The organism is Sorangium sp. So ce836 (assembly GCF_028553905.1).
Taxonomy (GTDB): Bacteria; Myxococcota_A; Polyangia; order Polyangiales; family Polyangiaceae; genus Sorangium; species Sorangium cellulosum_D.
The window spans coordinates 4,618,356-5,079,728 of record NZ_CP102233.1 but is presented as its reverse complement, the minus strand read 5'-3'; the positions used below and the strand labels follow the sequence as shown (position 1 = coordinate 5,079,728).

Below are 461,373 nucleotides of genomic sequence, written 5' to 3'. Positions count from 1 at the left end.
CGCGCGGCGGCTGCGCTCTCCGGGTGCGCCTTCTCGTACGCCGCGAGCTTGTCGTACCAGGAGGCGTCGCCATCGCGCACGGCGCGGTGGTAGGCGTAGGCTGGGAACGCCACGGCGTGCGCCGGCTGCTCGTCGAGGACGGCCTCGAGGTGGCGCAGGCCCTCGGCGGTGCGGCCGGCTTCGCAGAGCATCGCGCCGAGGTCGCAGCGGGCCGAGACGTCCTCGGGATCGAGGCGGGCGGCGGCCTCGAACGCGCCCTGGGCCGCGTCGATGTCGCCTCGCTCCCGGAGGGCGTACGCGAGGCTCACGGCGGTGGCGAACGTGGGCTCGAGCTCGAACGCGCGGCGGGCGAGCTGCGCGGCCTCGTCCAGCCGGCCGAGCTTGCGGAGGATCATGCCGGCGACCCACGCGACCTGCGGGTGGTCCGGGTGGCTCGCGCGGAGCGCGTCGAGGGCGGGCAGGGTCTTTTCGAGGGCGCCGCGGGCCTTCGCGTCGAGGCGCTCGTCGGGGTAGCGGGCGAGGAGCTTCACCAGGCGGTAGACGGCGTCGCCGACGTCCATGCGCGCCACGCTCTTCGGGGTGAGCTCCGGGGCGCCCTGTCGCGGCGTGGGTTTCTGCTTGCGCCGCCCGGTCCTGGTCACGGCGAGACGGTAGCGCGCGTCGGCGGCGGTACCAAGCGACGAGCGCGGGGCGGGGCGAGGAGCTTCGAGCAGCGTGGAGGAGCTGCCGGCCGCTTGCCGCAGGTGCGCCCCGCCGGCGAGCATCCGCGCATGGCACGAACGGCGCCTTTTCCGAACGCTGCGGTGATCCCTGGAATGAACCCCGGCGTCTTCATTCTGGGCGGCGGCGGGGCCGGCGGGGGCGGGAGTGGCGGCGGGGGCAACGGCCGCGGCGATGGCCAGGGCGGAGGCGGGAGGAACGGCGGCAGCGGCGCGCGCGGCGGCGGCAAGGACGCGGGCAGCTGCGGGCCGGGCAGCGGTGGCGGCTGTCCCAACCCCACGCACGGCAGCGGCGGCGGCACCCACGCCGGCGATCCGGTCGATCCGATCACCGGGCGCGTCTACACGGTCGCGGTCGTCGATCTCGCGCTGCCCGGCACGATCCCGCTCGTGATCAAGCGCAGCTACAGCTCCGCGCGCGTCGAGGAGGACGGCGGCCTCGGCTTCGGCTGGACGCACTCGCTCTCGTGGCAGGTCGAAGAGGGCCGCCGCGGGCTCCGGGTGCTGGAGCCGCACGCGGCGGCGACGGAGCTGTCGAGGAGGCTCGATCCGGGCGCGTCGGCGCGGCTGCCGTGCGGGGTGCTGACGCGCTACGCGTGGGGCTACGCGCTCGCGGCGGACGGGCTCGCGTACATGTTCGCGGAGCCGCAAGGCAGCCGATGGCTGCTGAGCCGGATCGTCGACCTGCACGACAACCTGATCGAGCTCTCGTACGAGGACGGCCGCCTTGTACAGGTGATCGACAGCGTGGGCCGGATCGTGCGCGTGCGTCGGCACGAGGACGGGCACATCGCCGCCTTCGAGGTCAAGAACGCCTCGGCACACGGGCGTTGGGAGGCGCGGCGGCGGTACGCGTTCGACGCGCGCGGCGACCTCATCGCGGCCGAGGACGCCGCGGGGCACGCGCAGCGCTTCGCCTACGACGAGGACCACCGCCTGGTGCGGCGCGAGGAGCCGGGAAGGCTCGTGGCGGAGTTTCGCTACAAGGATGGGCGCTGCGTCGAGAGCTGGTGCCACCGTGACGGCAACGACGCGCTCGACGACGGCGCGCCGGCGACCCTGTTCGATGGATCGCGGGCCAGGGGGTTTTTGCACGTCAAGATCGACCACCACGACGGCGCGCTCACCGAGGTGATCACGTCGCGCTCGATCCGGCGCATCGACGGCAACGCCTTCGGCAAGCTCGACAGGATGGTCTGGGGCGGCGGCAGCGGCGTGCACACCTTCCGCTACGACGACGCGGGCGCGCTGCTCGAGTACCAGGACGCGACGCAGCGGGTCTTCCGCTGGGAGCGCGACGCGGAGGGGCGGCTCGTGGCCGAGGTCGACCCGATGGGAAACAGGACCCACGTCGAGCACGACGCGCGCGGGTTCGTCTCGGCCATGACCGATGCGCTCGGCGGCGCCGCGCGCTACGAGCGCGACGCGCGCGGCGACGTCGTCGCCGTCTACGATGACGTGGGCTTCGTGGTGGGCTTCGCATACGACAGCCGCGGCTTGCTCGTCGGCGCCACCCCGCCGAACGGCGGCCAGACGCGCATGGAGTACGACGCGCTCGCGAACCGCGTACGCGTCGTCGAGCCCGACGGCTCCGAGCGGCGCATCCGGTACGACTTCCTCGGCCGGGTCCTGGGCTTCACCGACGAGCGCGGGCACGAGACCCGCTTCGCCTACGACGCGTGCGGTCGCCTGTGCGCCGTCTTCGGGCCGGGAAGCGCGGTGACGCGCTACGACTTCGATGTCGACGGCAACCTGGCGCAGATCACGGATGCCGACGGGCGCACGACCACGCTGCGCTGGGGCGGCTTCCACGTCGTCACCGAGCTCGTGCGGCCCGACGGGAGCAAGGTGCGGTATCGGTACGACCGCGAGCAGGACCTGGCGCGCATCGTCAACGAGGCCGGCGACGAGCACCGGATCCAGCGCGACGGCGAGGGGCGCATCACCGGCGAGCGGACCTTCGACGGACGCGAGATCCGCTACAGGCTCGACGCGCAGGGGCGAATCGAGCGGGTGGAGCGCGGGAGCGACAAGGTCGACCTCGAGGTCGACCCGCTCGGCAGGCTCGTCAAGCGCACCACCTCCGACGGGCGCGAGGACGTGTTCGACTACGATCCGCTCGGCAGGATCGCGCGCGCCGCGAGCGGCGACGTCGAGTGCCTGTACACGTACGACCGGCGCGGGCGGGTGCTCACGGAGGTGACGCGGCGGGGCGCCGAGGTGCTCGCGGCGTTCGCGTGGACCTACGACGCCATGGGCAGGGTCACCGGCGTGCGCGGGCCGGGCGGCGACATGAGCGTGCAGCGCGACATCATGGGACGGCCCGTCGCGGTGCAGATCGGTGGAGAGAGCGCGCCGCTGCGCTTCGCGTACAATGCCGGCGGCCACGAGGTCGCGCGGGTGTTGCCCGGCGGCGGCACGATCGCGACCGAGATCGACGCCGAGGGCTTGGTGCAGCGGCAGCGCGTGCTCGGTCAGCCCGGTGCGCCGCGCGTCGGTCCCGGCGAGCCGCCGTGGGTCGGGCCGCTCGCGGCGCCCGAGACGTGGCGCAGGACGTACGCCTGGTCGCCCGCGGGGATGCTCCGCGCCGAGGAGGATCTCGGCGGCGCGACGCGAGCGATGCTCCGCGACGCGAACGGCCGCGTCGTCGAGCGGCGCCGGGGCGGCAAGCCGGCCGAGCGGTTCCGTTTCTCCGCGGCGGGCGAGATGGAGCGGGACGGCGAGCGGCGGACCTACGCGCCGGGTGGGCGGTTGACGGAGCGCGCGACGGCACGACGGACCGTGCGCTACGAGCACGGCGAGCGCGGCGACGTGGTGCGGAAGCGCGTGAGCGAGCTGAGGGGTGATGGCGGAGGCGAGCAGGCACCCGAGCGCGTGTGGACCTACGCGTGGAGCGCCGACGGACGGCTCATGGAGGCGCGGACGGCGGAGGGGAACGTGATCTCGTTCGCCTATGACGCCTTCGGCCGCAGGATCGAGAAGCGCGTGGCGCGGCCCGGGCAGGTCGAGCGATTGACCCGGTACGCCTGGCGCGGCGACGTGCTGGTCCACGAGCGCACCGAGCGCGCGCCGGAGGATGGCGAGACGACCGCCGTGGAAGAGCGGAGCTACGTCACGCTGCCGGAGAGCGCGCTGCCGCTCGCCCAGCGGGACGACGCCGCGGGGGCGCTCAGGTACTTCGTCCACGGGGTCAACGGGTTCCCCGAGGCGCTCGTGGAGGGCGACGGGCGCGTCGCGGCCGAGATCGAGGCGGGCCTGTACGGCGACGTGCCCGACGGGAAGGCCGGGATCACGCCGCTCAGGTTCCCGGGGCAGTACGCCGACCAGGAGACCGGACTCCACTCCAACGGGCACAGGTACTACGACCCGGAGGCGGGGGTGTACCTCAGCCCGGAGCCGATCGGGATCGAGGGAGGCCTGAGGCCGTACGCGTACGTCGACGATTACCCAGTGGAGTGGGTGGACGCCGATGGGCTCGCGCGTATGGAATGCACCATCACGCGCACGGACGGCTCAACGCTAACAGGCGTGAGCCGTGGGCGTCCCCGGAGCGATCTCCACCCAGCCGTTCAGGCGGCGCTCCCACCATCGAACGCTCGCGGCCAAGACGCCAACGTGCAGCCGCAAAACTGCGCTGAACCCCAGGCGCTGAGCGATCATCTGGAGGATTGGCAGAACCGGACTGGCCTGTCGTGCCGCCCCGGAGACCCGGGTTGGAGGGGGAACCTGCGAGCGGCCATGGGTGAGATTGATCCGAACGGTGGCATCGCTTCATCCATGGGAGGGACGCCAAGGGCGTCCTGCCCCAACTGTTCGCAGACGATTCCGCGACTTTACGCGCTCGCCGGGATGGCCCCGCCGAACAGAGTGATCGCGCCGGGGTATCAGGATCAGGAGCGCAGTGGACCTCAGACGAGGACCACAAGACCAGCAGGCGGCTTCCTGTCTGACCCGGGCAACCGCGCAGCTTCCAGCTTCAACGACTCCCAAAACCGCGGCGGGATCCCGGGTCATGTGCCCGGACGCGGTGGCCTCGGAGCGTGGACTTATGACGAAGGACGCGGATTCTGGCATCGCCATTGAGGTGCATTCCCGGCGCCCGCACCAACACGTCGAAGGACAGACGCCATGTCAGATTCCAGATTGCTCGGAGAGCCTCGCGAACGACTGAACGGTGGAGCGTTCGAGCTCGGGCTATGTCAGCCGGACGCTGCACGGCACGCCGTTCTTCGCATTCTCGGCAACGAGTTCGAGCAGACCACAGGGGACACAGGCTCGCAGGAGACGACGCGCCGGACGTACGCGAGCGCGATCGTCGCCGTAAGCGCCTTCGAGCATCGCTTGGCAGAGCTCATGGCTGCGGGGTTCCGCTACGCTTGGCCGCCGCCTTCACCCCATGAGGACATCGAGGCGCTCATCGATGACGAGCCTGACGAGCCCGCAGGCTACCTGCTCCTGGCGGAGTCGCTCCGGGCCTCCGCGGACGCCCGCGGGGAGCTCATCGAGATAGCCGCGGCGCGCCTCGAAGCGGACTCACCGGAGCTGAGCGAGCGCGAGGGGAAGCTGCTCCTCGCACACGGCGACCGTCTCTTCGGCGCGCTCGATGATGTGCAGCGTGCTCTACCGGGCACGTTCACGTACGAGCGTTTCCTCGGCTTCGTCCGCGAAGCCTGCGTGGCGGACGCCGACGCGGTCGCGCTGGCCGATGTCTTCGAACCGGCGCTGCTTCAGGTCGATCCGCGCGAGCTCGGCTTCGACCCCCGCGTGGAGCGGCCAGCCCCGCACACCTATGCGGTCCACGCGCTCCGCCGCTTGCTGCACCACCCGGCCGGGCGCTTCCTCCGGCGCCTACGGATGGAGATCCGCGAGGAGGTCGAGCCCATCCTGCCCCTCCTCGTGGAACACGGTCGCGTCGACCGCGTCTCGCACCTGACGGTGACCTCACGCGGAGGCCGCGCGCTGGGCGCGCTCTTTCCGGATCTGCTCGCCCTGGCCTGCTATGCCAGGGCGCTCGACCGCTGGCTCGCAGCGCCGCTGCCCAGGCTTCTACGCCTCACGTTGCGCTGGGAGCCGGCGGCGCTCGCTTCTGTACTCGCCGCGCTCGACTCAACCCGCCTTCCGTCGCTCCAGCACCTCGCCTTGTGGAACACGCCGCTCGACGCGAAGTCGACGGGGTTGGTGCTCGACCATCCTGTCATCGCACAGCTCACCAGCCTCGATCTATGGTCGCAGATCGCGCCTCAGCGCGGCATGTACGAGACGTTGCTCGCCAGGCGTGGAGAACTCCACCATCTGAAGCGCCTCGTCCTCGCGCTCCATGGCGCTCCCGCCGAGCTCGTCGCGCGGTTCGCTGACTGGCCAGCCGTCGTCTGGGCGGACCGGAGCCGCGCTGGCCTCGAGGAGGCGGATCGCGAGGCCATCGCTGGCTTCCCTCTTGGAGGATTCATTTTTTGACCGAGCGACAGCTCGCGACAGCGACGAGGCGCGCACCATGGCACGCGAGCTCGTCGATCGCGCCGATCAGTAGAACCGGTACCCGAGGCCCACCGGCGCGGCGATCACGAACCCGTCGAGCCCCTTCATGAACGTCGGCCAGGCGCTCAGGAGGAGCGCGCCCGACGTCCAGCTCGAGCTCGGCAGATCCGCGAGCACGAGCGACACCTCGACGCTGCCGCCGAACGCGAGCGTCTCGACGAGCGCGGTCTCGGGGAGGCTGCCCTCGCGCGCGTTCACGTCGACCTCGGTCCGGCCGTAGTTGCGGTCGACCAGCTCGGAGGGGATCTCCCCCTTCACGCCGGTGACCTTCGCGTCCTGCCCCACCGCGCCGACGAGCCCCGTCAGGCCGAGCCAGACGCGCCCCAAGCGCAGCGACGCGGACGGGCCGCCGACCACCAGGTAGCCGCCGCCGAACCGGTAGCCGCCGAGCACCCGGGCGCCGAGGTGCAGCCGCTCGGAGAGCGCGATCCCGACGAAGGCCTGGCCGCCGGCGAACGGCCCGATCGCCGGCTCGAAGCTGGCGTGGCAGACCTCGTCGTTGCAGGGCGCGATGAGCTCGCCCTCCGGCAGGATGTTGTAGCTGTACGAATACGCGCTCAGGTCGCCGAAGCTGCCGGAGTCGATCAGCCCGATCAGCGCGCCGCCCGCCGCGCCGACCTCGAGCACGAAGCTGCCGGCATGTTTCGGCGCGGCGCCCGGGCTCGCCTCCGGCTCCGCGGCCGCGGAAGCCTCCTCGGGCTGCGCGTCCTCCTCCGGCCCCGCAGCGGCCTGTTCCGGCGCCGCCGCGCCCTTCCCGGCCCCGGCCGCGCCCTTCCCGGCCCCAGCCGCGCCCTTCCCGGCCCCAGCCGCGCCCTTCCCGGCCCCAGCCGCGCCCTTCCCGGCCCCAGCCGCGCCCTTCCCGGCCCCGGCCGCGCCCTTCCCGGCCCCGGCCGCGCCCTTGTCCGGCGCCGCGGTGGCCGCCGCCGCCGCCTCCTTCGCGGGCGCCTCCTCCGCCGGCGCGGGCTCCGGCGCCGCCGAGCCGTCCTTGGCCAGCGCCGGGACCGCCACGGCCTTCCGCTCGCCGCGCTTGATCGAGACCGACGCCTCCCACTTCTTCCGGCCGGGCGCGCTCGCGCTCACCTTGTGCTCGCCGGGGTCGATCGGCCGGGCCTGGCCCCAGCTCGCGCTGTCGACCTGCGCCCCGTCGAGCGTCACCTCGAGCCCCTCGACGGCGCCGGCCCGCGGCACGCTCACCGTGAGCCGCGGGAGCCGCAGCTCGAGCCTCGCCCCCCTCGCCTTCGCGTCGGCCTCGAGCCGCTTGTTGCCCTCCTTGCGGGCCGCGGCGCTGAGATCGATGTACTCGGACCACGCGGTCGCGAGCTTCCCCTGCTTCTCGTGGCAGGTGGCCAGCGCGAGGAGCGTGGCCGACCTCGGGCTCAGCCGGTAGCTCTCCTCGATCTTGGGGCAGGCCTCCGCGAGCTTGCCCTTCTTCATGAGCGCCTTGCCCTCGTCGAGCAGCGCAGATGCCTGGGCGAACGCGACGCCCGGGCTCACCGCGAGCGAGAGCGCGAGCGCCGCGCCGGCGACGCGCGCCCACGGGCTCCGCGCGCGCCGGGCCGCCCCCCGAAGCAGGCCGACGCGGAGAGGGCGCCGGGGAAAAGAGAGCATGTCGTCGGAGTTCTTCGCGTCTTGCCGGTCCAAACGGTTCGTCGCTCCAGCGCGAGGCTCGTGAAGAGGGGGCCGGAGCGTATCACGCCCCGTTCGAACCGATCAAAACCGCGCGGCGCGCTGCGCGCGGCTCACGCGGCCCCGGAGCGCTCGTCGAGCAGCTTGATCCCGGCGGCGACCTCGCTGGCGAACGACTCGGCGATCGCGCGCGCCCGACCGAACCGCGGCGGGACCTCCCTGGCGGCGCGGGCGAGCGTCGCGACGGCGAGGTCGTGCGGCTGGCGCAGGAGCACGCGGTACGCGAGGCTCCGGCCAGGCGGGGTCGCGACGACCGCGAGCGTCGAGGCGGACCACGCGAACGGCGGGCTCTTCCGGGTCGCGGTCGCGAGATCCGTGAGCGGCGTGCGCGTCATCCAGAGGGCGAGCGCGTCGGCGAAGTCGGGCGGGGCGAGCCCGGGGATGCCGTGACCCATGTCGGCCAGGCCGACGCGCCGGCTCTCGACCTGGACGCTGCGCAGCTGCCGCCACCGGAGCAGCCGCGGGGGCGGGGGCTGGCCGCGGAAGCTCGCGCGGCCCGTCCACCAGGCGACCATCGCGTCCGTGCGAAAGCAGTCGAGCACGCGCGCGAACGTGGCGTGCCGCGACAGCGCGGTCGCCACGTCCGCCGGCGCGGGCACGAGCTCGCAGAGGTCGCGCACGCTCGCGAGCAGGCGCGGATAGCGGCTGCGCGTCAGGACGCCGGCGAGCTCGTGGTTCGTGAGCTGGAGCAGGTCGTTCAGCGCGGCGAGGAGCGCCCAGTCGGCGGCGGTGAGCTCCGGGAGCGTGTCCACCGGGGCGACGAGCCGGGCGACGCGGACGCGGACCACATCGATGCGCGAACCGAGGTCGCGATCCAGCGCCCCCGCGCCGTCGCCGAGGAGGAGCGCGAGCCGGACGCCGAACGGGCGCACCGGGTGGAGGGGGCCGCCGAGGACGAGCGGGGCGAGCACGTTCGCCTGGAGCTCGGAGAGGCGCTCGGCGATCGCGTCGGGCTCGTCGGTCATTGAGGGGCCCGGCCGGCGCCCGGCGGGAGCGCCCTCGGCTCCCCGCTCGCGTCGGGCGGGGCGAGGTCGCGCAGGGGCCGGATGCCGACGCCGCCGAGCACGACCTCGGGCAGCTCGGTCGCCAGCGCGGCCGTGAGGCCCGCCGACTGCGCGGGGACCGGCGACCACTGCTGCGCCTCGAGGAGCGCCGTCTCCAGGGGGACGAACGCGTCCTCGGCCACGCCGATCGCCCGCCCGTCGCGCCCGATGAACAGCGCTTGCCCGGCCGGGGCGCCGAGCGCGCGGAACAGCACGGCGGGCGCGACCGCGGGGACCGCGTCGTAGCCGGCGGGGATGTAGAGGCCCGGGTGGACCTCCCGGAAGAACTCGCCGACCGGGATCCCCTCGATGCCGGTCGGGTGGCGGAGGAACGCGCCCGCGGCCGTGAAGGCGATGCGGGCCCGGCGCAGCGTCTCGGGGCCGAGCGCGTAGGCGACGTGCCGGAGGAGCTGCATCTCCTCGGGCCGGATCCACGACGCCGTGACCGTCCGCCACGGCTCGGAGCTCGGGACCAGGCGGAGCGACAGCACGACCGAGGCCGGGCGCCGGGCGTCGCCCTCCGGCGTCACCCGCGCCACCGCTGGCTCGCGGCTGAGCTCGACCCGGGCGAACGCCGAGACATCCCCCATCGCCGGCAGCTTCGCGATCTCCAGCGCCTCGCGGCCCCTGCCCCGGAAGAGCACGAGGCCCGCCTCGCTGAACACCGGGCAGGCGCGGAGGTTGACCGGGTGCCGGAACCCGATCTCCACCGCGGCGCCGGGGGCGACCGGGACGAAGTACCCGAGGCCCGGCGTGCTCGTGAGCAGCGGGACCATCCGGCCGGGGACGGCCGGCACGCGGAAGAGGTAGCGGAGGACCGGGGCGTCGTCGAAGCTCGACTCCGGCGGCCACTCGCACAGGCCGACCTCGGCCTCGACGCTGCTCCGGGACAGGTAGCGGATGAGCGCCGGGCCGAGCCCCGACTCCGCGACGAGCCAGCGGGGCCCGGGCTCGCGCCCGGCGGCCGGATCGAGGTGCGGCTCGAGCCGGAGCAGCAGCCCGCGCACGTCGAGGCGCCGCTCGACCTCGTACGTCTGCGAGAAGGCGTTGTGGTAGAGCGAGAGCGCCGCGTCGCTGGGCAGGATCTGCGGGACGTCGTACCCGAACGGCGCGGCGGCGTCGCGGTACTGGACGAAGTGCCGGCTCGTCCCGGTGAAGCAGTAGCCGCCGGCCAGCCGTGCGATCTCGGCGACGCGGTCGAGCCGGTCGCTGCTCTCCGCGGCGAACAGGAGGGTGACCTCCCGGGCGCCCAGCTTCGATCGCACGACCTCGACGACGAGCGAGCGGAGGATGTCGCCGAGCGAGCCCTGCCTCGTGTAGAGCGCCAAGAAGGCGACCAGCCGGTCGATCGACGGCAGGAGGACGAGCCCCTTGGCCCCGAGCGCGACGCCCTTGGCATCGAGCCCGAGGCCGGGCGTGCGCAGCCGGGTCTGGTGAACGGCGACGCGATCGAGCATCGAGGGACTCCCGACGTTAGCGCAGAGCCGCTGACCGTAAGAGGAGGTTTCGGATCCGTCAAGAGAGGCCCGGCGCGCTCGGTCTGAGCGGCGCGCTGGGCGCGGCGCGCCGCTCAGACCGAGCGCGCAGCGCCGCAGGAGCGGCCCACGGCGAGCGGCGCGACCGCGCCCGGCGCGACCGCGACACTGGAACTACCCTGGACGACAGCGTAGTCTGCTTGGCGAATGCGCTCCGTCGGAACACCGCAGACCCACCCGGCCCGGCGCCATGAGATCGCCTCTCCGCCGCGTCGGAGCGCGCTCGGCGTCCAGCCCACCGATCACGTCGGCTAGCGCATGAGCTCCGCGCGCATCGAGGCCGCAAGGCCGCTCATCGCCGGCCGATTCCACATCGAGCGCGAGGTCGGCCGCGGCGGGATCGGCACCGTGCACCGCGCGTACGACGTGCAGACCGAGCGGTACGTCGCGCTGAAGATCATCACGGCGCTCGGCGTCGACGCCGAGGGCCAGGCCCGGCTCTCCCGCGAAGGGCAGATCCTCTCGGAGCTCGATCACCCCGGGATCGTGCGGGTCGTGGCGTTCGGGACGCTCGATTCGACCACGACGGACGCGGAGGGGCGGCGCATCGAGGAGGGGGCGACGTTCATCGCGATGGAGTGGCTCGACGGGGAGGACCTGGCGTCGCGCCAGCGGCGCTCCCCGCTGTCGCTGCGCGACGGGCTGGAGGTCGGGCGCCAGGTGGCGAGCGCGCTCGCGGCCGCGCACGACGCGGGCGTCGTCCACCGCGACATCAAGCCGTCGAACATCCTCCTCCTGCGCGGGCCGCCGGACGCCGGCATCCGGGTCAAGCTCGTCGACTTCGGGGTGGCGGCGTCGAAGGAGGTCGTGCTCACGACCGACGCGGGCAGCCCCGTCGGCACGCCGGCGTACATCTCGCCGGAGCAGGCGCGCGGCGACGCCACGGTGGACTCGCGCAGCGACCTCTACTCGCTCGGCGCGACGCTGTTCGAGCTGGTCGCCGGCCGGCCGCCGCACATGGGGCCGACCTCGATCGCGACCCTCGTGCGCCTCGCGACCACGCCCGCGCCGCGGCTGTCGGAGTTCCTGCTCGACGTGGTCCCGGCGCTCGACGACCTGATCCACGCGCTCCTGCTCGCCGACCGGGAGCTCCGGCCGAGCTCGGCGCGCGAGGTGGCGGAGAAGCTCGCGGCGCTCGTCGCCGAGCCGCACCTGCCCACCCCCTCCCCGCTGCGCGTGAGCGACAACCCGCCGGGCGTGATGGGCACGCGGCTCGTGACCACGATCGTCGCGCTGCACGTGGCCACCGGCGAGGAGCGGCAGCGCGAGCTCGAGGCGCTGCGGCGCCGCGGGGCCGACGCGCTGCCGCTCGGCGCCGACTCGATCGTCGCCCACCTCGGCGTGCGGCAGGCCCACGGCGACGAGGCGTCGCGGGCGCTCGAGCTCGGGCTCGGGCTCGGCGACCGCGGGGGCCGCGTCGGCGTCGCCTCCGGCCGCATGCGCGTCGACCGGACGCGATCGGCCGGCGAGGTCGTCGACCGCGCGGTCGCGCTCGCGCGCGAGGCGGGCCTCGGCCGCGTCCTCGCGGACGCGACCACGGTGGAGCTGTCCCGCGGGCGCTTCCTGGGCGAGCCGCTGGAGAGCGGCGCCGTGCGGGTGCTCTCGCGCGCGCCGAAGCGGCCCGACGCGCAGACGCCCTTCGTCGGGCGGGACGCGGAGCTCATCACCACGGTCGCGGCGTTCGACCGCTGCGTCGAGGACCGGACGCCGGTCGTGGTGAGCATCTCGGGCCCGCCGGGCATCGGCAAGAGCCGGCTCGCGCGCGAGTTCGTCGCCCGCATCGCCGACCGGCCGGATCCGCCGCGGCTCGTCCAGCTGCGCTGCGAGTCGTTCGGCCGGGCGCAGGCGCTCGGCGTGGCCACCGACGCGCTGCGCGTCCTCACGGGCCTGCCGAAGGGCGCGTCGCTGGAGCAGGCCGACGAGGCGGTGCGCGCGCGGCGGCTGCTCCACGGCGACGGCGGGCTCCTCGCGCGCCTCCTCGCGAACCAGCCCTTCCCCGACGGCGTCGACCTGCGCGGCGCGCGCGACGCGCTGTACCTCTCGATGACCGACATCGCGGTCGGCGCCGCCTCGCTCGAGCCGTGCGCGCTGCTCGTCGAGGACGCGCAGTGGGCCGACCCGGAGAGCGTCGCGTGGCTCGATCACCTCCTCGGGCGGGCCACGGGCAGGGCGCTCTTCATCATGCTCATGGTGCGCCCGGCGTTCTGGCGCGACCAGGGCCAGCGCTTCACCGGCCGCGACCACGTGCGCGTCGAGCTGCGCCCCATCGCGCGCCGGGCCACGCGCGAGATCGCGCGGGCCGTCTTCAGCGCGGCCGCCGCCGCGCGGCCGTTCGACGACGCGACGCTCGACCGCGTGGCGCAGCAGGCGGCCGGCTCGCCGCTCTTCGCCGAGGAGCTCGCGCGGGTCATCGCCTCCGGCAAGGACGCCGCCACGGCGCCGACCATCGAGGCGGCCATCCAGGTGAGCCTCGACGCGCTCGACGAGCCCACGCGCGAGGCGGTGGTGCGCATGAGCGTCTTCGGCCTGTCCGTCTGGGACGTCGGCCTCGCCGAGGTCGGCGTGGCCGAGCCGGAGATCGCGCTGAAGAAGCTCATCGCCGCGGAGCTGCTCGTCGAGCAGCCCGCGTCGCGCTTCCCGGCCGCGCGCGAGTTCCTGTTCAAGCACGCGCTCGTCCGCGACGTCGCGTACGCCTCGGTCGGCGAGGAGCTCCGGAAGAAGCTGCACGCGGCGGCGGCGCACTGGCTCGACCGGCTGGGCGAGGACAGCGCCACGGTGGCGCAGCACTTCGACCTCGGCGGCGAGCACGAGGAGGCCGCGATCCGCTGGGAGGCCGCCGCGCGGCGCGCCCTGGCGACGAACTCGCTCCGCGACGCGGTCACCATGGCCGATCGCGCGCTCGTGTTCGCGCCCGACAAGCCGACGGCCTTCGCGCGCGCGGTCCTCCTGGAGGAGGCGTACTCGCGGCTCGACGCGCGCTCGCCCGAGCGCGACTCGGCGATCCGGGCGATGTGGGAGAACGTCTACGACGAGGCGAGCGAGCTGCGCACGCTCACCGCGCGCGCCCGCTACGATCACGCGTGCGGCTCCGGGATGGATCTGGAGGAGCGCCTGACGGCGCTGCGCGACCGCGCCCGGGCGATCGATCTCGTCGAGGAGGAGGCGCAGTGCTCGGCCACGCTGGCGCAGGTCCACGCGTTCGCCGGGCAGCTCGCGAAGGCGGAGCAGGAGGCCGCGCACCTGCTCGATCTCGCGGCGCGGCGGGGCCTCGTCTGGGCGGCGGTCGACGCGTGGCAGACGCGCGCGGTCGCGCACCAGACGCGCGGCGAGCCCGCCGCGGCGCTGGAGGCGCGCCGGAACGCGGCGCGGGCGGCGCGCCGCGCGGGGCTGCAGGAGCGCGAGGCGATGCTGACGATGAACGTCGGCTTCGCGCTCACGACCATCGGCGCGCGGGACGAGGCGCTCCAGGAGATCGAGGCGGGCATCGCCCGGGCGCAGGCGATCGGCAGCTCCGGCGCGGCGCGGCACGGGCAGATGATCCTGCTCTGCTGGGCGGCGACGTTCGGCCCCGAGCCGCGGCTCGACGCCGCGCTCGCCGAGCCGCGCGCGAGCGCGGACGAGGCCGCGGGGAGCATGTGGGTCGTGCGCGACCGGGTGACGCTCGGCATCCTGTTCTACCGGGGCTGCGAGCTCCTGCGCGTCGAGTCGTCGGGCCTCGCCCGGGCGCGCTCGCTGCTGAAGAAGGCCACGGAGGCCTACCGCGTCACGGAGAACCGCGACGTCCTCCCCGTGGCGCTCGGGTTCTGCGCCGAGGCGGAGCGCCGCTTCGGCGACGCCGAGCAGGCCCGCGACATCGCGCGGGAGGCGGCGGCGCTCGTCGAGGCGGGCGCGCCGAGCCTGCTCAACGAGGCGCCCATCTACCTCGCGCTCCACGACGCGTGCGTGGACATGGGCGACCTCGTGGGCGCGCGGGACGCGATGGAGCGCGCGATGCCGCCGCTCCTGCGCCGGCTGAAGGGCCTGGAGGGGACGCCCTACGCGCGCTCGTTCCTGCTCAACCTGCCGCAGAACTCGGCGCTGCTCGCGGCCGCCGAGGCCTACGGCTGCGTGCCGCCGTCGCTCGAGGCGATGATGAGCAGCCGGCCCTAGGCCCGCGCGCGGCGCGCTTCCGGCGCGGCCGCGGGCCGAGACGGAGCCGGCGCGCGGCCGCGCCGCCCTCCGGGCCGCCCGCGCGCCCGCTCTCGCGGCTACGGCGAGCCCGCGGCCCTGCCCGTCACTTCCGCGGCGCGGTGCCGCCGCCCTGCTTGGGGGACGCCGTCTGCACCGGGCGCAGGTTGATGGTCAGCACCTCGTCGCGCGTGAACACCACGAAGCGCGCCTCCGGGGTGTACCCGTCGGCCGTGACCCGGATGCGGTGTCCGGTGCCATCCCGGCTGAACCGCGCGAAGAACGGGTTGCTGGGGAGCTCCACGTCGTCGAGGTAGATCTTCGCGTCGAGCGGCGTGGCGATGATCCGGAGCTCGATGAGGTTGGCGATGGGCGCCGGCTGCGGGGACGGGATCACCATGGTGGGGGCGGGCGCATCGACCACGGAAGGCTCCAGCTCCTCCTTCGTCGGGAACATCGTGACGACCGCCCACGTGCCGCCGATCAAGAGCGCGGACAGCAGCGTGACCCCCGCGCCCCAGAAGAGCGCCTTGCCCCCGCTCGGCTTTGTGTTGGCGACCATGATCGTGGGGATCGTCTGGCGGTTCGAGATGCTGTCCTCGCGCGAGCTGTCGTCGCCCAGCATCGGGTCCGCGACCGGCGCGGCGGAGAACTGCTGCGCCATCTGCGACACCGGCATGCGCTGGGACCACGGCACCGCGCCGCGCTCCTCGAGCACCGGGAGGATCTCGAACTCCTCCGCGCCCTCGCCCGAGGCCGCGTGGAGCCGCCCGAGCTGGTCGCTGATGGCGGACCGCACCTCGGCCCGGCGGTTCGCGAACGTCTCGCCGATGAGGCGGCCGATCTCGGCCGACGACGGGCGCCGGCCCATCGTCGCGAGGTAGGCCTCGACGTCCTCGCGCATCTGCGCCGCCGTCGCGTAGCGGTCGTCGGGCGCCATCGCGAGGGCGCGCGAGCAGATCCGATCGAGCGCCTCGGGCGCCGCGGGCCACCGCTCGCGCAGCTGCGGGATCTCGCCGAACGTGAGCCGCTGGAGGATCTGAACGTCGGAGAGATCCCCCCAGAAGCGCTCGCCCACGACGAGCTCCCAGAAGATCAGGCCCATCGAGAAGACGTCCGCGCGGCGGTCGACCGTCGTCGCGAGGGCCTGCTCCGGCGCCATGTACCGGATCTTCCCCTTGACGACGCCCGTGCTCGTGTCCGCGTCGCGCGTCGCCCACTTCGCGATGCCGAAGTCGACGACCTTCGCCTGCCCGTCGTAGGTGACGAAGATGTTGTGCGGGCTGATGTCGCGGTGGACCACCTGGAGCGGCTGCCCGTTGAAGTCCATGAGGTCGTGCGCGTAGTGCAGCCCGGCGAGCGCGTCCGAGAGGATCGCCAGGTAGACCGCGCGGTGACGCGAGGGGTCGATCTTCCTGCAGATCCGATCGAGCGAGTGCCCCTCCAGGTACTCCATCACGATGTAGTACTGGTCGTCGATCTGGCCGCACTCGTACGTCTGCACGACGTTCGGGTGGTTCAGCCGCGCGGCGAGCCTCGCTTCGTCGAGGAACATCGCGTTGACTTCGGGCTCGGTGGCGATCCCCGGCTTGAGCCGCTTGATCACGACCAGCTTCTCGAAGCCGAGCGGGCCGCGATGGGCAGCGAGGAAGACCTCGGCCATCCCACCCTGCCCCAGCTTTGCGATCAGCCTGTATCTCCCGAAGCCTCTCGCGGACTGCACGGGGAGCCGGACGATCATCGATGACGAGGTCACAGCACCCGATCGTTCGTAAGGATTGCTGACTCGTCAAGCAGACTCATGGAGATGTGCCTCCCGAGGGCGCAGATCGATCCGAGGCCGGGAGCGAGCTGCCCCCGGCCTCGGATGTCCTCATTTCGATGTAGATTCAGCTACTTAGGGCCCACCGACGCGCGCGTTCACCCCTCGCCGATGGCGATGCCGAGCGCCTGACGCAGCGCAAAATACTGATCGCTTGTCGAGAAGACGATCAGCTCCTTGAGCTTGTCCTGGGGCGGCAGATCCCCGGGCTGCTGCGGCTCGGCGGCGATGATCTTCTTCGCGATCTCGAGATCGCCCGACAGGAGCAGGCCGGTGCGCGCCGCGGTGATGTCGACGCACTGGACCCACCGCTTGATGTTCGCCTTCGCGCCCTCCGCGAGGAACTTCTTGACCACCATGCGGAGCCCCTCGAGCTGCATCGGCTGCATGAAGCCGCGGAGCGTCTGCGCGGTGGCCATGATCTGCTTCTCGATGTCCTGCGGCACCGGCGTGTCGGGCGCGACCAGCTTGATCCCGGCGAACAGGAGCACCGTCAGCTCGGTGACCGTCGGGAACAGCGTCTTGATGTAGTGCTCGCCGCGGTACATCGCGAGGTGCTTGCCGACGATGAACGTGAGCTCCTGCGGCGAGAACCCGGTGAGGACGGTCTGCCCCGCGACGGACGCCGGCTGCTCGTTCGCCACCGCGACGAGCGCGCCGGGCACGTCGCTCCGCACGTAGAGCCGCGGCGCCGGGAGCCCGAGGACGTTGGCCGCCCACCCGAAGGTCCGGGCGAACGTCACCGTCGAGGTCGCCGGATCCTGCAGGAACCGCGGATCGAGGACCGGGAGCTCCTTCCTCTGCTTCAGCGTCTCGATCTTCGCCCTGAGCGCGGCCCCCGCGATCATCTCGAAGATCTTGCCGACGTAGAGGTTCTCCTCCTCGTGGAACAGGTTCCTGATCCACTGCTCGTTGTCGAGCCGGCTCTTCGCCGGGATCAGCCCCTGCGGGCGGTAGTCCTCGAAGTACTGCTGCTCGTCCGGATCGGCCTTGCGGAGGAACGCGAGCGCCGCCGCGACGCACCAGGCCTGGTCGTAGCGCTTGCCGTCGACGTACAGGCGGTAGAGCCGCTTGTACGGGTCGATCTTCATCGGATCGATCTTGACCATCGCCTGGAACTCGCTGGTCGCCAGATCGAACTGCTCCGACTGCTCGTAGAGCTCCGCCAGGATCAGGTGCTCCGTCGCGTCCTCGGGCTTGAGCCGCGAGGCCATGCGGAACGTCTCGACCGCGGCCGTCCGGTCGCCGAGCCGGTCGCGGTAGATGAGCCCGAGCGCGTGCCAGAGGTTGTACTCGAGGTCCGTGTTCCCCTTGCCGGCGACCCGGTGCAGCATCTTGCGGTACGCCCGCTCGAGCTGCTTCCACTCCTTCTGCGCCGTGAGGATCTTGTTGATGCGCTCGAAGGCCTCGAGGGAGTGCGGGTTCAGGTCCAGCGTCTCGTTGAACAGCTCCACCGCGCGCGCCGGATCCTCCAGCTTGTCGCGGTAGATCTGCGCCATCGTGTAGAGGTAGCGGCTCTTGCGATCCGGCTGCGGCTCGAGGTCCGCGATCCGCTGGAGGCAGTCCACCATCCGCTCCCACTGCCCCGTGCGCTGGTAGAGCTGGAGCAGCTTGTGGAGCAGGACGTGGTTCTGCGGCTCGAGATCGAGCGCCTCCTCCAGGGCCTCCACGCCCTTCGGGATGTTGTTCTCCTTCTCGACCCAGATGTCGCCGATCTCGTTCAACATCCTGAACCGCTCGGCGCCGTCCATGATGTTGTCGAGGATCAGCCGCTTGTAGTGGCAGACCTGCTTGTAGTCCTTGAGCGCGTCGTAGACCGAGACCATCGCCTCGAGCGTGGGCCGGTGCGACGGGTCGGCACCGAGCGCCTTCTCGAAGTTGTTGACCGCCTGCTTCGACTGCCCCTGCGCCTGCTTGATGCAGCCGAGCTTGTAGTAGACGGTGGCGCGCTCCTCGGTCTCGGCCTCGTCGAGGCTGGTGAGCACCTTCTGGTAGTTCGTCAGCGCGCTCGCCCAGTCGTTCAGCTTGAAGCTCACGTCGGCGAGGCCCCGGATCGTCTCCTGGTCGGTGAGATCGAGGTTGTGCGCCGCCGTGTACGCCTTGAGCGACGCCTCGTCCTTGCCGAGCCGCTCGAGGACCTTGCCGAACGTCCGCTGCAGCCGGTGCTGCTCTGAACGGTCGCGCTTGCCGCTCTTCCTGACGAGCATCTCCGCGAGCGGCTCGGCCTGGGCCCACCGCTCCGTGGAGACGTACTCGTTGAGGAGCGGCATCGCGGCGTCCTCGTTGTCGGGGTCGCTCTGGAGCGCCATCTCGTACGCCTGCACGGCGAGCGCGTGCTCGCCGAGCATGTCGTCGCGGAGCTTGCCGAGCTCGACGAGCAGCCGCGCCTTGGCGCGGGGCGCGTCGGTGTTCATCTGCTCCTGCTCGAGGTAGCGCGCCGCCCGATCCCAGTCGGCCGCGTCGATCGCGATCACCCGCAGCGCCGCCAAGCTCGGCACGTGGGAGGGGTCGAGATCGAGCGCCATCTCGAAGCGCTCCTGGGCCAGCCCGCGCTCGCCGAGCTTCTCGTCGAGCTGCCGGCCGATCCGGTAGTACATGTCGACGCGCTGCTTGCCGTCCACGGTCAGGTCCGCGACGCGCGTCATGTACTCGATGGCCTTCGCCGAGTTGTCCTGCTTCTCGTAGAGCTTCGCCAGCGCCTCCAGGGACGGGATGTGCGTGTCCTGGATGTCGACGATGTTCAGGTAGGCGTCGATCGCGCGGTCGAGGTCCTCGATCTCCTCGGCGTAGACCTTCGCCGTCTGGGACCAGAGCTCGATCTTCTTCTGGCGATCCTCGGCGGCGTTGATGTGGCGGTCGTACGTGTTGATGAGGTCGTGCCACTGCCGGAGCCGGCGGTAGCAGCGCTCCAGGGCCTCGAGCGCGGGCTCGTGCGACGGGTCGATCTCGACCACCTGCTCGAGCCGCGCGGCCGAGAGATCGGGCTTCAGGAACTGCTCCTCCTGGAGGTTCGCGATCTTCATCAGCACGTCGATGCGCTCGCGCTCCGTGGTGACCACGTCGAGCTGCATCTCGAGGACGCGCACGAGATCCGGCCACTGGTGGGTGGTCGTGTACACGCGCTCGAGCCCCCGCATCGCGAGCAGGTTCGACGCGTCGATGTCCAGCACCTCGCGGTAGACCGCGCCGGCCTTCTCGATGAGGCCGAGCTTGGTCTCGTAGAGGCCGGCGGTGCGCAGCTTCACGCTCGCGACGACGTCGGGCTCGCTGACGGCCTTCGCCTTGCGGAGCAGGACGTCGACGAGGTCGTTCGACTGGTCGCGATCCGTGTAGATGCGCTCCAGCGCCTCGAGGGCGTGGAGGTGCAGCGGATCGACGTCGAGGGCGCGCCGGTAGAAGCTGAGCCCCTGCTCGACCTCGCCCATGTGCTTCTCGAGCACCTCGCCGAGCTCGGTCAGGATCTCCTTCCGGTCGACGTCGATCACCGCGACGTTGAGGGCGTTCGTCAGCATCTCGCCCTGCCGCTGCCACTGGCCGGTCTTCTTGAAGAAGTTCGCCATCTGGCGCAGCACCGCCACGTTGTTCGGGTCGTACGCGTAGATCTGCTGGTAGTACGGCTGCGCGTACTCGGGGTGACCGAGGTCCTCCGAGTACCACTTGGCCAGGCGCAGGCAGAGCGTGATCTTCTGGACCGGGGCCGTCTCCTGCTGGAGCCACCCGTTCACCGTCTGCACGAGCTCGGGCCAGCGGTTCGTCGCCTGCGCCATGCGCTCGAGGTACCGGACCGTCTCCATGTCGGAGTAGTCCATCTCGAAGGCCGTGAGCAGCGCGTCGAAGGCCTGGGGCTTGTCCTCGAGCTGCTCCTCGAAGACGCGCGCCACCTTGCGGAGGATGTCGGTCTTCTCGTGCACCTCCTCGCGCGACTCGAGCCGCGCGAGGTAGAGCTCGATGAGCGGCTCGCTGCGCCGGGCCGCGTCGTGGAGCTCCTCGAGCGCCGCGAAGGCCTGGTCGTGCGTCGGGTCGAGCTCCAGGACCTTCTCGTACGCGAGCGTGCCCCGGTCCTTCTCCTCGACCTGGTGCTCCCAGATCTGCGCCACCTCGAGGTACTCGCGCACCTTGTCGGCCGGCGACTCGTAGGCCGCCGCCCGGCCCATCTTCACGTCGATGACCTCGACCCAGCGCCCCTCGGCGCGGAGCAGGTTCTCCAGGGCGGCCATCGCCTCGAAGTCCTTCGGGTCGACCTCGAGCAGCTTCCGCCAGGCGTCGATCGCGTCGTACGCCTGCCCGAGGACGTGCTGGTAGGTCGTCCCGAGCTCGCGGTAGAGCGCGATCACGTTCTCGGCCGGCAGCACGTCGCGCGCCCGATCCACCGTCTGGTGGAGCGCGCTCACGATCTGCTCGGGCTCGTTGCGGAGCCGCCAGATCGCCGCGATGGCGTAGAGCGCCTCGAGGTTCGCGTAGTCGATGTCGAGCACGCGCTGGTAGTCGTCGAGCGCCGAGTCGTCGCGGCCGAGCTGCTCGTGGAACAGCTTGGCGCGGCGGAGCAGCACCGCGACGCGCGACTCGTCGTCGATCGCGATGTCGTAGTGCCGCTCGAGGACGTCGCAGAGCTCGGCCCACTGCCCGACCCGCTCGTACAGGTTGGACAGCGCCCCGAGCGCCTCCGGATCCTCGCCGCGGAGGTCGAGGACGCGCTTCCACGTCTCGACCGCGCCCTGGACGTCGTTCAGCCGATCGGCGAGCAGGTGCGCCATCTTGGCGCGGATGTCCGCCTCCTGGCTGTCGCCCATCGCGTTCTCGAGCTCCCGCTCCAGCACGACCTTGAGCTGGGTCCAGGCGCCCTTGGTCGTGTAGATGCGCTCGAGGGCGCTGATCGCCTGCTCGTTCGTCGTCTCGAGCTCGTCGAAGATGCGCCGGAAGGCGCGGATGGCGTCGTCGAGCTGCCCGAGCCGCTCCTCGTACGTCTGGCCGAGCCGGAGGTACAGGTCGACGAGCTCCGGGCGATCCTCGGTGGCGCGCACCCGCTGCTCGAGCACGCTCGCGAGCTCCGGGAACTGCTCGAGCTGCGTGTAGATCCGGTCGAGGTTCGAGAGCGCCTCGGCCTCGAGCGGCTCGATGCCGAGCACGTACCGATACGTCTCCTCCGCCTTGGCGACGTCGCTGAGGTCGGTCTCGAAGACGCGCGCGAGCCGCTTGCCGATGCTGGTCTGCACGTCCTTGTCGGCGTGGATGCCCAGCACGTCGGCGTACGCGTTCGCGAGCAGCTCCCAGCCGCCGTCGACCGAGCCGGCGAGCCGCTCGACCTCCTCGAGCGTCTTCTCGTCGCGCGGGTACTCCTTCAGCGCCCGGATGAAGACGGCGAGGGCCCCGTCCGGCGAGATGAGGCGCTCCTCCTGGAGCTCGCCCAGCCGGTAGTACATCGACAGCCGATCCGGCTCCTGGGTGAGGTGGGTGAGCTCCGCCTCGAGCACCCCGCCGAGCTTCTCCCACTCCGCCGCCGCCTGGTAGAGCGGCTCCAGGATCGCGCCGATCTCGATCTGCTTGATCCCGGCCGCGAAGAGCCCCTCGAGGGCCTCGAGCGTGGGCGAGTGCTCGGGGGCTGCGGTGAGCACCTCGCGGTACGCCGCGATCGCCGCCGGCAGGTCGTTGAGCCGCGTCTGGTACACCACGCCGAGCCGGTACTTGAACTCGAGGATCTCGTCCGGCGACTGCGCGATCTCCGACTCGCGCGAGAGGATCGTGACGAGGTCGCTCCACCGCTCGGTCGCCGTGAACAGGCGGTCGAGCGAGGCAATCGCGGTCTGGTTCTCCGGCTCGACCTCGAGCACGCGCCGGTAGCGCGCGACGGCGCTGTCGATGTCGTCGAGCTGCGTCTCGAAGATCTGCGCGAGCCGCAGCCCGAGCTCGACGAAGCGCCCCGGCTCCTCGCCGAGCCGGCCGAGCTCCGTGTCGTAGAGCGCGGCGACCTGCGGCCAGCGGTTCACCATCATCGCGAGCCGCTCGAGGTTCGAGAGCGACTCCTCGTTGCCGATGTCGAACGTCACCGCCCGCGCGTACGTCTCGAAGGCGGTCACGTGGTCGCTCAGCATCTCCTCCGAGAGGCGCGCGATGCGGTGGAGCAGATCGACCTTCTCGTACGGGTCCTCGGCCACCCGGACCCGGACCTCGAGCACGCTGATCAGCTTCTGCCACTCGCCGGACGCGTCGTAGATCGGCTCGAGGACCAGCGCGGCGCCGAGCGGATCGCGGGTGCCGTCCTTGATCTGCTCGAGCGCGCGGAGCGTCGGCTCGTGGTCGGGCATCTGCTGGAGCAGATCGCGGTAGAGCTCGATGGCCCTCGACACGTCGTCGAGGTGCTTCTCGTAGAGCTCCGCGATCCGGTACTGGTAGCTGATGCCCTCCGCCGGATCGGCGGTGATCTCCGCCTCGTGCTGGAGCACGCTGAGCAGCTCGAGCCAGTTCTCCGAGGTCTGGTAGAGGACGTCGAGCCGTCCGAGCGCCTGCAGGTCGTCCGGATCGATCTCGAGCACCCGCTGGTACGTGTCGATCGCGCTCGCGACGTTGCCGAGCTCGCGCTCGTACACCGCGCCGATCTGGTAGTAGATGCGCTTCTTCTCGTTCGAATCGAGGACGAGATCGGCCTTCTTCGCGTAGACCGAGAGCAGCTCCTGCCAGCGCGAGAGGCTGAGGTAGAGCTTGGTCAGCGCGTCGATCGCCCGGAGATCCTCGGCGTCGAGCTCGAGCACCTTGCCGTAGACTGCGATGGCCTGGTCGTGCCGCTCGAGCACCTCCTCCTCGATGCTCGCGGCCTGGAACAGGGCGAGCTTCTTCTCGCTCAGGTCGTCGAGGATGTCCGCCTTCTGCTGGAGGATCTGCGACAGCTCGTTGTACCGCTCCGACGTCCGGAACAGCCGCTCGAGCGACTCGGCCGCGTGCAGGTTGCGCGGATCGATCTCGAGCACGCGCCGGTAGTGCCCGACGGCGCTGTCCATGTCGCCGAGGTCGCCCTCGTAGATGCGCGCGCTCATCGTGTAGAGCGTGCTCGCGAGCTCCGCGTCGGTCTGCTGCGCCGCCAGCGTCTCGAACACGCGCGCCAGGTCGGCGAAGCGACCGGTCGCGCGCGCGAGCCGATCGAGCCCCTCCTGCGTCGACTCCGAGGCCGGATCCTGGCTCAGCGCCCGCGCGTAGGTGTCGAACGCTGAGTTGAGGTCGCCGCCGGCGTCCTCGTAGAGCACGGCGATCTGGTGGAGCAGCTCGACGCGGCGGGTCACGTCGTCGCTGCGGCGCACCTGCACCTCGTGCACCCCGATGAGCTTCTGGTAGTCGCCCGACTGGCGGTACAGCGGCTCGAGGATCTCCGCGATCGCGACCTCGTGCTCGGGGAGCTTCCCGAGGCGCTCGAGGGCCGCGAGCGCCTCGACGTTGGTCGGCTCGCGCTCCAGCACCTGCCGGTAGATGTCGATCGCCGAGTCGACGAGCCGCATCCGCGACTCCCGCAGCGCGGCGAGCCGGAGCATCAGCCGGATCTGCGCCTCCTCCTCGGCCGCGATGCTGAGCTGCGCCTCGAGGTTGTCGGCCAGCTCCTCCCACATGCCCTGGCGGCTGAAGAGCCCGTCGAGCGCCGTCAGCGCCACGAGGCTCGTGTCGTCGGTGGAGAGGACCTCGCGGTAGGCGGCGATCGCCTCCTCCGGTTGGCCGAGCCGCTGCTCGTAGACCTCGGCCATCTGCGCGTAAAGGCTCTCGCGCTCGGCGGGCTCGTGCACGAGCTCGATGCGGCGCCGGTAGACGCCGATGAGATCGCCCCAGCGCTCGGTGCGCCGGTAGAGCGCGTCCATCGCCTCCAGCGCCTCGGAGTCGGAGGGATCGATCGAGAGCACGCGGAGGTAGCCGTTCGCCGCGTCCTCGACCTTGCCGAGCCGCTCGTGGATGCTCGCGAGCCGCATCCAGTACTCGCGGCTCAGCCGGGCGTCGCTCAGCGAGTCGGCGATCTCGCTGAAGATGACGTCGAGCCGGTCCCAGGCGCCCGCCTGCGCGGCGAGCGACTCGAGCTCCGCCCGCGTCTCGGCGTGCGACGGGTCGTCCTTGAGCGCCCGAGACTGCGCGTCGAACGCGCGGTTCAAGTCGCTCAGGCTATCGGCGGCCGTCCGCGCCACCTTCCGGAGCAGCGAGACGCGCGTCGCCGTGTCGCCCTCGGCCGCGGCGAGGATCTCGAGCGCCTGGATCAGCTTCTCCCAGTCGCCGCGCCCCTCGTAGATCTCCTGCAGGATGGCCGCCGCCTCGGCGCGCAGCGACTCGTTCGAGAGCAGCGCCTCGAGCGCGAGGCGCGCCGCGTCGTTGCCCGGATCGAGGATCAGGATTTCCTTGTAGTTCTCGAGCGCTCCGGCCGCATCGTTCAAGTGCTTCTCGAGGGTGCTCCCGAGCCGGAACTTGAGGTCGATGAGCGCCTGCTCGTCGAGCGGGGAGTCGATCCGCTTGCGGAGCACGTCGACGTAGGACTCCCAGTCCTGCTGCTCGCGGTAGAGCTTGTCGAGCGCCGCGAGCGCCTGCGGGTCCGTCGGCTCGTCGTCGAGCACCTGGCGGTACGTCGCGATCGCCCGCACCGGGTCGCGCAGCTCGCCCTCGTAGAGCTCGGCGATCGCGTAGAGGATCTGCTTGCGCTCCTCGGGCTCGGTGATGATGCCGAGCTTCTTCTCGTAGATGCCGAGCAGCTCGCCGAAGCGGCCCGTCTCGCGGTAGAGCCGCTCCAGCGCGCTGATCGCGGCCTGGTTCTCGCCGTCCGCCTCGTACACGGCGCGGAACTGCGAGAGCGCCTCGTCGATGCGCTTCACCTCGTCGAGCAGCACGCGCCCGAGCCGGAGCCGGAGATCGACCCCGAGCGCGATGTCCCCCTCGCTCTCGGCGCGGGAGATCGCCGTCGAGTAGGCGTCGATGAGCGCGTCCCACCCCTCGGTGGAGCGCGCGGCCCGCTCGACGTCGTCGATGCACTGCTCGTCCTGCGGGGCGATCTGGAAGGCCGAGAGGTAGCGCTCGAACGCCTTCTGCGGCTCCTTGAGCCGCGTCTCGTAGAGCGCCGCGACCTGCCGGTAGAGGTCGAGCCGGGACGCGTCGTCCTGGTCGTGCGAGAGCTTCACCTCGATCGCGCCGGCGAGCCCCTTCGGGTTGTTCGCCTGCGTGTAGATCGGGATCAGCGCCTCGGCCGCGGCGAGGTGCGCGCCGTCGATCGAGAGCACCTTCTCGTAGGCGCGCGCCGCGCGATCCGCCTTCTGCTTCTGGTTCATCCAGAGCTCGGCGATCTTGAGCAGCAGGCTGATCTTGGCCGCGTCGTCGGTCTCCTTCGCCTCCTGCGACTCGAGGACGCGGATGAACTCGTCCCACTTGCCGCTCTCGGCGTAGAACACCTCGAGATCGTCCCAGCGCTGGAGCTGGAGGTACGCCTTCTTGAGCGCCTCCTGCGCCTTGCGGTCCTGGGGGTTCAGCGCGATCACCTCTTGCCAGGCCTTGACCGCGGCCTCGTCGTCCTTGAGGCGCTCGCCGTAGAGCTGCGCGAGCTTGCTGAGGAGCGCGAGCTTCTGGGTGCTGTCGAAGGTCGTGTCGACCTGCTTCTGCAGCACCCGCGCGAACGCCTGGTAGTCCTTGTTCTTCTCGTAGAGCCCCGCCAGCGCGTTCAGCGCCTCCGGGTTCTCCGGATCGTTCGCGAGGACCTCGTCCCAGAGCTCGATGCAGAAGTCGACCTTCTTCACCCGCTCGGACGCGAGCTTCGCGATCTCCAGGTACTTGGCGGCGCGCTCGCCGCCCTCCGGGAGCGCGGCGGCCTCGCGGCGGAGCAGCCCGATGAGCTTCTCCCAGTCGCGCCGCTTCTCGTAGCTCTGGCGGAGGAAGTCGATCGCCTGCGGGTGCTCGCCGTCGATCGCGAGGATCGCCTCGTAGCACTTCACCGCCTCGGCCGCGTTCGAGAACTTGCCCGAGTAGAGCTCCGCCGCCTTCGCGTAGTTCTCGATCTTCTCGGCGGGATCGGAGACCGCCTCGGCGATCTCGATCAGCGTCTTGACGTACTCGTTGTACCGCTTGGCCTGCTCCTGCTTCTGGGCCTTCGCCTTGAGCTCCTCGACGCGGCCCGCGATCTCGGCGGCCGGGGGCGGCGGCGCGGTCGGCCGCCGGCCGATCTCCGAATCGGCGGGCCGGCTCTCGGCGGGGGCGCGCGGCGGCGGCGCCGGCTCGATGTCGGCGACCGAGGACCTCGCGTTGACCTCGTCAGCCGGGACGTCCGCGGGCGTGCTCGCCCTGCCGCTCACCGGCGCCGGCGCGCTGACCGGGGCCGGCGTGCTGACCGGCGCGCGCGCGCTGACGGGCGCCTGTGCGCTGACGGGCGCCTGTGCGCTGACAGGCGCCTGTGCGCTGACAGGCGCCTGTGCGCTGACGGGCGCAGGCGCGCTCGTGGGGAGCGGCGTGGCGTCCGCGGCTGCGACGGGCGCGGCCGGCGCGACGGCGACCGGCGCAGGCGCCGCGGCCGGCGCGGGCGCCGCGGCCGTGAGGCGCTCGCCGATCTGCGCTTCGAACGCGCTGACGCTCGGGTGCGTCGGCGCGACCGCCGAGAGCCGCTCGAACCAGCTCCTCGCTCGGATGAGGTTGCCGAGCTGCCGCCAGGCGATGCCGCCCGCCTGCGCGATCATGAACGGCGAGCTGCCGTTCTGGTTCGCGGCGCTCTCCGCCAGCGCGGCGACGCGCTCCCAGTTGCCTTCCTTCGTCCCCCAGAGCTCGCGCAGGTAGGCGAACGCCGCCTCGTTCGAGGGGTCGTACCGGAGCGATTCCTCCAGGAGCTTCGAGCCGATCTCGACGTTCTGGTGCCGCGTGGCCCAGCGGACGCCGAACTTGAACGCCGCCTCGCCGCGCGCCACGCCGGTGCGCGCGTCGAGGATGCGGCGCTGCGTCTCCACGATCGCCTGCGGCCGCTCCTCCTCGGCGAGCAGCCCCTCGAACATCGCCGCGGCCTGCTTGTCGGAAGGCGCCGTCTCGTACGCCCGCCGGAGCAGGCCCTCGAGCTGGTCGCGATCGAAGCGCTTGGCGAGGCGCGCCGCGCGGAGCAGCAGCCGCTTGCGCTCGCTCGTGGTCGCGGCCGCGTCGGCCGCCTCGACCAGCTCCGCCATGTGCGCCGCCCACGACGACTGATCGACCTGCATGTCGCCGAGGCAGGCCCGCGCTTCCTCGCTGGTCCCGCCCGAGGCGCCGAGCGCGCGCGCGTACGTCGCCGTCGCGCGCTCGAAATCGCCCGCGTCGCAGAGCACGTCGCCGAGCTCCACGAGGAGCTCGGCGGCCGCGGTCCCCTCCGGCGAGTTCCTCAGCTCGAGCTCGAGGAGCTTCAGGACCATGTTGGTCTTGCCGAGGTCCCAGTAAATCGAACGAGCCGACTCCAGCGCTTCGAGCAGCGCTGGATTCAGCTTGTAGGCGTCCTGGAAGTGCTTCAGCGCCTTGACGGCCTGAAGGAACTTCTCCTCGAGCAGCCGCCCGAGCTTCAGGTGATATGCCGCCTTCCGGGTCGCGTCCCCTTCGGCCGCAATCCCCTTCTCGAGCTCCTCGACGAGCCCTTGCCAGTCATGAACCGACTCGAGATGATTGAGACGCTGCGCAAGATCCATTGATTATCGACCCTCGGCCCCGACCTTCGAACGGATTGAAACGCCTTACGTGCCCCGCGCCGCGAGCGGCGTCACGTGCCACCGAGCCGCGCGACGAGCGTGTTCGCCGTCTCGCACTCGGTCTTGAAGCTCGCCGCCTTCGATCCCTTGCAGGCGCGCGTTGTGAACCCCTTGAGCATCTGGATCGCCTCCTGCTTGCGCGGCGGATCCAGGGTCGCGTACGTGCTCCCGAGACTCCAGAGGATCTGTACGGCCTCGGGGCCGTCCTGCGGCGCGGCCGCCTTCGCGGCCTCGAGCTCGGTCACCATCTCCGCGGTGGAGCCGCGCTCCTGGTAGACCGACGCGAGCAGGCTGTGGACGCCGAAGAGGTACTTGTCCCCGGGCTTCGCGAACGACTTCGCCTCCTTGAGCACCTGCTCGGCCTCCTTCGCGTAGCCGAGGCGGATGTAGAGATCGGCGAGCGCCGCGTAGTACCGGATCTCGCTCGGGTTGTGCTCGATCGCCTTGGTGAGGTTCTCGAGCGCCTTCTGCTCGTCGTCCGTCCAGAGGTAAACGTTCCCGAGCTGCGAGTAGCAGTCCGCGAAGTTGGGATCGTTCTCGATACACTTCTGGTAGGGCTCTTTGGCCTCTTCGTAGGAGATCGTCTTCTTCTTCGCCTGCTGCTCGAGCGCCCAGCCCCGCTCGAACCAGTAGTTGGCGAACTTCGGCGCGATCTGCGTGGCGCGGGCCAGCGTCGATGCGACCTTGTCCCACTCGTCCCGCTTCTTGTACGCCATCGCCAGCTTGAAGAAGATGCGGTGGTTCGTGGGGTCGAGCTTGGTCGCCTGCTCGTACTTGTTGGCCGCGCCCTCGGGGTTGACGGCGACCTCCTTGTCGGCCTGATTCGCCAGGATGACGGCCTCCTGCCGATGCCGGGAGCAGCCCATCCCCGCCGCGCTCGCCGCGACCAGCCCAACCATCAAGAATGCTCCAAGCTTCATCTGCTCACCTTTCGAATGGGATCGGCTCTGCCAGCGTCGAAGTGTCCGCGGGCGTCGCGTCGCCCCTCTCCAACAGTCCTCGGAGCCGGCTGCGCCGCTCCGCCCAACAGTCCCGGGAGCCGGCTGCGCCGCTCCGTCCAACAGTCCCCGGAGCCGGCTGCGCCGCTCCTTCAGCAATCCGGAGACGGGCTGCGCCGCTCCGTGTGGCACCGTCACAAGCTTCCTGAGGTGGCGCGCGTTCAACCTCGCGCGGCGTCGCGAGAATAGGCGGAGCGAACCGCGGAAGTCCAGGGCTTCAGACCCGCCCTTGCGCCGGTCGGCAGCGCCTTCCGGCGGGCCCCCGCCCCCCTCCCCTGCGACGACGCACGGCGACCTGGTGGGCGTCCACGCGACGCCGCACGGCGACCTGGCGCGGTCCCCCCGCGATCGCGGCGCGGCGACCTGATGCGCCCCCCTGCGACCACGGCGCGGCGGCCGCCGGAGACGCCGCGCGGCGCCCGGCGCCTGCTGCGTCCGGTCCGGGAAATGGCGAACGCCCCGCACGGTGCGTGCGGGGCGTTCGAGCGAGCCGACCAGCGAGGCGGGCTCAGCCGCCGGGGCTGAGCATGATCGGGTAGACGACGGTGACGATACCGCCCTCGGGCTGCGGGAACGACAGGCCGTAGAACGCCCGCACCACGCAGGAGACCACGCCGTTGTCCGGCAGATCCGAGCCGCCGTTACCGACGTTCGAGACCGCGCCGTCGCGCCCGATGACGAAGCGCACCGCAACGCGGCCCTGCAGGTTCGGGTTGTTCCTGAGCCCGTTCTCGTAGCAAAGCCGGAATCGACCGAAGTTCTGGCGAACGATACGCTGGATGACCTCGGGCGGCAGGCGGCCGCTCACGCTCGTCGCACCCATGCGCACCTGCGGCGGCTTGGTGCGATGCGACCCGCCGAGGCGGCCGTGGCCGGAGCCAAAGCCCTGACCGGTGCCGGTGCCGGCGCCGTGGCCGATGGTCCCGATCGAGCCGAGGCCGATACCCTCGCCGCGCCCGCCGCCGCCCTCGCCGATACCGGAGAGGCCGAGGCCGCCCGCACCGAAGGAGTCGCCGATCTGATCACCCCACATGTTGCCGCGGGCGCTCAGCGCATCGTTGCCGAGCGAATCGTCGCGGCCCCACGGCGCGGTCGGGGCGTTCGGGTCGCCGCCGGCGCCGGCGTTCAGCAGACCGATCATGCCGAACTCGGCGGCGTCGCGCAGCGCGGCCTGGCGGGCGATGTGCGGATCCGGGTTGTCCGCAGGGCCCTGGACGCCGTAGCGGTTGCCGGTGGCCTTGGTGTTCGGGTTACCCATCGAACCCTCTTCACCCTTGGCGCGCGTACCGGTGCCGCCCTCCTTGTTGTCCGCGGCGTTCTCGGCGACCTGCTCGGTCTCCTTCTCCTCCATCTCCTTCTCGGCGGCCGCCGCGAGGTACTGCTGGATGAGGAACTGCTGGTCCGCGGAGATCCCGTCCTCGCCGGTGTCGCCGAGCGGCGGCATGAAGAAGGCCATCGCCGCGAGCAGCCCGAGGTGCACCGCCATGGAGAGGCCCGTGTACAGCAGGCTCTGCGTGTCCAGCTGGAAGTGGCCGGCCACGACCTTGCCCGCGTTCACGGCGGACACCTGGAAGACGATGCCGTCGAGCTCGACCTTCGCCTTGGCGCCGGACGGGAGCGCCATCTGGTAGGCGCCCGACAGCTCGGAGCACGGCTGCGCGCGGCCCTGGTCGATCGCCTGCTGCACCGTGATCTTCGGCGTGCCGGGGATCTCGATGGTGCCGGTGGCGCGGGGCAGGAGCACCACGGAGACCGAGCCCGAGCGGTCGGCGAGGACGATGGGCGCCCGCGTGGTGCCGAGCTTCTCCGAGGGGATGAAGTAGTCACACTTGAAGTTTTTGCCCTCCTCCTCACCCACGTAGAAGGAGCGCGGCGGCGTGAGGTGCGCGACGTGAAGCACCGCGGCATCCCACAGAATCATGATCTCGACGGACGCCGCCGGGACCTCGACCTCCTCGCTCGGCACGTCCGGCCCGTTCTTCACGAGCGTGTACGTGTAGGAGCCTTCGGGCGCGTCCGGGGGCACCTCGTCGACCGCGGACGCCGACTGCGCGAACGGGTTGTTGTAGGCAAACGGATCTGCCCCGCTCGCGGCGGTCGCGGCGAACGGGTTCGCGGGCGCGGCGGCGAACGGGTTCGCGGGCGGCGCGGCGGCGAACGGGTTCGCGGGCGGCGCGGCGGCGAACGGGTTCGCGGGGACCGCCTTGGCAGGGCCCGCTGCCGCGGCCACCGCCACCGGCTCGGCGCGCTCCAGCATGATCTTCGTGCCGCCGATCTGGAGCTGATCGCCGGGGCTGATCTTGCACTTGTTGACGCGCGCCCCGTTCACCATCGTCCCCGGCTCGTTGCCGAGATCGATGAGCGTGATGTCCTGCGGGGAGGCGACCTCGATGACCGCGTGCATGCGCGAGGCAAGCTCGTCATCGACACGCAGATGGCTCTTCGCGTCCTTGCCTACCTTGACGATATCCTGCGTGATCGTCTCCCGACGGACGAGCGCTTCGTTTTGGTAGAGCGCAAATGTGAGAGCGACCCTTTGCTTGCCTTCCATCTCCGCCAGCCTTCCCTATACGCCCCGCGGCGCACGCCCCCGGCTCCGGGGGATCCATCGATAGGGCAGGTGCCAACCTGCCCAGCACATCAGAGGTTCTCGACCGACTTGAGCATCTCCGGAACGAACGAGGTACGGGGCCGGATCAGCGTCGTCCGGACGGGGCCGGGCCGCACGCGGATGGTGGCGTCGTTGGGGCCGAATCCGCCCGCATTCAGCGGATCGTCGGAGAACTCGTACCCGTAGCCCTCTTCCTTCTTCGCGCCGCCACCGCCGCCCTGAGCGGCCTGCGCGAACGCCGATGAGGCGACCACGCTCGTAAGAACGGCAGCGACGACTCCCGCACCCAATCGGGTCAACCCTCTCATTCCAGCCTCCTGACAATCTTTCGACGCGGTTACAGTGCCATTGTACCGCCTTACACGGCGGCCGGTCAACCAGCTTCGCATGTCATCGGTGCGACGGAGAGCACGACCCACGCTCGCATCGACAACCGAATCCACCCAAGGTTCCCAGAGCGTTGCGACGAAAACGCCGAGCCCCCTTCTCTTTACGTCAGCGAGAGAAGGGGGCTCGACGCGCTGTCTGACGCGCCGCTACGCGGCCCGGCATGCCAGTTGAGCTCGCTCGGAAATCTTCAGGTTTCCTCGCTCGCTCTCCCTGGCGGCTCGGGCCGCTCGCGGCGCTCGTCCGACAGCATCGGAGACAGGGCTCCTGCTGCCTACGGAGCCGGAGTCGCCCCTTCTCCCCCTTCGCCCTCGCTCCCGGCAGCTGCCTCCTGCTCGGCTTCCTTCGTCTTCATGTCGGCCTCGGCCGCCTTGCGCTCGGCCTCGGTCTGCTTGTTGAAGGCGATGATCTGGTCGATCTCCTCCATGCGCTCCTTCGACCGCTTCACCGCGTCGGCGAACTCGGTATTGGAGCCCGCCTTCTGGATGAATTGGCCGAACAGCCCCTTCGCCGACATGAGGGCGCCCTCGGCGGCCTTGCCGCCCGACTTCGCCTTGTACTCCTGGGTCAGGATCGCCTCGTTGTAGTAGGTCTCGGGGCGCTCGGGGGCGAGCTTCTTGGCGGCCTCGAGCTCGGCGCCGGCGGCCGCCACCATGTTGTCGAAGTTCGAGTCGTCGATCTGACCGCGCAGGGCGAGCGCGAGCCCCAGGTGAGCGTCGTAGTCGTTCGGACGCATCTTCAGGGCCGCGCGGTACGCCTCGTCCGCCTGCTGGAACCCACGGAACTGCAGGTTCACCGCGGCGTAGTTCATCTGCGCCTCGTAGAAGGTCGGGTCGAGCTTCCTCGCGATGTTGAACTCCTGCACGGCGCCGTTCAGGTTCGCGAGCTCGACCTGGATCATGCCCGCGGTGTTGTGGATCGGCGCGTAGTTCGGGTTCTTGCGGATGGCTTGAGAGCAGACCAGCGCGGCGAGCTCCAGCGCCTGCGTGTCGACCTTCTTCTGCTTGCTGACGTTGGTCGCGACCGCCTTGCCCGACCTCCTGCCCGCCTTCTGCTTCGCCGTCTCCAGGTAGTAGATGGCGAGCTGGTTGAAGGCCGGCATGAAGGCGTCGTCGACGGCCAGCGCGCTCTGGATGTACCGCTTCGCGCGCTGGAAGTCGTTGGGGCCATCGTTGTCGGCGACGTTGTTGCCGCGCTTCATGTACAGGAGCGCGAGGTGCACGAGCGCCTCGACGTTCTTGTACTGGGCGTCGACGACGGCGGCCTGGCGCATCTCGCTGATCGCCGCGTCGATGTTCCTCTCGCCCGACTCCGCCAGGTTGTAGAGCGCCACCTGGACGCGCGCCGGGTGGAACTTCGGGTTCTTCTGGAGCGCCTGCTGGAAGTACTTCTTCGCCTCCGAGTCCTTCTTGCAACGCTGGTACGCGAGCCCCGCGTTGTAGATGGCCTCGGCGAACGTCGCGTCCCCTTGCTCGTTCGCCGCGTCGAGGAACAGCTGGGCCGTCGAGCTGCAGGTCGCCTCGTTCCAGTCGGCCGCCTTGTCGTGCTGGACCATGGCGTCCATGGCGGTCTTGAACTTGTTGGCCGCCGCGACCGACACGGCGTTGCCCTTGCTGTCGGTGATCTCCTTGCCGGTCGTCGGATCCTTCGCCGCGCGAGACGTACCGCTGACGCTCCCGCCGCCACAACCCGTCGCGGCCAGGAGGAGCACCGCAACCGCTGCCAATGAGGTGAAGCTCTTCATGTTTCGCTCCATCACTTCCTGGGTCGGGTCGTGGCCCGATCGAGCGCCGAGCCTTCCTTCGAGCCGCCGGGCGCCGCCTTCTTGTCCTCACCCTCTTCCTTGCTCGCCGCCGCCGCCGGCTTGTCCGTGACGGTCGGCGCTTCGCGGTAGGGCGTCCCGTCGAGGTTCAGCGGCGCCGGACGATCGCTCAGGCCGGAGTTGACCCGCGACGGAGAGCCGCGGAATTCGTCGATGAGGTGGTACTCGGCGCCGTAGTTCTTCGACAGCCACACCTCGCAGGTGCGGGAGTAGTCGTCGAAGTACTGGTACTTCACCGACAGGTCGAGGCAGGTCTTGAACGCGCCCTTCGCCATCTGCTTCTGCGGCTCGCTCGCCTCGTCCAGGCGCGAGTAGTACTCGCCTCGGATCTCGTCGTACGAGACGTCGGTGCCCGGCACCATGCCGTGCCCCTTCCACTCCTTGGGGATGGGCGCGGCGCGGAACTCGGCGACGAACTTGCCCCACATCTGACCGACGCGCGCGCCGGCGGCGATGACCCACCTCGGCGGAGGCGTGGGCTCCAGCTTGAGGATCTTCTGGTACTCCGCGTCGGCCGCCTCGATCGCCGGGCGCTTCTTCTTCACCCAGTCCGCGACCTTGGTGTTGATGTGCTTGAGGACGTCCTCGCGGTTCCCGGCGCCCTTGTACTCGGGGAACTTGATCTTATCGACTTCCTTCCGCTTCTGCTCCGCGAAGTGGAAGTAAGCCTCGCCGACCGCGGTCAGCACCTTGCCGAGCCGGCGCAGCTTCTCCGGCTCCTCGCCGCCGATCGCGTCGAGCTTCTTCATCGCGGCCGCGGGGTCCTTCCAGTAACCGCGGACCTTGTTGTACTCGCCGTTCGCCGGGGTCACGCTCTTCGTCTGCAGGAGGACCCGCGCGTACATCGCGTGCGCCTGCACCTGGACGTCGAACGTCGCGTTGCGGTCGATCTGCGGCATCGCCGTCGACAGCCGCCTGCGCGCCTGATCCCAGTCCTCGCGGTCGATGTAGTGCGCGCCGATCGCGAACGCGATCTGCGCGGTCTGCGCGGGCTTCGCCTTGCCGTAGTTCTTGTTGAAGAGGTCGGCGTCCTTGATGGCCTGGTCCTCCTGGCCGAGGCCGAGCCGCAGCACGACCGCGTCCTGGAGCGCCTCCGCGGCCTTCTCCCCCTTCGGGTTCTCGCGGGCGTAGCGCTCGTACCAGCTCGCCGCCTCGTCGTAGACCGCGATCGCCTGGTAGTTGCCGCCGATCTCGTAGATCGACGTCTTCGCCAGCTCGGTGTTGTGGAGGTTGTACCTCGGGTCGAGCAGGATCTTACGGGCTGCAATCGACTTGGCGATGAGGCGAGCGGCCTGGAACGCCTTCGCGGCGTTGTAGAGGATCTCCTCGCTCTTCTCGCACGCGGGCTGCTTCGCCTCGCAGGCGGCCTCGCCGTACTTCTTCCACATGTCCATGTAGGCGATGGCGGCCTTCTCGTAGTTCTTGAGGGCCTCGACGCCACCGGACGCGTCCGCCGCCTCGACCAGCTTCTGGGCGCGCAGGCGCTCGATGTCGCGCTGGATGCGGATCAGGATGCCGCACTGCTCGGCGTTCTCCTTCTCCTTGCCGCCCTTGCAGTAGAGGTCGATGAACTTGGGCACGTCCGCGGCCATGTCGTCGTAACAAGACGGACGCGGCGGGTCCATGTTCGCGCCGAGGACGTTGAGCGACTCGAGGTAGAGCTGGGACGCGTAGATGCCGACTTCCTTGTCGGCGTGGTTCAGCGCCACGTCGCGGAACGCGAGCGCCGCCTCCTCCCAGTGCTGCGCCTCGAAGTACGTGCGGCCGCGCGCGTACTTCACCTCGACGTACTGCTCCTGCGCCTCCTTGTCGTTCGCGGCGGGCTTGATGTAGCAGACGTAGCGATTGAAGGCGGTGATCATGCCCTTCTGGCTGTCGCTGAACTCCTTGGGCTGGAACTTCGCCTTGTCCGCCTTCTTGTCCTTCTCGCCCTTCTTGCCCGTCCCCCCGTCCGGGAGGTTGCCGGACCCCTTCAGGTGGGAGCCGTCCTTGTGGGTCTCGGTGTAGATGTTCTGGTAACAGAGCACCGAGGCGTACGCGGCCTCCGCTGCCTGCGGGCCGTTCGGATCCTCCGCCACGACCGAGTCGAAGGCCGGACCGCACTTGGCCCAGTCCTTCTGGAAGTACAGGAGGTCGGCCATCGCGTACTTGATCTTGAAGATGTTCGGCCAGTCCTCCTTCAGGATGCGGGGGAACTCGAACTTGGCGAACTGCTCCTGCTTGAAGTTGTTGACGACCTTGTCGTAGAGCTGCGCGGCCAGCTGCATCGTCTTCTTGTCGCCGGTGCCGCGCACGCCGCCCGAGCCCACCGCCTCGAGGTGCCAGGCCATCGCCGTCTCGGTCAGCAGGCCGGCGGTGATGTTGGAGCACTTCAGCTTGGCGTCCGCCGGGTGCCCCTCGCCCTGGAACTTGTTGTGCACGTCGAGCTGGCGCCCGAGCACGTCCATGATCTGGTCCTTGTTGCCAGACTTCATGGCGAGCGTCGCCTCGGCGATGTGCCCCTGGTAGACGCAGTACTTCGGGCCCCGATCGCGGGTCATCAGGTCGGTGTAGAGCTCGATGCCCTCCTTGTAATGACCGGTGTCGAGGTAGTTCTGCCCGAGGTCGTCCATCATCTTGAACGTCTTCTCGGAGCTGCCGCTCGAGTCGCCGCTGAGCGGCCGGAGGAAGTCATGGGACTTCCGCGGGTCGCCCGCGAGCGCGTAGACCGGGATGATGTCGCGCCGCGCCGAGACCGCGAGCTGGGCCGCGTTCGGCATCTGCTGGAACTGCTGGCCGTACTCGATCGTCTTCTTGAACTCGCTGATGGCGCGGGCGAAGTCGCCCTTGTTCCAGTAGACGTACCCGAGCTTGTAGTGGGCGTAGCCCCAGACCTTGTTCTCGGGCGGCGGGTACTGGGTGACCTTGACGTACGACTGCTCGGCCAGGTCCCACTTGGACGGGTCGCCCTGCGCCTCGTTGAAGAAGAGCTCGCCGAACGCGAGGTACGCGTTCGGGATGTACTTCGAGTTGGGCCAGTTCTTGATGAGCTCGAAGTAGACCTTGCGCGCGTCCTCGAGCTGCTGCGCCTGCTCGTACTCGTACGCGAGGTAGTAGAGGACCTCGTCCGTGCAGCCCGTGCTCTTCGCGGGGTCGGACGCGTTGGTGCTCTGGCAGTACTTCGGGTACTGCGTCTTGAGCTGCGTGTAGTACTTGATCGCGCTCTTCCGCGCGGCGACGAGGATCTTGTCGGCCTTGCCGACCTCGGCCTGGATCCCGGCGACGGCCTTCGGGTTCTTCCGCTTGGCCTCGTCCGCCTTGATCTGCCCCTCGGTCTTGTCGCGGAACGCCGCCGACTCCAGCTCGACGTACCCCTCGGCCAGGCGCCGCATCAGCTTCGGCCGATCCGGCGCGTTCTTCGGCGTCGAGGCGTACAGGCTCTCGAGGCCCTGGATCTCGGTGATGAGCAGGCTCCTCACCTTCGGGGCGAGGCGGTTGCGCCGCTCGTCGCGCTGCGCCGAGGCCTGCGACGCGGTCGGGTTGGCCGGCTTCGTCAGGTCGTCGCGCTTCTTCAGCTGGATGCCCGTGGGGGCCGACTTGAAGCTGACCTGCGGCTTCTTGCCCGCCGACACCTGCAGCTTGCCGCCCGGACACGCGGCGATCGCGTCCTTCGCGGGCTGCGTGATGCATGCGTCGGCCGCCGACGCGGGGCTCGTCGTGACGGCGCACGCCGCCACGGCCAGCGTGCCTGCCGCCGCGCGGAGCGCATGCAGTACACCGAACTTCGACTGCTTCATCTCCATCTCCGTCCCTCCGCCACGGACCCCCGTGAGGAAGCGCTCCCTGCCCCGCGGTCCCAGGCCGCGGGGCAAACGTTTAAGAAATCTTTCACTTGCTGCACTTCGACGTCACGACCTGCCGGTAGAAGCCGAGCTCGTCGCGCCAGTACTCGCCGTCGAACGGCCACAGCACGTGCTCATCGTCGGGCTTGACGACGCCGTACGTGAGCGCGTCCTCCTTCGAGAGCTGGCCGCTGACGACCTGCTGGTCGAGCTTGTTCCGCTCGGCCGCGGTGATGTCGATGAGGATCTTCGACGAGTCGCGGAGGTGCTCGTTGAGCTCGTCGAGGTTGCGCTGGTAGCGCTCCCGGCCGAGCGTGCCGGCGTTCCGGATCGCGAGGCTCCGCGCGAACTCGAGGGCGTCGGTCACCTCGCTGCCGACCGGAGAGTTGCGGAAGTTGACGGGCGCCTTCTTGAACCGCTCCGCCTCCTCGTCGAGCACGCGCACGTACTCCATGTTGCGGCGGAGCTGGCGATCCGAGAGCGCGTTCTCGACGATCGGGCGGACCGTCGGCGACAGGTTCGCCTTGCCGGCGCTCACGTCCTTCAGGAACTGGAAGAAGCGCTCCTCGTTCCCCTCCCCCTGGAACCGGTTCAGGATCGACTCGAGCTCCTTCTTGATCGGCTCGTACTTCTTCTTCATCTTCGCGACGATCGTCGTCGCGTCGCCGTACTGGCAGATCGTGAAGGAGACGACCGCCTTCAGGATGTCGGCCTCGGGATAGAACGAGTTCGGGAAGTAGGGCGACTCGATCGTGTGGATGTTGCCGAGGGCCTGCGGGTACAGCCCGGCCATGAAGTACGCCCAGGACTGCTCGAAGAGGCTGTCCAGCCAGTACTCGCTCGCGACGTCGACGCGGTTCCAGTACTTGACGGCGGCCGAGAGCTTCGCGGCGTCGATCGTCGGGACGTTGTTGTCGTCGAGGCGGACGGAGGCCGAGTAGTAGGTGCGCGCCATCGAGAGGAACGCGAGGTCGCGCATGCGCGCCTCGTCCTCGACGCCCTCGACGCCCTCGTCGATCGCCTGGACGATCCGCTGGAACGACTTGACCGCCGGCACCGACTTGCGCAGCTGCACGTACGAGATGCCGCTGAAGAACTGGGCCTGGACGTAGTACTTGCTCTTGGGGTCGACCTTCGCGAAGAGGGCGATCGCCTCCTCGTAGTTCCGGTTCCGGTACTTGTAGCGGCCGAGCAGGTAGTTCAGCTGCCAGTAGAGGTCGCGCTGCTGGGGGTTGTTGAACCGCGCGATCTGCTCGGTCTTGTACTTGCCGACGCGCTCGATGATGTCCGCCGGCTCGGGGAGCTGCGTCGCGAGCTTGGACAGCCAGAGCAGCGTCTCGTTGAACTTGAGGTGGCTCGGCTTGTCGGCGACCTGCGAGAAGATCGCATAGCTCGCCTGGTAGAACTGCAGCCGGTACAGCGCGATCGCGAGGTGGTACTGCGCGATCTGGCGGTTGCCCTCGTCGTCCCCCGTGTCGCCGTCGACGACGCGCTTCAGCTGCCGCGCGGCGTCGCTCCACCGCTCGCTGTCGAACAGCCGCTTCGCCTGCGCCGCCTCCTCCGTCATCTGGCCCGCCGTCACGGGGCCCGCATCCTCGTCGAGGTTGATCTCCTTGTTGGGCTTCGTGCCGCCCTTGGCGTCCGCCTTTCCAGCCGCGACGGGCTTACCCTTGCCGGCCTGCGCGTGCCCCACGGCGGGGGAGAGCAAGAGGGCAGAAGCTACAAGGCAGATACTCGCCAGCCGGTTCCGCATCGTCGTTCCTCGCTTTCGGCGACGTAAAGATCGTGGCCCCTTCGCCCCGTTCGCGGCTCCACACACCGGAAGCGCGCGCCGTAGACCCCCGAGGCAGCTCGGTCGAGAACCAAAAAGTTCAATGAGAATCAACGGATACTTGCGTGTGGCGGGGGATGGTAGGATTGTGGCGCGCGGCTTGTCAAGCGATGCCGGCCGTGGGCCTGCGCTACATTCCTGGCCTCGGACACCGGGCGCCGCGTCGGCCTTGGGGTTGCGCACTGCGTAGCAGTCGAGGGTGGAATTATCGAAGAGCTGCGGCGCCGCTTCCTTCACGGGAACGCCACGCCGGCGCCGCGCCCCGGAAGCGTGGCCGCCCCCTGCCAAGGGACCGCCGGGCGCGGGGGTCGAACGTTGCGCGCCGGCGACGGCGCCCCACCTCGGCGGGGCGCGCCCCATCCGGCTGTTGACGCTCAAGGCGCGCTTCGTCTAGGGTCCAACCGCTGACGTTGTGCCTTTGAGCACCTCGACTTGAGCGTTTTCTTGCCTCCCGTCCGCGCGCCTTCTGCCGAGGCGAAGGCGCGCACCGCCGCCGAAGGAGCACGTTCTGATGACCCGTTCCATTCTGTCCGGCCTGCTCGGCCTGCTCAGCGTCGTCGCTATGGCGAGCCTGCCCTCCGCGTGTGAAAGCGGCGGCGTGGGCGACCCGTGCCTGCCCGAAGACGAGTACGATCCGCAGTTCGCTGGCTTCAAGGTGACGGAAGAGAACATCGAATCGCGGTCCTTCCAGTGCCAGACGCGGATCTGCCTGGTGAACCACTTCCAGGGGCGCGTGAGCTGCCCCCTCGGCCAGGAGGCGCCGGCGCCCTGCGATCCGAACAACGCGGCGTCCTGCGGCGACAAGGGCGAATGCGTTCTGTCCGGGGCGGTCGAGCCGCCGAACTGCGCTGGGAACCAGGACTGCCGGTGCCAGACCGACGACGACTGCTACGGCGAGGGCTGGCGCTGCGACAGCGACGGCATGTGCAAAGCGCACGTGTGCCGCGCCCTGAACGACAAGGGCGAATTCGTCGGCTGCCAGGACCCGACTGCTGAGGACAACGCGGGCAAGCCCTGCTGCGTGCCGGGGACCGAGGCTCCCGTCGCGTCGCCCGTCTGCGGCCAGTGCGCCCCCGACTCGCAACGGAACGCACAGCAGGCGGTGTACTGCTCCTGCCGGTGCGGCGTGGCCGACGGGGAGCCGGACGATCCGAACTTCAACTTCTGTGAGTGCCCGCAGGGCTTCACCTGCTCCGAGATCCGCCCGAACGTCGGGCTCGGGGACCCGCTCCTCACCGGCAAGTACTGCATCAAGCAGGGCTCGCAGTTCGAGAGCGAGGGGGAGTGCGCCGACGTGCCCGGCCGCGTCAACTCGGACCAGTGCGCGGGCTTCTAGGCATCGGGTGACGGGCCGCCGCGCCTCGCGCAGCCCTCGGCGTGCGCCGGTCGATCGGACCGGCGGCGCCCTTCCCTCCAGCGACGGTTCAGGCTCACACGACGGCTCGCCGCCGGCGCGCACGTCGCGCACCGGAGAGCCGCCGGTCCGTGCGACGCGCGACGGCGGGCTCGCGGGAGGCGCGCGCGCCGCGGGCGCCGACGAGCGCGGCGACCTCGGTGGCGCGTCGTCTCGCCGCGCGGAGATCGCGCCCGCTGCCGCTCCGCCGGCGGACGCGCGGAGAGCGCTCGGGGCGCGCGCCGAAGACGCCGTCGTCGCCTACCTAGCGGCGCAAGGGATCGAGGTGGTCGCGCGCAACGCGCGGGTCGGCCGCCTGGAGATCGACGTGATCGCGCGGGACGGCCCGGTCATCGCGATCATCGAGGTGCGGACGCGCGGCGCCGGCTCGTACGTCCGCGCCCTCGACAGCATCGACGCGGGAAAGCGAGCGCGCGTGCGGCGCGCCGGAGAGCAGCTCTGGCGCGCCCGCTTCTCGCGCGTGCGCGGCGTGGAGCGGATGCGCTTCGACGCCGCGTCGGTGACGTTCCTCCCGAACGGCGAGGCGGCAGTCGAGCTCATCAAAGCTGCCTTCTAGCGCGGGGCTCGCCCGCTGCGGATACGGGCCCATCTCGACGTTTTCGGTGCTCGGCGTGCGTGAGCACGCCTGCGCGCCGAAAACGCCGATCTGGACCCGTCTGCTGTGCGGGCGAGCCCCGCGCGGCGACGTTGGAGTTGGAAGAGTGCGCGGCCAGCGGCCGCTCCACGAGCTTCAATTTTTGGGGTTGATTTTGGGTCGATTTCGAGCTGCTGCAGGGCTGCTCGAGGAGGCGCGCGCCGCTCGGGCGGCGCGCGAGCGGGTCACGCGTCGAGCTGCTCTTGCATCTCGGTGCGGAGGCGCTTGAGCTGCGCGACGCCGTCGGGGTCGATCTCGGCGGCGCCCTTCTGCGCGCGCGCGTCGGCCTCCAGCTTCGCGAGGATCGCGTCCATCTTCTCGATCTTGGCCTGCTGGCGCGCCCGCAGATCCTCGACCATCTTCTCGAACGCTTCGAAGAAGTGCTGGAGCTCGTCGCCCTTCCGCAGGCGCTCGCGCACGACCAGCTTGCCCTCGCCGACCTGGCGGAGCAGCCGCTTCATCTTGAAGATCGGGCCGGCGATCTTGTGCGTGAAGACGATGCCCGCCACGCCGACGCCGAGGACGAGCAGCGACAGCAGCGCGACGATGAGGCGGAGCAGCATCTGCTGGTTGTCCGCGACCTCGACGGCCTGCCGCTCGAGCGCCGCGGCGCGCTGCTGCAGCGACGCCGCGTCGCGCTCGAGCCGCGCCTGCTCGTCCTTGAGCTTGTTCTCGTCGCGCTGCGCCGCCTCGCCGAACGTCTTCGCGAGCTCGGGGTCGTCCTTGTACTCCTTCGCGATGTTCATCGCGACGACCTCGCTGACCCGGCGGCTCTGGACGAGCACCTCCTGGCCGCGCTTGACGGTCTCCTGACCCTGACGGACGATCTCTTGCCCCTGCTGCACGGCGGTGCGGCTCTGCTCGATGATCTTCGAGCTGGCGTTCCAGAGGAGGATCCCGAGCGCCGCGGAGAGCGCGAGGCTGATCCCCACGAGGAACCCCGTGTATTTCAGCTGGAATTTCTGATCGAGCAGGTAGTTCCGCGCGCTCCGCTGGTAGCGCGCTCTGACCTCCGGGGCGGAGGTCTGCGGGGCCGTGCTGGAAGCGTCGCTCATGGGATCCTCGAAGCTGGCTGGAGATGACAAGGGTCGTGAGGCACGGGGAAAGCCAATATCGAGCCGCGATGATGCGTCACAGCGAGGCGACGACCTTGTGGAAGGTCTCGACCGCGTTCTCGACGCACATCTTCATCAGGATGTTCTCGCTCTGGACGTCCTTCTTCGGGGTGCCGCTCTGCGTGAGCTTGGGCGCGAACTCGCCCTGGAGCGACTTGGACGGATAGGTCCACATGCTGACGCGGACCACCTGGGTGAGGTTGCCCCCCTGGTACACGGCGGGCTCGACCGTCGCGAGCAGGTAGAAGCCCTTCATTTTCTTGCCGTTCAGAATCTTCTTGCCCTGGGCGAGCGTCTCGCCCTTGGGGGCCACCGCGTAGCCGGCCTTCGAGAGGATCTTCTCCTGCATCGCGGCGCGCACGAGCGGCTCGATCTCGGACTCGGGGCGGCCGCTCTTGTTCGTGATCTCGATGGCCACGTAGTACTTCGTGTCGGCGCCCGGCGGCGGCGGAGGCGACGGGCCGCCCCCGCCGCCGGCGGACAGCGTCGCGATCGACTTCTGCATCTGCGACTTGACGGCCGGCGTCTGCTCCCGGCCCTCGGCCCGCTGCAGGCACGCGAGCCCCGCGGGCTTGCCCAGCCTGCCGAGCGCCGCGGCCGCCGCGACCCTGACGGACGCGTTGGCGTCGGTCAGGGCGTCGCAGAGCGGCTTCGCGGCGGCGTCGTCCCCCGACGCGCCGAGCGCGAGCGCCGCCTGCGTCCGGACGCGGTAGTCGTCGTTGGTCTTGAGCTGCTCGGCGAAGTGGCTCGTACGCTGATCCGCGTAGCTCCTCGTCGGCATCAGCGAGAGTACGAGCGTCACAACCAGCAACACGAGCGCAGGAAAGGGCCGACGCATTCCACGTCCGACGATACACGAGCGCATCGCCGCCGTGGCGATCGGATCAGCGGGCCTGCACTCGAAATTTGGTGCGCACACGCTCGCACTTTTGCCTTGCATTCGCTCGCTCCTCGTTGCCACCGAACTGGACGGTTTGACGCCGCCTGCCCGCGGGGCTTCAAGGCGCGAAACACGTTGGGTTTCAGGGTGAACACGACATCATCATCCACTTATCTACCCGTCTCACCGGCGCTCTGCCGACGTCCTGTCGGCGCGTCGCGTGCACGTCCGCTCACGTCCGCGTACGTCCTCGCTCGCCCTCGCCGCCCCTTCCCGCCGACGCGCGCCGGGCGAGCTCGAGCTCGGCGCTGCGGCGGATCCGCTTCCCCTTGCCCGGGCTCGGCCCGCGTGACGAATAATGCGCGACCATGACGAGGAGCTCGCCGGAGGCGTTCGGGAGATGCGTGGCTTGAGACGATGCCTGAAGGCGGCGCTCGTCGCGGCGGCGGCCCTCGCCGCGGCGCCCCCGGCCCACGCGCAGACGCGAGGTGCGCCGCTCCGCATCCATGTGCGGGGGAGCGCGCAGATCGACGCCGTCGCGTGGACGGAGCCCGACGGGTTCGTCGTGCGCGGCAGCGTCATCGACGACGCGCGGAGCCCGGTCGCGGAGGCGCCGCTCTCCATCGACGCCGTCACGAGCGGCGGCGCCCCCGTGGATCTTCCGTCGGCGGAGGCGTGCGCGGAGGGCGGCGCGGCGCGCGTTCGAGAGCACCGCGCCTCGCAGGGAGGGTACGCGCTCACGACCGACGCGCGGGGCACGTTCTGCCTCCGCGGGCGCGCGCCGCTCGCGAACGCGACGCTGCGCGTCCGCTTCCCGGGAGGGAAGCTCTACGAGCCGACCGAGGCGAAGGTCCCGATCGAGACGCACGCGGCCCCGCTCGCGCCGGTGGTCCTCCGGTTCGATCCGCCGGTCGACGCGATCGATCTGGATCGCCCGACGGTCAACGTCACCGTGTCGCTCCGGATCGATCGCAGCGGCGCCGCCGGCGGCGCGCCGTTCGAGCGCGAGCGGCTCCCCGTCGCGCTCGAGGACGAGCGCGGCACGCGGCTCGCGGAGGCGCCCACCGGCGGCGACGGCCGCGCGCGCTTCGAGCTCGCGACCGAGGGCCTCGGCGGCGCCGGGCAGGGCGCGCTGCGCGCGCGCTTCGAGGGGACCGCCGCGCTCGCGAAGGCGAGCGTCGGCCAGGGCGTCGTCCGGTACGCGCAGGTCACGCTCGCCCTCTCCCACCCGGTCGAGCCGGCGCGCGCGGAGGACGGCGTGCCGATCGACGTCGACGTGCGCTCGTCCGGCGGCACGGTCGAGGGCGGCGTCATCGAGGCGCTGCGCGCCGGCGAGCCCGTGGGCGCGGCGGCGGTGGTCGCCGGCAAGGCGCGGGTGATCGCCGCGTTCACCGCCGAGCGCGAGGGGACGGTGCCGCTGTCGCTCCGCTACGTGCCCGCCGCCCCGTGGTGGATCCCCGGCGCCGAGCTCGCGATCGACGTTCCCGTCGCGGGACCCGGGGTGTGGCGGCAGCTCGCGCTCGGCGCCGCCGTCCTCGCGATCGCGGGCTGGGTGCTCGGCGGCTGGCGGCGCGCGCCGAAGCGCGCGGCCGCCGGCGCGGTCGACGAGAAGCCCGCCGCGCCGCCCGGCCGCGCCGGTGTGCGGATCGTGGGGCCGATCGACGACGCGACCGGCTGGCGCGGCGCCGTCGCCGACGCGCACGACGGCGCGCCCATCGCGCAGGCCGAGCTCACGATCGTCGTGCCCGCGTTCGACGGCAGCGGCGTCGTCGCGCGCGCCGTGACCGACGACGCCGGCGAGTTCTCGATCGAGGCGCCGTACCGGAACGACGCGACGCTCGTCGTGCGCGCGCCGACGCACAGCAGCTACGAGCAGGCGCTCCCGCCGCCGAGCAGGCTGGGCATCGCGCTGGTCACGCGGCGCCGCGCCGTGCTCGATCGCCTCGTCCGGTGGGCGCGGCGGCAGGGGGCGCCGTTCGAGGGGCCGCCCGAGCCGACGCCCGGGCACGTGCGCCGCGTGGCGAGCAGGGTCCAGCAGCGCGAGGTCGAGCTGTGGGCGACCCGGATCGAGCACGCCGCCTTCGGGCCCGATCCCGTCGACGAGCGGATCGAGCAGGACCTCGGCGCGTCGGAGCCGAAGCCCGGCGTCTCGCAGCTCGCCCCGTGAGCCGAGCGCTCGGGGCGCGCGGCGGCGGCCCCGCCGCCGCGCCGACCTGCCGTTTCGCTCGCTGGATCGGGCGACCGCGCGAGCGCACGTTGACGTATGGGGTGCGTCCCATATAGTCGGCTCCCTCGCCGGAGAACGCCAACGTGGAAATCGCCCTAATTATCGTCGGCCTCGTCGTGGTGGCGGCGATCGTCTACTTCGTCACGAAGAAGGCGCCGCCACCCCAGATCGAAGCGCCCCCCGAACCGAAGAAGCTCGCGGAGAAGGCGAAGCAGCCCACCGAGAAGCCGGCGGAAAAGCCGGCCCAGAGGCCGCGCGACCAGAAGAAGCCTCCGGCGGAGGAAGAGCCTCCTCCGGCGAAGGCGAAGGAGCCCGCGCCGCAGGAGGAGCCGCCCGCGGCGACGCCCTTCCCCGTCGAGGTGCCCGCCGTCCCGCCGCCCGCCGCTGCGGCGCCGGAGCCCGCGGTCGCGGAGGCGCCGCCCGTCGCCGCGCCGGCGGTCGAGGCGCCCCCGGAGAAGCCGGCCCCCGCGAGGCCGGCGCGGGAGACGACGCCCCCGGGCGCGCGCAAGCGCGACGTCGAGGGGCTCCGCAAGGGCCTCACGAAGGTGCGGGAGCGAGAGGGCTTCTTCGGCCGCCTCAAGGCGCTGTTCGCCGGCAAGAAGGAGATCGATCCCAACGTCGTCGAGCAGATCGAAGAGGTGCTGCTCACCTCGGACGTCGGCGTGAAGACGACGGAGCTCCTCCTCGACGAGATCCGCTCGGCGCTCAGCCGCAACGAGCTCGCCGACACCGACAAGGTCTGGGACGCGCTGCGCGAGCACGCGAAGCGGATCCTGCGCGTCGGCGCCGGCGGCGGGCTGCCGCTGAAGACGCAGCCCACCGTGGTGATGGTGGTCGGCGTGAACGGCGTGGGCAAGACGACCACGATCGGCAAGCTCGCGACGCAGCTCAAGGCCGAGGGCCGGACGGTGGTGCTCGCCGCGGGCGACACGTTCCGCGCGGCGGCGGTGCAGCAGCTCAACGTCTGGGGCAAGCGCGTGGGCTGCGAGGTCGTGCGCGGCAAGGACGGGGCGAACCCGGGCGCCGTGATCTTCGACGCGATCCAGAAGGCGAAGGAGACGGGCGCCGACGTGGTGCTCGCCGACACCGCCGGCCGGCTGCACACGAAGACGAACCTCATGGAGGAGCTGGCCCGGGTCGCGCGCACGATGAACAAGGCGATGGAGGGCGCGCCTCACGAGACGCTGCTCGTCCTCGACGCCACGAACGGACAGAACGCCATGCAGCAGGCCGCGCTCTTCAAGGAGGCGCTGCCCATCACCGGCATCGTGCTGACGAAGCTGGACGGCACCGCGAAGGGCGGCGTCATCCTCGGCATCTGCGCCGAGCACGGGCTGCCCGTACGCTACGTCGGCATCGGAGAGCGCGCCGAGGACCTCCGCGAGTTCGAGCCCGACGAGTTTGTCGAGGCGATGCTCGGCCGCCCGAGCGGCACCGAGGACGCGGCCGCCTGACGAGCGCGGCGCCTCATGGCGAGCGATCTCGACCCCACCTCCCAATCACTCCCCTCGACATCGGTCAAAGAAATGGGCGATGGTCCGAGCCCTCGGACCGCCTCGCCCGCGCCGGCTGGACCGTCAGGAGCCGGCACCTCCGCCCCGCGCGAGCAACGGCGGATCCGGGCCCGCGGCGATTGTGCAGCGAATTTGCCGGTCGGCGCGAGTCCCCCCGGGCGCGCGCCGTCCGGGGGCTCGCCAGGTTGCCCAAGGCAAACGGATTTGGTTGTTGATCCTTTTATTTTCGACGTGATATAGTCCGTCGGGCTTGGCGGTTGACCGAATTAATTAATGAATTCGCGTAGTTAGAAAGCTGTACTACCTGGGCGATCGATCGCTCGCATCGCACGGACTTCGGAAGGGATGGCGATGAACCAGGCTCGCGTGGGGCTTCTCGTTGCGGCTGCGCTGGTCGCGGTGCCGCTCACGGCGTCGGCTCAACCAAAACAGCAACCCAAGGAAATTAACCTCGACGAGCCAGAGACTCCTGCCGAGGGCACGGAGCCGGCGGAGGCCCCCGCGGCTCCGGCCGAGGGCGAGGGTGGCGATGAGGCGGGGCTTGGGGACATCTGTAAGATCGACCCGTCGGCGTGTCCCACGATCGACTTGAACAAGGAAGCGGCGAAGGATCTCAACCCGGAGACCTACGCGGTGCAGCAGATCTACGCGCTGCGCTACCACCGCTTCGAGGTGAACCCGTACTTCGGGCTGACGATGAACGACCAGTTCGTCGGGCACAACGGTCCGGGGCTTGCGATCAACTGGTACCTCACCAACGTCCTCGCGATCGGGGTCAACGGCAACTGGTACGCCGGCCTCAACACGCCGTCGGACTTCAATTTCCAGACGAGCAGGGCGGCGCGTATCGGTGAGCCGATCACCGAGTATCAGTGGAACGCGAACGCGAACTTCACGTACGTCCCCGCGTACGGCAAGTTCGCCGGGTTCAGCGACTTCATCTTCCACTACGACTTCTTCGTGCTGGGCGGCGTCGGCGCGATCTCGACGCGGCCCATGGCCGTCGTCGATCCGGACAACCGCACCTTCGACTGGAAGCCCAAGCTCGCCTTCCACGTCGGCGGGGGCCTCCGCATCTTCTTCAACCGCTGGTTCGCGGCCATGGCCGAGGTCAGCGACTACATCTTCTTCGACGAGCTCGAGAACCCCAGCGTCTCGAAGACCAACCCCCAGGACAAGAGCACGTGGCTCGCCGAGGGGAAGAGCTTCACCAACAACGTGCAGGCACAGGTCGGGTTCTCGGTCTTCCTGCCGTTCTCCTGGGAATACCGGCTGCCGAAGTAGGGCCTTTGGACGTGGGGACGCGCCGACGCCGAGCGCGAGACATGGGATGATTCAGCCAAAGACGGGGACAGGCATGATGCGTCGATTCGTCCAAAGCCTCTGCACCGTGGTGGCAGGGCTGACCGGCTGTGCACTTCTGATGACGGCTGCGCCCGCGGAGGCGCAGGAGATCCAGCTGACGGGCCCCCTGGCCGGAGCGCCCGCCGTGCGGAAGCTCCGGTTACACCGCGACGGACGGTTTGAGGTCGCTCCAGGGGCGTCGTTCACGCTGCTGGACGAGTACCGGCGGACGATCATGCCGGGGCTGCGCCTCACCTACCACCTCACCGACTGGTTCGGCATCGGCGCCTGGGGCGGCTACGGGTTCCAGTACAACACCGGGCTGACGGACGAGCTCCAGCGCGTCGCGATCGACAACCGCAACTGCGCCGACCGGCCGTTCACGAAGGCGTGCCAGCTGACCAGGGTCAACCTGACGCGCGGCGACCTCACGGAGGACCAGCTCGCCCAGATCCAGTGGGTCGCGGCGCCGCAGGTCACGGTCGTGCCGTTCCGCGGCAAGCTGGCGCTGTTCGCCGAGCTCTTCGTGGACACCGACGTGAACTTCTTCGCCGGGGTCGCGGCGATCGGGGTCAAGGAGCGCAAGCAGTGCACCAGCAACTGCGCCGAGACCTTCGGCCTCGAGAGCCGCATGGCCATCGCGCCGACGTTCGGCCTCGGCTTGAACTTCTACCCGTCGGACTTCCTCGGGTTCGGCGCGGAGTGGCGCGCCCTGCCCTTCGCGTGGAATACTTCGGGCTTCGACAACCACGGGCTAGGTACGGATGAGGCGTTCCCGGACACCCATGTGGACGACAAGGATCGCGAATTCCACTTCACCAGCATGGTCACCGTGAGCTTGAGCATCCAATTCCCCACCGCCATCAAGACGACGGAGTAGACTTCGCCGGCTCGGTGGCCCGAGCCGTCCCGCCCGGGGCAACCCGGGCGGGGGCGTCCAGTGCCGGGAGCAGCAGGCTCGGCCCTCGGCAGTGGAGCCCGGCGGCGATCGTCGGGCAGCTCGGACCGCGGCGGCGGGACAGCCACCAGAGGTCAGCGTTGGGTATTTTCGATTTTCTCCGCAAAAGCAACCCTCCGGCCGGAGGTGCCCCCTCCGACAACAAGAAGGTGGCCGGCCCGGCCAAGGTCGTCGCGGACAAGCGCGCTCAGACCTACGACCGCCTCGACGCCATCCAGACGCTCGCGGCGATGAAGAACGCCGACGCAGCGGCGGCGCTCCTCAGGCGCTTCACGTTCTCGATCGACCCCTCGATCACGGATCAGGAAGAGAAAGATCTGGCGTTCCGGGGCATCGTCGACGCGGGCAAGGACGCGGTGCCGGCCGTGGTCGAGTTCTGCCTCAAGGCCGAGACCCTCACCTGGCCGCTCAAGGTCCTGCGGGCGCTGCTCGAGGACGACGACTACCGCGCCGAGCTCGTCCGGCTGCTCGATCGGTGCGACACGGAGTATGCGCGCAACATCGAGCCGAAGCAGCAGATCATCATCGCGCTCGGCGAGATCAAGGGCGACGACGTGCGGGTCGCGGTGGAGCGGTTCCTCGACGACGTGAACGAGACGGTCCGGTTTCACGCCGTGCAGACCATCTTCGCTCAGGGCGACGAGGCGAGCGTGCCAGCGCTCGTGAAGATGCTCGCGACCGAGGAGTCGGTGCGGGTGAAGAACAAGGTGGCCGAGGGGCTCATGACCCGCGGCTGGACGGTGCCGGCGGAGCTGCGGAGCGGCGCGAACCAGGCGCTCCAGGACTCGAATGGCTTCAGCGTCGGCGCGGACGGCAAGCTCCGGAAGGGCGCTGGATACGGCTGAACGGCGCGCTTTTGCGACAAAGCTGTTCGCCCTGCGATTGGGTTGACAGCGTTGCCGCGCGTGGACGAAACTCCGCGCCATGCTTGTTCAGCCCTCGGCGGCAGCTGAGCGCAGAGGCCGCGTAGAGCGGCCCGCAGCAGCGGAAAGCGAGCGCAGAGTCCGTGATTGAGCACCGCTCGTCGATGGCGGAGCTCCCGTCACGACGTCGTGAGCCACGCCCCTGCTCCGGCGAGGCGCGTCGAGGAGCGCGCGAGCGGGGAGCGCTGCGCTCCTCGACGCTGCGCGCGATGGCCGCGGCCAGCCTGCTGCCCTTCGCGCTCGCCCCGCGCGGCGCCGCGGCAGCCGACTTCGAGGTCGAGTCGACCACCGGCGTCCAGGCCTACGAGGTCGCGAGCCCCTGGGGAGCCACGAACATCGAGCGACGGCGTCTCCTCCAGACGCTGGGGCTCGCCGTCTACAACATCCAGGGCGACTCGGTGCCAGGCGGGGCCGACTACTCGGCGACCGTGCGGCTCCGGCTCGACGCGGACTTCGGGGTGAACGGCCACCTGGAAGGCGTGCAGCAGGGCGGCGAGACGGACTACAGCGTCGCCGGCGGCTCGCGTTACATCCCGGGGCTGCGCGAGGCGCCGCTCGATCTGATGTACGCGTACGTCGAAGGGCGGAACGTCGCCAGCGGGTGGCTCGGCTTCCGGGTCGGCCGCCAGTACGTGAGCGACGTGCTCGGATGGTGGTCGTTCGACGGCGCGCTCCTCCGGGTAACGACGCCCTATTACGTCCAGATCGAGGCGTACGGCGGCCTCGAGCAGCGCGGCGGCCTGCCGCTCTCGACATCGCGCTTCGAGGCGCAGGGGATGTGGCGCGGCAGCCACCGGGGCTTCGGCGACGACCGGACGCTGCCCGGCAGCGCGGCCGACTACCCGGCGTTCCAGGAGGCGCAGATCGCCCCGGCGTTCGGCGTCGCGCTGGAGAGCGCCGGTCCGAGCTTCCTCCACGGCCGGCTGACCTACCGGCGCGTCTACAACGTGGGGACCGCGATCACACAGCAGTTCCCGGATGCGGACGGGCACGTCCAGACGACCGACGGGTCGCGCATCTCGCAAGACCGGCTCGGGTACGCGGCCAACGTCAACGTGCCCGACCTCGGCGGGCTCAAGGGCGGGGTGACATACGACCTCTACAACGAGCGCGTCGGCTCGTTCTACGGCGGCCTCGAGGTGTACGCGGGCAGCCGCGTCACGCTGGGCGCGGACATCGACTACTTCGTTCCGACGTTCGACGCCGACTCTATCTGGAACTGGTTCACCCACGCGCCCATCACCACGATCACCGGGCGGGCCGCGGTCGACATCACCCGCGAGGTCGATCTCGCCGCCTGGGGTGGCCCGCGGATGTGGATGGCCGAAGGGAACCCGGAGGAGTTCGGCGCCGGCCAGTGCGAGGTCGCGCGGCTCGGGCCGGATTGCGTCGGGACGACGGCGCTCGATCCGAGCTCCGTGGAGGATTACACGCGCGACGAGGAGAACCGCGCCACGACGATGACGACCGACGTGCTCGCGAACGTCGCGGGCCGCTACCGCACGCGGACGTCCTCGGTCGAGCTCCGCGGGATGCTGCAGACCGGGGAGCGCGGGCGCCGGACAGGCGCCGATCTGTCGGGCGAGAAGCGGCTGCACGGGCAGCGCTACGCGCTCGGGGCGCGGGTGTCGCTGTACAACTGGGCGGATCCGCTCCGGCCGGACCGGGACGCGACGTCGTTCGGGTACGTCCTTGGGGCCGGGTACCGGCCGGGCGAGTTCGCAGACTTCAAGCTCGAGTGGGAGCACGACATGAACCGGCTGGTGGGCCAGCGCTTCCGCGTCGTCGGCCTCGTGAATCTTCGGGTGGCGCCGTGAGCGAGGAACGCATGGACGCAACACAGGACGGCCCGCGCGGCGCGCGGCGGGACCACCCGAGGCTCGTTCCGGGGTGGGTCGCGATCGTGGCGTGCCTTGGCGCGCTGGCGCTCGCGATCGTGGGCCCCGAGGCGGCCGCCCAGCCGAAGCCGCCGGCGACGGCAGAAGACGACAGCGCCGACGCGGCCGAGGACGCCGAGGAAGGCGACGCCGAGGAGGGGAAGGTCGCGCACCCGCCGCCGGGCGGGTACAAGTCGGGCCTCCACCCGATGCCCGACGACGCGGAGGTGCCGCTCGCCTGGATGCCGCCCGGGACGAGCGCGACGCCGGTCCCGAGCGACGAGATCTACCCGCCGCAGACGCTGACGATCCGCTTCAACCACAAGAAGCACGTCAAGGGGCTCAAGCAGACGTGCAAGTCGTGCCACGCCGGGGCCTACACGAGCGGCACGGTCACGGACCGGCTGCTGCCGAGCCCGGCGCAGACCTGCGACAACTGCCACGACGTCGATCACTCCGACCTCACCCAGGTGAAGGCGGGGACGAACGAGAACGGACAGTGCGTCTACTGCCACATCGGCGAAGACGCGGGCAGCGGCGGAAAGGTGGCGCCGCTGGTGCTGCCGCACGCGAACCTCCGGTTCCCGCACCAGAAGCACGTGAGCCGGAACATCAAGTGCAGCCAGTGCCACGGCCGGGTCGATCGCCTCGAGCTCGCCACCCGCGAGCAGCTGCCGCGCATGGCGGGCTGCTTCTCGTGCCACAACATGAGCGGCGCGGCCCAGGGCGACGCGAAGAGCGACTGCGACGTGTGCCACCTGACGCGCCCCGACGGGCGGCTCGTGACCGCGTTCGCCACGGGCGATCTGCTGCCGCCGCGGTGGCTGCACAACGCGGGGCACACCCCCGACTGGCTCGAGCGGCACAAGCAGGTCGCCGCGAACGACAGCGCCTTCTGCGGGACGTGCCACAGCGCGAACTACTGCACCGACTGCCATGACGGGAAGATCCGTCCGCGCAACGTCCACCCGAACGACTTTCTCTCGATGCATGCGCAGGCGGCCCGACAGGACAATCCGCGCTGCGTGAGCTGCCATCAGGAGCAGACGTTCTGTGCGGACTGCCATCGCCGGACGGGCGTGGCGCGCGAGGCGCCGAGCGCCGCTCGGCCCGCAGGGCGCCGCTTCCATCCCCCGCCGGCCGAGTGGACCACCGCGCCGCGCAGCGCGAAGCACCACGCCTGGGAAGCAGAGCGAAACCTGAATGCGTGCGTTTCCTGCCACACCGAGCGGGACTGCGCGACCTGCCACGCGACCCGGGGGATCTCGGGCGGGCAAGGGGTGAACCCGCACCCGATCGGGTTCGACGAGAGCAATTGCAAGACCGCGTTCTCCCGGAACCCGCGCCCGTGCCTGGTGTGCCATCAGTCGAGCGACAGGTCCCTGCGGGGTTGCCAGTGAAAAGTCAAAATCGGTCAGTATATTCCTTGCCCTGGCCTTCCGGCGACGGGTATAGCGAAGTGCGCGCGGCTTCCCTAACGATCGCCGCGAACGCCAAGGAGAACGGGCGTGAAGGAGCTGATCAAGTACCTGATCGACAACCTCTATCTCGATTTCCAAGGGGAAATCACGCTGGAGACAGTGCGGGGCTTCCTCCGCGAGGACGACGGACGGGAGGCGCGGCAACTTTTGTCGAAGCTCATCGAGGAGAAAGGGGTCGACGACATGCTGATCACGCTGGCCGACTGTCTCAAAGAACACATCCAGAGCGGGGTGAACGAGAAGGTCGTCCGCGAGCAGCTCTCGCTCTACGCCGAAAGCTGAGCAGGCTGGCCCGTGCGGCGCGCCTCGCTCCCCTCCCCCTCTGCCTGCACGCGGCCCTCGCGACGGCCGGCTGCGACGTGGGGGAAGCCTCGTACCAGCCGATCGACGCCCCCCCTGTCCACCTGATCGAGGCGCGGGCCACGACCGACCTCGACCAGAATTACCAGCCTGTCCGCACCCCGCTCGCTCCGGACGGCAGCACCGTGGTGCTGTCGACCGCGAGCTTCGTGCTCAAGTTCGATCGCTTCCTGCTGCCCGGCTCGGTGAGCGGCGCGGTGGGGCCCGAGTCGCTGTGCGTCTCGGGCGATCTCGCCAAGCAGGTCCGGACGTACGCGGACTGCGTCAACCCGATCCCGCTGGCGCCGACGTACAACCCCGTCCAGCGGGAGGTCATCTTCCGCCAGGTCGAAGGCATGCCAGGGCTCGTCCCGGGGACGCGGTACGCGCTCACGGTCCTGGGGCCGGTGGACGACGCGGCGCCGTCGGGCATCCGCGCGTTCGACGGCGCGCCCCTGGCCGAGAGCCAGCGCATCGAGTTCACCGTCGCGGCGACAAACCCGCCCCAGGCGATGCCGGAGCGCCAGCCGAGCGGCGACTTCTACTGCCAGCAGGACCTGGAGTGCATCGGGCGCACGCCCGACTGCCAGGGCGATGCTCCGAAAGACCCGACGTGCTTCCCGTGCGTGAAGGGCGCGGCGAAGCTCCTCAACGCCTGCGCGGGGTGCCACAGCGACGCGAACGCCGCCGCGGGGCTGAACCTGGCCGTGGCTGCGCTCGATCCGACCGTGCAGCAGTTCCGATACAACAGGGTCGAGCCGCTCTACGAGACCGCGATCGGGCACGCCGCGCACCAGACCCAGATGGGCGAGCGCGCGCACGTGGGGGAGAAGACCCCGGAGCGCTTCGGCAGGGCCATGCCGCTCATCGACCCGGGAAACCCGGGGAACAGCTACCTCCTCTACAAGATCATCGTCGGGCAGATCGCGGTCGACCCCTCCCTGCCCGCCGACCAGGCCGAGCGGCTCCGCGAGGAGATCGAGCGGCTGCGCGCCGCGTTCGTCATGGGGCTGCCCATGCCGCCCCCGGCCTACCCCGCCTCGTTCTGGTTCCACCCCCAGGCGTCGGCCGATCAGGAGGTCACGATGTACGTGGACGGGATGGACATCCTGACCGCGTGGATCCTCGACGGCGCCGAGCCGCGCGACTGCTCCGTTCCGCTCCCGCCCTGACGGCGCCCGCGCGCCGTCACATCACGCGATTCCGCCCGCCCTTCTTCGCGTGGTAGAGCCGCTCGTCGGCGCGGCGGTAGAGCTCCATGGGCGAGACCGGCGCGTCCGGCGTGATGCCGGCGACGCCGAAGCTCGCGGTGACGGCGATCTCGCCGTCCTCGAAGCGGAACGGCGTGCGCTCCACGAGCGCGCGCAGCTTCTCGGCGACGTGGCGCGCGCTCTCCACGGGGATCTCCGGGACGAGCAGCGCGAACTCCTCGCCGCCGACGCGCGCGAGGACGTCGTCGCGGCGGACGTTCGCGGCGGCGAGCGCGGCCATCTGCCGGAGCACGGCGTCGCCCGTGAGGTGCCCCCGCGTGTCGTTGATGCTCTTGAAGTGATCGATGTCGAACATGATGAGCGCGAGGTGGCGATGGTAGCGGCAAGCCCGCGACACCTCGCGCTCGAGCGCGACCTCGAAGGAGCGCTTGTTGTGGACCTGCGTCAGCCCGTCGAAGGTCATCAGGCGGTAGATCTCTTCGTGGTACGAGAGCTCGACGTTTCCCCCCTGGATGAACTTGAAGATCGTCCGCCCGATCTTGACCTGGTCGCCGTCCTTGAGGGCGCGCTCGTCGATCGAGACGTCGTTCACGTAGGTGCCGTTGGTCGAGCCGAGATCGCGGACGACGTAGCCCATCCCGTTCCAGGAGATGCGCGCGTGCCGGCGGCTCACCGCCTCGTCGTCGAGGGGGATGTCGGTCTGGATCGCGCGCCCGCACTCGATCGACCCCGTGCCGAGCGCGATGCGGCGCCCGAGCTCCGTGCCGTAGATCACGACCAGGCACGCGGTGCCAGGCTCCACCGGAAGCGCCGGCGGGGCGATGGACGTGCAGGTGACGAGCGTCTGCCGATGATCGTTCTCTTGCTTCGCCACGCTGGAGGCCCCAAGTACACCAGAGCCGGCGTTCCGGGGCAACGCACGTCGCGCGTCGGACATGGTAGGCTGCAACCATGAAACGCTGCGGTTTCGCGCAGATGTGGGTCGCCGCCGCGGCGGCCGCCGCGCTGTCCTCTCCCTTGACCGGGTGTGGTCAGAGCGCGCCCCCGATCGATGAGAGCGACGCTTCGTCGCAGCAGCCCGAGACCGTCACGCTCTCCCCGGACGCCCCGCCGCTCCCGGGCGAGGCCGAGTGCAAGGTCGTCGTCCAGACGGGGATCCGCGTGGCCTCCGCGCAGCACGTGTCGGAGTGCACGCCCGTCCAGTACGAGACAAACCCGCCGAGCGGCGGAGATCACTGGGCCATCTGGGCCGAGTTCAAGCGCTACAAGGCGGAGGTCCCGCGGGAGATCTACGTGCACAACCTCGAGCACGGCGCGATCGTCCTCGCCTACCGGTGCCCGTCGTCCGGCTGCGCGGAGGTGGAGGCGATGCTCGAGGAGGTGCGGACCGAGGCCGCCTCGGATCCGAAGTGCCTCACGCTGCCCGGAGGGCCCGAGGCGCGCCTCGTGATGACACCCGACAGCGCGCTCGACACCCCCATCGCCGCCGCGGCCTGGGGCGCCACGTACACCGCGACGTGCCTCGACAAGCCGTCGCTCGCGCGCTTCGTGGCGGAGCACTACGGCAAGGGCCCGGAAGACACGTGCAGCGACGCGGCCGCCGTCGACGTCGATCAGCCAGAGGGCGGCGCGCCGAGCTGCGGAGACGCGCCGCCCGGCGCGGGCGCGGGCGCGGGCGACGCGGCCGGCGGCGGCCCGCCGGAGCCGTAACCAGGTTGACAGGTGCCTCGCCGCCCAGGAGCATTCCCGGGATGAGCGAGCCGTCGACCGTGACACCTCGGTTGACAGAGCGCTTCCGCCTGCTGGACGTCGCGGGGTCGGGCGGGTCGGCCGAGGTCTGGAGGGCGGTCGACCAGGAGCGCGGCGGCGCGGTGGCGCTCAAGGTCGAGCGACAGGGCCGCGGCGCGCCCGCGGAGGAGCGCGCCGCCGCGCGGCGGGCGCTCGCCCGCGAGGCGCTGCACGCGGCGCTCGCGCTCTCGCCGCGGCTGCCGGAGCTCGTCGACGTCGGCTGGCTCTCGGCGCGCGCCGGCGTCGCGCGCGTCGAGGGCGCCCCCGGCGCGGAGGGGCGCGCGTTCGTGGCGATGCGCTGGATCGAGGGGCGATCCGTCGCGGAGGCCGTGCGCGGCCTGCCCCAGGGCGAGCGCGCGGCGCTCTCGCTCGCCGTCGCGCGCGACGCGGGCGAGGCGCTCGGCGATCTGCACGGCATCGGCCTGGCCCACGGGGATCTCAAGCCGGAGAACCTGATCCTGACGCCGGAGGGGCGGATCGGGATGATCGACCTGGGCCTCGCCTGCTCGATCCACGAGACCTCCGTGGAAGGGGCGACGCTCAGGTACCTCGCGCGCCACGACGCGGAGCTCGGGGACGCGCGGGCCAGGGATCTGCTCGCGCTGGGGACGCTGCTCGCCGAGATCGCGCTCCCCGGCGTGGCCGCCGCGGACGATCCCATCGAGGCGGCGCGCGCCGCGGTGGCGGCGCCGAGCGCGGCCGGGCCCGCGCTCGACGCGATCTGCAGGGCCCTGCTGTCGCCGTCACCCGGGGCGCGGCCGTCCTCGGCGTGGGTCACCGAGTCGGCCCGCGCCGCGCTCGCCGGCGCGCAGCCGGCCCGCGCGCCGCTCGCCGGGACGCCGGCGCTGCGCGCGGGCCGCGATCCCGGGGCGCCGGGCGAGGAGCGCGATCGGCAGGACCGCGACGCGCGCCGCGTGCGCGCCGCCTACCTGCGCCTGCGGCGGCACGAGCTCGAGGCGGCGCTCGGGGTGCGCGACGACGTGGCCTCCTGGCTCGCGGACGCGTTCGCGGTGGTCCAGCGGGCGCGCGCGCTCTCGAGCGCGGACGTCCGCGCGGGCGGCGCCGCGGCCCGCGCGGGCGCGCCGCAGGGCGAGGGGCCGTGGCTGGGCCGGCTCGGCCCGGACCGCGTGGCGCGGTGGCTCACCGCGCTCGTGGGGACGAGCGCCGCGGCGTGGCCGATGGCGACCCTCGCGGCGGCGCCGGAGCGCGCGCTCGCGGACGCGCTCGTCGCCCTGGCGCGGCAGGTCCCCCCGCGGGCCTGGACGTTCGCGGACGTCGAGGCGGCCGTGCTGGGGCACGGCGCGCGGCGGGCCGCCGCGGCGGCGCGCGCTCGCGGCGGCGCCGGCGAGGGCGCCGCGGCGCAGGCCACCTCCGCGGCGGAGGCGGCGGAGCTGGCGCTCGCGATCGCGCGGGTGCCGCCGGATCCGCTCGCGCTCGAGGCGATCGAGCAGCGGGACGACGCGCCCGCCAGCCTGGTCGTCGCCGCGGCGAACGCGCTCCGGCTGCGCGGCGATCTCGGGCGCGCGCGGAGCCTGATGCTGCGCGCGTCCGCGCGGGGCGCGACGGAGTCCGCGGCGCTCGCGGCGGAGGTCCTGCGGCGCGCCGGGGATCGCGCGCTCGCCGAGGAGCGCGCCCGCGCCGCCATCGAGGCCGGCGCGGACCCGGACGGGCGCGCGGCCGCGGTGCTCGCGCGCATCGCGATCGACGCGGGGGCGCTCGGCGCGGCCGAGGCGCTCGCCGGGGAGGCGGCCACCGCGCCGCTCTGCGAGGTGCGCGCGCTGATCGCGGCGCTGCGCGGCGACGCCGCGCGAGCGCTGTCCGAGGTGGCGCGCGGCGAGGCGCTCGCGAGCTCGGTCGAGGAGCTCGCGCGGATCGCCGCCGTGCGCGGGTACGCGCTGCACGCGAGCGATCCGGAGCGGGCGCACGCCTCGTTCAGCGCCGCGGTCGACTACGCGGTGCGCGCCGGGGCCGTGGTCGAGGAGGCGACCTACCGGACCGGGGAGGCGGCGGCCGCGGTGGATCTCGGCGATCTCGAGGGCGCGATCGCGACCTCGACCCGCGCGGCGCTGCTCTGGGAGCACCTCGGCCGGCCCGCTCAGGCGGCGCGCGCGCTGCTCGCGTGCGCGGCCGCCTACGCCACCGCGGGCCTCGCGCACGAGACCCGCCGGACGGCCGAGGACGCCATCGCGCGGGCCCGCGACGCGGGCGACGCGAAGGCGGAGGCCTACGCGCTCTGGGCGATCGCGGACGTGGCCGCCGCGCGCGGCGGCGACGGCGTCGCGGGCGCGGATGCCTGCGCGCTCCCCGACGCGCGCGCGGCGGCGGAGCGCGCGGCGGCGCTCCTCGCCGGAGGCTCCGCGGACGACGCGCTCCGGGCGGCCGCGCGGCTCCTGCGCCACGGCGCGGGCGAGATCGACGCCGCCCGCGTCGAGGAGCTCGACGAGCGCGCGAGCGGCCCGGATCTCGCCGCGGCGTCGCGGCTCGACTGGTGGGGGGCGCGCGCCGCGCGCGCGCTCGCCGCGGACGACATCGGCGGCGCCCCCGCCGAGGCCCCGCTGCAGGGCGGCGCGGCGCGCCCGGCGACGGACGGCGGGCGCAGCGACCGCGTCCTCGCCGCGCTCGCCGCGCTCGCGGGCGCGCGGGCGCCGATCGCGTCGCGCGGCCCGGCGCTCGCGGCGGCGCACGCGCTCGCGGTCAAGGCGGGGCAGACGGACGTCGCGCACCGGGTGCGCGCGGCGCTCGCCGAGGCCGCGCGCGAGCTCTGCCGGCGCACCGCGGACGCGGGCGCGGCGGAGCCCACGGCCGGCTCGCCGGGCGCGCCGGGGCTCGCCGGCGCGGTGCGGTCGCTGCCGTGGGTGGCCCGGGCGCGGGCGCTGCCGGAGGCCGGCCTCGGGCCCGAGCAGGCGCGCGATCTGGAGGCGCTCGTCGGCGCGCTCGGCGAGCGCGAGCGCCTCGCGCCGCTGCTCGACCGGGTCGTCGACGCGCTCGTGCTCTGGACGGGGGTCGAGCGCGGGCTCTTGCTCCTGCGCGCCCCGAACGGGCGCCTCGTCCCGCGGGCGGCGCGCAACCTGGCGCGCTCGCGCCTCGGCGCCGAGCAGCTCGCGCTGTCCGAGACGCTCGCGCGCCGCGCCCTGGAGGCGCGCGAGCCGGTGGTCGCCGTCGACGCCGCGGGGGAGCTGCCGAGCGTGCACCGCAGCGTGCACGCGCTGAAGCTCCGGAGCGTGCTGGCCGTGCCGCTCATCGCGCGCGGCGAGGCGCTCGGCGTCGTTTACCTCGACGATCGCGTGCGCCGCGGCGCCTTCGGGGCGCAGGAGCTCCGGTGGGCGCGCACCATCGCGTCGGTCGCGGCGCTGGCGATCGCCGACGCGCGCGCGCAGGTGGAGCTGCGCCGCGCCGCGCGCCGCGCGGAGCGCGCCTCGTCGCGGCTCGCCGCGGAGCTCGCGCGGCGCGAGGCGGAGCTCGACGCGGCGGCGCTCGAGCTCGCCAGGGCGCGCGGCGGCCGGGACACGCGCTACCGGTACGACGCCATCATCGGCGAGAGCGAGCCCGTGCGCGCGATGCTGCGCCTCGTGGATCGCGTGACCGCGTCCGAGGTGCCGGTGCTCATCCACGGCGAGTCCGGCAGCGGCAAGGAGCTCGTGGCGCGGGCCATCCACCACAACGGCCCGCGCGCGGCGCACCCGTTCGTGAGCGAGAACTGCGGCGCGATCCCGGAGGGGCTGCTCGAGTCGGCGCTCTTCGGGCACGTGCGCGGCGCGTTCACCGGCGCGGATCGACCGCGGGCCGGGCTCTTCGAGGTGGCGGATCGAGGCACGCTGTTCCTCGACGAGATCGGCGAGATGAGCCTCGCCATGCAGACGAAGCTGCTGCGCGTCCTCGAGGACGGCCTCGTGCGGCCGCTCGGCGCGGACCGGGCGCGCAAGGTCGACGTGCGCGTCATCGCCGCGACCCACCGCGATCTGGAGGCGCTGGTCCGCGCCCGCGCCTTCCGCGAGGATCTGTTTTACCGGCTGAACATCATCACGATCCGGGTGCCGCCGCTGCGCGAGCGCGCGACGGACGTGCCGCTCATCGTCCAGCACCTCGTCGCGAAGCACGGCCGCGGCCCGGTCCGGGTCACGCGCGGGGCGATGGATCGGCTCTCGGCCTACGGGTGGCCCGGCAACGTGCGCCAGCTGGAGAACGAGATCCGGCGGGCGATCGTGCTCTGCGACGGGACCATCGATCGAGAGCACCTGTCGCCCGACATCGCGCACGGCGGCGGCGCGGCGCCGCGCGAGCTCGGCCTGAACGTCCGGGCGAGGATCGACGCGCTGGAGACGGAGCTCGTGCGCGACGCGCTGGAGCGCACGCGCGGGAACCAGACGCAGGCCGCCAAGCTGCTCGGGCTGTCGAGGTTCGGCCTGCAGAAGATGATCAAGCGGCTCGCCATCGAGGCGTGAGGCGAGCCCGGGCGCGTCACCGCTGCTTCACGAGGGCGCCGGCGTCGCGCAGGATCGCGGGGATCCCCTCGTCGTTCGCCTCGTAATAGCCGCGGATCACGCCCTCCTGGTCGACCAGCACCAGGCGCTCGCCGTGGAAGATGCTGAAGAGGCCCGGGCTCGTCTCCTGCTTGCCCATCGCGATCTTGAAGCCCTTGAGGATCGTCGACTCTATCTGATCGAGAGGGCCTGTCAGGAGCGTCCAGCGCTCGAGCGGGAGCTTTTGCGACGCCGCGTAGGCCGCGAGCACCTCCGGCGTGTCGTTCTCCGGGTCGACGGTGAACGTCACGAGGTGCAGCGCGTCCCCGAGATCGCGCCCCCGCTGCTCGATCTCCTTCATGCGCTGCGTGAGCTTGGGACAGACGGTCGGGCAGGTCGTGAAGATGAAGTCGGCGATCCACACCCGGCCCCGGAGCTGCTCCAGGCCGAACCGCTGGCCGCGCTGATCCGTCAGCTCGAAGGCCGGCAGCGGGATGCGGACCGCGGGCGCCTCCGCGGCGTGGCCGCGGACCGCGCGGCCGACGAAGAACGGCACGACGAGCCCGACCAGCGCGACGAGCGCGATCCAGAAGAGCGGCCTGCGGGTCAGCGCCCTGCGCCGGGGCGTCGGCGCGGGGGCGCCGCCGGACGGAAGCAGCTCGCTGGCCGGTTCTGCGGGAGGAGGAGCGCCGTTCGCCTGGCGCGTCGGCTCCATGGCAACCATCCGCGGACGCTTAAGGGCCGGTCCCGGGCGCGTCAAGACGGCGGGCGCCGCTCAGGCGCCGACCATCAGCGCGGCGAAGAGGAGCACCAGGTACACCATCGAGGCGAAGAAGACCCGGCGCGCCCAGCGAGCGCCGGTGCCCGGGCGGAGGCCGCAGGCGCCGAGCCCGAAGAAGGCAGCGCCGAGGAGCACCGCGGCGCCGAGGTAGACGGGGCCGGCCACGCCGAGCGGGAAGAGGAGCACCGACGCCAGCACGAGCAGCGCGAGGTAGCCGACGATGTGGATCCACGTCGTGCGATCCCCCTTCTCGAGGGGGAGCACCTTGAGCCCGGCGCGCCGGTACTCGTCCTGGCGGAAGAGCGCGATCGCCAGGAAATGCGGGATCTGCCAGAGGAACATGACGGTGAAGAGCAGGAACCCGGGCGCGTCGATCCGCCCGGTGACGCTCGTCCACCCGAGCAGCGGCGGGATGGCGCCGGGGATCGCGCCGATCGGCAGCGAGAGCGTCGTCTTGCGCTTGAGCGGGGTGTAGACGAGCACGTAGCTGAGCAGCGCGAGCGCGGCGAGCGCGCCCGTGACCGCGTTCACCCCGAAGACCAGCAGCGGAATCGAGGCGGCCGAGAGCGCGATCCCGAACCAGAGCGCCACCTCCGGCGCGAGCCGCCGCGCCGGCAAGGGGCGGTTCCGCGTCCGCTCCATCAGCAGATCGGTGTCGCGCTCGATGTACATGTTGAGCGCATTGGCGCCGGACACGACGAGGACCGTCCCGAGCAGCGCCAGCGCGAGCTGGGTCACAGGGACCGCCGCGCGGTCGACCGCGCCCTCTCCGCCCGTCCCGGCGCGGAGGTAACGGCTCGCGACCCACATGCCGCCGAGCATCGTGGCGACCACCATCCTCGTGATGCGCGGCTTGGTGAGGCTCACCAGATCGGCCGCACCCTTGAGCAGCGGGCGCGCGCTCGCGGGGAGCGCGGCGCCGTCGCTCTCGGAAGCCTCGGCATCGCGCATGTAAGGAACCGGAGCCCGCTGCGTGCCCTGCTCGGCGCTCATGGTCACGCGCGCACCTCGCCGCCGCGGCCGGCGCTCGCGCCGCGCGGCGACCGCGCGGCACCTCCAGAGACCCTTGTAGGCGGGATAGCCAGGCCGGAAAACGACGTCATCGCCTGAGCGCGGGGAGCGGGTGAGAACTGCATCGGGGCCGGGAGACTAGCGCGCGCAACGCGGCTCGGGGAGTCGAGTTCGTCCGTTGTCGCCGCTTCCCTTTAGGGCACGAGTCGCCGTGCGGCAACCGCCGCGATGCGCCCGTCTTCCTTCTTCGCGTCGAGCGAGCCAGGGAACCGCGTCCCGCGGCGCTGCCCCGCCGACCGGGCGGCCCCGGGCGCGCTGGCGCCCGCCGCGGGCGCTGCCAGGGAGCTCACCAAAGGCCATTGAGCTCGTCTTTGTTCTCCGCCGGCTCAGGCTCGGTGCCGGCGTACGTGAACGTGACCTGGGCGGGCTTGTCGTCCGCGACCGTGACGTCGGCCGTCTTGAGGCCATAGCGGGGGTGCCACGCCTCGAGCTTGTACTTGCCGGCAGGCACCTTCTCGATCGCGAAGGATCCGTCATCGCCGCTCACGGCGAAGAACGGGTGATCCGTCACCACGACAAAGCCGCGCATCCACGGGTGTATGTCGCAGGTGAGCTTGATGATGCCGTCGCTCCACGACTTCGTGAGCGGCTCCGCGCCTCGTGGCTGGGCCTGGTTGAACAGCGTCTCAGAGCCCTTGTACGTGTGCACGTTGTGCAGCGTCCGGTCGCTGTTCTTGATGTCGACCTGCTGCCCGGAGACCACGCCCTGGATGCGCGGCTCATACATGCAGTCCTTCTGGTCGACGACGGCGTGGGCGTCGGGCGCCTTCCAGCTGCCCTGCACGCCCCCGACCGCGATGCGGACGAGGGTGTCCTTGAGCTTGCCGTCGTTGATGACGACAGCGTTGTACACGACGTCCTTGTCCTGGCAGACCGGGGCGTCCTTGCGCGCGGCCGGGACCTTCATCTCGACCGGCTTGCCGGTGAGCTTGACGACCCCCTTGATCGTCCCCTTGGCTTCGGGCGTGGGCGGCGCGGCCGCCTGTTCTGTCGCCTTCGGCGCCTCGGGCGCCTTTGGCGGCGCGCTGGGCTTCTCGGCCGAGGCCGCGGCCGCGCTCGACGTCGCCGCCGCGCCGCCGGCGGGCCTCGTGGGCTCCTCGGGGCACCCGGCGCCGAGCGTCAGCGCGGCGAGCGCGAGGACGGACAGCGAGACGAGATCGCGACCATGCATGAGGACTCTCCCGTGCCCATGGCGCGCCACGCGAGCCTGGGCCGCGCCCCGCGCGGCCCGGTGAGCGGGAGAGGCCGGCGGGACCGGACGGCCCCCGCGCCGTCCCGGCGGCGAGCATCAGGTGGAACGCTGCGCGCGGATCGCCGCGGGCGACGGCGTGCTTAACGAGTGTCGTCGCTCGCGTCAACCGGACGCGCCCCCGGTCGCGTCCGGCTTCCCGGCGCCCGGGAGCGCGCTCGAGGGGCGCTCGCGCTCGGTCGCGAGCACGGCCGCCCAGAAGCCGCGCTCGTCGCGCGCGGCGAGCGCGACGCAGAGGGCGGCGATCACCAGCGAGAGCGCGCCGAGCGGCACCTCGGGGGCGCTGCGCGCGACGAGCAGCAGCGCGAGCGCGCCGCCGAGCGCGGGCAGCCGCGGCGGCGCGATGAGCGCGAGCGCGACGACCACCACCGCGAGCGCGGCGGCGAAGAGCTGCATCGAGAGCGGCACGACCGGCGCGGGGCGCGTGAGCAGCCGGTCGAGCGCGCGGCGGAAGAGCGCCTCGACCACGGACGCGTCGTCGGCGGCGCCCGCGAGCGCCGTCCGCGTGGCGAGCAGCGCCGAGGCGAGCGCCGCGAGCGAGAGCGGGCTGACGAGGCGCGGCCGCGGCGGCTCGGCCTCCCGCGGGCGCGCCTCGCGGCCAGCGCCGAGCGCGACCGTCGCCACGAGGACGGCCAGCGCGTCGAGCGCGAACGCGGCCGTCGCCACCGAGCTCGTCGCGCCGGCGAGCGCCTTCGAGCCGCGCTCGTTCGCCCAGACGGCGAGGAGGACGCCGGTGAGCCGCACGAGCGCGGAGGCGCCGACGAGGCCGAGCGCGGCCGCGACCGGCCGCATGAACGGGACGCGGAGCGCCTCCCAGGCGCTGCCGACGGCGAGGATCGCCGCGCTCACGCCGATCAGCGCGGCGGAGAGATCGGGCACGCGCTGCACGGTCGCGTGCAGGACGACGAGGATGACGAAGCTGCCCGCGGCGATCGCGGCGATCCGCAGCGCGTAGGGGACGCGGCTCCGCACGACCGCGCCGATCAGCGCCATCGCGGTGACGATCGCGCCGATCGCGAAGAGCTGCGAGGCGCCGGCGCCGGCGAGCTCGACCGTGTGCGCGGCGCGCTCGATGCCCACCGCCAGGCCGACCATCGCGGGCGCGAGCATGCGGCCGAGGATCATCGCGAGCAGGGCGAGGACGGCGAGCGGCCGGATCAGCCGGAGCACGGGCAGGCCGGCGAGCGGCGGCCGCTCGGGGGACGACGCGCGACCTTCGGCGCGCTCGGGGGACGACGCGCGACCTTCGGCGGGCGGGGCGTCGCCGCCCTCCTCGCGGCGGGGCGAGGGAGCGGGGTCCGGTGCGGCGGAGGGAGGAGGGGCTTCGGGGGGAAGGTCGATGTTGAGGAGCATGAATGAAGAGGGCCCGTCGCTCAGCCCTTGTCCCAGGCGCGGGGGGCGTCCAGATCGGTGAAGACCGCGGCGGTCGCCGAGGCGTCGATCAGGTCCTGCATCCGCTGGCCGCCGGCCTCCTCGACGATGCGGTCGTCGTACTCGTCCGCGAGCACCGACAGATCCCGGAGGGCGACCAGGATCTCGTCGGCGTCGAGCGTCTCGCCGCCGAGGAGCGTGTGCACGATGACCACGCACGAGCCCTGCGCGACGTAGCCGAACGCGCCGAAGCGGATGCGCGCGTTCAGGCGGAGCAGCTTCATCGCGAGATCCGGCGTCATCTCGACGCCGCGGGCGAGCTGCGCCACGAGCCGCACGAGCGCGCGATCCGGCGCCCAGGGCAGGACGTGCAGGTAGACGTACGCCGTCCCCTGGCGCACGACGTAGAACTGCGGCTCGATCCGGGTGAACGCCGGAGAATCCGCGAGCGCCGCCTCGATGCGCGCGATGGTCACTTGAACGGCCGCGTCGGAATCCTTCGACATGCCGCCGAGGATACATCGCCGCGGTCCCGGTGCAGAGCCGGGACCTAACGCCGGAGCGGAAGCAGCGGTCCAGGCGGCGCCAGCGTCTTCTCGTCGCCCGGGACGGGCCGCGGCGCCCTCCGCACCGGCGCCGGCTCGACCGGGGCGGCGTCGGACGCCGCCTTCAGCAGGAAGGGGCGGGCGTTGCGGGTGGAGCACGCGTCGTACGGATCCCGGTGGAACTCCCAGTGCAAGTACACGTTGCCGTCGGGCGAGACGATCGCGTCCGGCGCCTTTCCGAACGGTGACGCGCGGTGCACCGAGTTGAGCGCGACCATGTCGAACGCCGTCATGCCGCTCGGCTTCGTCACCCCGAGGCGCACGATGCTGCCGCTGTCCTTGTTCAGCACGATCTCCAGGTGCGTGACCCGGTTCTGGTTGAACGCGTGCCCCGAGGGCAGGCTCTCGAGCGACGCCAGGAACTCCTCCGCGAAGATCGGGTGGAGCCGGTTGTGGATCATGTTGATGTACGTCGCGAACGGCACCCGCGCGGCGTTCAGGGACGTCTGGTTGCCGGGCTTGACCGAGGGGTCGTAGTTCTCGATCGCGGCGCGCCACTTCTTCCACTTGTCCGTCGTCTCCCACGAGCCCCGGTGCGCGCTCTTGCGGGACGCGCCGTCCGAGGCCCGTTCCGCCCTGAGCTTCTCGTTGCCCACGGCCGCCTGCACGCCGGCCATGTTCAGGTTGAGGTTGGGCCCGCCGGGCAGCCCTGGCGCGCCGAGGCCGATCGAGCCGACGCGGACCGGGCTCTCGTAGGGCTGCGGCGTCGCCTTCTTCCCGGCGACGCGGCTCTTGCCGTCGCCGCCCGGGTTCGCCGGGTTGAGGGTGTAGCCCGTGCGCGGGCTGTCGACGACCTCGGGCGACGCCGGGCCCGAGCCGCCCGCGGCGCCCCTCTCCGGCGCCGGCACGGCGGGCGCCTGCGCCACGCGGCCGCCGCCGGTCGCGCCCGGGACGCTCGGCGGCGGCGCCGCCCGAGGGGCCTGCGCGGCCTGCGCCGGGGACGGCGGGCTGTGGTGCTCCGCGCTCTCGCTGTCGGGGCTCTTCTCGCCGGGCGCGTGCTGCTCGTTGCCGGCGCGCTCCTCGCTGTGGCCGCTGTGATCGTGGTCGCTATCGCCGACCTTGTCCGCCGGCCCCCGCGGACCGGTCGGGCTCCCGGGCGTGGGCGCGGGATCGTCCTGATCCTTCGAGCGGATCTGCGCCATGGTCTCCTCGGCGACCTTGTTGGCGTCGTCGGCGATCCGGTTCGCCTCGGGGTTGTCTTCCTGGTTCTTCTCGACGTGCTGGCGGACGGCGATCCGCCGCTCCGCCGGGAGCGGCAGCGGCGGCGGCGCCGGCTGGACCGGCACGACCTTGGCCGCCTCTTCCTTGGGCGGCTCCGGCTTGGGCGGCGCCTTCGCCTGGCGTGCCGGCTCCGCCTTCGGCGGCTTCCGCCGCGGCGGCTCCGCCTTGGTCGGCTCGGGCTTCTGCTGCGGATCGAGCGGCGCGTCCTTGTCGGGCTCGCCGTCCGGCGACCGCTCCGGCGGCGCCAGCGGGGCGGGAGGCGGCGTCGCCGCCATGCCGTCGGTCAGCACCTCGAACGTCGTATCGGCCGGGCGGAGGCCCTCCCGCACCGCGTGGACCATCCGGCGGAGCTGCGCCCGATCCTCGATGACCTGAGCCACCTCGACCGCGCCCCCACCGCCCGCCATGTGCGCCACGATCGCCGCGCAGACCCACAGGGCGAGCGGGATGTGGGCGGCGTCGCGCGACATGGTTGCTCAGCGCCCCCGCGCCGCAGAGGCCGCACCGCGCGATGTGGCGCAGCCGGAACAGCAGCGAACGACGGTCACCGGTGGCACCTCCAGACTCCGCGTGAACGATCTGCTCGAACAGTACGCCAGTACGCCAATGCGAAAAGCGCACCCAGGAAGCGCCTCGAACCTAGCATCCAGGGATCAGCACAGCAACGGTCGGCGCGCGCCGGGCCTTCGCTTCTGCCGGGTCCGCCGTCGCGCGAGCGGCGCGGCCCGCCCCCCACCCCGCGCACGCGCGGCCCGCGAGGGCAGCCCTGGGCGGCGCGCTCGCGCCGCCGCGCCGCCCTCGGCGCCGCGCGCTCCGCGGGCGGCGCGATCAGAGCTTGTTGATCGCGTCCCAGTGCTCCGCGATCTCCTGCGCCGTCCAGACGCCGCCCTCGTCCTTGAACTTTCCGGGGCTCTGAACGACCTTGTAAATGTACATCTGCGCGCCTGCGACGGCGAGGACGTTGCCGGTCCGGTCGGCGCACAGGTCGGACGCGAGGAACAGCGCCGCGGGCGCGACGTGCGCCGGCGTGAGCGTGTCGCCGGCCGACTGGAACATGGGCAGATCCTCCGTCATGCGGGTCTTGGCGATGGGCGCGACCGCGTTGACGGTGATCCGCTGCTTCTGCAGCTCGATCGCGGCGGTGCGGGTGAGCCCGTAGATGCCGGCCTTGGCAGCCGCGTAGTTGGCCTGTCCGAAGTTGCCGAGCATCCCCGAGACGCTCGTGGTGTTCACGATCCGCCCTCCCTCGCCCTGCGCGACCATCTGCTTCGCGGCGGCCTGCGTGCACAGGAACGTCCCCTTCAGGTGAACGGCGATGACGGCGTCCCACATCCCCTCATCCATCTTGAGGAGCGTCTTGTCGCGGAGGATTCCCGCGTTGTTCACCAGGATGTCGACCCTGCCGAACGCGTCGACGGCGGTCTTCACGATCCTCGCCGCGCCCTCGGGGGTCGCCACGTTGTCGAAGCTCGGCGCGGCCTGCCCGCCCGCGGCCCGGATCTCCTCCGCGACCTGCGCCGCCATCGCGTCGCTCGAGCCCGACCCGTCGCGCGCGCCGCCGAGATCGTTGACGACGACCTTCGCGCCCTCCCTGGCGAAGAGCAGCGCTTCCTCGCGGCCGATCCCGCCGCCGGCTCCCGTGATGATCGCGACCTTTCCGTCGAGCAAGCCCATCGCAGATTCCTCCTGATCCGCGCGCCGGCGCGCCGCGCCGGGCCGTTTTCGCGCGGAGCTTCGCACAGCGGGCCGCGACCTGGGCGCACATTCGTGCGCGCCGGCGGGCGGGCGAGCCGGCGACGTGCACCCGCGCGCGCGAGCGGGCCCTTCCGGCGCCGTCGACCCTGGCGCGGGCCCCTCCGGCCTCGCCGACGCGCGCGCCTGCGTCGGCCGCCTGCCCGCGCCGCTTCTTTGCCCGATCGCGGGCGGCGATGATAACGCCGCGATCGCGATGCAACTGCCCAGCCGCCTTTCCACGTCGACCCTGGGAGACCTGCTCGGCGCGCTCTACCGCGAGAGGACCACCGGGCTCCTGGAGCTCTGCGAGCTCCGGACGCCGAGCGGCTCCACGGTGCCCGGCCGGCAGCACAGGATCCAGCTCTTCTCCGGCCTGGTGACGGCCGTCGAGACGCCGCTCCGGGTGCCCCGCCTCGGCGAGATCCTCGCGCGGGAGGGCTCGGCGCCCGAGCCGTCGATCCAGCGGCTCGCCGCGCTCGTCGCCGCGCACCGGGGGCGCCGGACCGGCGAGGTGCTCGTGGCCGCGGGGCTCATCCCCGAGAGCGCGGTCGAGCGCGCGCTCCGGATCCAGCTCCGCGCCCGCCTCGAGGCGCTGTTCGCCATCGAGGAGGCGACCATCTGCTTCCACACGGCGAGGCCGCTCGCCGGGTCGCTGCGGCAGACCGGCCCGCTCTCGCCGAGCGACTTCCTCCACGGCCGCCCGCGCGCGCGGGATCGCTACCGGCGCGCCGCGAGCGCGGGCGCCGCGCGCGGCGGGGCGTCGACCGGCGCACCGTCGTCGAAATCGAACGCGCCTCCGCGCGGCGGGCCGTCGAGCGCGCCGCGCGCCGCCCGGGTGGACGAGCCGCGCCGCCGGGCCCTCGAGGTGCTCGGCCTGCGCGAGGGCGCGACCGAGGCCGAGATCCGCCGCAGCTTCCGCCGGCTCGCCGCGGTCCTGCACCCCGACCGCGGCGCGTCGCAGCCCGGCGAGGGCGCGCAGCGCACCGCGCGCTTCGCCGAGCTCTCGGCCGCCTACCACCTGCTCGTCGCCTGATCGCCGCCCGCCGCCAGGCCGGCTCGTCGCCTGCCCCCTAGACCCTGCCCACGAGGCGCTCGACCAGGAACGACGCCACGGTGATCGGCTTCGTGCCGGGGCCGAAGCCGGCGTCGAAGCCGAGCTCGACGGCCAGGTTGTGGTCGATGCGCGGGCCGCCGAGGAGCAGGATCACCTTGTCCCGGAAGCCCTGGCGCGTCGCCATCTCGACGAGGGCCGCCGCGTTCTCCTTGTGGCAGTTCCGCTGCGTGATCACCTGCGAGACCAGGATGGCGTCGGCGCCGAGCGCCTTGGCGCGCTCGCAGAGCTCGGCGTTCTCGACCTGCGCGCCGAGGTTGTGGGCGTCGAAGCACTTGAAGCTCTCGAGGCCCTTCTCTCCGGCAAAGCCCTTGTAGTTCAGGATCGCGTCGATACCCACGGTGTGCGCGTCGCTGCCGGTGCAGGCGCCCACGACCACGATCTTGCGGCCGAGCTTCTTCGCCTGTTCCTCGATCTGGTCGCGCGTGAGGGGCTGAGCCGCGAGCTCCTCCACCTCGATGTCCGAGGTGTCGACCCCGTGCTGGGAGTGGCCGTAGACGACGAAATAGGTGTGCTCCCGGCTGGCCTGCTCCATGGCCGTGACCAGGGGCTCGCGCAGCCCGTGCGCCTCGGCGAAGCGCTTCGCCGCCTCGCGCGCGCGGTCGCCCGGCAGGATGCGCAGGGTGAACGACATCTGGACCATCCCGTCGCCCTCGCGATCGCCATACGCACGCAGGATGTTTCGCTGTGTCATGGAGCCCATGGTGTACATCACTCGGCGGCGATCCGGTATCGCGCCTCGCCGCCGGCAGGCGGGGAGCGCGGATGGCCCCGGGAATTCCTCGGGATCTCGCCCGCGGCGCAGCGGAGGGCATGTCACCTGCGAGCCGAAAATCCGCTGTATTCCAGAGCTCTCCGGATGAAATCGGGCATTTCCGCCCATCCGATGCTCGTGATCACGCGGGCCTCCGTCGCGTCGTCTTCGAAGCTCCACCGGCCGAGGACCGAAGCGCTCAGGCTGAGCCCCACGGGGAGGAGGATGGAGCCGGAGCCGCCGACGTGAAGTCCCGCTCGCGGCGCCACGTCCGACGCTTCGTCGGCAGCGCCGGCGGCCATCCGCGCCGCGCCGACTCCGAGCTCGACGGCGACGCTCGCCGGCCGGAGCGCGAGCGTGCCACGCATCGTGCCTTGAGGGAAGACGCGCACGGAGGTCTCCTGCGGCTCCCGGAAGTGGACGAGTTCGAACGCGGAGGTCAGCGCGACGGCGTCGTGCTGCCAATCGAGCGCGAGCCAGAGGCGCGTCGCGTCGTACTGGATGCGCTCGACGTCATCCACGTAGAATCCGGGGCTCACGCCGGCGCCAATGGCCGTGCTCGCCGGCGGCAGATGGCTCCGATAGCAGCGCTCCTCCGCGCTCCGGAGCATGCCGGAGAGCGCACGGGACGTATCGCCGCCCGCGCCGCGGTCCTGCCGCGCCTGCTGCGCGGCCTCCTGCAGCTCGGCGACCGCGTCCCGGATACATCGGCCGAGCTCCGTATTTGCAGCTGGATCGCGATTGCCCTTGTAATCGCCTGCGTAGTCGAAGGTCATCGCGACCGCGAACTTGGCTCGCGCGCCGAGGATCTGGTCCACGCGCGAGGAGGGCTGGCTCACGGCGAGCGAAATGTTCAGCCCGTCCAGCCAGGCGGAGGATGCGACGGGACGCGCCAGCTCTTCATGGGAAGGCACGAGGGCGGCGACGCTCTCGGAGAGCTTGAGCAGCTCGTAGACGAGCGCCGTGCGGGCTGGACTTCTTGCGTTGTTCAGATCGAGCTTGCTGGCGACCTCACGAGCTATCGCCCCAGCATCCGCGCCAGGGGAGGTGGCTCGCTGGGCGAGCGCGCGTCGAAGCTCCGCCGCGAAGCGCTGCTCCAAGGCGCCCCAGATCGCGCCGTCCTTGAGCGCCAGCTTCCTCGCGAACTCGTAGATGAGCCCGTCATCGGGGCCGGACGCCGCTTTGACGGGAGCGCGCCCCCCTGCGGCTCCCGGGCCCGCGCCCCTCATGCCACGATCGAACAAGTACGTCTCGAGGGACTGCGCGTCGGGCCCCCGTATCTTGCTAGCAAGTTCGTCGCTCGTCGCGCGTCGCAGATCCCCGCCAGACCCCGACGGGGGGTTGTTTACCATGTCCTCGACGCTGATGTGCACCGCGAGCGCGATGGCCTCCCGGAGGTGGCGCTCAACCTCGGCGCGGGCTGCGGCTCGCCTGGCGAGCTGCGCCTCCCGCGCCATACGGAAAGGCGACACCGACACGCCGCCGCCGAGCGCGACCCCCGCCGGAGCTATGGACACGGGCACCTCGGCGCTCAGGAGCGGCTGAGCTCCCGGGCGCGCCGCCATGAGCGCGCTCGTGCCGATCGTCGTCGCCGCCGGGATCTGGGGGAGCAGCCCCAGACCAAGGACGACCTCACGCGCCTCCTGGCTGGGCAAGTCGATCAGAGGCGGAAGCGGGCAGCAGCAGTCGTCTTGGTCCACCGGCTCATCGACTTCATTGATATAGAAATGGTTGTGAATAGCAGGTTGCGGCGGAGGCACAGCGCTCCGCGCCTGGCAGTCGGTCGCAGTAACCTCCCTCCGTATATCCGCCATGTTCTGACTCGCCACCACCCCAGGCACACACCCAGGAACGCGCCTGTATCCAGCCCTACCCAGGTAATACACTCGATCATCCAGCGAGCCGCACTCCTCCCCGGACCTCCTAATTTCTCTGAACGGCTCCGTGCGTTGAACGAACCTATCGACAGCCGCATTGATCGCGGCCGTGTACCTGTCTTCAGGTACCTCGTTGGCGACACAGGCGGCGAGGAGCTGGTGCTTCAGCTCAGTCGCGAGGCGGTGAAAATTCTGGCAGCACGCCGGCAAGCCGCTGGGTTCCTGCGCCAGCGTCGATGAGCTCCAGGCAAGGCTGAAGAGCACCACGGCGGCGCAGCTCTGCCACGCAAGCGACGTAGCCGGGCCTGACATGCCCCTGCGGCGAGCACGGTCGCCGCCCAGCCGACGTGCTGAAACACGAGCGTCCATCATGAACGGCAATACCACATGGTCGTACTTAGATGACACAAGCGGCGCGGAGGCTACGGCGGTAGCTATGTCAAGGTTCTCGAAGACTCGCAGCGCAAGTGCACCTCCGTCCTGAACGCCCGCTGTTCGCTCCACGGACAGCGATGAACGCTTGCTCGTTGGCTCGACATCCGCGGACGGGTCGCCCCCCCTCCAGCCTGGCCTCCCGCCCGGTTCTCCGGGGGTCGCACCCCCTCCAACCAGGCCTCCTGCCCGGTCCTTTGGGGGTCGACCCCTCCCTCCAGCCTGGCCTCCTGCCCGGTCCTTTGGGGGTCGACCCCCCTCCAGCCTGGCCTCCTGCCTGATCCTCCGGGGGGTCGGCTCCCGTCCGGCCGGCCATCGTGCCCGATCGCGCGGGGGTCGTACCCCCCGGGCCGGCCACGGCGCTGCCCCTCCGGGCCACGGACTACGACGACTACCGCTCCAGCACCTCGAGGACCGGATTCAGGTACTCCGGGTGCCGGGCCACGACGCCCGCGTACCCCTTCCCCCCCGTGCGCGTGCGCTTGACGTCGCCGAACGCGCCGCGCCCGATCGCGTCCCAGAGGGTCTCCCGCTCGACCTCGCCGAGCAGCGCGTGCGCCTTGTCGAGGACCTCGCGGGCGCGCGACTCGACGATGCCGCCCGGCTTCCACTGGATCTCGTCGCCGAGGTGGCGCGCCGCCGTGAAGATGTAGCGCGCGCTCTTCAGCGAGAGATACCGGTCCATGAGGAGCGGTGTGTGGATCGCCTCGCTGAACATCCCGAGCAGCTCGATCGACTGGCCGGTCGTGATCCCGACCAGGTTGAACATCGCGTCGTGGACGTGGCTGTGGAAGATATCGCCCGTCTTGAACTTCGTGGGCGGCATCCACTTGATCGGGTGCCGATCGAAGATCTGCCGGACGAGCTGGGCCTGGGCGAGCTCGAAGAGGAGGCTGTCCTCGAGCCAGGGGTTGATCTCGAACGCGTGGCCGAGGCCCATCTGCTCCTCGCGCAGGCCCGCGCGCCGGGCGAACGCCTCGTTGATGAACTGCGACGCGAGCACCGTGTGGGCCTTCTCGACGGCGTCGGCGGTCGTGAGGTAGTTGTCCTCTCCCGTGTTGATGACGATCCCGCTCCTCGCGATGATCCTGCGGGAGAAGTACTGATCGATGAACGTCCGCTGCATGTTGATGTCGCGGAACAGGATCCCGTACATCGCGTCGTTGAGCAGCATGTCGAGCCGCTCGACCGCCGCCATCCAGGCGATCTCGCTCATGCACAGGCCGGACGAGTAGTTCGTCTGCGCCAGGTAGGTGCCTGTGTCGCGGGTCGCCTCGTCGGTGGCGCGGCGGATGATCCGGAAGTTCTCCTGGGTCGCGTACGTGCCGCCGTACCCCTCGGTGGTCGGCCCCTCCGGGACGTAGTCGAGGAGCGACTGGGCGGTCGCGCGGATCACGGCGACGATGTCGGCGCCCGCGAAGCCGGCGGCCTTGGCCTGAACGGCGTCGTCGTAGATGTTGCCGGTCGCGACGATGACGTACTTGAGCGGCGCGACGCCGACCCGGTGCGCCGCCTTGGTGGCCTCGCGCTCCTCGCGGGCCCGGTCGATCCGGGCGATCGCCTCCCGCGTCGCCGCCTCGATCGCGCCGCACGCCTCGGCCGCGGTCGGGCCCGCGCCGAAGTCGGCCGCCTCGCTGAACGCCAGCGCCTCGGCCGCCTCCTGCACCGAGGCGGCGCCCTCGCAGAGCGCCCGGCCGAGGTGGTACGCGACGCCGCGGCCCAGCTGCCCCGCCTTGTGGATGCGGTCCACGAGCGCGTTCACGAGCGGCGTCCCCTCCGCGTCGGCGCCGACCACGCCGTAGGCGCGGGCCACCGTGCGCTCGACGCCGACCGTGGTGTGGCGGTCGATGAAGCGCTGCACCTCGTCCGCGATGTCGGCGGCAAACGCGCGGCACGCCTCCACCTTTTCCTGCTCCACGGGGACGGTCGTCATGGATTTCTCCGGGGCAGGCGGTCTTAGCGCACTCTCACCGCGGCCGGTACTCCGGCGCCGGATCCGCGGCGGAGCAGCCGGCCGCGAGCGGCGCGCTCGGCGCGCTCGGCGATGCGGCGCGCGGCAGCAAATGCGACGCGGCGCGCGATGGCGGTGCTGGCGGCGGCGTGCCGGCCCGCGCGTGCGCGGCGCGGCGGGCGGCGCTAGACGGGGGGCATGGGCAAGCTCTTCCTGCTCTTCACGGCGGTCTCCATCCTGGAGTTCTGGCTGCTTCTGTCGATCGGCGACCGCATCGGCTTCTGGCCGACGGTGGCGATCGCGCTCGGAACGGCCGTCCTCGGGGCAGCGCTCGCGAGGCGCGAGGGGCTCAAGGTGCTCGCCTCCTGGCGGGGCGCGGTGGCCGAGGGCCGCGCCCCGGACGAGGGGCTCACCGGCGGGCTGCTCGCGCTCGTCGGCGCGGCGCTGCTCGTCACGCCGGGGGTGCTGACCGACGTGGTGGGGCTCATGCTCCTGCTCCCGCCCGTGCGCCGCCGGATCGCCGCGGCCGTGCGCGAGCGGTTCGAGCGGCGCGTGGCCGCGGCGAGCGCCGCCGGCCTCGGCGGCTTCGGCCCGGGCAACGGGGCGTTCTTCAGCATGAGGGTCATCGACCTCAGCGGCGGGCCGTTCGGCGGACGCGGCGCAGCGCGCCCTGGCGCGCCCAGCGAGCGGCCGGCGTGGCCGGCGTCAGGCCAGGTCATCGACGTCGAGGCGGAGGTGACCGAGGAGGACGAGCGCGGCGGGCCGGCGCGAGAGGCGCGACGACTGCCCCGCTGACACCGCGGTGACACCGGCGTTCCGACGAGCGCATGCGCGCGCCGTCCGCGCACGAGCGACTCTGGCGCTCGACGCCCGAACACCCGCGTCCGGAGCCGGCGAAACACGCGAGCAACAACATCAGATGATGATTCACGCTCGGGCTGCATGAATGAAACGACAAAGAAACAAAGCCTATTGTAGGCTGTTCAACGTCGTCGGAGTGGTCCGACATCTCAGGAGGAGCGACATGAAGATCTGAGCCCACACAACGCCCCGCGACAACGCACAAGGAATCCAACGCAGCAACCTCTATGCTAGATCCAACTCGAACCGCGATCCCATCGAACCCACCGCGCCGCCCGGGTAGCGGCGCGAAGAACGGCGCCGGCACGGCGTCCAGCCCCGAACAGGAGGGGCGCGCTCACCTGGGCGCGGCGCGCGCGGCGATGAGCCAGCGGCCCCACGTCCTGCCCTCGCGGAGGGACCCGCGATGAGGCTCATCAAATCCATGGCCAGCTGGCTGCTCGGGTACGTCGATCCGAGGGAGCCTCTCGGCAGCTCGCTGATCAACGCCGTCTCCCGGCTGCCCATCAACCTCGCCGCCGACGCCGTGTGCCTCCGGAAGAACGCGGACTCCGGCGCGCTCGAGGTCCTCCTGACCCAGCGAGGAGCGTCGGAGTCGAGCCCCGGAGAGTGGTGCTGCCCCGGGAGCGTCCTCTCGCCGGGCGAGCAGCCCGAGCACGTGCTCCACCGGGTCGGCATGACGATCTCCGACTTCACGTTCGTCGGCGACTACTTCTCGGCCGCCGCGCGCGGCTGGATGCTCTCCCGGGTCCATCAGGCGAAGCTCGCCGAGGTCCCGGCCACCGGCGCCTGGTGGCCCGTCGAGCAGCTGCCGAACAACATGGTGCCCAAGCACCGGGAGCAGCTCATTCCGATGGCGATCAAGGCCTTCCACGCCCAGCGCGCGAAGCTCGCGCCGAAGGTCGCCCCCGCGCCGCTCACGTGAGCAGCGCGCCGCGGGGCCCCTCGCCGGCCGCGTGAGCGGGCCCCGCCCCCCTCGGGGCCTCCTGCCACGACGATCGCCGCCGCCGCGCAGGCCAGCGATCTCCTTCGGGTATTCTGTCCCGGTCGCGGCCATCTCTGCCCGCAACGAGCTCCCATGAAGGCGGGAAGCCGGCCGCGGCGATGTGGAGCCCGCGCACACCGGGGAACCTGGAGCGGAAGCGGAAGGAACCGTAGGGGGTCTACGCCGACCGCCCGCTCGCGACGCCCGCAGCCGGCCGCTATGGTTTGCGCGCCGCTTGGGTTACGCTGCGCGGTACGGCTGTGGATCCCGGCGGCGGCGCCCTCCGCAGGTGATTCCGCAGGAACATGGAATCCATGATGGTCGACAAGACAGCTCTCATCGTGGGAGGAACGGGCCTGGTCGGCGGCCACTGCTTGCGCCTCCTCGTCCAGCAACCCGCGTACGCGCGGGTCGTCGCCCTGCTGCGCCGCCCGGCCCCGATCGAGGACCCGCGGCTCTCCCAGCGCATCGTCGACTTCGATCGGCTGGACGGCGCGGAGTTCGCCGGCGTCACCGACGTGTTCTGCGCGCTCGGGACGACCATCGCCAAGGCCGGCTCCGAAGAGGCCTTCTACCAGATCGACTATCGTTACCCGATCACCATCGCCAGGCTCGCCGAGAAGGCGGGAGTGAAGCAGTTCGTCCTGGTCTCCTCCGTGGGCGCCGATCCGCGCTCGACCAGCTTCTACCTGCGCGTGAAGGGCGAGCTGGAGCAGGAGCTCTCGGCCGCGAGCTTCGCGGCGGTCCACGTCCTGCGCCCGAGCCTGCTCCTCGGCGAGCGGGGCGAGGTCAGGAAGGGCGAGGCGATCGGCGTCGCGGCGGCGCAGACGCTCCGGTTCACGATGAAGGGCGGCCTCCGCAGGTACCGCCCCATCGACGCGAGGACCGTCGCCGGCGCGATGGTCGCGGCCGCGCTCCAGGGGAGCCCCGGCCGCCACGTCTACCACTTCGACGACATGGAATCGCTCGCCAAGGGCGTCGGCGTGGTCCAGGCCTGATCGCCGCGCCGCCCAGGCGCGCGCGCGCCGGCGGCGCGAGGCCGGCGGCGGACCCCGACGGCGATCCCCGCGCCGCCATGGCGCCGCCACCCCCGGCGCGACGCAAGCCCACGGAAGTGCTAGGGCTCGCGGCGGGCACGGCGCTCGCTCGACGCCGCCGCCATGATCTTCGCAGAGCCCCCCTCGCCGATCGTGACCGAGCGCCTCGCCTCCTCCCTGCTGCGCCCCCCGGAGAGCCCGCCCCCGTCGCCGCCCCCGTCGATCGACGCCGTGCTCGCGGATCGGTTCGGCATCGCGTCGTTCCGGCCGTGGCAGCGCGAGGCGATCGACGCCCTGCTCGGGGGCGCCGGCCGCGTCCTCGTCGTCGCGCCGACCGGCGGCGGCAAGTCGCTCTGCTACCAGCTCCCGGCCGTCGCCCTGCCCGGCACGACGCTCGTCCTGAGCCCGCTCATCTCGCTGATGGAAGACCAGGTGCGCGCGCTCGAGGCGCGCGGCATCCCCGCGACGTTCGTCGCCTCCAGCCTCCCGCGCGAGGAGAACGGCCGCCGCCTCGCCGCCCTGCGCCGCGGCGAGTACAAGCTCGTCTACGCAGCGCCCGAGCGCCTCGCCTTCGACGGCTTCCTCGAGGCGCTCGCCGAGAGCCGGCTCTCGCTCGTCGCCGTCGACGAGGCGCACTGCATCGTCCAGTGGGGGCACGACTTCCGGCCCGACTACCTGCGCATCGGCGCCGCGCTCGCGCGGCTCCGCCCGCCCCGGGTCCTCGCCTGCACCGCGACGGCGACCCCCGACGCGCGCGACGAGATCATCCGGCGCCTCGGCTGGCCGCGGAGCTCGCCCGGCGACGACGGCGCCGCGGGTGAGCCCGGGCCGGAAGGGCCGCCGCCCAAGGTCATCCTGCGCGGCTTCGCCCGGCCCAACCTCCACCTGCAGGTCTCCGCGGTGGACGGCCCGCGCGAGGCCGGGCGCCTCACGGCGCGCGCCCTCCTCGACGCCCTCGGCGACCCCGGGCGGCCCCGCGGCGCGGGCATCGTGTACGCCGCCACCCGCAAGGGCGCGGAGCGCCTGGCCGAGGCGCTGCGCGACGCCGGCTGGAACGCCGAGGCGTACCACGCCGGCCTCGCCCCCGAGTCGCGCGCGCGCCTGTCGGCCGGCTTCGCCGATCGCAGCCTCTCCGTGGTGGTCGCCACGAACGCCTTCGGCATGGGCATCGACCGGCCCGACGTGCGCCTCGTCGTGCACGCCCAGCCGCCGTCGTCGATCGAGGCCTACTACCAGGAGGTCGGCCGCGCCGGCCGCGACGGCGACCCGGCCCGCGGCCTGCTCTTGTTCGCGCCCGCGGACATCGCGCTGCGCCGCCGGCTCTGCCAGCTCGGCGAGGGGGGCGCCGAGGCGAGCGCCGACGACGCCGCGCGCGCGTGGGGGCTCTTCCGCGAGCTCCTCCGCTACATCGACGCCGCGACGTGCCGGCACGACTTCATCCTCCGCTACTTCGGCGACGAGGCCGAGTCGCTCGGCGGGTGCGGCCACTGCGACGTCTGCCTCGAGGTCGACGCCCTCGAGGAGAGCGACCCGGCCGCGCTCGCCCGCGACAACGACCTCGTTCGCCGCGCGCTCGCCGGCGTCGCGCGGGCGAAGGGCGGCGCCGGGATGCAGGCGATCGCGTCGATGCTCACCGGCGAGTCGAACGAGCGCGTCCGCCGCATGGGGCTCGACCGGCTCTCCACCTTCGGCGTCCTCGAGGGGAAGCGCCACGACGAGGCCATGTCGATCCTGCGGGTCCTGCTGGCCAACGCCTGGATCGATCTCACCACCGGCGAGTTCCCCGTCCCGCTCGTCACGCCCTCGGGCTGGCGCGTGATGCGCGGCGAGGTGCTCGCCCGGGTGCGGCTCCCGCTCCCCGCCGCGCGCCGGAAGCCGCTGCGCCGACCGGCGGCCCCCTCGCCCGCCGCGCGCCCCGCGGCGACCGCGCCCTCGTCGCCGACGCGCGCGCCGACGGCCGCGCGCGCGTCCTCCTCGGCGGCCCACGACCGCGCGGCGGCCGCGGCCGTCGCCGCCTCGCCCGCGCAGGCGGAGCCCGCGGTCGAGCTCGAGGAGCGGGACGTCCCGCTGTTCGAGGCGCTGCGCGCCCACAGGGCCGCGCTCGCCAAGGAGAAATCGCTGCCCGCCTACATCATCGCGCACGACCGGACGCTCCGGGAGATCGCGCGGATCCGGCCCGCGTCGCTCGACGACCTCGCGCTCGCGCGCGGCATGGGGCAGGCGAAGATCTCGAGCTACGGCGAGGGCATCCTCCGCGTGGTGCGGGAGTTCTCGGGCGCCTAGCCGGGAGAGCCGAGCCCGGGCGCGTCCTCTCGCCGGATCCGCCGGCACGCGGGGCGCCCGGGAGGCGCGGAGGCGGGGAGAGCGCTCGAGTCGTCTCTCGCCCCGTCTCCACGCCTCCCGGCGCGATCGTGCGCGCGCGTCACGCGTGTCCCGCGACGCGGAGCTCGGCGATCAGCTGGCCATCCAGGCTGACGAAGGTCGTGAGCCGGCCCTCGACGTTGATGAACACGTCGAGCATCACGCCGGCGCCGAGATCCACGACGTGAAGATCGTCCTTGAGGACCACCGCCGGGGCCTCGCCTCCCCTCGGCGGCCGCCTGGAACCCCTCTCCATGGCCTTCTTCGAGTTCATGCCCCCCTCCGCCCGCTGGCCCGTCCGAGCCGCGCGCCCCCGGAGCCACCTCCACGCGCCGCGCGGCCCCGCCGGGCGCGATCGCGCGCGCGCGGCGGCGTGCTCGCCAGCGGACACGACAAGCGCGTTCCATGCCGTGCTCGCACGGCCGAAGTGATCCTTCCCTTCACGCAGCCCCCTTTCTCTCCGCTCCTCGCCCGACCCGCAGCGCCTCCATTTCATCGGATCGCTGTGGCGGGAAGATAGGAAGTTCAGGGGACGATCGGACTTTTCTTCCCGCCTTCCCATGGTCTCCCGTGAGCCAGACAACCACGGTCCAGCCGGGCAACCGCGGCCTTCCGCGCGAACGCGCCCGGGGCGCAAGCGACGCCGGACCGGGGCGCGCGGCCCTTCAGCTCACCCGCGCCCAGGACGCAAGCGACGCCGCGGCGCCCACGGAGACCCTGCCCGAGGAGAGCACCTCGCCGAGCGCCGGCTGCTCCAGGAGCATCGCCTCGACCCGCAGCAGCGCCGGCAGGTAGACGACCTCCCGCGCCAGGCCGCCGCCCCGGTGGACCCGCGCCGCGATGCGCAGGGCGTCGGCGGTGGAGCGCGCGCCGCGCGCCTCGAGCAGCCGCACGGTCTCGACGAAGCCGGCGCCGCGCTCGACGCTCCGCGCGGCGAGGTGGCGCAGCCCGAGCTCGATCCGGCGGGCGCCGACCAGGTACCCCGCGGCGCGCTCGCGGGCGAGCGCCCAGCCCTCCTGGTCGTCGCCGCCGTTCGCCGTCCCGATCGCGAAGATCCCGAGCGGGAGCGCCGCGGCGCGCACGCCCGGCGCCGCGTGCCCCTCGATCTCGTGCAGCACGGTGCGCTCGACGTCGTCGCGCGTGAGCATGCGCCCCCGCGCGACCTGGATCACCCCGTCGCCCGTCGCGGCGAGCGGCGCGATGTCGGCGATCACGACCCGGAGCGGCAGGCGCCGCGCCCCGATCTCGCGCCGCATCCGCGACACGAGCGACCGCGGCGAGCGCGCGTCGTCGCTCCGCACCCGCTCCTCGTCGCCCGCGGTCGCGCCCGCGCCCTGCTCGACCCAGGCCGCGGCGAGCGCGTCCGCCTGCTCGTCGAACGCGTCGCGCGCGGCGTAGCGGCGGCGCGCGGCGGCCCAGCACCCCGCCCCGCCAGCGGCCTCGCAGATCGCGGCCTCCGCGGCGAGCTCGAGGGCGCGGCCGGCGTAGACCGCGCCGAGCTCCCCCAGATCCGCGAGCCGCTCGGCCGCCGTGTCCATCGCCATCCGGAGATCGCTGTGGTCCTGCGCGGGCGCATAGGCGAACCGCGGGACCTCCCCGCCCCCCCTGCCCCACGCCGCGGCGAGCCGCGCGAGCTCCTCGACGAGGTTCACCGGCGTGCTCGAGCCGACCACGCGGATCCGCCGCGCCGCGGCGCCGAGGAGCCGATCCGCGTCCGGCACCCAGGCCGGCGGCCCCGGAGGCCTAGCCCGAGGACGCCGCGCCACGCTCGGCCGCTCCTTTCGCGCTCGCCCTCGCCCCGCGCGCTCCCGCCCTGCTCGCCCCGGCCCCGCTCGCCCTCGCCTCGCTGGCTCCCGTCCTGCTCGCCACCACGCCCCTGGCTCCCGTCCTGCTCGCCCCGCGATCGCGCCGCGCGCCCCCTGCTGCGCGCGTCAGAGCAGGTTCGCCGCGAGCTCCGCGAGCTCGCTGCGCTCGCCCTTGGCGAGCACCACGTGCCCCGCGATGCGCTCGCGCCGGAACCGCTCCGCCACCACGAGCAGGCCGTTCGACGCGTGATCCACGTACGGGTTGTCGATCTGCTGCGGATCGCCCGTCAGCACGATCTTGGTCCCCTCGCCGCACCGGGTGATGATCGTCTTCACCTCGTGCGGGGTGAGGTTCTGGGCCTCGTCCACGATGAGGTACTGGTGCGGCAGGCTGCGCCCGCGGATGTAGGTCAGCGGCTCGACCTGGATGCGCCCGCTCTCCAAGAGCTCCACGAAGCCGCGCGCGTCGCGCCCCGGCTTCGTGCCGCCGTTCGAGAACAGGAACTCGAGGTTGTCGAAGATCGGCTGCATCCACGGGTTCAGCTTCTCGTCCACGTCGCCCGGAAGGAAGCCCAGATCGCGCCCGAGCGGCATGATCGGCCGGCTCACGAGCAGCCGGCTGTAGGCGTTGTCCTCCGTCGTCCGCTTGAGCGCCGCCGCGAGCGCCAGGAGCGTCTTGCCCGTCCCCGCCTTGCCGATGAGCGTGATCAGCCGGACGGAATCGTCGAGCAGGAGGTCGAGCGCGAAGGCCTGCTCCTTGTTGCGCGGCCGGACCCCCATCACCCCCTCCCGCCCGACGCGGAGCGCGACGATCTGCCCGCGCGACGCGTCGAAGCGCCCGAGCGCCGTGTGGCTCGGCGCCCCGGCGTCGCGGAGGAGCACCGCCGAATTCGGCAATAAATCCGCGAAGTTGGCGCCGACGAAAGAGCCGTTCTGGAAGAACGCGTCGACCTCGGCGCCGGGCACCTCGAGCTCCACCACCGACTGCTCGATGGCCGGATCGTGCACCCGCTGGTTCTCGTACGTCTCCGCCGGGATCCCGAGCGCGTCGGCGCGGATCCGGAGGTTCGTGTCCATGGTCACGAAGATGGTCGGCCGGTCCTTGTGCCGGTCGCGGATGTCGATCGCCGTCTGCAGGATGGCGTTGTCCTGCGAGCCCGACTCCAGCCCCACGAGCAGCTCCGGCCGCCGCTCCGGGATCGCGATCCGCAGCGTGCCGCCGCTCTCCAGGAGCACGCCGGTCGCGAGCGTGCCGGCGCCGCGGACCTCGTCGAGCAGCCGGGCGATGGTCCTCGCGTTGCGCCCGCGCTCCGAGCCCTCCCGCTTGAACTGGTCGATCTCCTCGATCGCGTAGATCGGGATGATGACGTCGTTGTCCTCGAACTTGAAGATCGCGTGAGGATCGTGGAGCAGGACGTTCGCGTCGAGAACGTAATTCTTCTTCATAGGGGCGAGCGCGACGGCGTAGCCGCCTGAGGCGACGGGCGCAAGGGCGTGTTGAGCCGCCCACCCGGGGATGTCGCCATCCGGAGATCGGCAGCCGCTCCTCGCCGACATCGGACGGACTACCGACCTTCGACTCGGCCGGATCGGGAAGATCGCCCGCGGCGCCCGCGCCGCCTGCGTCGTCTGCGTCAGATTCCAGGCGGGTCGCCGCCGTCACAGATCGATCCGGTAGTCCTTGATCTTGTAGAGCAGCGCCCGGTGGCTGATCTCCAGCACCTCGGCGGCCTTGGTCCGGTTGCCCTTCGTCTTCTGGAGCGCGCGCCGGATGAGGATCTCCTCGATGACGCGCGAGGTCTTCTTGATCGACAGCTCGCCGCTCGTCAGCTGCATCTGGATCGGGTCGCGCGCCTCGCGGATCCGCTCGGGCAGGTCGGCCTCGCCGATGCGCTCGCCCTCGCAGAGCACCATGGCGCGCTCGACGGTGTTCTCCAGCTCCCGGACGTTGCCCGGCCACCGGTACTCCAGGAGCAGCCGCCGCGCCTCGGGCTCGAAGCCGCGGATGTTGATGCCGAACCGCGCGTTGTTCCTCGCGAGGAAGTGATCCATGAGGATCGGGATGTCCTCCCGCCGCTCCCGGAGCGGCGGGATCGCGATCGGGAGCACGTTGATCCGGTAGAAGAGGTCCTCGCGGAACCGGCCGGCCTGCGTCTCGGCCAGGAGGTCGCGGTGCGTCGCCGCGAGGATGCGGACGTCGACCTTGATGTCCTTGTTGTCGCCCAGGCGGCGGATCGTCTCCTCCTGGAGCACCCGGAGCAGCTTCACCTGGAGCGGGAGCGGCAGCTCGCCGATCTCGTCGAGCAGCAGCGTGCCGTGGTTCGCCTGCTCGAACAGCCCCGCCCTGTCGTTCACCGCGTCGGTGAACGCGCCCCGCTTGTACCCGAAGAGCTCGCTCTCCAGCAGGTTCTCCGGGATGGCGCCGCAGTTGACCGCGACGAACGGCCCGCCCCGGCGGCCGGACCGCCGGTGGATCGCCCGGGCCACGAGCTCCTTGCCGACCCCGCTCTCGCCCGTGATGAGCGCCGTGGTCTTGTAGTCGGCGACCTTCGCGATCGTCTTGAAGATCGCCTGCATCGGCGGGCTCTTCGCGAGGATCTCCTCGAACAGGTTCTCCCGCCGGATCTCCTGGCGCAGCGCGCGGTTCTCGCGGCGGAGCGCCTCCCGCTCCTCGGCCTTGCGGAGCGTGAGCAGCACCTCCTCCGCCTTGAACGGCTTCTGGATGTAATCGTAGGCGCCCGCCTTCATCGCCTCGATGGCCAGGTCGACGTTGCCGTAGGCGCTCATCACGATGACCGTGGCCTCGTTCCCCTTCGCCTTGAGCGTCGCCAGGAGGTCGAGGCCGCCCATCCTGGGCATCCGGACGTCGGTGAGGATCACGTCGGGCCCGAACGTCTCGACCATCGCGAGCGCCTCCTCGCCGCTCGAGACCGCCTCGACCTCATAGCCATCCCGCTTGAGGAACGTGCGCACCACGAGGCGCAGGTTTTCTTCGTCGTCAACGACTAGGACACGGCGCATAGACCCTGAAAACTTTTCCTACACCGGCGCGCATCACTCCGCAACGAGTTGCATCTCGCCACATGCCGCGGTGCGGTCATCCGCGGGGAGCCGACCTCGGACACGGCGGGAGCCGACCTCGGACGCGGGGCGCGTCGCGCGGGCGGCGGGCGAGCTCTGCGAAGGGCGACGCGCACCGCGCGAAGGCCGCTGCGCGACGCGGAATGCGCCTGCGCGGCGGCCCTGCTCCGCGGCGGCCGCGCGGGGCAGTACCCGTTGACGCACGTCGCGCAGGCTGCTTTAGCGGCGACGCGCACCGGAAGCGAGCAGGGCCGCGCGCGGCCCGACGTGATACGCCGGAGCGGCCTTCGCGGGCAGGACCGCGTCCCTTAACCGATCGCGTGAGGAGCCAGGGCATGAGCATGAAGGATCGTCTGGTCGACCAAGCAAAGAAGCTCGCCTCGTCGAGCACGGTCGTCCGAGTCGTCAGCAACGATCGCGTGATGCGGCTCGCCACCGGGGTCATGGATGCGAAGAACCGCCTGCGCGCCGCCCGGGAGCGGGCCGCGGAGGCGTGGGACATCCTGCTGAACGGGCACGCGCTCCCGAACATCGATCCGGCGCTCGACGACGAGGCCGGCGTCCACGGGGCGGCGCCGGCCCGCGCGGCGTCGCCGCGGCCGTCCGCGCGCGCCGCGGGCGCCGCAGGGCTGTCGGCCGTCGAGGAGGCGGCGAGCGCCTCGCCCGAGCGGGCCGCCGCCCGCCCGCACGTGAACGGCGTCGGCGCGAACGGCGCGGCCGTGAACGGCGCCGGCGCGAACGGCGCGGGCGCCTACGTGGCGGCGGCGGCCGAGCAGCAGCTCGCGACCCAGATGGCGGCGCGGACGTCGCTGGCGCGGATCGGCGGGCGCGACGTGTTCGAGAAGGCGTACAAGTTCATGACCGCGGACAACGCCCGCGCCATGGGGGTCTACCCCTTCTTCCGCCCGCTCGACTTCAACAACGGCCCCGAGGCGCAGCTCGAGGGGCGGACCGTGATCATGCTCGGCTCGAACAACTACCTCGGGCTGACGACCCACCCGAAGGTGCGGGAGGCCGCGCGGAACGCCATCGACAAATACGGCACGAGCATGACCGGCTCGCGGCTCGTGAACGGCTCGATGCGCCTCCACAACGAGCTCGAGGAGAAGCTCGCCGCCTTCCACGGCAAGGAGGCGGGGCTCGTGTTCACGACGGGCTACCAGGTGAACATCGCGACGATCTCGGCGCTGCTCAGCAACAAGCGGAGCGTCGCGATCATCGACAAGGACGATCACGCGTCGATCTACGACGGCGTGCGGCTCGCCCAGGCGACCGGCGCCCGGATGGTCCGCTACAAGCACAGCGACCCCGCGGCGCTCGACAGCGCGCTCTCCGAGATCGCCGACACCGAGGGGGCGCTCGTCATCACCGACGGCGTCTTCAGCGCCCAGGGCGAGATCGCGAACCTACCCGGGATCGTCGAGGTGGTGAAGAAGCACAAGGCGCGGCTCCTGGTCGACGACGCGCACGCCCTCGGCGTCATCGGCCCGGGCGGCCGCGGCACCGCCGCGCACTTCGGCCTCGGCAAGGAGGTCGACCTCATCGGCGGCACCTTCTCGAAGTCGCTCGCCTCGATCGGCGGCTGGCTCGTCGGCGAGCGCAAGGTGCTCGATTATATTCAGCATTTCGCCTACAGCTTCCTGTTCGCGGCGAGCGCGGCGCCGCCCTGCGTCGCCGCGGCCATGGCGTCGCTCGAGGTCATGCAGGAGGAGCCGTGGCGCCAGGAGAAGCTCCGCGAGAACTTCACCTACATGCGCACGGAGCTGCAGCGGCTTGGCTTCGAGCTCGGCAAGACCGAGACGGCCGTGATCCCGATCTACATCCGCGACGACCTCAAGACCGTCATGATGTGGAAGTCGCTCCTCGACGACTACTCGCTCTACGTGAACCCGTTCATCACGCCGGGCGTCCCGCCGAAGCAGCAGGTCCTCCGCACGAGCTACATGGCGACCCACGAGCGCAAGCACCTCGATCACGCGCTCGAGGCGTTCGAGAAGGTCGGCAAGAAGTTCGGCGTGATCTGAGCCGGAGCGCCGCGCCGTCGGGCGTGCCGGCCGCGCGCGGGCGGGCCCGAGGGCGCCTCCGCCCCTGCCCGCCCGTGGTATCGAGGGGCGATGACGATCGTCCTCCATCGCTTTCCGCTCAGTCACTTCTCCGAGAAGGCCCGGGCTGCCCTCGACTTCAAGGGGCTCGAGTACCGGATCGAGGATCACAAGCCCGGTCCCGAGCAGATCGCCATCTACCGCCTCTCGGGCCAGCGCAAGCTCCCCGTGATCGAGCACGACGGCACGGTCGTCGCCGACTCCACCGAGATCGCGCTCTACCTGGAGCGCACCTTCCCCGAAGGGCGGCGCCTGCTCCCCGACGATCCAGAGCAGCGGGGCGAGGTCCTCGCCCTGGAGGCGCACCTCGACGAGGCGCTCGGAAAGTACGCGCCGTTCTGCTTGCTGCGCCGCGGCCTCCGCGAGGAGCACTACCTGGACGCGCTGGGCGCCGCGATGGGGCCGTTCGCGCACGCCGGGCTCGGCGCCCTGGCGGCCGTCCTCCCGCTGGCCGAGGCGCGGGTGGGCGCCGTGGAGCGGTGGCTCGACGCCGCGGAGCGCGCCGTGCGCGCGACCCTCGCCGAGCTCTGCGCTCGCCTCGAGGGCTCGGCGTACCTCGTGGGCGACGCGCCGTCGCTCGCCGACGTCGCCGCCGTGGCCCTCGTTTACCCGCTCAAGTTCCCGCCGTCGAAGCACCTCTTCAAGCCGGAGCTCGCGGGCACGTCGGTGCGCAGCATCGCCGAGGACCCTGCCCTGGCCCGCTTCTTCGACTTCCGGGATCGGTTCTACCGCGACCACCTCCGGTGAGCGGCGGCGCGCGCCGACGTCGCGCGCCGCGCGTCCCCGTGCCCCTCGCAATCGCGGCGATCGCGGCGATCGCGGCGGTCGCCGCGACTCCCGCCCCGTTCGGCATTTTCGCCGGACCGCGGCCGTGGTGAAGTGGACGATCATGGATCTCCGACCGTTCATGCAAGGTGTCGCCGCGGCGCTGGGTCCTGCGATCCGCGCGTTCTTCCTGACCGCCGCCACCATGTCGCTCCTGGCCGTCGTCCTCGCCGGCTCCTCCTATGCGATCGCGGCCGACGGCTCGGCGCTGCGCGGGGCGCTCGCGGCGATCGTGGCGCTCGCGCTCTCGGCCGTGCTCGGCTTCACCCTGTCGTGGAAGCGGGCGCTCGGCGCCGGCATCCTGCAGGTCGTGCGGTCGAAGCGCCTCGGCGGGATGCTCGTGACCGCGGTGTTCGAGCGGCTGCTCGGCGTCTCGGATCAGGCCGAGGTGGGCGCGCGCGGCGGGCGGGTGGCGCAGGCGGTCGAGGGCGTGCCGATCAACGAGGCGGTGAAGCGGCTGCGCCTCGCGGTGATCCACAGGGTGCAGGCGGCGCCGCGAGGGGGCGGCCTGCGGGGGCTCCTGCGGCGCAAGATCGAGGCGCAGCTGCTCAAGACCATCGAGGCGCTGACGCTGGCGCGCTTCCGGAACGAGGCCCACCAGAAGGGCGGCATCGATCTGGTCAAGGCGCGGGACGAGCTCGCCCAGGGCGTGGACGACCTGGTCACGGACGAGATCGAGGGGACGCTCCTGGTCACGACGCTGCTCCTCGTCGGGGCCGCCGCGGCCGCGTCGCTCGGGGCGGCCGCGGGCATCCAGTACATCCCCCTCTGAGGCGGCGCGTCGCCCGGGAGTAACACTGACTCCAGGATGATCTCGAGGTCCGTGCCGCGCGCGTCGCGGACGAGCGCGTCGAACTCGTCCAGCGTGCCAAAGCGAGGATCGATGCCGCAGTGGTCCGACAGCACACCGCCTCGGAGCGCGGGCGCGGCGTCGATCGCTCGCGCCCATGCACATCGGCTTTGCCTAAGCGCTCTCTACTACGTTACGGTCATCCCGCTGCCGTTACGCTCCGTGTTGCTCGCACGTTTCATGTTGCTTTCACCTCATGTTGCGCAGAGGAGGCAGTTCCAATGATCGAGAACGTTATGGGGAAATGTTGCTCGGCGCTCGCGTGCGTCGTGGGCTTGCTCGCGTCGCCGGCCGCCTGGGCTCAGGATCCCGCGCCACCCCCGGCTGATCCGGGCGCCGCGGCGGCCCCCGCGGACCCCCCTGCGACAGCGCCCCCGGTAGAGCCGACCGCGACCGCGGGCGACGCGGCGACGGGCGGCCAGGCGGCGCCCGCCACGCCGGCGCCGGGCACCACCGAGCCGGTCGGAGAGCCGCCGCCGGCGCCGAGCCAGATCCCGAGCTGGTTCCGGGTCGACGCGGACAACCTCGGTCTCCAGGTCTGGGCCGGCGCCTCGCACCAGCTCGGCCCGATCAGCCTCTCGAGCGACATCTATCTCACCACGCTGGGAACCGCGGAGTTCGACATCGGCCCCGCGTTCACGTTCGGTCCGGTCACCCTCAATCCGATGGTGGGCTTCGCGTTCAACTTCGTGACGCAGGAGCCGGCGGCGCTGGTCGCCCCGCAGCTGTTCACCTACATCGACGCGAAGCCGATTTATTTCGAGTCGTGGATCCTGGGGTCGTTCTCCAGCATGTTCAACGAGAGCGTCCAGAACTACCTCTACTCGCGGGACTTCCTCCTCTTCTATCCGACCGACGACTTCGGCATCGGCCCGCACCTCGAGCTCTCCGTCGACCTCAACGAGGTGCCGGGCGCTACCGCGGACGCGCCGGACGAAACCGGCCTCGCCAGCCTGCAGATCGGCGGCGTGATCGGGCTGAACTACGGCACGGGGAACAAGCTGCTCCTGTATCTCGGCTACGAGACGCAGAAGGAGAGCCAGCTCAACGACAAGATCGCTGGCCGGTTCACGTTCATCCACAACTTCTGAGCGGCGCCGCCGGAGCGGCGCAGGCGCCGTCGCCTCGGGGCCGGGCTTCCCAGCGCCCTTGCGCGCTGGTACCGAAGCGGCATGGCCCAACGGTTCCTGTTCGCCGCCGCGCTGTGCAGCCTCCTCGGACTCGGGTGCCAGGCCCAGAGCCACGCCCCGCCGCCCGCTTCGACCCCGGAAGCACCTCCGTGTCAGCCGGCCGACTGCGGCCCGCTCGCGAAGATCGCCCGCATCTGCGACGACGGCTCCACCGCCGCCCCGCAGTGCGCGCGGGCCGACGGCGGGGTGTGCCGCTGGGAGCACGTCTGCCCCGGCCCGAAGCCGGCGGCCGAGGCGCCGGCCCCGGGCCCGAGCCAGCCCGCCCCGGACGCGCCGCCGCCGGCCGAGCCGCCGCCCGGCGCGGGCTTCGCCGACGCGAACGCCGCGTTCGCGCAGCGGCTCTACGGCGCGCTCGCCGCCACGACAGGCAAGCTCTTCTTCTCGCCGGCGAGCGTCTCGACCGCGCTGGCCATGACCTACGCCGGCGCCCGGGGCGAGACGGCGGCCCAGATGGCGAAGGCGCTCGAGCTCACCTTCCCGCCCGAGGCGCTGCACCCCGCGTTCGGCGGGCTCGTCAAGCAGCTCACGCAGCCGGCGGGCCCCAAGGCGCCCGAGCTCCGGATCGCGAGCCGGCTGTGGGGCCAGGCCGGGCTGCCGATCGAGCCCGCGTTCCAGAGCACCACCCAGCAGCACTACGGGGCGGGGATCGAGCTCGTCGACTTCAAGGGCTCGAGCGAGCAGGCGCGCGGGCGCATCAACCGGTGGGTCGAGGAGCAGACGAGCGCGAAGATCAAAGACCTGATGCCGGCGGGCAGCATCACGCCCCTCACGCGGCTCGTCCTCACGAACGCCATCTACTTCAAGGGGAGATGGGCGACGCCCTTCGACAAGCAGGCGACGAAGAACGAGCCGTTCACGGTGAAGCCCGGCACGGCGCCGGCGGTGCCGATGATGCGCAAGACGCTCAAGGCGCGCTTCGGGCAGGTCGACGACGCGTCGGTGCTGGAGCTCGCCTACGAGGCGCAGGATCCGGAGCGCCCGCTGGCCATGGTCGTCATCCTGCCCGCGCAGGCGGGCGGGCTGCCCAAGGTGGAGCAGCGCCTCTCGACCGGGCAGCTCAAGGGGTACGTGGAGGCGCTCCAGCCTGCGCGGGTCGACGTGGCGCTGCCGCGCTTCAAGATGACCGCGGAGTTCGAGCTCTCGAAGGCGCTGGCGGGGCTCGGCATGCCGCTCGCGTTCGACGCGGCGAAGGCCGATTTCTCCGGGATCACGAGGGCGGAGCCGCTCTTCCTCTCGCAGGTCCGGCACAAGGCGTTCGTGGAGGTCAACGAGGAAGGGACCGAGGCCGCCGCGGCGACGGGCGTCGTCGTGTCCACGCGGGCGGCCCCGGCGCCGCCTCAGGTGTTCCGCGCGGACCACCCGTTCGCGTTCCTGATCCGCGACGTGGCGACCGGCGCCGTGCTGTTCATGGGCCGCGTGACCGATCCGCGGTGACCCGATCGACGGCCCTGCCGAGGGAGGGCCGAATGTCCGCGCCGCGCTGGCGAACCACGGTACGATGCGCCGTTTTGCCGGGGCCTTCGCCGGCTCCGCCACCCCTCGACGTCAAGGAGCGAGCGATGAAGAACGACGACGGTGCGAAGGTGCTGCATGCGGTCCGTGACCTGGCCCCCGCGATCGCCGAGCGGAGCGCGGAGATCGAGGAGGCCCGGCGCCTCCCGGCGGACCTGCTCGGGCAGCTCAAGGCGGCGGGCTGTTTCCGGATGTTCCTGCCGAGGAGCCATGGCGGCCACGACGTGGATCTGCGCACCGGGATGGACGTCCTGGAGACGCTCGCCCGGGCGGACGGGGCCACCGGCTGGACGGTGATGATCGGCTCGGAGAGCCCGCATCTCTTCGCGCTCCTGTCGCGCGAGCGCTTCGACGCCGTGTACGCGGGCGGGCCGGACGTGATCATCGGCGGCGGCTTCAACGCGCAGGGCGAGGCCCACGCGACCGAGGGCGGTTATCGCGTCACCGGGCGCTGGGGTTTCGCGAGCGGCTGCGAGCACGCCAGCTGGCTGTTCGGGAACTGCGTCATCCTCGACGGCGGCCGCCCCCGGATGCGCCCGGCGGGCGACGGGAGCGAAATGCCAGAGATGCGGGGCATGCTGTTCCCCGCGAGCGAGGTGCGCATCATCGACACCTGGTCCGTGCTGGGCCTGCGCGGCACGGGCAGCCACGACATCATGATGGAAGGGGCGTACTGTCCCGCGGAGCACAGCTTCGATATCTTCCAGGGCCAGCCGTCGGTGCCGGGCCCGGGGTTCGTCGCGCCGGTCCTGCACTTCGTGCTCCACATGGGGGCCGTGGCGGTGGGCATCGCCCAGGGCGCGCTCGACGACAGCGTGGCGCTCGCGAGCTCGGGCAAGAAGCGGCTGTATGCGCGCGCCCAGCTCGCCGACTCGCCGGTGTTCCAGGTGCACCTCGGCCGCGCCGAGACGAGCGTGCGCGCCGCCCGCGCCCTGCTGCGCGACACGGGGGACGAGTTCTGGGCCGCGTGCGTGAACGACCCCGGCGCCGCCCTCGCGATGGCGCCGCGGATCTCGAGCGCGCTGGCCTGGGTGACGGAGGTGGCGGCCCGCGCCGTGGACGCCTGCTATCAGGCCGGCGGGGGCGGCGTCGCCCGGAACGCCTCGCCCGTGCAGCGGCGATTCCGGGACATCCACACCTTCTCTCAGCACGCCGCCGCGGCGGAGGGGTGGTTCGGCCAGGCCGGCGCCGCGCTCCTCGGCCAGCCGACCGGCTTCTGGACCTGAGCCGGAAGCGCCCGTACGCCGCGCGCGCCGTCGCGCGACCCGATCGCGCCGCGGCGCCGCCGCGGTATAGGTGGTCGCGCCTTGCGCCCCGGTCCGCTCGCCCCGCTGCTCCTCGCCGTCCTGTCGTCCGTCGCCTGCGCGGGCGCCCCGGGCCCGGCCGCTGCGCCCGCGCCGCAGGCCAGGGCCGGCGCCTGCCCGCCCCGCCCGGCCTGCGATGCGCCGCCGCCGGCCGCCTTGCCGCGCGGGTTCAGGCACACGCGCTCGCGCCTCGTCGCGAGCGGGTGGCCGCGCCACCGCGGCCGCGACCTCTTCGCGCGCCCCGACGGCCCCCAGTGGGCCATCGCGAAGTTCGCGTACGGACCGCAGGACGACGATCTCGAGGACGAGGACGTCGAGGCCTATCTCCTCCGCGGCTGCAGCGGCGCCTGGGAGCGGCTCGGCACCCTCCGGACGAGCGACGACGATCGCCCGCACCCGACCGCTGAGGGCATCCCGGACACCGGCGGGCGCGTCTATCTCGATCTCGCGGCGGGGCGGCGCCTCGACGTCGGCCGGCACCGCGTCCACTTCGCCGTGGCCGGCGACGGCACGAGCGCGGATCTATTCGTCGAGGTCCTCCCGCCCGGCGCGCGCGTGGCCGTCACCGACGTCGACGGGACGCTCACCTCGAGCGAGGTGGCGGTGGTCGGCGAGCTCTTCGGCGGCGCCCCGCCGGCCGCCCACCCCGGCGCGGCCGAGGCGATGCGCGCCCTGGCCGACAGCGGGATTCACCTCTTCTACGTGACCGCGCGCCCCGAGTGGCTCGTGGGGAGCACGCGAGCGTGGCTGAGGAGGCAGGGATTCCCGCCGGGCATCCTCCACACCACCATCGGCGTCACCGGCGCCTTTGGCCGCCCGGCCGCCGAGTACAAGACGATCGAGCTCGGGTGGCTCAAGGCCCGGACGGGCATCGTGCCTTCCTTCGGCTTCGGCAACATGCCGAGCGACGTCACGACCTACACGGCCGCGGGAATCGCCCCTTCACGATGCTATTATTACAAGCTCGGCGGCGATCTCCGCGGCGGCGTGCACCACGACGATTACCGGGCTCTCGCCCCGGCGCTCTTCAGCCCACCTGCCGCCTGCGCGCCCTGAGGGGCGCGGGGTCGCGCCCCGTCCAGGGGGCGCCCCCGCCGCCGATCAGAGCGGGATGTCGATCACGTCCTCGCAGGTGAAGTCGACGCCCAGGGCCGCCTCGGGATCGGACTGCACCGCGTTGCACGCGCCCTCGCAGAGCTCGATCTGCGTCGGGTTCGCGGGGTTGTCGTAGCGCCAGGCGTCGCCGCTCGCGCACTCCTGATCGTACGCGAGGGCGTTCGGCTCGCTCTGTCCGCTCGTGTAGGTCACGCGCACCCGCTGCTTGTCGAACGTCCTCCCGTCGGGGGCCGGCGGGATCGCGATCGTGCACGACACCGCGGCGCCGCGGATCTGGTCGATGGCCGCCCTGAAGCTGGTCGCCGTCGCGTCGGGGTTGCCGGTCTCGATGATGAACGCCTTCCCCGTGCCGCCGGCCGCGGCGATCTCGGCCAGGTTGTCCACGTTCCCGGGCTCGTCGTCCGGCGGGTTCGCCACCCCGATCACGTAGGTCGGGATGTTGTCTCCGCGCGCCGCCTCGACGTGCTCGACGACGGCCTGGATCGAGTCGGACCCCCGGCACAGCTGCGGGTAGCCGTCGGTCACGAGCACGAGCGCGTACTTCCCGGGGTTCTCCCGGCGCTGCGCGTCGATGAACGAGATCGTCCCCTCGACCACGAACGCCGTCGGCGTGCCCATGCGCCAGTCCTCGTCGGCCTCCGGCGTCACATCGTCGATCGCCTCGGCGAACGCCCCGGAGGGCAGCGGCGTCATCTCGACGTCCGGCGTTCTGTAGGTCCTGGCCGAGCACATCTGCCGCTGCTGCGCGCCGGGGAAGAAGGTGAGCGAGGCGGTGAGCCCCGCGGACGCAGGATCCGCGAAGAACTGCTTGGTCGCCGCGACGACGGGATCCCACTTGAGCTCCTTGCTGTGCGAGGGCCGATCGTTCGCTCCCATGCTGCCCGAGACGTCGAACGCGACAGCCAGGTACACGGGCTGGAGCTCCGCGCTGGCCCTGTGCGTGGCGCACGCGTCGCCGGCGCCGGTCGAGCCGCCGCCGCTCGGGCCGCTCGGGTTCGAGCCGCTGCCCACGCTCAGATCGCTCCCTGAGCCGGCTGAGCCGAAGCCGTTGTCATCGCCGCCCGAGCCGCTCGCGGCGCCCGAGCCGCCCGGAGAGAGATCGTCGCCGCCCGAGCCGCCGCACGCCGCACCGACCGCAGCCACCACGAACAAGGCAATGCCCATCGCAGGCAATCTCATGGCCTGACTCCTTTATAAGCAAGTGCCGGCGCCGTGCGCCGGTAGAGAGAAGCAACCCACCACATGAGGCCTCACGAGCCGACGCATCGCCGGACCGCGCTCATGAGACCTCGCCACCCATGAATAGTATAAGCCAGAAATCTGCTCATTGCGAGACATGGTTTCTAAAATACGGTGTCAATCCGCGGCGCCCTCACCGCAACTCACCCGTGTGGCGGCAAAACCTGTAAGCCGATGTGATCTACGCGCTCACACGGGCGCTCGGCGGTGCTAGGCTCCGTAACGTATGTTCCGTAGGGTCCGTATCGTCCGCTCGGTTTGTTTCGATTTGATGGACACCGTCCTCTACGACCCGTACCGCGAGGCGCTCGCCGCGGCGATCCGGACGGCCGCGCCCGGCGACGTCGCCCGGCACCGCGACCCCACGTGCTGGCCCGCGTTCGAGAGCGGCGAGATCGATGAGGCCGAGTTCGCCCGCCGGTTCTTCCGCGAGGGCGCCGTGGGCGTCTCGTTCGATATCGACGCCTTCAACCGCGTGCGCCGCGCGGGATATCGCTTCTTGCCCGGCGTGCGGGAGATCGTCGAGGCGCTCCAGGGCCGCGCGCTCCGGGTCGTGGCGAGCAACTACCCCGTGTGGGTCGAGGAGCTGCGCGAGGCGTTCGCGCTCGACGGCCTGTTCGAGGGTGTCTATTCGAGCCATCACCTGCGCGTGCGCAAGCCGGCGCGCGAGTTCTTCGATCGCCTCGTGAGCCGCATCGGGGTCGACGCGGCCGAGTGCCTGTTCGTCGACGATCGCGCGGAGAACTGCGACGCTGCGGCCGCGGTCGGGATGCGCGCGCACGTGTTCGACGGCGCCGCGGGGCTGCGCGCCCGGCTCGTCGGCGAGGGCCTGCTCGACGCCTGAGGGCGCTAGGCCGGCTGCGCCGTCGCGCCGGCCAGGGCGCCGCAGAGCGGGCACGACGCGGCGGCGTGCGGCGCGTCGCCGCGGTGCAGGTCGAGGATCGCGCGCGAGATCTGCGCGAGCTCGCGCCGCACCTCGCGGCGCATCCCCTTCACGCGCGGGATGGCCATCGTGTCGTACGCCGTGGTCTGGTGCCGCATCCACGCGATCACCGCCGACTCGGCGCGCCGCTCGACCGGGATCCGCTCCGTGCGGGCGACCGTGCCGCTGCCCACGGGCGTCGCGTGCTGCGTCACCCGGGTCGCGAGCGCCCGCGCGAGCGCCGCGTAGCGCGGCGAGAACCGGAGGAACGCCGCGACCTCGGCCTCGAACTCGCGCACGTACGCCTCCTGATCGCGCTCCCGCCGGCGGGCGTCCGCCTCGCGCTTCTTCGCGTAGGCGGGCGTGCTGCGCTCGGCCTCGAGCGCGGCGCGGGCGGCCTCGATGGTGGCGGCCGGCGCCCAGAGGCCCCGGGAGAACGTCTTTCTCCCGCGCTTCTCGACCACCATCCAGGAGGGGCCCGCGAGCTTCACCCGGCGGGTGAGCCCGGCGTCGCCCGGCGGCAGGCACGCCCAGCCCTCGGGCGGCGAGAGCAGCGCGCCGTCGGGCGCGCGGAAGCGGCGGGGATCCGGGGTGGGGGCCAGGGTCAGGCACTCGGGCATGGCGGCGCGGCCGGCGTGGTAGGCCAGGTCATCCCGCGCGTCCAGCCGCCGTCGCCCCGCCCTGTCCTCACGCCGCCGAACAGGGCGGTGGTAGGCTCCGCGCCGTGCGAGGCGCCCGCGGGCTCGTGCCCGAGCGCGAGGGGCCGTCGCGCGCGCCGCCCTGCGAGGGGCCTGCCCCTGCGGCCGGCGCGCTCCACCGGACAGGAGGCCAGCGTGTCGGACGACGATCGCATCAGGTGGGACGCCCGCTACCGCGAGGGCGGCGGCGATCCGGGCGAGCCCTCGGCGGTGCTCACGGCGCTCGATCCGCTCCTGCCCCGCCGCGGGCGCGCGCTCGATCTGGCCGGCGGCGCGGGGCGGCACGCCCTGTGGCTCGCGCGGCGCGGGCTCGACGTGACGCTGGCCGACATCTCCGAGGTCGGGCTCGGCGTCGCGCGGAGCGCCGCGGCGCGCGAGGGGCTCGCGCTGCGCACGGTCGCGCTCGACGTGGAGCGCGACCCGCTGCCCGGCGGGCCCTGGGACCTGATCCTGATCTTCTACTTCCTCGAGCGCAGGCTCGCGGCCTGCGCGGCGGAGCTCGCCCCGGGCGGCCACCTCGTCGTGGTGCATCCGACGCGGTCGAACCTGCTGCGGCACGCGCACCCGAGCGCGCGCTGGCTGCTCGAGGACGGCGAGCTCCCCGGCCTCGTCGGCGAGGCGCTCGAGGTGGTCCGTTACGACGAAGGGTGGCTCGAGGAAGGGCGCCACGAGGCCCGCCTCGTGGCGCGGCGGCGGGGCGCCGCGCCGCCCCCTCCGTGACGGCGCGGACGGTGACGGCGCGGGCGTGTCAGCGCGCCGCGCCGGGCGCGAGCTTGCCGCGACGCAGAGATCGCGCTTTGCTCGCGCCATGCGCTTCGCCCGTCTCGCGCCTCCGGATCAAGATCGCCCGGCCTTCTTCGCCCGCCTCGAGGGCGCGGCCGCGCTCGTCCTCGACGCACCGCCCTGGCTCGGCGGCAAGGCCACCGGCGAGGCCGTGGGGTGGACCGACGTCGACCTCGCCTGCCCCGTCGCCCCCACGAAGATCGTGTGCGTGGGGCGCAATTACGCCGCGCACGCGCAGGAGCTGGGCAACGAGATCCCGGTCGAGCCGCTGCTCTTCCTCAAGCCGCCCTCGGCGCTGATCGGCCCGGGCCAGTCGATCGTGCTCCCGCCGGAGAGCCAGCGGGTCGAGCACGAGGCGGAGCTCGGCGTGATCATCGGCCGCCGCTGCAAGGCCGTGCGGCCGGAGGAGGCGGCGGATCACGTGTTCGGTTACACCTGCCTGGGCGACATCACCGCGAGGGATCTGCAGAGGAAGGACGTGCAGTTCACGCGCGGCAAGGGGTTCGACACGTTCTGCCCGGTCGGGCCGTGGATCGAGACGGAGCTCGACCCCTCGGCGCTCCGCGTGCGGGCAGTCGTGAACGGCCAGGTGCGGCAGGACGGGATGACCGCGCAGATGCTCTGGAGCGTGCCCGCGCTGGTCGCGTACATCAGCCGGGTGATGACGCTGGAGCCCGGCGACGTCATCGCGACCGGGACGCCCCAGGGCGTGGGGCCGCTCGTGTCCGGCGACGAGCTCGTCATCGACATCGCCGGCGCCGCGGCCGGGGCGGCCGGGATCGGGCCGCTGCGCGTGTCCGTCGCGGCGCAGCAGGACGGCGCCGGCGCCCGCTGAGCGACCCAGCCGACGGCGGCGTCGCTCGCCGGGCCCCAAGGTCGGTCGAGCGCGGCCCGGGGCGCGCTCCGGTGCGTGAGGCCTGATCGGCTCACCCTCCCATCGCCCCTGCGGCGTTCCGTCATCGAGCGAGCGCCCGCTCCCCTGGTTCGCGGCCCCGTTGATCGGCGGCCGGACCGGCCGGCGCGCCCGCTGCCCGGCATGGCAGGCCCTGTGCACAGCCCCGCGGGCGAACGGCATCCATCCACCCGCCGTTGCGTCGCCGGAGCGCCCCGGGCCACGGGGCCGCGCGCGCGCCGCAACAGAGCTCCGAGGTCACCGATGACATCGCTCGAGAACAACTGGCAATGGCACCCCATGGCGCTCCTGGCCTTCGGCGTCGGCGCGGCCGCGCGCGGCCCCGCCGGGCCGAGAGGCGCCTCAGAACGCGTGCCCGTCCCGGAGCACGATGGTCACGTGCGAGAGCCCGGTCCCGCCGAGGAGCATCGCCTTGACGAGGAACTCGACCATCGTGTCCAGGCACTCGGCGGGTGAGAAGCCCGCCCGCCCGGACCCGAGCAGGGGCAGCGCCATGCTCCGGAGCTTCATCGTGTCGGCGTGGTAGAAGCACCCTTCGAGGAGCCGCAGGATGAGATCGCGGGTCGGCCGGTAGGTCGCCACGTGATCCCAGTCGAGCGTGATCGCGTGGAAGACGAACCGCGCGCTCAGCCTGCCTGCGGAGCTGACCACCACCCCGCCGTGACGCACGGGCACGTACTTGCGCGTCTCCAGGTGGCACACGCCGCCGCTCGCGTGGTTCAGGGCCAACGCCACGCCGGCGGACATCGTGAGCTGCCCGTCGTCCGAGCTCACGAGCGCGTCGGCCGACACGGACGCGATGTTCGCGCGCACGATCGACAGCGTCCTGTCCCCGTGGAACTGGAACGAGGTGACCGGCCCGACCGGGCCGCCCGCCAGGATGACGGGGCGGACGCGCTGGTACTGCTCGAGGTATGCGCGGAGCGTCAGGTCGTGCGGATCCCCCCAGCGCGTACTCTGCGCGCCCAGGAGCGCGGCCTCGATCTCCTCGAACGACTGGAAGCGGTCTTTCGGGTCCTTGGCCAGGCAGCGCTCCAGGATGACCTGCACGTCCTCGTCGAGCTCGGGCCGGAGCGCCCGCGGCCGCGTCGGGATGTCCTGCCGGTGCGCGAGCAGGAGCGGCAGGAGGTCCTGCTCCTCGAACGGCCGCTGCCCCGTGGCCGCGTGGTAAAAGGACGCGCCGTAGCTGTAGATGTCCGCGCGCGTGTCGCTCTCCTGCGGGCTCCACGCCTGCTCGGGCGCCATGTAGTACGGCGTCCCGAGCACGGTCCCCATCGCCGTGAGCGGCTGCTCGCGCAGGGCCGTGGGCCCGGTCGTGGCGGTCAGGCGCGCGAGGCCGAAGTCGGCGACCTTCAGCTCTCCGGACGGCGCGATCAGCATGTTCGACGGCTTCAGGTCGCGGTGCATCACCCCGAGCTCCGTCGCGGCGGCCATCCCCCGCGCCGCGTGGAGCATGTAGCGCCGCAGGTCGTCGAGCGGCAGCGGCCCGCTCTGGAGCCGCGCGGCCAGCGACGGGCCGCCCACGTACTCCATCACCATGAACGGCGACCGGCTCGAGAGGAAGCCGAAGTCGTAGCAGCCCACCACGTGCGGCGACTTGATGAGCGCCGAGATGCGCGCCTCGCGCAGCATCCGCTCGCCTGCGTTCGGCTCCGCGTGCCCCGTGAGCACCTTGATCGCCACGTCCCGCGCGAGCGCGAGGTGGCGCGCGCGGAAGACGGCGCCCATGGAGCCCACGCCGAGCAGCCCCTCCACGCTGTACCGGCCCACGAGCTCCTTGCCCAGGGTCAACGCGTCGATCATGGACGAACCATCGCTTGCACCAGCAGCGATGTTCGGAACCCCGCGCGCCGCGGTCAAGGGGCACGGCGCGCCGCGCATTTCGCGAGCGCGGCGTGGGGGCCGGGGCGAGCTCGCCCTCGGGCCGGACGGCGCGATGACGGCGCGCGATCCGGCGCGATCAGAGGGCGTGGGCCGACAGCGCGCCGCCCTGCGCGCGCGGCCGCGGCGCCTCGCGGAGGCTCGCGATCTCGGCCTCGACCCGGGATCGGAGGCGCGGATCGTCGGCGAGCCGCCTGGCCCAGAGCCGCCGCATGCGCGCCCACACGGTGCGCCGGATCGCGCTCTCGCCGAGCGCAGCGGAGACCCCGCTGCGCTCGGTCGCGACGACCAGCCGGGCGTAGTCGGTCGCGCTCAGGGCGCCGCGCACGGCCTCCCACGCGGTGACATAGGCCTTGTCGAACCGGTCGCGGAGCGCGCGCTCGCGGCGCCTGACCTCGTCCGCCATCGCCTCGCGCCAGCGCCGGTCGGCCTCCTGCCAGCGCGCCTCGGAGAGGCCGTGCGCCTTGAGCACGTCGGCGCGGGGGATCGGCCGCTCCTCGAGCTCCGCCGCGACGATCGCGCACCGCTCGAGGCTCACCTCGTCGCCCTCGCCGAGCGGCGGGAGCGGCTCGGAGGGCCGCGGGTCGCCCGCGCACCGGAGGACGTGAAAGAAGCGGGAGGCGGCCGGCGGCTCGGGCTCGCGTCCGAGGGCGCCCAGGGCCGGGAGGGCCGGGAGGACGGCCTCGACGCGCAGGGGCGCGACCTCGTCGTCCAGCGCGAGGGTCGTGAGCCCCGCGGACGGATCGGGCGCCGGCGAAGGGCGCTCGCTGGACCACGGGGCGCCGGGGATCGGCGCGTCGATCGCGAGGCGCGGCGACGGCGTCGGCTGGAGGAAGAACGGGGTCGCCGGCCGCTCGCTGGCGCGCGCCTCGTCCGCGTCCGACAGGGCGATCGTCCTGCTCGAGGCGGCGACGTCGCCCTGCGGTGGCGCGAGCCCCGGCCAGCCTGGCCGCGCCGGCGCTGGCGCTGGCGCGGTGGGCGCAGGCTCGAACGGCAGCGCCGGCGCGCGCACCGCCGCCTCGCTCAGCTCCTCGGAGAGCGCGATCGTCTGCTGCGGCCCCTGGATCAGATCGATGATCTCGATCTCGTCGTCCGAGAGGTGGATCGTGCGCCCCGGATCCGCGCCCCACGGGCAGGCCGGGGCGGAGGCGTCGGGCGGCTCCTCGATCAGCACGGTCCCCTCCGGGCCGATCCGGGGCTTGCCCGGATGACTTGCCTCGGCGCGCCCGGCTCGCCCGGGACGCGGCTCGGGCCACGCGAGCTCCTCGCCGTCGATCGCGACGCCGGCGGCGATCCGCACGTCCGCGAGGGCGTCCTCGCCGGGGACGGGCACGATCTGGCGCCACACGACCGTGCAGCGCTGCTCGGCGCCGTCGATGCGGAGCGTATCGGCGCGGAGCTCCAGGATCTGGCCCCCGGACGCCGCGGACGCGGCGAGCCCCTCGATCCGCGCCACCCCGCGCGCGCTCGGCAGGCGCATCTCCAGCCGTGGCGCGGCCGGGTGCAGGTTCTCGAGCACGATCCACTCGTCGCCGCGCAGGAAATCGATCTGCTGGTCCGGGGGCGCCGCCTGGAAGTACGACCAGTCGAAGCCAGCGGGGATCTCCGCGTTCGGGCCCTCGAGCGCCTCGCGCCGGTTCTTGCCGAGCAGCCGCTTGCGCGCGGGCCAGGCGCGCGCGATCGGGCCGAACCCTGCGGGCCGCGCCGGATCCTGCGGATCGACGACGATCGCCTCGCGTTCGCGCGGGTCGACGCCGAACGGGTTGTCGCACCCGTTCGCGCCGCGGACCGCCTTCTCGTAGACGAGCGGCATCCGCTGGAACGGCTTACCGTCGCGGACCAGGAGGCGCTTGTCGAGCGCGCAGCCGCTCGCGCCGAAGACCGCGAGCCGCACCGGCAAGGACAGGACCTGCGCGCCGGGCGGGGCGTGCGCGTCGCCCGTGAAGAGCACGTCGGCGCGGCCCAGGTAGGGCGCGAGGTCGCCGGTGAACCGCACGCTCCGCGCGGGGTTCTTGCCGTGATGGACCTCGGCGCGGAGGATCTCCTGCGGCTCGGTCCGCCACATGGCCGCGCCGGGCGTGAACGCGAAGCTCGCCTTGACGATGATCGTGATGTACCGCTGGCCCTGCGTGCGCCAGGCGACCGCGGTGGCCTCGGCGCCGGGGAGCGCCGTGACGATGTCGGGGGGGAGCGCGCTCACGCCCGCGCGCTCCGGCTGCTGCGACCTGCCATGGCTCGCCTCGTCGTCACCATTGCTTCCCGACAGGAGTACCTCGCGGGTGGTGAAGGTCGTGTTGCAGTTCGGTGATCAGCGTGTGGACGCGGCGCCCTCGCGGCCGCGTCGCGGCGGCCGCGTCGCGGCGGGCGCGGGCGCGACGCGGCGCCGGCGCTCACCCGCCGCGCGGCGTCACCCGGCATGCCCGGACGAAGCCGATCTCGCTCTCCCCCGCCTCGATCCGGTCGATCCACCAGGAGAGCCCCGGGTAGGTGGTCCGGATGAGCTGCGCCGTCTCCGCGAGCCGCGCCGCGTCGCCCCGCGCGGCGTAGAGCTCGGCGCGGAGCGCGTGGGCCTCCGGCGCATAGACGCCGTCGAGCACGTCGAGCACGGCCGGATCCACGTCGCAGAGCGACTCCGGCCCGTACATCAGGGTTCGCAAGATGCGGTTGAAGCGGAGCGGATCGCCCGGCTCCACGCGGCCCGCGACCGGCGCGCCGCCGTCCGGGGGCAAGCTCGTCCAGCGGCCCCACGAGCCCGCGCGGGCGAGCTCGGGCGCGAGGCGCAGGAGCTCGCGCTGCTCCTCGGCGCTCGGCGCCGCGAGCTCGATCGGCACCGGCGCGCTCACCACCCGGTCGGGCGGTCCCACGTAGACGACCGCGAGTGTGTAATGCTCGGGCTCGATCCCCGCTGGCAGGAACGACGAGACATCGATGAGCATGCGCCTGCACGCCCCCGGGCACAGGCGAAACACCGGCGTGCCGTGCTCTGGGAGCGCGACCGGTGAGGGATCGGTCCTCACGACCTCCTCGCCGGTGCCCGCCCGCGCGAGGCGGACGCCGATCGCGCCGGCGTTGCCCGCCCAGCTCGGGCGCGGCAACCGCCGGAGGCAGGTCTCGGGTCGGTCAGCGCACAGCGTGATGGCCACGTGCAGGGGAAAGCCGAGCACGTAGCGCCGATCGTGATCGAGCGAGCGCAGCGATAGGCCCGGCGGACCGGCCGGATCCCGGTCGCTTCGCGCGTGTTCATCGGACATGACAGCCCCTCATCTCCATCGAAGTCCCTTGTTTCTCTCCAGGCGCACGCGCCGGGTCTCCTTCACGTGGCGCCCGCACAGGTCAGCGCCGACCAGCCCGGCGGTCCCTGGGATGAGCTGCTGGTCGGCGTCGATCATCCAGTGGGAGCGGTAGTTCATGCAGCACGTCCTCCAGCGCGGCGTCCGGTAGTCGAAGTAGCCGCACTTGTGCGGCATCCCGAAGGCGTGCGTGAGCTCGTGAACGATGGTGTGGAGCGTGCCTTGCTCGTAGCCGCGCCGGGGCTGCTCACGCTCCGGGTCCCACCACGCCCTGTGGTGGGTGAAGAGGATGGTCCTGCCGGCGAAGTACCTCGCGGTTCCGACGTCGATCGTGGGGCTCATGCCGGCGACGTAGGCGGCGCCCGCCCCCCGCACGACGGCCTCGACGCGCGCCGGGATGCCGTAGCCCGGGGGCTCCCACGCGGCGCCCCTGCGGCGGGCGCGAGGGAAGAAGAAGAGGCGGTCCCTGTACGCGTGCGCGAGGGACCCGTCGCCCGCGGTGAACCGGCTCTGGATGTCGTGCGGCTCGAGCCAGAGCTGCGTCCGCGGCGGGTCGGACAGGAGGGCCGCCATCGCGACCGAGAAGCCGATCTGCTCGCCGTCCCAGCGGAACGTGACAACGCTCGCCTCGGGGTGATGGCCGGGGATCTCCACGTACTCCCGTCGCCTCTCTCCCTGTCCGCCGTCCAGGATCGTGACCACCCCGGTGAACAGCGGCGCGCCCTGGACCTCGGGCACCGGGTGCGGCTCGAGCGCGGCGACCAGGCAAAACCAGCCCGGCTCCCCGGCGTGCGAGAAGGCCTCGCTCACGAAGCGGGACGCCAGCTCGCCGAGCGTGCTCGCGTCGGGCGCGAGGTGCTGCCGGTCCTGGATCACCCGCTCTTCGGAGAAATCGAGCTGGGTGAAGGCCGGCTCGAAATGGCTCGGCACCTGGTCCAGCGGCAGCGGGGGCGCGCTCTCCATGCGGACGTACTCGACGTCGATCCGGCGCCACATCGTCATGATCCCGGTCTCGTCGGCGGCGGCCTCCGCGAGGCCCTCGGCCTCGAGCTCGGCGCGGACGATCAGGTTGTCGCCGGCGATGTCGGTCACGTGGCGCCGGATCGTGCTCCGCATCCCCACGATGGCCGTGCTCGCGCTGGTCTCCGTGATGTCGGACAGCGGATAGCCCTCCACCTCTTCCCAGCTGGGGCTCCTGTCCGACGTCCCCTCGTTGTCGTCTTCGACCGGCCCCACGTAGGCTCCCGAGGCGTCGAAATCGTTCTCGTCGAGGGTGGGAGCCCAGTCCGGGTGCACCTCCGGCCGCTCGTTGAACGGGTCGTCCGGATCGCGCGCGCTCCAGCGGATGCGCGCGCCCTCCAGCGAGTGCGCGCCGTCGGGGCTCGTCACCTCGACGGTGATCTCGATGAGCTGCGTATTCCTCGCCCATCGCCCGTCGAGATCTCGATTGATGTAGACGCGTCCCTGGTTGTCCAGGCTCGTGTATCCGGGGCTGTATCCAGCCGCTCGCGTCGTCCCCGGCGGCGCGGAGACGTCCGGAGAGCCCGGGAGATACAGGCCTTTGATATCGACGATCCGGACGGTGGCCATCGGTCCGGAGCATTGCAAATGCCGCGCTCAGCCCGGCCGCCTCCGGACGTCTCATTCACGGCGAGCGAATAGAAGGAAGAGCGGAGCGGCCCTGAGAAACGCGCCGCATCCGAGCACCCTGGCGGCGCGCCCCTCCCGAGGAGGGGCTCCGCCGCCGGAGCGCAGCGCCGAGCTCCGCGAGCGATCCGCCCGACAGCGCTCGACGTGGCCTCTGGGCCCCCATTGCCGCTTTCTCCCGGCGCGCGTTCGTGCGTAGACTCCGCGCCCTCATGAGCTTCGAGCCAGTTGCAGGGTTTCGCTTCGGCGCCATCAGCGCGGGGATCCGGAAAGACGGACGTATCGACGTCGCGCTCGCGGTGGCCGATCAGCCGGCGGTGGTGGCCGGCATGTTCACCCGGAACCTCGTGCGCGCCGCGCCCGTGGACATCGCCATGCAGCGCGTCCGGTCGGGCCGCGCGCGCGCCGTCGTCGCCAACAGCGGATGCGCCAACGCGTGCACGGGCGAGGCGGGCTGGAAGGCCGCCCTCGACACGACGCGCGCCGTCGCCGAGGCCATCGGCGCCCCGGAGGACGAGGTCCTCCCCGCGTCGACCGGCGTCATCGGCGCCGTCCTGCCGGCGCACCGGATCGTCGAGCGCGTCCCCGAGCTGACGGCGCGCCTGTCGCCGAAGGGCTACCTCGACTTCGCCCAGGCGATCTGCACCACCGACCGCTGGCCGAAGCTCTCCCAACGCAAGCTGGGCGGGGGCGCCACGCTGCTCGGCATCGGCAAGGGCGCCGGGATGATCCACCCCGACGTCGGGCCCCCCCACGCGACGATGCTCGTCTTCCTGTTCACCGACGCCGTGCTCGACCCCGGCGAGGCGAACGAGGCGCTCGCGGCCTCGTGCGACGTGACGTTCAACGCGTGCACCGTCGACGGGGACACCAGCACCAACGACACGGTGCTCCTCCTGTCCTCCGGCGCGTCCCAGCGCCGCGCGTCGCGCGACGAGCTCACGGCGGCCCTCACCGAGGTCTGCGGCGAGCTCGCGCGCTCGATGGTGGCCGACGGCGAGGGCAGCACGCACGTCGCCGAGATCCGCGTCCGCGGGCTCTCGACGCGCGACGCGGCGCGCGCCGTGGCGCGCACGGTGGCCACGTCGATGCTCGTGAAGACCGCGCTGTTCGGCAAGGACGCGAACTGGGGGCGGCTGCTCGCCGCCGCCGGGCGCGCCGGCGTGCCGTTCGATCCGGCCGAGGCCCAGATCCTCGTCGGCGGCATCCCGATCGTGCAGAACGGCGCGCCGATCGGGGCGGAAGCCGAGCGCAAGGCGAACGAGGTGCTCGCGCGCGACACCTACGTCATCGAGCTCGTGCTCGGCAGCGGCCCGGGCGACTTCTCCTACCTGACTAGCGACCTCGGACACGGCTACGTCGACGTGAACGCCGGCTACCGCTCGTGAGCCGCGCGGGGCGACCGGCCGGGCCGCTCGCGGCGAGCGCGCCCGCGCCTGTGCCCTGACCGGAACCCCTGCTGCGTCCGGCGGCTCCGCGGCGGCCGGGAGCGACGGCCGCCCCGCCTCGCGCTGCGCCCGCGGGCCAGTGAACCTCGCGCGACGAGAGCTGGTGAACGCAGGTTCACAAAGCGAGAGGCCGATCGCGCTTCCCCGCGATCCTCTCCGGCCGCCCCGTGGCACGCCTCGCCGGCCGCCCCGTGGCACGCTGCGTGTTAGCGCGCGGCATGGTAGTCGTGCGGGAGGGCCGCGCCGGTGCCGGCCGCCGCTGGAGGACTTCGATGCTTCTTCATTCCCCCCTTGCGAAGATCCTGGGTCGAGGCGCGCTGTTCCTGATGCTCGCCGCGACCGCGACGGGCTGTGGCGGCTGCGGTGACGCCGCGATCCATTGCGACCGCGACGGCGAGAACTGCCTCATCTGCGACGGCTACGGCTGTCGCCCGGCGGAGCCCGACGTCGGCGGCCAGGGCGGCGCCGGCCAGGGCGGCGTGGCCCAGGGCGGCGCCGGCCAGGGCGGTGAGGGCGGCGGAGGGGCCGCCTGCGACGCGGAGCTCACCACATGTCCCTGCGACGGCGACGCCGCGTGCGCGGACGGCACGCGGTGCGTCGACGGGCTCTGCATCGCGGCGTGCGAGTTCAGCTACGAGTGCGGCGCGGGCCGGCTGTGCGTCAACGGCGAGTGTGCCGACGGCTGCTCCGACAGCGTCCCCTGCGAGGCGCCCGGCACGCGCTGCGACCGCGGGGTCTGCGTCCCCGACGCCGAGAACCCCGAGTGCAGCGACGCGGCGCCGTGCGAGGGCCTCGCGCTCTGCGTCGACGGCGCCTGCGCCGCGGGCTGCACCACCCACGACGACTGCGCCCCCGGCGAGGTCTGCAACGCGGTGACCGGGGCGTGCATGGCCGACCCGTCGCCGCAGCCCGGCTGCGCCGCCACGTCCTGCGCGGCCCAGGGCCAGGAGTGCATGGACGACGGCTACTGCCACTACCCCTGCGAGAGCGAGCAGGCCTGCAGGCTCATCGACAGCCGCTTCGTCCGCTGCGAGGACGGCTTCTGCAAGACGCGGGAGGAGGTCGCGCCGGAGTGCACGCTCGACGACCCCTGCCCCGACGGCAAGGACTGCATCTCCGGCGAGTGCCTCTGATTCACCGCCGCTGACCGAGGCCCCTCGGCCGCCGTTCCGCCGCGGCGGAGCGGCGGCCGAGGGGCCGCCATCGACGCACCCTCACCTTCCGCGGCCCCGCCCCGCACACCTTGACCGTCCGTCACGCGGCGGGTAATCGCCTCGAATGGTCGCCCGCTCCCCCGTGCATCGTCCCGCGCCGCTCCTCGTCCGGATCGCCCGCGCCGCTGTCGTGTCGCTCGCCCTCGCCGCGCCGAGCGTCGCCGCCGCCGAGACCCGGATCGCCGTGGTCGACGTGCAGCACGCCGTCATGCAGACCGAGGACGGCATCCGCGCGCAGGCCACCCTGAAGAAGCTCTTCGACCGCCGCCAGCAGGAGCTCGACGCGAAGCAGACCGAGCTCCAGCGAGCGCGCGAGGACATCGAGAAGCAGTCGCGCGTGCTCTCGCGCGAGTCGATGCAAAAGCGGATGGAGGACTGGCAGCGCCAGATGGTCGAGCTCCAGACCGTGTTCGTCGATTACAACAAGGAGCTGCAGAAGAAGCAGGGCGAGCTCACCGGGCCCATCATCAAGAAGATGATGATCATCGTCGCCCGGGTCGCGAAGAAGTCGGGCTACGAGATCATCCTGGACAAGCAGGCGGCCCCCTACGTGCGCGCCGATCTCGACCTGACGGAGCAGGTCGTCCAGCTCTACAACACCGGCGGCGGCGAGGACGACGCGGGCGGCGACAAGGCGGAGAAGAAGGACGACGCCAAGTAGCGCGCTGCCCGCGCGCTCCACGCCGCGGAAAGGAGCCGGCCTTGCCCGACCGAACCCAAGAGCCCGTCTCGCTCGAGATCCATCAGATCCTGTCGATCCTGCCGCACCGCTATCCGCTCGTGATGGTCGATCGGGTGACGGAGGTCACCGCCAACAAGAGCATCCGCGGCTACAAGTGCGTCGCGTACAACGAGCCCTGGTTCCAGGGGCACTTCCCCCAGCGGCCGATCATGCCCGGGGTGCTGATCCTGGAGTCGCTCACGCAGCTCGGCGGCATCCTCGCCTACGCGTCGGACCCGTTCGACGCGACGTCGAACCTCATGTTCTTCCTCGGCATCGACAAGGCGAAGTTCCGCCACACGGTGACGCCCGGCGATCGGCTCGATCTCTACGTCGAGGTGCTGCACCACCGCTCGAACGTGTGGAAGCTGCGCGGCGAGGCGAGCGTCGACGGGACGCTCTGCGCCGAGGGGGAGATGCTCGCCTCCGTCGTCGATCGCGAGCCATGATGATCGGAGAGGGAGATCGCCCCATGAGCCGGAGCCCATCGTTCGCCCGCGTCGCCGCTGTCCTCTTCGCCTCCTTCGCCCTCTCGCTGCCGGCCGGCTGCGGCGGCGCCGCGCCCGCCGCCCCCCCGGCGCCCGAGGCGGGCGGCGGCCTCGTCGGCGCGGCGGCGCCCGAGCTCGCGGCCGAGGTCGTGAGCGGCGAAGGGCCCTCCACGCTCAAGGAGGCGGGCGGCAAGGTGGTGCTCGTCGACTTCTGGGCGACCTACTGCCACCCTTGCCGGAAGTCCTTTCCCAAGTACCAGGAGCTCGTCGAGCGCTTCGGCGGTGGGCTCGCCGTGCTCGCCGTCGCCCTCGACGCCCCCGAGGACGTCTCGAAGGAGCAGCTCGTCGCGTTCGCGGACGAGGCAGGCGTCAAGTTCAAGATCCTCTGGGACAAGGACCAGAGCGCGGTGAAGAGCTATAACCCGCGGAGGATGCCGACCGCCTTCATCGTCGACCGACGCGGCGTCGTGCGCCACGTCCACGCGGGCTACGAGGACGGCGAAGAGGAGAAGATCGCCCGCGAGATCGAGGCGCTGCTCGGCGAAGCGGCCCCTCCGCCGGCGGCCGCTCCGAACGCGGCGCCTCCCCCGGCCGAGGCGCCCGCGCCGAGCGACGGCCCAGGCTCCTCCCCGTGAGCCTCGCGCGAAGGCGGCGACTATCCTCATGTCCCCTACCCTGATCCAGCGCGTCTCGGTCGAGGCGCTCGACATCCCGCTGCACGAGCCGTTCGGCATCGCCGGCGGCGCACAGGAGCGCGCGGCGAACCTCCTCGTCACCGTGGAGCTGGCCGACGGGACGCTCGGCTTCGGCGAGGCCGCGCCGCTGCCCGCCTTCAACGGTGAGACGCAGGAAGCGTCGCGCGCCGCCGCCCTCTCGCTGCGCGCCGCCGTGGTGGGCGCGGACGCGCGCGCGTGGCGCGCCATCGCGGTCGCGCTCCGCACCGCGGCGGGCGGCGGCGCCGGCGCGGCGCGCTGCGCGATCGAGACGGCGATCCTCGACGCGCTCACGAAGCGCGCGGACATGCCGCTCTGGGCCTTCTTCGGCGGCGCGGGGACGGCGCTCACCACCGACATCACCATCACCACGGGCTCGCCGGAGCGCGCGGAGGAGGCCGCGCGCCGCGCCTCGGCCATGGGCTTCCGCGCGCTCAAGGTCAAGGTCGGCGGCCGCCTCGCCGCGTCGGACCCGGCGCGCATCGAGGCGATCGTCGCGGCGGCGCCGGAGGCTTCGCTGATCCTCGACGGCAACGGCGGGCTCACGGCGGCCGAGGCGCTCGCGCTCGTCGCGCACGCGCGCCGGCTCGGCGCGACCGTCGCGCTCCTGGAGCAGCCGGTGCCGCGCGACGACTGGGACGGCATGAAGGAGGTCACGCGGCGCGCCGGGGTCGACGTGGCCGCCGACGAGAGCGCCGCCTCCGCGGCGGACGTCCTCCGCGTCGCGGCGGAGCGCGCGGCGACCGTGGTCAACGTCAAGCTGATGAAGGGCGGCATCGCCGAGGCGCTCGACATCGCGGCGGTCGCCCGCGCGGCGGGGCTCGGCCTGATGATCGGCGGGATGGTCGAGTCGGTGCTCGCGATGACGGCGTCGGCCTGCCTCGCCGCCGGCCTCGGCGGGTTCTCGTTCGTCGATCTCGACACGCCCATGTTCCTCGCCGAGAACCCCTTCGACGGCGGCTTCGCCCAGCGAGGCCCGGCGCTCTCGCTCGAGGGGATCCGGGCGGGGCACGGCGCCGCGCCGAAGCGCCGCGATCCGGAAGCCGGCTAGCGCGCCTCAGTCCCCGCGATCGAGGACCGCCGGCGCGCCGCGGGCGCGCTCACGCCGCGGGCGCCGCGCCGATCCACGTCGGCACGCCCAGCTGGTCGAACGGCCCTCGCAGGTCGTCGGGCAGCGGCGCGGCGATGCGCAGCGGGGCGCCCGTCTCGGGGTGGGCGACGGCGAGCTCGGCCGCGTGCAGCGCGAGGCGGTGCAGCGCGTAGCGCTCGCGGAAGAGGCGGTTGTGCTCGCCCTTGCCGTAGTTCACGTCGCCGATGATCGGGTGGCTGATGTGCTTGAGGTGCCTCCGCACCTGGTGCAGCCGCCCCGTGCGCGGGCGCGCCTCGACCACGGCGTAGCGCTCGAGCGCGTGGAGCCGCTCGAACTCGGTGACGGCCGGGACGCGCGGGCCCCCCTCGCGCCGCGGGATCGGGTGATCGATGCACCCGCGCTCGGGCGGGACGCCGCGGACGAGCGCCAGGTAGCGCTTCCGCGCGAGGCCCTGCTCGAACTGCGCGCCGAGCAGCGCCGCCGCGGCCGCGTCGAGCGCGACGAGCAGCACGCCGCTCGTCGCCCGGTCGAGGCGGTGGACCGGGAACACCTTCCGGCCGAGCGCCCGCTCGGCGAGATCGACGAACACGACCGGCGCGCTGCCCCAGCCGCGGTGCACGAGCAGCCCGGACGGCTTGGCGAAGGCCGCGACGCGATCGTCCAGGTGGAGCAGGGAGAGCTGCATCGCGGAGGCGCCGCTCAGCCGGTCCCCAGGGCGAGGTACCGCGCGAGCCGCTGGTACAGGGCCGCCGCGAGCTCGGCGTCGTGCTCGCACACCTCGGCGAAATCGTCCTTGCGGATCCGGATGAGCCGCGTCCGCGCCGCGGCGACCGGCAGGTCGCCCTTGCGCCGCGCGCCGACGAGCGACTCCGGGAAGAGCAGGCCGGACGAGATGATCCGCCGCCCGTCGGGCAGGTCCACGGCCCCGTCGAGCACCAGGTAGGCGACCAGATCGCTCGCGACGTCGCGCGGGATGCGATCGCCCGCGCCGAGCTCCACCTCGACGCCCGCCGCGAGCGCCCCGAGCACCGCGGCCGGGCTCATGCCGGCGAGGAGCGGGCACGCGGACAGCACCGAGAGGTCGCGCGAGGACGGACCGGCGTCGTCCGCGCGCTTCACGAAGCGATCCATGATGTCGATGACGATCACGCTCGCGTTGTCGAGCCCGCCGCGCTCGCGCGCGTGCTTGAGGAGGCCCTCGGCGACCTCCTTGGGGCCGCCCTTCGCGCAGAAGCGGGAGAGCGACGCCTCGCTCTCGATCGCGTTGTGCACCCCGTCGGTGCAGAGCAGGATGCGATCGCCGCGCGAGAGATCGACGAACAGGGTGTCGACCGAGACGGTCCCCGCGAGCCCGATCGCGTTCACGAGCGGGTTGCGCTGTGGCTTCCTGGCCGGGGTCGGGGTGCCGGCCGCGCGGAGCGTGTCGTAGAGGGCGTGGTCCTGCGTGAGCTGGACGGTGGTGGTCGGGCGGACGAGGTACGCGCGGCTGTCGCCCGCGTGGGCGAAGAACGCCCGGCTGTGCGCGAGCACGACGAAGTCGAGCGTCGTGCCCATCCCCTGGTAGCTCGGCTCGGTGCGGCGCGCCTCCAGGATGGCCGCGTGCGCCGCCTCGCCCACGCGGCGGAGCAGCGCGAACACCTCGCGCCGCGCCTCGATGTTCGGGTCGGCCACGTACGCGTCGAGGATGGCGGCCGCGGGCGGGCGGAGCACCTCGTCGCGCACCGTGTCGATCGCGATCTGGGCGGCGACCTCGCCGGCGGCGTGGCCGCCCATGCCGTCGGCGATGCCGAAGAGGGCGAGCTCGGGGCAACAGAGGATCCGGTCCTCGTTGCTCGGGCGGACGAGGCCGACATCGGTCGATGCGGCGAACTCGATGCGATAGTCGAAGCGCGGGAGGATCCGGGACACCGCGACCAGGATAGACACCGTGCGGGCGGCGTCAAAATCGCGCGGCGCTCGACGACCGCGCGGTCGCTCCGCGCCCGCTCGCCTGCGCTCGTCCGCGCTCGCCCCCCGCGCCGCGCGATCGTTGCCGGGGCCACGCCGACGCGGCCCGGCACGCCCTGCGCACCGGCCGCGGCGAGGCCGTGCCCCCGGCGGACACACCAGCGTGCAACGCGCACGGATCCACGGTTGGCCCGACTCTCGCGTCTTCCGGGGGCATGCAACTCATCGAGGTGGACGTCGGGCGCTTTCGGCTCGAATTCGGCGGTGGGCTCGGGCTGGAGGTCATCCTCCTGTTCAGCCGCTCGGTCGCCTTCTGGCGCTGGGGCGGCGAGCTCGTTGCGGAGGTCAGCGTCGGCGTGAGCTGAGCCGGACATCCGTCGTCTCGCCCCTCGCCCAGCGGCCGCAGCAGATTCAGGACGTGCAGCGAAAGAGCCTCAGACGAAAAATTCCGGTAGGATTCGGCTCGACCGCATGAGGCCTTGCTGCTGTCTGCCATCCACCACGCTCGCCCCTGCCGCGGCGCCGCCGCAGGCCCGCTCAGCGATTCCGCCGTTCACGCTCGAGCCTGGCAGGCCGGCGCCGCGGACGATGCCGCGCGCGGCTCGGCGCGTCGCCTGGAGCGCGCGATGACCGTGCAACCGCGGATCGACGTCGCGACGATGCGGCGCGCCCTGTCCACCGCCGAGGCGGTGATGGCGCTGAACCCGCCCGAGTCGCCGATGATCGAGGGCTACCGGCTGTTCCGGGTGTCGGGCGGCGACGTCGCGTGGCTGGACATGCCCGCGAACACCGGCGCGTACGCCGTGTTCGGCTCGCACCCGCGCTGCGACGTGAAGTTCGCGTCGGGCGACGACGTGTGCGTGCGGCACCTGGTCGCCACGTGCTGCAACCTGCCCGACGGCGGCTTCGGCCTGCGGCTCATGGATCTGCAGACCTCGATCCCGTTCTTCGTGGACGACGACGTGCCGCGGCGCTCGATCGTGGTCAGCGGCCCGCTGCTCGTGCGCATCGGCAAGCACGTGGTAGGCGGGCTCCCGGTCGGGCCGCGCGCCTCGTCGCGGGTGATGCAGGTGAGCTCGTGCGGGATGAGCGAGCCGCCGCGCGGGCTCGAGAGCGTCTCGGAGAAGCCCTCGGACGGCGCCGTGCCCCCGGCGCCGACCGAGGGCATCACGACCAGCCACCGCTTCGCCCGCGGGGAGATCTCGCACATCACGTCGGTGCGGCCCGTCTCGCACATCGAGGAGATGGTCGCGCCGCGGGCGAAGACCGGGTACGTGCGGCTCACGCTGCAGTCGAGCGAGCGCAGCGCCGCGGTCGAGCTGCCCGAGCAGGCGCTCGACGACGGCGTGCTGCTCGGGCGCGCGGACAACTGCCTGGATCGCGGGCTGCGCGCCGTCCTGAGCACCCACATCTCGCGGACCCACCTGCTGCTCCTGCGCGACGGCACCGAGGTCATGGCCCTCGATCTCTGCTCGACGAACGGGACGAGGTACGCGGGCCAGAAGGTGCGCCGCGTGATGATCCCCGCCGAGGGTCTGGCCCTCACGCTGGGCCCCGAGCTGACGCTGATCTGGCACCCGCAGACCTGACGCCGTCCGCCCCCGCGGCGGGCCGGAGCGGCGGCGGCGGGCGCCGTCGAGGGCATCGCGAGCCGGCGAAGGGCGGGACGCCGGAAGGGGCGACCGCTCCCCCGGCGCCCTGCCGGCCCCCGCGACGCGCCGCGCGCTACGACAGGAGTTGGCGCGCGATGAGGATGCGCTGGATCTGGCTCGTGCCTTCGTAGATCTGGAGGACCTTCGCGTCGCGCATCATCTTCTCGACGGGGTACTCCTTGACGTAGCCGTTGCCGCCGAACACCTGGACGGCGTCCACGGCGGTCTGCATGGCGCTGTCGGCGCCGTAGGCCTTCGCGAAGCTCGAGACGATGGGGTCGCGCACCCCGTGATCGAGGTTCCACGCGGCCTTCTGGTAGAGCAGGCGCGTCCCCTCGACGCGGATCGCCATCTCCGCGAGCATCCACTGGATCAGCTGATGGTTGCCGATCGGCTGGCCGAACGTCTTGCGCTCCTTGGCGTAGGCCACGCACTCGTCGAGGCAGCGCCGCATCAGGCCCGTCGCGGCCGCGCCGATGTCGGGGCGGGTCTGGTTGAAGGTCTCCATCGCGAGCTTGAAGCCGTGCCCCTCCGCCGCGAGGAGGTTCTGCTTCGGCACCTTCACGTCCTCGAGGAACACCTGCGCCGTGTCGCTCGCCCGCTGGCCGAGCTTGTCCTCCTTCTTGCCGACGCGGAGGCCGGGCGTGTCCCGATCGACGATGAACGCCGCGATCCCCTTGTGCCGGAGCTCCGGGTTCGAGGTCGCGAAGATCACGTAGTAGCGCGCGTAGCTCGCGTTCGTGATCCAGCACTTCTGCCCGTTCAGCACGTAGTCGTCCCCGTGCTTCGTGAAGCGGGTCTTGAGCCCCGCGACGTCGCTGCCCGCGTCCGGCTCGCTCGTGCAGTAGCTCGCCATGATCGGCTCGGCGGTGAGCATGCCGAGGTACTTCTTCTTCTGCTCCTCGCTGCCCGCGAGCTTGATCGGCGTGAGCGCGAGCCCGTTCGCGAGGAAGCTCGTCTGGATGCCGGTACACCCGTACGAGAGCTCCTCGGCGAGGAGGGCGTTCTCGATCTCGCCCATCCCCGGGCCGCCGTACTCGGCCGGACAGGTCGGGTTGACCAGGCCGATGTTCCAGCCCTCCACGAAGACGTCCATCGGGAAGTACGACTTCTGATCGCAGTCGGCCGCGATCGGGGTGATGCGCTCCTTCGTGAAGCGACGCGCCGTATCGATGAGAGCCTTGTGCTCTTCGCTCACAGAGAAATCGACCACGTGACCTCCGGCTAGTACGGCAGGGACGGCGCTCGCCGAGCCCGCCGGCAACGGGGACGAGGGCTCGCGCCCCCGGCTCACTCCTTCATTCTGCGCTTGCGTCGCTCGAGCTCGGCGCGCACGGCGCGGCTGCCCAGGATATAGCCGATGATCAGCCCCAGCATCAGCACCACGGGGATGTAGAGCGCGTGCTGCGGGGTCATCTCCCCGAGGTTCGGCATCAGCTCGTCCCCTGACCCGCGCCCGCGCCCGCCCGCGCCTTCCGCACGGCGGCCTCGAGCGCGTCGATGCGCCGGTCGATCTGCTTCTGCCGGCGCCAGGAGAGGAAGACCAGCCCGAAGATGATGAGCCAGATCGCGGCGTAGGCCTCGACGAGCAGCTTCTCGCCGCTCTGCATCTCGTTCCCGCCCTCCACGGGGCGGAACGCCTGCGCTCGGTCGTCCGTGACCGTGCCCGTCGGTTGCTGCAGGGCCGCGTGGGAGAACAAGGAATGAAGGGATTTCACGTTGTCAGTCCTCTCCGATACCGACTTCGAGGGCCTCTTGCTCGATCTCCGCGAGCCGCGCGGACGCGAGATCGACGCGGAGGCGCGCCCACAGGAGCGCGAGGGAGAGCAGGGTGAACGAGAGGAAGCCGAAGCCGAGCGCCAGCTTCATGTCGGGGTGCCCGAGGCCACCGCCCTTGCCCGTGATGACCGTGGGGTGGTTGCCGCCCCACATCTTCACCGAATAATGGATGATCGGCAGGTTGGCCGCGCCGAGGACGCCGAGGGCCGCGGCGAACTTGCGCTCGGCGTCGCTGTCGCCCGTGAAGGCGCGGAGCACGACATAGGCGATGTAGATAAGGACGCTGAGGAGCGAGGTCGTCAGGCGCGGGTCCCACGTCCAGTACACGCCCCACGCCTTGGCGGCCCACAGCGGGCCGGTGATGAGGACGATCAGCCCCATCGCCACGGCGACCTGCGCGCCGGCCTTCGCCAGCGAGTCCCACCACTGCGTGCCGCGCGCGAGGTAGCCGGCCGAGCCGATGAAGCAGGCGGTGGCGCCGAGGTACATCGCGTAGCCGGCCGGGGCGTGGAAGTAGAAGATCTTCTGCACGACCCCCATCGAGGCCTCCGTCGGCACGACGTAGGCGACGAAATGGAGCGTCCCGATGATGGCGAGGGCCGACGCGGCGAGCAGGACCGAGAACGCGATGCTGGAGGCGCCCGACGCGCCGCCCGCGCCGCGCCCCGCCGCATCCCCGCTCGCTGCCAAAGCCCCCCTGCGCGGCGCCCGCTCGTCGTTGGCTCCCATGTGCTGGCGCGCCACCGTAGTGCCAAGGACGGTCGCGTTCAAGCCGCGGTGAAGGTCGGACGGGGGCGGCGAGGCGCCGGCGAGGCAGCCCACGCGCTCAGCGCGGCCGCCCCCTCGGTCAGCTGCCGTCCGGAGCGATCGCGTCCCAGCCGGTCGCTTTCGCGAGGCGCGACATCGCCATGTCGAGCTCCATCGTCGCGTTCAGCTGGTTGAAGCGGTTCGTGGCGTACGCCTTGGCTGGATCAATCAGGTCCTTCTCCGCCATCGTCCCGACGTCGATTCCTTGCTGGACCATCACGAGCCAGCGCTTCCCGTACTTGGCCGCCTTCGTGTAGGCGTCGAGACGCTTCTGGGCCTCCACGACCTCGGCGTAGGCGGTCTCGACCTCGGTCGCGACCCCGCCCATGGCGAAGCGCTGCGTCGCGGCCATCTCCTCGAGCTGCGCCTCGGCGAAGCGGATGCGCGCCGATTGGGGGAGCAGGTCGAGCTTCCACTGCAGCACGAGCGCGGCGCCGTAGTGGAAGTAGTTGCCGGGGTCGCTGGTGAACGGGTTCAGCTGATCCGCGACCTCGGGCGCGGCGCTCACGCCGGCCTGCAGCCCGATGCCGATGTCGGGGAACAGCTGCGCGCGCGCGAGCCGCACCTGCGCGGACCTCGCGTCGAGGCCCGCGCGCGCCTGCGCGAGCTCCGGCCGGTACAGGCGCGCCGCGGTCAGGTAACGGCTGACGTGCCCGAGCCGGTGCTTCGGCGGGCGGATCGGGACGTCGGGGATGTCGAGCTCCGGGACGCCCGTGTAGAAGCGCAGCCCGGCCAGCGCGACCGAGATGTACTTCTCGACCTCGGCCCCGCGCGCCTCGAGCTCGGCCCCGAAGGTCTGCAGCTTGAGCAGCTCGATCGGATCGCCCTCCTCGCGCTCGACCTGCTCCTCCAGGCGCCGGAGCGCCTTGTCCATCTCGGTCCGCACGTCCGTGAGCAGGCTCCGCGAGTCGCGCGCGAGCTGGAGGCCGAAGTAGGCCTTGCGGACGTCGAGCCGCACCGCGTCCCGCTCCTTCTCCACGCTCGCCTGGTTCACGCGGACGTTCGCCTCGGCGGCGTCCCAGAGGCTCGTGATCTTCCCGAAGGTCCAGAGCGGCACCACCCCGTCGATGTTCGCGCGCCAGGCGACCCCGAGGCTCGAGGTGAGCGAGACGTCGGTGTTCGGGCTGAAGATGTTGTTGCCGCGGACGGTCGGCGCGAGCGCGACGCCGCCGGTCAGCTTGAACTGCGAGAACGGGGCGTAGTGGGCCTCGTCGAGCTGCGCGCGGACCTGGCTCAGCTTCGCGCGGGCGGCGAGGACGTGAGGGTGGTTGCGGTCGGCGAGCGCCAGCACGCGCGGGAGATCGAGGACAACCGCCGCCTGCCGCCGGGGAGCGCCGCCGGTATCGGCAGCGGCGACGGGGAGCGGGGCGAGCCGGACCGCGAGGGAGACGGCGGCGGCGACAAGAGCACCTCGTGCAGCGCGTCGGGCCATTTTCGGCGCAACGTAGCACGAGCCGGCCACGCGCTTGCGCGGCGCGCTCTGCCGCCGCGCGCGTCAGCCCGCGCCGCCCCTGCGCGGCGGCGCCGCCGTCTCCGCGCCGTCCCCGTCCTCCTCCCCCGGGCCTTCCCCCTCCCCGGCGCCGTCTCCCTCCCCTGGGCCTTCCCCCTCCCCGGCGCCGTCTCCCTCCCCTGGGCCTTCCCCCTCCGCTGCCGCGTCCCCCACCGCCGCCTCGTCCCCTCGCGACGCGACCTTTTTCTTGAGCCTCCGGAAATTCGAGCGATCCATGCCCGCCTGCCGCGCCGCCTCGCTGAGGTTGTTGCCGGTGCGCTGCAGCAGGCGCCCGATGTAGATCCGATCGAACGCCTCGATGGCGCGCTCCTTGGCCTCCGCGTACGGGAGCTCGCAGAGCTGCGCGGGCAGGACGAGCGCGTCCCTCGGAGGGCGCCGATCCGGCCCGGCGCGCCCCGACACCGCCGGCGGCAGATCCGCGGGCAGGATCGCGTCGCCGCGCGCGGAGAGGACGGCGTGCTCGATCGCGCTCTCGAGCTCGCCGGCGTTGCCCGGCCAGGCGTGCTCGCGCAGGAGGCGCGCCGCCTCGGGGCCGATCCGCGCGACGCCGCGCCCGTGCCGGCGCGCGCACCGCTGCAGGAAGTGGCTCGCGAGCAGCGCGATGTCCTCCCGGCGCCGGCGGAGCGGCGGCAGCTCGATGACGATGACGCCGAGGCGGTAGAGGAGGTCCTCCCGGAACTCGCCGGCGGCGGCGCGCGCCCTCAGGTCGGCGCACGTCGACGCGATGACGCGGACGTCGGCCCGGCGCGGCTCGCCCGCCGCCCCGGCGGCCCCCGCCCCGGCGACCTCGCCGTGCGTGAGGACCCGCAGCAGCCTGGCCTGGGCCGCGAGCGGCAGCGCCGAGACCTCGTCGAGGAAGAGCGTGCCCCCGTCCGCGGCGTCGATCAGGCCCCCGCCGACGCCCCCGTCCGGCGAGGCGCCGCGGCCCTCGCCGAAGAGCTCCTCCTCGGCGCGCGGCGCCGGGAGCGCGCTGCAGTCGACCGCGACGAACCGCCGCCCGGCGCGCGGCCCGCGCCGGTGGACGGCGCGCGCGACGAGCTCCTTGCCCGTGCCGCGCTCGCCCACGAGCAGGAGGGGCGCGGCCACGGACGCCACGCCGAGCGCCCTCCGGTAGGCGTCCTGCATCGCGACGGAGCTCGCGATCACCTCGCCGAGCAGCTCGTGCTCGCCGACGCGCTCCTCGAGGGCCCGCGCGCGGGCTTCGAGCCGCCGGCGCTCGATCGCGCGCTCGACGGCGATCGAGAGCGCGGCCTCGGGCTCGACCGGCTTCGTCACGAAGGCGTACGCGCCGGCGCGCACGGCCGCGACCGCGGCGTCGAGCTCGGCGTGGCCGGCCATCACCACGACCTCGACGTCGGGGTGCGCCGCCTTGATCTGCTCGAGCACCTCGGCGCCGCTCATGCGCGGCATGGCGAGGTCGAGCAGCACCGCCTCGACGCGGGTGGTCGCGAGCAGCCCGAGCGCCGCGGGGCCGTCCTCCGCGGTGAGGACGTCGAAGTCGCGCACGAGCGCGCGCGCGAGGTTGCGGCGCTGGGCCGGCTCGTCGTCGACGAGGAGGATGCGGGCGCGAGCTCGAGCGTTCACGAGGCGGAGCGGCGGGGCGGGACTAGAGCGGCTTGCGCGGGGGGAGATCGGTGCCCCGGCGCGTCTGCGGCTCCCTCGGCTCGTCCTGGGCCGCGGCGAAGGCGGGATCGCTGGACTTCCGGAGCTTGGGCGGCGGCGGGGGCGGCGGGGGCGGCGGCTCGGCGCTCCCCGTCGGCGTGTAGATCTGGCCGTGCTGCTGGAAGACGCAGATCCGGTTGCCGCCCTCGCGCTTCGCCTGGTGGAGCGCGCTCTCGGCGGCGCGGATCAGCGCGTCCTTGGAGCGGACGTCGCGCGAGGGGTAGAGCGAGACGCCGATCGACACGCTGCAGGGCCGCGAGGCGCCGCCGAACTCGACCGGGTTGCCGGACGCCTCGCGCCAGATCCGCTCGGCCACGGTCAGCGAGCCGGCGAAGTGCGTGCTCGGCAGGACGATGAGGAACTCCTCGCCGCCGTAGCGCGCGACCACGTCGACCTCCCGGACCGAGCGGCGGATCCCGTCGGCCACGCGCCGGATCACCGCGTCGCCGAGCGTGCGCCCGCCGATCTCGTTCATCGCCTTCAGCCGATCGATGTCGACGAGCACGCAGGCGAACGGCTCGTGGTAGCGCTCCGCGCGCTTGAACTCCTCGTTGAGCCGCGTGAAGAGGTAGCGGTAGTTGTAGAGCCCCGTCATCTCGTCGTGGATGGAGAGCTGCTCCAGGTAAGCGCGCTGCGCCGCGACGTGGTCGTGCAGCCGCTTGATCCGGAGCATCGCCCCGACGCGCGCGAGGAGCTCCTCCTCCTCGAACGGCTTGCACACGTAGTCGTCGGCGCCGATCTTGAGCCCCTCGACCCGGCTCGCCGTGTCGGCCTTCACCGTGACGAGGACGACGGGGAGGAACGACTCGGCGGTCATGCTCTTCAGCAGCCGGCACGCCTCGAGGCCGGTGAGCCGGGGCATCACGATGTCGAGGAGCGCGAGGTCGACCCCGCCGCGCCCGATGAGCTCGATCGCCTCCTGACCGTCGTCGACCGCCTCGACCTGGAAGCCGGCCTTGTGGAGGATGCTCACCAGCATCTGGCGCGCGAGGCGGTCGTCGTCGGCGACCACGATTCTCGCCGGTCGGCTGCTCAGGAGCTCGGCCGGCACAGAGAGCGGCGCGCCTCGGATGTCCTCGCTGTTCGGCACGGGCACATCCTCCCTTCGGGCGGGGCCGGGCGCAACGAGATCGCACGACAGCGGAAGCCCGCGCGCCGCCGGTCGCGCGGGCCGGTCGCCGGCGCGGCGCCGGCCGCCGCAGGGGGCGCGCGCGCGTTCCCGCTCGCGCGCGGGCTGCCGTCGCGCTGGTTTCGCGGTAAGGACCCCGCATGAATCAGGCGCGGTTCTGGAAGCTCGCGGCGCTCGCGCTGGCCTTCACGCTCGGCGTGATCCTGTGGGGCGCGTTCGTGCGCGCGACCGGCTCGGGGGCCGGCTGCGGCAGCCACTGGCCGACGTGCAACGGCGACGTCATCCCCCGCTCTCCGAGCGCGGCGACCTTCATCGAGTTCACGCACCGCGCCACCTCGGGCGTCGCCTTCCTGCTCGTGGCCCTGCAGCTCGTCTGGGCCCTGGTCGCCTATCCGGCGGGGCACCCGGTGCGCGGCGGCGCGGCGGCGTCGATGCTGTTCATGGTGACCGAGGCGGCGGTCGGCGCCGGCATCGTCCTGCTCGAGTACGTCGCCCACGACGCGTCGGCGGCCCGCGCGCTCTGGATGGCGGTGCACCTCATCAACACGTTCCTGCTCGTGGGCGCCATGACGTGCACGCTCTACTGGGCGCGCGGCGGCCGAAGGGTGCGCCTGCGCGGCCAGGGCGCGACGGGCGCGCTGCTCGCCGCCGCGCTCGCGGGCGTCCTCACGGTCGGCGTGACCGGGGCGATCGCGGCGCTCGGCGACACCCTCTTCGCTGCGGGCTCGCTCCGCGAGGGCTTCGCGCAGGACTTCTCGCCCGCGGCGCACTTCCTGGTGTCGCTGCGCGTCCTGCACCCGGTCGTGGCGGCGGTCGTGAGCGTCTACCTGCTCTACGCCCGCGGCGCGATCGCGGCCCGGCGCCCCTCGCCGCTGGTCGAGCGACTCTCCGCGGCGACCGGAGGGCTCGTGCTGCTGCAGATCGTCGCCGGGGTCGTCAACCTGCTCCTGCTCGCGCCGGTGTGGATGCAGCTCGTCCACCTCCTGCTCGCCGACGCGCTGTGGATGGTCCTCGTCACGCTCGCGGCCGCCGCGCTGAGCGAGGAGGTCCCGGCGCCGGACGCGGGCCCGCGCGGTGAGAAGGCGCGGCCGGAGGCGGTCGCCACGCCGGGGTAGGCCGGCAGAGCGCTAGAGCTCGTCCGAGCTCCCGTCGCCCTGCTCGGATTCTCGCGAGATCGTGCGGCGGACCGCGCGCTGCCGCGTCTCCCCGGACTGGGCCGCGGCGCTCTGCGCGGGGATGAACGCGGGGAAGTCGACCTGGAGCACCATCCCCTGGTCGGTCTCGATCACGCGGTAGGTCGCGTCGGCCTGCGCGCGCAGCTCGATCACCATGTCGAGATCGTTGCCCTGGTCGACGAGCTGCACCTGGGTCACCGGGGTCGCGAAGAACGAGGTGACGAGCGGGAAGCGGTTCGTCTGGATCGCCCCCGCCCCCTTCATCCGGTAGACGAGGCGCCCCGCGGCCTTCGACTCGGCGACGTCGACCTTGCCGCCGTGGATCTGCACGAACACGCGCGAGCCCCCGGTCGGGAGCATCCGGAAGCCGGGGAAGGTGGCGACCGGCCGCCCGGTGAGATCGGCCTGCGCGTCCTTCGGCTTCGGCTTGCGCGCGCGGGCGGCGCGCTGCCGGGCGGGCTGCGCCGCGCCGGCGCTCTGGCCGCGCGGGCTGCCGGCCGCCGCCTTCTGCGGGGCGGCGTTCGCGGGCGCCGGCGCGGCCTTCGGGGCGGCCGGGGCGGCGGGCGCGCCCTGCGCGAGGGCGAGCGGCGAGGCGAGGCCGAGGGCCAGCGAGAGGCTCAGCGAGAGATGCCGGGGAGGTCGCACGCTACCAAGTACAGCACGTGCGCCTGGCCCGGAAAAGACGGCAGCGCGTTAAGCTCGGCGCGTGCCGCCCCGCGTCGCCCGCCTCTCCCACGTCATCGGCGTCGACGACGCGCCGTTCGCCCGCGATCACCGCGGCGACGTGCCGGTGGTCGGGGCCGTCTTCGCGGGGCTGCGCCTCGAGGGGGTGCTCTCCACCCGCGCCCGCCGCGACGGGCGGAACGCCACCCCGGCGATCGCCGCGATGATCCGCGGCTCCCGCTTCTATGCGCAGGCGCAGGTGGTCCTGCTCCAGGGCATCGCGGTGGCGGGGTTCAACGTGGTCGACATCGCGGCGCTGCGCGACGCCCTCGCCCTCCCGGTCGTGGTGGTGGCGCGGCGCCTCCCGAACCTCGACGCGATCCGCGACGCGTTGCTCTCGCGCGTGCGGGGCGGGCGCCGCAAGTGGGCGCTCATCGAGCGCGCCGGGCCGATGGAGCCCGTCGGGGGCGTGTACGTGCAGCGCGCCGGGATCTCGCCGGAGGACACGAGCGCGCTGCTCGCGCGGCTCTCCGTGCACGGCCACCTCCCCGAGCCGCTGCGCGCCGCGCACCTCATCGCCGGCGGGCTGACCACCGGCGAGAGCCGCGGGCGCGCATGACGCGCGGGGCTACAGCTGGAGGCGGCTCGCGGCGCTGGCGGTGCCCGGCGCCTCGACCTTCTTCCCGCGACCGGTCACCTTCGAGTAGATGACGTCGAGGTTGGCGGTGATGTCGAGGTAGAACTGCGCTGTGGGGCTGTAGAAGAAGCTCCTGCGCCTGCCGTCGAGGCCGAGCTGGAGGTTCGTGTTGTTGTATCCGAGCGTGAGGTCGACGACCTCGAAGATCGGGTAGTTCAGGCTGACGTCGAAGGCCGTCTGGGGCACGTACGTGGGCCCTTGAGAGCCCTCGTAGGGGGCGCAGCCGGTCGACGTCTCGGCGCATCCCCCCTCGAACTCGTGCTTGAAGTCGCTGAGCAGGGCGAAGCTCGTCCCCAGGGAGAGGTCCTGGTAGAGCGGCAGGTCGACCTGGAGGCTCGTGGCCAGACGATCCGTCGCCAGCGACGTGCCGGTCAGCTGGTCGTCGGGCGCCACCTCGCCGCTCGGGGTCATCCTCTGTCGCCCGAGGCCCTCCCTCACCGGCGTGTACGAATCCGAGAACAGGTGGGAGTAGCTCACGCCGAGCGTCGCCGTCACGTGGTTGAGCCCGTCGGCCTTCGCGCCGAGGAGCTTGATCTTCTGGATGAGCTGCGGGCCGACCGATACGGTGAAGTACTTGCCGGAGTTCCAGCTCGTCGGGGAGGTCGGCAGGATCAGGCGCAGCCGCATGGCGGCGTCGGTCTTGTACTCGCCGCGGTCCGCGCCGCCGCTCTCCCAGAGCTCGCGGCTGTACCGGCCGTTGAGCGCGATGTCCTTGAACTGCGGCTCCCGGTAGGTCGTCGTGATGTCGCTGTTCGTGAGCTCGGTGACCCAGCCGATCTCGGCGGACACCGACACCTTGTCCTTCGGCCGGTCGAGCACGTAGAAGTTCGGCCGGAGGGTGAAGTCCCAGCCGTAGACCTGGTCGGCCGGGATGTACTCCCCGCCGACGCCGAACAGGGTCGTGCTGCCGCCCTGGTTCCAGGTGAACGTCGACCCGCGCCAGCGCAGGGTCGTCTCCTCCTCCTCTTCGAGCACGGCGTCGGCCGCGGTGCCCTGGCTCCACCGCACCGCGGGCGATGTGATCGGCCCTGGCTCCGGTCCCGGGGTCTGCGCGGGCGACGGCGGCTCCGCCGGAGGCGGCGGCTCTGCCGGAGGCGCCGGCTCCGCGGGCTGAGCAGCAACGGCAGGGGCAGCAGCGGGAGCACCGGGCGCGGCAGCGGCACCGGGCGCGGCAGCGGCACCGGGCGCGGCAGGGGTACCGGGAGCGGGCGCGGACGCTTCCGGGGCAGCCGGCACGGGAGCAGTCGGCTGAGCTTGCCCGGCGGGCGGAGCCGGATCGGGTGGCGGAGCTTTCGGCGGCTCGGGCGGCGTTTGCGCGGACGCCACCGAGATGCTGCCCAGGACACCGGCAGCCACAAGCAACGAACGGAACGTCATCTGCACTCCCTCTCCTGGTCGCTTCCGACCCTCACGCTCCACCGCGCGCTCGGCCAGACGTCCGCCCGCGCTCCGCACGCCCCCCGGCCCCAACGCGCCGGGAACCCTGCTCGAGCCGCGCTCTTTGCAGAAAACGTACCCCGCCGCAATTCGCCAATAAGTATGCGAAACTATTAAACATTTATGGCCACCGCCGCGCGCGCGTTACCGCGCTGACGCGCGCCGCCGTTGCGAATGTGACGATGGCTGAAGTAAGCCAACGAGCCATGGACCCGATGTCCTTCCCGGGCGACAGGGACTCGCCCCTCTCGTCGCGATCCCCCGGAGGCCCCCGCGGCGACGACGCAGGGGGCCACCGGCCCACCGAGATCAACGCCCTCCTGGGCCGCGGCACGCACTTCGAGGGCAAGCTCTTCTTCGAGGGCCGGGTGCGCATCGACGGCAGCTTCCGCGGCGAGATCCGCGGCGAAGACGTGCTCGTCATCGGCGAGGGGGCGCTCGTGATCGGAGAGATCCACGTGGTCACCTGCATCGTCACCGGCGGCGAGGTCCAGGCGAGCATCCGCGCCCGCGACGCCATCGAGCTCTACGCGCCCTCCAAGGTGACCGGCGCGCTGCACGCGCCCGCCATCTTCATCGATCGCGGCGTGCAATTCGACGGGTCGTGCAAGATGGCCCCGCTCGAAGACGACGCTGGCGAGCGGCCTCTGCGGCCGCCCGCGGCGTCCTCCGAGCCCGACGCCGATGTCGCCGGACAAGGCGCGAAGACCGCCGAGGACAGCGGCGGCGTCGCGCAGCGCGGCTCGACCGCGAAGCGCTCCGACGCCGATCGCTGAATTCCGACCTCCGCCGAAGACAGCACATTTTCTGTAGCGTGCAGGGGTGCGGCTGCCCGCTCAGCGAGTTACATCTATCGAGCGGCCGCGCTCTCGCCGCCCGAGGCGCACGCCCGCGACGTGGCCGGTAGCCACACGCCGACGGACGCTGATCGCACAGGAGAGTCCATGAAGAAGTGGTGGTCCCTGTCCCTGATCGCCTTCTCGCTCGCCGTCCTCGCCCTCTCGCTCTCGCCACGCGCGGCCCGCGCCGCCGACGCCGAGTCCGAGAAGCTCGCGTCGCTCGGCAAAGCGCTCCGGTACACGCTGAAGACCACCGGGCCGGCCTCCACGATCGACACAGGGGGCGCGGCGATCCTCATCAAGGCGCCCCTGCCGGCCGTCCGGAAGATCGTCACCTCCTACGGTAGCTACAAGTCGTTCATCACCTCCTTTGACCAGAGCCGCGTGCTCGCGAAGCGCAAGGGCACGAGCGAGGTCTATCTCCAGGTGCCGATCCTGAACGGCGCCGCGCACATCTGGACCGTCGCCGACATGTCGCCGCCCACGAAGGACGGCGCCGACGAGGTGATCTCCGGGCGCCACAAGCGCGGCAATGTCGCCGATTTCCGCGCCCGGTGGCGGCTCCGCGCGGTCGACGAGCACCACACGATCCTGAAGCTCGAGCTCTTCGTGGACCCGAAGCTCCCCTTCCCGCCCGCGGCCGTCACCACGCAGCTCGCCCGGGCGGCCGACAAGGCGGTGACCGCCGTCCGGAATCGCGCGCAGGCCGAGGCGCCCGCCAGCGCGCGGGCGAGCACCACCGCCGCCGCCGTCCCCGGCGCACCCGACAGCGCCACCCCGAGCGCGCCCGCGACCGCGACGGGCGGCGCCGATCCGGCCGCACAAGCCAGCGAACAGAGCCGCACGAAGGCGGCGCCGGCCCCGTCCGAGGTCGCGTCCGAGATGCCGCCGGCCGAGGACGACAGCGTGCGTCGCCACAAGGACATGGCGCGCCGGTAGCTATCCCCTCCATCATCGGTTGGGCGCCTCCCGACAGAGCGCCCCAGCCAGCCTTCCCCTCAGCCGCTGTCGAGATCGCTCGCGACGCACATCGTGAAGCGCTGTCGCGCCGGTGCGCCGCCGCGGACCGCTGAGCCTGTTGATAACCGGAGAGCGCCCCGGGCGTGCCCTCTTGCCGCCCGGCCGCTTGCAATTCCGCAGGATTGCAGGCGATCGCCGCCCGGACCGCCCGCGGCTCTCAACCGGCTTTTCAACACGCCTTCCGATCTTCCCACAAGAATTCCCACATTCCGCGGGAGTTTTTCAACAACCCACGCGCCCGGCGGAGGTTGCGAGGGGACGGATGCATGAAGTAAAGGCTCTGCGGTGAGGTATCCCTTGCCGGACGAGCATCCACGCGCACCGGCGCCCTCCCAGCGTCCTGCCGCGCCGGGCGCCTGCGCCTCCCAGGAGCGGCACCTGGCCGTCTCGCGGCGGTGATCAGGACGTCGCTCCTCATCGTCCCGACCGAGCGGCACGTCGAGCGCGAGCTGGCCGCGCTCGACCCGCGCGCCGCGGGCCAGGAGGTGCGCTCGCGGTGGAGCTTCGTGTCCGAGGCGCTCGCCCTGCTGGCGCCGGACGTCGCCGTCGCGAGCCCGCAGGCGACCCGCCTGGCCACCCGGCTCGCCCTCGACGCGCTTCCGCCGGACCGGCTCAGGCAGCCGGCCGAGCCCGCCGCGCGCGTCGCGCTCGCGCTCGCCCTGGACCGCGCCCTCGGGAGCTTCCGGCGCGCCGGGACGTCCCCGGCAGACCTGCGGGCGCTCGGCACCGGGTACGCGGTCGCCGTCGCCGAGGTCCTCGAGCGCTCGGACGCTGCCCTGCGGGCGGCGCGCCTCGTGGACCCGCGCGGCGCAGGGTTCCTGCTCGGCCGGGCGCTCCGGTCCGCGGGCGCGGCGGGCGCGCTGCCGCTGCCGCGCAGGGTCACGATCCGCGGCGCCGTCGCCTGGGAGCCCGACGATCTCGCCTGGGTCGAGGCGCTCCACGCCGCCGTCCGCGCCTCCGGCGGCGCGGGCGTGACGGTCGAGCTGCCCGCGCTGCAGGGCGACGGCGCGGCGGCGGTCGCCGACGTCCTGGAGCGGCGCTGGGCCTCGCTCGACGACGCGCCGGAGATCGCGTGGGTGCCCGACCGGGAGGCGGAGCCGCTCGCGGCGATCGCCGCGAAGACCGCGGAGGGCGAGGCGCGCGCCGCCGCCGCCGAGGTGGCCGCCGCGCTCGGGCGCGGGGTGCCTCCCGAGCGGATCGCCGTCGTGGTACCCGCGCTCGACGACGCCGCGCTCGAGCCGCTCCGGGCCGCGCTGGCCGACGCGGGCGTCCGCTTCTCCGAGCCGCGCGGCCGCGCCGCGGCGAGCTGCCCCGACGGGCGCGTCGCGCTCGCGATCCTCCGCCTCGCCGTGGGCCCGGTGCGCCGCGAGCAGGCGATCGAGATCCTCCGCGCGCCCGGGGTCCACGCCGGCGCCTGGGTGGACCGCGCGTCCGCCGCCGAGGCAGAGAAGCGCTCGGCCGACCTCGCCCACCGGCTGCGCGACGTGCCGGTCGAGGTGGATCGCACGGGCCGGCTGCTCATCGAGAGCCTGATCTCGGTCGTGGCCGCCCGCCGCGCAGACCGCCGCGCGGGGCCGCCGCGGGCCGCGGGGCGCGACGCGCGGATCGAGGAGGCGGAGCTCGATCTGGGCCTTTCGGCGCTGCGCCGCGCGGGCGACGCGCACGGCGACGACGACGAGGCGTGGATGCCGCACGCGCTCGAGCGGCTGCTCGCCAGCGCCCGCTGGATCGGCGAGGCGACGACGCGGCCCGAGATCGTGCGGCGCTTCGTGTCGCTCCTCGACAAGCTGAGCTTCGGGGAGCCCGGCGTCGACGAGCTCCGCGCGGCGCTGCGCGGGGAGCGGCGGAGCGGCGGCGCGATCGCGCTCGAGGCGCTGGGCGCGATGGGCCAGGGCGCGCGGGCCGCGCGCGCGATCCGCGAGCAGGCCGAGGCGCTCGCGCGGGCGGCGCGCGATCTCGGCTGCGAGGACCGCCCCGCCAGCGCGGCGGAGGTCTACGCGGAGCTCGAGCGGGCCGCCGCCGAGCAGGGCGCGGGGCCGCGCGGCGACGCGGGCCGCGCCGGCGCGGTGCGCGTCGACGTCGCCGCCGGGCTCGCGGCGCTCGATCACGACGTGGTGGTGGTGACCGGGCTCGACGCGCGCGCCTACGGCGGCAGCCCCGGGGCGGACGAGACCCTGCTCGGCGAGGCGCTCCGCGCGAGGCTGCCGGCGCCGAGCCGCCCCGCGTCGGGGCGCGAGCGCCAGGCGGCCCAGCGCGCGGAGCTCGGCTGGGCGCTCGCCGGCGCGCGCCGCGTCGCCGTCTGCTTCACGCGCGGGGACGACAGCGAGCCGAACGAGCCGCACCCGGTCTTCGCGGCGGCCGTCGCGGCCGGCGCTCCCCGGCGGACGGAGCCCGCCTCGCGCGTTGCGCCGGACGCGGCGGCGCTCGGGCCACGCGACGCGGAGCTCATCGCCCTCGCGGGCGGCGGGCGGCCGGCGCCGGACATCGCGGAGCGGGTCCGGATCGAGCGCGCCCGCGCGGACTTCTTCCTGGATCCGCGGGCGCCGATCGATCGCTACACGGGGCGGATCCTGCTCGACGAGGATCCCGCGCTGGCCGCGCAGCTCCGGGCGGCGATCGGCGGGGCGCACCCGAACCGGCCGATCGCGGTCACCCACATCGAGCGCGCCGTGGGCTGCGCGTTCGCGGCGTTCGCGCGCCGCGTGCTGCAGGTGCGCCGCGCGGAGGACCTCGCGGAGTCGGCCGACGCGCGGGAGCGCGGCACGCTGATCCACCGCGCGCTGCAGGCGTCGTTCGAGGCGCTGCGCGAGCTCGGCCCGGACCGCGATCCGGCCGAGCAGCTCTCGGCCGCGCGCGCGGCGGCCGAGGCGGCGCTCGGCGTGTCGACGCCCATGGCGCCGCTCCGCCGCGAGGCGGTCGAGAAGGCGATCGCGGACGTGATGGAGGTCGTGGTGCGCGCCGTCGACGGCGAGGAGTCGTCGCCGGAGCTCCGCTTCTTCCTGGCCGAGCGGCGCTTCGGCGCGGGGGAGCCGCCCCCCTGGCAGCCGCTCGAGCTGCCGCCGTCGGACGACGACGCGGAGGGCGCGGCGGGCGCGCCGAGCCTGTGGGTCGACGGCCAGATCGACCGGATCGATCGGTCGACCGATCAGCGCGTGGTGCGGGTGGTCGACTACAAGACCGGCAAGCTCCCGGACGCGAAGGAGCGGCGGCGGGCGCTCCAGCTGCCGCTGTACAGCGCCATCGCGGCGCGCGCGCTGGGCGCGGAGGAGGTGCGCGCCGTCTACATCGGCGTGCGCCAGCGCGGGCTCATCGAGCTGTGGCCGGGCAAGGTCGAGGAGCAGCGCGCGCTCGCCGAGGGCTGGGCCGAGGCCGCGCGCGCGGCGCGGGCGGCGGTCGTCGCGCTCTGGGAGGGCAAGGCCGCGCCGCGGCCGGCGGTGGCGACGATGTGCGCGCGCTGCGACGCGCGCGACGTGTGCCGGCGCCCCGCGGTCGTGCCGACGGACGAGGCGGCGGAGGAGGTCGCGTGAGCGCGGCGCCGCACGAGGCGGAGCTCGCGGAGGGCGACGCGCTCATCTACGCGTTCCGCCGCAACGTCGTGGTCGCCGCGAGCGCCGGCACCGGCAAGACCCACCGCCTCACGGCGCTCTACGTGCTGCTCACGCTCGGCCTCACCTCCGTCGGCCAGCCCGACGCCGCGACCGCCGCGCCGCCGGTGCCGCCGGACCGCATCGTCGCGACGACGTTCTCGCGCGCGGCGGCGCGCGAGATCGCCCACCGCATCGAGCGATCGCTCCGGGAGATCGCCCGCTGGGACGGCGAGTCGAGCATCCCCTTCGCCGACATCCTCCGCGCGCGGCAGGCGGCCGTCGCCGGTCCGCCCGGCGCGGGCGGCGGCGCGGCGCTGCCGCTCCCCGAGCTGCGCAAGCGCGCGGAGGACGCGCTCGCCCGCCTCCCGGCGGCGCGCGTCGACACGCTCCACGGCGTCGCCAAGCAGATCGTCGACCGGCACGCCATCGCGATGGGGCTCTCGCCCTCCGCCCGGATCCTCGACGAGGAGGAGGCGCAGGCGCTGAGCGACCTCGCGGTCGACGAGGCGCTGAGCCGGGCGTTCGCGGAGGGGGGCGAGCGCGCCGAGGCCGCGCGCGCGCTCGTCGCCGCGACGGGCGGCGTGGAGGGCGCGCGGAGCGAGGTCACGCGGCTGCTCGACCGGCTCGACGAGGACGGCCTCGCGCCGCGCCGGCTCGCGGTGTCCGACCACGCCGCCGAGGCCCGCGCGCTCGCGCGGGAGCTGCGCCGCCTGGCGGCCGAGAGCGCCGCGCTCGGCGGCGCGGCGTTCCGCGAGCCGGCGGCGGCGCTCGTCGCGGCGCTCGGCCGCGAGGGCGACGGCGCGCCGTTCCCCGCGAGCGCGGCGAGCGCCCCGCTGATCGAGCTGCTCACGCAGCGCAGGCCGCACAAGAGCAAGTGCACGCCGGCGGACGAGGCGCTGCTCGCCTTCCGGGAGGCGCTGCCGGGCGAGACGAACCGCGACAAGGCGCTGCAGCTGCTCGGCTTCCTCCGCGAGGCGCCGGCGCTGTCGCGCCGCGAGGCGCAGATCGTCGAGCTGCTGGAGGAGATCCGCGAGCGGCTCGCGGCCATCCGCCGCACCGAGGGCGGCCTCGGGTTCGGGGACCTCCTGCGCGCCGCCCGCGACGGCCTGCGCGACGACCCGGCGATCGGCGAGGCGGTCCGCGGGTCGGTCGACGTGCTGCTCGTCGACGAGTTCCAGGACACGAGCGCGGTGCAGCGCGATCTCGTGTACCTCCTGCGCGAGCGGGACGACGCGGCGCTGGCGCGCCCGGCCGGCGTCGCCCCGACGGCGGCCGGCCTGTGGGGCCACGGGCTGTTCCTGGTCGGCGATCGCAAGCAGTCGATCTACGGGTTCCGCGGGGCCGACGTGTCGATCTTCTGCCGCGTCTGCGCGGAGCTCGCGGGCGCCGCCGCGGGCCGCGCGCTCGAGCTCTCGCCCTCGCTGTGGTCGGCCGAGCCGAGCGCCGATTTCGTCGCGCTCCGCGAGAGCCGCCGGTCGACGCCCGAGCTGCTCGCGTTCATCAACGCGTTCTCGGCGCGCGATTTCGCCCAGGATCGCGCCGCCGGGGCGCGCGACGGCGGGGCGGGCGCGCCGCGCGACTTCGAGATCGCCTACAGCGCGGCGGAGCACCTCGTCGCGGCGCCGGGCGGGGCCGCGAGCGGCCCGACGCAGGTCGCGCTCGTCGACGACGACGGCAGCGCCCCGGACGGGGTCGACGCCCTCGTACGGGACGCGCGGGGGCAGCTGCGCGAGGCGCTGATCGCGGCCGCGTACATCGCGCGGCGCGTCCGCGGCGCCGCCGCAGGTGGTGGGGCGGCGGAGGGCGCCGGCGGCGATCTGCGCTTCCGCGACGTCGCCGTGCTCGCCCGGCGCCGGAGCACCATCCCGCTGGTCGAGCTCGCCCTCGCGCGGCTAGAGATCCCGTACGTGGTGGCGGGCCGGGCGCTCTTCGATGCGCCGGAGGTGCGCGATGTTGCCGCGATCCTCCGCCTGCTGCTCGATCCGCGCGACCTCCTGGCGCTCGCGACGGTCCTCCGCGGCCCGGCGGTGGCGCTCTCCGACACGGCGCTCGCGGTCCTCGCGCCGCCGGGCCGCGGGCTCACCGTCCCGCTGCTCGGCCGCTGGTCGAGCGCCGCGCTGGCGCCGGGGGGCCGGACGGCGGGGCCGGAGGACGAGGGGCCCGGCGGCGCGCGCGCCCTCCCCGCGCTCGCGCGGCTCTCCACGGCGGATCGCGAGCGGCTCGAGGCGTTCCGCGCCCGCTTCGCCGGCCTGCGCGGCGCGGCGCTCCGCTCGACGCCCGGTGAGGCGATCCGCGCCGCGATCTCCGCCTTCGATCTCGACCGCGTCCTCGCCGCGCTCCCCCGCGCCCAGGCCCGGCTCGGCAACGTCGACCGGCTGATCTCGATCGCTCGCCGCCGGGGCGGCTCGCTCGCGAGCTTCGTCCGCTGGCTCGATCGCCGGATCCGCGACGAGGCGGACGAGCCCGAGGCCGCCGTCTTCTCGCCCGAGGACGACGCCGTGCGGCTCACGACGATCCACGCCAGCAAGGGGCTGGATTTCCCGGCCGTGGTGCTCCTGGATCTCAACGCGGAGCCCCGCGCAGATCAGCCCGGCCTGAGCTACGTCCCCGCCGCGGGGGATCGCCCCGCCGCGCTGCTCGTGCGCCATCACGCGCGGCGCGTCGACCGGACGTCGCGGCTCGGCGCGCTCTACGACGTCGAGGCGTCGGCGCACGGCCCGCTGTTGCCCCTCAGCACGCCCGCGCTCCAGGCGGCGCGCGCCGAGGTGCGGGCGCGGGAGCGGGCCGAGCGGCAGCGGCTCACGTACGTCGCGATCACCCGCGCCAAGCGCGAGCTGGTGCTCGTCGGCACTTCGGCCAAGCCGCGGAGCGGCTCGGCGTGGCTCACGCTGAAGGGGCCGAGCGCCGAGGACGCCGCGCCGCTCGCCGGCGCGATCGGCGCGACGCTCGAGGCTCGCTCGCTCCTCGCGGAGGCCAGGCCGCCTGCGCCCGGCACCGACGCGTACGCGCGCGCCGCGCCGGTCCCCCGGGCCGCGCCGGCCGCGGAGCCTGCGCGGGCGCGGACCGTGCTGATCGCGGCCGCCTCGCTCGCGGCGTTCCAGGGGTGCGCGCGCCGCTTTCGGCTGCGGCACCTCCTCGGGATCGGCGAGCCCGCCGGCGAGGGCCAGCTCGGCCTGTTCGACGTCGAGGGCCCGCCGGAGCAGCCGGGCGAGGAGCGCGTCGAGCTCGAGGACGGCGCGGATCCTCGCCCGCCCGGCCGCGCCGCGCACCGGGTGCTCCAGCGCTGGCCGCGCGCGCGCTGGGGAGAGCCGACCGAGGCCGCGGACGTGGTCGCGCGGCTCGCCTTCGAGGGGCTCGCGCCCCACGGCCCGGACGCGCTGCGCACCGCCGAGGGCATCGCCCGCTTCCTGGGCGGGCCCTACGCGCGGCAGGCGCGCGCCGAGGAGGCGGCGCTCCTGCGGGAGGAGGCGCTCGTGCTCGACGTCGAGCCCCAGGGCGCCGGAGAGCGGCGCGGGGCGCGGCTCGCGCTGTCGCTCGCGATCGATCTGGTGGTCTTGCATCCGGGCGGGCTGGTCGACGTCATCGAGGTCAAGCGCGCGCGACCCCGGGCGGATCTCGCGCCCTACGAGCTCCGCCTGCGGGCGTACGCGCTCGCGTTGCGGAGGCGCCATCCGGATCGCCCGGTCCGCGCTGGCGTGCTGTTCCTCGGCGCCGAGGTGGAGCCCGTGTGGCTCGAGGGGTCGGGCCCGATGGGGGCGATCGCCGACGAGGAGCACGCGCGGTTCGAGCGCGAGCTCGCCCGGCTCGCCGAGCGCTTCTCCGAGGCGGCGGCGGAGGGCCGCTTCGACGGCGTCCCGATCGAGGCGTGCCGCAGGCTGCGCTGCGGGTTCGTACGGGCGTGCCACGGCTAGCCTCGTCGCCGGGGCGCGGCGCCGCGCTCCCGGCCTCGGCCGCGCGGCTCACCAGTGCGCGGGCGCCTTGTCGCGGAACACGCCCCCTTGCGGGCCGCCGTTCGGCAGCAGCGCGAGCCACACCGGCGTCTCGGCCCCTTCTTCCACGGACCGCGGCGCCTGCGCGCCGCCCATGTCCGTGCGCACCCAGCCCGGGCACGCCGCGTTGCAGAGGATCTTGCGCCGGTCTCCCTCGAGCTCCCTCGCGAGGACGCCCGTGAGCGCGTTGAGCCCGATCTTCGACACCGCGTAGGCCGACGACGGCCACCCTTCTGCCGTGTGCCTCCCCGCGCTCACGTCGCTGACGAATTTGCGCATGAGCTGGACGAGCTCCTCGCGCGTCAGCGCTGCCTTCCCTAGCTGCTCCTGGAGCGGCTTGGAGACGCTGCGTCGATCGCCGAGCCCGCTGGTCACCATGACGATCCTCCCCTCCGCCCGCATCAGCGGGAGGAGCTCGCTGGTCAGCCGGAGCGGTCCGAAGAAATTGACCTCGATGGTGGTGCGCGCGACCTCGGCGTCGAAGCCCTGCATCGCGATGCCCGCGTTGTTGACGACGATGTCGACCCCGCCGTGCTCGGCCGCGAGCGCGCGTGCGAGCTCCTTGACGCTCCGCTCCTCCGACACGTCGAGGCGCCGCGGCTCCACGGAGACCCCCTGCTCCTTGAGCGCGGCTGCCGCCGCGTTCCCGCGGCCCTCGTCCCTGCTCCCGAGCACGACGTGGACGCCGCGGCGCGAGAGCTGCCGGCAAATCTCGAGCCCGATCCCCCGATTTCCGCCCGAAACCACCGCGATCTGCATCGGTCGAGTATACCGCCCCCGCGAGCCCAGAAGTCCCGTTCCCGACGATCTCGACGAGCAAGCTCGACCCAAAACCGTAGGCCCCCGGCGAGGGTGTTCTCGGCGCGGGGCGGGGTGGGGGATGGGCCGATGTCTGAGCCTGAGAGTTGAGCCATCCGGCTTGCCGGATGGTTCAACTCTCAGGCGAGTTCGGCGGGGCCCCCACCCCGCCCCGCGCCGAGAACACCCTCGCCGGGGGCCGGGCGGCCCACGCACGGGCCTCTCGTTTACGCCCCCGCCTGCTCCTCGATCTCGTCCGCCGACGCGCTCTGCGTCGACGCGCGCCGCGGCGGCTCCAGCACGAGCGGCAGGATCTCCTCCATCGAGGACACCATCGTGATCTTGACCTGGTCCTTCACGTCCTGCGGCACATCCTCGAGATCCCGCCGGTTCTTCGCCGGGATGAGCACGTGCCGGATGCCGGCCCGGTGCGCCGCCAGGAGCTTCTCCTTGATGCCGCCGACCGGCATCACCCGCCCGCGCAGCGAGATCTCCCCCGTCATCGCGACGTCGCTGCGCACCGGCGCGCCGAGCAGCAGCGACGCCACCGCGGCGAACATCGTCACCCCGGCGCTCGGCCCGTCCTTCGGCGTGCCGTGCTGCGGGATGTGCACGTGCAGATCGATCTCCTTCAGCCACTCCGGATCGAGGTGCAGCCGATCGGCCTTGCTGCGCACGAAGCTCACCGCCGTGCTCGCCGACTCCTGCATCACGTTCCGCATGTTGCCGGTGAGCACCACGTTGCCCTTGCCCGGCATCTTCGTCGCCTCGATGAAGAGGATCTCGCCACCCGCCGGCGTCCACGCGAGGCCGGTCGCCACCCCGGGCTGGAGCGTCCGCTCGGCGAGCTCGGGCCGGTGCTTGTGCGGGCCGAGCACCTGCTCCACGTGCTCGGGCGTCGCCACCTCGCGCACGTCGTGGCCCTCGGCGACCTTCACCGCCGTGGCGCGGCACACCGCCGCGATCTGCCGCTCCAGGCCGCGCACCCCCGCCTCGCGCGTGTAGTGGTCGATGACCGACGCGATGCCCGGCTCGGTGAACTCCAGCCGCTCGTCGGTCAGCCCGTGCGCCGACAGCTGCTTCGGCACCAGGAACTCCCGCGCGATCCCGAGCTTGTCGGTCCGCGTGTAGCCGGGCACCTCGATGACCTCCATGCGGTCCACGAGCGGCCCCGGGATGCCGTCCCAGTTGTTCGCCGTCGCGAGGAACATCACCTGCGACAGATCGAACGGCAGGTCGAGGTAGTGATCCTGGAACGTCGAGTTCTGCTCGGGATCGAGCACCTCGAGGAGCGCCGCCGCCGGATCGCCGCGCAGATCGACGCCCATCTTGTCGACCTCGTCGAGCACCAGCACCGGGTTCTTCGTCCCCGCCTTCTTGAGCGCCTGCAGGATGCGCCCGGGCAGCGCGCCGACGTACGTGCGCCGGTGCCCGCGGATCTCCGCCTCGTCGCGCACGCCGCCGAGCGCGATGCGCTCGTAGCGCCGGCCCATGCTGCGCGCGATCGACTTGCCGAGCGACGTCTTGCCGACGCCGGGCGGCCCGATGAAGAGCAGGATCGGCCCCTTCTTGTCCGAGCGGAGCTGCCGGATCGCCGAGTACTCGACGATCCGCTTCTTCACCTTCTCCAGCCCGAGGTGATCCTCGTCGAGGCAGCGCCGCACGCTCTCGACGCTGAGCTTGTCCACCGTCGTCTTGGACCACGGCAGATCCGCGATCCACTCGAGGTAGGTCTTGGTCACGTTGAACTCGGCCGACTGCTGCGCCATCGAGCGCAGCCGGCTGAGCTGCTTGCGCACGACCTTGTCGACCTCCGCCGGCACCTTGGCGCGGCGGATGCGCTCGCGGAGCTCCTCGATCTCGTCGTCGTCGCCGCCCTCGCCGAGCTCCTCCTTGATCGACTTCATCTGCTGCCGGAGGATGTACTCGCGCTGCGACTTGCCCATCTCCTCCTGGACCATCGAGGAGATCTCCTTCTTGACCCGCAGCACCTCGAGCTGCCGCCCGACCATCGCGAGCACGAGGCGGACGCGCGCCTTCACGTCGAACGCCTCGAGGATCTCCTGCTTGTCGCCGACCGATGCCTGCGCCTGCGGGAAGTTCGAGGCGATGAGATCCGCGAGCGCGCCGGGCTCGCGCACGTTGTCGAGGATGCCGGCGGTGTCGCGCGGCAGGTTCGGCATGAGGCCGAGCACCTCGCGCGTCGCCTCGCGCAGGCCCGCGCCGAGCGCCTCGAGCTCCACGTCGCGCACGAGCGACTCCGGGATGCGCTCGATCCGCGCGCGCATGTACGGCTCGAGCGAGAACGCCGCCTTCACGCGGAAGCGGCCGAGCCCGTTCAGCACGACCGAGTAGTTGTTCGGGCCGAGCCGGATTACCTTCACGACGCGCGCGATGGTCCCGACGGAGTAGAGCTCCTTGAACGTCGGCTCGTCCACGTCCGGCGACCGCTGGCTGATCACGCCGACCAGCGCGCGCTCGCGGCCGAGGAGATCCTCGACGAGGCGCACGCTCCGCGGCCGGCCGACGTTGATCGGCACGACCGACATGGGGAACAGGACCGAGTTGCGGAGCGGGAGGATCGGGACGCTGTCGGCGTCGGGCGAGGGGGGCGTTCGCGAAGGAGGATCGCCGGTCGGCATGCCGACAACCCTAGTACAGCGCTCTTCTCGAAGCCATGAGCGGGCGCGCCGCTAGAAGTCCTTGATCTTCCAGACCCCGTGCTCGCGCGTGAAGGCAACCGTGCCGCCGGCGCCGTAGGCCATCGAGGCGCTGTCCCCGGTCTCCTCGATGGTCGCGGTCGGCAGGGCCGCCTTGATCGCCTGGACGACCCGGTTGATCTGCTCCTTCTGCGGCCCCTCCCAGGCGGCCTTCAGCTTCTCGGGGGTGAGCTGCGCCGCGCCCGCCGCGCCCCTGGCCGTCCCGGGCCGACCGCCAGGCTTCTGCGCTGCGTCAGCGCCCCCCGCCGCGCCGCCGGGCGCGGCGGGCTGTGCCGTGCCCTCCGCGCGCGGGGCGCCCGCCTCACCGAGATCGCCCGCCTCGCCGGCCGCGCCGCCCGCCGGCTCCACGAGGCCTTCCTTCTCGGCGTCGGGAACGTAGCGCATGATGATGTCGTAGCGCCTCCGCTCGAACGCCCTCAGGAACCCCACGAGCGCCTGCCGGGGCGTCGCCTGGCCGTAGAGATCGACCGCCGCCGCGTCGAGCCGCCAGCGGCCCCCCTCGAAGACGAGCAGGAGCTCCTCGCCGTTCGGCATGGTGACCGTCGCCGTCACCACCGGATCGGCCGCGGGCCGCGCGATGGCGCGGGCGATCTCGAGCGCGTCGTCCGGGTTGTCCTGGACCGCGCGCCGGAAGGCCTCGAGCGACATCGACCGCTTGGCCTCGTCCGAGAGCAGCCGGTAGGCCGCGTCGACGCGCCCCTCCTGGAGCGCCTGCGCGTAGGCCCGGAGCGTGTCGCTCGGGCCCTGCTGGGCGTAGCTCGATCCGCACGCGGGGAGCGCGAGGGTGAACAGGAGGAGGGCCGTTCGCTTCACGCGTCGGGCCATAGCACACGCGGCGCCGAGCGCGCAGGCGCCGCGCGGGGCGAGCTGGCCGCGGCCCCCGCGCCGCGCACGCGCGCGGCCCCGGACGCCGCCGCCCCCCGTCACTTCGCGAGCTTCAGGACGGCCCCGTCCTTCACCGGGATGCCGTCCTCCGGATCCGGCGAGCCCTCGTTGATCCAGTAGACCGTCGTCGCGTCCACCGCGACGTCGCCGGGCCGCGTCTGCTGCGAGGCGAGCACCTCTGGCTCCCCGCCGTCCTTCGGCATGCGCACGACCGTCCCCTCGTCGCGGCGCGTCCAGTAGACGTGCTCCGCGTCGACCGCGATGCCGTTCAGCTGCCCCTGATCCGAGGCGATCTCCTCGGGCTCGCCCACGGCCTCCCCGCTCAGGTCGGCGCGGAAGACGCTGCCGCCCTCGAAGCTCGCCCAGTAGACCGCCGCCGCGTTCCCCTGAGCGTCCACGTCGAGCGCGAGCTCCCGCGGGGTGAGCTGCTCGGCGGCGACCGTCAGCGTCTCCCCGCGCGCGCGGCACGCCACCGCGCCGTCGGCCCTGCCCAGCGTGCCCTGGTAGGTCCAGCACACGACGTCCCCCGCGCTGGCCACGCGGTACGGGGACGCGAACGCCGAGCCGGGCTGCGCGAGGTCCTCCGGCGTGCCGAGCGCGACGTCGGCGCCGGCGCCGCTCAGCGTCGCCCTGAAGACGCCGCCCCCCCAGAGCTCGGTCCAGGTGAGCGCGTCGCCCGAGAGCGAGAGCCCCTCGGGCTGCTTGAGATCCGCGAGCAGCACGCGCGGCTCGCCCCCGGCGAGCGGGGCCGCCCTCAGCGTGCCGTCCGCCGCGTTCGTCCAGAAGACGACCTGCCGCACATCGTCGACCACGAGGTCCCGCGGCGAGGCCTGCGCCGCGCCGAGCACCAGCGGCTCGCCGCCGCCCTGCGGGGCGGTCTTCAGCTCCCCGTCCTCCCGGGCCATGCCGGCCTCGTCGAAGGTGGTGCCGGAGATCCACGCCACGCCGCCCGCGGTCACCCGCAGCGACACCGGGTGGACCTGCGCGACCGCGACCGGGATGGGCGCCGCCGCGTCGGGCCCCGTGTACTGGCCGCCGGCCAACGCCGACCACGGGCCGCACGTCGGCAGATCCGTGCCCTTCGTGCGGCACGTCCCCGCGCCCTCCCCCTCGCCCGCGATCGCGATCGCGAGCCCCGCGAGCTTGCCCTCCTTCACCCGCTTGCACACCGCGGCGGGGAGCCGGAGGACGTTGCCCTCCTCCACCCGGAAGCCCGCTTCGCTCTCGGCGTCGAGCGGGACGTAGCACGCGCTCTCGCCGCAGATGCCGCCGCCCTGCGTGAGGAGCGCGACGTTCACCTCGCCGCTCGGCGCGGTCGCCACGCAGTCGGCCGGGTTCGCCTCGTACCTCGCCAGATCGACCTGCGCCGACGTGGCCGCGGCGAAGCACCGGACGGTGTCGAAGCAGAGCCCGTCGGTCTCGCCGACGCCGCCGCCGAACACGGCCTGGGCCTCGAACTCGGGCAGGGTGCGCGAGTCGATCTCGCGCGGCTTGCACTCGCCGGCGACGCAGCTCTGGCCCTCGGGGCAGCTGTTCTTGACCAGCACGTTGCCCTGCGCGTCGCGCAGCACGTTGCCCTGCGCGTCGCGCTCGACGTCGGCCGAGCCGTCGCACAGGAACTGGATGGGCATGTGGAGCGTCGCGGTGCGGCCCTCCGGCACCGTCGTGAGCACCTCGCGCAGCACGCGCACCCCCTCCTTGCCGCCGCGGCTCGCGATGACGCGCACCCGGAGCGCCTGCGAAGGATCGTCGGGGGTGAGGAAGCCGAGCGTGGCGGGCAGGCGGATCGAGTCCTCGCTCCCGAGCCGCTCGAACGTCTCGTCGTAGACGATGGACCCCTCGAGCGTGGCCTCGACCCGGATCGTGTCGATGTCCTTCGGCAGCGACATGTCCGTCTGGAAGACGACCATGAGCTGCCCCCTCTCCCCGCTGCAGGACGCGGCCCCCGCCGCCCCCGCGAGCGCGAGGAGCGCCGCCGCCATCGACCTCGAGCTCGTCCGCTTCGCGCGCATCAACGCCTCCCTCCAAACCCGAGCGGGACCGTGCCGAGGCTGCCCCGCTCCGCCGGCGTCCCCGGCTCGAACAGCAGCGCCCCCGCGACGAGCGCGCCGGCGAAGATCGCCGCGCCGCCGCCGATCCAGAGCCACTTGCTCGCGCCGCCCCGCTCCGGCGCGCGCTCCAGCGAGACGTCGATGCGGCGGAGCTCCTCGTCGCGGACCAGGACGTCGACCTCGTGCGGCGTCATCCCGGGCGCCGTCACGCGCAGCGCGTGGGTCCCGCTCGCCACCGCGCCCTCCCAGCGGCCCTTGCCGACCACCTTGCCGTCGATCGCGATGAGATCGTCCGGGCGCGCGGCGATCGCGAGCCGCCCCCGGTGCACCGCCCGGTCGAGCCGCGCCACGAGGGCGAGGGTGCCGCCGCCGACCACCGTCTCCCGGCGGACGACGTCGACGAAGCCGGGCTTCGAGACGCGGATGCGGCGGTCGCCGATGTCGATCGGCACCGGCTCGGCGAGCGGCGTCGTCCCGACCGGCTCGTCGTCCACGAACACCGTGGCCCCCGGCTCGCTCGCCGTGATCTCGAGGCGGGACACGAACGCCCCGGCGGCCTGGATCAGGTCGGCGATGTCCTGCCTGTCGCGGGGCGACAGCGCGGCGCCCGCCTCGGCCTCCATCCGGCGCAGCGTCGCGAGCATCTTGGCGTAGCGCCGCAGGTTCTTCTGGCAGAGCGCGACCTTCCAGAGCAGGCGGTGATCGCGCGACAGCTCGTAGGCGCGCTCGAACCGCGCGAGCGCGCCCGCGTAGTCGCCGTCGGCGAACAGCGCGTCGCCCGCCCCGTGCTCGGCCCTGGCCATCCCGGTCAGCGACTCCGCGAGCGGCTTCTCCGCGGGCGGTGCTGGCGCGGCCGGCGCGGGAGCGGCCGGCGCGGGCTGGGCCGCCGCACCGCCCGCCGCGAGCCCCACCCCGAGCGCGGCCACGACGGCGCGCCCCCACTGGCCCAGATGCTTCCCTCGCATCGATGCTCCTTGCTGGCGGAGGCGGCCCTCGCAGGCCGCGCTCCGGTCAGCGTGATGCTAACCGATGCGCGCGCCGGGCGAGCAACATGGAAACGCCGCGGACAAATCGCCTTTGCTCCGCCTGCGCTCGCGAGGATACCATCCGCCGCTCATGAGAGGCCTGATCACGGTGGGCGCGGCGCTCGCGGGCGCGCTCCTCGGCATCGCCCTGGGCGCACCGCCGGCGTACGCGGAGGGGCCCGGCGCCGTCGCGCTGAGCCGGTTCGAGCCGACCCCCGCGGGCGACCCGCTCTTCGGCGTGCCGTCGCCGTCCATCGGCGGGCACCTGGTTCCGCGCGGGCTCGTCCTGTTCGATCACGCGGAGGATCTGCTCACGCTCTCGGACGGCGTCTCGCCCGAGCGGGTGATCGTCGGCAGCCAGTCGCACCTCCACGTCGGCGGCTCGCTCTCGCTCTGGGACCGGCTGCTCGTGTCGGCCTCCCTGCCGATCGCGCTCGCCCAGAGCGGCGACGGCCCCGCGGCCGCGGCCGGCGCGGGCGCGCCCGAGGCGCCGTCGTCCCCTGCGCCCGGCGACCTGCGCGTCGGCGTGCGCGTCCGGTTGCTCGGCGACGATCGCGGCGCGTTCCAGATCGGCACGGGCGCGGCCCTGCACCTGCCGACGGGCAGCTCGGACGCGTACGTCGGCGAGGGCGCGGTGCGCGTGACGCCGCAGCTCCTGCTCGGCGGGCGGGTCGCGCGCTTCGTGTGGAGCGTCGCGGGCGGCGCGGTGATGCGGAGCTCCGAGAACCCCTCGACGCTCACGTACGGCGGCGGCGCGGCCGTGCTGCTCTGGGACGAGCGGCTGCAGATCGGCCCGGAGGCGTACGCCGAGACGATGCTGCAGGGCGGCTCGCTGTCGCTCACCGATCGCGAGCGGGTCGCCGTGGATCGGACGACGAGCGCCGAGCTCCTGCTCGGCGCCCGGCTCCGCCCGCTCGCGGGCCTCGTCGTCGGGGCGGCCGCCGGTCCAGGCCTCGGGGACGCGATCGGCGCGCCGTCGTTCCGCGCGATCGGGACCGTGGCGTGGGCTCCGCCTGCGGGGCCGCCCGAGCGGGCGGCGGACCCGGACCCGGACGCGGACGGCGTCGTCGGCGCGGCGGACGCGTGCCCGTACGCGTACGGGCCGGCCAGCGCGGACGCGCGGCGAAATGGCTGCCCCGTGGAGGACCGGGACGAGGACGGCGTCGCCGATCCGGACGACGCGTGCCCCGACGCGGCCGCGGGCGGCGGGGGCGGCGATCCGGCGCGGCGCGGCTGCCCCGCGGATCAGGACGGCGACGGCCTGCCCGACGCGCTCGACGCGTGCCCCGCGGAGAAGGGCGACGCGGCGGGCGGCGCGACGCGCCCGGGCTGCCCCGCAGCGGCGCCGAGCCCGCCCGCGGATCAGGACGGCGACGGCCTGCTCGACGACGCCGACGCATGCCCGCTCGAGAAGGGCCCGGCGAGCGAGGACGCGTCCGCGCGCGGCTGCCCGACGCGGGTGCGGGTGCAGGGCGAGCGGGTCGTGCTGCTGGAGCCCGTCGCGTTCCGCGTGATGAAGAGTGACCCGGCGCCGATCGATCCGAAGAGCGAGGCGGTGCTCGCCGAGGTGCGCGACGTGATCGCGCAGCACCCGGAGTGGGTGAAGATCGAGGTCGGCGCGCACACGGACGGCGCCGGCAACGCCAAGTTCAACGAGACGCTCTCGACGGCGCGCGCCGAGGCGGTGCGCAGGTGGCTCGTCGAGAAGGGGGTCGAGGCCGAGCGGCTGGTCGCGAAGGGGTACGGGGCGAGCCAGCCGATCGCGGACAACAAGAGCGCGGCCGGCCGGGAGAAGAACCGGCGGATCGAGCTCGTGGTCGTGGAGAAGAAGTAGCGCGCGGGCGGCGCCGCGCAGCGCCGCCGCGTCGACGCGCGATCGGGCCGTGAGACGCGGATCCGGGGAGCAGAAGAGAGAGAGCATGAAGCGAACCGTCATGGCCACGGGGCTCGGCGTCGCGCTGGCGCTCGCGGCGGCGCCGCGGAGCGCGGCGGCGCAGTGCATTGCGGCGCCTCCCATTCAGCAGCTCGTGGATGGCCGCAGCTTCCTGTGGGACGTCGGGACGGACGGGGTGATCAACAACGGGAGCATCGACGCCTTCGACACCGGCATGCTGCTGCGGGTGGACGGGGTGAGGTTCCCGTCCTCGGCCCGGGCGGCGGAGATGGACGGGCGGCAGCTCGTCCACGGGCCGGCGCTCCTCGGCAGCCTCGAGGTCACCCGGAAGGTGTATGTGCCCACCGAAGAGGGCTGGGCGCGCTTCCTGGAGATCGTCCACAACCCGACGGCCGCCGCGCTGCGCGCGGTCGTGCGGATCGAGACGAACGTCGGCTCCGACACCGACACCGCGATCACGCAATCGCACACCGGAGACCTGGAGTTCACGCCGGCGGACCGGTGGCTCGCCACGGACGACTTCGATGCGGGCGGGGATCCGAGCCTCCACTTCAATTTCTACGGGCCTTCGGCGGCGGTGGTGCCGGGGAGCGTCGGGATGGTCACCGACGACTGCGCGGCGACGCAGGGGCCCGTGGTCGAGTTCTCCCTGTCGGTGCCCCCCGGGGGGACGCAGATCCTCATGCACTTCGGCGGGCAGCACGCGAGCCGGGCCGACGCGCACGCGGGCGCGGACTACCTCGACGCCCTCCCGGCGGCCGCGCTGCTCGGGATGACGGCGGCCGAGCGAGCCGGCGTCGTCAACTGGGACCTCGGTGACGACGCCGACGACGACGGGGTGGACGACGCCGACGACAACTGCCCGTCGGTGCCGAACCCCGACCAGGCGAATCACGACGGCGACGGGCTGGGCGACGCCTGCGACGGCGACGACGACGGTGACGCGGCGAGCGACGAGGCCGACAACTGCCCCTTCGTCCCCAACCCCGAGCAGACCGACACCGACGGCGACGGGCTGGGCGACGCCTGCGACGGCGACGACGACGACGACGCGGCGAGCGACGAGGCCGACAACTGCCCCTTCGTCCCCAACCCCGAGCAGACCGACACCGACGGCGACGGGCTGGGCGACGCCTGCGACGGCGACGACGACAACGACGCGGCGAGCGACGAGGCCGACAACTGCCCCTTCGTCCCCAACCCCGAGCAGACCGACACCGACGGCGACGGGCTGGGCGACGCCTGCGACGGCGACGACGACAACGACGCGGCGAGCGACGAGGCCGACAACTGCCCCTTCGTCCCCAACCCCGAGCAGACCGACACCGACGGCGATGGGCTGGGCGACGCCTGCGACGCGGGCGCGCTCGACAGGGACAACGACGGCGTCGAGGACCGCGCGGACAATTGCCCCTCCACGCCCAACGCCGACCAGTCCGACATCGACCGCGACGGCGACGGGGATGCGTGCGACGACGACGACGACAACGACGGCGCGCCCGACGGCGCCGACAACTGCCTGTTCCTGTCGAACCCGAGCCAGAGCGACACCGACGGCGACGGCCAGGGCGACCGGTGCGATGACGACGACGACAACGACGGCGCGCCCGACGGCGCCGACAACTGCCCGCTCCTGCCGAACCGCGGGCAGGAGGACGCGAACGGCGACGGCGTCGGTGACGCGTGCGCCTGCGACGCGCCCCCGAAGCCCGACGGCACGCCCTGCGACGACGGCGACCCCTGCACCCTGGCCGACGCGTGCAACGGCGGCGTCTGCAGGGGCGGCGCGCCGGTCGAGTGCGCGCCCTCCGGGAACGTCTGCACCGCTGCGCGGTGCCACCCGAGGTACGGCGAGTGCACGCTGTTCCCGAACGAGGGCGCGCGCTGCCCCGGCGGGACCTGCGTGGCCGGCGGCTGCGTGCCCGACGACGCCGGCAACGGAAGCGGCGGCGCTGGCGGCGATGCCGGCGCGGGCGGCGACGCTGGGGACGGCGGCGCAGGCGGCGACGGCGGCGCAGGCGGGGAAAGCGGCGCGGGCGGCGGCGATGCCGGGAACGGCGGCGGTGGCGGCGCCGACGGCGGCGGCGCGGCTCCCCGGCCCGGAGGCACGGATCCGCGGGCGCATGGCAACGGCTGCGGGCTCGCGGTGCGCGCCGATGGGCCGGCGACCTCGGCGGCTGCGTGGCTCGCCGCTGCCGCGCTCCTCGCCGGATGGCGGCGACGGCGCGCGTGATGCCGCGCGCGTGACGCCGCGCGCGCGACGCCGGGCGGCTGCGCGGCCGCTCTCGTGACGCGCCGCTCCGGCGTGCGCGGCGCGAGGCCGGCTCCGGGCCCGCCCGCGGCGAGCGTTCTCCCGCGGCGCTGACACCGCTGGGCGCTATCCCCGCAGCGATGGCCCCTCGGTCAGGGCTCCTCGGACCCCGACGCGAGCCACGACCCGCACGTCGGCAGCCCCGCGGTCTTCTGGGCGCAACCCGTCGCGGGCGCCGTCAGCACGGCCGCGATCTTCTTTTGCGCCATCTGGTCGCACACCGCCGGCGGCAGCTGGATCCGCCCGTCGTCCACCACCTGGAAGCCGTTGTCGCTGTCGGCGTTGAGCGCCACCAGACAGCGGCGGTCCTCGTCCCCCGCATCGCCGTCGCAGATGCCGTCGCCTCCGGCTGTCTCGAGCGCCACGTTCCGCGGGGCCGCGCCGTCGCCGGCGATCGTGCACCCCGCCGTGTCGACCTCCGCTGGCGTCGCCTCCGCGAAGCAGACCGTCACGTCGAAGCACTCCCCGTCCCCGCCGCCGTAGACGTCGCCGCGCGAATAGTTGGGTAGCGTGCTCGAGTCGATCTCGTTCGACACGCACGTCCCCGCCACGCAAGTCTTGCCCTCGCCGCACGTGTTCTCGACGTCGGGCCCAGCGTTCGCCCCGGAGCCGTCGCAGAGAAAGTCGAGCGGTACGGTGAGCAACGCGACGCGATCCTTCGGGATGGTCGTGACCACCTCCCGCAGGATGCGCACCCCGCCGGTATCTTCCTTGATGCGGGCGGCGACCTTGATCGTGATGGATTCACCCCCGGCATCCGAGGAGAAAACCCCGATGGTCGCCGGGAATCTCGCCTCGGCATCAGACGCGCCGAGCCGCCGATAAGCGCGGCTGAACTTGCCGTCGACCCCCTTGAACACCTGGACCTGAAGGACATCGAAGTCCTTCGGCACGGCGAGATCCGTCGAGATGGCGACGACGATCTCGTCCACCTCCCCGCAGCCTCCGCACGCGAGCGCCGCGAGCGCGGCGAGCGCGAGCCCGCGGGCGCGGCTCATCGGCCGCCCCCGAGGGGGATCGAGAACGAGGCGCCGCCCCGCGCGGACAGGGCGACCGAGCCGGGCGACAGGTTGCCGTTGACCGGCGGCTCCGACGCGAAGACGCCCAGGCCGACCAGGAGCGCGCCCGTGAGCACGGCCACGCCGCCGCCGATCCAGATCCATTGCTCGATGTTGCTCTTCTTGGGCGCCGGCTGCAGCGAGACCTGCACGCGGCGCGTCTGGTTGTCGTAGATCATGACCTCGGACTGGTGCGACACCATGTCGGACGCCGTGACGCGGAGCGTGTGGCCGCCGCTCGGCACCGGGCCGTCGTAGCTGCCGCGGCCGACCACGCGGCCGTCGATCGAGATGACGGCGTTCGCCGGCGCCGCGACGATGAGCCGCCCCTCGTGGACCTCTTTCTCGAGCGCGGCCGCGACGGTGACGACGCCGCCGCCCGGCACCTGCTGCGCGACCTCGAAGGCCTCGAAGCCCTTCTTGGTCACCCGGATCTTCCGGGTGCCGACGTCGAGCAGGACGGGCGCGCGCAGCGGGGTCTGACCGACCTCCTCGCCGTCGACGAAGACGGTGGCGCCCGCCTCGCTGGCCCGGAGCTCGAGGCGGCTCACGTACGCCTTCGTCGCCTCGATGAGCGCCGCGGCGTCCTTGCGATCCTGCTCCGAGAGCTGCGGGCCCGCGTCCTGGAGGAGCTTCTCGACCGTTCCGAGCAGGCGCGCGTAGCGCTGCAGGTTCTTCTGGCAGAGGGCGATGTTCCAGAGCAGCCGCGGGTCGCGGGAGAGCTCGTAGGCGCGCTCGAACTTGATGATGGCGTTGCGGAAGTCGCCGTCGCCGAAGAGGATGCGCGCGGCCTCGTACTCGGCCTTGGCCTCCCCCGTGAGGGTCTCGGACAGCGGCCCCTGCGGGGCAGCGCTCGCGGCAGGCGCGCCGCCCGGAGGCGCCGGCGGAGCCGCGGAACCGGCGGCCGTCGCGGGCTGGGCCGCCGCGGGCGCAGGCTTCGCCGCCGGCGGCGCCGGCTGGGCCGCCGCGGGCGCGAGCCCCGTCAGCGCGGCGCTGCCGAGCGCGAGCGCGGCGCAGACGCGCAAGCTGGCGCGGCTCCGCAGCGGGAGCCGTTCGCTTCCAGGCCAAATCATCTGGGCTTCCCTTTGTCGTTCAGCACATCGAAGACGCTGCGGCTGCCGTCCCCCTGCGACGTCGGGGGCGACGCGGCCGAGGGCGCCGCCGTCGCGGCGGCCGGGGTCGAAGCCGCCGTGGGGACCCTCGGCCGAGGCGCCGTGGCGGTGGCCGTCGGCGGCGCCTTCGCGGTCGCCGTCGTGGCCGTCGGCGTCGTGGGGTTCGACGAGGGCGCCGAGGCCGTCGGTGGCGCCGAGGCCGTCGGCGGCGCCGAGGCCGTCGGCGGCGCCGCCGTGGTCACGGCGGTGACTTCCGGCGGAGGCGGTGCGGCCGTCGTCGCGACCGCCGGCGGCTCGGCCGAGGTGCTCGCGGCCAGCGGCTCGACCGGCGGATCCGCCGCGTTGCCGCGGAACGTGGCGAAGCGCAGCACCCCGCCGAGCGCCGCCGCGACGCCCACCCCGGCGATCGCGAGCACCACGCCGGTCCGCCTGCGCCCAGAAGGCGCGGACCCCGCGGCCGTCCAGCCCGGAGCCGTGCCCGCCGTGGGGCCGACCGCGGCGCCTGCGGTCGCGGCGGCGGGCGGCGCGCTGGACCGCCCCTGCGCGGTCGCCGCCGGCACGCCGCTCATCCGGTCCTGCGCGGTCGCCGCCGGCACGCCGCTCATCCGGTCCTGCGCGGTCCCTGCCGGCACGCCGCTCATCCGGTCCTGCGCCGTCGGCCACGGGGGGATGCTCCTCCGATCGCGCGCCGCGCTGGCCCGGTCGCGCCAGGCGACCGCGGGCACGAGCCCCAGCGTCCGCTCGATCCGCTCCAGCGACGCGAGCGCGAGCGGAGGGCCGAAATCGACGATGGCGCCCGCGAGCTCGGCGACGGACTTGAAGCGCTTCGCGACGTCCCTCTCGAGGCAGCGCAGGATCGCCGCCTCCAGGCCCGGCGGCAGATCGCGCCGGTAGGTGCTCGGCGGCGGCGGCGGCTCGGTGTTGATCATCAGGATGAGCTCGGACAGCGAGGTCGCGTCGAAGGGCACCCGCGCCGTGAGCAGCTGGTAGAGGATGGCGCCCATCGACCAGATGTCCGCGCGCGTGTCCACCGTGCGCGCCGAGCGCATCTGCTCCGGCGCCATGTAGAGCGGCGAGCCGAGGACCATCGCCGTCTTCGTCAGCCCGAGCTCCGGCTCGGTCCCGGCCGCGGACGGGTCGGCGAGCGCCTTGGAGATCCCGAAGTCGAGCACCTTCACCATGCCGCTGCCGTCGGCCCCGCGCGTGAGGAAGAGGTTCGCCGGCTTGAGATCGCGGTGGATGATGCCGGCCGCGTGCGCCTCGGCGATGGCCTCGCAGGCCTCGAGCACGTAGCCCACGGCCTCCTCCAGCTCGAGCGGGCCGCGCTGCCGCAGCGTCTCCTGCAGGTCGCTCCCGTCCAGGTACTCCATCACCATGAACGGCGCGCCGGTCTCGAGCGTCCCGACGTCGAGCACGCGCGCGACGTGCTCGCTCTTCAGGCGCACCGCCGCGCGCGCCTCGCGCACGAAGCGCTCCACCATATCGGCGCTCGCGCCGGGGTGGAGCATCTTGATGGCGACCCGCTGGTGGAGCTGCTCGTGCAAGGCGGCGACGACGACGCCCATGCCGCCTTGCCCGAGGATGCGCTCGACCCGGTATTTCCCCGACAGAATTTGACCTTCGGCAACCGGTGCGCTCACGGACGCTCCTGCCTGGGGCTGCCTTCAGGGCGCCACCATCGCCACGTTATCCAGGGGGCCACCTTATTCCATCCGGCGCTCGCATCCAAGACCTCGCCTCGGCCGGTCACGCCCGGTCGAGGCGCTTGGTCGCCGCGCGCTGGGCGCCGCGCTTCGGGCGACCACGCGCCCGGCCAGGAGGGGCGAGCCGGGCGACCGGCTCATCCGTGGCGCTCCCCATCCCCGGCCGGGGCGACTACCCTACGCGCCATGCCCCGCATCGCCAAAGTCGAGCGCAAGACGCGCGAGACCGACATCCGCATCGAGATCGATCTCGACGGCCAGGGCCGCTCGTCGATCAGGACGCCGCTCCCCTTCCTCACGCACATGCTCGATCAGATCGCCCGCCACGGCCTGTTCGACCTCACCATCCACGCCGAGGGCGACGTCGAGATCGACGGCCATCACACCACCGAGGACTGCGGCATCACCCTGGGCGCGGCCGTGCAGCAGGCGCTTGGCGACAAGGCGGGCATCGCGCGCTACGGCGAGGCGACGCTCCCCATGGACGAGGCGCTCGCGCAGTGCGCGCTGGACCTCTCCGGCAGGCCGTACTTCGTCTGGCGCGTGCCGCTGCCCAAGGCGAAGCTCGGCACCTGGGACGTCGAGCTCGCGCCCGTGTTCTTCGAGGGCTTCGCGCGCGGCGTGGGCGCGAACCTCCACGTCCGCCTCCTCGAGGGGGACAACCTGCACCACATCGTCGAGATCTGCTTCAAATCCTTCGCCAAGGCGCTGATGAAGGCGACGCGCATCGAGCCGCGCGTCGCGGGCATCCCGTCCACCAAGGGGAGCCTCTGACCCATGCAATCGATCGCTCTCGTGGATTTCGGGATGGGCAACCTGCGCTCCGTCGAGCGCGCGCTGCTCCAGGCCGCCGGGGACGCCGGCGCGCCGTGCGCGGTGACGCGCACGGGCGATCCGGAGGTCATCGCGCGGGCCGACAAGGTGGTGGTGCCAGGCCAGGGCGCCTTCCGCGACTGCGCGGCCGCGCTGCAGAGCGGCATCGGCGAGGCGCTGCGCGAGCAGATCCGCAAGGGGACGCCGTACCTCGGCATCTGCCTCGGCATGCAGGCGCTCTTCGACTCGAGCGAGGAGGCGGAGGGCGCGCGGGGGCTCGGCGTGTTCCCCGGCACCGTCCAGCGCCTCACCCCTCAGCCGAGCGCGGCCGAGGCGACGGCGGCGGCCGGCGGGCCGTGGGTCGGGATCAAGATCCCCCACATGGGGTGGAACCGCATCGCGATCACGCGCGACGTGGCGGGCCCGCTCGGCGTGTTCGCCGGCGAGAGCCCGTTCGTCTACTTCGTCCACAGCTACCACGCCGTCCCGCGCGACCCGGCGCTGGTCGCGGCGACGACGGAGCACGGCCCGCACCGGATCACCGCGGCGATCGAGCGGGACAACGTCACCGCGACGCAATTCCACCCCGAGAAGAGCCAGGAGACGGGCCTGCGCCTGCTCGTGCGCTTCCTCGACGGGTGAGCCGACCGCGGCCGGCCTAGTGCGGCCGCTGCGCGCGGTGGTGCGCGTGCTTGACGTGCGCCAGCTTGAGGTGCGCGCTCAGCGGCAGCTCGGGCGGCCGCCGGGCGAGGCCGCGCCGCGACGGGCGCGCCCGGCCCGCGCGCGCCGCGCGCTCGCGCCCCAGCGGCCGCGGCGCGAGGGGGAGATCGACGATGAACACAGCGCCCCGACCCAGCTCGCTCTCCACGCGGATCGCGCCGCCGTGCGCGCGCGCCGCGGCGTGCGCGATGTAGAGGCCGAGCCCCAGGCCGCCGAAGCGCTCCGCCGGGACCGCCCGCTCGAAGCGCGCGAAGATCCGCTCGTGGTCCTCCCGCGCGATCCCCATGCCGTGGTCGCGCACGATGAGCCGCGCCCGCGCGCGCGTCGCGCGCACCTCGATCGCGATCGGCTTGCCCTCGCCGAAGGTGAGCGCGTTCTTGATGAGGTGGAACGCCATGCGCTCGATCTGGGATCGGTCCCAGCGGCCGATGACGGCGCCCTCGGCCGCGACCGCGATGGCGCCGCACGCGACCGGCCGATGCGCGACCGCCGCCGCCACCACCTCACGGACGAGGGCGACGAGATCGACCGGCGAGCGGGCCGGCGCGCGCTGGGCCGGCTCGGCGCGCCGGACCTGGAACATGTCGTCGCACAGCCGGGCGAGCCGACCGAGCTGACGGTCGAAGACGGCCAGCATCGCCGCCGCCCACGCCGGCGTGTTCTCCGGCTCACGCTCGCTCATCCGCTTCGTCAGCTGGAGCTGCAGGAGGAGCGAGGTGACAGGCGTCCTGATCTCGTGCGCGGCGAGCACGAGGAAATCCTCCCGGAGCCGGGCGATGTCTTCCCGGATCGGGACGGCGGGGACGCGGTCGTCGAGTTCGTCGCAAAACGCGGTCATGGCGGAGCCTGCTGGCGGAGTGGGGTCGTGACCCGGCAAAGCACGGCTCGTGCCGCTCATGGCCATTCGCAGATTGGCACTTCCCGCAGCAGGCCAGGGCCACGTCTGCCGAGCGGACGCGCTTCAAGGCGTCGCATCGCGCAGCCGACTGCGCAAAACTTCGCGTAGGGAGCCGCCTGGACCGTCGGGCCGCGCGCGGCGCCTCGGGCCGCCCCGGAGCGCCGACGGGCCGCGGCGCAGGCGGGTCCGGGCGCGCCCTTGCTTGGCGGGGGAGCGCGCGCGGAGCAGCTTTTCCGCATGCAACACCAGAGCGGAGAGCAACACCAGGGTGGAGAGCCAGGAGCCAGGGCTCAGGCCAGCGGATCCATGGGTGAGCTGCACGCGATGCTCAGGGAGTTCGACACGGCCATGCTCGTCACCATGACCCCGGAGGGGCTGATGCGGGGTCGGCCGATGGAGATCCAGGAGCCGGCCGAGCTGATGGACTGCGATCTCTGGTTCGTGACGCACGACGAGACGCCGAAGACCGGCGAGATCGTCCGCGAGCACCAGGTGGCGGTCTGCTGCTACCGGCCGCGGGATCGGGCGTACATCTCGATCTCGGCGCGCGCGACGCTCGACAGGAACGAGGAGAAGATCCGGAGCCTCTGGAAGCCCTCGTGGAAGGCGTGGCTGCCCGGCGGCCCCGATCACCCGCACGCCGCCATCCTGAAGCTGTACGTGGAGCGCGCCGAGTACTGGGAGCCCGAGGGCGGGCGGCTCCGGATCCTTTACGAGAAGGCGAAGGCGCTCGTTCAGGGGAAGTCGGCGAGCGACAAGCTGAACCCGCCGAAGCACATCTGACCGCCGCGCGCCGCGGCGGCCCGGCTCCCCGCGCCGGGCGGCGGCGAGCGTTCGATATCAGTAGACGTTGTCGGCCTGGTCGGGGATGACCGCGCCGGCCTCGTCGAGGCACGGGGCCGCGGCGCCGTCCTCGTCCACGCAGGCGGTGGTCGAGCACGGGTAACCCGAGGCGAGGTGGCCCTTGGGCGCGATGAACATCGGGTTGATCAGCCAGGTGCCCGCGTAGTTCCTGTACGCGTTGCACATCAGCTCTTTCTTGTTGCGGTTGATCGCGAGCCTGAGGCCGGTGGCGTCCTGGAGGAAGCTCAGATCGGTGTCCGAGTCGCCCGCCCCGAAGACCTGGCGCTGCGACGCGTCCGGGTTCTTCTCGAGCGCGGCGGGGCCCGACGCGCCGAAGATCACCTGGTTGATCCAGCACCGCTTCCCCTCGATGTAGGTGATCAGGCTGTTCCCCGAGAACTCGCCGGCGCCGTCGTTGGTGCCGTCGGGGATCGGACCGCACCCCTGCAAGTTGGACGTCAGCGCGCCGTCCTCGGTCGTCACCTGCCGGATGCCGATCACCCGGTCCGCGGCGATGTTCACCTTCGCCGCGAACGGCTCGACCACGAACTGCGGTGAGGCGGACACCACCCAGACGTCGAAGCCGTTCTTTTGCAGCACGTCGATCAGGTCCCGGATCGGCGCGTAGATCCGGAGCCAGGCGGTCAGCCCCGCGCGCGTCCCGATCGTCTGGACGGCCCCCTCGTCCGCCGCCAGGTTCTCGTCGATCGCCGCGGCGGCGAACGCCGCGATCTCGTCGGGCGCGCGGCCCGCGCCGAGCTGGGCGAACCAGGCGTAAGCTGGCTCCAGGGTGCGGCGGTCGTAACCGTCGAAGGCCGCGTCGCCGCCGGTGGTCTCCCCGTCGACATAGACGCTGAGGATCTCGTCGGCGCAGGCGGCCATGGAGCTCGTCGGCAGCGGCTCGCCCGGCTCGGCGGCCGCGCCGCACGCCTCGCCGAGCGAGGAGACCGCGGCGGCCGTGAGGTAAGGGCTCGTGAACGCCCAGTTCCCGTCCGGCGGCTGGAGGATCTTGTCGTTCCGGAGCATCCAGAACATCGTCGCGTCGCCGACGTCGTTCTTGATGACGGTGTTGTCCCAGTCGAACACGGCGACCGGCTTCCGGTCGGGGTCATAGGCGGGGCTGGAGACGCCGTGCTCGTCGATCATGGCGTCGAGCCGCTGCCGGTTGTCGCCGTACCACTCGAGCGTCGGATCGAGGTCGGGGAGCGCGCCGCTGCCGCCATCGCCCCCGCCGCCCCCGCCGCCGGCCGCTCCGCCGTCGCCGCCGCCCGTCGCGGCGGAGGATGTCGTCGCGGAGCCGGTGGTGTTCTTCACCGGCTCCGTGGACTCGTCGCCGCCGCAGTGAAGCAGCAGCACGGAGAGCGGCGCCACGACCAACGCGGTGATGTGCGCCTTCAGCGCTCGTCCAAGCATAGAAACGCACCCCCTCGTGTGTAGAAATTTACATACCAGAAGGAACGCCTGCGCGTCGCGCCGAGGCGACCAGCGCGCCGTGGGCAGGCCGACGCCGCGCGAGCTAGCGCGCCGGAGCGGCCCCGAAGATGCGGCCGATCGCGTCGGTGAGGGAGCTGTCGTCGTTGCTGCCGACGATCAGCTCCGCCGCCTCCTTGAGCGGTTGCGGGCCGTGGCCCATCGCGATCGGAAGACCGCAGGCCTTCAGCATGGGAATGTCGTTCTCGCCGTCGCCGGCGGCGACCATCTCGCGCGCGGACAGCCCTCGGCTGGCCGCGATGAGCGCGAGCGCGCGCCCCTTGTCGATCTCGCGGCGCGTGATCTCGATGTAGTTGTCCTTCGAGCGCGCGACCGCGATGCCGTCGTCGAGCGCCGCGAGCTCCTCGGCCAGCCGAGCGTTCTCGCGGCTTCCTTCGTCGGTGATCATCAGGAGCTTCTCGGTCGCGGGGCGGCTCGCGAAGCCGACATCGACGATGGGCGCGAAGCCCACGATGTCGGCCTCGGCCCTGACGCGCCGGTCCATGGCCTGAACGATCCAGTCGAAGCCGGCGTAGAGGTTCAGGCTGATCCGCTCGTCGCGTCCGTAGCGCGCCAGGATGTGGTCGACGGTGGCTTCCGGCAGGGGTGAGCGGCCGAGGCTCTCCCCGCCGGAGCCGACGACGAAGGCGCCGTTCAGCGCTGCCCACGGGCCCGCAAGCCCCAGGCTGGCGGCGATCTGCTCCACGGAGCGAGGGGGGCGCGAGCTGATCAGCGTCACCAGCAGCCCTCGCCCGGTGAGCGCCGAGCACAGCGACCGCATCTCCGGCGAGATCGCGTGATCGGACCGCAGCAGGGTCCCGTCCAGATCGAAGGCCACACCGCGAAAGCTCCCCGGGACCATGCGCGCTCTCCTGCCTGCCGCCCGCCCGTACCACAGCCGAGCGCGCGCGCGAGCTCTCCGGCGGTCGCCGCGCGCGGCGGCGGCGGAGAGAGAGCGCGCGCTCTCCGGTGGTCGCCGCGCGGCGGACGAGCGGCGCGGAGAGGCGCCTGACGTCACCTCGCGGCGCGCGGGTGGACCGGGGCTCGGGCGGGGCTCGGGCGCTCTCTGGGTGCTCGCGGAGCCGACGTGGCTCGACGTCAGGCCTTTTTTCTGGGGTCGTACTCGGTGACCGTGTGGAGCGTCTGGGCCGCCTTCTCGCCTCGCCTCGGCGGCGTGAGCCCTCCTCCGTGCAGCTCGGCGACGATGGCGGTGATGTTGTCCTCGCCGCCGCGATCGTTCGCGAGCGCGACGAGCCGCTCGCACGCGGCCTCGATCGAGGGGCCCCGCTCGATCACGGCGAGCATGTCCTCGGCCGAGAGCTTGTTCGAGAGCCCGTCCGAGCAGAGCAGGAGGCGATCGTCGCGCCGCAGATCGAGCCGCGCGACGCTGGCCTTGACGTCGGGATCGAGGCCCATCGCCTGGAGCAGCATGCTCCTCATCGGGTGCTGCTCGGCCTCCTCGGGTTGGATCATGCCGGCGTCGATGAGCGCCTGCACGAAGCTCTGGTCGTGCGTGATCTGGAGGATTTGCCCGTTGCGGATCAGGTAGGCGCGCGAGTCGCCCACCTCGGCGACGTGCGCTTCGGTCCCGTGCACGCAGATGGCGGTGAGCGTCGCTCCCATGCCATGGCGGCCCGGCTGCTGCGCGGCTTGCCACACCTCGCGGTTGGCGCGCTGTACGGCCTGGAGGGTCGCGTCGTCCCAGTTGCCGCGCGCCGAGGCCATCGCCCGTCGGAGCGCCTCCACGACCAAGGCGCTCGCGACCTCGCCGGCCGCCGCGCCGCCCATGCCATCGGAGACGGCGAGCAGGACGGGATAGGAGGCTTCGAAGGTGACCTCGTGGGCAGGCGGCGCGGTCTTGGCGACGGAGGTGAGGTGCGCGATGAGGAGCGTGTCCTCGTTGTTCTTACGAACCCGCCCGAGGTCGGTGATACCGCAGGCCTTCACGGTGATGTCCCCGGCTCCCAGTGTCGCTTCTGTCATGTGATGTCTCCTGTTTCCTCGTTTCCATCCATGAACCGACCGTTCCCGCCGAGCAGCAGGCATGGGAGCGGCGAGCTGCGCGCGCTGCTGAGCGCCGGCCGACGTGGGCGCCGACCGCCGGCTCCACCGTTGCACCGTGTCGTCGCGCGGGCGAGGCCGGAGGGGCGCGCTGCGCCGGCGAGGCGGAGAATGTAGGGCGGAGTGGCGCCACCGCGGCGCGCTCGACGTGTCCACCGGGCGCGCGGCGCGGTGTGGCGGAGCGGGAAGAGCATGGCGCATCCGGCTCGCGCCAGGAGAGGGAGCTCACGACGAACCCGGGTGCGCGCATCCGCCGCGTGGCGGGCCTCCTGGATTCCCTGATGGCTATAAGGCGGGAACGCAGAAACCGTTATGCGGATCACGTCATGTGCCCGCATCGGTCTCCGGAATGCCGTGGGTCGGTCGCTGGTCGCCGCCATCGCTACGTCGTCTGGTGCGGCGGCGGGCCACGTCAAGCAGTGCCTGGCGCCCTGGCCGGCGGGGGCCTGATCCGCGGGGGCCTCACCCGGGTTCGGTGGCCGGTAGCGCGACCGAGGTCCGTCGGTCGCCGGTGGGGTCACCGACCCGGGTTGGGGTCACCGACCCGGGTTGGGGTCACCGACCCGGGTCGAGGTCACCGACCCGGGTTGAGGTCACCGACCCGGGTTGAGGTCACCGACCCGGGTCGAGGTCACCGGTGGCGGGTGGCAGCGCGCAGGTGGGAGGTGGCCGGCGGCGGCCGGCGGCAGGCAGGGAGTCGCTGTCAGGACGGGCCCATCACCGTCGGATCGCCCGCCAGCGGCGGTCCACTCAAGGGATCGCTGCGGACGTGAACGGCATCGGGAAGATCTGACCCGACCTCCACGCCTCGGCATGATCCGAGTAATGGCACGTCCGCGGATCCCCGCTGATACCGGTGCTCATCACCCCGAGCGAGCCGTCGAGCGGGGCGAGGTTCCAGACCAGCCGCGTCGCGCTGAGCGAGTCCTGGTCGAGCGCGCCCCGCACCCCGCCTGCGGCCTCGAACTCGCCGGGCGGAAGCGCCAGGATCCCGACCTTCCCGAACCACCCGCCGATGTTCACCGTCTCCGCATCGCCGGTCGCCGGGAAGGTGCCGATATCGAAGCGCTCGTCCTCGCTCGCCAGCGGGTGGTTGTAGGTCAGCTCGTGGATCCCGCCCCAGGTCCACGCGCTCACGTCCGATCCCAGCGCTCCGCGGAGCATCGCGTCCGCCTCGCCGAGCGCCCGGCGCACGGCCTCGTCCCGCGCGACCCCCGGATCCACGCCCTCGCTGACGCCGAAATACGGCGCGCGCGGGTTCTCGAGCACGTCCATCAAGCCGTTGAGCTGGTTCGTGAGGAACACGTTGGGCGCGAAGAACGCATACTCGTCGGGACCGATCACGTCCGTCACCGTGTTGCGCAGCAGGATCAACGTGAGCATCTCGTAGACGGCCGCGCCGCGGCTGCTCGCCGCCGCGTTCCCGTCCCACTGCTGCAGGGCCTCCACCGCCGCGACGGCGCTCGGATCGTCCGCAGGCAGCCCGACGCGCCCGAGCGCAGCCAGGTAGCTGTCGCGCAGCGGCAACCCGATCGTGGTCTGCGTATCGAGCTGGATCGACGCCATGTCCTGCGGCGTGAGCGGCTGCGTCGCCGTCGTCAGCCGGGTCATGATCCGCTGCGCGCGCCACGGCATGTCCCAGTAGTTCGCGAGGTGCACCGGCCGCCCCTGCGGCGCGTAGTTGCGCGGCACGATCCGGTTGTTCGCCGTCACCAGGATATGCGACGGCGGATCGTAGACCGAGGGCAGCTCGGCGTTCGTGGCGTACCCGGTCCACTCGTGTCCGCCCGTCCCCGGCACCGGATAGAGCGCGTTCAGCGGGCTCTGGCGCTGCGGCGCGAGCCCCGAGTTCTGGTAGCCGATGTGGCCGTGCGCGCCCGTATAGTCCGCGAAGATGAAGTTCCAGCCGATGCTCTGCTTCAGCGCCGCCGCCTTGAACTGCGTCCAGCCCTGCGCCGCCGGCATCTCGAAGTAGCCGTCGACCTTCCACTCGGGCTGGCCCGCCGTCGACTTGAGCGCGAGGGTCCCGAACGCCTCCAGCCCGTCCAGACCATCGTTGAGGATCGGCCCGTGGGGCGTCGAGCGGAACGTCCGCTGCACATCCGGCTGCCCCTTCACACGGATGGTCTCCACGCGCTTGGTGACCGGCTTCCACTGGCCGTTGATGAGCACCTCCTCCCGTCCTCCGCTCGCCGGGCGGAGCGTCTCCACGTACAGGTCGACGCTGTCGAAGAGCGAGAACGTCGGCACCCAGGCGATGCTGTCGGTGTGGCCGCTGATGAACCCGGGGAACCCGGGCACCATCCAGCCTGCGACGTTGTACTGCCCGCTCACCTTGAGCTGGGCCAGGTAGACGGCGGACGGGGTAGCGTGGGGGAAGTGCGGATCGGTCGCGAGGAGGGGCTTCCCGGTCGAGGTGAGGTGCCCGTCCACCGCCCACGCATTGCTCGCGCGCCCGCTCACAGGCGTCATCCGCCGGAGCTGCTCCGCGAGCTGACGCGCCCCCGCCAGGCACGTCGGCGGGGGCGGGTTCACGATGGTCGCAGACGGCGAGGTCGGGCCGGGCGGCACGAGGTAATTCGAGATCGGGTTCAGGTTGCCCTGCGCGTCGAACATCGACACCTCGTCCGCAGCCTCCTTGATCAGCGTCGTCGCGACCTCCGTCCCCGCGATCGAGGCGACGGCCGCGCGCTCGAGCTTCGTGAACCACGTCAGGGTGTCGAAGGTGACACCGACGTAAACGTAGGCGAGGACGCTGTCCTCGGGCGTCCAAGGAGCCGGCTCATAACCGAGGGTCTGGAACTCGATCGGCAGGCCGCCGCTCGACGCCTTGGCTTCGGAGATGTACTTGTTCACGCCAGCGGCGCAGCCCTGCAGCGCGCGCTTCGTCCGCGAGGCCGCCGCGGCGTAGCGCGCCGCCGCGAACGCGCGCAGGTTCTGCGCGCGGGCGAGGAGATCCTGGCCGAGGATGCCGCCGTCTTCGCCGGGCCCGTAGATCTCCGCGAGGCGCCCCTCTGCGCTCCGGCGCAGCACGTCCATCTGGAAGAGCCGGTCGCGCGCCATTGCATAGCAAAGGCCGCCGTAACCCGCCTTCTCGTCCCACGCGGTGACGTGGGACATCCCGCGATCGTCCACGCGGATGTACGCCGCGTCGAGGCCACTGATCTCGACCGCGGTCTCCTTCGCCGCGGTCTGCTCTGCCAACCCCTGATCATCCTGGGCCACGCTGCACGCGGCAGCAGACAGCAGGAATGCCACGCTGGTCATTCGCCTGGTCATGCCGATCTCCTTCTGCTGGCCCCCTCGCAAGGGCCGCAGTTTGCAGGTCACGTGCGCCACGCCCACCCTGAGCCGCATGCCGCCTCGCATGGGCGATGCGCGGCGAGCGGATGTCAGCACAAAATGCTGCCCCGAACGATCAGGCGATCAGACGGGTTGCAGAGTGTTCACCGACAAGCAGCGGACAAGCCGAACGAGCGCCTCCTACGTTGCTTTCACACGCACGAGATAAGCGGATAGGAACTAACCAATGGGATTCGAAAGTCAAGTTATTCGTCAATCACACTCATTGTACAGACACACTGTACACCACCGCTAACAGACACTGTCTCAAACCATCTGGGTCGCCGGATCGCGCACTGTTTGCGCGAATTGCGCATGGTTGCGCGAGGATTGCGCGCCGGTTGCGCAAAGACAGCCCGTAAAATCTGCAACCTAGCACCCAGTCGGCATACGCGCCATGCGGCACGGGCCCTGAGCTCGATTCAGACGCCCTGGCCGGTTCACCGCCGCTGCTCCCGCGTTGTTCCCGCCTCGTGCCGTGATGCGTGGTTCACGGGCCGCCGCCGATCGATCGTCCGCGGCGCTGCACGAGCAAGAAACCGTCGCCGGACGGTGAGGTCACCGCAGGAGGTCGCTTTGCCGCAACGCCGTCTGGCACGCTTGACCGGCCTGGCGCTGCGGTGCCCCCATCTCCTCCCGTATAGGACCGTATCAGGACCCTTCGAGCCCCGGCGAGGACGTCGGGTCGGGCGAGGGCCGAGGCGGCTCGCGTCAGCCGCGTCCGGGAGAGCGCTCTCCGGCACGGGCGGCGCCCGACGGACGATCGCCGCCGACGTCGAGCGCCGCGCAGACCTCGGTGAAGCTGTCGAACGGCGTGCACGGCACCCCGTCGCGCGCGCAGAGCACGTCGAGGGCGCTGCCCCGCACCGCGAACACACGATCGCAGCGCCGCGCCGCGGGGTAGTCCAGCCGACCGTCGCCGATGTAGACGGTCGCCGCCTCGCCGGTCGCGGCCTTCAGCTGGTCGAGGACGCGGATCTTGAAATCGTCGTCGGGGCCGAGCTGCACCGCCTCCGGCACGGTCACGCGCCAGCGCCCGTCGAAGACGGCATCGAAGCAAGAAAACGCGGTGTCCGGCGGCAGGAACTCGCGGATGTAGAACGGCAGCCCGTGGCTGACCACATGGAACACCCACCCCCGGCGGGCGCACAGCGAGAGCAGCTCCTCGAAGCCCGGGCGCAGCCCGGCGTGGGGGCGGAGCAAGGCCAGGAGCTCGTCCGCCGGGCGATCCACGTCGGCATAGCCGCGCCGCAGGAGCTCGAACGGCGTGATCTGGCCGCTGGCCGACAGCGTGAGCAACTCCTGCCGCCAGTCATAACGGAGGTGGGCGTCCCAGACTTCGTTCGTCAGGTCGGCGCAGGTGATGGTTCCGTCGAAGTCGCTGAGGATGAGCACGGCCGCGGATTGTGCACGCCTTCGCCCCGGCCGCCAGCGCAGACCGGTCAGACCGCGACGGGGAACGGGTTTCGCTCGGCGAACCCGGTCTGGTGAAAGTAGGGGTACGGGAGCGGCGTCCTGCTCGCGGCGTCCAGCTTCGCGATCTGCTCCGGCGTCAGAGACCACCCGACCGCCCCGAGGTTCTGGCGAAGTTGCTCCTCGTTGCGCGCGCCGATGATCACGTTCGCGACGCTCGGCCGCTGGAGCAGCCAGTTGATCGCGATCTGCGGGACGGTCTTGCCCGTCTCCTTCGCGACCTCGTCGAGCGCGTCGACCACCCGATAGAGGTACTCGTCATCGATCTGCGGCCCGCCCTCGACAGCCAGCTTGTTCCGGAGCCGGCTGACCTCCGGCAACGGCTGTCCGCGCCGGATCTTGCCGGTGAGGCGCCCCCAGCCGAGCGGGCTCCAGACCACCGCGCCGACCTTCTGGTCGAGCGCGAGCGGCATCAGCTCCCACTCGTAGTCACGCGCGACGAGCGAATAATACGCCTGATGCGCCACGTACCGAGAGAGGCCGTATTTCTCCGACACCGCGAGCGACTTCATCAGGTGCCAGCCGGAGAAGTTCGAGCAGCCCAGGTACCGGATCTTCCCCGCCCGCACGAGGTCGTCGAGCGCGCCGAGCGTCTCCTCGACCGGCGTGAGCGCGTCGAAGCCGTGCAGCTGAAAGAGGTCGATATAGTCCGTCTGCAGCCGGCGCAAGCTGCCCTCGATCGACCGGAGCAGGTGGTGCCGCGAGGAGCCGACGTCGTTCGGGCCCGAGCCGAAGCGAAAGGTCGACTTCGTGGAGATGATGACCCGATCGCGCCGGCCCTTGATCGCCTGGCCGAGGATCTCCTCCGCCAGCCCGTTGGAGTAGATGTCGGCCGAATCGAACATGTTCATCCCGGCCTCGAGCGAGACGTCGACCAGCCGGGTCGCCTCGGCCACGTCGGTCGCGCCCCAGCCCCGGAAGAACTCGTTGCCTCCGCCGAACGTGCCCGTCCCTAGACTCAGCACGGGCACCTTGAACCCTGACCCGCCCAGCAGCCTGAATTCCATGGATCTCCTCCGCGTAATGAGGACAACCTCCGACGCAGGGAGCAGACGCCGGACACCAGGCGCTCGCCCCTTTGCCGCGGTCGTGGACGGTTAGGAACTCCAGGGCGATCCGAAAGTCAAGCGCCATCGGGCGGCGCGCGTCGCCCTGGGTGCGCAGGAGGCGCCGCGCGGCGCCGATCACAGGCCGATGTCGCTCCGGAACGCCCGCAGGGCCTCGGTGCGCGCCGCGCAGCGGAGGCGCTCGGCGCGGGGCATCTGCCCGAGCGTCCGCGCGTGCCCGGCCGGGATGAACATCGGCTCCCAGTGGATCCCCTCGTCGCCCCGCCGCTCGCAGGCGATCTCCCCGACAACGCTGCCCGTGTAGATGCGGAGCGTCCGGCCGTCGCAGTAACACACCTTCTGGACGACCCGCGCGGCGCGCGACGTCCCCGGGGGGATGAGGGAGCATATCCGGTCTTGCAGCCGCTCCCAGAACGGCTTCACGAGCGGCCCCGGAAAGCCGTTCAGATGCTCGATGAACAGCCCGCCGTGCTCCACGAAGAGCGGCACGAGCGCCAGCCGGTAGGCGGCGAGCGCCTTCTCGCGCACGACGACGTCGAGATCCGAAGAGAGCACCTCGGGCACGTCGAGCCGCAGGACCCGGAGCGGCGTCGGGCCGTCCTTCCACGCGTGGATCATGTCCTCGAGCTCGTCCTCGTTCGAGGAGACGAAATAGACCATGATGGTCGGCCCTCATCCATCCAGCGCGTCGAGCAGGTCCACCACGCTCTTCGTCTTGTCGTTCGGGTCGAGCTCGATCACGTCGATGTGCCAGTCCTCGAGCAGCGCCGGCTGGACGAGCCCGGCGCCGAAGGTCGCCCAGTAGCCGCGGCGGTTCAGCGCGCGCTTCGCGCCGGGCGCGCTGCCCTCGAGGCGCATCTGCTCCATGCGATACCAGATGTAACGGATGTCCACGTCGCTGAAGCTGTAGCCGAGGAAGAGAAAGGTGTTGCTGAGCAGATCGGCCCGCAGGCGCTGATCGGGCGCGGCCTCGAGCCGGAGGCGGCCGAAATACTGGGCCTCGGTCAGCACCACGGTCTCGGGCCAGTCGAGGTCGCCATGAAACTTGATGACGTGGCACGCCCCCTGGGCCGGGCAACGCGCGAAGTCGTCGAACGTGGAGAGCGCCACGGCTTGCTTGCCCGCGTCCCGGAGCGCCTCCTCGATGTGATGCTCGAAGTTGGTCGTGTAGATGGTCCGGAAATGGCGGCGCGCCAGCGCCTTGTGCTGACGCGAGCTCCTGCGGCGCTCGTCGACCTCGCGCGCGTGGAAGCGCGCGCGCATCTCGGCGATGAAGCTGTCGAGCCCGCCCCCGCACTCCCGGGCGAAGAAGCCGGCGAGCTGCGGGGGCAGGCCGTGCAGCTCGAAGAGCGCAGGCTCGAAGCCGAGCGCCTGGCCCATCCACCCCATCAGCTCCTTCCACATCGGCAGCTGCAGCGGGGCGGAGAAGCCTGCGCCCAGGAAAGGGATGAGGCGCCCTTCCCGGTACGCCTGCCGGAGCGGGACCGCCGCTTGCTCGAGCGTCAGGACAGCCATCGTCAGCGAGCGATGGTATCCCCCCGCCGACCTCGCGCAACCAGCGCTGGCCCGGCCAGGGCGCTTCGCGATCCCGTCCGGGCCGCTCGCTCGCGGCACGTCTCGGCCACGGCGGACCGGACAGGCGCCTGCGCTCGGTGGCACGAGCGAGGCGCTCGCTCGGCCGCCGCGCGCAGACGAGCCGGACGGATGCAGCGCGTCACAAGCGCAGGGGGCCCGCCGCCGGCCGAGGACGCGTCCCGGGCCGCGGCCTCAGGCCCTCCGCCGCCGCGTCACGGACATCAGCGCGGCCCGCATGGTGCCGAACGTCCGCGCCTTCTCGATCCCCGTCCCGAGCTGCGTCATCGTCTGCGCCACCGCGGGCCGGATCCCCGAGATCAGGCACGTCGTGCCCAGGAGCTCGACCGCGCGCACGATGCGCAGGAAATGATCGGCGATCGCCGAGTCCACGACGTCGACGCCCGTCAGATCGAGGATCGCCACGCGCGCCTGCGTGCTCACGATCTCCCGCAGCAGGCTCTCGGTGATCGACGCCGCCCGGCGGCTGTCGATCACGCCGACGAGCGGCAGCGCGAGCACCCCGTCCCACACCTGGATGATCGGCGTGGACAGGACCTGGATCATCTCCTGCTGCCGCTCGATCACCTTGAGCCGCTCCGTGAGGGCTTGTTCGGCGCGCACCCGGTCGGTCACGTCGCGCTCGACCACGGTCACCCCGCCGCGGCCCGAGACAGGCTCACGCAGAATCGAGAGCTTGGTGCTGAAGAACCGCTCCCCTCCCCCATGCTCCCGGGCGTAGCTCACCGTGCGCGGCGCCCCGTCCCGAGCGAGATCCGCCATCGCGCCGAGGAGCACGGCGGCGATCCGCTGCGGCATCACGTCGCTCACGTGCCGGCCGATCGCGCGCTCGGGCGCCTCGTGGAAGGCGCTCATCTCCTTCGGCACATGATAGCTCGTGAGCCGGCCCCCCTCGTCGAGCGTGAAGACGACCTCGCCGAGCGAGGCGAGGATCGCCCGCTGCTGCGCCTCGCTCTGCCGGAGCTCCAGCGTCCGCTCCTCGAGCTTCCGCTTCGCCTCCTCGTGGTGCGCGAGGCGCAGCCGCGTCATCTCCGCGTCGAGCGTCCTGTCCGAAGGGTAGACGCGGAACTCGACGGAGGCCTGGGCCTCGTCCGGCGCGCTCAGGAGCTCGTCCGCCCAGCAGTTGACCCCGAGGGCGTGAGAGAGGATTCCGATGATCTTCCCCTGGAGGAACGGGCAACCCCAGCGCACCGTCGAGCCGCGCTGCATCTCGAGCTCCCAGGGATTCCGCACGACCACCACGGCGCGCCGAGACTCCTTGTCGAACACGGGGAGCTCGAACCGGCCCCACCCCCCCATACCCACGGCGTCCCCCCAGGCGAGGAACCCCTCCTCGAAGGTCTTGCCCAGCACGGTGACCATCGTGTCGTAGTCCTCGGCCGTGCCCATGCTCGAGTGCTGAGCCACCATGAGGCGGAAGAGCGGGACGCCGACCTCGTTGACGAGCGGCTCCAGCATGCGATAGAGCGACGGGTTGAGCCAGAAGAGCACCGACGGAAGACCGTGGGTGAACAGCATGCCCCGGTCGCATTCCCACCGGAAACGCCCCTGGTTCAGCTCGAGGGTGTGGGTGGTCCCGACGCTCTTGACAGTGACGGGCTTCTCCTCGGTGTCCCGGCTCAGGTCGTCTTGCATCGATCCGTCACCCTTCCTCTCGCCCCGCAGCCGAGAGCAGCTCAGGAGTCTCCGCCCGCAAAGCCCCGAGGAAACGCCCGGTCGCGGCGAGCGCGGCGCGGCCTTTCGCGGACTCTTGGTAAGGGGCCTTATCTTGCATGAAAGCGCCACGAAGGGCCAGAAAAGCCGAGCTCGGAGGTCGCGACGCCCCGCGAGCTGCGCCAGGCTCGCCCATCGTGGCCGATCGGCGGACAGAGGCGCTCACCTCGCGCGCCCATGCGCGGATCCGGTCAGCGACGCCTCGGCGCTCCGTACCGCGGCTCCGCGCCTGCTCCAAGGCGCTGGCCGGCGCCGAGCGCGGCATGGCGCCGCGTCGATCCGAGGCCGCGCGCTACGAGCGGGAGAGATCGGGCCGCTCGGGGTGGGCCAGGCGGGCGATCACCTCGATGAGCGCGGCGGGGTCGACCGGCTTGGGGATGTGCATCTGGTATCCCTCGGAGAGCGTCCGATCGCGCGCGCTCTGGCCCGCATACGCGGTGAGCGCGATCGCGGGCGTCGCGCCGCCGCGCTCGGCCGGGAGCGCCCGGACGCGGCGGATCAGCGCGTGGCCGTCCTCGCCGGGCAGGCCGATGTCGCTCACGATGACGTCCGGCCGCCACGGCTCGACGAGCTCGAAGCCCTCCCGCGCCATGCCGGCGACGCGGACCTCGGCGCCCGCCCCCGAGAGGAGGCACGCCATCAGCTCCCGCATGTCCGGCGCGTCGTCGATCACGAGGACGCGCAGGCCGGCCAGGAGCGGCGAGGGGGCCGCGCCGCGGCCCCGGGGCGCGAGCGCGGCGCCCGGAGCGGCGGGCGCCTCCACCGACGGCAGGAGCGGCAGCTCGACGGTGAACGTCGCGCCCCGGCCCGGACCGGCGCTCTCGACGCGGACCGCGCCGCCGTGCAGCTCCACGAGGTGCCGCACGATGGAGAGACCGAGGCCGAGCCCGCCGCGCTGGCGCTGGATCGAGCTGTCGGCCTGGCGAAAACGCTCGAACACGAGGGGCAGAAACTCCGCGCCGATCCCCTCCCCGGTGTCGCTGACGCGGAGCTGGGCCGCGGCGCCGACCTTGTCCAGCGACACGGCGACGCGCCCGCCAGGCGGCGTGAACTTGACGGCGTTGCCGAGCAGGTTCCACACGACCTGCTGCAGGCGACCGCCGTCTCCCCAGACCTTGCCGGCCTCGGGATTCAGCGACAGGGAGACGCTGACCCCCTTGGCGTCGGCGGCCAGCGTCAGCGTGTCGAGCGCGGCGCGGAGGACCGAGGCGAGGCAGACCGGCTGCGCCTTCAGGGTCATCTTGCCGCTCACGATGGCGGAGACGTCGAGCAGATCCTCGATGATCTGCAGCTCGGCCAGGCTGTTGCGCTCGATGGCCTGGAAGCCGCGCCGCATCGTGGCGGCGTCCAGCGTGCCCGTGCAGAGGAGCTGCGCCCAGCCGACGATGGCGGTGAGCGGCGTGCGCAGCTCGTGGCTGAGCGTGGCGAGGAACTCGTCCTTGAGGCGGTCGGCGGCCTCGGCCTTCTCGCGCGCGGCCTGCTCGCGGGCGAGGAGCGCCTCCCGCTCCTCCTCCGCCCGCTTTCGGTCGGTGATGTCGGTCGAGATGCCGCAGACGGCCCACGGCTCGCCAGCCGCGTCGCGCAGCGGGCACTTGATCGAGATGTAGGTGTGCAGGCCGTCGTCCTGCATCACGAGCTCCTCGGCCTGGAGCGGCGTCCGGGCGTCGAGCACCCGCCGGTCGTGGGCGCGGAACGCGCTGGCCTGCGCGGGCGGGAACAGCTCGTCATCGGTCCTGCCGAGGATCGACGCCTCGGTCACATGAAAGAGCGTCTCGAAGTGGCGATTGATGAGCACGTATCGCCCCGCCACGTCCTTCACGTAGATGACGGCCGTCGAGTTGTCGATGACGGCCCGGAGGAGGCTCTGACTCTCGCCCAGGGCCGCGAGGGCCCGCTTGCGCTCGGCGATCTCCTCCTGGAGCGCGGCGTTCGCCGCCGCGAGCTCGGCCGTGCGCTCGGCGACGCGCTGCTCCAGGGCGCCGTGGGCGAGCCGCAGGGCGGACTCGAACTGCTCGCGCATGGCGATCTCCCGCTGCAATTGCGCGTTCTGGGCCGCGATCTTCCGGCGCATCGCGTGCATGGCCAGGTGCGTCCTGACGCGCGCGACGACCTCGTCGAGCTGGAACGGCTTGGTGACGTAATCGACCCCGCCGGCCTCGAACCCCGCGACCTTGTCGGCGGTGTCCGCCAGGGCGGTCATGAAGATCACCGGGATGTCCCGGGTGCTCGCGGACGCCTTCAGGCGCCGGCACGTCTCGAAGCCGTCGATCCCGGGCACAAGCATGACGTCGAGCAGGATCAGATCGGGTCGCAAGAGCTCCGCGCGCTCCAGGGCCTCCTCGCCATCCTGGGCGATCGCGATCTCGAAGCCCTGATCCTCCAGGTGAGCGACGATGACAGCCAGGTTGGCGGGCGCGTCGTCGACGATCAGGAGGGTCTCCGGTCGAGCGCCCTCCGGTCCGTTCACGTCCATGGCCTCGGCCTGCCGCTCGGCGAGGGCTTCGTGTCCGCGCGCAGTCGACTCTGTGATGTGCATCCCCGCCTCGCCCGCGATCCGCAGTCACAGGGGCAGGACGAGCGCGCCGCGCGTGCGCTCCTCCGCTCCCCCATGCTCCTCCTGCCTCACGCCCGCTCGCCGCTCCGGGCCACGTGGAGATCGAGCCCGCGCCGGAGCTTACCACGACGCTGCTCCCCTCGGACTTCCAGGAGCGCAGCACCGGCGGGGAGCTCGCGGGCGCCGGGCTGCGGTGCGCGCGCGGTGATGGGCCCGCTCCGCCATCGCGGCCGCCGGCAACCGATCGAGGAGCGCGCGCTGCCCTTCGCCGCCCCCTGAATCCTTGACGCGACCGCCGCCGCGCGCGACCCTCCCGCCGTGTCGGCCACGCTCGCGGACGGAACGGTCTTTGCGCACCGCTATCGCGTGGTGCGCCTCCTCGCCGTCGGCGCGATGGGGTCCGTCTACGAGGCGGTGCACCTCGAGACCAACCGCCGCCGGGCGCTGAAGGTGATGCACGCGTACCTCTTCCAGAGCGAGGAGATGCGCAGCCGCTTCAAGCGCGAGGCGCAGATCACGGCGGACATCGAGAGCGAGTACATCGTCGACGTCTTCGACGCGGGCATCGACGACGCGACCGGGATGCCGTTCCTGGTGATGGAGCTGCTCCGCGGCGAGGAGCTCGGCCAGCGCCTCAAGCGCCTCGGCCGGCTGCCGCCCGGCGAGGTCGCGACGTACCTCCAGCAGACCGCGTCGGCCCTCGACCGCACCCACGCCGCGGCCATCATCCACCGGGATCTGAAGCCCGAGAACCTGTTCGTGACCCAGCGGGACGACGGGACGCCCCGCATGAAGATCCTCGACTTCGGCGTGGCGAAGCTGCTCGCCGAGGGCGGCACCGCGGCCGGCCTCACGCGGAGCCTCGGGACGCCGATCTACATGGCGCCCGAGCAGTTCCGCGTCGACACGAAGCTCACGAGCGCCGTCGACATCTACGCGCTCGGGATGATCGCGTACACGCTGCTCGTGGGGACGCCGTACTGGAGCCCGGAGGCGCTCAGCGCGGGCGACGTGATCGCGTTCGCGCTGGTGGTCGTCCACGGGCCGCAGGAGCCGCCGGTGAAGCGCGCGATGGCGCATCGGGTGGTGCTGCCGCCGGGCTTCGACGCGTGGTTCGCCAAGGCCGCGGCCGTCGATCCGGCGGCGCGGTTCCGCACCGCGAGCGAGGCGGCGCAGGCGCTCTCGGAGGTGCTCGGCTTCGCCGCGGCCAGCAGCGGACCTCTGCCCCACCCGAGCGCTCCGTCCTGGTCCCTCGCGAGCGCCCCCACGCCGGCGCTCGCCACGCCAGCGCCCGGGACGACCGCGCCCGGGATGACGGCGCCGGGGACGACCGCGCCCGGGATGACGGCGCCGGGGACGGCCGCGCCCGGGATGACGGCGCCGGGGACGGCCGCGCCCGGGATGCCGGCGCCGGGGATGACCGCGCCCGTGCTGATGACGCCCGCGATGACGAGCGTCGCCCCGCTCGGTCCGGAGCACCCGGCCCGCGCGCCGGGCGTGCCGCTCGCGGCGACCATGATGGAGACCTCGATGACCTCCGTCCCCGCAGGGCCGCTCGCGCCTGCGAAGCCCGGCCGGGCGCCGCTCGTCGCCGCGGCGGCCGTCCTCGGGCTCGGGGTGCTGGTGATCGCGGGGAGCTGGCTTCTGACGCGCACCGGGGCCGAGCCGGCCGTGGCCGCGTCGCCGGAGGCCGCCGCGCAGGACGCCGGCGCGCCGGGCGCCGCCGTCTCCCCCGCGCCGACGGCCGGGCCCTCGGCGTCGACGGAGCCCTCGGCCGCGGTGGCCGACCCCTCGGCCGCGGTGGCCGACCCCTCGGCCGCGGCGGCCGAGCCCTCGGCCCCGGAGCCTGAAGCCGCGGCGCCCGCGACGAGCGCCAGCGCGAGCGCGGGCCCGGCCGCGCGCAGGCCGGCGAGCGCGCCCCCGAAGGCGCCGCCGAGGCCGGCCCCGAGCGAGCGAAGGGGCTCCTCGACGCGCCCCAAGGTCCCCTTGCTCGGACGGGAGTGAGATCCATGTCCGCCGCGATGCCGGCTCCCTCCTCGCCCACGCCGGCCGACCTCTCGCCCTGTGGATGCGCCAACCCATGACACGTTGCCTGCGCCGGATTGCCCCTCTCGCCCTCGTCCTCTGCCCGCTCGCCGCCGCAGCGCCCGCCGCGGCGCAGGAAAGCGCGGCCGCGGAGGCCCTCTTCGACCGAGGCCTCGCCGACATGGAGGCGGGCCGGTACGAGGCGGGCTGCAAGGCGATCGCCGAGAGCCATCGGCTCGATCCCAAGCTGGGGGCGCTCTTCACGCTCGCGACCTGCGAGTCGCGGTGGGGCCGCATCGCCGCCGCGTCCGCGCACTTCGGCGAGTACCTGGCGCAGTACGAGCAGCTGCCGCCGGAGCAGAAGAGCCGGCAAGGGGAGCGACCGAAGGTGGCCAGGCAGGAGCGCGACAGGCTGGCCCCGCTCGTGCCGGAGCTCTCGCTCGCCCTCCCGCAAGGCGCCCCCGCAGGGACGGTGGTGAAGCGCGACGGCGACGTCGTGGACAGCGCCGCGCTCGGCGCGAGCGTGCCCGTGGAGCCGGGGGAGCACGTCGTGTCGACCCAGCCGCCGGGAGGGTCCGTCTGGGAGACGCGGTTCCAGCTCGCCCAGGGCGAGAAGAAGCGGGTCGAGCTGCAGGTGAACGACGCCTCGACGGCCACCGCGGGCGGCGCGTCGGGCCGGCGGACGGCCATGTACGTGGCCGGCGGCGTCGGCGTGGCGGGCCTCGTGCTCGGCGGGATCACGGGCGCGCTCACCCTGGGCCGGAAGAGCACCGTCGAGAAGCACTGCGGCAGCGGGATCGGCTCGAGCGACGAGACGGCGTGCGACGAGACCGGGCTCGACGCCGCCGAGAGCGCGAGCGCCACGGGGCTCGTGAGCACGATCGGCTTCGGCGTGGGGCTGGTCGGGCTCGGGGCGGCGGCGATGCTCTACCTGACCGAGCCGAAGCAGAGCGAGGCGACCGCCGGCGCGACGTCAAGGCGGATCCGCGCCGGGGTGCTCGCGGCGGGGCCCGAGGGCGTGGTGCTGGGGGCGAGCGGGGCGTGGTGACGCGGCGGCAGCGCGGACGAGCGCGCGCGCCCTCGCCGCCTCTACCCGCCGGCGCGGAGGCGCGCTAGACCCGCCGCGTGCAGCTCATCCCCGCCATCGATCTCCTCGGAGGCCAGGCCGTGCGCCTCCATCAAGGGCGCTACGATCAGGTCACCGTCTACGACCAGGACCCGGCGGCGCTCGCCGCCCGCCTCCGCCGCTCCTGCGATCGGCTGCACGTGGTCGATCTGGAGGGGGCCCGGGCCGGCCGGCCCGTGCAGGCCGACGCGGTCCGCGCCGTCGTCGCGGCGTTCGGCGTGGACGGGGGCAGCGTGCAGGTGGGCGGCGGCATCCGCTCCGCCGCCGCGGCCGAGAGCTACCTCGCGCTCGGCGCCGATCGCATCGTGCTCGGGACCGCCGCGGTGAACGACCCCGCGCTCGTGCGCGATCTCGCCGGCCGCTTCCCGGGGCGCGTCGTGGTCGCCGTCGACGCGAAGGACGGGCGCGTGGCCGTGCAGGGCTGGGAGCAGGTCTCCTCGGTCACGGCCCTGGACGTCGCCCGCGCGCTCGCCGGCGCCCCCATCGCCGCGCTCCTCTACACCGACGTCTCCCGCGACGGGACGCAGGTCGGCCCCAACCTGGAGGCCACCCGTGAGCTCGCCGGCTCGTGCGGCTTCCCCGTGCTGGCCTCCGGCGGAGTCGGCTCGCTCTCTCACCTGCGCGCGCTGGCGCAGATCCCCGGCGTGAGCGGCGTCATCGTCGGCCGCGCGCTCTACGAGGGGGCCTTCACGCTCGCCGAGGCGATCGAGGCGGCGAGCGCCTGACGGCGCGTGTGCGTTTTCGTGTACGCTCCAGCCGACGATGCCCGAGCGCGACGACCCCCGGCCTTCCACCCGCGAAGTCGCAGCGGAGGAGTTCCTGTTCCACCTGCACCGGGGCAGCGAGCTCCTGCAGGACAACCGGGTCCACGCCGCGAAGGCGGAGCTCGAGCGCGCGCTCTCGCTCCAGCCGAGCGATCCCAAGGGGCAGGACCTCCTCGGGATCGTCTACTTCAGGCTGGGGCTCTATCCGCGGGCGATCGCGATCTACGAGCGGCTGATCCAGGCCCACCCGGAGGCGGTCGAGCCGCGCATCAACCTCGCGCTCTCGTACCTCAAGACGGGGCAGCCCGCGCAGGCGCGGTCCGAGCTCGAGAAGGCGCTCGAGCAGAACCCGAAGCACCAGCGCGCCTGGGGCTATCTCGGGCTCGCGTTCCAGCGCATGGGCGACTACGAGCGCGCGAGCCACGCGTTCGCGGCGGGCGGCCATGACGCGATGGCGCGCCGCCTGCTCGACATGACGGGCGGCGGGTCCACGGGCAGGTACCCGGCCGAGCCGCCCGACACCGAGGATCAGCCGCCGATCGAGGCCAAGGCGGAGGCGAGGGCCGAGGTGCAGCGCGCCGCGGGCGAGGCGGTGCAGGCGCTCGACCGCGCCGGCGCGGGCTTCCGGCACGACTCGGATCTGCCGCGCATCCCGTCCGGGACCTGGTCGGCGATCGAGCCTGGCCGCGAGACGATGCCGACGATCCCGGCGCCGCCGTCGCTCCGGAGCCTCGGGGCGGACGGCCGCGTGGGCGGCGCGGCCGGGCCGAGCCGATCGCCCGCGCCGAGGGGCGGCGCGTCGCCGACGGTCCCGTCGATGACGGCGGTCCAGGCGCCGCCCGGCGGGGGCGCTGTGCGGCGCGGCTCGATGGCGCCGGAGGAGCCCTCGATGACGGGCCGCTTCACGGTCCCGGTCTCCGCGGCCGGGGACGCGGCGCTCGCGGGCAGGAAGGCGCCCGCGCGGGCGTCGTCGTCGTCGCTGCCGCCCCCCACGGCGGCGCCGGGCACGCCGCCGCCGTCCACGACGCCGCTCGCGGTGCAGCCGCCGGAGGCGCTGCTCTCGGTCGCGCGCGAGCGGCTGCTCGTCTTCCCGCGCGACGTCGCGGTCGCGCGGCACGCGAGCGGCGTCGTCCTCGTGCAGGCCGCGAAGGGCTTCGTGGCGCGGATCGACGCGCTCCGCACGATGAGCACGCTCCCGGGGACGGCCACGCACGTGCTGAAGCGGCAGGCGCGCGGCCGCGTCTTCGACGAGCCGCTCGGCGGGCCGAGCACGCCCTTCGTCGAGATCGGCGCGCGCTGCGAGCTCGTGCTCGGCGCGCTGGACGGGCGGCGGCTGCACGCCGTGACGCTCGGGGAGGAGCCGATCTTCCTGCGCGAGGACGTGCTCGTCGGCTTCGAGCTGCCGATCGGCTACGAGAACGGCCGCCTGCCGGCCGGCGACGGCGAGGCGGTCGCGATGGTGCAGCTGCGCGGCCGCGGCCACATGGTGCTCTCGGTGCCCGAGCGCGCCGCGGCGCTGGAGATCGCCCCGTCGCGGCCGACGTCGATGCGCGCGACCGCGGTGCTCGGGTGGATGGGCCGGCTCCTGCCGCGCACGCTGCCCGCGACCGAGGCGCCCGGAGGGCTGCAGGGCTTCGTGACGTTCGGTGGAGAGGGGATGGTTCTCGTCGATGGTCGCTAGCGCGGACACGTCCCTGCGGGGCATCAAGGCGCAGCGGCGGAGGACGCTCTGGGAGGACGCGAGGAACCTCCCGAACCTGCTCACGTTCGCGCGGATCCTCATGATCCCCGCCGTCCTCCTGCTGCTCTCGAGGGGCGCGCCGCGGGACTGCTTCTGGGCCGCGTGCGTCTACTCGCTCGCGGCGATCACGGACATGCTCGACGGCTACCTGGCGCGCCGGCAGGGCCTCGTGAGCGTGCTCGGCAAGTTCCTCGATCCGCTGGCCGACAAGCTCATCGTCTCCGGCACGCTGGTGTGGCTCGTGCCGATGGGCCGGATCCCGGCGTGGGCGGTGGTGCTGCTCATCTCGCGCGAGATCACGATCACGGCGCTCCGCTCGATCGCGTCGACCGAGGGGCTCGTCATCGCGGCGGGCGACGGCGGGAAGATCAAGACGGCGCTGCAGATGATCGGGATCGTCTGCCTGATCCTCGGCTACCCGTACCACATCCACCTCGGCGTCGACTTCGGGGAGGTCGACGTGGTGCACGTGGGCCGGCTGCTCATCTATCTATCGCTCGTCTTCTCGATCACGAGCGCCGCGCAGTACATGGGCCTGTTCATCGACGCGATCGACGCGAAGAACCGGGCCGCTCCTCCGCCGTAGATGGGCAATAGGCAAGCCCGCCGGGTTCTGCTAGACCAGCGCGCGTGAAAGCCCTGAAGACGTCGCGCAACGCCTTGCGCCCCGCGCTCCTCTTGGCCGCGCTCGCCGCGGCGTTCGTCGCCTCCGCCGCGAGCTGCAGCCAGCAGCAAGAGGGCGAGCCCTGCGAGATCGCGAACGGCAACGACGACTGCGCGAGTGGCCTCGAGTGCAGGGGCATCGGCCAGCAGCAGCAACAACACCGCTGCTGCTGGCCCGGCGTGGTGACGCAGGTCTGCGATCCGACCCAGAATCCGGCGACGGGCACCACGACCTCCACGACCACCACGAGCGGCACGGAGGGTGCCGGTACGGGTGGTAACGGCGGCACCGGCGGCAACGGCGGCGCCGGCGGCAACGGTGGGGCGGGCACGGGCGGCGCTGGCGGCAACGGCGGGGCGGGCACGGGCGGCGGCGGCGGCAACGGCGGGGCGGGCACGGGCGGCGGCAACGGCGGGGCGGGCACGGGCGGCGGCGGCGCCGGCGGCAGCGGCGGCGCCGGCGGACGTTAGCGCAGCGGACGCCGCGTCACGGCTCCAGCAGCGAGGCGCGTGATCGCTCCGCGCCTCGCCGGCCATCCCGGCCCGCGCGGCTTCAGCGCTGCTCCCGCTGCTCCCGGGGATTCCGGCGCGCGCGGCGCCTGAGCGCGGTCGCTCCGGCGAGCGCGATCCCGGCGAGCGCCGTCCACGGTGCGACCGGCGCGCTCGGCGCGGCGGCGCGGCACGCGCACCCCGCTGCGGGCGGCCCCACGGGCGTCTCCTCGGCCGGATCGGTCGGCTCCGGCGTCGCGCCGCCCGTCGATCCGGGCTCCGGCTCGACCGGGTCCACGGGATCGACCGGCGCCGGCTCGACCCCGAGATCGGCGCTGTCCACCGACACGGCGGTGGACGGGCAGTTCGCGTGGCCGATCACCATGTAGTACGTCTGCGTGGGATCGAACGGCGGATCGGACGTCTCGTCGATGACGATCTCCCCGTACGTGTCCGTGATCCCCTCGACGCTGTAGTCGTAGTTCCTGGCCTCCGGCATCACGTCGCCCATCGCGAAGCCGACGTGCCGGCCGCTCCTCACGTAGATGCTCCAGTCGAGATCGCTGCCGCCGCGGGGCTGGAGCTGCACGGTGAAGCGGATGCCCTTCGCGGCCGGGTCCGGCGTGCTCTTGAAATGGAAGAGGCTCTGGAGGCTGAGCTGGCTGCGCCACTCCGCGCACGACGCCCCGGTCCCGAAGACCAGCGAGTCGATGCCGAACATGTGCGTCCTGCGCGACTTGCCCCCGCTCAGGTCGAGCACCTCCTCGCAGTCGTCCAGGCCGCGGCTCTTGAGCAGCGCCTCGACGGTGCCCGCGTCCGCCGCCGTGAGCTCACCGGAGCCCACCAGCTTGTCGGCCGCCCTCGTCAGCGCCTTGGCGAAGTCGCCGAGCGAGGCGTTGCGGGTCAGCAGCGTCAGCGCGCTCCAGACGAGCTTGTCGCCCAGCGCGGCCCCGAATTTCTCGTGCAACGACCACGCGACGCTGCCGATCAGCTCGCCGTCGTCGTGCACCTCGCCGACCAGATCGTCGGGGCACACCTTGACGTCGTCCGAGAGCTCGCGCTGCGCGCCGAACGGCTCGAGCGACGCCTCGCCGAGCGTGGAGTCGCCGTTCACGGTGCACGCGAAGTAGTCCGCGAGGCCCTCGTCGATGCTCCCGGCCCAGGGGGAGAGCCCGTACTCGCTCACCGCGAACTGGCCCTCGCTGTAGCCGACCGCGTTGGCGGTGACGTAATGGGTGAACTCGTGGAGGAACACGTCGGAGTCGTCCGAGAAGTCGAAGAACGAGCCCTGGCCGATGGCGATGAGGTTCGGCGCGCTGAAGGGCGGCTCCGAGCCCATCGGCGAGAAGAACGCGTTGTCCATCGGCCGGCCCGACTCCAGCATGTTGGCGATCGCGACGAGCTTCCAGCTCGGCGAGGCCATGTCGAGCTGATGGGCGCTCGTGAAGTAATCCCGCATCCGGGTGAGGTGGTAATAGACGCCGACCTGCGCGAACTCGTCGTGCGCGTCGTCCGCGCTGCGCGGCGGGTCGTAGAGGAAGTCCTCCCCCGCGTTCGGACGGACGCTCTGCTCGAGGGTGAGCGGGACGCCGCTCATGAGGTCGCCACCCACGTAGTTCACCACCCTGAGGTTGCCGCCCCAGCCGCTCAAGGTCTGCGGGTCCCCCGCGTCGAGGTCGACGAGCTCGCGATCCTCGAGCTCCGGCGTGACCGCGGAGCTGATCGGGTAGACGCGCCCGCGCGCGTGGACGGCGAGCGATCGCCGGTGGACGATCTTGCCGGCGTGCGCGTCCACGAGGAAGCGCTCGCCGCCGAGCTCCGACCGGACGTCGACGACCCAGACGAGCCTGCCGCCCGTCTCCCCCTCGGGGAACACCGCGAGCGCCGCGCTCGGCCGCTCTGGCAGGCTCATCCCGTAGGTCGCCTCGACCGCGCGCCGCGCGGCCTCCTCTCGGTACTTCGGCGCCGCCGGGACCGACAGGTCGCGCGCGACGTCGAGCACCACGAGCTCCACGCGGCCCTCCGGGGCGACGTGGACCGCCGCGGCGCCGCCGATCACGGGGAGCCCTGCGTGGAACTGCGCGAACCGGACGGTGCGGTGATCGCCGTCCTTCAGCTCGCGCTCGTAACGCAGCGAGACGCCCTGGAGCCGGAGCTCGGAAACGGCGCGCTTCAGGTACGCCTCCGCCGCGCTGCGCGCGCCGCCGGCGACGCGCAGGGACGGGTCGGCCGCGACCGAGCGCGGCGGTACGGTGTGCCACTCGGACGCGGCAGCGGCCCCCGCAAAGGTCAACGTTGCGAGCGCGGTCAACGGAAGCAAGAGCAGCTGTCGTCCCATGATTCTCCTCTCCGGCTGGGTTTCTGCGAGCGGCGCTCGCGCGAGGCGCGGCATGGCCGGACCGACGAGCGCGACCAACGTATCGAGTTACGTTGGCTCATCAAGGAGGAGAGGCGCGGTGCCCTCCCGGAAAAATAAAGAGCTGTAGCGGCCGTTGGCTTCTTGCCTGACGTCTTTGGGCAACTTGCGTGATATGTCTCCGGCACACCCGGCGCAGGATCCTGTGACTCTCCTCCACAACGACGTCTTGACTGGGGCCCCGGCGACGCTCGCGCCGAGCGACATCGCCTCCGCAGGTGCGACGCTGCCCGGAAGGGTGCGCGTCGGCGGTCGCGTGCTCGACGTCGCGGAGGGCGCCGTCGTCCTCGGCGACGCCTTCGGCGCGCTGCGCGTCGCGCTGGACGGCGCGCCCGCGCCGCCGGTCGAGATCGGCGATCTCGCGGTGGTCGAGGGGGCGCCGGCCGGCGGCGCGCTCGCCTCGGCGCGGCTCGTCGAGCGGATCGCGCCGCGGAGGCCGCCGCGGGGGCGCTCGGGGGCCGCGGCGCCGCCGTCGAGCGAGACAGAACGGGCGATCCACCGCGGCCTCGGCCTCGCGCTCGCGCGGCGCGCGGCGGCGATCGCGGCGGTGCGAGCGCTGTTCGCCGAGCGCGGGTTCCTCGAGGTGGAGACGCCGAGCATGGTCCCCTCCCCCGGGCTCGACCTGCACCTCGACGCGTTCGCGGTGGACGCGGCGCGGCCGACGTTCCTGATCACGAGCCCGGAGTACCAGATGAAGCGGCTGCTCTCGGGCGGCGTCCCGCGCTGCTTCCAGCTCGCGCGCTGCTTCCGGCGCGGCGAGCTCGGGGACAGGCACAACCCGGAGTTCACGATGCTCGAATGGTACCGCGCCTTCTCCGGTGTGGACGAGGTGATGTCCGACACGGAGGCGATCGTGCAGCGCGTCGCGGGCGCGCTCGGCGCGGACGGCGCGATCTCGGTGTCCGGCAAGGCGGTGCAGCTCACGCTGCCGTTCCCGCGCATCTCGGTCGGCGACGCGTTCGCGCGCTGGGCGGGCGTGCCCGCGGACGACGCGATCGCGCTCGCGTCGAGCGACGAGGAGCGGTTCTTTCGCCTGCTGGTCGACGCCGTGGAGCCGGCGATCGCGGCGCTGCCCCACCCGGTGTTCCTGGTCGATTTCCCCGCGCCGTTCGCGTCGCTCGCGCGGCTCAAGCCGGGCGATCCCCGGGTGTGCGAGCGGTTCGAGCTCTATGTCGCGGGGGTCGAGCTCTGCAACGGCTTCGGCGAGCTGACCGACCCGGTCGAGCAGCGCGCGCGGCTCCTCGCCGATCAGGCGGCGCGGGCGGCCCGGGGCAAGCCGGTCTACCCGATCGACGAGCGCTTCCTCGGCGCGCTCGAGGAGGGAATGCCGCCGGCGGCGGGCAACGCGCTCGGCGTCGATCGCCTCGTCGCGCTGTGCCTCGGCGCCGCGTCGATCGGCGACGTCCTCGCGTTCCCCCACGGCTGGCTGTGACCTCCGGGGCGGTCCCCGAGGGCGGCGCGCGCCTCTCGCCGGAGATCCTGGCGCAGCTCGCCCGCAAGTACCGCACGCTCGCGGAGCTGCGGCGCGCGCGGGCGGCCGGCGAGGCGATCCCGGGCAAGGAGGTGTTCCGCGCGCTCGCGGGGGAGTTCCCCGGCGCGCTGAACGAGCTCGACAACCTCCCGCTCGACGAGATCGAGCGGCGCCACGGCGCGCTCTCGCGGGCCCTCGCCGGGGGCGCGGAGGAGCGCTGGATGGCGTGGATGCACGGCTACCACGCGCTGATGCGGGCGGCGCTCTACGTGAAGATCCGCGTGGCGCGGCGGCAGGAGCTCTCCGAGGGCGAGGCGGCGGCGCTCGCGGAGCGGGCGGCGAGGCACGCCGGCGCGCCGGTCGACGCCGCGTTCGTGGTCGCGGTCAAGGCGCCGCCGGACGGCCGGCTGAACCGCGTCGTCCTCGGCCGCCTCGCGGCGATGACCGGCGCGTCGATGGCCGAGATCCGGGGGACGATCTTCCCGCGGCGGCCGGCGCCGGGCGGCTGACGCGCCTGGCGCAGCGCCGGCGCGCGGCGCCGGCCAGCCGGATCGTCAGGAGTCGGCCGGCGCGGCGAGCCAGATCGACAGGTCGTCCACGGAGAGGTCCAGCACCACATCGCCGACCTTCTCCGGGCCGTCGGCGTGCAGCCGCCCGTAGAGGCGGCCTCGCTCTTCCGCCGTGAGCGGGCGTCCCAGCCGCCGCTCGATCTGGTGTGCGAGCAGCGCCACGCCCTTCTCCAGCCCTTCCTTGAGCCCGGCCGCCTTGCCTTCCCTGTAAATCGAGTTCTGCATGACGATCTCCCGCGGCAGCAGCGACTTTACCACATCCGCAAGACCCCGTTCACGCCTGTCCGCCTCGGCGAGCGCCATCATCGCTGCGCCGAGCTCCGCGAAGTCACGCTCACCGGATCGGGCTCGGATCGCCTCGATTACGTGCGTCAGCTTCCGGCCGTCCGCGTCCGCCGCCAGCGGCGCGAAGATCAGCCAGAACGGGCTCTCCCGCGCCGTCAGCTCCGCCACGGTCCGCTGATAGACCGGCTCGATGCGGAACTGCACCCCGGAGAACGGCTCGCCTGGCGCCGAGGTCCTGTAAGCGCCGTGGGATGGCCAGGGCTCTTCCCGGCCGGAGAGCACCACCACCACGCTGTCGATGGGCGAAAGCCGCGGAGCCGGCGCCCCCTTGCTCGCCCGCGCCTCGTCCGCCATCGCCAGCGCCGTCAAGCAGTTGTACTCGAACACGCGGAAAGGCATCTCGTCGGTCATCGCCAGCGTCCACTCGGTGTGGAGCAGCCGCCGCTCGCCGCCGACCCTGACGGAGAGCGCCCGATCGAGCCGCCGCTGGCGACCGGTGACCTGCGTGTCCACCCAGCCGAGCGGCTCGATGGGCTCGGCCGTGCCGAGCAGGGCGCGCGCCACGTCGCGCGGGAACTGCCGCGATACGTGGCGGAGGATCAGATCGACGTCGTCCTGCTCGTCGCGCGGCGTCCTGGTCCCCGATCGCTGCCTGCGGTGTCGCTTGCCCATGTCGACGCGCCGTCCTCCTGCACCTCGACCATCGACGCGAGCGCGCCGCAGTTGCGTCGAACCCGCGCGCGCCTCGTGACGCGCTCCGGCCATGGGCTAAGCTCCGCGCCCGATGGAACGGCTCTTCTTCCTGCTCTCCGGTGTCTACGGCTTCCTCGGGGTGGCGCTCGGCGCCTTCGGCGCCCACGGCCTCAAGGCGACGTTCGACAGGCTGCCGGACGGCCCGTTGCGCGCCTCGTGGTGGCAGACGGGCTCGCTCTACCACCTCGTCCACGCGCTCGCGCTGGCGCTCGCCGCCCACCTCGCCGCGCGCACCGGCGGGACAGCGGCGACGGTCGCCGGCTTCTGCTTCGCGGCCGGCGTGCTCCTCTTCTCCGGCAGCCTCTACGTGATGACCCTGACCGGCGTCCGCGTCCTCGGCGCGGTCACGCCGCTCGGCGGGCTGTTCTTCCTCGCCGGCTGGGGCGCGGTGATCGTGGCCGCGCTCGGGCTCGCGAAGGGCTGAGGCGCCCCCGGGCCGACCGCCCCGCCCGGCCTACGTCGACCTGCGCGCGCGCGCGAAGAGCCGCCCGAGCCGCGCGGACGTCCGCTCGCCGAAGGCGCCGACGCGCGCCCGGACGCGCCCCCAGCGCTCGCTGTGCGCGAGATCGTCGAGCAGCGAGTACGAGACCGGCGTGACGATCAGCGTGAGGAGCAGGCTCAACGACTGGCCGCCGATGACCACCACCGCGATCGTGTGGCGCTCCTCGGCCCCAGGCCCCGTGCCCAGCCAGAGCGGGAGCATGCCCGCGACCAGGGCCAGCGTGGTCATCAGGATCGGCCGCAGCCGATCGCGGTTCGCGTGGAGGATCGCCTCCGCCCGCGGCATGCCCTCGGCGCGGAGCTTGTTCATGTGATCGACCTGGAGGATCGAGTTCTTCTTCACGACGCCGAACAGCACGAGGAAGCCGAGCGCCGAGTAGAGGTTCAGCGTGTTCCCGGTCGCCCACAGGCTCAAGAGCGCGAACGGCACCGACAGCGGCAGCGAGAGCAGGATCGTGACCGGGTGCACGAGGCTCTCGAACTGCGACGCCAGGATCATGTACATGAGCACGATCGACAGGAGGAACGCCCAGATGAACTCGCCGAACGTGCGCTCGAGCTCCGCGCCGCGGCCGCGCACGCTGGTCGTGTACGCCGACGGCATGTCCATCTCCCGCGCCGCGCCGCGCAGCGCCTCGAGCCGGTCGGCCAGCGCGTAGCCGGGCGCCACGCCGGCCCGCAAGCTCGAGACCCGCTGGCGATCCAGCCGATCGATGCGCGACGGGCTCTTCGCCTCCTCGATGCGCACCAGGTTGTCGAGGCGCACCAGGTCGCCCCGGAGCAGCGGCGCGCCCGCCGCGGGCGCCGCCGAGGCGCCAGCGCTGCCCGCCTGCGGCCGCGCCGTCCGCGGCACGTAGAGCCGGCGGACGGCCGCCAGCTGATCCCGATCCTCCTCGACGAGCCGGAGCTGCACGTCGTAGTTCTCGTTGGCCTCCTCGTCGCGGAAGCGCGAGACCTCCTGATCGCCTCCCACCATCAGGCGCAGCGCGCTCGCGATGTCCTGCGTCCGGACCCCGAGCGCCGCGGCGCGCTCGCGATCGATGATCACCCGCAGCTCGGGCCGGTCGATCTTCAGCGTCACGTCCGCGTCCACGATGCCGCCGAGCTGCGCGGACCGCTCCCGGAGCTCGTTCGCGTAGCGCTCGAGCGCCTCGATGTCCGGACCCTGGATCGCGAAGTCGATCTCGAAGTTCCCGCCGCCGATGTTGAACGACGGCACGTTGCGGACCGAGATCCGGAGATCGGTGTACTTGCGCAGCTTGCGCCGCACCTCCTGCATCACCTCGCTCTGCGAGTAGTTGTCCTTGAACGCGCGGAGCGGGTTGCCGGAGAACGTCTCCCGGAACAGCCGCGTCAGGGAGAAGGTGCGCTCGTCGTGCGGGGCGATGCGGACGAACGCCTCGCCCGAGCTGACGCCGCCCACGAAGCCGCCGCCCGCCGTGGCGAGCACGCTGCGCACCCCGCGCACCGAGCGGACGTCGTCGCCGATCCGCCGCATCACGTCGTCCATCGCGCCGATGCTGGCGCTGAGCGGACCCGTGACGCGGATCTCGAACTCCGCGTCGTCCGCGCCGGAGGGGATGTACTCCTGCTTCACGAGCCCGTAGAGCGGCACCGCCGAGGCCGTCACGAGGACGGCGAAGGTGGCGACGAGCGCGCGGTGCCGCATCGCGAACGCGAGGGCGCCCATGTACTTGGCCTCGAGCCGCCCGTAGAAGCCCGTGCGCGTCGCCGCCTCGCCCCCGCCGCCCGCCTCGCCCGACCCGTGAGCGCGGCTCGCCTCCTTGCGGAGCAGGCGCGCGCTCATCATCGGGGTCAGCGAGAAGCTGACGAGCAGGCTCACGAGGATCGCGACCGTGGCCGTGATCCCGAACTGGAACAGGAACCGCCCCGAGATCGACGACATGAACGACACGGGGACGAAGATGACGACGAGCGACAGCGTCGTCGCGAGCACGGCCAGCCCGATCTCCTGCGTGGCGGCCCTGGCCGCCTCGAAGGAGTCCATCTTCTTCTCCTCGACGAAGCGGAAGATGTTCTCGAGGACGACGATGGCGTCGTCGATGACGATGCCCACCATCAGGACGAGCGCCAGCATCGTCACGCTGTTCAGCGTGAAGTCGAGCGCCCACATCATGCCGAACGTCGCCACGACCGACGTCGGGATCGCGACCCCCGCGATGATCGTGGACCGCCACGACCTCATGAACAGGAGCACGACCGCGCACGCCAGGAAGCTGCCGAGGACGAGGTGCACGTTGATCTCGTGCAGCGCGGTGTAGATGTAGCCCGACTGGTCGCGGATCACCTCGAGCTTCACGTCCGAGGGCAGCTGGTCGGAGAGCTTCGCCACGTTCGCCTTCACGGCCTCGATCACCGCGACCGTGTTCGCGCCCGACTGCCGCACGACGTCGAGGACGACCGTGGGCCTCCCGTCGAGGCGCGCGAGCGACCGCTGCTCGTAGGTGCCGTCCTCGGCGCGGCCGATGTCGCGCACCCGGATGGGCCTCCCGTCGACGCTCCCGACGACCAGGTTGTTGAAGTCGCCCGCGTGCTCGAGGCGACCCATCGTGCGCAGCGTCCGCTCCTCTTCCTTGCCGGTGACGTTGCCCGCGGGGATGTTCGCGTTCTGCTGGACGATGGCCTCGCGGACGGCGGTGATCGGGAGGCCGTAGGCGGCGAGCCGATCGGCGGAGAGCCAGATCTTGATCGCGCGCTCCTGCCCGCCGACGACGCGCACCTCGCCGACGCCCGAGGAGCGCTCGAGCTGCACGCGCACGAGCTTGTCGGCGATCTCGGTGAGCTCCCGGATCGAGCGATCGGCGGAGAGGGCGATCGTCATCACGGGGGTCGAGTCGTTGTCCTGCTTCGCGATGACGGGCGGATCCGTGCCCACGGGCAGGCGGCGCAGCGCCGCTTGCACGCGATCGCGCACGTCCTGCGCCGCCGTGTCGACGTCCCGGTCGAGGTTGAAGGTGGCGATGACGACCGAGCTGCCGCTCGTCGAGATCGAGCGGAGCTCGGTGATCCCCTCGACCGTGTTGACCGCCTCCTCGATCTCCTCGGTGATCTCCGCCTCGACGTCCTCGGGCGCGCCGCCAGGGAGCGTGGTGCGGACCGAGACCGTCGGCAGGTCCACGGCGGGGAAGCGATCCACGCCCAGCCGGAAGTACGCCACGGCGCCGACGACGATGAGGGCGAGCCCCAGCATCGCGGCGAACACGGGCCGCTGGATGCAGATCCTGGCGAGCGCTTGCATCTAGCTCCCCTCCACCACGCGCACCGGCTGCCCTTGCTGGAGCGAGCCGGGGCGGGCGACGACCGACTCGCCCACCGCGAGGCCGGAGACGATCTCGACGCGATCCTCCGCGGTCTTCCCGGTGACGACCTGCTTCTCCTTCGCCTTGCCGTCCTCGATTGTGATCACCTTCGCGAGGCCGGCGAACCGGACGATGGCCGTCGCGGGCACCGACGGCGCCGGCTTCGAGGTCACGACGATCTGCGCGGTGACCAGGCTGCCCGGCCGCAGGTGGCCGGGGTTCTTGATGTCGCTCTCCACGAGCAGCGTGCGGCTCTGCGGGTCGATCGCGGGCGCGAGGCGCGCGACCGTCCCCGCGTAGACGGCGCTGTCCCCCGGGACGGTGACGCGCACCTGCTGCCCGGCGCGCACGCCGGCCGCCTCGGTCTCCGGGATGGCCACGCGCAGCCGCAGCGGGTCGACGCGGACGATGTCCGCGATCGGCGCCCCCGCGGCGAGGAACTGGCCCGCGCTCGCCCGCCGCGCCTGGACGACGCCGTCGATCGGCGACCGCACCAGGGCGTCCGCGAGCTGCTGCCGCGCCATGCGCAGCTCCGAGCGCCGCTGGCGCACCGCCGCCTGGCGGATCCGCACCTCCTCGCGCGCCGACTGCACGGCCGTCTCCGCGCGGACCGCCGCCGCCTCGGCCGCGTCGAGGTCCATGCCCGACATCAGCCCTTCCTTGGCGAGGCTCCGCGCGCGCACCTGGTTGGCCTGCGCCTCCTTGAACGTCGCGAGGGCCTCCCTCACGATCGCGACGCTCTCGACGTCGAGCTCCTCATCGGGCCCGTCCTGAGGCAAGCCGAGCTGAGCGCGGCTCTGCGCCAGCGCGGCCGCGGCCTGCTCGATGCGCAGCTCGTAATCCCTCGTCTCCAGCTGGGCGACGACCTGATCTTTCTTGACCGGGCTCGCCAGATCGACCGCGATCGACGCGAGGCGGCCTGGCACCTTGGCCCCGACCGTCACCTGCTCATCGGCGTCCAGGGTCCCTGAAATGTCGATGGTTTGTTCAACGACGAGCTCCGTCACCGGCGCGAGCGTCACCTCCTTGGCGCTCGGCGCGGCCTTCGCCCCCTTCGCGCCTTCCGGCTGGGACGCTGCCTCCTTGCCGCACGCAGCGCACTGCAGGAGCACCACCAGGAGCGCGGCCCAGGATGTCCAGAACACCCTGAGCTGACTGCGGGAACAGCTGACCGAGTTGGAGGGTTGGTTGGAGGGTTGGCAGAGCGCTGGATGGGCAATCCACATGTCGGCGGCCTCAGATAACCAGGAACGCCCCCCCGAGCGCGTGCAGCGAACGGATATTGACGCATCAGCGTTGGGGCGCAACGTGCGCTCAGGCACGCCGGGGCCGCGATCGCCGGAGCGCAGGCGGCCCGCGGCGCTCGGAGCCGGGCGCGGGCTCCGGCCGAGCGGCGGCGCGGCGGCTCCCGCGCCGGGCGTCGCTCAGGGGTCGAGCTTCACCAGATACCCGTCGGCGTCGCCGCGCGTGGTCACGGGGCCGCCGCCGAAATCCACGGTGCCGCGGAACCCCCCGACGGCGAACACCTCGCCCTTGGGGCCGAGGGCCACCCCTGTTCCCATCTGCATGTCGGGATCGCCGATCTGGCGGCTGAAGAGGTGCTTGCCGTCGAGCCCGAGCTTCGCGATGAAGATGTCTCCGCCGCTGAGATAGCCGTTGCGATCCTCCTTCGTGCCCTGGCTCTCGAGCACGGCGCCGTCGAAATCGATGCTCCCGAGGAACGTCCCCGTGACGACCGCGTTGCCCGCCGGATCCACGGCGAGCGAGGCGACCTCCTGCAGCTCGGAGTCGCCGAACCCACGGCTGTAAAGATGGTTTCCCGCCGGGTCGAACTTGGCGACGAAGAAGTTCGGCTTCGTGCCGAGCGCGACGAGCGGCCCGCCGCCGAAATCGACGCTCCCCTGGAACATCCCGGCCAGGAACACGTCGCCTGCGGCGTCGAAGGCCACTTGAGAGGCCGCGTCGTAAAGGCTGTTGCCGAACGCCTTCTGCCAGAGCAGCCCGCCCTTCGGCCCGACCTTGGCAAAGAAGATATCGCGTCCACCCTTGGAGACGAGGGGCGGCGCGCTCGTCGGGTCGAGGTTGAAGCTCTGGTCGAACGTGCCCGCGATCGCGACGTTGCCCTCCGCGTCCGCGGCCAGCCCGCCGGCCGCGAGCGACGCCCTGCCATCATCGATGTAGAGCGTGAAGGCGTGATTGCCGTCCGCGTCCAGCTTCGCGACATAGACCGCATTGCCGCTGATGGCGTCGCCGACCGGCCCGCCGCCGAAATCGGCCGTGCCGCCGAGGGTTCCGGAGATGAGGACCGCTCCCTGCCCGTCGACGGCGACGTACTCGAGCTCCTTCACGTACTGATCGCCGAACCCCTTGCTCCAGACGTGGTCGCCGGTGCCGCCGTCGAACCTGGCGAGCCCGAGCCCGCCGTTGCTCTGGGGCAGCGGACCGCCGCCGAAATCGAGGTTCTGGAAATAGCTCCCGCCCACGAAGAGCCCTCCGCCGGGGCCGTGCGCGACGTGCTGGCCGCCGGCGAGGCTCAGGCCGAACGACCTGCTCCAGAGGTGCTTGCCGTCGCGATCGAACTTCGCGAGGTACGACGCGGAGCCGTCCTGCGCGACGATCGGGCCGCCGCCGAGATCGATCGCGCCGGAGAACCGCCCGATGACGATCGGATTCCCCTCGGGGTCCACGGCGACGCTCGCGGCCCAGTCGAAGCCGTTCTCGCCGATCTGGATCGCCCACTGGAGCCGCCCCGGTTCCGCCGCGGCGCCCCCCTCGCCGCCGCTGCCGCCGCCCCCGCCGTCTCCGCCGCCGCCGCCGCCGGCGGCCGGCTCGCGCCCGCCCGCGCCGCCACCGCCGCCCCCCTCGCCGACACCGCCGCTTCCATCGCCGTAATTCCTCACCTTGGGCGAGCAGGCCGCGGCGCCGAGGGTGGCGATCGAGAGCAGCACGAGGGCGCGAACATGAGTGTCATGGTTGAGTGAACGCATCCCTCGAGTATATAAACGGCGCGGGCGCGAGGTTCCTTTGAATCCGCGGGCCGCCGCTCAACGCTGTAGCGGAGGAGGCGAGGAGCGCGGCGGAGAGCTCACACCGCTGCTCGCGAGAGCGCGGCCTGCGCCCGGGGCCGCTCGCCCGCCGCCGGCGCGATGGGCGCGAGCGGCACCCCATCGCGGTAGATCACCACGTGACCGAGCGCAGCCGGGATGCGCGGCCCCGGCGTGACGATGCCCACGAGGTTCAGCGGATCGCACGCGCACAGCTGGACGATCTCGCCGGACGGGGGCTCCCGCCGGACGGCGCGGAGCCCGTCGAGCGCCTCGGGCAGCGCGAAGTGCTCGCCCACGAAGCCGGCGATGAGGTGGCCGCCCCGGATCTGCCCCGCCATCTCGAGCCGCCGGTAGACCCGCAGGAGATCGCGCCACGCCGGCGGCCGCGGCTCGCGCGCGAGCAGCTCGCGGCAGACCACGCCGTAGCGGCGGAGGTACTGGTGCGCGAGCGCCTCGACCACGTCGAGGCCGTCGGCCCCGTCCCCACCGGCGCCGGCGGCGGGCGCGTCCGGGCGCGCCCGCAGGAGCGACCACCGGCCCGACGCGACCGGCCCCGCCCGGCGCGACCCGCCCCGCAGCCGCCCGGCGCCCAGCGCGACGGTCGCCGCGGCGCCGCCGCCGAGCAGCGAGCGCAGCGCCGCGAAGCCGTCGCCGGTCACGAGCCCGGCGGCGACGAGCTCCCAGAGCGCCTCCTCGACCTCGGCCCGGGACCGGCCCGCGCCCGCGGCGATGTCGTCGAAGAACGACGCGCCCGCGCGCGCGAGGAACGACAGCACGCCCTGCGCCGGCTCCGAGAGCGACGCCGGCGGCGGCTCGCCCTCGGCCTCCCGCGGCGCGAGCAGCCACGGGAGATCGCGCCGCAGGGCCAGCGTGATCGGCGCCGCGCGCGTGGGCGCCGACGCGTCGCGCGGGACCACGCGGCCCCAGGCCACCTCGCCGGACAGGCAGAGCGCGTCGAGCAGTCCCTCGTCGTAACCGGCCACGCGCGCGGGCAGCACCTCGCTCTCCCACGCCCCGGCGGCGAGCTCGAAGCCCTGCAGCTGCTCGATCACCCGCCCGAGGCCCCCCGGCCCGCGCGCCTGGGTGCCCGGCGCCACGCCCTGCCACGCGAGGAGGAACCGGATGAGCTCCGCCGCGGTCGCCGGCTCGATCGCCTTGCGCAGGCCCGTGACGGTGCGGCGGTGGATGCGCGCGAGGAGGCGGCGGTCGCACCACTCGATCGACGGATCGCACAGATCTCCCGCCGCGCCCTGCGCCGGCGCGCCCCTCAGGAAGCGCCCGCGCAGGGCGCCGCCCGCGAGCTCGATCCGCGCCAGCGCGGACAGCGCCTCGTCCGCGGGCACGTCGAGCCGCCGCGCGAGCTCCGCGGTCGAGACCGGCCCCGCGGCGCTCAGGAAGCCGCGCACCAGCGCCGTGATCGCGGCGCCGCGATCTTCGCCCCCGCCCTCGGAGCGCAGGGCGGGCGGCACGGCGACGTCGGGCGCGAACACGGCCCCCGGCCAGATCGCCTCGACGAGCGGCCGCCGCTCCGTCGCGACCCAGCGCGGCGCGGCCGGCGCCCCCGCGCCGGCGTCGCGCGCGGCGCGCACCTCCGCCGCCCGGCCCGCGGCGCAGAGCGCCTCGAAGAGCCGCGCGAAGCCGCCCCGGAGCCCCTCCTCGGCGGGGAGCGCGACCCGGTCGAGCAGGAGCTCGTGCAGCTCGTCCGCGTCGCGCACGTCCGGCCGCGCCTCGGCGACGACCTCGGCGATGACCTCGGGATCGAGCCCGCCCAGCCGCTCGGAGACCTCCGCCGGGAGCCCGCGCCGCACCCGGACCGCGCGGGCCCGCCGCTCCTCCAGCGGGGCGTCGTCGAGGAACGCGTAGGGGTTCGCGTTCAGGATCTCGTGCGAGAAGACGCTCGGCTCCGGCGTGTCGAGCGCGACGACCCGGATCGCCCCGCTGCGCAGGCCGACGAGCAGGCCGCGCAGCCCCTCGACGTCCATGAGCTCGGTCAGGCAGTCGCGCAGCGCCTCGCGGACGAGCGGGTGGTCCGGCGGCTCGACGTGCGCGAAGAGCCCGTGGTTGTCCTGGCACCCCTGCTGCTCGGGGAAGATTGAGAGCAGGAGGTCGTCGGCGCGCATGCGCTGGAGCGCCGGCGGCACCCGCCGGCCCCCCCGGAAGCGGAGCAGCGCGAGCGCGCGGGACGCGGCCCAGCGGAAGCGCGTGCGGAACATCGGGCCCTGGAGCGCCGCCTGGACGAGCACCTCCTCGAGGCCCTCGGGGCGGACGAGATCGAGCACGTCCTCGATCGGCAGCCCGTGCTCCGCCGAGAGCGACAGCAGCACGCCGTCGTCGGTCGCCGCCGCCTGGAGCTCGAAGTCGAACGAACGGCAGAAGCGCTTGCGGAGCGCGAGCCCGAGCGCGCGGTTCACCTTGCCGCCGAGCGGCGTGTGCACGACGATCTGCTGCCCCCCGGCCTCGTCGAAGAAGCGCTCGACCACCACGGTCGCGCCGCCCGGGACCGCGCCGAGCGCCGCGCGCCCCGCCTCGATGTAGTCGCGCACGAGCAGCGCGCCGCGCGCGTCGAGCGCGCACTCCTGCATGAGCCAGCGCGCGGCCAGCGACCTCGCCGCGCGCGCGTCCTCGCCGCCGCCCTCGCCGCGCCGCGCCCCCGGCCGGCCGACCTCGGCCCGCTCCTCCTCGAGCCGCGCGGCGACCTCGGCGCGGAGCGCCGCGACCTCGGCCGAGAGCTCCGGCGTGCGCGCGGGCGCCTCCCCGAGCCAGAACGGCACCGTCGGCGCGGCGCCGTGGGCGTCCTCGACCCACATCTGCCCGCCCTCCAGCCGGAGCACGCGCCACGAGGTGTTGCCCAGCAGGAACACGTCGCCCGCGGACGACTCGATCGCGAAGTCCTCGTCGAGCGTGCCGACCTTCGTGCCGTCGGGCTGGAGCACCACGTCGACGGCCGCGAGGTCCGGGATCGCCCCGCCCGACGTGAGCGCCGCGAGCCGCGCGCCGCGCCGCCCGCGCAGCCGGCCCCCGATGGCGTCGCGGTAGACGAGCGACCCGGCCCGCTGCCGCGCGCCTCGGGCCGCGGACGCGCCCTCGCCGCCGGGGCCCGCGGCGCCGCCCGACACCATGGCCACGATCGCGTCGAACTCGCGGCGCGACAGGCCCTCGTACGGCGCGGCCCGGCGCACGAGCGCGTAGAGCCCCTCCTCGTCCCGCTCCTCGCACGCGCACGCGGCGATGATCTGCTGCGCCAGCACGTCGAGCGGCCCCTCGCGCGACGTCATCCGGTCGAGCTCCCCGCGCCGCGCCGCGCGCACGATCGCCGCGCACTCGACGAGCTGATCGCGCGTCAGCGGGAAGAGCCGCCCGCGCGGCGTCGCGGCGAGCGCGTGGCCCGAACGGCCGATGCGCTGGAGGGCGACGTTGATCGACCGCGGCGAGCCCACGAGGCAGGCGAGGTCGACCGCGCCCACGTCGATGCCGAGCTCGAGCGACGCGGTCGCGACCACGACGCGGAGCTCCCCCGCCTTGAGCCGCCGCTCGGCCGAGAGCCGCCGGGCCCGCGAGAGGCTGCCGTGGTGGGCCGCGACGACGTCCTCGCCGAGCCGCTCGGCGAGCGCGTGCGCGACCCGCTCGACCAGGCGGCGCGTGTTGACGAAGACCAGGGTCGAGCGCGCCTCCCCCGAGAGCGCCGCGATGCGGTCGTAGATCTCGGCCCACTGTTCGTTCGTGCAGACCGCGCCGAGCTCGTCGCGGGGCACCTCGACGGCGAGGTCGAGGTCCCGCCGCTGCCCGACGTCGACGATCTCGGGCAGCTCGCGCGCGCCCGCGACGAGCCGGGCGGCGATCTCGATCGGGCGCACCGTGGCGCTGAGGCCCACGCGCTGCGGCCGGGCGCCGCCGCGGGAGGTCACGAGGTCCTCGAGCCGCTCGAGCGTGAGCGCGAGGTGGGCGCCGCGCTTGTCCCCGGCGACGGCGTGGACCTCGTCGACGATGACGGTGCGCACCCCGGCGAGCGCGCGCCGCCCCGACTCGCTCGTCAGCAGGATGAACGCCGACTCCGGCGTGGTGACGAGCACGTGCGGCGGCCGGGCGGCCATGGCGCGCCGCTCCTGCGCCGGGCTGTCGCCGGTGCGCACGACGGCGCGGATGCCCGGCGCGGGCAGGCCCGCTTCCCGCATGGCCGCCGAGATCTCGGCGATGGGCTGCTCGAGGTTGCGGTGGACGTCGTGGGAGAGCGCCTTGAGCGGCGAGATGTACAGGACGTCGGTGCGGTCCTCGAGGGCGCCCCGCGCCGCGTCGCGGACGAGCCGGTCGAGGCAGAAGAGAAAGGCGGCGAGCGTCTTGCCGGCGCCGGTCGGCGCGCAGATCAGCGTGTCGCGGCCGGCCGCGATGACCGGCCAGGCGCGCTCCTGCGCGGGGGCGGGGGCGCCGAAGCGCCCCTGGAACCACCGGTCGACGACGGGGTGAAACATCCCGCCGAGGGTAGCCGGGGCGGCCGAGGGGCGGAAGCGGGAGGCGGAGCGCGCCGGGCCGCCGCGGGGCCCGGGCGATGCTCCCGGAGACCGGCAACGGCGTGCTACGCTGGACCCGTCGTCATGATGCAGAGCGCAGTCGTCATCGGGCAGAGCGCGGTCAGCGAGGCGCCGGCCGGGCCGAGGCTGACCCTGGCCGACTGGACCCGCCTGCCGGAAGACGAGCCTGGCGAGCTCGTGGACGGCGTGCTCGCGGAGGAAGAGGTGCCGGACGCGGTTCACGAGGTCGTCGTGGCCTGGGTCGTCGGGGTGCTCCGGAGCTGGCTGATCGCGCGGGGCGGGCTGGTGCTGGGCTCCGAGGCGAAGTTTGCCGTGACCTCCTCGTCCGGCCGCAAGCCCGACGCCTCCGCGTACCTGCCCGGGAGCCGCAAGCCGCCGCGCCGCGGCCTGATCCGCGTCCCGCCCGACATCCTGGTCGAGGTGCTCTCTCCGTCGCCGCGCGACGCGCGCCGGGACCGCGTGGAGAAGCTGCACGAATACGCGCTCTTCGGGGTGCGCTGGTACTGGCTCATCGACCCGCAGGCAGCGACGCTCGATCTCCTGGAGCTCGGCGCGGACGGCCGCTACGTGCACGCGCGCGCCGCGGCGGACGGCGTGGTCTCCGGCGTGCCGGGCCTCGAGGGGCTCACGCTCGACCTCGACGCCCTCTGGGGCGAGGTCGAGCGGCTCGGCCCTGAATCCGGCGAGGCGCCGCTCGGCGAGCAGCGCTCCGAGTAGCGGAGCCAGCGCGCGGTCCGATCCTGGCGGGCCCCGCGTCGGCGCGTCATCGGGTGCTTGGGCGGAGCGCTTCGATCGCTGCTCGATCTGAGCGCGCTCGGCCTCGTGCCCCCCGCTCCAGCAGCCATCGGTCGGCGAGGCGCGACGCTGTACGAGCCCGAGCGACGCTCGACCGATCAGCCTCGATTCCGTCTTGCTCGCGCTCTGAAGAGGACGGCGCCGATTGCCGCAAGATAGAGCCCGAAGTGCCAAGGCGGCGATCCGGGTTTGGACCCGGGGACCGAGCAGCTGCAGCCAGAGTCGTTCGTCGAGGGCGTACCTTCGTCGGTGCCGCTGCTCCCACTGCTCGCGACCTGCCCGCCAGTCGCCTGAGAACCGCCTGTCGTGACGGCATCACCTCCGGTCGCGCCCCCGCCGTTTCCGCCGCCGTCCCCTGCACTACCGCCGTCGCCCGAGGCCCCGCCCGCCCCGCCGCCGCCCGCTCCACCGCCGCCCCCCCGCCGCCGGCCGCCCCGCCGCCGCCCCCCCCGCCGCCGCCCGTCGCGCCATCGTCGAGGAAAATGCGTTGGGCGAAGTTGTAAAAGCTGCGGTTCCAGACGGTCTTGGTATGGCCTTCGTTCGGCTCGATCTGGTAAATATGGTCGATGTTGTTCGCGTCCAGGAAGTCGTGATAATTTTTGCTATTGCCGATCAGCCCGTCCGTACTCCCGCAAGAGATGAAGATGAGCTTCACGTTGTCCTTGACCGCAGCCACATCCCGGATGGTCTGACTTGGCTGCTGGGTATTGGGCGCAGCCGAATACGGCCCGATGTAGTGAAAAACATCAGTATTGGGGAACCCGAAGTTGAAGGTTTGCCCCCCGCCCATTGACAGGCCGGAGATGGCCCGCAAATCGGCATCCGTCGCGGCGGAATACGTCTTCTCGACCCAGGGGATCAGGTCATTGAGTAGGACGTCCCCGAAATTCGCGAAGCGCGCAAAATCGTCCGCTCCGTCCATCTTGCCGCTGGGCATCACAACGATCATGGGTTTGGCCATGTTCTTCGAGTACAGATAGTCCATGATGTTGTCGGCATTGCCTTCGTTGCTCCCCTGGCCGATCCAGGAAACCTCATTGCCGCCGATTCCATGATGCAGGTAAACGACAGGATATTTCTGGTCCGTCGAATACCCCGGCGGCGTATAAACCGTCACCTTCCGCATTCCGTAGTTCCGGGTCGGATAGCTGACGGAGACGTCCAACTTCCCATGGGGAATGCTGGGGTTCCTGGCATCGAAACCCGCAGGCGGAACGGGAAGGTTAGCGGGGTCGCTGGCATACACCGCGGCGGGGAGGACTGAGATGACCGAGAACGAAAGGACAGCAGGCAAGTTCTTTAGGTGCATGAGGACCTCCAACGCGCGTAAGAGCCAAACTCGAATTCCGTAGACCGCGCTATGAGTGCCTTGGCGAATTTTTGCATTGTCACCGTGGTGTCCTATGCAATCGGCGCGTGCCGACGCACGGGTCGCGCAGCGCGCTGCAGGCGGTGTGCAAAACTATGCCTCAGGCGTTCCGAGGAGCAGAGGGGCTAGGAAATCAAAAAGGTATCCGAATGTCAAGCTCCTCGTCGCCGAGCCCGGCCTCTCCGCGGGACATCAAGGTCGCATTCACAGGCCTCGTGCCCTCCATAGCGACAAGGACCTGCTTCGTGAGGTTGATGTCTGTCGGTTTTTCGCCGCTCTTGCCTCAGACCGGCATCTTCTAAGCCGGTCCACGCGGCCGGCGTGGAGGATCGTCGATCCAGGAGCCGTCCTTCGTCTCATCATGCAGCTTGCCGGCGGTCCGCCACGGCCAGGCCGCTGCGGATCACGCCGCCTTCGGCCATCGCCGTCTTGGCGACGCCCAGGCCGCATTGGCGGTTCTCGTAGTTGATGGGGGGGAGAATGCGCGCGTATTCCGCGGCCGCCTCCTTGCGCCGCCCGGCCCGGTGATGCTCCACCACCGAGAATTCGAGGGGGAAGCCGCCGGCCTCCAGGATGCCCCAGCGGACATGCTCGGCGATCGTCCTGAAATGCGAATTGCAGGGCGAACGCGGAAGAGGGCGTTCGCCACCGGCACGCTCGGCGCGTCCGGCTGATTCCGCCGGCGCCCTACCAGTCTGCCAGCCGGGGGACGAGCACCTGGATGCTGACGCCGGCGATGATGAGGCAGCCGGCCAGGAACAGCATGGGGGCGAGCTGGCTGCCGGTCGCGTCATAGATGCGCGGCACCACGTTCTGGGCCACGAAGCCGCCGAGGTTGCCCACCGAGTTGATGGCGGCGATGCCGGCGGCGGCGTGCGGGCCCGCGAGGATCTTCTGGGGCACGCTCCAGAACACCGGCTGGCCGGCGAAGATGGCGGCGGCGGCGACGCACAGCAGGGCGAACTTGGGCGCTGCGCCCGGCATGACCACGCTCAGCACCAGGGTGAGGGCGCCCAGCAGCATGGGGCCGGAGATGTGCCAGGCGCTGACGCCGTTGCGGGCGGCATGGCGCGGCACCCACCAGAGCGCCAAGGCGACGAAGACCCAGGGGATGACGTTGATGAAGCCGTTCTGGATGTTGGAGGCGCCGAAGCCCTTCACGAGGGTGGGCAGCCAGTAGCTGAGGCCGTAAGCGCCGAGCGGCAAACCGACATACAGGCCGGCGAGCGCCATCACTCGTATATCCAGCAAGGCCCGCCAGGGGGAGCCTTCCGCCTGCTGGCGGGGCTCCGCGGCGAGGGTCGTGGCGAGCCAGGCCTTCTGGTCGGGGGTGAGGAAGCGGGCCTGCTCGGGGTGGCTCGGCAGGCGCCAGAGGACGTAGGGCGCGAGCAGGACGGCGGGAGCGCCGGTGGCCAAGAACACCCACTGCCAGCCAGCCAATCCCAGGAGGCCGTCGAGGTCGAGCAGCGCGCCGCCGATGACCGAGCCCACCGCGTTGGCCACGGCGCTGGCCATCATGAAGGCGCCGATCATGCGGGCGCGGTGCGCCTGCGGGTACCAGAGGGTCAGGACATAGAGCACGCCCGGGAAGAACCCGGCCTCCGCCACGCCCAGCAGGAAGCGCAGGACGAAGAACATGGCCGGGCTCTGGGTGAACCCCAGCGCGATGGTGACGAGGCCCCAGGTGCCCATGATCCGGCTGAACCAGACCCGGGCGCCGACGCGGACGAGGATCAGGTTGGCCGGCGCCTCGAACAGGAAGTAGCCGAGGAAGAACAGCGAGGCGCCGAGGCCGTAGGCGGCTTCGGTGAGGCCCAGGGCGCCCACCATCTCCAGCTTGGCGTAGGAGACGTTCTGCCGGTCGATGTACGCGATCAGGTACATCAGGCAGAAGAGCGGCATCAGGTGACGGGTGATCCGCTTCAGGGTCGCGGGGCCGATGTCCGGGTTCAGGGTCGCGGGGCCGATGTCCGGGGCCGCGCCCCCTGCGTGCCGCATGCCATCCTCCAATCCTCTCGATAGGCTATGAAATCCAAACTCGATCCGAAAGTCAAGCTCTCGTAGCGGCCGTCCCAGCGTACAGCCATACTGCACGTGCTGGTTGACATGCGTTTGGCTGTGGGTTGCCGTTACGCCCCACATTGCGCTGTTCGACGTCACCGCACGGATCAGACGAAGTCGCGGTGCCACTCTTGAAATTTTCAGAGGAGCCTGGATCCCAGGATCCTCGAGCGGTTCCATGACCGCAAGGTCCTCTACATTCGCAATTACGACCGCCAACGGATCTGAAATCGGCGATCGTCTCGGGCTGGCAGCTGTCCTTCAACACCTCGGACAAGGGCAAGGTAAGCGAGATCTGCCGCGATCTTGGCCTTGAGGCGGAATGGCGCGGCGAGAGGCTCCGGACGAGGCACATCGCGCAAGGCGCGGCCTATCACCCGATCACCGGCGAGCTGTTCCTCCATAACCAGTCGTACCTGCGCACGATGGCGTCGGACGTCCGGGGAGCCATGACCCCGGCGGTGAGGCTGTTCGAGCCCGGGCTCTCGCGTGAGCAGAGGAGCGCCATCCTGACGCTCGCGCCGGACGAGCAGAGCACCAACGCCTTTTACGGCGATAGCGGCGCCCTGATCGAGCAGTCGATCGGCCTCGAGGACGTAAAGACGCCCATGCTCGTCGGCGCGCAGGTCGATCCGGATCAGCGACCTCAGCCGGAGCCTCGAGTAGAGCTCGCGAGCGAATGCCAAGAGGGCCCGCTTGAGGGCTTGGTCCGTGTCCGGGATAGGCATCGTGCGGTCGTGGTCGATGGCCCTCCTGTCCATCGAGGTGAAGATGCGCTCGCCGGGCTCGAAGCGGCGCTCCAGCGCGGAGAACGCGTGGGGATAGCGGCTGCCGAAGAACATACCCCCGCGCGATCCGGAGGGTTCGGGTGAGCGCATCCATCCACTTCTTGAGCGCGGGGAGAGCGACCTGCACGCTGGAGCTCCGGCTGGCCTGACACGCCTCCTCGAGCTGGCTGATCAGCCTCGAGCACGGCTCTCGAACACGAGGGACGGCGCTGCGTGCTCGCATGAATGGGTGCCTCGAGGACAGCCTACTTTTCCCGGAGTGGGCCCGTGATGGTCCCATACGTCTCGCCGCCCAGCTCGGCAAGCGGGCCGGCCGCCCCAGCACCTGGGAGGCGCGCAGGCCGCTCGCGTGCGGGGGAGAGCGGCGGCGCGGCCTGCCCCCCCGCCCTCAGCGCCCGCCGCCGCGGCCTTGCCGGGCCGCGCGATCCGCCTCCTCCTCGCCGAGCGCCTCGGACTCCGACCTCCTCGTCCGGCCGCAAGCCCGACGCCTCCGCGTACCTGCCCGGGAGCCGCAAGCCGCCGCAGCGCTCCGAGTAGCGGAGCCAGCGCGCGGCCCGATCCTGGCGGGCCCCGTTGCCATCCGGGGGTGCGGCGCCCCAGGCAGCGATCACCATGGCAGAACCGCACCGCGACAGCCGCGAGCGGGCGCACGGCAGCGTGACCGATGCCGTGCATGACTTCGATGTCCCGGAGATCGATCTGCTCAGCCCGATCGAGATCCGCGGCGTGACGCTGCCCTCCCGCGTCGCCATGTCGCCGATGTGCCAGTACTCTGCGAGAGAGGGGCTGGCCAACGACTGGCACCTGGTCCACCTCGGCAGCAGGGCCGCCGGCGGGGTGGCGCTGGTCATGGTCGAGGCGACGGCGGTGACGCGCGAGGGGCGCATCACGCCCGGCGACCTCGGCCTCTGGGAGGACGAGCAGCTCCGGGCCCTGGGCCGGATCGTGCGCTTCGTGCACGAGCAGGGCGCGGTCGCGGGCATCCAGCTCGCGCACGCGGGGCGCAAAGCGAGCTGCGACGTTCCGTGGAAGGGCGGCGCGCGGCTCGGCCTCCAGCAGGGGGGCTGGGCGGTTGTCGCGCCCAGCCCCATCCCGTTCGCCGACGGCGACCCCAGCCCTCTGCCCCTCGACGCCGCGGGCATCGAGGGGATCAAGGCCGCCTTCGAGGCCGCGGCGCTCCGCGCGCTCGCCGCCGGCTTCCGCGTCTTCGAGATCCACGCGGCGCACGGCTACCTGCTCCATGAGTTCCTCTCGCCGATCGCGAACGAGCGAGACGACGAGTACGGCGGCAGCCTCGTGAACCGGATGCGCCTCGTGCTCGAGGTCGCCGCGCGGGTCCGGCGCATCGTGCCGGAGTCGCTGCCCCTGTTCGTGCGCATCTCGGCGACGGACTGGGTCGAGGGCGGCTGGGGCGCGGACGACTCGGTGGCGCTGGCGCGGCAGCTCGGCGAGCGCGGGGTCGATCTCATCGACGTCTCCTCCGGCGGCCTGGTGCCAAAGGCCACCATCCCCGTGACCAAGGGCTACCAGGTCCCGTTCGCGCGCAAGATCCGGGAAGAGGCGGAGATCTTCACGGGCGCCGTGGGAATGATCTGCGAGCCCGAACAGGCCGATCGGATCATCACCAGCGGCGACGCGGATCTCGTGTTCCTGGCGCGGGAACTGCTGCGCGAGCCGTATTGGGCGCAGAAGGCGGCGCGCGCGCTCGACGGCGAGCCCCGCTGGCCGATCCAGTATGGATATGCACTGAAGCGGCGGCAGAAGTAGGGCGCGCCGAGCACGGAGCCCGGGGAGGACGCTCCCTGAGCTGGAGGGGTCACGCGGCGACGCTCCTGGGCGCGGCGCGGCGGGGCGCGCCGCGCGCCCGCGCCCGCCACTCGCTCGGGCTCTGCCCCGTCGCCTTGCGGAACATGGCGCTGAAGTGCTGCGCCGACGCGCAGCCCACGTCGATCGCGATGGCCGTCAGGCTGTCGTCGCCCGCGAGCATTCTCCCCTGGGCGACGCGCACCCGCGCGGCGTTCACCTCCGCCTGGAACGTCGTGCCGGCTCGCCGCAGGTGCCGCTGCAACGACCGCTCGGAGAGGTGGAGCGCGCGCGCCGCCTCGGCCAGGGCGGGCCGACAGGGCGACGCGCAGAGCAAGCGCCGGAGCGAGCCGAGCACGCTCGCGGCCCCGTCGGCCTGGTCCCGAAGCCCGATCAAGCTCCCGACCAGCGCCTCGCGATCGCGTTGGCCGAGCCAGGCGAGCGCCTCGCCGATGCCGTCGAACACCGCGACAGGGAACGAAGGCTTCAGGACCTCGTAGAAGCCGGAGACCACGGCGCCGGCGAACCCCGGCGGCCGCACCAGCGCCTGCCGTACGACCAGCTCGCGAAACGGCTGCCAGCGCGCCGAGAGGTAGGCCGCCATCGACGCGAACGCCGCCGGGTCGGCGCCCTCGAGGCCCTGGAGGTCGACGAACGACACGTGACGGCCGCCGTGCGGCGTCAGCACCGCGTCGTTCAGCCGATTGAGGCGCTCGATGTCGTCGGCGCTCGGCCGCCCCCATAGCGAGAACCCTTTGAAGGCGCGCTCGGGGTACCAGAAGACGAACGTGGGGTCGACGAAGTACCTGCCGACCGGATCGGCCAGGAGCTCATCGATGCTGGAAGCGCTCTTCAAGTCGTCGAGAGAGATCATCGGCGGGCGTCGGACACGCGCCTTCGATCGAGCGCTGTGCGCCGCGGCGCGCGGAGCGCGCTGCGCAGCGGCCGTTCAGCGCCGGCGCGGAGGGCTCGGGTTGTCGGTTGGTCAGCTCGTTCGCCTGACTAACGCATTCGACATGCCACGCCCGGCCGACCCCCTCGCGCTCGGCGCGAGCCGCCTCCCCGCGCTCGCGGGGCCCGCACCTCCGCGCGCTCTCCGGAGCGCGCGCGGCGCGGCGCCCCCCCGCGCCGTCCGCACCAGCGCGCGTAGGCCGCAGCCGCCCAGGGTCCCGACATCGTGACAGCGCCAACCTGAGCCATGGGGCTGGCGCAGGTCGGCGCACCACCGGGCTCCGGCGCCGAGCCTGCTCAATCCGCGCCAGACCTGCTCAGTCCGCGCCGAGCTTGCTCAGAAGACCGGGCACGAGGATCCGACGCACGCCACGGACGGCGGACCGCCGGGGACCGCGTTGTCGTAGCAGATGTAACAGTTCGTCGAGGGCAGCCCGGGCATGGTGCTGCCGGGGCAGTTGTAGCGACGCTGCTTGTAGTACCTCGACGCTTCTCCGAAGAACTCATTATAATCGGGGTCGCAGTCGCGGGTCTCGACGCCGATCGGGGTCTTGAACGAGCTGTCGCTGTAGTAGGTTCGGGTGAAGCCGGTCGACATCAGCGGCTGCTCGGCGGAGCCCACGGCCTCCTCGCCGGCGGCCGCCTCGGCCTCAGGTGCCGATTCCATCGGCTCGGCCATGCAGGCGGCAAGAGCGGTGGCGAGGCCGAGAGCGATCAAGATGTTCTTCAGCATGGTCTGCGTACTCCCTCGTTGTGGCGGCGCGAGCGCGCGCCCCGGCGCCCGCCCGCCGCCGCGGGTCGGCGCGCGGCCGGGGTGAGCGAAGGGCGCGCCGGTCGCGCGATCGTCGTGAGGATGTCTACGCGCGGGGCGCCGGGCGCGCGTTCATAAACGCGCCATTCGGTTGTGCTTTCGCGCCACCCGACGCCGTCAGCGCCCGCCGCGGCCTCGCCGGGCCGCGCGAGCCGCAAAGCGTACGTGCCTGCATCGACGCCGCAAGCATCGGCGCACCATGCATCAGATGCAGTCGTGCGATCCGATCGCGCGGGCGGATCCCGTTTTTCCTGGCATAGCAGGCGATCCAGGAGGCGCGAGAAAACCATGAAACCAGACCAAAAGAAGCAGATCGCTCCGCCGTTCAAGGATCTGCTGGGCGGTGTCAGGTGCTCGGTCCGGTTCCCTGAGCACGGCTTTATCCTGCAGCTGGAGCCGACCGGCACTCCCGAATCCATCGCCCGCTGGATTCAGGAGCACGAGCAGCTCATCGGCGACGCGACGCTGGAGTACGGGGGCATCCTCTTCCACGGCTTCGATCTGGACGTCGCGTCTTTCCGGCGGCTCGTGGGCCTGCTTTCCGACGAGATCCGCTTCGACTACATCGGTGGAACAGGCCCTCGGGAGCGGTACTCGGATGATGTCTATGTATCCACGTATGCGCCGCCGGGAGTGAAGCTCGCGCAGCACCATGAGATGGCCTACATGCCTTCGTGGCCCATGAAGGTCTTCTTCTACTGTGACCTGGCCCCGCGCAAGGACGGGGAGACGCTCGTCTGCAGCTCCCGAAATTTCCAGAGGAGCCTGGATCCCAGGATCCTCGAGCGGTTCCATGACCGCAAGGTCCTCTACACCCGCAATTACGACCCGCCGACGGATCTGAAATCGGCGATCGTCTCGGGCTGGCAGCTGTCCTTCAACACCTCGGACAAGGGCAAGGTAAGCGAGATCTGCCGCGATGTTGGCCTTGAGGCGGAATGGCGCGGCGAGAGGCTCCGGACGAGGAATATCGCGCAAGGCGCGGCCTATCACCCGATCACCGGCGAGCTGCTCCTCCATAACCAGTCGTACCTGCGCACGATGGCGTCGGACGTCCGGGGCGCCATGACCCCGGCGGTGAGGCTGTTCGAGCCCGGGCTCTCGCGTGGCGACCTCAGCCGGAGCCTCGAGTAGAGCTCGCGAGCGAATGCCAAGAGGGCCCGCTTGAGGGCTTGGTCCGTGTCCGGGATAGGCATCGCGCGGTCGTGGTCGATGGCCCTCCTGTCCATCGAGGTGAAGATGCGCTCGCCGGGCTCGAAGCGGCGCTCCAGCGCGGAGAACGCGTGGGGATAGCGGCTGCCGAAGAACATCCCACCGCGGTGCAGGATGCCGCCGCAGACGGCCACGCAGAACTCCCGGCCGCTCATGTACCGCTCGACGATGACATTCGCGCGCGTCAGGGCGAACACCTCCTTGACGAACGAGGAGAGCTCCTCCCTCTTCTCGACGAAGTGCACGTTGAGCGACGCTCGCCCCGTGCTCGGCTTCACCACGAAGGGACCGGGATGGCTCTCGAACGCGCCCCGGATCCGCCCTTCCGGCGCGCCGTCGAGCGGGTGCCAGACCACGAACTCGGGCGTGGCGATCCGGAGCGACTCCAGCTGCCGCTTGAAGCGATCCTTGGAATCCAGCAGCGACGCGTCCAAGGGGCTGTGTCCGATGTAGGGAATACCCAGCATCTCGAGCGTGGCCGCGGCATGGCAGATCGAGCTCTCTCCCTGCATCCCGGCCGAGTTGATCCAGGCGAGATGGGCTCCGCATTCCTTCAGGCGCGCAGGCATCCTCATGTCGTCGGGAATGAGCGCCACGTCGCTGAACCCGATCCGCTCGAGGGCGCGCTGGATGTCGGTGGCGACCTCGTAGTAGCTCTTCCACGGCCGGAGATTGGTGGACCAGTACAGCGCGGCGTCGGGCTCGGACCTGTTGCCGCCATAGATCACCGCGATCCGGAGGGTTCGGGTGAGCGCATCCATCCACTTCTTGAGCGCAGGAAGGGCGACCTGCACGCTGGAGCTCCGGCTGGCCTGATACGCCTCCTCGAGCTGGCTGATCAGCCTCGAGCACGGCTCTCGAACAGAGGGGACGGCGCTGCGTGCTCGCATGGATGGGTGCCTCGAGGACAGCCTACTTTTCCCGGAGTGGGCCCGTGATGGTCCCATACGTCTCGCCGCCCGGCTGGGCAAGCGGGCCGGCCGCCACAGCACCTGGGAGGCGCGCAGGCCGCTCGCGTGCGGGGGAGAGCGGCGGCGCGGCCTGCCCCCCCGGCCCTCAGCGCCCGCCGCGGCCGCGCCGGGCCGCGCGAGCCGCCTCCTCTTCGCCGAGCGCCTCGGACTCCGCGTCGTCCACCCCGGCCTCGTCCGCGCCGAGCGGCGCGATCCGGCGCCCGCGCGGCGCGTCCTCCGGCGGCGGCGGCGGAGCGCTGCCGCGGATCTCCTGCGCGATCCGCGACAGCACCGTCGCGACGCCCTCCTCGACGGCGTGCCCGAGCTCCTCCGCGCTCCGCTCGAGGCGCTGCTTGCGCTCGAGCTGCTCCATCCTGCGCCGCTCCTTCAGCCGCCGGTGCTCCTCCCGCTGCGCCAGCGCGGCGCTGCGCTCGATCTCCCGCCGGAGCTGCCGCGGGGACACCTCGCTGGAGAGCCCGGCGCGCGCATGGAAGGCGAGCCCCAGGCCCCAGCCGAGCAGCGGCCAGAAGAACCACCACGGCCCGGGCGTGAGCGCGTTGATCGCGAAGAGGAACGCGTTCACGACGACGAACGAGAACAGGTGCGAGCGGAACCCCGTGCGCCGGCGCGCGAGGATCGCCGCGCGCGCCTCCGCCTCGCCCCGGACATGCTCGATCTCGCGCGACGCGGCCTCGATCGCGCCCCGCGAGATGCCGATCTCCTCCGCGGCCGCGACCAGCTCGTCATGGCCGACGTCGCGCGCCTGCGCGTCCCGGAGGGCGCGCTCCAGGATCGCCCGCACCTCGGCCTCGGTGTACCGCCGCCCGCTCTGCTTGTCCGGTTTCGTCATCGCTCTCCTTCCCGCGCGTCCCCGCGCGCAGAGCATACGCTTGACCGCGTGCGCCCGCCCCGCTTCCATGGGCGCAGCAAGGACCCCATGAGCAGCGATACGGCCTTACAACGCGTGGGGACCACGATCCGCAACAAGTGGACGCTGGAGCGGCTGCTCGGCGCCGGCGGCATGGCCGCGGTGTACGTCGGCGTCCACCGCATCGGGCGCCGCGACGCGCTCAAGATCCTCCACCCGCAGGCCGCGAGGTCGAAGGAGATCTGCGACCGGTTCGAGCGCGAGGCGCAGGCCGCCAACCGCTTCCGCCACCCGGGCGCCGTCGAGATCCGCGACATCGACGTCGCCGAGGACGGCGCGCCGTTCCTCGTCATGGAGCTGCTCGAGGGCGAGTCGCTCGCCGAGCGCGAGCGCCGCCTCGGCGGCCTGCCGCTCGCCGAGGTGCTCGGCTTCGCCGCGCAGGTGCTCGACACGCTCGGCGCGGCGCACGCGCAGGGGATCATCCACCGCGACATCAAGCCGCCCAACCTGTACGTCGTCCGCGAGGACCCCGCGTCCACGCCCGCGCCCGCCGGCGGCCCGCGCATCAAGGTCCTCGATTTCGGGCTCGCGCGGATCCGGCAGGACTCCAGCCTCCAGGGGGAGCTCACGCGGATGGGCCTCGTGCTCGGCACGACGCCGTACATGCCGCCGGAGCAGGCCAAGGGCCGCGACATCGACGCCCGCGCCGACCTGTTCGCGGTCGGCGCCACCATGTTCCGCCTGATCGCCGGCCGCCACGTGCACGAGGCGAGCACCGACTTCGACCTGCTGCTGAAGATGGGCCGGGAGCCGGCGCCGCCGCTCGCGCAGCGCGCGCCGTACGCGCCCCGCGACGTGTGCCTCGTCGTCGACCGCGCGCTCGCCTTCGACCGCGACCAGCGCTACCCCGACGCGCGCCGCATGCTCGAGGACGTGCTCGCCCTCCTGCGCCGCGAGCCGCCCCCGTACGCGTCGCGGTTCGCGCACGCGCTCGATCCCGACGCGATCACGCTGCACGGGCAGCGCTCGCCCGCCGCCCCGGACGACGAGAACGGGCCCACCACGGTCCCGGTGGGCCCCGCGAGCAGCCCGACCGTCATCGACAGCATCGCGGTCGAGTGGAGCGACGAGCCGCCCATGAGCGGCGGCTCGATCACCACCGAGTGGGAACGCCCCGCGAGCGCGAACGAGGAATCGATCGCGGTCGAGTGGAGCGACGAGCCGCCGGACGCGCCCGCGTCGCACCGCGCGCGGCGCTGACGGGCTCGGCGGCCCGTCAGCCTGCGCGCGCTGGGCCGCGCCCGGTCAGGCCGCGCCCCGGCGCCGCCGCAGTCCGAGCAGCGCCATCGCCAGCAGCGTGGCCAGCGGCCCCGCGGCCCTTGTCGCGCCGCCGCCGGGCACCTGGCAGCCGCAGCCGTCGCCCTCGCCGACCACCCCGGGGCCATCGGTCGGCGCGTCGGCCCCGCCGCTGCCGCCTGCGCCGCCCTCGCCCGGGGCGCCTCCCGCGCCGCCGGCGGCGCCCTCACCGCCGGCGCCGCCCGCCCCGCCCTCGCCGCCGGCGCCGCCCTCGCCGACCGGATCGCCGCACCCGGGCGCGTCCGGCACGAGCGCGCCGAACGGCGTGTTCTCGATGCCGCGGACCTCGATGTCGTCGATCTCCCAGCCGAAATCGCCCGAGTAGGCGTCGGTGCCGATGCGGAACCGGACCTTCACCGTCTTCCCCGCGAACGCGTCGCCGAGATCGAGCGTCACCTGCTCCGGATCGGGCCACGCCTCGTTCGCGCCGACGAAACCCTCGCGGCCGGCGAGCGGGTTCACCGACGGCTCGTCCACCGTGTTGCCGATCGGGCCGCCGTACCCGGGATCCGCGTACGCCGCGACGTCGTGCCACGTCTCGCCGTCGTCGTCGCTGATCTCGATGAGCCCGCCGTCCCAGTGGATCGCCGCCTCGTCCTCCGTCGCCGGCGAGATCTCGAACGAATACCGGTGCTTGAACGAGATCACGAGCGGCTCGCCCTCGCCGACCGAGAGCGGCGGCGAGACGAGCTGCGTGTCGGAGAGGCTCGGGTAGTCGACGCCGCGCCACGCGTGGTTCGTCAGGTCCGTCTTCTCGCGCGACCAGATGGCGTCCGCGTCCTCGCCGTCCTTCGACCAGACGGGCGCCTCGCTCTCGACCGAATCGACGGCCGACGCCTCCGGCACGTCGTCGACGTTGAGGCGCGCCCCGGCGACGCCGGCGACCGTCACCTCGCACGCCCGGGGGGCGGCGACGTCCACGCGGAGCTCCAGCGTCTCTATCCCGGCCGCGGCCTCGTCCACGTCGACCTCGATCTCGACCGTCCCGGCCCCGAACGCCGGGATCGTGGGCAGCACGATCGCGTTCCCGTCCGGGAACGACACGTGCTCGTTCGTCGAGGAGACGGTCGCCGCGGCGCCGAGGAGCGGCAACGGGCCCGCGTTCCGCACCTCGATCGCCACCTTGCCGCGCTCGCCCGCGTCGAGGAAGCCGTCGCCGTCGCACGAGCGCACGCCGTCGTCCGGCTCCCCTAGCGAGACGGCGGCCAGCGGCGCCATCGCGAAGCTCTCGACCACGCCGACGAAATCCTCCGAGTCGCGCGGCGCGGACACCGCGCACGTCCCCGCGCCGCGCCGCGCGAAGCCGTGGGCGAGCGCGAGCATGTCGGCCTCGCTCCGCGCGTACGCCGCCGCGAGCAGGGCGTCCCGCTGCTCGGTGTAGGTCGCGTCCACCGGCGCGAGCTTCATCCCCGCCACCACGATGTCCGACATGAGCCGCCGCGCCTCGTCGTGCGTGTAGATGCGGCCGCCCTCGTCCTCCCGCGCGAGCAGCTCGACGTAGCCCTCGAACAGCATGAGCGCCCAGATCTCGCCCGCGTTGTGCTCCTCGGAGTTCCTCGGGTCGCTGCCCTCGAGGATCGGGTGATCCGGGAGCTCGACGCCGTCCGAGATGTGCCTGAACGTGAGCCCGTTCTTCGAGAAGTTGATCGTGTAGGGCGCCCGGCGGCCGCCATAGTAGGCGCTCTCGCCGCTGTCCTCCGACGCGTAGATCCCGGTCGCGAAGGTGCCGCCGAGGTCGTCGCCGTCGCGGATCGCCATGTGCAGCGCGATGAAGTCGCCCCAGCCCTCGCTCTGCGCGCCGCACTGCGCGGTGAAGCACTGGGTCAGGCGCCGGTGGATGTAGTGCCCCCACTCGTGGGCGGTGACGGTGTTGTCGATCGTGCCGTCGCGCACGACGCCGAGCACGCGCTCCATCGCCGCCCTGACCGGCCCTTCCAGGAGCGCGGCCTTGAGGCTGCTCCCTTCCTCGTAGGAGGTGGAGAGCACCGGGATGGTCACCACGGCGTCCTCCGGCGCGCCGTTTCCCATGCCCGGCGCGGGGTCGCCGGGCGCGTTGTTGGCGAGGATGAGCGCGGCCGCGCCGGCGGCCTGGGCGTTCACCGCCTTCTGCTTGAAGGTGCAGCCGCCCCGATCGACGAGCAGGATCTTGCCCGTGACGTCGGCGAGCGGCGCCTCGCACCCGTCCCGGGTTCCATCGACCGCGTCGTCGGGCGTGGCGTCGACGCCGTCGTCGACGAGCGCGATCTCGGCGGAGAGGTTGAAGTTCCCGGCCCCGAACACGGCCGTGCCGGTGCTCAGGCTCGCGCCGCCCGGGTCGAGCGTCAGCGTGCGCCGGACGTCCTTGCTGTTCCAGAGGTACATCTGCATCCGCGGCGAGGCGCCGTCGGACATCGCGTTCATGTTCGCGTTGTTGCGCTGGGCGTTCGGCACCAGGGCGCCGTCCTGCGCCTCGGCGTGCATCGGATCGCCGTCGAGGCCGCCGCGGCCCATGTTGTCGAGCTGGGCGTTGCCGGCGGCCTCGTCGAAGCCCGAGTCGTAGTACCAGTCGTGCAGCCAGTTGTTCACGTAGAACAGCTGGGTCACGGCGGCCATGGTCTGCGCCTCGCTCGACAGCGGATCGAGCGTGGGGTCGTAGACGTGGTCGAACGTCCGCTCCGCGGTGAGGGTCGCCCGGACGTCGCCGTTCGAGTAGCCGTCGGGGGCCCTGTGGTCCGCATAGGCGTCCACGTTGTTGCCGAAGGTCTGGACCGCGTCTCCCGGCAGCCAGGGGTCGGCGGCGCCGCCCGGGCCCTTGTTGAACCCCTCCATGGAGACGAGCGGCGCCGGGATGAACGCCGGCTGCGACCCGTCCGGCATGCCGGTCGGGTGCGGCAGGAAGTCGGCCTGGGGCCCGTCGAGGGGCCGCCGGTCGCCGGTGGTCTCGGCCCAGACGCGGTAGTTGAACGCGTCGTACTCGATCAGGTCGCGGCGGTAGAGGATGCGGCCGTCGTCGGCCGCGATCACGTAGTCGTAGGCGTCCGAGGAGACGGACTCGACCTCTCCCGAGATGAACTCGACGAAGTACGCCGGGATCAACGCCTCCGGCATCGGGAAATAGACCTTCTTCACCCGGGCCGGCTCGACCAGGTGCAGGCCCGCGGCGCGCAGCGCGCTGTCCGGCGCGAGGTCGAACGCCTGGTAGTCGCCCGCGGGGCGCTGGAGATCGACGACGCCGCGCTGCCCCGGGTGGATCCCGTAGAGGTCCTCGAGCGCCCGGCCGAGCGCCTGCCTCGGCGAGAGGCGGAACGCATGGCGGCCCGCGCGCCCCATGGCGGGCACGGCGGCCGGGTGCAGGTTGCCGGAGATCGCGACGAGCTCGAGGTCCTGGCGCATGAGCACCTTCACGTCGGTCTGGAAGACGTCGGCGCCGTCCACGCGCTGCCGCAGGACGACGATGACGGGCCCCTGGCCGAGGTCGTGGACGTGGACCACCTGCGCCGCCGCCAGCGCGGCCCTGGACAGGCCGTAGGCCGCGGCGAAGCGGGCGAGGTGGCGCCGGGCGGCGGCCTCCGGCGTGGCGCCCGGGGCGACGGCCGACGGGGCCTCGGCCGGCGCGGCCCCGCTCGCGGCCCAGAGGAAGGTCGGCGCGCCGCGCTGCTCGTCGATGGACGTGACGACCCCGCCCGCGGCCGCGGCGCGAGCGGCGGCCGCGGCGCGCGCGTCGCCGAGGGCGCGCGCCGCCCTGGGCGCGCGCAGGGTTGCGTTGAGGTCGGGCCGCTTGCCGGGGGCCGCGTGCGCGAGCGAGCCGGCGAGGAGCGCGAGCGAGAGCGTGAGACCGCGAATGGAACGCTTCATCCGATCTACTCCGTGCGTGGCTGGACAGCGGTCGTGCCGCCGGATCGCTTCGTTCCCGAGCGGGAAACCGGCCTGATGAATGGAGATCCTTTGATAGACGTTCCCGCGGCACGAGGGAAGCCGCTCGGCGGCTCGGGGCGGGCTTTACGCCGGCGAAGGCGGCCGCGGCGACGGCAGGCGGCCTCTTCGCTACCGGGGCGAAGCCCGGAGGAAACGAGCCCGGAGGGCGGGAGGAGACGGGGCGCGCGCCGCGCGCGGGGCGGTTTGTGCGTCGGGCGGGGCGGCGCGGAGCGGTTTGTGTCCTTCCCGTCGGACCGCCGCTCTAGGATGCGCCCGCCATGCTCGGCGAAGCGAAGCGGATCTACCTGGCCACGCGGAAGAAGCACGATCAGCTCTTCAACACCTACTTCATGCGCCCGCTCGCCGGCGGCGTCGTCGCGCTGCTCGCGCGGACCTCGATCACGCCGAACCAGGTCACGCTGCTCAACCTCGCCGTGTTCGTGGTCGCGGCGGCGCTGCTCGTCGCGCTGCCCACGGCGGCGGGGGGCCTCGTCGCCATCGGCGTGCTCGAGCTGAGCTACCTCCTCGACTGCTCCGACGGCATGCTCGCGCGCCACAAGCAGATCGCGTCGAAGGAGGGCCACTTCTTCGATTTCTTCACGGACGAGCTCAAGGCGGTGCTCCTCTCGGGCGCCCTCTCGGTGCGCTTCTTCCGCGCCGGCGGCCTCGGCCTCGATGGCGCGCTCTGGCCCGCGGGCGACCCGCGCTTCCTGCTCGCGGGCGTGGTCGGGGTCGCGGTGATCGCCTCGGCGATCTCGCTGACGAACTTCGTCCGCCGCCCGGAGATCAGCGGCAAGGAGGCGTCGGTCTCGGCGTACTACGAGACCGCCACGGAGGAGCGCCCGCGGTCGCCCGTCGCCCGAGCGGCGGCGCTCGTGACGATGTTCCTGCGCTTCCTGAACCACTACCCGAGCCACATCTGGGCGTTCGCGCTCGCGGATCGGCTCGACGTGTTCTTCTGGATCTACGTGCTGATCAACGGCCTTTACCTGGCGCGGGGCTGGCTCGGGCTGCTGCTCAGGTTCGGGCGTCCCTAGACCACCGATCGCTTGGAACCACCGCTGTCGAGGAGAGGACAGCCGCCGAGCACCGCAGGTTCCTCGGGTGCTGAGAGCCCCACGCGCGCTTGACAGCGAGGAGGCGGTGATGCCTGCTGACCCGCGGAGGTGCTCTCATGGCGCGCACTGCCCCGGTGCCCAACATCCCTGCGATCCCCGGCATGAACCCCGGCGTCTTCGTGATGGGCGGCGGCGGCGCCGGAGGAGGCAGCGGAGCGCGCGGCGGCAAAGGGTCGAAGAACCGCCAGGGCGCCGACGGGAAGAGCGGCGGCAAGGACGCTGAAGGCGGCGGCAAGAGCGCCTGTGGCGCGCCGGGGAAGGACGGCGGCGGCTGCCCCCGGCACCACGGCGGCAGCCGCAGCGGCGCGGCCTCGCACGGCGATCCCATCGATGTCGTCACCGGGCGCGTCTTCACGGCGCCGGTCGTGGACCTCGATCTGCCCGGGCCGATGCCGCTCGAGCTCGCGCGCTCCTACGCGACGTCGATCCGCGACCGGGACATCGGCCTCGGGTACGGCTGGACGCACACGTTCGCCTGGGAAGTGGAGCTGCGCCGCAGCGGCGCCGTCGTCTGGACCGAGGACGGCCTCGACGTCGCCTTCGGGGCCGTCGAGCGGGGCGCGGGCGTCCTCGGGCCGCACGGGTGGGTGCTGCATCGCCACGAGGAAGGGTTCGCGCTCGACGTGCCCGACGGCACGCGGCGGATCTTCGAGCTCGACATGGACGATCCCCTGCGCCGGCGCTTTCGCCTCACGGCCGTGGAGGATCGCGCAGGGAACCGGATCCAGCTCGTCTACGGCAAGGCGGCGCTGGCGCGCATCGTCGATTGCGTGGGCCGCACGATCCGCGTGCTGGCCACGCGGGAGGGGCGCATCGCCGCCCTCGAGATCGTCTGCCCCTCGGGCCGCGTCGTGCGCGCCGCGCGCTACGACCATGACCAGGCCGGGCGCCTCATCCGCGTCACCGACGCGGACGGGCACGCGACCACGTACGCTTACGACGACGATCACCGGCTCGTCTCGTACCGCCTGCCGACCGGCCTCGTCTTCCATTTCCGCTACGATCAGGCGGGGCGCGGCGTCGAGACCTGGGGCGAGCACGAGAGCGGCGTCGACCCGTGCCTCGCGGACGACCTGCCCGAGCGGCTCATGGACGGCGCCACGAAGGCCAGGGGGATTCATCACGTCAAGGTCGACTACGGCCCTCACGGCTACAGCGAGGTCGCCGACGCCGCCTGCGTCTTCAGGCACTTCGGCAACGAGCACGGCAAGGTCGACAAGTCGGTCGCCAACGGGCGCGTGTTCTCCCGGACCTATGATTCGCGCGGACACCTCACCTCGTACACGGACGCGCTGGGCGCGACCACGCGCTGGGAGCGCGACCTCTTCGGCAACGAGACGCGCGTCATCGACGCGCTCGGCCGCGAGACGCGCATCGAGCGGCTCCCGAACGGCGACATCACGCGGATCATCGACGCGGGCGGCGGCGAGACCGAGATCAGCGCCGGCCAGAACGCGCTCTTCCTCAAGGATCCCACGGGCGCGTTGTTCGAGGTGCGGTACGACGGCCGCGGGCTCCCGGTCGAGACGGTCGCGCCGAACGGGCGGCGGCGGATCTACCGCTACGACGATCACGGCAACGCCGTCGAGGCGTCGGACGAGCGCAGCGTGCTGTGGCAGGCCACGTACGACGAGCTGGGGCGCTGCACCTCGCTGCGCGACGAGGGGGGCGCGCTCACCCGGTATGCGCACAGCGACAAGGGCCTGCTCCTCGCCATCGAAGAGCCGGGCGGGCTCACCTCGAGGTTCGCGTACGACGGGCTCGGCAACGTGATCGAGGCGACCGACCCCGGCGGTCGCCGGACGGTCCTCGTGCGCGGGGGGACCGGCTCGCTCGCGGAGGCGCGGCTGCCCGACGGGACCACCGTTCGGCTGCGCTACGATCGCAAGGAGCGGCTGATCCGCGTGCACAACGCGCGCGGCGAGACCTACGCCGTCGAGCTGAGCCCGACCGGCGTCAAGCGGCGCGAGCGCATGTTCGATGGGCGCGAGATCCGCTACGAGCACGATCTCTCGGACCGCGTCGTGGGCGTCACGCTGCCGGGCGGCGACGAGGTCCTCCTCGAGCGCGACCTCCTGGGGCGCATCGTGAAGCGAACGCGGGCCGACGGCTCCGAGGAGGTGTTCGAGTACGACTTCCGCGACGACCTCATCGCCGCCGAGACCGCGGCGGGGAGGGTGGAGCTCACGCGCGACGCCGCGGGATGGATCACCAAGGAGCGGCAGATCGTCGACGGCGCGACGTTCGAGGTGACGGTCGATCGCGACGTCGTCGGCATGCCCGTGCGCCACAGGACATCGCTCGGGCACAGCGCCGAGTGGCGCCGCGACTACGCAGGACGGACCTTCAAGCTGCTGCTCGACGGCACCGAAGAGACCGAGGTGCGGCTCGACGCCGCCGGGCGCGAGATCGAGCGGGTGCTGTCGCAGGGCGGGCGCGTGCTGTTTCGTTATGACGTGGCGGGCAGGCTCGCGGAGAAGCGCGTCACCGCGCCGCGCCTCGCGAGGGCCGCGGGCCCGGGCGAGCCCGACTGGGTGGGAGCGCTGGATCCTTCGGTGACCGTTCACCAGCGGCTCGAGTACAACGCGTCGTCCGAGCTCTCGATGCTCTGGGACGCGCGGCGCGGCGCGACGCGATACGGCTACGACGCGCTCGGGCAGCTGCTCGCGGCCGTGCCCGACGGCGCCCGAGGCGAGCTCTTCGCTTACGACGCGACGGGCAATGTCCAGGAAGCGGGCGACACGGCCCCTCCGCGCGCGTACGGCCCCGGGGACCTCCTGCTGCGCGCCGGCGAGGCGACGTTCGCCTGGGATGAGCTCGGCAGGCTCACCGAGCGACGCGGGCGCGCCGAGGGAGGCGAGCGCCTCACCTCCTATGCGTGGTCGAAGGCCGGCACGCTCTCCAGGGTGACCATGGGCGACGGGACCGTCGTCGAGTTTGCTTACGATGCGTTCTCGCGGCGGCTCAAGAAGGAGGTTTACCGGGTGCGCCCCGACGGCGGACGCGAGATGGTCCGGCGCACGCGCTTTCACTGGTGCGGAGACACGCTGCTGCACGAGGTCACGGAGGCCGGCGGCCTGCGCTTCGAGCGCCGGTACCACTTCGACGACGGCGGCGAGCCGCTGGCGCACCGCGAGATCCTGCACCAGGGCGGCAAGCGGAGCGAGGGCGCCTGGGTGTACTACGTGAACGACCTGGCCGGCTTCCCCGAGCGGCTGGTCGACGGCGGCGGCCGTATCCTCGGCGAGCTCGGAAGGACGGTGTGGGGCGCCACCGCGATGCAGGAGGGCGGGACGGCGGCGACGCCGATACGGTTTCTGGGGCAGTATGCCGACGCGGAGACCGGGCTCTTCTACAACCGGTACCGGTACTACGACCCGCAGATGGGCCGGTACATCTCGCCGGATCCGCTGGAGCTGCTCGGCGGGCTCAACGTCTTCGCGTATGCCAGGAACAGCCCGTTCTTCTTCGGGGATCCTTACGGGCTCGTCTACACGCGCATCGTCGACAACGGCACGGATCCCCCCACCGTGCTCGCCGAGGGCTACAACATCGACGAAGCCCGGGGGAAGCCGCCCGAGCGAGGTGGGCAGATCCCGCAGAGCTTCACCAACAAACCGTGCGCCGAGACGCAGGCCCTCCAGCGCATGAAGAACGACATCACCACGCAGATCCAGGAGGAGCAGCGGGTCGCGAAGGCGAGAGGGAACAAGAAGCAGCCGTTCAAGCCGATGACCGCGTCCGAGATCGACGCAGAGGCGAACCGCAGGCTCACGGCCAGGTTCGACGATCCGAACGTCTCGATCGAGACCTTCCAGGAGAAAGGGGGCCCGCGCGTCGACCCCTGCCCCTCCTGCGGCCAGATGATCGGGGACCTCGGTATCGGGCACGCGGTGGTGGGCGCCAAGGGCAAGCGCGGGCAGTACGGCGTGTACCGGAAGCCCAAGGGCTACTGAGCGACGCGGAGCGGGAGACGGCGATGGAAGACGGCTTCTTCGGGCGCAGCCAATCCGCGGCCTTCGACGCGATCCGCGCCTGGCACGGCGGAGGCAGCGCCGGCGCCTGCGTCGTGTACGGGCCGGCCGGCGCCGGCAAGGGCGCGGTGCTCGACCGCTTCTTCGGCTCGCTCGACGGGTCCGGCGCGCAGCGCGTCCTCGTCCGCGGCGGCCGGGCAGCCGGCGCGCCGTTCGAGCAGGAGGTGCTGGCGCGGCTCGCGGACGGCCTCTGGCCCGACGACGCGCCGCACGCCGAGGATCGCCAGGGGCTCTGCGAGCTCCTCGCGAACGAGATCGCGAACCGGGACGCCGAGGACGGCGAGCCGGCGCTCCTCCTCGGCCTGGTCGGCCCGGACGCGTGCGCCGACTGGCCCGAGGAGCGCGAGCGGTCGGTGCTGGGCGAGCTCGGCCCTTCCGTGCGCGTGCTTGTCTCGGTGTCGGCTCCCAGGGAGGCGGCCGAGCGGTGGGCAGAGCGGCTCGCCCTCGACGTCTCCACGATCGCCTGGGTGCCCGTGAGCGGCTTCCGGCTGGTCGAGGTCGACGCCCCTCTGCGCGATCGGCTGGCCTGGGCGGCGATCGACGGCCCGGGGCCGGCCGCGGCCGTCGAGGCGACGATGGGCGCGCTCCGCGAGCGCGGGGCGACGCGGCTGGAGGCGCTGCTGTCGATCCTGGCGCGCGCGTTCGCGCCGCTCGATCTCGGGGACGCGGCGGCGCTCCTCGGCGAGGAGGAGGCGGAGCTCGCCGCCGCGCTCGACGCGCGCCGCGCGGTGCTCGATCCGGTGATCGCGTGGGAAGAGCGCTGGAGCGCGCTCCGGTTCCGGCACGAGGCCCTGCGCGCGGCCTGGGTGGCCGCGAGCGAGGACGGCGCCGCCCTCTGCGAGCGGCGGTTCGTGGAGGCCGCCCGGGCGCTGCTCGGCGCCCGCGCGCGGGCGAGCGGTCGCCCCCCCGAGGGCGGCGCCGCCGGCTACGTCCGCCGGTACGCGGGCGATCATCTGCGCACATCCGGCGCGCCGCCCGCCGATCTCCTCGCGCTCTGCGATCCGCGCTGGGCGTGGCCATCCTCGCTCGGGGACCTCGCCGCGCGCCGGGCAGAGCTGCGGCGCCTCCGGCGCTCGGTCGCCGCGCCGCTGACGGCCGCCGGCGCGCCGCCGACGGCCGCCGGCGCGGGCGAGGGCCTGGCGGAGCCGGTGCCCCGCCTGGTCCGCGTCGCGCTCGCGCAAGGCGCGCTCGGCACGCTGCACCGCGCAGGCGATCCGCGGGACGCCCGGCCCGGCGACGTGGCGCGCGGCGACGCCGAGCGGGCGCTCGCCGTCGCGCTCCTCGCGCTCTCGGCGCGCGCCTCGGGGCGGCCCGGCGAGGAGATCGCGGCGAGGGCGCGGGAGCTCGTGCGGCGGCGCGGGGCCGCCTGGCGCGGCGAGCCCTGGGGCGATGCGCAGGCGCTGCTCGCGGCGGCGCGCGCCAGCTCGGGCGACGATGCCGCGAGCTTCGCGCGCTGGGCGGTATCGGCCACCCTGCGCGACGAGCAAGGGCCCAGCCTGCCGGTGTGGCTCGCTGCGGCCCGATTCCTTCCGCCGTCCGAGGCCGAGGCGCTTGTCGCGGAGGCCGTCGAGCGCGCGCGCTCGGATGCGCGACCGGGCCACGCGCTCGCGCAGCTCGCCGCGGCGCCGCCGCTGGACCCCGGCCAGGCGCGCTCGCTCTTTCGCGCGGCGATGGATCTTCCGCCGGGAGCGCGCGCCAACGCGCTGGCGCCGCTCGTGCGGGCGCTGCCGGAGGAGGAGCGCTCGCGCGGCGTGGCCGCGCTCTTCGACGCCTTGCTCGCCGGCGCGGGCGCGGACGGCGAGCCGATCGACGCCCCGTCGTGCACCGAGGCGCTCGCCCCCTTCCTCGGTCTGCCCGAGGTCTCGAAGCTGCTGGACGACCCGATGACCGGCATGGGCGCGCCGCTCGCCGTGCGGCTCGCGGAGCTCGGCGAGACCGCCCGCGCGCTCGACGTCATCGAACAGCTCTGCGGCGCTGGGGTCCACGGCGCGGGGCCGCTGCTGCGCGCCGCCGCCGCCCGGGGGGGTCGTCCGCTCGTCCACGCGGCGCGCGAGGCGGTGGCGTCGCTCCAGCCGGCGTGGGCTGCGGCCGCGCTGGTGGCCGACCATGCGGCCCAGGCGATCGATGCGCTGGGGCTCGACGCCTCGGTCGAGATCGCCGAGCGCGGTGGGAGCTCGGGGCAGGCGCGCATCGCGGCCCTCGCGGCGCTTTGCTGCGCCGCGCCCGCGCCGTCGCGGCCGACGCTCGCCGCCCGCGCCGTCGCGGCCTACCGCGAGAGCGGGGACACGGACGGGCTGGAGACGGTGCTCCGCTGCGCTGCCTGGATGTCGCCTCACGACGCAGCGTGGCTGTTCGCCGGGAGCCTCGGCGACGCTGCCGGCTCGGTCACGCTGGCATCGACCCTGAGCGGCTGGGGAGGCGTGGAGATGCTCGCGCCGCTTGTGGCGCGGATCGGCGGCGACGGTGCGCTCGCCGCCGTGGCGGATGCCCTGCACGGAGCGGACGCATGGCTCGCGTGGATGGAATCCGGCGACGGTAGCGACTAACGCATCGCGTCGCACGCAGACGGGTCGCGACCTGCCCGCGCCCCCTCCCGAGGGGGGTCGGGTCGATCCGAAACCGAACCGGAGGGCCTCCGGAGCCCGCTCCGGCACGTCGCGACCTGCCCGCGCCCCCTCCCGAGGGGGGTCGGGTCGATCCGAAACCGAACCGGAGGGCCTCCGAAGCCCGGTCCGCCATGTCGCGACCTACCGCGACCCCTTCCGAGGGGGGTCGGGTCGATCTGAAACCGAACCGGAGGGCCTCCGAAGCCCGCTCCGCCATGTCGCGACCTGCCCGCGACCCCTTCCGAGGGGGGTCGGCTCGATTCACGACCTTGCCGGAGGGCCTCCAAAGCCCGCGCCGGCACGTCGCGACGTGCCCGCGGCCATCCCGAGGGGGTGCGGCTAGGTCGAGACCCTGCCGGAGGACCTCCGAAGCTCGCTCCGTCCCGGTTCGGATGGTCCTGGCCGCCTTGCGGGCTCGCCGATGGCTCAGTTAGAGGGTCGACGATGATCAAGCCCCTGGCGTGGCTGGCCTGCTCTCCCCTCGTCCTCGCCGCCGCCGGCTGCGGCGCGGAGGCCGGCGATACGACCCGAGCCACGTTTCCCGAGTACACGCATCCCTTGCCCGAAGGGGAGAGCGCCTGTGGGCGAGCCGACTTCGAGGAGCTGTTTCCCTTCTCGATCCGCTCCGCGACGCTCCCCGTGCTCGTCCATTACTACCGGGAAGAGGAGCGCGACACCGCCCGCCAGGTCCTCGCGTTCGTCGAGAAGGGGTGGGACTACCACGCGAATCGGATCGGCATGCGCCCGCCGCTCACGGATGCAGGAGAGTGCGGGCCCGACGACGCGTTCGACGTGCTCGTGTGGAGAGGCCACCGCAGCTGCCTGGTCGACGTCCTCGGCGACGAGCCGTCGACCTCCTGGAACGACTGGCACGCTTTCATGATCGTCGACCCGTGGGGGCCTTACGGCGGCCCCGATCTGGAGGAGACCGTCGTGCACGAGATGGCGCACGCGTCCCAGGCCGCCGACGACTGGAACGAGAGCCCCGTCCTCTTCGAGATGTCGGCCAGCTTCCTCGACCAGATCTACATGGATCGCTATGCGGACGAGGGCCTGGACGATTTTCAGCGGCACCCGGACCGGGCGATCGACCGCGACGACGGTTACGAGACGTGGACCATGTACGGCTCGTCCATGGTCCTCCTGTACCTCAAGGATCGGTTCTTCGACGGCGATCCGACGTTCGTCTCCCGCATGTGGCTCGACGCGCGCAACCCTAGGGGCGCCGAAGGCGCGCTGGATCGCAACGAGCCCGACTTCGTCGATGCGCTCGACGACATGCTGCGCGAGGTGGCGGACACCAGCTATGTCGAGGTCGTCCCCGAGCTCGCGCGCTGGCGCTGGTATACCGGCGATCACGTCGACGACCGGCACTTCCGTCACGTCGCGGGGGGCCTCGAGAACCTCGAGGCGGCCAGGCTGACGCTGGCGGCCCAGGTCGAGGCCGCGCCGGGCAGGATCAGCGTCCGCGAGGGCGCGCCGATGATGCTCGGCACCAGCTACATCGAGCTGTCGGCGGGCGCGGACGCCGCGCGGTCGATCTGCGTATCCCTCGAAGCGCCCGACGACGTGGGGCGCCGCTTCGTCGTCCAGGCCGTGCCCGGGCTCACGCCCGATTCCGACGGCGAGCTCCTCGACCTCTCGTCCGGCCCCGCCCCCCTGGAGCTCGCGGCGGACGGGCAGCGAACGCTCGTCGTGACCGTCCTGCCCACGGGCCCTTACGACCCCGACACCCGAGGAGAAGAGCGGTATCCCTTCACGGTCGTCCTCCACCACGGAAGCGGCAGCTGCTCCGGGTGAGCACGGGCCTCCTGGCCGCCGACGCCGTGCTCGGCGCGGCGGAGCGCTCTCCGGTTCCGGCACGACGCCCTGCGCGCGGCCTGGGTGGCCGCGAGCGAGGACGGCGCCGCCGGGGGGAAGGTTGATGGTCAGCGCTTCGCGACCTGACCGAAGAGAGGCACGAGGCGCGCTTCGATCTCATCGAGGTAGTTCATCAGTCCAGTCGCGGCGCCTCGCTGCTTCAGGACGGCCAGCGGAGGCTCTTTCATACATGCCTCCTCCCGCTGCTGGTCTCCTCCTGTGAGCGCACGGAGCACCCGCTTGGCGTCGCGCTTCGCGCCATCCTCGCTGGCCGTGAGCTGCTCGGCGCACGAGCGGGGATCAAAACCGAGCTCCTTGCGTTCGCGCTCGAGGAGAGCTCTCTCGGCATCGTCGCGAGGCTCGTAGCCAGCGAGGATCCAGCACTCTCGTTTGGTGTGGGCGACGCCGACGACGACGGGGAAGCGCCACGGCTGTGCGTGCCGCGCCTGCTCGAAGCCCTCGCGGCGCCGGCTCAGCTTGTCCGCGTCGCGCATGAGGATGACGGCGTCCGGAGGAGGATCGAGCGTGGCGAGCAGCTTCAGCGCCTGCTCGGCCATCGCAGCATCGGGCTCGCGCGGTTCTCCGCGGGAAAACCCGTGCGCGACGACATGCCTCGACCTCGCCATTGCCTTCATGCTCGTCCACTTCAAGCAAGAATCCTGACGGCGGATGCCGTGATAGCCGCGAATAAAATCTATCGTCCCCGAGTCAATCCACTCAACGGCTTCGCAGAGCACTCGATCGCAGAGCGCGCATGCCGTGCGCCGGTCTGCGTCCGCTTCGCATACGACCGCTATCGAGTAACCCGCCTGCTCAGACATGCGGCTGCGCGCCTCGCTCGCGAACCCAGTCCTCGCCCACCATGCTCCAGATCTCCCCGGGGCTCATGAATTCCTTCCAGCGTTCAAACTGCGGATGTTCGTTCAGGCGGGCCCACCTCACGGCGCCGGTCTCGTCGGCGCTCATCAGTCGAACCTCCTCAGGCTCGAGATGATCGATGAGGTAGGGGGAATGGCTCGTCGCGACGATCTGCAGTTCAGGAAACACGTCGAGGAGCTTGCGGATCTGCGCGACCAGATCGGCGATGGCCCTCGGGTGGATCGCGCGTTCAAGATCGTCGATGAGGAGCAAATGTGCGCCCTTACGGCTTATGATCGCCGTCAAGATCCCGAGCACGATGAGCGTCCCCTCGCTCGCGGCGTGGGATGGTAGATTGGCCGCACCCCGCATGTCCAGCACGGCACGATGGCCAACGTATTCCCGCTCGACGGTGCTCGTCATCGTCTGGCCGTTGATGGTAACCCGCTGGATCTCGGGACGCTTCACCGCTGAACGCTCCAGGCGAACCCTCTCCACAGCGGGGATGACCGCGCGCAGCGCGTCCTCCACACGTCGGAAGTCGTCCGCGCGCGAGATGAGCATCTCGGCGAGCACGGCGGCCAGGCCATCGCCGTCCGGCTCTATTCGAGGGACCAGAGAGGCGCTGTAGGATGGCTGGGCGAGCTTGGTCGCATCGAGCCTGAGCAAGTCCGCTGGAGCGCGGACAGCATCTATCACTTCCCGAGCTTCATCTGACAGCTGAGAGCTAGCCCCCGGGTACGTGATCACGTCGTCGCCGCATTCGACGGTCACGTGCCTTCCCCAGTGGCCATCGCCGTAGTCCTCTGCCAAGAGGCGGATCGAGCCCGCCCTGCCGCTCCAAGTGCCTGTGCATCGAATCTCGATCGGCTCGCCGGCGCCATGAGAGCGGAGCACCGACGGATGTCGCTCACCTTCCAGGAGTGACCAAGGGTCTTCCGAATGGAGATACGCCAGCCCCTGAAGCACGCTAGTTTTCCCGGAGGCGTTCGGCCCTACCAGCACCGTGAACCGCTCGAGCGGGAGGCAAATGTCCCGCAGCGCCTTGAAATTCTTGAAGCTGACGGTCTCGATCATGGTCCTGCACCGGAGCCCTCCACGGGCCCCGGAAGCCTAGACGACCCCGCCCATCCCGGCTACCTCGCCCGCCTGACCCGCTCGCCCTCTGGCTTCGGCGAGCAACGGGATCGCCTGGCCTCTTGCTTCGCGGGAAGTTGGGCCGAACTCGCTTCCGTCGCGGCGTGGCGCACGGAAACGCCGCTGTGTTCCACCGAACGGCGCTGAGTCTTCGCGCGGCACCTCGCTCGGCAACGGTCGCCATCCCACGCACGTGTCGCTCGTCTCAGCGCCACGACCCGTGGTGAACGCCACCCTCCATGACTCCTGGGCGCGAAGCGGGAGCGGACCATCCGCGGCGCAGACCCCGCCGAAAACTGGCCCTCCTCCCCCTCTCGTGCATTACCGTCGCCCCGCCATGGACACGCCGCCCCGAACGCGCCCCGCAGCACCGCGCGCGGCGCGCCGCCCTGCGCTCGCCTTCTTCGCCCTCGCCGCGCTCCTCTCGGGCTGCGGCCAGTCCCGGTCCGGGAGCACCCCCGACTCGCCGGCCGAGGCCAACGGCGGCGCCGCCAAGGAGGCCGCCGCAGAGGGCCCCGCCTCCGCCGCCTCCGCTGCCTCCGCCGCCTCCCCTGCCCCGGCCGAGGACGAGCCCCCGCCCGGCCAGCCCCAAGGCCCGCCCATCGTCTCGCTGAGCGGCGTCGCCACCCCGCCCCCGCCGCCCGCCGAGGGCAGCCCGCGGCTCGCGAGCGTCGCGATGCTCACCCGCGTCTACGCCCGGCCCAGCACCGGCGCCAAGCGCGTCGGCTTCCTCCGCGCCGGCGCGGTCGTCGAGATGGATCCCGAGCCCGCCGGCACCGACGGCTGCCCCGGCGGCTTCCGCAAGATCAAGCCGTTCGGCTACGTCTGCCTCGGCCCCGACGCGACGCTCGACCTGAACCACGAGATCGTCCGCGCCGCGGCCCGCCGCCCCGACGTCACCCACAAGCTCCCGTACATGTACGGCACCGTCACCCGCGGCGGCCCCGCGTACGCGCGCGTCCCGACGCAGGACGACCTCGCGCGCTACGAGCCGAGCCTCAAGAAGCACCTCGATCGCTGGGCCAAGGACGAGGAGAGCGGCGCCACCTACGGCCTCGACGTGTGGCTCAAATGGAGCAACGAGCCGGCCCCGCCCGCGCTCGACGCCCTCGCGCAGCGCATCACCGATCGCGAGATCCCGTGGTTCTTGCGCGACGGCCGGAAGGCCCCCAACCTCTCCGGCCTCATCAAGTCCGACGACGCCGTGAAGATCGACGAGATCTCGCGGCGCAACGGCATGGCCTTCATCGAGTCGTTCCTCCACGAGGGCCGGCGCTACAACGTCACCACCGACCTGCGCGTCGTCCCCGCCGATCGGTTCCGCCCCATCCGCGGGTCCGACTTCCACGGCGTCGAGATCGGCAAGGACGTCGACTTCCCGTTCGCGCTCGTGCGGCGCGCCGGCGGCAAGCGGTGGCGCGTGGAGGGCAAGAAGCTCGTCGACGCCGGAGAGCTCGAGTGGCGCGCCGCGGTGCCCCTCACCGGCAAGCAGCAGTTCTTCGGCGGCAAGCTGCACTACGAGACCAAGGACGGCGACTGGATCGACGATCGCCACGCCGGCCGCATCGACCCCGCCAAGAAGATGCCCGCCTGGGGCAAGAACGGCGAGAAGTGGCTCGACGTCAACATCACGAAGCAGGTGCTCGTCGCCTACGAGGGCACGAAGCCGGTCTACGCGACCCTGATCTCGAGCGGCGAGGCGGGGCTCGAGGACCACGCGTCGAGCACCGCGACGAAGCGCGGGATCTTCCGCATCCACACGAAGTACATCTCCATCACGATGGACTCGGACGCTGTCGGCGAGGAGTTCGAGCTGCGCGACGTCCCCTACGTGCAGTACTTCGAGGAGGGGTACGCGCTGCACGGCGCCTACTGGCACGACAAGTTCGGCCGGCCCAAGAGCCACGGCTGCATCAACCTGTCTCCGGAGGACGCCCGCCGCCTCTTCTTCTGGACCGAGCCGGCCGTCCCGCCGGGATGGCACGGCGCGGCGCGCTCGCTGACCGGAACGGTGGTGTTCGTGCACCCCTGAGCCACGCGCCCCTCGAGCGTCGAGCGCGCGGTCGCGCGCGCGCCCGAGCGTAGGCTCCGCCCCCGGAGGGACGCGCTCGAGGAGCGCGGCTGGCGAGGCCCGCGCCCGGCCCCGCCGCGGGCGCGGGCCTGAGGAGCGGGACCGATCGATCCGGGATCACACTTCGGGCTCCTCCTGGCTCGAACAGCCGCAGAGTCGTGGTAGCGTCCCGCGCATGCAGCTTGCGGTCGTGGGAACAGGGTATGTCGGCCTCGTGGCCGGCGCAGGCTTCGCGGACTTCGGGAACGACGTCGCGTGCGTCGACGTGTCCGCCGCCAAGATCGAGATGCTGAAGCGCGGAGAGATGCCGATCTACGAGCCCGGCCTCGACGTGCTCATCGCCAAGAACACGCGGGACGGCAGGCTCCGGTTCTCCACCGACGTCGCCGGCGCCATCCGCGACGCGGAGATCGTCTTCATCGCCGTCGGGACGCCGCAGGCCGACGACGGCTCCGCCGACCTCTCCGCCGTCGAGGCCGTCGGCGAGACGATCGGCAAGAACCTGAACAATTTCAAGGTGATCGCCACGAAGAGCACGGTCCCGGTCGGGACCGCGGATCGGCTCAAGCAGATCATCGGCGGGCTCACCACCCAGGCGTTCGCCGTCGCGTCGAACCCGGAGTTCCTCAAGGAGGGCGACGCGGTGAACGACTTCATGAAGCCCGACCGCGTGATCATCGGCTCGGACGACCCGAAGGCGCGCGAGATCCTGCGCCACCTCTACAACCCGTTCGTGCGGGCGAGCGACCGCATCCAGCTCATGGACGCCCGCTCGGCCGAGCTCACCAAGTACGCCGCCAACTCCCTGCTCGCGTCGCGCATCTCGTTCATGAACGACCTGGCGGTGCTCGCGGAGAAGCTCGGCGCGGACATCGAGCTCGTGCGCAAGGGCGTCGGGGCCGACCCGCGCATCGGCACGAAGTTCCTCTTCGCGGGCCCGGGGTTCGGCGGGTCGTGCTTCCCCAAGGATCTCTCGGCCATCCTCTACACCGCGAGCGCGGTGGGGCACGACCTGGAGATCGTCCGGGCGACCGAGCGGATCAACGCGCGGCAGAAGCGGCTGCTCGGGAGCAAGGTGAGCGCCCACTTCGACGGCGCGCTCAAGGGCAAGACGATCGCGGTCTGGGGGCTCGCGTTCAAGCCGCAGACCGACGACATCCGCGAGGCGCCCGCGCTCACGCTGATCGACCAGCTGCTCGAGGCGGGCGCGACGGTCCAGGCGCACGATCCGCAGGCGATGCCGAACGTGCGCGCCATCTACGGCAACCGCATCCTCCTGAGCGACGGCATGTACGGCGCGGCCGAGGGCGCGGACGCGCTGGTCGTCGTCACCGAGTGGCACGAGTACCGGCGCCCCGACTTCCACCGGCTGAAGCGCATCCTGAGCTCCCCGACGCTCTTCGACGGGCGCAACGTCTGGGAGCCCGACGAGCTCCGCGGCATGGGGTTCGTCTACACCGGCATCGGCAGGAAGTAGCGCGCCGCCCGGCGCGGCTCAGCCGTCGCCAGCGCCGCCCGGGCGCGGCTCAGCCGTCGCCCGCATCCGACGACGGCAGCGAGAGCCGCCGGCTGCTCGGCGGCTCCTCGCCCAGGTACCGCGGCGCGTTCGCGGGCGAGAGGCGCCGGCTGCTCGGCGGCTCCTCGCCGAGGTACCGCGGCGCGTTCACGGGCGTGACCCGCCGGCTGCTCGGCGGCTCCTCGCCGGTGTGCCGGTCCCAGCGCCGCTCGAGCATCTTCCGATCGACGCCGATGAGCCGCGCCGCGGCCGCCTTGTTGCCGCCGCAGCTCTCGATCGCGTGGTGCAGCACCGCGCGCTCGATCACGCGGAGCTTCGACCCGAGCCGCTCGGGCAGCGCGAGCAGCGCGCGCGCCAGCCGGTCGATCTCCGCCGTGGCGTCCACGATCGGCCGCTCGCGCGCGAGCTCCTCGAGCGTCGGGACGTCGATGAGATCGTCGTCCGCGAGCAGCCCCAGCCGCTCGACGACGTTCCGGAGCTCCCGCACGTTGCCGGGCCAGGGCCGCCGGACGAGCCACGCGATCGCGTCGTCGGTGTAGCGGAGCTTGCGCGGGAGCTCCGCGCTGAAGGCGAGCAGGAGCTCGATGAGATCCGCGTCGCGCTCGGCGAGCGACGGGACGTGCACCGTGACGACGTTGAGCCGGTAGAAGAGATCCTCGCGGAAGCGCCCCTCGCTGATGCGCTTCTCCAGGTCGACGTGGGTCGCCGCGAGGACGCGGGCGCGCAGCGGGATCTCCGACTCGGCGCCGAGCGGGCGGAAGCGGCGATCCTCGAGCACGCGGAGGAGCTTCGCCTGGAGCTCGCCGGGCATCTCGGCGATCTCGTCGAGCAGGATCGTGCCCGCGCCCGCGAGCTCGAGCTGGCCGCGGATGCGCTTCTCGGCGCCGGTGAAGGCGCCGCGCTCGTGCCCGAAGATGAGCGACTCGATGAGCGTCCCCGGCAGCGCCGAGCAGTTGACGGCCACGAACGGCTCGCCGCGGCGCGAGCTCATCTCGTGCAGCGCGCGGGCCACCATCTCCTTGCCGCTGCCGGTCTCGCCGCGGATGAGCACGGTCTTGCTCGACTCGGCGACCCGCTCGACGATCCGCCGCACGCGCTCCATCGCCGCGGACGAGCCGAGCAGCGCCTTCGTCCCGAAGGTGCGGTCGACCCGCTCGCGCAGCCGCACCACCTCGCCCTTGAGGAGCAGCCGCTCGCGCTGCCCCTCGATGATCGGCAGGAGCATCTCCGGGCAGAGCTCGTCCTTCAGCACGTAGTCCTGCGCGCCGAGCCGCATGGCCTCCCGGATCTCGGACAGCTCGCTGACCGAGGTGACCATCACCGCCGGCGTGCTCCGCCCCGAGGCGCGCACCCGCCGCAGGATCTCCAGGCCGCCGCGGTCGCGCGGATCGTCCGAGAGGCGCACGTCGAGGAGCAGGAGGTCCGGCGCGCTCCGCTCCACCGCCGCCATCGCGTCGTCGAGGCCGACCGCCTCCAACACCTCGACCTCGTCGAGCGCGGCCAGGATCTGCCGGAGCGTGCGGCGGCCGCTCCGCTGATCATCGACGACCAGGATCTTCACGCGACCTCGTCCTCTGCGGTCATGGTGACGTCGGCGGCAGGGATCGCGATCACGAACCGCGTCCTGCCGTCGCGCCGCTCCGGGTTGATGGACCACCCGTGGGCGCGGACGATGCGGTGCGTGATGGCGAGCCCGAGGCCGGTCCCGCGCGGCTTCGTCGTGTACCAGGGCGCGAAGAGCCGCGAAGCGTCTCCGGCGAAGCCCGGCCCCGTGTCCCACACGACGAGCTCGGCGCCGCCCTCCGAGGGCTCCCAGGTGACCCCGACGGTCCCCTTGTCGCCGGCGGCGTCGAGGCCGTTCGAGAGGAGGTTGACGAGCACCTGCGTGGCCTGATCCGGGTCGCAGCTGAGCCGCGGCGCCGCGCTCACGCGCGCCTCGATCCGCCGCTTGCCGAGCTGATCGCGCAGGAGCATCTCCGCCCGGCTCACGAGCTCCTCAACCGCGAGGCGGCGGCGCTCGAGCTTCCTGTGCGTCACCCGGCGCAGGCCCATCACGAGCCGCTCGAGGCGCTCGACCTCCTCGCAGCCGATCTCGACCTCCTCGGCGTCCAGGCTCTGGTTGCTCGAGCCGCGCTTGAACACCGAGCGGAAGAAGTTGATCGGGTAGCGCACCTCGTGGGTGATCTCGGCCGCGAGCGTCTCGATGAGCGCCGCGCGCTCGTCCCGCCAGGCGGCGGCCTGCTCGCGCCGCCGCCGCTCCAGCTCGGCGTAGCTGTGCGCGTGCGCGAGGGCGAGCGCGGCCTGGTTGCCGATGGTGCGGAGCAGATCGAGGTCCTCGCTCGTGAACAGGGCGCCGCCGCGCTTCTTGCCCACCTCGAGGACGCCGAGCAGCCGGCCGCGGAACATGACCGTGAGCGAGAGCTCGCTCGCGCTCGCCGGCGGCGGATCGATCCCGATGAGCCGCTCGCCGCTCGCCTCGGCGCCGCGCGGCTCCTGCTCGCCGGGGGCGTCGGCGGCGTCGACCGCGATGCGGCGGAAGGTGACGCGCTCGCAGGACAGCCAGCGCGCCACCGTACGCTCGACCGCGTCGGCGACCTCGTCGGGATCGGCGACGAGGGTCAGCTCCTCGCTGAGCTGCTCGACGGTGGGCTTGTACTCGGCGCGCGCCGGGAAGAGCTTCCGGTCGCCGGCGCCGAGCGCGAACACGACCAGCGCGGCGCTGACGATCGCGGCGGGCGCGGCGACCTTGATCGCGCCGAGCAGCGGGAGGCCGGCGTACCCCGCGCAGGCGGAGCAGACGATCACCGTGAGCGCGACCATCATGCCGGCGATGATGATCCGCGTGAGCGGGCGCGACAGGAGCGCGCGGCTGCCCCAGAGGTCGTAGCGGATGAACGCGACCACGCTGGAGACGGGCGTGAGGGCGAGCGCCGGGATCGCGAACCACGCGAGCGCCGACCCCGCGACCCCGAGCATGGCCAAGAGGAACCCGACCGCGATCACGACGTGCGGCGGCGCCATGGCGAGGAGCAGCGCGCGCAGCGTGCGGCGGCGGTCCCCCTCCGCCGCGGCGAAGCGGAGGATCAGCGTGGTCGCGAAGAAGAGGAACGAGGCGACGACCAGCGTCGCGCAGACGCCCCGGAGCCCGACGGTGGTCCAGCCCATGGCGTGCGAGGCGAGCATGCCGGCGGCGAGCAGGCCGCCGAGCCCATGCGCGATCCGCGCGCAGGCGGGGTAGCGCGCGATGAGCGCGACGTCGTCCGGCAGCCGCAGCGCCAGGGTGAAGAAGCTCATCGGGACGAGCGCGTAGGCGACGTGGAAGAACGGGACGAGGTCGCGCGAGCTGTGGTAGTCGAAGATCGAGAACTGGAAGAGCGCGGTGAACAGCGCGGCCGTCGCGAACGCGCCCGCGAGCTTGCCGCGCGGGCTCGCGCTGAGGGCGATGAGCGCGGCGCCCACGTAGAGCGAGGCGACGACCATCAGCCCGCCGGCGTAGAACCACCACGCGAGCGGATCGAAGGGGACGAGGGAGAGCTCGACGTCGCGCACCCCCTCCCCCGTCTCGACGCGGGCGCGCACGGAGCGCTGCCCCTCGCGCGCCGCCTGCTCGATCGCGGCGTCCCAGGTGCTGGCGCGGTAGCGCCCCTCCGTGCTCTCGAGGTGCCAGCCGTTGACCTCGACGACGCGATCGGGGAACCGGAGGCCCTTCTGGAAGCCCTCCCAGGAAGGCAGGCCCAGGCTCGAGACCACGCCGTCCGGGTCGACGAGGACGCCCGGGAACGGGCGCTCGTACCAGCTCACGGCGCTCCTGATCCCGGAGCCGCCCAGTACGAGCGCCGCGAAGACGACCGCCGCAAGGAGCCAACGCCGATTCTCGATAGCTGGCATCGGGAGACTCGACGGCGCGTAAATTGCGCCACGAGCCACCCACGATACGCTGGAACCCCGGGTGAACCAACGGGGCTCACGCGTCGGACGGCACACCGCGCGGCGATCGCCCGCGCCCCCGGCGGGCCCGGCGGCGCCGTTACGCGATTTTCATTACGTTTTCACGCGTCGATGAGAGGGGGATCACGCCGCGCCGCGGGTGCGGGAGCGCGCTCAGGCCGCGCCCTGGCGTGCGCGGCGCTCCGCGGCGTCCGCGAACACGGCGTCGGCCAGCTCGCCGAAGCGCGACTCGACGGCCTGGACCGCGGCGGCGTCGGTCGCCGAGCGCTCGAGGTCGTCGAGCAGGGCCGCGACCTCGTCGCGCACGCGCGGCGGCGCCTGGCGGCTCGCGGCGAGGCCGCGGACGAGGACCGAGAGCTGCCGCAGCACGACGCCCGCGCCGTGGGCGCGCCGGCGGGCGTCGTCGCCCGCGGTGAGGCGGGCGTGGCGCGCGAGCGCGCAGACGCCGTGGCAGAGGCTCGGGTCGGCGAGCAGCGCCCGGACGGCCCAGCGCGCGAGGCGGCGCGAGTACAGGCCGCGGGCGAGCGGGCCCGCGGCGCGGGCGTCGTGCCAGGCGCGCGCGGCGCGGTCCTCGCCGATGAGCACCAGCGCGAGCGCGACGGGGTCGCCGGCGGCGAGGCAGGCGCGGCCCGCGTCGATGCGGCCGTAGCCGTGCTTGGCGTTGTGGCCGTCGCGATCGCGCCCGTCGGGGAAGAGGTCCCACGGGTCGGCGATCGGCTCGGCCGACGCGGGCGCCGCGGGGGGCACCGGCGCGAGCGTGCGCAGGACCAGGGCGTCGAGCTCGGGCAGGCGCAGCGCGGGGTTGCGCGACAGGACGAGGAGCAGGACGCCCGCGGCGAGGGCCGAGGCCCCGCTCGACTCGGCGTGGCAGAGCCGCTCGGACAGCGGCGCGGCGCCGGATTCGGGCGCCGCGCCGGAGGCGCCGGAGGCGGGCGACGCGCCGGATTCGGGCGCCGCACCGGAGGCGCTGGAGGCGGGCGCCGCGCCGGATTCGGGCGCCGCGCCGGAGGCGGGCGCCGTGCCGGACGCCGGCGGCAGCGGGCAGGTGAGATCGTCGCCGGGCGCGAGCCATCGCACCGCCGGGCCGCGGTTGGCGAAGGGGCGGCTGCGCCCCCGGCGATCCCGCCAGAGGAACCACCCCTCGCCGCGGGCGCCCGGGCCGACGCAGAACACCCGCGGGTCGCTCGCGGGCTCGCCGAACCCGAGCGAGAAGCTCGCGTGCAGCGACGCGGGAGGGCTCGAGGCCTCGCGACCGGTGGGGAACACGACCGGGCAGCCCCGGCCGCGGCGCCCGAGGCGGGCGGCGAACTCGAGCGCGTCGTCCAGCATGGGCGTCGTCGAGCCCTCGACGTACGCGGCGCAGACCACGACGTCGGCGCCGTCGCTGACGGCCTGGACGATCGCGACCGGGAGGGCCAGGACGCACGAGCCCGGCTTCGGGATCAGGTAGAGCCGCGGCGACGCGTCCGGCGCGACGCCGCGGAAGCCGCCGGGGCGGCGGGATCCGACGGCCCAGGCGACCATGAACGAGCCGTGCGCCTGGCTGCGCGGCGGGTGCTCGAGCATGACGAGCACCTCGCGGTCGAGGCCGAGCTCGTCGGCCGCCCAGGCGTCGTCGTCGATGACCCCGAGGCGCATCCCCGCGCCGCTCCCGCAGCGGCGGCGGTCGACCCCGATCCCGCCCTCCTCGTCGCGGAGGAACCAGCGGCCGGGCGTGACGGGATCCTCCTCGAACGACGCGCCGCGGGCGGTCCACCCGTCGGGGCGCGCCGCGGCGCCCGCGGCCGCGTCGAAGCGCGGCGCCACGGCGGCGCTCGGGCGCCGGGCCGACGCGACGTAGCGCACCGGGAGCGCCGCGGCCGAGAGCGCGGCGGCGACCTCGGCGCGCCGACCGCGCTCGGGCGACCGGACGCGGAGCCAGAAGATGGGCGGCCGCTCGATGACCCGCTCGATCTCGACCGCGGACCAGCGCGCCGAGAGCGCCGCGGCCACGTCGCCGGAGGCCGCGGCGCAGCGCAGGGCCACGACGAGGTCGAGGGGACCGCCGTCGTCGTCGCCCGCGGCGGTGGGCACCGGGGCGTAGCCGAAGTCCCACGGCGGGCGCGGCGGGCGCGCCTTGGGCGAGGCGGTCGACGCGGGGGGCGGCGCGCTCGGGCGGCCGCGCGCCGGGCGGGCGCGCGCGGGCCCCTCCTCCGGAGCGCCCGCTCCCCCCCGCGAGGCCGCGCCGCGGCCCCGGCTCATGCCAGCACGGCCTTGGCCCAGGCGTTGAGCGCGTGGGCGCGGTTGGCGAAGCCCGGGCTCTCGGCCTCGCAGCGCGCGAGCTCCTGCGCGTGCGCCTCCCTCGCCGCCGCCCAGGCGGCGACGCGGCGGGCGCCGAGGGCGGCGGCGCGCCGGCGCGCGGCGCGGAAGCACCGGCGCTCGCCGTCGAGCATCGCCGCGAGCACGCCCGACTCCAGGACCACGCGGCGCACGGGGACGAGCGACGAGGCCGCGCTGGAGGCCGGCGGCTCGCTCTTCGCCCGCGGCGTCGCGGCGATGCCCCAGGGCGGCGTGCCGAGCGGCCCGTACGCGATCGCGCCGCGGTGGTACGACCCGGACGCGCGGTCCTGATCGCGCGCGCCCGTGGACGTCGCGTCGGGCTCCCCCTCCGCCCGCGATCGGAGCTCCGAGGCCAGGACGACGGCCCAGGCGCCGCCTCGCTGGTAGTCGTCCTGCCAGTCCATGACGTCGTCGTGGAGCTGCAGGCCGAGCCACACCGACGAGAGCAGCCGCGCGAGCACCTCGCGCTGCGCGGCGGTCCAGCCCGCGGCGTGCGCCAGGGCGATCGACGCCGGGAAGCCGACGCTCTGCTTGCCGAGGGAGAGCGCGTAGTAGCGGCTGAAGCCGGTGGGCTCGCCGCTCGCGAGGAGGCTGCGCTCGGTCTCGATGGCGAGCAGCGTCGCCTCGTCGGCGCGGGCGAAGTCGATGGCCGGGTCTTCGACGCCGGGCGCGACGCGGCGCAGCGCCTCGTCGCGCGCCCGCCGCGCGTGGGCCAGGATGGCCTCGAGCTGCCAGGTCGGCCGGACCTGCGCGTCCTGGATGCGGTCGGTGCCGAACGCCTCGATGACGGCGAGGAGGTGCGCGAGGAGGGCGTCCTGCACGGTGGCCCCGCGGACCCCGGGCATGGCCTCGGCGAGCAGCGCGGGCGCGGCCAGGGTGATCTCGTTGCGGAACACGGCGCTCCAGGGCACGTCGCGCGACGGGGCCAGGCCGAGCGTGTAGGCCAGCCCCTGCGCCTCGGCGTGGAGCATCCCCGGGAGGGTCCGCCAGAACGCCGTGTAGAGCTCGTCCACCCAGAGCGCTTCATCCATGGGCGGGCACCTCCGTGGCCGGGCGCCGCGCGCGCGGCCCGGCGCTCGCGGCCGAGGCGCGGCGCGAGCGCCGGGCGCCGGGAGATGGGACCGGGGCGGAGCCGCGCCGGTGGGACGTACGCCGATGGCGGTGCAACCCCGCCTGTCGCCTGCGCCGCAGCATCAATAAATGTTCGACTCCTTCCAGGGCGACAGGCACACGTTGATGCGCTCCTCGACCACGATCGCGCGCCACTGGAGCACCTGGGCGGCGCTCAGCCCGTCGAAGAAGCCGCCGATCCAGGAGCGGATGCGGCTGTTGAGCTGCGCGCGGACCCTTGCGGCGTCCACCGGCTCCTCGTCGGCCTCGGGCGTGACGACGTAGAGGGAGAGCAGCTGCTTGAACTCGTCGAAGTGCTCCTGGTTCCGGAGCAGGGAGATGTAGAGCGCACGCAGCTGTGCGTGCGGGTCGACCGAATTCACGGTTTGCATGGGCCTCCGTCACCGGTCCGCGCCGGCTTCGGACGGCACATTGCACGTCATGGGCCGCCGCAGGCCAGCGTGTAAACCATTGAAATCATTCGATCGCGGGGAGCGGCCGGAGGCGACCGATACCCGAAACTGACCATCACCTGCCCGGATTCGACCGTTTCCTACGACGTGAGGCCGCTCTCTCCGCGGTGGTGGACATAGAGATGTCCAGCCTCGTGCGCGCCCGATTCGGCACCACCCGGGACCCTGCCATTCCCGACCCCGCGACGGCCCTTAATTCAGATTCAGCCGAATCTGGCAGTAAAGCTGGATCACTTCCCGCCCCCGAAGCTCGGGCTGCCCCCCCCGGTCGGAACGAAGATGACGCCGCCGCCGCCCCCACCACAGTCGCTGAGCGCGATGAGGATGAGGAGGACGATGATCAGGACGACGACGAGGACGATCACCGAGCCGGCGCTCAGGCCCGTCCCGCCGCCGAGCCCGGGTTTCGGCGGGGGCGGCAGGTGGAAGGCGGCGGCGAGCTCCGGGCCAGGCAACGGTGAGCAGAACGACACGCTGACCTCGGTCGGGGCCTGCTCGATGCTGATCTTGCCGCCTTCGCCCTGGTACTCGGTGGCTTGCACCCCCTCGCCGATCTCCACCTTCCAGTAGAATTCGCCGATGACGTATTCCACCTCGGCGTGGACGCTCTGTTTGAGCGCGTACGTCCTCCCCTGGTAGCTCGCGGTCGATCCCATCGGCTGGACCTCGCCGGGCGACAGCGGCGTCACGAGCTGCCAGGCGCCGTCCTCTTCCATCAGCCACAGGTAGCCGACGCTCGGTCCGCCGTAGAGCAGGTACTCCCGCCAGCGGTAACGCTCGCCTTCCACCGTGCAGCCGCGGACGACGAAGCCGATGCAGAGCACGCGCATGCCGCGGAGCTGGCCCTCGGCGCCGAGCGGGACGTACGGCTCCATGGGCGGCCGGGGCACCTGGCCGAGGGCGACGAGGGCGCCGTTCGTCAGGTCGCTCGCCGTGCCGCAGTAGCGGCAGACGATGCGCTCCGCGGTCCCCGGGGCGGCGAGCGGGAGGTTGCCGCCGCAGTTCGGGCAGGCGAGGGCCGTCACCTGCGCGGCGGGCCGCTCCACGGGCGCGCCGGCGTCGAGCTGCATCACGGCCGGGTCGATCTGCCGGCCGAGGTAGAGCTTCGGCGGGAGGGTCCGCCCGTCGCCGTAGTCGAGGGTCCCGAACTCGCCCCGCGGCCCGGCGATGTCGACGAAGCCGGTCACCACCCCCGGCGCGGCGACGTACGGCATCTCCCCCTCGGCCGAGATCACGCGCCGGCGCCCGACCTCGACGACGGTGAACACGCCGTGCCCCTCGAGGTGGACGCGGCCGCCGGGCTGGAGAGAGGCCCACGGGGGCAGCCCGTTCAGCGGGAGCGGCGCCTCGGTGGTCGCGTACCAGCGCCCCTGGGCATAGGCGACCCACGTCCAGCGGCCGCTGGCCGGGAAGGCGATGAAGATCTCCTGCCAGGGCGCGCCCGGCGCGCCGGCGCGATCGAGCTGCACGCGGCCGTCGACCACGAACGGCTCGTTGCCCCAGCGCCCCGTGACCCCGACCTGGAGGGGCGTCGGGATCTCGACGAGGTCCGCGACGCGCCCGACGGCCCGGAGATCCCGGTCGGTGCGGGCGACCACGAACTTGCAGTGCTTGCACACCTGCGCCATCGCGCCCGCGAAGCGAAACGTGATCGGCGCGCCGCACGAGGGGCACGCGGCTGCTCGGTCGAAGGGCGTGCTCACGCGAGCACCATACTAGAAGCGCCGGCCAGGGAAGAGGAAGCGTTTCAAGGCCGCCTCCGCGCCGCGCGCGCGTCGATTCAATCCGCGCGCGAGCCGGCTGTGATCCCGCACGAGCGGTGGTAGGACCGCGCCGATGCCGGCCACCGAGGAGAGCTCGACGAGCGCGCTGGGCGCCCCGCGCGGGGACGCCGCGGCGCGCTCCACTGCGGCGCAGCCGCTGCCCCCCTCTGCGGCGCAGCCCCTGCCCCGCCTCGTGCACCCCGCGCTCCTCGCGAGCGTGTTCGTCATCGCCACGTCGGGGCTCATCTACGAGCTCATCACCGGCACGCTCGCGAGCTATGTCCTCGGCGACTCGGTGACGCAGTTCAGCTTCGTCATCGGCCTCTACCTGTTCGCGATGGGGATCGGCTCGTACCTCTCGCAGTACATCGAGGGCCGCCTCCTCGAGCGCTTCGTCGAGATCGAGCTCGGCCTCGCGCTCGTCGGCGGGCTCTCCGCGCCGATGCTCTTCCGCGTGTACACCGCGCTCGGGGCGTTCCGCGCGCTGCTCTACGCGCTCGTGCTGCTCATCGGCGTGCTCGTCGGCCTCGAGATCCCGCTGCTCATCCGGCTGCTCAACTTCTCCCTGGATCTCAAGCGGCTCGTCGCGCGCGTGCTCACGCTCGATTACATCGGCGCCCTCGCCGCGAGCCTGCTCTTCCCGTCGCTCCTCCTGCCGCGCCTCGGGATCCACCAGACGAGCCTGTTCTTCGGCCTGCTCAACGCGGCGGTCGCGCTCACGAGCACGTTCCTCTTCCCGCTGGAGCGCTCGGTCGTCGTCCGGCTGCGGGCGCTCTGCGTGGTCGTGATGGCGGGGCTCGGCGTCGCCTTCGCGCTCGTCTCGCGGTTCGTCGAGCGCGCGGAGGCGCTCTACTTCGGCGCGCCCATCGTCTACGCGGCGCAGTCGCCCTACCAGCGCCTCGTCATCACGCGGAGCCCGCGCACGACGCGCCTCTTCCTGAACGGCAACCTCCAGTTCTCGTCCGACGACGAGCACCGGTACCACGAGGTGCTCGTGCACCCGGCCGTCGCCGCCCTGGGCCGCGATCCGCGGCGCGCGCTGATCCTCGGCGGCGGCGACGGCCTCGCCGCGCGCGAGCTGCTCCGCTACCCGTCGATCGAGCAGATCCTGCTCGTCGACCTCGACGCCGCCGTCACCGGCGCCTTCCGCGACCTGCCGCTCGCCGCCGAGCTGAACGGGGGCGCGCTCCGCGATCCGCGCGTCGCCGTCCGCAACGAGGACGCGTTCAAGTACCTCGAGGAGTCGACCGAGTCGTTCGATCTCGCGGTCGTCGACTTCCCCGATCCGGGCAACTACGCCGTCGGCAAGCTCTACACCGACGCCTTCTACCACCTGCTCCGGCAGCGGATCTCGGTGCGCGGGCTCGCCGTGATCCAGGCGACGTCGCCGCACTACGCGCGCGAGTCGTTCTGGTGCGTCGTGACGACGCTCGAGGCGGCCGGCTTCAAGGCCGCGCCGCTGCACGTCTACGTGCCGAGCTTCGGCGAGTGGGGGTTCATCCTGGCGGGCGGCGAGGGGCTCGCCGCGCCCGGCGCCCTGCGGATCGACGCGTCGAAGCTCCGCTACCTCGACTCGAGCGGCCTGCCGGAGCTCTTCCGGTTCCCGCGCGATCTCGGCCGCGTCGAGGCGCCGGTCAACCGGCTGAACGACCAGAAGCTCGTCTCCGTGTACACGCGCGAGTGGGCGGAGTGGACGCGGTGATCCGGTGAACCGCCGCGGCTTCCTCAGCTCCGTGGCCGCCGGCTGGCTCGTGCACACGGCCGCACCGGGCCGGGCGCCGCTCGCCGGCGAGATCGTGGGCGCGGCCCACGGCGCGGGCCACCTGCTCCGCGGCGGCGCGCCGCGCGCCTCGCCGTCCGGCCCGGCCGAGCGCGCGGACGTCGTCATCGTCGGCGGCGGGGTGAGCGGCCTGTCGGCCGCGTGGCGGCTCGCCGGCGCCGGGCTCGATCTGCGGGTCCTCGAGCTCGAGCCGCGGCCCGGCGGCACGAGCGCGTGGGGCGAGGACGGCGTCGTGCCCTACCCGTGGGGCGCGCACTACCTGGCCGCGCCGAACGTCGAGGCGCGCGCGACGCTGCGGCTGCTCGAGCAGATGGGCGTCGTCACCGGGTGGGACGCGGCCGGCCGCCCCACGTTCGATCCGCGGCGGCTCTGCCACGCGCCGGGCGAGCGGCTGTTCTACGAGGGCGCCTGGCACGCCGGCCTCGCGCCGGTCGACGCGCTGCCGGCCGACGCGCTCGAGGAGCTCGAGCGGTTCCACGCGCTCGAGGAGGAGCTCACCGAGCTCCGCGGCAGCGACGGGCGCGCGGCGTTCCAGATCCCGCTCGATCGCTCGTCGCGCGATCCGGAGCTGCTCGCGCTCGACCGGATGAGCATGGCGGCCTGGCTCGATCGCGAGGGGTACCGCACGCCGTTTTTGCGCTGGTACGTGCGCTATGCGATGCTCGACGACTTCGGCGGCGAGCCCGAGGAGATCTCGGCCTGGGCGGGGCTGCACTACTTCGCGGGGCGCAAGGTGCGCACCCCGGAGCTCGCGGGCAGCCACTACCTGATCTGGCCCGAGGGCAACGGGCGCCTCGTGAAGGCGCTGCTCGAGCGCGCGGCGCCGCGCGTGTCGCTGGGCGCGCTCGTCACGTCGGTGCGCCCGCGGCCGGGCGGCCGCGTGGAGGTCGACTACGTCGACGTGCAGCGCGGCGAGCCCCGCCGCGTCGAGGCGCGCGCCGCGATCCTCGCGGCGCCGGCGTTCGTCGTGCGCCGCATCTTCGCGGGGGGCGCGGCGGGCGAGCTGCCGGCGCGCGCCGCGTCGGCGTGGCTTGTCGCGAACCTGCACGTCGAGCGGCCCCTCGATCCCAACCACGCGTGGGATTCCGTCCTCTACGGCGCGGAGGGGCTCGGCTATGTGGACGCGCGCCACCAGCTCACCGATCTCGCCGCGGGCGCGACGCAGCGCTCGCGCCTAGAGGCGCCGATGCAGCGCACCGTGCTGACCTACTACCGCGCGTACGGCGGGCCCGACGTCGCCGGCGCGCGCGCGGCGCTGCTCGGCGCGCCGTGGACGTCGCTCGCCGAGGGCGTGCTGCGCGATCTCGCGCCGGCGCACCCGCACCTGCGCGACGACGTGAGCCGGATGGACGTCATGATCTGGGGCCACGCGATGCCGCGCCCGCGCCCGGGCTTCCTCGGCCCGCGGCCGTTCGAGCCGGTCTGCGCGCTCGACGAGCGCGTCGCCTGGGCGCACGTCGATCAGCCCGGGATGGCGCTCTTCGAGGAGGCGCATGCGTCCGGCGTGCGCGCCGCCGAGACGATCGCGGCCGCGCTCGGGCTCGCGATCGGCGAGAGCTGGCTCTGAGCTCGCGCGCCTGGGCGAAAGCGCGCGGCGCGGGCGCGCTTTCGCGGCGAGCGGCGCCGCGCGGCGGGGAACCCCACGTCCCCTCTCATCTTTCAAGAGCAAAGTGCGTCCGGCGGGCGGGCGCCTCCGGGAGGGTCCGCCGCCCCCGCCGCCGGCCGCTTCTGCCCCGCGTGGAGCCGCCGCGGTGGGAGATCCGGCCCAGGATTTCAGCTTTGCCCTCGCCTTGAACTTGCGCTGCCCCCCGGCTCCGCGTCTACTCTCTGCCCATGTTGCGGACCCGGTTTGCCGGGATGACGGATACCGGGCTCCTCCGGGACCACAATGAGGACAACCTCCTCGTCAGCGAGGAGTACCGTGTCGTGGCCGTGGCGGATGGAATGGGCGGACACCGCTCGGGCGACGTCGCGAGCCAGCTTGCTGTGAGCACCCTCTCGGACTTCCTGTCCGTGACGGTGGGGAGGGACGCCACCTGGCCGTTCCCCGCCGATCCGAACCTCACCGAGGAGGAGAACTACGTCGTCACCGGCCTCCGGCTGGCGAACCGGCGCATCTTCGATCGCTCGCTGAAGACGCTCGCCGACTTCGGGATGGGCACGACGATCGTGGCGGCGATGTTCTCCAAGGACGCCGAGCACGTGACCGTGGGCCACGTGGGCGACAGCCGCTGCTATCGCCTGCGCGACAGCCAGATCACGCAGCTCACCCGCGATCACTCGCTCGTCAGCGACGCGGCGCACATGGCGCCGTGGATGACCGAGGAGGAGGTCCGGCAGCTGCCCGCCAACGTCATCACGCGCGCGCTCGGCATCCGCGAGGACGTCCTCGTCGATCTCGTGACGGACGAGACACGCCACGGTGACGTCTACCTCCTCTGCTCCGACGGCCTGTCCGGCCTCGTGAGCGACGATCAGATCCTCGAGCTCGTGATGTCGAGCGGCTCGCTCGACGCGGCGTGCAAGGCGCTCATCGATCGGGCGAACTACTTCGGCGGCACCGACAACATCACGGTCGTCCTCGCCCGCGTCGAGGAGGTCCCCGACGGCAAGCGCGCCTTCGTCGACGAGCCGACCCAGGAGAGCCGCTAGCCCCTCGCCGCTCGCCCGCCCCCTGCTCCAGGAGAGCCCGGGACGGCGAGCGCGGGCGACGCGGCGCAGGCCCACGGCGCCCGGCGCGCCAGGTAGCGCCTGGCGCGCCGGCGCTCGCCGACGGCAGCCGCGCCAGGTAGAGCGCCTGGCGCGCGCGCCGGCGCTCGCCGACGGCAGCGCGCCGGCGCTGGCGGGCGGCAGGCGCGCCGGCGCTAGCGGGCGGCTGGCGCGCCGCTACAGGACGAAGTGATCCATGAGCTGAAGGACCTCCAGGTTCAGCCCCTTCAGCGCGGCGCACTCTCGCTCCACCTCGGCCTGGAAGACGGGCTTGATGTGGTAGAGCATCGTCGGCAGATCCTTCGGCGCGCGGAACTTCTGGAGCTCGACGGCGAGCGTCTGCGGCGTGTGGTGGCCGCTCACGGTCGCGAGCCGCTGCTCCCGATCGGGGAAGCTGACCTCCATCAGCAGCGCGCGGAGGTCTTGCTGCTGGTTCAGCACCTCCCAGAGCCGCTCGGTCGGCCCGGTGTCGCCGCTGTACGCGATCGCGCCGCCGCTCCCCTCGATCACGAACGCCGACGCGTCGATCGTGTGCGTCACGTGGACCGCGCGCACGAGCCGCCCGGCGACCATCGTGGGGCGCTCCGGCTTGAGCTCGAGGTACTCGATGGTCGGCTGCGCGGCGGTCGGGATCGCCGCGAAATCGGGCCACAGCACGTTGTTGAAGAAATGCTTCTTCAGCGTGCGCAGCGTCTCGCGCGTGCCCGCGATCACGAGCGGCGGGCACCCGAGCTGGCAGCGGTTGTCCGCGATCGTGGCCAGATCGCGGATGTGGTCGAGGTGCGCGTGGCTCACGAGGCACGCCTCGATCTTCGCCTGCTCCTTCACCTCGAGCCCGCTGGTCAGCGAGCCCGCGTCGATCGCGAGGACGTCGTCCACGACGAACGCGCACGTGCGATGCCGGGGGGTCTCCCCGCCGTGGCAGCCGATGACACGCAGCTCCACTGGCTCAGCTCGCTCCGCCGAACTTCTGCGGCGTCCCCAGGAATTCTATAAAATCCTGAAACTTCCGCATGTCGGTCACCATGATCGCCTCACGCGCAGGGGGCCCTTCCGCGAGGAGCTTCAGCCGGCGGAGCCGCGCCATCACCTCGTCCACCATTCCTTGCTCGACGTCGACCTCGCGCGCGATGTCCGCGGGGGTGGCGCGGAGGCGTATCCCTTCCGGCGTCTCTTCCCCGAACGCCTCGGCGTGGCGGGCGAGCGCGAGCATCACCCGCGCCTTCGGGTCCCGGTGCATGAGGATCTCGACGAGCGCGTCCGCCGCGTCGAGCCGCTTCGCGAGCTTCTTGATGAGCCGGAACGCGATCTCGGTGTCCCGCTGCAGCATGGCCTTGAGCTTTCGCGCGTCGACCACGAGGCAGCGGGACGGCTCGCTGACGGTGGCCGTCGCGTTGCGCGGCTTGCCGTTCAGGATCGCCATCTCGCCGACGAACTCGCCGGGCCCGAGCACGGCGAGCACCTTGTCCTCGCCCTCGACCGATTTGGTGATCCGCACAGCGCCGGACTGGATGACGAACATGACGTCGCCGGGGTCGCCCTCGCGAAACAGGACGTCGCCCGGCACGTACTCGCGGCCATAGCGGGCGAACGACGACTCCGACATTGCCCGAGAGTCTAGCGCCGTGCGTGACCGCGGGTCAAAAACCCAGGCAAAGGCTCTCGGCCTCACAAAACGCGAGGGGCCCTCCAAGCCAGCATGCTTTGGAGGACCCCTCGGCCCGCTTCGTCGGGAGCGGCGCGCGCCACGTCGACCGCCCGGCGTTGCCGGAGAGCGGCGACGACCGGCGCGCGGCCGGACAGGCGATCAACCCATGTCGAAGTCGCCCATGCCGCCCATGCCGCCCATGCCGCCCATGCCGCCCATACCCCCCATGCCGCCCATGCCGCCGGGGGCGCCGCCGGCCGCCGGCTTCTCCTTCTTGGGCTTCTCGGCGACGAGGGCCTCGGTCGTGAGCATCAGGCTCGCGACGCTGGCCGCGTTGGAGAGCGCGTGCCGCACGACCTTGGCCGGGTCGATGACGCCGCCGGCGAGCAGGTCCTCGTACGCGTCGGTCGCGGCGTTGTAGCCGAACGTGGCCGCGCCCGACCGGACCTTCTCCACGACCACCGTCCCGTCGACGCCCGCGTTCTGGGCGATCTGGCGGAGCGGCGCCTCGACCGCGCGGCGCACGAGCCGCACGCCGACGTCGCGCTCGTCGTTGAACTTGAGCTGCTCCAGGGCCGAGGCCGCCCGGAGGAGGGCCACGCCGCCGCCGACCACGATGCCTTCCTCGACGGCCGCGCGGGTCGCGTGCAGCGCGTCCTCGACGCGGGCCTTCTTCTCCTTCATCTCCGTCTCGGTCGCCGCGCCGACCTTCACCACCGCGACGCCGCCGGCGAGCTTCGCCAGCCGCTCCTGGAGCTTCTCGCGATCGTAGTCGCTCGCCGTGTCCGCGATCTGCTTGCGGATCGCCTCGATGCGGCCCTTGATCGCCGCCTTGTCGCCGAGGCCGTCGACGATGACCGTGTTGTCCTTGTCGATCTCGACGCGCTTGGCCGACCCGAGGTCGCGCACCGTGGCGCTCTCGAGCTTCTGGCCGAGGTCCTCCATGAACGCGGTCGCGCCCGTGAGGATCGCGATGTCCTTCAGCATCTCCTTGCGGCGATCGCCGAAGCCGGGCGCCTTCACGGCGGCGACCTTGATGGTGCCGCGCAGCTTGTTCACGACGAGCGTGGCGAGCGCCTCGCCCTCGATGTCCTCGGAAAGGATGAGCAGCTCGCGGCCCTGCTTCACCACCTGCTCGAGCAGCGGCAAGAGGTCGGCCATGGCCGAGATCTTCTTCTCGTGGACGAGGATGAGCGGGTTCGAGAGGACCGCCGTCATCTTCTCGGGATCGGTCACGAAGTAGGGCGAGAGGTAGCCGCGGTCGAACTGCATGCCGTCGACGGTCTCGAGCTCCGTCGTCATGCGCTTGTTCTCCTCGACCGTGATCACGCCCTCCTTGCCGACCTTCTCCATGGCGTCGGCGAGGATCTGGCCGATCTCCTTGTCGCCGTTCGCGCTGACGGTGGCGACCTGGGCGATCTGGTCCTTGTCCTTGGTCGGCTTGGCGGCCTGCTGCACGGACTCGATGACCTTCGCGACGGCCGCGTCGATGCCGCGCTTCAGGTTCATCGGGTTGTGCCCGGCCTCGACGAGCTTGAGGCCCTCGCCGAAGATCGCCTGGGCCAGCACCGTCGCCGTCGTCGTGCCGTCGCCGGCCTTGTCGCTGGTCTTCGAGGCGACCTCGCGGACCATCTGGGCGCCCATGTTCTCGAGCTTGCCGGCGAGCTCGACCTCCTTGGCGACCGTGACGCCGTCCTTCGTGACGACCGGCGCGCCCCAGCTCTTCTCGATGACGACGTTCCGCCCCTTGGGGCCGAGGGTCACCTTGACCGCATCGGCGAGCGTGTTCACGCCCTTCAGGATCGCGGCGCGGGCGCCGCGGCTATAAACGATCTGCTTCGCAGCCATCTCTCAATCCCCTCGCGGCCACACGGCCGCGTCTGCTAGCGCTTGGGTTCGGTTGCCCTCGATCCGGGTCAGGAGGCGGACTCGGTCACGGCGAGCACGTCGTCCTCGCGGATGAGCACGTGCTCCTCGCCGTCGAGCTTCACCTCGGTGCCGCTGTACTTGCCGAACAGCACCTTGTCGCCGACCTTCACCTCGAGCGGGCGCACCTTACCGTCCTTCAGGACCTTGCCGTTGCCCACCGCAACGACGCGCCCCTCGATCGGCTTCTCCTTCGCGGTGTCGGGGATGATGATGCCCCCCTTGGTCTTCGTCTCGCTCTCGACGCGCTTGACGACAATCCGATCCTGCAGCGGCCTGATTTTCATGGTGGCTCCCTCGTCCTCGGCTGGTTGACTGACCATCGGCTCGCCGGAGGTCCCGTTCGCCCCCCCGCAGGGGCCTTCCGCCCACACGACGAGAGCTAAGTGCCCAGGATCACAGTCGCTTGGCACTCTCCTAGGCCGGTGGCTAAACCGCGGCCGAAAGTAAATCAGTCGCCCGGCACGTCAAGGGCGCGCAGCAGACAGTCGCGACTTTTCCGGGGCCGTCGCCCGCACGGAACGGAAAAGGAGTTCCTGGAGACAGCGCCCGGGCAACCGCCGCAATGCCGTGGAGGCCCCCTCCGGAGAGCGGCGGTCGAGGGGGTGAGGGTGAGCGATAACGCTACGGACGGACGGCAGGCGGACGGCTGGCGGGCGGCTGCGAGAGAAGCGGCGGGCTCGCGTGGGGCCGAGGGGGCGGAGCGAACCGCGCGAAACACCGGGCATTTTCGGCCCGGTGACGTTTTCTCGGTCGGGTCCGATTTTGATCGCTTGACAACCCCACCGGTCCGAGTAGATTCCGCGGCCCGTGGCGCTGATGAACACAGCGCTGACCCCTTGGGGGATCGTCTAACGGCAGGACGCAAGATTCTGGCTCTTGCTATCAAGGTTCGAATCCTTGTCCCCCAGCCAGGTCGATCAGCTCTGCTATCGGCCTTCTCGACAGTACAAGGTCCCATCGTCTAGCGGTTAGGACATCGGCCTCTCACGCCGGTAACGCGGGTTCGATTCCCGCTGGGATCGCCAGCATCACCTCACCTCTCCTGGCTACCGGGAGCTGCTCCACGACGCGGTGCGGCTGTGGCTCGCGAAGCCGCACTGCTGCGCCGACGCCGTCTGCACGTCGATGGCGGCGTAGTGACGCGCTGGAGCAGCGCGTCGCCGGATGCGTCAACGTCGTCGCTCGGCGCGTCTGCTCATGCTTGAGGAAGCACGGCTTCGTCGAGGAGCACGCGGGTAGCAACGGCGCCGCTCCGTTCGACTTGCGCTACCCTCCGGGCCCATGGCGGCGCAGGACGGGGACGAGCTGTTCGACATCTTCGATCGCAGCGGCAAGCCGCTCGGCGTGCGCAAGGCGCGCAAGCTCGTTCACCGCGACGGCGACTGGCACCGGAGCGTCCACGTGTGGGTGGTCCTCGAGCGCGAGCCCGACGGCCGCCGGAGCAGCGCGGAGCCCTGGGTGCTCTTCCAGCAGCGCAGCCCGGACAAGGACACCTGGCCCGGCGCGTTCGAGGTCGCCGTGTCGGGGCACTACCGCGCCGGCGAGGATCTCGCGGAGGCGCTGCGCGAGGCCGAGGAGGAGATCGGCCTGCCGCTCGCGCCGGGCGACGTGATCCGGCTCGGCACGTGCCGCCACATGGACGACCACGCGCCCGGCATCATCGACTGCGAGCTGGTGGACGTGCTGCTCGCGACCACGCGCCGCACGCTCGCGGCGTTCCGCCCCGATCCGGCCGAGGTCACCGCGCTGCTGTCGCTCCCGCTCCACGCGGCGCTGCGCCTCTTCCTGGGCGAGGTGCCCAGCGTGACCGGCCTGATGCGGCAAGCGCCGGACGAGAGCGGCGCCGTGACGATCGCGCCGCGCGACGTGCAGCTCGACGAGTTCGTGGCCGCGCGCGACGGCTATTACGAGTGCGCGCTCGAGAGCATCCGCCGCCGCGCCGCGGGCGAGACGCCGGCCCCGTGGACGCTCGGCTAGCGCTCCGGCCGAGCTCGTCCCGGCTCCGGCGCGCGGGCGCCGATTTCTTGGGCATCCGCGCCGGGCGGGGCAGAGTCGCGGCCGGAGGCACCCGATGAACCGACAGAAGACTCCGAGCGCTGTCCCTCGAGATGCCGTGGGGCGCTATCTGGCGAAGGCCACGCAGGGGAGCGGCGTGCGCGCCGTCGCCCTCGCCGGCGAGGAGGGCGCGCTCCTCGGCGGCGCGCGCTCCGCGGGCGCCGCGGCGAGCGACGACGATCTCGCGCTGCTCGCCGCGCTGGGCGCCGGCTGCGCCGACAGGATCGCCGGCTACGCCGAGCTCGACGAGCTCGTCGATGCGGTCGCCGGCGACGACGACTTCTACGCGACGCGGCTCACGGTGTGCGAACGGACGCTCTACCTCGCGTCGATCGGCGCGCGCGTCCCGCAGCAGAAGAAGATCGCCGCGGAGCTCGGCCAGCTCCTCGCGCCCGTGCTCTCCGCCTGAGACGGCGCCCGCCACCGGATCCCCGCGCCGGAGCTGTCCGCCCGAGGCGCGGCGCGCTCGGCCAGGTCCTCGCGCCCGTGCGGTCAGCCCGAGGCGCGGCGCGCCTCCGCGGGCCGCCGGGCCCTCTCGGCGGGGCCCGCCGTCGCGACGAGGAACCCCTCGGCCCGATGCGGGGCGAGGCCGCAGCGCGCGTTCATGCGCTTCGCGATCTCGTCGCCGGCCCGGACGAGCGCGTAGAACCACCGGATCCCGAAGCGATCGTGCCCCTCCCGGAGCGCCGCGGCCTGGAGCGGGGCGCCGAGCCCGCGGCCGCGGTACTCCTCGCGCAGGCAGGTGCAGATCGGCATGCCCGTCCACGAGGGCGCCTCGCCGACGTCGGAGATCCAGAGCGGCGGGGCGCCCAGGAGCCCGAGCTGGGAGAGCGCCCTGGGCCCGCCGTCCTCGGCGGCCTCGGGCCGCGTCAGGACGCACAGGGTCGTGCAGCCGATCAGCGCGCCCCGGCCGTCGCGCAGCGCGAGGGTCACGGAGCGCCCCTCGGCGCCGCGAAGGGTCCAGCCAGGGAGCGGCGCGTGGCCGCTCTCGGCCTGGAGCTCCTGGATCGACCGGATCGTGGCGTCGTCGTCGTCCGGCGACACCCGGGAGAGGCGGAGGCCCGCCGGAAAGGAGCGAAACCGGCCGAGCCCCTGCACGGCGGCGCGCACCTCGCCGGCCGGGGCGCCCATCACCGAGAGCCCCTCGTCCACGGAGAGCCCGGCCTGGCGCAGCGACGCGGCGAGCGCGGGGAGCTCCGGCCGGGGGGCGTGCAGGAGCACCCGTTCGAAGCAGCGCACGAGCGCCTCGCGCCGCTCCGGCGACGTCCGCTGGGCGTGCAGCAGGATGAGCGAGCGCCCGTCCGTGGTGATCCCGTCCTGCTCCGCGATCCAGCCGCGCGCGGCGTAGAGGATCCGCTGAGCCCGGTAATCCGCTGCCTCACCGAAGCAGCCCGGCCCGTCCGCCGGAGCGGGGCCGCGCTGCTGCGGGGCGTCGTCGCGATCGAGGTCGAAGGCAAGCATCATGGCGGCATTCCTCCTGTCGAGAGCGGACGGCGGCTCCCACGAGAGCCGAAAGCCGGCGCGGGGCGCCCGCGCCCTGCGCCCGGGCGAGCCCCTGCCGCGCCGCCGAGGTCCACGGCGAGATGGCCTGAAGCGGCGGTGCGTGAATTCGGGAGAACCCCGCTTTGCCGGCGGCTGTTCAGCCCGCGTGTCGAGACTTCAACTTATCCCCGCTCGGCGATCACGCAAGCCGCGACATGCCATGATCCGGGCAGCGCTCGCGCCGGGACACGCGCGCTCACGCCCACTTACAAGCAATTGAATTTGTTCATAAAATTGACCAACATCCACGTTTACCCACAAGACATCTCGCCGTCCGGAGGCGCCGGGGTGTGGACATAGAACGACCTAGCCTGGAGCGATGCGTGGCGCGGGACGTCGCGCGGGGGAACGCGCGCCGCGGGCGGACCGGCGGGGGCCCTGGACCAGGGAGGTCGCCGGCATGACCTCGGTGGTTGAGGACGATCGCGCGCCCTGGTAGGTTGGCGTCCAGTATTGCGCGATGACCACCGCCCTTGTCACCGAAGCCGACAGCGCCGCGCCCCTGCTGCCACGTCCGTTCCTCAAATGGGCGGGCGGCAAGGGCCAGCTGCTCCGGCAGTTCCAGCCGCTCCTGCCCGCGTCGTACGGGCGCTACTTCGAGCCCTTCGTCGGGGGGGCCGCGCTCTTCTTCTGCCTGCAGCCGAAACGCGCGACGCTGACGGACGTCAACGCCGAGCTCATCGACTGCTACCGGGCGGTGCGCGACCGGGTCGAGGAGGTCATCGCCGCGCTGGGCAGCCACGCCTACGAGGAGGCGCATTACTACCGGGTTCGCGATCTCGACCCCGCCTCGCTCACGCTGCCCGAGCGCGCCGCGCGGACCATCTTCCTGAACAGGACGGGGTTCAACGGGCTCTACCGGGTCAACAGCGCCGGCCGCTTCAACGTGCCTTTCGGCCGCTACGTCAACCCGTCGATCTGCAACGCGCCCCAGCTGCGGGCCTGCTCGGCGGCGCTGCAGGGCGTCGAGCTCGAGGTCCGCGACTTCGAGCGCGTGCTCGACCACGCCAGCGAGGGCGACTTCGTCTACCTCGACCCGCCGTACTCGCCCGTCTCGCCGACCGCGAACTTCACCTCGTACAGCGCGGGCGGCTTCGGCTTCCGCGACCAGGAGCGCCTCGCGGCGCTGTTCGCGGCGCTCGACGAGCGGGGGGTCCAGGTGATGCTCTCGAACTCCGATGTTCCCGAGATCCCGCCGCTCTACAAGCGGTTCAAGATCGACCGCGTCGCGGCGCTCCGGAGCATCAACGCGAAGAGCGACGCCAGGGGCCGCGTGGGAGAGATCGTGATCCGGAATTATACGACCCGGCGGAGCCGCAAGGCGGCGGCGGACAAGGCGGGCTGAGCGCCGCGGCGGGGCGCGCGCCTCAGTCGATGGTCTTCGACCCGTGCTTCTTCGGATCGGGGGCCGCGCGCTCCTCGGCGTATGCCATCGCCACCTCGATCTCCTCGTGGATCTCGCTCGAGGCGACCTTGTTCCCCGACGGATCGACGGCCTCCCACACGAAGCCACGGAGCTCGCCAGGGCGCTCCGGTCTCCAGCGGACCCGCAAGGTCCAGCCGTTGATCTCGGCGGTATACCCACCTTCCTCGTGATCGCGCTGCCATGCCGAGACGGTCGGGTGCTTCAGCATCGCGAGGTCTCCGGAACAGCGAGGCGAGAGGACAAAAGAACTGTTCCCGAATGGCCGCGCTCCCCCCCCGAGCAACGCCGCCGTCCGGGAACACGGGGAAGATAGCAGGCGCCCCGGGCCGGGCGATCAGGCAGGCGTGTGTTCCTCATGGGGGTGCACCTTACTCCAGTCCCAGCGCGCGCCGAAAGGTCTCGCAGGCACGGGTGGGATGTCGGCAGGGGCAGCGTGAGCAGCGCAGGCGTCATCGCGCGGACGGGCGGCGCCGGCGACAGGCGCCCCATGCTACGACGCCTTCATGGGGGCAGGAATCGTCGTCTTTTTCGGGCTCGCGCTCGCCGGCTATCTCCTGGTTGCCCCGCTGGTGGCCTTCGTGTTCGCCGTCCGGGCCAACCGGCGCAACGAGGATTTGCTGCTGCGGATCCACGCGCTCGAGCACCGGCTGGCCGAGCTCTCCGGGCAGCGCGGCCGCCCCGAGCCGACCGCCGCGGTGGAGAGCCCGCGCAGCGCGCAGCCCCTGGAGCCGGAGCGAACTGCCCAGGACGCCCTCACGCCCCCGTCGATCGCGCCCCCAGCGGCCGCCGGGGGCGCGGGCGCGCTGCCCGCGATCGACGAGGGGTCCGCCGGCGCGCCTGCGGGGATCGCGTTCCCGGACGCCGCCACCAACGCCGCCGGCGCGCCTGCGGGGATCGCGTTCCCGGACGACGCCGCCGGCGCGCCGCCCGCGATCGCGCTCCCGGAGACCGTCGCCCCTCTCCAGCCTCGCCCCGCGGCGACGCTCGACGAGAGCGCCGCCGGCGCCGCCTCGGCCGCGCGCCACGGAGGCCCGGAGACACCCACCATCGAGGAGAGGCTCGGCCTCACCTGGCTCACCCGCGCAGGCGCGGCGACCTTCCTGCTCGGCGCGCTCTTCTTCTTCAAATACGCCTCGGACAACGCCTGGATCGGGCCCCTCGGGCGCGTCGCGATCGGCGCCGTGACCGGCGCCGCGCTCCTCGCGGCGGCCGAGGTGCTCCGCGGGCGAACGCAGCGCCGCTTCGTCCACGCGCTCATCGGCCTCGGGCTCGCGGTCCTGATCGTGTCGGTGTGGGCGAGCGCGGCGCTGTACGAGCTCATCCCGATCCCCGCCGCCTTCGCGGCGGACACGGTGCTCCTCCTGCTCGGCGCCGCGCTCGCGCTCCGCCACCGCGGCGAGGCGATCCTGATCCTCTCCCTCGTCGCCGGGTTCCTCAACCCGGTCGTGCTGTCGACCGGGCAGGACCGGCCGCTCGTCCTGTTCAGCTACCTCCTGCTCATGACCAGCGTCGTCCACGCGGTGGCCGCGAAGCTCGGCTTCCGCGTCGCGCCCTGGCTCGCGCTCGCGGGCCACACGGCGCTGTTCTGGGGCTGGTACGATCGGCACTTCGACGCGAGCGTTCCCCCGGACGGCGGAGACCCGAGCGCGCTGCCCTGGCTCGACACGCCGGCCCAGGCGCTCCCGGGGCCCTACCTCCCGCTCGCCGCCCGCGCCGTGCCGCTCGCGTTCGTCGGGCTCGCGGCCTTGCAGGGCGTCCTGCGCGCGCTGTGGTCGCGCCGCGCGAACGCCGCCGCCGGCGTCGCGCCTGCCCCGACCGCCGTCAGCGGCGCTGCGTCCGCCCCGGGCGCCGCTCCCGACGTCGCGCCTGCCCCGACCGCCGGCAGCGGCGCCGCGCCCGCCCGGACCGCCGCCAGCGGCCCGGCCGCGACCGTCCCCGCGCCGGCCGACGGCGCCCCCGGAGCGGCGCCCCCGGACGCCGCCGCGCTCGCGGCCGCCTCGCTCGCGCTCGCGCACGCAGGCGCGGGCGCGCTGCTCTTCGACGCCCCGCGCGCGCTCGCCGCCGCCGCCATCGCGCTCGCGGTCGCGGCGACCGTCGCGCTGCGCGCGCTCGGCGAGAACGGCTGGCTGCTGGCGCCGATGGGCTCCGCCTTCCTCGCCTTCGCCGCGACGTTCGCGGACGCGCCGACGCCGCACCGGACGGCGGTCGCCGCGCTGGTCGCGCTCTGGGCGCTCGTCTACCTCGCCGGCTGGCTCCGCGGCGCCGGGGCCTCCGGCCGCCTCGATCGGAGGACCGCCGTCGCGTGCTCGGCCGGCGCGGCGCTCTTCGCCTGCACCGCGGGCATGCTGTTGCTCGAGACCGACGCGGCGCTCTTCGCGGTCGCGATCGCGGGCGCCGCCGCCGTCGCGGCGTGGATGGCCGCGCGCGCCGAGCTCCCTGCCCTGCTCCTCGTCGCCGCGGTCGCCTCGGCGGGCGCGATCGCGGCGGCGGCGCCGGGCGCGCTCGCGCCGGACGACGCGGCCGCGCCGGCGGTCGTCGACGCGGGCTTCCTCGGCGCGTCGTCGCTCGTCATGCTCGTGTTCCTCGGCGCCGTGGGCGCCTCCGCGCGGCGCCCGCGCGAGCCCGGCGCGACGGCGCTCCCCTGGTCCGGCGCGCTCGCCGCGAGCGTGGCGACGCTCGGGTTCGTCGCGGCCGCGCTGGGCGCGACGCCGGAGGAGACGCCGACGCTACGCGCGCTGCTCACCGCAGCCGCCGGCGCCTTGGACCTCGCGCTCGGCGCGGCGCTCCTGCGCGCCGCCGCGCCGCCCGCCGCCGTCGCGCCGCCCGCCGCCGATCGCATCGCCCTGCTCCTCGGGCAGGCGCTCGCGCTGTTCGCCGCGGCCGTCGCCTTCGGGCTCGGCGGGGCCACCGTCACCGTGGTCTGGGGCATCCTCGCGGCGGTCGCGGCGGCCATCGCCGCGCGCACCGGCGAGCGCGCCTGGCTCGTCGTCACCTCGCTGCTCTTCCTCGCCGCCCTCGCGCGAGCGCTCGGCGTCGATCGGGTCGAGACCGAGGCGCTCGTGACGACCTGGTTCGACACGCGCGGCCGCGACGGCGCCATGGCCGCCCCCGTCCTGCTCAACGCGAGGGCGTACGCGTTCGCGGGCGTGAGCGCGGCCCTGCTGGCCGCCGGCCGCCTGCTCTCCCGCGCCGGGATCGCGCGCGCCGAGGCCGCCGAGCGCGCCACGAGCGCCGCCCGCCCCGCGCGCGCCGGCCTGCGCGCCGCGGGGCTCGCGGCGCTCGGCGCGGGGTACGCCTTGCTCCTCGCGACCGTCGTCATCGAGGTGCGGAGCGCGCTCACCGCGCTGCCCCCCGCGCCCCCCGCCCCGCTCGACGCGGCCGAGTTCGCCGAGCTCGCCGTGCAGCACCGCGCCGCCCTCGAGGGCCAGCAGGGCAGCCTCGCCATGGCGACCACGCTCGTGCTCGCGCTCGCCGCCATCGCGCTGCTCACGGCGGGGTTCGCGGCGCGCGACGCCTTCCACCGGTACGCCGGGCTCTCGCTGTTCGCCGTCACGATCGCGAAGCTCGTGGCGTGGGACGTCTGGCACGTGGAGCGCATCTACCAGATCGCGCTCTTCACCGGCGTCGGCGCGCTGCTCGTCGGCGGCGGGTTCCTCTACGCGCGGTTCGGCCGGCGCCTCGTGACGCTCCTGCGCGCCGGGCCGAAGAGCGCCGCCGGGCTCTGCGCGCTGCTCGCGGCGACCGGCCTCGCGCGGCCCTCCGAGGCGCAGACCGGCGCGCCGCTGCGGATCGAGAAGCACGCGCTCGTCCGGCCCATCGACGGCGTGGACGCGGCCGGCGACCACCGCATCGACGTCGATCTCGACCTCTACCGCGAGAGCCGCGCCGAGGACCTGCTCGCCGACGTCCGCATCGCCGGACCCGACGGCGCCGAGGTGCCGTACGTGCTGCGCGAGACGGGCGCCGCCCCCTCCTCCGGGCGGATCGCCGCCACGATGCTCGACCCGGGCGTCGACGCCGCCGGCGTGGCGCACGCGACCTGGGCCCTCGACGCGCCCGGTACGCGCCACTGCCGGGTCGAGCTCAGCGTCCTCGGCAGCAGCTTCCTCCGCGAGGCGCGCGTCGACACCGGCGCGGACCCGGGATCGCTCAGCGAGGTGGCGCGCGGCGCCTACGTGTACCGGATCCCGCAGGATGCCGAGGCCGTCGAGCACCTCGCGGTCGCCTACCCCCTCTCGCGCGCCGCCCTGGTCCGGATCCGCCTCGTCCCGGAGGGCGCCCCGGCGCCCGGCGGGGCCGCGGACGTCCGGATCACGGGCGGCACCGTCGCGTGCGAGCCGCCGGCCGCCGCCGAGAAGGCCGCGCTGCTGCCGCTCGCGATCGTCGAGACGCGGCGGGACGACGACGCGCAGGCGACCCTGGTCACGCTCGACGCCGGCGCCCACGGCGCGCCGCTGCACGCCGTCCTCCTCGACGTCGCCACGCCGGAGTTCAGCCGGCGGGTCGACGTCGCCTCGACCACCTACCGCGCGGTCTGGCCTGCCGTGGGGAGCGGCCGGATCCATCGAATCCACCCGCGCGGCGAGGCCGGGCCGGCGCTCGCGTCGACGCGGATCCCGCTGAGCCCCACCCGGAAGCGCTTCCTCCGCCTCACGATCCACGACGGCGACTCGACGCTGCTCTCCCTCTCGGGCGCGCAGGGCGAGGTGCGGGCCCGCGAGATCGTGTTCCGCGCCGCTCAGCCCGGCCCGCACCGGCTCTACGTCGGCGACGCGCTCGGCAAGCGCCCCCGCTACGACCTCGGCGACGTGCTCGACCGCGTCGAGCGCGAGCGTCCGCCCGTCGCCGCGAGGCTCGGCGCCGCGCAGGCCAACCCTGGCTTCGGCGCCGCCCCAATCGCGCGCGACCTACCGTTCACGGAGCGACACCGCGCGCCGATCGGGGCCGCGCTGGCCCTCGGGCTGCTGGCGCTCTCGGCGTGGGCCGCGCGGCTCCTGCGGCGAGGGGCCGAGCCGCCCGACGGCGGGTCCGCGCCCTCGCGGCAGGGAACGGCAGACAGAGAGCCACGGCCATGATGGGATTGGATGTGCGACGGGCAGCCGGGAACGCGAGGGCCCTCCGGCGATCCGAGCGCTCATCGAGGAGATGCACCGTGAGAGGCCGGCGCTTCATCTACCTGGGTCTCTGTGCGAGCGTCGGGGCGGCGCTGTGGTCGTCGAGCGGGTGCTTCGCGGCGTCGCGCGACGAGCAGGCGCCCGGCGCGGCCGGCAGCGGCGGGGGTGCGACAAGCGCCACGACGGCGGAGGCCGGCGCCGGCGGGAGCCCCGCGGGGGCGAGCTCGGGGGACGATTTCGGCCACGGCGGCGCGCCGAGCGGCGAGCTCGAGCAGCCCGACAAGGACGGCGACGGGTTCACCGTCGAGGACGGCGACTGCAACGACGACGACGCGAACGTCAACCCGGGCGCCCTCGAGGTCGCGATCACGGAGCCTGACGACACCGGCGTCGTGCCCGAGCCGGCCGACGAGGACTGCGACGGCGAGATCGACAACGTGCTGCCGACGTGCGACCGGAACATCGCGCCCGCCGACTTCGACGCCATGCACGGGGCTCACGCCGTCGACCTCTGTGCCAAGGCGTCGCCCGGCGACAGGAGGTGGGGCGTGCTGAGCGCTGAGTACGTGCGCGGCGACGGCTCGCGCGCGGCGCCCACGCCGGCGGTCGGCGTGCTCGACTCGTTCGGCCCCAACGTGCACGTGCAGGGCGGGGACCGCATGCTCGTCCTGTCCACGGGCCGCGCCCGGCTCGCCCACTGGCCGGGCGCGTGCAACACGCCGAGCTGCACGAACTACGGCGCGGGGGAGGCGCCGCCCGGCTTCCCGCAGGACAACCCGGATTGCCCGCCTTCGTCGAACATCAACGACGACATCGGCCTCGAGCTCGTCATCCGCACGCCGACGAACGCGACCGGCTACGAGTTCGCGTTCAAGTTCTACACCTTCGAATACCCGGAGTTCATCTGCCAGCACTTCAACGATCAGTTCCTCGCGCTGGCGACGCCGGCCCCGCCCGGGTCGCTCAACGGCAATCTCTCGTTCGATAGCCTGGGCAACCCGGTCAGCGTCAACATCGGCTTCTTCGATGTCTGCGCAGGGTGCGCCCTCGGGGCGGACGAGCTCGAGGGCACCGGCTTCGGGCTGTGGGACGACGCCGGCGCGACCGGCTGGCTCCGCACGCAGGCCCCGGTGAAAGGCGGCGAGGAGCTCAAGCTGCGGTTCATGATCTTCGACACCGGCGACGACGCGCTCGACTCGACCGCGCTCGTCGACGGCTTCAAGTGGATCGCGAACGGCGGCACGGTCGCGGTCGGGACCGCCCCCGTCGAGGATCCCCGGTAGCGCCTGCGGCCATCTCCCGGCCGCACCCCTGCGCCGCCCCGCGCGCCGGCGGCCGTCTCCCGGGCGCGCCCGCAGCGCGCCGCGCGACCGGGAGGCCGCGCCCCACGACCGCGCCAGCGGCCCGCGCGCCCGCGGCTCGCGGAACGATATTTCGCAGCCGGGACTGTTGCGCTGGACGATACAATGCGGCCATGCGGCTCCCGTCCTTGGAGAACCTCGCCTGCTTCGAGGCCGCGGCGAGGACGCTGAACTTCCGGACCGCGGCGCGCGCCGTCGCGCTCAGCCCCGCGGCGTTCGGCCAGCGCATCCGGCAGATCGAGGAGCAGGTGGGCGCCCCGCTGTTCGAGCGGACCACCCGGCGGGTGCACCTCACGCCGCAGGGGCTCGCCTTGCTGCCGCGCGCCCGCCAGTGCCTGGCCCTCGCCGAGGACTGCCTCCGCAGCGCGATGAGCCCCGCGCCCGCCCCGGTCGAGCTGACGCTCGGCACGCGCTTCGAGCTCGGGATGTCGTGGATCGTCCCCCAGCTCGGCGCGCTGACGCGGCGGCGCCCCGAGCTGATCCTCCACCTCTATTTCGGCTCCTCCGACGATCTGCTGAGGCGCCTCTCCGACCGCAGCGTCGATTGCGTGGTCACGAGCGCCCGCTGGAGCGCCGCGAGCCTCGCGGCGGAGACGCTGCACGAGGAGCGCTACGTGTTCGTGGCCTCGCCCAGGCTGCTGCGGCGCGAGCCGTTCTCCCGCGCCGAGCACGCGTCGCGGCACTGCCTGCTCGACATCGACGCGACCATGCCGCTGTTCCGGTACCTCGCGGACCAGACGGGCGGCGTGGGCCGCTTCGCGTTCGCGCGCCATCGCTGGGTGGGGCTCGGCGCCGCGATGAAGACGCTGGTGCTCGCCGGCGAGGGCGTGGCCGTGCTGCCGCTCCACATGGTCGCCGCCGAGCTCCGCGGCGGCAAGCTGAAGCGGCTCCTCCCGTCGGCGTCGCTCGCGCGCGATCATTTCCGGCTCGTCTACCGGCGCGACGACCCGCGGAGCTCGCTCTACGCGAAGCTCGCCGAGTCGCTGCGCGCCGTGCCGGTCCAGTGAGCGCGCCGGCCCCGGCGCGGCGCGGCCTCGGGTAGACTCCCGGCCGAGGATCATGAGCGAGCTCCCCCACGGCGACGCGTGCTGCCGCAGGACGCCGATCACCGCGCAGGACATCAACGGCGGACCGGACCCGACCCGCCGTGTCCCCTTCGTCATCACGGCGCCTGGCCAGTACGCGCTGGTCGAGGACGTCGACTGGGTGGCGGCGGACGAGGACGCGCGGGCGATCACGATCGCCAGCGACGATGTCACGCTGGACCTGTGCGGGAGGACGCTGCGGCAGATCGACCCTCCGGCGCCCGCCCGCGCCCAGGATCCGAGCGCGCGGTCGTGCCGGGGCGAGGTCGTCTCCGGCAACGTGGGTGTCTACGCCGAGGGGCATCGGCGGCTCGTCATCAAGAACGGCAGCGTGGTCGGGATCCAGGGGGTGGGGATCGTCGCCAGGGCGTGCTGCCAGGTGGATCTGATCGGCCTGTCGGTCACGCGGTGCGGCGGCGACGGGGTGATCGACACGACCTTCCTGTGCCGCAACGGCGGGATCTTCGTGATGGGCGCGCAGGACGCCGAGGGCAACATCGCCTTTGCGTCCGACATCCGGATGCTCGACTGCGTGTGCTCGGAGAACACGAGCCGGCTCGATTTCGTGGTGACGCTGGGCGCGCTCGTCCTGTTCTGCGACGACGTGGAGGTCAAGCGGTGCGTGTTCAACCGCACGGCGAACACCAGCGCTGAGCCGAGCGGGGTGCAGTTCAACGTCGTCGGCGCCGACTTCGTCGTCTGCCGGAACGTGCTCGTGGAGGACTGCGAGGCGCACGACAACACGTCGGGCGGCGAGCCCGCCGGCTTCTTCGCGTGGGGCGAGAACTACAAGTTCCTGCGCTGCCGGGCGAACCGGAACTTCACGCTCACCGGCAACCGGGCGTGCGGATTCAACATCTCGACCACGAGCAACCTCGAGATGGTCGATTGCGAGGCGGACGGGAACTACAACGCGAACCCGGGCGCGTCCGCCGATGCGGTCCGCGATTTCTCCGCGCTCGGCTTCCGCATCGGCCGGGCGGTGTTCCGCGCGTCGATCGAGGGCTGCCGCGCGCTGGGCAACCACGGCGTGGGCGCGAACGCGCCCGCCGCCGGCTTCGCGCTCCACGCGACCGGCCAGGTGGTGCTGCGGCGCTGCGTGGCCGTGGGCAACAGGAACGCGAGCGGGACGGCCGAGGACGACGGGCTCGCGGCCGGGTTCATCGCGTCGGCGCCGCTCGCGGCCCCGGAGGGCGGCCTCGTGGGCGGCGAGGGCAACGCGTTCATCGACTGCATCGCCGACGGCAACACGGTCCACCGCGCCCCCCTGTTCGTGCAGCCGCCGGCCCCGCCGGTCGACGCCGGTCCGTCGCGCGGCGACCCGCGGAAGGGGGCGGGGTTCCTGCTCGATCGACAGAAGGATGCGCGGATCGTCGGGTGCCAGTCCGCCAACAACGACGGAAAAGGGATCTGGCTGCGGGGCTGCGCGCGCGCGCTGGTCGAGGGAAACACGCTGTCGGGGAACACGCTTTACGGCATCCAGAACGAGGATCCCGCCGGGCTGAGCGCCTTCGTGGGCAACCGCGCGCACCTGAACGGGTCCCGCCACCGCCACAACTACGTCGGCCTGCCCCCTGGGACGCCGGTCCGCAAGTGGACGCTCGGCGCCCCTCCCCCGGAGGGCCCGTGGGCGCCGGCGGACAACCTCAGCGTCCGGATGCCTTGACGAGCGGCGCGAGCGGCGAGCGCCCTTGGGAGCGCGCCCCGCCGGCCTCGCTCCGGCGAGCGTCAGCGGTTCCCGTCCTGCGCCTGCTCGGCGCGCGCCCGGACGGCCGCGACGGCGCGCGCCGAGCCGTCCAGGTTCTCTGCGTTGAGGAGGCTCTTCGGCAGCGGCAGCTTCGGCTGGAGGAAGACCTCGAGGGACACGCGTGTCGTCCGGCCGTCGATCTTCTCCAGCTGCCAGGTGGCCTGGAGGTCTTTCACGTTGCCGGCGACGAAGCGTGACGAGTAGGTCTCGACCCCCTCCACGAGGGCGCGCTTCTGGATCTCGATGCGGGCCCACATCGTGACGGCGCCCTGCAGCGCCGAGACCTCCATGTAGATATCCCATCCGCCTGCTGGCGTGCGCCCGAGCACGCGGCACTTCTTGTAGTGGGGCATGAACTCCGGATAGCGCTCGAACGAGAGCACGGTGGCGCGCACGCGCTCCAGCGGCGCCTTGACGACCGCCGTCGACCTTCCGCGCGAGAGCCCGGTGCTGCCGATCGGGACCGCCAAGCTCGCGATCCCTGCCGCGTCGGGCGCCGGCGCCGCGCGCTCGCTCCCGTCGTCGCTCGCGGCGGCCGGCACGACATCGCCGCTGTCGCGCTCTGCCAGCGGCAGACTCGGTGCATCCAGGGTGCTCCCCCGTTCACCGGCGCCGCACGCGGCGGTCGCGAGCGCGAGTCCTCCGGAGACCGCGGTCCGGATCAGGGCGCGATGGGCGATTGTTGTCGAGCGAGTTCTCCCCATGACCGCCGAGCTTGCCAGCGACGTGCCCGCCGCCGCCCCCCGGCGCTGATCCCGCTCCGCACATCAACGCTCAGGCCCCACCCCACCCCACCGCCAAGAACGGATCCCCGCCCCACCGCGCGCCGCTCCCCCCCGGAGACCAGCGACACCTCCCCGCCCCCTCGATCGCCCCGCGCGCACACCCCCGTCCCCCGCAAACCCCTCCGAATCCCGCCGACTCTCTCCCCCCCAATTCCGTCCACCCCCTCTCTCTCCCCCCTCTCCCTCTCTCCCCCAACCGTTGCCGGGGCTCACCCGCACAGGAGACGGGCCCAGATCGGCGTTTTCGGCGCGCAGGCGTACTTCCTGTACGCCGAGCACCGAAAACGTCGAGATGGGCCCGTATCCGAAGCGGGTGTGCCCCTAAGTCTACCAGCACCGAAAACGTCGAGATGGGCCCGTATCCGAAGCGGGTGTGCCCCTAAGATTAAGACTCACCGGAGAGGTAGGCGGTTAGGCTGGGGATGGGGACGCCGGTGGGGCGGCCGAACTGCCAGTCTGCGGACTCGACGCTGACGCCGCCGATGTCGAGGTGGATGAACGGGAGCGTCCCCCCCTTGAGCCCCGAGGCGATATCGAGGAACGCGAAGGGGAACTGGTGGCCGCGCGGCGTGTTCACCGAGGCGAGGCGGTTCGACGAGACCACGTCCTCGGCGCTCGACCGCGGCGCGACGAACGCGTAGTCCTCGCGCCGCGGCCGCACGCGCTCCATCGGCTCGCCCCAGCGCTCCGCGAGGACGTCGAGCCGGTCGAGCTCGGGCCGCGCGGCGGCGTTGCCGATCGCGCCCGTGTACGGGCCGTGGGCGCGGTAGACGTGCCCCGTCAGCGTCGCGACCGAGAACAGGATCGGGTCGGCGGCGCCGCTCATCGCGAGCTCCCGCGCGAGCGCGAGCAGGTCGGCCAGGATGAGCCGCCCCTCGGCGTCGGTGTTGCCGATCCGCACGCGCACGCCGGCGCGGCTGCGGATGATCTCGTCGCTGACGTACGACTCCTCGCCGATGCTGTTGCGCGCGAGCCCGAGCAGCCCGACGATGCGCACGCCCTCCAGGCCGAGCGCCGCGGCCGCGCGCACGAGCCCGGCGACCGCGCCGGCGCCGCCCTTGTCGCGGGACATCCCGGCCATGTGCCCGTCGGTCTTCAGGTCGACGCCGCCGGTGTCGTAGGTGACGCCCTTGCCCGCGAGCAGCACGGTGCGCCGGATCTCCCCGCGAGGCCGGTAGTCGAGCCGCACGACGCACGGCCGGTGCCGCTCGACCACCCGCGACGCCCGCGAGACCGCGCTGATCAGCGGGTAGTCGTCGACGTTGCGCTCGATCTTGACGAGCACGCCCGTCCTCGCGAACGCCGCCTCGCACATCTCGGCGACACGGCGGGGCGCCATCCGCTCCGGCTCGGTGCCGGTGATGTCGCGGCAGAGCGCGCGGCCGACCTCGATGGCCGCGATCTCGCGGGCGCGCGACTCGGGCAGCCCGAGCACCGCGAGCGACTCGGCCGAGCGCGGGGCCATCTCCGCCTCGCGCGCCTCCAGCGGGGTCCACTGGCTCCCGAGCGCCGCCAGGGCGCCCACCTCGATCGCCCGCGCGAACCGCGGCGCGGACGGCGCGCGCACGACGAGCAGCGGCCGGCTCGCCCCCGCCTCCACCGCCCGCGCGAAGCCGGCGGCCGCCGCCTCCGCGATGGAGCGGACGTCATCGACGTCCTCCGAGAGCGCCCCTGTCGGCGCGAGCACAAGGCGCCCGCCGGGCACGCCGGGCGCCGGCAGGACGAGCGGCGCACACTTGCCCTCCAGCGCGCAGTCGACGCGCGCGGCCGCATCGACCACCGCGCCGACCGTGGGCCCGAGCCCCCCTGCGTGCTTCGCGATCGGCGACGGCGCGACGAGGACGACAGCATCGCAGGCCGCGGTCCCCGAGGTCGACTCGGCGAGGGCGTTGGCGGGCAACCCCGCCAGGGAAGTGACATGGACCATGGCGGCGGATGATGTCACAGGGGTCAGCATTTTTGCAGCACCCGTCGGCGCCGGCAGGGCACCGACACCTGCCCCGATGGCCGCTGACCGGACGTGGCCGGCCGCCGCGCGCCCGCGCCGCGGCCAAGGCGAGCTCGCCCGCAGGCGCGATGGCGCGCGCGTCCGCCCCGACGGTCACGCTCGCGGCCGAGCGCCGCGGCCGGCCGCGCTCCCTCCTCGCGCGGCGTGGGAGAGCGCGCGTGATCGGGAATGGAAGGGAATGAGAGGGACTCGGAGGGAGAAGCGCGACGGAGAGGCGCGCTTCAGGAGAAGAGCACGACGCTGCGGATCGACTCGCCGCTGTGCATGAGGTCGAGCGAGCGGTTGATGTCGTCGAGCGGCATCGTGTGGGTGATGAGCTCGTCGATCTTGATCTTGCCCTCCATGTACCAGTCGACGATCTTGGGGACGTCGGTGCGCCCCCTGGCGCCGCCGAACGCGGTGCCCTTCCAGACGCGCCCGGTGACGAGCTGGAACGGGCGCGTGGAGATCTCCTCGCCGGCCCCGGCGACGCCGACGATGATGCTCGTCCCCCAGCCCTTGTGGCAGCACTCGAGCGCCTGGCGCATCACCTTGACGTTGCCGATGCACTCGAAGCTGAAATCGGCGCCGCCCCGGGTCAGGTCGACGAGGTAGGGCACGAGATCTCCCTGCACCTCGTTCGGGTTGACGAAGTGGGTCATGCCGAACTTCTCGGCCAGCTCACGGCGCTTCGGGTTGATGTCGACGCCGATGATGAGGTCGGCGCCGGCCATCCGGGCGCCCTGGATCACGTTGAGCCCGATGCCGCCGAGGCCGAAGACCACCACGTTGTCGCCGGGCCGCACCTGCGCGGTGTTGATGACGGCGCCGATCCCCGTCGTCACGCCGCAGCCGATGTAGCAGACCTTGTCGAACGGCGCGTCCTCGCGGATCTTGGCGACGGCGATCTCGGGCAGGACGGTGAAGCTCGAGAACGTCGACGTGCCCATGTAATGGTGAATCCGCTCGTTGCCGATCGAGAAGCGGCTCGTTCCGTCCGGCATGAGCCCTCGGCCCTGCGTGGCGCGGATGGCCTGGCAGAGGTTGGTTTTTCCGCTGGTGCAGTAAGAGCACTGCCGGCATTCGGGCGTGTAGAGGGGGATGACGTGATCGCCCTTCTTGACGCTCTTCACCGACGGGCCGACGTCGACGACGACGCCCGCGCCCTCGTGGCCGAGGATCGCGGGGAAGAGGCCTTCCGGATCCTTGCCCGAGAGGGTGTAAGCGTCGGTGTGACAGACGCCGGTGGCCTTGATCTCGATGAGGACCTCGCCTTCGCGAGGGCCCTCCACCTGGACGTCCTCGACCGTGAGCTTCTCGCCGGCCTTGTGGGCCACGGCTGCGCGCGCTTTCATGATCGGTGGTTCTCCTCCCGCAAGCGGGGCGTTCGGGGCCCGAGCGGCGCCCGAGCCCCTCCAATAGCCGGCCGAGGAAGCAGGTTTCAAGGGGGACCCGGCCGGCGCCGCGCCGCGCCCCCGCCCGGCCTGCTCGCGTCGCGGCGCCCGCCGGCGCGGCCCGCTCGCCCCCATTGCGGCGGCCCCGCCCGCGCGCCTGACTCCGCGTGCTCCCACTCCACCCCACAGGCGGCGCGCGCGGCTCGTGGGGCGGACGACCTCTGTCGTACAGAGGCATTGCACGCCGTTCACGCGACCTCGCGAAAGGCTGCTCTCGGCCGGCGAGGCAGGGATTCGGATGGCGCTCGTGGACCGGCGAGCGTACCATCGCTCCGTTATCCTTATGCGCACCGCTCGTTGCATACCCGGTCACCGCGCCCTCACCGCAGCAGCCGCGCTGTTCCTCGCCGCCTGTTCGGTGGGCAGATCGCCTGGAGGCGCGGCGGCGGGCAAGGACGGCGGCGGGGGGAGCGCCCCCTCCGAGGGCGGCCACGGGGGCCAGGGCGGCGGGCAGGGTGGCCAGGGCGGCGTCGTGGAGTGTGTCGACGAGTGCCCTGCGGAGAAGGGTGGAATCAAGATCGGCTGCAAGACGCGCTTCATGTTCGGAATGAACTATGCGTGGCACAACTTCGCCGGCGATTTCGGCGGCATTGCCGCGTGGGACAAGCGCGGCGTCGCGGCCGAGGCGGAGACGCATGCGAAGAACCTCGCCGGCATCCGCGCGCACGGGGCGAGCGTCGTGCGGTGGTGGATGTTGCCGGAGCTCCGGGGTGAGGGCGTCGCCTTCGACGCGAACGACACCCCGACCGGCCTCGGCGGGACGACGCGGGGCGACGTCGAGAAGGCGCTCGAGCTCGCCGAGCAGGCGGACGTACACCTCATGTTCTGTCTCTTCTCCTTCGACAACTTCCATGCGACCCGGGTCGACGCCGGCGTGAGGACGGTCGGCATTGCCCCGCTCGTGACGGACGCCGCGCGGCGCGCGGCGCTCCTGGAGAACGTCGTCAGGCCGCTCGCCCAGGCGGTCGAGCAGAGCCCGTACCGGCACCGGATGGTCGCCTGGGACGTCATCAACGAGCCCGAGCTGGCCATGACCGGCCCGAGCCCCTACGGCGACCCCGACTACGACCCGGACCCCCAGGTGGAGCCGATCGCACACGAGCAGATGGAGGCCTTCCTCCGCGGCACGATCGGGGTATTGCGCGCGGAGAGCAGGGCGCTCGTCACGATCGGCTCGGCCTCGATGAAGTGGGCGCGCGCGTGGACGACCACCGACGCCGATTTCTACACATTTCACATGAACGACCGGGTCAACCGCTACTGGCCGTACAACCAGTCGCCCGCGGATTACGGCATCACGGACAAGCCGGTCGTCATGGCCGATTTCCCCATCGCCGGCCTGGCCACGGCCACCCTGTCGACGCTCCTGGAGAGCTGGTACAACCAGGGTTATGCCGGCGCGATCAGCTGGGCCTACGGCGACGCGACCCCGACCGAGCTCGAGACCCTGAAGGCCTTCGCCGCTTCGAAAGGCTGCGACGTGCAGTACTGAGCCGGCCCGAGGAGAGGCGGCCCTTCGCGCGGCGCGGGGAGGGCCGATGTCTGGAGATCAGGAAGAGGGCAGCCAGTAATCGACGAGCGAAGCCCCCGTCACGTCGTGGGCGACCCCGGCCGCGATCGCCCACTGGGCCAGCGCCCGCCCCAGCGCCGCCATCGCGGGAAACCGCCCGTCGGGGGACTTGGCCAGCCCCCGCTCGACGATCTCCCAGAGCCGCGGGTGCGCCTCGAACACCTCCGGGCGCGGCGGATCGACCCGCAGCACGTCGTGCACGATGGAGATGCTCCCCGGCCCGCCGAACGGCCGCCGGCCGGTCACGAGCTCGTAGAGCACCACGCACACGCTCCACACGTCGGAGCGCGCGTCCGACTCCTGCCCGCCGCGGACCTGCTCGGGCGCCATGTAGGCCGGGCTCCCGACCAGCGCCTCCTTCTGCCCGCCGTCCACCGCGCGCGTCGCCGTGAAGGCGATCCCGAAATCGATCAGCTTGGGGACCATCCGGCGGCCGTCGCGCACGAGCACGATGTTCGCGGGCTTCACGTCCCGGTGCACGACCCCCGCGCCGTGCGCGGCGCTGAGCGCCCCGATCACGGGCAGGAGCAGCTGGACCGCGGAGATGGGCGACATCGCGCCCGACTCGGCCAGCACCTGGGCCAGCGACCGGCCCTGGAGGAGCTCCATCACGACGAACGGCTCCCCTTCCTCGGTGAAGCTGAGATCGAACACCCGCACCGCCGCGCGGTGCGACACCCGCGCCGTCGCCTGCGCCTCCTTGAGCAGCCGCGAAGCCGCCTCCGGGACCGCGCAGTCACGACGGATGAGCTTCAGCGCGACATCGAGGTTCAGGGCGACGTTCCGCGCCTTCCAGATGGCGCCCATGCTGCCCTCGCCGATCAGCTCCGTGAGGCGATAGCGCCCCGCCAGGACGTCGCCTGGGGCGTAGCGCCGCAGCGCGGCGGCCGGCGCGTCGGTCGCCGGAGCCGGCAGGGCGACAGCAGGCGACACGCCGGCGAGCCCCGCCCGCAGCGTGGCAGGCGGCACGCTCGCCGGCGCGGCCGGGGTGTCGCTCGCCGGCTCCAGCGGCACGACCTCGCCGCCAGGACGCCTTACCGAGGCGGACGGCCGCGACAGCCGGCCTGACGTCCGGAGATCGACGGGATCGAACGGGGGGCGGTGCGCCGAAGACCAGCGCGGAGATCGCGGCGAGCGGTACGCGCGCGGAGAAGAAGCTCTGCCCCCGCTCGGGGGACGGGATCGATTCGAGGCGGGATCCATCGATGCGCCATGTGGCGTCGTGGAGCTGTCGGTTCGGCGGGTGTCCATGACCTTGTTTTGGCCCTCTGGCCCACGGGTACTGCAAGGATCAGGCCCACAAAAACCGCCGCAAATGCGCCTCTTTCGCGCCCGTCGCGGCGCCGAGGTGCGGGGTCGAGGCCTCAGATCCGGCGCCCCTCGCCATCAGCGCGCCTCACGCTCTCGGGGCGCCGCCGCCTGGAGCGGCCCCGGACAGCGCGCGACGGCCGGCGCAAGGGTTGTAGCAGAGCGCATTCCCTGCGCACGGCGCCTGGGGGCGACGAGCACATCGGCGTCGGGTGTCAGCCCCCCTGCCCCTCGCGGCGCAGCCGGGGCCGATCAGCGCGCGGCGCGCGCGCCGCCCTCGCCGCGCGCCTCGCGCGGCTCAGCGCGCGGAGCCCGAGACGACGCGCCCCTTGAACGCGATCGGCACCTCCAGCGCCCCCGCCGCCTCGACGAGCAGCGCGTGCTCGCTCTCGTGGATCACGCCGTCGGCGGCGACCAGCCGGACCGCCAGCTCGATCGCGGCCTCGCGCATCCGCACGTCGGGCAGGCGCGCGCGGAGCGCCGCGAAGCGGCCATTCCTGCCCTCCTCGCGCACCGAGCGCTCGATGATCGAGATGAGCGCCTCGACGACCTCCGCCCCGAGGCGGCCCGCGCTCATCGCCGCCGCGTGCGCCGTGAGCTCGGCGCGCTCGGCCTCGTTGATGGAGCCGTCAGCGTACGCGGCGAGGAACATGATCTCGACCATCGCCTCGAGCTTGGTGATCTCGAGGTGAGGAAAGGACAGCTGCGTCTCGTCCATCATGCGATCCGAGGCTAGCGTATCACGGCCCCACCGGACACAGCGCCACCACGCCGCCCGCCCGCTCGCCGCCGCGGCGCTCGGCCCGGCCGATCCGGCGCGCTGCCTCGGTTTGCCCGCCTCGCCGCGCCTCGCTCGCCCTGGGGATCCAGGGATCCCGGGAGCGCGCGGCGAAACTTCTCATCGAGCGCAGCGCCGGTTGGCGCTCAACTCCACGTCCGGATAGATCAGCTCCGCCACCGCGGTCCTCACCCCCTACCCGACTCCACACCCCTACCCGACCCTCCCCCACCCCGACGCCCCGACCATGAGCTCCACCACCCCGACCGACCTCTTCCTCTCGCTGACCCCGCACAAGGTGATCGAGGCCGTCGAGGCCGCAGGCGTCTTCTGCAACCGCGTCTGCTATCCGCTGAACTCGTTCGAGAACCGCGTCTACGAGGTCGAGCTCGAGGACCGCACCCGCATCGTCGCGAAGTTCTACCGGCCAGGGCGCTGGACCCGCGAGCAGATCCTCGAAGAGCACCGGTTCCTCGCCGAGCTCGCGGACGCCGAGATCCCCGTCTGCCCGACGCGCCCGTTCCCCGACGGCGAGACGCTCAAGCAGATCGACCACATCCAGTACTGCCTCTTCGAGCGCATGGGCGGCCGCGCCCCCGACGAGCTCGGAGACGAGCTGTTCGTGCGCCTCGGCAGGCTCGCCGCCCGCATCCACAACGTGGGCGCGCAGCGGACCGCCGAGCACCGCGTCCGGCTCTCCGCCGACTCGTACGCGCGCGAGGACCTCGGCTGGCTCGCCGAGCGCAACGTCATCCCCGCCGCCGTCGCGCCGCGGTACCTCGCGGCCGCGCGCGCCGTCGCCGACGCGGCCGAGGAGCGCCTGCGCGACGTCGACGTGCACCGCATCCACGGCGACCTGCACCCGGGCAACCTGCTCCTCCGCGACGGCGCCCTCCGCGTGCTCGACTTCGATGACATGGTCGTCGGCCCCGCCGTGCAAGACCTCTGGCTCCTCCTCCCCGGCCGCGACGCGGCCGCCCGCCGGCAGCGCGAGCTCTTCATCGAGGGCTACGAGGAGCTCCGCCGCTTCGACCGCTCGACCCTCGGCCTGATCGAGCCGCTGCGAGGGCTCCGCATGATCCACTACGCCGCCTGGATCGCGCGGCGGTGGCACGATCCCATTTTCCCGAGGACTTTCCCGCACTTCGGCACAGAAGCGTACTGGCGCGACGAGGCGAGCTCGCTCGAGGAAGTGATGCACATCACGAGGTCTGGGGACGGCGGCGGGCCCGAGGGGGGCGAGGACGAGGCGCCGCCGAGCGGGGGCAAGTACTTCTGGGACCTGAACTGAGCGGCGCGCCGGCCGGGGGCGCCGCGCGGCGCCGGGGGGCGATCAGAGGCGCTTCAGCACGAGGATCAGCCGCCACGCGGCGACGTGCTCGAACGGCACGTCGACGTTGAAGTCGCCGAGCGTCGCGACCAGCGAGAGCTCCGGCACCCGCTCCGCGACGCGCCGCCAGCCGGCCAGGTCCGGGATGTACCAGGTCGCCTCCTGCCGGAACGACGAGAGCTCCCGCGGCGCGCCGCCGTTGCGCCGCGCCGAGCAGACCACCTCGAGGCTCACCGGCACCGCGCGATCGGGCGTGGCCCGCTCGATGTGGATGCGGAAGCGCGCGTCGAGCGACTGGTCGCCGCGCAGCTCGGTCCACTCGGTCCGGTTCACGCCGGACGGCGTGAGATCGGCCGGGTGCGTCGCCTCGATGACGTGGACGCCGCCCGGCAAGAGGAGCGAGGCCGCGAGCCGGAGGTGGCGCTCGAGCGCCGCCGGCGTGGCCAGCTGGTGGATCGCCGAGAGCGGCACGAACGAGAGATCGACCGGCGCGACGTCGGGGCGCTCGTCGAGCTCCGCGCAGCAGAAGCGGATGCCGGCGCCGCGGGCGCGCGCGGCGCGCTCGGCGTAGGCGATCATCGCCGCGGAGCCGTCGGCGCCGGCGCAGCCGACGCCGAGCTCGGCGAACGCCTCCAGGTGCCGCGCAGGCCCGCACGCCCACGAGAGCACGCGCTGCACCGGGCGGGCGCCGAAGCGGCGCGCGCACGCGAGCAGGAAGTCGCGCTCCGCGGCGTAGTCGCGGTAGCCGAAGGCCGCGTCGTAGAGCGCCGGCTCGCACGGCGCGGGCGTCTCGCCCGGCGCGGCCGGCGAGGCGGCGCGCGCCCCCTTGCCGGCCGGGGGCGCGGCCGAGGCGCGCGCCGGGGCGACCCGCTTCGTGTAGACGATGAGATCGTCGCCCGGCGCGTAGAAGTCCTCGATGACCGCCGCCCGCGCGAACTGCACCGCGTCGTAGAAGCGCACCGCCGCGCCGTGCCCCTCCCGGCTGCCCGTCTCCACGCGCACGAGGCCGCCGCCCTCGCGCGCGATCTCGCTCTCCATCGTGGCGACGAGCCCGCGCGCCACCCCCGAGCGCGCGAAGTCCGGCGAGGTCGCGATCCAGTACAGGTCGTACGTGGACTGCGTCATCGGCGTGCGGCCGTAGCAGAGGTACCCCGCCAGCCGGGGCGCTCCGCCGCCGCCCGGCGCGCCGTGGAAGCTCAGCACGAACCGGTAGCCGTCCGACGAGGGCTGGGCCAGCGTCACGTCGACGAGCTCCAGCGCCACCGCGCGCTCGTCGGCCGTGAACGCCGGGAGCGACTCGAGCAGCTCCGCGATGAGCGGCCGGTCTTCGGGGCGGAGGCCGCGCTGCGCGATCACGGCGCCTCGGGCGCGGCGGCGAGGGGGCCGCGCGCAGCGGAGCGCGCCCCTACGCGCGCGCGGCCCCGCGCCGGAGCGCGGCCGCGCGCGCGCAGGAGATCGCCGTGGCGCGGGCCGCGGGCGAGCGCGGCGCGGAGGATCTCCCCGATCACGTCGGCGTAGGAGAGGCCGGCGCGCGCCGCCGCGCGCGCGAAGCCGGCGTCCGGCGAGAGGTCGCAGTTCGGGTTGACGTCGATGACGTACGGCGTCCCGCGCTCGTCGAGCCGCACGTCGACGCGGCCGTAGTCGCGCAGCCCGAGCACCTCGAAGGCGCGGCGGCCGACGGCGACCACCCGGCGCAGCTCGAGCGGCCGCAGGACCGCCGCGGTGGAGGGCGTGCCGATCGACGCGGCCGTCTCCGGGCGCCACTTCGACTCGTACGTGACGACGTGCGGGTGCCCCTCGGGCAGGCCCTGGAAGGTGATCTCGCCGGGCGGCAGCACGCGCGGCGTGGGCCAGCCGAGCAGCGAGACCGAGAGCTCCCGCCCGTGCACGTAGCGCTGCACCACGACCGGCTGGCGGCACTGCGCGACGACCGCGGCCACCTGGTCGCGGAGCGCGGCGCGATCGCGGACGACGGAGCCCCGGTCGATCCCGGTCGAGCCGTCCTCGCGCTCCGGCTTGACGATGGCCGGGAAGGCGACGTCCGGGATGCGATCCGGGCCGTCGACCCGCACCGTCTCGGGCACGCGCACGCCGGCGCGCGCGAGGATGCGGTTCGCCTCGCCCTTGTGCAGGCAGCTCCGGAGCGCGACGTGATCGCTGCCCGTGAAGGGGAGGTCGAGCCCCGCGAGCAGCCACGCGCACATGACCTCGTGGCGGCTGTCGCCGTCGAGCGCCTCGCACAGGTTGAAGATCACGTCGGGGCGATGATCGCCGATGGCCGCGAGCACCTCGCTCGGCCGGAGCACGGGCCGGTGCGCCACGCGCGCGCCCGGGGCCGCGGCGAGGGTCGCGAGGACGCTCTCGGCGACGGCCGCGCTGCCGTCCGCCCGGCCGAGCCGGAGCCGGCCGCTCCCCACCCGCTGCGCCAGTGGTGGCTCGTCGACGGCCTCCTCCGGGTCTCTGTTGGACAGGAGCAGTATCCGGGGCTCAGGCACTGCGCGCCTCCGGGCCACGGCGCCGCGCGCCCGCGCAGGGCACATGAGCGCGCGACAGCGGCGCCGCGCTCGGAGAGCGACGCGGAGCCCGGCCGTTCGAGCCGGAAGTTGGAGAGAGCGCCCCGTCGAAGGAGATGCGAAGGCGACGGAATCCGTGCATGCAAGTGGCGCCACTTCACCAGCTTGCCCGGCAATCGCAAGGGGAGATTTGCGCCCTCAGGACGGAATGAGCGATGCAACGCGCCATGGCATCCGGGACGCCGCGCCGCATCCCCTCCGGCGCGCCGCGCCCACGGGCGAGCTCTTCCAGACGAGGCGGCCCCGGATACCTCATGTCCGGTGAGCCAGCCGTCAGTCCGGGCGTCTGTGCGACGTTTCCGGGAGCGCCCGTGGAGAGAGAGGGATGGATTGCAGAGAGAGGGAGCGCCCGGAGGAGCGCGGGCGAGCGACCGTGAGGCGGTGGATCCCGAAGAGGACCCGGGGGGCGCCAGAAAGAGCTTTCCTTTCCGGCGCCCTCGAGCCTGCTCGGCTCAGGCGTCCGCGTGGGCGGCGCGCGGCCGTCGATCGGCCGGGAAGCAGGCCTGGATCTCGTCCATGCCGAGCGTCTCCTTCTGGAGGAGCGCCTTGACGAGCGCGTCGATCTCGCTCCGCCGGGACTTCACGATGTCGACGGCGCGCGCGAGCTGGGCGTCGGTGAGCGCCCGCGCCGTCTCGTCGACGCGGTCGAGCAGGGCCGGGCTCCGCGCGGGGTGCCCCTCGCCGACGCAGATCGGGCCGAGGTGGCTCATGCCGAGCTCCGCGACCATCTTCCACGCGATCGTCGAGGCGCGCTGGATGTCGTCCGAGGCGCCGGCCGTCATCGTCCCGAGGATGACCATCTCGGCGGCGCGGCCGCCCATCAGCATGCAGATCTGATCCTCGAGGTACTCTTTCCGGTACATCAGCCGATCCTTCTCGGGCAGCGCCTGGGTGACGCCGAGCGCGCGGCCCCGCGGCAGGATCGACACCTTGTGCACCGGATCGCAGCTCGGCGCGAGCAGCCCGACCGCGACGTGACCGGCCTCGTGCACCGCGGTCGCGTAGCGCTCGTCCTCGTCGATCAGCACCCCTTTGCGCTCGAGCCCCATGAGCACCCGGTCGCGCGCGCGGTCGATGTGCGTCGGATCCACCGCGTCGGCGCCCTCGCGGGCCGCGAGGATGGCCGCCTCGTTCAGGAGGTTGGCCAGGTCGGCGCCCGAGAAGCCCGGCGTGCTGCGGGCGATGTACCCGAGATCGACCTCGCCCTCGAGCGGGATCGGCCCGGCGTGGACGTTGAGGATCTCCTCGCGGCCGCGCACGTCGGGCAGCGGCACCGTGACCTTGCGGTCGAACCGCCCCGGCCGGAGCAGCGCGGGATCGAGCATGTCGACGCGGTTGGTCGACGCGATCACCACGATTCCGGTCGCGTGGTCGAACCCGTCCATCTCGACGAGCAGCTGGTTCAGCGTCTGATCGTGCTCCGCGGACGCGGAGTCGCCGTGCCCCTTCGCGCGGGCTCGCCCGACGGCGTCGATCTCGTCGATGAAGACGATGCACGGGGCGGCCTTGCGCGCCTCGGCGAAGAGCGCGCGGACGCGGGAGGCGCCGACGCCGACGAACATCTCCTGGAAGCTCGACCCCGACGCCGAGAGGAACCGCACGCCCGCCTCGCACGCGACCGCGCGCGCCAGCAGCGTCTTGCCGGTCCCCGGCTCGCCCGTGAGCAGCACGCCGCGCGGCGGGCGGCCGCCGAGGCGCGCGAAGCGCTGGGGGCTCTTCAGGAACTCGACCGTCTCGGCGAGCTCCTGCTTGACCTCGTGCATCCCGGCCACGTCGGCGAAGCGCACGGGCGCGCGCACGACCCCGGCCTTGGCGTCGGAGAACACCTTCGGGCTGCGGCGCCGGCTCACCGTGAAGAGCGCGAACCCGACCGCGGCGAGGACGACCACCGGCAGCGCGGTGGACGCGGCGCGCGACGGCTCCTCCCGGGAGGCGAAGTCGACCGAGGCGCCGGCGCCCGCGAACCGGGAGACCAGCTCCTGCCGGAGCGTCGGCTCGTCGACGACGGCGGTCACCGTCACGCCGCCCGCCTGGCGCACGAAGAAGCGATCGCCGCTCACCTCGACCGCGGTCGCCTGCCCCGCCTGCGCGATCTGGAGCAGCTCGGTGTACGTCGCCGCGCGCTCCCTCGGGGCTGCGCGGAGAGCGAGCCCGAGAGTCACCGCCAGCACCACCCCCATAATCCCGAGCACCCAAAGCCGGCGCCCCGCGGGCCCCAGCCGCCTACCCACCTGCAAGAACCAGGAATTCACTGCTGCGCCACCTTACTGCCCCGACGTCGGGCCGGAGCGGACCTCAGGTGTAGCAAGGATAAGCACCTCAGGAAGTTCCTTCTGCGATCATTCTGAGCGGCCTGAGCACAGAATACTGCGAAAGGATGGTGGCGCCGTAAAACGGAATGCGGAGAACGACGTTCGGTGTAATAAAACTCGCCGGATCGACTGCCCAGCTCGTCAATTCGAACTGCCGAGCTCGCTGGCCCCGAATTGTGGAGCTCGCCGCGGGTTCTCTCGCGAAGATGAGATCCGCGGCAGGGCAGGAGACCCGCTGCTGCGCTACGCGCTGGCGGCGGGCGCGGGCTCCGCGAGCGGCAGCGAGAAGCGGAACGTCGTCGCGCCGCCGGCGGTGCTCTCGACAGCGATGCTGCCGCCGTGCGCCTCCACGAGCCCCTTCGTGATGTAGAGGCCGAGGCCCACGCCGCGGACGCGGCGAGGATCGCCCTCGGTCGCGCGCGAGAAGCGCTTGAACAGGTGCGGCAGCGACGCCTCCGCGATGCCGTGGCCCCAGTTGGTCACGGCGATCTGCGCGAAGGAGCGGTCGGCGCTGACGGCCACCGCGATGTCGCCGCTCGGCTGGCCGTACTTCGCCGCGTTGGAGAGCAGGTTGGTGACGATCTGCTCGAGCCGGCCGGGGTCCGCCAGGACGGCGGGCACGTCGCCGCGCACCTCCAGGCGCACGGCGTGGCCCGCGGTCGCCGCGGCCGACTTCTCGAGGATCTCTCTGAGCTGCGCGCGGAGATCGACCGGGGAGCGATCCAGCGTCAGCTGCCGCGCCTCGAGGCGCGAGGCGTCGAGGAGGTCGTCGATCATGCGGCGCAGCCGCTCGACGGACGAGGCGATCCTCCCGAGCTGCTTCTGGCCGTCCGCGGCGAGCGGCTCGCCGGACCGGGAGCGCAAGAGATGGCTCGCCGTTGCGATGACCTGGATGGGCTGGCGGAGGTCGTGCGCGATGATGCTGATCCACTCCTGGCGCTGCCGCTCCATCTCCTTGAGCGCCGAGATGTCCTGGAAGACGGCGACGGCGCCCTCGATCTCGCCGTCGTCCGAGCGCACCGGCGCGGCGTTGACCAGCACCGGGACGAAGACGTCGCCCTCGCAACAGAGCAGCCCTTCGGCGCCCGTCACGACCTCCCCGCGATGCAGGGCCCGGGTCAGCGGGCGCTCGGCCCAGCCGACCGGCGCTCTTCCCGGGGTCCTCTGGTCGAAGAGCACCGCGTTGCCCCACGGATCCAGCTCGCCCGCCGCGCGCGAGGCGTACTGGAGCGCCAGCCTGTTGCACGTGATGAGCCGCCCCTCGGCGTCGACCAGGATCGCCGCCTCGGGCATCTGCTCGACGACCGCCTCGATCCGCCTTCGCTCGTTCGCCTCGACGCGGCAGAGGCGCGCGGTCTCGATCGCGCTGCAGGTCCGGTCGGCGAGCAGCGTCGCGACGCGCTCGTCGTCCTCGGTGAACGGCGGGCGGCCGGGGCGCTTGCCGAGGTACAGGTTGCCCACGCTCTGGCCGTGGAAGCGGAGCGGCACGCCCAGGAACGCCTCGATCGGGGGGTGGTGCTCCGGCAGCCCGATGAAGTCGGGGTGAGCGCGGACCTCGTCGAGCCGGATCGGCCGCCCGTCGCGGGCCACCGCGCCGAGGACGCCGACGGGGCGCGGGATCGCGCCGATCCGCGCGACCTGCTCCGCGGGGACGCCGCTCGGGACCCAGGCGTCGAACGGCCGCCGGCCGTCCTCTCCGACGCCGAGCGCCGCGTAGTCGGCGCCCGAGATCTCCTTCGCGTGCCGCGTGATGACCTCCAGCACGGCGCGCATCCCCGACTCGGAGCGCGGCAGGTTCGCCAGCGTCTCCGAGACCGCCGCGCACGCGGCGCCGACGGCCTCGAGCTGCGCGCGGATGCGCCGCTCCGCCTCGTGGGCGCTCTCGATCGCCGCCTCCATCGCCTTGCGGCGCCCGATGTCGCGGCAGATCGTCGAGACGCCGGTGATGCGGCCCGAGGCGTCCCCGATCGACGAGACCGTGACCTCGATGTCGATGTCCCTGCCGTCCTTGGTCCGGCTCACGGCCTCGAAGCGCTCGACGCGCTCGCCGCGGCGCAGGCGCGCGACGATCGCCTCGGTCTCGCCGGCGCGCTCGGGCGGGCACAGGATGGGCAGCTTCTTCCCGATCACCTCGCCGGCGCTGTAGCCGTAGAGGCGCTCCGCGGCCGGGTTCCAGCTCAGGATGGTCCCGTCGAGCGCGCTTCCGATCACGGCGTCGTCGGAGGACTGCGCGACGGCCGCCAGGTGGGCGCGCGCCCCCTCGGCTTGGCGCCGGGCCTCGTCGAGCAGGTTCAGGCGCGCCGCGCTGACCCAGAGCGAGCCCCCGAGCAGGAGCGTCGAGATGGCCGAGGCGAGCGAGAACGACGCGGCGAGGGGGTAGGCCCCGCGATCTGCGCCGATCAGGAAGAGGCGGCCGATCGCGAGCGGGGCAAGGACGACGAACGGCAGGAAGCTCCGCAACAGGACGCCCCCAGGCCCGCTGGCCGTCAAAACGGCGAACGCCCCGCAGTCGGGCCGCGCCATGAGGAGCCCGACGCAGAGCGCGAGGAAGGCGATCGCGGCGTGGAGCGCCATGCCCGTGAACGGGAACAGCGGCGGCAGCCCGTAGAAGTAGCCGACGCCGAACACGTAACCGGTCAGCGCGGTCAGCGCGAGCGCCGCGGCCGAGAGCGCGCCGCCGTCCGAGAGCCGGCAGGCCCGCCGCGTCTTCACCGGCAGCGAGAGGAGCGCCGCGCCGATCAGGACGCAGCAGAGCGCGGTGTTCGGCGGCGGCCTGCCGGGGAACTTGCTCGGGAACGCCACGCGCGCCGGAAACAGCAGGCGATCGAGGCCGAGATCCCACCCGGAGACGTACTGCACGAGGGCCGCGAGGCCGAACGCGACGACGGCGGCGGCGCACGCCTGCCCGAGCCGGCGGAGCGGCGCCGGACGCCCCCGCCCGCCCAGCGCCCAGAGCGACACCGCCGCGAGGACGAGGGCGATCGCGGTGTTGGGCACCATGATCGGCAGGCCGTCCGCGATGGAGACGAGGGGGGTCGACTGGATCGACCAGCCGACCAGCGCCACGGACCCGAGGGCGAACGAACAGGCTGCCGCGATAGCAACACCGCGCGGCGCGCCGTTCGAGAGCGCCTTCGCCCCGCCGTCGTTCATCGAGCCCTCCCAACGCCAGCATAGTGCCGGGGCCACCGGGACGGCCTCGCTTTATCGGCGCAACCAGGGGCGACGCGCTCGCTGTCCGACCTCGATGGAACCGCGGGCCCCTGGGGTCCCCACCTCATGCGCCGGGCCGGAGGGATCCGCCGGCGAGGCTCAGGCGTGCCGCCGGAGCGCCGGCGGCGACGCGAGCGCGCGCGTCGGGCGAGCGCGCGCGGAGCCGCTCAGCGCTTCGGACCGAAGATCGCCGCGTCGGCGGAGAGCCTCCCCGGCCCGAGCAGGAGCAGCACGAGGGAGATGCTGAAGTAGACCGCCGCCACCTCGTAGGAGGCGGCGCCCATCGCGAAGAACGGATCGCCGTTCATCAAGTGCACCGAGACGGCGACGGCCATGGTGATGGCGATCCCGAGCGACGCGAGCGGCGTCAGGAGGCCGAGGATCCAGGCGATGCCGCCGCCGACCTCGGCGATGGCGGCCAGCGCCTGCAAGAACCCTGGAACGGGCGCGGTGGGCCCCATCCAGCTGAAGGGGGCCTGGATCTTCCCCCAGCCGTGAAAGATGAAAGCAATGCCTGTGACGACGCGAAGCGCGAGCAGCGCGACCGAGCCGGGAAGCGGCACGTCGGTCACCCGCAGGAATCTAGTGAGCATCGGGGATCACTCCTCTCGCTCGGTAGTAAGGAAAAATGCAGGGAACATCAAGATTGCGCTCCTGATCTCGGCCCGCTGCGCGCCGCGACCCGACGCGCCGCCCCTCGCCGCGTCGGCGCGGCGCGCGCCGGGCGAGCCGCCGCGCCGGTCCGCGCTTCACGCTGTCGGGCGCTGGTCGCGGCCACGCGCGGGGGTCGCCGCGATCGAGCGCCCGTCGTTCAGGGCGTCGAGGCACCGCCGCTTGATCGCGGCGAACTCGCCCGAGCCCACGATCGCGGCGCTCCTCGGCCGCTCGAACGGCACCGCGAGCTGCGCGCCGACGCGGCACGGCCGGCGGGTCATGAGGGCGATGCGGTCGGACAGGAAGATCGCCTCGTCGATGTCGTGCGTGACGAACAGCACCGTCGTGCGCACGTGGCGGATGACGTCGAGGAGCAGCGCCTGCATCGAGAGCCGGGTCTGCGCGTCGAGCGCGCTGAACGGCTCGTCCATCAGGACGACGCGCGGCTCCGTGATCAGCACGCGCGCGATCTCGACCCGCTGCTGCATGCCGCCGGAGAGCTGCGCCGGATAGGCGTCCTCGAACCCCGACAGCCCGACGAGATCGAGCAGGCGGCGGGACGCGTCCCGGCGCTCGCGCTCCGGGACGCCGCGCATCTTGAGGCCGAAGCCGACGTTGTTCAGCACCGTCTTCCAGGGGAGCAGCGAGGACTGCTGGAAGACCATGCCGCGCTCCGGCCCGGGCGCCTCGACCGGCTCGCCGCCGACGACGATGCTGCCGCGCTCCGGCGCCACGTACCCGGCGACGGCGTTCAGGATCGTCGATTTGCCGCACCCGGACGGGCCGAGCAGGCTCACGAGCTCGCCGCCCTCGACGGTCAGATCGAGATCCCGCACCACCTCGACGCGGCGGGGGCCCGCCCCCAGGGCCACGGACAGGCCGCGGATCTCGACGGCGCCCCCCGGGCTCTCCCAGCGCCGCGCGCTCGCGGCGGGCGTCATCGGCCCTTCTCCTGCGGCCGGTGCCAGGGCGTGAGCCACGCGCCGATCCGCTGGACGAGCGCGCTGCTGAGCATGCCCATCAGGCCGATGAGCAGCATGCCGAGGACGATGTCCGGGTAGCGCTGCAAGTTGTACGACTCCCAGGTGAAGTAGCCGACGCCGTACTGGCCGCCGATCATCTCGGCGGTGACGAGGCAGAACCAGGACGTGCCCATGCCGATGCTCATCCCCGTGATGATGCTGGGCAGCGCGCCCGGGAGGACCACCTCGAGGAAGAGGCGGAAGGGGCGCGCGCCGAGGCTGCGCGAGCTCGCGATGAGCCGCGGATCGAGGGCGCCGACGCCGTGGATCGTCGCGAGCAGGATCGGGAACAGCGCGCCCATGGTCGTGATGAAGATCATGCTCAGCTCGGCCGACGGGAACATCAGGATCGCGAGCGGGAGCCAGGCGACGCCGGGGATGGGGCGCAGGACCTCGAGCGGCGGCAGGAGCGTGTCCTCGGCGAGCCGCGAGCGGCCGATGACGAGCCCGAGCACGACGCCCGTGACGCCCGCGGCGGCGAAGCCCGCGAGGACGCGGAGCACGCTGCTCCAGAGGTGCAGCCAGAGCTTCGGCGAGCCGAAGAGCTCCCGCGCCGCGACGAGGACCTCGGTCGGCGCGGGCACGTTGACGAACGTGACGAGGCCGAGGTCGACGCGCGACATCGACGCCCACTGCCAGAGGGCGACGCACGCGGCCACGGACAGGACGCGCAGCGCGACGCGGCCGAGATCGCGGCGCGGGCGCCGCTCGCCGCCCGGCGCCGGGGACGCGCGCCGCCGGGACGCGCTCGCCGGCACCGGCGCGGGCGCGAAGGTCGCGCGGCCGCCGAGAGCCGGCCCGGCCGGCGCGCTGCGCTCCGAGATCATCGTCATGGCGCCGCCGCCGTGAGCTTGGTGACGTCGCCCCGCAGGGTCGCGAAGTCGACGACCGCCGCGGTGTTCTCCGCGGCCCACCGCTCGGCGTCCTCCTTCGCGAGGAACGCCGCGAGGCTCCCGTCGGGGCGCCGCGCGTACCACGCGCGATCGGCGAGGAGCTTCACCCCGCTGATCCGGTCGTGCACGAAGGCGGCGCGGATCTCCTTGCCCTCGACCGTGAGCTGCTTCAGCGCGGCGAGCGCGGAGCCCGGGCTCGCGTACGCGCGCACCTTCGGCTCGCCCCCGACCCAGATCTGCGCGGCCAGCGCCGGCTCGCCGATCGGCTCGCCGGACAGGGCGTCGCTCCCGGAGAGCGGGAGCTTGGCGTAGCTCGCGAGCCGCGCCTCGTAGTCGAGCCCGAGCTCCTGGGCCGCGCGCCGGATGTACCGGTCGTCCACGAACGCGCCGACGTCGAGCGTCGTGTCGGTGCGCTTGAGCAGCGTGAGCGTGTCGACGGCCACCTGGAGCGCGCGGCGGACCTCGGGCTTGATGGTGAAGTCCCGCGTCTGGATGCCGAGCGGCCCGTGGAACATGGTTGCGACCTCGGCGTCCACGCCGGTCACCTTCTCGATGAGCTCGCTGTACTTCTCGGGCTCCTCCGCGAACAGCCGATCGGCCTCGAGCGCCGCCTTGAGGAAGGCGACGACGATCTCCGGGTGCTCCTCCGCGTACGCCGCGCGCACCAGGACGCCGTGCGCCGTCGGCACCTCGACGCTGGAGCCGTCGTAGATCTTCCGGGCGAAGCCGCGGAACGGGAACAGCTCGGCGAACGGGACGAAATCGGCGTGCGCGTCGATCTTCTTCGCCTTCAGCGAGGAGCCGCCGACCTCGGGCGACTGCGACACGAGCGTCACGTCCTTGTCCGGATCCCAGCCGAGATCGCGGATCGCCCGGAGCAGCATGCCGTGGGCGGACGAGCCGAACGGGACCGAGATCTGCTTGCCCTTGAGGTCCTTCAGGCCCTGGGCCGGCGAGTCGAGCGGCACGACGACGCCGTTGCCGCTCCCGAGCGCGCTGCCGGAGAGCGTGGCGATGTAGAGGCTGCGGCTCCCCTGCTTCTGGTGGGCGACGCCGTTCAGCACGCCGGGGAAATCGGCCATCGCGCCGATGTCGAGCTTCCCGGCCACCATCTCGGTCGTCAGCGGCGGCCCCGAGGTGAAGTCCTTCCACTCGATCTCGTAGGAGACGTCCTTGTACTTGCCGTCCCTCGGGAGGTGCTTCTCGAGCAGCTTGAGCTCCCGGATCAGGAGCCCGCCGGTGGCGCAGTTGATCGTCGTGTCCTGCGTCCCGATGGCGATGCGGATCGTCCGCTTCTCCTCCGTCGTGCACGACAGGCCGACGAGGACCGCCACGAGGAGCAAGAGCGCGCGCGCTGCCTGGATCATCGGCTCAATCCCTCGCGAAGGTTCCATGGCGCCCGGCCCCTGCCCGGATGGCGTCGAGGGCGCGGGACGCCGCCTTCCGCACCTCGACGTCGGCGTCGCCGAGCAGCCGCCCGAGCGGCGCCTCGGCCGACGCCGCCGCGAGCTCGCCGAGCGCCTGGGCGGCGGCCTTGCGCAGATCGGGCAGCTCGCTCTCGAGCAGGGCGACGAGATCCGCCGCGGCCGAGGCCGCCCGGAGCCGCCCGAGCGCGAGCGCCGCCTCCTTCCGCACCTGCCAGGCCGCGTCATTGAGCGCGGTCCGGAGGTGCGGCGCGGCGAGGCCGTGCGCCGAGCGGCCGAGCACGATCGCGGCCTCGACGCGCACCCGCCAGTCGGGGTCGGACAGCAGCGCGACGAGCTCCTCGACGAGCGCCGGCGCGCCGAGCGACTCGAGCGCGCCGATCGCGACCTGCCGCACCCGCGCGTCGGGGTCGCGCAGGCTCCCGCGCAGGGCGCGGGCGGTCTCGGGACGCCGCAGGTAGGCCAGGGCGAGCACCGCCTCGCGCCGCACCTCGGGCGAAGGGTCGAGGAGCGCGCCCTCGAGGTGCTCGAGCGCCCGCGGATCGCGGATCTCCCGGAGCGCCACGATCACCGACATGCGCACGAACGGGCTGTCGTGACGCATTGCGTCGATCAGGTGGGTGGCCGCCTCGGCCCCGCGGAGCTCGCGGAGCGCCGTGGCGGCGGCCTCGCGCACGTGGGTCTCGTCGTCGTCGAGCGCCCGGAGGATGGCGGGCACGGCGCGCGGGTCGCCGAGATCCTCGAGGTGCCCGAGCGCGAGCGCCCGCACCGTGGGGTCCTCGTCGCGGGCGGCCTCGATGAGCGGGTGGAGGATCTCCGGGTCCGAGAGGTCCTCGATCTGGGTCAGCGCGAGCTGGCGCGCGCCGGGATCGGGATCCCGGAGCACGCTCACGAGCTCCTGTGCGAGCGATGGCTGTGTCATGTCGTCTCTCCGCCTCGAGGCCGCTACCGGATGAGGAAAGGGATCTTCACGGTGATGGCCTCTTTCGGGCAGTCGATCTCGCAGGCGAGGCAATACCAGCACTCGTCGTAGGCCATGTGCGCCTTCTTCGTCTCTGGATGGATGGCGAGGCAGTCCACCGGGCACGAGTCGATGCAGATGCGGCACCCCTTGATGCAGGACGCCTCGTCGATGACGACCGGCAGATCGAGCCGGACGGAGGCCTCGGCGTGGCCCACGGTCCTGGCGCGCTGCGCCTTGACGGATTCGCGGTTGAGAAGGTGACCCATGGATTGACCTCGTTGCTCGTCAGAGCGGCGCGCGCTGCTCTTCGGCCGGGATGCGCAGCCGGTGGTAGGTTTTGAGCTCGCCGTCGTCGATCGGGAAGAGATAAGGCTCCACGGCACGCTTGAAGGCGACCATCTCGCCGTCGTCGCCCTTCTTCAGGTTCACGTGGGTGAACCAGCGGCGGTCATCCATCTCGGGGTAATCGAGCCGGTAATGGTAGAGGCCCCAGCGGCTCTCGGTCCGGAACAGCGAGGCGCGCGCGGCCATCTCCGCGCAGTCGCGGATGAAGTGGCACTCCATCACGCGCATGAGCTCGTGGGGGCTCGCCGCCGTGACCTCGTCGAGCTCGCCCTTCGCGCGCAGGAAGTACTCGAGCCCGAGGGTCATCCGGTTGCCCGTCTTCGGCGGCTGCAGGTAGTCGTTCACGAGGCGCCGCACCTTGTATTCGTACTGGTGGGGCGCGACGCCGCTCTTCCGGGAGAGCGGGGCGAGGATGCGCTCGCGCTCGGCGTCCACGTCGGTCGCGAGCGGCTCGACGGCGGGCGCGCGATCGAGGTAGTCGAGCGCGTTCTGGGCGCAGATCTTCCCGTAGGTGAGCGCGCCGAGGAGGTAGTTGTGCGGCACGCACGCCATGTCGCCGGCGGCGTAGAGCCCGGGCACCGTGGTCTCGCCCTTCTCGTTGACCCAGACGCCCGAGGCGCTGTGACCGCTGCACAGGCCGATCTCGGAGATGTGCATCTCGACGAGATCGCTCGCGTAGCTGTGCCCCCTCCCCTCGTGGAAGCGGCCGCGGCTCGGGCGCTCCGTCTGGTGGAGGACCCGCTCGACCTCGGTGATCGTCTCCGGGGCGAGGTGCGTGAGCTTGAGGTAGACAGGGCCGTTCGCCGAGTGGAGTTCCCGGTAGAACTCGAGCATCATCTGCCCGCTCCAGTAGTCGCTCTCGATGAAGCGGTGCCCCCGCGCGTTCACCGTGTGCCCGCCGAGCGGGCCGGTGACGTAGGCGCACGCCGGACCGTTGTAGTCCTTGATGAGCGGGTTGATCTGGAAGCACTCGATGCCCGTGAGCTCGGCGCCCGCGTGGTAGGCCATCGAGTAGCCGTCTCCGGCGTTCGAGGGGTTCTCGTACGTCCCGTGGAGATAGCCGGACGCCGGCAGCCCGAGCCGCCCCGAGGCGCCGCAGCAGAGGATGACCGCCCTGGCCTTGATGATCTCGATGTGACCCTCCCGGGTGTCGAAGCCGATCACGCCGGCGACCTGCCCCTCGGTCACGAGGATCCGTGTGGCCATGACGCGGTTGATCACCCGCACCCCGGCGCGCTTCACCATGCGCGTGAGGATCTTCTTGAGATCGTAGCCCTCCGGCATCGGGAGGACGTAGCTCCCGTTGTGGTGGACCTTCTTGACGTCGAAATCGCCCGAGCGCGTCTTCTGGAACTTGACGCCCCAGGAGTCGAGCTCCTGGAGCATCGCGAAGCTGTTCCGCGCGTATTCGTAGATGGCGCGCTGGTTCACGATGCCGTCGTTGGCCACCGTGATCTCTTTCACGTACTGCTCCGGCGTCGCGTGTCCGGGGATGATCGCGTTGTTCAGCCCGTCCATGCCGATCGCGATGGCGCCGCTCCGCTTGATATGCGCCTTCTCGAGGAGCACCACCCGCCCCCGCGGCAGCCGCTGCTGCGCCTCCACCGCTGCAGTCGACCCTGCGCTTCCGCCGCCCACGACGACGACGTCCGCCTCTGTCACGCGAATGTCCATGTCGAACCCCTCGAGGTCTCCAGCGCGCACACGACGACCCCGCCGCCGATCAGCCCGGCTGCCAGGGTCGGATGCCCGGCATCTCCCATGACGGATGCCGCATCCGCTGTACCGGATCCGCTTTAACAGACGGGGACACCCTGGGCAATCGCTTTGTTGCCTCGTCCGGCCGCGGCGGCGGGCCCCCGCGTGAGGGCGCCTTGCAAGCGAAAATTCAGCGTCGATGGTGGACGGCCGCGCGGCCGCGGAGCCGCGGCGCGCGGGCGGGCTCACCGGGCGCGCCGACACCCCACCCGCCCAGAAAGATTCGCCTTTCCACCATGGTTGTCCCCCCGAAGACGCGGGCGGGACGCTACCATGCGGGTCAACCCATCGTCCTCCCATGGATCGGGGGGAACCGCGCGCGGTCCTTCTTTCATCGGTGTCCCTGATCCACCGCGCCCGGCGCCTCCCAGCCGCGGCGCCCGCGCGCCGCTTCGCTGCATGGCCAAGCACCCGTCCCAGCTCGCCGACCTAGAGATCCAGCGCCGCCTGGGCGCTGGCGGCATGGCGGAGGTCTTCCTCGCCAAGAAGCGCGGCGCCGAGGGCACCTACAAGCTCCTCGTCGTCAAGCGGATCCTCCCCGCGCACGGGGCCTCGCGGCGCTTCCGCGCGATGTTCGTCGAGGAGGCCCACCTCGCGACGCGCCTGAACCACCCGAACATCGTCCAGGTCTACGAGTTCTCGGACCACGGCGAGGACGGGCTGCTCCTCTCGATGGAGTACGTCGAGGGCTTCGACCTCGGCAAGCTGATGCGCGCCGCGCAGCAGAAGGAGTCGCGGATCCCGCCCCTCGTGTCCGCGTTCATCGTCTCCGAGGCGGCGAAGGGGCTGCACTACGCCCACGAGCGCAAGGACGAGGGCGGCATGCCGCTCGCCATCGTCCACCGCGACGTCTCGCCGCAGAACATCCTCCTGTCGTTCGAGGGCGTCGTGAAGATCGCCGACTTCGGCATCGCCAGCGCGAACCTCTTCCGCGAGGAGCCCGGCGTGCTGAAGGGCAAGTTCGGGTACATGTCGCCCGAGCAGGCGCGCGGCGAGCGCGTCGACCGGCGGAGCGACATCTACGCCCTCGGCGTCGTGCTCTACGAGCTGCTCGCCATGCGCTCGCCCTACGGCAAGCTCGACGACGAGGCGCTCCTCCAGGCCGTCAAGGAGGGCCTGTTCGACCCCCCGTCGGCCCACGCGCGCGACATCCCGGCGGAGCTCGAGGCGATCGTGATGCGCGCCATGGCGCACGCGCCCGAGGACCGCTTCCAGACCGCGCGCGATCTCGCCGGCGCGATCGCGCGCGTCCTGCTCGCGAAGCAGGAGCTCGTCGACAACGCGTCGGTCGAGCAGACCGTGGCCCACCTGCTCGGCCGCGATCGCCACGAGGACGCGCGCGACAACGCCGCGGGCGGCGCGGAGGAGCGGCCCCCGGACAGCGGCTCCATGGCGCAGCCGCAGACGCTCGCGGCGGTGCCGGCCGCGCGCACGGGCGGCGAGGCCGAGAACACCGGGGCGCCGCGGATCGTGCGCGAGGTGCGCCACGTCGCCGTGGTGACGCTGCGCATCGAGGGGGTGGACGAGCTGCTCGGGGCGCAGGGGCGGCTCGCCGGCAAGCGCAGCGGGCGCTCGATCCGCACGACCCTCGACGCGATCGCCTTCAAGCACGGGGCGATCTGGTCCTGGGAGTCGCACGCGAGCGCGCGCGCCGTCGTGGGGCTGCTCGCGAACCCGTCGCGCGCCGCGGCCGACGCGGCCTCGCTGGCCGTCGACGTGCACGAGGCGCTCGCCGGCGCGTCGGAGGACCTGCCCGTCGAGCTCCGCGCCGCGATCGGCATCGTCCGCGGCATCGCGTACGGCGAGCGCGACGAGCAGGGGCACCTCATCAACCACGTGCTCAAGGAGCCCGCGAACTTCCTGGCCGAGCGCCTCGGCAGCCGCACCCCGTTCGGCAAGACCTGGGTCGCGGGCGGCGTCTACCGCCTCGTCCGGCGCGACTTCCGCTGGGGCGACGCGCCTTCGCTCGATCTCAACGACGCCGGCGGCTACCAGGTCCCGCACCAGATGCGGCTCTACGCGCTGCAGCGCCCGCTCACCCGCGAGGAGCGGATGGCGGAGATCGCGCTGTCGCCGAACGACCTCGTGGGGCGCGACGCGGAGCGCGCGGACCTGCACGCCGCCTACCACCGCGCGGTGTCGCCGCCCGTGAAGGGCCTCGCCGAGCCGCCGGCGCGCTACGGCGAGAGCGAGCCGCCGCCGCCGCCGAGCCGGCAGAGCAAGCCGCCGAGCCCGCCGGGCGGCGCGCTCCGGGGCCAGTCGGTGGCGCGCGTCATCGTCGGCGAGATGGGGATCGGCAAGAGCGCGCTCATCTCGACGTTCCTCTCGGAGCTCCCCGGCGAGGCGCGCGTGCTCCACGTCGAGTGCTCGCCGGTGAAGAGCGAGCTGCCGCTCGCCACGGTCTGCGACGTGCTCCGCGACGTCACCGGGATGGGGCTCGATCACTCGATCGACGACGCCGCCCACGTGATCCGCGCGCTGCTCGGGTCGATCGCGCGCTCGCCGCTCGGGGCGCGCATCGTCACGCGCCTCGCCGAGCTGGTCACGGGCAAGCAGCTCGACCACCCCGAGGAGGACGCGTCGGCCTACGGCCGCGACGTGGTGGTGCGCGGCGTGAAGTACCTGCTCGGCTCGCTGGCGCGCCACCAGCCGCTCGTCGTCGTCATCGACGGCCTCCAGTGGGCCGATCGCCCGAGCCTGGAGCTCATCTCGGAGCTCCTCAAGCAGCGCTCGGAGCGGCTCCCGATCCTCGTGCTGCTGCTCACGCGCCCCGAGGAGCGCGTGACGCCGTTCATCGAGGGGCTCGTGCGGATCGAGCTCCGCGGCCTCGGCGCCGAGGAGCAGATGCGCCTCGTGGAGGCGCGCCTCGGCGTGCGCGAGGGCGTGGCGGCCGTCTGCGGCGAGCTCGTGCCGCGCGTCGCCGGCAACCCGTTCTTCCTGCTCGAGATGGTCGACGCGCTGCTCGAGCGGGGCACGCTGGAGATCGTCGAGCACCCGGACGGGCGGCACGAGCTCGTCCGCCACGACCGGACCGGGGACCGCGGCGAGCCGCTCCCGTCGACCCTGGAGCAGCTCATCGGCGACCGGCTGCGCGAGCTGCCGCCCGCGGAGCACGACGTCGTGAACTGGCTCGCGGTCGCCGGGGGCCCGCTGCTCAAGGACGACATCCTGAACCTGACGCGGCTCGCGGACGACGAGGCGGTGACGCGCCTCTGCGCGCGCGGCCTGTGCGATCGCCGCGCCGGGGCGGTGGACTTCCGGCACCCGCTCGTGCGCGACGTCGCCTACCTCGCGCTCGACAGCGCGAGCCGCGTGCGCATGCACCGGCGGCTCGGCGAGCACCTGTCGACGACGCCGCTCGCGCAGGGGCTCTCGGCCGCGATCGTGGCGCAGCACCTCGCGCGCGGCGAGGCGCCCGGGCCGGCGGCGGAGCTCTACCTCGACGCGGCGCGGGCCGCGCGCGCCGGGCACCAGGCGCAGCTGTCGCGCCGGTACTACGAGCGCGCGCTGTCGCTCCTGCCGACCGGCGACACCCGCCGGATGATCGCGCACGAGGCGCTGGAGGCGATCTTCCGCCACCTCGGCCGCCGCCGCGAGCGGAAGAAGCACCTCACGGCGCTGCGCCAGCTCGCGAAGGAGAGCGGGCAGGCGCGGTGGGCCGCGCTCGCGCTCGTGCGCACCGCGCGGCTCGACCTCGACGACGGCCACCTCGCCCGCGGCCTGCCGGTGGCGCAGCGGGCCGCCGAGATCGCCCGCATCGCGCGGCGCCCGGCGCTCGAGGTCGAGGCGCTGACGATCCTCTCGGAGGTGCTGCGCGAGCTCGGCGACGTCCAGGGCGCGATCAGCGCGGCCGACCGGGCGCTCCGGGTGACGCACATGGGCGGGCTGACGCCGCGGGCGCGCGCGGAGGTGCTGCGCACGAAGGGGGTGCTGCTGCGCCGGGTCGGCCGCGTGCAGGAGGCGGTCGAGGCCTACGCCGAGGCGATCGCGGTGTTCCGCGCGGTGGGCGCGCGCCGCAGCGAGGCGCGCGCGAAGAACTCGCTCGCGGTGGCGATGTTCGTGCTCGAGCGCTTCGAGGACGCGATCGCGGTCGGGCTCTCGTCGATTTCCATCGATCTCGCGATCGGCGGGAGGTTCCAGATCGCGAAGACGCTGAGCAACATCGGCCACGCGTACGCCAAGCTCGGGGACATCCCGCGCAGCCTCGCGTACATGAAGCGGGCGCGCGAGGCGCACGAGCGCTATGACGATCAGGATGCGCGGGCCGACACGCTCCTCTGCGCGGCGGGGATCCTCCTCGAAGCGGGCGACGCCGACGCCGCGCACACCCTCTGCGCCGATGCGGGCGCGCTCATCGCGGTGACCGGCAGCGTGTACGACATGATCCACGAGCGCAACGTGCGCGGCCTCCTCGCGAAGGCGCAGGGCGACGTCCAGGCCGCGATCGCGAACGCCTCGGAGGCGCGGCAGCTCGCCGAGTCGCAGGGGCTGATGAGCTACCACGCGTACGCGACGGCGATCGAGGCGGCGGCGCGGGTGGACGCGGGCGAGGTGCACTCCGGGGTGCTGCTCGCGCGGACGGCGCTCGGCGCGGTCGAGGCGGGCAGCTCGGAGTACGGCATCGAGGTGCGCGACCTCTGCTGCGAGGCGCTGCAGAAGGGCGCGCCGGCGAGCGCGGCGGACGCGTACCACCGCGCCGCGCTCCACGTGCAGAAGGTGGCGAGCTACATCCGCGACGCGCGGCTCAGGGCGCTGTTCCTGGAGCGCGCCGTGGTGCGGCGCATCCTGGCCGGGGAGGCCGAGGGTCCGGCGGCGGGGCACGACCCGCTCCGCCGCGGGGAGATGGCATGACGGGTACCGGCGGAAGGACAGGGACGAAGCCGCGGCGCAAGGTCGCGGTGATCCTCTCGGGCGGCGGCGCGCGGGGGGCGTACGAGGTCGGGGTGATGTCGTACGTGCTCGACGCGTTCGCCCGGCTGCGGGGCGCGCCGCCGCGGATCGACATCCTGTGCGGGACGTCCGTGGGGGCGGTGAACGCGTGCTACCTCGCGGCGCACCTCGACGATCCGACGCTCGGGGTGCGGCGGCTCGTCAACCTGTGGACGCAGCTGAAGCTCGAGGCGGTGCTCGGCTTCGGGGTGCGGCAGGCGATCTCCTTGCCGAAGCTCATGTTCGGCGGCGGCTCGGAGGGCGTGGGCCTGTTCGACGTCTCGCCGATGCAGCGGCTCGTCGAGCGGGAGATCCCGTGGCGCGCGATCGCGCGCACGCTGCGCCACGGCTACCTGTCGGCGGTCAGCGTGTCGGCGACCGAGATCGCGACGGGCCGCACGGTGATCTTCATGCAGACCGGCCCGGACGGCGCGCTGCCGACGACGGCGCCGCCGCGGACGATCATCCGCGGGGCGCTGATCGGCCCGCCGCACGCGCTCGCGTCGGCGGCGATCCCGATCCTGTTCCCGCCGGTGCGCATCGGCCGGGATCTGTACATGGACGGCGGGGTGCGGCAGAACACGCCGATCGCGCCGGCGCTCCGGCTGGGGGCGACGCACGTGCTGGCGATCGGGCTGTCGCGGGAGGTGCGGAGCATCGACGCGGGGGACAGCGGCAAGCCGCCGGGGATGGCGCTGGTGCTCGGCAAGGTGCTGAACGCGTTCCTGCTCGACCACATCCAGACGGATTTCGAGGTCCTGACGCGGGTCAACCACATGATCGAGGACGGGGAGCGGGCGTTCGGGCCGGATTTCCTGCACTCGATCAACGGGGGGGCGGCGCAGCGCGGGGCGCTGCCGTACCGGCGGGTGGAGACGCTGGTGGTGCGGCCGAGCGTGGATCTCGGGCGGCTGGCGGCGGAGCACGTGAGGGCGGGCAAGGTGCAGGGGGGGCCGGCGATGATGCGGCGGCTGCTCTCGCTGGTGGACGTGGGGGCGGAGAACGACGCGGACCTGGCGAGCTACCTTCTGTTCGACGGGTCGTTCACGCGGAAGCTGATCGAGCTCGGGCGGGCGGACGCGGAGGCGAGGCGGCACGACGTGGCGGATTTCTTCGGGAGCGCGGCGGAGGAGGCGGAGCCGAGGCTCTCGGACAGCGCGGAGTGGTCGATTCCGCCTCCGGTGGGGCCGGGGGGGTCCATTTAGCTCGTCTGGAGCTGCCCGGCCCTCGGAGGGGGTGCTCCGCGGGCTCGGCCGCCCTGAGAGCACGGTGTCGACGCCGGGGCGCTGCGCCAGCGCCCCAGGGACGCGCCCCAGCGGGGCGGGCGCGAACCCAGCGAACCGCGGAGCGCGGCCAGGGGGCCCCGCGGGGCGCCGCCAGCGGGCCGGGAGCGCGGCCAGCACCCGGCGAGACGGCCAGGAATCGTGTCAGCAGGTCCGAGGAGCGGCACCAGCAGGTCCGAGGAGCCATACCAGCAGGTCCGAGCAGCCATACCAGCAGGTCCGAGGAGCCATACCAGCAGGTCCGAGCAGCCATACCAGCAGGTCCGAGCAGCCATACCAGCAGGTCCGAGCAGCCATACCAGCAGGTCCGAGGAGCCATACCAGCAGGTCCGAGGAGCCATACCAGCAGGTCCGAGGAGCCATACCAGCAGGTCCGAGGAGCGGTACCAGCGGGTGCCGGCAAGGGCCCCGGACCTGCCGGCGGGCACCCAGGGGCTGCTGGTGAGCGCCCTGGGCTTACCGGCGAGCACCCATGGGCTGCTGGTGAGCGCCCTGGGGCTGCGGGGAAGCGGCTCCGACCTGCCGGCGAGCTCCGTTCGGCGCCAGCGAAGCCTCGATGGACTGCCGTCAGGACGCCGCGGCTTGCAGGGAGCCCTCTTCGTTCTGCGGAGAGCGTCGCGAGGGCCCATGGGGCGCAGGCCTATGGAGCAATCGACGCCTCCCACCCCAGAGACACCGCATCTCCGCCGAGGCCTTGTGCCCGGATGACGCTTGCATGCGCGGTGGCTCTATGTGCTCCTCTGCGCGAGGGAGGCCGCGATGGCGCCGGTGCCGCGATGTGTTCTGCGGGCGTTGATCCCGCTCTTGATGTTTCTAGGCTGCGTGCTGGCGCAGGCGGGGTGCTCGTGCAGCCCCGAGCTCCCGCCGGTTCGTCCTCACGGCATCATCGCCTGCCGGACGCGCGCGTCCAGGGATCCGCCGCGGGCCGGACACGCGCCGGGGGTGACGACCGTCTCCGCGGGCGCGATGGCCGGGACGTTCTCGGTCACGAGCGGCGGAGAGGCCGTGTACGTGATGCCTTTGACCGCCGTCCCGGGGCGGGCAGGCGTGGAGCCACGGCTCGCGATTCAATTCGATAGCAGCGCCGGAGAAGGCGTCCTCGGGCTGGGCTTCTCCATCGCCGGGCTGTCGGCGATCACGCGGTGTCCGAAGAGCCTGGCGCAGGACGGGGAGATCCGCGGCGTCCGGTACGATGCCGACGACGCGCTCTGCCTCGACGACAGGCGGCTCGTCGCGGTGGGGCGAGCGGCGGGGACGATCGAGTACCGGACGTTCCCCGACACGATGGTCAAGGTGGTCGGGCACTACGCCGCGGAAGGGGACGCGCCCGCGGAGGCGCTCTTCTTCGAGGCGATGATACCGTCCGGGCTCGTCATCGAGTACGGCAAGAGCGACAGCGGCAAGCCGGTCGCTCGGGGCGGCGCCGCGCGCGCGTGGCTCGCGACCAAGGCGCGCGACGGCCGCGGCAATGCCATGACCTACGAATACTGCTCCGCGGACGCCGAGGAGGGCTTCACCGCGGAGTACGCGATCGACGAGATCCGCTACACGAGCTTCGAGGGCGAGCCGGCGCTCGCGCCGTCGCGGGCGGTGCGGTTCGTGTACGAGACGAAGGAGCCGGCCGAGGTCCGGACGCAGTACGCGGGCGGCATGGCGCTCCAGCGCTCGCTGCGCCTCGACGAGATCCAGATGCTCGGCCCGGACGACGCGCTGGTGCGGCGCTACGGGTTCACGTACGAGGTCAGCGAGGCGACGAATCGGACGCTCCTGACGCAGGTCGAGGAGTGCGCGGGCGACGGGGTATGCAAGCCGCCGACGCGCTTTCAGTACAGCCGCGGCGAGGCGGGGTTCCGGAGGATCGCGACGGACGTCGCCAAGCCGACCTCCCGGAAGGCGAGCCCCATGCTGTTCGACATCGACGGCGACGGGCTCGACGACCTCGTGGTTCCGGACGTGGTCGCCGGGCTCAGCACGCCAGAGAACCCCATCACCGGCTGGCTCGTCGCGCGCAATCGACGGTCGAGCGGCTCGGCGGCTCCCTTCGCGCCCGCGACCCTGGCGCTCCTCGAGGACTGGGCCGTGATCGCCAATCCACACGGGTCCTCGGATCCCGAGCTCCTTCAGCCGGAGCTCGGGACGGCCCTGGATTTCAACCAGGATGGCCGGACGGACGTCTTTCTTCACGACGTCCATGACACCGGCGACACCTGGCTTGTCCTCCTGGCCCGGCCGGACCTGACTTTCGAGGTCCACGACACGGGCATCCGGAGGCCCTTTCCGCTCGGCGTCCGTCCCGCGCCGCCCGGATTGCGCCTGCCCGAGGGCGCCGTGCACCTCGCCGATGTGGACGGCGACGGCGTGCCCGACCTGATCCAGTGCGACGACCACAGCCGCACGCTGACCCAGAACCCGCTCGAGGCGACGTGGACCGTCCATCGCTGGAAGCCGGAGCGGAACGGCACGCCGGCGGGGTTCGACGTCACCGGGGAGTCGCTGGAACCGCTCAACGGGTTTCCGTGCGACATGGAGATCCAGACGCTCGACCTCGACGCCGACGGCAAGGTCGATCTGGTCGTGGCGACCGTGCTGACGTTCAGCGATGGCACGATGCTCCCCGCGCCGACGTACGGGGCGCTCACCCGGCGGCACGACGGCAGCTGGGAGGTCTTCGACACCGAGCTGCCTCAGCCGCCTCGCGGCGGCCGCACCGTGTTCCTCGACGTGAACGGCGACGGCTTGCCCGACGCGGTGCAATCGGGCTTCAGCCACGGCGGGCTCCGCACGACCCTCAACACGGGGCCGACCTTCGATGCGCCGGCGGTCGAGAGCCTCGGCCCGGCGGGCGTCCTCGAGAGCCTCGGCGCACAGGACTCGTTCTTCCGGCTGGCGGCGCCCCTGGACTACGACGGCGACGGCTTGCAGGATCTGCTCATGCCGGTGCCGCCGGGCATGCTGCCGGGCTCATCGCTCGCGCTGCCCTCCTGGGCGATCCTCCAGGCCACCGGCGCGCGCGATGGGCCGACGTTCGCGCTTGTCGACCCGGGGATCCCGTTCGAGGCGGCGGTCGGGGAGGCCGTCACGCTGGCCGAGCCGCACGGGCCGCGCATCGGGGATGTCGACGGCGACGGGGCGCAGGACGTGGTGTTGCCGCTCGGGGGCGTGTTCAACGTCTTCCAGAACCTCGCGGCCGATCGGGATCTCCTCGTCGCGGTCTCGGACGGGATGAACGCGCACGAGCCGAGCGAGGCGGGCTTCGTGCCGAACGTGAGCGTCGCGTATGGCCACCTCACCGACGCCTCGATCACGAACGGCACCGCCGCGGGAGCTCCGGAGCGGGAGAGCATGCTCTACGTGTCGCGGGACGACGCGGCGAACGCTTGCGAGTACCCGCGCCGCTGCGCGGTGGGGCCGCGGCGGGTCGTCAGCGGCTACGCGCTCAACAACGGCGCGGACCGGGCGCGGCGCTTCGAGGTGCGCTATCGCGACGGGCGCTACCACCGGCTCGGGCGGGGCTTTCTCGGGTTCGGGGAGCGCGTGGTCGTCGAGGCCGACACCGGCGCGGGGACGGCCGAGCGGTACGACAACGTCACGTTCGACGAGGAGCTCGAGGTCTTTCCGTTCGCGGGGCAGGTGAAGCAGCAATGGCGCTGGGCTCCGGGACTGCCGGACCAGCCCAGACCGGAGCAGATCGAGCTCTCGTTCCTCGATGTGACGCGGGAGATGGTGCCTACCAACAACGGCGCGAGCTACTTCACGCTCCCGACCGAGCGCCGGCTCCGGCGAGCGCAGGGGGTCTATCCGGTCGACGGCGGCGACACGCTCACGGTGGAGGCGTACGTCGAGCAGGTGGAGCGTGGCGGGGGCGGCGCGCTGCTGCTGCGCGACACGGCGGCGAAGGTGACGGACTTCGACGCGTTCGGCAACGTGCGCGCCGAGGAGGTCTCGACCCGCGGCGTCGACCTGACGCTGGAGACGACGCGCACCTTCAAGAACGACACCGAGCGGTGGGTGCTCGGTCAGCTCCAGACCGAGAAGGAATGCAGCGCGGCCGCGGGGCTCTCGCAATGCCGCCTGCTCGCGCGCACGACGACGATCTACGGCGAGATCGAGACCGAGTCGATCGACAGCGACGAGGGCATCCCGGACACCAAGCTCGATGTCGTGATCGCGCGGGACGACTTCGGCAACGTCACCGGGGTGACGGCGGACGATGCGTTCGGGCATCACCGGGCGTGGAGCACGACGTACGACGCCGAGGGGCTCTTCCCCGAGACGCACGTCAACGCGGCCGGCCACACCACGCGCGTGGCGTTCGATGAGGGTCTCGGCGTGCTGGTCGAGCGGGTCGATCCGAACGGGCTCGCGACCGAGTGGAGGCACGACGGCTTCGGCCGCCTGGGACTCGAGATACGGCCCGACGGCACGCAGACGGCGATCGCGCTGTCGCGCACCAAGGACGGCGGTCCGGATCGGGATGCCTGGCGGGTGGTGCAGCGGACCACGACCACCGGCGGCGCCGACGATACGGTCGAAGTCGACAGCCTCGGCCGCCCGATCCGGTGGTTCTGGTACGGCCCCTCCGTGGAAGGCGCCGCGGGCGAGCCGCGGCGCTTGATGCAAGAGATCGCGTACGACGCACGCGGCGAGCGCATCGCGCGGCGCTCGGTGCCGGTGACCGAGGGCACGTCGCCGGACGACGCTCTCTACGACATCTACGAGCACGACGCGGTAGGCCGCGAGGTGCGGCATACGACTCCGTGGGGCGCGGTCGTGGAGATCGAGTACGACGGTCTGCGCGCCGAGGTCACCGATCCGCTCGGCCACGTGACCGTGGTCGAGCACGACCCGCTGGGACGACCGGTGACGATCACCGACGCGGCGATGGGGGTCACGCGTTACAAGCATGGCCCGTTTGGCGCGCTCTACACGGTCACCGATCCGGGCGGTGCGACCACGCGGACGGCGCGCGACGCGTTCGGCCGCGTGCGGCAGCTCGACCATCCCGATCGGGGCACGACCGTCTTCACCAACGACGGATTCGGCGAGCTGGTCTCGTCGACCGACGCGCTCCGGCGGGTGATGACGCTCGCCTACGACGGCCTCGGGCGCACCACCTCGCGCGTGGACGAGGACGGCGCCGAGCGGCTGACGACCACCTGGACGTGGGACACCGCGGGGCAGGGCATCGGCAAGCTCCACGTGCTGGAGAGCCCCGACGGGGACAAGACGTACGGCTACACCGAGCACGGCAAGCTCGAGACGGTGGCGCTCCGGATCGACGGCGAGCGCGCGGCGCTGGAGAGCAGGCTCGGCTATGACGAGCTCGGCCGTGTCGAGACGATCACCTACCCCACACCCGCCGGCGCGGCGCCGTTCGTGGTGGCCCACGACCACGACGCGCATGGCCACGTGCTCGCCGTGCGCGACAGCGCAACGCGCTCTGCCTACTGGCAGCTGACCGACGTGGACAGCGCAGGCCGCTACCGCGAGGAGGCGTTCGGCAACGGCGCCGTCACCGAGCGGAGCAACTACGCGGACAAGCAGCGGCTGAAGAGCGTCGTCACCCGCAGCGGCGCGACCGCGGTGCAGGACCTCGGCTACGGCTATGACGACCGGCTCAGCCTCACGAGGCGCACCGACGCGCTGCAGCCGCAACACCGGAACGAGCGCTTTCGATACGACGCGCTCGAGCGGCTGACGTGCGCGTACTTCAGCGACGTCGAGAGCGCGACGGCGCCGTGCGCGCTCCGCTACGACCACGACCCGAACGGAAACCTCACCTTCGCGCCCGACGCCGGCACGCTCTCGTACGACGACCCGCTGCACCCGCACGCCGTCACCGGCGCCGGCGCCGACAGCTTCGGCTACGACGCCGTGGGCAACCAGATCGCGCGCCCGGGCGGGGTGCGGGTGAGCTACACGCCGTTCGACCTGCCGAGGGCGATCACGCAGGGCGCGAGCACCGTCTCGTTCGGCTACGACGGCGACCAGCAGCGGATCCGCAAGACCACGCCGGACGAGGAGACGATCTACTTCGGCGACCTGGTCGAGCGGGTCACCGACGCGGCGACCGGCAGGGCCGAGCACCGGTACTACGTGCGCTCGCCGGAGCGGGTTGTGGCGATCGTGACCCGTGGCGGGCGAGAGCCGGGCACCCGGTATGTGCACGTCGATCACCTCGGCTCGGTCGATGCTGTCACCGACGAGGACGGCGATGTGATCGAGCGGCGGAGCTACGATCCGTTCGGCCAGCGCAGAAACCCGGTGTGGGGAGAGCCCACGCCGGCGTCGTTCTCTATCGAGACAACGCGGGGCTTCACCGGGCACGAGGGCGATGACGAGCTCGGGCTCGTCAACATGCGGGGCAGGATGTACGACGCCAGGATCGGGCGGTTCTTGACGACCGACCCGATCGTGCAAGCGCCGCTCTCGGGCCAGAGCTGGAACCCCTACAGCTACGTGCGCAACGACCCGCTCAACCACGTGGATCCGAGCGGGTTCCAGGAAGAGCCCCAAGCCGCCGGGGGATTGCCCATTTCAGCGGTCATCGGGAGCGACGGAATCGTCACCCCTTGTGTGCGCGGGTGTTCGGTGACGATCCAAGGAGTTCGGCCCGTCAAAGCCAATCGCGAGTCCGTGGAGGTCGGTGCCACGACCGCGTCTGTCGACGTCGGCACGACCGGGACCTCGTCGGGCTATGTGCCGCAGCCGGTGACCCTCTCGCCGGAGCACGCCGGCGCCGGCGGCCCGGGTACCGTCGTCGGCCAGACGTTGCTGGGCGCCGCGGAGGGGACGCGCGACCTGGGTTTCGGCATCGCACGGTCGCTGGTGCTGAACGCGCTGACGTTCGGGATGTACGGCGGCTACGAGCTCGGCGGCGCCATCTGGGAAGGCTACGAGCAGGACGGGATCCTCGGCGCGCTCAACGCCGTGAACCCACTCTACCACATCGGGCTGGGCGCCGCGGATACGGCCCTCGCGATCGACGGAGGCGACTACCGGGAGGCAGGCGCGGCGGGGACCAAGGCGATGATCCTCGCGGCGGCAACCGTCTTCGGATTGGGCAAGGGGCTGGGGGCGCTCGCGGAGGAGTCGGCGGGGGTCGCGAGGGGAGTGGTACCAAGAGGCGGCACTTATGTTCTTCGTGATCCGATTACGGGCCAGGTGATGCGCTCAGGCAGAACGAGCGATCTCGCCAGGAGGGCGGCAGAACACGGCCGTGATCCTGCGCACCGAGACCTCACCTTCGAGCCGGTGCACAGGACCGATGTGTACGCAGAGCAGCGAGGTCTGGAGCAGCTGCTATATGAAACGCACAAGCCGCCACTGGATCGCATCAGCCCAATCAGTCCGCACAATCCTCGAATTCAAACATACCTAGACGCAGCAATGCAATTCTTGAAGGGACAATGAAACAGAGCGTTGTTGAGGGGACGTGGTTCGCTGTCCCTCTCCGATCTGGGGGATTTGCCGTAGGGGCCGTGGCACGAACCGCCGCGAGCGGCGGAGTGATCCTTGCGTATTTCTTCAGGACGGTTTGGGAGCAGCTGCCATCCATGGATGACGTAAAACACCTTGATCCCGACTCTGCCGTGCGAATTCTGAGGGTGGGAGATCTCGCGATTATTAACGAAGACTGGGCCGTCATTGGGCACGATCAGGACTGGCATCGCGACAGATGGCCCGTGCCACGCTTCGTGCGAAGAGATGACCTTTCACGCCGAGCGTGGGCTGTGGAATATGGAGACGACGCAAATGTTGTGATATCCGAGACGCCAATCGAATATGAAAGCACATTGGAGCGAGACGCTGTGCTTGGAACGGGTGCAGCGGAAATCGTGCTCACCCGAACCCTGTCTCCGGCGAAGTGACTGTCAAGCAGGTCCATCCGAACGGGCTCGTGACCGAGTGGAGGCACGACGGCTTCGGCCGCCTGGGACTCGAGATACGGCCCGACGGCACGCAGACGGCGATCGCGCTGTCGCGCACCAAGGACGGCGGTCCGGATCGGGATGCCTGGCGGGTGGTGCAGCGGACCACGACCACCGGCGGCGCCGACAGTACGGTCGAAGTCGACAGCCTCGGCCGCCCGATCCGGTGGTTCTGGTACGGCCCCTCCGTGGAAGGCGCGTCGAGACGATCACCCACCCCACCCCTCTCGCCGGATACACCCGGAGATCGACAGGATCGCAGAGGACGAGCCGTCACCTCGCGGCCAGAGGCCGGTAGCTGCGACGGGCGAGCTGCCGTCAGGGCGTGCGCTTACCCCTCGAGCGAACGCATGCCCGGCGCCCTGGCCTGGACGAGCGCGGCCATGTTCCCAGGCTCGTGGAGGTTCTGCCTCATCTTCATGTGCGCCTTCGGGATCTCGTGCCACGAGAACGTCTCCGAGAGGACCGGACGGACGCGCCCCTCCTGGACCAGGCGGTGCGCCTGGCTCGCCTGCATCAACGTCGCGATATGGCTCCCCTGGATGCGCTTCTGACGCATCCACACGAACCGCGCATCCATCGTGAAGTTGTACCCGGTCGTGCCGGCGCAGAACACCACCATGCCCCCGCGCTTCACCACGAAGCAGCTCACCGGGAACGTCGACTCGCCGGGGTGCTCGAGCACCAGATCGACGTCGGTCTTCTGGCCCGTGATCGACCAGATGGCCTTCCCGAACCGGCGCACCTCGCTCATGTACGCTGCATAGGCCGCGTCGTCGAGCGCGCGCAACGGCCCCCAGCACCTGAACTGGGTGCGGTCGATGACGCCCTTGGCGCCCAGCGACATGACGAAATCGCGCTTCTTCTCGTCCGAGATCACGCCGATCGCGTTCGCCCCCGTCGCGGCGACGAGCTGGACGGCCATCGAGCCCAGGCCGCCGGCCGCGCCCCAGACGAGCACGTTCTGCCCCGGCCGCAGGATGTGCGGGGCGTGCCCGAACAGCATGCGGTACGAGGTCGCCAGCGAGGCGAGGTAAGAGGCGCTCTCTTCCCAGGTCAAGCCCCGGGGCCGCGCGAGCAGCTGCCGCCCCTTCACGACCGTGAACTGGGCGAACGAGCCATGCGGCGTCTCGTATCCCCAGATCCGCTGCGTCGGAGAGAGCAGCGGATCGCCGCCGTTGCACTCCTCGTCCTCGCCGTCGTCCTGGCTGCCGAGCACGATGACCTCGTCGCCGATGCGCCACCGCTTGACCATGCTGCCGACCGCCCACACGACGCCCGCCGCGTCGGAGCCGCACACGTGATAGTCGTGCCGATGCACGTCGAACACCGAGACGGGCTTCCCCAGCGAGGCCCAGATGCCATTGTAGTTGATCCCGGCGGCCATGACCGCGACGAGGACCTCATCCGGGCCGATGCGCGGCGTCGGCACGACCTCGACCTGCATGGCGGTGCTCGGCTCGCCATGGCGATCGCGCCGGATCACCCACGCGACCATGCTCCGCGGCACGTGTCCGAGCGGAGGCATTTCACCCAGCTCATACAGATCCTTTTCTGCGTACGAGGTGCTCTCGCAATACGATGCGTCCGCCATCGCGCTCTCCTGATGCTCGTCGTTTGAAATCGCGCCCCACAGGGCGAGCGCGTCACGCTGACGAAGCGTGTCGGTCAATCTGAAATCGAATGGATGTGATCGGCCCCGAGCAAGCATCGCCTCAGCCTCTCGGCCAGGACCTGGACATGGGGCTCCCGGACCATCGTCCAGTGCGAGCCAGGGACCTCGTACAGCTCGACAGGCTGCGACGAGAACCGTGAGATCGGGTAATAGAGCGTCCCGTAGGGCTCCGCGACCTCCGCGGAGCCGCCGCGCGACGGCTGCTCGGCGGACCGGAAATACGTGAAGGCGCCCGGGTACGTGGGCGCGACGTACGCGCGGAGCGCCCTCTCGTGCGCCGTGAAGAGCCGCCTGACCGAGCTCGTGAAGCCAGCGATGTTCGACCGCAGGACGCCGTCGACGAGGACCTTCGTCAGCTCCCCCTCGCCGAGCCGGCGGAGCTCTGCGTGCGAGCTCTCCGGGTACAGCATGCTCGCGAGCTCGACGTACTCTCTCAGCCTCGACTCGGGGTCGTCGTCGACGCTGAGCAAGCTGTCGATCAGCGTCAACGAAGCGACGCGGCTGCCCTCTCCCACGAGCCGACGGGCCATCTCGAACGCGACGAGGCCTCCGAGCGACCAGCCGCCCAGCAGGTAAGGGCCCGTCGGCTGGACGGCGCGGAGCGCCTCGAGATAACGCGCGGCCATGATTTCGATGCGGTCGTCCGGCTCGCCGTCGTCGTCGAGGCCCCTGGCCTGGATCGCATAGAAAGGGCGATCGTTTCCGAGGTGGCGCGCGAGATCGGCGTAACACAGGACCGGTCCGCCCGCCGGATGCACGCAAAAGAACGGCGTCCCCTGGCCGGAGAGCTGGAGCGGGACCAGGAGCGGGTGGAGCCGCGGCCGCGCGGCCCCGCGAGCGCCCTCCGCCTCCGCCGGCAGCCCCAGCCTGTCCGCGACGTGCTCGGCGAGCGACGCCAGCGTCGGACAGCTGAAGCTCCAGTTGATCGAGAGCTTGAGCTCGAGCGCGGCGCAGAGTCGCCCGCGGAGCTCGAGGCTCATCATCGAGTCCATCCCCAGGTCCGAGAGGCTCGCCGCGCGGTCCACGCGCGCGGGATCCTCGAAGCCCAGCGTCCGCGCGACGGCCTCCTGCAACCATCGCTCGAGCACGCGCCGGCGCTCGAACGCAGCGGCGCCGTTCAGCTGCGCGAGGATCGCGGGCGCAGTCACCTCCGGCCGAGGCTCGATCCGAGCGGGCGCCGGGCGCGGCGCGGCCTCCGAGGGCTCCATCCAGTACCGCTGCCGCTGCCAGGGATAGGCCGGCAGAGACACACACCGCCCTCCCGAAGGATAGAGGCGCTTCCAGTCGATCGCGTGGCCGTGGGCATAGAGGGCCCCGAGCGACTGCAGCAGACAGCGCCGCTCGTCCTGGCCTCGCCGCAGCGTGGGCAGCGCGATCCCCTGCTCTCCCCGGTCGAGGAGGCATTGCTCGAGGTTGCCCGTGAGCGCAGGATGCGGCCCGACCTCCAGGAAATCGCGGTGTCCATCCGCGATCGCCCGCGCGATCGCGCCCGCGAAGCGCACCGGCTCTCGAATGCTCCTCGCCCAGTACGCGGCGTCGAGATCGCCGCCGGCGACGCGCGCCTGCGTGACCGTGCTGTACATCGCGAGCGCGGGGGGGCGGGGCGCGAGCCAGGAGAGAGCGCGCGCGAGCTCGCCCTGGAAGGCGGCCATCTGCTGGCTGTGAAACGCGTAGTTGACCCGGAGCATGCGGCAAGGCACCTGCCGCAGCGCGAGGCGCTGGACGACCTCGGCGAGGGCGTCGTCGTCGCCCGCCAGCACGACCGAGCCAGGGTCGTTGATCGCCGCGATGGAGAGCCGGCCCGCGTGGCCCTCGATGACGCGCGCCGCCTCGTCGGCGGGCATCGCCACGGAGGCCATCCTGCCCCGGCCCGCCGCCTGCTGCATGACGCGCCCGCGGAGCACGACGAGCCGAGCCGCCTCGTCGAGGCCGAGGGCGCCCGCGACGTGCGCGGCCGCCAGCTCGCCGACGCTGTGGCCGACCACCGCGCCCGGCGCGACTCCCCACGATCCCCAGAGCCGGGCGAGCGCCACCTGCACCGCGAAGATCGCCGGCTGGGCCACCTCGGTCTCCGCGAGGCGAGACCTCTCCTCGGGCGCCGTCAGCTCGCCGAGGAGCGAGAAGCCGGCGTGGCGCCGCACGAGCTCATCGCACTCCTCGAGCGCGGCGCGGAAGACCCGCTCCTCCGCGAAGAGCCTTTGACCCATGCCCGCCCATTGCGAGCCCTGTCCGGAGAACACGAAGACGGCCGGGGCGCGCACTCCCCCCTTGGCCACCCCGCGCGCGAGGCCGGGGCGCGCCTCCCCTCGCGCGAACGCGCCCAGCAGCTCCGAGGCCTCCTCGCGCGACGAGGCGACGACGGCGAGCCGGTGCTCGTGATGGCTGCGCCGCGCGCTCGCGGTGTACGCGACGTCTCCAAGGCTCGCCGGCGCCTCGCGCCCGGCGTCCGAGAAGGAGCTCCGGTACGATTGCGCCATGGCCGAGAGCGCCTCTCCCGTCTTCGCGGACACGGGCAGGAGCACGCTCGTCACGTCGCCCACGGGCGCCGGCAACGCGCTCTCCGGCGCCTCTTCCACGATGACGTGGGCGTTGGTGCCGCTCATGCCGAAGGCGCTGACCCCGGCCAGCCGCGCGCGGCCGCCCGCGCTCCAGGCGCGCTTGTGCGCCGGGATGACGAGCGGCGTCCCTTCGAACGAGCTGCGCGGATTCAGCGTGTCGAAATGCAGGTTCGCGGGGATCGCGCGGTGCCTGAGCGAGAGCACCGCCTTGATCAGGCCGATCACGCCGGAGGCGGCCTCGGCGTGCCCGAGGTTCGTCTTCGCCGCCCCCAGCACGCACGGATACCCATCGTCGCGCGGCGCGCCGAGGACGGCCGCGAGCGCCTCGAGCTCGATCGGATCGCCGAGGGGCGTCCCGGTCCCGTGCGTCTCGACGTACCCGATCTCCGAGGGCGATACCCGGGCGCTCTCCAGCGCTCGCCGCAACATCGACTGCTGCGAGAGGACGTTCGGCGCCGTCAGCCCGGTCGAGCGGCCATCCTGGTTCACGGCCGAGCCCCGGATCGTCGCCAGGATGGGATCGCCCGACGAGAGCGCGTCGGAGAGGCGCTTCAGCGCGACGATCCCGCAGCCCTCGGCGCGCACGAAGCCGTTCGCCTCGGCGTCGAACGCCTTGCAGCGCCCGTCGGGCGAGAGGGCGCCCATCTTGGCGAGCAGGCGCGTCGTCGCGGAGGAGAGGATCACGTTGACCCCGCCCGCCAGGGCGAGCGAGCTCTCGCCGCCCCGCAGGCTCTGGCAGGCGAGGTGAACGGCGACGAGCGCCGACGAGCACGCCGTGTCCACGGCGAGGCTCGGACCGTTGAGCCCGAGCGCGTAGGACAGCCTCCCGGCCGGAAAGCAGTGGCCGTTGCCCGTCGCCGTGTAGACGTCCTGCTCGGAGGCGTCGAGGGCCCCGCACAGCTGGGCATAGTCGTTGCCGGTCAAGCCGATGAACACCCCCGTGGACGTCCCCACGAGCTCCTCGGGGACCTGCCCGGCGTTCTCCAGCGCCTCCCAGGCGACCTCCAGCAGGAGGCGCTGCTGAGGATCCATGGCCCTCGCCTCCCGGGGCGAGATCCCGAAGAAGTGCGGGTCGAACCGATCCACGTCCCTCAGGAAGCCGCCCCAGCGGAGCCCGCGCGCCGCAGGATCCGCGGCGCCGCCCGCGGGGACGGCGAGGCCAGGGCGCTCGGCAGGGACCTGGGTCACCGCGTCGCGGCCCTCGTCGAGCAGCCGCCAGAACGCCTCCGGGCTGTCGATTCCGCCCGGGATCCGGCACGCCATGCCGATGATGGCGATCGGCTCGGTCTTCTGCCGCTCCAGGGCGTCGCGCTCGGCCCGCACCGTCTTGAGGGCCGCGAGCAGCTCGCGCAGGCGGGTCGTCACGTCGGGCTCAGGCATGCTCATCTCGATGTTCCCCTTCTGGCGAGCGACAGCTCTGCATCGACGGCGGCGAGCAGCTCATCCATGGCGAGCGGCGGCTGGTCGCCGGGAGGAGCGCCGGCCGCGATGCCTCCCGGCGGCTCCGGAGGTCCGCCGCTCAATGCCATCCTCCCGAGCAGGTGCTCGGCCAGCGATGCGACGTCGGGATAGGCGAAGAGCAACGTCGCCGAGAGCTTGATCCCCAGGCTGGACTCGAGGCGATTGCGCAGCTCGAGGCTCATCAGAGAGTCCATGCCCAGGCCGCTGAACGGGGCTCTCCGCTCGATCCGCGCCGCGTCGAGGCGCAGCACCCGGCCGAGCTGCTGCGCGAGGTGCTTCTCGAGGAGCGACAGCCGCGCAGGGGGGCTCTCCCGCTCGAGCGCCTGCCGGAAGCCGGCGGCGTCCACGGCGCTCGGCCTGCCGCGCTCGCGCTCCTCCTCCTGGAGCTCGGCCCACAGGGGTGAACGAGCCGCCGACGGGTAGGTCTCCAGCCACTGCCGCAGACTCCATTGCATCGCCAGGATCTGGGCGCCGTCCTGGGCGAGGAGGAGATCCAGCGCGCCCAGCGCCTGCGCCTCGGTGAGGCCGGGCATGCCGCGGCTCGCCAGCCGCTCGGCGACCCCCGCTCTCGCGGCCGCGCCCACATCCGAGAACAGCCCCCAATCGATGCTCGTCGCCGGCAGCCCCTGCGCCCGACGGTGGTGCGCCAGCGCGTCCAGAAACGCGTCCGCCGCCGCGTAATTCACGCTGCCGGGAGGGCCCAGCACCGACATCGCCGACGAATACAGCACGAAGAAGTCCAGCGCCGGCGACTCCTCCCCTGCCCTCGCCGACAGCAATGAATGCAGGTTCCACGCTCCCTGCATCTTCGGCGCAAGCGCGCGGAACAACCGCTCTTCCGTCTCCTCCTCCACCGTGCCGTCCACCGCCACCCCCGCCGCGTGCACCACACCGCGCAGCGCCGGCAGCCGCTGGCCGAGCTCCGACAACAGCCCGGCCACGCTCGCCCGCTGCGACACGTCCGCCTGCACCGCGAGCACCTGCGCCCCCTGGCCCTCCATTTCCCTCATCGCCGCGCGCGCCGGCTCCGTCGGCACGCTGCGGCCCACCAGCACAAGGTGCCGCGCCCCTCGCTCCACCATCCACCGCCCCAACGACAGCCCGAGCCCCCCGAGCCCGCCGGTGATCAGGTAGCTGCCGTCCGGCCGCAGCCGCACCCCGCCGCCGTCTCCACCGCCCCGCGCCGGCCCCCGCACCAGCCGCGCCACGTACCGCCCCGACGCCCGCAGCGCCACCTCCGGCTCCCGAGCCCGCGCCACGAGCTCGTCCACCAGCGCCTCCACCCCGTGCTCCGCCGCCCCCTCCCCCAGGTCCACCCGCGTGCACCCGAGCTCCGGGTGCTCCGCGCCGACCGCTCGACCCGCGCCCCACAGCGGCGCTTGCGACACCCGCACCGACTGCGCCTCGGGCCCCGCCGACTGCGCTCCTCGCGTCACCAGGTACAGCCGCGGCGTGTCCCGAAAGCCCCGGCCCACGAGCGCCTTGGCCAAGAGCAGCGCGCTCAGGCTGCCGAGCCGCTGGTCCTCAACGAGCGTCTCGGCGCTCGTCGCCTCCGGCGCCGTCGCGTCCAGCCCGAACAGGTGCACCACGCCACGACACGGGTGCTCCTCGCTGAACGCGTCGGCCAGCAGCGCCGCGTACCCCGACGCGTCCGACGGGTCGAGCCGGTATCGCCTCGGCTCCACCCGCTCATAGCGCTCGGCCGCCACCACGCGCACCGTCGCCTCCCCTCGCCGCTCCAGCTGCGCGCTCAGCGCTGCACCCGTACCCGCTCGGTCCGACAGCAACAGCCACGCTCCCCGCGACTGGCCTCCTCCGCCGCCCTCTCCTCCGAGCTCCTTCCTCCGCCACTCCAGCCGATACAGCAGCTCTGCCGCCCCATCGCTCCTCGCCGCGCGCGCGCCGGACGCGAGCCGCTCTGCGCGCAGCCCGAGCACCTCGACGAGCACCTGCCCCTCGTCGTCGATCAGGTGCAAATCCCCCACGATCCGCGCCGGGCCGGCGCCCTGCGCGGGCCGCATACGACCGTGCACCCACACGTCCCGCCCGGGCCGGCGATGGACGAGGACGCGCTCGACCGACGCGAGCACATACGCCTCTCCCGCGTCGAGCGCCGCCCCCGGCAGCAGCCCGCTCAGGACCTGGAGACAAGCGTCCAGCAGCGCAGGGTGCAGCCCGTAAAGCCCCATCTGCGCGCTCACCTCGTCCGGAGCGCGCACCCGGCCCAGCACCTCCGTCGCGCCTATCCACAGCTGCTCGACGCCGCGGAAGCTCGCGCCGAGCGACAACCCGCGCGCCTCGAGGCGCTCGTAGTGCTCGCCGCCGGTCATCACCCGCGACCGGGGCGCCTCGGTCGCCGCGCCCTCCAGCCCTGCGCATCGGGCCATGATCTCCCGAGGAGACCCGCCCGACCGCGGCCGCCCGGCGCCCTCCGGCGCGGCCCGCACGGTGCCCGTCGCGTGCCGTATCCATGCCTCGCCCTCGCGGCTCGAGATCTGGATCGACGACCGGCCAGGCTCCTCCTCCGCGAGGACCACCTGCACCGTCCGCTCGCCCTCCTCCGGGAGGACGAGCACCCGCTCGAACGCCACGTGCTCCAGCGACAGCGCCGCCCCGCCGTGGACCTCGGCCGCCGCCGCGAGCGCCATCTCCAGGTACGCGGTCCCCGACAGCACCGCGTCGCCGAGGATGCGGTGCTCCGAGAGGTAGGGCAGCGCCTCGAGGCTCAGCGCGCGCTGCCAGAACCAGGTGCCAGGGTGCGCCGACGACGACAGCGGCGCGCCGAGGAGCGGATGGCCCGCCGCGCCGCCCGGCGAGGACCTCGCCTGCGCCCGCCGGCCCGAGGCGCCGCGCTCACGATCCTCCGGGAGCCAGTGGCGCTCTCGCTGCCACGGATACGACGGCAGCGAGACGCAGCGGCCCCCGCGCGGATGGAGCCGGCCCCAGTCCACCGGAGCTCCGTGGACGTACAGGGCGGCGAACGCCTCCAGGAGGCAGCGCCGCTCGTCCTGCTCCCGCCGCAGCGAGGCCAGCGCCGCCCCGCGCCGACCCCGCTCGCGCAGGACTTCCTCGATCGCGGGCACCAGGATGGGGTGCGGGCTGAGCTCGAGGAACAGCGCGCCCGCGCCCTCGCTCAGCCGCTCGATGACCGGCGAGAACAGCACCGGCTCGCGCAGGTTCCGCGCCCAGTAGCCGGCGCCGAGCTCCGCGCCGCCAGAGGGGCTCCCCGTCACGGTCGAGCACAGCGGGACCTGCGCGGCCCTCGGGGAGAGCCCTCCCAGCAGGTCCCGGAGCTCCGCGAGGAGCGGGTCCATCTGCGGGCTGTGCGACGCCACGTCCACCTTGACGCGACGGCAGAACACGCGCGCTCGCTCGAGCTCGACGAGGATCTCCTCCAGCGGCCCCGGCTCCCCGGACAGCACCGTCGATCGCGGGCTGTTGCTCACCGCGATCGACACCTGGCGCTCCCGGCCGCGGAGCGCCCGCGCCGCCTCCTCCAAGGGCAGCTCCACGAGCGCCATCGCCCCGAGCCCGCTCACCCGCCGCAGCAGCCTGCTGCGGCCGCAGACGACCCGCGCCGCGTCCTCCAGCGTGAGCGCGCCGGCGACGTGCGCCGCGGCCACCTCGCCCATGCTGTGGCCCACCACGGCGCTCGGCTCCACCCCCCACCCGCGCCACAGGGCCGCGAGCGCCACCTCGATCGCGAACAGCACCGGCTGGACGACGTCGATGCGACCGAGCCTCGAGCGGTCCTCGGCCGCGGCGAGCTCCTCGAGCACCGAGAAGCCCGCCTCCTCGCGGACGGCGCGGTCGCAGGCCTCGAGCGCCCCGCGGAAGGCCGGCGCCTCGACCAGGAGCCGGCGCCCCATGCCGAGCCACTGCGAGCCCTGGCCCGGGAACACGAAGACCACCCGCGTCGGGCGCTCGCCGCCCGCGTCGCCGCGCGCCACCCCGGGGGGCGCCTCGCCGCGCGCGACGGCCTCCAGCTGCTCGATCAGCTGCTGCCGCGAGGAGGCCACGAGGGCCATGCGGCGCTCATGGTGGCCGCGCCGGACGCCCGCGGTGTAGGCGACGTCCTCGAGGCTCGCCGCCCCGCCGGCCGCCGCGTCGCGCAGGAAGCCGAGGTGCGCCTGCGCCAGCGCGGAGAGCGCCTCCGGCGTCTTCGCCGACAGCGGCACGAGCGCCGCGGCCCCCTCGCCGGAGGCGGCCGCCGGCGCGCACGGCGGCGCCTCCTCCAGCACCACGTGCGCGTTCGTGCCGCTGGCGCCGAAGGAGCTCACCCCGGCGAACCGCGGCGAGCCGCCGGTCCAGGCCAGCTCCTGCGCGGGGATCACGAACGGCGTGCCTTGCAGGGAAACCCTCGGGTTCAGCGTCCGGAAATGCAGGTGGCGCGGGATCACCCGGTGATGCAGCGAGAGCACGGCCTTGATGAGCCCCGCGACGCCCGCCGCCGCCTCGAGGTGCCCCAGGTTGGTCTTCACCGAGCCGATGGCGCAGATCGAGCCGTTCGCGCGCGGCTGGCCCAGCACCTCCTTCAAGGCCTCGAGCTCGATCGGATCGCCGAGCGACGTGCCGGTGCCGTGCGCCTCGACGTAGCCGACCTCCGCGGGCGAGACGCCGGCGCTCTCCAGCGCCTGCCGGAGCAGCGCCTGCTGCGCGAGCACGTTGGGCGCCGTCAGCCCCGTCGAGCGGCCGTCCTGGTTGATCGCCGAGCCGCGGATGACGGCCCAGACGCGATCGCCGTCCCGCTGCGCGTCCGAGAGCCGCTTGAGCACCACGACGCCGCAGCCTTCGGCGCGCACATAGCCATTGGCCGCCGCGTCGAACGTCTTGCACCGGCCGTCCGGCGAGAGCGCCTGCGTCTCGCTGACCATGCACATCGTCGCCGGGGACAGGATCAGGCTGACCCCGCCCGCCAGCGCGAGCTCGCTCTCACCGCCGCGCAGGCTCTGACAGGCGAGGTGGACGGCGACCAGCGAGGACGAGCAGGCCGTGTCGACGGAGACGCAGGGCCCCTGGAGCCCGAGGACGTAGGAGAGGCGGCCGGCCGCCGTGCTGGCCAGATTGCCAGTCCCGCAATAAGCGTCGATGTCCTCCGGGCTCAGCGAGGTGACCCGCTGCTGGTAGTCCAGGGTCGCCAGCCCCATGAACACGCCCGAACGACTGCCCGTCAGCCGTTCGGCGGGCAGGCCCGCGTCCTCCAGGGCCTCCCAGGCCACCTCGAGCAGGAGGCGTTGCTGCGGGTCGAGGCTCGCGGCCTCGCGGGGCGCGATGCCGAAGAACCTGGCGTCGAACCCGTCGACCGCGTCGAGCAGCCCCGCCCAGCGCGCGCCGTGCTTCTCCGCCGGGATCGCCTCCGCCGGCCAGCGGGTCGGGGGGATCGCCCGGATCGCGTCGACGCCGCCCCGGAGGGCCTGCCAGAAGGCGCCGGGGCTCGTCCCGCCGCCGGGGAAGCGGCAGCCGAGGCCGACGATGGCGATCGGCTCGCTCCTCGAGAGCTCGAGGTGCCTCAGCCTCGATTTCAGCTCTCGAATCTTCAGCAGAGAGTCCCGCAAGAGACCCTCCAGGTGCTTGTCGCCGCGAGCGTCGCCGCCGCTCGCCGCGAGCCCCCGCTCGTCACGCTCACTCACGACCGAGCTCCCTCGCCAGCTCGTCGAGCAGCGCGTCCGCCGACAGCCGCGCGACCTCCTCCGCCCCCGCGGGGGCCCCCTCGCCCTCCGCCTGCCGCGGCGAATGACCGGGCCCGCCCCCGAGATCCAGCTTGCCGAGCAGGTACGTCGAGAGCGCCGCGATGTGCGGATAGGTCCAGACCAAGGTCGCCGGCAGGGCGACGGAGAGCCCCGCTTCGAGGCGGTTTCGCAGCTCGAGCCCCATCAGGGAGTCGAACCCGAGGCTCATGAAGGGCGTGTCTCGCTCGATCCGGCCCGGATCCAGCCGGAGGATGAGCGCCGCCTGCTCCCTGACGAGCTGCTGCAGCGCCGCCGGGCGGTCCTCGGGCCTCATCGCCTCGAGCGCCTTCCGGAGCTCGGCCGCGCGGCCGGCGCCGGGCGCCGCCTCGACACGCTCGTCGCGGAGCTCCTCCCAGAGCGGGGACGTGGCGGCGCTCGGGTAGAGCTCGATCCAGTGCCGCAGGCTGAACTTCATCGCGAGCGCCTGGGCCTCGCCTCCAGCGAGCATGCGCGCGAGCACCTCTCTGCCTTGCGCCTCGGTCAGGCCGGGCATGCCGCGGCTCGCCAGCCGCTCGGCGACCCCCGCTCTCGCGGCCGCGCCCACGTCCGAGAACAGCCCCCAATCGATGCTCGTCGCCGGCAGCCCCTGCGCCCGACGGTGGTGCGCCAGCGCGTCCAGAAACGCGTCCGCCGCCGCGTAATTCACGCTGCCGGGAGGGCCCAGCACCGACATCGCCGACGAATACAGCACGAAGAAGTCCAGCGCCGGCGACTCCTCCCCTGCCCTCGCCGACAGCAATGAATGCAGGTTCCACGCCCCCTGCATCTTCGGCGCAAGCGCGCGGAACAACCGCTCTTCCGTCTCCTCCTCCACCGTGCCGTCCACCGCCACCCCCGCCGCGTGCACCACACCGCGCAGCGCCGGCAGCCGCTGGCCGAGCTCCGACAACAGCCCGGCCACGCTCGCCCGCTGCGACACGTCCGCCTGCACCGCGAGCACCTGCGCCCCCTGGCCCTCCATCTCCCTCATCGCCGCGCGCGCCGGCTCCGTCGGCACGCTGCGGCCCACCAGCACAAGGTGCCGCGCCCCTCGCTCCACCATCCACCGCCCCAACGACAGCCCGAGCCCCCCGAGCCCGCCGGTGATCAGGTAGCTGCCGTCCGGCCGCAGCCGCACCCCGCCGCCGTCTCCACCGCCCCGCGCCGGCCCCCGCACCAGCCGCGCCACGTACCGCCCCGACGCCCGCAGCGCCACCTCCGGCTCCCGAGCCCGCGCCATCAGCTCGTCCACCAGCGCCTCCACCCCGTGCTCCGCCGCCCCCTCCCCCAGGTCCACCCGCGTGCACCCGAGCTCCGGGTGCTCCGCTCCCACCGCTCGACCCGCGCCCCACAGCGGCGCTTGCGACACCCGCACCGACTGCGCCTCGGGCCCCGCCGACTGCGCTCCTCGCGTCACCAGGTACAGCCGCGGCGTGTCCCGGAACCCCCGGCCCACGAGCGCCTTGGCCAAGAGCAGCGCGCTCAGGCTGCCGAGCCGCTGGTCCTCAAGGAGCGTCTCGGCGCTCGTCGCCTCCTGTGCCGTCGCGTCCAGCCCGAACAGGTGCACCACGCCACGACACGGATGCTCCTCGCTGAACGCGTCGGCCAGCAGCGCCGCGTACCCCGACGCGTCCGACGGGTCGAGCCGGTATCGCCTCGGCTCCACCCGCTCGTAGCGCTCGGCGGCCAGCACACGCACCGTCGCCTCCCCTCGCCGCTCCAGCTGCGCGCTCAGCGCTGCACCCGTCCCCCCTCGGTCCGACAGCACGAGCCACGCTCCCCGCGACTGGCCACCTTCGCCGCCCTCGGCTCCGAGCTCCTTCCTCCGCCACTCCAGCCGATACAGCAGCTCTGCCGCCCCATCGCTCCTCGCCGCGCGCCGGTCGGCGCAGCCACCGCCGCCCGGAAGCCAGTACGGCGCTCGCTGCCACGGATAGCCGGGCAGCGACACGCACCGCCCCCCCGAGGGATAGAGCCGCTTCCAGTCGACCGGATGGCCGTGAGCGTGCAGGGCGCCGAGCGACTCCAGGAGAGAGCGCCGCGCGTCCTGCGCCCGCCGCAGCGACGCGAGCGAGGCGCCCTCGCGCTGCCCGTCCCGCAGCGCCTCCTCGACGGAGTGCACCAGGACCGGGTGCGGGCTGATCTCCAGGAACATCGCGTGATCGCCCTCGATGAGCCGCTCGATCGCCCGCGAGAACAGCACCGGACGCCGCATGTTCTGCGCCCAGTACTCGGCCCCGAGCTCCGGCCCCTCGCAGACCTCCCCGCTCACGGTCGAGCGCATCGGGACGCGGCAGGGCGCCGGCGAGAGCCCCGCGAGCGCCTCCCGGAGCTCGTCCATGAGCGGATCCACCTGCGGGCTGTGCCCGGCGCCGTCGGTCCTCACCCGGCGGACGAAGACCTGCTCCCGCTCGAGCCGCGCAAGGAGCTCGTCCATGGCGGCGGGCTCTCCGGAGAGCACCGTCGACCTCCGGCTGTTGCTGACGGCCACCGCGAGCCGGCGCTCGTGGCCGCGGATCGCCTCCTCCGCCCGCGCGAGCGGCAGCTCGACCACCGCCATGGCCCCCTTGCCGCTCAGCCGCGAGAGCAGCCGGCTGCGGTGGACGATGATCCGCGCGCCGTCCTCCAGCGTCAGCGCTCCGGCCGCGCACGCGGCCGCGACCTCGCCCATGCTGTGCCCGACGATCGCGTCGGGCTCCACGCCCCACGAGCGCCACAGGGCCGTGAGCGCCACGCCGATCGCGAAGAGCGCGGGCTGCACCACGTCCACGCGCCCGAGCGCGATCGGCCCGCCGTCGGCGCGCAGCGCTTCGAGGAGCGAGAACCCGGCCTCCTCGCGCACGGCCGCGTCGCACGCCTCCATCGCCTCGCGGAAGACCGGCTCCTCGCCGAGGAGCGAGAGGCCCATCCCCGCCCACTGAGAGCCCCACCCCGAGAACACGAAGACGATCTTCGGCTGGACCGCGGGCGCCGCTCGCCCCCGCGCCACGCCCGGCCGCGCCTCGCCGCGCGCGAACGCGTCGAGCGACGCGGCGAGCTCCTCCCGCGAGCTGCCCAGCACCGCCAGGCGATGCTCGTGATGGCTGCGCCGCACGCTCGCGGTGTAGGCGATGTCCCGCAGCGACGCGCCCGCCTCGGCCGGGGCCTGGCGCAGGAAGCGCCCGTAAGCGTCGGCCATCGCGGAGAGCGCCTCGGGCGTCCTCGCCGACAGGGGCAGGAGCGTCAGGAGATCGCCAGTCGCAGGCGCCTCCGCGACGCCCTCGGGCGCCTCCGCGACGCCCTCGGGCGCCTCCGCGACGCCCTCGGGCGCCTCCGCGACGCCCTCGGGCGCCTCCTCGAGCAGCACGTGGGCGTTCGTGCCGCTCATCCCGAACGAGCTCACGCCCGCGCGCCGCCGCCGGCCCTCGCCGCGCCACGCTGCGGCCTTCGTGGTCACCTCGACCGGCAGCTCGGACCAGGGAATGCGCGGGTTCAGCGCGCTCGCGTGCAGGTGCGCCGGCAGCTCGCCGCGCTGGAGCGAGAGCACGACCTTCATGAGCCCCGCGATGCCGGCCGCCGCCTCCAGGTGGCCGATGTTTGTCTTCACCGCGCCGAGCCGGAGGGGCCGCCCCGCGGGCCGGCCGGCGCCATACACCGCCGCGAGCGCCTCGACCTCGATCGGGTCGCCCAGCGGCGTCCCCGTCCCGTGGGCCTCGACGTAATCGACGTCGCCGGGAGACAGCCGCGCGTCCGAGAGCGCCTTCCGGATCACCGCCTGCTGCGCCTGGCCGTTGGGCACGGTCAGGCCGCTGCTATGACCGTCGTTGTTCACCGCCGATCCGCGGATCACGGCGAGGACGCGATCGCCGTCCCGCCGCGCGTCCGAGAGCCGCTTGAGCACCACCATGCCGCAGCCTTCGCCGCGGCCATAGCCGTTCGCCTCGGCAGAGAACGTCTTGCAGCGGCCGTCCGGCGCGAGCGCGCGGGCGCGCGCCAGGTACACGTACATGAGCGGGGCGAGCATCAGCTGCACGCCGCCCGCCACGGCCACGTTGCACTCGGACGCCCGCAGGCTCTGGCACGCCAGGTGGACCGCCACGAGCGACGAGGAGCACGCCGTGTCCACCGCCGCGCTGGGGCCCTGCAGCCCGAGCACGTACGACAGCCGACCCGCCGAGAAGCTCGTGAAGGTGCCGGACATCGTGTAAGCGTCCATCGCCTCCAGGCGCTCGGACTCGCGCTGCAGGACGCCGTAGTCGCTCAGGCCGATCCCGACGAAGACCCCCGTCAGCGGATCGCTGCCAGGCACGAGGCCGGCGTGCTCGAACGCCTCCCAGATCACCTCCATCAGCAGCCGGTGCTGCGGGTCGATGTTCGCCGCCTCGCGCGGCGAGATCCCGAAGAACCGCGCGTCGAACAGATCCGGCGAGGTCGAGAGGAACGCCCCCTCCCGCGCATACGTTTTGCCGGGAGCGTCCGGGTCCGGATCGTAATACGCGTCCGCGTCCCATCGCTCCTTCGGGATCGGCCCCACGGCGTCGACGCCGTCCGCGAGCAGCCGCCAGAACCCCTCCGCGTCCGCGACGCCGCCCGGGAGCCGGCAGCCCAGGCCGACGATCGCGATCGGCTCATGATCGCGGTCGAGCGCTGGCTCGCCGCCCGCATCGCCGGCGCGGCGCGGCGCCTCGCCGACGCCCGCCGGGGCCGCGGCCGGCTCGCCCAGGGAGAGCCGCTCGAGCAGGTGCTCGGCCAGGGCGACCACGTTCGGATGGTTGAACGTCACGCTCGACGGCAGCGGGAGGCCGAGCGCCTGATGCAGGCGCCTGCGGAGCTCCACCGCCATCAGCGAGTCCAGGCCGAGGTCGAAGAAGCCGCGCGTCGGGTCGACCCGCTCGGCGTCGCCGAACCCGAGCGTCTGCGCGACCGCCCCCTGCAGCCACCGCTGCATCCGCCGCCGGCGCTCGCGCGGGGGAGCCGCCCCGAGCTCGTCGAGCAAGGCCGCCTCGGCCGGCCCGGACGCCGCCTCCGCCGGCCGCGGCATCTCCGAGAGGAGCGGGCGAGGCCCGCCGGTCTCGACGACCGCGCGGAACCGGGGCCAGTCCACGTCGGCCACCACGACCTGCGCCGCGTCGGCCTCGAGGATCCGGCCCAGGATCGCGAGCGCCACGCCGGGGCCGAGGGCCTTCACCCCTCGCCGCTCGAGGGCGGCGAGCCCCCGCTCGGTCATCATGCCGCCGCCCTGCCAGGGCCCCCAGTTGACGGCGAACGCGGGCGCCCCGGCGGCGCGCCGCGCCGTCACCCACGCGTCCAGGAACGCGTTGGCCGCCGCATAGCCGGCCTGCCCGCCCGAGCCCCACACCGAGGCGATCGACGAGAAGCAGACGAAGGCGGTCAGCGGGCGATCGCGCGTCAGCGCGTCCAGCACCAGGGTGCCGTGGACCTTCGGGGCCAGCACCTCGGCGAGCCGGGCGCCGTCCAGGGCCGCGAGCGGCGTGTGATCCTCGACGCCGGCCGCATGGAAGACCGCCGAGAGCGGCGGGAGCCGCGCGTCGATGTCCGCGAGCACCGCGGCCATGGCGCCCGCGTCCGCGACGTCGGCCCGGGCCACCGTGACGGAGGCGCCGAGCGCCTCGAGCGCCGCGATCGACGACCGCGCCTGCTCCGTCGACGCGCCCCGCCGGCCCGTGAGGACCAGGTGCCGGACCCCGCGCCGCGCGAGCCACTCGGCCACGCGGAGCCCGAGCGCGCCCAGGCCCCCGGTGATCAGCGCCGTGCCCGGGGTGGACCACCGCGCCGCGCGCGACCGACGCCCGCGGTGGCGCACGAGCCGCTGAACGAAGCGGCCCGACGGCCGCAGCGCCACGAGGTCCTCGCCGTCGGGCGCGAGGATCTGGCTCACCAGCGCGGCCACGGTGTCCTGGCCGATCTCGGCCGGAAGCTCGGCCGGAAGCTCGGCCGGAAGATCGATGAGCCCGCCCCAGAGCGCCGGGCGCTCGAGCGACATCGCCCGGCCGAGCCCCCAGAGCGTCGCGTGCTCGGGCGCGATCAGCCGATCCCCGGGCCCGACGGACACGGCGCCGCGGGTCACGAGCCAGAGCTTCGGCGCGCCGCGCCGCTCCGACCTCGACGCGGGCCCGCGATCCGCGCTCGCCGCGGCCTCGCCCGCGGCCTGGATCCAGGCCAGCGCGCTCTGGACGCCCCGCTCGAGGGCCGCGTCGGTGCCCTCCGCGCGGTCCAGGCTGGCGAGGTGGATCACGCCGCGCGCCGGCCCCCGCTCTCGCCGGAGCTCCGCCCAGAGGCGCGCGAGCGCCTCCGTCGGACCCGGGTCGAGCGCGCCCTCGCCCGCCGATCCGCGAGCGCGGACGCCGGCCGCGCGGATCCGCGAGCAGACGCCGCCCGCCGACTCCAGCGCGTCCGCGACCCGGTCCCCGACCCCGCCCTCGTCGACCAGCACGACCCAGTGCCCCGCGGCCGGCGGCCGCGGGGCGAGGGCGTGCCGGCGCTGCCACTCCAGCCCGTACACCGCGTCGCCGCGCTCCGCGTCGGCGTCGAGGCGGGCCTGCTCCGCGGTCTTCCGCAGCGCTTCGAGGGCCCGCGCGACCACCGGCAGCTCCTCGGCCGAGAGCCCCGCCTCGGCCGCGACCGACGCGGCGAGGGCCGCCGCGCCCTTCGCGTCGAGCAGCGACGCCAGCGCCGCCGAGCGCGCCTCCGCCTCGCGCGGGCCGCGGAGCGCCGGCGCCGGCGCTCCTCGAGGGTCGTCCACCCAGCAGCGCTCCCGCTGCCACGGATAGGCAGGGAGCGCCACGCAGCGCGCGCCGCCCGGGTAGAGCTGCCGCCATTCCACCGGATGGCCCTGGACGTACAGGGCGCCGAGCGACTGGAGCAGACACCACCGCTCCTCCTGCGCCCGCCGCAGCGTCGAGACGGCGTGGCCCTCCTGCGCCCGCGCGGCCAGGCACAGCTCGACGTTGGCCGAGAGCACCGGGTGCGGACCGAGCTCCAGGAACGTGCGGTATCCGTCGAGGATGGCGGCGTCCACGGCGCCCGCGAACAGCACCGGCTCGCGGATGTTCCTCGACCAGTACGCGCCGTCGAGCGGCGCTCCGCCGACCTTCGCCCCGGTGACCGTGCTGTACATCGGGAGCGCCGGGCAGGCCGCGTCGAGCTGCTCGAGCGCCGCCGCGAGCTCGCCCTGGAAGGGCGCCATCTGCGGGCTATGGAAGGCATAGTTGACCCTGAGCTCGCGGCACTGCACGCCCTCCCGCCGCAGGCGCTCCAGGACCTCCGCGAGCGCCCCGGCCTCGCCGGAGAGCACGACGGATCCCGGGTCGTTCACCGCCGCCAGCGAGCGCTCGCCCTCGAGGCCGCGCAGCAGGCGCGCCGCCTGCTCGGGGGAGATCTCCGCCGAGGCCATCTTCCCGAGGCCGGTGGACCGCTGCATCAGGCGGCTCCGGTGGTGGACGACGCGCACGGCGTCCGGGAGGCTCAGCGCCCCGGCGACGTGCGCCGCCGCCACCTCGCCGACGCTGTGCCCGATCACGGCGTCGGGGACGACGCCCCAGGATCGCGCGAGCTCCGCGAGCGCGACCTCGAGCGCGAAGAGCGCCGGCTGCGCCACCTCGGTCTCGTGCACGCGCGAGACCGGCCCGGGGGTGGAGAGCTGCTCGAGGAGCGACCAGCCCGAGAGCGGCTGCAAGAGCCGGTCGCAGGCCTCGACGACCTCGCGGAAGACCGGCTCCTCGTCGAGCAACGCGCGGCCCATGCCGGCCCACTGCGACCCCTGCCCGGGAAACACGAAGACGACCTTCGGCCGCCCGCCCCGCTGCGCCTCGCCGGACGCGACGCCGGGGCGCGCCTCGCCGCGCAGGAAGGACGAGATCGCCTCGCCGAGCTCATCGGCCGACCGCCCCACGACGGCCAGCCGATGCTCGTGATGGCTGCGCCGGACGCTCGCCGTGTAGCAGACATCGCGCATGGAGAGATCCGGCTGCGCGAGCGTCGAGGACAGGACGGAGCGCGCCGCGTCCGCGAGCGCCGCCCGCGATCGCGCCGAGAGCACGAGCAGCTCGAACGGCCGCGGCCCGGCCGCCTCCGGGGCGCGCGGCTCGGCCGCTGGCGCGCCGCGATCGACGCCGGGCAGGGCGCGCGAGGGCGACGCCGGCCCCCGGTACACCGCGCCCCAGCACACGGGCGCTCCGCGCGTGTAGAGCGCCCCGAGCGCGTCCAGGAGGACCGCGCGCCCGGCCTCCTCGCGCCGCAGCGACGGCAGCACCGTGCCTCCTCGACCCCGGTGGGCGAGGCTCCGCTCGACCGCGTGCGCCAGCACGGGGTGGGGGCTGAGCTCGAGGAACGCGTCGTACCCGTCGTCGAGGAGGCGATCAATCGCAGGCGCGAAGCGGACCGGCTCGCTCAGGTTGCGCCCCCAGTAGGCGGCGTCGAGCGCTTCGCCGTCGAGCGCGGCCGCGGTCACCGAGGAGTAGAACGGAATCGAGCAGCGCGCGGGCCGCAGCCCCTCGAGCGCGCGCACCAGCTCGCCGCGCAGCGCGTCCATCGAGGGCCCGTGCGGCGCGTAGTTCATCGCGATCCGCCGCGCGAAGGTCCCTCGCTCGCGCAGCTCCGCGAGGAGCTCGTCCAGCGCCGCGGCGTCGCCGGACACGATCGTGGAGCTCGGGCCCGTCGTGCCCGCCACCGACAGGCGGCCTGCGCGGCCCGCGACCGCGCGCCGCGCCTCGTCCAGCGGGAGCTCGAGGAGCGCCGCGCCCCCGCGGCCGCTCACCCGCAGGGCGAGCCGACCCATGCGGCAGATGACCCTCGCGGCGTCCTCGAGCGACAGCGCGCCTGCCGCGTGGGCGGCCGCGACCTCGCCGATGCTCTGCCCGACCACGGCGTCGGGCCGCACGCCCCACGAGCGCCAGAGCGCGGCGAGCGCGACCTGCACGGCGAAGATCGCGGGCTGGACGATGTCGCTGTCCTCGAGCGATCGGGCGTCGCCGCGGGTGAGGACCTCCAGTACGGACCAGCCCGCGTGGGGCCGCATCGCCCGCGCGCATCGCTCGATCGCCGACCGGAACACGATCTCCTGACGGAGGAGATCCCGGCCCATGCCGAGCCACTGCGATCCGTGGCCCCCGAACATGAAGACGAGCCTCGGCCGCCGCTCGCCCGCGCGCCCGCTGGCCAGCCCGGGCAGGGCGCGCCCCTCGAGGAAGCTCGAGAGGCGCGCGGACAGCTCCTCGTGGGAGCGGGCCGTGATGGCCAATCGATGCGCCTCGCCGCTCAGCCGGGCCGCGGCCGACGAGCAGAGCTCCGCGAGCGGCGGACGACCGGCGGCCCGACCCGACAGCTCGCCGAACGACGTCGCGAGCGCCTGGAGCGCATCGGCGCTGTGCGCCGACAGCGGGAGGAGGTGCGCCGCCGGGCCCTCGCGGACGCCCTCGACGACGACATGGCAGTTGGTGCCGCCGAAGCCGAAGGCGCTCACCCCGGCCACGACCGGCGCCCCGTCGTCCGGCCAGGGCTCCCTGCGCTGCGCCACGTTCAAGCGCAGCTCCTCGAAGGCGATATGCGGGTTCGGCTGCTCGAAATGGAGGCTCGGCGGGATCTCGAGGTGCCGGACCGTGAGGGCCGCCTTGATCAACCCGGCCACGCCCGCGGCGGCCTCGAGGTGGCCGATGTTCGTCTTGACGGAGCCGATGAGCAGCGGCCGCTCGGCGGGGCGATCCGCACAGAGGACCGCGGCGAGGGCCCTCGCCTCGATCGGATCGCCGAGGTTCGTGCCGGTGCCGTGGGCCTCGACATACCTCACCTGGTCCGGCCTGATCCCGGCCCGCGCGTACGCGTCGCGGAGCAACGCCTCCTGCGCCGCGGGGTTCGGCGCCGTCAGGCCGTTACTGAACCCGTCGTTGTTCACCGCGCTGCCGCGGATGACGCCGTGGATGGGATCGCCGTCGAGCAGCGCCTGCGCCAGGGGCTTGAGCACCACCACGCCCGCCCCCTCGCCGCGCACGTAGCCGTTCGCGCGGGCGTCGAACGCCTTGGATCGACCGTCGGGCGAGAGGACCCCCAGCCTCGACATCGCCACGGCGCTCTCGGGGGCGAGCATCAGGTTGACCCCTCCGGCGAGCGCGAGCTCGGACTCTCCGCGGAGCAGGCTCTGGCAGGCGAGGTGGACGGCAACGAGGGAGGACGAGCACGCCGTGTTCACCGCCATGCTCGGCCCCTCCAGGCCGAGCACATAGGAGACCCGCGCGGCGAGGATGCTCAGGTCCTGGCCCGTGGCCGAGTGCTGCGCGATCCGGTCGGCCGCGCCCCCCGCCACCTTCCCGTAATCGCTCCACATCGCGCCGAAGAACACCCCGGACCGGCTGCCCCTCATCCCGCGCGGCGGTATCCCGGCGTCCTCGAGCGCCTCCCACGAGAGCTCCAGCATCAGCCGCTGCTGCGGGTCCATCTGGACGGCCTCTCGCGGCGAGATGTCGAAGAACTGCGGATCGAACCGATCCACCTGCTCCAGGAATCCCCCCCAGCGCGCGCCCGCGGCGCCGGCGTCGTCGCCGTGGAGCGCCTCGACGTCCCACCGGTCCGCGGGGACCTCCGTGATCGCGTCGCCACCGTCGCACAGGAGCTGCCAGAAGGCCGAGAGGCTCGGCGCCCCCGGGAAGCGGCACGCCATCCCGACGATCGCGATGGGCTCGTCCGCGAGCGCCGCGGCGGGCGACGCGCGCGGCCGAGCGGGCGGCGGGCTCTCGCCCCCGTCCAGGTGAAGCGCGAGCGCCTCGATGGTCGGATATCTCCAGACGAGCGTCGGCGAGAGCGGTCTCCCGAGCGCGGCGCCGAGGCCCGCGAGGAGCTCCGCCGCGTCGCGAGAGCCGAGCCCATAACGGCTGAATCGCTCGCGGACGTCGATCGACCCGGGCGCCACGCCCGAGCGCTCCGACAGCCGGAGGACGAGCCATTCCTGGATGTCCTCCCTCTTGAGAGACGTCCCCGAGCTTCCCTGCGTGCTCATCCTTCGAGTCCTCACCCCACCGAGCGACACACCGCGAGCGGGAAACGCCGCCTCGGCCCAATACGCACCAGCGCGCGTCACCACCGCGTCAGCATGCGCAATTACGCAATGCGCGTGCCGTCATTCTCCGTCCTGGATTGGCCTTCGACTACGCCAGCACGGCAATGCCCCGGCGACGAAGTGAGCCGCTGCGCGACGCCCTGCGTTGTCGCGGCGCTCTTCGCGTCGCTTTCCTGCCATGGCACAGCGCCCGCGGTGCCATGGCACAATGCCTCGGTGCCATGGCACCGTGCCTGTTGCGCCGGCGCCGCGACTCGTCACGGGCGCGGCGACCGCGGCGGATTCAATCGTGCGGCGACGGGAATCGAATTTGCACTGTCAGCGATCGTGACCGCATGTTATGAGAGCGCCCGCGAGGGCCCGACGCGCAGCGATCGAGCCGCCATGCTCGAAGGAACGGCCCGATCATGAACACGGCAGCGCGCGGCACGTCCCCGGCGCGGGAAGAAGGAAGACCGGCCTCGGACGCCTTCGGCTCATCCACCGAGAGGGCCCTGTGGAGGTTGTACGACCTCTGGGTGCCGACGATCGCCTCCGAGCATCTCTGGGGCTGTCCCTCGGAGAGGATCTTGGATCTTTACCGGCGATACACCTCCGCGGACCACCTCGAGGCGGGGGTCGGCAGCGGCTATTTCCTCGATCGGTGCGCGTTTCCCGTCGCCGATCCCACGCTCACCCTGCTCGACGTGAACCGGAGCGCCATCGACGTGTCGCTCGATAGGCTGCGCAGGTACCGTGTCACCGGGCTCGTCGCGAGCCTCCTCGAGCCGCTCCCGCTCCCCGGGTCCGCCTTCGGGTCCGTGGGCATGAACTATGTCGTGCACTGCATCCCCGGGGCCCTGCGCGACAAGATGGACATCATCCTGGGACACCTCTTGCCCTGCATGAAGGACGGCGGCGTGCTGTTCGGGACGACGGTCCTCGGCAAAGGGGTCCGCCACAACGCGGCGGGCGGCCCGTTCGCCGCGGCGATGCAGCGCCTCGGGATCTTCAAGAACCAGGAGGACGATCTGCCTGGGCTGGAGGCGGCGCTGAAGCGGCACGTGTCGGACTACGCGATCGAGCCTGTCGGGCGAACGGCCGTGTTCATCGCCCGGAAGCCGAGCCGCGCCGAGAAGACGCCCGGCTGAGCAGCGCCGGGAGGCGCGCCGCCGCGCCGATCGAGGCGCGAGCGGCGACGTCGTCCACCTTCAGGGTCGCGATGTCCCCGCGGAGCTCTCCTCGGGAGACGGAGTGACTCCCACCCACGTGACGAGGAGACGGACTGTGGTCGATGCGACGGTGACCGAGTCGGACAATCTTCCCTTCCTGGACGTGCTGAGCCCGGAGTTCGTCCGCGACCCGGGGCCCATGCTGCGCGCGTGCCGGCGCGAGCACTGGATGGCGCGCAGCCCGATCGGCTTCGAGGTGCTGGGGTTCCCCGAGTCCGTGATGATGCTGCGCGACGAGCGGATCAGGCCCGGCTTCGACAAGCTGCTGGAGCTCCTCGGCATCACCTCCGGCCCGGCGTACGAGCACATGTCCCAGCAGGTCGGCTCCCAGGAGGGCGACGCGCACCGGCGCATCCGCCGGCTGATCCAGCCCGCCTTCAGCATCGAGGCGATGGAGCGGCTGCGGGCTCCGGCGCGCCAGGTCGTGGACGCGCTGCTCGACGCCGTGGACGAGCGCGGCGCGGGCGACTTCGTCGCTCACGTCAGCGGTCTGTTCCCGGGCCGCCTGTTCTGCCGGCTGCTGAACGTCTCCGAGGACGACGCGGCGCCCCTCGCGCGGATGAACGGCTCGATCATGAAGATGTTCTGGATGAAGCCGGAATACCGGGGCGAGGTCGAGGCGGCCATCCACGAGCTCGGCGAGTACAGCCTCGCGCTCGTCGAGCGAAGGCGGCGCGAGCCGGGCGAGGACTTCGTCTCCGGGCTGATCCTGGCCGAGGAGCAAGGCGACCGGCTGAGCACGCAGGAGCTGATCGACCTGGTGAGGCTCACGCTCACCGCCGCCGTCGACAACGTGAACCACACCCTGAGCCTCATGGTGCTGCTGCTCGCCGAGCGCCCCGAAGCGTGGCAGCAGCTGCGCGCCCGCCCGGAGCTCATCCCCCGCGCCGTCGACGAGTGCATGCGCTACCGGCCCCGCGTCCTCCGGCTGACGCACTACGCCGCGCAGGACACCGTGCTGGGCGGGGTCCCGATCCCGGCGGGGAGCTGGGTGATGAGCGTCGTCGCCGAGGCGAGCCGGGACGAGCGCGTGTTCGACGACCCCGATCGCTTCGACATCACGCGCGAGCCGGTGCGCCCCAACCTGAACTTCGGCACCGGGCGGCACAACTGCATCGGCGCCTACCTCGCTCAGATCGAGCTGCAGGAGGCGCTGTCGGCGCTCGTCGAGCGCTGGGAGAGCATCGAGATCGCGGGGGAGGTGGTGCCCCAGGCGTCGAATCAGACGAACGGTGTGCTGGAGCTCCCGTTGCGCTGGAAGCGCGCCTGAGACAAGCGGCGCGCTGGCGCTCCCGCTGCGCTGGAGGCGCGCCTGAGGGGCGGGAGCTCCGGCCGGGCGCGCCTCAGCGCTCCCTGTCCTTCTTGCCGCTCTGCTTCTCGCCCTTCTTCTTCTTCTCGTCGGCGGCCTTCGCCTTCTCCTTCTTCGACTTCGACGCCACCTTCTTCGGCTCGTCGCGGCCGAGCGAGATCTCCAGGCGATCGCCGCGCGCCTTGGCCTTGTAGGCGGGCACGCCGTCCTTGAACTGCAGGGTGATCTCGGCGCCGTGCGGCGTGTTGACCACGCGCACCGACGCGATGCGCTTGTCCTTCTGGGCGAGGCCGCTGCCCGAGGACAGCGCGCGCCGGTCGGGCAGCGACACCGTGAAGCCCATCGCGCCGGCCGCGCCGTTCAGCTCCTTGATGGGGCCGTCCATCTTCAGCTTCAGCACGATGGGGCTCCGCACGGACCCGTGGCCCCATTCCTTCAGGCCCTCCCGCTCGTCCTCGTCCGCCTCCGCGTCGTCCTCGTCGCCGGGGCCGCCAGGCACCGCGGCGGACCGCTCGAGCGGATCGCCGGCCTGGGCGTTCGGATCGGCGGGCGGCGTCGGCGGCACGGGCTCCGTCGTCGACAGCGGCGTCGCGCCGAACAGCGGGACGTTCGCCGTCAGCACGCCGCCCGGCGCGGCCGCCGTCGCCGCGGCCGCCGGCAGGGCGGGCGCGCCGGACGACGCCGGCAGCGCCGACGCGCTCGCGGCCCCCTCCGCAGCCCCGGCGGCGGGCGCGTCGCCGCCGCGCAGGCCGAGGAGGCGCGCGGCCCCGAACACCACGAGCACCGCCGCCAGCCCGAGGAAGCTCCCGGCGGCGGCCGCCTTCTTGTTGAAGCGCGGCGGCTCCGTCCCCTCGCCCGCCGCCTCTTCGGCCTCCTCGCGCACGAGCCGGCGCCCGCCGGACTTCAGCGCGCCGGCCGGCGGCGGCGCCGTCTTGCGGCGCGGGCCGCCGTCCTTGCCCGACCCGTCCTCGCCGGCCGCGCGCGCGGCGCGCCGCGCCTTGATCCGCGCCACCATGCCGGCCATCGCCGTGGCCGCGCGCGCCCCGGCGCCGGCGAGCGCCGGCCCGATCGTGCCCGCGACGGCCTTGCTCGCCATCGCGGCCTTCTCGCCGACGTCGCGCAGCCGGCTCGGCTGCGCGCCGGCCGCCTGCGCGGAGCCCGCCTCGTCCGACCCCTCCTGCGAGGGCGGCGGCGCCGCGTCCTGCGCCGAGGCCGGCGCCGCGTCCGCCGCGGGCGCCTCCCGCGCCGAGAGCGCCGGCGGCGACACGTCGCCGTCGTGATCGTCGTCCGCCGGGGCCGCCGCGCCGCCGCTCGCGCCCGCCGTCGCGCGCTCGCCCTGCGGATCGCGCGGCGGCGCCGACGACGCCCGCGCCGTCGCGCGCTCGCCCTGCGGATCGCGCGGCGGCGCCGACGACGCCCGCGCCGTCGCGCGCTCGCCCTGCGGCGCCGACGACGCCCGCGCGCCCTCGCCCGGCGGCGGCACCGACGGCGCCCGCGCGGGCGCCCCGGCGTCGAGCGCCGCCGCGGACCTCGCCGGGGGCAGCGTCTCGGACGACGCCCGCGGCCGCGACGCCCTGGCCGCGCGAGGCGCCTCGTAGCGAAGCGTGACCACGAGCTGCGGCACGCTCGTCGCCGGGTCGACCTCGACCTTCACGTGGTCGATGTACGCCTCGCGGCGCGTGCCCTGCTCGACCTCCTCCAGCTCGAGGGAGCGGCCCACCTTGAGGAACTCCAGGTTGGAGCCGACCTCGAGGTCGTCGAGCCCACCCGCGCGCACGCGCGCCTTCATGGGCGAGCCCAGCCCGTCGATGTGGAGCCGCACGCGCGCGCCGCGCTGCGCCGTCCCCTGCCCCGCGCCGGACGGGATCGTGAGCGCCGGCGCGGAGCCGGCGGCGCCGACGTCCATCGACGAGCACATCGCGCGCACCGCCTCCTCCGCCTCCGGATCGAGGCCGGTGAAGCGCAGGCCGAACTCGCCGCCGCGCGCCTGCTCGGCGCGCCAGCAGACCTCGCCCTCGACGACGAGCTCCTTGCCGAGCCCGTCGAAGCGGCAGATCAGCGCGTCGCCGATCCGCGGCAGGTACGCCGTGCGCAGGCGCATCCCCTCGGGCGACATGTCGATCGACTCGGCCTCGAAGCCGCCGCCCGACGTCTCGCCGACCGCGACGAGCGCCTCGATGCGGACCCGCTGCCCGGCGCCGGCGCGCCGCTCGCCGCCCTCGCGATCCTTCTCCAAGGATTCCGGCGCCCTGCGAACGCCATCTCCGTCTGCGCCTCGAACGTTCATACGCCCATTCCTCCGCCTCGGCCGCGAGGCCGCGTCCGCGATCGCGGGACCTCCGCGGTGCAGAGGGCCCACTGGCCGGCAGTACGGCGTAAGCCCCGCGCTGGCCAAATTTTGGAGGCCCCGCGGCGCCGCGGGACGCGGGCGCGGCGTGGATTTTTGGAGGCCCCGCGGCGCCGCGGGACGTGGGTGCCGCGTGGATCCGGCCGCTCGCTTCGCCTGGCGCCCCAGGGGGCAAACGTGGGAAGCTCTGGGTAATGGGCAAGGACGAGCCGCCGCAGAAACACGACAAGCCCGCGCCGCCCGCGAATCAGGACGTCGTCTTCATCCACAGCCCCGTCGAGCAGGGCGAGGGCTTCCGGGTCATCCGGAGCCGGGAGGACCGGCTCGAGATCGGCGAGCTGCGGCCCACCGAGCACGGGCGCCCGCTGGCCGGAGAGCTCGTGAAGCTGACGCAGCGCTCCGAGCACGCCCGGCTCTTCGACGTGGAGGTGCTGCTCCCGGGGCCCCGCGGGGCCGACTCGCCCCGGTCGGGCCCCGCCCAGGTCGCGACCGACGCCTACCGCTCGAACTGGGAGGCGATCTTCGGCCACCGCGAGGAGAACAAGCTCGCCAACTGAACCGCGCTCAGGGGCGGCCGCCGGACGAGCGGCCCCCGAGCCGCGGCGCCTCGCCGGTCCTCCGGATCGCGTAGGCGATCCCGCGCTGGAGCGTCCCCTGGACGACGGTCCCGCCGAGATCGATGTCGAGGCCGACGAGCGTCTGCGACACGCGGGGGCCGATGCCGGTGATCACCGCCTCGGCGCCGAGCAGGCGCAGCGCGGCGGCGGTGCGCAGGAGCGTGGCCGCGACGCTGCTGTCCACGCCCCGCACGCCCGTGATGTCCAGGATGACGACCTGGGCCCCCGTCTCCGACACGCCGCGGAGCGCCGCGGCGAGCGCCTCGTCCGCGCGCTGCGCGTCCATCGTCCCGATGAGCGGCATCACCATGACGCGATCGGTGATCGGGATGAGCGGCGTCGACAGCTCCGCGAGCCGCTCGCGCTGCACGCGGATGAGGTCCTCCTGCAGGCCGGCGCGCTCCTGCTCGGCGCGCGCCCGCTCGGCGAGCTCCTCCTCGAGCCGCGCCATCGCCGACGAGAGCTCCGCGGTGCGGGCGGCGACGGCCGCCTCGAGCGCGTCGTTGGCGCGGCGGAGCTCGTCGCTCGCCGCCTGGACGCGCGCGTAGAGCAGCGCGTTGTTCACGGCGATGGCGGCCTGCGCGGCGACGAGCTCGAGCACGTCGAGGCGGGCGGGCGAGAACACGTCGGGCGCGGCGTTGTTCTCCAGATAGAGGATGCCCGAGACCTCCCCCTGGCTCACCATGGGCAGCGCGAGCACCGATCGCGGCTTGCGCGCCGCGACGTAGGGATCGCCATCGAGCCGCGCGTCCTGCGCGGCGTCCGCCACGACGACGGCGCCCCCGGCGCTCATCGCGAGCTCGATCACCCGGGCGGCCGCGGCGCCGCTCTCGCGCACGGGCGTGGACGGGCCGACGCGCACCTCGCCCTCGTCCTCGACGACGGCCTCCACGCGCGGCCCGCCCTCGTGGTCCAGGATCAGCGCGCCCCGCTGGGCGCCGACGCTCTCGACGGCGAGCCGGAGCAGCCGCGCCATGACGCGGCCGAGGTCGATCTCGCGCGCCACCGCCTGCGCGGCGCGGATGAGCGCCGCCGCGTCGAGCAGCGCCACGCGCCGCGCGGCCATCTCCGTGGTCGACGAGGCGACCGAGGTCAGGTTCGACAGGAGGTCCGCGGACGCGGGCTGGCCCGCCGCCGCGCGGGGGAGCAGCTCGACGTAGGCCTCCTCCATCTGCCGCAGCTTGGCCGTGGCGCCCCAGCGCGCGTAGGCCTGGTAGGCCTCGACGAGGCACGACCGCGCGAGCCACGGCACGCGCCTCGAGGCGAGGAACCTGCCGCAGAGCTCGCTGACGAGCGCGCGGTAGCGCACGTACCCCGCCTGCTCCGCGGCGTCGCTCGCCTGCTGGTAGAGCTCGAGGATCGGCTCCAGCGCCTCCCCGGCGACGCGCGCGCGCTCCGCCCGGACGAGCAGCTCCAGGTGCCGGAGCTCGGGGCAATTCCGCGCGAGGACGGCGAGCTTGTCGTGGCTCGACGCGAGCATCTCGGCCAGCGCGCCGCCCTCCTCCCCGCTCGCCCGAGGGCCGAGCGCCAGGATGGTGAGGCAGGTGTAGAGCGGCAGATCGACGATGCCGATGTACTGGCCCGTCAGGGCGCGGGCCCGCTCGTTCGCGCGGCGCGCCATCCGGAGCGCGCCCTCGTGATCGCCGTAGAGGTACGCGAGCGCGAGCTTGTTCGTGTAGTAGAAGCCGGCGACGATCGCGAAGCCCACCGCCTCGAGCTTCGGCACGAGGGCGTCCTCGTCGAAGCCGGCGTCGCTCAGCGTGCCGCGGTCCAGCGTGCGCCCCTCGAGGTTCTGGATCACCTGCCGCGCGACGGTCTGGACCGCCGTCGACAGCGCATCCTTCGTGCGGGAGGTGAAGCGCAGGAACCCGCCGACGTCCTCGCGCACGCGCCGGAGCTCGCCTTCCAGGCTGAGCTTCATCTGGGCGAGGATGTTGGAGGACGCCGACGCGAACATGAAGTCGCCGGTCTCCATCCCGGCGACCCGCGCCCGCTGGAGGGCCTCGAGCGGCTCGCGCTGCGGCCTCGAGAGGTTCATGACGACCCCGTAGTTGAAGTCGAGCTTCGCCCTGATGGCATCGACCCGGTACCTGTCGTTCAGGGCGACGCCCATCCGCACGATCCTGTAGCCCTCGTGCGGCTGGCCCCAGAACGCGGCCAGGTAGAAGCCGTGGTACACGTACGCCACGCTGGCCATCGGCGAGCTCCCGTGCCGGAGCGACAGGTTCGCCATCCTGACGGCGAGGAGCTGGGCCAGCGGCGGGTTGAGGAAATACGCCGATGGCGAGCCGTAGCCGAGCATCTCCACCACGACCCTGACGCGCGGATCGGCGAGCTCCGGGCCCGCGCCGACGTCCTCGCCCCGCCGGGCGGCGAAGCCGCGCTCGGCCTCGGCGAGCTCCGCGCGGAGCGCGGCGGCGAGCGCCTCGCCCTCGGTGGGCACCTCCATGCCGAAGAGGCGCAGGCCCTGGAGCGCCACCGCGAGCGTGTCCGCCCAGCGGTGCTGCGCGTTGTAGAGGACCATCCGCATGCAGTAAAGGCGCGCGCGCTCCACGTCCGAGGCGGCGCGCTCGAGGAGGGCGTCGAAGAGCGCCTCCGCCTCATCGCAGCGGCCGCTCAGGTGCGCGCACTCGGCCTTCGCGGCATGGATGTCGAAGACGTCGAAGGCGAGGCCCGGCTCGCCGGCCCACGGATCCGGGCCGAGCGCGGACACCGCGGCGCTCAGGTAGCCGAACGCGGCGTCATACGCGGTCGCCGCCTGCGCGCGCCGCCCCGCGGCCAGGTTGAGCCGCACGAGCTCGCCGCGCTCCGCCGCGCCCTCGATCAGGGCCGCCGCGACGTTCAGGTGGCCGACGACGACGAACAGCTCCTCGTCGCTCGGGTCCTCGCCGAGGCTCGCCGCGAGCAGCCGGCCGATGCGGTGGTGCAGCCGCTTCCGCTCCGGCTCGTCGATGAGCGCGTACGCCGCCTGCTGGACGCGATCGTGCAGGAACCGATACGAGACGCGGAACGAGGGGTCCTCGAGCAGCCTGCCCGCGACCGCCGCGTCGCCGGCATGGACGAAGCGGTACTCGGGATCGAGGGGCACGATAAGGCCCTCCCGCAGGGCGTCCCAGAGCGCCGCGGCCACCTCGCCCGGGGGCTGCTCGGCGACGAGCGCGAGCGTCCTGAGGTCGAAGCGGTGGCCAACGCAGGCGGCGAGCCGGATGGCGCGCTGCGCGCCGGGCGCGAGCCGCCGGATCTTCGCGGACATCAGCTCGACGACGCCCTCCGCGCCCTCCGCGCTCCGGGCGCGCTCGAGGCTCCACGCCCACGCCCCCGCGGCCGGATCGAAGCGCACGATCCCCTCGCCGGCGAGCGCGTGCAGGAGCTGGTGGATGAAGAACGGGTTGCCCGCGGTCCTCTCCAGGATCAGCGCCGCGAAGGCGTCCGTGTCCTCGAGGCGGCAGCGCAGGGCGTCGGCGAGGAGCCGGCGGATGTCCTCGATCTCGAGCGGCCCGAGCCACACATCGGAGGCGGGCGCGTTCGCCGCCCGCAGGTCGCGGACGAGCCTCGCCAGCGGGTGGGCGTCGTCGACCTCCTGGTCGCGGTAAGCGCCGATCACGAGCATCCCGCGGCCGCCGGGATCGGTCATCAGGAGATCGAGGAGCTTCAGCGAGGCCGGGTCGGCCCACTGGAGGTCGTCGATGAAGAGCACGAGGAGGTGCTCCTCCGTGACGGCGCGGACGAAGGTCTGGAACGCGAGGCTGAAGCGGTTCTTCGACTCGTTCGGCCCGAGCGGCTGCACGGCGGGCTGGGGTCCGACGACGCGCTCGATCTCGGGGATCACGTCGACGACGACTTGCCCGATCGAGCCGAGCGCGGCGCTCAGCCGGGCCTTCCAGCGCGCCATGGGCTCCTCGCCCTCCGACAGCATGCGCTCGCACAGCTCGCCGAACGCCTGCGCGATGGCCGCGTAGGGGGTGCGCTGCTTGAGCTGGCCGAACTTCCCCGACACGAAGTACCCGGGCCGCCGCGCGAGCACCTTGTAGACCTCGCGGACGAGGGCGGACTTGCCGACGCCGGCGTGGCCGGAGATGAGCAAGAGCTCGACGGCGCCGGCCGCCGCGCGCTCGCACGCGGCCACGACTGCCTGCGTCTCGGCCTCGCGCCCGTAGAGCTTCTCGGGCAGCCAGAGCCGGCCGCCCGCGTCGCGCTCGCCGAGCGGGAAAGGATCGACGCGGCCGTCGGCCTCGTACCTCCGGAGGCACTCCTCGAGATCGGCTCGCAGCGCCTCGGCGCACGGATACCGATCCTCGGCGGCCTTGGAGAGGAGCTTCATGACGAGATCGGAGACGACGCGCGGGATCTCGGCCGACGCGGCGTGCGGCGGCGTCGGCGTCCTGGCCAGGTGGCAGTGAACGAGCTCCATGGCGCTCGGCGCTGTGAACGGGGGAGCGCCCGTGAGCATCTCGTAGAGGGTGACGCCAAGGGAGTAGAGGTCCGTCCGGCAGTCGAGGCTGCGGTTCATCCAGCCCGTCTGCTCGGGCGACATGTACGCCAGGGTCCCCTCCGCGGCGTCCGGGCTCTCGGCCCGCGGCGCCTCCTGCGACAGGCGCGTTGCGATCCCGAAGTCGGAGAGCTTGACCACCAGCGGATCGAGGCGGACGAGGATGTTGTGCGGCTTGACGTCCTTGTGAATGACGCCCGCGTGGTGCAGCGACGCGAGGGCGTCCGCGACGTGGATGCCGATCCGCAGGGTCATGGCCAGGCTGAGCCTGTTGCTCCGCAGGACGATGTCGAGCGACGCGCCGCCGAAGTCCTCCAGGACCAGCACGGGCCCCCCGTCGCTCTCCTCGACGTCGAGGATACGGAGGACGCCCGGGTGCGCGATCTCGCGCGTGATCACCACCTCGTGACGGAGCCTCGCGATCGCGCGCGGCGACGCCCGCCCGGCGCTCGGTCCTTTCATCACGACGGGCTGCCCGTCCGACACGCGGCGCGCGCGGCGCACGGTGATCATGGTCCCCTGGTGGAGGATGGCCTCCGCGGCGTAGCCCTGCGGCGGGCTCGCTGATCCGGTGGCATGAGCCGCGCCAAGTGTCGTCATGCATACAGGGTACAGCTGATACGGAAGCTACCGTGACGGCGTTCGACGTCGCGTCGGGGGCCGCCGTGGCCGAAATCAATGATTCCGCGCACATCCAATCGATGTTCCTTCTCGTTCCTTGTCGGGAGCTCCTCCGGTGCGCGGGCACGCCGAATGTTGAGCCGCGGCGGACCTCTGGAGAACACTGCTGGACGTGATCCCAGGCCGTCGGTCGACCGTCCCGCCCTTGACAGCGGTCGCGCCCTCCCCGCACAGGGGGAGCGTGCAGGCGCTACCGCTGTCCGCGACCGACGACGTGGCGCTGGCGCGCGCCGCCGCGCAGGGGCACCCGGGCGCCGCGCCGATCGTGTGGCAGCGGTTCGCGCCGATCGTGCGCCGGATCCTGAAGCGCACCCTCGGCCCGGGCGACGAGGTCGACGACCACGTGCAGGACACGTTCCTGCGCTTCTTCCGCGTGGCGAAGGACCTGCGCGATCCGTCGCTGCTCTCGAGCTTCATCGTCGGCATCGCGGTGCGCGTGGCGCGCGCCGAGCTGCGGCGCCGGCGCCTGCGTCGCTGGCTCCAGCTGTCGCCCTCGGGCGAGCTCCCGGACGTCGGCGGCGCGCAGCAGGATCCGCAGGGGCGCGCGGCGCTCGCGCGGCTCTACGGCATCCTCGACCAGGTGGACGACCGCTCGCGGACGCTCTTCGTCCTGCGGTTCATCGAGGGGCTCGAGCTCACCGAGATCGCCGCCGCGCTCGGGTGCTCCCTGGCCACGACGAAGCGCCACCTCGCGCGCGCGTCCCACCGGATCCTCACCGCCGCGCAGCGCGATCCCGCGCTCTCGGCCTACCTCACGAAGGCCCCGCAAGCGCTCGATCAGCCCGGGAGCCTCCTTGCCTGCGGAGGAGAGCACGATGAATGACGCGGAGAAGTTGAGCCGGCTCGCCGATCTCGCGCGGGAGGGCATCGCCGCCGACGTCGACGCGGCGCACGACGCCGCCGAGCGCGCCCGCTTCGTGGAGGCGGTGAGCCGCGGGGCAGCCCAGCGGCGCGGCGGCGCCCTGGGCTGGGTCGCGAGCCGCGTGACAGCCCTGAGCCGCGTCGACGCGTGGCTCCGCTTCCTCGGCCTCTCGCCCGCGCACGCGGGGCGCGCGCGGTGGGGCCTCGCGCTCGCCGGCGCGGCGGCGCTCGCGGTCGCGCTCGTCGCGCTCTGGCCGGCGCGGCGGCTCGACTACGCGGTCGAGGGCGCGCCCGGCGCCGCGGGCGGCTACATCGCCGCGACGACCGAGGAGGCCCGGCTCCGCTTCACGGACGGCACCACCGTCGCGCTCGCGCCGGGCAGCGCGCTGCGCGTGGCGGAGGTCGACGCGGCCGGGGCGCGCATGCTGCTCGAGGACGGCCGGGCGTCGCTGCGCGTGACGCGACGGCCGAAGGCGCGCTGGTCGGTCGAGGCGGGGCCGTTCGCGGTGCTGGTCACCGGCACGGCGTTCGACGTGTCGTGGACGCGCGGCGACGGCACCCTGCGCGTCGATCTGCGCGAGGGGAGCGTGACCGTGCGCGGGCCGCTCGCGCCCGAAGGGCTGCCGCTCCGCGCCGGGCAGCGGCTCGTGGCGCGGATGCGCGAGGGCGACGTGCAGATCTCGAGCGTCGACGCGGCCGGCGCGGTGGGCAGCGCGGCGGGGCCGGCCGAGCGGGCGCCGTCGTCCGCGGGCGCGGCGCCGCCCGGAGGAGAGAGGAACATCGGGCCCGGCGACGTCGATAGCGGCGCCGGGGCCGCACGGCCGGAGGGCTCGCGGGCTGAGGGGGCGCCCGCGGGCCCTCCGCCGGACGGTTCGGCGGCGGCGGCGCCCTCCGGCGCCGTCGCGGGGCCGAGCTGGGCGAAGCGCGTGGCGGCGGGGGATTTCCGGTCGGTCCTGGCCGAGGCGGAGCAGCGCGGCCTCGGCGGCGTGCTCGAGCACGGCTCGCTCGACGACCTCGTCGCGCTGGCGGACGCGGCGCGGTACGCGCGCCGCGGCGACGTCGCGCAGCGCGCGCTGACGGCGACGCGCAAGCGGTTCCCCGGGACGAGCGCCGGGAAGGCGGCGGCCTTCCTGCTCGGGCGCATGGTCGACGACGGCGGCTCGCCGGGGGCGGCGGTGGCCTGGTACGACGCGTACCTCGCCGAGTCGCCGGGCGGCCCGTTCGCCGCCGAGGCGCTCGGCCGCAAGATGGTCGCCGTCGAGCGCACGGCCGGCCGGGCCGCGGCGCGGCCGGTCGCGGAGCTCTACCTGAAGCGCTACCCGCGCGGCGCGCACGCGCCCGTGGCGCGCGATCTCGCGGAGCCGTGACGCCTGGCGGGAGAGCGCTGTTTCGCTCCCATCGCGACTTCGGGCGAGGGCATCCTACGGCGCCCCGCGTTCCGTCTCGATGGCAACGCATGGTGGGCCAGAACGGCGGTGGGGCGTGGCTGTCCCCGGCGCGCGCGTGCGGCCTCGGCGCGTATCCGCCCGTGCCCGCGATCTGATAATCCCTCGCGTGTGCGCTCCTTCACCCTGCTGACCTGGCTCCTGCTCGCCCCGGCGCTCGCCCCCGCGCGGGCGGCGGCGGCGCCGCCTGCGCCGTCGCAGGGGGCCGCGGCGGCCGCCTCGCGGGTCGTGATCGTCGAGGCCGACGCGGACGACCCGCTGGTCCGCGAGGCCGCCACGCGGCTCCGGGCCGAGCTCGGCGCGGCGGGGTTCGAGGTGGTGCGCGTCCCGGGGCGGCGCGAGGGCGACGCGCGCGCCGCGCTGGAGCGCGCCGCGCTGGACGAGGGCGCGTTCGCGGCCGCGGCGATCTTCCGCTCCGGGGCGGGCGCGACGGCGGACCTCTGGATCGTCGACCGGGTGACGCAGAAGACGGTCGTGCGCACGGTGGAGGTGTCCGGCGCCGCGGCGCCCTCGGTGATGGCCGTACGCGCCGTGGAGCTCCTGCAGGCGAGCCTGCTGGAGGCGAGCCTGCTCTCGTCGCGCGCGCCGCCCGAGGGCGCGGCGGGCGGCGCGCGCGCCGCCGTCCCCGAGGACGTGCAGCGGTGGATGGCGCCGGTGCGGCGGCAGGCCGGCGCCGAGCCGGCCGCCGAGCGGCCCGGGCTGCTCGCGGGCTTCGGCGTGGAGGCCGGGCTCGCGGCGCTCCTCGGCGCGGGCGGCATCGGGCCGGCGCTCGGTCCGGCGCTGCGGCTGTCGTACGGCGCGGGCGGCGGCGGGGGCGCGTTGCCGGCGGGGCTCGCGGCGCGGCTGACGTTCGCGGGGCCGGCGCTCGGGCCGGCGCTCGAGGGCGCGCTCGGCGCGGTGTCGGTCCGCCAGGAGATGGCGCTCCTGGAGGCCGTGTGGGCGCCGGAGACGGGCGCCGCGATCTCGCCCGTGCTCTCGGCCGGCGTGGGCGCGGTCCACCTGTTCATCGCCGGCGATCCCCTGCCGCCGCTCCGGAGCGCCACGGGCGAGGTCTGGTCGATCGCCGCGAGCCTCGGCGGGGGCGCCGGGCTGCGCCTCACCGACCGCGCGGCGCTCCTGCTCGACGCGCACGCGATCTTCGCCGAGCCTCGCGCCGTCGTGACGCTGGGGGGCGAGCGGCTCGGAACGGCGGGCAGGCCGACGTTCGCGGGGTTTCTGGGGCTTCTCGTGCGGCTGTGAGTCAGGGCCGCCGCGCAGGCGCTCATCGGGAGACCTGAGGCCGCCGCACACGGCCCCTTCGCCGCACGAAATCATCTGTCGCAGGCCCCCCCTTGTCGATGTTGGAGCAGCGCCGATTCCGTTACTGTCTCGAGATCGGTCGAGGGCGCGCCCGCTGCGGGCCGGGCCTCCTGGCGCGGGAGACATCGATGAAAACGCGAACGATTTCGGCGACTTTGCTCACCACGCTCGCCCTTTCGACAGGGTTCCTCGGTTGCTCTGACGACGCGGACGACGGCGCGGGAGGGAGCTCGACGAGCGCGAGCACCGTTTCCGGGAGCGCCAGCTCGGGCGTGGGCGGCGACGGCGGCTCCGGCGCCGACGGGGGCAGCGGCAATGGCGACGGCGGCAATGGGGGCAGCGGCAACGGCGACGGCGGCGGAAGCGGCGACGGGGGCGACGGGGGCAGCGGCGGCGGCGGCGGCGGCGACGGCGGCAGCGGCGACGGCGGCAGCGGCGACGGCGGCAGCGGCGGATACGGCGACGGGGGGCTCGGCGACCGGTGCGAGGTGGACGCCGACTGCGGCCCGAGCGGCATTTGCCTCTCCGCCACGGGCAATGAGTTCTTCGGCGGAGGCCCGGCGGGCGGGTACTGCACGACGTCGTGCGCTGCCGACGGCGATTGCGAGGGCGAGGGCAGCGCGTGCGTCGAAGGCATCTGTCTTCTGGGGTGCCCCCTGGGAGAGCCCCCGCTCGTCACGATCACCGACGAGCTCGATCCGGGGAAGTGCCGCGGCCGCGAGGATCTTCGCTGCGAAAGCATCGGTGACGTATCGGTGTGCATGCCGAGCTGCGGCATGGACAGCCAGTGCGCCGGCCGCGCGTGCGACCCCCGGATCAACCTCTGCGTCGACGAGCCGACGACGGGACTGCCAGCGGGCTCACCCTGCGAGGTCGGGGACGAGGGCGCCGATCCCTGCGCGGGGTGGTGCGTCAACTTCGGCCCGGGGCTCGATGCCTGCGCCGGGCTGTGCACGCTCGGCGGGGACGTCGCGAACGAGGACTGTGGAGGGCTGCGGAGCGGGATGTGCATCTACACGCTCGACAAGGATCCCGGCATCGGCGACACCGGTGTCTGCGCCAAGGCGTGCACGACTCACGGCGACTGCTTGATGCCGCGCGCCTCGTGCACGTTCGTGGGGCTGGAGAGCAACGGCTTCTGCATCTTCAGACCGACGAAATGCCCGCTCGGCCAGAGGGATTGCAGGAGAGCAGGCGAGGTCTGCACCCAGACGCCGGATGGCCCGCTGTGCCTCAATGAGAGATACCCGCTGGACGATGCGGGCGCTGGCGGTGCGGGCGGCGCAGGCGGCACGGAGGGCGCAGGCGGCGCAGGCGGTGCGGCTGGCGCAGGCGGCGCAGGCGGTGCGGGCGGCGCTGGCGGCGCCGGTGGGGCGGGCGGCGCTGGTGGGGCGGGCGGCGCTGGCGGCGCTGGCGGCGCCGGTGGGGCGGGCGGCGCCGGTGGTGCGGCTGGCGCCGGCGGCACGGAGAGCACTGGCGGCGCAGGCGGCGTCGGTGGCGCAGGCGAGGCCGGTGGCGCAGGCGGCGCAGGCGGCGCCGGTGGGACAGCTGGCGCAGGCGGCGCCGGCGCTCGCCCGTGACTACCTCCCGCCGCCGCCGCCGGCGGGCGCGCCCGCCAGCGATCGAAGGCACATCCGCAGCCCCTCGCGGACGTTCCGCAGCGTGACCACGGCGGCCATGTCGAGGCCGAGCGACGTGATCAGCGCCGCCACCGCCGGGCGCACCCCGGTGATGACCCCCTTGGCGCCGAGCAGCTCGACCGCGCGGACGATCCGGATCACGTGGTCGGCCGTCGCCTCATCCATGCCGTCGACCCCGGTCATATCGAGGATCGCATAGCGGGCGCCGGTCCGGACGATCGCGTCGAGCAGCTCCTCCGTGATCACCCCGGCCCGCACGCCGTCGAGCGTGCCGATCAAGGGGAGCGCCAGCACACCGTCCCACACCTGGATGATCGGGGTGGCGAGCGCGCGCAGCTCGCGCTGCTGCCGCTCGATGACCGACAGCTTCTCGCGCAGCTCCTGCTCGGTCGTCTGGAGCTCCTCGGCGATGCGGGCCCGCTCCTCCACCTCGCGCTTGAGCTTGAGCAGCGCGATCGCCAGATCCGCCTTCGTCGCCCGCTCCTCGTCGAGCAGGCGGTTCAGCCGCTCCTCCAGGGTGGTCGTGGCGGGGCGCACCGTGAACTCGTCGTGGGGATCGCCCCGCGCCGCGAACGACGTTTGCTCGACCTCGCACTCCTGACCGAACAGCCTCGTGCAATATCCGGCCAGCTTGCCCGCCATCATGCTGCTCCCCCAGCAGACGTCGAGCTCCTTCTGATAGAGCGCCTCCCACCCGTTCATCACGCGGAAGCGCGCCTCCTTCCGCGCTCGGTCGATGGAGACCACCTGCCACAGGCCCCAGCCCGCGGTGGCCGCCCCGATGCCGAGCGCCCTGAAGCCCTCCTCGAACGTCGGATAGCCGGAGAGGAACGTCCAGTCGTCATCGACGCTGAGCCGACCGCCGCTCTCCACGGCCAGGTTGAAGCGCTCGGTCCCCGCCATCCGCTGGAAGCCGGACATCAGCCCGAGCACGCTGCTCGGCACGAACATGGACACCGACGGGACACCGGCCCAGGTGCACTGCCCGCGCGCGACGTCCCACTCGATCGGCATCCCCCCGACGTCGATGCGGATCTTCTCGTCCAGAAGCTGAGAGCTTGTGCTCATAAATTCTCCGAATCCACGAGCTCACCCGCCCGCCTGCCGCAGTGTACCGGCTCAGCCCGGCGCGCGTCGCCCTCGACGGGCGAGCCGCGATAGGCCCCGATCCGGCCAAGACGGCAGTCCGGGGCTCACGCGGGAGCGCACGTCCGTGACGGCCTCCTCGGGAGGCGAGGCCGGAGCAGCGGTGAATGGATCCCCTCGCCGGGGTCGGCGCGAATCACGGCGGCTCCGGCGGGGCAGCGGGCGCCGCGCGCCGGAGCGTGGATGTGAAGATCGGGCGCGGTGATGGGATGAGGCTCACTCGCACGTCGAGAACTGGGCCGACGCGGTCTGCTCGGCCGTGCTGACCTGGACCGTGGCCTCGATCGCCTCGCCGAAGACGTCGGTCACGCGCACGCGCCACGGCCCAGGCTTCATGCTGCCGTCGCCGACACGCCAGTAGTTGTAGTCCCGCCGCGTGGCCGCCTTCCACACCCCGTCGAGCTGGACCTCGACCTTGTCGATCGGGTTGCGGTGGCCCTGCACCCGGAACTCGTTCCACCAGTTGTTCTGCTCCTTCAGCGAGATGGAGAGGTTCCCCGTGACCGGGCACGGGACGAACTTCCACGAGATCTTGCCCTTCGCCCCGCCGTTGCCGGTCCCGAGATAGCCCTCCTCGGCCGACCCGATCTGCAGGAAGGCGTCCTTGCTCAGATCGATGTGCCCGGCCGTGCACTTCGGGTTGCTGCCGGTCGGACATTGATCGACGACCGTCGCCACGACCTTGCGCCCGTCGTCGCGGCTCACCTCCACGCAGGCCCCGCACGCGGCCGCGGTGTCGTAATCGGCCGTGTTCAGCGCCGCGAAATACCGCCCTCCGCCGGTCGCCACGTGCGCAACCCTGTCCGGGTTGCTCCCGAGCACCGGAAAGCTGCAGTTCACCGCGCCGGAGCCGAGCGTGTACCACGTCGCCGATCCGTTGCCGTTCTCGTAGCTCGGGAGCGGCATCGAGCAGGTGCCGCCGCTCCCGTCGCCGCCCGAGCCGCCGGCGCCGCTCGTCGCGCCCCCGCCGCTCCCGCCGCTCCCGCCGCTCCCGCCGCTCCCCCCGGCCCCGCCCGCGCCGGTCGTGACCCCCGAGCCGGTCGTGCCGCCGGAGCTCGTCGTCGCGCCGGAGCCGGTCGCGCCGGTCTGGGTCATGGACACCATCACCGGCTGGTAGTCGCCCCCGGTCGCGGTCGCGCAGAACCCGAAGCTCGTCGCGCCTCCCACCGGGATCGGCCCGCGCCCGGAAGGAGGGGTCACCGTCAGGAGCGAGCCGCTCCGGCTGGATTGGGCCTCCCACAGGTTGCTCAGGGTCGACTGCCTGAGATCGATGACGACGGTCCACGACGTCACCGGCGTGCTCCCCTCGTTCACCACGTTCACGTTCGCGCAATAGCCGCTGCCCCAGTCGGACGATCTCGTCAGCGCCGCGACCCCGAGCCCGTCGGTCGTCACCACGGCGCTGGTGAGGTCGTCCGCGGCCTCCTCGCCGGGCACCTCGGCGGTGCACGCGGCGGCGAAGAGGCCAGAGAGAGACAGAGCAACAGCGGTTCGATAAGCCATAGATCGCATCCTAAGTCTCCACATTGTAGGCGCGCCGAGAGGGCGCGACCGGCAACACCTCCATTAATGCAGATTCATGAGCTCGCCATCGCTCGAGCTCACAGAAACGTCATTTTGATAGACAAGCACCCTGAAATGATCTCCCGCGACCGGAGGAATCCGCCGTCCCATCGAAGATTTCAACTCAGGCACAAGCATCTACACAGGCGCCGATCCCCCACATCACTCCCCACGAGCGCCGCTGTCACCACCGGCTCCCCCTCGAGCGATCGACTCCTGCCAACCCGAGCTGGCCTGTCGGTCTCGCGCCGGCGCGCCCTCGTCGAGCATCGCGCTTTCGCGGCGGGGATCCCTCCTCTGCGACCCGGAGCTCCGCGCGCCGGGCGCGCGGCTGTCGCGAGCCGCTCGGCTCACGTAGACTGCGGCGCCCGATGCTCCTCACGCTCACCACCACGCACCGGCCGGCGACCGATCTCGGCTACCTGCTCGTCAAGAACCCGGCGCGCACGCAGTCGTTCGCGCTCTCGTTCGGCAACGCGCACGTGTTCTATCCGGAGGCGACCGAGGAGCGGTGCACCGCGGCGCTCCTGCTCGACGTCGACCCCGTGGACCTCGTGCGCGGGCGCGGCGCCGGCGAGCCGGGGACGCTCGCCCAGTACGTCAACGACCGGCCCTATGCCGCCTCGTCGTTCCTCTCCGTGGCGATCGCGCAGGTCTTCGGCTCGGCGCTCGGCGGCAAGTGCCGCGACCGCCCGGAGCTCGCCGACGCGCCGCTCCCCCTCTCCGCCACGCTCTCGGCGCTGCCGTGCCGCGGCGGCGAGGCGCTGCTCCGGCGGCTCTTCGAGCCGCTCGGCTACGAGGTCGCGGCCGAGCGCCTCCCGCTCGACGAGGCGTTCCCGGACTGGGGCCAGAGCGTCTACCTGCGCGTCTCGCTCGCGAGGACGTGCCGCCTCCGGGAGCTGCTCGCGCACCTCTACGTGCTCGTACCCGTGCTCGACGACAAGAAGCACTACTACGTGGGCGACGCCGAGGTCGACAACCTCCTCGCCAAGGGCGAGGGCTGGCTGGCGGAGCACCCCGAGCGCGAGGCGATCGCGCTCCGCTACCTCAAGCACAGCCGGCCGCTCTTCCGCGCGGCGCTCGCCCGGCTCGTGGCCGACGAGGAGGCGAGCCCCGAGGAGGCCGAGGACGACAAGGCCGCGCCCGAGGACAGGGCCGAGGCGCGGATGAGCCTCGACGAGGAGCGGCGCGCGGCGGTCGTCGCGGCGCTCCGCCGCGCCGAGGCGAGGAGCGTGCTCGACCTCGGCTGCGGCGAGGGCAAGCTGCTGAAGCGCCTCGTCGACGAGCGCGTCTTCGAGCGCGTCGCCGGCGCCGACGTCTCGATGCGCAGCCTCGAGATCGCCAAGAGCCGGCTCCGCCTCGACGACCTCCCCGACAAGCAGCGGCGGCGGATCCAGCTCTTCCAGGCGTCGGTCACGTACCGCGACGCCCGCTTCTCGGGCTACGACGCCATCACCCTGATCGAGGTCATCGAGCACGTCGACCCCCCGCGGCTCGGAGCGCTCACCCGCGCCGTCTTCGAGCACGCGCGGCCGCGCGTCGCCGTCGTGACCACGCCGAACGCCGAGTACAACGTGCGGTTCGAGGGGCTCCCGGCCGGCGCGCTCCGCCACGGCGACCACCGCTTCGAGTGGACGCGCGCCGAGTTCCACGCCTTCTGCGCCGAGGTCGCGGGCGCGCACGGCTACGCCGTCGAGCACCTGCCCATCGGCCCGATGGATCCGTCGCTCGGCGCGCCGACGCAGATGGCGATCTTCACGCGCGCGGCCGGAGAGGGCGGCGGCGCCGGGGCGCAGGCGGAGGAGGACGCGTCGTGAGCGAGCCGAAGCCGCTGGTCGTCCCCGCCCTATCGCTGGTCGTGCTCGTCGGCGCCTCCGGCTCCGGCAAGAGCACGTTCGCGCGGGCGCACTTCAAGCCGACCGAGATCCTCTCGTCCGACCACTACCGCGGCGTCGTGTCCGACGACGAGAACGACCAGGCCGCCAGCGCCGACGCGTTCGAGGTCCTGCGCTTCATCGCGGGCAAGCGGCTCGCGGCGGGGCGGCTCACCGTCGTCGACGCGACCAACGTGCAGCCCGACGCGCGCAGGCCGCTCGTCGCGCTCGCGCGCGAGCACCACGTGCTGCCGGTCGCCATCGTGCTCGACCTGCCCGAGAAGCTCTGCCACGCGCGCAACGCCGGCCGCCCGGACCGGCAGTTCGGCCCGCACGTCGTGCGCGGCCAGAGCCGCGAGCTCCGCCGCTCGCTCAAGGATCTCCGGCGCGAGGGCTTCCGCTACGTGCACGTGCTCTCCTCGCCCGAGGAGGTCGCCGCCGCCGCCATCGAGCGGCAGCGCCTGTGGACCGATCGCCGCGACGAGCACGGGCCGTTCGACATCATCGGTGACGTCCACGGCTGCTTCGACGAGCTCGTCGAGCTGCTCGAGGCGCTCGGCTACCGCCTGGAGGGGCTGCCGGACGCGCCGCGGGCGTCGCACCCCGAGGGCCGTCGCGCGATCTTCCTCGGCGACCTCGTGGACCGCGGGCCCCGCTCGCCCGACGTGCTGCGCCTCGCGATGGCGATGGTGGCGTCGGGCGCGGCGCTCTGCGTGCCCGGCAACCACGACGTGAAGCTGCTCAAGAAGCTGCGCGGCCGCGACGTGCGGCCGACCCACGGCCTCGAGCTGACGCTCGCGCAGCTCGAGGTGGAGACGGACGAGTTCAAGGCCAAGGCGGCGGATTTCATCGACGGCCTCGTCAGCCATTACGTGCTCGACGACGGCAACCTCGCGGTCGCGCACGCGGGCGTGAAAGAGGCGTTCCAGGGCCGCGGCTCCGGGGCGGTGCGCGAGTTCTGCCTGTACGGCGAGACCACGGGCGAGACCGACGAGTACGGCCTGCCCGTGCGGTACAACTGGGCCTCGGAGTACCGCGGCAAGGCGATGGTGGTCTACGGCCACACGCCGACGACCGTGGCCGAGTGGGAGAACCGCACCCTCTGCATCGACACGGGGTGCGTGTTCGGCGGCGCGCTCACGGCGCTCCGCTACCCGGAGCGCGAGCTCGTCGAGGTCAAGGCGCGCCGCGTGTACTACGAGCCGCAGAAGCCGCTCGCGCCGCGCGGGGGCGAGCCGAAGGCCGACGCGCGGGGGCCGGCGGACGACGCGCTCGACATCGACGACGTCCGGGGCCGCCGCGCGATCCGGACGCGGGTGCACGGCATGGTGACGATCCGCGAGGAGAACGCCGCGGCGGCGCTCGAGGCGATGAGCCGCTTCGCCGTGGATCCGCGCTGGCTCATCTACTTGCCGCCGACCATGTCGCCGAGCGAGACGGCGAAGGACGGGGGCCTGCTCGAGCACCCGCGCGAGGCGTTCGCGTACTTCCGGCAGAACGGCGTGGGGCGCGTCGTGTGCGAGGAGAAGCACATGGGGTCGCGCGCGGTGCTCGTCGTGTGCCGCGACGAGGCCGCGCGGAGGCGGCGGTTCCGCGTCGACGGCGGGCCGCTCGGCGTGTGCGTCACGCGCACGGGCAGGCCGTTCTTCGCGGACGAGGCGCGGAGCCGGGAGCTCATCGACCGGGTGCGCGCCGCGCTGGACCGCGCGGATCTCTGGGCCGAGCTCCGCACCGACTGGGTCTGCCTCGACGCGGAGCTCCTGCCCTGGTCGGCGAAGGCGCAGGACCTCTTGCGCGGGCAGTACGCCGCCGTGGGCACGTCCGGCCGCGCGTCGCTCGACGCCGCGGTCCGGGCGCTCGAGATGGCGGCGGCGCGCGACGAGAGCGCGCGGCCCTTGCTCGAGCGCCACGCGGCCCGGAAGGCGGCGATGGACGGGTACGTGGCGGCCTACCGGCGCTACTGCTGGCCGGTGCGGTCGCTCGCCGATCTCCGGCTCGCCCCGTTTCACCTGCTCGCGAGCGAGGGCGCCGTGCACGCCTCGCGGGATCACGGCTTCCACCTGCGGCAGCTCGCGCGGCTCTGCGAGGTCGATCCGGCGTTCTTCGTGCCGACCCCGCACCGCGTCGTCGACCTCTCGGATCCGGCGAGCGAGGCGCAGGCGGTGGCCTTCTGGACGGAGATGGTCGAGCGCGGCGGCGAGGGGATGGTGGTCAAGTCGTGGGAGTGGGTGGTGCGCGGCCCGCGCGGGCTCGTCCAGCCGGCGATCAAGTGCCGCGGGCCGGAGTACCTGCGCATCATCTACGGCCCGGAGTACCTGATGCCGCAGCACCTCGCGCGGCTGCGCCACCGCAGCGTCTCCGCGAAGCGCGCGCTGGCGCTGCGGGAGTACGCGCTCGGGCTGGAGGCGCTCCACCGCTTCGTGGAGGGAGAGCCGCTCTACCGCGTGCACGAGTGCGTGTTCGGGGTGCTTGCGCTGGAGAGCGAGCCCATCGATCCTCGGTTGTGACCGAGGGCGGGAGAGCAAGCCAGAGGGCGATCGAGGTGGTGTCGAGCCGGCAGATCGCCCCGCGGCCGGGCTGCGTCTTTTGGATCCGGGATGCTGCGGGAGAGCCCCCGAGTCTGCGGCGTCACAACGCTTCGTTGGCCGGCCACATGGCCGGCCCTGGCCACCTCCGGGCCTCGGCGGATCAGGCAAGATCACGCCGGCGAGCTGCGCTTCGTGGCGGTCGGCTCCCCGGTGAGCATGGCACCCTCCGTGCTTGGGGCAGCCTGCCGTCGACCGCCGCTCTCAGGTGAAGCTCAGCGCATGGCCGGCACGTGCGCGCGCTCGATCTCGAAGGCGGCCGTCGAGCGGTCGGAGAATCGAAAGGAGCATGTTTGACATGGTGAGCTTAAGGGAGCGGAGCATCCGACGGCCCTTCGTGGCGGTCTGGCCGCTAATTGTCGTCGCCGCGCTCGTGCCGCTCGGCTGCAGCGGCCCATTCAACGCGCCGACGTGCGCGCCCGGTGAGGCGGCGCGCGACGACGGAAAGTGCGCGCCAAAGCCGTGCGGCCCGGCCGAGGTCACCTCGGACACGGGAGAGTGCCAGCCGGCCGGGTCGTCGGAGGCGGCTTGTCCGCCCGGCCAGCTCGCGCTGGAAGGCGGCGGATGCCAGCCGGCTGGGCTGCCGCCCGACATGGCCTGTCCGCCCGGCCAGCTCGCGCTGGAAGGCGGCGGATGCCAGCCGGCTGGGCTGCCGCCCGACATGGCCTGTCCGCCCGGCCAGCTCGCGCTGGAAGGCGGCGGATGCCAGCCGGCTGGGGTACCGCCGGAGGCGTGCGGAGAGGGCTTCATCTCCGATGGCCACGGCGGCTGCGCGGCAATCCTCCCGGAAGAGGAGTGTCCGAAGGGGCGGATGGCCATCCCCGGGGAAACCCGCTGTCGTGAGGTCGCCCCCTGCGGCGCCGGGACGTGGGGCGATATCCCGATCGAGGCCAATACCCAGTTCGTCGACCTGGCCTATGCGGGCGGCGACAGCGACGGAACGAAGGCGAGGCCGTGGAAGAAAATCCAGGACGCGATCGAGCACGCAGAGGACGGCGCCACCGTCGCGGTGGCCGAAGGCTCGTACATCGAAGACGTCGGGATCGCGGACAAGTCGGTGCGCCTGTGGGGGCGATGCCCTGATCTCGTGGAGATCCAGGGGACCGGGAAGGGGGCCGGCGCCATTCAGGTACTCACGACGGCGGCGAGCGGGACCGAGATCCGGGGCCTCGCCGTGACCGGAGAGGGCCCTGGGCTGATCGTGTCGGGCGCGCGTGACGTCACCATCGAGCAAACATGGGTGCACGACATGAGCAGTCTCGGGATCAGCGCCGTCGACAAGCATGGCCCGACGAGTATCGCGCTCAGAAACTCCCTCGTTGAGCGAAACCATGGCATCGGCGTCGTCGTTGACGCGGAGGCGACGATCGAGGCGAGCGTGATACGCGGCACCCAGCCCAGCGACGAGGTGAAGCTCGGAGGGGGGATCAGCGTCCTGGATGTCGACAACACAGGCGAGCGCGCTGACGTGGCTATCCGCGCATGCCTCGTCGAGCAGAACCACGATGTTGGTGTGCTCGTCTCTGGCTCGGACGCCACGATCGAGGCCAGCGTGGTCCGCGGCACCGAGCACAACAGCGTGACGGAGCTCGGAGGGGGGATCAACATCGTGGATCACGAAGGCGAGCGCGCTGATGTGACTGTCCGCGCATGCCTCGTCGAGCAGAACCAGGATGTTGGCGTGCTCGTCGACGGCTCGGACGCCACGATCGAGGCCAGCGTGGTCCGCGGCACCCAGCCCAGCGAAGATGCGAAGGGAGGATGGGGGATCAGCGTTCAACAGGACAGCGCGGCGTACGGGCGCGCTGACGTGACCGTCCGCGCATGCCTCGTCGAGCAGAACCACGAGATCGGCGTGTTCGTCTCTGGCTCGAGCGCCACGATCGAGGCCAGCGTGATCCGCGGCACCCGGCCCAGCAGCACGGCTAAGGGAGGCCGAGGGATCGGCGTCGAGAATGACGCCGAGACAGGCGGGCGCGCCGACGTGACCGTCCGCGCATGCCTCGTCGAGCAGAACCACGAGGTCGGCGTGTTCGTCTCTGGCTCGGACGCCGCGATCGAGGCCAGCGTGATCCGCGATACCCAGTCCAGCAACAATACGTCGGGAGGACGAGGGATCGGCGTTCAGCATGGCCGCGAGACAGGCGAGCGTGCAAAAGTGGCTATCCGCGAATGCCTCGTCGAGCAGAACCACGAGGTTGGTGTATACGTCGACGGCTCGGACGCCACGATCGAGGCCAGCGTGGTCCGCGGCACCCAGTCCAGCGACCATGCGACGGGTGGACGGGGGATCGGCGTCCAGGATTACGGCGAGACCGGCGAGCGCGCTGCCGTGACCGTCCGCGCATGCCTCGTCGAGCGGAACCACGAGGTCGGCGTGTTCGTCGCTGGCTCTGACGCCGCGATCGAGGCCAGCGTGGTCCGCGGCACCGAGCCCAGCGAAGATGGGACGGGAGGACGGGGCATCAACGTCCAGGATGACGGCGAGACCGGTGAGCGCGCTGACGTGACCGTCCGCGCATGCCTCGTCGAGCAGAACCACGAGATCGGCGTGTTCGTCGCTGGCTCTGACGCCAGGATCGAGGCCAGCGTGGTCCGCGGCACCGAGCCCAGCGAAGATGGGACGGGAGGACGGGGCATCAACGTCCAGGATGACGGCGAGACAGGCGAGCGAGCTGACGTGACCGTCCGCGTATGCCTCGTCGAGCAGAACCATGACGTCGGCATGTTCGTCGCCAGCTCAGACGCGACGATTGAAGGCACCATCCTCCGCGCCACCCAACCCAACGTAGTCCGCGCCACCCAACCCCAACTCGACGTAGATGATCAGGGAGGAATCGGGCTCGGCGTCGTGGGTACCCGCGCGACAGGCCAGCGCGCAAGCGTGGCCGTCCGCGGTTGTCTCGTCGAGGAGAACCATCAGTCGGGCGTGGTCATATCTCACTCGGACGCGAGGATCGATGCCAGCATCGTACGCACGACCAAGGCGCTCGCCAATGCGTTTGGAGATGGGATCGACGTAGACAGCGGCACAGCCATCATCGAGAACGCGACAATCAACGGCAACACTCGCGCCGGAGTCGCAAGCTTTGGCTCCAAGGTGACGATCCTCGACGCGACCCTCTTCTGCAACGCATTTGAGCTCAACTACGAGTCATCCAACGGAGTCGAGGGCAACTTCGAGGACAGCGAGCGCTGGCAGTGTACTCGCCGCGACGCCAAGCACTGCGCCGAGATCGACGGCTCGTGCCGGGCCCTCAGCGCCGGCTTGAAGCCTCCGCCCTCGCCGGCGTCGGCCTCGTCCCTGCCGTAGCCCTGACCCGCGGCGCACCGCCGTCTTCACGCCGACAGCGCGTGCGCCGACCGACCTCGCGCGCCCCGCCCCACCGGCCCGCCACACGAACGCCCGCTGCGCTGCGCGGGTGCCCGAGCCTCGCTGCAGCGCGGTACCCTTCCTCGCACCGCTGGCTCAGGTACGTCTGTGAGCATGTCAACGATGGTCCGTTGCGCCGGGTCGGCTCATGCCTCGACGTCCGGTTCGCCGTCGAGGCGACAGCCAGCAAAGGCCGCTCCGTCATGGAGGTGTCGCGCGGGCGCTCGCCGAGGAGAGCGTGCTCGCTGTCGAGCGAGCTGCCCTACCTGCCGGCGAGCGCCGGCGCGACTCGGACCAGGAAGAGGGCGTGAATGCTGATCACGGTGTCGCCGCGATCATCGCTGCGACGGCATCGCTCGAACGGGAGGGAATGATGACCGGGATCGACCGCGCCCGCTGCCGAGGCGCTTATCCCCGCTACGGCAGCTCCTCGAGCGACCGCGGGATGACGTGCCTGCGGTCCAAGACGGTCGGCGGCGCCATGCCTTCGGGCTGAGCGTCTCCCCTGCTGTAGCTCTGCTGCACGGGAGGCTCGTCCCCGGCCGCGATATAGATCCGCCCGATGTAGCTGTCGCCTTGCACGGGGCCGTCGAGCAGCAGGCTTTGCCGCGCGTTGCCGCTGAAGGCCAGCTCATCGATCCGCACTTCGGAGTCGCCGAGCCAGTCGACGCCGTCGCCCACATCCCTGACCGCCAGTGCGTCGTTTTCGTCGAAGACAGGCAGCAGCGAGAACGCGGTCGCGGTGATCGCCGATCTGCACAGGATGATGCCTCGCGACTCACCGGTGACGCCGATGCCGACGCCGAAGTTGCCGTCCAGCTTCCCGTTGTGCAGCGTGACGTTGCAACGCTCGTCGTGATGCATGGCGCAATCGTCGCCGTCGGGTTGGCGGACGTTCTGGATCCATAGGCCCAGCGTGTTCCGGCTGATCTCGATGGAGTCATCCTCTCCCTTATCACCCAGCATGGCCGTCGAGCCGTCGACGAGGATGCCGAAGGAGACGCTGTCGATCACCCGCACCTGCCGGGCGCCGAGGATGCCCGAGCACCCCGCCGCCGAGACGCCGCCCCCGAACTTGCCCGCCAGGGACGCGACGCCTTCCCTCGTTCGGATCACGTCCACGCCCTCCAGGCTCGCGGTGGCGCCGTGCAGCGAGACGCCGATGACGCGGTTGTCGCGGATGACGCTGCTCCTCACCTCGAGCGCTGGGCGGCTCGTGCAGGAGCAGCGCTCGTCGCAGCCCCGCCCCAGCATCTCGACCGCGCCGCGCTGGGCACCCGAGACGATGCTCCGCTCCAGGGTCACGTCGGCGTCCGTGGCGAAGATCCCGACGTGCCCCGCATTGGCGATCTCGGAGGCCACGATCGCGATCGACGAGCCCGGGCCGAGCTTGATTCCGTCATGCTCATAGTCGCTCTCCCCGATGACGCGCACCGAATCGATGCGCACCCCGGTCGCCCCCTCCTGTACCGTCACCCCCTCTCGTCCGACCTTGAGGCCGCGCACCACGGCGCCGTCGCCCGCCTCCAGCACGATGCCCTCGATCTCCACCGCGTCCGCCGAGCGCCCGAGGAGGCTCACGCCGCCGGGGACGGTGACCACGCCGTACCGGCCCGATCGGACCGCGATGCAGGCGCCGTCCGAGGCCGCCTGAGCCGCGGACGTGAGCTCATCATCGCTCGCGACGTCGATCACCGAGGTGCACGTGACCCCCGCGGTGCATCTCTCGCCGCCGCAGACGTCCCCGGCCGGGACGCCCGCGCAGACGCCCCGGACCAGGTTCTCCTCGGGGCATGTCGCAAGCTCCTCAGCGCCACATCCAGCAACGGCGGCGCACGCGGCGCCGCCCAGAATCGCCGCCGAGAGCCGAGCCCAGAACCGATTCACCATGATCTCTCCTCCAGAATTCGCCGCGACCATATAGCTGGCGCGACGCGCAACACCAACATGCAAAAATGGGAGCACCTGCATCCCTCGCCCTGCCCAGGGGGCGCGGCGTCATGGCGAGACCGCCGCCGCCCCGCGCTCTGCGGCGCTCAACGTGCCGTGAGCGCAGATTCCGTGCTTTTGGCGCTGAGATCGGCCACCTCGCCGTCGCGCTGTTGCCGACCTATGGCCGGCACGGTGGCCGGCCTATGGCCGGCCCTGCGGCAACATTCTGGTCGAGGCGAACACCAGTCTCCTGACCCCGGTCCGCGCGACGGCAGCCACGACACGACGGCGACCTCGCGGGGCACCCCGCGGGCGGTGCGCCCCTTCTCATGGCATCCTCCAGCCGCTACCCTCGCGCGCCATGACGCTGACGGATCCCTTCGGCTGGGTGGGCGCGACGCTCGACGGCCAGTTCGCCGTCGAGGCGGTCGTCGGCGAGGGCGGGTTCGGCGTCGTCTACCGCGGCCTGCACCTCGGGCTCGACGTCCCTGTCGCGATCAAGTGCCTCCAGATGCAGCCCGGCATGCTCACCGCCGGACGGGATGCCTTCCTCGCGAAGCTCCGTGCCGAAGGCAAGCTCCTCCACCAGCTCTCGCGGCAGACAGCCAGCATCGTCCAGGCCCTGGATATCGGCGCCGCCACCTCTCCGCGCGGCGTATGGACACCCTACCTGGTCATGGAGTGGCTCGAGGGAGAGACGCTCGCCGCGGCGCTCGAGGCGCGCCGCGCCGCGGCGCTCGGGCCCATGGGCCTCGACGAGGCGATAGCGCTCCTCTCCCCGGCCGCCGAGGCGCTCGCGGTCGCCCACGAGGATCGCGTATCGCATCGGGACCTGAAGCCCGCCAACCTGTTCTGTGTACGTTTCCGCGGCGGCAACGGGCTCAAGGTACTCGATTTCGGCATTGCCAAGGTCTTCGAGGAGACAACGCCGTTCGCAGCCGCCCGCACCGGGGCGGACGGGACCCAGCGCGCGTTCACTCCCGTCTACGCGGCGCCGGAGCAGTTCGTCCGCGAATACGGCGCCACCGGACCATGGACCGACGTCTTCGCCATAACGCTCATCCTGATCGAGGCCGCATCGGGTCGGCGCGTGCTCCGGGGCGAGTCCCTCGTCGAGCTCCTCATGTCCGCGATCGATGCCTGGCGGCGTCCCGACCTGCTCTCCGGCATTGCCCTCGATCACCCCGGAGTGGCCTCCGTCCTCCGCCGCGCGCTGATGGTCGAGCCGGGCGCCCGCTATGGCAACATGAAAGAGCTCTGGTCGAGCCTGCTGGAGGCGCGCTCCACCCATCCGGATGCGTCGCTCGCCGCGACGGGCCGTGAGCCGGATCTGAGCGAGTGCCTCGCGGCGACAGCCTCCATGTCCGAGAGGCCCGCCGCCGGCCGCGCGAACGGAGCGCAGAGCTCGCTCCCCCCACCCTCCGCGCCGGCGAGCGCGCAACTCTCTGGATCGGGCGAGAACCGCGTCTGCACTGTCCTGTGCGTCGACCTCTCCAGCCTCGCCGCGCGCGCCTCGCACCTCGACGACGAGGAGATCGCCGAGCTCACGGACCAGAGCCGCGAGCTCGTCGCCAGGGAGATCGAGCGCGTGGGGGGCATCATCACGCGCTCCGGCGACGAGCGCGTCGTCGCTGTCTTCGGCGTCCCGCGCGCCACCGACAACGACGCGGAGCGCGCCGTCGTCGCCGCGCTCCGCGTGGACGGCCTGCGCATGAGCCCCACGCCTCGACGCTCGGCGACCCCTGCTCTCCTCGCCGCGTCGTTCGGGATCGCCACCGGGCGGGTCTTCGCGCGGACGGGCGGCGAGCCGCAGCGCCCGGAGCTCCTCGTGACCGGAGAGGCCGTGCGGATCGCCGCCGCGCTGCAGGCGGCCGCGCCCGCCGGGGCCATCGCCGTCACGCGGGACACGTACCGCCAGATCGCGGGCCGATTCAACGTGATGCCGCTCGCCCCCATCGCCGTCCCCGGCCGGACCGAGCCGCTCTCCTGCTACCGGGTCACGGGCGCGATCCACGGCCACGTCGCGTTCGCCCGTACAGATTTTCTCGGCCTCGCGACGAAGCTCGTCGGGCGCGGCGCCGAGATCCAGCGAATGCTCGACGCGCTCGAGACGGTGCTCTCGGAGGGGCGGGCCCAGCTCCTGACGCTCGTCGGGCCGCCCGGCGTCGGGCGGAGCCGGCTGCTCGCGGAGCTCTTCACGAACCTCGCCGCCCGGCCCAGCAGGGTCCTGGTGATGACCGCGCAGTGCTCGCCGCTCACGGCGGATACCACCTACGGCCTCGCCTCGGCGCTCCTCCGCCAGCGCTTCCGGATCCGCCCGCGCGACGGCCAGCACGGGATCCGGCGGAAGCTACGCCTCGGCCTGCGCTGGGTCCGAGGGCGCCATGCCAGCGAGGCGACATCACACGACGACGACCGCTGGACGGGTCACGCGACCGGAGAGGAGATCGACGTCGCGGACATCGACGCCGCGCTGCTCGAGATCGAGGGGCTCCTCGGCGGGAACGCCGGGACGAGCGCCACCTTCGACTCGCTCGGGGTCGAGGAGTCCGGGGCGCTCCTGAAGCAGCGGATCACCGCCGCCTTGACGCGCCTCGCTCGCGTCGCCGCGCGGCAGCTGCCGGTCGTGGTGATCTGCGACGACCTCCAGTGGGCCGACGACGCCAGCCTCGACCTCCTGGAGAGCCTCGTCCAGGGCGTGGCGGATCTGCCGCTCCTGCTCGTGTGCAGCGCGCGGGCCGAGCTGCTCGATCGCCGCCCCGGCTTCGGCGTCGACGTGGAGGCGCACAGTCGCCAGGAGGTCGCGCCGCTCGCCCGCCGTCACATCGAGGAGATGATCAGGAACTGGCTCCGCCGCGTGCCGGGCCTCTCCACCGACGTCGTGCGGACGCTCGCCGAGCGCGCCGAGGGGAGCCCCCTCATCGTCGAGGAGCTGCTCCACCTGCTCGTGGACGCGGGCGCGATCGTGACGCGGGGGAACACGTGGATCCTGCACGAGGAGCGCCTCGGGGCGCTGCGGCTACCCGCGACGATCCACGGGATCGTGCAGGCGCGGCTCGACCGGCTCGAGCCCGAGCTCCGCGAGGTGCTCATGCACGCAGCCGTCGTCGGGCGGACGTTCTGGCAAGGGGCCGTCGATCACCTGCGGCGGGCAAGCACGACGGCCAACACGGGCGCCTCGGTGACGGCGATGCTCGGAGGGCTCCGGCAGCGGCGGCTCGTCCGCCTGCGTGAGCCGTCGATGCTGCAGGGCGAGCGCGAGATGGCCTTCGCCGACGCAGCCACCCACGAGGCGGCGTACGAGATGCTGAGCGGGAAGCTCCGCCGCGCGCTGCACCTCGAGGCGGCCACCTGGCTCGAGCAGCGAGCGGAGACAGGGGTCGCCGTGGCGCTCCTGGCGGCGCAGTACGACCGGGCCGGCGATGCGGCGCGCGCTGCCTCGGCCTATGCGCGGGCGGCAGCGCGCGCCATGTCCTTCGGCGAGAACGCCGAGGCGATCCGCCACCTCGAGCGGGCGCGCGCCCTGCAGGACCGGGCCGAGGAGGCGAGCGACGGCGAGCGCGGCAGCGGCGGCGAGCAGGAGCGGCGGAGCGCCGCCTCGCGGGAGTGCCTTCGCGTGCGCTTCGACCTCGCCGATGCATTGCGCCGCGTCGGCCGGCTCGACGACGCCGAGCGCGTGTACGAGGAGGCCCGCGCGCTGATCCGCGGGCTGAATCGCGCCGCGGGCGCGAGGGGCGACCGGGCCGAGGCGTTCCTCTGGGACGCCCGCATCGACGCGCGGCTCGCGCTGATCGCGAAGGTGCGCGGCGCGCTCCCGGAGGCGCGGGCGCTCGCCGAGCGGGCGATCGCCCGCGCCACGGAGGCGGGGGAGATCCGCGAGACACCGGCGATGTACGCGTTGCTCACCTTCCTGCACCGCCGCGAAGGGCGGCGTGACGAGAGCTGGCGGGCCGCCAGGACAGGGCTCCGGATCTGCCGGACGATACGCCGGCGCGACGAGCGCTGGCGGGAGGACGTCGCGTCGATCCTGCTCGGCGTGGCGCTCGCGCTCGCCGCGCGTCGCAGGATCGTCAGCGCGGAGCGGACGTACCGCCAGGTCACGCGCCTTGTCTCGGATGCGTCCCACCCCCACCTCGCCAGCCTGGCGTGGAACGGCGTCGCTGTGATGCGCCTCTGGGCGGGTGATCTCCCAGGGGCGCGCGAGACGTTCCTCCGCGCGATCCGGCTCAAGGAGCGCTCGGGCGATCTGCATCAGATCGCGATCGGGTACAGCAATCTGGCCGAGACAGAGCTCGCCATGAAGGAGATCTCCGCGGCGCGCGATCACGCCCGGCGCGCGGTGCGGATCGGGGAGCAGAGCCGCGCCGGCTCGGATCTTGCCGACATGTACCGGAACCTGGCCGAGGCGGAGCGCGAGACCGGCGATCTCGGCGCGGCGCTCGCGGCGGGTCAGAAGGCGCTCGCGATCGCGGAGACGCATGGGCAGGTCTACCTCGGCGACGTCGCGGAGACGCTGGCGCGTACCATCGCGAACGCGGCGCCATCGGCGGACGCGGCTCTGCGCGCGGCCGCGCTGGACGCGGTAGCGGCGCTCGAAGCCTCCCTCGACGCGCACTTCCGCGAGGGAGAGCTGCGCCAGAGGGCCGAGGCGTGCCATGCGCTGCTCGCCGGTGCCACGGGCCAGCGTCCGGCAGGGTGAGGCCTCCGAGGGCGATCCGCTCTCGATCACGCTCCCAGCGAGCGGGTCGCGCGCGAGCGCGATCACGCCCACGTCGCCCCAGATGTCCGGCCGCGGCCTCTGCAGCCCGGGGCGGTTGTTGTCAGCTGGCGACTTCAACGGTACCGGCGCTCAGGTGGAGATCAGCAGCGACGGGCGCGGCTACTTTCACTCAGTTTGACTCCGGGTCTCGCGTGAGCAGTAGGCCTATGTCCTGAGGCCACACGTCGCGGGGACGTCGACCGCGCAACACATCAGGATGGGGCCTGCACTTCCGACAAACGCGCTGAGAAGCCGATTCCGTGCCGGCCGCGCTGCCCGTGGACAACGGTGAAAACCCGTTGCGCAGGGGGGAGGCGGTGGGATGCTGGACCGGATTCACAAGGGTAAAAGGCTGTCATCGCCGTGATGACATAGCCACGACGCCCTGAATGAACGTCATTCCTTACGGTGAAGCGAGCGCTCGTCGAGCGCAGCCGCGCGTCGGCCCGCTCAAGGGGGGATCGGGATGAAGCTCTGGGGGATCTCTGCGTGTGCTCTCTCGATGGTGCTCATCGGGTGCGTGGGCGAGCCCAGCGGGGAAGAGGAAGATGTGCAGCAGACCGCGCAGGCGCTGCGTGAGCGCAAGCGCGACCTGATGTCCGGGCCGGGCGCGAAGCTCGGGCCTCATCTGCGCGCGCTGCAGCGGGCGGCGGCGGCGCGTCCGTCGGCCGATGAAGCCGCGTTCGACAAGAAGTTCGCGGCGCTCCGCGTGCAGGACGGCTACGTCGCCGTCAGCGCGTACGGCGACGACGGCGCGGCGCTCGCGGCGCAGCTCGCCGGCGAGGGCATGCTCGACGCGAAGGTCCATGGCGAGTCCGTGTCGGGCCGCGTCCCGATCGCGCGCCTCGGCGCCATCGCGGCCATGAGGGACCTGCGGTACATGAAGCCCACGATGGCGATGACGCAGGCAGGTCTGGTCACGACGCAAGGCGATCGCTCGCTGCGGAGCGACATCGCGCGCGCGCGGTTCGGCGTCGATGGCCGAGGGGTCCGCGTCGGCGTGTTGTCGGACAGCTTCGACTGCCGGCGTGAGCCGTTCCTCCCCGGGCAGATGTTCACCGACGCCGCGGAAGACATCCGCAACGGCGACCTGCCTCCGGACATCGACGTCCTCGAGGATCTGGACCCGACGCAGAATGGCGGATGCTTCGATGAAGGCCGCGCCATGATGCAGATCATCCACGACGTCGCGCCGGGCGCGAGCCTGTCCTTCCACACGGCAGCCCTCGGCGAGGAGGACTTCGCCGCCGGCATCGTGGCGCTCGCCGAGAAGGGCGCGGACATCATCGTCGACGACTACTTTTATCTCTCTGAGCCGATGTTCGAGGACGGGCTGATCGCCGACGCCGTGAACAAGGTGGTGGGACAGGGCGTGGCGTACTTCACATCCGCGGGCAACCGGGCACGCCATTCCTATCAGTCCAGGTTCCGCGACTCTGGCCGCGTCGGCGCGTCCGGCGGGCAGCGCCACGACTTCGATCCGGGTCCGCGCGTCGACGACCTGCAGCGCGTCTCGGCGAGCGCACGCTCGCTGACGATAGTGGCGCTCAACTGGGATCAACCCTCGCTCTCGGCCAACGGCAGGCGCGGTTCGCGGAGCGACGTGGACCTGATCTTCTACCACGACAACGGCGAACCCGTGGAGGAGTGCACGCTGGACCCCGCGCAGATCGTCTGCCAGATCGCAGGCATCGCCAACAACCTCGGCGGGGACGCGGTCGAGCTCGCCTTGCTCGTCAACGGCTCTGATGGGGACATTGACTTCCAGCTCGGTCTCGAGCTGATCGCGGGCCCGAAGCCGGATCTCATGAAATACTTGTGGTTCGAGCGCGCGGGTAATTTCAGCGTCGACGAGTTCGACACCCGGAGCTCCACGACGTTCGGTCACTCGAACGCCGCTGGCTCCGAGGCGGTCGGCGCGGCGGCGTGGTTCCAGACCGAGGAGTGGGGCCCGCTCGATCCGGCGTGCGTGCCCGCATGCCTGGAATCCTTCTCCTCCGTCGGCGGCACGCCGATCTTGTTCGACGATCGCGGCAGGCGCCTCCCGATCCCAGAGGTGCGGCTGAAGCCCGGCGTGACCGGACCGGACGGCGGAAACACGACGTTCTTCGTCAGGCCCCTCACGATCGAGATCCCCGGCAGCACCGAGCCCGACCAATTTCCGAACTTCTTCGGTACCTCGGCGTCGGCGCCGCACGTCGCGGCCGTGGCCGCCCTGATGCTCGACGCACGCGCGCGCGACGTCGCGGCCGGCACGAGCTTCTTCGGCTCAGGCAGGCTCCGACCGTCTCTCGTGTACCTGGTGCTGAGGCTCACCGCGGAGGACATGCGGCTGCGGGACCTCGGAGGCGAGATCGGTCCGGTGCCGGTCGAAGGAGCCCGCGGCTTCGACTTCGAGACGGGCTTCGGCTTCGTGAACGCGGTGCGCGCGTTGCAGGCGGTCTCGAGCCTCTAGCGAAGCCCGGGCTCGACGCTCGGGCCACGCAGCGCGACGCGATGGAGCGCTCGCCGGCGGCTGCTGCGCGCAGCCGGCCGGCGCGTCGTTTTCTTGCCGTCATGTCAGACGCCCGGAGGGCGCGGCGAAGGAATGGGCAGGCGGATCGCTCGGGGTGAACCCCCGGGGCCCTGCCTCATTCCACGGCACTGGCCGCGCCGCTCGCCCACCGGCAGCGCACGCTCGCGTGGGCGCGCGCCAGGCAAGAAAGGCACTCATTTCCATGCGAACTCCCATGCACACGGGTTCTCTATCGGTCGTCCTCGCCCTGCTGGCGAGCCTCGCGGGCTGCGTCGCGCCCGGCCCTCTGGACGAGGCTGGAGGCGAGGCGGTGGACACCGCGTCCGACGCGCTCGTGGCGGACCGGGCCAGCCTGCCGACGCCGGCGGCTTACTGGAGCTTCGACACCTGCACGGACGGGACGAACGCGCGGGTCCGGGAGGACTCGGGCCAGGGGGCGTTCGGGGTGATGTCCGGCCGCGGCCTCTGCAGCCCGGGAAAGTTCCTGTCCGCCGGCGACTTCAACGGCGCCGGCGATCAGGTGGAGATCAGCAGCGCGGGGCGGAGCTATCTCCACTTCCAGGACCGGATCACGGCCGCAGCCTGGGTCAACCCGCGGAGCGTGACGGGGAACCGCACCATCGTGAACCAGTGGTACGCCGCAGACTCGTTCCTGCTCGGCATCGCCCAAGGCAAGTACTTCTTCTCCGTGGCCTTCCCCAACGGAGGCGCGGGCCAGCACGTGATCGTCGAGACCCCCGCCGTCGCGAACGCGTGGGCCCACGTCGCCGGCGTGTACGACGGCGCGGCGCTCAAGCTCTACGTGAACGGCGAGCTCCGCGCCTCGACGCCCGCGTCCGGCACCCTGCAGCAATCGACGCGGCCCATCGTCATCGGCGGACACCCCGCCTGGAACGCCTACGATGGCCTGATCGACGAGGTCCGCCTCTACCAGCAGGCCCTGAGCGCCACGCAGGTGGCGCAGCTCGCCGCGGGCGAGGTCTACCCGGTGAGGGCGTATTACGTCTATCCGAACGACCAGCCATATCACCAGGAGTACGTCGACGCCATCAACACGTACCTGGCCGAGCTGCAAGGCTGGTATCGCCAGCAGTCGAACGTCTCGTTCCACCTCGTGGGCTCGGTCCAGGCGGTGCGCTCGTCCCAGAATTACCTGAACATGCGCTGCGGCTCGTCGCCGTCGAGCGCCTGCCAGAACAACCCGATCGAGATCCCGAACTGGCTGAACGCGGTGTCTCAGGCCGTCGGCGGCTTCCCGGGGCGGCAGTCCACGCTGGTCTTCTCCCAGGGCGGCGGCGGCTATGCCGGCGCCAACCTGTATGGCGACTACACCGGCTTCGCCGTCGTGGGCGACTGGGTGCTGGAGCCCATCTCCGGCGTGCGCGAGCCGCTGGCCATCCACTGCGGGTACGCCACGTGGCAATGCCTCGACGGCACGCCGAAGGGGACCGTCGCGCACGAGCTCGGGCACTCGTTCGGCCTGCACCACCCGGACAGCTATCCCGGCGAGTCCATCATGGGATGGCACGGCGGCTACCCGACGACCATCTTCTTCGATCACGAGCAGATGATCCTCCAGGAGAGCCCGATGCTCTCGTCCGGCGTGCTCGTGCGCGGCGGGCTCTGGCTCGACTTCGGGAACGCCGACACCATGTACTCGAACACGACGGTGACCCTCACCGGCTCGGGCTTCGGGCCCGGCGCACAGGTCGAGTTCGTGGACGCCACGCACACCGCCGTCGTAAGCCCGACCACCATCACCGCGACGAGCCTCACCGTGCAGGTCCCGAGCGGCCTCGGTCCCGGGTACATCCGCGTGCGCAACGGCAGCGGGGCGAGCAACAAGGTCGCCGTGAACTTCTATCCCTGAGGGCGGAGGCCCTCGCGGCGGCGCCGCAGCGCCCGCGCCGCCGTGAGCTGCGGTGTCCGCGCGCCGCGCCGGGTCCGACCGCTGAGGAGGCTCGCCCCCCGGCCCGGCGCGGCCGCTCTTCCCGCGCCCCGGCGACATCGCGTGCGCCGCCCGCCTCTTGACCTCGCGCGACGACAATGCGACAAGAGCAGTACGACGAACGAGGTCGCGAGGTCGCGAGATCGAGCACGGCGCTGTACGCGAGATCGAGGCGATGCTCGGGCCATCGCCGTGCCGCGAGGAGAAAAGTCGACGGCGCGCTCCGTCGACGCGATCCCCGTTCCTTACCTGTCCACTGCAAGCGGTTCATGCGCAGCGTCGATCCGCGTGCGTCGTGATCATCCGAGCGCCTTGCGGGAATCTTTGCGGTTAACCTATGTTGAAACAATCGCGATTGCGCCACTTCGGGAATTTTTCATCGTCACCCGTGCTCGGTGCGTTGCTCCTGCTCGGCGCGCTGCACATCAGCGGCTGCGGCGATGACGGCGATGGTGGCTCCGGCGGCGGCGGTGGCCAGCCTGGGACGACCAGCAGCGGCACGACGGGAAGCGTCACCTCCGGCGGTCCGGACGGCACGACCTCGGCGTCGACCGCAGGCACCGGCGGCGCGAGCACCACCAGCAGCAGCAGCACCAGCGCCGGCACCGGCGGCGGCGGCGAGGGCGGCTCGGGTGACGGAGGCGCGGGCGGTGAGCCGACGCCGCCGGTCGATTCCGGTCTTCCGACGCCCCCCGGCGCCGACAACGTGGCGAAGCCCTCCGGCGCTGTCGGCGGGCTCAAGGTCATCGATTGGGCCGGCTTCGCGGGCGCCGTGACGTACTCCTTCGACGACGTGAACCAGACCCAGATCCAGAACTACGATGCCCTGAACGCGCTCGGCGTGCCGTTCACCTTCTATGTCTGGACCGGCAAGAACGAAGCGAACAATCCGGTGTGGACGAAGGCGCTCATGGACGGTCATGAGCTCGGCAACCACACGAAGAGCCACAGCAGCAACGACAACGGCTCTGATACGGACGCCGCGACGCAGTTCATCAAGGACAAGTGGAGCGTCACGCCGTATACGATGGCGGCTCCGAACGGCTCGGATGCGTATGTGAGCATCTCCCAGTCGCGCTTCCTCATCAACCGCGGCGTGTCCAACGCCCTGATCAGCCCGAACGACTCGAGCAATCCGTTCAAGCTGCCCACCTACATTCCCCCGCAGAACGCCAGCACGGCGCAGATGGACGCGGAGGTCACGAGCGCGCGGACGGGCAAGAAGTGGCGCACCTTCTGCATCCACGGCTTCACCGGCGGCAGCGACGGCGCCTATCAGCCCATCCCGCTCAACGCCTTCCTCGAGCACGTCAAGCACGTCAAGGATTTCGGCGACGTGTGGATCGGCACCATGGAGACCATCGGCGCCTACTGGCGCGGCCAGAAGGCGGTCAGCGACGCCGACAGCACCCAGGCCGGCGGCGCGACGACCTACACGTGGCAGCTGCCCGCGAACTTCCCGCCGGGCAAGTACGTGCGCGTGACGGTCACCGGCGGCACGCCCAAGCAGAACGGCGCCGCGCTTCCCTGGAATCCGCACGGCTACTACGAGGTGGCGCTCGACGCGAAGTCCCTCACGCTGTCGCCGTGAAGCGAGCCGCCCGAAGGTCCGCGCCGTCACCGGCGCGGCTTCGGGCAGCGCCCACCCACACGTTCATGCCAGGATGGCGGTCACGCGCAGCCGTGGCCAGCGAGCGGCGACCGCGCCGGCGGCGTAGAGCGCGGTCGCCACACGCCCTGGTGTGCAAGCGGCCCCTTCGAACCACAGGTACCATGTCTGACACCAGCGGGAGAACCATGGGGAGCTTCGCTCGGTTGCTCCGCGAGCCGGTCGTTCATTTCCTCTTCATCGGCGCGCTGCTGTTTCTCGCCCACCGGCTCATCGTCGGCGACCCGAGGGTGGTCGTCGTCGGCCCGGGGCTGAGGGCGGACGTGGAGCGGCGGTTCCGCGATGAGACGGGGCGGGCGCCGACCGAGGAGGAGCTGAAGGCGGCGATCGACCGGTGGAAGCGGGACGAGGTGCTCTATCGTGAGGCGCTGCGGGAGGGGCTCGATCGGCAGGACGCGACGGTGCGGACCGTGCTGGCGGACAAGCTGCGGGCACGGGCGGCGCAGCAGACGCCGCCTCGGGAGCCGACGGATGCAGAGCTGGACGCGTGGTTGGCCGCTCACCGGAGCCACTACGAAGCGCCGCTGCGGTACAGCTTCGAGGTCGTCGCTTTTCCCAAGAGCGACCCAGCGGCAGAGGCGCAGCGGTCGGCGTATCGACGCGCGCTGGCCGACGGTGCAGACCCGAGCACGCTCGGTCGTCCGATCGCGGGCGGCAACTTCACCCGCGACAAGCTCACAGCCAAGTTCGGACCTGCGGTCTCCGAGAGCATTTGCAACCTGCCGCTCGCGACGTGGCAGCCCCTGGAGACCGAGGACAGCCTGCTGCTCGCGCGGGTCAACCGGATCGAAGGGGGGCTGCCCAGCCGCGAGTCGATACGTCCGACCCTCGTCGTCGACTGGGTCGCCGCGAGGAAGAGGCAAGCCGCCGACGACTTCGTCGAGAGCGTCGTCGCGCGGTACAGGTTCGAGGAGGTGCCTTGAATCCTCCGTGGCTGCTCCGGCTGGCGCGGGCCCTGCCGCTCCTCTTGGCCGTATTTCTGGCGCCTGCCCCCGCAGAAGGCCACGAGCTCAATTCGGCGTCGCTCTCGCTGACGGAAGTGGAAGGGCGCGAGGGGCGGTTCCTCGTGCGCTGGGAGGCGAGCTCGTCCACGCTCAGGTCCGAGCTCGCGTCGCCCGCCGTGTTCCCCCCGCCCTGCAAGCTCGACGGGGAATTTCTCGACTGCGGGCCCGCCGGCCTGGTCGGCACCGTCGAGCTCCCCTGGCTCGAGGGTAGCGAGACCAACGTGATGGTGGCGATCGAGTGGCGGAGCGGAAGCCGGCTTCTCCGGGTGTTGACCGGCGGCGACCCGAGCTTCGTGGTTTACGGCATCCCCGCCTCCGCCGGGCTCCTCGCGCTGAAGCCGATCGTGATCGATTACGCGTGGCTCGGCGTCGAGCACATCCTGACCGGGTTCGATCACCTCCTCTTCGTCATTGCGCTCACGCTCCTCGTGCGCGGCGGTCGGAAGCTGGTCGGCGCCGTCACGGCGTTCACGGTCGCGCACAGCCTGACGCTGGCTTGCGCCGTGTTCGGCTGGCTGACGTTGCCGGCTCCGCCGGTCGAAGCGAGCATCGCGCTCTCGATCGTCCTGGTCTGCGGCGAGTGCCTGCGGCCGGCCGACTCGCTCGCCCACCGCGCCCCGTGGGCCGTCACGTTCGCCTTCGGTCTGCTTCACGGGCTCGGGTTCGCGTCGTCGCTGCTCGACATCGGACTGCCGGAAAAGCATGTGCCGACCGCGCTCCTGTTCTTCAATGTGGGCGTGGAGATCGGTCAGCTCGGCGTGATCGCGCTGGTGCTCGCGCTGAGCCTCTTGGCCGCGCGGGTCCCCGTGCAACCGGCGACGGTGCGGCGCGGTCTGGTGTATGCGATGGGCGGAATGGCAGGTTACTGGTCGATCGAGCGCGTCGTGGCGACCCTGACGGGCACCAGCTTGTAGCGGATCCCGCGGAGGGAGTAGCACAGAGGGCGCAGAAGGCGCAGAAGGCGCAGAGGATAGAAATTCTTTTCTCCCCTCTGTGCCCTCTGTGGTTCAAATTCTCTCATGAGATCAGAGACGAGCTCGACCGAGACGGGAGCAGCGCGCCCCCGCTCCACGGCGGCGCTGAGATTCCACGGATGTCGATGGGTTTCGTCTCCGCCTCACCGCGCGGGAGCGCGGGCGGCTCGGGGCGGCGGCGCACTGGCCGCCGGAGGATCGCCCCCTCACACCGGCGGACGTCAGGACTCGCGCGGGCGCTCGAGCTCGTCCCAGAGGCGCACGTCGCTGCGCTCCTTCAGGAAGATACCGCCGACGACCACGGTGATGAGCGCCACCGCGATCGGATAGAGGAGGCCCGCGTAGATGTTGCCGGTCGCGACCGTCACCGAGGAGGCGATGAGCGGGAGCAGACCGCCGAACACGCCGTTGCCGACGTGGTACGGGATCGAGAGCGACGTGTAACGCACCTTCGCGGGGAAGGCCTCGACGAGGTAGGCCGCGATCGGGCCGTAGACCATCGTCACGAAGAGCACGAGCACGAACACGAGCAGGGTGAGCACGACCGGGCTGTCCGCGTTCTGCTTCATCGCCCAGAACACCGGGAAGAACCCGATCGCGCCGCAAAGGTTGCCCGCGATCATGATCTTCTTCCGGCCGATGCGGTCCGAGAGCGCGCCGAAGAACACGAAGAACGGCATGCCGAGGGCGAGCGCCGCGGCGACCACGACCGTGGACGTGATGAACGGGACCTTCAGCGTGTTCTGCAGGAAGTAGAGGGCATAGAACTGCCCCGTGTACCAGACCACGCCCTGGCCGGCCGTGGCGCCGAAGAGGGCGATCAGGATGACCTTCCAGTTGCGCTTGTTGCCGAGGCTGTCCTTGATGGGCGCGGCCGACGTCTTCCCCTCGGCCTTCAGCTTCGCGAAGATCGGCGACTCCTTGAGGCGGACGCGCACGTAGAAGGACACGCCGACGAGGAGCACCGACAGGAGGAACGGGACGCGCCAGCCCCAGTCCTTGAAGGCGTCCTCGCCGACGATGAGGCGGCTGCCGAGGATCACCGCCAGCGAGACGAACAGGCCGAGCGTCGCCGTGATCTGGATGAACGAGGTGTAGAAGCCCCGCTTCGCGTCAGGCGCGTGCTCGGCCACGTACACCGCCGCGCCGCCGTACTCGCCCCCGAGCGCGAGGCCCTGCACGAGGCGGATCAGGACCAGCGCCAGCGGGGCGACGAGCCCGGCGCTCTCGTACGTCGGCAAGACGCCGATGAGCGACGTCGCGCCGCCCATGAGCAGCAAGGTCACGAGGAACGCGTACTTCCGGCCGACGATATCGCCGATGCGCCCGAACACGAGCGCGCCGAACGGGCGGACGACGAAGCCGGTGGCGAACGTGCCCAGCGTCAGCAGGAAGCCGGCCGTCGGGTTGTCCTTCGGGAAAAAATGCGTGGAGATGATCGCGGCGAGACTCCCGAAGATGTAGAAGTCGTACCACTCGATCATTGTGCCGCCGGCGGACGCGAAGATGACCTTCCAGAGCGTGCCGCTGTCGACGACCTCGCGCCCGGCCTCGCGGGCGCGGCTCGGTGGGGTCACAGCGAGGATTTCGGGAGACGTCTGTGCCATGGGAGCGGTTCCTCGAAGGAGTTCCAGCGCTTGTCGAGAGGGCTGAAGCCGGGCTCGCGCCGGCGTCGCGCCGTGGAGAGGGAGCCACGGTGTCGCGCAGAGCCTCTCGTGCCCCGCGTGACGGCGCGGCCGCGTTCGGGGGGACGAGGGGCCGGGCAACAGGGCAGCGCGCGGCTCGACGCCGCGTCACCCCCACGGTGTTCCGTCTGCTGATCTCCAGGATCCGAATACCACGCGAGGCGCCGCGAGAGTACACGTTCTGCTACGGGCCAATCACGTAGACAGGCCCGTCCAGTGAGATCCCGTTACGATCGGTAACACCCGCCGGTGCTCCAGGTGGCATCTCGTCGACTCAGGCCCGTCTGGTGAGATCCCGTTACGATCGGTAACACCCGCCGGTGCTCCAGGTGGCATCTCGTCGACTCAGGCCCGTCCGGTGAGATCCCGTTACGATCGGTAACACACCGCCGGTGTTCCAGAGGGCATCTCGTCGACTCAGGCCCGTCCGGTGAGATCCCGTTACGATCGGTAACGCCCGCCGGTGTTCCAGAGGGCCATTTCGCCCTCGCCCCGCGCGGTCCGGCTCACGGCGCCGCCTCGGGCCCGCGCCGCGCCCCGGGCGCGCCCGCGAGCGGGAGCCGCACGACGACCGTCGTCCCCTGCCCCACCGCGCTCCGCAGCGTGAGCGTGCCGCCGTGATCCTGGACGATCGAGCGCGACAGCGGCAGCCCGAGCCCCGTGCCGCTCGGATCGCGCTTCGTCGTCACGAACGGCTCGAACACGGCGGCGAGGAGCTCCTCGGGGATGCCCGAGCCGTGGTCCTCGACCTCGACCACGATCTCGCCCGCGTCGATCCGCCCGCGGACGGCGATGGTCGCGCCGGCCCCGGACGCGTCGCGGGCGTTCGCGAGCAGGTTGACGAAGACCTGCACGAGCTCGCGCCGATCCCCGACGACGACGAGCGACTCCGGGCAGGCCTGCTCCACCCGGACGTGCGGCGCCGCGCGGTCGAGCCGGAGCAGCCGCTCGGCCTCGGCGATCACCTGGGCGAGCGACACGCGCCCGACCCGCGCGCGCGGGCCCTCGCCGGGCGACGGCACGGCGCCGGTGCGGCTGTGCTCGAGCAGCGTCCGCAGGATGGCCTCGATGCGCGCGGTCTCGCCGAGGATGAGGCCCGCGCGCGCGCGGATCTCGTCGCTGTCGGCCTCGGCCCGGAGGTTCTGCGCGAGGCAGGCGATGCCGGTGAGCGGGTTGCCGACCTCGTGGGCCACGCCCGCGGCGAGGCGGCCGAGCTGGGCGAGCCGGTCCTTGTGGGCGAGCTGCGCCTCGAGCGCGCGCTGCTCGGTGCGATCCTCGACGAGGAGGACGACGCCGCCCGAGGCGGCGCGCGCGTCGAGCGGATCGAGCGCGGCGCGGTGCACGCGCAGCGAGCGCGCGCGCCCGGCCACGTGCGCCTCGATCTCCTCGGCGCCCGCGCCGGCCTCGCCGGCGGACGCCGCGCGGACCGCGCGCGCGAACAGCTCCGCGAACGGGGCCGGCAGCCGGTCGAGCGGCGCGCCGACGAGGTCGCGCTCCAGGGCGCCGACGAGCGCCTCGAGCCGCCGGTTCACGAGGCTGATCGCGCCGTCGGAGCCCACGGCGCAGACGCCGAGCGGCAGCTGCGCGAGCACCGAGCGGAGCCACCGCCGCAAGAGGTCGAGCTCGCGCGCCGCGCCGACGAGCCGCGTCTCCCCGCGCGCGAGGCGGCGCTCCAGCCACCGGAGCTCCTCGGTGAGCGCGCCGCCCGCGCCCGGCGCCGCGGCGGGGGCGCCCGCCTCCTCCGCGACCGTCCTCGCGAGCACCGGGCCGACCAGCGGCGACAGGTTGCGGTGCAGGCGCTCCTGCAGCGCGTGGAGCTCGGTGGGCCGCGTCTCGTCGCGCGGGATGTCGAGCTCGATCCGGGCGCGCGTGACCTCGATGCCCGCCGCCTCGCGGCCGAGCAGCCGGGCGAGCCGCTCCTCCAGCGCGCCGACGCTCGAGGCCACGGTGGCGCGCTCCACGGACGGGCCGATCTCGCGCCGCCTGCACAGGCGCGCCGCCTCGCGCTCCGCCTTGGCCGGCGGGCGCAGCAGCGAGACGAGCCCGAGCGTGCCGCCGTTGACGGCGAGCGACACGAACGTCGGCAGCGACCAGGTGTCGATGGGCAGGGCGCGCCCCGCGCGCGCGGCGCGGCCGCCCTCGCGCAGGAGGTCGAGCCACGCCGGATCGAGCCCGGGCATCCCGGGGAGCAGCGGCGCGAGGCACAGGGTCGTCCAGGCGGCGATGCCGGCGAGCAGCCCGGCGATGAACCCCGCCCGCGTGGCGCGCTCCCAGAAGAGCACGGCGAAGAGCCCCGGCAGGAGCTGCGCGAAGGCGACGAACGACACGATGCCGCTCTCGACGAGCAGCCCGCCGTTCGCCTGCGCGCGGTGGAAGAGCCAGCCGCCCACGAGGATGGCGGTCAGGAGCCCGCGGCGCATCCACAGCACGCGCGCGTAGACGTTGCGGCGCAGCGTCCTCCGGGCGAGCGGCAGGAGCAGGTGGGTCGCGCTGTCGTTCGCGAGGGCGACGGCGGTGACCATGACCATGGCGCTCGCCGCGGAGATGCCGCCGATGAAGGCGGCGAGGGCGAGCCAGCGCTGGTCGAGCAGCTGGGGCACGAGCAGCACGTAGCTGTCGGCGGGCCCGGCCGCGGCGAGGCGGGTCCCGGCCCAGAGGATGGGCAGGACGGGCAGGTTGAGGGCGAGCAGGAACAGCGGGAAGGCCCAGGCGGCCCTGGCGAGCGCCCGGTCCCCGGCGCCGCTGGCGAAGGCCATGTGCCACTGCCGCGGCAGCAGGAAGGCCGCGGCGAAGCTGATGACGAGCAGCGAGGTCCAGCCGCTGTCCTCGCGCACGGGGCGGGCGAGCGCCTCGACCTCGGCGGCGTGATCGCGGAGCCAGCCCGCGAGCCCGGAGGGCCCGCCGAACGCGCCGAGCACGGCGGCGAGGCCCACGGCCGCGAGCACGGCGAGCTTCGCCGCCGACTCGAACGCGACCGCCGTCGCGAGGCCGTCCTCGCGCCGGCGCTCGGCGGACGGGCGGGCGCCGAAGAACGCCGTGAACAGGGCGAGCAGCGCGCAGAAGACGGCGCCCACGGCCTCCTCGTGCCCCGGCCCGGACAGCACGCGGACCGACTCCTCGGTCGCGCGGAACTGCTGCGCGACGTAGGGCAGGCTGGCGACGAGGGAGAACGCGGCGACGAGCGCCCCCGCGGCGGGGCTCTGGAAGCGGAACGCGAGCAGGTCGGCGAGCGACGAGAGGCGCTGCTCGCGCGTGATGTGGAGCACGCGCGACCAGAGGAGCGGCGTGGCCATGCACGCGAGGGTCGGGCCCAGGTAGACGGCGAGGAAGACGAGCCCGTGGCGCTGCGCGAAGCCGACGCCGCCGTAGTAGGTCCACGACGAGGCGTAGACGCCGAGCGAGAGGGCGAGCACGAGCGGGTGGCGCGCGAGCGCGCGGGGGATCCGCTCGCGCTGGGCGGCGAGCGCGATGGCGGCGAGCACGGCCAGCCAGGCGACGGTGGCGAACAGGAGGACGCCGACGGCGATCACGGCGGCGGCTCCCGCACGGCGCGGGCGGCGTCGCCGGGGGCGCCGCCGCCGGGGGCGCCGCCGCCGGGGGCGCCGCCGCCGCGGGCGGCGTCGCTGCGGGAGGCGTCGCCGCGGGCGGCATCGCCGTGGGCGCCGTCGCCGCGGGCGGCATCGCCGTGGGCGCCGTCGCCGCGGGCGCCGTCGCCGCGGTCGGCGCGCGTCGCGAGCCAGGCGAGGGCGATCAGCGCGACCCACACCGCGAAGACGGCCACCACCGCGAGCGGGCCGCGCGCCCAGAGCAGGCGCGCCGGCGATACGAGGAGGACGGCGCCCAGCAGGGCGAGGACGAGCGCGCGATCCGCCGCGCCGGTCTCCGCGTCGTGACCTCCGCGCATACCGCAAGAGGCTACTCAGGGTGGGGTCGCGCTGTCATGCGAACGTGGAGGTCGGGAGAAGAGCGGAAAAATTCAACGATTCTCGTGGGTTCTAGCTCACCCGGCGCGCCGGGACCGCTCACCCGGCGCGCTGGGACCGCTCACCCGGCGCGCCGGGACCGCTCACCCGGCGCGCCGGGACCGCTCACCCGGCGCGCTGGGACGGCTCACCCGGCGCGCCGGGACCGCTCACCGGCCCTCGGCCGCGATCTGGGCGAGCATCGAGCGCGCGTGCGCGATCACGCCCTCGTTGCCCGTGTCCATCCCCCACTTCGCCGCCATGGCGGGCCAGGCCGCCCAGCGCTCCTGGGCGTGGGCCGCGAGGCCGGGCCAGGTCGCGCCGCCGGCCGCCTCGAAGCGCGCGATGCACGCGTCGAACGCGGCCTTGCTGAAGGCGCCGGCGAAGAGGGCGAAGTCGACCGAGGGATCGCCGAGGTGGGCCTCGGTCCAGTCGAGGATCCCGGTGAGCCGGCCGCCCTCGTCGAGGAGCATGTGCCCGGGGTGGAGGTCGCCGTGCACGAGGGCGAGGTGGCGCGGCCACACCGCGTCGTTCGCGAGCCACCGCTGCCACCGCGCCCAGAGGGCGTCGGGGGGCGAGAGCGCGGCGCGCGTCTCGTCCATGGCCCGGGCGTGGAGCTGCCGCGCGTCGTCGATGGACTTCACCGGGACGCCCGCCGCCGCGATCGCCTCCACGTCGACGCGCTGCAGCGCCGCCAGGGCGTCGGCCATCGACGCGATGAACGCCTCCGAGGGCGCCGCCGGGTCGACGCGGTTCCAGCGCACGCCCGCCTCGGGGACGAAGGTCACCGCGGGGACGTCGCCGAGCCTCGGGTAGGCGATCACCTGGTCGGTGTGGACGCGCCAGTCGGGCACGGCGACCGGCAAGCGCCCGCGCACGAGGGCGAGCACGCGCGCCTCGACGCGCGCGGCCTCGACCACCGCGGCCCGGCGCGGCGTGCGCACGATCCACGGCACGCCCTCCTCGTCGCGGGCGTGCACGGCGAGGAAGTCGAGCCCGGTCTGGTCGAAGCCCTCGTGCGAGGCGACGAGCCGGAGCCCCTCGCGGCGCGCCGCCTCGAGGAGCGCGCCGACGGAGTCGATGGGCGCGAAGGAAGGAGACGTGGACGGGGTGGACGGGGTGCTGGAACGTTCGGTCATGATCGCGAGCCTCGTCGCGCGTCGCCGCTGCGGGCGACGCGCGTGGATGGGGAAGACTCGCGGCGCGAGCTCACGACCGGCCAGGCGTGCGTGGCATGCTCCTTCCAGGCTGCCGGGCGTGAGGCTCCGCGCCCCGGTCTTCCGCGTTGCGGGGGAAGACAGGGCACGGACGGGCACCCGCGCGCTCGCCACGTCGACCCGGCCGCGCCGGGGTTACGGGGAGGACGAGGATGCCGAGCTCAGCGCAGCCGGAAGAATGCCACGGCCGGAGCATCTCACGCCGCGCCCTGCGCCGCAACAGCGTTCACGGCGCTCGGCGCGACGCTGGCGGAGCGGCACGGCGGCGCCGCGAGCCCCCGGCTCGGCCTCCTCCATCCAGGCGGCGAGCGTCCCCTTCACCTGGCTACGCCTTCGCCTCTCTCCCGGAGAGCTTCGCCTTCACCAGGAAGTGCGAGAACGCCCCGAGGAACTCGCTCACCGACACGCTGCCGTTCCTGTCGACGTCGCAGACCTGCAAAAACTCGTCGATATCGCCGTCTTGAAAGCCCTTCTCGCGGAACTTCGCCATGATCTCGGCGACGTCCAGGGTGCCATCCCGATTCGTGTCGATCTCCTCGAAGACCTGGAGCATCGAGTCGCGCATCATCGCCTTGAAGATGGCGTCGCGGAGCTCGAACTCCAGCACGTCCAGGATGCTCCCGTCGGGAGACTCCAGGAGCCAGGGCGCCATCATCGTGGATCTCAGCACCGTCACCGTCGAGCCCGGCGACGCCGAGACCCCGAGGCGCCGCTTGTAGTCCTCGATGAAGACCTTGCCGTAATGCTCCTCGCTGAAGTCGGTCGTGCTCACGATCATCCGGTAGTGATAGATGTCGTCCCCGGGGGCGATGCTCAGGAGATCATAGATCGCCTTGTTCAAGCGGTTCATCATGTCGAGGCTCGTGTTGATCGAACCGTCGGGGTGCTTGAAGTTGACGGCGTAGGTGAGGATGTTCTGGTCGGGGCCGAGCTCCGGCAGCAGCGCCATCGCCTCGGGGTCGGCCAGGAGCTCCTCGAGGCTCGGCCGGTCGATCCGCTCGCGGATGAACTGCAGCTCGCTCTCCGCGTCGCCGCCCCCGATCTCCGCCGGGAGCCGCGGGACCGGGACGAGGATGAACCGGTCTTCCGGGCGAGCCAGGCAGAGGAGCCGCGCGTAGAACCTCTTGCAGTTGAACAGGGCCTTCCGGTGGAGCTGCCCGTACCCGCTCCGGGTCGGCCGGATGACCTTGTGGCTCAGGTAGACCGCCGCCACCGCGGCGCCTGGCTTCGACCCTTCGAGCCCGTAGATGCCCACGGTTGGCTCCGCGTCCCCGTGGACGATGTACGGGGCCTTGAACGTCACCATGTCGCGCATCGCCGAGTTCCGGTAGCAGAGCGCCCCGGCCGGGTAAGGGACATAGCCCGACTTGTGCGGGTCCACCGTGATCGAATCCGCCCGGCCGAGCGCCGAGAGCTGCGCCGTCACGTACCTGCTCATCCCGATCTCGGCCGCGGGCCCCGAGGGCGCGTCCTTCGCGCGCGGCCCCTCGTCGGGGCGGAGGATCGAGGCGAAATAGCCGCCCCAAGCGGCGTCTGCGTGGACCGCGAACGAGAGCCCCTCCTTCTGGAATCGTTGGCGCAGCTCGAGGATCCCCTTCAGCGGATCGACCGCGCTCTCCTCCGTGCTCCCGACGACGCTCACCACGGTGTAGACCGGCCGCCGCTCGTCGAGGCAGCGCTTCAGCGTCGCCTCCAGCGCGGAGAGGCTCATCCGCGCGTCGCAGTCCACGGGGATGTCGAGCACGTTCGCCGAGCCGATGCCGAGCACCGCCGCCGCCTTGGGGAATGAGTAATGCTTCGTGGCGGGGACGAGGAACACGGGCGAGCACGGCAGGTCCGCCCCACATCGCCGGTAGAGCTCCTGGATGCCGAGGTGCTGGAGGGAGTGGTCCGCCATCGCGGCCGTGATCGTGTCGCTCGAGATGCCGTACTCCTGCGTGAGGCGCGCGGGCAGCGCGAGGATCTCGTCCACCTTGAGGTTCAGGAGCGACCAGGCGTCGAGCGCGCCGAACAGCGCGCGCCTGCCGTCGCACGTGGTCACGACGAGCTCACGCGCCGCCGAGAGGCTCGGCTCGGACTTCAGCGCGTCCCGGAGCGACAGCGGGTAGAACTTCAAGTTCCTGGCGGACCAGATCGCCTCGATGTTCGCGACCGTGCCGCCGCAGGTGATGTGCCCCCACGGTCGAACGGCCTTGTCGCCGGCGTCCTCGTCCGGCAGCGCGTAGCCGAGCATCCGGCAGAGATCGTCGCCCACGATCATCTCCAGGATCGTGGTCGCCGTGGACCCTTCGAACGCGACGTTGTTGGGGTTGTAGAGCATCGCGGCGAAGTAGCCGAGCACGCTGGGGATCGAGGTGTCCCAGTTCATGTGCCCCTGATACCGATCGCTGAAGAAGGGCACCGATTTCTTGAGGAACGACATGAGCGACCGGAAGTTGTCCTTCAGCGAGTCCATCGCGTGGAGGTAGGCCGGGTGTCGCTTGGACTGCTCGGTGATGTGCGTGGGATCCTGAGGGTGGAAGTTCCGTCGCCAGAACGAGTGATCCCGGATGGCCTCGACGATGAGCCTCTCGAACTCGTCGGCGTTCTCGGCCTTCGGGCCCAGAAACCACGCCTCCGGCGCCCTGGTCCCGGCCCCTTTGAGGAACGGGCCGTCGCCGAATTGGAAGGTTTGTTTCATCCTGGATTTGTCGTTCGACGCCCGCCCGCTCATGGTGCTTTCGCTCCTCTTTGCTCGCTGTCTCGAGGGAATCTCGCAACGAGGGTGGCCAGACGGTACAAGGTCACCTTGGCCACGGTCAAGCCGGCGCGATCCGCCCGGCGCCGGTGAGGACGCGGCGTGAACCGCGGCACGGGCGACATCGGCCTACCTCGGGCAGGCCAGCGACGCGAGCGCTCATTCGGGCGGTGTCCGTCGGCGGTTTCGAGTCGATCCCCACCGCTGCTAGAGTGATGTGTCGTCGCCGCTCGGGCGTTCGGACACACGGCACCCTCTCTGCCCCTACTGACACGCACAACGCTCCAGCGTGCGTATCTAGATAGGAGGGGGAGATGCCGGGATGGTCCTTCCCTCTCCTCTTGGCGGCCTCGGCGCCATGGCGGTTCTTCGGCGGATCCGGGGCAGCTTCTCGCAGCCGTGCGAGCTGCCTGGCGCCGTGTCCTCCCCCGCGAGGTCGAGCAGGCGCGCGAGCACGACCTCGAGCCACCCCACCGTGCGCCCGCACCGGCCAGCGCCGCGCGGCGCCGGCTCCCCGGCCTGGGACGGCCCCGCGCTCGACGGGCTACGGCGCCTGCGCGCCGTCCACCACGGCCGCGAACTCCGGATCGGTCAAGCTTTTCATGAAGGCCACGACATCCGCCTTCTCCTCTGGCGTGATGGTGAAACCCCTGATGAGCGAGCTCTTGTTCGGGTTCTTGCTGCCCACGCCTGCGAACGGCCCCTCGTCGATGATCCTGCCTCCTGCGGCGTAGTGGTCGACGACCTCCTCCAGGGTGGCCACGCTCCCGTCGTGCATATAGGGCGCCGTCAGCTCCACGTTGCGCAGCGAAGGAACGCGGAATTTCCCCTTGTCCGCCGGGTCGCCGGTGAACTCGAACAGCCCCTCTCCGCCGGGCGGATAGTCGCCGTCCGGGCCGAGGTTGTAGAGGCCGGTGTTGTGAAAATCCATCTCCGCCTGCTTCGTTTCGGCGCTCCGGAAGGCGGTCGTGAAGTTGATCCCGCTGTGGCAGTGATAGCACTCGAGCCGCTCGGAGAAGAAGAGGTCCATGCCGCGCAACGCGGCCTCGGACATTGCGTCAGCCTCTCCGCCGTACGTAGAACGATCGTACGCAGAGCGCCCGGAGATGAGCGTCCTCTCGAACGTCGCGATCGCCTTCACGACCGTGTCGAGCGTTATCGGCTCGCCCTCGCCGGGGAACGCGGCGGCGAACGCGGCCTTGTAGGCATCATCGCCCCGGAGCCGGCCGAGAACGACGTCCTCGGCACCGGTAATCCCGAGCTCGACCGGGCTCTCGCCGAACATCGGGACGAGCGCCTGCTCCTCGAGCGACGACAGCGTGGGGTTGCCCCACGTGAGCAGCGGGAAATAGGCGACGTTGGCCAGCCCCATCGCGTTGCGCGGAATCGCGTCCCCCGTCGAGCCGGTCGGGGTCGCCTTGCCGTCGGCAAGCCCCCTGTCGGGCTCATGACACGAGGCGCATGCCATGGTCCCGTTGCCCGAGAGGCGTTTGTCGAAGAACAGGGCGCGCCCGAGGGCGACCTTCGCCTCGGTCATCGGATTGCCGGGCGGCACCCACGGCTTCGGGAAGCCGACGGGCAGGGCGAGCTCATAGCCGTCGGCAGGCGGGATCGCCTCCGTCTCGCCGCCACACGACGCCACCGCGAGCGCGAGGAGCACCGCCGACGTGCTTGCGCGGGTCACTCCAGCAGAATGCGACGTTGTTCGTTGTGACACAGGTTACAAGCTCCGGAGATGCTTGGAAAAGGCATGTTGTTGGTTCCCCCTCCGGCCGGTGCCCGCAGGAAGAAGAACAGCGCCTGGTCCGGGAAGGGCAGCGGCTCGGTCGTGAAGAAGTTCCCGTTCCCGTCGATGGCGACCGAGAGCACGAGGTCTCCTTCGCCTCTTGCGGCTGTGCGGAGCTCGACCGTTCCGCCTGAGACCGGCGTGCCCGACTGCGCGTACACCGTCCCGGCAGCGGTGAAGAGCCCCTTGCCAGGCCCATGGGGCTGGTGGCAGCCCATGCAGTTCTGCCCCATGTTGTGGCTGCGCTTCTCCGCAGCAGCGCTGATGTTGTCCACGTCGAGCGCCGGTTCGCGCTCGAAGCGAGGGTCACCCGGAAGGACCTCCGCGTCGCTCGGCTCGTCCATGTCCTCGTCGGAGGCGCCGCAGCCGGTAAGCGCACAGATCAAGAGCGGCGCGATGAGATTGGTCGCTGGCCTATGAAGGTACATCTCACTCCACCCGGAACGCGGTTTGCGGAGCGGATGGGCTCGCGCCGCCGAAGCCCATCCCGAGCGCCTTGAAGACGGGCGGGCACTCGGGATCGCCCTCGAATGACATGCAGCCGGAGGTGCGATCCGTCATGCCGTCGACCTGGTGGTCGAGGTCGGACTCGGCATAGAAACTGGCGATATCGAAGACGATGGTGCTCGATCCCGGGTCGACGCCGTCAAGACGTACGTCGGCGACGTTGTCGGCGGCGCACGAAAAGCCTTCGCTGACGGTACCCTCGCATTTCGTGCCTCCGAGGTGAAAGAAGTACGTGGGGTTCATCGTCGAGATGAGGTCGAGGCGGACGAACTTGTAGCCGCCCTTCCAAGACCACCACATACCGGGAATGTTCAGGGGCGCCGGGGCTGTCGCCGCGTCCAGGTGGTTCATCTCCGGGGGCAACCCCAGGTTGAACCTGACACCGGCGTAATCGCCGGCCGGGGCGGCGCCCACGATCTCGGTCCTCGTCTCCGGGCTGCCGGTCTCACATGTGCCCGTGCCGTCCTCGAAGTCGAGGAACGCGACCTTGTCGCGCTGCCAACTGCCGTCCTGCTCGAGCGAGAGTGGCTCCTCGGACCCGTCGTCGCGCACAAGCCGGACGTCATAGACGTACATACGGAAATCGAGCGGCTTCACCGCCGATCGGGTCGTGCCGACTCCGTCGAATGTGGTCGTGCAGGAAAACGGCTTGTCGCCGACCTTGGCGGCGAAGCTCAGCGCGAACGTCTTCGAGGCGACGTCCTCGTCGCCCTCGCCGCACCCGCTCAGCGCCGCGAGACAGGCCACGCTCAGGAACGTGACACGAGCCATCGAACCAACCATCGGGCAACCTTTCAAGCTACGAGGCGGCAGCGTCGTCACCACCGCGCCAGAACGGATAGCAGCCTACTCGAAAGTCGGCGCGCCTGGGGTGCATCAATTTGTCGCACCTCGCGGCCGTCCTCCGAGGGGAGCCGGCGCATCCGTGCGAAACGTGCCCAAGAGCGCCTATCAAAAGCCAGCGTAGACGCACCTGAGGCAGCTCAGACGGATGGCTATCAGGGTTGCATTCACAGATCCGCGATGCAGCTTTCTCCAAGCGGCCCGGAGCCTCTCAAGCGCTCTGAGGCGTCGCTTCCTCGAGGTGTCTCTCGGTGGACACGTCGCCTTGTCTCGTCGGCGGGGACCGCGGCGGGCGGACCATGCGCCGGGGCCACCGCCACGACGGATACGAGCCGCCGCTCCATACGTAGGGGAGCTCGGGGCTGTCATCTGATGACCGGCGCTCGTCCAGACGTCTGGCCACGGATACCGTCAATCGCCTCCCGCAGGGCGCTTCTGGCCGGCTGAAGCCGCGTCGTCCCCCGCGAGCTCCAGGAGGCGCGCGAGGACGACCTCGAGCCACCCCACCGTGCGCCCGCACCGGCCGGCGCCCCGCGGCGCCGGCTCCCCGGCCTGGAGCGCCCGCGCCCCGCTGGCGATGCCGCCGGGGCGCCGCCGCAGGTGCCGCATGCAGAGGTCGCGCAGGTCGACGAAGGGCGGGCGCAGGAGGCCCTCCTGCGCGAGCAGGTCCACCGTGAAGACGCCCCAGGTGCCCAGCACGCCGTCGCCGACGAAGGCGCGGAACCGGGCCAGGGCGGCGCCCGCGTCCTCGCCGTCGCGCAGGCGGGCCTCGGGCACCTCGAGCTGGTGCGCGACGCTCGTGCCCAGCGGGCGCCGCGGGCGGAGGAACGCCTCGAAGCGCTCGCCCGAGGCGCGGGAGGCCACGAGGTGCACGAGCTCCGACCTGGGCTCGACCGCGCCGTCGGCGGCCGGCCAACCGGCGTTGGCGCCGCCGTCGACGAGCACCACCCTCGCCGGATCCGCGACGTAGGGGCGCAGCGGCGCGAGCGGCGGGGGCGCCTGGGCGCGCCGCTTCCGCGGGGCCGTGCTCCGCGCCTGGTGCTCGATCTGCCGGTCGACCATGAACGCGAAGGCCCGCAGCATCGCGTCGAAGCGCGCGGGCTCGCCCTCGAGCGCGCCGAGCGCGCTGGCCACGGCCTCGACCGTGGCGAGGCACTCGGGCCGCGGCTCCCTGCGGATGCGGTAGTTGCCCGGCGCCCGGGGCGTGACGCCGATGCGGCGCACCGCGGCCAGACGGGGGTTCAGCGCGAGCATCTTCCTCGACTGCCACCACGTGCCGTCGACGACGATGAGCGAGCGCACAGGGGCCCCGTCCGCCGGGCGCGCGTCGCCCCCGGGATAGAGCACGGCCGTCGTCGGATCCGCGGCGAGGGCGGCGATCCTGGGGTCGTCTTCGAAGACGACGCCTTCGTGCAGCTCGGAGTTGGGCAGCGAGAGGTGGGTCATGCGCGCCGTGCCGATGCCCACGCGCCGCTCGCGCGGGTGCTGGAGGAGCACGACCCGGGTCCTCGTCGGCAAGGAGGGCAGGAGCGAGCAGTAGCAGACCGGACGGGGGCGCCGGCAGCGCCAGCAGACGTCGCGCATGGGGGCACCCTAGAGCACCGGCCGGGTCGACCGACCGACAAATGAACCGCCAAGAGCGCCAAGGGCGCCGAGAAGAGAACGAGATCGTGACGACTCGCCTCAGCTGCCCGGCCCGGCTTTGCGGGCCGGATCAGCTGCAGCCGAGGGTTCGGCCGCCTGCTCGTCCTTCCAGTACGTCGAAACGTCGTTCCCCCACAACAGCCCGCGCCCGGCAGCGGCCGCCATCCCGGCGACGGTGCGGAGGAACGCGAGGCTCAGCTGCTCGAAGGAGTACTGCGGGGGAGCCTCGTACGCCCCGTCCCGCCGGAAGCCCTCCATCGCCGCGAACGACGGCTCGAACCGGGGCAGGTCTAGCCCCCGGAGGTGCGCGTGGAACGCTTCCGTCTCTCCCGCGGTCAACCAGCCGTGGATGCCGTCCGAGTTGGCGAACTGGTAGCCGACCACGAAGCCTCGGTGCTCCAGCTTTCGGAGGCCATCGAACACCGGGTGTTCGGGGCTGAAGCCCGCGGCGGCCAGGGTATCGGAGTACCACGGCGGGCTCACCGTCCGCCCCAGGAACTGCCCCGGTCCGAGGCACTGGTCGACGACGCACGCCTCCAGAAGGAAGTTGAAGTCCACCGCCGCCGGCGGCTGCCGCGATCGGTGGAGCGGGCAGAGCTCCCTCGCGGGACAGGTGGCAGACGGGCAAGCCCGTGGCTCCCAGCTGTACGACCATCGCTCGGCCCCCGACCCGGCGAACGAGAAATCAGCGCCGAGGTAGTCGCAGACAGCGTCGAAGGAGAAGCCGAGCCCCCGGATGCGGGGGAAGTCAAAGTCCCAAACACCGCCAGCGAGCCGGCGGAGCAAATCGTCGAGCCATCCGTCGGCCTCCCCCGTCTGGACGAAGCGCCGGAGCGCAGGGACGACGCGCTCCCGATATGCCGCGTCATCGAAGATGTAGGCTACGGCGTCTGATCCCATCTTCCGCAACCGCCTCCTGCGGCCGAACGCTCGAGCTCACCCGAGCGCGCACGCGGGCGAAGCCCGCTGTAGCACTTCGGGTGCAGCGAACGGTCAGGCAGCACTTTGGCGCTACTGGGGCCGGAAGTGCCGTTCATAGACCGCAGCCGCCGGACCAGGTGTATCCAGCTCGTCGCCTTTCGTGACGTCCCCACGGAAAGTCCCACGAGGCGGCTCTGCGCCGCAACGCCCAAATGCTGCCCAGCGCCATAGAGTAGATCCTTCATGGTGGGGTCGCGCATCACGCCCCGCAACGCGCCCTCCGGCCCACGGAGCGCCGGCGTGGACTCAGACACAGAAGGGATGCCCCTGGCACAAGATGGCACGCAGCGTTCCTGCTCCACTGTGGCGGCAGCCCATCCAGACGCTCCACGCGCTTGGCACAAGACATGCCCGATGCCTGTCATGACACAGAAGCGCTCATCAATCGTCGTCGCGTCGTTGTGCTTTGCGATCCTCTCCACCGCGAGCTGCGCCTCCGAGCAGGCTTCGGATGAATTGCAGGCCGCTCAACCGCTGACGCTGCAGGAATGTGCGGCGCTCGGGGGCAACCCGGTTGGTATCGTGGGGAGCCCGGTGCAGCTCGGCGACCCGGGGGTGGATCTGTCACGAGACGATGGATGTCCAGGCAGCCGTGCGCTGAAAGGGAGGCTCGAGGCGGAGGGCGATGCCAACGGTGGCATTTGCTGTGAAACCCCGCCGTCGATGACGTTCGCGGCGTGCGACGAGGCTGGCGGACAGAGGTTGCTGGATCGTGGCGACGGCTCCAGCTACGTCGCAGGCTGCGAGGAGGGTTCGAGCCTGATTGGCTGGCTCACGGCGTGCGAGGGTTCACTCTGCGGCGAGGGTGGCATCTGTTGCCGGCCGTGAAGGGTGGGCATGACGGACAGGCACGGCGCTCTCAGAACTTGCCCCCCAGCGCGACGCGGACCGTCGCGAGCTTGCCCTGCTCCAGGCCGAACCCGAGCGGCTCGTCCAGCGCCACGAGCAGCCCGGCCCGGAAGTACAGGCCCGACGTGGGCGGCTCCACCCCGACGAAGGGCTCGGCCGCGAGCGCCACCTTGTCGGTCCGCGTGAGCGGGAACGCGGCCTGGAGCCGCGCGCCGACCCCGAACCCGCCCAGGCTGCGCAGCTCCGCCTCGCTGGCGTGCTCGATGAAGACCTCCGTCTCCCCGTCGTCGGTGGGGATGGCGAACATCGCCACGAGATCGCTCCGCACGTAGAACGCCTCGATCGGGCGCAGCTCGACGCCGCCGCGGGCGCGCAGCGGGACGTGCTCCAGGAGCGTCCGCTGCGCGTCGAAGTACCCGCGCACCGCCAGCGCCGCCGCTGCGGCCGCCGCCGTGTCGTCGGACGGGTCCTGCGTGATCGGGATGGAGGCCGAGAGCCCGCCGATGACCATCAGCGTGGGGAAGACGCTCGCGACGTAGTGGAGCCCTATCGACGGGTTGCCGAAGAAGAACCCCTCGAGCTCCGGCGCGACGGTCGCCGCGTCGCCGACGGCCGAGTCGGGCGGCCTCGCCTGGCTGCTCCCGTACGCAAACGGCAGCTCGGCGTCGAGGTGGAGCCCCGCGAAGAGCGGGATCTGGGCGACCGCCGCGAAGGACGCCGCGAAGGAGCTCGCCTCCCCGCCGGCGCTCGTCCCGCCGCCGCTCGCCGCCTCCCGGCGCGGGAGGTTCGCCTCGATGGTGCTGACGAGCACGTCCGCCTCCACGCCGAGGCGGAAGCCATGGGACTTCGCCCAATCCTCTTCCTTGACGGTCTCCTCGGCGAGCGCCGGCGCGGCGGCCGGGAGCAGGAGAGCGAGGGCGGCGAGGGACAAGGCAAGCGGACGCATGCCGGTATCTTAGCGAGTTCTCCGGCCCGGGGCCCTCCGGCGGGACCATGGACCAGGAGGTGCGCCCGGTCGTCCCTCGGGTCGAGGCCGGCCGGTGGAGGGGATTTTTCTCGCGGGAGCGCGCGCCTCCGGCCGCGGGGGGGCGTCCGCCGCGAGGACCATCGGGCCCGTCCTCGCGCTCTCCTGTCATGCGCTGTTCACCGCGTGGTTCGTGGCCGTGGGATCGGTGCTCTACAAGATGCGCTGATGGCGCCGCGCTGCAGCGAGACCTCCAGGTTGAATTTGAATCCTCCCGGGAGCCTCTCGGCCGCCTCCGGCGCTGGTCCGAGCGCGATCGCGCTGCCGCGCCCCCCGGCGAGGCGAGCCTCTCCGGCTCGCCCCCCCCCGTCACCCCTTCCCGCCCGCCTCCCAGGCCTCCAGCAGCTGCCGCGCGGCCCGCAGCGGGCTCAGCGCCCCGGCCTCCACCAGGCCCTCCAGCCCCGGCATCCGCTCGCGCACGGCGGCGCTCCGCAGAAACGCCTCGCGCAGGTGCCCCTCGATGAGCTCCACCAGCCAGCGGCGCGCCTGCGCGGCCCGGCGGCGATGCAGCCAGCCGCTCTCCTGCATGTGCGCGCGGTGGCGCAGCACGAGCTCCCACGCCTCGCGGACGCCGCGGTTCTCCTGGGCCGAGCAGACGCCCACCACGGGCGCCCAGCCGTGGGGCGGCGGCGGGAACAGGTGCAGCGCGGCCTCGTACTCGCTCCGCGCGCGCGCGGCCCGGCCCTCGCTCCCGCCGTCGGCCTTGTTGATGATCACGAGGTCGACGAGCTCCATGATGCCCCGCTTCATGCCCTGAAGCTCGTCCCCGGCCCCGGGGAGCATGAGCAGCAGAAAGCAATCCGTCATGTCGGCGACCGCGACCTCGGACTGCCCGACACCGACGGTCTCCACCAGGATGTTGCGGTAGCCGGCTGCCTCGCAGAGCACGATCGCCAGGCGCGTCGCCCGCGCCACGCCGCCGAGCGAGCCGCCCGACGGCGACGGGCGGATGAACGCCCGCGGATCGCTCGCCAGCCGCGGCATCCGGGTCTTGTCGCCGAGGATGCTCCCGCCGTGAACGGGGCTCGTCGGGTCGACCGCGAGCACGGCGACCGTCTCCTCCCGCTCGCGCACGAGGTGCACGCCGAGCGCGTCGACGAACGTGCTCTTGCCGACGCCGGGCACGCCGCTGACGCCGAGGCGCACGGCGCCGCCCTCACGCGGCGATGCGTGCGACAAACACAGCTCCAGGACCTCCTCGGCGAGCTCCTGATGGCGGGGGAGCGCGCTCTCGGCCAGCGTGATGGCGCGCGCGAGCGCCGCGCGGTCGCCCGCGACGAGGCCGTCGACGAGCTGCCTCGGATCCGGCTTCAACCTAGCGAGCCTCCTGCGCGGACAGCCTGTCGATGAGCGTGCGCACGATCCGCGCCGCGGCGTCGGGGATGACCGTCCCCGGCCCGAAGACGCCGGCGACGCCGCGCTCCTCGAGATAGCGGTAGTCCTGCGGCGGGATCACCCCGCCGGCCACGACGAGGATGTCCCCGCGGCCGGCCGCCCCGAGCGCGTCGAGCAGCTGGGGCACCAGCGTCTTGTGGCCGCCCGCGAGCGACGAGACGCCGACCACGTGGACGTCGTTCTCGACGGCGTGACGGGCCACCTCGTCCGGCGTCTGGAAGAGCGGGCCGATGTCGACGTCGAACCCGAGATCCGCGAAGGCGGTCGCGATCACCTTCATGCCCCGGTCGTGCCCGTCCTGGCCCATCTTGGCGACCAGGATGCGCGGGCGGCGGCCCTCGAGCGCGGCGAACTCGCGGACCAGCGCCTCCACCTCGCGGCCGGCGCCCGCGTCGCGGATCTCCGCGCCGTACACGCCGCTGACGGCGCGCACCGGCGCCTCGTAGCGGCCGAAGACGCGCTCCAGCGCCTCGGAGATCTCGCCGAGCGTCGCGCGGCGGCGCGCGGCGTCCACCGCCAGCGCGAGCAGGTTCCCCTCCCCCGTCGCGGCAGCGCGCGTGAGCGCGGCCAGCGCCTCGCCCACCGCGGCCTCCGCGCGGGCCGCCTTCACGGCGCCGAGCCGCGCGACCTGGCGCTCGCGCACCGCGGTGTTGTCGACCTCGCGCAGCTCGAGCGGCGCCTCCCGCTCCAGCCGGTACGCGTTGACGCCGACGATGATGTCGCGCCCCGCGTCGATGCGCGCCTGCTTGCGGGCCGCCGCCTCCTCGATCCGCATCTTGGGCAGGCCGTTCTCGATCGCCTTGACCATGCCGCCCAGCGACTCCACCTCCTGGATGAACTGCCACGCGCGCCGCGCCAGCCGGTCCGTGAGGCGCTCGACGTGGTGGGAGCCGCCCCACGGGTCGATGACGCGGCAGACGTCGGTCTCCTTCTGCAAGAAGAGCTGGGTGTCGCGCGCGACCTTGGCCGAGAAGTCCGAGGGGAGCGCCAGCGCCTCGTCCAGGGCGTTCGTGTGCAGCGACTGGGTGCCGCCGAGCACGGCCGCGAGCGCCTCGATGGCCGTCCGCGTGATGTTGTTGAACGGGTCCTGCTCGGTGAGGCTCCAGCCCGAGGTCTGGCAGTGCGTCCTGAGCGCCATCGACTTCGGGCTCTTCGGCTGGAAGCCCTTCACGATCTTCGCCCAGAGGAGCCGCGCCGCCCGCAGCTTGGCGATCTCGGTGAAATGGTCCATGCCGATCCCGAAGAAGAACGAGAATCGACCGGCGAAATCGTCGATATCCATGCCCGACGCGATGCCGGTGCGCAGGTACTCGAGGCCGTCGGCGAGCGTGTACGCGAGCTCCAGCTCGGCGGTCGCCCCCGCCTCCTGCATGTGATAGCCGCTGATGCTGATCGAGTTGAACTTCGGCATCTCCTCGGCGGCGAACCGGAAGATGTCGGCGACGATCCGCATCGACGGCGCCGGCGGGTAGATATACGTGTTCCGGACCATGAACTCCTTGAGGATGTCGTTCTGGATGGTCCCGGAGAGGAGCTCTGGCCGCACGCCCTGCTCCTCGGCGGCGACGATGTAAAACGCCATGACGGGGAGCACGGCGCCGTTCATGGTCATCGACACGCTCATCTTGTCGAGCGGTATCTGGTCGAAGAGGATCTTCATGTCCTCCACGGTGTCGATGGCCACGCCGGCCTTCCCCACGTCGCCGACCACGCGCGGGTGGTCCGAGTCGTAGCCGCGGTGGGTCGCGAGGTCGAAGGCGACCGAGAGCCCGGTCTGCCCGGCGGCCAGGTTGCGCCGATAAAACGCGTTCGACTCCTCGGCCGTGGAATACCCGGCGTACTGGCGGAGGGTCCACGGGCGGACCACGTACATGCTCGTATACGGCCCGCGCAGGAACGGCGGAATCCCGGCGGTGAAGCCGACGTGCTCGAGCGGCGCCGTGTCCTCCGGGGCCGCGGCCGGCGCGGGGAGCTCCGCGGCGCCGTCGATCTGGCGCAGCGCCGCCAGGGCGAGGCTCCGGGTGAGCTGCTCGACGTACCAGCAGCCCGCGGCCGGGCTGCCCCCGGCCTCGAAGCGGGCCTCCTCGCGGAGGATGACCCGGGCGTTGCCGAGCAGGCGCTCGGGCGGCGTGATCACGACGTCGTCCGCGCCGCCGGCCACGGCCGCCATCATCGCCACGATGCCGCGGAGCAGGTTCTTGTGCGGCTCGTCGCCGGGCACGGCGGCCGACGGGATGACGGCGGTGATGGTGGCGCCAGGCCGCACGCGCTCGGCGAGGAGGCGCGCGGCGCGCAGGCGGGCGATCTCGAAGAAATAGCCGCAGCCGAGCGTGAAGCGCAGCTCCGACGCGCCGCCCCGGAGCTCGGCGACGAGCGAGTCGACGAGCGGCCCGCCCGCCGCGGCGGGGAGCGGGGGGCTGTCCGGCGCGAAGATCGGCGGCACGAGGAGCCCCTCGGCGCTCGCCCAGGAGAGATCGTCCGCGGTCTTGCCCTTGAGGTCCCGCGCGAGCGCCTGTCTCCACGTCTCCAGCGCGGCCGGCGCGAACTCGGAGAAGAGCCTGTCATCCATGGGCCTCCACGACCTCGATGAGGTGGCCGAACGGCGCGTCCTCGCGCGACTTCGGGTGCATGAAGAAGATCGTGGTGCCCCGGGAGCCGGGCCGGGGCGCCGCGTCGATGATGCGGAAACCCCGCGCCTTCAGCTCGTCGAAGGCCGCCTGGACGTCGGCGACCCGGTAGGCGACGTGGGCGAAGCCGCCGCGGCCGCCGTTCTTGTCGATGAGCTTCTGGACGGGCGACTCGGCGGAGAGCGGCTCGAGGAGCTGGATGTGATTGTCGCTGTCGCCGACGCGGAGCATCACCTCGCGGACCTGATCCGTGCCCCGGACCTCCTCGCGGTGCACCTCGCGGAAGCCGAGCAGCTCGTAGGCCTTCACCTGCGCGTCGAGCTGCCCGGCGGGTACGGCCATGGCGATGTGGTCGATGAACAGAAAGCCGGGAATCTGGTCCTTCATGCGCCCTCCTCAGGTCAGCGAGCGGCATCGAGCGGCGAGGATGAGGATGTGGAGCGATCGTCACCCGTGAAAAGCAGAATGCCAGAGAAATGCCAAGCCTCCGGGCTCACCGGACCCGCCACGCCGGGTGCTCGTCCCCGACGGCGGGCGCCGCGATCAGGCCGTTCTCGGCCGCCCCGTCGTCGCTCTCGGGCTCGCACAGGTACACGGCGATCGCGCCGAGCGGCTGCTCGGTCTCGACCCGGGACCACCCCTCCGGGGCGCGCCGCGCCTCCGCGCGCCACGCGACGGCCACCTCGCCGACCTGGGCCGCCTCGAGGATCGCGCGGCCGTGCTCGGCGCCGAGCGACGCCACCCGGGCGACCTCGACGTCGTGCACGCCCTCGGCCGGCGCGACGCGGAGCCCGTGCCGGCGCAGGGCCTCGGCGATCGCCGGCGGCACGAGGTAGGCCCGCGGCCGATCCACCACGGTCGTCCCGACGAACCGCGCGAGGTGCGGGATCCGCACGGTGACGGGCGCGCCCTCGAACGCCCGCGGGCTGCGCGTGAGGACGTCGATGGGGGTCGCGGTCGGCTCGAGGCGGTAGCGGACCGCGACGCGATCCGGCGGCCGGGCGCTCGAGGCCACGACCTCGCGGATCGCGTCCGCGTGCGCGGCGGCCCAGGAGAGCGTCTCGATCTGCCACGCCGACGCGGTCTGGACCCGCTCCTCGAACGAGAGGTAGCTGTAGCACTCGAGCAGCAGGTCGAGCCGGCCCGTCAGCCCGCGGTAGTTCGAGCCGAACCGCGGGTGGTGCGGGTAGGTCATCCAGCCGAGCCCGACGGACGCCGCCGGATCCGCGTCGCCGCCCGCGTCGAGCGCGCGCTCGTCCTCGACGAAGTTGCCGTACCAGCCGCTCTCGAAGCCGCGCTTGCGCACCGCGGCCGTCACCTCGGGGACCAGGCGGTCGCGCACCATCGCGATCGGCTCGGCGCGGCCCGACTCGACGGTGTGCGGCACGTCGACCGTCATGTGGAACCGGTGCACCGAGCCGTTGGTCGCGTGGTTGTCGATGGTGAGATCGGGCGCCCACGGGATGCACACGCGCTCCTGGAGCAGGCGCATCTCGGGCGCGGCCTGGCGGAGGTAGTCGCGGTTCAGGTTGATGCCCTGGCTCTGCGTCCGGGTGCCGACGACCGGGCCGGGCTGGCCGGTGAGCTTCTTCAGGTCGAGACGGCGGTTCTGCGGGTCGAGCGCGTCGTTGCCGTCCGGGTTGAACAGCGGCGCGACGAGGAGCACGAGCGTGTCGAGCCAGTCGGGGTGCCGGCCGTCGAGCAGGTCGCGGACGAGCGCGAGGCTGGCCTCCTTGCCCTCCACCTCGCCCGGATGGATCCCGTCGAGCATCAGCACCACCGGGCGCCCGGCGCGGCGCGCCTCGGCCGGGGAGCGCACGCCGTCCTTCGACAGCACGAGCAGCGGCAGCTCCCGTCCGCCCGGGCTGGTCCCGAAGGTCGTCACGGCGAGGCGCGGGTCGTCGCGGGCTTCCAGCGCGCGGACGAACCGCATTACGTCGGCGTGGAGGGAGGTCTCGCGGAATCCGGTGGCTTCGGCGCGGGTGAGCAGCATGAGCCCGATCTCTACCGCGCCGCTCGCCGGGCGGGACAGCTATCGGCGCCGGGGGCGCGCCTCGCGGGAAGAGGCGGGAAGAGTCGGGAAGAGAGCGCGCGCGTGGCTGTTTCACGAGCTAGGCTCGAAGCGTGGGCCGCCGCTCGGCGGGCCCGGCGAGGACAGGATGAGCACCAGCGAAACCAGGGCGATCACCCGTGAGCTCAAGCTGCATGCGGCGCTGCTCGGAGGCGTCGTCGCGCTCCTCTGGGCGATCGAGATCCTCGATTTCACGGTGTTCCGCGGATCGCTCGATACCTTGGGAATCCGTCCTCGGACGATCCCGGGCCTCGTCGGCATCGCGCTCGCGCCGTGGCTGCACGGCGGGTTCGCGCACCTCGCCGCGAACACGGTCCCGCTCGTCGCGCTCGGCTGGCTGATCCTGCTCCGCAGGAAGAGCGACCTCGTCCTCGTGACGCTCCTCTCGGCGCTCGTGGGCGGCCTCGGGGTCTGGCTCATCGGGTCGAGCAGCTCGGTGCACATCGGCGCGAGCGGCGTCATCTTCGGGTATTTCGGCTTCCTGCTCCTCCGCGGCTGGTTCGAGCGGAGCCTCCTCGCGATCGCGCTCTCGCTGGTGGTCGGCTTCGTCTACGGCGGGATGATCTGGGGCGTGCTCCCGACGCAGGTGGGCATCTCCTGGGAGGGCCATCTCTTCGGCTTCCTCGGCGGCGTCCTCGCCGCGCGCCTCGTCGGCGGCCGCCTGCGCGCGCAGGCCGCTGGCGCCGGCGGGCGCTCGATGTCGAGGCGATGAGGCGCCCCGCGCTCCGTCTTCCCGTCCTGAGCGCGGAGGAGCAGCCCGCCGCCGAGGAGCGGCTCGCCGCGCTGCACCGCGAGCTCGAGGCGTGCCGCGCCTGCCCGAAGATGATCGGCCCGGTCGTCCACGGTCCGCCCGTCCCGAGCCGGATCCTGCTCATCGGCCAGGCGCCCGGCCCGCGCGAGGGCAGCCTGGGCCGCCCGTTCGCGTGGACGGCGGGCCGCACCCTGTTCCGCTGGTTCGAGGCGGCGCTCGGCGTGCGCGAGGACGAGCTCCGGCGGCGCGTCTACATGTCGGCCGTCGCGCGCTGCTTCCCCGGCAAGGCGAAGGGCGGCGGCGACCGGAGGCCCGATCCCGAGGAGATCCTGCGCTGCCGGACGCACCTTGCGCGCGAGGTGGGGATCCTGGAGCCGAGGCTGATCCTGCCGGTGGGCGGCCTGGCGGTGGAGCAGGTGCTCGGCCACCGAGGGCCGCTCGCGGGCGTGATCGGCGAGGCGCGGCGGGCGCGCTTTCACGGCGTCGAGGTCGACGTCATCTGCCTGCCGCACCCGAGCGGCGCGTCGACCTGGCACAAGACCGAGCCGGGGATCTCGCTCCTCGGCCGCGCGCTCCGCCTCATCGCGGAGCACCCCGAGGCCGCGCGCGCGTTCGCCGGCGCCGCGCCCGCTGCCGCGGCGCCCGAGGGGCCGCCGTAGTCGCGCGGAAGGCGCCCGGGAGACGCGCGGAAGACGCGCGGAAGACGCGCGGAAACCGCGCCGGGAGGCGTCTCCCGACGAAGCGTGGACATCCTGTCGAGGACGGCCAGGCCGACAGATCAGGATACGCGCCGACAGCACGGAACGCGCGGCAACTCCGCCGGGCGTGCGCCGTATTCAGTGCCTCACGACGCGTCACGACCGCCAAGCACACCGCGGTCGCGGCGCACCGTGAAACGGATTGTCATTTTGGCAGGATGCGCCATTGTACAGGTCGCCGACGTGTCCACTTTGGCAGAGCGACACCAGAAGCCCTGTGATCCATGCGGTGGATCCGGCGGAGGGCTGCTGGCACGACGCTCGCATTTACATGCAGCAAAGGCGCTGGCGGCGGGCGGGCGCTCGCGAACGAGGCAGGTAGCACCATGTTGAAGATCCTCCGGAAGTTGAATGAAGGCAGCCTCCTCCAGCGCACCATGATGCATATCGCGGTGTTCGTCGCCGGATCGGCGAGCGTCGTGGCGCTGACCAGCGTGCTGCTCGTGTCGACCGCGAAGGCGGTGCTGCCGCCGCACGACGCGACCGAGGCTGGCGCCGACACGGCGGATACGGAGGAGAAGGGCGCCGACGCGGATGCGGAGCCGGGCTCGCCGGAGGCGGCGGCGCGCCCCGCCGGCGCGAAGGCCGGGGCCAAGGCGCTGGCGCGTGTGGCGAATCGCCGCGAGAGCGCGGTCGCGCAGTGACGGCCGCGCCGACGCGGGCGCCCGCAGAGAGGGCGCCGAGAGCCGGGTGAGCGCTCCAGGGGACGCCAACCGCCAGGTGAGCGCTCCAATCCCACCAGCCTCCCCACCGTAGGTCTATTTCCCTCCTCTGGATCTGCGCGGTTTTCCGCGGGCGGTGCCCTGGAAACGCGCCCCGGTCCATGGCGCGACCGGGCGGCTTGACAGCGGCGAGACCCCTGCGGTCTCCTGACCTACAAACCGTGACGATCAGGGAATGCATGCGAGGACAGCGGCAGGGCACACCGCCGTCCTGGTCCCCCCGGAGCTCGGCGCCGCCGCACCCGGGAGGCGCAGCGCTCCTCCGCGATCTCAGGATCGCGACGTCGTGAGCGTTCGCCTCGAAAGCACTCTGGCGAAATGCGCGGTGAGCTGGTGTGGGGGGCACCATCGCCATGTGGTTGGAAGTCGAGCTGGATACCGGCGATCAAGGCCTGCGCGTCAGCGCGCGCAGCAGCCGCGGCGAGCGCGCTCCGGCGCGCGAGCTGCTTCCCGAGGAAGGCCTCGATGCGCTCCAGGCGTTCGCCAGCAAGGTCGGACGCGCGGTCCGGGGCGGTAAGCCGCTCGACCCTGCCGCCCTCGGCGACGCGCAGCGGCTCCACGGAGAGCTCATCGACGGCGACCTGCGGGACGTCCTCGTCCGCCTCGGCGAGGCCGCGAAGGAGAGGCGGCTGCTCGTGCGGCTGTTCGCCCGCGATCGCGCGCTCCAGGTCATCCCCTGGGAAGCGCTCTGCCGCCCGGGCACGTCCGAGGGCTTCTGGGGGGCCGACCCCCGGCTGCTGCTCGCCCGCGGCGTCGACTCCGCGGAGCCCTGGGAGCCGCGCGAGGTCCGCGGCGCCGTCCGCGTGCTCGCCATCGCGCCCGGCGCCCATGAGCAAGCCCTCGCCGCGCTGAGGGTGGCGCTCGGCGAGTCCATCGACTCGGGCGAGATCGAATGGCTGGATCCCATCGCCGGCCCGGACGTGAGCCCGCGCGTCCTGTTCGATCGGCTCCGGCGGGGCAAGACACCGCATATCGTCCACTTCCTCGGCCACGGCGGCGTGGACGTCTCGGGCAAGCCCGTCCTGCGCGTGGCCGACGACGAGGAGGGAGAGGAGGTCTGGGTCACCGCCGAGGCGCTCGGGCGGGAGCTCAGCGCGAGCTTTTATGAAGAGCTGCGCCTCGTGGTGCTCGAGGCGTGCGAGGGCGCCAAGGCTGGCGCGTTCGGCAGCGCCGCGGAGGTGCTGGGGAAGGCGGGCGCGGACGCGGTGGTGGCGCACCTCTGGCCGGTGAAGGCCGACGTGGCGCGCGTCTGCTCGACCGAGATCTACCGCGCGCTGACCGGCGCGGACCGGACGTCGGGCGACATCGGCGCGGCCGTGGCGGCGGCGAGGAGGACGCTCCTCGCGACGAGCGCGGAGGCGTTCTCGCCGGTGCTGTACCTGCGCGGGTCGGACTCGGTGATCTTCAACTTCGCGGGTCGGCGCGTCTCGAAGCCGGGCGCGAAGCGGGGGTCGAAGCGGCTCGCCCCTGCGCTCCAGGGGCTGCTCGAGGGGGCCTTCACGACGGTGATCGGCGACGTCGACGAGGATCGAGCCGTCCTCCGCCAGGAGCTCACGAGCTTCATGAAGGAGAACGGCGACGCGCGCATCGACGGCCTGTCGCTGAGCACGCTCACCCAGCGCTGCGTGCTCCGGTTCGGTCAGGAGGTGCTGCACTCCCTGTTTCAGCAGTCGCTCACGCAGACGCCTCACGGCGAGATCCCGCCGCTGATCGAGGCGCTCGCGCGCTTCGTCCAGCCCGGGGTCCATGTCACGCTCCTCTGGAAGCCGCACCTCGAGCGCGCGATCGCGGCGGCGCACCCGCAGCGCACTGTGTACGCGATCCAGCCTTCGATCGCCGGATCGAGCGGAAAGCCGCGCGTCGTCAAACGCGCCGCAGGCACGACCTCGTGGAAGATGGAGCCGCTCCTGCCCAGGCGCTTCGATCTCGAGAACGAGATCATCGTGCTCCGCCTGTACGGCGGCTATTCCGCCGAAGCGCGGCCCATCTTCTCGCCGCCGATCCTCACCGACGACGATCACATCCACGGCCTGCTCGGCGCCGAGGGGCTGAGGCCGCCCTCGTGGATGGCCGAGCTCCTCGCGCGGCCTAGGATCCAGCCCGGGCTCTTCCTGGGCTTATCCATCCTCGACTGGCGCCACAGGATGCTCCTGCGCTGGCTCTACGACCAGAGCCCCGCGCCCAAGGACAGCCTGGCCCTCCTGACGCCCGACGCCGAGCCCGCCGAGGTGGAGATCTGGGACGGCGGCGGCGGGCTGCCCGGCGCGGCCCGCATCACGGCGATCACCGAGGATCCGACGCAGCTGGCGCCGCTGCTCGCCGACTTCGGCATGGGCGAGGCGCGGTGAGCGTGCTCATCACGAACCCATTTCCCGGACCGCAGCCGTACCGCGCCTCGGACCGGGAGCGGTTCTACGGGCGCGCGGACATGGCCTATCATCTACAGGGCAGCGTCCTCGCCAACCGGTGCGTCACCGTGTATGGCCCCTCGGGCGCGGGGAAGTCGTCGCTGATGCAGGCGGCGGTCATCCCGGCGCTCGTCGACGCTCAGGACATCTCCGTCGCGCGGGTCGACGGCTGGCCCGAGGACCAGGAGCCGGCGCGCTGGCTCGCCCATGCGGTCTACGCGGATCTCAGCCTGGGCGGGCCACGGGAGGGCCTGTCCGCGGAGGACGCCTTGCTGGCGGCGGCGAGGCGGGCGACGCGCCGGTCGTCGCGGATCATGCTCCTCTACCTCGATCAGATCGAGCAGCTCCTCCATGCAAGCCGAAGCGCCGACGCATCCGAGGCGTTCTTCGACACCCTGAACCGCCTGGTCGAGCTCCCGCTCCGCAATCTTCGCGTCGTGCTCTCGCTGCGCGAAGACTACCTTGGGCGGTTTCGCGATCGCCTGCGCGATCACCGCAGGCTCCTCGATAACGGCTTCCGCGTGGGTCCGCTCACCGTCGCCGAGCTCTCCGCGGCCGTGTGCCATGCGGCTGCTGCGGGCGAGCCGCCGCAGACATGGGACCTCGAGCAGATGACCGCCCTGATGCTCCAGGTGCGCGTACCCGGCCAGGCGGCCACCGACCAGGCCGAGGCGCAGTCGGCGTATGCGCAGATCGTGTGTCGCGCGCTGTTCCGGCTGCGCGCCCGCGGCGACGGCGCGTCCGGCGGAGACGGCGCGCCCGGAGGCGAGGCGGAGGCCGAGCCCATCTTGCGGGGCTACCTCGAGACGACGCTGGACGCGCTGGGCCCGCTGAGGGGCTCGGCGCAGCGCCTCCTGGAGGACCACCTCGTCACCGCGGACGGCAGCCGGACCCTGCGCACGGAGACCGAGCTCTTGCGGCTCATCCCGGAGACGGATCTCTCGCCGATCCTGACGGCCCTGGAGGGCGCGGCCATCCTTCACGCCGAGGAGCACCAGGGCAGCCGTTACTTCGAGATCGGCCACGACTGGCTGGCGCGTAGGGTGTTCGAGCATCGGCAGCAGCGCGAGCGCGAGGAGGAGCAGCAGCGTGAGCTACGACGCCAACGCGATGAATCCGAGGCGAGGCTCACCAAGGAGCGCGCGAAGCGGCGCAGGCTGGTCGTGATCGCGGCCGTGTCGGTGGTGCTCGCCGCGGGCGCCGGGGCGCTGGGGCTCTGGGCCTGGCAGCAGAAGCACAAGGCGGAGACGGCCTACCGTGCCGCCGAGGAGCAGACACAGCTCGCCCAAAAGCGGCAGGCCGAGGCGCGCGCGGCCCTGAGGGAAGTGGAGGAGCAAAAGCAGCGCGCCGAGGAAGAGACGAGGCGCGCCGAGGCAGAGACGACGCGCGCGGAGGCAGAGAGAAGCAGGGCCGAGGCCGAGGCCGCGAGGGCCCGCGTGGCGGCCGAGGAGGCGCAGCGAGCGCGGGACGAAGCGCGGGAGGCCGAGCAGCTGGCCCGCGCCGCCGAGGCCCTGGCGCGCCAGGCCGAGCTGAAGGCGCGCGAGGAGGAGCAGAAGGCCAACCGCGCTGCGGAACAGGAGCGCCGCAGCAAGGAGAAGCTGGAGCGGCTGATCGAGCGCGCGGCCGGGAAGATTCAGGGCGGGTTGAACTGACCCGGGGGAGCGAAGAAGATGACATCGACCACGAGACGAATCGGGCACGCACGGCTCGGGCTGGAGCTGCTGATAGGCGCGGCGCTGGTCGGCCGCGCGGCCCCGGCGTACGCTCAGCAGCAGCCGCAACAGCATCAGCCGGAATCACAGGCGCATCCAGAATCGCAGCCGCAGTCGCCGGTGCGTCCGTGGCACCAAGGCGTCTCGGAGGAGCGCAAGCAGAAGGCAGAGCAGCTGTTCCAGGAGGGGCGGGAGCTGCACCGGAGCTTGTTGCTCGCGGAGGCGAGGGAGAAATACGAGGAGGCGCTGAGCCACTGGGAGCAGCCGGAGCTGCGGTTCTACCTCGGCAGCGTGCTCATGCGCACCGGGCTGCCGCTGTCGGCTTACGAGAACCTGCAGAAGGCGCTGCAGTGGGGCGGAGGCGCGCTCGCTCCGCACATCGAGGCCGAAGCCCGCGCCGCCATGAGAGAGCTCATGAACCAGGAGCTCGCCGTTATCGAGATCCGCTGTGACGAGCCGGGTGCCGCGGTGCTCCTCAACGGCAAGCCGTGGTTCATCGGCCCTGGCGCCGCACGGCGGCTGGTCATCCCCGGCGAGCACATCGTGACAGCCAGGAAGGCGGGGTATTACCTCATCGTGCAGCCCGTCGTCGTGCTCGCAGGCAAGCGGGCCTCGGGGACCATCCGCCTGAGCATCGACGCCACGATCACCGAGCGCCGGTGGCAAGCGTGGTGGGCGCCGTGGTCGGTGGTGGGCGCGGGCGCGGCCCTGGGGCTCCTCGGCGCCGGGCTCACTTGGCAGGCGAACACGCACCACGACGAGACGGCGCAGCGGCTTCAGCGCGACTGCGGGACGATGTGCTCGGCCGACGACGGCAGCGCGTACGACCAGAGCGTCCTGGAGAATCGGATCGCGATAGGCTCGTTCATCGCGGGGGGAACGGCCCTGATCGCGGGCGGGGTCCTGGTTTACGTGAACAGGCCGCGAACGTACCGGACCGAGGATCGAGGCAACATGAGGGTCGAGCTCACGCCCGTCGTGGCGGCCGGCACAGGGGGCCTGTCGACGCGCATCTCGTTCTGATACGGACGAACCGACCTACGCGACGCGGGGATCGTTCCGATGGCGAGCCGAGGCTCGGGTATCGGGGCGGAAGCAAGGGTGAGGAGATGATGAGGCCAAGGTCATCCGTGCATGCGAGGGGGGCCGGCGCCGGGCGCCAGCCGGCGGGCGGCGTGTCTCGCCATGTCGCGGCGATGCTGTTCGTGGCCACCCTGGCCGTCGCCGCCGGAGCTTGCCTGCAGCGGGGGACCCCCTGCGGCGAGGGATACTGCCCGAACGGCTACAGGTGCGACCCGACCGGAGATCCGCCCCGATGCCTGAGCTGCGGCAATGGCCGCGTCGACGAGGCCCTCGGGGAGATGTGCGACGACGGCAACGACGAGGACGGCGACGGGTGCAGCGCAGACTGCACGTCCGACGAGCGCTGCGGCAATGGCGTCATCGACAAGCTCAACGGCGAGCTGTGCGACGACGGCAACAAGAAGGACGGCGACGGATGCAGCGCCGATTGCGGGTCTGACGAGCGCTGCGGCAACGGCATCATCGATGAGGCCATGCAGGAGACCTGCGACTGCGGCGCAGGCGACGTCCTGCCGACCGCGACGACGTGCGCAGGACGGCAAAACTCCAAGTTCGGCGGCTACTGCCGCGAGGATTGCAAGCTGCACTGCGGCGACCGAGAAGTGGCTCCAGAAGAGGACTGTGATACGAACCTCCCGATCGCGACGTCCTGTGTGCCTTTCCAATATGATTTCGGTCGTCCCGGATGCGCCCTGTCGTGCGACGCCGTCACGATGGATCCTTGCGGGGACTGGAACTGGCGCGCGCACGCATCCGGGACAGCCATGCCATTGCATGCCGTGTGGGGAAGCGGACCGAGGGATGTCTTCGCCGTCGGCGACTCCGGCACCATCGTCCACTACGACGGCCAGGGCTGGCTGCCCATGGGCTCAGGCACATCCATGACTCTGCACGGCGTGTGGGGGAGCGGGCCGAGGGATGCCTTCGCCGTCGGCAACTCCGGCACCATCGTCCACCACGACGGCCAGGGCTGGCTGCCCATGGGCTCAGGCACGGCCATGGCTCTACGCGGCGTGTGGGGAAGCGGACCGAGGGATGTCTTCGCCGTCGGCGACTCCGGCACCATCGTCCACTACGACGGCCAGGGCTGGCAGCCCATGGATTCAGGCACATCCATGACTCTGCACGGCGTGTGGGGGAGCGGCGCCGAGGATGTCTTCGCCGTCGGCGACTCCGGCACCATCGTCCACTACGACGGCCAGGGCTGGCAGCCCATGGATTCAGGCACATCCGCGACTCTGCAAGGTGTGTGGGGGAGCGACGCCGAGGATGTCTTCGTCGTCGGAGACGGCGGCACCATCGTCCACCACGACGGGCGGGCCTGGGGGCCCGTTGTCTCAGGCGCAGAAGTCGCGTTGCTCGATGTCTGGGGGACCGGCTCCGGCGACGTCTTCGTCGCTACCGCCAGCGGAGTCATGCATTACGATGGTCGCAACTGGAAGGGAATGCGCATGGGAATGAACGAGTCGGACTCTTCCTTTCCCAGCTCGATATTTAGCGCATGGGGAAGCGGCCCCGAGGACATCTTCGCCGTCGGCGAAGGCGGCACGATCGTGCACCACGACGGCCGCAGCTGGATCCGGGATCTGATTGATGGCTCTTTAGACCCCGTTTCCGTATGGGGAGCCGGAACTGACGACGTCTACATCCTCAGCGGCTCGGATGGCTCGATCTTGCGCCTCAACAGCAACAAGACAGAATACTACAGCACGAACGCATGGAGCCTTTACGACATATGGGCAAGCAGCTCCGCGGACATCTTCGCCGTCGGCCGGTCTGGCACAGTTGTTCATTTTGACGGCGCAAGCTGGGAGAACATGACCTCGGACACACTGGAATGGCTTGTCAGTGTATGGGGCAGCGGCCCCACGGACGTCTTCGCCGTCGGCGACGCTGGCACGATCGTCCATTTCGATGGCACGAGCTGGCAGACCATGGATTCAGGCACGTCCGAGGCGCTCGCCGGCGTATGGGGCAGCGGCCCCACGGACGTCTTCGCCGTCGGCAACTCCGGCACGATCGTCCATTTCGATGGCACGAGCTGGCAGGCCATGGATTCAGGCACGTCCGAGGCGCTCGCCGGTGTATGGGGCAGCGGCCCCACGGACGTCTTCGCCGTCGGCAACTCCGGCACGATCGTCCATTTCGATGGTACGAGCTGGCAGACCATGAACTCGGGGGTATCGGACAGAGTGGTAGCCATCTGGGGCTCCGCTCCCCACAATGTCTACGCCGTCGGCGATCGTGGTCTATTTTTGCAGTACGATGGCACCTCCTGGTTGAAGCTCAACTCCAGGACAGAAATCCCGTTTCGAGACATCCTGGCGGATGCCCAATCGTTATACATCATCGGTGGCAAACTCAGGATTCTCGAAACGGTCTACAGTGAAACGTTTCGATACACCCGAACAACAGTAATGCGGTAGCCCCAGCCATGGACCAGGGCACGCCGTCTCGACCGCGTCAGACATGGGTAGGCTGCGGCGACACGGTTCTCGATCTGAGGCGCGGGCTCGGTCTTCGCGACGTCAAGGCGACGATGCGAAGCTCTGGTATCGGGCGGAAGCGAGGGTGAGGAGATGATGAGGCCAAGGTCATCCGTGCATGCGAGGGGGGCCGGCGCCGGGCGCCGGCCGGCGGGCGGCGTGTCTCGCCATGTCGCGGCGATGCTGTTCGTGGCCACCCTGGCCGTCGCCGCCGGAGCTTGCCTGCAGCGGGGGACCCCCTGCGGCGAGGGATACTGCCCGAACGGCTACAGGTGCGACCCGACCGGAGATCCGCCCCGATGCCTGAGCTGCGGCAATGGCCGCGTCGACGAGGCCCTCGGGGAGATGTGCGACGACGGCAACGACGAGGACGGCGACGGGTGCAGCGCAGACTGCACGTCCGACGAGCGCTGCGGCAATGGCGTCATCGACAAGCTCAACGGCGAGCTGTGCGACGACGGCAACAAGAAGGACGGCGACGGATGCAGCGCCGATTGCGGGTCTGACGAGCGCTGCGGCAACGGCATCATCGATGAGGCCATGCAGGAGACCTGCGACTGCGGCGCAGGCGACGTCCTGCCGACCGCGACGACGTGCGCAGGACGGCAAAACTCCAAGTTCGGCGGCTACTGCCGCGAGGATTGCAAGCTGCACTGCGGCGACCGAGAAGTGGCTCCAGAGGAGGAGTGTGATACGAACCTCCCGATAGCGACGTCCTGCGTGAGCGCGCGCTACGACTTCGGTCGCCCCGGGTGCGCGCTGTCCTGTGATGCTGTTTCGACCGATTCCTGCGGGTACTGGAACTGGCATACGCATCAGTCCGGGACAGCGATGCCGATGAACGACGTGTGGGGAAGCGGTCCGAAGGATGTCTTCGCTGCCGGGGAAGGCGGCACCATCGTACATTACAACGGCCAGATCTGGGCCCCCATGGATTCAGACACGCGAGCTTCGCTACGAGGCCTGTGGGGGAGCGGCGCTCAGGACGTCTTCGCCGTCGGCGATGGCGGCGCGATCGTCCACTACGACGGCCAGGGCTGGCTGCTCACGGATTCAGGCACATCCATGGCTCTACACGACGTATGGGGGAGCGGCGCCCAGGATGTCTTCGTCGTCGGCGACGGCGGCACGATCGTGCACTACGATGGCCAGGGCTGGCTGCCCATGGCTTCAGGCACATCCATGGCTCTACACGACGTATGGGGGAGCGGCGCCGAGGATGTCTTCGCCGTCGGCGACGGCGGCACGATCATTCACTACGATGGCCAGAGGTGGCTGCCCATGGATTCGGGCACCTCCATGGCTCTACAGGGGGTGTGGGGGAGCGGCGCCCAGGATGTCTTCGTCGTCGGCGACGGCGGCACGATCGTGCACTACGATGGCATAAGCTGGCGCCCAGTCGCCGCAGACACCAGCAGCTCGTTGCTCGACATCTGGGGAAGCGGCCCAGACGATGTCTTCGCCATCGCCGTCAGTGACTTCAACGAGCACGGCATAATCATGCATTTTGACGGCCACGACTGGAAGTCCATGCGCATAGGACTGAACGAGGAAGACTACAGTCTCCCAGTCTCCTTGTCCAGCGTGTGGGGGAGCGCCCCCGATGACGTGTTTGCGATCGGACACGGCGGCGCGATCGTACACTACGACGGTCGCTCTTGGGCGCGGGACATCGTTAACGGGCCAAGGTATCTCACTATCGTGGCCGTATGGGGAACCAGCTCCGACGACGTCTACGCCCTCGAGAACTCCGAGGGTCGAACCCTGCGCTTTGGCGGCGGATCATGGGGATTCGACTCAATCCTGAACGTGGATTATCCAAAGGACTTATGGGGGAGCGGCTCTGACGACATTTTCGTGGTCGGCCCCGGCGGCCAAATCGACCGATTCGATGGCGCGAGCTGGAAGCTCATGGAGTCAGGTACGCTGGAGGGGCTGTCCGGTGTATGGGGGAGCGGCCCGACGGACGCCTTCGCCGTCGGTGATTCCGGCACGATCGTGCACTTCGACGGCACGACCTGGGAGATCATGGAATCAGGTACGCTGGAGGGGCTGTCCGGCGTATGGGGGAGCGGCCCGACGGATGTCTTCGCCGTCGGTGGCTCCGGCACGATCGTGCACTTCGACGGCACGACCTGGGAGATCATGGAATCAGATACGCTGGAGGGGCTGTCCGGTGTATGGGGGAGCAGCCCGACGGATGTCTTCGCCGTCGGTGGCTCCGGCACGATCGTGCACTATGACGGCGTCAGGTGGAGACGAATGATCTCGGGTATATCAACGACACTTGCAGCTGTCTGGGGGACTGGCCTCAATGATGTCTATGCCGTCGGCGAAGGAGGATTGCTCTTACAGTATGACGGCACCGCCTGGCTGGCGATCAGATCCATGACGGAGGCCTCGCTTTACGATGTCTGGGGTGACGACCGCTCCTTGATCATCCCAGGTTGGACCGCTGCGGGAGCAGAGATCTTCCGCTACACTCGAACAGATCTTGCGCATTAGCCGCTCGGGGCGAGCGCCCGGCCCGCGCCAGCTGTCCTCACGGCCGCGCGCGATCCATGGTCGATCGTCGACTCGTGTGCGCGGTGGAGAGGTGATGCCGGCCGGACGAGAGACGCGACGTCTGCGGCTGGATCTGCCTAGCGCCCCCGTGGTAGCACCGATGCCGATGACCCAGCCCCCGAGCCCCCTCGCCACCCCGGTCGCATGGAACCTTGTCGCCGACGACTACGCCGTCGACATCGTCCCGCACTTCGAGAAATACGCCGCCGACGCCCTCCGGCTCGCCGCCATCGGCCCGGGCGCGCGCGTGCTCGACGTGGCCGCCGGGCCAGGCACCCTGTCCCTCCTCGCCGCCAGGGAGGCGCAGGTGACCGCCCTCGACTTCTCCCCGGCGATGGTCGAGCGGCTGCGCGAGCGCGCCGCGCGCGCGGGGCTCGCCGTGGACGCCCGCGTCGGCGACGGCATGGCGCTGCCCTTCGAGGACGGCGCCTTCGACGCCGCCTTCTCGATGTTCGGGCTGATGTTCTTCCCCGACCGCGACCGCGGCTTCCGCGAGCTCCTCCGGGTGCTGCGCCCGGGTGGCCGGGCCGTCGTCGGGAGCTGGGCGCCGATGGACCGGTCGCCGATCATGGACGAGCTCTTCTCGGCGATCCGCGCCGAGCTGCCCGGGCTGCCCTTCGGCGAGGGCAAGGCGCCGCTCGGAGATCCGGCGGAGCTCCGCGCCGAGATGGAGGCCGCCGGCTTTCGCGACGTCTCGGTGCGCGAGGTCGAGCACGCCTGGGAGGCGGCCTCGACCGAGGAGCTCTGGGGCTCGATGCGCCGGAGCAACGCGCCGCTGGTGCTCCTGCGGGACAAGCTCGGCGAGGCGCGCTGGGACGAGCTCGGCAAGGCGATCCTCGGCCGGCTGCGGGCGCGGTTCGGCGAGGGTCCTCAGCGCCTCGGGATGGTCGCCAACCTGGGCGCCGGAACGCGCTAGCTCCACCCCCCAGGAGTCCGGCCAGGGCTCCGGGGAGAGATAGAGCTCAACGCACAGGCGCAAAGGCGCGCTCCCCGACACGAGCTCATTGTGTCCGCGCGACCACGGCGAGAAGGGTGTCGAGATCGAGCGGCTTCTTGAGCAGCGCGCACGCGCCCAGGGTGGCCGCTCTGGGATCATCCTGCGGGCTCATCGGGACCTCCGGCCGGCGGGGACACCTCGGTCGGCAGAGCGTGGCGGCGCCGGCGCAGGGGGAGGTCCACGATGAAGGCCGCCCCCGCGCCGAGCTCGCTCTCGACGCGAATCGAGCCGCCATGGGCGATCACGATCCGGCGGCTGATGTACAGCCCCAGGCCGAGACCGCCGTAGTGCTGCGCCGAGACGCCTCGCTCGAAGCGTTCGAAGATATACGGCACGCGGCTCGGGTCGATCCCGATGCCGCGATCGGCGACGACCAGCTTGGCCATCTCGCCCTCGGCCGCGACGCTGATCTCGATCGGCTTGCCCCTCCCATACTTGATGGCGTTCAGCACCAGGTTGGTCACCACCTGCTCCAGACGGGCCCTGTCCCACATGCCCACCACGGGAGCGTCGGCCCGCCATATCACCGTACTTCCGGACTGCTTCAGCTCCACGTCGAAGTCCTCCACGACCTCTCGCGAAAGCGCCCGGAGATCGACGTCTCCCAGCGTCAGCTCGAGCTTGCCTGCCTGGATCCGAGCCACGTTGAGCAGATCTTCAATGAGCCTGACGAGCCGCCGGCACTGCCGGTCGGCCATCCCGGCCAGCCTCTGCGCGCCGGCGGGGAGCGCCGTCGCCTCGCGCATCAAACCTTGCACGGCGAGCTTCAGGCCCGCGATGGGGGTATAGAGCTCATGAGAGGCGATCGACACGAAGTCGTCGCGCATCCGCACCGCTGCTTCGGCGGCGGCCCGGGCCCTCTGCTCGTCCTCCAGGAGCAGGGCGCGCTCCGCCTCGATCCTCTTCCGCTCCGTGATGTCCGTGGAGATGCCGCCCACCGCGTACGGGACGCCGGCAGCGTCGCGCAGAGGGAACTTGATGGCGACATAGGTGTGCACGCCATCGTCCTGAGGCATCACCTCCTCGTCTTCCAGCGCCGTCCCGGCGAGGAGCACCCGCTGGTCGAAAGCGCGGAGCGCCTCCGCGTGCTCCCGGGAGAACACGTCATCGTCGCTCTTGCCCACGATGGCGTCGCGCGTGATGCCGAACAGCTCCTCGAAGCGGCGGTTGACGAGGATGTAGCGCCCCTCGATGTCCTTGACGGAGACGATGGCCGTCGAGCTGTCGATGATGGCGCGCAGGAGCTCCTGGCTCGTGCGCAACGCCTCCTCCGCGCGCCTGCGCTCCTCCGCGACCTTCCGCAGCGCCGCCTCCGTCTGCTCGTGCTCCGCGATCTTGCGCCTGAGCTGGGCGTTGGCGCGGCTGAGCTCGGCGGTGCGCTCGGCGACCTGCTGTTCCAGCCGCTCTTTTGCCCGGGCTTCTTCTGTCAGGCGAGCATCGAAGTCGAAGATGGATTTCAAGTCCACCTCGATCACATCGCGACACTGCGCCACGAGCGTCTGGTAGGTCTTGCTGTACTGGTTCGCGCGGTCGTCCAGCACGCAGATGGTCCCGAAGATGTCCCCCGTGGGCCAGGCGATCGGGAAACCGAGGTAGGATATCATCCCGAGCTTGACATCCGGACTCGACTCCCACTGCTCATCCTTCGAGGCGTCAGGGACCAGCAGCGGCATTCGGGTCTTCATCACGGTCTCGCAGTAGAGCCCGGTGTCGAGACGCGCGCGTTCGTTGGGCTCATAAGGGTTCCCCTTCGACTCGCTGGCGACGAAGACGACCATCTCGGGCGGCTCGACTCTCATGATCAGAGCGGCCGGGACGCGCAGGATCTCCGCGAGGAGATCGGTCATCTCCTGCCACTTGCGAGCGATGTCCGTCGGAATGTCGATGGCGACCGTGCTCGATCGGCCTCTTCGGCCGCTCCCGGGCGACGAGGTCTTCGTCCCGAGGTCGTCCGCGCGCTGCTCCGGCGGGCAGCCGGAGGCGGCCCCATGCGGCCCGAGGCCCGCGCTCTCAGCGCGCTCCGAGGGCGCGGGCTCGCCCAGCCCCGGGCGGCGGGCATGGTCGACAACGAGCGCGCCTGGCTCTGTGTGATCGTCGGTCCCGGTACGCATGAGCCCCCACGACGACGAATCGTGCGAAGGGCCGTCCGGTTGTCAAGGTGGGCGCGACGGCGCCGCCTCTGAGGACGGAGCGCGACGAGCCGGCCGGGGCCGGTCGAGCCCTAGCCGGCCGGGGCCGGTCGAGCCCTACCCTGGTCGCCGCCGAGGACACCGAACGGGTCAACGGACGATCACGCGCACCGGGGAGCCGGGCAGCCCCTGCAGCCCCGCCGGCACTGGCTTCTTGGACACGAGCTCGAAGCTGTAGCGCCGCAGCAGCGTACCCAGGATCAGCTTCATCTCGTACAGCGCGAAGGCGGCCCCGATGCAGCGCCGGTTGCCGCCGCCAAACGGCAGGAATTCGAAGGGGGAATAGGTCCGCTCCAGGAATCGTTCGGGCCGAAACACCGCAGGCTCCGGAAATACCGCGGGATCGTGGTGGGCCCAGATGATCTGCGCGAACACGCCTGCTCCGGCCGGCAGCTCGTAGCCCGCGATCTGCATCGGCCTATTCAGCTTGCGTCCCACGCCCGGGGTGGGCGGGCGCAGGCGCAGCGTCTCGTTGCACACCGCTTCCAGGTACGGCGCCTTGGCCAGCGCCTCGGGCTCCGGATCCGCGCCCAGCGCCGTCAGCTCGTCCTGCAGCCGGCGCAGCGCGGCGGGCGCGTGTCCGAGAAAATAGAGCACCCAGGTGAGCGCGCCCGCGGTCGTGCTGTGCCCGGCGAAGAGCAGCGTGTGCAGCTGCTCGAAGATCTGCTGGTCGTCGAGCGCCGTCCCGTCTTCCTGGCGGGCTTCCAGGAGCAGGCTCAGGATGTCGGTGCGCTCGGCGGGCTCGGCGCGGCGGCGGGCGACCTCCGGATCGAGGAAGCTGCGCAGGTCCTGGGTCGCGCGCAGCCTGCGCGCCCACGGGCCGAAGCCCCCGAACTCCCGGCGCAGCGCGGGGATCACGAGGGTGACGTTCAGGCCGAAGGAGAATGACTTGCGCAGCTCCTCGAGCAGCGTCTCGAGGCGCGCCACCTCCGCCGGTGCGGTGACCCCGAACACGAGGTGGATGATCGTCTGCAGCGAGATCTTGTGCATGAGGTCCTGCGCCGAGAGCTGCAGGCCCGGCTTGAGGTCCTGGGAGCACTGCAGGGTCAGGTCGCATATCTGCTTGCCATACAGGCGCATGCGCTGCCCGTGAAACGGCGGCATGAGCAGCTTGCGCATGGCCGCGTGCCGCGCGCCCGAGAGCGCGAACAGCGACGACTCTCCCATCGCCGCGGTGAAGCTCTCGCCCAGCATCTGGTCGAGGGCTTCCGGCGGCACCGCGAACACGGAGCGCAGCCCCTCCACGCTGCCGGTGGCCAGCCCCGGTTTGCCGTTCATCTTCGGGAGCGACATCGGATCGCCGTAGCGCTTCCGCATGCGCAGCGTGAAGCCGATCGGGTCGAGGATCCCCTGCACGTTCGTCAGGAGGCTGCTGGTGGGGCCTTTGGGCAAAGCGGTCATGGGGCGCGTTCCTTCGAGGGTAAGGCTTCCGCTGTGCGATGCGGGTGACATGCTACGAGCACGTCCGCCTGCTGCGCTATCATCCTGCGAAAATTTCCTCGCACGAGCAGCGATCGCATACGAGAAGGTTCGGTCGACCCCGGGCAGGTCCCAAAGGTGGAGCTTCATGTCTCCGAAACGTTTGGACTTCCTCCTCCCAGGGCCAGGCTGCCGCCCTCGCCCTTGTCGTCGGCGCGCAGCACGAACCCGACTCGTGTCGTCAGAGAGGAGCTGCCTCGCTCGTCACGGCCGACGAAGCGTTCCGGAGCGGCGGCGGCGCGTGGATTACCAGCTACGCCGCGCGATCCGATCGGCGAGCGCCTTTCGGGCGGCCTGCAGCCTGCGGGCGGTGGTGGCCGGGTTCAGTCGGTGCGCGCTGGCGCAGGCGGTGATGGTCTGGGGACCTGCCGCGGCGAGGAGGAGTTCGCCATCCTGCGCAGGCAGCTCGACGAGCGCGCGGAGCGCGGCGCGGGCCAGGAGCCTCCCCTCCACGTCGACGCAGCCTTCGCCGACCAGCGCGCGCGGCTCGTCGACCGGGACCTCTCGGCGGACGCGGGCGCGCCCCAGGTGATGGCCAGCCTGCCGCCATGTGATGCCGCGCAGCCAGCCCTGGAGCGCGCGGCGCGGATCGGCCCGCGGATCAGGGCGGTATCTGCCCTCCTGGACGGCTCTCCAGGCGGCCATGAGCACGTCCTGGAGCACATCCTCCCGATCGCGCGCGTGGACGCCGCAAGCGGCGAGCACGGCCGCGATCAGGCGCCGCTCCGCGACGAGGGCGCCGATGGGCGGCGAGACCGCGGGACGCCGCGGCGTCGAGCGCGCCGGAGCAGGCGGCGCACCGCGCTTGCGACGGCTCATCGGGAGATCCGGCGCGCCGCGCCTCGGCCGGCCGCCGGCAGGCAGCGGGGTGAGCGTTCGCGATGGAGCGTGGGTATTCCGGCGGCACGCCGCAGTACGCCGCTGTTGCGTTCCAGGGTGATCCATCGCTGCTCGTCGAAGGACGCGTCCATGCGCGCGAGTTCCCCGACGATCTCGCGCTTCGCTGCAAAATCGATCAGGCACGCTCGTTTTCACGCCCGTGACGCCGACGCGGCGCTCGCGCCGGAGCGGTGAAAGATCGAGCGCGATTAGAGCGACAAACGGGTTGAAACCGCTCGAAGAGCCGAAATTCGAAACGCCAAGGACGCCAAGATTTTGTTCTCTTCTTGGCGTCCTTGGCGTCCTTGGCGGTTCATTTCTCGGTCGATCGACGTGATCGTTGTTCTAGCGGGCGTGGGCTCGCCTTCACGGAGAGCCGTTCAACGCGTCCTCGATGGCGGGCAGGTAGGCGCTGCCGGGGAACGCCTCGCGGAACCGGGCGGCTCGCGCCGCGGCCTCGGCGCGCCGGCCGGTCTGGTCGAGCGCCTGGATCGCCAGGGTCTCGCGTTGCTGGGCTCGCGGGCTGCGCGGGTAGCTCCGCGCGTGGCGGTCGAGCGCCTCTAGCGCCTCGGTCGCCCTTCCCGCTCCGAGCGCGGCGATCGCGCGCTGGATCAGGGTCAAGTCGGTGTCCATCGGCGGGACGGCCGCCTTGGCGCCGGTCGCGGCAGGCGGCGCCGGCGCGGGCGCCGGCGAGGAAGACGCCGCAGGGACGTCCGCGAGCGCGGCCAGCGCGGCCGTCGCGCCCGCGCTGGCCGGGACCGCCGCGAGCACGTCGCCGCGGACGAGGGCGCTCTCCGGCGGGGCGGAGCGCGGCAGGGCCGCGTAGAGCGCGCCGGCGCCGGTGCCGGCCCCGCCCAGGAACAGCGCCGCGCCTGCTGCGGCGAGCTTCGCCCGCGCGACCCGGATGCCCGCCCGCGCGAGGCTCGCCGGGGCGCGGCGCGCTTCCCACCCCAGGACGGGCTCCGCCGCGGCGTCGCCGGGCGGGAAGGCGCGCGCAGCCTGGCCGGCCGGCGCGCCCCCGTCGCCCTCCGGGAGGGCGAGCCGCGCCTGAAGCCGCGCCCAGAGCAGCTCGCCGAGGCCTTCCGGCAGGTCGAGCCGGGCGTCCCCCAGCTCGAGCAGCAGCGGCCCGTGGGCCAGGGCGAGCGGCGCCAGCGCGGAGCGCGCGTGCACGCCGAGCGCGTCGCGCTCCCTCGCGCCGAGCCGCATGACCGCGGCCGCGAACTCCTTGCGGGCCCGCCGCAGCCGGTCCCACGCGGTGTTCTCCGGGATCTCGAGCGCCGCGGCGATCTCGCGCATCTCGATCCCCTCGAGCTCGTACAGGAGGAACACGACGCGCCGGTCGCCCTCGATGCACTGGACGAGCGCCCGGACGATCCGCTGCGTCTCGGCCTGCGCGAACCGCTGCTCCGCGTCGTCGCTCGGATCCGCGACGTCGATGCGCTCGGCCTCCGAGCGCGCGAGCAGCTCCCGCCGGTTCCGGGAGAGCCGCTGGTGCCGCAGGGCGAGGTGCGACGCGATGCTCGCCACCCACGCCTTCATGGAGAAGCGAGGGTCGTAGTCCTCGAAGCGGCGGTGGACGACCAGGAACACCTCCTGGGCCACATCGCGCAGGTGCCGCGCCGGGACCCCCATCCGCCAGAGCACCCGGAGGACGTACCGGAGCAGGCCCGTATAGACCTCCTCGAAGGACGGCCGCGGGGGCGGCTCGGGCGCCGGTCCGGGGTCGGCGTCGGCTGCCGATCCGGGGTCGGCGTCATGGGCGGGGGCCAGCGGAGGCCGGGGGGGTTGAGGCTCCGTCATCGCCGCTTCTTCCCGCGAGGCGGGCTGGGTTGTGGCGAAATCGTACGCGGGGCAGAAAAAAAACAGGACCGGGGGGCCGTGCGGTCCGCGGGCTGCGCCTGCAGCCGCCTCGCTCGCCGACGCCCGCCTGCCGCTTACGTGGCGTCTCCGTGTTCCGTTGCGAAATCAACCAGGCGCGTTGGGGACCGGCCGCCCATGCGCCTGCCGCGGGCTCTCGGTACGATGCGGGCTTCTGGTGACCCGGGGGTCACTCGGCTGAAGCGGGCGGCACACGATTTTTTTGCGCAGGAGATCCTGAGAAAGAAACGATGATTCTCGGAACGTAACCTTGCGAGCCACCATCGCCCCGCAAGCCTCCATGAGCCTGAGGGGGCTTCTCGCGTCCTTCTTGATGTGGTTTCCTGCCGAGGCGCTCGCGCCGTAGCGCTGCGTGCGCGGCGGCTGCCCGCGGAATGACTGAGGTGAGACGATGAGGCGATGGGCTCGACGGGTGAAGAGCGGGATGGTGATGGGGTCGGTCGCCATGGCCGTCGTGCTGGGGACCTGGGCCGGTGGCTGCGCAACGCCCGAGGACTGGTACTGCCCCTGGGATCCCGAGCCTGGATTCAAGGACCATCCGTGTCTTGTGACGGAGGAGCCCGTGGATGGCGGCGACGGCGCCGACGCGTGCGGCGATGCCGATCCTGACGCAGGCGACGCCTGCGCGGACGGGGGTGCCGGCGCCGATTTCGACAGCGCGACGGTCCCCGGGCTCGACACCAGCACGCCGGCGGCCTGTCCGGGGCAATGCGTGCCGAGGGAGCCGTTCGGCTGGTCCGAGCCGGCGCTGCTCTGGATCGGCCCGCAGGACCGAGCACCGGACTGCCCCGCCGCCGCGCCCATCGTCGCCTACGAAGGCCGCGCGGACTTCACGGCGGGGACGCCGCGCCCATGCCCGGCGTGCCTGTGCGACCCGCCGGACGCGTCGTGCGAGCTGCCGGCAGCGTGGAGCACCTACGCCAGCTTTCCCTGCGACGTCCCCGGCGCCGCCGAGACGCCGTTCGCTGCTCCCGGAGGTTGGGACGGGTCCTGCACCTCGGCCGGCGCGATCGCCGCCGGACAGCTGTGCGACGGCGCCCTGTGTGCGCAGTCGCTCGAGATCCCGGCCCCCCGCGTGCTCCCGGGGAGCTGCGCGCCGAGGATCGCGGAGGGCCCCGGGGAGCCGGAGGAGCCTGAAGGCGCCGGGAGCTTCGCGATCTTCGCCCGGGCGTGTACCGGCACCGCGTTCGCGCCGTGCGCCGATCCCGGAATGACCTGCACCCCGGCGCCGCCGGCCGGCGATGCCGCACCGCCCGAGGGGTTCCTGACGTGCATCCACCGCGAAGGAGAGCGGGACTGCCCGGCGACCTACCCGGACCGGCACGTCTTCTACGCGGGCGCCGAGGACACGCGCGGCTGCGCCCCCTGCGGCTGCGCCGAACCTACCGGCGGCACCTGCAGCGTCCTGGCGTCGGCGTTCAGCGATGAGGCGTGCTCGCAGCTCGCCGTCGGCGTGGTGGTGAGCTCCGCGGCCCCCTTCTGCGGCGCGATCTCCCCCGGGACGGCGCTCGGGAGCAAATCGGCGAGCGTCGTCAGCCTCGATCCGGGGACGTGCGAGCCGACGGGCGGCGGGCTGACCGGCGGCGTCGCGCTGCTCGGCGCAGCGACGCTGTGCTGCCGCCCTGCGCCGATCCCTGATCCGGTACCTGCCTGAGGCGGGTGGACCTGGGTTCTCATGGCTGCATCCACGCGGACGCCTCATCCGCGTCCTTCAGCGCGCGATGGTCCCGGCCAGCACGCGCGATGCTCCCGGCCCGCGTGCTCCGATCGGCGAACCATCGAGGCAAATTAGAACGAAGCGACGAGGTGCAAGCCTCCCGCCGCGGAGGTGCCGGCCACGGACAAATTCTCACCGCCACCGAGATGAAGCGTGGGACGCACGAGGTTGGCCGCGAGCTCGCCAGTGAGCCGTGCGGCAAGGTCGTACGAGAACGGCACCTCCACGCCGCCGCGCAGCCCGAGCCCCGCGTAGGGCCGCAACGCCTCCCCCACGACATCGACCATCCCGAAGCGCCGCACGCGGCCTGCCGTGACGAGCCCGCAACCGAAGAACCAGGCCACGTGCCCGCAGGAGACGACCGAGCCGCCAAGCGAGGACACCGCGAAGGTCCTCCCCTGATACGGGCCGGTGGCGACCGGCAGGTCCACGCGTCCCTCCAGCGACAGCGAGAACGCCTCCCATCGGGCCCCCACGAACCCCGAGAACCCGACCGCCGGGGCCGGCGCAAATCCCTCGCTGATGAGCGCCCCCACGCCGAGCTGAAGCCGCAGCCCGGCCAGCGCGGGGCCACGGCGCTCCATGGGCCGCACCGGTGCGGTGGGCCGGCACGGCGGGGCCGGCGCTGCGGCCGGCGCGTGCGGCGGACCCGCCGGCGCCGCTCGCGGGGAGGCCGTCTCCGGCAGCTCCGGCGCGGAGGCTGTCTCCGGCGGCGCCGTCGCCTCCGGCGCCGCCTGAGACGGCGCCGGCTCCCGCGCCGATCGCACCGGGCGCAGCACGATGGCGAGGGCGGTGCCGACGTCCTCCACCAGCGCCCCGCAGGCCGCGCTCGTGAGCTCCTGGCCGCCGCGCCGCCGGCCGTCGCCGTCGTACACCGCGATCTCCCCCACGAAATGCCGCCCCTTGCGCGCGAGGATCACCTCGACCCGCCGGCCGCCGCCGCCGTCCACGAACGGGTCGGTCCCGCCGAGCTGCGCGGCGACGACGTCCCGGAGCGCCTGCTCCTCGGGACACCCCTCCGCGCCCGGGCCTCGCGCGTAGGACAGCCGCGCGCCGCCCGGCGGGACCTGACCGACGGCCGGCGGCGCGGCCAGCACCAGGGACACGGCGAGGCTCCACCCGATGGCGTTCAGACGTGGATGGCGCAAGGGACTCCGCTCGAGCGTCAGGCACGGGCCACAGGTCGATGGCGAGGGGCCACGGCCGGCTGCGACCTGCACCGACTGGAATTACGGACCACGACCCGCATCCGGCAACGGATTTTTCCGGGCCGCCGCGACCCGCCACGCCCGCGCTGGCGGGCGCCGGAGGCCTCGAGGTCTGCCGGACGGGTCGATCACCCGTTCCGGGAGGCCTCCCGGCCTCTCCAGCAGGTCGACAACCTCCGAAAAGAGGCCGATCGGCCTGCGCCAGCGCGTCGGCGACGCGTTCCGGGAAGCCCCGGGGTATCTCCCCGCCTGCCGGCGACCCGTCGAGCGACCCCCGGGGTATCTCCCCGCCTGCCGGCGACCCGTCGAGCGACCCCCGGGGTATCTCCCCGCCTGCCGGCGACCCGTCGAGCGACCCCCGGGGTATCTCCCCGCCTGCCGGCGACCCGCCGGCGGATCTCCGGAAGCGGGTGGCCCCCTGGCGACCGCCCCGCCCTCCTCCGCGATCGCCCCGGCCCTCCCCGCCCGTGCGAGGCCCCGCGCTCCAGCACCTCGGTGGACATCCGCTGCGCCGCGCACCCGCGCGGCCGATAGCACATTAACGACGACAGGAGCGCTGGACGTGGGAGAGCGCAATGCTCATCGTGCCACGATGGACTCAACGTTTGATGCTTCAATCTACGTTCGCGCTCCCATCATCAACATCGCCAATGGCGTGACGCTCGCCAACGCGCTGGTCGCAGCCTGTCCGGAGGTGGTGCCGGAGAACGTCGCCAAGGCGTGCACGAAGCTGAAGGCCGCCGGGGAGGCAGGCCAGAAGGCGCTCACCGCGCGCCGCCGGGTGAACGGCGCCCTGTCCGACGACGACGTGCGGGGGCTCGACCGGGAGGCCGACGCGAGCTTCGGGGCGCTGCGCATGCGCCTCGTCGCGACCTCGATGCTGCCCGAAGCGCGCTTCCCGCAGGCGCGGCGCGCCGGAGAGCTGGTCACGGAGCTCTTCGGCGATGACGGCCTCTCGTTCCTCACCGCCGAGTACTCCGTGCAGAACACGGTGATGGCCTCCATCCTCGCGCACATCGAGGAGGCGGGCCTGAAGCCGGAGATCGACGCGCTCGCCGGGCCCGAGTTCCTCCAGCAGATCGGCAATGTCCTGCCGCGCTACGACGCGATGGTGCGGGACAAGCTCCAGAAAGAGGCCGCCGTGACGTCGAACCTCGCCACGCACGTGCGCGCCATCCAGACTGCCATCGTCAATTACGCGACAAAGGTCGCCGCCATGGTCGACGAGGACGAGCCCGCGACCGTCGAGACCGTTCGGAAGGCCCTCCGCCCGCTCGACGTGCACCGCGAGGCCGGCGCGCGGCGGGCCCATGCCGGCGCCAAGGGCGAGGCCACGAGCGGCGCCCCGGCCGCGCCGGCCGCCCCGCCGGCGACCGGCGCGGCAGCCGACGGGGCCGGCGAGCCGACCGCGCCGGTCTGAAGCGCTGCGCGCGCAGCGCACATAGAAGGCGCCGCGCCGGGCGCTGAGGCGCAGCGCGGGCTCGCCCCAGGCATCGACGCGCGCGAGCGCCGCCTCGCCGTCGACGAGCGCCCATGCCGAGCGGGTGGTGCGCCGCCTGGTCGGCAGCGCCCCCTCGGGCAGCTCCCTCCCCTCAATCTACGCGCTCGCGTCGGTTTGCCCGATGGACCGCCGACCTCAGCGGCATCCACGCGCAGGAGACGATCTCTATGACGCTGGTCCACCCCACGGCGGCCTCCCGCGCGGGCGCCCCGCCGTTCCTGGCCTTCCTCCTCTCGACGGGCGCGGCGCTCGCGGGGTGCAGCCCCGAGATCGCCACCATCGGTCGCGATCTCGGGGCCACGACATCGTCGTCGCCCGCCTCGTCGTCGTCCACCGCCGGCACCGCCGGCGGCGATGACCCCGGCGTCGAGCCCGGCGCCGGCGGCGGCTCCCCCCAAGGCACCGCCGGCGCCGGCGGGGACGGTCGTTGCGATCCGCACCTCGTGGGGGTGGTGCGCGACTTCAAGGCCTTTTACTCCGAGGGCGGACACCCCGACTTCGAGTACTTCGCGGGCGAGGGGATGACAGGCCTGGTCGAGCCCGAGCTCGGCCCCGACGACAAGCCGGTCTATGCCCATGAGGGCGGCACGGATCACACGACCGGGCCCGAGGCGTTTCATCAGTGGTATCACGACGACCCTGCGGTCAACCTATCGATTCCGTACGTCGTCCCCCTCAAGGTGAGCGAGCGCGGCTTCGGGCACTTCTACGGAGAGGAGTTCTTCCCCATCGACGATCAGGGGTGGGGCAACGAGGGGCGAGAGCACAACTACGGCTTCACGTACGAGCTCCACATGACCTTCGAGTACCGGCCCGGCGACGTCTTCTGGTTCGTCGGAGACGACGATCTCTGGGTGTTCATCAACAGGCGCCTCGCGATCGACATGGGCGGGCTCCACGGCGCGACCGCGGCGTACGTCGATCTGGACGCGAGCGCCGAGGAGCTCGGCATCGAGGTCGGCGAGGAGTATCCCCTCGACTTCTTCCACGCGGAGCGCCACGGCGCCGGGTCGATGTTCTCGATATCGACGTCGCTCACGTTCACGAACTGCGACCCGATCCTGAGGTAGCGCCGAGCGCGCGCTGCGCGCCAGCTCGGCGCGCCTGGAGCGGGCCGCGCGACCCGGGCGCCGAGCGCCTCGAGCCGCTCGAGGCACACCGACATGTCGCCCTCCTGACAGGTCGAGAAAATGTTGTTTCGAGACACGCTATCGACGTACCGCCGGCGCGCGCGCTCGTGCTAACACCCGCGCCGGTCGCCCGGACGCAGACGAGCTGGCCACGGGCGACCGAACGCGGCCATCCCCATGGCCGCCGAGACTCGCGGGCCGGCGACGCATGGAGCTTCGATGAGGAACAACCTGTTCACAGCATTGCTTATCTTGCCCCTCCTGGGTTGCGGATCGGGCTCGGAGGACAGCGCGGGCGCGACGACGAGCACGGGCTCCGGTGGGTCGGGGGGTGCGGGCGGGCAATCGCCGGGCTGCGCTCCGACCGCGGCGCCGGACATCGCCGACGTCTCCGGCAAGTGGGCGTACCGGGCCGTCGGGTCGCAGCTCACCCAGGCGCAGGGGCTGGATCCGTTCCATACGCGCATCGTCAGCGTGCTGCTCGTCACCCAGCAGCAAGACGGCGACGCCATCTCCTTCAACGGCACGTACTGCGACCATTACACCGAGGATCCGGACGCGATCGTGCACGCCGTCATCCCCGACACCTTCCGCGAGGCGCTCGCGCCGGTGGCGCGCGAGGGCACGTTTGCGGCGAGCGAAGGAGGAGGGCGCCGCTACCAGATCGGACGCCTCTACGAGGTGGTCGGCGCGGCGCTCGAGGACCCCGCGCAGGACGAGCTGCCCACGGACCCGGCGGACGCCCGGGTCGTGGACCAAGACGAGGACGGACACCCGGGGATGACGCTTCAGCTCCAGGGGCTCATCGACGGCTCGGTGTACGTCGCCGAGCGGAAGTGGACCGAGCTCGACGGCGTCGCGGTCGCGGCCGATCGCATCGAGGGTCGCCTCGGGTTCGCGTCGGAGCAGCGCGTGCTCGACACGGATCCTCCGATCCTGAAGGCGAGCACGGCGGCGTCGAGGACGTACCCCGATCCGGAGGAGTGCAACAGCACCTTCGTGATGGTCCGCATCCCCGATGACGCGGACTGCGCCTGGATCGAGGCAGCGGCCGAGACGCTCTTCGAGTGATGCCCTAGCCGGGCGGCGGCGGGCTCGGCGGCGCTGCTCACTGAGGCAGCCGCAGGACGAAGCCGGCGCCCGCCAGCCATCCTCCGCTGGAGAAGCCGGGATAGCCCGGGTTGTTCGTCTGCAGGCCGGCGACGCCCTCGAGCGGAGCGCCGCTCACGATGTCGACCAGGTTGTCGGGGACCTCGTCGAACACGGGGTCCCTGGCCGACGGGCTCTTTACGACCTCGCGCGTCACGAGCAGCTGGCCGTGCAGGAACGCCCCCACGCCGAAGTCGGCGCCGAAGAGCGACACCGGCGTCTCGAACGAGGCGCTGACTGCGAGGCGCGAGTTGTCGACGTAGTTGGTCCTGCCGGTCTGGTCCGGCACGGGAGACGGCGTGAAGGCGACGTCGGCCGAGAGCCTGCGGCTCCGCAGCAAGACCGAGCCGCCGAGCCCCACGGACACGGTGGTCGACCACGGATCGGACGGGCGCTCGGCGTGCCGATCGCGGTACTCGGACCACCGCGTCAGGAGGGCGTGCGCGCCGAGCTCCCAGGCGGGCGGCGCCGGGCGCTTCGAGCGCGCGGCGCGCTCGCCCGCCCCGTCGCCGCTCGGCGGGCCCGCGACCGAGGCCGCGAGCCCGATGCGCGTCGGCTCGTGGCCGAGCGTCATGCGATAGACCTGGGGGACCGCGCTCTCGCCCTCTGGATAGGTGTAGTTCCAGAAGCGGATCCTGTTCTCGCCGTCGGTGTCCGACGCCGAGGGCAGGTGGAGCGTGGCCGAGAGGCGCAGCCAGGGTGTCGGGTTCGTCGCGAACGCGAAGTAAGGAGCGAAGACGCTCTCGACCTCCACCTCGGGATTGATGAGCGCGGTCCGCTGGTCGCCCGCGTCGGGCACGTGGACGGAGGTCCGCGCGGCGGTGCCGATGGTGACGTCGACGCCCGCCCCGACGGAGAGCCACCGGGTGATCCGGCCTGCCATCGACACCGCGAGGCTGGTGAGCGACAAGCGATCTCCCAGCAGCTCGAACTCCAGTCGATTCGAGAAGTACTGCGCGCGCTCGTCGGGGAAGAAGGGGCGCTGCTCCTGGAAGCTCCTGATCGGCAGCAGGGCGTAGAAGCCCAGGACGAGGCGATCTTCGTAGAGCGGCCGCACCAGCCCGAGGGTCGCGTACGTGATGGCGTCACGCTCGCGCGTGTCCTCCCGAGGGCTCGGGAGCTTCGACGCGGGCATGGGACGGTGGGTGAGCCGAGAGGTCGAGCCGTCCGGATTCCGGATCTGGCCGTCGTACACCGACTCGGGCACGTCGACGCCGGGAGGGCGCGGAGCGAGGGTGATGTCGCCGTGGGTGACGAGCACGAAGAAGCCCGCCTGCGTCGTCGCCTCGGCGTCCGGCAGGAGCGCCGGGTTGAAGAACGTGGCCTCCGGTCCCCGCGCGAGCGCCCGCGCGTTCAGCCCGTTGGCGCTCGTAGGAGCGCCCGTGAGCTCGAGCGCGCCCGACGCGCGCGCGGTCCCGGCCTGGAGGAGCAACGCGGATGCCAGCGCGAGCGGTGTGGCGATACACAATTTGGGCAGCATAGGTCCGCGAGGCGCGGGAGTCTGCCGGGGGGCCGGTCTCCAGGTCAAGCCCTCCGCACCGGGCCGGCGGGCCCGGCGCTTCGGCGGGCCCCAGCCGCTGTGCGCGGGCTTCTTACATGCCTTCGAGAGCGTACCCAATCCGCCGCGCGCAGCGCTCCGGCAGGCTCATGTAGCCGATGATGGCCGGGGCGGGCGCCGTCGCCCCGTTCATGTTCACGGTGAGGTTGAACGAGGCGCTGCCGCCGCCATCGTCGACCTGGACCGCGATCCTGCTGTCGCTCTCGGTACCGGACACGCGAAGTTCATCGAGGAGCACATAGCGCGGCTCGTGAGTCATTCCATGCAATCGAAGATGAACGTCCTGATGTCATTGTCGATGGCAGCCGCAATCGTGACGCGGGCCACGTCGACGACGCCCGCAGAAAGGTAGGGCCTATCACCATGTGGTCCGCGCGCGAAACCCGCTCGGCGTGAGCGCCCCCTCGAGCCCGGTGAGCGCGAAGCCGAAGTTGCCGGGCGGCCGGAGCAACCCTTGAGCCGGAGGGTGTTCCTTGGTATGACTGGAGCGTATGTTTTCAGCGGGGGGACGCGCGAGTTCCAATGACCAGCCTCCCCGTCGATCTCTTCGCCTGGCACCGCGTCGAACTGCTCCGGCGCATCATCGATACCCTGCCCGATCCCATCTTCGTCAAGGACCGGGCGCATCGCTGGGTCGCCGTCAACGAGGGGTATTGTAAGCTCGTCGGGTACCCGCGGGAGGAGCTCATCGGCAAGGACGACACGGGGTTCTGGCCCGCCGAGCAGGTCGAAGTCTTCTGGGAGCACGACGATCTCGTCGTGAACACGGGCGAGCACGACGAGAATCAGGAGGTGGTCACCGGCGCCGACCGCGTCGAGCGGACGATGTGGACACGCAAGTACCCTATGCGCGACGACGCCGGGCAGGTGGTCGGGCTCTGCGGCATCATCACGGACATCACGAACATGAAGGGCAAGCTCGTCGCGGCCGAGCGGCTCGAGGCTGAAAATCGCGCGCAGCTCGGGATCATCGAGGCGCAGCGCACGCTGCTCGAAAAGCTCGCGGTGCCGGTCGTGCGCATCTGGCAGGGCGTCTTGCTCCTGCCGCTCGTCGGCGCGCTGAACCAGGAGCGGGCCGCGCAGGTCACCGAGAGCGTGCTCGCCGCGATAGGCGACGCTTCCGCGCGCTTCGTGATCATCGACGTGACGGGCGTCCCGCTCGTCGACACAATGGCCGCCGAGGCCCTGCTGCGCACGGTGCAAGCCGCGGCATTGCTCGGCTGCGAGAGCGTGCTCGTAGGAATGGGCCCCGCCGCGGCGCAGACGCTGGTCGGGCTCGACGTCGACCTCGGCCGCATCACGACGCGCGGCAGCCTCGAGCGCGGGCTCGAGTATGCGCTCGGCCGCCTGTCCTACCGGATCGTCGCAGCGAGATAAGGTGGCCACCTCCGGGGAGCGGTGATGTCGCGCGCCCGGCCGGCGGGCAGGCTCCAGCCGCTCGGGCGTACGTACCCGGGCGCATGGCGATCCCCGGGCTACGGAGCGACGCGGAGCGTCCGCGAGGCCACGAGCGCCCGGCAGAGGGCGATCCGGTCGTCCAGGTCGAGCCCGGGGAGCTCGCGCACGTAGAAGATGCCGTGCCGGGCGATGAACCGCAGCGCGGGCTCGCCCCAGGCGTCGACCCGGACGAGCACCGCCTCGCCGTCGACGAGCTCCGCCTTGCCGTCGCGCAGCCGGACCGACACCTCGCGATCGCGGATCACGCGCCGCGGGCCGCACACCGACGCCGCGTCGCTCCACACCTCGGGCGGCGGCTCGCCGTAAAGGGCGCTGTACGCGGCCGCGAACTCGTCCCATGTCGCCTCCGGGACCGCGTGCGCGACAGGCGCGTTGGCGGGCGCGTGGTGCAGGAAGCGACCGAAGAAACGCTGGCAGAAATCGGCGTACTCGATCGTGAAGAGGACGAACTGGTGCCAGGCCTCGTCGACGCGCAGCGAGAACATCGGGTAAGCGCGCGTGCGGTCGGACTCGACGAGCCAGAGATAGCGCGCGAGCTCGCGGAACAGCGCCTCCGCCTCGCGCTCGGTGGCCACCGTCTTGTTCATGAGCAGCTTGTCGAGCACGAATTGCGCCCGGTAGGCAAAGAGGTCGGGCCGCCTGCGCGCGCTCGCCGTCACCACATCGGTTTGCATGGGTTGCATCATGGTCAGTTCTCCTGGGCTGCGAAGGGCTGAAACGTCCCCCAGTCGACGAGCGCGCGGGCCAGCGCGAGCTGCTCCGCCTCGGCGAGGCCGGGGAGGTCGCGGGGCCTGAGCTCGCGCGCCGCAGCGAGCGCGCGGAGCGCGGGCTCGGCCCACGCCTCGACCCGCACGAGGAGCTGCGCGCGCTCGCCGCAGCGCGCGCGGAGCTCGGCGCGACCCGCGCTCCGGATCACGTCGAGGTCCACGCCCGGCCAGCGGCGCACGAGCGCGGCGCGCGCGTCGAGCTCCTCGGGCCGGCCGAGCGCGCGGGCGGCGCGCGCTCGGGTGCCGGCGTCGCCGCGGGCGTGGAGGCGCGCGAGGAGCGCGGCGGCCCGCGGGCCGCGCTGCGCGAGGGCGTCGATCTGCGCCCGGCGGACGCACTCCCGCTCGTGCGCGAGGAGCGCCGCCGAGAGCGCGTCGCCCGCGGCGGGCCGCGGGGCCGCGGGGGTCAGCCCTTCGACGGGGCCCACCTGCGCCTCGAGCATCGGGCCGTCGCTCGGGCCGAACAGGTGCAGCGAGATCGACCAGCTCGCGGTCGGGTTCCGCGGATCGTGGATGCACGGCCCGTAGATGTGGCCGACCCGGCCCGCCTCCGCGGAGAAGAGGCGCTTCGGGACGAGCCGCCGGGCGCGGGCCGTCGCGTCCCAGTCGAAGGTCGCGACGTCGAGCGCGTTGTGGAACACCGCCGTGACCGTCCAGTCCGAGTGCTCGTGCGCGCCGGCCGCGCGCCCGGGCCGCCAGTACGCGAACGCGACGCGGACGCCGACCTCGGGGACCACGTAAAACGGCGCGAGCTCCGGCGCGCCGTCCCGGCGCTCGATCTCGAGCGCGAGGAGCTCCAGCGGGAGCTCGTCGTCCGAGAGCCCGGCCCGGACCGCGCCCTCGACCGCGCGCACGTGATCGCGCGGCGGGCGGGCGTGGCCGTCGGACCGCGGGAAATCGAGCTGCCCGAAGAGGGCGGTGAGCTCGGCGAGCCTCATGGCGCGATCCGGAGGAAGTCGCCCTTCACGAGCGGACGGCAGAGCGCCACGCGCTCCGGGTCGTCGAGGCCGGGGAGCTCGCGGACGTAGAAGTGATCGCAGTCGACGATGAACTGCAGCGCGTCCTTCGCCCACGCGTCGATGCGCAGGAGGACGCGCGGCGGCTCCAGCGACCACACGAGATCCGCCCTCCCCTCCCCGACCCGCACGAAGATGGGGCGGCCGAACTTGACGCGGATGAGGCGCGTGTCGGGCGTCACGGCGAGCTCGTCCCTCCACGCCGGGGAGATGGGCCCGAAGAGCGCCTCGTACTCGGCGCGGTACTTGTCGAAGGTCATCTCGGGGCGCGCGCCGAGCTCGCCGCGAGGGGCGGTGTTGGCGGTGTGGTGCACGAACTCGCCGAAGAAGCGATGGCCGAACGCCGCGTACTCCTCGGTGAAGAGCACGAACTGGTGCCAGACCTCGTCGATCCTCCGGGAAAACATGGGGACTTGCCGGGTCCGGTCCGCCCTGCAGACGAAGATGTATTTCTTCACCTCGTCGAAGAGCCGCGCCGCCTCCTCGCAGGAAGGAGCCATCCGGTCCTTGACCAGCTTCTCTTCGAGCCACGGCGCACGGAACGAGAGCAGCTCGGGGATCATCGATGTGTCCATCGCCTATGGCGCATTGCCAGTTTCATGCCCGCCCGCGCGAGCCGCGCTCGGGGGGCCCTTGCGCACCTCAAGGGAACATCGGTTCCCGAGGCGCTTCCCCAATTGGGAAACGGGTTGCTCAACGGGGGCCGCCGCGCTGCGAAAACAGGCCTCCGCGGCGCGAAAACAGCGGCCTTCGCCGCGCGGAGTCGGCAGTGGCACGGCCGCTGCAATAGCCCATCTCGCGAGACGTCGAGTCCGCAACCGAAATAACCAACCCAGCTACGGAGCAATCACCATGAACGAGCAGATCAAGGTCGAGGTCGAGGTCGAGACGAAGCAGGAGACCGTCGAGGAGCGCCCGGCGCGCCTGACGGTGGAGGTCCCCACGGAGCTCCAGGCTGGCGTGGGGCCGGCCGTCTGCACCTGTCCGCCCGGCTGCTGCTGCTGAACCGCCCGCGAGGGGCCGGGGGCCGCACCCAGCGGCGACCGGCCCCTCGAGCCTGACGATACGACCGCGGAGGCCCGCGCTGCGAGGAGCAGCGGCGGGCCTTTCGCGTTTGGCACGCCCCGTTTGTCGCCCCCTACGACGCCGATCACGTTGACGATTCATGGGAAGAGGACCGCAAGGGCGCAAGGGACGCAAGGGGAAGAGATGAATACAATTCCATCTCTGTCGCCTTGTGCCCCTTGCGCCCCTTGCGCCCCTTGCGGTCTCTCCTCTTACTGCTTGGCTGGTCAGGGGTGCGCGATGACGACCAGCGCGGGGGCCCGCTCGAGCACGGCGCCCACGCACTCGCGGGCGGTGAGCGGATCGAGGGCGCCGAAGCTCTCGTCGAGGATGACCGCGTCCGCGCGCTGGAGCAGCGCGCGCGCCAGGAACAGCCGGCTCCGCTCGCCGTGCGACAGCTGCCACCCCGTCTCGCCGACGACCTGATCGAGCCCCGACGGCATGCGATCGAGCAGCGGGCCCAGGCCGAGCTTGCGGCACACGAGCTCCGCCTCCCGCCGGTCCTCCGGCGACGCGGGCCACGCGCGGCCCATCAGCAGGTTGAACGCGAGCGTCCCCGAGAGCACGTGGTTGTCGTGGAACTGCGGCGCGCTCGCGACGCGGCTGCGCCACGCGGCGCCGCCCAGCGTCCGCCGATCGAGGCCGCCGAGGAGCACGAGGCCCGACGAGGGGGCGTGGAGGCCGCTGAGCACCGCCGCGAGCGTCGACTTGCCGCCCCCGGAGCGCCCCTCGAGCAGCAGCCGGTCGCCCTTCGCGAGGACCAGGCCGCAGTCGCGCAGGACGGGCTCGCCGCGCTCGCCGCCATAGCGGAACGAGACGCCCCGCGCCTCGAGCACGACGTCCGACGCCGCGTGGCGCCCGAGCACGGCCTGCGGGATCCCGGGCGGCTCGCGGGCCTCGGCCGCCGCGAAGAGCCGCGCGATCGAGCGCCACGAGACGGCGGCGGAGAGGAGCGCGCCGAGGCTCGTCGCCAGCGTCGCGAACGCCGCCTGCGCCTGCAGGATGCCGCCCGTGGCGACGACGAGCGGGCCGACGCCCACCCCGCCGAGGACCGCAGGGACGAGGCCGAGCAGCCCGAGCGCGAGCCACCCGCGCGCCGGGAGCGACGCGAGGAGGTCGCCCACGCGGTCCATCGCGCGCGAGGCGGCGTGGTAGCGCTCGAGCACCGCGTCCTCCTCCACGTGGTGGAGGTGCGGGGCCTGCTGGGCGACGCGCGTGCGGTGACCGACGACGTTCTCGACGAAGCCGCTCGTGATCGCGAACCGCTCGCGCGTCCACGCCGCCCGCCGCCGGGCGAACCGGCGGGCGAGCAGCGCCACGGAGGCGGTCCACCCGGCGAGCAGCGCGACGTGGAGGCCGCCGCCGGCGCCGGCGGAGAGGACCAGCGCGGCGCTCGCGAGCTGCACGAGCGCCACGACCGCGCCGAGCGCGCCGCCGAGCCCCGCGGTCTCGACCGCCTCGGACTCGGACACCATGGCGAGGAGCTCGCCCGCGCCGCGCGCCCGGATCGCGGCCGGATCGAGGCGCAGCGCGCCGCAGAGCAGGCGCTGCTTGAGGAGCGCGGCGACGTCGATCGTGAGCAGCCCGCCCGTCCAGGAGGCGAACAGCTGCACGAGGATGGCCGAGAGCGACAGGAGCACCCACGCGAGCAGCCAGCCGGGCTGCACGGCGCCGTCGAGCGCGCCCGCGCCGATCAGCCACCAGGCGAGCACCCCGAGGGCGACCTGCGCGGCGGCGGCGGCGAGGAAGAGCGCGCCCCGGCGGAGCGCGCCGCGCATCGAGAGCAGGCGCCGGAAGCTCGATCCGGGATCGGGGCGGAGCAGCCACATGCCCGCGATGGGGCGGTCCGCGACGAGCTGCGCGAGGAGCTCGGCGCGCGCCCGCGCGGCGCGCCGCGGCGGGATCTGCGCGGCGGCGAGCCACTTGTCGACGTGCGACGCGGGGCGGTCCTCGAGGTGGGCGGAGAGCGCCCGGCGCACGGCCTCCAGCGGGATCCGCGCCCGCGTGAGCGCCGGCGTCAGCACCGAGAGGCCCCGGCGGCCCGCGGAGACCACCGCGAGGTAGCCGTGATCGAGGCGGACGAGCGAGGGGCCGAGCGACGCGATCGCGCGCGGCAGATCGGCGAAGCTCGACTGGACCGCCTCCGCCTCGACGCCCATGCAGCCCGCGTAGGCCTCGATCCACGCGGTGGGGTCGCCGTCCGGCGGCGCGCCGGGCGACGGCGCCGCGCCGCTCGCGAGCCCGCACGCGGCGGTGAGCGCGCTCATCGCGTGCCCGAGCGCGGCGGGCTGCCACGCCACCTCGGCCAGCGCCGCCGCCGGCGCGGCCTCGTTCGAGCTCGTGCCCGTCGCCTTCATGCTGCCCCCTCGGTGAGCCGGCCGCTCTCCATCGTCGCGCTCCGGAAGCGCCCCTTCGACCAGACCTCGTCGCGCGCCCGCGCGTCCGCCTCGGCGAGCGCGCGGTAGCGGCTCCGCGGGTCGTCCATGAGGGCGCGCGGCGCGCCGTCCTCCACGACCCTGCCCCCCTCGACCACGAGCACGCGATCGAAGCCGAGCGTGTCCATCACGTCGTGGCTGACGAACACAAGCGTCGCGCGCGCCCAGCGCTCGCGCGCGCGGGCGAGGAGCGCCCGGCGCCGCTCGCGCTCGAGCCCGCGGAACGGCTCGTCGAGCAGCACGAGGCGCGCGTCGGCCTTCATCAGCGCCCGCGCGAGGCGGACGCGCTGCCCCTGCCCCCCCGACAGCCGCGCGCCGCCCTCGCCGATGGCCGAAAGGAGCCCGTCGGGCAGGCTCTCGAGCACGCCGGTGAGATCGGCCTGGCCCATCGCGAGGGGCACGCGCGCGAGGGCGTCGCCGGCGTGGCCGAAGGTGATGTTCTCGAGGAGCGTGCGGTTCCAGAGCTGGACGGCCGGGTCGACCCACGCCGTCGCGCGGCGCAGGCGCGCGACCGCCGCGTCGTCGAACGGCTGCCCGTCGACGAGCACCTCCCCCCGGGACGCCCGGAGCCACCCGAGCAGCAGCGAGAGCAGCGACGACTTGCCCGCGCCGGACGTGCCCACGATGGCGACGTGCGACCCCGCCGCGAGGCTCAGCGAGACGTCGGACAGGAGCGTGTGCCCCCCGGCCTGGACGCTGACGCCGCGGAGGTCGATCGACGCGGCGCCCGGCGCGGCGGCGCCGGCGTCCTCGGGGACGGGCGCGCGGGGGAGGTCCATCTCCGGCGCCGCGAGCGGCGCGAAGAGGCGCACGGAGGCGTTGCGCACGTTCTTCCAGCCGACGAGCGCGGCGACGAGCTCCTGCGCCACGACGGGGAGCCGCAGCGACCAGAACACGAGCAGGAGCAGCGCCGCGGCAGGGCCGCCGGAGACGACGTAGCCGCCGACGATCGCGACCGCCACGGCGGTGCTCGCGAGCCCCTGGACGGCCTGCATGGCGGTGGCCTGGGCGTGCGCGAGGCGGCCGGTCCGCGCCCACTCGACGAGCAGCGCCTCGTGCTCGCGCCGCACCGCGCGCTCGGCGCCGTGGACGCGGATGGGCACCGCGCCGAGCAGCGCGTCGAGGTAGAACCGCTCGAGCGACGCGGCGTGCGTGCGCAGGCGCATGAGGCTCTCGACGAGCGGCCTGCGCGCGATGTACGGGGCCGCGAGCGCGACCGCCGCCGCGACGAGCGAGAGCCACGCGCCGCCCGGGTACAGCCAGAGGACGCCGACGAGCGTCGCGGCGAACGACAGCGCCGCGCGGGCGATGCGCGAGAAGAGCGCCGGCGCCTCGCGCATCAGGTGCATCGCGTGGCCGCGCGCGGTCATGTCCGAGGTGGGCCGGCTGCGCAGGTAGCGATCCTCGAGCCGCGGCAGCTTCTCGAGGAAGGCGGCCCGGAAGCGCACCTCGAGGGCGCGCCCGAGGCGCGAGACGGCGTGGGCCGCGAACAGCTCGAGCAGGAGGGCCCCGGCGGCGAACGCGACGAGGGCGAGGAGCCCGAGCGCGCGCTGGTACTCGACGGTGACGTGCTTCACGGCGTCGAACAGCCCGCGCAGGACGACCACGTCGATCGCGGCGATCGCCGCGCTCGCCGCGAGCGCCACCCCGACCAGGGCGAGGGCCCGGCCCGCGTCGGCGCGGAGCATCGACAGGAAGAGGCGCGAGGGCGACGGCGACGGCCGCTCGAGCTCGCGGCGGACGGGCGCCGGGAGCACCGCGGTCGCGACCGCGCGCGGCGCCTGCTCGACCGGCGGGGCCGCCGGCGTGGCGCTGCCGCGGTAGCTCGGCGGGGGCGGCGGCGCGGCCGGGCGCGCGGCGCCTTCGGGGGCGCGGGCGGGCGCGGTGGCGCGGGCGGCGAAGTGGACGATGACGGCGCCGTGCACGAGGAGCTTGCCCGGCGCCTTGCCCTCCGTGGCCCAGAAGAACCCCTTCGGGATGGCGCCCGCCTCCCCGGCGAGCGCGCGGTCGAAGACGCCCTCGAGCACGCGCTGCGCCTCGCCTCCGCGCGTGATCGCGCCGCCGCGGACGAGGCGCGCGGCCATCCGCACGGCGGCGTCGAGGGCCGCGAACGAGCGCCACCCCGGGTCGGCGTCGGCCCGCGCGATGAGCGCCTCCCCGCGCGCGCCCAGCGCCCGCAGCTTCGCGCGGAGCGGGGCGAGCGCGTCCTCGGACGACGCCCACCGCCGGAACCGCTCGATCGAGATCGGGATCGGGAAGTGCGGCATGTCCTCCAGGAAGCGCTCCGCGCGCACCCAGCGGCGCCCGCTGCCGGGGTCGAGGATCTGCACGAACGGCCCGAGCCGGCGCCAGACGACGAGGAAGTGGAGCGCGTCGCCGGCGCCGCGCTTGACCACGATCGCGGGAAGGCAGTCGGCCTCGGGCAGGAGGAAGCTGTCGTGCGGGACCACCACCTCGGACGTCGCGAGCCCGAGCTCCTGCCCGAGCGCGGCGAGCGCGTCGATCGACGTCCCGTCGACGTCGGTCTGGCAGCGGTCGCGGAGCCACTCGTAGTGCACCTCCACGCCGAACCCCTGGAGCACCGCCTTGAGCGCGGCGGGCCCGCAGTCCATGAGCGACGTCTGGAGCACCTCGGGGACGAGGAAGGCGCGCTTCATCGCGGGCCTCCCGGCGCCACGGCGCGCAGGAGGAGCGTCCACGGAGAGACGCGCTCCACCTCGACCTCGGTGGTCCCCGGCATCCCGTGCTGCACCGGGATCGACGCGGCGCTCTCCGGCCGCACGAGGAGCTCGACGCGGATCGCGCCGTCGAACGGCTCGCTGGCGACGTGGGAGACCTCGCCCTCGAGCATGCCGAACTGCGTCCACGCGAACCCGTCGAGGCGCATCCGCGCCTTCTGCCCGGGGACGATGCGCCCGACCGCGTCGGACGGCGCGAAGAGCGCGACCGCGTGCACGTCCTCGCCCGGGACGACCGTCGCCACGAGGTCGCCGGGCTTGAGCACGTCGCCCGCCTGGAGCGCGGCGATGTTCCCGAGCTTGCCCGCGATGGGCGCGCGGATCTTGCGCCGCTCGATCTGCGCGAGCGCCGTGTGGACCGCGGCCTCGGCCGCCCGCTGCTCGGCCACGAGGTCGCCGAGCGCGCGCTCGAGCTCGGCGAGGTGGGCCGCCGCCTGCCGCTCGTCGTGGCGCCGCGCGACCGACAGCCGCTGGAGATCGGCGCGCGCCCCCTCGGCCTTGAGGAGCTCGTCGGCGGCGCGGGTCTTCGCCTCCAGGTGATCGGCGGTCGACGCGAGCCGCTCGTCGTGCAGCCGCTCGGAGATGGCGCGGAGCTCCTCGCCGTGCGCGGCGGAGAGGTCGCGCTGGCGCAGGTCGATCCGGGCGCGCGCGATCGACGCTTCGGAGAGCTTCTCCTGCCAGGCGCGCACCTCCTCCTCGACGGCGATCTGGCGCCGCAGCGCCTCGAGCTTCGGCGCGAGCACGGCCACCCGCGTGCGCTCCTCCTCCAGGCGCTTCTCCTCGACGGACGCGTCGAGCTCGACGAGCACCTCGCCCGGCGCCACGTCGCGCCCGAGCTCCACCCGGACGACCGCCACGCGCCCGGCCTCGGCGGCGGCCACGCGGTGCGCCATCCGGCTGACCTCCAGGCGCGCCTTCGCGGTCGTGGCGTAGACCGACACGCGCGCCGCGTGCATCCAGGCCGCCCAGGCGCCGAGCACGGCGAGGGTCGCGGCGAGGCGGATCCAGGTCCGCGCGCCGCTCTCGAGCTCGAGCGACCGCATCGTGCGGTGGAACGGCGAGGCCACGTCAACAGCCCTCCAGCGCGATTTTCTTCCGGGGCCGCGCGATGCCGTAGGCGTTGAGCTTGTTGGTGAGCGTGCGCCGCGAGACGCCGAGCAGCTCGGCGGCGCGCGTCTGGTTCTGGCGGGTCCGGTCGAGCGCGGCGACGATGCGGTCCCGCTCGAACGAGCGCAGGTCGCCCCTGATCCCGGCCTCGGCCTGCGCGCGCGGCGCCTCGAGCATCAGGTGGTCCGCGACGATCGGCCCCCCCTTGGACATGACCACCGCGCGCTCGATCACGTGGCGCAGCTCCCGGATGTTGCCCGGCCAGGTGTGCGCGAGGAGCGCCGCCGTCGCCTCGGGCGCGAGCCGCGGCGCCGGGCGGCCGAGCCGCCGCGCGAGGCGCGCCGCGAAGAGCTCCGCGAGCGGGAGGATCTCGGTGGTGCGAGCCCGGAGCGGGGGGATGCGCAGCGTGACCGCGTTGAGGCGGAAATAGAGGTCCTGGCGGAAGTCCCCGTCCCCGACCATCTGCTCGAGATCGCGGTGCGTCGCCGCGATCACCCGGACGTCCACGCGCCGCGGCCGCGTGCTGCCGACGCGGACGATCTCGCCGTACTCCAGCGTGCGGAGGAGCTTCGCCTGCGTGCGCGGGGACAGCTCGCCGACCTCGTCGAGGAAGAGCGTGCCCTCGTGGGCGGCCTCGAACAGGCCTTCGCGCGGCGCCACCGCCCCGGTGAACGCGCCGCGCTCGTGGCCGAAGAGCTCGCTCTCGACGAGCGACTCCGACAGGCTCGCGCAGTTCACCTTCACGAACCGCTCGCGCGGGTGCCGCGACATGCCGGCGATCCACTCCGCCACGACCTCTTTGCCCGTCCCCGTCTCGCCGAGGATCAGGACCGGCAGCGGCGTGGGGGCCACGGTCTCCAGGGCATCCCGCAGGCGCCGCATCTCCGGATCGATCGCAAGAAAACCGGGTTGACAGTCATCCACCATGAACGCTCCTCATCACGACGAAAGGGCGTGATTCATGTCTCTCACGTTCCGTCACCGCCGGGGTCGGCGCTGACTCCGGTACCGGCTCCGATGACGATTCCGATGCTGCGAAGGGCCTTGTGCGGCGGTGTGGACGGCGCCTCCGCGAGGGCCGCGCCGGCGCGCGGGGCGCCGCGGCGGCGACGGGACGGGTGCGACTCGAAGCAAGTCGGTGGCCAACGCCTCAGCCCGCCGGCGGGCGCGCGGCGCGCCGCGGAGCCAGCGGGGCCCTCCGGTCGAGCCTGCGCGACGAGTTGCGCAAGGACGGCGCAATCTGACGCAAGGCCGCACATTCCGTGCTGCCCTCGCGGAACGCCGCGACGCGACCCCTGGACCGGAAGGAAGCGCGGCGGCGCTCCGGGGCTGCCTGTGGCGCGGAGCACCGCCGCTCCGGTGAGGGCGTGTCCGGCGAGATGTCCCGAGCGGCCCCGCGCGTCGAGGTTCGTCGCACCCCCTGGAGGCTGGAGCCTCCATCTGAGGGCTGACGCCACCACCAGCGCGGATGGCTGGAGAACGTGAGAGGAGAGGAATGGAGACGAGGGCGGCGCGGGCGCGCCGCTGTCATGGAGTCGAGCTCAGCGTCGATGTGGCTGGCCGGCCGGCCGGCCGGCCAGTCAGCGCGGGCTACTCATCGCATTGCGGCGCGGCGCCATCGACGGTGACCTCCACGACCCGGACGTGGCCGTAGGGGTTCGTCCAGCGCGCCACGCCCGAGCCGACGTTCTTGGTCGGCCCTTGCGGCACGGAGTACACGACATAGGCCTTGTCGGCCTGGATCGGCTTCAGCGATCCATAGGTGCCCGCGCCGCTGCCGTCCGGCTCGTAGAGCTCGAGGACGACCGCCGGGATCTTGTCGAACTTGTCGACGGACACGTAGAGCAGCCGATTCTGCATGTTGTAACAGGCGCCGCACGGGGTCGTGGGAGGCTGGATGTCCGGCGGGATCTCCAGGACCGAAGGTCCCGTCTCCGCCGCCGCGGCCCCGGGGCCCGCGAAGCCGAGGGCCGTCAGGGCGGCCCCGGCGAGAATCAGACCAGCTGCTTTGATGCGTCGCAGAATCATCCCTGGCTCCTCCTGGCGTTCGCTCGACGGTCGTCCCCGTCCCGCTTCGCTCGCCGGCGCGCGAGCCCGCGCCCGCCCTCGCGCCGCCCGGCCTCGTCCTGTCGCTCGTTCTACTGCGCCCCGCCGCTGGCATCCACGGAGACCGCCATGCGTAGATACTTCCCGTTCGAGCTCGTCCAGCGGATCGAGCCCCCTCCGACGTCCTCGATCGGGCCTTGCGGCACCAGGTACACCACGTAGCCGTTCTCCACGCGGTACGGCGCCAGCAGCTCTCGATAGGTCCACTGGCCGTCGCGCGGCGCGTCGAGCTCGAGCGATATCGTCCTCGCGCTGCCGATGGCATCGAGGGACACATACAGCCGCTGCTCCTTCGTCCTGTAACAAGCGCCGCAAGGGGTGACGACGGGGTTGGGATCGTCGGTCGCCGGTCCGTGGCGCACCGTCGACGCTCGCGCCGCCGCCATCGCGTCGGTGGAGGCGATGCCGAGCGCCGACACGACGCCCGCGGCGAGAAGGAGACCAGCTGCTCTGAGACTGTTCCGAATCATGGCGAGATCCTCCGTGGCGTCCGGCCTGGGATCGTCGTGTCCCCGGCGGGTCGCCGGCGCTCCTCGATCCGCGCAGCGGGTCGATCCCGCTGCGCGGCCCCGAGGGTCGCGGGGCTTGATGGTTCGAGACCCGCGATCGATACGCGCCGCCGCGCCGGATCCTTCCACGGCTCCCCCGCTGCGCCGGAGCCGCCCCGGTGAGCCTGCCGCCGCCCTCCGGCGAGCCTCCTCGCGCCGGTCCGCGGGGCCGCGCCTGCCGCGGCCCGCTCACGGCACCAGCGCCCGGAAGCTCGCCCAGTCGGACGAGGGGGTCGCGCGCAGCGCCGCGAGCGTCGCCTCGCGCAGCTGCGCGCCGGGGTCCTCCTGCCCGGCGGCGACCAGCGCCACCATCATCCGCTCCGCCAGCGCGTCGTCGACCGGGCGCGTCGCCGCGATCACCGACCCGGCGCCGGCGATCAGGAACGCCTGCGCCAGGCCGAGCCCGAGCCCCCGGGCCCCGGGCGCGGCCCCGGTGCGCGCCGTGTCGCAGCCGGACAGGACGACCTGCGCCGGCGCCCGCCGCAGCGCCAGGATGTCGCTCACCGCGAGCTGGCCACCGCCGGCGAGCGGGAGGCCGCTGTCCCAGCCGTCGATCCCGCCGAAGAAGCCGTGGCCCGCGTAGTGGAACAGCGCGATCCCGGGCTGCTCCAGCGCGAAGGCGACCGCGGCGTGCGTGGCCAGGCCGCCCGAGAGGCGCTCCACCGCGCGCCCCTGCCCTTCGAGCGCCTCGGCCACCGCGTCGGCCTCGCGCCGCGCGGCCGGCAGATCGCGCTGCGGATCCGCGACCACGAGCGCCCCGCGCGCCGCGCCGGCGCCCCCCGCCCCGCGGGCGGCGCCGCCCGGCAGATCCAGGCCGTACACGACGGGCATCCGCGCGACGAGCGGCGCGCCGTCCCAGGGCAGCGCGTGGACGTCGATCCGCTCGAGCTCGCCGTAGGCCGAGACGCGCAGGCGCCCGGCCGCGCGGAGCGGCGCCTCGAACGGCGCGAGCAGCCGCGCGGCGAGCGTCGCGGCGGGGGCCGCGAGATCCAGCGCCGGCAGCCGGTGCGCCGCGACGCCGTCCCGGGTGACCGCGAAGCCGGCCCACCCCTCGCGGATCGGGTGGAAGGCCAGCATCAGCTCGCCCTCGGCGACGAGCGGGGCCTCCGCGAGCTCTGCCGCCGCCGGCTCCCCGCGCCTCACGAGCAGCAGCGCCTCGTCGAACCGCGCCCGGATCGACCTGCCGCGCGCCTCGCGGGCCGCCCGCGCCGCCTCGAGCTCGTCCGACGACAGCCGCCAGTCGTCGCGGCCCTCCTCGTCGAGGGCGGCGCGCTCGCGGCGGTACGCCGAGAGCGCGGCCTCCCAGCGCGCCCGCGCCTCGCCGTCCAGCGACGCGATGCGGTCGACCCACCGGAGCGCCGCGAGCGCGAGGGCGCGCGACCGCCGGGCGGCCGCGAGGGCGCGGCCCGGATCGCGCTGGAGCAGGAGGTCGACGGCGCGGCGGGCGCCCTCCTCCAGGCGGCCGAGGAAGGCGCCCCGGCCCTCGCCGAGGGGCGCGAGCAGGCTGAGCTCGCCCCGCAGCGCCTCCGCGGCCTCGTAGGCCGCGAGGGCGCGATCGGGCTGCCTCAGGCCCTCGAGCGCCCGCCCGCGGCCGAGCGCCGCCCGGTAGCGCCCCTCGGAGAGCGCGCTCGCCTCCGCGAGCCGGGCGAGCCGCTCGTACCGCCGCAGCGCCCCCGCGGCGTCGCCGCTGGCCAGCGCGAGGCGCCCCTCGATGTCGAGCCAGTACATCGCGACCCCGGGGTCGGGGCTCGCGTCGGTCCGGCGCGCCTCGTCGAGGAGCGCGCGCGCCCGCGCCGTCTGCCCCGCCGCGAGCTTCGCCAGCGCGAGGTTCGTCAGCGCGTTCGCCCGCTCGGCCGGCCGCGGGCACGGCCCGCCGTACAGCGCGAGCGCGGCCTCGAGCGCGGCCTCGGCATCCGCGAGGGGCGCGCCGGGCGAGGCGCTCGCCCACGCCACCTGGAGGGCGCCCCAGCCGAGGTTGTTCTGCAGGGCGGCCTGCTCGCACGGCGGGCTGCCGGCGGGCAGGGACGCCTCCACCTCGCGCAGGAGCGCCTGCGCCTCGAGCGGCCGACCCAGGATCTGGAGGCCCTCGGCGCGCTTCTGCAGGACGTGGCACCGGTGGTCGCGGAGGCCCAGGCGCTCGGCGGCCGCGGCCGACGCGTCGAGCTGCCGGAGCGCCGCGCGCAGATCGCCGGCCTCGAACGAGAGCAGCGCGGCGTAGTACGGCGTCAGCGCGCGCCCCTCCGGGTGGCTCGCCTCGAGCGGCTCGAGCGGGTCGAGCGCGGCGCGCGCCTCCGCGAACCTGCGGCCGTTGTAGAGGAGGGTGTAGGCCAGCGCGAAGCGATCGAGGAACTCGTCGGACAGCCGCCCTGCGGCGCGGTGCGCCCGGATCGAGGCCTCGAAGCGCGCGATCGCCTCCGGGATCCGCCCGCGCGCGAGATCCACGCGCGCGAGCTTGCCGATCGCCAGGGCCTTCAGGGTGGGATCCTGGCCCGACGCGAGGCCGCCCAGGGCCGACGCCGCCTCGTCGAGGCGGCCCTGCCGGCGCAGCGCCTCGGCCTGCGTCAGGGCGGGCGCGGCGAGGGGCGGGAGCAGCGGCAGGCGAACGACCGCGCGCCCGCCGTTCCGCTCGGCGGTCACCGAGACGGCGGCGGCGCCGTCGGGCACGGGGACCCGGATGAGCAGGCCGCCCTGGATCGGCGCGCCGTCGAGCGGGATCGGGGTCGCGCCGGCCTCGACGGCGACGCGCGCGCCCTCGGGGGCCTTGATCCAGAGTCGGATCGCCCGATCGTCGGGGAGGGCGCAGGCGGGGCCGGCGAGCACGGCGCCGCAGCCGGCGAACTCGACCTCCAGGGGCGGCGGTGGCGCCGCGGGGGTCGCCGGGTCGTGCGCGTCGCCGGCGGAGGGCGCTGCAGGGTCGCCCGCGCCGCCGGAGGGGGCGGCGCCGCCGAGGGCGCCGCTCCTGGAGACGAGCGCCGCCGCGCCGAGCAGCGCCGGGACGAGGAGCGCCGCGCCGAGCCCGGCGGCCCGGATCGCCCGGCGGCGGCTCATGGAGCCTGCGGCGGCGGGGCGGGCGGCGGCGGCGCCGCGCCCGGCAGCAGGCGCACCTTGAGGCGCAACACGCGGAATGCCTTGGGGTTTTCGCCTTCGCCCGGCGGCCCGTCCGCGAGCTCGGCGGGCCTGTCTGGCAGCGCCTCGGGCCGCCCGATCGCGATCGCGATCTCCCATTCGCCCTCGGGCACCCCGCGGAAGAGCGCCTCCGTGTCGCCGGCGATGCGCGCCGCGCCCTGCGCCGACACCTCGGCGCGCACGTCCCAGGGGAGCGCCTTGTCCCCCGCGATCAGGAAGGCGCGCACCGCGACGGGGCCCTCGACCCGGGTTGCGGGCCGGAGGGCGATCTCGAGCCTCGACCCCGGGCCGAGGCGCGCGATTCCGGGCGCGACGGCGCCGCCGTTCGCGGACCGTTGCCCGGCCTCGCCGCCCGCGATCGAGACGGCGTAGTCGGGCACCGAGGCGGGCGCCGCGAGGAGGGCCAGCGCGCCCGGCTCTCCGGTCGCGCCGACCTGGTGGCGGCCGGGACCTAGCCGCGCGACGAGGACCCACGCCGCGGCCGCCGCCAGGACCGCCGCGGCGGCGATCCAGCGCCCGCGACCCGGCGCAGCGGCCAGCGGGATCACCCGGCCCGCGGGGGTTGCCTGGGGGCTCGCGGCCGACCGCGGCCCATCGCGCGTCTCCGCGCGTGGATCGCCGGTCGTCTCCGCGCGCGGCCCGTCGGTCGTCTCCGCGTGCGGCGCGCTCGCCGCCGGCTCGCCCGCAGTCGCCGCCGGCCCGCCCGCAGTCGCCACCGGCGCGCCGCGCTCCGCTCCGTTCGCCTGCAGCCCGGCCAGGATCCGATCGGCGATCCGCGCCCGCGCCTCGCCGTCCAGCGGGCGCGACGCCTCCCAGGCCTCGCGGTCCTCGGCGGAGCGCTGCGCGAGCGCCTCCAGCGCGTCGAGCTCGCCCTGCGCGAGCGCGCCGTGCACCCTCGCCGACCAGCGCGGATCGCTCGCCCGATCCTCCGCGCGCGCGGCGCTCGCCAGCGCCTTGAGCAGCTCCTCGTCCCTGTCGGTCATCGTGCGCGCTCCGGGGTGGTTGGGTCTGCCGCGGGCGCCCGTCCCGGCGCCTCCGCCTCGGCGGCGAGCTCCGCGGCGATCTGCCGGACCAGCCGGCCGATGCGGCTCCGCCAGGCATACACGGCGTCCGCCGTCATGCCGGTGAGGGCGCACGCGTCCTCGGTGGATCGCTCGTCGACGAGCAGCAGATAGAACAGCTCGAGCCCGCGCTCGCTCAGCCGGTCGCGGAGCCGGACCGCGAGGGTCGCGAGCAGCTCGCGCGAGATCGCCGCCGGCTCGGGCGAGACGGACGCGCTATCGGCGCGCTCGAGCGCGTCGTCCTCGGTGGGCTGCTCGGTCCAGGGGTTCCGGCGGCGGCTGCGCAGGATCGAGCACGCCTCGCGCTCGGCCACGAGCCCGACGAAGCTCGTGAGCGAGAGCCCCCGGGCCGGGTCCCACTGGCGGAGCGTGCGCCCGCCGTCCGCGAAGAGCGCGAGGAACACGCTCTGGGTCATGTCCTCGACCTCCTGCCGCACGTCGCGGTGCCCCGCTGCCCGGCGGCGGCGGAGCAGCGGCCGCATGACGCGCTCCTGGATGGTGGGCGTGAGCAGATCGACGAGCGTCCTGACCGCCGCCGGCTCCCCGCCCACGGCCCGCGCGATCAGCGCGAGCGCCGCCTCGGCGGTCGCCGCCGCCCCGGGCTCCCGCCAGGGGCCGTCGGCGGGCGTCCACGGCTGCGCGGGCGAGGGGGACATCGATGGCATCAACGCACACGGATAGACGCGCGCAACACGCCCGTCAATCGAAGCAGGGTCTCGCCGGACGACTCGACCCCTGCGAGCCCGCGATTTTTCTCGAGCCCCGTGTCAGAAACCGCGGGGGCGCGGCGAAGCGATCTACGGACGGATGGACATTCAGGCAGGCAGAGGGCTCGGGACGAGCCCTGGGGTCGACCCCTGTCCATCGTTCGTCGTTTCGTCGTTTGGTCGCTTCGTGGTTGCGGAGCGGGGCGCCGCCCGGGGGCGCGAGCGGAGTATGACGGGGCTCGATGCGATGCTGAATCACGTCATCCAGGATAGGCTGTCTTGCGCTTCTCGACGCCTCGCACGCTCTCCCACTCCCAGAACCACATCACGATGCCGTCGGCCGCCGCGGCGCCGGTCATCGTCCACCTTCCATCGGCCCTCACGTGGTCGGGCTCCTGCGGATCGTCGCAATAGGCATTGCCGTTCGCGAGCCTGCCGTAACGTCCCAGGGTCGTCGCTCGTATCACGCCGCTCATGCAGCCACCGCCTTTCGTCGCGTCGTGGGGGCGCGCCCGGCCGCCTGCTCGCGGGCGTCCGGCGCTCTGCGCCGCGGAGCCTATCGCAGGATGCCGAGGGCGAGCTCGATCTGCTGGCGGGAGAAGACGCCGTGGTCGTCGACCGAGTAGTCGTCTGCCTCGAGCCGGAAGGTGCGCGTGGCCGTGACGTCCGCGCGGCCGCTGAAGCGGTACGGGATGACGGGCGAGGCGAACGACTCGCGGACCAGCTGGAGGCCGAGATCGACGGGGATGCTGATGGGGACCCGGACCTGGGTCGTGCGGTCGGAGGGGAGCCAGACGCCGTCGCCGTCGGCGCGGAAGTCGACCGGCAGCGGGTAGCGGCCGGCGAGCACGACCTGGCCGCGGACCGCGCGCACGGCGACGTCGTACGAGTTCGGGTTGTGGACGTTGACGACCACGGTCATGAGGACGCCGAGGCTCGGCGGGAAGCCGATGCGGATGCCGGTGATCTCGGCGTGATCGAGCTGCATCGTCGGCTTGCTGACGCAGGCGGGACCGGCGATCGCCGTCAGCGCTGCGAACGCGAGCGCGGGCAGGCGGCGCAGGAGGTGGTTCTTCCGGGGGCTCGGCACGGGCGGGAGCTTAGCCGCGCACGGACGCGCCGTCACCTCGCAGCGTGGCGGCGCGCGAGCCGCCGGCGAGGGGGCGACGTTGACGCGCGGCCGAGCGGCGGGGATGCTCCGGCGCGCGTCGAGGCTCGCGACGAGATCCCCCTGCCCTTCGACCCCTTGCCCTTTTCGGCGTCCCCGCGCTCCGCGACCTGCAAGGATATTTGATGGAGCTCACGACGATCGAACGTGCGCCCGCGGACGCGCGTCGCGCGCTGACGGCCGAGCAGATCGCGGCGATGTGCCGGCGCGCGTTCGGGGAGAGCGCCCTTGTCGCGTCCGCCCGGGAGCTGGGCGGCGGCACCTTCAATACGACGTACCTGGTCTCGCTGGCGCTGGCGCTGGTCGAAGAGCGGCGGGTCATCCTGCGGGTCGCGCCGCCGGACTCGGCCGCGCTGTCGTGGGACGAGGCGGCGCTCATGCGCCGCGAGCTGCACATCCAGCCGTATTTCGCCGCCCTCTCGACGCTGGCGCCGCGCACGCTCGCGGCGGACTTCACGCGCCAGCTCATCGATCGCGACTACGTGTTCCAGACCTTGCTCCCCGGCGAGCGCTGGGACGACGTGGCCGACGCGCTGTCGCCGGAGGAATCGCTGGCGCTCTGGGAGCAGTTCGGCGGTATCACGAGGACGATCCATGCGACGGCCGGCTCCGTGTTCGGCGGGCCGTTCCCGGTGCCCGAGTTTCCCGCGTGGAGCGAGGCGGTGCTGTACCGCCTGGCCTGCTCGCTGCGAACCGTGGCGGAGGCGTCGCTAGACGTGACCGACCTGGCGGCGGCGATCGAGATCATCCGCGGGGGCGCGGCCGTGCTCGACGAGATCCGGGAGCCGCGCCTCCTGCACGGCGATCTGTGGCTGTTCAACCTCCTGATCGAGCGCGGTGCGGAGGGTGCCAGGATCGTCGGGGTGATCGACGCCGATCGGGCGTTCTGGGGCGATCCGATGGCCGACTGGACGATGTTCGTGCTGTCCAAGTCCGCGTCGCCGGCCAACCGGCCGCTGTACGATCGCTTCTGGGAGGCGTATGGCCGGCCGCCGCACACGCGGACCAGCGCGTTCCGGGCGGCCGCGTACGAGGCGATGAACGTCGGGATCGCGCTCCCCTGGGCGGCGCGGCACGGCCACGGCGACCTGGTGGAGCGGGGGAAGCGCGAGCTGCGCGAGGCGCTGGAGGCGCTGCGGCGGCTCCGGCCGTAGGCCGTCCGTACGCCGTGGAGGATGCGCTGTCCGGGGGCCGTCGCCGGTGGAGCGGGGCATCGAAGGCAGGAACGCGCGCGCTGGATGGAGCGTCGCGCGGCGGTCAGGACGAACGCCCGGGGGGAGCGGCGGAGAGGACGTCGTGCACCTCCTCGCGCGTCCCGGTGCCGGCGAGGACGAGCCATGTCCGGAGCGTCGGCAGGTCGCGCATGGCTTCGACGGCGGAGCGCAGCGATGGAGGCATGGGGCCGAAACGAGCTTCGTACAGCGCGATGGCTCCCTGGGCGATCCCCTGCGCCATTCCCTGCGCCATCCCCTGTGTGCGTCCCTGCTCGATGAACTGCTCGACGAGCTCCTGGGTGGTCATGACGAACTCCTCTTCCTCCGGCGTCGCCGGCCCGCGCTGTTCGACCTCCGCGCGGAAGCGTAGCAGAGGACCGAGCGCGATGGCGCGCTCCGGCGCATCCTCCGGCAGCTGGCGGAAGTCCTCGATCGCCTCGCGCAACACGCGCCCACCGCCCATCAGCCGGATCAGCACGGTCGAGCGCACGCGGGGCAGCTCGGCGAGTACGACGACGGCGGTCCGCAGCAGGCTCGGGCCTTCGTATACGCCCGCGGGCCAGCCGGCCATCGGCTCCGCCCGCAGGCCGTCGAGCACGGCCGTGGGGCGGCCCGTCGACAATACCCAGAGGAACGGAGGCTCTGCCGCGCGATCGCGGGCCGTGCAGCTTCGCCATAGGGCAAGGTGCTTCTCCACGCACGCGCGCGCCTCGTCGGCGCTCGGGGTGTCGCTGTAGGCCTCGATGGTGCACGCCGTCGCCGCGAGGCGGCCCAGGAGACCGAGCCGCTCTCGACCTGATGCGCGCGCCGGGTCGGGCTCGTACCACACGTCCGCATGCTGCGCCTCTCCGACGACCTCGGCGTTGGTCACCACCTTGCCTATCGGCGTGAGCCCCTCTTGAGCGATGTCCTTTGCCAGCCGATCGAATCGGTTTCGCATGGCGGGCGCAGGCTGGCACGCCGCGCGGACGATACAAAGAAAAAGGCACGCTCAGACTCCGATGGGGCCTTACGAGCTGCCAGCGTGATGCATTTGAAATTCGACACATCCTCATGCAGCCGATGGGATGATTGCACCATCATCGGACGGTACGACCGCGGCCCCCCAACCCTCCTTCGCCTGATCCGTCGTCGGATGCCCCCTCGAACACCAGCCGCCCGCCCGAGAGCCACGGTATCCCGCCGCGCCCCCCTTCCGACGGGAAGCAGGCCCAGGCCTCCCCGTCGAAGCCCGCCCCACGGCGCGGCTCGCACCGCGCCCGCCCTTGCACCGGCCTCGACGCCGGCCCCTCGGCCGTGGCATGACGGCTCCATGCCCGAACGAGCCCTCTCGATCCCCCTCCCCGACGGAAGCGCGGTCTCGGGCGTGCTCCACGCGCCCGCCGCGCGCGCGAAGCGCTCCGGCGTGGCCGTGGTGCTGGGCCACGGGGCCGGCGGCGACATGCACGCGCAGCTCCTGGTCGACGTGGCCAGGGGGCTCAAGGACCGCGGGCACACGGCGCTGCGCTTCAACTTCCCGTACAAAGAGCTCGGCCGCAGGGCGCCCGACAGGCCGGAAAAGCTCGAGATGGCCTACGAGGCGGCCATCGCGCGGCTGCGGAAGGACAAACCCCAGCGGCTCTTGATCGGCGGCAAATCCATGGGCGGTCGGATCGCCTCGCTCCTCGCCGCGCGCGGCGTCCCCTGCGACGGGCTCGTGTTCCTCGGCTACCCGCTGCACCCCGCGGGCAAGCGCGCCCCGCTCCGCGACAAGCACCTCTCGGCCATCGAGGCGCCGATGCTCTTCCTCCAGGGCACCCGCGATCCGCTCTGCAGCCTCGATCTCCTCCGGCCGGTGCTGAAGCGCCTCGGCGCTCGCGCGAGCCTGCATGTGGTGGAGGGCGGCGACCACTCGCTCGAGCTCCTGAAATCCGCGGGACGGACCGCGGATAGCGTGCTCGCCGAGATCCTCGCCGCCATCGACGCCTGGCTCGCGAAGCACGCCTCCGGCAGAAGCGATGATCCCCGCCCGCCGGAAGCCGGGGGCGCCCCGCGCAGGCGAGCCGCCGGACGCCGGCCCGCGGCGCCGCGGGCCGCACGCCGACTGCCATGATCCAGCCGGATGGAGGGTGTGAAGCCGATGATCCCGCAAGCGCTGTTCTTCCTGACCCTCGCGTCGACGCTCGGGTGTGGGCTGATCGCGGGGGTGTTCTTCGCGTTCTCGAGCTTCGTGATGCCCGCGCTGGCCAGGCTCCCGCCGGCCGAGGGCATGGCGGCGATGCAGTCGATCAACGTGGTCGTGCTGAATCGCTCGTTCCTGGGCGTGTTCGTGGGGACGGCGGCGGCGTGCCTGATCCTCGCCATCGTGTCGACGCTCCGCTGGTCGGAGGCGGGCTCGGCGCTCCGCGTCGCCGGGGGCGCGCTGTACGTCATCGGCACGTTCCTGGTCACGGCGGCGCGCAACGTGCCGCTCAACGACGCGCTGGAGCGGGTCCCGCCGGAGGCCGCGGCGGCCGCGGAGACGTGGGCTCGCTACGTCCCCGCGTGGACGACGTGGAACACCGCGCGGGCGCTCGCGGCCCTCGCGTCCGCCGCCCTGCTCACGCTCGCGCTCGTCCAGAGCGCGCGCGCCGGATGATCGCGAGTCGGACAGCGAGGGAGCGCGGCGCTGTGCCGCTGACGCCAGAGACGCCATGACGACCCGCGCGCCGTAGCAGCGTACCCCCGAACGGAGCTGCCGAGTCGGACCGCCGTAATATCGCGGCACGCCGAGCGCACGATCCGCTCACCATCGATCGGCCGATGGGCCGAAGCGGTGGAATTGCAAAAACCGCTCAGCATGGCATATTGGACGTCCCTGCGCAACCCCCGTTCGGTCCGCCATGTCCACCTCCACCCCCGACGAGCTCTCGATTGGAATTGCCCCAGGAGACGTGCTCCTCGGCAAGTATCGCGTGGAGAGCGTCCTCGGGCGGGGCGCCATGGGGCTCGTCGTCGCCGCGCGCCACCTCGCGCTCGACGATCGCGTCGCGATCAAGGTGCTCCTGCCGAGGTACGTGCAGGATCCAGAGATCCTCCAGCGCTTCCTGAGAGAGGGGCGCGCCGCGGTGCGCATCCGCAGCCCCCACGTCGTGCGCGTCGCCGACGTCGGCACGCTGGAGAACGGCGCGCCGTACATGGTCATGGACCACCTCGAGGGGAAGGACCTCGCCGCCGTGCTCGCGGAGAGCGGGCCCCTCGCGGTGCCCCTGGCCGTCGACCTCGTGCTCCAGGCGTGCGAGGCGCTCGCGGAGGCGCACGCGCAAGGCATCGTCCACCGCGACGTGAAGCCGAGCAACCTGTTCCTCACGCGGAACGCGGACGGCTCGCCGTGCGTCAAGGTGCTCGACTTCGGGATCTCGAAGATGTCGCACGCAGAAGACCACGCGCTGACGCGGGTCGGGGGCGTGCTCGGCTCGCCCCTCTACATGTCCCCCGAGCAGCTCCGCTCGGCGAGCGACGTCGACGGCCGCGCGGACATCTATTCGCTCGGCGTCGTGCTCTTCCAGCTGCTCACGGGGCGAACGCCGTTCGTCGCGCACGAGCTCGCGCAGCTCGTCTATCTGGTCACGCAGGGCGAGCCGCAGCGCCCGCGCGCGCTGCGCCCGGACCTCCCGGAGCCCCTGGAGCAGGTGATCCTCACGGCGATCGCGCGCGATCGCGATCGCCGCTTCCCCACCGCCGCGGATTTCGCGCTCGCGCTCGTGCCCTTCGCCCCGCCGCACCTGCGCGCGGCCGCCGAGCGCCTCTTCGGCGCGCTGCGCGGCGCGCTCCCGGCACCAGCCCCGCCTCCGGGCGGCGCTCCGCTCGCCGCCTCGACGGCCGGGGCCGCCGTCGCCGCGGCGGCCATGCCCGCCGACGGAGCGCTCACGATCGCGCCGGTCGGCACGACCAACCGCAGGCCAGCGTCGCTCGATCGGCGCGTCCTCCCCATCGCGCTCGGGCTCGGCCTGGCGGTCGTGGCCAGCGGCGTGTTCCTGTGGCGCCTGTCGCCCGGGACCGCGCCGACCGAGGGCTCGCAGGGCGCCCAGGCGGAGCCCCGCGCCGCGCCGCCGAGCGCCGCGCCCTCCGTGGCCATCGAGCCCTCCGCGAGCGCCGCGCCACCCCCCGCGGCGGCCGAGCCATCTCCCGCGGCCGAGCCCCCGCCCGCGGCGGCCGAGCCATCTCCCGCGGCGGCCGAGCCTTCCGCGAGCGCCGCGCCGCCGCCCGGCGCCGCTCCCGGCGCGTCGGCCGAGGGGCAGCACGAAGCGGCGCGCGCCACGGCCACCGCGGCGCCGAAGCCCGCGAAGCCGAGCGGCTCGGCGCCCCCGCGGCGCAGCACGCCGCCCCCTAAGCGGCCCGTCAGCGCGGATCCCTTCCAGCGCGATGTCTTCTGATACCCTCGCCGGGACGATGACGCCGCCGCAGACGACGAGCCGAGCGAAGCGCGGGCCCAGGTGGGTCGCCTGCCTATGCGCGCTCGGCGCCGGCCTGACGGCGACGCTCGCGGGAGGCACCGCGGCGAGGGCCGACGACAAGGCGGGCGCCGTGGCGCTGTTCCGGGAGGCCGGAGAGCTCGTCGACGCCGGCCAGCCGGCGCGCGCCTGCCCCAAGTACGAGGAGAGCCTGCGCCTCTACGACAGCGTCAACACCCGGTACTTCCTCGCCGATTGCTACGAGCGCATCGGCAAGATGGCGTCCGCGTGGGCGCAGTTCCTCGAGGTCGCCGCCCGGGTGCGCGCGAGCGGCGACCCGGCGAAGGAGGCGAAGGCGCGCGAGCGCGCGGCGGCCGTCCAGCCGAAGGTCTCGCGCCTCACGGTGGTCGTCGAGGCCGCGAGCACGCCGGGCCTCGAGGTGAAGCGCGACGGCACGCCGGTCGGCCCCGGCCAGTGGGGCGTGCCCATGCCGGTCGACGCGGGGACCCACGTCGTCGAGGCGAGCGCGCCGGGCAAGCGACCGTGGACGGCGCAGGTCGAGGTCGAGCCGGGCGGCGCGACCTCGACCCTCGTCGTGCGCGCGCTGGAGGGCGACCCCGCGTCGGCGGACGCGGGCGGCGACGGCAGCGGGCGCCGCACGCTCGCGCTCGTGACGGGCGGCGCGGGGCTCGTGGCCGTGGGCGTCGGGACGGCGCTCGGCTTCGCGGCGAAAGCGCGGTTCGACGAGTCGCGCCCGTTCTGCAACGGCGACCGCTGCGACCAGCGCGGCATGGACATCCGCGACGGCGCCGTGGCGCGCGCGAACGTCGCGACGGTGGTCTTCGGCGTCAGCCTCGCGGCCATCGCCGGCGGCGGCGTGCTCTGGTTCACCGCGCCGAGCCCGTCGAAGGGCGCGTCGGTCGGGCTGACGCCCACGGTGGGCGGCGCGCTCGTGCGAGGCAGCTTCTGATGCGCCTCCGGGGGCTCGCCGCCGGCCTCGGCGCGTCGGTGCTCGCGACCGGGTGCGGCCTCGTCCTCGGCATCTCGTCCGGCGAGTACGACCCCGACCCGTTCGGCCTCGATGGCGGCGCCGCGGGCGCTGGCGGCGCCGCGGGCGCTGGCGGCATCGCGGGCTCGGGCGGCACCGCGGGCGCGGGCGGCACCGCGGGCGCCGGGGCCGATCCGCCTCCCTGCGCGGCGCTCCTGGACGACCTCGAGGACGGCGACGGCGCGATCCTCCGGTGCCAGGGCCGCGTCGGCAGCTGGTACACGTACAACGACGGCACCCGGAGCGGCACGCAGACGCCTTTGCCCGGCCGCCCCTTCGTACCGGTCTCGCCCGGGCACGGCCCGAGCGACTACGCCGCCCACGTCGCCGGAAGCGGCTTCGTCTCGAGGGGGGCCGGGATGGGGTTCGACCTGAACCTCGCCCCGGGAGGAGCGAAGCTGAGCTACGACGCCTCCGCCTACGCGGGCCTGACCTTCTGGGCCAAGGCGGCGGCGCCGACGCACATCTACGTGAACTTCCCCGACCGCAACACGGATCGCGAAGGCGGCGTGTGCGAGGGCACGGGCTGCGGCGACCATTTCGGCAAGGGCCTCGACCTCACGACCGAGTGGGCGCAGTACACCGTCATGTTCTCCGCCCTCAGCACGGACGGCTGGGGCGTCCCGGCGCCCCCGGCGCTCGACGCCGCGCACGTCTATTCGATCGAGTTCCACACGGCGAAATCGACCGTGTTCGACATGCTCGTCGACGACATCGCGTTCGTCCCCTGAGCTCCCTTCGCTCCGGGCGCCGCGGCGGCTGCGAGCGCGCGCGGCGCTCGCTCAGGGCTCCGGCGAGTCGATGCGCATGAACGAGAGGGTGCGGAACGTGCGCTTGCTGAGCTTCCAGCCCGAGTTCGTCAAGACCGCCTCGTTCTCGTAGGTGCCATGCGCGACCTGCACGCTGCTCAGCGGGTCGTAGACGTGCGTCGCGATCAGGTAGGAGGTGATCTTCGCCCGGCGGCCGCCAGGGAGGATGTCGATACGAATGTTGCTGATCAGGTGCTGCGTGCCCACATAACCGGACTCCGCGAACAGGACGTCGATGAAATCGGCCCAGGCCTCGGCGCTGGGCACCGAGACCACCGGGGGATCGCCCGGATCGGCGCCGGCTTCCCAGATGATGACGGGGGCGTCGTTCGTGAAGCACCTCGCGTAGATCGCCTTGCCCGTCGCCAAATCACCGCGGCCGATCGCGTCGGTCCCGGCCGCGTAGCAGTACTCGAGCTGCTCGATCTCCTGCAGCGCCTTGAGCTCCGGCAGGCCGTTCGGGGGCGTGCCCTCCGCGGGCTTCGCGATCGACATGGTGAGGGCGCCCGCCAGCGCGAGCGCGGAGGCCGCCGGCAAGGCGCGACGCAGAAAGCCGCTGAAACGATCGCCGTTCGTGCTCATGGAACTCACCCCTTTCGCTGGGCGCACGCAAGTCGCCAAGGATCAAAGATATAATCTAAATATCTTAACAAACCCAGTCAAGCACAGTTTGCCGCGAGCTTCGGAATCCGGCGCGAGGTCATCGGGTCATCGGGCCATCGTGTGGGCCATCGTGTGGGCCATCGTGTGGGCCATCGTGTGGCAGGTTCGACGTTCGAGCTCCGCAGGTTCGGGCGCACGTGCGGCGCCGTCGCCTGCAGGGCGCTCGCCGGCGACGTCGGCGCACGCTGTCAGGCTGTCCACCTCGCGCCACCTCGCGCCACCTCGCGCCGCACGGCCGGCGCAGGTGGGCCGCGCTACACGCGCGCTACGTGGCGCTGCGGCGCATGCTTCGAATGCAGTGCTCGAGCCCCTGGCGCAGCGTCGAGCGCGTCTCGATCGACGAGAGATCCACGCCGAGCCCGACGATGGTCTGGGCGATCGCCGGGTGGATCCCCGTGATGATCCCCTCGGCCCCGAGGAGCTTGATGGCCGCGGAGAGCTTCAAGAGGTGGTTCGCCGTCTCCGTGTCCATCGCCTCGATGCCGGTGAGATCGAGGATGGCATAGCGCGCCCGCGTGCGGACGACCTCGCGGAGCACGCCCTCCATCACGTCGGCGGCGCGCGTGCTGTCGAGCATGCCGACGAGGGGCAGCGTGAGCACGCGGTCCCACACCTGGATGATCGGCGTCGACAGCGCGCGGATGACCTGCTGCTGCCGCTCGATGAGCTCGAGCTTCGCGCGGAGCTCCTGCTCGGTGCGCTTCGAGGCCGTGACGTCGAGGGTGACCCCCGCGACGTGCGTGACCTCGCCGAGCTCGTTCTGGATGGGCAGATACCAGGCCTCCCAGTGGACGCCGTCGATCTCGTTCACGAAGGTCGACATCGTGCCCTCGAGCGCCTTGCGCAGGACCGCCGTGCCCGACTCCGGGTAGAGCCCGAAGATGTTGAGGCCGACGAACTGCCCCGGCTTGAGTCCCGCGGACTCGAGCCCCTTCCCGTCGTGGAGGACGAAGTCCCCTTGCGCGTCGATCGCCCACAGGCAGACGGGGAGGTGGTCGTTGATCGCCCGGAGGAGCTTGAGCTGTATCTCGTGCTTGATGCGCTCCTCGGCGTCGCGGAGCGTTCCATAGACCTCTTCCTTCTCGGGCACCCATCGCGCGGCGCACTCGAAGTACTTGAAGGATCCGTCGGCCGTCTTCAGCCGCACGTCGACCGCCACGGGCTCCGCCGCGGCGCGGACACGCCTCCACGCCTCGTCGAACGAGCGCCTGTCGTCCGGGTGAACCAGGGGACCGAGCCCCGCTGCCGACTCCCCGTCGAGGAGCTCGGCGCTCATCGCGCGCGTGAGCGCGCGGCTCGTGCGGAGCAGCGCTCCGCCCTCGCTGGCGATGAAGACCAGCTCCGTACAATGCAGGAAAAAGTCGTCGAGCGTGCTGGTCGTGCTGTCTGGCGGTGACATGTCCAGCCTGGCAGGCTACATCGATCGAGCCGTCAGTGTCGAGGATCCATGTCGAGGAGAGCCCCCTCGAAGGCCTCCCGAGCGTCCCCTCACGCTTCGCCCGCCGCGGGGCGGACCTGCGGTGTTCTGTATGCTGTCATACTCACGCAGCGACCGGCTTGGCGCGTCGGAGGGCGCGATCGCACGCCGACATCCATCGAGCGGCCGGCGTACACCATGGTGGGACAACGGCGCACTATCCCTCGCTGCCACCGCCTCGTGCCCGCCAGCCGTGGAGCGAAGAGACGTACACGACAACTGTGCAGCTTCGCCGGCGCCGGCGGCCGTCGCCCACGATCGCCGGCGGAGCTCGGCGACGGGACGTGGCACGGCAGCGCCGCCGGGTGAGGCATTTTGCTCCACAGAGCTCTCGGTGAGGCGCTTTTGCGCCATGCAATGCTCGTCGGTTTATCGAGCGAGAACGGGCGCTGAGGATCATTGGCTTCGCGGCTGAGGCCGTCGGAGCGAAACAAGGCGATGACATTGCATCATGAAACCTTCTGGTTCCAGGCCATGGAAACCCGTTGCGCATGTGGTCGAGCATGGTAAGCAAAGCAGGCTTCATCGTCGTAGCCGCGCGATTAACGTCGATCAACGTCGATTGTCAAATTCCGTCGCGAGCCAGGTCGGACGAGGCCCTACGAAATCGATGCCAGGACGTCGCTTCGGCCTCGCCCGGGATGACCTTTCGGCGAGCCAACGGGCTGCCACATGGATGGAACGATCATGAAGAGACATGGATGTTCACGGTACTTGTTGACCGGACTGGCCACGCTGGCGCTCTTCCCTGCCGGCTGCATCGACGATCCAGGCGCAGACCCGGAGGCGCTCGACACCGACGAGGCGGCCGCCGTGACGGGCGCCCCGTTGACCAGCGTCGCGTCCGGGAAATGCCTGGACGTGAAAGGGAGGAGCACCACGCCAGGGACCGGCCTGCAGATCTACACCTGCAATGGACAGGACAACCAGAGCTTCAATTTTACATCCGCCGGTGAGCTCCAGGTCTACGGCGGCACCCGGTGCGTCGAGCCGGCGAACGGCGCGACGACCGCGGGGACCAAGGCTGTGATCGCCAGTTGCAGCGGCCAGGCTCGCCAGAAATGGACGAGGAGCTCGGCCGGCGCCATCATCCACCAGCCGTCCGGGCTATGCCTGGACGTGGAGGGACGGGGGACGACCAACGGCACCGCCGTTCAGCTCTGGACCTGCAACAACCAGACGAACCAGCAATGGTCGTCGCCCGTCGAGGTCGTGACCACGGGGTCGACCTGCAGCTCGGCGGTCTGCGAGGTCGTCCAGGTCGCCACGGACACCGACCTCCCGTGGGGTCTTGTCTCGCTGCCGGACGGCACGGTCCTTTACAGCCGGAGGGACGCGGACGACATCGTCCAGCTCAACCCGAGCACCGGCGCGAAGACCTCGATCGGCACGGTGCCGAACGTCGCGGGCACGGACGGCGAAGGGGGCCTGATGGGGCTGGCCATCGCGCCGACGTTCGAGGCCGACCGCTGGCTGTACATCATGCATACGTCGTCCACGGACAACCGGATCGTGCGGATCAAGGTCGTCGGCAACCGGCTCGACACGTCGACCGAGCAGGTGCTGATCTCGGGCATCCCCCGCAACAAGTACCACAACGGCGGCCGCCTGCGGTGGGGGCCGGACGGCAAGCTCTACGCCACGACGGGCGACGCGCAGAACGGGAACCTCGCGCAGGACACGAGCAGCCTCGCCGGGAAGATCCTGCGGCTTGAGCCCGACGGCAGGGTCCCGTCGGACAACCCGTTCGGGAACTACGTGTGGAGCTACGGCCACCGGAATCCGCAGGGGCTGGCGTTCGACTCCACGGGTCGGCTCTGGGAGCAGGAGTTCGGCAACACCGTGATGGATGAGACCAACCTCATCCAGAAAGGCGGAAACTACGGCTGGCCGAGCTGCGAGGGCACCGTCTCGCAAGGCGGCAGCGGGTGCAGCACGGCGGGGTACATCGCGCCAAAGCTCACGTACCGGACCGCCGAGGGGTCGTGCAGCGGGATCGCGATCGTGGACGACGTCTTCTACGCCGCGTGCCAGCGGGGGACACGGATGTACCGCGCGGTCATCAGCGGGAGCAGCCTCACCAGCGTGCAGCAGCTGTTCGTGGGCACCTACGGCCGCCTCCGCACCGTCGAGCCCACCCTCGATGGCAACCTCTGGCTGACGACGACAAACACCGGGGGCACGGACAGCGTGCCCAACAACAGCGACGAGCGGATCTTCCGCGTCATCCTCGGCAACTGAGCCTGGATCAGAACGGCGTGCCGCCGTCCTCCGGGACGATGATCGATTTCAGCGCGCCGTCCTGGCAGTCCGCCTGCAGGCGGAAGCCCTTCTCGGCGTCCGACAGATCGAAGCGGTGGGTGACGATGGAATCGACGTCCACCGCGCCCTCGGCGACCATGCGGATCGCCCGCGGGTACACGTGCCCCATGCGCCGGGAGAACTTCACCTTCAGCCCCTTGCGGCGGCACAGCGCCGCCGGCAGCGCGTAGCGGTCGCCCTCGGGGATGCCCGCCAGCAGGATCCGCCCGCCGATGCGCGCGGCCTCGGCCGCGTGGTGGAAGCCGTCGGGCGAGTTCGTCGCCTCGATCACGAGATCGGCGCCCCGGCCGCCCGTCCATTCCGGGACGGCCGCGAGCGCCGGCGCCGCGTCGTGCGCGCCCAGGCGGCGCGCCGCCTCGGCCCGGTAGGCCACGGGGTCGACGGCGAAGACGCGGGCGGCGCCCGAGCGGCGCGCGAGCTGGACCAGGCACAGGCCGATCGGCCCGCAGCCCAGCACCACCACCGTCTCCTGCAGGTGGGGCCGGGCGAGGTCGATGGCGTGAATCGCGACGCCGAGCGGCTCGAGCATCACCGCCCGGCGCACCGAGAAGCCGGCCGGGACGGGCACGACCTGATCGGGGTGCACCGCCACCCGCTCCGCCATGCCGCCATGGAGCGGCGGCGCGCCCAGAAACTCCACGAAGGGGCACAGGTTCACGTGGCCGCGCTGGCACCACTCGCAGCGGCCGCAGGAATGGGCGGGGTCGACGGCGACCAGCTGCCCCCTGGACAGGCCCAGCTCCGGATGGTCCTGGACGACCCAGCCGGCGAGTTCGTGTCCCGGCACGAAGGCGCCGTGGATCTGCGCCGAGCCGATCCCGCCCTCCAGGTAATAGTGCAGATCGCTGCCGCAGATCCCGCAGCCGGCGACCTGGATCATCACCGTGCCCTCGCGCGGCTGCGGAGGCTCGACCTCGCCGAACCGGACATCACGAACGCCGTGGATGATGGCTGCGCGCACCGCTTCACTCTCCCCTTTCGCCGCCCCGCCGGTACCCGGCCTCTCCGAGCTGAACAATTGTGCGGGCGCGAATGCGCATGTAGCTTTCCCCGTGATCGCTTGTCAACATCCGTTCCGGATCGCCGTCGGCCCGAGCGCCGGAGAGCGCGAATGACGAGCGCCGCCTGTCGACCTTCGCCAGGGAGCAGGCGCGGGCCATCGCCGCAGGCATGGAGAGCCCGGGCGGCCCCGCACCGCGGGGCGATCCCAGCAGGCCGTGGGGGCAGCCACGTCGATGCGCGATGCAATGATAAAGTAAGTTAGCCTAACTATCCTTTCGGGGACGCCGGGCCGCATGACAGGAGCTACGGTAGAGGACGCGGCGCTCGGCCTCTTCCCGTCGCAGGGCGCCGAAGAGGTTCCCGCGCTCGCCACGGGGGCCCAGCGGCTGCGCGCGGGTTGCGGGGGCGGGTTCCTGGGCCGAGCTGGACGTTCCTGCCCCCCTGCGCCGCGGGTCTCCCGTCAGCGGATGAGGCCGTTCGCGCGGAACATCCGCTCGTAGATCGCGCGAATCACGGGCTCCTTGTGCTTGTTGTAGTCCATCACCATGCCGCTCGCCGCCGAGATCTCGGACGCAGCCGCGAGCTTCGCCCGTCGGTAGAACTCGAGATCCTCCGGGTGCTCGGTGAGCCACTGGCGGAACATGCGGTGGCGGATCACCTCCGGACAGTCGGGGCCGAAGACATGCACGTTGCTGTTCGGCTCGGCGAGCTGGAGGCACCGGTGCTCGTGCCAGTCCGGCTCGCGAATGACCAGCGTGAATCCGGCGCTCGACAGCGCGGGGACGTACGCGAGCTCGTCGGCGGGATCGGCGACGGTGAGGTCGACGTCGATCGTCGGCTTGGCGGCCAGCCCTTTCACCGAGGTCGAGCCGACGTGCTCGATCGCGAGCGCGGCGTCGCCGAGGGCGGCGCGGATCTTCCGCGCGACCACATCGAATAGCCCCGGCCAGCGCTCGTCGTAATCGACGACGGCGATCGGCGCCGGCGCCGGCGGGCCGTTCACCCACGGGTCCTGACCGGGGGCGGGCGCGTGATGCTTCGTGATCTCCTCGGCGGTGGGCACGGCGCGAGTATAGGCGTGCCGCGCTCCGCGTCCCGCGGAAAGATCGGCTGAAGCGCTGAGCCCGCGGCGAGGGGGCGCGAGATGGGGTCCGCGCCCCCGAGGCCGCGATCAGCGATAGCGCGACGACGCAGCGGCGAGGTAGGCCAGCAGCTCGTCCTCGTCGTCGCTGATGATGCGGTCGACGCCGTCCTCGCGGCTATGGCGCCGGACCTGCAGCGCCCCGGCGGAGGTCCCCACGAGGACGGCCACGCACCCGAAGCCGCGCGCCGCGGCGGTCCGCAGGCGCAGCGTCGCCTCTTCGAACTTCGGGTCGTTTCGCCCCGGCGCCGCGCGGATGTCCAGGAGCAGCGACATCGCGCTCCGGTGGACCGGGGCGAGCGCCGCGGTGACCTCCATGCACCGCTGCTCGATCTGCTCGAGGGAATCGAACGGCGCGGCGGTCCGCGTGACCCGCACGATCCTCGCCGTGGGATCGACGGCCACGATGAAATGGACGTTGCGCAGGACCTCGGGCATGCGCGCTCCACCATCGTACCGTGGATCCCCTCCCGCGCCGAGCCGCAGCGCCCGTTCGGACGCCCGCGCCGCGCGGCGATTACATCGAGCGCGGTCCCGGATTCTGAGCAGCTTGGGAGTCTCCACCGCGCCCGCTCACCATGTTTGGGCCCGGCCGCTGCCGAGCACGGCGGTCATGCCCGGCGGTCGTCGCTGTGCACGGCGTGGCCATCCGCGCCCGGGCAGCCGCCCGGACCCGCGGCGCGGCGCGTGGCATCCTCCGTGCTCGCGCCGCAGCGGTGGCGCCGGCGCTCGTCGCCGCGTCAGCGGGGGGGTCGCATGCCGCTGCGGATCGAGGACTATGCGCTGCTCGGGGACACACAGACCGCGGCGCTGGTCGGGCGCGACGGATCCATCGACTGGCTGTGCCTGCCGCGCTTCGATTCGGCCGCCTGCTTCGCCGCCCTGCTCGGCGCGCCGGAGCACGGCCGCTTCCGGATCGCGCCGAAGGACCCGGCGCCCCGCGTCGCGCGCCGCTACCGCGAGGGCACGCTCGTGCTCGAGACCGAGTTCACCACGGCCGAAGGCGCGGTGCGGCTCGTGGACTGCATGCCGCTGCGCGGGAGGGCGCCCGACGTCGTGCGCGTCGTCGAGGGCGTGCGCGGCCGGGTCCCGGTCTCCCTCGAGCTCGTCATTCGCTTCGACTACGGCTCGATCGTGCCCTGGGTGCGCTCGATCGGCGGCGCGCTGCGCGCGGTGGCCGGGCCCGACGCGCTGATCCTGCGCGCGGGGGTGCCGCTCCACGGCGCGGGGCTCGCCACGGTCGCCGACTTCGACGTCCACGAGGGGCAGCGCATCCCCTTCGTGCTCACCTGGCACCCGTCGAACGAGCCGCCGCCCGAGGCGCTCGACGCCGACCGCGAGGTGACGAACACCGAGGCGTGGTGGCGCGCCTGGTCGAGCCGCTGCGCCCACGCCGGACCGTGGAGGGAAGCGGTCGTCTCGTCGCTCGTCGCGCTCAAGGCGCTCACCCACGCGCCCACCGGCGGGCTCGTCGCGGCGCCCACGACCTCGCTCCCCGAGCGGATCGGCGGCGTGCGCAACTGGGACTACCGCTACTGCTGGCTGCGCGACGCGACCCTCACGCTCTACGCGCTGCTGCTCGGCGGCTACAGCGAGGAGGCCGCCGCCTGGCGCGACTGGCTCCTGCGCGCCATCGCCGGCGACCCCTCGAAGCTCCAGATCCTCTACGGCGTCGCGGGCGAGCGGCGCCTCCGCGAGATCGAGCTCCCCTGGCTGCCGGGCTACGAGGGCTCGCGGCCGGTGCGCGCCGGCAACGCCGCGGTCTCGCAGCTCCAGCTCGATGTCTACGGCGAGGTGATGGACACGATGTACCAGGCGCGCCGCTCCGGCCTCGCGCCGGAGCCGGACGCCTGGCGCCTGCAGCGCAAGCTGATGGACTTCCTCGAGTCGAACTGGCGCCGGCCCGACGAGGGCATCTGGGAGGTGCGGGGCCGGCCGCGCCCGTTCACCTACTCGCGGGTGATGGCCTGGGTCGCGTTCGATCGCGCCGTGAAGACCGTGGAGCAGCTCGGGCTGGAAGGCCCGGTCGACCGCTGGCGCGCGCTGCGCGACGCGGTGCACGCCGAGGTGTGCGAGAAGGGGTTCGACCGGGGCCGGGGCGCGTTCACGCAGTCGTACGGCAGCCAGGAGCTCGACGCGAGCGCGCTGCTCATCCCGCTCGTGGGCTTCCTCCCGCCGGACGACCCGCGCATCGCGGGCACGGTGCGCGCGGTCGAGCGCGAGCTCCTGCGCGGTGGCTTCGTGCTCCGCTACCGGACCGGCCCGGCTGGGGCGGCCGACGGCCTGCCTGGCGGCGAGGGGGTGTTCCTCGCGTGCAGCTTCTGGCTGGCGGACTGCTATGCCCTCTTGGGCCGCACCGCCGAGGCGCGGGCGCTCTACGAGCGGCTGCTCGCCCTGCGCAACGACGTCGGCCTGCTCTCGGAGGAGTACGATCCCGCGAGCGAGCGGCTGCTCGGGAATTTCCCCCAGGCGTTCAGCCATCTGGCGCTGGTCGACACCGCGTTCAATCTTGCCCTGGACCGCGCAGGGCCCGCGGCCCATCGATCTCGTTGAGGCTCACAAGAAAGGAGAGCTCGATGCGCGCAATCACGGTCGAGCCCGGCAAGCCGAGCTCCGGGCGCCTGGAAGACATCCCCGAGCCGCCCAGCGCGCACGGGTCGGTGCTGGTCAAGACGCTCGCCGTCGGCGTGTGCGGCACGGACGTCGAGATCGTGAGCGGCGGTTACGGGTGGGCGCCGCCGGGCAAGGCGCGGCTCGTGATCGGGCACGAGTCGCTCGGCGAGGTGCTCGAGGCGCCGCCCGGGAGCGGGCTCGACCGGGGGGACTGGGTGGTGGGGATCGTGCGCCGCCCCGACCCGGTCCCGTGCGCGAGCTGCGCGGTGGGCGAGTGGGACATGTGCCGCAACGGCCGCTACACCGAGCGCGGCATCAAGGAGATCGACGGCTACGCCTCGGAGCGGTACCGCATCGAGCCCGAGTTCGCGGTGGTCGTCGACAAGAAGCTCGGCGAGCGCGGCGTGCTGCTCGAGCCGGCGAGCGTCGTGGCCAAGGCGTGGGACCAGATCGAGCGCATCGGCGCGCGGACGACCTGGAAGCCGCGGAGCGCGCTCGTCACCGGGGCGGGCCCCATCGGCCTGCTCGCGGCGCTGCTCGGCGTGGAGCGCGGCCTCGAGGTGCGCGTGCTCGACCGGGTGACCGAGGGACCGAAGCCCGGCCTCGTGCGCGACCTCGGGGCGACGTACCACGCGAGCAGCGTGCGGGAGGCCGGGGCGGGCGTGGACGTGGTCATCGAGTGCACGGGGGTCGGGCGGCTCATCTACGACGCGATGCAGATCGTGGCGCCGGTCGGCCTCGTGTGCCTCGCCGGCGTGTCCTCGGGCGGGCGGACGCTCCCGGTCGACGTGCAGGGCCTGAACCGCGAGATGGTGCTCGAGAACACGGTCGTCTTCGGCACGGTCAACGCGAACCGGCGGCACTACGAGGCGGCCGCCGCGTCGCTCGCCCGGGCGGATCAAGGCTGGCTCGACCGCCTCCTCACCCGCCGCGTCCCGCTCGACCGCTGGGCCGAGGCGCTCGTGCGAAAGCCGGCGGACGTGAAGCCCGTCATCGCCTTCGCGTGAGCGCGCCGGCGCCGCCGGAGGAGGGACCTCTCGGGCCCGCGGAACAGGGGCCTTTATGGATCACTCGATGCCGCAGTCGGGCGCCGAGCTCGGGTCGGCGACCCACGCCGCGAGGCGCGCAGTCCCGGCGTCGCCCCACGCGTCGCGCGCCAGCCGATTGAGCCGGCACCACTCATGGCGTGTCTGCTGGATCGCGAGCGACTTCGCCGCCAGGTGCTGCGCCGTGCGATCGGTCAATGAAGTCTTGTCCTTGCTGAGCTCGTCGTGCGTCATCGCGACCGGAGGCGGACAGTAGTTCCCCGGCTCGTACTCGACCGTACCCGAGACGAGGCCATATTTGTTCGTCCGCTGGACCCGGACCGTCACGATGGCGTACTCCGGGTACGGGGCGTCGGCGTCGCGCGTCACCGCCGCTCGCTTCGGCTTATCGCCCTGCACGACGATGAAGCCCGTCGACGGGATCGCGGAATACGGCGCGAGCGCGGGGAAAGCGGTGAGCGACTGGTCCACGAGGACGTCGCCGCCGAGCTCGACCCAGTTCGTGTGTGCATAGAAATCCTGCACCGCGTGAAGCGAACGCCCGAAGGCCAGCATGGCCAGGGCGTCTCCGTCCAGGAGCGGGAGGCCCGGGCCCAGCGCGCGCACCGCCTCGGCTTGCTTCGCGGCGACGAAGGCGGCGCCTCCGCTGAAGTTGCAGTCATCGAAGTGGGCGGTATTGCTGAAATGGTACGCGACGTCCGTGGACACGTTTCCGACCTTCAGGGCGGTGAGCACGGAGGGCTTCAGGAACGACAGGGCCGTGTGGGTGATCTCCTCGTGGTTCGGCTCACCGGGCGCCGTCGAGAATGCATCGGCGCTCTCGTCGAGCGCCTCCGCGGTTTCAGCTTCGCCGACGCAGCCGAGCGTCAGCGTGAGACCCATGATTGCCAGTCCGAGAGCGGCGTGATGTTGCATGTCCCGTGAGATTGCAAGCCACGATCCAGGCGTGCGAGCTGAGCGTCTGTCGAGAGAAACGCATGAGAGGGTTTGCAACGATGCGCCGGAGTCCGACGACGACATGTAATCACATATCGTTACCGTTCATGCGCGACCTGCACGCGCGCCCCACTGCGACATTCCGCTACGCGCGCCGCGGAGGGCGCGTGTTGGTCGAATGACCTCCGGGGTCGTCTGGCCGACGCTCCGGCGGGCCTCCTTGACAAGGGGGGGTAATCGTCAGATACGCTACCGTTCCATGATGGCCGGGGCCGGGGCTTGCGTGCGGCCGTCGTTTCGACCGAGAGAAGAGCAGCATATGACCGCGGCATTCCGACCCGCCAACTACCGAGACGTGGGTGAAATGCTCGGGCTCTGGTTCGACGTGTCGCCAATCCCTGCGGGCCGGCTGCTCCGCGGCGGGCGCTTCGATCTCATGACGACGGCCGGCGATCTCGGCTCGCCCAGTACGATCCTGAACCTCCGACGCGGCCCCGATCCTGCGCATCTCCCGGGCGTCAGGTACGTACATGTCGCCGCGGAGGATGACCTCGAGAACTACGACACCCGGCAGCGCCGGGTGAGGAGCTGGCTCGGCAAGGCCCTCTCCGTGCTCGCGACCCCCGATCTCGCGTGGCCGGTCTACGTCCACTGCACGTCGGGAAGAGACCGGACCGGCGTCGTCATCGCGGCGGCGCTCCTCGCGATCGGCGTGCCACGGCAGGTCGTCGCGGAGGAGTACATGCTCAGCGACGGCGCCGACCCGATCGCGATCGATCGGGCCATCGACGGCATCCTGGACTGGCTGCCGCCGACCGAATTCGACCCGACGAGGCTGCGGGCCGCGCTCGGCTCGGGCGGACGCGGCCGAGCCGGCTGAATCGACGGCGAGCCCGGGGCAGGGCTACGGCAAGCCGAACGCGAACAGCGTGTTTCCCGGCGTGCCGATCCCGAAGCTCTCGTAGCCGCTCCCCCAGTACACCGTGCCGCGCGCCACCGCCGGCCCGGCGCTGACCGAGCCGTCGGCCGGATGGCTCCAGAGGATCGCGCCCGTCGCGGCGCTCAGGGCGTGCACGTCGCCGCTCATCGAGCCGGCGTAGAGCACGCCGTTCGCGACCGTCAACGGCCCCCGATCCTGCGCGCCCGGCGTGGGATCGGGCGTCTGCCACAGGATGTCGCCCGTGGCGGCGTCGAGCGCGCTCCACGATCCCCACGAGACGACCTGGCCGGAGGGCTGCAGCGTGTACTCGACCCCACCGTTGTTGCCGATCGGCACGTAGATCCGGCTCTCGTCCACGGCGACTCCCCACATGATGCCGCCGAGCTCCCCGCCGGGGCCGACCAGCGTGCTCCACACCACGCTCCCGTCGTCCCGGTCGAGCGCCCAGAAGATGCCGCTCTTCTGGCCGGCGCCGACGAGATCGCGGCGCTCCGCCCCCGCGCCGGCCGAGAACAGCGTGGCGCCCGTGCCGAAGTCGTAATCCGGGCCCGCCGGATCAGGGCACCAGTCGCCGCCGAAGTAGCACGCCCCGGTCCAGGCATCGAAGCCCTGGAGCCGCCGCGCCCACTTCAGCGCGCCGGTGTCGAGGTCGAGCGCGAGGACCGCATCGATATAGTTGTCGGCCGGGAGGCAGGCCTCTACGGCGAGGGCGTCGTCGCCGGCCGCCTCCACGCACGCGGAGACGGCCGGAGGCACGGTGTAGTTGTTGCCGGTGGTCACGTACAAGGTGCGACGCCCGAGGTCGATCGCGGGCGCGCCCCCCCAGACGGCGCCGCCGGTGAAACCGGCGGGGACCAAGTAGCGCTGCCAGAGCACCTCCCCGGTCACCGCGTCGAGCGCCACCACGCTGCCGCGGAACGAGCAGCACGGATACGCGTTGTCCGCCGCGAAGAGCTCCTCGCGCGAGGAGACGCCCACGTACACGCGCCCGCCGTGCACGACGGGAGACTGCGTGATGATCGCCGCCGGGTGCGGGTCGAGCTGCGTCTTCCACAGGAGATCGCCGGTGCGGCTGTCCACGGCGAGCATGTGCGCGCCGGCCTGGGTGCCGACGAACAGCATGTGGCCGTGGAGCGCGGGGCTCGTGCGCGAGACGGCGTCCGCCGTGCCCGTGAGGCTCGGGATCGCGCGCGTCCAGATGGGGACCCCGGTCTCGGCGTCGAGCTTGTACAGGTTGCCGCCCCCGTCCGGAAAGTACACCGCGCTGTGGTCGACGGCCGGCGTCGCGGGGACGATGCCAGTCGTCGTGAAAGCCCACTTCACGGAGAGCGAACCGACGTTGGCCGGCCCGATCTCGTTCTCGTCGGACGCGTGGTGCGTGTTGGCGAGATCCTTGCCGTAGACCGTCCAGCGCCCGGCGCCCGTGCCCATCGCGGTGCGACCTTGGGCGACATAGAGCACGGCGAGACATGCGGCGGCCGCGACCGCGGACCGCGCCCAGAAGATGCGCTTCATGATGATCCTCCTGGGGCATCGAGGTGAGCGGCGATCGGCGGCCCGGCACGCCCGTTCCATCCTCGCTGCAACAAGACACCCCGGACATACGTCACGCGGAATCGAGCTGCGTGTCAATCGGATAGAGAGGATGGCCGAAGCGCTCGTGACATGGCCGGGTCCGGTTACCGCGACGCAGGTTTGAGCACCTCGGTACGATCGACCAGACGCGTGGTCATCGTTGTAGGGAAAGAGGCAGCGAGTGCTAAACATCGGCCCGTGACCTCACCCCTGCTCTCTCCTTTCTCCTTCCCGAACGGCCTCACCGCCAGGAACCGCGTTTGGCTCGCCCCGCTCACGAACGGGCAAAGCCACGACGACGGCTCCCTGGGCGACGACGAGCTCCGCTGGCTCTCCTGCCGCGCGCAAGGCGGCTTCGGCGTGGTCGAGACCTGCGCCGCCCACGTCGCCGAGGACGGCCATGCCTGGAAGGGCGAGCTCGGCATCTTCGCCGACCGGCTCCTGCCCGGCCTGCGCCGGCTCGCGGCCGCGATCGCCGCCCCCGGCGCGCTGGGCCTCGTCCAGCTCTTTCACGGCGGCCTCCGCGCCAATCCGCAGGTGTCCGGCCTGCCCACGTGGAGCGCCAGCGCCGTCGCCGAGCCGGACCTGCCCGTCCCCCGCGCCGCCACCGAGCAAGACATCCTCGCCGTGATCGACCGCTTCCGCGACGCCGCGGCGCGGGCGCTCCTCGCCGGCTTCGCGGGCGTCGAGCTGCACGGCGCGCACGGCTACCTCCTCGGCCAGTTCCTGTCCGCCACCCAGAACCGCCGCACGGATCGCTGGGGCGGCGCGTGGGAGAACCGGGCGCGCCTGCTGCGCGAGACCCTCCGGGCGGTCCGCGCCGCGGTGCCCGCGTCCTTCGTGGTCGGCGTGCGCCTGTCGCCCGAGGACTGGGGCCAGGCCAAGGGGCTCGACCTCGACGAGAACCTCGAGCTCGCCCGCTGGCTCGTCGACGACGGCGCCGACTTCCTCCACCTCTCGCTGTGGGACGCGAGCAAGCCCTCGCGGAAGCGCCCGGACGCGCACCCGCTGCCGCTGTTCCGCGAGGCGGTGGGGGCGAGCCTGCCGCTCGTGGTCGCCGGCGGCGTCTGGACGCGCGTCGAGGCCGAGGCGCTCCTCGACAAGGGCGCCACCGCGGTCGCGCTGGGGCGCGCCGGCATCGCCAACCCCGACTGGCCGCAGCGGATCGCCGATCCCACCTGGGAGCCGCGGCGGCCGCCGCTCACGCGCGCCGAGCTGATCGAGCGCGGCGTCTCCGAGACCTTCGCCGGGTACCTGCGGCGATGGAAAGGCTTCGTGGCCGACTGAGGGGCCGCCCCCGCCCCGCTCACGTCCCGCAGAACGTGTACTGCACGCGCTCGTCCAGCTGCGGGGGCTCGCTCAGATGGGCGAGCTCCGGCTGATCCTCGTACGGTCGCTCGAGCACCCGCACGAACGTCTCGAAGGGCTCGAAGTCGCCGCGGATCGCCGCCTGGATGAGCGCCTCGATCCGGTGGTTGCGCGGGATGAACGCGGGGTTGACGAGCCGCATCGCCCGCGCGCGCGCCTCGGACGCGACGTCCTCCCTGGCGAGCCGCCGGCGCCACGCCTCGGCCCAGTCGCGGAAGGCGCCGGGCTCCGCGAACAGCGAGGCCACCTGCGCGTCGGCGGCGGGGTCCTCCGCCGACGCGCACAGCCGGCGAAAGAAGAGCGTGTAATCGACGCCGTTCGACGCGAGCCGCTCCAGCAGATCGGCGGCGAGCGCGAGGTCGTCGTCCTCCTCGCGCGCGAGCCCCAGCTTCGCCCGCAAGACGCGCTCGTGCGCCTCCACGAACAGGCCGGTGAAGCGCTGCACGCGCTCGGTCGCCAGGCGAACGGCCTCGTCCTTGTCGTCGGCGAGGAGCGGCAGCAGCGCCTCGGCGAGCCGCAGCATGTTCCACTGGGCGATGCCCGGCTGGTTCCCGAAGGCGTAGCGGCCGCCGCGATCGATCGAGCTGAACTTCTTCTCGGGATCGTACTCGTCGAGGAACGCGCACGGCCCGTAGTCGATGGTCTCGCCGGAGATCGAGGTGTTGTCGGTGTTCATCACGCCGTGCACGAAGCCGACGCCCAGCCAGCGCGCGACGAGGCTCGCCTGCGCCTCGATGACGCGGTCGAGCAGCGCCAGCGCGTCGTTGCCGCTGCCCGCCGCCTCGGGGTAGTGCCGGGCGAGCGCGTACGACGCCAGGGTGGAGAGCGCCTCGCGGTCGCCGCGCGCGGCGAAGAACTGGAACGTGCCCACGCGGAGGTGGCTCGCGGCCACGCGCGTGAGCACCGCGCCCGGGAGCACCTCCTCGCGGAAGACCGGCTCGCCCGTGGTCACGGCGGCGAGCGCGCGCGTCGTCGGCACGCCGAGCGCCGCCATGGCCTCGCTCACGACGTACTCGCGCAGCACCGGCCCGAGCGCGGCGCGCCCGTCTCCGCCGCGCGAGAACGGCGTCCGCCCCGCGCCCTTGAGCTGGATGTCGCGCCGCTTGCCGTCCTTGCCGACGACCTCGCCGAGCAGGATGGCCCGGCCGTCCCCGAGCTGATTCACGAAGCTGCCGAACTGGTGCCCCGCGTACGCGAGCGCGATCGGCTCCGCGCCCTCGGGCAGCGCGTTGCCCGAGAGCACCTCTGCCCCCTGCGCGGACGCGAGCTGCTCCGCGTCGAGCCCGAGCACCTCCGCGAGCGCGCGGTTGACCTTCACGACGCGCGGCTCGCGGACCTTGGCGGGGGAGACGCGCGCGTAGAACCGGTCCGGGAGCCGGGCGTAGGTGTTGTCGAAGGCGAGCTTCATCGGGGAGCCTCGGGGCGGGTGGGGGCCAGCAGCGTCCTCGGAGGCGTCGCTCTGCCGGCGTCTGCCGAGGTTCTACTGCAATCCGCGCCCTCGCGCCGCCCCGCAAACGAGCGATCGCGGCGGCGCCGGGGGCGCCCCGATCACTCGTACCACGTCGGCACGATCGCCCGCACCTCGGGCAGCGCGGCGATGCGGCAGACCTTGTCCCAGGCCGCGTCCTCGAGCGCGCCGTGGCGCGCGGCGCACTCGGCGTCTCCCGTGGGGAAGAAGTACAGCGTCTCCGCGGGCACATCGCACCCGGCGCGCCCGCGCGACGAGCCCGCCTGGATCGTCGGCGCGATGTCCCGCACGCGGGCGAGGAGCGCCTCGTCGCCCGTCGGCAGGCAGAACTCGACGGATCCGTCGTTCGCGCACCCCGTCTCCCTGGTGAACGCGAGCTTCTCGGTCGGGCACGTGGCCGTGGGCGGCCGAGGCCCCTCGACCTGCCCTTCCCCCGGCGCCGACGGCGGCGCGGACGTGCAGCTCGAGAGGCACGCCATCAGCAAACCGGGGATGGTGAATCGTCGCATGGATCTCCTCCCGGGTCGCGTCGCCGGCTCGCCGGTCTCGACAGTGTAGAGGCGGCCTTCACGTGGCGCTCGCGCGGCGCGCCCCCGGGCGCGCCGCGAGGTCGCCGAGGGCGACCGCGACGAGGCCACCTGGCGCGCGGCCGGCCCCCGGCGGCCGTCCGCGGCGTCTTCGCGCCGTGCGCCGCGCGCGGGGCGCCTCGGATGTCCCGACCATCGCAGCATCGGTGTGGGGGCCTCTCATCTCGTCTGCTTGACGCCGGCACATCGAGCCGTAGGCTTGCTTCATACAGGCCGCGCTTCACGCGCTCCGTTCGAGGCGTACTGCGACGGCGCGGTATAGGCACCACGTGCCCTGAAGAGGGCTGATGACGAGAGAGCGCTGCTGCTGGATCGTGACATGAGACGTGGCGGCGAGGCGATCACCTCAGCCGGCGCGGCATCGCCGACGGATGCGCACCGCCAGACATGGCGGGCCTGACAATTCGGGGGGGATCATGTCCACGATTCGGATCGGCGCCATCGCGCTCGCGATGCTTGCGACCTCGGTCGGATGCGCGCATTCCAAGGGCCGCCGGCCCGACGCGCGCGCCGTGTTTCTCGACCAGGGATGGGGTCGAGAGGAACGCCAGATCTTCTATCACAGGTCCCAGGGGACCAGGCTCCTGCCGCTCGCGTGGTTTCTGGCGCTCGAGCAGCAGGATAGCGCGCGGCCGTTCGTCGCGAGCGACTATGTGACGCGCTATCGCTTCATTCCAGATCCAGATATCGAGAGCAACCCGGAGCGCTTCCCGGTGGGCCTCGCCAAGGACGTCGACCCGGCGACCCGCGAGGCGTACGTCGGGTTCACCTGCGGGGCCTGCCACACCCGCGAGATCACCTACCGCGGCGCGCGCATCCGGATCGACGGCGGGCCGGCCGGGATCGACGTTGTCGCCTTCACCGATGCGGTCCTGAGCGCGCTCGCCCTCACCTACAGGACGCCGGAGAAGCTCGATCGCTTCGCCAGGGCGGTCCTCAAGGACGGGTACAACGAGGCTTCCCGGCGCGGCCTCGAGGAGCGCATGAAGGAGGCGCTCGCGCCGGCCCGGCTGCGGGCGCTCACCGGGGGCGAGGCGGGAGCCCACGCCACGGTGTCGGGCTTCGGCAGGCTGGACGCGCTCGGGCGCGCTGGCAACCTGCTGTTCGGGTCGCTCAGCCCGGAGAACCTGCGCGCGACGAACGCGCCGGTGGACTACCCCCACCTATGGGACACGTCGAGCTACGACTGGGTGCAGTGGAACGGATCCATCATGCAACCCATGGGGCGCAACATCGGGGAGGCCCTGGGCGTGGGCACCCACACGTCGTTCCGCGTGCCGTCGCAGGGCTCCGCGGTGCGCGTCGAATCCAGCATTCGCGTGGACAACCTGCATCTGCTCGAGCAGCAGCTGGAGAAGCTCCGGTCTCCGCGGTGGCCCGAGCACCTGTTCGGCCGCATCGATCCGGAGCGCGCCGCGCGCGGCTGGCGCCTCTTCACGACGCACTGCGCGCGCTGTCACGAGCCGCGCCTGAGCCCCCCCGACCCGCACGGCAAGCGCTTCCGGATGGTGACGATGACCCCGCTCGACGAGATCGGCACGGATCCCACCCACGCCGTCAGCTTCAACGAACGCACGGCCGATCTGAGCGCGCTCGGGCTCGGAACGATGGGAATGGCAGCCGCGCTGGAGCGCGCGACCTCGGCGATTCGTGAGACGAAGTACGACGAGCTCGGCCTGTCCGCGGAGCGCAGGCTCGAGTGGGACGGGTATCGCCCGAACCGGTGGCGCGCGCCGCTCGCGTACAAGGCGCGCGAGCTGAACGGGATCTGGGCGACGGCGCCCTACCTCCACAACGGCTCGGTCCCGAGCCTGTACGAGCTCCTCCTGCCGGCAGACCGGCGCTCCAAGCGGTTCCACGTCGGCAGCGCGGAGTTCGACCCCGAGCGCGTCGGCCTCCGGGTGGAGCCGTCCCAGCGGGCGTTCGAGTTCGCGACGGACGTGACCGGCAACTCGAACGCCGGACACGAGTACCGGGACGGGCCGCGGGGCCGCGGCGTCATCGGGCCCGCGCTGACCGAGCAGGAGCGATGGGACCTCGTGGAGTATCTGAAGACGCTGTGACCGGCGCGCCGCGGGGCCTTCTTCGGCGTACCGGATGCACCAGGACGTCGCGAGCGCCGGGTTCCCGAACGTGAGGACCGAGCACCGATTCCTCTTCCCGTGTACGCTCGCTCCGTGCGCTCCCCGCAGCAGCTCCGCGACCTCTTCTCCGCGTTCGCGCCGCGCGTCGTCTCCGGCCCGATCTCCCATTTCGGCCGCCTCCGGCAGAGCGCCGATACCTTTTGCGAGATCGCCCCCGCCTCCTCCGCCGAGCTCGCCGACGCCGTCGGGACGGCCCACCGGCACGGCGTCCCCGTGCGGATCCGGGGCCAGGGCCACGCGCTGAACGGCGCCTCCCTGCCAGCCGCGCACGAGCTCCTCCTCCGCACGGAGCGCCTCGGCGACGTCCGCTTCGAGGTGGAAGGCACCGTGACCGCGGGCGCCGGCGTCGTCCTCTGGAGCCTGCGCAACCTCGTGGAGCGCCACGGCTATACCGTGCCCGTCGTCAACGACGGCCACGCCGGGCCCTCGGTCGCCGGGTTCGTCGCCGCGGGCGGCTTCGGGCCGCGCTCCAACCTGCACGGGGGCTTCTGGGAGAACGTCGCGGCCCTGACGCTCGTCGACGGCGCGGGCCGCCTTCAGCGCGTCGACAGGCATCATGCGCTCTTTCCGTGGCTGTTCGGCGCGATGGGCCAGCTCGGCATCGTCGTCGAGGCGACGCTCGACCTCTGCCCGCTGGACACCGCGGCTCCCCCGCCCTACCCGGCCGGCGCCAGCGTCAGCCGCGAGCGCATCGCCGCCTCGCCGGAGCTCCTCGGCCCCGGTCCGGACGAGGCCGAGCGCGACGAGCGCCTCCTGTGGTTCACGCTGTTCACCCCGGGGAGGAGCCTCGCGAAGGCGCAGGCGCGGCTCGCCGCCCTCGAGGCGGAGCACGCGGGCCTGCTCTCGTACCGCCGGCGCTACGCGTACCCGATCCGCCAGCGGCGCCCGGTGCCGGCGCTGGTCTACCCGCGCGATGAGCCGTTCTTCGCGCTCGGCTCCTGGGGCGCGCTGCGCCTGCCTTCCGGGGACGCCGCGGGCCCGCTGCGCGCCCATGACGAGGCGCTCACGCGCGCCGCCATCGAGCTCGGCTGCCGCCGCTACATCCAGTCCGAGTCGACCTCCGGCGCCGACGCCTACCGCGCGTGCTTCGGCGAGGAGACCTACGCGGCGCTCCGCGGCCTCAAGGCGCAACAGGACCCGGGGGGCATCCTGAACCGCGGCTCCGTCTTCGCTCCTTGATCCGCAGGACCGCGGACGCGATCGCCTCGCCCGGCCCGCCCACCGACGCGCGCGCTCCGCCGGGCAGCGTTGCCTATCACGGATCGCCGTCCGGATCGTCCGTCGCCGTCGTCGCGGCCTGGGCCAGGAAGATGTCACGCACGCGGCCGATCTCTGCCGGCTCCGCGAGCACGTCGAGCCTGTCGCCGGCCTCGAGGATCGTTTGGCCCCGGGGCACGACGGTCCCGCCCTCCCGGTGAATGGCGCGAATGAGCACCCCGGCAGGCAGGTCGAGCTCGGCGATACGCTTGCCGACGACGGCGGCCCCGGACGCGAGCTCGAACGTGCGGACCCTCGGCTCTGCGCCGGCGAGGGTATGGGTCGTCGGATCGTAATGCCCCGCGAGCTCGTTCACCACGGTCTCTGGCGAGAGGGGCGTGTTGGTCGTGTAACCGGCGCGAGCGAGCAAGTGCGTGGCTACGGGCATCGTCAGCACCACGAATGCGATGATGACGATGGCCCGGGTGGTGACGGCCGGGTCACGGAAATGAAGGGCGGATGCCGAGATGATGCACGTCATCCCGAACACCGAGGCCTTCGATGTCACCTGGAGGCGCGTGAACAGGTCCGGCATGCGCAGGATGCCCACGGCCGCGAGCAGCATGAAGATGCATCCGACGACGAGGAGCGCGCCCTCGACGAGCTCGAGGATCATGAACCCTCCCCCTGTCGCTCGAGGTAATACGCGAACGCGATGGTGCCGAGGAAAAAGATGAGCGACAGCACCATCACCGCGTCGAGGAGGATGCCTTGGTCGGTCACCATCGCGTAGAGGGCGATGCCCCCGCTGCCGACCGTCGCCATGAGGTCCATGGCGACCACGCGGTCCGGGAGGCTCGGCCCGAGCAGGAGTCGGATGAACGCGACGACGAACGCCACCGTGACGACGGCGATCGCGACGAGCAAGAGCGGGGTCATCGGAAGAGCTCCTTCACGCGGCGCTCGAGGTCGTTCTTGATGGTCGCGCGCAGCGCGTCGGCGCTGTCCACGAACATCGCATGGACGAAGAGGACCGTGCGGTCGCTCGAGACGTCGAGGCCGAAGGTGCCGGGCGTCAGGGCGAGGAGGTTCGTCAGCACCGTGATCTCGAGATCGGTCGTCAGATCCAGGGGGACCGCGACGATGCCGGGGCGGCTCTTTCGCCGGATCGAAATGACGTCGCGGGCGACCCTGATGTTCGCCCGCACCATCTCTCGCGCATAAAAGAGCAGGAACGACAGCACCCCTGGCAGCTTCTCGAAATAGGTCGTGGGGCCGAGCAGGCGCCGGAGCCCGAAGAGCAGGAGGTACCCGAGGAGGAAGCCGAAGACGAGGCCCCCTGCGGTGACGCGGCCGAGCAGGGTCACCCAGACGATCGCCAGGAACAGATTGAGGACGAGGGCTCTCATGGGCGCCCCTCCCCCAGCACGGTGCGCACGTATTCGGTCGGCTCGGCGAGCTGCGCGGCGGCCCGCCGGACGACGTCGAGGAGCGGCTCGGGCGCCATCCCGAGCATGAAGCCCAGCGCGGTCAACAGGACGACCGGCACGTACAGGAGCGCGCGACGCCGCGCCCCGCCCTCGCGCGGGGCGAGGTCGGCCTCGGCGGGCGCGGGCTTCCAGAAGGCCTCGTTCCATATCTTCGTCATCGAGATGAGGGTGACGAGGCCGACGGCGAGGCTCGTGGCGACGACGGCCGCGGCCCCTCGCGAGCCGACCTCGAGCCCCGACCGCACCAAGATGAGCTTGGCCCAGAACCCCGACAAGGGCGGCATGCCGGCGAGGGAGAGGGCCGTGACGAGGAAGCAGGCGGAGAGCCCGGGGCTCCGCGCGAGGAGCCCGCCCTGAAGCTCGAGGGGGACGTCTTTCCCGTCGGAGCGCATGATGCCGCTGATGAGGAAGAGGTTCGACTTGATGATGGCGTGGTGCAAGACGAAGAAGATCGCCCCCGAGAGGGACGACAACGTGAACAGGCCGAGGCCCATGACCATGTAGCCGACCTGGCTCACGCTGTGGAACGCGAGGATCCGCCGGACCTCCCGGTGGGACACCGCGCCGAGCACGCCGACGGCCATGGTGAACGCCGCTATCCCGAGGAGGAGCGCGTGGGTGGCTCCCTGGTCGACCACGAAGACGAGGGTGAAGATACGCACGAGGGCGTAGACGCCCACCTTCGTCAAGAGCCCCGCGAACAGCGCGGTGACCGTCACGGGAGGCGTGTGATACGAGTCCGGCAGCCAGAAGAAGAGGGGGAAGACAGCGGCCTTGATGCCGAACGCGACGAGGAAGATCATCGCGAGCGTGATCCGGATCGACGGCGCGAGGCTCGGCAGCTTGAGCGAGAGGTCGGCCATGTTGAGGGCGTGCACGGATCCGTACAGGATGCCGAGGCCGGTGAGGAAGAGGGCGCTCGCGATCAGGTTCATCGCGACGTACTTGATCGCGCCCTGCATCTGCGGCCGCTCGTTGCCGAGCACCAGGAGCACGAAGGACGCGATCAGCGTCACCTCGAACCAGACATATAGATTGAAGAGGTCGCCGGTGACGAAGACGCCGTTCGTGCCCATGAGGAGCGCGTGCATGA

Annotated in this window: 300 protein-coding genes, 2 tRNA genes and 1 pseudogene (2 of these 303 running past the window's edge); 134 read left to right on the top strand and 169 right to left on the bottom strand. The window is 72.6% G+C overall.

Annotated elements, in window-relative coordinates; genetic code table 11:
• A protein-coding gene (locus tag NQZ70_RS18505; protein WP_129575393.1) for a lipopolysaccharide assembly protein LapB crosses the window boundary here: on the bottom strand, nt 1-641 show its start. Its footprint begins 922 nt before the window's first position; the window shows 641 of its 1,563 coding nt (coding positions 1-641); the start codon lies at nt 639-641; its stop codon lies off the left edge, out of view.
• Between the two features lie 129 nt (nt 642-770).
• Between NQZ70_RS18505 and NQZ70_RS18500 the strand changes: the two genes are divergently transcribed.
• Both NQZ70_RS18500 and NQZ70_RS18495 read left to right on the top strand, forming a co-directional pair.
• The gene (locus NQZ70_RS18500) at nt 771-4,802 is read left to right on the top strand and encodes an RHS repeat-associated core domain-containing protein (RefSeq protein ID WP_165374035.1); all 4,032 of its coding nucleotides are present in this window, start codon (nt 771-773) and stop codon (nt 4,800-4,802) included.
• A gap of 45 nt (nt 4,803-4,847) precedes the next feature.
• Complete coding sequence (locus NQZ70_RS18495; protein ID WP_129575390.1) at nt 4,848-6,173, top strand: hypothetical protein; 1,326 nt, start codon at nt 4,848-4,850, stop codon at nt 6,171-6,173.
• 66 nt (nt 6,174-6,239) lie between these two features.
• On the opposite strand, the gene NQZ70_RS18490 is transcribed toward NQZ70_RS18495, so the two are convergent.
• The 3 genes from NQZ70_RS18490 to NQZ70_RS18480 form a co-directional block, all read right to left on the bottom strand.
• Nucleotides 6,240-7,862: a hypothetical protein gene (locus tag NQZ70_RS18490; protein ID WP_165374034.1), complete on the bottom strand. Its 1,623-nt coding sequence runs from the start codon at nt 7,860-7,862 to the stop codon at nt 6,240-6,242.
• Between the two features lie 131 nt (nt 7,863-7,993).
• Nucleotides 7,994-8,905 carry a hypothetical protein gene (locus tag NQZ70_RS18485; protein WP_129575389.1) on the bottom strand — a complete coding sequence of 304 codons (912 nt, stop codon included), beginning with the start codon at nt 8,903-8,905 and terminating at the stop codon, nt 7,994-7,996.
• The gene (locus NQZ70_RS18480) at nt 8,902-10,440 is read right to left on the bottom strand and encodes a hypothetical protein (protein WP_129575388.1); all 1,539 of its coding nucleotides are present in this window, start codon (nt 10,438-10,440) and stop codon (nt 8,902-8,904) included. The genes NQZ70_RS18485 and NQZ70_RS18480 overlap by 4 nt, the downstream gene beginning before the upstream one ends.
• A 336-nt stretch (nt 10,441-10,776) precedes the next feature.
• On the opposite strand from NQZ70_RS18480, the gene NQZ70_RS18475 reads away from it, so the two are divergent.
• On the top strand, nt 10,777-14,667 hold the full coding sequence (locus tag NQZ70_RS18475) for a serine/threonine-protein kinase PknK (RefSeq protein ID WP_129575387.1): 3,891 nt from the start codon (nt 10,777-10,779) through the stop codon (nt 14,665-14,667).
• Nucleotides 14,668-14,791: 124 nt separating this feature from the next.
• On the opposite strand, the gene NQZ70_RS18470 is transcribed toward NQZ70_RS18475, so the two are convergent.
• From NQZ70_RS18470 to NQZ70_RS18435, 8 genes are all read right to left on the bottom strand, one after another.
• Nucleotides 14,792-16,441, bottom strand: coding sequence for a serine/threonine-protein kinase (locus NQZ70_RS18470; RefSeq protein ID WP_272828691.1), 1,650 nt, complete (start codon nt 16,439-16,441; stop codon nt 14,792-14,794).
• Nucleotides 16,442-16,605: 164 nt separating this feature from the next.
• Entirely contained in the window at nt 16,606-28,140 is an 11,535-nt protein-coding gene (locus NQZ70_RS18465) for a tetratricopeptide repeat protein (protein WP_129575386.1), read from the bottom strand.
• 71 nt (nt 28,141-28,211) lie between these two features.
• Nucleotides 28,212-29,120: a tetratricopeptide repeat protein gene (locus NQZ70_RS18460; RefSeq protein WP_237245411.1), complete on the bottom strand. Its 909-nt coding sequence runs from the start codon at nt 29,118-29,120 to the stop codon at nt 28,212-28,214.
• Nucleotides 29,121-29,706: 586 nt separating this feature from the next.
• Nucleotides 29,707-31,749: an AgmX/PglI C-terminal domain-containing protein gene (locus tag NQZ70_RS18455; protein WP_129575385.1), complete on the bottom strand. Its 2,043-nt coding sequence runs from the start codon at nt 31,747-31,749 to the stop codon at nt 29,707-29,709.
• Nucleotides 31,750-31,838: 89 nt separating this feature from the next.
• Nucleotides 31,839-32,117, bottom strand: coding sequence for a hypothetical protein (locus tag NQZ70_RS18450; RefSeq protein WP_129575384.1), 279 nt, complete (start codon nt 32,115-32,117; stop codon nt 31,839-31,841).
• Nucleotides 32,118-32,470: 353 nt separating this feature from the next.
• On the bottom strand, nt 32,471-33,940 hold the full coding sequence (locus NQZ70_RS18445) for a lipopolysaccharide assembly protein LapB (RefSeq protein WP_237245410.1): 1,470 nt from the start codon (nt 33,938-33,940) through the stop codon (nt 32,471-32,473).
• Nucleotides 33,941-33,951: 11 nt separating this feature from the next.
• Nucleotides 33,952-37,794: a hypothetical protein gene (locus NQZ70_RS18440; RefSeq protein ID WP_237245409.1), complete on the bottom strand. Its 3,843-nt coding sequence runs from the start codon at nt 37,792-37,794 to the stop codon at nt 33,952-33,954.
• Nucleotides 37,795-37,885: 91 nt separating this feature from the next.
• Complete coding sequence (locus NQZ70_RS18435; RefSeq protein ID WP_237245408.1) at nt 37,886-39,547, bottom strand: hypothetical protein; 1,662 nt, start codon at nt 39,545-39,547, stop codon at nt 37,886-37,888.
• Nucleotides 39,548-40,181: 634 nt separating this feature from the next.
• Between NQZ70_RS18435 and NQZ70_RS18430 the strand changes: the two genes are divergently transcribed.
• Entirely contained in the window at nt 40,182-41,006 is an 825-nt protein-coding gene (locus NQZ70_RS18430) for a hypothetical protein (protein ID WP_129575380.1), read from the top strand.
• A 7-nt stretch (nt 41,007-41,013) separates the two neighbouring features.
• On the top strand, nt 41,014-41,640 hold the full coding sequence (locus NQZ70_RS18425; protein WP_129575379.1) for a YraN family protein: 627 nt from the start codon (nt 41,014-41,016) through the stop codon (nt 41,638-41,640).
• A gap of 263 nt (nt 41,641-41,903) precedes the next feature.
• On the opposite strand, the gene NQZ70_RS18420 is transcribed toward NQZ70_RS18425, so the two are convergent.
• A complete protein-coding gene (locus NQZ70_RS18420; RefSeq protein WP_129575378.1) occupies nt 41,904-42,773 on the bottom strand; it encodes a HAMP domain-containing protein in 870 nt (289 codons plus the stop codon).
• A gap of 76 nt (nt 42,774-42,849) precedes the next feature.
• Nucleotides 42,850-43,635 carry a HEAT repeat domain-containing protein gene (locus tag NQZ70_RS18415; protein WP_129575377.1) on the bottom strand — a complete coding sequence of 262 codons (786 nt, stop codon included), beginning with the start codon at nt 43,633-43,635 and terminating at the stop codon, nt 42,850-42,852.
• Between the two features lie 478 nt (nt 43,636-44,113).
• Between NQZ70_RS18415 and NQZ70_RS18410 the strand changes: the two genes are divergently transcribed.
• The 9 genes from NQZ70_RS18410 to NQZ70_RS18370 all read left to right on the top strand — a co-directional run bounded on the left by NQZ70_RS18410 (nt 44,114) and on the right by NQZ70_RS18370 (nt 55,548).
• Nucleotides 44,114-45,880: a carboxypeptidase-like regulatory domain-containing protein gene (locus NQZ70_RS18410; RefSeq protein ID WP_237245406.1), complete on the top strand. Its 1,767-nt coding sequence runs from the start codon at nt 44,114-44,116 to the stop codon at nt 45,878-45,880.
• A 143-nt stretch (nt 45,881-46,023) separates the two neighbouring features.
• Nucleotides 46,024-47,394: a signal recognition particle-docking protein FtsY gene (ftsY, locus tag NQZ70_RS18405; RefSeq protein ID WP_129575375.1), complete on the top strand. Its 1,371-nt coding sequence runs from the start codon at nt 46,024-46,026 to the stop codon at nt 47,392-47,394.
• A 426-nt stretch (nt 47,395-47,820) separates the two neighbouring features.
• The gene (locus NQZ70_RS18400) at nt 47,821-48,738 is read left to right on the top strand and encodes an outer membrane beta-barrel domain-containing protein (protein ID WP_237245405.1); all 918 of its coding nucleotides are present in this window, start codon (nt 47,821-47,823) and stop codon (nt 48,736-48,738) included.
• Nucleotides 48,739-48,811: 73 nt separating this feature from the next.
• Nucleotides 48,812-49,678, top strand: a complete 867-nt coding sequence (locus NQZ70_RS18395) for a hypothetical protein (RefSeq protein WP_237245404.1) — start codon at nt 48,812-48,814, stop codon at nt 49,676-49,678.
• 158 nt (nt 49,679-49,836) lie between these two features.
• Nucleotides 49,837-50,601 (top strand): HEAT repeat domain-containing protein, encoded by a 765-nt coding sequence (locus NQZ70_RS18390; protein ID WP_237245403.1) that lies wholly within the window; start codon nt 49,837-49,839, stop codon nt 50,599-50,601.
• 287 nt (nt 50,602-50,888) lie between these two features.
• Nucleotides 50,889-52,496: a hypothetical protein gene (locus NQZ70_RS18385; RefSeq protein WP_129575373.1), complete on the top strand. Its 1,608-nt coding sequence runs from the start codon at nt 50,889-50,891 to the stop codon at nt 52,494-52,496.
• Between the two features lie 11 nt (nt 52,497-52,507).
• The gene (locus NQZ70_RS18380) at nt 52,508-53,956 is read left to right on the top strand and encodes a cytochrome c3 family protein (RefSeq protein ID WP_129575372.1); all 1,449 of its coding nucleotides are present in this window, start codon (nt 52,508-52,510) and stop codon (nt 53,954-53,956) included.
• Between the two features lie 108 nt (nt 53,957-54,064).
• Nucleotides 54,065-54,319: a hypothetical protein gene (locus tag NQZ70_RS18375; RefSeq protein WP_020735484.1), complete on the top strand. Its 255-nt coding sequence runs from the start codon at nt 54,065-54,067 to the stop codon at nt 54,317-54,319.
• 77 nt (nt 54,320-54,396) lie between these two features.
• Complete coding sequence (locus tag NQZ70_RS18370; RefSeq protein WP_129575371.1) at nt 54,397-55,548, top strand: hypothetical protein; 1,152 nt, start codon at nt 54,397-54,399, stop codon at nt 55,546-55,548.
• Between the two features lie 16 nt (nt 55,549-55,564).
• Here NQZ70_RS18370 and NQZ70_RS18365 read toward each other — a convergent pair whose 3' ends face one another.
• Nucleotides 55,565-56,461: a GGDEF domain-containing protein gene (locus NQZ70_RS18365; protein ID WP_020735482.1), complete on the bottom strand. Its 897-nt coding sequence runs from the start codon at nt 56,459-56,461 to the stop codon at nt 55,565-55,567.
• A 77-nt stretch (nt 56,462-56,538) separates the two neighbouring features.
• Here NQZ70_RS18365 and NQZ70_RS18360 point away from each other — a divergent pair, with 77 nt between their 5' ends.
• Entirely contained in the window at nt 56,539-57,297 is a 759-nt protein-coding gene (locus tag NQZ70_RS18360; protein ID WP_237245402.1) for a DUF3105 domain-containing protein, read from the top strand.
• Nucleotides 57,298-57,338: 41 nt separating this feature from the next.
• Complete coding sequence (locus NQZ70_RS18355) at nt 57,339-61,817, top strand: sigma 54-interacting transcriptional regulator (protein ID WP_129575370.1); 4,479 nt, start codon at nt 57,339-57,341, stop codon at nt 61,815-61,817.
• Nucleotides 61,818-61,833: 16 nt separating this feature from the next.
• Here the strand turns inward: NQZ70_RS18355 and NQZ70_RS18350 are convergent, their stop codons facing one another.
• The 7 genes from NQZ70_RS18350 to NQZ70_RS18320 form a co-directional block, all read right to left on the bottom strand.
• A complete protein-coding gene (locus NQZ70_RS18350; protein WP_129575369.1) occupies nt 61,834-62,550 on the bottom strand; it encodes an SCO family protein in 717 nt (238 codons plus the stop codon).
• Between the two features lie 60 nt (nt 62,551-62,610).
• Nucleotides 62,611-63,567, bottom strand: coding sequence for a heme o synthase (gene cyoE, locus NQZ70_RS18345; RefSeq protein ID WP_408022434.1), 957 nt, complete (start codon nt 63,565-63,567; stop codon nt 62,611-62,613).
• Nucleotides 63,568-63,973: 406 nt separating this feature from the next.
• On the bottom strand, nt 63,974-64,858 hold the full coding sequence (locus tag NQZ70_RS18340; protein WP_129575368.1) for a carboxypeptidase regulatory-like domain-containing protein: 885 nt from the start codon (nt 64,856-64,858) through the stop codon (nt 63,974-63,976).
• 183 nt (nt 64,859-65,041) lie between these two features.
• The gene (locus tag NQZ70_RS18335) at nt 65,042-66,289 is read right to left on the bottom strand and encodes a hypothetical protein (protein WP_129575367.1); all 1,248 of its coding nucleotides are present in this window, start codon (nt 66,287-66,289) and stop codon (nt 65,042-65,044) included.
• Nucleotides 66,290-66,309: 20 nt separating this feature from the next.
• Entirely contained in the window at nt 66,310-66,813 is a 504-nt protein-coding gene (locus tag NQZ70_RS18330; protein ID WP_129575366.1) for a T3SS (YopN, CesT) and YbjN peptide-binding chaperone 1, read from the bottom strand.
• 44 nt (nt 66,814-66,857) lie between these two features.
• Complete coding sequence (locus tag NQZ70_RS18325; RefSeq protein ID WP_129575365.1) at nt 66,858-68,603, bottom strand: hypothetical protein; 1,746 nt, start codon at nt 68,601-68,603, stop codon at nt 66,858-66,860.
• 358 nt (nt 68,604-68,961) lie between these two features.
• A complete protein-coding gene (locus NQZ70_RS18320) occupies nt 68,962-69,807 on the bottom strand; it encodes an SDR family NAD(P)-dependent oxidoreductase (RefSeq protein WP_061621313.1) in 846 nt (281 codons plus the stop codon).
• A 274-nt stretch (nt 69,808-70,081) separates the two neighbouring features.
• Here NQZ70_RS18320 and NQZ70_RS18315 point away from each other — a divergent pair, with 274 nt between their 5' ends.
• Nucleotides 70,082-70,900, top strand: coding sequence for a J domain-containing protein (locus NQZ70_RS18315; protein ID WP_129575364.1), 819 nt, complete (start codon nt 70,082-70,084; stop codon nt 70,898-70,900).
• A gap of 37 nt (nt 70,901-70,937) precedes the next feature.
• Here NQZ70_RS18315 and NQZ70_RS18310 read toward each other — a convergent pair whose 3' ends face one another.
• The 3 genes from NQZ70_RS18310 to NQZ70_RS18300 form a co-directional block, all read right to left on the bottom strand.
• Nucleotides 70,938-71,672, bottom strand: a complete 735-nt coding sequence (locus tag NQZ70_RS18310; RefSeq protein ID WP_129575363.1) for an OAM dimerization domain-containing protein — start codon at nt 71,670-71,672, stop codon at nt 70,938-70,940.
• Between the two features lie 122 nt (nt 71,673-71,794).
• Nucleotides 71,795-74,113, bottom strand: a complete 2,319-nt coding sequence (locus tag NQZ70_RS18305; RefSeq protein ID WP_129575362.1) for a hypothetical protein — start codon at nt 74,111-74,113, stop codon at nt 71,795-71,797.
• Nucleotides 74,114-74,432: 319 nt separating this feature from the next.
• On the bottom strand, nt 74,433-75,974 hold the full coding sequence (locus tag NQZ70_RS18300) for a lysine 5,6-aminomutase subunit alpha (RefSeq protein WP_129575361.1): 1,542 nt from the start codon (nt 75,972-75,974) through the stop codon (nt 74,433-74,435).
• A 216-nt stretch (nt 75,975-76,190) separates the two neighbouring features.
• On the opposite strand from NQZ70_RS18300, the gene NQZ70_RS18295 reads away from it, so the two are divergent.
• The 4 genes from NQZ70_RS18295 to NQZ70_RS18280 all read left to right on the top strand — a co-directional run bounded on the left by NQZ70_RS18295 (nt 76,191) and on the right by NQZ70_RS18280 (nt 81,158).
• Complete coding sequence (locus NQZ70_RS18295) at nt 76,191-76,787, top strand: FxsA family protein (RefSeq protein WP_129575360.1); 597 nt, start codon at nt 76,191-76,193, stop codon at nt 76,785-76,787.
• Between the two features lie 472 nt (nt 76,788-77,259).
• Nucleotides 77,260-77,778, top strand: coding sequence for an NUDIX hydrolase (locus NQZ70_RS18290; protein WP_165374033.1), 519 nt, complete (start codon nt 77,260-77,262; stop codon nt 77,776-77,778).
• 365 nt (nt 77,779-78,143) lie between these two features.
• Nucleotides 78,144-78,836, top strand: a complete 693-nt coding sequence (locus NQZ70_RS18285) for an oxidoreductase (RefSeq protein ID WP_129575359.1) — start codon at nt 78,144-78,146, stop codon at nt 78,834-78,836.
• 162 nt (nt 78,837-78,998) lie between these two features.
• On the top strand, nt 78,999-81,158 hold the full coding sequence (locus tag NQZ70_RS18280; protein WP_129575358.1) for an ATP-dependent DNA helicase RecQ: 2,160 nt from the start codon (nt 78,999-79,001) through the stop codon (nt 81,156-81,158).
• Between the two features lie 139 nt (nt 81,159-81,297).
• Here NQZ70_RS18280 and NQZ70_RS18275 read toward each other — a convergent pair whose 3' ends face one another.
• The 4 genes from NQZ70_RS18275 to NQZ70_RS18260 all read right to left on the bottom strand — a co-directional run bounded on the left by NQZ70_RS18275 (nt 81,298) and on the right by NQZ70_RS18260 (nt 86,062).
• Complete coding sequence (locus tag NQZ70_RS18275; RefSeq protein ID WP_129575357.1) at nt 81,298-81,510, bottom strand: hypothetical protein; 213 nt, start codon at nt 81,508-81,510, stop codon at nt 81,298-81,300.
• Nucleotides 81,511-81,901: 391 nt separating this feature from the next.
• Nucleotides 81,902-83,002, bottom strand: coding sequence for a tyrosine/phenylalanine carboxypeptidase domain-containing protein (locus NQZ70_RS18270; protein ID WP_165374032.1), 1,101 nt, complete (start codon nt 83,000-83,002; stop codon nt 81,902-81,904).
• Between the two features lie 165 nt (nt 83,003-83,167).
• On the bottom strand, nt 83,168-84,487 hold the full coding sequence (locus NQZ70_RS18265) for a PhoH family protein (protein WP_129575356.1): 1,320 nt from the start codon (nt 84,485-84,487) through the stop codon (nt 83,168-83,170).
• A 213-nt stretch (nt 84,488-84,700) separates the two neighbouring features.
• Nucleotides 84,701-86,062, bottom strand: coding sequence for a sigma-54 dependent transcriptional regulator (locus NQZ70_RS18260; RefSeq protein WP_129575355.1), 1,362 nt, complete (start codon nt 86,060-86,062; stop codon nt 84,701-84,703).
• 395 nt (nt 86,063-86,457) lie between these two features.
• Here NQZ70_RS18260 and NQZ70_RS18255 point away from each other — a divergent pair, with 395 nt between their 5' ends.
• The 7 genes from NQZ70_RS18255 (at nt 86,458) to NQZ70_RS18225 (ending at nt 94,961) form a co-directional block, all read left to right on the top strand.
• Nucleotides 86,458-88,146, top strand: a complete 1,689-nt coding sequence (locus NQZ70_RS18255; RefSeq protein ID WP_207217882.1) for an aminotransferase class I/II-fold pyridoxal phosphate-dependent enzyme — start codon at nt 86,458-86,460, stop codon at nt 88,144-88,146.
• Between the two features lie 90 nt (nt 88,147-88,236).
• Nucleotides 88,237-88,971 (top strand): glutathione S-transferase family protein, encoded by a 735-nt coding sequence (locus NQZ70_RS18250; protein WP_129575354.1) that lies wholly within the window; start codon nt 88,237-88,239, stop codon nt 88,969-88,971.
• A gap of 142 nt (nt 88,972-89,113) precedes the next feature.
• Nucleotides 89,114-89,821 carry a hypothetical protein gene (locus tag NQZ70_RS18245; RefSeq protein WP_129575353.1) on the top strand — a complete coding sequence of 236 codons (708 nt, stop codon included), beginning with the start codon at nt 89,114-89,116 and terminating at the stop codon, nt 89,819-89,821.
• A 299-nt stretch (nt 89,822-90,120) separates the two neighbouring features.
• Entirely contained in the window at nt 90,121-90,990 is an 870-nt protein-coding gene (locus NQZ70_RS18240; protein ID WP_129575352.1) for a hypothetical protein, read from the top strand.
• Between the two features lie 81 nt (nt 90,991-91,071).
• Nucleotides 91,072-92,523 (top strand): serpin family protein, encoded by a 1,452-nt coding sequence (locus NQZ70_RS18235; protein ID WP_129575351.1) that lies wholly within the window; start codon nt 91,072-91,074, stop codon nt 92,521-92,523.
• 125 nt (nt 92,524-92,648) lie between these two features.
• A complete protein-coding gene (locus tag NQZ70_RS18230) occupies nt 92,649-93,827 on the top strand; it encodes an acyl-CoA dehydrogenase family protein (protein WP_129575350.1) in 1,179 nt (392 codons plus the stop codon).
• A gap of 81 nt (nt 93,828-93,908) precedes the next feature.
• Nucleotides 93,909-94,961 carry a phosphatidylinositol transfer protein gene (locus NQZ70_RS18225; RefSeq protein WP_129575349.1) on the top strand — a complete coding sequence of 351 codons (1,053 nt, stop codon included), beginning with the start codon at nt 93,909-93,911 and terminating at the stop codon, nt 94,959-94,961.
• A 45-nt stretch (nt 94,962-95,006) separates the two neighbouring features.
• Here the strand turns inward: NQZ70_RS18225 and NQZ70_RS18220 are convergent, their stop codons facing one another.
• A complete protein-coding gene (locus NQZ70_RS18220) occupies nt 95,007-96,200 on the bottom strand; it encodes a vWA domain-containing protein (RefSeq protein WP_129575348.1) in 1,194 nt (397 codons plus the stop codon).
• Between the two features lie 286 nt (nt 96,201-96,486).
• Here NQZ70_RS18220 and NQZ70_RS18215 point away from each other — a divergent pair, with 286 nt between their 5' ends.
• Nucleotides 96,487-97,104, top strand: coding sequence for an HAD-IA family hydrolase (locus NQZ70_RS18215; protein WP_324293052.1), 618 nt, complete (start codon nt 96,487-96,489; stop codon nt 97,102-97,104).
• A 5-nt stretch (nt 97,105-97,109) separates the two neighbouring features.
• On the opposite strand, the gene NQZ70_RS18210 is transcribed toward NQZ70_RS18215, so the two are convergent.
• Nucleotides 97,110-97,802 (bottom strand): DUF2293 domain-containing protein, encoded by a 693-nt coding sequence (locus NQZ70_RS18210; RefSeq protein ID WP_129575346.1) that lies wholly within the window; start codon nt 97,800-97,802, stop codon nt 97,110-97,112.
• Between the two features lie 213 nt (nt 97,803-98,015).
• On the opposite strand from NQZ70_RS18210, the gene NQZ70_RS18205 reads away from it, so the two are divergent.
• Both NQZ70_RS18205 and NQZ70_RS18200 read left to right on the top strand, forming a co-directional pair.
• The gene (locus NQZ70_RS18205; RefSeq protein WP_129575345.1) at nt 98,016-98,600 is read left to right on the top strand and encodes a bifunctional 2-polyprenyl-6-hydroxyphenol methylase/3-demethylubiquinol 3-O-methyltransferase UbiG; all 585 of its coding nucleotides are present in this window, start codon (nt 98,016-98,018) and stop codon (nt 98,598-98,600) included.
• Between the two features lie 88 nt (nt 98,601-98,688).
• Entirely contained in the window at nt 98,689-99,498 is an 810-nt protein-coding gene (locus NQZ70_RS18200) for a fumarylacetoacetate hydrolase family protein (protein WP_129575344.1), read from the top strand.
• Nucleotides 99,499-99,918: 420 nt separating this feature from the next.
• Here the strand turns inward: NQZ70_RS18200 and NQZ70_RS18195 are convergent, their stop codons facing one another.
• From NQZ70_RS18195 to NQZ70_RS18180, 4 genes are all read right to left on the bottom strand, one after another.
• Nucleotides 99,919-101,379, bottom strand: a complete 1,461-nt coding sequence (locus NQZ70_RS18195) for a serine/threonine-protein kinase (protein ID WP_165374031.1) — start codon at nt 101,377-101,379, stop codon at nt 99,919-99,921.
• A 157-nt stretch (nt 101,380-101,536) separates the two neighbouring features.
• Nucleotides 101,537-103,657, bottom strand: a complete 2,121-nt coding sequence (locus NQZ70_RS18190) for a DUF2169 domain-containing protein (RefSeq protein ID WP_129575342.1) — start codon at nt 103,655-103,657, stop codon at nt 101,537-101,539.
• A 190-nt stretch (nt 103,658-103,847) separates the two neighbouring features.
• Nucleotides 103,848-104,708, bottom strand: coding sequence for a hypothetical protein (locus NQZ70_RS18185; protein WP_129575341.1), 861 nt, complete (start codon nt 104,706-104,708; stop codon nt 103,848-103,850).
• 9 nt (nt 104,709-104,717) lie between these two features.
• Nucleotides 104,718-106,337, bottom strand: coding sequence for a hypothetical protein (locus tag NQZ70_RS18180; RefSeq protein WP_129575340.1), 1,620 nt, complete (start codon nt 106,335-106,337; stop codon nt 104,718-104,720).
• A gap of 269 nt (nt 106,338-106,606) precedes the next feature.
• Between NQZ70_RS18180 and argJ the strand changes: the two genes are divergently transcribed.
• The 6 genes from argJ (at nt 106,607) to NQZ70_RS18150 (ending at nt 112,029) form a co-directional block, all read left to right on the top strand.
• Nucleotides 106,607-107,782: a bifunctional glutamate N-acetyltransferase/amino-acid acetyltransferase ArgJ gene (gene argJ / locus NQZ70_RS18175; RefSeq protein WP_129575339.1), complete on the top strand. Its 1,176-nt coding sequence runs from the start codon at nt 106,607-106,609 to the stop codon at nt 107,780-107,782.
• A gap of 332 nt (nt 107,783-108,114) precedes the next feature.
• Nucleotides 108,115-108,975 carry a hypothetical protein gene (locus NQZ70_RS18170; protein ID WP_237245401.1) on the top strand — a complete coding sequence of 287 codons (861 nt, stop codon included), beginning with the start codon at nt 108,115-108,117 and terminating at the stop codon, nt 108,973-108,975.
• Nucleotides 108,976-109,138: 163 nt separating this feature from the next.
• Nucleotides 109,139-109,717: an OmpH family outer membrane protein gene (locus tag NQZ70_RS18165; protein ID WP_237245400.1), complete on the top strand. Its 579-nt coding sequence runs from the start codon at nt 109,139-109,141 to the stop codon at nt 109,715-109,717.
• Nucleotides 109,718-109,758: 41 nt separating this feature from the next.
• Nucleotides 109,759-110,226 (top strand): 3-hydroxyacyl-ACP dehydratase FabZ, encoded by a 468-nt coding sequence (fabZ, locus tag NQZ70_RS18160; protein WP_020735442.1) that lies wholly within the window; start codon nt 109,759-109,761, stop codon nt 110,224-110,226.
• Nucleotides 110,227-110,249: 23 nt separating this feature from the next.
• Entirely contained in the window at nt 110,250-110,900 is a 651-nt protein-coding gene (locus NQZ70_RS18155) for a TlpA disulfide reductase family protein (protein WP_272828670.1), read from the top strand.
• Nucleotides 110,901-110,928: 28 nt separating this feature from the next.
• Complete coding sequence (locus NQZ70_RS18150; protein ID WP_129575337.1) at nt 110,929-112,029, top strand: dipeptide epimerase; 1,101 nt, start codon at nt 110,929-110,931, stop codon at nt 112,027-112,029.
• Nucleotides 112,030-112,078: 49 nt separating this feature from the next.
• Here the strand turns inward: NQZ70_RS18150 and NQZ70_RS18145 are convergent, their stop codons facing one another.
• On the bottom strand, nt 112,079-112,753 hold the full coding sequence (locus tag NQZ70_RS18145) for a pseudouridine synthase (protein WP_129575336.1): 675 nt from the start codon (nt 112,751-112,753) through the stop codon (nt 112,079-112,081).
• 14 nt (nt 112,754-112,767) lie between these two features.
• A complete protein-coding gene (locus NQZ70_RS18140; protein WP_129575335.1) occupies nt 112,768-113,994 on the bottom strand; it encodes a protein phosphatase 2C domain-containing protein in 1,227 nt (408 codons plus the stop codon).
• A 236-nt stretch (nt 113,995-114,230) separates the two neighbouring features.
• On the opposite strand from NQZ70_RS18140, the gene NQZ70_RS18135 reads away from it, so the two are divergent.
• Nucleotides 114,231-114,380: a hypothetical protein gene (locus NQZ70_RS18135; protein WP_020735437.1), complete on the top strand. Its 150-nt coding sequence runs from the start codon at nt 114,231-114,233 to the stop codon at nt 114,378-114,380.
• Nucleotides 114,381-114,641: 261 nt separating this feature from the next.
• Complete coding sequence (locus tag NQZ70_RS18130) at nt 114,642-115,604, top strand: FHA domain-containing protein (RefSeq protein WP_237245398.1); 963 nt, start codon at nt 114,642-114,644, stop codon at nt 115,602-115,604.
• 136 nt (nt 115,605-115,740) lie between these two features.
• Here the strand turns inward: NQZ70_RS18130 and NQZ70_RS18125 are convergent, their stop codons facing one another.
• The 7 genes from NQZ70_RS18125 to NQZ70_RS18095 all read right to left on the bottom strand — a co-directional run bounded on the left by NQZ70_RS18125 (nt 115,741) and on the right by NQZ70_RS18095 (nt 122,515).
• On the bottom strand, nt 115,741-116,865 hold the full coding sequence (locus NQZ70_RS18125) for an acyl-CoA dehydrogenase family protein (RefSeq protein ID WP_237245397.1): 1,125 nt from the start codon (nt 116,863-116,865) through the stop codon (nt 115,741-115,743).
• Nucleotides 116,866-116,957: 92 nt separating this feature from the next.
• Entirely contained in the window at nt 116,958-117,101 is a 144-nt protein-coding gene (locus tag NQZ70_RS18120; RefSeq protein ID WP_020735434.1) for a hypothetical protein, read from the bottom strand.
• Nucleotides 117,101-117,385 (bottom strand): CcmD family protein, encoded by a 285-nt coding sequence (locus NQZ70_RS18115; RefSeq protein ID WP_237245396.1) that lies wholly within the window; start codon nt 117,383-117,385, stop codon nt 117,101-117,103. The genes NQZ70_RS18120 and NQZ70_RS18115 overlap by 1 nt, the downstream gene beginning before the upstream one ends.
• Nucleotides 117,386-117,389: 4 nt before the next feature.
• Nucleotides 117,390-118,175, bottom strand: coding sequence for a cytochrome c biogenesis protein (locus NQZ70_RS18110; protein ID WP_129575332.1), 786 nt, complete (start codon nt 118,173-118,175; stop codon nt 117,390-117,392).
• Between the two features lie 118 nt (nt 118,176-118,293).
• Nucleotides 118,294-119,685 (bottom strand): TolC family protein, encoded by a 1,392-nt coding sequence (locus NQZ70_RS18105; protein ID WP_129575331.1) that lies wholly within the window; start codon nt 119,683-119,685, stop codon nt 118,294-118,296.
• 63 nt (nt 119,686-119,748) lie between these two features.
• On the bottom strand, nt 119,749-121,347 hold the full coding sequence (locus NQZ70_RS18100) for a sigma-54 dependent transcriptional regulator (protein ID WP_129575330.1): 1,599 nt from the start codon (nt 121,345-121,347) through the stop codon (nt 119,749-119,751).
• 22 nt (nt 121,348-121,369) lie between these two features.
• A complete protein-coding gene (locus NQZ70_RS18095) occupies nt 121,370-122,515 on the bottom strand; it encodes a diguanylate cyclase (protein WP_129575329.1) in 1,146 nt (381 codons plus the stop codon).
• A gap of 179 nt (nt 122,516-122,694) precedes the next feature.
• On the opposite strand from NQZ70_RS18095, the gene NQZ70_RS18090 reads away from it, so the two are divergent.
• Nucleotides 122,695-123,669, top strand: coding sequence for a COX15/CtaA family protein (locus NQZ70_RS18090; RefSeq protein WP_129575328.1), 975 nt, complete (start codon nt 122,695-122,697; stop codon nt 123,667-123,669).
• 12 nt (nt 123,670-123,681) lie between these two features.
• Here the strand turns inward: NQZ70_RS18090 and NQZ70_RS18085 are convergent, their stop codons facing one another.
• A complete protein-coding gene (locus NQZ70_RS18085; protein WP_129575327.1) occupies nt 123,682-124,374 on the bottom strand; it encodes a hypothetical protein in 693 nt (230 codons plus the stop codon).
• 61 nt (nt 124,375-124,435) lie between these two features.
• Between NQZ70_RS18085 and NQZ70_RS18080 the strand changes: the two genes are divergently transcribed.
• Entirely contained in the window at nt 124,436-125,011 is a 576-nt protein-coding gene (locus NQZ70_RS18080; protein WP_129575326.1) for a DUF99 family protein, read from the top strand.
• 9 nt (nt 125,012-125,020) lie between these two features.
• Here the strand turns inward: NQZ70_RS18080 and NQZ70_RS18075 are convergent, their stop codons facing one another.
• Nucleotides 125,021-126,097, bottom strand: a complete 1,077-nt coding sequence (locus NQZ70_RS18075; RefSeq protein ID WP_129575325.1) for a hypothetical protein — start codon at nt 126,095-126,097, stop codon at nt 125,021-125,023.
• A gap of 635 nt (nt 126,098-126,732) precedes the next feature.
• Here NQZ70_RS18075 and NQZ70_RS18070 point away from each other — a divergent pair.
• The 4 genes from NQZ70_RS18070 (at nt 126,733) to NQZ70_RS18055 (ending at nt 135,883) form a co-directional block, all read left to right on the top strand.
• Nucleotides 126,733-127,302, top strand: coding sequence for a polymer-forming cytoskeletal protein (locus tag NQZ70_RS18070; protein WP_237245395.1), 570 nt, complete (start codon nt 126,733-126,735; stop codon nt 127,300-127,302).
• Between the two features lie 168 nt (nt 127,303-127,470).
• A complete protein-coding gene (locus NQZ70_RS18065; RefSeq protein ID WP_129575324.1) occupies nt 127,471-128,304 on the top strand; it encodes an SRPBCC family protein in 834 nt (277 codons plus the stop codon).
• A gap of 476 nt (nt 128,305-128,780) precedes the next feature.
• The gene (locus NQZ70_RS18060; protein ID WP_129575323.1) at nt 128,781-131,912 is read left to right on the top strand and encodes a PD-(D/E)XK nuclease family protein; all 3,132 of its coding nucleotides are present in this window, start codon (nt 128,781-128,783) and stop codon (nt 131,910-131,912) included.
• Nucleotides 131,909-135,883 (top strand): UvrD-helicase domain-containing protein, encoded by a 3,975-nt coding sequence (locus NQZ70_RS18055; protein ID WP_129575322.1) that lies wholly within the window; start codon nt 131,909-131,911, stop codon nt 135,881-135,883. Before NQZ70_RS18060 ends, NQZ70_RS18055 begins: the two co-directional genes overlap by 4 nt.
• 48 nt (nt 135,884-135,931) lie before the next feature.
• Here the strand turns inward: NQZ70_RS18055 and NQZ70_RS18050 are convergent, their stop codons facing one another.
• The 5 genes from NQZ70_RS18050 to NQZ70_RS18030 all read right to left on the bottom strand — a co-directional run bounded on the left by NQZ70_RS18050 (nt 135,932) and on the right by NQZ70_RS18030 (nt 143,380).
• Nucleotides 135,932-136,720, bottom strand: coding sequence for an SDR family oxidoreductase (locus NQZ70_RS18050; RefSeq protein ID WP_129575321.1), 789 nt, complete (start codon nt 136,718-136,720; stop codon nt 135,932-135,934).
• A gap of 266 nt (nt 136,721-136,986) precedes the next feature.
• On the bottom strand, nt 136,987-139,401 hold the full coding sequence (lon, locus tag NQZ70_RS18045) for an endopeptidase La (RefSeq protein WP_129575320.1): 2,415 nt from the start codon (nt 139,399-139,401) through the stop codon (nt 136,987-136,989).
• Between the two features lie 51 nt (nt 139,402-139,452).
• Complete coding sequence (locus tag NQZ70_RS18040; protein ID WP_129575319.1) at nt 139,453-140,292, bottom strand: hypothetical protein; 840 nt, start codon at nt 140,290-140,292, stop codon at nt 139,453-139,455.
• A gap of 110 nt (nt 140,293-140,402) precedes the next feature.
• Nucleotides 140,403-142,376, bottom strand: coding sequence for a hypothetical protein (locus NQZ70_RS18035; protein ID WP_129575318.1), 1,974 nt, complete (start codon nt 142,374-142,376; stop codon nt 140,403-140,405).
• Nucleotides 142,376-143,380, bottom strand: a complete 1,005-nt coding sequence (locus NQZ70_RS18030; protein WP_129575317.1) for a PEGA domain-containing protein — start codon at nt 143,378-143,380, stop codon at nt 142,376-142,378. Before NQZ70_RS18030 ends, NQZ70_RS18035 begins: the two co-directional genes overlap by 1 nt.
• A gap of 151 nt (nt 143,381-143,531) precedes the next feature.
• Between NQZ70_RS18030 and NQZ70_RS18025 the strand changes: the two genes are divergently transcribed.
• Nucleotides 143,532-145,274 carry an OmpA family protein gene (locus tag NQZ70_RS18025; RefSeq protein ID WP_129575316.1) on the top strand — a complete coding sequence of 581 codons (1,743 nt, stop codon included), beginning with the start codon at nt 143,532-143,534 and terminating at the stop codon, nt 145,272-145,274.
• An 85-nt stretch (nt 145,275-145,359) separates the two neighbouring features.
• The gene (locus tag NQZ70_RS18020; RefSeq protein ID WP_237245394.1) at nt 145,360-147,567 is read left to right on the top strand and encodes a thrombospondin type 3 repeat-containing protein; all 2,208 of its coding nucleotides are present in this window, start codon (nt 145,360-145,362) and stop codon (nt 147,565-147,567) included.
• Nucleotides 147,568-147,737: 170 nt separating this feature from the next.
• Here NQZ70_RS18020 and NQZ70_RS18015 read toward each other — a convergent pair whose 3' ends face one another.
• From NQZ70_RS18015 to NQZ70_RS18005, 3 genes are read right to left on the bottom strand one after another with little or no spacing between them, the layout of a single operon-like run.
• Nucleotides 147,738-148,643, bottom strand: coding sequence for a hypothetical protein (locus NQZ70_RS18015; protein WP_129575315.1), 906 nt, complete (start codon nt 148,641-148,643; stop codon nt 147,738-147,740).
• On the bottom strand, nt 148,640-149,776 hold the full coding sequence (locus tag NQZ70_RS18010; RefSeq protein ID WP_129575314.1) for a PEGA domain-containing protein: 1,137 nt from the start codon (nt 149,774-149,776) through the stop codon (nt 148,640-148,642). Before NQZ70_RS18010 ends, NQZ70_RS18015 begins: the two co-directional genes overlap by 4 nt.
• On the bottom strand, nt 149,773-151,455 hold the full coding sequence (locus NQZ70_RS18005) for a serine/threonine-protein kinase (protein ID WP_129575313.1): 1,683 nt from the start codon (nt 151,453-151,455) through the stop codon (nt 149,773-149,775). The genes NQZ70_RS18010 and NQZ70_RS18005 overlap by 4 nt, the downstream gene beginning before the upstream one ends.
• Nucleotides 151,456-151,704: 249 nt before the next feature.
• Between NQZ70_RS18005 and hisB the strand changes: the two genes are divergently transcribed.
• Entirely contained in the window at nt 151,705-152,292 is a 588-nt protein-coding gene (hisB, locus tag NQZ70_RS18000) for an imidazoleglycerol-phosphate dehydratase HisB (RefSeq protein ID WP_020735415.1), read from the top strand.
• Nucleotides 152,293-152,295: 3 nt separating this feature from the next.
• Nucleotides 152,296-152,973, top strand: a complete 678-nt coding sequence (gene hisH / locus NQZ70_RS17995) for an imidazole glycerol phosphate synthase subunit HisH (protein ID WP_129575312.1) — start codon at nt 152,296-152,298, stop codon at nt 152,971-152,973.
• Between the two features lie 16 nt (nt 152,974-152,989).
• Here hisH and NQZ70_RS17990 read toward each other — a convergent pair whose 3' ends face one another.
• Nucleotides 152,990-153,889 carry a sensor histidine kinase KdpD gene (locus NQZ70_RS17990; RefSeq protein ID WP_129575311.1) on the bottom strand — a complete coding sequence of 300 codons (900 nt, stop codon included), beginning with the start codon at nt 153,887-153,889 and terminating at the stop codon, nt 152,990-152,992.
• 366 nt (nt 153,890-154,255) lie between these two features.
• On the opposite strand from NQZ70_RS17990, the gene NQZ70_RS17985 reads away from it, so the two are divergent.
• Nucleotides 154,256-154,732, top strand: coding sequence for a pyridoxamine 5'-phosphate oxidase family protein (locus NQZ70_RS17985; protein WP_129575310.1), 477 nt, complete (start codon nt 154,256-154,258; stop codon nt 154,730-154,732).
• A gap of 57 nt (nt 154,733-154,789) precedes the next feature.
• Here NQZ70_RS17985 and NQZ70_RS17980 read toward each other — a convergent pair whose 3' ends face one another.
• The 10 genes from NQZ70_RS17980 to NQZ70_RS17935 all read right to left on the bottom strand — a co-directional run bounded on the left by NQZ70_RS17980 (nt 154,790) and on the right by NQZ70_RS17935 (nt 170,047).
• A complete protein-coding gene (locus NQZ70_RS17980) occupies nt 154,790-156,205 on the bottom strand; it encodes an HAD family phosphatase (protein ID WP_207217881.1) in 1,416 nt (471 codons plus the stop codon).
• A gap of 103 nt (nt 156,206-156,308) precedes the next feature.
• Nucleotides 156,309-157,100, bottom strand: a complete 792-nt coding sequence (locus NQZ70_RS17975) for a Cof-type HAD-IIB family hydrolase (RefSeq protein ID WP_165374030.1) — start codon at nt 157,098-157,100, stop codon at nt 156,309-156,311.
• Between the two features lie 260 nt (nt 157,101-157,360).
• The gene (locus tag NQZ70_RS17970) at nt 157,361-158,245 is read right to left on the bottom strand and encodes a PP2C family serine/threonine-protein phosphatase (protein WP_165374029.1); all 885 of its coding nucleotides are present in this window, start codon (nt 158,243-158,245) and stop codon (nt 157,361-157,363) included.
• An 828-nt stretch (nt 158,246-159,073) separates the two neighbouring features.
• On the bottom strand, nt 159,074-161,602 hold the full coding sequence (locus tag NQZ70_RS17965) for a penicillin acylase family protein (protein WP_237245393.1): 2,529 nt from the start codon (nt 161,600-161,602) through the stop codon (nt 159,074-159,076).
• Nucleotides 161,603-162,376: 774 nt separating this feature from the next.
• Complete coding sequence (locus tag NQZ70_RS17960; protein ID WP_129575307.1) at nt 162,377-163,060, bottom strand: HAD-IB family phosphatase; 684 nt, start codon at nt 163,058-163,060, stop codon at nt 162,377-162,379.
• Between the two features lie 47 nt (nt 163,061-163,107).
• Nucleotides 163,108-164,145 carry an aldo/keto reductase gene (locus tag NQZ70_RS17955; RefSeq protein WP_129575306.1) on the bottom strand — a complete coding sequence of 346 codons (1,038 nt, stop codon included), beginning with the start codon at nt 164,143-164,145 and terminating at the stop codon, nt 163,108-163,110.
• A 177-nt stretch (nt 164,146-164,322) separates the two neighbouring features.
• On the bottom strand, nt 164,323-164,865 hold the full coding sequence (locus tag NQZ70_RS17950; protein WP_129575305.1) for a non-canonical purine NTP pyrophosphatase: 543 nt from the start codon (nt 164,863-164,865) through the stop codon (nt 164,323-164,325).
• Nucleotides 164,866-164,877: 12 nt separating this feature from the next.
• Nucleotides 164,878-165,720, bottom strand: coding sequence for an SIR2 family protein (locus NQZ70_RS17945; protein WP_129575304.1), 843 nt, complete (start codon nt 165,718-165,720; stop codon nt 164,878-164,880).
• Nucleotides 165,721-165,972: 252 nt separating this feature from the next.
• Nucleotides 165,973-167,433, bottom strand: coding sequence for an STAS domain-containing protein (locus tag NQZ70_RS17940; RefSeq protein ID WP_129575303.1), 1,461 nt, complete (start codon nt 167,431-167,433; stop codon nt 165,973-165,975).
• A gap of 370 nt (nt 167,434-167,803) precedes the next feature.
• Nucleotides 167,804-170,047 (bottom strand): response regulator, encoded by a 2,244-nt coding sequence (locus tag NQZ70_RS17935; RefSeq protein WP_237245392.1) that lies wholly within the window; start codon nt 170,045-170,047, stop codon nt 167,804-167,806.
• 336 nt (nt 170,048-170,383) lie between these two features.
• On the opposite strand from NQZ70_RS17935, the gene NQZ70_RS17930 reads away from it, so the two are divergent.
• From NQZ70_RS17930 to NQZ70_RS17905, 6 genes are all read left to right on the top strand, one after another.
• Nucleotides 170,384-172,069 (top strand): serine/threonine-protein kinase, encoded by a 1,686-nt coding sequence (locus NQZ70_RS17930; RefSeq protein ID WP_129575301.1) that lies wholly within the window; start codon nt 170,384-170,386, stop codon nt 172,067-172,069.
• Between the two features lie 76 nt (nt 172,070-172,145).
• Nucleotides 172,146-173,138 (top strand): hypothetical protein, encoded by a 993-nt coding sequence (locus NQZ70_RS17925; RefSeq protein ID WP_129575300.1) that lies wholly within the window; start codon nt 172,146-172,148, stop codon nt 173,136-173,138.
• Between the two features lie 77 nt (nt 173,139-173,215).
• Nucleotides 173,216-173,941 (top strand): 1-(5-phosphoribosyl)-5-[(5-phosphoribosylamino)methylideneamino]imidazole-4-carboxamide isomerase, encoded by a 726-nt coding sequence (gene hisA / locus NQZ70_RS17920; protein ID WP_129575299.1) that lies wholly within the window; start codon nt 173,216-173,218, stop codon nt 173,939-173,941.
• 37 nt (nt 173,942-173,978) lie between these two features.
• Nucleotides 173,979-175,661 (top strand): tetratricopeptide repeat protein, encoded by a 1,683-nt coding sequence (locus NQZ70_RS17915; protein ID WP_129575298.1) that lies wholly within the window; start codon nt 173,979-173,981, stop codon nt 175,659-175,661.
• Complete coding sequence (pgsA, locus tag NQZ70_RS17910; RefSeq protein ID WP_129575297.1) at nt 175,651-176,307, top strand: CDP-diacylglycerol--glycerol-3-phosphate 3-phosphatidyltransferase; 657 nt, start codon at nt 175,651-175,653, stop codon at nt 176,305-176,307. The genes NQZ70_RS17915 and pgsA overlap by 11 nt, the downstream gene beginning before the upstream one ends.
• A 44-nt stretch (nt 176,308-176,351) precedes the next feature.
• A complete protein-coding gene (locus NQZ70_RS17905) occupies nt 176,352-176,855 on the top strand; it encodes a hypothetical protein (RefSeq protein WP_129575296.1) in 504 nt (167 codons plus the stop codon).
• Nucleotides 176,856-176,937: 82 nt separating this feature from the next.
• On the opposite strand, the gene NQZ70_RS17900 is transcribed toward NQZ70_RS17905, so the two are convergent.
• Entirely contained in the window at nt 176,938-179,211 is a 2,274-nt protein-coding gene (locus tag NQZ70_RS17900; RefSeq protein WP_165374028.1) for a hypothetical protein, read from the bottom strand.
• 223 nt (nt 179,212-179,434) lie between these two features.
• On the opposite strand from NQZ70_RS17900, the gene epmA reads away from it, so the two are divergent.
• Both epmA and NQZ70_RS17890 read left to right on the top strand, forming a co-directional pair.
• Nucleotides 179,435-180,721: an EF-P lysine aminoacylase EpmA gene (gene epmA, locus NQZ70_RS17895; RefSeq protein WP_272828639.1), complete on the top strand. Its 1,287-nt coding sequence runs from the start codon at nt 179,435-179,437 to the stop codon at nt 180,719-180,721.
• Complete coding sequence (locus tag NQZ70_RS17890; RefSeq protein WP_129575295.1) at nt 180,718-181,269, top strand: hypothetical protein; 552 nt, start codon at nt 180,718-180,720, stop codon at nt 181,267-181,269. Before epmA ends, NQZ70_RS17890 begins: the two co-directional genes overlap by 4 nt.
• A gap of 45 nt (nt 181,270-181,314) precedes the next feature.
• Here the strand turns inward: NQZ70_RS17890 and NQZ70_RS17885 are convergent, their stop codons facing one another.
• Entirely contained in the window at nt 181,315-182,286 is a 972-nt protein-coding gene (locus tag NQZ70_RS17885) for a hypothetical protein (RefSeq protein ID WP_129575294.1), read from the bottom strand.
• A gap of 112 nt (nt 182,287-182,398) precedes the next feature.
• Here NQZ70_RS17885 and NQZ70_RS17880 point away from each other — a divergent pair, with 112 nt between their 5' ends.
• Nucleotides 182,399-182,791, top strand: coding sequence for a DUF423 domain-containing protein (locus tag NQZ70_RS17880; protein WP_129575293.1), 393 nt, complete (start codon nt 182,399-182,401; stop codon nt 182,789-182,791).
• A 30-nt stretch (nt 182,792-182,821) separates the two neighbouring features.
• Here the strand turns inward: NQZ70_RS17880 and NQZ70_RS17875 are convergent, their stop codons facing one another.
• From NQZ70_RS17875 to NQZ70_RS17860, 4 genes are all read right to left on the bottom strand, one after another.
• The gene (locus NQZ70_RS17875) at nt 182,822-186,127 is read right to left on the bottom strand and encodes an efflux RND transporter permease subunit (RefSeq protein ID WP_129575292.1); all 3,306 of its coding nucleotides are present in this window, start codon (nt 186,125-186,127) and stop codon (nt 182,822-182,824) included.
• Nucleotides 186,128-187,333 carry an efflux RND transporter periplasmic adaptor subunit gene (locus NQZ70_RS17870; protein ID WP_129575291.1) on the bottom strand — a complete coding sequence of 402 codons (1,206 nt, stop codon included), beginning with the start codon at nt 187,331-187,333 and terminating at the stop codon, nt 186,128-186,130.
• Between the two features lie 279 nt (nt 187,334-187,612).
• The gene (locus NQZ70_RS17865; protein ID WP_272828636.1) at nt 187,613-189,175 is read right to left on the bottom strand and encodes a hypothetical protein; all 1,563 of its coding nucleotides are present in this window, start codon (nt 189,173-189,175) and stop codon (nt 187,613-187,615) included.
• Nucleotides 189,176-189,273: 98 nt separating this feature from the next.
• Nucleotides 189,274-193,701 carry a DEAD/DEAH box helicase gene (locus NQZ70_RS17860; protein WP_129575289.1) on the bottom strand — a complete coding sequence of 1,476 codons (4,428 nt, stop codon included), beginning with the start codon at nt 193,699-193,701 and terminating at the stop codon, nt 189,274-189,276.
• A 123-nt stretch (nt 193,702-193,824) separates the two neighbouring features.
• On the opposite strand from NQZ70_RS17860, the gene NQZ70_RS17855 reads away from it, so the two are divergent.
• Entirely contained in the window at nt 193,825-194,478 is a 654-nt protein-coding gene (locus NQZ70_RS17855; RefSeq protein ID WP_237245390.1) for a Uma2 family endonuclease, read from the top strand.
• 46 nt (nt 194,479-194,524) lie between these two features.
• Here NQZ70_RS17855 and NQZ70_RS17850 read toward each other — a convergent pair whose 3' ends face one another.
• The 4 genes from NQZ70_RS17850 to NQZ70_RS17835 all read right to left on the bottom strand — a co-directional run bounded on the left by NQZ70_RS17850 (nt 194,525) and on the right by NQZ70_RS17835 (nt 198,828).
• Nucleotides 194,525-195,865, bottom strand: a complete 1,341-nt coding sequence (locus NQZ70_RS17850; RefSeq protein WP_272828634.1) for an esterase family protein — start codon at nt 195,863-195,865, stop codon at nt 194,525-194,527.
• A gap of 419 nt (nt 195,866-196,284) precedes the next feature.
• The gene (locus NQZ70_RS17845) at nt 196,285-196,464 is read right to left on the bottom strand and encodes a hypothetical protein (RefSeq protein WP_207218061.1); all 180 of its coding nucleotides are present in this window, start codon (nt 196,462-196,464) and stop codon (nt 196,285-196,287) included.
• Nucleotides 196,465-196,612: 148 nt separating this feature from the next.
• A complete protein-coding gene (locus tag NQZ70_RS17840) occupies nt 196,613-197,827 on the bottom strand; it encodes an MFS transporter (protein ID WP_408022433.1) in 1,215 nt (404 codons plus the stop codon).
• 365 nt (nt 197,828-198,192) lie between these two features.
• Complete coding sequence (locus tag NQZ70_RS17835) at nt 198,193-198,828, bottom strand: hypothetical protein (protein WP_129575287.1); 636 nt, start codon at nt 198,826-198,828, stop codon at nt 198,193-198,195.
• Between the two features lie 558 nt (nt 198,829-199,386).
• On the opposite strand from NQZ70_RS17835, the gene NQZ70_RS17830 reads away from it, so the two are divergent.
• Nucleotides 199,387-200,541, top strand: coding sequence for an NADH:flavin oxidoreductase/NADH oxidase (locus NQZ70_RS17830; protein ID WP_129575286.1), 1,155 nt, complete (start codon nt 199,387-199,389; stop codon nt 200,539-200,541).
• A 49-nt stretch (nt 200,542-200,590) separates the two neighbouring features.
• Here the strand turns inward: NQZ70_RS17830 and NQZ70_RS17825 are convergent, their stop codons facing one another.
• Together NQZ70_RS17825 and NQZ70_RS17820 are read right to left on the bottom strand one after the other, a co-directional pair.
• Nucleotides 200,591-201,433 (bottom strand): helix-turn-helix transcriptional regulator, encoded by an 843-nt coding sequence (locus tag NQZ70_RS17825; protein WP_207217880.1) that lies wholly within the window; start codon nt 201,431-201,433, stop codon nt 200,591-200,593.
• Between the two features lie 432 nt (nt 201,434-201,865).
• Nucleotides 201,866-202,195 (bottom strand): DUF6289 family protein, encoded by a 330-nt coding sequence (locus tag NQZ70_RS17820; protein WP_207217879.1) that lies wholly within the window; start codon nt 202,193-202,195, stop codon nt 201,866-201,868.
• 432 nt (nt 202,196-202,627) lie between these two features.
• On the opposite strand from NQZ70_RS17820, the pseudogene NQZ70_RS17815 reads away from it, so the two are divergent.
• Nucleotides 202,628-203,308 (top strand): annotated as a pseudogene (locus NQZ70_RS17815) (TauD/TfdA family dioxygenase); the annotation flags it as partial.
• A 20-nt stretch (nt 203,309-203,328) separates the two neighbouring features.
• On the opposite strand, the gene NQZ70_RS17810 reads toward NQZ70_RS17815, so the two are convergent.
• Entirely contained in the window at nt 203,329-204,441 is a 1,113-nt protein-coding gene (locus NQZ70_RS17810) for a D-alanyl-alanine synthetase (protein ID WP_165374026.1), read from the bottom strand.
• Between the two features lie 166 nt (nt 204,442-204,607).
• A complete protein-coding gene (locus NQZ70_RS17805) occupies nt 204,608-205,351 on the bottom strand; it encodes a 2TM domain-containing protein (protein WP_129575280.1) in 744 nt (247 codons plus the stop codon).
• Between the two features lie 87 nt (nt 205,352-205,438).
• Here NQZ70_RS17805 and NQZ70_RS17800 point away from each other — a divergent pair, with 87 nt between their 5' ends.
• Entirely contained in the window at nt 205,439-206,629 is a 1,191-nt protein-coding gene (locus tag NQZ70_RS17800) for a serine/threonine-protein kinase (protein WP_165374025.1), read from the top strand.
• 45 nt (nt 206,630-206,674) lie between these two features.
• On the opposite strand, the gene NQZ70_RS17795 is transcribed toward NQZ70_RS17800, so the two are convergent.
• Nucleotides 206,675-210,559: a M36 family metallopeptidase gene (locus NQZ70_RS17795; protein WP_129575278.1), complete on the bottom strand. Its 3,885-nt coding sequence runs from the start codon at nt 210,557-210,559 to the stop codon at nt 206,675-206,677.
• A 338-nt stretch (nt 210,560-210,897) separates the two neighbouring features.
• Here NQZ70_RS17795 and NQZ70_RS17790 point away from each other — a divergent pair, with 338 nt between their 5' ends.
• From NQZ70_RS17790 to NQZ70_RS17775, 4 genes are all read left to right on the top strand, one after another.
• Entirely contained in the window at nt 210,898-211,656 is a 759-nt protein-coding gene (locus NQZ70_RS17790) for a CDP-alcohol phosphatidyltransferase family protein (RefSeq protein ID WP_129575277.1), read from the top strand.
• Between the two features lie 137 nt (nt 211,657-211,793).
• Nucleotides 211,794-215,693 carry an RHS repeat-associated core domain-containing protein gene (locus tag NQZ70_RS17785; RefSeq protein WP_129575276.1) on the top strand — a complete coding sequence of 1,300 codons (3,900 nt, stop codon included), beginning with the start codon at nt 211,794-211,796 and terminating at the stop codon, nt 215,691-215,693.
• A gap of 23 nt (nt 215,694-215,716) precedes the next feature.
• A complete protein-coding gene (locus NQZ70_RS17780; protein ID WP_129575275.1) occupies nt 215,717-218,317 on the top strand; it encodes a hypothetical protein in 2,601 nt (866 codons plus the stop codon).
• Nucleotides 218,318-218,821: 504 nt separating this feature from the next.
• The gene (locus NQZ70_RS17775) at nt 218,822-220,177 is read left to right on the top strand and encodes a hypothetical protein (RefSeq protein ID WP_129575274.1); all 1,356 of its coding nucleotides are present in this window, start codon (nt 218,822-218,824) and stop codon (nt 220,175-220,177) included.
• Between the two features lie 128 nt (nt 220,178-220,305).
• On the opposite strand, the gene NQZ70_RS17770 is transcribed toward NQZ70_RS17775, so the two are convergent.
• Both NQZ70_RS17770 and NQZ70_RS17765 read right to left on the bottom strand, forming a co-directional pair.
• A complete protein-coding gene (locus NQZ70_RS17770; RefSeq protein WP_129575273.1) occupies nt 220,306-221,058 on the bottom strand; it encodes a hypothetical protein in 753 nt (250 codons plus the stop codon).
• Nucleotides 221,051-222,172: an AAA family ATPase gene (locus NQZ70_RS17765; protein WP_129575272.1), complete on the bottom strand. Its 1,122-nt coding sequence runs from the start codon at nt 222,170-222,172 to the stop codon at nt 221,051-221,053. Before NQZ70_RS17765 ends, NQZ70_RS17770 begins: the two co-directional genes overlap by 8 nt.
• Before the next feature lie 397 nt (nt 222,173-222,569).
• Between NQZ70_RS17765 and NQZ70_RS17760 the strand changes: the two genes are divergently transcribed.
• Together NQZ70_RS17760 and NQZ70_RS17755 are read left to right on the top strand one after the other, a co-directional pair.
• The gene (locus NQZ70_RS17760; protein ID WP_129575271.1) at nt 222,570-224,264 is read left to right on the top strand and encodes a L,D-transpeptidase; all 1,695 of its coding nucleotides are present in this window, start codon (nt 222,570-222,572) and stop codon (nt 224,262-224,264) included.
• Between the two features lie 214 nt (nt 224,265-224,478).
• On the top strand, nt 224,479-225,780 hold the full coding sequence (locus NQZ70_RS17755) for a UDP-glucose/GDP-mannose dehydrogenase family protein (protein WP_129575270.1): 1,302 nt from the start codon (nt 224,479-224,481) through the stop codon (nt 225,778-225,780).
• A gap of 49 nt (nt 225,781-225,829) precedes the next feature.
• On the opposite strand, the gene NQZ70_RS17750 is transcribed toward NQZ70_RS17755, so the two are convergent.
• The 6 genes from NQZ70_RS17750 to NQZ70_RS17725 all read right to left on the bottom strand — a co-directional run bounded on the left by NQZ70_RS17750 (nt 225,830) and on the right by NQZ70_RS17725 (nt 235,372).
• Nucleotides 225,830-227,380, bottom strand: coding sequence for a sigma-54 dependent transcriptional regulator (locus NQZ70_RS17750; protein WP_129575269.1), 1,551 nt, complete (start codon nt 227,378-227,380; stop codon nt 225,830-225,832).
• The gene (locus tag NQZ70_RS17745) at nt 227,377-229,620 is read right to left on the bottom strand and encodes an ATP-binding protein (protein ID WP_237245387.1); all 2,244 of its coding nucleotides are present in this window, start codon (nt 229,618-229,620) and stop codon (nt 227,377-227,379) included. The genes NQZ70_RS17750 and NQZ70_RS17745 overlap by 4 nt, the downstream gene beginning before the upstream one ends.
• A gap of 300 nt (nt 229,621-229,920) precedes the next feature.
• Nucleotides 229,921-232,008 (bottom strand): S8/S53 family peptidase, encoded by a 2,088-nt coding sequence (locus NQZ70_RS17740; protein WP_272828621.1) that lies wholly within the window; start codon nt 232,006-232,008, stop codon nt 229,921-229,923.
• Nucleotides 232,005-233,117, bottom strand: coding sequence for a hypothetical protein (locus NQZ70_RS17735; protein WP_129575266.1), 1,113 nt, complete (start codon nt 233,115-233,117; stop codon nt 232,005-232,007). Before NQZ70_RS17735 ends, NQZ70_RS17740 begins: the two co-directional genes overlap by 4 nt.
• 162 nt (nt 233,118-233,279) lie before the next feature.
• The gene (locus NQZ70_RS17730; RefSeq protein WP_129575265.1) at nt 233,280-233,588 is read right to left on the bottom strand and encodes a hypothetical protein; all 309 of its coding nucleotides are present in this window, start codon (nt 233,586-233,588) and stop codon (nt 233,280-233,282) included.
• Nucleotides 233,589-233,899: 311 nt separating this feature from the next.
• Nucleotides 233,900-235,372: a DUF4178 domain-containing protein gene (locus NQZ70_RS17725; protein WP_129575264.1), complete on the bottom strand. Its 1,473-nt coding sequence runs from the start codon at nt 235,370-235,372 to the stop codon at nt 233,900-233,902.
• 133 nt (nt 235,373-235,505) lie between these two features.
• Between NQZ70_RS17725 and NQZ70_RS17720 the strand changes: the two genes are divergently transcribed.
• The 3 genes from NQZ70_RS17720 to NQZ70_RS17710 all read left to right on the top strand — a co-directional run bounded on the left by NQZ70_RS17720 (nt 235,506) and on the right by NQZ70_RS17710 (nt 239,864).
• Complete coding sequence (locus NQZ70_RS17720; RefSeq protein ID WP_129575263.1) at nt 235,506-237,134, top strand: polyamine aminopropyltransferase; 1,629 nt, start codon at nt 235,506-235,508, stop codon at nt 237,132-237,134.
• A 4-nt stretch (nt 237,135-237,138) separates the two neighbouring features.
• Complete coding sequence (locus NQZ70_RS17715; RefSeq protein ID WP_129575262.1) at nt 237,139-238,779, top strand: FAD-dependent oxidoreductase; 1,641 nt, start codon at nt 237,139-237,141, stop codon at nt 238,777-238,779.
• A 266-nt stretch (nt 238,780-239,045) separates the two neighbouring features.
• Nucleotides 239,046-239,864, top strand: a complete 819-nt coding sequence (locus NQZ70_RS17710) for a PP2C family serine/threonine-protein phosphatase (RefSeq protein ID WP_020735368.1) — start codon at nt 239,046-239,048, stop codon at nt 239,862-239,864.
• Nucleotides 239,865-240,098: 234 nt separating this feature from the next.
• On the opposite strand, the gene NQZ70_RS17705 is transcribed toward NQZ70_RS17710, so the two are convergent.
• From NQZ70_RS17705 to groES, 4 genes are all read right to left on the bottom strand, one after another.
• Nucleotides 240,099-240,866: an MBL fold metallo-hydrolase gene (locus NQZ70_RS17705; protein WP_129575261.1), complete on the bottom strand. Its 768-nt coding sequence runs from the start codon at nt 240,864-240,866 to the stop codon at nt 240,099-240,101.
• Nucleotides 240,867-240,870: 4 nt separating this feature from the next.
• The gene (locus NQZ70_RS17700) at nt 240,871-241,527 is read right to left on the bottom strand and encodes a Crp/Fnr family transcriptional regulator (RefSeq protein WP_129575260.1); all 657 of its coding nucleotides are present in this window, start codon (nt 241,525-241,527) and stop codon (nt 240,871-240,873) included.
• Nucleotides 241,528-241,728: 201 nt separating this feature from the next.
• A complete protein-coding gene (gene groL / locus NQZ70_RS17695) occupies nt 241,729-243,417 on the bottom strand; it encodes a chaperonin GroEL (protein WP_129575259.1) in 1,689 nt (562 codons plus the stop codon).
• A 68-nt stretch (nt 243,418-243,485) separates the two neighbouring features.
• Nucleotides 243,486-243,782, bottom strand: a complete 297-nt coding sequence (groES, locus tag NQZ70_RS17690) for a co-chaperone GroES (protein WP_129575258.1) — start codon at nt 243,780-243,782, stop codon at nt 243,486-243,488.
• A gap of 553 nt (nt 243,783-244,335) precedes the next feature.
• On the opposite strand from groES, the gene NQZ70_RS17685 reads away from it, so the two are divergent.
• The 4 genes from NQZ70_RS17685 to NQZ70_RS17670 all read left to right on the top strand — a co-directional run bounded on the left by NQZ70_RS17685 (nt 244,336) and on the right by NQZ70_RS17670 (nt 245,962).
• Nucleotides 244,336-244,409 (top strand) — tRNA-Gln (locus tag NQZ70_RS17685).
• Between the two features lie 39 nt (nt 244,410-244,448).
• A tRNA-Glu gene (locus tag NQZ70_RS17680) sits at nt 244,449-244,523 on the top strand.
• Nucleotides 244,524-244,779: 256 nt separating this feature from the next.
• On the top strand, nt 244,780-245,475 hold the full coding sequence (locus NQZ70_RS17675; RefSeq protein WP_129575257.1) for an NUDIX domain-containing protein: 696 nt from the start codon (nt 244,780-244,782) through the stop codon (nt 245,473-245,475).
• A 136-nt stretch (nt 245,476-245,611) separates the two neighbouring features.
• Nucleotides 245,612-245,962, top strand: a complete 351-nt coding sequence (locus tag NQZ70_RS17670) for a hypothetical protein (protein WP_129575256.1) — start codon at nt 245,612-245,614, stop codon at nt 245,960-245,962.
• A gap of 83 nt (nt 245,963-246,045) precedes the next feature.
• On the opposite strand, the gene NQZ70_RS17665 is transcribed toward NQZ70_RS17670, so the two are convergent.
• Nucleotides 246,046-247,017 (bottom strand): hypothetical protein, encoded by a 972-nt coding sequence (locus NQZ70_RS17665; RefSeq protein ID WP_129575255.1) that lies wholly within the window; start codon nt 247,015-247,017, stop codon nt 246,046-246,048.
• A 538-nt stretch (nt 247,018-247,555) separates the two neighbouring features.
• Between NQZ70_RS17665 and NQZ70_RS17660 the strand changes: the two genes are divergently transcribed.
• Complete coding sequence (locus NQZ70_RS17660; protein WP_129575254.1) at nt 247,556-248,440, top strand: DNA adenine methylase; 885 nt, start codon at nt 247,556-247,558, stop codon at nt 248,438-248,440.
• 22 nt (nt 248,441-248,462) lie between these two features.
• On the opposite strand, the gene NQZ70_RS17655 is transcribed toward NQZ70_RS17660, so the two are convergent.
• Nucleotides 248,463-248,729 carry a hypothetical protein gene (locus NQZ70_RS17655; protein ID WP_129575253.1) on the bottom strand — a complete coding sequence of 89 codons (267 nt, stop codon included), beginning with the start codon at nt 248,727-248,729 and terminating at the stop codon, nt 248,463-248,465.
• A gap of 295 nt (nt 248,730-249,024) precedes the next feature.
• On the opposite strand from NQZ70_RS17655, the gene NQZ70_RS17650 reads away from it, so the two are divergent.
• The 4 genes from NQZ70_RS17650 (at nt 249,025) to NQZ70_RS17635 (ending at nt 257,747) form a co-directional block, all read left to right on the top strand.
• The gene (locus tag NQZ70_RS17650; protein WP_129575252.1) at nt 249,025-253,596 is read left to right on the top strand and encodes a DUF2339 domain-containing protein; all 4,572 of its coding nucleotides are present in this window, start codon (nt 249,025-249,027) and stop codon (nt 253,594-253,596) included.
• Nucleotides 253,597-253,673: 77 nt separating this feature from the next.
• Complete coding sequence (locus NQZ70_RS17645; RefSeq protein ID WP_129575251.1) at nt 253,674-254,918, top strand: choice-of-anchor L domain-containing protein; 1,245 nt, start codon at nt 253,674-253,676, stop codon at nt 254,916-254,918.
• Nucleotides 254,919-255,109: 191 nt separating this feature from the next.
• Entirely contained in the window at nt 255,110-256,003 is an 894-nt protein-coding gene (locus NQZ70_RS17640) for a LysR family transcriptional regulator (RefSeq protein ID WP_129575250.1), read from the top strand.
• A 52-nt stretch (nt 256,004-256,055) separates the two neighbouring features.
• Nucleotides 256,056-257,747 (top strand): right-handed parallel beta-helix repeat-containing protein, encoded by a 1,692-nt coding sequence (locus NQZ70_RS17635; protein WP_129575249.1) that lies wholly within the window; start codon nt 256,056-256,058, stop codon nt 257,745-257,747.
• Between the two features lie 62 nt (nt 257,748-257,809).
• Here the strand turns inward: NQZ70_RS17635 and NQZ70_RS17630 are convergent, their stop codons facing one another.
• From NQZ70_RS17630 to NQZ70_RS17620, 3 genes are all read right to left on the bottom strand, one after another.
• A complete protein-coding gene (locus tag NQZ70_RS17630) occupies nt 257,810-258,370 on the bottom strand; it encodes a type II toxin-antitoxin system RatA family toxin (protein WP_129581412.1) in 561 nt (186 codons plus the stop codon).
• Between the two features lie 628 nt (nt 258,371-258,998).
• Nucleotides 258,999-260,540, bottom strand: coding sequence for an aminopeptidase (locus NQZ70_RS17625; protein WP_237245386.1), 1,542 nt, complete (start codon nt 260,538-260,540; stop codon nt 258,999-259,001).
• Between the two features lie 302 nt (nt 260,541-260,842).
• Complete coding sequence (locus NQZ70_RS17620) at nt 260,843-261,955, bottom strand: S-(hydroxymethyl)glutathione dehydrogenase/class III alcohol dehydrogenase (RefSeq protein WP_129575247.1); 1,113 nt, start codon at nt 261,953-261,955, stop codon at nt 260,843-260,845.
• A gap of 382 nt (nt 261,956-262,337) precedes the next feature.
• Here NQZ70_RS17620 and NQZ70_RS17615 point away from each other — a divergent pair, with 382 nt between their 5' ends.
• Nucleotides 262,338-263,546 carry a hypothetical protein gene (locus NQZ70_RS17615; protein WP_237245385.1) on the top strand — a complete coding sequence of 403 codons (1,209 nt, stop codon included), beginning with the start codon at nt 262,338-262,340 and terminating at the stop codon, nt 263,544-263,546.
• Between the two features lie 57 nt (nt 263,547-263,603).
• Here the strand turns inward: NQZ70_RS17615 and NQZ70_RS17610 are convergent, their stop codons facing one another.
• Both NQZ70_RS17610 and NQZ70_RS17605 read right to left on the bottom strand, forming a co-directional pair.
• Nucleotides 263,604-264,638 carry a serine/threonine-protein kinase gene (locus tag NQZ70_RS17610; protein WP_129575246.1) on the bottom strand — a complete coding sequence of 345 codons (1,035 nt, stop codon included), beginning with the start codon at nt 264,636-264,638 and terminating at the stop codon, nt 263,604-263,606.
• Nucleotides 264,639-265,230: 592 nt separating this feature from the next.
• Nucleotides 265,231-265,653 (bottom strand): TerB family tellurite resistance protein, encoded by a 423-nt coding sequence (locus NQZ70_RS17605; RefSeq protein ID WP_129575245.1) that lies wholly within the window; start codon nt 265,651-265,653, stop codon nt 265,231-265,233.
• Nucleotides 265,654-265,957: 304 nt separating this feature from the next.
• Here NQZ70_RS17605 and NQZ70_RS17600 point away from each other — a divergent pair, with 304 nt between their 5' ends.
• Entirely contained in the window at nt 265,958-267,001 is a 1,044-nt protein-coding gene (locus tag NQZ70_RS17600; RefSeq protein ID WP_129575244.1) for a serine/threonine protein kinase, read from the top strand.
• Between the two features lie 42 nt (nt 267,002-267,043).
• Here NQZ70_RS17600 and NQZ70_RS17595 read toward each other — a convergent pair whose 3' ends face one another.
• The 11 genes from NQZ70_RS17595 to NQZ70_RS17545 form a co-directional block, all read right to left on the bottom strand.
• Entirely contained in the window at nt 267,044-268,396 is a 1,353-nt protein-coding gene (locus NQZ70_RS17595; protein WP_129575243.1) for a GNAT family N-acetyltransferase, read from the bottom strand.
• A complete protein-coding gene (locus NQZ70_RS17590; protein ID WP_237245384.1) occupies nt 268,393-269,535 on the bottom strand; it encodes a D-alanine--D-alanine ligase in 1,143 nt (380 codons plus the stop codon). The genes NQZ70_RS17595 and NQZ70_RS17590 overlap by 4 nt, the downstream gene beginning before the upstream one ends.
• Before the next feature lie 530 nt (nt 269,536-270,065).
• Nucleotides 270,066-271,793, bottom strand: coding sequence for an ATP-dependent zinc metalloprotease FtsH (gene ftsH / locus NQZ70_RS17585; protein ID WP_237245655.1), 1,728 nt, complete (start codon nt 271,791-271,793; stop codon nt 270,066-270,068).
• A 375-nt stretch (nt 271,794-272,168) separates the two neighbouring features.
• On the bottom strand, nt 272,169-275,078 hold the full coding sequence (locus tag NQZ70_RS17580) for a PAS domain S-box protein (protein ID WP_237245383.1): 2,910 nt from the start codon (nt 275,076-275,078) through the stop codon (nt 272,169-272,171).
• A gap of 227 nt (nt 275,079-275,305) precedes the next feature.
• Entirely contained in the window at nt 275,306-275,731 is a 426-nt protein-coding gene (locus tag NQZ70_RS17575) for a DoxX family protein (protein ID WP_129575241.1), read from the bottom strand.
• Between the two features lie 156 nt (nt 275,732-275,887).
• Nucleotides 275,888-276,733: an ABC transporter ATP-binding protein gene (locus tag NQZ70_RS17570; protein ID WP_129575240.1), complete on the bottom strand. Its 846-nt coding sequence runs from the start codon at nt 276,731-276,733 to the stop codon at nt 275,888-275,890.
• Nucleotides 276,730-277,647 (bottom strand): ABC transporter permease, encoded by a 918-nt coding sequence (locus tag NQZ70_RS17565; protein WP_129575239.1) that lies wholly within the window; start codon nt 277,645-277,647, stop codon nt 276,730-276,732. The genes NQZ70_RS17570 and NQZ70_RS17565 overlap by 4 nt, the downstream gene beginning before the upstream one ends.
• A complete protein-coding gene (locus NQZ70_RS17560) occupies nt 277,644-279,074 on the bottom strand; it encodes an ABC transporter substrate-binding protein (protein WP_129575238.1) in 1,431 nt (476 codons plus the stop codon). The genes NQZ70_RS17565 and NQZ70_RS17560 overlap by 4 nt, the downstream gene beginning before the upstream one ends.
• Nucleotides 279,075-279,078: 4 nt before the next feature.
• On the bottom strand, nt 279,079-280,053 hold the full coding sequence (locus NQZ70_RS17555; protein WP_129575237.1) for a HEAT repeat domain-containing protein: 975 nt from the start codon (nt 280,051-280,053) through the stop codon (nt 279,079-279,081).
• A 23-nt stretch (nt 280,054-280,076) separates the two neighbouring features.
• Nucleotides 280,077-280,361 (bottom strand): ferredoxin family protein, encoded by a 285-nt coding sequence (locus tag NQZ70_RS17550; RefSeq protein ID WP_129575236.1) that lies wholly within the window; start codon nt 280,359-280,361, stop codon nt 280,077-280,079.
• A 19-nt stretch (nt 280,362-280,380) separates the two neighbouring features.
• Entirely contained in the window at nt 280,381-282,114 is a 1,734-nt protein-coding gene (locus tag NQZ70_RS17545) for a fumarate reductase/succinate dehydrogenase flavoprotein subunit (RefSeq protein ID WP_129575235.1), read from the bottom strand.
• Nucleotides 282,115-282,597: 483 nt separating this feature from the next.
• On the opposite strand from NQZ70_RS17545, the gene NQZ70_RS17540 reads away from it, so the two are divergent.
• The 4 genes from NQZ70_RS17540 (at nt 282,598) to NQZ70_RS53385 (ending at nt 296,281) form a co-directional block, all read left to right on the top strand.
• The gene (locus NQZ70_RS17540; protein ID WP_165374024.1) at nt 282,598-287,049 is read left to right on the top strand and encodes a serine/threonine-protein kinase PknK; all 4,452 of its coding nucleotides are present in this window, start codon (nt 282,598-282,600) and stop codon (nt 287,047-287,049) included.
• Nucleotides 287,046-288,332, top strand: coding sequence for a patatin-like phospholipase family protein (locus NQZ70_RS17535; RefSeq protein ID WP_129575233.1), 1,287 nt, complete (start codon nt 287,046-287,048; stop codon nt 288,330-288,332). Before NQZ70_RS17540 ends, NQZ70_RS17535 begins: the two co-directional genes overlap by 4 nt.
• Nucleotides 288,333-289,217: 885 nt before the next feature.
• Nucleotides 289,218-295,823: an RHS repeat-associated core domain-containing protein gene (locus NQZ70_RS17530; RefSeq protein WP_129575232.1), complete on the top strand. Its 6,606-nt coding sequence runs from the start codon at nt 289,218-289,220 to the stop codon at nt 295,821-295,823.
• A complete protein-coding gene (locus tag NQZ70_RS53385) occupies nt 295,820-296,281 on the top strand; it encodes an Imm26 family immunity protein (protein WP_129575231.1) in 462 nt (153 codons plus the stop codon). Before NQZ70_RS17530 ends, NQZ70_RS53385 begins: the two co-directional genes overlap by 4 nt.
• 391 nt (nt 296,282-296,672) lie before the next feature.
• Here the strand turns inward: NQZ70_RS53385 and ccrA are convergent, their stop codons facing one another.
• The 4 genes from ccrA to NQZ70_RS17510 all read right to left on the bottom strand — a co-directional run bounded on the left by ccrA (nt 296,673) and on the right by NQZ70_RS17510 (nt 318,730).
• Complete coding sequence (gene ccrA / locus NQZ70_RS17525) at nt 296,673-297,935, bottom strand: crotonyl-CoA carboxylase/reductase (RefSeq protein ID WP_129575230.1); 1,263 nt, start codon at nt 297,933-297,935, stop codon at nt 296,673-296,675.
• Nucleotides 297,936-298,009: 74 nt separating this feature from the next.
• On the bottom strand, nt 298,010-301,960 hold the full coding sequence (locus NQZ70_RS17520) for a type I polyketide synthase (protein ID WP_129575229.1): 3,951 nt from the start codon (nt 301,958-301,960) through the stop codon (nt 298,010-298,012).
• Nucleotides 301,957-307,665, bottom strand: coding sequence for a type I polyketide synthase (locus NQZ70_RS17515; RefSeq protein ID WP_237245381.1), 5,709 nt, complete (start codon nt 307,663-307,665; stop codon nt 301,957-301,959). Before NQZ70_RS17515 ends, NQZ70_RS17520 begins: the two co-directional genes overlap by 4 nt.
• A complete protein-coding gene (locus NQZ70_RS17510) occupies nt 307,658-318,730 on the bottom strand; it encodes a type I polyketide synthase (RefSeq protein ID WP_272828599.1) in 11,073 nt (3,690 codons plus the stop codon). Before NQZ70_RS17510 ends, NQZ70_RS17515 begins: the two co-directional genes overlap by 8 nt.
• Nucleotides 318,731-319,197: 467 nt before the next feature.
• Between NQZ70_RS17510 and NQZ70_RS17505 the strand changes: the two genes are divergently transcribed.
• Nucleotides 319,198-319,920 (top strand): class I SAM-dependent methyltransferase, encoded by a 723-nt coding sequence (locus tag NQZ70_RS17505; RefSeq protein WP_129575227.1) that lies wholly within the window; start codon nt 319,198-319,200, stop codon nt 319,918-319,920.
• 136 nt (nt 319,921-320,056) lie between these two features.
• The gene (locus tag NQZ70_RS17500; protein ID WP_129575226.1) at nt 320,057-321,271 is read left to right on the top strand and encodes a cytochrome P450; all 1,215 of its coding nucleotides are present in this window, start codon (nt 320,057-320,059) and stop codon (nt 321,269-321,271) included.
• Between the two features lie 73 nt (nt 321,272-321,344).
• Here NQZ70_RS17500 and NQZ70_RS17495 read toward each other — a convergent pair whose 3' ends face one another.
• Entirely contained in the window at nt 321,345-323,546 is a 2,202-nt protein-coding gene (locus tag NQZ70_RS17495) for a PilZ domain-containing protein (protein ID WP_165374022.1), read from the bottom strand.
• 305 nt (nt 323,547-323,851) lie between these two features.
• On the opposite strand from NQZ70_RS17495, the gene NQZ70_RS17490 reads away from it, so the two are divergent.
• On the top strand, nt 323,852-324,214 hold the full coding sequence (locus tag NQZ70_RS17490; RefSeq protein WP_129575224.1) for a hypothetical protein: 363 nt from the start codon (nt 323,852-323,854) through the stop codon (nt 324,212-324,214).
• 7 nt (nt 324,215-324,221) lie between these two features.
• Here NQZ70_RS17490 and NQZ70_RS17485 read toward each other — a convergent pair whose 3' ends face one another.
• On the bottom strand, nt 324,222-329,363 hold the full coding sequence (locus NQZ70_RS17485; RefSeq protein ID WP_129575223.1) for a protein kinase domain-containing protein: 5,142 nt from the start codon (nt 329,361-329,363) through the stop codon (nt 324,222-324,224).
• Between the two features lie 262 nt (nt 329,364-329,625).
• On the opposite strand from NQZ70_RS17485, the gene NQZ70_RS17480 reads away from it, so the two are divergent.
• The 4 genes from NQZ70_RS17480 (at nt 329,626) to NQZ70_RS17465 (ending at nt 334,629) form a co-directional block, all read left to right on the top strand.
• On the top strand, nt 329,626-330,267 hold the full coding sequence (locus NQZ70_RS17480; protein WP_129575222.1) for an RNA polymerase sigma factor: 642 nt from the start codon (nt 329,626-329,628) through the stop codon (nt 330,265-330,267).
• Nucleotides 330,260-331,672, top strand: a complete 1,413-nt coding sequence (locus tag NQZ70_RS17475) for a FecR domain-containing protein (RefSeq protein WP_129575221.1) — start codon at nt 330,260-330,262, stop codon at nt 331,670-331,672. Before NQZ70_RS17480 ends, NQZ70_RS17475 begins: the two co-directional genes overlap by 8 nt.
• 189 nt (nt 331,673-331,861) lie before the next feature.
• Nucleotides 331,862-332,989 carry a hypothetical protein gene (locus tag NQZ70_RS17470; RefSeq protein ID WP_129575220.1) on the top strand — a complete coding sequence of 376 codons (1,128 nt, stop codon included), beginning with the start codon at nt 331,862-331,864 and terminating at the stop codon, nt 332,987-332,989.
• Nucleotides 332,990-333,177: 188 nt separating this feature from the next.
• On the top strand, nt 333,178-334,629 hold the full coding sequence (locus tag NQZ70_RS17465) for a hypothetical protein (RefSeq protein ID WP_207217878.1): 1,452 nt from the start codon (nt 333,178-333,180) through the stop codon (nt 334,627-334,629).
• On the opposite strand, the gene NQZ70_RS17460 is transcribed toward NQZ70_RS17465, so the two are convergent.
• Together NQZ70_RS17460 and NQZ70_RS17455 are read right to left on the bottom strand one after the other, a co-directional pair.
• Nucleotides 334,630-335,757: an STAS domain-containing protein gene (locus NQZ70_RS17460; protein ID WP_129575219.1), complete on the bottom strand. Its 1,128-nt coding sequence runs from the start codon at nt 335,755-335,757 to the stop codon at nt 334,630-334,632.
• 294 nt (nt 335,758-336,051) lie between these two features.
• On the bottom strand, nt 336,052-337,338 hold the full coding sequence (locus NQZ70_RS17455) for an expansin EXLX1 family cellulose-binding protein (RefSeq protein WP_272828598.1): 1,287 nt from the start codon (nt 337,336-337,338) through the stop codon (nt 336,052-336,054).
• A 431-nt stretch (nt 337,339-337,769) separates the two neighbouring features.
• Here NQZ70_RS17455 and NQZ70_RS17450 point away from each other — a divergent pair, with 431 nt between their 5' ends.
• From NQZ70_RS17450 to NQZ70_RS17440, 3 genes are all read left to right on the top strand, one after another.
• The gene (locus NQZ70_RS17450) at nt 337,770-339,215 is read left to right on the top strand and encodes a 3' terminal RNA ribose 2'-O-methyltransferase Hen1 (protein WP_129575216.1); all 1,446 of its coding nucleotides are present in this window, start codon (nt 337,770-337,772) and stop codon (nt 339,213-339,215) included.
• Nucleotides 339,212-341,779 (top strand): polynucleotide kinase-phosphatase, encoded by a 2,568-nt coding sequence (locus NQZ70_RS17445; RefSeq protein WP_129575215.1) that lies wholly within the window; start codon nt 339,212-339,214, stop codon nt 341,777-341,779. Before NQZ70_RS17450 ends, NQZ70_RS17445 begins: the two co-directional genes overlap by 4 nt.
• A 367-nt stretch (nt 341,780-342,146) precedes the next feature.
• Nucleotides 342,147-345,170, top strand: a complete 3,024-nt coding sequence (locus NQZ70_RS17440; RefSeq protein WP_129575214.1) for a right-handed parallel beta-helix repeat-containing protein — start codon at nt 342,147-342,149, stop codon at nt 345,168-345,170.
• Between the two features lie 477 nt (nt 345,171-345,647).
• Here the strand turns inward: NQZ70_RS17440 and NQZ70_RS17435 are convergent, their stop codons facing one another.
• The gene (locus tag NQZ70_RS17435) at nt 345,648-347,120 is read right to left on the bottom strand and encodes a right-handed parallel beta-helix repeat-containing protein (protein ID WP_165374020.1); all 1,473 of its coding nucleotides are present in this window, start codon (nt 347,118-347,120) and stop codon (nt 345,648-345,650) included.
• Nucleotides 347,121-347,523: 403 nt separating this feature from the next.
• Here NQZ70_RS17435 and NQZ70_RS17430 point away from each other — a divergent pair, with 403 nt between their 5' ends.
• The 6 genes from NQZ70_RS17430 (at nt 347,524) to NQZ70_RS17405 (ending at nt 359,971) form a co-directional block, all read left to right on the top strand.
• Nucleotides 347,524-351,861 carry a protein kinase domain-containing protein gene (locus NQZ70_RS17430; protein ID WP_129575213.1) on the top strand — a complete coding sequence of 1,446 codons (4,338 nt, stop codon included), beginning with the start codon at nt 347,524-347,526 and terminating at the stop codon, nt 351,859-351,861.
• Between the two features lie 526 nt (nt 351,862-352,387).
• Nucleotides 352,388-354,376, top strand: coding sequence for a S8 family serine peptidase (locus NQZ70_RS17425; protein ID WP_129575212.1), 1,989 nt, complete (start codon nt 352,388-352,390; stop codon nt 354,374-354,376).
• A 274-nt stretch (nt 354,377-354,650) separates the two neighbouring features.
• The gene (locus NQZ70_RS17420; protein WP_165374019.1) at nt 354,651-356,306 is read left to right on the top strand and encodes a LamG-like jellyroll fold domain-containing protein; all 1,656 of its coding nucleotides are present in this window, start codon (nt 354,651-354,653) and stop codon (nt 356,304-356,306) included.
• 466 nt (nt 356,307-356,772) lie between these two features.
• Entirely contained in the window at nt 356,773-357,975 is a 1,203-nt protein-coding gene (locus NQZ70_RS17415; RefSeq protein WP_129575210.1) for a polysaccharide deacetylase family protein, read from the top strand.
• Nucleotides 357,976-358,157: 182 nt separating this feature from the next.
• A complete protein-coding gene (locus tag NQZ70_RS17410) occupies nt 358,158-358,976 on the top strand; it encodes a peptidyl-prolyl cis-trans isomerase (RefSeq protein WP_207217877.1) in 819 nt (272 codons plus the stop codon).
• Complete coding sequence (locus NQZ70_RS17405; protein WP_129575208.1) at nt 358,973-359,971, top strand: HupE/UreJ family protein; 999 nt, start codon at nt 358,973-358,975, stop codon at nt 359,969-359,971. The genes NQZ70_RS17410 and NQZ70_RS17405 overlap by 4 nt, the downstream gene beginning before the upstream one ends.
• Before the next feature lie 281 nt (nt 359,972-360,252).
• On the opposite strand, the gene NQZ70_RS17400 is transcribed toward NQZ70_RS17405, so the two are convergent.
• From NQZ70_RS17400 to NQZ70_RS17355, 10 genes are all read right to left on the bottom strand, one after another.
• Nucleotides 360,253-361,638, bottom strand: a complete 1,386-nt coding sequence (locus NQZ70_RS17400) for an MFS transporter (RefSeq protein WP_129575207.1) — start codon at nt 361,636-361,638, stop codon at nt 360,253-360,255.
• Nucleotides 361,639-362,222: 584 nt separating this feature from the next.
• On the bottom strand, nt 362,223-365,246 hold the full coding sequence (locus NQZ70_RS17395) for an ATP-binding protein (protein WP_129575206.1): 3,024 nt from the start codon (nt 365,244-365,246) through the stop codon (nt 362,223-362,225).
• Nucleotides 365,243-365,620, bottom strand: coding sequence for a hypothetical protein (locus NQZ70_RS17390; protein ID WP_165374018.1), 378 nt, complete (start codon nt 365,618-365,620; stop codon nt 365,243-365,245). The genes NQZ70_RS17395 and NQZ70_RS17390 overlap by 4 nt, the downstream gene beginning before the upstream one ends.
• Nucleotides 365,621-365,848: 228 nt before the next feature.
• Nucleotides 365,849-366,817: a macrolide 2'-phosphotransferase gene (locus tag NQZ70_RS17385; protein WP_129575205.1), complete on the bottom strand. Its 969-nt coding sequence runs from the start codon at nt 366,815-366,817 to the stop codon at nt 365,849-365,851.
• 403 nt (nt 366,818-367,220) lie between these two features.
• On the bottom strand, nt 367,221-369,575 hold the full coding sequence (locus tag NQZ70_RS17380) for a pyridoxal-dependent decarboxylase (protein WP_129575204.1): 2,355 nt from the start codon (nt 369,573-369,575) through the stop codon (nt 367,221-367,223).
• A gap of 601 nt (nt 369,576-370,176) precedes the next feature.
• On the bottom strand, nt 370,177-371,316 hold the full coding sequence (locus NQZ70_RS17375) for a methanobactin export MATE transporter MbnM (protein WP_129575203.1): 1,140 nt from the start codon (nt 371,314-371,316) through the stop codon (nt 370,177-370,179).
• Entirely contained in the window at nt 371,313-371,762 is a 450-nt protein-coding gene (locus NQZ70_RS17370; RefSeq protein WP_129575202.1) for a hypothetical protein, read from the bottom strand. Before NQZ70_RS17370 ends, NQZ70_RS17375 begins: the two co-directional genes overlap by 4 nt.
• Nucleotides 371,763-371,847: 85 nt before the next feature.
• Nucleotides 371,848-372,750, bottom strand: a complete 903-nt coding sequence (locus NQZ70_RS17365) for an MbnP family copper-binding protein (protein ID WP_129575201.1) — start codon at nt 372,748-372,750, stop codon at nt 371,848-371,850.
• Nucleotides 372,751-373,179: 429 nt separating this feature from the next.
• Nucleotides 373,180-374,352 (bottom strand): tRNA-uridine aminocarboxypropyltransferase, encoded by a 1,173-nt coding sequence (locus NQZ70_RS17360; protein ID WP_129575200.1) that lies wholly within the window; start codon nt 374,350-374,352, stop codon nt 373,180-373,182.
• Nucleotides 374,353-374,451: 99 nt separating this feature from the next.
• A complete protein-coding gene (locus NQZ70_RS17355; protein ID WP_129575199.1) occupies nt 374,452-375,312 on the bottom strand; it encodes a hypothetical protein in 861 nt (286 codons plus the stop codon).
• 444 nt (nt 375,313-375,756) lie between these two features.
• Between NQZ70_RS17355 and NQZ70_RS17350 the strand changes: the two genes are divergently transcribed.
• The gene (locus NQZ70_RS17350; protein ID WP_129575198.1) at nt 375,757-376,221 is read left to right on the top strand and encodes a hypothetical protein; all 465 of its coding nucleotides are present in this window, start codon (nt 375,757-375,759) and stop codon (nt 376,219-376,221) included.
• Nucleotides 376,222-376,252: 31 nt separating this feature from the next.
• Here the strand turns inward: NQZ70_RS17350 and NQZ70_RS17345 are convergent, their stop codons facing one another.
• Nucleotides 376,253-377,188, bottom strand: a complete 936-nt coding sequence (locus tag NQZ70_RS17345; protein WP_129575197.1) for a hypothetical protein — start codon at nt 377,186-377,188, stop codon at nt 376,253-376,255.
• A 94-nt stretch (nt 377,189-377,282) separates the two neighbouring features.
• On the opposite strand from NQZ70_RS17345, the gene NQZ70_RS17340 reads away from it, so the two are divergent.
• On the top strand, nt 377,283-377,435 hold the full coding sequence (locus tag NQZ70_RS17340; RefSeq protein ID WP_165374017.1) for a hypothetical protein: 153 nt from the start codon (nt 377,283-377,285) through the stop codon (nt 377,433-377,435).
• A 140-nt stretch (nt 377,436-377,575) separates the two neighbouring features.
• Here NQZ70_RS17340 and meaB read toward each other — a convergent pair whose 3' ends face one another.
• The 4 genes from meaB to NQZ70_RS17320 form a co-directional block, all read right to left on the bottom strand.
• Nucleotides 377,576-378,580, bottom strand: coding sequence for a methylmalonyl Co-A mutase-associated GTPase MeaB (gene meaB / locus NQZ70_RS17335; RefSeq protein ID WP_129575196.1), 1,005 nt, complete (start codon nt 378,578-378,580; stop codon nt 377,576-377,578).
• A gap of 1 nt (nt 378,581) precedes the next feature.
• Nucleotides 378,582-381,230: a methylmalonyl-CoA mutase gene (gene scpA, locus NQZ70_RS17330; RefSeq protein ID WP_129575195.1), complete on the bottom strand. Its 2,649-nt coding sequence runs from the start codon at nt 381,228-381,230 to the stop codon at nt 378,582-378,584.
• Entirely contained in the window at nt 381,223-381,675 is a 453-nt protein-coding gene (locus tag NQZ70_RS17325; RefSeq protein WP_129575194.1) for a VOC family protein, read from the bottom strand. The genes scpA and NQZ70_RS17325 overlap by 8 nt, the downstream gene beginning before the upstream one ends.
• Nucleotides 381,676-381,781: 106 nt before the next feature.
• A complete protein-coding gene (locus tag NQZ70_RS17320) occupies nt 381,782-383,281 on the bottom strand; it encodes a M14 family metallopeptidase (protein ID WP_165374016.1) in 1,500 nt (499 codons plus the stop codon).
• A gap of 166 nt (nt 383,282-383,447) precedes the next feature.
• Between NQZ70_RS17320 and NQZ70_RS17315 the strand changes: the two genes are divergently transcribed.
• The 9 genes from NQZ70_RS17315 to NQZ70_RS17275 all read left to right on the top strand — a co-directional run bounded on the left by NQZ70_RS17315 (nt 383,448) and on the right by NQZ70_RS17275 (nt 396,760).
• The gene (locus NQZ70_RS17315) at nt 383,448-384,071 is read left to right on the top strand and encodes a rhomboid family intramembrane serine protease (RefSeq protein WP_129575193.1); all 624 of its coding nucleotides are present in this window, start codon (nt 383,448-383,450) and stop codon (nt 384,069-384,071) included.
• A complete protein-coding gene (locus tag NQZ70_RS17310) occupies nt 384,068-384,769 on the top strand; it encodes a uracil-DNA glycosylase family protein (protein WP_207217876.1) in 702 nt (233 codons plus the stop codon). Before NQZ70_RS17315 ends, NQZ70_RS17310 begins: the two co-directional genes overlap by 4 nt.
• A 425-nt stretch (nt 384,770-385,194) precedes the next feature.
• On the top strand, nt 385,195-385,512 hold the full coding sequence (locus NQZ70_RS17305; RefSeq protein ID WP_129575192.1) for a hypothetical protein: 318 nt from the start codon (nt 385,195-385,197) through the stop codon (nt 385,510-385,512).
• A gap of 431 nt (nt 385,513-385,943) precedes the next feature.
• Nucleotides 385,944-387,938 (top strand): CHAT domain-containing protein, encoded by a 1,995-nt coding sequence (locus NQZ70_RS17300; RefSeq protein WP_129575191.1) that lies wholly within the window; start codon nt 385,944-385,946, stop codon nt 387,936-387,938.
• Between the two features lie 2 nt (nt 387,939-387,940).
• Nucleotides 387,941-389,650, top strand: coding sequence for a hypothetical protein (locus NQZ70_RS17295; protein ID WP_207217875.1), 1,710 nt, complete (start codon nt 387,941-387,943; stop codon nt 389,648-389,650).
• A 180-nt stretch (nt 389,651-389,830) separates the two neighbouring features.
• Nucleotides 389,831-390,733 carry a hypothetical protein gene (locus tag NQZ70_RS17290; RefSeq protein ID WP_237245380.1) on the top strand — a complete coding sequence of 301 codons (903 nt, stop codon included), beginning with the start codon at nt 389,831-389,833 and terminating at the stop codon, nt 390,731-390,733.
• Nucleotides 390,734-390,840: 107 nt separating this feature from the next.
• On the top strand, nt 390,841-393,219 hold the full coding sequence (locus NQZ70_RS17285; protein WP_237245379.1) for a glucosyltransferase-I: 2,379 nt from the start codon (nt 390,841-390,843) through the stop codon (nt 393,217-393,219).
• A 240-nt stretch (nt 393,220-393,459) separates the two neighbouring features.
• A complete protein-coding gene (locus NQZ70_RS17280; protein WP_129575189.1) occupies nt 393,460-395,784 on the top strand; it encodes a glucosyltransferase-I in 2,325 nt (774 codons plus the stop codon).
• A 166-nt stretch (nt 395,785-395,950) separates the two neighbouring features.
• Nucleotides 395,951-396,760 carry a class I SAM-dependent methyltransferase gene (locus NQZ70_RS17275; protein ID WP_129575188.1) on the top strand — a complete coding sequence of 270 codons (810 nt, stop codon included), beginning with the start codon at nt 395,951-395,953 and terminating at the stop codon, nt 396,758-396,760.
• A 176-nt stretch (nt 396,761-396,936) separates the two neighbouring features.
• On the opposite strand, the gene NQZ70_RS17270 is transcribed toward NQZ70_RS17275, so the two are convergent.
• From NQZ70_RS17270 to NQZ70_RS17260, 3 genes are all read right to left on the bottom strand, one after another.
• A complete protein-coding gene (locus NQZ70_RS17270) occupies nt 396,937-398,952 on the bottom strand; it encodes an ATP-binding protein (protein ID WP_129575187.1) in 2,016 nt (671 codons plus the stop codon).
• A gap of 168 nt (nt 398,953-399,120) precedes the next feature.
• Entirely contained in the window at nt 399,121-400,431 is a 1,311-nt protein-coding gene (locus tag NQZ70_RS17265) for a cytochrome P450 (protein WP_165374015.1), read from the bottom strand.
• A gap of 324 nt (nt 400,432-400,755) precedes the next feature.
• Nucleotides 400,756-401,328, bottom strand: a complete 573-nt coding sequence (locus NQZ70_RS17260; protein WP_129575185.1) for an RNA polymerase sigma factor — start codon at nt 401,326-401,328, stop codon at nt 400,756-400,758.
• 62 nt (nt 401,329-401,390) lie between these two features.
• On the opposite strand from NQZ70_RS17260, the gene NQZ70_RS17255 reads away from it, so the two are divergent.
• Nucleotides 401,391-401,552 carry a hypothetical protein gene (locus NQZ70_RS17255; RefSeq protein WP_165374014.1) on the top strand — a complete coding sequence of 54 codons (162 nt, stop codon included), beginning with the start codon at nt 401,391-401,393 and terminating at the stop codon, nt 401,550-401,552.
• A 202-nt stretch (nt 401,553-401,754) separates the two neighbouring features.
• On the opposite strand, the gene NQZ70_RS17250 is transcribed toward NQZ70_RS17255, so the two are convergent.
• Nucleotides 401,755-403,188 carry an RNA polymerase sigma factor gene (locus tag NQZ70_RS17250; RefSeq protein ID WP_129575184.1) on the bottom strand — a complete coding sequence of 478 codons (1,434 nt, stop codon included), beginning with the start codon at nt 403,186-403,188 and terminating at the stop codon, nt 401,755-401,757.
• Between the two features lie 469 nt (nt 403,189-403,657).
• Between NQZ70_RS17250 and NQZ70_RS17245 the strand changes: the two genes are divergently transcribed.
• Nucleotides 403,658-404,920, top strand: a complete 1,263-nt coding sequence (locus NQZ70_RS17245) for a hypothetical protein (RefSeq protein ID WP_237245378.1) — start codon at nt 403,658-403,660, stop codon at nt 404,918-404,920.
• A gap of 134 nt (nt 404,921-405,054) precedes the next feature.
• Here the strand turns inward: NQZ70_RS17245 and NQZ70_RS17240 are convergent, their stop codons facing one another.
• Nucleotides 405,055-406,089 (bottom strand): hypothetical protein, encoded by a 1,035-nt coding sequence (locus NQZ70_RS17240; RefSeq protein WP_129575183.1) that lies wholly within the window; start codon nt 406,087-406,089, stop codon nt 405,055-405,057.
• 694 nt (nt 406,090-406,783) lie between these two features.
• Here NQZ70_RS17240 and NQZ70_RS17235 point away from each other — a divergent pair.
• The 3 genes from NQZ70_RS17235 to NQZ70_RS17225 all read left to right on the top strand — a co-directional run bounded on the left by NQZ70_RS17235 (nt 406,784) and on the right by NQZ70_RS17225 (nt 409,893).
• Nucleotides 406,784-407,611, top strand: a complete 828-nt coding sequence (locus tag NQZ70_RS17235; protein WP_129575182.1) for a hypothetical protein — start codon at nt 406,784-406,786, stop codon at nt 407,609-407,611.
• A gap of 248 nt (nt 407,612-407,859) precedes the next feature.
• Complete coding sequence (locus NQZ70_RS17230) at nt 407,860-408,762, top strand: fibro-slime domain-containing protein (RefSeq protein ID WP_129575181.1); 903 nt, start codon at nt 407,860-407,862, stop codon at nt 408,760-408,762.
• 279 nt (nt 408,763-409,041) lie between these two features.
• A complete protein-coding gene (locus tag NQZ70_RS17225) occupies nt 409,042-409,893 on the top strand; it encodes a hypothetical protein (RefSeq protein ID WP_129575180.1) in 852 nt (283 codons plus the stop codon).
• A gap of 37 nt (nt 409,894-409,930) precedes the next feature.
• Here NQZ70_RS17225 and NQZ70_RS17220 read toward each other — a convergent pair whose 3' ends face one another.
• Nucleotides 409,931-411,439, bottom strand: coding sequence for a hypothetical protein (locus NQZ70_RS17220; RefSeq protein WP_129575179.1), 1,509 nt, complete (start codon nt 411,437-411,439; stop codon nt 409,931-409,933).
• Between the two features lie 124 nt (nt 411,440-411,563).
• Entirely contained in the window at nt 411,564-411,746 is a 183-nt protein-coding gene (locus tag NQZ70_RS17215) for a hypothetical protein (RefSeq protein WP_207217874.1), read from the bottom strand.
• 305 nt (nt 411,747-412,051) lie between these two features.
• On the opposite strand from NQZ70_RS17215, the gene NQZ70_RS17210 reads away from it, so the two are divergent.
• On the top strand, nt 412,052-412,906 hold the full coding sequence (locus NQZ70_RS17210) for a PAS domain-containing protein (RefSeq protein ID WP_129575178.1): 855 nt from the start codon (nt 412,052-412,054) through the stop codon (nt 412,904-412,906).
• Nucleotides 412,907-413,004: 98 nt separating this feature from the next.
• Here NQZ70_RS17210 and NQZ70_RS17205 read toward each other — a convergent pair whose 3' ends face one another.
• The 3 genes from NQZ70_RS17205 to NQZ70_RS17195 are packed head-to-tail and all read right to left on the bottom strand — an operon-like array spanning nt 413,005 to nt 415,342.
• Nucleotides 413,005-413,661: a hypothetical protein gene (locus NQZ70_RS17205; RefSeq protein ID WP_129575177.1), complete on the bottom strand. Its 657-nt coding sequence runs from the start codon at nt 413,659-413,661 to the stop codon at nt 413,005-413,007.
• A 14-nt stretch (nt 413,662-413,675) separates the two neighbouring features.
• Nucleotides 413,676-414,689 carry a hypothetical protein gene (locus tag NQZ70_RS17200; RefSeq protein WP_129575176.1) on the bottom strand — a complete coding sequence of 338 codons (1,014 nt, stop codon included), beginning with the start codon at nt 414,687-414,689 and terminating at the stop codon, nt 413,676-413,678.
• Complete coding sequence (locus tag NQZ70_RS17195) at nt 414,686-415,342, bottom strand: hypothetical protein (protein WP_207217873.1); 657 nt, start codon at nt 415,340-415,342, stop codon at nt 414,686-414,688. Before NQZ70_RS17195 ends, NQZ70_RS17200 begins: the two co-directional genes overlap by 4 nt.
• Nucleotides 415,343-415,619: 277 nt before the next feature.
• Here NQZ70_RS17195 and NQZ70_RS17190 point away from each other — a divergent pair, with 277 nt between their 5' ends.
• Complete coding sequence (locus NQZ70_RS17190; protein WP_165374012.1) at nt 415,620-415,772, top strand: hypothetical protein; 153 nt, start codon at nt 415,620-415,622, stop codon at nt 415,770-415,772.
• A 287-nt stretch (nt 415,773-416,059) separates the two neighbouring features.
• Here the strand turns inward: NQZ70_RS17190 and NQZ70_RS17185 are convergent, their stop codons facing one another.
• From NQZ70_RS17185 to NQZ70_RS17135, 11 genes are all read right to left on the bottom strand, one after another.
• Complete coding sequence (locus NQZ70_RS17185) at nt 416,060-418,189, bottom strand: ABC transporter ATP-binding protein (protein ID WP_129575174.1); 2,130 nt, start codon at nt 418,187-418,189, stop codon at nt 416,060-416,062.
• Nucleotides 418,186-420,924 carry an ATP-binding cassette domain-containing protein gene (locus NQZ70_RS17180; RefSeq protein WP_129575173.1) on the bottom strand — a complete coding sequence of 913 codons (2,739 nt, stop codon included), beginning with the start codon at nt 420,922-420,924 and terminating at the stop codon, nt 418,186-418,188. The genes NQZ70_RS17185 and NQZ70_RS17180 overlap by 4 nt, the downstream gene beginning before the upstream one ends.
• Complete coding sequence (locus NQZ70_RS17175; protein ID WP_129575172.1) at nt 420,921-422,072, bottom strand: HlyD family secretion protein; 1,152 nt, start codon at nt 422,070-422,072, stop codon at nt 420,921-420,923. Before NQZ70_RS17175 ends, NQZ70_RS17180 begins: the two co-directional genes overlap by 4 nt.
• Before the next feature lies 1 nt (nt 422,073).
• Nucleotides 422,074-423,039 (bottom strand): sigma-54-dependent Fis family transcriptional regulator, encoded by a 966-nt coding sequence (locus NQZ70_RS17170; RefSeq protein WP_129575171.1) that lies wholly within the window; start codon nt 423,037-423,039, stop codon nt 422,074-422,076.
• A gap of 663 nt (nt 423,040-423,702) precedes the next feature.
• Nucleotides 423,703-424,140, bottom strand: a complete 438-nt coding sequence (locus NQZ70_RS17165) for a hypothetical protein (RefSeq protein WP_129575170.1) — start codon at nt 424,138-424,140, stop codon at nt 423,703-423,705.
• Nucleotides 424,141-424,250: 110 nt separating this feature from the next.
• Nucleotides 424,251-424,688: a hypothetical protein gene (locus tag NQZ70_RS17160; protein ID WP_129575169.1), complete on the bottom strand. Its 438-nt coding sequence runs from the start codon at nt 424,686-424,688 to the stop codon at nt 424,251-424,253.
• Between the two features lie 267 nt (nt 424,689-424,955).
• Nucleotides 424,956-427,814, bottom strand: a complete 2,859-nt coding sequence (locus tag NQZ70_RS17155; RefSeq protein ID WP_129575168.1) for a CHAT domain-containing protein — start codon at nt 427,812-427,814, stop codon at nt 424,956-424,958.
• Nucleotides 427,811-428,875, bottom strand: coding sequence for a hypothetical protein (locus NQZ70_RS17150; protein WP_129575167.1), 1,065 nt, complete (start codon nt 428,873-428,875; stop codon nt 427,811-427,813). Before NQZ70_RS17150 ends, NQZ70_RS17155 begins: the two co-directional genes overlap by 4 nt.
• Nucleotides 428,872-429,609, bottom strand: a complete 738-nt coding sequence (locus tag NQZ70_RS17145; protein ID WP_129575166.1) for an RNA polymerase sigma factor — start codon at nt 429,607-429,609, stop codon at nt 428,872-428,874. The genes NQZ70_RS17150 and NQZ70_RS17145 overlap by 4 nt, the downstream gene beginning before the upstream one ends.
• 311 nt (nt 429,610-429,920) lie before the next feature.
• Entirely contained in the window at nt 429,921-430,136 is a 216-nt protein-coding gene (locus tag NQZ70_RS17140; RefSeq protein ID WP_129575165.1) for a hypothetical protein, read from the bottom strand.
• Nucleotides 430,137-430,216: 80 nt separating this feature from the next.
• Entirely contained in the window at nt 430,217-430,750 is a 534-nt protein-coding gene (locus NQZ70_RS17135) for an LEA type 2 family protein (RefSeq protein ID WP_129575164.1), read from the bottom strand.
• A gap of 203 nt (nt 430,751-430,953) precedes the next feature.
• On the opposite strand from NQZ70_RS17135, the gene NQZ70_RS17130 reads away from it, so the two are divergent.
• Entirely contained in the window at nt 430,954-431,982 is a 1,029-nt protein-coding gene (locus NQZ70_RS17130) for a phosphotransferase family protein (protein ID WP_129575163.1), read from the top strand.
• A 103-nt stretch (nt 431,983-432,085) separates the two neighbouring features.
• Here the strand turns inward: NQZ70_RS17130 and NQZ70_RS17125 are convergent, their stop codons facing one another.
• Nucleotides 432,086-432,982, bottom strand: a complete 897-nt coding sequence (locus tag NQZ70_RS17125; protein ID WP_129575162.1) for a hypothetical protein — start codon at nt 432,980-432,982, stop codon at nt 432,086-432,088.
• A gap of 372 nt (nt 432,983-433,354) precedes the next feature.
• On the opposite strand from NQZ70_RS17125, the gene NQZ70_RS17120 reads away from it, so the two are divergent.
• The 5 genes from NQZ70_RS17120 to NQZ70_RS17100 all read left to right on the top strand — a co-directional run bounded on the left by NQZ70_RS17120 (nt 433,355) and on the right by NQZ70_RS17100 (nt 438,233).
• Nucleotides 433,355-434,134 (top strand): alpha/beta family hydrolase, encoded by a 780-nt coding sequence (locus NQZ70_RS17120; RefSeq protein ID WP_129575161.1) that lies wholly within the window; start codon nt 433,355-433,357, stop codon nt 434,132-434,134.
• A 9-nt stretch (nt 434,135-434,143) separates the two neighbouring features.
• Nucleotides 434,144-434,659 carry a DUF1772 domain-containing protein gene (locus tag NQZ70_RS17115; RefSeq protein ID WP_165374011.1) on the top strand — a complete coding sequence of 172 codons (516 nt, stop codon included), beginning with the start codon at nt 434,144-434,146 and terminating at the stop codon, nt 434,657-434,659.
• 244 nt (nt 434,660-434,903) lie between these two features.
• On the top strand, nt 434,904-436,436 hold the full coding sequence (locus tag NQZ70_RS17110) for a serine/threonine-protein kinase (RefSeq protein WP_237245376.1): 1,533 nt from the start codon (nt 434,904-434,906) through the stop codon (nt 436,434-436,436).
• Nucleotides 436,426-437,424 (top strand): hypothetical protein, encoded by a 999-nt coding sequence (locus tag NQZ70_RS17105; RefSeq protein ID WP_237245375.1) that lies wholly within the window; start codon nt 436,426-436,428, stop codon nt 437,422-437,424. Before NQZ70_RS17110 ends, NQZ70_RS17105 begins: the two co-directional genes overlap by 11 nt.
• A complete protein-coding gene (locus NQZ70_RS17100) occupies nt 437,424-438,233 on the top strand; it encodes a hypothetical protein (protein ID WP_129575160.1) in 810 nt (269 codons plus the stop codon). The genes NQZ70_RS17105 and NQZ70_RS17100 overlap by 1 nt, the downstream gene beginning before the upstream one ends.
• Nucleotides 438,234-438,284: 51 nt before the next feature.
• Here NQZ70_RS17100 and NQZ70_RS17095 read toward each other — a convergent pair whose 3' ends face one another.
• Together NQZ70_RS17095 and NQZ70_RS17090 are read right to left on the bottom strand one after the other, a co-directional pair.
• Nucleotides 438,285-438,893 (bottom strand): nuclear transport factor 2 family protein, encoded by a 609-nt coding sequence (locus tag NQZ70_RS17095; RefSeq protein ID WP_129575159.1) that lies wholly within the window; start codon nt 438,891-438,893, stop codon nt 438,285-438,287.
• Between the two features lie 346 nt (nt 438,894-439,239).
• On the bottom strand, nt 439,240-440,373 hold the full coding sequence (locus NQZ70_RS17090) for an STAS domain-containing protein (RefSeq protein WP_129575158.1): 1,134 nt from the start codon (nt 440,371-440,373) through the stop codon (nt 439,240-439,242).
• A 765-nt stretch (nt 440,374-441,138) separates the two neighbouring features.
• On the opposite strand from NQZ70_RS17090, the gene NQZ70_RS17085 reads away from it, so the two are divergent.
• Complete coding sequence (locus NQZ70_RS17085) at nt 441,139-442,692, top strand: PQQ-dependent sugar dehydrogenase (protein ID WP_129575157.1); 1,554 nt, start codon at nt 441,139-441,141, stop codon at nt 442,690-442,692.
• A gap of 7 nt (nt 442,693-442,699) precedes the next feature.
• On the opposite strand, the gene NQZ70_RS17080 is transcribed toward NQZ70_RS17085, so the two are convergent.
• The 3 genes from NQZ70_RS17080 to NQZ70_RS17070 all read right to left on the bottom strand — a co-directional run bounded on the left by NQZ70_RS17080 (nt 442,700) and on the right by NQZ70_RS17070 (nt 445,354).
• Entirely contained in the window at nt 442,700-443,734 is a 1,035-nt protein-coding gene (locus NQZ70_RS17080) for a zinc-binding dehydrogenase (RefSeq protein WP_129575156.1), read from the bottom strand.
• Nucleotides 443,735-444,235: 501 nt separating this feature from the next.
• Nucleotides 444,236-444,838 (bottom strand): GrpB family protein, encoded by a 603-nt coding sequence (locus NQZ70_RS17075; protein ID WP_129575155.1) that lies wholly within the window; start codon nt 444,836-444,838, stop codon nt 444,236-444,238.
• Between the two features lie 108 nt (nt 444,839-444,946).
• Entirely contained in the window at nt 444,947-445,354 is a 408-nt protein-coding gene (locus tag NQZ70_RS17070; protein WP_129575154.1) for a hypothetical protein, read from the bottom strand.
• A 318-nt stretch (nt 445,355-445,672) separates the two neighbouring features.
• Between NQZ70_RS17070 and NQZ70_RS17065 the strand changes: the two genes are divergently transcribed.
• Together NQZ70_RS17065 and NQZ70_RS17060 are read left to right on the top strand one after the other, a co-directional pair.
• Entirely contained in the window at nt 445,673-447,469 is a 1,797-nt protein-coding gene (locus NQZ70_RS17065; RefSeq protein WP_129575153.1) for a glycoside hydrolase family 15 protein, read from the top strand.
• Between the two features lie 23 nt (nt 447,470-447,492).
• Nucleotides 447,493-448,536 carry a glucose 1-dehydrogenase gene (locus tag NQZ70_RS17060; RefSeq protein WP_129575152.1) on the top strand — a complete coding sequence of 348 codons (1,044 nt, stop codon included), beginning with the start codon at nt 447,493-447,495 and terminating at the stop codon, nt 448,534-448,536.
• 60 nt (nt 448,537-448,596) lie between these two features.
• On the opposite strand, the gene NQZ70_RS17055 is transcribed toward NQZ70_RS17060, so the two are convergent.
• Entirely contained in the window at nt 448,597-449,457 is an 861-nt protein-coding gene (locus tag NQZ70_RS17055) for a hypothetical protein (RefSeq protein ID WP_129575151.1), read from the bottom strand.
• A gap of 373 nt (nt 449,458-449,830) precedes the next feature.
• On the opposite strand from NQZ70_RS17055, the gene NQZ70_RS17050 reads away from it, so the two are divergent.
• On the top strand, nt 449,831-450,391 hold the full coding sequence (locus tag NQZ70_RS17050; RefSeq protein WP_129575150.1) for a tyrosine-protein phosphatase: 561 nt from the start codon (nt 449,831-449,833) through the stop codon (nt 450,389-450,391).
• Between the two features lie 24 nt (nt 450,392-450,415).
• Here the strand turns inward: NQZ70_RS17050 and NQZ70_RS17045 are convergent, their stop codons facing one another.
• Nucleotides 450,416-451,966 carry a PQQ-binding-like beta-propeller repeat protein gene (locus NQZ70_RS17045; protein ID WP_129575149.1) on the bottom strand — a complete coding sequence of 517 codons (1,551 nt, stop codon included), beginning with the start codon at nt 451,964-451,966 and terminating at the stop codon, nt 450,416-450,418.
• 258 nt (nt 451,967-452,224) lie between these two features.
• On the opposite strand from NQZ70_RS17045, the gene NQZ70_RS17040 reads away from it, so the two are divergent.
• Nucleotides 452,225-453,313 (top strand): HisA/HisF-related TIM barrel protein, encoded by a 1,089-nt coding sequence (locus NQZ70_RS17040; protein ID WP_129575148.1) that lies wholly within the window; start codon nt 452,225-452,227, stop codon nt 453,311-453,313.
• Nucleotides 453,314-453,332: 19 nt separating this feature from the next.
• Here NQZ70_RS17040 and NQZ70_RS17035 read toward each other — a convergent pair whose 3' ends face one another.
• Together NQZ70_RS17035 and NQZ70_RS17030 are read right to left on the bottom strand one after the other, a co-directional pair.
• The gene (locus tag NQZ70_RS17035) at nt 453,333-454,802 is read right to left on the bottom strand and encodes a YdiU family protein (RefSeq protein WP_129575147.1); all 1,470 of its coding nucleotides are present in this window, start codon (nt 454,800-454,802) and stop codon (nt 453,333-453,335) included.
• 140 nt (nt 454,803-454,942) lie between these two features.
• Nucleotides 454,943-455,371: a hypothetical protein gene (locus NQZ70_RS17030; protein WP_129575146.1), complete on the bottom strand. Its 429-nt coding sequence runs from the start codon at nt 455,369-455,371 to the stop codon at nt 454,943-454,945.
• 494 nt (nt 455,372-455,865) lie between these two features.
• Here NQZ70_RS17030 and NQZ70_RS17025 point away from each other — a divergent pair, with 494 nt between their 5' ends.
• Nucleotides 455,866-457,512, top strand: coding sequence for a di-heme-cytochrome C peroxidase (locus tag NQZ70_RS17025; RefSeq protein ID WP_129575145.1), 1,647 nt, complete (start codon nt 455,866-455,868; stop codon nt 457,510-457,512).
• A gap of 114 nt (nt 457,513-457,626) precedes the next feature.
• Nucleotides 457,627-458,772: an FAD-binding oxidoreductase gene (locus tag NQZ70_RS17020; RefSeq protein WP_129575144.1), complete on the top strand. Its 1,146-nt coding sequence runs from the start codon at nt 457,627-457,629 to the stop codon at nt 458,770-458,772.
• Between the two features lie 76 nt (nt 458,773-458,848).
• Here NQZ70_RS17020 and mnhG read toward each other — a convergent pair whose 3' ends face one another.
• The 4 genes in view from mnhG to NQZ70_RS17000 are tightly spaced (each overlapping or abutting the next) and all read right to left on the bottom strand, a layout consistent with a single transcriptional unit that may run on beyond the window.
• Nucleotides 458,849-459,466, bottom strand: coding sequence for a monovalent cation/H(+) antiporter subunit G (gene mnhG / locus NQZ70_RS17015; RefSeq protein WP_129575143.1), 618 nt, complete (start codon nt 459,464-459,466; stop codon nt 458,849-458,851).
• On the bottom strand, nt 459,463-459,729 hold the full coding sequence (locus NQZ70_RS17010) for a monovalent cation/H+ antiporter complex subunit F (RefSeq protein ID WP_129575142.1): 267 nt from the start codon (nt 459,727-459,729) through the stop codon (nt 459,463-459,465). Before NQZ70_RS17010 ends, mnhG begins: the two co-directional genes overlap by 4 nt.
• Entirely contained in the window at nt 459,726-460,199 is a 474-nt protein-coding gene (locus tag NQZ70_RS17005) for a Na+/H+ antiporter subunit E (RefSeq protein ID WP_129575141.1), read from the bottom strand. The genes NQZ70_RS17010 and NQZ70_RS17005 overlap by 4 nt, the downstream gene beginning before the upstream one ends.
• Nucleotides 460,196-461,373 carry the 3' portion of a proton-conducting transporter membrane subunit gene (locus NQZ70_RS17000; protein ID WP_129575140.1) on the bottom strand. Its footprint extends 334 nt past the window's final position, so 1,178 of the gene's 1,512 nt are visible here — the last part of the coding sequence; its start codon lies beyond the right edge, outside the window; it ends in the stop codon at nt 460,196-460,198. The genes NQZ70_RS17005 and NQZ70_RS17000 overlap by 4 nt, the downstream gene beginning before the upstream one ends.

What these genes read in the sequence shown, in the direction of transcription:
- NQZ70_RS18290 (WP_165374033.1), top strand. Translation starts at nt 77,260, where the DNA reads ATGAGGCTCATCAAATCCATGGCCAGCTGGCTGCTCGGGTACGTCGAT.
- NQZ70_RS17165 (WP_129575170.1), bottom strand. Translation starts at nt 424,140, where the DNA reads ATGATTCTGCGACGCATCAAAGCAGCTGGTCTGATTCTCGCCGGGGCC.
- NQZ70_RS17275 (WP_129575188.1), top strand. Translation starts at nt 395,951, where the DNA reads ATGACCCAGCCCCCGAGCCCCCTCGCCACCCCGGTCGCATGGAACCTT.
- NQZ70_RS17410 (WP_207217877.1), top strand. Translation starts at nt 358,158, where the DNA reads ATGTCTGACACCAGCGGGAGAACCATGGGGAGCTTCGCTCGGTTGCTC.
- NQZ70_RS17620 (WP_129575247.1), bottom strand. Translation starts at nt 261,955, where the DNA reads ATGAAAGCGCGCGCAGCCGTGGCCCACAAGGCCGGCGAGAAGCTCACG.
- NQZ70_RS17915 (WP_129575298.1), top strand. Translation starts at nt 173,979, where the DNA reads ATGCCCGAGCGCGACGACCCCCGGCCTTCCACCCGCGAAGTCGCAGCG.
- NQZ70_RS17555 (WP_129575237.1), bottom strand. Translation starts at nt 280,053, where the DNA reads ATGACACAGCCATCGCTCGCACAGGAGCTCGTGAGCGTGCTCCGGGAT.
- NQZ70_RS17090 (WP_129575158.1), bottom strand. Translation starts at nt 440,373, where the DNA reads ATGTCACCGCCAGACAGCACGACCAGCACGCTCGACGACTTTTTCCTG.
- NQZ70_RS17980 (WP_207217881.1), bottom strand. Translation starts at nt 156,205, where the DNA reads ATGCTTGGACGAGCGCTGAAGGCGCACATCACCGCGTTGGTCGTGGCG.
- NQZ70_RS17945 (WP_129575304.1), bottom strand. Translation starts at nt 165,720, where the DNA reads ATGGCTGTCCTGACGCTCGAGCAAGCGGCGGTCCCGCTCCGGCAGGCG.
- NQZ70_RS18430 (WP_129575380.1), top strand. Translation starts at nt 40,182, where the DNA reads ATGACCCGTTCCATTCTGTCCGGCCTGCTCGGCCTGCTCAGCGTCGTC.
- NQZ70_RS17940 (WP_129575303.1), bottom strand. Translation starts at nt 167,433, where the DNA reads ATGCAAGACGACCTGAGCCGGGACACCGAGGAGAAGCCCGTCACTGTC.
- pgsA (WP_129575297.1), top strand. Translation starts at nt 175,651, where the DNA reads ATGGTCGCTAGCGCGGACACGTCCCTGCGGGGCATCAAGGCGCAGCGG.
- NQZ70_RS18200 (WP_129575344.1), top strand. Translation starts at nt 98,689, where the DNA reads ATGCGCTTCGCCCGTCTCGCGCCTCCGGATCAAGATCGCCCGGCCTTC.
- NQZ70_RS17160 (WP_129575169.1), bottom strand. Translation starts at nt 424,688, where the DNA reads ATGATTCGGAACAGTCTCAGAGCAGCTGGTCTCCTTCTCGCCGCGGGC.
- mnhG (WP_129575143.1), bottom strand. Translation starts at nt 459,466, where the DNA reads ATGATCCTCGAGCTCGTCGAGGGCGCGCTCCTCGTCGTCGGATGCATC.
- NQZ70_RS17820 (WP_207217879.1), bottom strand. Translation starts at nt 202,195, where the DNA reads ATGGAATCGGCACCTGAGGCCGAGGCGGCCGCCGGCGAGGAGGCCGTG.
- NQZ70_RS17925 (WP_129575300.1), top strand. Translation starts at nt 172,146, where the DNA reads ATGACACGTTGCCTGCGCCGGATTGCCCCTCTCGCCCTCGTCCTCTGC.
- NQZ70_RS17230 (WP_129575181.1), top strand. Translation starts at nt 407,860, where the DNA reads ATGACGCTGGTCCACCCCACGGCGGCCTCCCGCGCGGGCGCCCCGCCG.
- NQZ70_RS17315 (WP_129575193.1), top strand. Translation starts at nt 383,448, where the DNA reads ATGAGCACCAGCGAAACCAGGGCGATCACCCGTGAGCTCAAGCTGCAT.
- NQZ70_RS18495 (WP_129575390.1), top strand. Translation starts at nt 4,848, where the DNA reads ATGTCAGATTCCAGATTGCTCGGAGAGCCTCGCGAACGACTGAACGGT.
- NQZ70_RS17030 (WP_129575146.1), bottom strand. Translation starts at nt 455,371, where the DNA reads ATGCGACGATTCACCATCCCCGGTTTGCTGATGGCGTGCCTCTCGAGC.
- NQZ70_RS17325 (WP_129575194.1), bottom strand. Translation starts at nt 381,675, where the DNA reads ATGAAGGACCAGATTCCCGGCTTTCTGTTCATCGACCACATCGCCATG.
- NQZ70_RS17345 (WP_129575197.1), bottom strand. Translation starts at nt 377,188, where the DNA reads ATGCGTCCGCTTGCCTTGTCCCTCGCCGCCCTCGCTCTCCTGCTCCCG.
- NQZ70_RS17300 (WP_129575191.1), top strand. Translation starts at nt 385,944, where the DNA reads ATGTGGTTGGAAGTCGAGCTGGATACCGGCGATCAAGGCCTGCGCGTC.
- NQZ70_RS17110 (WP_237245376.1), top strand. Translation starts at nt 434,904, where the DNA reads ATGTCCACCTCCACCCCCGACGAGCTCTCGATTGGAATTGCCCCAGGA.
- NQZ70_RS18500 (WP_165374035.1), top strand. Translation starts at nt 771, where the DNA reads ATGGCACGAACGGCGCCTTTTCCGAACGCTGCGGTGATCCCTGGAATG.
- NQZ70_RS18385 (WP_129575373.1), top strand. Translation starts at nt 50,889, where the DNA reads ATGGCCGCGGCCAGCCTGCTGCCCTTCGCGCTCGCCCCGCGCGGCGCC.
- NQZ70_RS17185 (WP_129575174.1), bottom strand. Translation starts at nt 418,189, where the DNA reads ATGAAGGCGACGGGCACGAGCTCGAACGAGGCCGCGCCGGCGGCGGCG.
- NQZ70_RS17265 (WP_165374015.1), bottom strand. Translation starts at nt 400,431, where the DNA reads ATGACCGCTTTGCCCAAAGGCCCCACCAGCAGCCTCCTGACGAACGTG.
- NQZ70_RS17225 (WP_129575180.1), top strand. Translation starts at nt 409,042, where the DNA reads ATGAGGAACAACCTGTTCACAGCATTGCTTATCTTGCCCCTCCTGGGT.
- NQZ70_RS17435 (WP_165374020.1), bottom strand. Translation starts at nt 347,120, where the DNA reads ATGGTGAATCGGTTCTGGGCTCGGCTCTCGGCGGCGATTCTGGGCGGC.
- NQZ70_RS17360 (WP_129575200.1), bottom strand. Translation starts at nt 374,352, where the DNA reads ATGCGCGACGTCTGCTGGCGCTGCCGGCGCCCCCGTCCGGTCTGCTAC.
- NQZ70_RS18315 (WP_129575364.1), top strand. Translation starts at nt 70,082, where the DNA reads ATGCAACTGCCCAGCCGCCTTTCCACGTCGACCCTGGGAGACCTGCTC.
- NQZ70_RS17865 (WP_272828636.1), bottom strand. Translation starts at nt 189,175, where the DNA reads ATGCGTTCACTCAACCATGACACTCATGTTCGCGCCCTCGTGCTGCTC.
- NQZ70_RS17125 (WP_129575162.1), bottom strand. Translation starts at nt 432,982, where the DNA reads ATGCGAAACCGATTCGATCGGCTGGCAAAGGACATCGCTCAAGAGGGG.
- NQZ70_RS18335 (WP_129575367.1), bottom strand. Translation starts at nt 66,289, where the DNA reads ATGCTCCTCAACATCGACCTTCCCCCCGAAGCCCCTCCTCCCTCCGCC.
- argJ (WP_129575339.1), top strand. Translation starts at nt 106,607, where the DNA reads ATGAGCTTCGAGCCAGTTGCAGGGTTTCGCTTCGGCGCCATCAGCGCG.
- NQZ70_RS17050 (WP_129575150.1), top strand. Translation starts at nt 449,831, where the DNA reads ATGACCGCGGCATTCCGACCCGCCAACTACCGAGACGTGGGTGAAATG.
- NQZ70_RS18295 (WP_129575360.1), top strand. Translation starts at nt 76,191, where the DNA reads ATGGGCAAGCTCTTCCTGCTCTTCACGGCGGTCTCCATCCTGGAGTTC.
- NQZ70_RS18170 (WP_237245401.1), top strand. Translation starts at nt 108,115, where the DNA reads ATGCTTCTTCATTCCCCCCTTGCGAAGATCCTGGGTCGAGGCGCGCTG.
- NQZ70_RS17900 (WP_165374028.1), bottom strand. Translation starts at nt 179,211, where the DNA reads ATGGGACGACAGCTGCTCTTGCTTCCGTTGACCGCGCTCGCAACGTTG.
- groL (WP_129575259.1), bottom strand. Translation starts at nt 243,417, where the DNA reads ATGGCTGCGAAGCAGATCGTTTATAGCCGCGGCGCCCGCGCCGCGATC.
- NQZ70_RS17475 (WP_129575221.1), top strand. Translation starts at nt 330,260, where the DNA reads ATGAATGACGCGGAGAAGTTGAGCCGGCTCGCCGATCTCGCGCGGGAG.
- NQZ70_RS17205 (WP_129575177.1), bottom strand. Translation starts at nt 413,661, where the DNA reads ATGCAAACCGATGTGGTGACGGCGAGCGCGCGCAGGCGGCCCGACCTC.
- NQZ70_RS18475 (WP_129575387.1), top strand. Translation starts at nt 10,777, where the DNA reads ATGAGCTCCGCGCGCATCGAGGCCGCAAGGCCGCTCATCGCCGGCCGA.
- NQZ70_RS18420 (WP_129575378.1), bottom strand. Translation starts at nt 42,773, where the DNA reads ATGAGCGACGCTTCCAGCACGGCCCCGCAGACCTCCGCCCCGGAGGTC.
- NQZ70_RS17575 (WP_129575241.1), bottom strand. Translation starts at nt 275,731, where the DNA reads ATGCTCACTAGATTCCTGCGGGTGACCGACGTGCCGCTTCCCGGCTCG.
- NQZ70_RS17045 (WP_129575149.1), bottom strand. Translation starts at nt 451,966, where the DNA reads ATGAAGCGCATCTTCTGGGCGCGGTCCGCGGTCGCGGCCGCCGCATGT.
- NQZ70_RS18350 (WP_129575369.1), bottom strand. Translation starts at nt 62,550, where the DNA reads ATGGAGCCGACGCGCCAGGCGAACGGCGCTCCTCCTCCCGCAGAACCG.
- NQZ70_RS17260 (WP_129575185.1), bottom strand. Translation starts at nt 401,328, where the DNA reads ATGAGCCGTCGCAAGCGCGGTGCGCCGCCTGCTCCGGCGCGCTCGACG.
- NQZ70_RS18380 (WP_129575372.1), top strand. Translation starts at nt 52,508, where the DNA reads ATGGACGCAACACAGGACGGCCCGCGCGGCGCGCGGCGGGACCACCCG.
- NQZ70_RS17770 (WP_129575273.1), bottom strand. Translation starts at nt 221,058, where the DNA reads ATGTCTGAGCAGGCGGGTTACTCGATAGCGGTCGTATGCGAAGCGGAC.
- NQZ70_RS17535 (WP_129575233.1), top strand. Translation starts at nt 287,046, where the DNA reads ATGACGGGTACCGGCGGAAGGACAGGGACGAAGCCGCGGCGCAAGGTC.
- NQZ70_RS18250 (WP_129575354.1), top strand. Translation starts at nt 88,237, where the DNA reads ATGACGATCGTCCTCCATCGCTTTCCGCTCAGTCACTTCTCCGAGAAG.
- NQZ70_RS17765 (WP_129575272.1), bottom strand. Translation starts at nt 222,172, where the DNA reads ATGATCGAGACCGTCAGCTTCAAGAATTTCAAGGCGCTGCGGGACATT.
- NQZ70_RS17465 (WP_207217878.1), top strand. Translation starts at nt 333,178, where the DNA reads ATGAAAACGCGAACGATTTCGGCGACTTTGCTCACCACGCTCGCCCTT.
- NQZ70_RS17635 (WP_129575249.1), top strand. Translation starts at nt 256,056, where the DNA reads ATGAGCGAGCTCCCCCACGGCGACGCGTGCTGCCGCAGGACGCCGATC.
- NQZ70_RS18480 (WP_129575388.1), bottom strand. Translation starts at nt 10,440, where the DNA reads ATGCTCGATCGCGTCGCCGTTCACCAGACCCGGCTGCGCACGCCCGGC.
- NQZ70_RS17450 (WP_129575216.1), top strand. Translation starts at nt 337,770, where the DNA reads ATGCTCCTCACGCTCACCACCACGCACCGGCCGGCGACCGATCTCGGC.
- NQZ70_RS17520 (WP_129575229.1), bottom strand. Translation starts at nt 301,960, where the DNA reads ATGAGCATGCCTGAGCCCGACGTGACGACCCGCCTGCGCGAGCTGCTC.
- NQZ70_RS18090 (WP_129575328.1), top strand. Translation starts at nt 122,695, where the DNA reads ATGAATCAGGCGCGGTTCTGGAAGCTCGCGGCGCTCGCGCTGGCCTTC.
- NQZ70_RS17810 (WP_165374026.1), bottom strand. Translation starts at nt 204,441, where the DNA reads ATGCGAGCACGCAGCGCCGTCCCCTCTGTTCGAGAGCCGTGCTCGAGG.
- NQZ70_RS17320 (WP_165374016.1), bottom strand. Translation starts at nt 383,281, where the DNA reads ATGCTGCTCACCCGCGCCGAAGCCACCGGATTCCGCGAGACCTCCCTC.
- NQZ70_RS17605 (WP_129575245.1), bottom strand. Translation starts at nt 265,653, where the DNA reads ATGATGGACGAGACGCAGCTGTCCTTTCCTCACCTCGAGATCACCAAG.
- NQZ70_RS18355 (WP_129575370.1), top strand. Translation starts at nt 57,339, where the DNA reads ATGAGCGAGCCGTCGACCGTGACACCTCGGTTGACAGAGCGCTTCCGC.
- NQZ70_RS17860 (WP_129575289.1), bottom strand. Translation starts at nt 193,701, where the DNA reads ATGTTTCACCCCGTCGTCGACCGGTGGTTCCAGGGGCGCTTCGGCGCC.
- NQZ70_RS17440 (WP_129575214.1), top strand. Translation starts at nt 342,147, where the DNA reads ATGTTTGACATGGTGAGCTTAAGGGAGCGGAGCATCCGACGGCCCTTC.
- NQZ70_RS17270 (WP_129575187.1), bottom strand. Translation starts at nt 398,952, where the DNA reads ATGCGTACCGGGACCGACGATCACACAGAGCCAGGCGCGCTCGTTGTC.
- NQZ70_RS17805 (WP_129575280.1), bottom strand. Translation starts at nt 205,351, where the DNA reads ATGACGAAACCGGACAAGCAGAGCGGGCGGCGGTACACCGAGGCCGAG.
- NQZ70_RS17990 (WP_129575311.1), bottom strand. Translation starts at nt 153,889, where the DNA reads ATGACCGCGTTTTGCGACGAACTCGACGACCGCGTCCCCGCCGTCCCG.
- NQZ70_RS17245 (WP_237245378.1), top strand. Translation starts at nt 403,658, where the DNA reads ATGAGGCGATGGGCTCGACGGGTGAAGAGCGGGATGGTGATGGGGTCG.
- NQZ70_RS17310 (WP_207217876.1), top strand. Translation starts at nt 384,068, where the DNA reads ATGAGGCGCCCCGCGCTCCGTCTTCCCGTCCTGAGCGCGGAGGAGCAG.
- NQZ70_RS17855 (WP_237245390.1), top strand. Translation starts at nt 193,825, where the DNA reads ATGATGCAGAGCGCAGTCGTCATCGGGCAGAGCGCGGTCAGCGAGGCG.
- NQZ70_RS17530 (WP_129575232.1), top strand. Translation starts at nt 289,218, where the DNA reads ATGTTTCTAGGCTGCGTGCTGGCGCAGGCGGGGTGCTCGTGCAGCCCC.
- NQZ70_RS17615 (WP_237245385.1), top strand. Translation starts at nt 262,338, where the DNA reads ATGCGCACCGCTCGTTGCATACCCGGTCACCGCGCCCTCACCGCAGCA.
- NQZ70_RS17655 (WP_129575253.1), bottom strand. Translation starts at nt 248,729, where the DNA reads ATGCTGAAGCACCCGACCGTCTCGGCATGGCAGCGCGATCACGAGGAA.
- NQZ70_RS17505 (WP_129575227.1), top strand. Translation starts at nt 319,198, where the DNA reads ATGAACACGGCAGCGCGCGGCACGTCCCCGGCGCGGGAAGAAGGAAGA.
- NQZ70_RS17510 (WP_272828599.1), bottom strand. Translation starts at nt 318,730, where the DNA reads ATGAGCACGCAGGGAAGCTCGGGGACGTCTCTCAAGAGGGAGGACATC.
- lon (WP_129575320.1), bottom strand. Translation starts at nt 139,401, where the DNA reads ATGCCGACCGGCGATCCTCCTTCGCGAACGCCCCCCTCGCCCGACGCC.
- NQZ70_RS18490 (WP_165374034.1), bottom strand. Translation starts at nt 7,862, where the DNA reads ATGCTCTCTTTTCCCCGGCGCCCTCTCCGCGTCGGCCTGCTTCGGGGG.
- NQZ70_RS17780 (WP_129575275.1), top strand. Translation starts at nt 215,717, where the DNA reads ATGGAAGACGGCTTCTTCGGGCGCAGCCAATCCGCGGCCTTCGACGCG.
- NQZ70_RS17155 (WP_129575168.1), bottom strand. Translation starts at nt 427,814, where the DNA reads ATGAGCCGCCGCCGGGCGATCCGGGCCGCCGGGCTCGGCGCGGCGCTC.
- NQZ70_RS18260 (WP_129575355.1), bottom strand. Translation starts at nt 86,062, where the DNA reads ATGCGCCGTGTCCTAGTCGTTGACGACGAAGAAAACCTGCGCCTCGTG.
- NQZ70_RS17140 (WP_129575165.1), bottom strand. Translation starts at nt 430,136, where the DNA reads ATGAGCGGCGTGATACGAGCGACGACCCTGGGACGTTACGGCAGGCTC.
- NQZ70_RS17490 (WP_129575224.1), top strand. Translation starts at nt 323,852, where the DNA reads ATGGGCAAGGACGAGCCGCCGCAGAAACACGACAAGCCCGCGCCGCCC.
- NQZ70_RS17060 (WP_129575152.1), top strand. Translation starts at nt 447,493, where the DNA reads ATGCGCGCAATCACGGTCGAGCCCGGCAAGCCGAGCTCCGGGCGCCTG.
- NQZ70_RS17730 (WP_129575265.1), bottom strand. Translation starts at nt 233,588, where the DNA reads ATGCAAACCGTGAATTCGGTCGACCCGCACGCACAGCTGCGTGCGCTC.
- NQZ70_RS17955 (WP_129575306.1), bottom strand. Translation starts at nt 164,145, where the DNA reads ATGGAATTCAGGCTGCTGGGCGGGTCAGGGTTCAAGGTGCCCGTGCTG.
- NQZ70_RS17775 (WP_129575274.1), top strand. Translation starts at nt 218,822, where the DNA reads ATGATCAAGCCCCTGGCGTGGCTGGCCTGCTCTCCCCTCGTCCTCGCC.
- NQZ70_RS17400 (WP_129575207.1), bottom strand. Translation starts at nt 361,638, where the DNA reads ATGGCACAGACGTCTCCCGAAATCCTCGCTGTGACCCCACCGAGCCGC.
- NQZ70_RS17190 (WP_165374012.1), top strand. Translation starts at nt 415,620, where the DNA reads ATGAACGAGCAGATCAAGGTCGAGGTCGAGGTCGAGACGAAGCAGGAG.
- NQZ70_RS17710 (WP_020735368.1), top strand. Translation starts at nt 239,046, where the DNA reads ATGTTGCGGACCCGGTTTGCCGGGATGACGGATACCGGGCTCCTCCGG.
- NQZ70_RS18275 (WP_129575357.1), bottom strand. Translation starts at nt 81,510, where the DNA reads ATGAACTCGAAGAAGGCCATGGAGAGGGGTTCCAGGCGGCCGCCGAGG.
- NQZ70_RS18310 (WP_129575363.1), bottom strand. Translation starts at nt 71,672, where the DNA reads ATGACACAGCGAAACATCCTGCGTGCGTATGGCGATCGCGAGGGCGAC.
- NQZ70_RS17200 (WP_129575176.1), bottom strand. Translation starts at nt 414,689, where the DNA reads ATGAGGCTCGCCGAGCTCACCGCCCTCTTCGGGCAGCTCGATTTCCCG.
- NQZ70_RS18330 (WP_129575366.1), bottom strand. Translation starts at nt 66,813, where the DNA reads ATGTCGAAGGATTCCGACGCGGCCGTTCAAGTGACCATCGCGCGCATC.
- NQZ70_RS17720 (WP_129575263.1), top strand. Translation starts at nt 235,506, where the DNA reads ATGCCGGCCACCGAGGAGAGCTCGACGAGCGCGCTGGGCGCCCCGCGC.
- NQZ70_RS17390 (WP_165374018.1), bottom strand. Translation starts at nt 365,620, where the DNA reads ATGCGCGGAGGTCACGACGCGGAGACCGGCGCGGCGGATCGCGCGCTC.
- NQZ70_RS17600 (WP_129575244.1), top strand. Translation starts at nt 265,958, where the DNA reads ATGAGCTCCACCACCCCGACCGACCTCTTCCTCTCGCTGACCCCGCAC.
- NQZ70_RS18325 (WP_129575365.1), bottom strand. Translation starts at nt 68,603, where the DNA reads ATGTCGCGCGACGCCGCCCACATCCCGCTCGCCCTGTGGGTCTGCGCG.
- ftsH (WP_237245655.1), bottom strand. Translation starts at nt 271,793, where the DNA reads ATGGGGGTGGTGCTGGCGGTGACTCTCGGGCTCGCTCTCCGCGCAGCC.
- NQZ70_RS18155 (WP_272828670.1), top strand. Translation starts at nt 110,250, where the DNA reads ATGAGCCGGAGCCCATCGTTCGCCCGCGTCGCCGCTGTCCTCTTCGCC.
- NQZ70_RS17580 (WP_237245383.1), bottom strand. Translation starts at nt 275,078, where the DNA reads ATGAACGACGGCGGGGCGAAGGCGCTCTCGAACGGCGCGCCGCGCGGT.
- NQZ70_RS17095 (WP_129575159.1), bottom strand. Translation starts at nt 438,893, where the DNA reads ATGAGCACGAACGGCGATCGTTTCAGCGGCTTTCTGCGTCGCGCCTTG.
- NQZ70_RS18245 (WP_129575353.1), top strand. Translation starts at nt 89,114, where the DNA reads ATGGATCTCCGACCGTTCATGCAAGGTGTCGCCGCGGCGCTGGGTCCT.
- NQZ70_RS17565 (WP_129575239.1), bottom strand. Translation starts at nt 277,647, where the DNA reads ATGACGATGATCTCGGAGCGCAGCGCGCCGGCCGGGCCGGCTCTCGGC.
- NQZ70_RS17150 (WP_129575167.1), bottom strand. Translation starts at nt 428,875, where the DNA reads ATGACCGACAGGGACGAGGAGCTGCTCAAGGCGCTGGCGAGCGCCGCG.
- hisH (WP_129575312.1), top strand. Translation starts at nt 152,296, where the DNA reads ATGCAATCGATCGCTCTCGTGGATTTCGGGATGGGCAACCTGCGCTCC.
- NQZ70_RS17180 (WP_129575173.1), bottom strand. Translation starts at nt 420,924, where the DNA reads ATGAAGCGCGCCTTCCTCGTCCCCGAGGTGCTCCAGACGTCGCTCATG.
- NQZ70_RS17145 (WP_129575166.1), bottom strand. Translation starts at nt 429,609, where the DNA reads ATGTCCCCCTCGCCCGCGCAGCCGTGGACGCCCGCCGACGGCCCCTGG.
- NQZ70_RS18035 (WP_129575318.1), bottom strand. Translation starts at nt 142,376, where the DNA reads ATGCGCGCGAAGCGGACGAGCTCGAGGTCGATGGCGGCGGCGCTCCTC.
- NQZ70_RS17795 (WP_129575278.1), bottom strand. Translation starts at nt 210,559, where the DNA reads ATGAAGCGTTCCATTCGCGGTCTCACGCTCTCGCTCGCGCTCCTCGCC.
- NQZ70_RS17255 (WP_165374014.1), top strand. Translation starts at nt 401,391, where the DNA reads ATGGAGCGTGGGTATTCCGGCGGCACGCCGCAGTACGCCGCTGTTGCG.
- NQZ70_RS17010 (WP_129575142.1), bottom strand. Translation starts at nt 459,729, where the DNA reads ATGACCCCGCTCTTGCTCGTCGCGATCGCCGTCGTCACGGTGGCGTTC.
- NQZ70_RS17070 (WP_129575154.1), bottom strand. Translation starts at nt 445,354, where the DNA reads ATGCCCGAGGTCCTGCGCAACGTCCATTTCATCGTGGCCGTCGATCCC.
- NQZ70_RS17005 (WP_129575141.1), bottom strand. Translation starts at nt 460,199, where the DNA reads ATGAGAGCCCTCGTCCTCAATCTGTTCCTGGCGATCGTCTGGGTGACC.
- NQZ70_RS18340 (WP_129575368.1), bottom strand. Translation starts at nt 64,858, where the DNA reads ATGCATGGTCGCGATCTCGTCTCGCTGTCCGTCCTCGCGCTCGCCGCG.
- NQZ70_RS18230 (WP_129575350.1), top strand. Translation starts at nt 92,649, where the DNA reads ATGAAGAACGACGACGGTGCGAAGGTGCTGCATGCGGTCCGTGACCTG.
- NQZ70_RS17650 (WP_129575252.1), top strand. Translation starts at nt 249,025, where the DNA reads ATGGGGGCAGGAATCGTCGTCTTTTTCGGGCTCGCGCTCGCCGGCTAT.
- NQZ70_RS17800 (WP_165374025.1), top strand. Translation starts at nt 205,439, where the DNA reads ATGAGCAGCGATACGGCCTTACAACGCGTGGGGACCACGATCCGCAAC.
- NQZ70_RS17965 (WP_237245393.1), bottom strand. Translation starts at nt 161,602, where the DNA reads ATGACCAGGCGAATGACCAGCGTGGCATTCCTGCTGTCTGCTGCCGCG.
- NQZ70_RS17850 (WP_272828634.1), bottom strand. Translation starts at nt 195,865, where the DNA reads ATGCACCTAAAGAACTTGCCTGCTGTCCTTTCGTTCTCGGTCATCTCA.
- NQZ70_RS18070 (WP_237245395.1), top strand. Translation starts at nt 126,733, where the DNA reads ATGGACCCGATGTCCTTCCCGGGCGACAGGGACTCGCCCCTCTCGTCG.
- NQZ70_RS18445 (WP_237245410.1), bottom strand. Translation starts at nt 33,940, where the DNA reads ATGAAGAGCTTCACCTCATTGGCAGCGGTTGCGGTGCTCCTCCTGGCC.
- NQZ70_RS18320 (WP_061621313.1), bottom strand. Translation starts at nt 69,807, where the DNA reads ATGGGCTTGCTCGACGGAAAGGTCGCGATCATCACGGGAGCCGGCGGC.
- NQZ70_RS18120 (WP_020735434.1), bottom strand. Translation starts at nt 117,101, where the DNA reads ATGCCGAACCTCGGGGAGATGACCCCGCAGCACGCGCTCTACATCCCC.
- NQZ70_RS17640 (WP_129575250.1), top strand. Translation starts at nt 255,110, where the DNA reads ATGCGGCTCCCGTCCTTGGAGAACCTCGCCTGCTTCGAGGCCGCGGCG.
- NQZ70_RS18150 (WP_129575337.1), top strand. Translation starts at nt 110,929, where the DNA reads ATGTCCCCTACCCTGATCCAGCGCGTCTCGGTCGAGGCGCTCGACATC.
- NQZ70_RS17370 (WP_129575202.1), bottom strand. Translation starts at nt 371,762, where the DNA reads ATGGACGAGCCGAGCGACGCGGAGGTCCTTCCGGGTGACCCTCGCTTC.
- NQZ70_RS18135 (WP_020735437.1), top strand. Translation starts at nt 114,231, where the DNA reads ATGCAACTCATCGAGGTGGACGTCGGGCGCTTTCGGCTCGAATTCGGC.
- NQZ70_RS18255 (WP_207217882.1), top strand. Translation starts at nt 86,458, where the DNA reads ATGAGCATGAAGGATCGTCTGGTCGACCAAGCAAAGAAGCTCGCCTCG.
- NQZ70_RS17065 (WP_129575153.1), top strand. Translation starts at nt 445,673, where the DNA reads ATGCCGCTGCGGATCGAGGACTATGCGCTGCTCGGGGACACACAGACC.
- scpA (WP_129575195.1), bottom strand. Translation starts at nt 381,230, where the DNA reads ATGGATGACAGGCTCTTCTCCGAGTTCGCGCCGGCCGCGCTGGAGACG.
- NQZ70_RS18450 (WP_129575384.1), bottom strand. Translation starts at nt 32,117, where the DNA reads ATGAGAGGGTTGACCCGATTGGGTGCGGGAGTCGTCGCTGCCGTTCTT.
- NQZ70_RS17970 (WP_165374029.1), bottom strand. Translation starts at nt 158,245, where the DNA reads ATGACAGAAGCGACACTGGGAGCCGGGGACATCACCGTGAAGGCCTGC.
- NQZ70_RS18015 (WP_129575315.1), bottom strand. Translation starts at nt 148,643, where the DNA reads ATGAGCCGCGCCCGCGGGCTCGCGCTCGCCGCGCTCGCGGCGCTCGCG.
- NQZ70_RS17835 (WP_129575287.1), bottom strand. Translation starts at nt 198,828, where the DNA reads ATGTTCTTCGGCAGCCGCTATCCCCACGCGTTCTCCGCGCTGGAGCGC.
- NQZ70_RS17460 (WP_129575219.1), bottom strand. Translation starts at nt 335,757, where the DNA reads ATGAGCACAAGCTCTCAGCTTCTGGACGAGAAGATCCGCATCGACGTC.
- NQZ70_RS18395 (WP_237245404.1), top strand. Translation starts at nt 48,812, where the DNA reads ATGATGCGTCGATTCGTCCAAAGCCTCTGCACCGTGGTGGCAGGGCTG.
- NQZ70_RS18110 (WP_129575332.1), bottom strand. Translation starts at nt 118,175, where the DNA reads ATGGGAGCCAACGACGAGCGGGCGCCGCGCAGGGGGGCTTTGGCAGCG.
- NQZ70_RS17235 (WP_129575182.1), top strand. Translation starts at nt 406,784, where the DNA reads ATGGACTCAACGTTTGATGCTTCAATCTACGTTCGCGCTCCCATCATC.
- NQZ70_RS17380 (WP_129575204.1), bottom strand. Translation starts at nt 369,575, where the DNA reads ATGAAACAAACCTTCCAATTCGGCGACGGCCCGTTCCTCAAAGGGGCC.
- NQZ70_RS17120 (WP_129575161.1), top strand. Translation starts at nt 433,355, where the DNA reads ATGCCCGAACGAGCCCTCTCGATCCCCCTCCCCGACGGAAGCGCGGTC.
- NQZ70_RS18030 (WP_129575317.1), bottom strand. Translation starts at nt 143,380, where the DNA reads ATGCGAGGGAAGCATCTGGGCCAGTGGGGGCGCGCCGTCGTGGCCGCG.
- NQZ70_RS18240 (WP_129575352.1), top strand. Translation starts at nt 90,121, where the DNA reads ATGATCGAGAACGTTATGGGGAAATGTTGCTCGGCGCTCGCGTGCGTC.
- NQZ70_RS17455 (WP_272828598.1), bottom strand. Translation starts at nt 337,338, where the DNA reads ATGGCTTATCGAACCGCTGTTGCTCTGTCTCTCTCTGGCCTCTTCGCC.
- NQZ70_RS17660 (WP_129575254.1), top strand. Translation starts at nt 247,556, where the DNA reads ATGACCACCGCCCTTGTCACCGAAGCCGACAGCGCCGCGCCCCTGCTG.
- NQZ70_RS17560 (WP_129575238.1), bottom strand. Translation starts at nt 279,074, where the DNA reads ATGATCCAGGCAGCGCGCGCGCTCTTGCTCCTCGTGGCGGTCCTCGTC.
- NQZ70_RS17115 (WP_165374011.1), top strand. Translation starts at nt 434,144, where the DNA reads ATGGAGGGTGTGAAGCCGATGATCCCGCAAGCGCTGTTCTTCCTGACC.
- NQZ70_RS18145 (WP_129575336.1), bottom strand. Translation starts at nt 112,753, where the DNA reads ATGCAGCTCTCCCTGCTCCACCTGGACGATCGCGTCGCGGCCTTCGCC.
- NQZ70_RS17540 (WP_165374024.1), top strand. Translation starts at nt 282,598, where the DNA reads ATGGCCAAGCACCCGTCCCAGCTCGCCGACCTAGAGATCCAGCGCCGC.
- NQZ70_RS18130 (WP_237245398.1), top strand. Translation starts at nt 114,642, where the DNA reads ATGACCGTGCAACCGCGGATCGACGTCGCGACGATGCGGCGCGCCCTG.
- NQZ70_RS18050 (WP_129575321.1), bottom strand. Translation starts at nt 136,720, where the DNA reads ATGCAGATCGCGGTGGTTTCGGGCGGAAATCGGGGGATCGGGCTCGAG.
- NQZ70_RS17665 (WP_129575255.1), bottom strand. Translation starts at nt 247,017, where the DNA reads ATGATGCTTGCCTTCGACCTCGATCGCGACGACGCCCCGCAGCAGCGC.
- NQZ70_RS18195 (WP_165374031.1), bottom strand. Translation starts at nt 101,379, where the DNA reads ATGATCGACGCGTTGACCCTGGGCAAGGAGCTCGTGGGCCGGTACAGC.
- NQZ70_RS17485 (WP_129575223.1), bottom strand. Translation starts at nt 329,363, where the DNA reads ATGACGACACTTGGCGCGGCTCATGCCACCGGATCAGCGAGCCCGCCG.
- NQZ70_RS18020 (WP_237245394.1), top strand. Translation starts at nt 145,360, where the DNA reads ATGAAGCGAACCGTCATGGCCACGGGGCTCGGCGTCGCGCTGGCGCTC.
- NQZ70_RS17785 (WP_129575276.1), top strand. Translation starts at nt 211,794, where the DNA reads ATGGCGCGCACTGCCCCGGTGCCCAACATCCCTGCGATCCCCGGCATG.
- NQZ70_RS17035 (WP_129575147.1), bottom strand. Translation starts at nt 454,802, where the DNA reads ATGAAGCTCGCCTTCGACAACACCTACGCCCGGCTCCCGGACCGGTTC.
- NQZ70_RS17420 (WP_165374019.1), top strand. Translation starts at nt 354,651, where the DNA reads ATGCACACGGGTTCTCTATCGGTCGTCCTCGCCCTGCTGGCGAGCCTC.
- NQZ70_RS17170 (WP_129575171.1), bottom strand. Translation starts at nt 423,039, where the DNA reads ATGGTGGATGACTGTCAACCCGGTTTTCTTGCGATCGATCCGGAGATG.
- NQZ70_RS18025 (WP_129575316.1), top strand. Translation starts at nt 143,532, where the DNA reads ATGAGAGGCCTGATCACGGTGGGCGCGGCGCTCGCGGGCGCGCTCCTC.
- NQZ70_RS18280 (WP_129575358.1), top strand. Translation starts at nt 78,999, where the DNA reads ATGATCTTCGCAGAGCCCCCCTCGCCGATCGTGACCGAGCGCCTCGCC.
- ccrA (WP_129575230.1), bottom strand. Translation starts at nt 297,935, where the DNA reads ATGGCGGACGCATCGTATTGCGAGAGCACCTCGTACGCAGAAAAGGAT.
- NQZ70_RS17700 (WP_129575260.1), bottom strand. Translation starts at nt 241,527, where the DNA reads ATGTCGGAGTCGTCGTTCGCCCGCTATGGCCGCGAGTACGTGCCGGGC.
- NQZ70_RS17625 (WP_237245386.1), bottom strand. Translation starts at nt 260,540, where the DNA reads ATGGTCCATGTCACTTCCCTGGCGGGGTTGCCCGCCAACGCCCTCGCC.
- NQZ70_RS17935 (WP_237245392.1), bottom strand. Translation starts at nt 170,047, where the DNA reads ATGCACATCACAGAGTCGACTGCGCGCGGACACGAAGCCCTCGCCGAG.
- NQZ70_RS18440 (WP_237245409.1), bottom strand. Translation starts at nt 37,794, where the DNA reads ATGAAGCAGTCGAAGTTCGGTGTACTGCATGCGCTCCGCGCGGCGGCA.
- NQZ70_RS17735 (WP_129575266.1), bottom strand. Translation starts at nt 233,117, where the DNA reads ATGGATGAAGCGCTCTGGGTGGACGAGCTCTACACGGCGTTCTGGCGG.
- NQZ70_RS18010 (WP_129575314.1), bottom strand. Translation starts at nt 149,776, where the DNA reads ATGATTTGGCCTGGAAGCGAACGGCTCCCGCTGCGGAGCCGCGCCAGC.
- NQZ70_RS17100 (WP_129575160.1), top strand. Translation starts at nt 437,424, where the DNA reads ATGCGCCTCCGGGGGCTCGCCGCCGGCCTCGGCGCGTCGGTGCTCGCG.
- NQZ70_RS18235 (WP_129575351.1), top strand. Translation starts at nt 91,072, where the DNA reads ATGGCCCAACGGTTCCTGTTCGCCGCCGCGCTGTGCAGCCTCCTCGGA.
- NQZ70_RS18065 (WP_129575324.1), top strand. Translation starts at nt 127,471, where the DNA reads ATGAAGAAGTGGTGGTCCCTGTCCCTGATCGCCTTCTCGCTCGCCGTC.
- NQZ70_RS18105 (WP_129575331.1), bottom strand. Translation starts at nt 119,685, where the DNA reads ATGGCCCGACGCGCTGCACGAGGTGCTCTTGTCGCCGCCGCCGTCTCC.
- NQZ70_RS17385 (WP_129575205.1), bottom strand. Translation starts at nt 366,817, where the DNA reads ATGACCGAACGTTCCAGCACCCCGTCCACCCCGTCCACGTCTCCTTCC.
- NQZ70_RS17790 (WP_129575277.1), top strand. Translation starts at nt 210,898, where the DNA reads ATGCTCGGCGAAGCGAAGCGGATCTACCTGGCCACGCGGAAGAAGCAC.
- NQZ70_RS17545 (WP_129575235.1), bottom strand. Translation starts at nt 282,114, where the DNA reads ATGGACATTCGCGTGACAGAGGCGGACGTCGTCGTCGTGGGCGGCGGA.
- NQZ70_RS17195 (WP_207217873.1), bottom strand. Translation starts at nt 415,342, where the DNA reads ATGGACACATCGATGATCCCCGAGCTGCTCTCGTTCCGTGCGCCGTGG.
- NQZ70_RS53385 (WP_129575231.1), top strand. Translation starts at nt 295,820, where the DNA reads ATGAAACAGAGCGTTGTTGAGGGGACGTGGTTCGCTGTCCCTCTCCGA.
- NQZ70_RS18285 (WP_129575359.1), top strand. Translation starts at nt 78,144, where the DNA reads ATGGAATCCATGATGGTCGACAAGACAGCTCTCATCGTGGGAGGAACG.
- NQZ70_RS18185 (WP_129575341.1), bottom strand. Translation starts at nt 104,708, where the DNA reads ATGTCCGATGAACACGCGCGAAGCGACCGGGATCCGGCCGGTCCGCCG.
- NQZ70_RS17425 (WP_129575212.1), top strand. Translation starts at nt 352,388, where the DNA reads ATGAAGCTCTGGGGGATCTCTGCGTGTGCTCTCTCGATGGTGCTCATC.
- groES (WP_129575258.1), bottom strand. Translation starts at nt 243,782, where the DNA reads ATGAAAATCAGGCCGCTGCAGGATCGGATTGTCGTCAAGCGCGTCGAG.
- NQZ70_RS17740 (WP_272828621.1), bottom strand. Translation starts at nt 232,008, where the DNA reads ATGAGCCGGGGCCGCGGCGCGGCCTCGCGGGGGGGAGCGGGCGCTCCG.
- NQZ70_RS17025 (WP_129575145.1), top strand. Translation starts at nt 455,866, where the DNA reads ATGTCCACGATTCGGATCGGCGCCATCGCGCTCGCGATGCTTGCGACC.
- NQZ70_RS17885 (WP_129575294.1), bottom strand. Translation starts at nt 182,286, where the DNA reads ATGGGCAAGCGACACCGCAGGCAGCGATCGGGGACCAGGACGCCGCGC.
- NQZ70_RS18485 (WP_129575389.1), bottom strand. Translation starts at nt 8,905, where the DNA reads ATGACCGACGAGCCCGACGCGATCGCCGAGCGCCTCTCCGAGCTCCAG.
- NQZ70_RS17755 (WP_129575270.1), top strand. Translation starts at nt 224,479, where the DNA reads ATGCAGCTTGCGGTCGTGGGAACAGGGTATGTCGGCCTCGTGGCCGGC.
- NQZ70_RS17875 (WP_129575292.1), bottom strand. Translation starts at nt 186,127, where the DNA reads ATGCAAGCGCTCGCCAGGATCTGCATCCAGCGGCCCGTGTTCGCCGCG.
- NQZ70_RS17305 (WP_129575192.1), top strand. Translation starts at nt 385,195, where the DNA reads ATGTTGAAGATCCTCCGGAAGTTGAATGAAGGCAGCCTCCTCCAGCGC.
- NQZ70_RS17355 (WP_129575199.1), bottom strand. Translation starts at nt 375,312, where the DNA reads ATGGGATCAGACGCCGTAGCCTACATCTTCGATGACGCGGCATATCGG.
- NQZ70_RS18410 (WP_237245406.1), top strand. Translation starts at nt 44,114, where the DNA reads ATGCGTGGCTTGAGACGATGCCTGAAGGCGGCGCTCGTCGCGGCGGCG.
- NQZ70_RS18215 (WP_324293052.1), top strand. Translation starts at nt 96,487, where the DNA reads ATGTTCCGTAGGGTCCGTATCGTCCGCTCGGTTTGTTTCGATTTGATG.
- NQZ70_RS17985 (WP_129575310.1), top strand. Translation starts at nt 154,256, where the DNA reads ATGGGTGAGCTGCACGCGATGCTCAGGGAGTTCGACACGGCCATGCTC.
- cyoE (WP_408022434.1), bottom strand. Translation starts at nt 63,567, where the DNA reads ATGCGCGATGCCGAGGCTTCCGAGAGCGACGGCGCCGCGCTCCCCGCG.
- NQZ70_RS18360 (WP_237245402.1), top strand. Translation starts at nt 56,539, where the DNA reads ATGAAACGCTGCGGTTTCGCGCAGATGTGGGTCGCCGCCGCGGCGGCC.
- NQZ70_RS17105 (WP_237245375.1), top strand. Translation starts at nt 436,426, where the DNA reads ATGTCTTCTGATACCCTCGCCGGGACGATGACGCCGCCGCAGACGACG.
- NQZ70_RS18210 (WP_129575346.1), bottom strand. Translation starts at nt 97,802, where the DNA reads ATGCCCGAGTGCCTGACCCTGGCCCCCACCCCGGATCCCCGCCGCTTC.
- NQZ70_RS18300 (WP_129575361.1), bottom strand. Translation starts at nt 75,974, where the DNA reads ATGACGACCGTCCCCGTGGAGCAGGAAAAGGTGGAGGCGTGCCGCGCG.
- NQZ70_RS18180 (WP_129575340.1), bottom strand. Translation starts at nt 106,337, where the DNA reads ATGGCCACCGTCCGGATCGTCGATATCAAAGGCCTGTATCTCCCGGGC.
- NQZ70_RS17350 (WP_129575198.1), top strand. Translation starts at nt 375,757, where the DNA reads ATGACACAGAAGCGCTCATCAATCGTCGTCGCGTCGTTGTGCTTTGCG.
- NQZ70_RS17550 (WP_129575236.1), bottom strand. Translation starts at nt 280,361, where the DNA reads ATGGGTCACCTTCTCAACCGCGAATCCGTCAAGGCGCAGCGCGCCAGG.
- NQZ70_RS17280 (WP_129575189.1), top strand. Translation starts at nt 393,460, where the DNA reads ATGCTGTTCGTGGCCACCCTGGCCGTCGCCGCCGGAGCTTGCCTGCAG.
- NQZ70_RS17830 (WP_129575286.1), top strand. Translation starts at nt 199,387, where the DNA reads ATGGCAGAACCGCACCGCGACAGCCGCGAGCGGGCGCACGGCAGCGTG.
- NQZ70_RS17840 (WP_408022433.1), bottom strand. Translation starts at nt 197,827, where the DNA reads ATGCCGCTCTTCTGCCTGATGTACCTGATCGCGTACATCGACCGGCAG.
- NQZ70_RS17210 (WP_129575178.1), top strand. Translation starts at nt 412,052, where the DNA reads ATGACCAGCCTCCCCGTCGATCTCTTCGCCTGGCACCGCGTCGAACTG.
- NQZ70_RS17130 (WP_129575163.1), top strand. Translation starts at nt 430,954, where the DNA reads ATGGAGCTCACGACGATCGAACGTGCGCCCGCGGACGCGCGTCGCGCG.
- NQZ70_RS18460 (WP_237245411.1), bottom strand. Translation starts at nt 29,120, where the DNA reads ATGAAGCTTGGAGCATTCTTGATGGTTGGGCTGGTCGCGGCGAGCGCG.
- NQZ70_RS17880 (WP_129575293.1), top strand. Translation starts at nt 182,399, where the DNA reads ATGGAACGGCTCTTCTTCCTGCTCTCCGGTGTCTACGGCTTCCTCGGG.
- NQZ70_RS17950 (WP_129575305.1), bottom strand. Translation starts at nt 164,865, where the DNA reads ATGGTCTATTTCGTCTCCTCGAACGAGGACGAGCTCGAGGACATGATC.
- NQZ70_RS17760 (WP_129575271.1), top strand. Translation starts at nt 222,570, where the DNA reads ATGGACACGCCGCCCCGAACGCGCCCCGCAGCACCGCGCGCGGCGCGC.
- hisB (WP_020735415.1), top strand. Translation starts at nt 151,705, where the DNA reads ATGCCCCGCATCGCCAAAGTCGAGCGCAAGACGCGCGAGACCGACATC.
- NQZ70_RS17675 (WP_129575257.1), top strand. Translation starts at nt 244,780, where the DNA reads ATGGCGGCGCAGGACGGGGACGAGCTGTTCGACATCTTCGATCGCAGC.
- NQZ70_RS17570 (WP_129575240.1), bottom strand. Translation starts at nt 276,733, where the DNA reads ATGACGCCCGCCGCGAGCGCGCGGCGCTGGGAGAGCCCGGGGGGCGCC.
- NQZ70_RS18465 (WP_129575386.1), bottom strand. Translation starts at nt 28,140, where the DNA reads ATGGATCTTGCGCAGCGTCTCAATCATCTCGAGTCGGTTCATGACTGG.
- NQZ70_RS17085 (WP_129575157.1), top strand. Translation starts at nt 441,139, where the DNA reads ATGAAGAGACATGGATGTTCACGGTACTTGTTGACCGGACTGGCCACG.
- NQZ70_RS17250 (WP_129575184.1), bottom strand. Translation starts at nt 403,188, where the DNA reads ATGACGGAGCCTCAACCCCCCCGGCCTCCGCTGGCCCCCGCCCATGAC.
- NQZ70_RS17430 (WP_129575213.1), top strand. Translation starts at nt 347,524, where the DNA reads ATGACGCTGACGGATCCCTTCGGCTGGGTGGGCGCGACGCTCGACGGC.
- NQZ70_RS18220 (WP_129575348.1), bottom strand. Translation starts at nt 96,200, where the DNA reads ATGAGATTGCCTGCGATGGGCATTGCCTTGTTCGTGGTGGCTGCGGTC.
- NQZ70_RS18265 (WP_129575356.1), bottom strand. Translation starts at nt 84,487, where the DNA reads ATGAAGAAGAATTACGTTCTCGACGCGAACGTCCTGCTCCACGATCCT.
- NQZ70_RS17055 (WP_129575151.1), bottom strand. Translation starts at nt 449,457, where the DNA reads ATGGGTCTCACGCTGACGCTCGGCTGCGTCGGCGAAGCTGAAACCGCG.
- NQZ70_RS18455 (WP_129575385.1), bottom strand. Translation starts at nt 31,749, where the DNA reads ATGGAAGGCAAGCAAAGGGTCGCTCTCACATTTGCGCTCTACCAAAAC.